The sequence below is a fragment of the Acidovorax sp. NPDC077693 genome (genome assembly GCF_044542805.1).
GTDB lineage: Bacteria > Pseudomonadota > Gammaproteobacteria > Burkholderiales > Burkholderiaceae_C > Acidovorax.
Window position 1 is genome coordinate 1 of record NZ_JBITVD010000001.1, and the last position, 451,475, is coordinate 451,475.

Annotated in this window: 408 protein-coding genes, 2 tRNA genes and 1 pseudogene (1 of these 411 running past the window's edge); 195 read left to right on the plus strand and 216 right to left on the minus strand. The window is 66.0% G+C overall.

The window, feature by feature from the left end; translation table 11 throughout:
• From ACIGHN_RS00005 to ACIGHN_RS00070, 14 genes are all read left to right on the plus strand, one after another.
• A partial coding sequence (locus tag ACIGHN_RS00005; protein ID WP_396502786.1) for a hypothetical protein occupies positions 1 to 374 on the plus strand: 374 nt, incomplete at its 5' end.
• Complete coding sequence (locus ACIGHN_RS00010) at positions 371 to 2,806, plus strand: RHS repeat-associated core domain-containing protein (protein ID WP_396502787.1); 2,436 nt, start codon at positions 371 to 373, stop codon at positions 2,804 to 2,806. The genes ACIGHN_RS00005 and ACIGHN_RS00010, both read left to right, overlap by 4 nt.
• Before the next feature lie 2 nt (positions 2,807 to 2,808).
• Complete coding sequence (locus ACIGHN_RS00015; RefSeq protein ID WP_156370693.1) at positions 2,809 to 3,162, plus strand: hypothetical protein; 354 nt, start codon at positions 2,809 to 2,811, stop codon at positions 3,160 to 3,162.
• 122 nt (positions 3,163 to 3,284) lie between these two features.
• Positions 3,285 to 4,358: an RHS repeat-associated core domain-containing protein gene (locus ACIGHN_RS00020; RefSeq protein ID WP_396502788.1), complete on the plus strand. Its 1,074-nt coding sequence runs from the start codon at positions 3,285 to 3,287 to the stop codon at positions 4,356 to 4,358.
• A complete protein-coding gene (locus tag ACIGHN_RS00025) occupies positions 4,355 to 4,681 on the plus strand; it encodes a hypothetical protein (protein WP_396502789.1) in 327 nt (108 codons plus the stop codon). The genes ACIGHN_RS00020 and ACIGHN_RS00025 overlap by 4 nt, the downstream gene beginning before the upstream one ends.
• A 70-nt stretch (positions 4,682 to 4,751) precedes the next feature.
• The gene (locus ACIGHN_RS00030) at positions 4,752 to 5,561 is read left to right on the plus strand and encodes an RHS repeat-associated core domain-containing protein (protein ID WP_396502790.1); all 810 of its coding nucleotides are present in this window, start codon (positions 4,752 to 4,754) and stop codon (positions 5,559 to 5,561) included.
• Between the two features lie 449 nt (positions 5,562 to 6,010).
• Positions 6,011 to 6,199, plus strand: a complete 189-nt coding sequence (locus tag ACIGHN_RS00035) for a hypothetical protein (protein WP_396502791.1) — start codon at positions 6,011 to 6,013, stop codon at positions 6,197 to 6,199.
• Positions 6,200 to 6,334: 135 nt separating this feature from the next.
• A complete protein-coding gene (locus tag ACIGHN_RS00040; protein ID WP_396502792.1) occupies positions 6,335 to 6,586 on the plus strand; it encodes a hypothetical protein in 252 nt (83 codons plus the stop codon).
• Between the two features lie 200 nt (positions 6,587 to 6,786).
• Positions 6,787 to 7,062: a hypothetical protein gene (locus ACIGHN_RS00045; RefSeq protein ID WP_396502793.1), complete on the plus strand. Its 276-nt coding sequence runs from the start codon at positions 6,787 to 6,789 to the stop codon at positions 7,060 to 7,062.
• Positions 7,063 to 7,575: 513 nt separating this feature from the next.
• Complete coding sequence (locus tag ACIGHN_RS00050; protein WP_396503069.1) at positions 7,576 to 7,770, plus strand: RHS domain-containing protein; 195 nt, start codon at positions 7,576 to 7,578, stop codon at positions 7,768 to 7,770.
• Positions 7,771 to 7,793: 23 nt separating this feature from the next.
• Positions 7,794 to 8,564 (plus strand): hypothetical protein, encoded by a 771-nt coding sequence (locus ACIGHN_RS00055; RefSeq protein ID WP_396502794.1) that lies wholly within the window; start codon positions 7,794 to 7,796, stop codon positions 8,562 to 8,564.
• Between the two features lie 201 nt (positions 8,565 to 8,765).
• Entirely contained in the window at positions 8,766 to 9,092 is a 327-nt protein-coding gene (locus ACIGHN_RS00060; protein WP_396502795.1) for a hypothetical protein, read from the plus strand.
• A 162-nt stretch (positions 9,093 to 9,254) separates the two neighbouring features.
• Positions 9,255 to 10,343, plus strand: coding sequence for a PLP-dependent cysteine synthase family protein (locus ACIGHN_RS00065; RefSeq protein WP_396502796.1), 1,089 nt, complete (start codon positions 9,255 to 9,257; stop codon positions 10,341 to 10,343).
• Positions 10,344 to 10,369: 26 nt separating this feature from the next.
• The gene (locus tag ACIGHN_RS00070) at positions 10,370 to 11,533 is read left to right on the plus strand and encodes a lipocalin-like domain-containing protein (RefSeq protein WP_396502797.1); all 1,164 of its coding nucleotides are present in this window, start codon (positions 10,370 to 10,372) and stop codon (positions 11,531 to 11,533) included.
• 247 nt (positions 11,534 to 11,780) lie between these two features.
• Here ACIGHN_RS00070 and ACIGHN_RS00075 read toward each other — a convergent pair whose 3' ends face one another.
• The 5 genes from ACIGHN_RS00075 to ACIGHN_RS00095 all read right to left on the minus strand — a co-directional run bounded on the left by ACIGHN_RS00075 (position 11,781) and on the right by ACIGHN_RS00095 (position 16,826).
• Complete coding sequence (locus tag ACIGHN_RS00075; RefSeq protein ID WP_056421067.1) at positions 11,781 to 12,794, minus strand: branched-chain amino acid ABC transporter permease; 1,014 nt, start codon at positions 12,792 to 12,794, stop codon at positions 11,781 to 11,783.
• Between the two features lie 15 nt (positions 12,795 to 12,809).
• The gene (locus ACIGHN_RS00080; RefSeq protein WP_056421064.1) at positions 12,810 to 13,694 is read right to left on the minus strand and encodes a branched-chain amino acid ABC transporter permease; all 885 of its coding nucleotides are present in this window, start codon (positions 13,692 to 13,694) and stop codon (positions 12,810 to 12,812) included.
• 126 nt (positions 13,695 to 13,820) lie between these two features.
• Positions 13,821 to 15,020, minus strand: a complete 1,200-nt coding sequence (locus tag ACIGHN_RS00085; RefSeq protein WP_056162395.1) for an ABC transporter substrate-binding protein — start codon at positions 15,018 to 15,020, stop codon at positions 13,821 to 13,823.
• A 65-nt stretch (positions 15,021 to 15,085) separates the two neighbouring features.
• Positions 15,086 to 15,817 carry an ABC transporter ATP-binding protein gene (locus ACIGHN_RS00090; RefSeq protein ID WP_396502798.1) on the minus strand — a complete coding sequence of 244 codons (732 nt, stop codon included), beginning with the start codon at positions 15,815 to 15,817 and terminating at the stop codon, positions 15,086 to 15,088.
• Positions 15,818 to 16,055: 238 nt separating this feature from the next.
• On the minus strand, positions 16,056 to 16,826 hold the full coding sequence (locus tag ACIGHN_RS00095; protein WP_056421055.1) for an ABC transporter ATP-binding protein: 771 nt from the start codon (positions 16,824 to 16,826) through the stop codon (positions 16,056 to 16,058).
• A gap of 497 nt (positions 16,827 to 17,323) precedes the next feature.
• On the opposite strand from ACIGHN_RS00095, the gene ACIGHN_RS00100 reads away from it, so the two are divergent.
• Positions 17,324 to 19,138, plus strand: coding sequence for an ABC transporter transmembrane domain-containing protein (locus ACIGHN_RS00100; protein ID WP_396502799.1), 1,815 nt, complete (start codon positions 17,324 to 17,326; stop codon positions 19,136 to 19,138).
• A gap of 222 nt (positions 19,139 to 19,360) precedes the next feature.
• Here the strand turns inward: ACIGHN_RS00100 and ACIGHN_RS00105 are convergent, their stop codons facing one another.
• From ACIGHN_RS00105 to ACIGHN_RS00215, 23 genes are all read right to left on the minus strand, one after another.
• Entirely contained in the window at positions 19,361 to 19,864 is a 504-nt protein-coding gene (locus ACIGHN_RS00105; protein ID WP_056421048.1) for a DUF1178 family protein, read from the minus strand.
• Positions 19,865 to 19,921: 57 nt separating this feature from the next.
• Positions 19,922 to 20,227 carry a DUF2818 family protein gene (locus ACIGHN_RS00110; protein ID WP_056162380.1) on the minus strand — a complete coding sequence of 102 codons (306 nt, stop codon included), beginning with the start codon at positions 20,225 to 20,227 and terminating at the stop codon, positions 19,922 to 19,924.
• Positions 20,228 to 20,246: 19 nt separating this feature from the next.
• Positions 20,247 to 21,740, minus strand: a complete 1,494-nt coding sequence (nuoN, locus tag ACIGHN_RS00115; RefSeq protein WP_056421046.1) for an NADH-quinone oxidoreductase subunit NuoN — start codon at positions 21,738 to 21,740, stop codon at positions 20,247 to 20,249.
• A 29-nt stretch (positions 21,741 to 21,769) separates the two neighbouring features.
• Positions 21,770 to 23,245 (minus strand): NADH-quinone oxidoreductase subunit M, encoded by a 1,476-nt coding sequence (locus tag ACIGHN_RS00120; protein ID WP_396502800.1) that lies wholly within the window; start codon positions 23,243 to 23,245, stop codon positions 21,770 to 21,772.
• 13 nt (positions 23,246 to 23,258) lie between these two features.
• Positions 23,259 to 25,313, minus strand: a complete 2,055-nt coding sequence (gene nuoL / locus ACIGHN_RS00125; protein WP_082486073.1) for an NADH-quinone oxidoreductase subunit L — start codon at positions 25,311 to 25,313, stop codon at positions 23,259 to 23,261.
• 31 nt (positions 25,314 to 25,344) lie between these two features.
• Complete coding sequence (gene nuoK, locus ACIGHN_RS00130; protein ID WP_005793248.1) at positions 25,345 to 25,653, minus strand: NADH-quinone oxidoreductase subunit NuoK; 309 nt, start codon at positions 25,651 to 25,653, stop codon at positions 25,345 to 25,347.
• Positions 25,650 to 26,324 (minus strand): NADH-quinone oxidoreductase subunit J, encoded by a 675-nt coding sequence (locus ACIGHN_RS00135; RefSeq protein WP_056421037.1) that lies wholly within the window; start codon positions 26,322 to 26,324, stop codon positions 25,650 to 25,652. The genes nuoK and ACIGHN_RS00135 overlap by 4 nt, the downstream gene beginning before the upstream one ends.
• Positions 26,325 to 26,374: 50 nt before the next feature.
• Complete coding sequence (nuoI, locus tag ACIGHN_RS00140) at positions 26,375 to 26,887, minus strand: NADH-quinone oxidoreductase subunit NuoI (protein WP_056421034.1); 513 nt, start codon at positions 26,885 to 26,887, stop codon at positions 26,375 to 26,377.
• Positions 26,888 to 26,900: 13 nt separating this feature from the next.
• Complete coding sequence (nuoH, locus tag ACIGHN_RS00145) at positions 26,901 to 27,977, minus strand: NADH-quinone oxidoreductase subunit NuoH (RefSeq protein WP_056421031.1); 1,077 nt, start codon at positions 27,975 to 27,977, stop codon at positions 26,901 to 26,903.
• Positions 27,974 to 30,118, minus strand: coding sequence for an NADH-quinone oxidoreductase subunit NuoG (gene nuoG, locus ACIGHN_RS00150; protein ID WP_396502801.1), 2,145 nt, complete (start codon positions 30,116 to 30,118; stop codon positions 27,974 to 27,976). The genes nuoH and nuoG overlap by 4 nt, the downstream gene beginning before the upstream one ends.
• 14 nt (positions 30,119 to 30,132) lie before the next feature.
• Positions 30,133 to 31,488 (minus strand): NADH-quinone oxidoreductase subunit NuoF, encoded by a 1,356-nt coding sequence (gene nuoF, locus ACIGHN_RS00155; RefSeq protein WP_056421024.1) that lies wholly within the window; start codon positions 31,486 to 31,488, stop codon positions 30,133 to 30,135.
• Positions 31,485 to 32,021 carry an NADH-quinone oxidoreductase subunit NuoE gene (gene nuoE, locus ACIGHN_RS00160; protein WP_056421021.1) on the minus strand — a complete coding sequence of 179 codons (537 nt, stop codon included), beginning with the start codon at positions 32,019 to 32,021 and terminating at the stop codon, positions 31,485 to 31,487. Before nuoE ends, nuoF begins: the two co-directional genes overlap by 4 nt.
• Positions 32,018 to 33,271 carry an NADH-quinone oxidoreductase subunit D gene (locus ACIGHN_RS00165; RefSeq protein WP_056421019.1) on the minus strand — a complete coding sequence of 418 codons (1,254 nt, stop codon included), beginning with the start codon at positions 33,269 to 33,271 and terminating at the stop codon, positions 32,018 to 32,020. The genes nuoE and ACIGHN_RS00165 overlap by 4 nt, the downstream gene beginning before the upstream one ends.
• Positions 33,272 to 33,298: 27 nt before the next feature.
• The gene (locus ACIGHN_RS00170) at positions 33,299 to 33,907 is read right to left on the minus strand and encodes an NADH-quinone oxidoreductase subunit C (protein ID WP_056162643.1); all 609 of its coding nucleotides are present in this window, start codon (positions 33,905 to 33,907) and stop codon (positions 33,299 to 33,301) included.
• Between the two features lie 10 nt (positions 33,908 to 33,917).
• Complete coding sequence (locus ACIGHN_RS00175) at positions 33,918 to 34,397, minus strand: NADH-quinone oxidoreductase subunit B family protein (protein ID WP_007849129.1); 480 nt, start codon at positions 34,395 to 34,397, stop codon at positions 33,918 to 33,920.
• A 30-nt stretch (positions 34,398 to 34,427) separates the two neighbouring features.
• The gene (locus tag ACIGHN_RS00180) at positions 34,428 to 34,787 is read right to left on the minus strand and encodes an NADH-quinone oxidoreductase subunit A (RefSeq protein WP_055393226.1); all 360 of its coding nucleotides are present in this window, start codon (positions 34,785 to 34,787) and stop codon (positions 34,428 to 34,430) included.
• Positions 34,788 to 34,861: 74 nt separating this feature from the next.
• Positions 34,862 to 34,946 (minus strand) — tRNA-Leu (locus ACIGHN_RS00185).
• 114 nt (positions 34,947 to 35,060) lie between these two features.
• Positions 35,061 to 35,438, minus strand: a complete 378-nt coding sequence (gene secG / locus ACIGHN_RS00190; protein WP_056421016.1) for a preprotein translocase subunit SecG — start codon at positions 35,436 to 35,438, stop codon at positions 35,061 to 35,063.
• Between the two features lie 42 nt (positions 35,439 to 35,480).
• The gene (gene tpiA, locus ACIGHN_RS00195; RefSeq protein ID WP_056421120.1) at positions 35,481 to 36,239 is read right to left on the minus strand and encodes a triose-phosphate isomerase; all 759 of its coding nucleotides are present in this window, start codon (positions 36,237 to 36,239) and stop codon (positions 35,481 to 35,483) included.
• Between the two features lie 2 nt (positions 36,240 to 36,241).
• Positions 36,242 to 37,228 (minus strand): NAD(P)H-quinone oxidoreductase, encoded by a 987-nt coding sequence (locus ACIGHN_RS00200; RefSeq protein ID WP_396503070.1) that lies wholly within the window; start codon positions 37,226 to 37,228, stop codon positions 36,242 to 36,244.
• 107 nt (positions 37,229 to 37,335) lie between these two features.
• A complete protein-coding gene (gene pnp / locus ACIGHN_RS00205) occupies positions 37,336 to 39,600 on the minus strand; it encodes a polyribonucleotide nucleotidyltransferase (RefSeq protein WP_396502802.1) in 2,265 nt (754 codons plus the stop codon).
• Positions 39,601 to 39,815: 215 nt separating this feature from the next.
• The gene (gene rpsO, locus ACIGHN_RS00210) at positions 39,816 to 40,082 is read right to left on the minus strand and encodes a 30S ribosomal protein S15 (RefSeq protein ID WP_005793232.1); all 267 of its coding nucleotides are present in this window, start codon (positions 40,080 to 40,082) and stop codon (positions 39,816 to 39,818) included.
• A 198-nt stretch (positions 40,083 to 40,280) separates the two neighbouring features.
• Positions 40,281 to 40,655 (minus strand): hypothetical protein, encoded by a 375-nt coding sequence (locus tag ACIGHN_RS00215; RefSeq protein ID WP_396502803.1) that lies wholly within the window; start codon positions 40,653 to 40,655, stop codon positions 40,281 to 40,283.
• 222 nt (positions 40,656 to 40,877) lie between these two features.
• Here ACIGHN_RS00215 and ACIGHN_RS00220 point away from each other — a divergent pair, with 222 nt between their 5' ends.
• The 10 genes and pseudogenes from ACIGHN_RS00220 to ACIGHN_RS00265 all read left to right on the plus strand — a co-directional run bounded on the left by ACIGHN_RS00220 (position 40,878) and on the right by ACIGHN_RS00265 (position 52,926).
• Positions 40,878 to 41,471, plus strand: a complete 594-nt coding sequence (locus ACIGHN_RS00220) for a GspH/FimT family pseudopilin (RefSeq protein WP_396502804.1) — start codon at positions 40,878 to 40,880, stop codon at positions 41,469 to 41,471.
• A gap of 50 nt (positions 41,472 to 41,521) precedes the next feature.
• Positions 41,522 to 42,019 carry a Tfp pilus assembly protein FimT/FimU gene (locus tag ACIGHN_RS00225; protein WP_396502805.1) on the plus strand — a complete coding sequence of 166 codons (498 nt, stop codon included), beginning with the start codon at positions 41,522 to 41,524 and terminating at the stop codon, positions 42,017 to 42,019.
• Positions 42,007 to 42,645, plus strand: coding sequence for a type IV pilus modification protein PilV (gene pilV / locus ACIGHN_RS00230; protein ID WP_396502806.1), 639 nt, complete (start codon positions 42,007 to 42,009; stop codon positions 42,643 to 42,645). The genes ACIGHN_RS00225 and pilV overlap by 13 nt, the downstream gene beginning before the upstream one ends.
• A 10-nt stretch (positions 42,646 to 42,655) precedes the next feature.
• Positions 42,656 to 43,555, plus strand: a complete 900-nt coding sequence (locus tag ACIGHN_RS00235) for a PilW family protein (RefSeq protein ID WP_396502807.1) — start codon at positions 42,656 to 42,658, stop codon at positions 43,553 to 43,555.
• A gap of 30 nt (positions 43,556 to 43,585) precedes the next feature.
• Positions 43,586 to 44,401 (plus strand): PilX N-terminal domain-containing pilus assembly protein, encoded by an 816-nt coding sequence (locus ACIGHN_RS00240; protein WP_396502808.1) that lies wholly within the window; start codon positions 43,586 to 43,588, stop codon positions 44,399 to 44,401.
• Between the two features lie 4 nt (positions 44,402 to 44,405).
• Positions 44,406 to 48,050 (plus strand): pilus assembly protein, encoded by a 3,645-nt coding sequence (locus ACIGHN_RS00245; protein WP_396502809.1) that lies wholly within the window; start codon positions 44,406 to 44,408, stop codon positions 48,048 to 48,050.
• 18 nt (positions 48,051 to 48,068) lie between these two features.
• Positions 48,069 to 48,512 carry a type IV pilin protein gene (locus ACIGHN_RS00250; protein WP_396503071.1) on the plus strand — a complete coding sequence of 148 codons (444 nt, stop codon included), beginning with the start codon at positions 48,069 to 48,071 and terminating at the stop codon, positions 48,510 to 48,512.
• 157 nt (positions 48,513 to 48,669) lie between these two features.
• Positions 48,670 to 49,350: pseudogene (locus ACIGHN_RS00255) on the plus strand (RibD family protein); the annotation flags it as partial.
• 307 nt (positions 49,351 to 49,657) lie between these two features.
• Positions 49,658 to 50,860 carry an ammonium transporter gene (locus ACIGHN_RS00260; protein ID WP_056420999.1) on the plus strand — a complete coding sequence of 401 codons (1,203 nt, stop codon included), beginning with the start codon at positions 49,658 to 49,660 and terminating at the stop codon, positions 50,858 to 50,860.
• Positions 50,861 to 51,009: 149 nt separating this feature from the next.
• Complete coding sequence (locus ACIGHN_RS00265; protein ID WP_396502810.1) at positions 51,010 to 52,926, plus strand: phospholipase D family protein; 1,917 nt, start codon at positions 51,010 to 51,012, stop codon at positions 52,924 to 52,926.
• A 56-nt stretch (positions 52,927 to 52,982) separates the two neighbouring features.
• Here the strand turns inward: ACIGHN_RS00265 and ACIGHN_RS00270 are convergent, their stop codons facing one another.
• The gene (locus ACIGHN_RS00270; RefSeq protein ID WP_396502811.1) at positions 52,983 to 53,936 is read right to left on the minus strand and encodes a tRNA dihydrouridine synthase; all 954 of its coding nucleotides are present in this window, start codon (positions 53,934 to 53,936) and stop codon (positions 52,983 to 52,985) included.
• Positions 53,937 to 54,208: 272 nt separating this feature from the next.
• Here ACIGHN_RS00270 and ACIGHN_RS00275 point away from each other — a divergent pair, with 272 nt between their 5' ends.
• On the plus strand, positions 54,209 to 54,790 hold the full coding sequence (locus tag ACIGHN_RS00275) for a hypothetical protein (RefSeq protein WP_396502812.1): 582 nt from the start codon (positions 54,209 to 54,211) through the stop codon (positions 54,788 to 54,790).
• A 104-nt stretch (positions 54,791 to 54,894) separates the two neighbouring features.
• Here ACIGHN_RS00275 and ACIGHN_RS00280 read toward each other — a convergent pair whose 3' ends face one another.
• From ACIGHN_RS00280 to ACIGHN_RS00290, 3 genes are all read right to left on the minus strand, one after another.
• Complete coding sequence (locus ACIGHN_RS00280; protein ID WP_396502813.1) at positions 54,895 to 56,097, minus strand: methyltransferase; 1,203 nt, start codon at positions 56,095 to 56,097, stop codon at positions 54,895 to 54,897.
• A gap of 171 nt (positions 56,098 to 56,268) precedes the next feature.
• Positions 56,269 to 56,793, minus strand: a complete 525-nt coding sequence (locus ACIGHN_RS00285; protein WP_056162314.1) for a GNAT family N-acetyltransferase — start codon at positions 56,791 to 56,793, stop codon at positions 56,269 to 56,271.
• Positions 56,794 to 56,981: 188 nt separating this feature from the next.
• Positions 56,982 to 57,581: a hypothetical protein gene (locus ACIGHN_RS00290; RefSeq protein ID WP_396502814.1), complete on the minus strand. Its 600-nt coding sequence runs from the start codon at positions 57,579 to 57,581 to the stop codon at positions 56,982 to 56,984.
• Positions 57,582 to 57,762: 181 nt separating this feature from the next.
• Between ACIGHN_RS00290 and ACIGHN_RS00295 the strand changes: the two genes are divergently transcribed.
• Positions 57,763 to 58,398: a response regulator gene (locus ACIGHN_RS00295; protein WP_396502815.1), complete on the plus strand. Its 636-nt coding sequence runs from the start codon at positions 57,763 to 57,765 to the stop codon at positions 58,396 to 58,398.
• The gene (locus ACIGHN_RS00300; protein ID WP_396502816.1) at positions 58,385 to 60,334 is read left to right on the plus strand and encodes an ATP-binding protein; all 1,950 of its coding nucleotides are present in this window, start codon (positions 58,385 to 58,387) and stop codon (positions 60,332 to 60,334) included. Before ACIGHN_RS00295 ends, ACIGHN_RS00300 begins: the two co-directional genes overlap by 14 nt.
• Here ACIGHN_RS00300 and ACIGHN_RS00305 read toward each other — a convergent pair.
• The 5 genes from ACIGHN_RS00305 to ACIGHN_RS00325 form a co-directional block, all read right to left on the minus strand.
• Positions 60,306 to 61,745 carry a coniferyl aldehyde dehydrogenase gene (locus ACIGHN_RS00305; RefSeq protein ID WP_056420974.1) on the minus strand — a complete coding sequence of 480 codons (1,440 nt, stop codon included), beginning with the start codon at positions 61,743 to 61,745 and terminating at the stop codon, positions 60,306 to 60,308. The two genes, ACIGHN_RS00300 and ACIGHN_RS00305, sit on opposite strands and share 29 nt — an antisense overlap.
• A gap of 273 nt (positions 61,746 to 62,018) precedes the next feature.
• A complete protein-coding gene (locus ACIGHN_RS00310) occupies positions 62,019 to 62,384 on the minus strand; it encodes a hypothetical protein (protein WP_396502817.1) in 366 nt (121 codons plus the stop codon).
• Between the two features lie 86 nt (positions 62,385 to 62,470).
• The gene (gene clpB / locus ACIGHN_RS00315) at positions 62,471 to 65,077 is read right to left on the minus strand and encodes an ATP-dependent chaperone ClpB (RefSeq protein ID WP_056420967.1); all 2,607 of its coding nucleotides are present in this window, start codon (positions 65,075 to 65,077) and stop codon (positions 62,471 to 62,473) included.
• 251 nt (positions 65,078 to 65,328) lie between these two features.
• Entirely contained in the window at positions 65,329 to 65,805 is a 477-nt protein-coding gene (locus tag ACIGHN_RS00320; protein WP_056162627.1) for a molybdenum cofactor biosynthesis protein MoaE, read from the minus strand.
• Positions 65,806 to 65,840: 35 nt separating this feature from the next.
• Complete coding sequence (locus ACIGHN_RS00325; RefSeq protein WP_056420965.1) at positions 65,841 to 66,071, minus strand: hypothetical protein; 231 nt, start codon at positions 66,069 to 66,071, stop codon at positions 65,841 to 65,843.
• A gap of 77 nt (positions 66,072 to 66,148) precedes the next feature.
• On the opposite strand from ACIGHN_RS00325, the gene ACIGHN_RS00330 reads away from it, so the two are divergent.
• The 3 genes from ACIGHN_RS00330 to dapA all read left to right on the plus strand — a co-directional run bounded on the left by ACIGHN_RS00330 (position 66,149) and on the right by dapA (position 68,063).
• Positions 66,149 to 66,403, plus strand: coding sequence for a hypothetical protein (locus tag ACIGHN_RS00330; protein ID WP_056162292.1), 255 nt, complete (start codon positions 66,149 to 66,151; stop codon positions 66,401 to 66,403).
• 11 nt (positions 66,404 to 66,414) lie between these two features.
• Complete coding sequence (locus tag ACIGHN_RS00335; RefSeq protein ID WP_396502818.1) at positions 66,415 to 66,786, plus strand: hypothetical protein; 372 nt, start codon at positions 66,415 to 66,417, stop codon at positions 66,784 to 66,786.
• A 356-nt stretch (positions 66,787 to 67,142) separates the two neighbouring features.
• The gene (gene dapA, locus ACIGHN_RS00340; RefSeq protein ID WP_396502819.1) at positions 67,143 to 68,063 is read left to right on the plus strand and encodes a 4-hydroxy-tetrahydrodipicolinate synthase; all 921 of its coding nucleotides are present in this window, start codon (positions 67,143 to 67,145) and stop codon (positions 68,061 to 68,063) included.
• A gap of 33 nt (positions 68,064 to 68,096) precedes the next feature.
• On the opposite strand, the gene moaD is transcribed toward dapA, so the two are convergent.
• The 7 genes from moaD to ACIGHN_RS00375 all read right to left on the minus strand — a co-directional run bounded on the left by moaD (position 68,097) and on the right by ACIGHN_RS00375 (position 75,608).
• Positions 68,097 to 68,351, minus strand: a complete 255-nt coding sequence (moaD, locus tag ACIGHN_RS00345) for a molybdopterin converting factor subunit 1 (RefSeq protein WP_056420962.1) — start codon at positions 68,349 to 68,351, stop codon at positions 68,097 to 68,099.
• The gene (gene glp, locus ACIGHN_RS00350; protein ID WP_396502820.1) at positions 68,348 to 69,583 is read right to left on the minus strand and encodes a gephyrin-like molybdotransferase Glp; all 1,236 of its coding nucleotides are present in this window, start codon (positions 69,581 to 69,583) and stop codon (positions 68,348 to 68,350) included. The genes moaD and glp overlap by 4 nt, the downstream gene beginning before the upstream one ends.
• A gap of 31 nt (positions 69,584 to 69,614) precedes the next feature.
• On the minus strand, positions 69,615 to 70,169 hold the full coding sequence (gene mobB, locus ACIGHN_RS00355; protein WP_396502821.1) for a molybdopterin-guanine dinucleotide biosynthesis protein B: 555 nt from the start codon (positions 70,167 to 70,169) through the stop codon (positions 69,615 to 69,617).
• Positions 70,170 to 70,447: 278 nt separating this feature from the next.
• Positions 70,448 to 71,884, minus strand: coding sequence for a threonine synthase (gene thrC / locus ACIGHN_RS00360; RefSeq protein ID WP_396502822.1), 1,437 nt, complete (start codon positions 71,882 to 71,884; stop codon positions 70,448 to 70,450).
• Complete coding sequence (locus ACIGHN_RS00365) at positions 71,884 to 73,218, minus strand: homoserine dehydrogenase (RefSeq protein WP_396502823.1); 1,335 nt, start codon at positions 73,216 to 73,218, stop codon at positions 71,884 to 71,886. The genes thrC and ACIGHN_RS00365 overlap by 1 nt, the downstream gene beginning before the upstream one ends.
• Positions 73,219 to 73,289: 71 nt before the next feature.
• Positions 73,290 to 74,318, minus strand: coding sequence for a DUF1176 domain-containing protein (locus ACIGHN_RS00370; RefSeq protein ID WP_396502824.1), 1,029 nt, complete (start codon positions 74,316 to 74,318; stop codon positions 73,290 to 73,292).
• 33 nt (positions 74,319 to 74,351) lie between these two features.
• Complete coding sequence (locus ACIGHN_RS00375) at positions 74,352 to 75,608, minus strand: pyridoxal phosphate-dependent aminotransferase (RefSeq protein ID WP_396502825.1); 1,257 nt, start codon at positions 75,606 to 75,608, stop codon at positions 74,352 to 74,354.
• Between the two features lie 154 nt (positions 75,609 to 75,762).
• Between ACIGHN_RS00375 and ACIGHN_RS00380 the strand changes: the two genes are divergently transcribed.
• From ACIGHN_RS00380 to ACIGHN_RS00390, 3 genes are all read left to right on the plus strand, one after another.
• On the plus strand, positions 75,763 to 76,134 hold the full coding sequence (locus tag ACIGHN_RS00380; RefSeq protein WP_056420944.1) for an Mth938-like domain-containing protein: 372 nt from the start codon (positions 75,763 to 75,765) through the stop codon (positions 76,132 to 76,134).
• A 216-nt stretch (positions 76,135 to 76,350) separates the two neighbouring features.
• Positions 76,351 to 76,836: a peroxiredoxin gene (locus ACIGHN_RS00385; RefSeq protein WP_056162260.1), complete on the plus strand. Its 486-nt coding sequence runs from the start codon at positions 76,351 to 76,353 to the stop codon at positions 76,834 to 76,836.
• 208 nt (positions 76,837 to 77,044) lie between these two features.
• The gene (locus ACIGHN_RS00390; protein WP_396502826.1) at positions 77,045 to 78,877 is read left to right on the plus strand and encodes a PhoH family protein; all 1,833 of its coding nucleotides are present in this window, start codon (positions 77,045 to 77,047) and stop codon (positions 78,875 to 78,877) included.
• A 165-nt stretch (positions 78,878 to 79,042) separates the two neighbouring features.
• Here the strand turns inward: ACIGHN_RS00390 and dnaB are convergent, their stop codons facing one another.
• The 5 genes from dnaB to rpsF form a co-directional block, all read right to left on the minus strand.
• Positions 79,043 to 80,470 carry a replicative DNA helicase gene (dnaB, locus tag ACIGHN_RS00395; RefSeq protein WP_056420940.1) on the minus strand — a complete coding sequence of 476 codons (1,428 nt, stop codon included), beginning with the start codon at positions 80,468 to 80,470 and terminating at the stop codon, positions 79,043 to 79,045.
• Positions 80,471 to 80,640: 170 nt separating this feature from the next.
• On the minus strand, positions 80,641 to 81,093 hold the full coding sequence (gene rplI, locus ACIGHN_RS00400) for a 50S ribosomal protein L9 (RefSeq protein WP_056420937.1): 453 nt from the start codon (positions 81,091 to 81,093) through the stop codon (positions 80,641 to 80,643).
• A 12-nt stretch (positions 81,094 to 81,105) separates the two neighbouring features.
• Positions 81,106 to 81,387, minus strand: a complete 282-nt coding sequence (rpsR, locus tag ACIGHN_RS00405; protein WP_044397946.1) for a 30S ribosomal protein S18 — start codon at positions 81,385 to 81,387, stop codon at positions 81,106 to 81,108.
• Between the two features lie 17 nt (positions 81,388 to 81,404).
• The gene (gene priB / locus ACIGHN_RS00410) at positions 81,405 to 81,695 is read right to left on the minus strand and encodes a primosomal replication protein N (protein WP_082486070.1); all 291 of its coding nucleotides are present in this window, start codon (positions 81,693 to 81,695) and stop codon (positions 81,405 to 81,407) included.
• 14 nt (positions 81,696 to 81,709) lie between these two features.
• Positions 81,710 to 82,126 carry a 30S ribosomal protein S6 gene (rpsF, locus tag ACIGHN_RS00415; protein WP_056420930.1) on the minus strand — a complete coding sequence of 139 codons (417 nt, stop codon included), beginning with the start codon at positions 82,124 to 82,126 and terminating at the stop codon, positions 81,710 to 81,712.
• A gap of 306 nt (positions 82,127 to 82,432) precedes the next feature.
• Between rpsF and grpE the strand changes: the two genes are divergently transcribed.
• From grpE to accD, 15 genes are all read left to right on the plus strand, one after another.
• Positions 82,433 to 82,993 (plus strand): nucleotide exchange factor GrpE, encoded by a 561-nt coding sequence (gene grpE / locus ACIGHN_RS00420; protein ID WP_056420926.1) that lies wholly within the window; start codon positions 82,433 to 82,435, stop codon positions 82,991 to 82,993.
• 83 nt (positions 82,994 to 83,076) lie between these two features.
• A complete protein-coding gene (gene dnaK / locus ACIGHN_RS00425; protein WP_056420923.1) occupies positions 83,077 to 85,032 on the plus strand; it encodes a molecular chaperone DnaK in 1,956 nt (651 codons plus the stop codon).
• Between the two features lie 84 nt (positions 85,033 to 85,116).
• A complete protein-coding gene (gene dnaJ / locus ACIGHN_RS00430) occupies positions 85,117 to 86,262 on the plus strand; it encodes a molecular chaperone DnaJ (RefSeq protein WP_056420920.1) in 1,146 nt (381 codons plus the stop codon).
• 212 nt (positions 86,263 to 86,474) lie between these two features.
• The gene (locus tag ACIGHN_RS00435) at positions 86,475 to 87,431 is read left to right on the plus strand and encodes a LysR family transcriptional regulator (protein WP_396502827.1); all 957 of its coding nucleotides are present in this window, start codon (positions 86,475 to 86,477) and stop codon (positions 87,429 to 87,431) included.
• 33 nt (positions 87,432 to 87,464) lie between these two features.
• Positions 87,465 to 88,886 carry a 3-isopropylmalate dehydratase large subunit gene (leuC, locus tag ACIGHN_RS00440; RefSeq protein ID WP_056423212.1) on the plus strand — a complete coding sequence of 474 codons (1,422 nt, stop codon included), beginning with the start codon at positions 87,465 to 87,467 and terminating at the stop codon, positions 88,884 to 88,886.
• Between the two features lie 86 nt (positions 88,887 to 88,972).
• Positions 88,973 to 89,101 carry an entericidin A/B family lipoprotein gene (locus ACIGHN_RS00445; RefSeq protein WP_056162220.1) on the plus strand — a complete coding sequence of 43 codons (129 nt, stop codon included), beginning with the start codon at positions 88,973 to 88,975 and terminating at the stop codon, positions 89,099 to 89,101.
• A gap of 10 nt (positions 89,102 to 89,111) precedes the next feature.
• On the plus strand, positions 89,112 to 89,762 hold the full coding sequence (gene leuD, locus ACIGHN_RS00450; protein WP_056162217.1) for a 3-isopropylmalate dehydratase small subunit: 651 nt from the start codon (positions 89,112 to 89,114) through the stop codon (positions 89,760 to 89,762).
• A gap of 76 nt (positions 89,763 to 89,838) precedes the next feature.
• Positions 89,839 to 90,915 (plus strand): 3-isopropylmalate dehydrogenase, encoded by a 1,077-nt coding sequence (gene leuB / locus ACIGHN_RS00455; protein ID WP_396502828.1) that lies wholly within the window; start codon positions 89,839 to 89,841, stop codon positions 90,913 to 90,915.
• A gap of 391 nt (positions 90,916 to 91,306) precedes the next feature.
• On the plus strand, positions 91,307 to 92,464 hold the full coding sequence (gene asd / locus ACIGHN_RS00460) for an aspartate-semialdehyde dehydrogenase (RefSeq protein ID WP_396502829.1): 1,158 nt from the start codon (positions 91,307 to 91,309) through the stop codon (positions 92,462 to 92,464).
• Positions 92,465 to 92,752: 288 nt separating this feature from the next.
• On the plus strand, positions 92,753 to 95,389 hold the full coding sequence (locus ACIGHN_RS00465; protein ID WP_396502830.1) for a FimV/HubP family polar landmark protein: 2,637 nt from the start codon (positions 92,753 to 92,755) through the stop codon (positions 95,387 to 95,389).
• 49 nt (positions 95,390 to 95,438) lie between these two features.
• A complete protein-coding gene (truA, locus tag ACIGHN_RS00470) occupies positions 95,439 to 96,260 on the plus strand; it encodes a tRNA pseudouridine(38-40) synthase TruA (protein ID WP_396502831.1) in 822 nt (273 codons plus the stop codon).
• The gene (locus tag ACIGHN_RS00475) at positions 96,257 to 97,045 is read left to right on the plus strand and encodes a phosphoribosylanthranilate isomerase (RefSeq protein ID WP_396502832.1); all 789 of its coding nucleotides are present in this window, start codon (positions 96,257 to 96,259) and stop codon (positions 97,043 to 97,045) included. The genes truA and ACIGHN_RS00475 overlap by 4 nt, the downstream gene beginning before the upstream one ends.
• On the plus strand, positions 97,023 to 98,300 hold the full coding sequence (trpB, locus tag ACIGHN_RS00480; protein ID WP_056420906.1) for a tryptophan synthase subunit beta: 1,278 nt from the start codon (positions 97,023 to 97,025) through the stop codon (positions 98,298 to 98,300). Before ACIGHN_RS00475 ends, trpB begins: the two co-directional genes overlap by 23 nt.
• Entirely contained in the window at positions 98,297 to 99,118 is an 822-nt protein-coding gene (trpA, locus tag ACIGHN_RS00485; protein WP_056420905.1) for a tryptophan synthase subunit alpha, read from the plus strand. The genes trpB and trpA overlap by 4 nt, the downstream gene beginning before the upstream one ends.
• Positions 99,119 to 99,291: 173 nt before the next feature.
• Complete coding sequence (gene accD / locus ACIGHN_RS00490) at positions 99,292 to 100,164, plus strand: acetyl-CoA carboxylase, carboxyltransferase subunit beta (protein WP_056162197.1); 873 nt, start codon at positions 99,292 to 99,294, stop codon at positions 100,162 to 100,164.
• A 151-nt stretch (positions 100,165 to 100,315) separates the two neighbouring features.
• Here the strand turns inward: accD and ACIGHN_RS00495 are convergent, their stop codons facing one another.
• Positions 100,316 to 100,873 (minus strand): YggT family protein, encoded by a 558-nt coding sequence (locus tag ACIGHN_RS00495; RefSeq protein ID WP_396502833.1) that lies wholly within the window; start codon positions 100,871 to 100,873, stop codon positions 100,316 to 100,318.
• 379 nt (positions 100,874 to 101,252) lie between these two features.
• Between ACIGHN_RS00495 and ACIGHN_RS00500 the strand changes: the two genes are divergently transcribed.
• Positions 101,253 to 101,888, plus strand: coding sequence for an LON peptidase substrate-binding domain-containing protein (locus tag ACIGHN_RS00500; protein WP_396502834.1), 636 nt, complete (start codon positions 101,253 to 101,255; stop codon positions 101,886 to 101,888).
• Between the two features lie 217 nt (positions 101,889 to 102,105).
• On the opposite strand, the gene ACIGHN_RS00505 is transcribed toward ACIGHN_RS00500, so the two are convergent.
• Both ACIGHN_RS00505 and ACIGHN_RS00510 read right to left on the minus strand, forming a co-directional pair.
• A protein-coding gene (locus ACIGHN_RS00505; protein ID WP_396502835.1) for an IS5 family transposase occupies positions 102,106 to 103,034 on the minus strand; the annotation gives its coding sequence in 2 pieces (ribosomal slippage) (positions 102,106 to 102,740 and positions 102,740 to 103,034; 930 coding nt in all).
• A 66-nt stretch (positions 103,035 to 103,100) separates the two neighbouring features.
• Positions 103,101 to 104,945 (minus strand): polysaccharide biosynthesis protein, encoded by a 1,845-nt coding sequence (locus tag ACIGHN_RS00510; protein ID WP_396502836.1) that lies wholly within the window; start codon positions 104,943 to 104,945, stop codon positions 103,101 to 103,103.
• Between the two features lie 113 nt (positions 104,946 to 105,058).
• On the opposite strand from ACIGHN_RS00510, the gene pseB reads away from it, so the two are divergent.
• From pseB to pseI, 12 genes are read left to right on the plus strand one after another with little or no spacing between them, the layout of a single operon-like run.
• Complete coding sequence (gene pseB, locus ACIGHN_RS00515; protein WP_396503072.1) at positions 105,059 to 106,075, plus strand: UDP-N-acetylglucosamine 4,6-dehydratase (inverting); 1,017 nt, start codon at positions 105,059 to 105,061, stop codon at positions 106,073 to 106,075.
• A 2-nt stretch (positions 106,076 to 106,077) separates the two neighbouring features.
• Entirely contained in the window at positions 106,078 to 107,235 is a 1,158-nt protein-coding gene (pseC, locus tag ACIGHN_RS00520) for a UDP-4-amino-4,6-dideoxy-N-acetyl-beta-L-altrosamine transaminase (protein ID WP_396503073.1), read from the plus strand.
• Entirely contained in the window at positions 107,232 to 108,155 is a 924-nt protein-coding gene (locus ACIGHN_RS00525; protein ID WP_396502837.1) for an aldo/keto reductase, read from the plus strand. Before pseC ends, ACIGHN_RS00525 begins: the two co-directional genes overlap by 4 nt.
• Positions 108,152 to 108,925: a cytidylyltransferase domain-containing protein gene (locus tag ACIGHN_RS00530; RefSeq protein ID WP_396502838.1), complete on the plus strand. Its 774-nt coding sequence runs from the start codon at positions 108,152 to 108,154 to the stop codon at positions 108,923 to 108,925. The genes ACIGHN_RS00525 and ACIGHN_RS00530 overlap by 4 nt, the downstream gene beginning before the upstream one ends.
• An 8-nt stretch (positions 108,926 to 108,933) precedes the next feature.
• Positions 108,934 to 110,220: an aminotransferase class III-fold pyridoxal phosphate-dependent enzyme gene (locus ACIGHN_RS00535; RefSeq protein WP_396502839.1), complete on the plus strand. Its 1,287-nt coding sequence runs from the start codon at positions 108,934 to 108,936 to the stop codon at positions 110,218 to 110,220.
• Positions 110,220 to 111,254 (plus strand): UDP-2,4-diacetamido-2,4,6-trideoxy-beta-L-altropyranose hydrolase, encoded by a 1,035-nt coding sequence (gene pseG / locus ACIGHN_RS00540; protein WP_396502840.1) that lies wholly within the window; start codon positions 110,220 to 110,222, stop codon positions 111,252 to 111,254. Before ACIGHN_RS00535 ends, pseG begins: the two co-directional genes overlap by 1 nt.
• Complete coding sequence (locus tag ACIGHN_RS00545; protein WP_396502841.1) at positions 111,251 to 111,763, plus strand: GNAT family N-acetyltransferase; 513 nt, start codon at positions 111,251 to 111,253, stop codon at positions 111,761 to 111,763. The genes pseG and ACIGHN_RS00545 overlap by 4 nt, the downstream gene beginning before the upstream one ends.
• Positions 111,760 to 112,473: a WbqC family protein gene (locus ACIGHN_RS00550; protein ID WP_396502842.1), complete on the plus strand. Its 714-nt coding sequence runs from the start codon at positions 111,760 to 111,762 to the stop codon at positions 112,471 to 112,473. The genes ACIGHN_RS00545 and ACIGHN_RS00550 overlap by 4 nt, the downstream gene beginning before the upstream one ends.
• The gene (locus ACIGHN_RS00555; protein WP_396502843.1) at positions 112,470 to 113,348 is read left to right on the plus strand and encodes a class I SAM-dependent methyltransferase; all 879 of its coding nucleotides are present in this window, start codon (positions 112,470 to 112,472) and stop codon (positions 113,346 to 113,348) included. Before ACIGHN_RS00550 ends, ACIGHN_RS00555 begins: the two co-directional genes overlap by 4 nt.
• Before the next feature lie 28 nt (positions 113,349 to 113,376).
• The gene (locus ACIGHN_RS00560) at positions 113,377 to 114,669 is read left to right on the plus strand and encodes an MBL fold metallo-hydrolase (protein WP_396502844.1); all 1,293 of its coding nucleotides are present in this window, start codon (positions 113,377 to 113,379) and stop codon (positions 114,667 to 114,669) included.
• Positions 114,670 to 114,673: 4 nt separating this feature from the next.
• Entirely contained in the window at positions 114,674 to 115,372 is a 699-nt protein-coding gene (locus tag ACIGHN_RS00565) for a class I SAM-dependent methyltransferase (protein ID WP_396502845.1), read from the plus strand.
• 2 nt (positions 115,373 to 115,374) lie between these two features.
• Positions 115,375 to 116,427 carry a pseudaminic acid synthase gene (pseI, locus tag ACIGHN_RS00570; RefSeq protein WP_396503074.1) on the plus strand — a complete coding sequence of 351 codons (1,053 nt, stop codon included), beginning with the start codon at positions 115,375 to 115,377 and terminating at the stop codon, positions 116,425 to 116,427.
• Positions 116,428 to 116,457: 30 nt separating this feature from the next.
• On the opposite strand, the gene ACIGHN_RS00575 is transcribed toward pseI, so the two are convergent.
• The 5 genes from ACIGHN_RS00575 to ACIGHN_RS00595 are packed head-to-tail and all read right to left on the minus strand — an operon-like array spanning position 116,458 to position 122,379.
• Complete coding sequence (locus ACIGHN_RS00575; RefSeq protein ID WP_396502846.1) at positions 116,458 to 117,642, minus strand: UDP-glycosyltransferase; 1,185 nt, start codon at positions 117,640 to 117,642, stop codon at positions 116,458 to 116,460.
• Positions 117,643 to 117,680: 38 nt separating this feature from the next.
• Entirely contained in the window at positions 117,681 to 119,468 is a 1,788-nt protein-coding gene (gene asnB / locus ACIGHN_RS00580; RefSeq protein WP_396502847.1) for an asparagine synthase (glutamine-hydrolyzing), read from the minus strand.
• Between the two features lie 13 nt (positions 119,469 to 119,481).
• A complete protein-coding gene (locus ACIGHN_RS00585) occupies positions 119,482 to 120,036 on the minus strand; it encodes a sugar transferase (protein WP_396502848.1) in 555 nt (184 codons plus the stop codon).
• On the minus strand, positions 120,033 to 120,839 hold the full coding sequence (locus ACIGHN_RS00590; RefSeq protein WP_396502849.1) for an aldolase/citrate lyase family protein: 807 nt from the start codon (positions 120,837 to 120,839) through the stop codon (positions 120,033 to 120,035). Before ACIGHN_RS00590 ends, ACIGHN_RS00585 begins: the two co-directional genes overlap by 4 nt.
• A gap of 13 nt (positions 120,840 to 120,852) precedes the next feature.
• Positions 120,853 to 122,379, minus strand: a complete 1,527-nt coding sequence (locus ACIGHN_RS00595; RefSeq protein WP_396502850.1) for a lipid II flippase MurJ — start codon at positions 122,377 to 122,379, stop codon at positions 120,853 to 120,855.
• Between the two features lie 120 nt (positions 122,380 to 122,499).
• On the opposite strand from ACIGHN_RS00595, the gene lysS reads away from it, so the two are divergent.
• The 3 genes from lysS (at position 122,500) to ACIGHN_RS00610 (ending at position 125,899) form a co-directional block, all read left to right on the plus strand.
• Entirely contained in the window at positions 122,500 to 124,044 is a 1,545-nt protein-coding gene (lysS, locus tag ACIGHN_RS00600; RefSeq protein WP_396502851.1) for a lysine--tRNA ligase, read from the plus strand.
• Positions 124,045 to 124,115: 71 nt separating this feature from the next.
• Positions 124,116 to 125,153, plus strand: coding sequence for a diguanylate cyclase domain-containing protein (locus ACIGHN_RS00605; protein ID WP_056420875.1), 1,038 nt, complete (start codon positions 124,116 to 124,118; stop codon positions 125,151 to 125,153).
• Between the two features lie 62 nt (positions 125,154 to 125,215).
• Positions 125,216 to 125,899, plus strand: a complete 684-nt coding sequence (locus ACIGHN_RS00610; protein ID WP_396503075.1) for a mechanosensitive ion channel domain-containing protein — start codon at positions 125,216 to 125,218, stop codon at positions 125,897 to 125,899.
• Between the two features lie 78 nt (positions 125,900 to 125,977).
• On the opposite strand, the gene nagZ is transcribed toward ACIGHN_RS00610, so the two are convergent.
• The 9 genes from nagZ to lepA form a co-directional block, all read right to left on the minus strand.
• A complete protein-coding gene (nagZ, locus tag ACIGHN_RS00615) occupies positions 125,978 to 127,069 on the minus strand; it encodes a beta-N-acetylhexosaminidase (RefSeq protein WP_396502852.1) in 1,092 nt (363 codons plus the stop codon).
• Positions 127,070 to 127,119: 50 nt separating this feature from the next.
• Positions 127,120 to 127,536 (minus strand): holo-ACP synthase, encoded by a 417-nt coding sequence (gene acpS, locus ACIGHN_RS00620; protein ID WP_396502853.1) that lies wholly within the window; start codon positions 127,534 to 127,536, stop codon positions 127,120 to 127,122.
• Between the two features lie 66 nt (positions 127,537 to 127,602).
• Positions 127,603 to 128,397, minus strand: coding sequence for a pyridoxine 5'-phosphate synthase (locus ACIGHN_RS00625; RefSeq protein ID WP_396502854.1), 795 nt, complete (start codon positions 128,395 to 128,397; stop codon positions 127,603 to 127,605).
• Positions 128,394 to 129,161: a DNA repair protein RecO gene (recO, locus tag ACIGHN_RS00630; RefSeq protein WP_056420863.1), complete on the minus strand. Its 768-nt coding sequence runs from the start codon at positions 129,159 to 129,161 to the stop codon at positions 128,394 to 128,396. Before recO ends, ACIGHN_RS00625 begins: the two co-directional genes overlap by 4 nt.
• Positions 129,162 to 129,303: 142 nt before the next feature.
• The gene (era, locus tag ACIGHN_RS00635; protein ID WP_396502855.1) at positions 129,304 to 130,314 is read right to left on the minus strand and encodes a GTPase Era; all 1,011 of its coding nucleotides are present in this window, start codon (positions 130,312 to 130,314) and stop codon (positions 129,304 to 129,306) included.
• Positions 130,311 to 130,994 carry a ribonuclease III gene (gene rnc / locus ACIGHN_RS00640; protein WP_396502856.1) on the minus strand — a complete coding sequence of 228 codons (684 nt, stop codon included), beginning with the start codon at positions 130,992 to 130,994 and terminating at the stop codon, positions 130,311 to 130,313. Before rnc ends, era begins: the two co-directional genes overlap by 4 nt.
• Positions 130,994 to 131,356, minus strand: a complete 363-nt coding sequence (locus tag ACIGHN_RS00645) for a DUF4845 domain-containing protein (protein ID WP_396502857.1) — start codon at positions 131,354 to 131,356, stop codon at positions 130,994 to 130,996. The genes rnc and ACIGHN_RS00645 overlap by 1 nt, the downstream gene beginning before the upstream one ends.
• A 28-nt stretch (positions 131,357 to 131,384) precedes the next feature.
• Entirely contained in the window at positions 131,385 to 132,362 is a 978-nt protein-coding gene (lepB, locus tag ACIGHN_RS00650; protein WP_396502858.1) for a signal peptidase I, read from the minus strand.
• The gene (gene lepA / locus ACIGHN_RS00655; protein ID WP_396502859.1) at positions 132,362 to 134,170 is read right to left on the minus strand and encodes a translation elongation factor 4; all 1,809 of its coding nucleotides are present in this window, start codon (positions 134,168 to 134,170) and stop codon (positions 132,362 to 132,364) included. Before lepA ends, lepB begins: the two co-directional genes overlap by 1 nt.
• Between lepA and ACIGHN_RS00660 the strand changes: the two genes are divergently transcribed.
• Positions 134,160 to 134,333, plus strand: a complete 174-nt coding sequence (locus ACIGHN_RS00660; RefSeq protein WP_156370863.1) for a hypothetical protein — start codon at positions 134,160 to 134,162, stop codon at positions 134,331 to 134,333. The two genes, lepA and ACIGHN_RS00660, sit on opposite strands and share 11 nt — an antisense overlap.
• A 348-nt stretch (positions 134,334 to 134,681) precedes the next feature.
• Here ACIGHN_RS00660 and ACIGHN_RS00665 read toward each other — a convergent pair whose 3' ends face one another.
• From ACIGHN_RS00665 to ACIGHN_RS00725, 13 genes are all read right to left on the minus strand, one after another.
• Positions 134,682 to 136,154, minus strand: a complete 1,473-nt coding sequence (locus ACIGHN_RS00665) for a Do family serine endopeptidase (protein ID WP_396502860.1) — start codon at positions 136,152 to 136,154, stop codon at positions 134,682 to 134,684.
• A 149-nt stretch (positions 136,155 to 136,303) separates the two neighbouring features.
• The gene (locus ACIGHN_RS00670; protein ID WP_396502861.1) at positions 136,304 to 137,350 is read right to left on the minus strand and encodes a MucB/RseB C-terminal domain-containing protein; all 1,047 of its coding nucleotides are present in this window, start codon (positions 137,348 to 137,350) and stop codon (positions 136,304 to 136,306) included.
• A 66-nt stretch (positions 137,351 to 137,416) separates the two neighbouring features.
• Complete coding sequence (locus ACIGHN_RS00675; protein ID WP_056420846.1) at positions 137,417 to 138,046, minus strand: sigma-E factor negative regulatory protein; 630 nt, start codon at positions 138,044 to 138,046, stop codon at positions 137,417 to 137,419.
• A 51-nt stretch (positions 138,047 to 138,097) separates the two neighbouring features.
• Positions 138,098 to 138,724, minus strand: a complete 627-nt coding sequence (gene rpoE / locus ACIGHN_RS00680; protein ID WP_056420843.1) for an RNA polymerase sigma factor RpoE — start codon at positions 138,722 to 138,724, stop codon at positions 138,098 to 138,100.
• 13 nt (positions 138,725 to 138,737) lie between these two features.
• The gene (locus ACIGHN_RS00685) at positions 138,738 to 139,214 is read right to left on the minus strand and encodes a hypothetical protein (protein WP_396502862.1); all 477 of its coding nucleotides are present in this window, start codon (positions 139,212 to 139,214) and stop codon (positions 138,738 to 138,740) included.
• A 138-nt stretch (positions 139,215 to 139,352) separates the two neighbouring features.
• On the minus strand, positions 139,353 to 140,597 hold the full coding sequence (gene fabF / locus ACIGHN_RS00690) for a beta-ketoacyl-ACP synthase II (protein WP_396502863.1): 1,245 nt from the start codon (positions 140,595 to 140,597) through the stop codon (positions 139,353 to 139,355).
• A 49-nt stretch (positions 140,598 to 140,646) separates the two neighbouring features.
• Positions 140,647 to 140,886, minus strand: coding sequence for an acyl carrier protein (acpP, locus tag ACIGHN_RS00695; protein WP_003058049.1), 240 nt, complete (start codon positions 140,884 to 140,886; stop codon positions 140,647 to 140,649).
• A 102-nt stretch (positions 140,887 to 140,988) separates the two neighbouring features.
• Positions 140,989 to 141,735 (minus strand): 3-oxoacyl-ACP reductase FabG, encoded by a 747-nt coding sequence (gene fabG / locus ACIGHN_RS00700; protein ID WP_396502864.1) that lies wholly within the window; start codon positions 141,733 to 141,735, stop codon positions 140,989 to 140,991.
• Positions 141,732 to 142,682 carry an ACP S-malonyltransferase gene (gene fabD / locus ACIGHN_RS00705; RefSeq protein ID WP_396502865.1) on the minus strand — a complete coding sequence of 317 codons (951 nt, stop codon included), beginning with the start codon at positions 142,680 to 142,682 and terminating at the stop codon, positions 141,732 to 141,734. Before fabD ends, fabG begins: the two co-directional genes overlap by 4 nt.
• 61 nt (positions 142,683 to 142,743) lie before the next feature.
• Complete coding sequence (locus ACIGHN_RS00710) at positions 142,744 to 143,721, minus strand: beta-ketoacyl-ACP synthase III (RefSeq protein ID WP_396502866.1); 978 nt, start codon at positions 143,719 to 143,721, stop codon at positions 142,744 to 142,746.
• Entirely contained in the window at positions 143,721 to 144,776 is a 1,056-nt protein-coding gene (gene plsX / locus ACIGHN_RS00715; RefSeq protein WP_056420832.1) for a phosphate acyltransferase PlsX, read from the minus strand. The genes ACIGHN_RS00710 and plsX overlap by 1 nt, the downstream gene beginning before the upstream one ends.
• Before the next feature lie 107 nt (positions 144,777 to 144,883).
• Entirely contained in the window at positions 144,884 to 145,066 is a 183-nt protein-coding gene (gene rpmF / locus ACIGHN_RS00720; protein ID WP_005794249.1) for a 50S ribosomal protein L32, read from the minus strand.
• Between the two features lie 185 nt (positions 145,067 to 145,251).
• A complete protein-coding gene (locus ACIGHN_RS00725) occupies positions 145,252 to 145,803 on the minus strand; it encodes a DUF177 domain-containing protein (protein WP_056420828.1) in 552 nt (183 codons plus the stop codon).
• A gap of 25 nt (positions 145,804 to 145,828) precedes the next feature.
• Between ACIGHN_RS00725 and ACIGHN_RS00730 the strand changes: the two genes are divergently transcribed.
• The 3 genes from ACIGHN_RS00730 to ACIGHN_RS00740 are packed head-to-tail and all read left to right on the plus strand — an operon-like array spanning position 145,829 to position 148,432.
• The gene (locus ACIGHN_RS00730; protein ID WP_396502867.1) at positions 145,829 to 146,428 is read left to right on the plus strand and encodes a Maf family nucleotide pyrophosphatase; all 600 of its coding nucleotides are present in this window, start codon (positions 145,829 to 145,831) and stop codon (positions 146,426 to 146,428) included.
• On the plus strand, positions 146,425 to 147,225 hold the full coding sequence (locus ACIGHN_RS00735) for an SAM-dependent methyltransferase (RefSeq protein ID WP_056420823.1): 801 nt from the start codon (positions 146,425 to 146,427) through the stop codon (positions 147,223 to 147,225). Before ACIGHN_RS00730 ends, ACIGHN_RS00735 begins: the two co-directional genes overlap by 4 nt.
• A gap of 25 nt (positions 147,226 to 147,250) precedes the next feature.
• Positions 147,251 to 148,432: a hypothetical protein gene (locus ACIGHN_RS00740; RefSeq protein WP_396502868.1), complete on the plus strand. Its 1,182-nt coding sequence runs from the start codon at positions 147,251 to 147,253 to the stop codon at positions 148,430 to 148,432.
• Between the two features lie 169 nt (positions 148,433 to 148,601).
• Here the strand turns inward: ACIGHN_RS00740 and ACIGHN_RS00745 are convergent, their stop codons facing one another.
• The 4 genes from ACIGHN_RS00745 to ACIGHN_RS00760 all read right to left on the minus strand — a co-directional run bounded on the left by ACIGHN_RS00745 (position 148,602) and on the right by ACIGHN_RS00760 (position 151,791).
• The gene (locus ACIGHN_RS00745) at positions 148,602 to 149,651 is read right to left on the minus strand and encodes a S49 family peptidase (RefSeq protein ID WP_056420821.1); all 1,050 of its coding nucleotides are present in this window, start codon (positions 149,649 to 149,651) and stop codon (positions 148,602 to 148,604) included.
• Between the two features lie 66 nt (positions 149,652 to 149,717).
• Positions 149,718 to 150,089 (minus strand): Rieske (2Fe-2S) protein, encoded by a 372-nt coding sequence (locus tag ACIGHN_RS00750; RefSeq protein ID WP_396502869.1) that lies wholly within the window; start codon positions 150,087 to 150,089, stop codon positions 149,718 to 149,720.
• A gap of 5 nt (positions 150,090 to 150,094) precedes the next feature.
• The gene (locus ACIGHN_RS00755; protein WP_056420815.1) at positions 150,095 to 150,769 is read right to left on the minus strand and encodes an HAD family hydrolase; all 675 of its coding nucleotides are present in this window, start codon (positions 150,767 to 150,769) and stop codon (positions 150,095 to 150,097) included.
• A gap of 8 nt (positions 150,770 to 150,777) precedes the next feature.
• Entirely contained in the window at positions 150,778 to 151,791 is a 1,014-nt protein-coding gene (locus tag ACIGHN_RS00760; RefSeq protein ID WP_396502870.1) for an RluA family pseudouridine synthase, read from the minus strand.
• Positions 151,792 to 152,389: 598 nt separating this feature from the next.
• Here ACIGHN_RS00760 and ACIGHN_RS00765 point away from each other — a divergent pair.
• From ACIGHN_RS00765 to queF, 4 genes are all read left to right on the plus strand, one after another.
• Complete coding sequence (locus ACIGHN_RS00765; protein WP_396502871.1) at positions 152,390 to 155,284, plus strand: ribonuclease E/G; 2,895 nt, start codon at positions 152,390 to 152,392, stop codon at positions 155,282 to 155,284.
• 268 nt (positions 155,285 to 155,552) lie between these two features.
• Complete coding sequence (yaaA, locus tag ACIGHN_RS00770; RefSeq protein WP_396502872.1) at positions 155,553 to 156,323, plus strand: peroxide stress protein YaaA; 771 nt, start codon at positions 155,553 to 155,555, stop codon at positions 156,321 to 156,323.
• A gap of 162 nt (positions 156,324 to 156,485) precedes the next feature.
• A complete protein-coding gene (locus ACIGHN_RS00775; protein WP_056420806.1) occupies positions 156,486 to 157,340 on the plus strand; it encodes a 2OG-Fe(II) oxygenase in 855 nt (284 codons plus the stop codon).
• 95 nt (positions 157,341 to 157,435) lie between these two features.
• Complete coding sequence (gene queF / locus ACIGHN_RS00780; RefSeq protein ID WP_056162069.1) at positions 157,436 to 158,281, plus strand: NADPH-dependent 7-cyano-7-deazaguanine reductase QueF; 846 nt, start codon at positions 157,436 to 157,438, stop codon at positions 158,279 to 158,281.
• A 166-nt stretch (positions 158,282 to 158,447) separates the two neighbouring features.
• Here the strand turns inward: queF and ACIGHN_RS00785 are convergent, their stop codons facing one another.
• The 7 genes from ACIGHN_RS00785 to ACIGHN_RS00815 all read right to left on the minus strand — a co-directional run bounded on the left by ACIGHN_RS00785 (position 158,448) and on the right by ACIGHN_RS00815 (position 168,007).
• Positions 158,448 to 159,644: a DNA polymerase IV gene (locus tag ACIGHN_RS00785; protein WP_056162067.1), complete on the minus strand. Its 1,197-nt coding sequence runs from the start codon at positions 159,642 to 159,644 to the stop codon at positions 158,448 to 158,450.
• A 174-nt stretch (positions 159,645 to 159,818) separates the two neighbouring features.
• The gene (locus ACIGHN_RS00790; RefSeq protein WP_396502873.1) at positions 159,819 to 160,904 is read right to left on the minus strand and encodes a M48 family metallopeptidase; all 1,086 of its coding nucleotides are present in this window, start codon (positions 160,902 to 160,904) and stop codon (positions 159,819 to 159,821) included.
• A 130-nt stretch (positions 160,905 to 161,034) separates the two neighbouring features.
• Entirely contained in the window at positions 161,035 to 162,732 is a 1,698-nt protein-coding gene (locus ACIGHN_RS00795; RefSeq protein WP_396502874.1) for a thiamine pyrophosphate-binding protein, read from the minus strand.
• Positions 162,733 to 162,777: 45 nt separating this feature from the next.
• Positions 162,778 to 164,019: a pyridoxal phosphate-dependent aminotransferase gene (locus ACIGHN_RS00800; RefSeq protein ID WP_396502875.1), complete on the minus strand. Its 1,242-nt coding sequence runs from the start codon at positions 164,017 to 164,019 to the stop codon at positions 162,778 to 162,780.
• Positions 164,016 to 164,930 carry an amino acid ABC transporter substrate-binding protein gene (locus ACIGHN_RS00805; protein ID WP_396502876.1) on the minus strand — a complete coding sequence of 305 codons (915 nt, stop codon included), beginning with the start codon at positions 164,928 to 164,930 and terminating at the stop codon, positions 164,016 to 164,018. The genes ACIGHN_RS00800 and ACIGHN_RS00805 overlap by 4 nt, the downstream gene beginning before the upstream one ends.
• A gap of 187 nt (positions 164,931 to 165,117) precedes the next feature.
• The gene (locus tag ACIGHN_RS00810; protein WP_396502877.1) at positions 165,118 to 166,308 is read right to left on the minus strand and encodes an NAD(P)/FAD-dependent oxidoreductase; all 1,191 of its coding nucleotides are present in this window, start codon (positions 166,306 to 166,308) and stop codon (positions 165,118 to 165,120) included.
• Between the two features lie 154 nt (positions 166,309 to 166,462).
• Positions 166,463 to 168,007 carry an aldehyde dehydrogenase family protein gene (locus ACIGHN_RS00815; RefSeq protein WP_396502878.1) on the minus strand — a complete coding sequence of 515 codons (1,545 nt, stop codon included), beginning with the start codon at positions 168,005 to 168,007 and terminating at the stop codon, positions 166,463 to 166,465.
• Positions 168,008 to 168,262: 255 nt separating this feature from the next.
• On the opposite strand from ACIGHN_RS00815, the gene ACIGHN_RS00820 reads away from it, so the two are divergent.
• On the plus strand, positions 168,263 to 169,165 hold the full coding sequence (locus tag ACIGHN_RS00820) for a LysR family transcriptional regulator (protein ID WP_396502879.1): 903 nt from the start codon (positions 168,263 to 168,265) through the stop codon (positions 169,163 to 169,165).
• Positions 169,166 to 169,173: 8 nt separating this feature from the next.
• On the opposite strand, the gene ACIGHN_RS00825 is transcribed toward ACIGHN_RS00820, so the two are convergent.
• From ACIGHN_RS00825 to ACIGHN_RS00835, 3 genes are all read right to left on the minus strand, one after another.
• Positions 169,174 to 169,629: a hypothetical protein gene (locus ACIGHN_RS00825; protein WP_396502880.1), complete on the minus strand. Its 456-nt coding sequence runs from the start codon at positions 169,627 to 169,629 to the stop codon at positions 169,174 to 169,176.
• Positions 169,629 to 170,534 (minus strand): hypothetical protein, encoded by a 906-nt coding sequence (locus ACIGHN_RS00830; RefSeq protein WP_396502881.1) that lies wholly within the window; start codon positions 170,532 to 170,534, stop codon positions 169,629 to 169,631. The genes ACIGHN_RS00825 and ACIGHN_RS00830 overlap by 1 nt, the downstream gene beginning before the upstream one ends.
• A 350-nt stretch (positions 170,535 to 170,884) precedes the next feature.
• Positions 170,885 to 171,481 carry an ATP-dependent Clp protease proteolytic subunit gene (locus ACIGHN_RS00835; protein ID WP_056162054.1) on the minus strand — a complete coding sequence of 199 codons (597 nt, stop codon included), beginning with the start codon at positions 171,479 to 171,481 and terminating at the stop codon, positions 170,885 to 170,887.
• 90 nt (positions 171,482 to 171,571) lie between these two features.
• Here ACIGHN_RS00835 and ACIGHN_RS00840 point away from each other — a divergent pair, with 90 nt between their 5' ends.
• Complete coding sequence (locus ACIGHN_RS00840) at positions 171,572 to 172,369, plus strand: RNA polymerase sigma factor (RefSeq protein ID WP_396502882.1); 798 nt, start codon at positions 171,572 to 171,574, stop codon at positions 172,367 to 172,369.
• 72 nt (positions 172,370 to 172,441) lie between these two features.
• Here the strand turns inward: ACIGHN_RS00840 and ACIGHN_RS00845 are convergent, their stop codons facing one another.
• The 4 genes from ACIGHN_RS00845 to ACIGHN_RS00860 all read right to left on the minus strand — a co-directional run bounded on the left by ACIGHN_RS00845 (position 172,442) and on the right by ACIGHN_RS00860 (position 176,416).
• On the minus strand, positions 172,442 to 172,849 hold the full coding sequence (locus ACIGHN_RS00845) for a hypothetical protein (RefSeq protein WP_396502883.1): 408 nt from the start codon (positions 172,847 to 172,849) through the stop codon (positions 172,442 to 172,444).
• A gap of 200 nt (positions 172,850 to 173,049) precedes the next feature.
• Entirely contained in the window at positions 173,050 to 174,549 is a 1,500-nt protein-coding gene (locus ACIGHN_RS00850; RefSeq protein WP_056162048.1) for a GGDEF domain-containing protein, read from the minus strand.
• 287 nt (positions 174,550 to 174,836) lie between these two features.
• Positions 174,837 to 175,472, minus strand: coding sequence for a GNAT family N-acetyltransferase (locus ACIGHN_RS00855; protein WP_396502884.1), 636 nt, complete (start codon positions 175,470 to 175,472; stop codon positions 174,837 to 174,839).
• Between the two features lie 71 nt (positions 175,473 to 175,543).
• On the minus strand, positions 175,544 to 176,416 hold the full coding sequence (locus ACIGHN_RS00860; protein ID WP_056162046.1) for an IclR family transcriptional regulator: 873 nt from the start codon (positions 176,414 to 176,416) through the stop codon (positions 175,544 to 175,546).
• 294 nt (positions 176,417 to 176,710) lie between these two features.
• Between ACIGHN_RS00860 and ACIGHN_RS00865 the strand changes: the two genes are divergently transcribed.
• From ACIGHN_RS00865 to ACIGHN_RS00900, 8 genes are all read left to right on the plus strand, one after another.
• Positions 176,711 to 177,805, plus strand: a complete 1,095-nt coding sequence (locus ACIGHN_RS00865) for an ABC transporter ATP-binding protein (protein WP_396502885.1) — start codon at positions 176,711 to 176,713, stop codon at positions 177,803 to 177,805.
• On the plus strand, positions 177,802 to 178,698 hold the full coding sequence (locus ACIGHN_RS00870; protein ID WP_396502886.1) for an ABC transporter permease: 897 nt from the start codon (positions 177,802 to 177,804) through the stop codon (positions 178,696 to 178,698). The genes ACIGHN_RS00865 and ACIGHN_RS00870 overlap by 4 nt, the downstream gene beginning before the upstream one ends.
• Before the next feature lie 5 nt (positions 178,699 to 178,703).
• A complete protein-coding gene (locus tag ACIGHN_RS00875) occupies positions 178,704 to 179,498 on the plus strand; it encodes an ABC transporter permease (protein ID WP_396503076.1) in 795 nt (264 codons plus the stop codon).
• Between the two features lie 15 nt (positions 179,499 to 179,513).
• Positions 179,514 to 179,840 (plus strand): (2Fe-2S)-binding protein, encoded by a 327-nt coding sequence (locus tag ACIGHN_RS00880; protein WP_396502887.1) that lies wholly within the window; start codon positions 179,514 to 179,516, stop codon positions 179,838 to 179,840.
• Complete coding sequence (locus tag ACIGHN_RS00885; protein ID WP_396502888.1) at positions 179,837 to 181,243, plus strand: FAD-dependent oxidoreductase; 1,407 nt, start codon at positions 179,837 to 179,839, stop codon at positions 181,241 to 181,243. The genes ACIGHN_RS00880 and ACIGHN_RS00885 overlap by 4 nt, the downstream gene beginning before the upstream one ends.
• Positions 181,240 to 182,418, plus strand: a complete 1,179-nt coding sequence (locus ACIGHN_RS00890; RefSeq protein ID WP_396502889.1) for an NAD(P)/FAD-dependent oxidoreductase — start codon at positions 181,240 to 181,242, stop codon at positions 182,416 to 182,418. Before ACIGHN_RS00885 ends, ACIGHN_RS00890 begins: the two co-directional genes overlap by 4 nt.
• A gap of 43 nt (positions 182,419 to 182,461) precedes the next feature.
• Complete coding sequence (locus tag ACIGHN_RS00895) at positions 182,462 to 183,532, plus strand: ABC transporter substrate-binding protein (RefSeq protein WP_396502890.1); 1,071 nt, start codon at positions 182,462 to 182,464, stop codon at positions 183,530 to 183,532.
• Between the two features lie 181 nt (positions 183,533 to 183,713).
• Positions 183,714 to 184,703 carry a c-type cytochrome gene (locus ACIGHN_RS00900; protein WP_396502891.1) on the plus strand — a complete coding sequence of 330 codons (990 nt, stop codon included), beginning with the start codon at positions 183,714 to 183,716 and terminating at the stop codon, positions 184,701 to 184,703.
• 311 nt (positions 184,704 to 185,014) lie between these two features.
• Here ACIGHN_RS00900 and ACIGHN_RS00905 read toward each other — a convergent pair whose 3' ends face one another.
• The 5 genes from ACIGHN_RS00905 to ACIGHN_RS00925 form a co-directional block, all read right to left on the minus strand.
• A complete protein-coding gene (locus ACIGHN_RS00905) occupies positions 185,015 to 185,776 on the minus strand; it encodes a plastocyanin (RefSeq protein ID WP_396502892.1) in 762 nt (253 codons plus the stop codon).
• Between the two features lie 6 nt (positions 185,777 to 185,782).
• Positions 185,783 to 186,259, minus strand: a complete 477-nt coding sequence (locus tag ACIGHN_RS00910) for a group 1 truncated hemoglobin (RefSeq protein ID WP_396503077.1) — start codon at positions 186,257 to 186,259, stop codon at positions 185,783 to 185,785.
• A 31-nt stretch (positions 186,260 to 186,290) separates the two neighbouring features.
• Positions 186,291 to 187,223 (minus strand): DUF3034 family protein, encoded by a 933-nt coding sequence (locus tag ACIGHN_RS00915; RefSeq protein ID WP_056420755.1) that lies wholly within the window; start codon positions 187,221 to 187,223, stop codon positions 186,291 to 186,293.
• Between the two features lie 205 nt (positions 187,224 to 187,428).
• Positions 187,429 to 188,220 (minus strand): anti-sigma factor domain-containing protein, encoded by a 792-nt coding sequence (locus tag ACIGHN_RS00920; RefSeq protein ID WP_056162022.1) that lies wholly within the window; start codon positions 188,218 to 188,220, stop codon positions 187,429 to 187,431.
• 16 nt (positions 188,221 to 188,236) lie between these two features.
• Entirely contained in the window at positions 188,237 to 188,812 is a 576-nt protein-coding gene (locus ACIGHN_RS00925) for an RNA polymerase sigma factor (RefSeq protein ID WP_396502893.1), read from the minus strand.
• A gap of 191 nt (positions 188,813 to 189,003) precedes the next feature.
• Here ACIGHN_RS00925 and ACIGHN_RS00930 point away from each other — a divergent pair, with 191 nt between their 5' ends.
• The gene (locus ACIGHN_RS00930) at positions 189,004 to 189,414 is read left to right on the plus strand and encodes a c-type cytochrome (RefSeq protein WP_396502894.1); all 411 of its coding nucleotides are present in this window, start codon (positions 189,004 to 189,006) and stop codon (positions 189,412 to 189,414) included.
• Positions 189,415 to 189,433: 19 nt separating this feature from the next.
• On the opposite strand, the gene ACIGHN_RS00935 is transcribed toward ACIGHN_RS00930, so the two are convergent.
• The 6 genes from ACIGHN_RS00935 to ACIGHN_RS00960 all read right to left on the minus strand — a co-directional run bounded on the left by ACIGHN_RS00935 (position 189,434) and on the right by ACIGHN_RS00960 (position 195,683).
• Positions 189,434 to 190,384 carry an EamA/RhaT family transporter gene (locus tag ACIGHN_RS00935; protein WP_396502895.1) on the minus strand — a complete coding sequence of 317 codons (951 nt, stop codon included), beginning with the start codon at positions 190,382 to 190,384 and terminating at the stop codon, positions 189,434 to 189,436.
• 122 nt (positions 190,385 to 190,506) lie between these two features.
• Positions 190,507 to 191,499 (minus strand): Bug family tripartite tricarboxylate transporter substrate binding protein, encoded by a 993-nt coding sequence (locus tag ACIGHN_RS00940; protein WP_396502896.1) that lies wholly within the window; start codon positions 191,497 to 191,499, stop codon positions 190,507 to 190,509.
• 76 nt (positions 191,500 to 191,575) lie between these two features.
• Positions 191,576 to 192,442 (minus strand): SDR family NAD(P)-dependent oxidoreductase, encoded by an 867-nt coding sequence (locus ACIGHN_RS00945; protein ID WP_396502897.1) that lies wholly within the window; start codon positions 192,440 to 192,442, stop codon positions 191,576 to 191,578.
• A gap of 45 nt (positions 192,443 to 192,487) precedes the next feature.
• Complete coding sequence (locus ACIGHN_RS00950) at positions 192,488 to 193,312, minus strand: hypothetical protein (protein WP_396502898.1); 825 nt, start codon at positions 193,310 to 193,312, stop codon at positions 192,488 to 192,490.
• Positions 193,309 to 194,124, minus strand: a complete 816-nt coding sequence (locus tag ACIGHN_RS00955) for a citryl-CoA lyase (protein WP_396502899.1) — start codon at positions 194,122 to 194,124, stop codon at positions 193,309 to 193,311. Before ACIGHN_RS00955 ends, ACIGHN_RS00950 begins: the two co-directional genes overlap by 4 nt.
• Positions 194,121 to 195,683 carry a class I adenylate-forming enzyme family protein gene (locus tag ACIGHN_RS00960; RefSeq protein ID WP_396502900.1) on the minus strand — a complete coding sequence of 521 codons (1,563 nt, stop codon included), beginning with the start codon at positions 195,681 to 195,683 and terminating at the stop codon, positions 194,121 to 194,123. The genes ACIGHN_RS00955 and ACIGHN_RS00960 overlap by 4 nt, the downstream gene beginning before the upstream one ends.
• Positions 195,684 to 195,825: 142 nt before the next feature.
• Here ACIGHN_RS00960 and ACIGHN_RS00965 point away from each other — a divergent pair, with 142 nt between their 5' ends.
• A complete protein-coding gene (locus ACIGHN_RS00965; RefSeq protein ID WP_396502901.1) occupies positions 195,826 to 196,569 on the plus strand; it encodes an IclR family transcriptional regulator in 744 nt (247 codons plus the stop codon).
• Between the two features lie 89 nt (positions 196,570 to 196,658).
• Here ACIGHN_RS00965 and ACIGHN_RS00970 read toward each other — a convergent pair whose 3' ends face one another.
• Entirely contained in the window at positions 196,659 to 197,228 is a 570-nt protein-coding gene (locus tag ACIGHN_RS00970) for a TetR/AcrR family transcriptional regulator (protein WP_396502902.1), read from the minus strand.
• Positions 197,229 to 197,312: 84 nt separating this feature from the next.
• Here ACIGHN_RS00970 and ACIGHN_RS00975 point away from each other — a divergent pair, with 84 nt between their 5' ends.
• A complete protein-coding gene (locus ACIGHN_RS00975) occupies positions 197,313 to 197,780 on the plus strand; it encodes a DUF1348 family protein (RefSeq protein WP_396502903.1) in 468 nt (155 codons plus the stop codon).
• A 102-nt stretch (positions 197,781 to 197,882) separates the two neighbouring features.
• Here ACIGHN_RS00975 and ACIGHN_RS00980 read toward each other — a convergent pair whose 3' ends face one another.
• A complete protein-coding gene (locus tag ACIGHN_RS00980; RefSeq protein WP_396502904.1) occupies positions 197,883 to 199,091 on the minus strand; it encodes a CynX/NimT family MFS transporter in 1,209 nt (402 codons plus the stop codon).
• Positions 199,092 to 199,348: 257 nt separating this feature from the next.
• The gene (locus ACIGHN_RS00985; protein WP_396502905.1) at positions 199,349 to 201,007 is read right to left on the minus strand and encodes a carboxylesterase/lipase family protein; all 1,659 of its coding nucleotides are present in this window, start codon (positions 201,005 to 201,007) and stop codon (positions 199,349 to 199,351) included.
• 228 nt (positions 201,008 to 201,235) lie between these two features.
• On the opposite strand from ACIGHN_RS00985, the gene ACIGHN_RS00990 reads away from it, so the two are divergent.
• Positions 201,236 to 202,159 carry a LysR substrate-binding domain-containing protein gene (locus ACIGHN_RS00990; protein ID WP_396502906.1) on the plus strand — a complete coding sequence of 308 codons (924 nt, stop codon included), beginning with the start codon at positions 201,236 to 201,238 and terminating at the stop codon, positions 202,157 to 202,159.
• Positions 202,160 to 202,446: 287 nt separating this feature from the next.
• Here the strand turns inward: ACIGHN_RS00990 and ACIGHN_RS00995 are convergent, their stop codons facing one another.
• From ACIGHN_RS00995 to ACIGHN_RS01005, 3 genes are read right to left on the minus strand one after another with little or no spacing between them, the layout of a single operon-like run.
• Complete coding sequence (locus ACIGHN_RS00995) at positions 202,447 to 203,457, minus strand: fumarylacetoacetate hydrolase family protein (RefSeq protein WP_396502907.1); 1,011 nt, start codon at positions 203,455 to 203,457, stop codon at positions 202,447 to 202,449.
• Positions 203,454 to 204,269 carry a cyclase family protein gene (locus ACIGHN_RS01000; protein ID WP_396502908.1) on the minus strand — a complete coding sequence of 272 codons (816 nt, stop codon included), beginning with the start codon at positions 204,267 to 204,269 and terminating at the stop codon, positions 203,454 to 203,456. Before ACIGHN_RS01000 ends, ACIGHN_RS00995 begins: the two co-directional genes overlap by 4 nt.
• A 35-nt stretch (positions 204,270 to 204,304) precedes the next feature.
• The gene (locus ACIGHN_RS01005) at positions 204,305 to 205,297 is read right to left on the minus strand and encodes a Bug family tripartite tricarboxylate transporter substrate binding protein (protein WP_056420723.1); all 993 of its coding nucleotides are present in this window, start codon (positions 205,295 to 205,297) and stop codon (positions 204,305 to 204,307) included.
• 167 nt (positions 205,298 to 205,464) lie between these two features.
• On the opposite strand from ACIGHN_RS01005, the gene ACIGHN_RS01010 reads away from it, so the two are divergent.
• Both ACIGHN_RS01010 and ACIGHN_RS01015 read left to right on the plus strand, forming a co-directional pair.
• Positions 205,465 to 206,214, plus strand: coding sequence for a TetR/AcrR family transcriptional regulator (locus ACIGHN_RS01010; protein ID WP_396502909.1), 750 nt, complete (start codon positions 205,465 to 205,467; stop codon positions 206,212 to 206,214).
• 340 nt (positions 206,215 to 206,554) lie between these two features.
• A complete protein-coding gene (locus tag ACIGHN_RS01015; RefSeq protein WP_396502910.1) occupies positions 206,555 to 207,670 on the plus strand; it encodes a porin in 1,116 nt (371 codons plus the stop codon).
• A 351-nt stretch (positions 207,671 to 208,021) separates the two neighbouring features.
• Here the strand turns inward: ACIGHN_RS01015 and ACIGHN_RS01020 are convergent, their stop codons facing one another.
• The 6 genes from ACIGHN_RS01020 to ACIGHN_RS01045 all read right to left on the minus strand — a co-directional run bounded on the left by ACIGHN_RS01020 (position 208,022) and on the right by ACIGHN_RS01045 (position 213,177).
• Complete coding sequence (locus ACIGHN_RS01020) at positions 208,022 to 209,512, minus strand: leucine-rich repeat domain-containing protein (RefSeq protein ID WP_396502911.1); 1,491 nt, start codon at positions 209,510 to 209,512, stop codon at positions 208,022 to 208,024.
• A 140-nt stretch (positions 209,513 to 209,652) separates the two neighbouring features.
• Positions 209,653 to 209,889 (minus strand): hypothetical protein, encoded by a 237-nt coding sequence (locus ACIGHN_RS01025; protein WP_056420712.1) that lies wholly within the window; start codon positions 209,887 to 209,889, stop codon positions 209,653 to 209,655.
• Positions 209,890 to 209,938: 49 nt separating this feature from the next.
• Positions 209,939 to 211,126, minus strand: a complete 1,188-nt coding sequence (locus ACIGHN_RS01030) for an L-lactate dehydrogenase (RefSeq protein ID WP_396502912.1) — start codon at positions 211,124 to 211,126, stop codon at positions 209,939 to 209,941.
• Positions 211,127 to 211,381: 255 nt separating this feature from the next.
• Positions 211,382 to 211,999: an HAD family hydrolase gene (locus tag ACIGHN_RS01035; protein WP_396502913.1), complete on the minus strand. Its 618-nt coding sequence runs from the start codon at positions 211,997 to 211,999 to the stop codon at positions 211,382 to 211,384.
• Positions 212,000 to 212,611 (minus strand): DUF4291 domain-containing protein, encoded by a 612-nt coding sequence (locus ACIGHN_RS01040; protein WP_396502914.1) that lies wholly within the window; start codon positions 212,609 to 212,611, stop codon positions 212,000 to 212,002.
• On the minus strand, positions 212,608 to 213,177 hold the full coding sequence (locus ACIGHN_RS01045; RefSeq protein ID WP_396502915.1) for an RNA 2'-phosphotransferase: 570 nt from the start codon (positions 213,175 to 213,177) through the stop codon (positions 212,608 to 212,610). Before ACIGHN_RS01045 ends, ACIGHN_RS01040 begins: the two co-directional genes overlap by 4 nt.
• A 92-nt stretch (positions 213,178 to 213,269) precedes the next feature.
• On the opposite strand from ACIGHN_RS01045, the gene ACIGHN_RS01050 reads away from it, so the two are divergent.
• Both ACIGHN_RS01050 and ACIGHN_RS01055 read left to right on the plus strand, forming a co-directional pair.
• Positions 213,270 to 213,998, plus strand: a complete 729-nt coding sequence (locus tag ACIGHN_RS01050) for an NUDIX hydrolase (RefSeq protein WP_396502916.1) — start codon at positions 213,270 to 213,272, stop codon at positions 213,996 to 213,998.
• A gap of 224 nt (positions 213,999 to 214,222) precedes the next feature.
• Entirely contained in the window at positions 214,223 to 215,143 is a 921-nt protein-coding gene (locus ACIGHN_RS01055) for an ADP-ribosylglycohydrolase family protein (protein WP_396502917.1), read from the plus strand.
• Between the two features lie 16 nt (positions 215,144 to 215,159).
• On the opposite strand, the gene ACIGHN_RS01060 is transcribed toward ACIGHN_RS01055, so the two are convergent.
• The 4 genes from ACIGHN_RS01060 to ACIGHN_RS01075 form a co-directional block, all read right to left on the minus strand.
• A complete protein-coding gene (locus ACIGHN_RS01060) occupies positions 215,160 to 217,445 on the minus strand; it encodes a diguanylate cyclase domain-containing protein (protein WP_396502918.1) in 2,286 nt (761 codons plus the stop codon).
• A 251-nt stretch (positions 217,446 to 217,696) separates the two neighbouring features.
• Positions 217,697 to 220,066, minus strand: coding sequence for a penicillin-binding protein 1C (gene pbpC / locus ACIGHN_RS01065; protein WP_396502919.1), 2,370 nt, complete (start codon positions 220,064 to 220,066; stop codon positions 217,697 to 217,699).
• Between the two features lie 60 nt (positions 220,067 to 220,126).
• Positions 220,127 to 220,573: an SRPBCC domain-containing protein gene (locus tag ACIGHN_RS01070; RefSeq protein ID WP_396502920.1), complete on the minus strand. Its 447-nt coding sequence runs from the start codon at positions 220,571 to 220,573 to the stop codon at positions 220,127 to 220,129.
• A gap of 177 nt (positions 220,574 to 220,750) precedes the next feature.
• Positions 220,751 to 226,747 carry an MG2 domain-containing protein gene (locus tag ACIGHN_RS01075; protein WP_396503078.1) on the minus strand — a complete coding sequence of 1,999 codons (5,997 nt, stop codon included), beginning with the start codon at positions 226,745 to 226,747 and terminating at the stop codon, positions 220,751 to 220,753.
• Between the two features lie 223 nt (positions 226,748 to 226,970).
• Here ACIGHN_RS01075 and ACIGHN_RS01080 point away from each other — a divergent pair, with 223 nt between their 5' ends.
• A complete protein-coding gene (locus ACIGHN_RS01080; protein WP_396502921.1) occupies positions 226,971 to 229,097 on the plus strand; it encodes a catalase in 2,127 nt (708 codons plus the stop codon).
• Positions 229,098 to 229,306: 209 nt separating this feature from the next.
• Here the strand turns inward: ACIGHN_RS01080 and ACIGHN_RS01085 are convergent, their stop codons facing one another.
• The 3 genes from ACIGHN_RS01085 to argH form a co-directional block, all read right to left on the minus strand.
• Positions 229,307 to 230,746, minus strand: a complete 1,440-nt coding sequence (locus ACIGHN_RS01085; RefSeq protein WP_396502922.1) for a diguanylate cyclase domain-containing protein — start codon at positions 230,744 to 230,746, stop codon at positions 229,307 to 229,309.
• Positions 230,747 to 230,827: 81 nt separating this feature from the next.
• Positions 230,828 to 231,823 carry a Bug family tripartite tricarboxylate transporter substrate binding protein gene (locus tag ACIGHN_RS01090; protein ID WP_396502923.1) on the minus strand — a complete coding sequence of 332 codons (996 nt, stop codon included), beginning with the start codon at positions 231,821 to 231,823 and terminating at the stop codon, positions 230,828 to 230,830.
• A 200-nt stretch (positions 231,824 to 232,023) separates the two neighbouring features.
• Positions 232,024 to 233,517 carry an argininosuccinate lyase gene (gene argH, locus ACIGHN_RS01095; RefSeq protein ID WP_396502924.1) on the minus strand — a complete coding sequence of 498 codons (1,494 nt, stop codon included), beginning with the start codon at positions 233,515 to 233,517 and terminating at the stop codon, positions 232,024 to 232,026.
• A gap of 51 nt (positions 233,518 to 233,568) precedes the next feature.
• Here argH and ACIGHN_RS01100 point away from each other — a divergent pair, with 51 nt between their 5' ends.
• Entirely contained in the window at positions 233,569 to 234,849 is a 1,281-nt protein-coding gene (locus ACIGHN_RS01100) for a sensor histidine kinase (protein ID WP_396502925.1), read from the plus strand.
• Entirely contained in the window at positions 234,846 to 235,604 is a 759-nt protein-coding gene (locus ACIGHN_RS01105) for a LytR/AlgR family response regulator transcription factor (protein WP_396502926.1), read from the plus strand. Before ACIGHN_RS01100 ends, ACIGHN_RS01105 begins: the two co-directional genes overlap by 4 nt.
• 316 nt (positions 235,605 to 235,920) lie before the next feature.
• On the opposite strand, the gene ACIGHN_RS01110 is transcribed toward ACIGHN_RS01105, so the two are convergent.
• Positions 235,921 to 236,772 (minus strand): ZIP family metal transporter, encoded by an 852-nt coding sequence (locus ACIGHN_RS01110; RefSeq protein WP_396502927.1) that lies wholly within the window; start codon positions 236,770 to 236,772, stop codon positions 235,921 to 235,923.
• 143 nt (positions 236,773 to 236,915) lie between these two features.
• The gene (locus ACIGHN_RS01115; protein ID WP_396502928.1) at positions 236,916 to 237,812 is read right to left on the minus strand and encodes a dienelactone hydrolase family protein; all 897 of its coding nucleotides are present in this window, start codon (positions 237,810 to 237,812) and stop codon (positions 236,916 to 236,918) included.
• Positions 237,813 to 238,084: 272 nt separating this feature from the next.
• Here ACIGHN_RS01115 and ACIGHN_RS01120 point away from each other — a divergent pair, with 272 nt between their 5' ends.
• A complete protein-coding gene (locus ACIGHN_RS01120) occupies positions 238,085 to 240,508 on the plus strand; it encodes a PAS-domain containing protein (protein ID WP_396502929.1) in 2,424 nt (807 codons plus the stop codon).
• Here ACIGHN_RS01120 and ACIGHN_RS01125 read toward each other — a convergent pair.
• From ACIGHN_RS01125 to ACIGHN_RS01135, 3 genes are read right to left on the minus strand one after another with little or no spacing between them, the layout of a single operon-like run.
• Positions 240,477 to 241,442 carry an amino acid ABC transporter substrate-binding protein gene (locus tag ACIGHN_RS01125; protein ID WP_396502930.1) on the minus strand — a complete coding sequence of 322 codons (966 nt, stop codon included), beginning with the start codon at positions 241,440 to 241,442 and terminating at the stop codon, positions 240,477 to 240,479. The two genes, ACIGHN_RS01120 and ACIGHN_RS01125, sit on opposite strands and share 32 nt — an antisense overlap.
• Before the next feature lie 5 nt (positions 241,443 to 241,447).
• Positions 241,448 to 242,233, minus strand: coding sequence for an aspartate/glutamate racemase family protein (locus ACIGHN_RS01130; RefSeq protein ID WP_396502931.1), 786 nt, complete (start codon positions 242,231 to 242,233; stop codon positions 241,448 to 241,450).
• Positions 242,234 to 242,252: 19 nt separating this feature from the next.
• Positions 242,253 to 243,146, minus strand: coding sequence for an amino acid ABC transporter substrate-binding protein (locus tag ACIGHN_RS01135; protein ID WP_056420675.1), 894 nt, complete (start codon positions 243,144 to 243,146; stop codon positions 242,253 to 242,255).
• Positions 243,147 to 243,567: 421 nt separating this feature from the next.
• On the opposite strand from ACIGHN_RS01135, the gene ACIGHN_RS01140 reads away from it, so the two are divergent.
• Complete coding sequence (locus ACIGHN_RS01140; RefSeq protein ID WP_396502932.1) at positions 243,568 to 244,782, plus strand: D-amino acid dehydrogenase; 1,215 nt, start codon at positions 243,568 to 243,570, stop codon at positions 244,780 to 244,782.
• Positions 244,783 to 244,835: 53 nt separating this feature from the next.
• Here the strand turns inward: ACIGHN_RS01140 and ACIGHN_RS01145 are convergent, their stop codons facing one another.
• The 3 genes from ACIGHN_RS01145 to polA form a co-directional block, all read right to left on the minus strand.
• A complete protein-coding gene (locus ACIGHN_RS01145) occupies positions 244,836 to 245,762 on the minus strand; it encodes a LysR family transcriptional regulator (RefSeq protein WP_056420667.1) in 927 nt (308 codons plus the stop codon).
• Between the two features lie 130 nt (positions 245,763 to 245,892).
• Positions 245,893 to 246,792, minus strand: coding sequence for a glutathione-dependent disulfide-bond oxidoreductase (gene yghU / locus ACIGHN_RS01150; protein ID WP_396502933.1), 900 nt, complete (start codon positions 246,790 to 246,792; stop codon positions 245,893 to 245,895).
• 682 nt (positions 246,793 to 247,474) lie between these two features.
• Complete coding sequence (polA, locus tag ACIGHN_RS01155) at positions 247,475 to 250,327, minus strand: DNA polymerase I (RefSeq protein ID WP_396502934.1); 2,853 nt, start codon at positions 250,325 to 250,327, stop codon at positions 247,475 to 247,477.
• A gap of 54 nt (positions 250,328 to 250,381) precedes the next feature.
• On the opposite strand from polA, the gene ACIGHN_RS01160 reads away from it, so the two are divergent.
• From ACIGHN_RS01160 to ACIGHN_RS01175, 4 genes are all read left to right on the plus strand, one after another.
• Complete coding sequence (locus tag ACIGHN_RS01160) at positions 250,382 to 250,741, plus strand: hypothetical protein (protein WP_056416142.1); 360 nt, start codon at positions 250,382 to 250,384, stop codon at positions 250,739 to 250,741.
• Positions 250,742 to 250,831: 90 nt separating this feature from the next.
• Positions 250,832 to 251,782: a homoserine kinase gene (locus tag ACIGHN_RS01165; protein WP_056161961.1), complete on the plus strand. Its 951-nt coding sequence runs from the start codon at positions 250,832 to 250,834 to the stop codon at positions 251,780 to 251,782.
• Positions 251,783 to 252,093: 311 nt separating this feature from the next.
• The gene (locus ACIGHN_RS01170) at positions 252,094 to 252,942 is read left to right on the plus strand and encodes a BPSS1780 family membrane protein (RefSeq protein ID WP_396502935.1); all 849 of its coding nucleotides are present in this window, start codon (positions 252,094 to 252,096) and stop codon (positions 252,940 to 252,942) included.
• Positions 252,893 to 253,771, plus strand: coding sequence for an iron dicitrate transport regulator FecR (locus tag ACIGHN_RS01175; RefSeq protein ID WP_396502936.1), 879 nt, complete (start codon positions 252,893 to 252,895; stop codon positions 253,769 to 253,771). Before ACIGHN_RS01170 ends, ACIGHN_RS01175 begins: the two co-directional genes overlap by 50 nt.
• 223 nt (positions 253,772 to 253,994) lie before the next feature.
• Here ACIGHN_RS01175 and ACIGHN_RS01180 read toward each other — a convergent pair whose 3' ends face one another.
• Positions 253,995 to 256,220, minus strand: a complete 2,226-nt coding sequence (locus ACIGHN_RS01180) for a PhoX family protein (protein WP_396502937.1) — start codon at positions 256,218 to 256,220, stop codon at positions 253,995 to 253,997.
• A gap of 320 nt (positions 256,221 to 256,540) precedes the next feature.
• On the opposite strand from ACIGHN_RS01180, the gene ACIGHN_RS01185 reads away from it, so the two are divergent.
• The 4 genes from ACIGHN_RS01185 to ACIGHN_RS01200 all read left to right on the plus strand — a co-directional run bounded on the left by ACIGHN_RS01185 (position 256,541) and on the right by ACIGHN_RS01200 (position 261,599).
• On the plus strand, positions 256,541 to 257,755 hold the full coding sequence (locus ACIGHN_RS01185) for an imelysin family protein (protein ID WP_396502938.1): 1,215 nt from the start codon (positions 256,541 to 256,543) through the stop codon (positions 257,753 to 257,755).
• Positions 257,756 to 257,757: 2 nt separating this feature from the next.
• A complete protein-coding gene (locus ACIGHN_RS01190; RefSeq protein WP_396502939.1) occupies positions 257,758 to 259,248 on the plus strand; it encodes a di-heme oxidoredictase family protein in 1,491 nt (496 codons plus the stop codon).
• A 79-nt stretch (positions 259,249 to 259,327) separates the two neighbouring features.
• A complete protein-coding gene (locus ACIGHN_RS01195; protein ID WP_396502940.1) occupies positions 259,328 to 260,437 on the plus strand; it encodes an imelysin family protein in 1,110 nt (369 codons plus the stop codon).
• A gap of 67 nt (positions 260,438 to 260,504) precedes the next feature.
• Positions 260,505 to 261,599, plus strand: a complete 1,095-nt coding sequence (locus tag ACIGHN_RS01200) for a DUF1513 domain-containing protein (RefSeq protein ID WP_396502941.1) — start codon at positions 260,505 to 260,507, stop codon at positions 261,597 to 261,599.
• Positions 261,600 to 261,782: 183 nt separating this feature from the next.
• Here the strand turns inward: ACIGHN_RS01200 and ACIGHN_RS01205 are convergent, their stop codons facing one another.
• From ACIGHN_RS01205 to ACIGHN_RS01225, 5 genes are all read right to left on the minus strand, one after another.
• Complete coding sequence (locus ACIGHN_RS01205) at positions 261,783 to 261,965, minus strand: hypothetical protein (RefSeq protein WP_396502942.1); 183 nt, start codon at positions 261,963 to 261,965, stop codon at positions 261,783 to 261,785.
• Between the two features lie 10 nt (positions 261,966 to 261,975).
• On the minus strand, positions 261,976 to 262,599 hold the full coding sequence (locus tag ACIGHN_RS01210) for an OmpA family protein (protein ID WP_396502943.1): 624 nt from the start codon (positions 262,597 to 262,599) through the stop codon (positions 261,976 to 261,978).
• Positions 262,600 to 262,765: 166 nt separating this feature from the next.
• Positions 262,766 to 263,374, minus strand: a complete 609-nt coding sequence (locus ACIGHN_RS01215; protein WP_235503994.1) for a hypothetical protein — start codon at positions 263,372 to 263,374, stop codon at positions 262,766 to 262,768.
• Between the two features lie 413 nt (positions 263,375 to 263,787).
• The gene (locus ACIGHN_RS01220; protein ID WP_235503993.1) at positions 263,788 to 264,405 is read right to left on the minus strand and encodes an AAA family ATPase; all 618 of its coding nucleotides are present in this window, start codon (positions 264,403 to 264,405) and stop codon (positions 263,788 to 263,790) included.
• Between the two features lie 215 nt (positions 264,406 to 264,620).
• A complete protein-coding gene (locus ACIGHN_RS01225) occupies positions 264,621 to 267,065 on the minus strand; it encodes a UvrD-helicase domain-containing protein (protein ID WP_396502944.1) in 2,445 nt (814 codons plus the stop codon).
• Positions 267,066 to 267,130: 65 nt separating this feature from the next.
• Between ACIGHN_RS01225 and ACIGHN_RS01230 the strand changes: the two genes are divergently transcribed.
• The 3 genes from ACIGHN_RS01230 to ACIGHN_RS01240 all read left to right on the plus strand — a co-directional run bounded on the left by ACIGHN_RS01230 (position 267,131) and on the right by ACIGHN_RS01240 (position 269,709).
• A complete protein-coding gene (locus ACIGHN_RS01230) occupies positions 267,131 to 267,745 on the plus strand; it encodes a hypothetical protein (protein ID WP_396502945.1) in 615 nt (204 codons plus the stop codon).
• 1 nt (position 267,746) lies between these two features.
• A complete protein-coding gene (locus ACIGHN_RS01235) occupies positions 267,747 to 268,460 on the plus strand; it encodes a hypothetical protein (RefSeq protein WP_396502946.1) in 714 nt (237 codons plus the stop codon).
• A gap of 271 nt (positions 268,461 to 268,731) precedes the next feature.
• The gene (locus tag ACIGHN_RS01240) at positions 268,732 to 269,709 is read left to right on the plus strand and encodes a GMP reductase (RefSeq protein ID WP_396502947.1); all 978 of its coding nucleotides are present in this window, start codon (positions 268,732 to 268,734) and stop codon (positions 269,707 to 269,709) included.
• Between the two features lie 24 nt (positions 269,710 to 269,733).
• Here ACIGHN_RS01240 and ACIGHN_RS01245 read toward each other — a convergent pair whose 3' ends face one another.
• Positions 269,734 to 270,615, minus strand: a complete 882-nt coding sequence (locus ACIGHN_RS01245) for an alpha/beta hydrolase (protein WP_396502948.1) — start codon at positions 270,613 to 270,615, stop codon at positions 269,734 to 269,736.
• Positions 270,616 to 270,709: 94 nt separating this feature from the next.
• On the opposite strand from ACIGHN_RS01245, the gene ACIGHN_RS01250 reads away from it, so the two are divergent.
• The 4 genes from ACIGHN_RS01250 to ACIGHN_RS01265 all read left to right on the plus strand — a co-directional run bounded on the left by ACIGHN_RS01250 (position 270,710) and on the right by ACIGHN_RS01265 (position 274,726).
• Positions 270,710 to 271,663, plus strand: a complete 954-nt coding sequence (locus tag ACIGHN_RS01250; RefSeq protein WP_326938704.1) for an NAD(P)-dependent oxidoreductase — start codon at positions 270,710 to 270,712, stop codon at positions 271,661 to 271,663.
• Between the two features lie 84 nt (positions 271,664 to 271,747).
• Positions 271,748 to 271,823, plus strand: a tRNA-Lys gene (locus ACIGHN_RS01255).
• A gap of 327 nt (positions 271,824 to 272,150) precedes the next feature.
• A complete protein-coding gene (gene bcsZ / locus ACIGHN_RS01260; protein WP_396502949.1) occupies positions 272,151 to 273,332 on the plus strand; it encodes a cellulose synthase complex periplasmic endoglucanase BcsZ in 1,182 nt (393 codons plus the stop codon).
• A gap of 161 nt (positions 273,333 to 273,493) precedes the next feature.
• A complete protein-coding gene (locus ACIGHN_RS01265; protein ID WP_056416098.1) occupies positions 273,494 to 274,726 on the plus strand; it encodes a multidrug effflux MFS transporter in 1,233 nt (410 codons plus the stop codon).
• A 137-nt stretch (positions 274,727 to 274,863) separates the two neighbouring features.
• Here ACIGHN_RS01265 and ACIGHN_RS01270 read toward each other — a convergent pair whose 3' ends face one another.
• The 3 genes from ACIGHN_RS01270 to orn form a co-directional block, all read right to left on the minus strand.
• Complete coding sequence (locus tag ACIGHN_RS01270; protein WP_235503992.1) at positions 274,864 to 276,345, minus strand: diguanylate cyclase domain-containing protein; 1,482 nt, start codon at positions 276,343 to 276,345, stop codon at positions 274,864 to 274,866.
• A 169-nt stretch (positions 276,346 to 276,514) separates the two neighbouring features.
• Positions 276,515 to 278,389 (minus strand): DEAD/DEAH box helicase, encoded by a 1,875-nt coding sequence (locus tag ACIGHN_RS01275; RefSeq protein ID WP_056416091.1) that lies wholly within the window; start codon positions 278,387 to 278,389, stop codon positions 276,515 to 276,517.
• A gap of 368 nt (positions 278,390 to 278,757) precedes the next feature.
• Positions 278,758 to 279,351 (minus strand): oligoribonuclease, encoded by a 594-nt coding sequence (gene orn / locus ACIGHN_RS01280; protein WP_056416401.1) that lies wholly within the window; start codon positions 279,349 to 279,351, stop codon positions 278,758 to 278,760.
• 86 nt (positions 279,352 to 279,437) lie between these two features.
• Between orn and ACIGHN_RS01285 the strand changes: the two genes are divergently transcribed.
• Genes ACIGHN_RS01285 through rsgA form a run of 3 tightly spaced genes read left to right on the plus strand, consistent with a single transcriptional unit; the run spans position 279,438 to position 282,063 of the window.
• The gene (locus ACIGHN_RS01285) at positions 279,438 to 280,745 is read left to right on the plus strand and encodes a M48 family metallopeptidase (protein ID WP_396502950.1); all 1,308 of its coding nucleotides are present in this window, start codon (positions 279,438 to 279,440) and stop codon (positions 280,743 to 280,745) included.
• Positions 280,742 to 281,080 carry a 4a-hydroxytetrahydrobiopterin dehydratase gene (locus ACIGHN_RS01290; protein ID WP_056416087.1) on the plus strand — a complete coding sequence of 113 codons (339 nt, stop codon included), beginning with the start codon at positions 280,742 to 280,744 and terminating at the stop codon, positions 281,078 to 281,080. Before ACIGHN_RS01285 ends, ACIGHN_RS01290 begins: the two co-directional genes overlap by 4 nt.
• Before the next feature lie 38 nt (positions 281,081 to 281,118).
• Complete coding sequence (rsgA, locus tag ACIGHN_RS01295) at positions 281,119 to 282,063, plus strand: ribosome small subunit-dependent GTPase A (protein ID WP_396502951.1); 945 nt, start codon at positions 281,119 to 281,121, stop codon at positions 282,061 to 282,063.
• 169 nt (positions 282,064 to 282,232) lie between these two features.
• On the opposite strand, the gene ACIGHN_RS01300 is transcribed toward rsgA, so the two are convergent.
• The 6 genes from ACIGHN_RS01300 to rpsP form a co-directional block, all read right to left on the minus strand.
• Positions 282,233 to 283,219 (minus strand): CobD/CbiB family protein, encoded by a 987-nt coding sequence (locus tag ACIGHN_RS01300; protein ID WP_396502952.1) that lies wholly within the window; start codon positions 283,217 to 283,219, stop codon positions 282,233 to 282,235.
• A 201-nt stretch (positions 283,220 to 283,420) separates the two neighbouring features.
• The gene (locus ACIGHN_RS01305) at positions 283,421 to 284,140 is read right to left on the minus strand and encodes a CoA pyrophosphatase (protein WP_396502953.1); all 720 of its coding nucleotides are present in this window, start codon (positions 284,138 to 284,140) and stop codon (positions 283,421 to 283,423) included.
• A 102-nt stretch (positions 284,141 to 284,242) separates the two neighbouring features.
• Positions 284,243 to 284,638, minus strand: coding sequence for a 50S ribosomal protein L19 (gene rplS, locus ACIGHN_RS01310; protein WP_056416077.1), 396 nt, complete (start codon positions 284,636 to 284,638; stop codon positions 284,243 to 284,245).
• 127 nt (positions 284,639 to 284,765) lie between these two features.
• Positions 284,766 to 285,524 carry a tRNA (guanosine(37)-N1)-methyltransferase TrmD gene (gene trmD / locus ACIGHN_RS01315; protein WP_056416075.1) on the minus strand — a complete coding sequence of 253 codons (759 nt, stop codon included), beginning with the start codon at positions 285,522 to 285,524 and terminating at the stop codon, positions 284,766 to 284,768.
• Between the two features lie 52 nt (positions 285,525 to 285,576).
• Complete coding sequence (rimM, locus tag ACIGHN_RS01320; protein ID WP_056416072.1) at positions 285,577 to 286,146, minus strand: ribosome maturation factor RimM; 570 nt, start codon at positions 286,144 to 286,146, stop codon at positions 285,577 to 285,579.
• Between the two features lie 74 nt (positions 286,147 to 286,220).
• Positions 286,221 to 286,472 carry a 30S ribosomal protein S16 gene (gene rpsP, locus ACIGHN_RS01325; RefSeq protein WP_010463504.1) on the minus strand — a complete coding sequence of 84 codons (252 nt, stop codon included), beginning with the start codon at positions 286,470 to 286,472 and terminating at the stop codon, positions 286,221 to 286,223.
• A 144-nt stretch (positions 286,473 to 286,616) separates the two neighbouring features.
• Between rpsP and ACIGHN_RS01330 the strand changes: the two genes are divergently transcribed.
• Both ACIGHN_RS01330 and ACIGHN_RS01335 read left to right on the plus strand, forming a co-directional pair.
• Positions 286,617 to 287,138, plus strand: a complete 522-nt coding sequence (locus ACIGHN_RS01330) for a GNAT family N-acetyltransferase (RefSeq protein WP_056416069.1) — start codon at positions 286,617 to 286,619, stop codon at positions 287,136 to 287,138.
• Positions 287,139 to 287,149: 11 nt separating this feature from the next.
• Positions 287,150 to 287,596, plus strand: coding sequence for a TM2 domain-containing protein (locus ACIGHN_RS01335; RefSeq protein ID WP_056416396.1), 447 nt, complete (start codon positions 287,150 to 287,152; stop codon positions 287,594 to 287,596).
• Positions 287,597 to 287,756: 160 nt separating this feature from the next.
• Here ACIGHN_RS01335 and ACIGHN_RS01340 read toward each other — a convergent pair whose 3' ends face one another.
• Together ACIGHN_RS01340 and ACIGHN_RS01345 are read right to left on the minus strand one after the other, a co-directional pair.
• Complete coding sequence (locus tag ACIGHN_RS01340; protein ID WP_056416066.1) at positions 287,757 to 288,767, minus strand: inorganic phosphate transporter; 1,011 nt, start codon at positions 288,765 to 288,767, stop codon at positions 287,757 to 287,759.
• Positions 288,768 to 288,786: 19 nt separating this feature from the next.
• On the minus strand, positions 288,787 to 289,434 hold the full coding sequence (locus ACIGHN_RS01345; protein ID WP_396502954.1) for a DUF47 domain-containing protein: 648 nt from the start codon (positions 289,432 to 289,434) through the stop codon (positions 288,787 to 288,789).
• Between the two features lie 410 nt (positions 289,435 to 289,844).
• Here ACIGHN_RS01345 and ACIGHN_RS01350 point away from each other — a divergent pair, with 410 nt between their 5' ends.
• Positions 289,845 to 290,492, plus strand: a complete 648-nt coding sequence (locus ACIGHN_RS01350) for a porin family protein (protein ID WP_396502955.1) — start codon at positions 289,845 to 289,847, stop codon at positions 290,490 to 290,492.
• Positions 290,493 to 290,701: 209 nt separating this feature from the next.
• Here the strand turns inward: ACIGHN_RS01350 and ACIGHN_RS01355 are convergent, their stop codons facing one another.
• The 5 genes from ACIGHN_RS01355 to ACIGHN_RS01375 all read right to left on the minus strand — a co-directional run bounded on the left by ACIGHN_RS01355 (position 290,702) and on the right by ACIGHN_RS01375 (position 295,920).
• The gene (locus tag ACIGHN_RS01355) at positions 290,702 to 291,430 is read right to left on the minus strand and encodes an ABC transporter ATP-binding protein (protein WP_056416060.1); all 729 of its coding nucleotides are present in this window, start codon (positions 291,428 to 291,430) and stop codon (positions 290,702 to 290,704) included.
• A 17-nt stretch (positions 291,431 to 291,447) separates the two neighbouring features.
• Positions 291,448 to 292,230: an ABC transporter ATP-binding protein gene (locus tag ACIGHN_RS01360; protein WP_056416057.1), complete on the minus strand. Its 783-nt coding sequence runs from the start codon at positions 292,228 to 292,230 to the stop codon at positions 291,448 to 291,450.
• A gap of 25 nt (positions 292,231 to 292,255) precedes the next feature.
• Positions 292,256 to 293,332 (minus strand): ABC transporter ATP-binding protein, encoded by a 1,077-nt coding sequence (locus ACIGHN_RS01365; protein ID WP_056416393.1) that lies wholly within the window; start codon positions 293,330 to 293,332, stop codon positions 292,256 to 292,258.
• Between the two features lie 13 nt (positions 293,333 to 293,345).
• Positions 293,346 to 294,275 (minus strand): branched-chain amino acid ABC transporter permease, encoded by a 930-nt coding sequence (locus ACIGHN_RS01370; protein WP_056416055.1) that lies wholly within the window; start codon positions 294,273 to 294,275, stop codon positions 293,346 to 293,348.
• 313 nt (positions 294,276 to 294,588) lie between these two features.
• Positions 294,589 to 295,920: a replication-associated recombination protein A gene (locus ACIGHN_RS01375; RefSeq protein ID WP_396502956.1), complete on the minus strand. Its 1,332-nt coding sequence runs from the start codon at positions 295,918 to 295,920 to the stop codon at positions 294,589 to 294,591.
• Positions 295,921 to 296,137: 217 nt separating this feature from the next.
• Here ACIGHN_RS01375 and ACIGHN_RS01380 point away from each other — a divergent pair, with 217 nt between their 5' ends.
• Positions 296,138 to 296,497 carry a DUF1304 domain-containing protein gene (locus ACIGHN_RS01380; RefSeq protein WP_396502957.1) on the plus strand — a complete coding sequence of 120 codons (360 nt, stop codon included), beginning with the start codon at positions 296,138 to 296,140 and terminating at the stop codon, positions 296,495 to 296,497.
• Between the two features lie 130 nt (positions 296,498 to 296,627).
• Here the strand turns inward: ACIGHN_RS01380 and lolA are convergent, their stop codons facing one another.
• Both lolA and ACIGHN_RS01390 read right to left on the minus strand, forming a co-directional pair.
• Complete coding sequence (lolA, locus tag ACIGHN_RS01385) at positions 296,628 to 297,260, minus strand: outer membrane lipoprotein chaperone LolA (RefSeq protein ID WP_396502958.1); 633 nt, start codon at positions 297,258 to 297,260, stop codon at positions 296,628 to 296,630.
• A gap of 47 nt (positions 297,261 to 297,307) precedes the next feature.
• Positions 297,308 to 299,647 (minus strand): DNA translocase FtsK, encoded by a 2,340-nt coding sequence (locus ACIGHN_RS01390; protein ID WP_396502959.1) that lies wholly within the window; start codon positions 299,645 to 299,647, stop codon positions 297,308 to 297,310.
• 229 nt (positions 299,648 to 299,876) lie between these two features.
• Here ACIGHN_RS01390 and ACIGHN_RS01395 point away from each other — a divergent pair, with 229 nt between their 5' ends.
• The gene (locus tag ACIGHN_RS01395; RefSeq protein WP_396502960.1) at positions 299,877 to 301,886 is read left to right on the plus strand and encodes a tetratricopeptide repeat protein; all 2,010 of its coding nucleotides are present in this window, start codon (positions 299,877 to 299,879) and stop codon (positions 301,884 to 301,886) included.
• 1 nt (position 301,887) lies between these two features.
• On the opposite strand, the gene ACIGHN_RS01400 is transcribed toward ACIGHN_RS01395, so the two are convergent.
• Positions 301,888 to 302,565, minus strand: a complete 678-nt coding sequence (locus ACIGHN_RS01400) for a Crp/Fnr family transcriptional regulator (protein ID WP_056416044.1) — start codon at positions 302,563 to 302,565, stop codon at positions 301,888 to 301,890.
• 230 nt (positions 302,566 to 302,795) lie between these two features.
• Here ACIGHN_RS01400 and trxB point away from each other — a divergent pair, with 230 nt between their 5' ends.
• The 3 genes from trxB to rpmG all read left to right on the plus strand — a co-directional run bounded on the left by trxB (position 302,796) and on the right by rpmG (position 304,404).
• Positions 302,796 to 303,749, plus strand: coding sequence for a thioredoxin-disulfide reductase (gene trxB / locus ACIGHN_RS01405; RefSeq protein WP_056416041.1), 954 nt, complete (start codon positions 302,796 to 302,798; stop codon positions 303,747 to 303,749).
• 239 nt (positions 303,750 to 303,988) lie between these two features.
• On the plus strand, positions 303,989 to 304,222 hold the full coding sequence (gene rpmB, locus ACIGHN_RS01410) for a 50S ribosomal protein L28 (protein WP_010463481.1): 234 nt from the start codon (positions 303,989 to 303,991) through the stop codon (positions 304,220 to 304,222).
• 11 nt (positions 304,223 to 304,233) lie between these two features.
• On the plus strand, positions 304,234 to 304,404 hold the full coding sequence (gene rpmG / locus ACIGHN_RS01415; RefSeq protein WP_007859760.1) for a 50S ribosomal protein L33: 171 nt from the start codon (positions 304,234 to 304,236) through the stop codon (positions 304,402 to 304,404).
• 123 nt (positions 304,405 to 304,527) lie between these two features.
• Here the strand turns inward: rpmG and ACIGHN_RS01420 are convergent, their stop codons facing one another.
• Positions 304,528 to 306,036 carry a PLP-dependent aminotransferase family protein gene (locus tag ACIGHN_RS01420; protein WP_396502961.1) on the minus strand — a complete coding sequence of 503 codons (1,509 nt, stop codon included), beginning with the start codon at positions 306,034 to 306,036 and terminating at the stop codon, positions 304,528 to 304,530.
• 236 nt (positions 306,037 to 306,272) lie between these two features.
• Here ACIGHN_RS01420 and ACIGHN_RS01425 point away from each other — a divergent pair, with 236 nt between their 5' ends.
• Positions 306,273 to 306,689, plus strand: a complete 417-nt coding sequence (locus tag ACIGHN_RS01425) for a hypothetical protein (protein WP_396502962.1) — start codon at positions 306,273 to 306,275, stop codon at positions 306,687 to 306,689.
• 105 nt (positions 306,690 to 306,794) lie between these two features.
• On the opposite strand, the gene ACIGHN_RS01430 is transcribed toward ACIGHN_RS01425, so the two are convergent.
• The 3 genes from ACIGHN_RS01430 to ACIGHN_RS01440 form a co-directional block, all read right to left on the minus strand.
• Positions 306,795 to 308,009, minus strand: coding sequence for a fatty acid desaturase (locus tag ACIGHN_RS01430; RefSeq protein ID WP_396502963.1), 1,215 nt, complete (start codon positions 308,007 to 308,009; stop codon positions 306,795 to 306,797).
• A 346-nt stretch (positions 308,010 to 308,355) separates the two neighbouring features.
• Entirely contained in the window at positions 308,356 to 309,627 is a 1,272-nt protein-coding gene (locus ACIGHN_RS01435; RefSeq protein WP_396502964.1) for an RsmB/NOP family class I SAM-dependent RNA methyltransferase, read from the minus strand.
• Positions 309,628 to 309,721: 94 nt separating this feature from the next.
• Positions 309,722 to 311,575, minus strand: a complete 1,854-nt coding sequence (locus ACIGHN_RS01440) for a M48 family metallopeptidase (protein WP_056416027.1) — start codon at positions 311,573 to 311,575, stop codon at positions 309,722 to 309,724.
• A 158-nt stretch (positions 311,576 to 311,733) separates the two neighbouring features.
• On the opposite strand from ACIGHN_RS01440, the gene ACIGHN_RS01445 reads away from it, so the two are divergent.
• Positions 311,734 to 312,000, plus strand: coding sequence for a DUF1653 domain-containing protein (locus ACIGHN_RS01445; RefSeq protein ID WP_396503079.1), 267 nt, complete (start codon positions 311,734 to 311,736; stop codon positions 311,998 to 312,000).
• 118 nt (positions 312,001 to 312,118) lie between these two features.
• Here ACIGHN_RS01445 and purN read toward each other — a convergent pair whose 3' ends face one another.
• Positions 312,119 to 312,700, minus strand: a complete 582-nt coding sequence (gene purN, locus ACIGHN_RS01450) for a phosphoribosylglycinamide formyltransferase (protein WP_056416021.1) — start codon at positions 312,698 to 312,700, stop codon at positions 312,119 to 312,121.
• Between the two features lie 24 nt (positions 312,701 to 312,724).
• On the opposite strand from purN, the gene ACIGHN_RS01455 reads away from it, so the two are divergent.
• From ACIGHN_RS01455 to ACIGHN_RS01470, 4 genes are all read left to right on the plus strand, one after another.
• On the plus strand, positions 312,725 to 313,432 hold the full coding sequence (locus tag ACIGHN_RS01455) for a YceH family protein (protein ID WP_396502965.1): 708 nt from the start codon (positions 312,725 to 312,727) through the stop codon (positions 313,430 to 313,432).
• Between the two features lie 47 nt (positions 313,433 to 313,479).
• Positions 313,480 to 314,661, plus strand: coding sequence for an acyl-CoA dehydrogenase family protein (locus ACIGHN_RS01460; protein ID WP_056416013.1), 1,182 nt, complete (start codon positions 313,480 to 313,482; stop codon positions 314,659 to 314,661).
• A gap of 24 nt (positions 314,662 to 314,685) precedes the next feature.
• Positions 314,686 to 315,801 carry an acyl-CoA dehydrogenase family protein gene (locus ACIGHN_RS01465; RefSeq protein ID WP_396502966.1) on the plus strand — a complete coding sequence of 372 codons (1,116 nt, stop codon included), beginning with the start codon at positions 314,686 to 314,688 and terminating at the stop codon, positions 315,799 to 315,801.
• A gap of 78 nt (positions 315,802 to 315,879) precedes the next feature.
• A complete protein-coding gene (locus tag ACIGHN_RS01470; protein WP_396502967.1) occupies positions 315,880 to 317,271 on the plus strand; it encodes an alpha/beta fold hydrolase in 1,392 nt (463 codons plus the stop codon).
• 106 nt (positions 317,272 to 317,377) lie between these two features.
• Here the strand turns inward: ACIGHN_RS01470 and ACIGHN_RS01475 are convergent, their stop codons facing one another.
• From ACIGHN_RS01475 to ACIGHN_RS01485, 3 genes are all read right to left on the minus strand, one after another.
• Entirely contained in the window at positions 317,378 to 317,917 is a 540-nt protein-coding gene (locus ACIGHN_RS01475) for a DUF3617 family protein (protein ID WP_056416003.1), read from the minus strand.
• 96 nt (positions 317,918 to 318,013) lie between these two features.
• Positions 318,014 to 320,884 carry an IPTL-CTERM sorting domain-containing protein gene (locus ACIGHN_RS01480; protein ID WP_396502968.1) on the minus strand — a complete coding sequence of 957 codons (2,871 nt, stop codon included), beginning with the start codon at positions 320,882 to 320,884 and terminating at the stop codon, positions 318,014 to 318,016.
• A gap of 169 nt (positions 320,885 to 321,053) precedes the next feature.
• Positions 321,054 to 321,743: a response regulator transcription factor gene (locus ACIGHN_RS01485; protein ID WP_396502969.1), complete on the minus strand. Its 690-nt coding sequence runs from the start codon at positions 321,741 to 321,743 to the stop codon at positions 321,054 to 321,056.
• A gap of 179 nt (positions 321,744 to 321,922) precedes the next feature.
• On the opposite strand from ACIGHN_RS01485, the gene ACIGHN_RS01490 reads away from it, so the two are divergent.
• Together ACIGHN_RS01490 and ACIGHN_RS01495 are read left to right on the plus strand one after the other, a co-directional pair.
• The gene (locus ACIGHN_RS01490; RefSeq protein ID WP_396502970.1) at positions 321,923 to 323,893 is read left to right on the plus strand and encodes an ATP-binding protein; all 1,971 of its coding nucleotides are present in this window, start codon (positions 321,923 to 321,925) and stop codon (positions 323,891 to 323,893) included.
• 199 nt (positions 323,894 to 324,092) lie between these two features.
• Positions 324,093 to 325,403, plus strand: coding sequence for a tetratricopeptide repeat protein (locus tag ACIGHN_RS01495; RefSeq protein ID WP_396502971.1), 1,311 nt, complete (start codon positions 324,093 to 324,095; stop codon positions 325,401 to 325,403).
• 44 nt (positions 325,404 to 325,447) lie between these two features.
• Here ACIGHN_RS01495 and ACIGHN_RS01500 read toward each other — a convergent pair whose 3' ends face one another.
• Positions 325,448 to 326,005: an HNH endonuclease gene (locus ACIGHN_RS01500; protein WP_056415989.1), complete on the minus strand. Its 558-nt coding sequence runs from the start codon at positions 326,003 to 326,005 to the stop codon at positions 325,448 to 325,450.
• A gap of 169 nt (positions 326,006 to 326,174) precedes the next feature.
• Between ACIGHN_RS01500 and ACIGHN_RS01505 the strand changes: the two genes are divergently transcribed.
• The 10 genes from ACIGHN_RS01505 (at position 326,175) to ACIGHN_RS01550 (ending at position 338,508) form a co-directional block, all read left to right on the plus strand.
• On the plus strand, positions 326,175 to 327,233 hold the full coding sequence (locus ACIGHN_RS01505) for a bifunctional riboflavin kinase/FAD synthetase (RefSeq protein WP_396502972.1): 1,059 nt from the start codon (positions 326,175 to 326,177) through the stop codon (positions 327,231 to 327,233).
• A 109-nt stretch (positions 327,234 to 327,342) separates the two neighbouring features.
• Entirely contained in the window at positions 327,343 to 330,240 is a 2,898-nt protein-coding gene (gene ileS / locus ACIGHN_RS01510; protein WP_396502973.1) for an isoleucine--tRNA ligase, read from the plus strand.
• Positions 330,240 to 330,770, plus strand: coding sequence for a signal peptidase II (gene lspA / locus ACIGHN_RS01515; RefSeq protein WP_396502974.1), 531 nt, complete (start codon positions 330,240 to 330,242; stop codon positions 330,768 to 330,770). Before ileS ends, lspA begins: the two co-directional genes overlap by 1 nt.
• Before the next feature lie 137 nt (positions 330,771 to 330,907).
• Positions 330,908 to 331,900, plus strand: a complete 993-nt coding sequence (locus ACIGHN_RS01520) for a LacI family DNA-binding transcriptional regulator (RefSeq protein WP_396502975.1) — start codon at positions 330,908 to 330,910, stop codon at positions 331,898 to 331,900.
• Between the two features lie 50 nt (positions 331,901 to 331,950).
• Positions 331,951 to 332,964 (plus strand): ABC transporter substrate-binding protein, encoded by a 1,014-nt coding sequence (locus tag ACIGHN_RS01525; protein ID WP_396502976.1) that lies wholly within the window; start codon positions 331,951 to 331,953, stop codon positions 332,962 to 332,964.
• 13 nt (positions 332,965 to 332,977) lie between these two features.
• On the plus strand, positions 332,978 to 333,793 hold the full coding sequence (locus tag ACIGHN_RS01530) for an ABC transporter permease (RefSeq protein ID WP_396502977.1): 816 nt from the start codon (positions 332,978 to 332,980) through the stop codon (positions 333,791 to 333,793).
• A 10-nt stretch (positions 333,794 to 333,803) separates the two neighbouring features.
• Complete coding sequence (locus ACIGHN_RS01535) at positions 333,804 to 334,601, plus strand: ABC transporter permease (RefSeq protein ID WP_396502978.1); 798 nt, start codon at positions 333,804 to 333,806, stop codon at positions 334,599 to 334,601.
• A complete protein-coding gene (locus ACIGHN_RS01540; protein WP_396502979.1) occupies positions 334,591 to 335,658 on the plus strand; it encodes an ABC transporter ATP-binding protein in 1,068 nt (355 codons plus the stop codon). The genes ACIGHN_RS01535 and ACIGHN_RS01540 overlap by 11 nt, the downstream gene beginning before the upstream one ends.
• Positions 335,659 to 335,676: 18 nt before the next feature.
• On the plus strand, positions 335,677 to 336,504 hold the full coding sequence (locus ACIGHN_RS01545; protein WP_396503080.1) for a phosphodiesterase: 828 nt from the start codon (positions 335,677 to 335,679) through the stop codon (positions 336,502 to 336,504).
• Positions 336,505 to 336,852: 348 nt separating this feature from the next.
• On the plus strand, positions 336,853 to 338,508 hold the full coding sequence (locus ACIGHN_RS01550) for a Na/Pi cotransporter family protein (protein WP_396502980.1): 1,656 nt from the start codon (positions 336,853 to 336,855) through the stop codon (positions 338,506 to 338,508).
• A 28-nt stretch (positions 338,509 to 338,536) separates the two neighbouring features.
• Here ACIGHN_RS01550 and ACIGHN_RS01555 read toward each other — a convergent pair whose 3' ends face one another.
• Positions 338,537 to 339,556: a bile acid:sodium symporter family protein gene (locus ACIGHN_RS01555; protein ID WP_396502981.1), complete on the minus strand. Its 1,020-nt coding sequence runs from the start codon at positions 339,554 to 339,556 to the stop codon at positions 338,537 to 338,539.
• 140 nt (positions 339,557 to 339,696) lie between these two features.
• Between ACIGHN_RS01555 and ACIGHN_RS01560 the strand changes: the two genes are divergently transcribed.
• Positions 339,697 to 340,599 carry a LysR substrate-binding domain-containing protein gene (locus tag ACIGHN_RS01560; RefSeq protein WP_396502982.1) on the plus strand — a complete coding sequence of 301 codons (903 nt, stop codon included), beginning with the start codon at positions 339,697 to 339,699 and terminating at the stop codon, positions 340,597 to 340,599.
• Between the two features lie 21 nt (positions 340,600 to 340,620).
• On the opposite strand, the gene ACIGHN_RS01565 is transcribed toward ACIGHN_RS01560, so the two are convergent.
• Positions 340,621 to 341,565, minus strand: a complete 945-nt coding sequence (locus ACIGHN_RS01565) for a LysR family transcriptional regulator (RefSeq protein WP_396502983.1) — start codon at positions 341,563 to 341,565, stop codon at positions 340,621 to 340,623.
• A gap of 97 nt (positions 341,566 to 341,662) precedes the next feature.
• Between ACIGHN_RS01565 and ACIGHN_RS01570 the strand changes: the two genes are divergently transcribed.
• Positions 341,663 to 342,742, plus strand: a complete 1,080-nt coding sequence (locus ACIGHN_RS01570; protein ID WP_396502984.1) for an NAD(P)H-binding protein — start codon at positions 341,663 to 341,665, stop codon at positions 342,740 to 342,742.
• Here the strand turns inward: ACIGHN_RS01570 and ACIGHN_RS01575 are convergent.
• Together ACIGHN_RS01575 and ACIGHN_RS01580 are read right to left on the minus strand one after the other, a co-directional pair.
• Positions 342,696 to 343,529 carry an NUDIX domain-containing protein gene (locus ACIGHN_RS01575; RefSeq protein WP_396502985.1) on the minus strand — a complete coding sequence of 278 codons (834 nt, stop codon included), beginning with the start codon at positions 343,527 to 343,529 and terminating at the stop codon, positions 342,696 to 342,698. The two genes, ACIGHN_RS01570 and ACIGHN_RS01575, sit on opposite strands and share 47 nt — an antisense overlap.
• Positions 343,526 to 344,509: a quinone oxidoreductase family protein gene (locus tag ACIGHN_RS01580; RefSeq protein ID WP_396502986.1), complete on the minus strand. Its 984-nt coding sequence runs from the start codon at positions 344,507 to 344,509 to the stop codon at positions 343,526 to 343,528. The genes ACIGHN_RS01575 and ACIGHN_RS01580 overlap by 4 nt, the downstream gene beginning before the upstream one ends.
• A 152-nt stretch (positions 344,510 to 344,661) precedes the next feature.
• Between ACIGHN_RS01580 and ACIGHN_RS01585 the strand changes: the two genes are divergently transcribed.
• Positions 344,662 to 345,564: a DMT family transporter gene (locus ACIGHN_RS01585; protein WP_396502987.1), complete on the plus strand. Its 903-nt coding sequence runs from the start codon at positions 344,662 to 344,664 to the stop codon at positions 345,562 to 345,564.
• A 76-nt stretch (positions 345,565 to 345,640) separates the two neighbouring features.
• On the opposite strand, the gene ACIGHN_RS01590 is transcribed toward ACIGHN_RS01585, so the two are convergent.
• From ACIGHN_RS01590 to ACIGHN_RS01600, 3 genes are all read right to left on the minus strand, one after another.
• Entirely contained in the window at positions 345,641 to 348,373 is a 2,733-nt protein-coding gene (locus ACIGHN_RS01590) for an EAL domain-containing protein (RefSeq protein WP_396502988.1), read from the minus strand.
• 91 nt (positions 348,374 to 348,464) lie between these two features.
• The gene (locus ACIGHN_RS01595; protein WP_396502989.1) at positions 348,465 to 349,580 is read right to left on the minus strand and encodes a TRAP transporter substrate-binding protein; all 1,116 of its coding nucleotides are present in this window, start codon (positions 349,578 to 349,580) and stop codon (positions 348,465 to 348,467) included.
• 207 nt (positions 349,581 to 349,787) lie between these two features.
• Entirely contained in the window at positions 349,788 to 350,612 is an 825-nt protein-coding gene (locus ACIGHN_RS01600; protein WP_396502990.1) for an SDR family oxidoreductase, read from the minus strand.
• Between the two features lie 67 nt (positions 350,613 to 350,679).
• On the opposite strand from ACIGHN_RS01600, the gene ACIGHN_RS01605 reads away from it, so the two are divergent.
• Together ACIGHN_RS01605 and ACIGHN_RS01610 are read left to right on the plus strand one after the other, a co-directional pair.
• A complete protein-coding gene (locus tag ACIGHN_RS01605; RefSeq protein WP_056416386.1) occupies positions 350,680 to 351,291 on the plus strand; it encodes an SH3 domain-containing protein in 612 nt (203 codons plus the stop codon).
• 11 nt (positions 351,292 to 351,302) lie between these two features.
• Positions 351,303 to 352,283: a M48 family metalloprotease gene (locus ACIGHN_RS01610; protein WP_396502991.1), complete on the plus strand. Its 981-nt coding sequence runs from the start codon at positions 351,303 to 351,305 to the stop codon at positions 352,281 to 352,283.
• A gap of 126 nt (positions 352,284 to 352,409) precedes the next feature.
• Here ACIGHN_RS01610 and ACIGHN_RS01615 read toward each other — a convergent pair whose 3' ends face one another.
• From ACIGHN_RS01615 to ACIGHN_RS01655, 9 genes are all read right to left on the minus strand, one after another.
• Positions 352,410 to 353,345 (minus strand): DMT family transporter, encoded by a 936-nt coding sequence (locus ACIGHN_RS01615; RefSeq protein ID WP_082485915.1) that lies wholly within the window; start codon positions 353,343 to 353,345, stop codon positions 352,410 to 352,412.
• 55 nt (positions 353,346 to 353,400) lie between these two features.
• A complete protein-coding gene (locus tag ACIGHN_RS01620; protein WP_396502992.1) occupies positions 353,401 to 355,023 on the minus strand; it encodes a gamma-glutamyltransferase family protein in 1,623 nt (540 codons plus the stop codon).
• Positions 355,024 to 355,278: 255 nt separating this feature from the next.
• Positions 355,279 to 356,589, minus strand: a complete 1,311-nt coding sequence (locus ACIGHN_RS01625) for a DUF3422 family protein (protein ID WP_056415935.1) — start codon at positions 356,587 to 356,589, stop codon at positions 355,279 to 355,281.
• 121 nt (positions 356,590 to 356,710) lie between these two features.
• A complete protein-coding gene (locus tag ACIGHN_RS01630; RefSeq protein WP_056415933.1) occupies positions 356,711 to 358,222 on the minus strand; it encodes a tripartite tricarboxylate transporter permease in 1,512 nt (503 codons plus the stop codon).
• A 15-nt stretch (positions 358,223 to 358,237) separates the two neighbouring features.
• On the minus strand, positions 358,238 to 358,726 hold the full coding sequence (locus tag ACIGHN_RS01635; RefSeq protein ID WP_056161792.1) for a tripartite tricarboxylate transporter TctB family protein: 489 nt from the start codon (positions 358,724 to 358,726) through the stop codon (positions 358,238 to 358,240).
• A 155-nt stretch (positions 358,727 to 358,881) separates the two neighbouring features.
• Positions 358,882 to 360,678 carry a GspE/PulE family protein gene (locus ACIGHN_RS01640; RefSeq protein WP_396502993.1) on the minus strand — a complete coding sequence of 599 codons (1,797 nt, stop codon included), beginning with the start codon at positions 360,676 to 360,678 and terminating at the stop codon, positions 358,882 to 358,884.
• Between the two features lie 94 nt (positions 360,679 to 360,772).
• Entirely contained in the window at positions 360,773 to 361,537 is a 765-nt protein-coding gene (locus ACIGHN_RS01645; RefSeq protein WP_396502994.1) for a spermidine synthase, read from the minus strand.
• A gap of 5 nt (positions 361,538 to 361,542) precedes the next feature.
• A complete protein-coding gene (locus tag ACIGHN_RS01650) occupies positions 361,543 to 362,115 on the minus strand; it encodes a DNA-deoxyinosine glycosylase (RefSeq protein ID WP_056415926.1) in 573 nt (190 codons plus the stop codon).
• A gap of 306 nt (positions 362,116 to 362,421) precedes the next feature.
• Positions 362,422 to 363,246 (minus strand): TatD family hydrolase, encoded by an 825-nt coding sequence (locus ACIGHN_RS01655; RefSeq protein WP_396502995.1) that lies wholly within the window; start codon positions 363,244 to 363,246, stop codon positions 362,422 to 362,424.
• A gap of 142 nt (positions 363,247 to 363,388) precedes the next feature.
• Here ACIGHN_RS01655 and ACIGHN_RS01660 point away from each other — a divergent pair, with 142 nt between their 5' ends.
• The 4 genes from ACIGHN_RS01660 to ACIGHN_RS01675 are packed head-to-tail and all read left to right on the plus strand — an operon-like array spanning position 363,389 to position 367,547.
• A complete protein-coding gene (locus ACIGHN_RS01660) occupies positions 363,389 to 364,372 on the plus strand; it encodes a S1C family serine protease (RefSeq protein ID WP_396502996.1) in 984 nt (327 codons plus the stop codon).
• 55 nt (positions 364,373 to 364,427) lie between these two features.
• Entirely contained in the window at positions 364,428 to 365,423 is a 996-nt protein-coding gene (locus ACIGHN_RS01665; protein ID WP_396502997.1) for an AAA family ATPase, read from the plus strand.
• 8 nt (positions 365,424 to 365,431) lie between these two features.
• Complete coding sequence (locus tag ACIGHN_RS01670) at positions 365,432 to 366,472, plus strand: DUF58 domain-containing protein (RefSeq protein ID WP_396502998.1); 1,041 nt, start codon at positions 365,432 to 365,434, stop codon at positions 366,470 to 366,472.
• A 31-nt stretch (positions 366,473 to 366,503) separates the two neighbouring features.
• Complete coding sequence (locus ACIGHN_RS01675; RefSeq protein WP_056415909.1) at positions 366,504 to 367,547, plus strand: VWA domain-containing protein; 1,044 nt, start codon at positions 366,504 to 366,506, stop codon at positions 367,545 to 367,547.
• Positions 367,548 to 367,746: 199 nt separating this feature from the next.
• Here the strand turns inward: ACIGHN_RS01675 and ACIGHN_RS01680 are convergent, their stop codons facing one another.
• Together ACIGHN_RS01680 and ACIGHN_RS01685 are read right to left on the minus strand one after the other, a co-directional pair.
• A complete protein-coding gene (locus tag ACIGHN_RS01680; RefSeq protein WP_396502999.1) occupies positions 367,747 to 369,855 on the minus strand; it encodes a diguanylate cyclase in 2,109 nt (702 codons plus the stop codon).
• A gap of 322 nt (positions 369,856 to 370,177) precedes the next feature.
• Entirely contained in the window at positions 370,178 to 370,801 is a 624-nt protein-coding gene (locus ACIGHN_RS01685; RefSeq protein ID WP_056416381.1) for a Crp/Fnr family transcriptional regulator, read from the minus strand.
• 238 nt (positions 370,802 to 371,039) lie between these two features.
• Between ACIGHN_RS01685 and ACIGHN_RS01690 the strand changes: the two genes are divergently transcribed.
• On the plus strand, positions 371,040 to 372,920 hold the full coding sequence (locus ACIGHN_RS01690; RefSeq protein WP_396503000.1) for an EAL domain-containing protein: 1,881 nt from the start codon (positions 371,040 to 371,042) through the stop codon (positions 372,918 to 372,920).
• Between the two features lie 220 nt (positions 372,921 to 373,140).
• Here ACIGHN_RS01690 and ACIGHN_RS01695 read toward each other — a convergent pair whose 3' ends face one another.
• The 3 genes from ACIGHN_RS01695 to ACIGHN_RS01705 all read right to left on the minus strand — a co-directional run bounded on the left by ACIGHN_RS01695 (position 373,141) and on the right by ACIGHN_RS01705 (position 376,118).
• Complete coding sequence (locus ACIGHN_RS01695) at positions 373,141 to 373,776, minus strand: HNH endonuclease (RefSeq protein WP_396503001.1); 636 nt, start codon at positions 373,774 to 373,776, stop codon at positions 373,141 to 373,143.
• 49 nt (positions 373,777 to 373,825) lie between these two features.
• Positions 373,826 to 375,145 carry a urate hydroxylase PuuD gene (locus ACIGHN_RS01700; protein WP_396503002.1) on the minus strand — a complete coding sequence of 440 codons (1,320 nt, stop codon included), beginning with the start codon at positions 375,143 to 375,145 and terminating at the stop codon, positions 373,826 to 373,828.
• Between the two features lie 277 nt (positions 375,146 to 375,422).
• Positions 375,423 to 376,118, minus strand: a complete 696-nt coding sequence (locus tag ACIGHN_RS01705; protein WP_396503003.1) for a GntR family transcriptional regulator — start codon at positions 376,116 to 376,118, stop codon at positions 375,423 to 375,425.
• A gap of 52 nt (positions 376,119 to 376,170) precedes the next feature.
• On the opposite strand from ACIGHN_RS01705, the gene araD reads away from it, so the two are divergent.
• The 3 genes from araD (at position 376,171) to ACIGHN_RS01720 (ending at position 379,712) form a co-directional block, all read left to right on the plus strand.
• A complete protein-coding gene (araD, locus tag ACIGHN_RS01710) occupies positions 376,171 to 377,901 on the plus strand; it encodes an L-arabinonate dehydratase (RefSeq protein WP_396503004.1) in 1,731 nt (576 codons plus the stop codon).
• A gap of 15 nt (positions 377,902 to 377,916) precedes the next feature.
• Positions 377,917 to 378,627 carry a ribonuclease activity regulator RraA gene (locus tag ACIGHN_RS01715; protein WP_396503005.1) on the plus strand — a complete coding sequence of 237 codons (711 nt, stop codon included), beginning with the start codon at positions 377,917 to 377,919 and terminating at the stop codon, positions 378,625 to 378,627.
• A gap of 92 nt (positions 378,628 to 378,719) precedes the next feature.
• Positions 378,720 to 379,712 (plus strand): Bug family tripartite tricarboxylate transporter substrate binding protein, encoded by a 993-nt coding sequence (locus tag ACIGHN_RS01720; RefSeq protein WP_396503006.1) that lies wholly within the window; start codon positions 378,720 to 378,722, stop codon positions 379,710 to 379,712.
• A 221-nt stretch (positions 379,713 to 379,933) separates the two neighbouring features.
• On the opposite strand, the gene xdhC is transcribed toward ACIGHN_RS01720, so the two are convergent.
• Complete coding sequence (xdhC, locus tag ACIGHN_RS01725) at positions 379,934 to 380,749, minus strand: xanthine dehydrogenase accessory protein XdhC (RefSeq protein WP_396503007.1); 816 nt, start codon at positions 380,747 to 380,749, stop codon at positions 379,934 to 379,936.
• Positions 380,750 to 380,895: 146 nt separating this feature from the next.
• On the opposite strand from xdhC, the gene ACIGHN_RS01730 reads away from it, so the two are divergent.
• The gene (locus ACIGHN_RS01730) at positions 380,896 to 381,381 is read left to right on the plus strand and encodes an energy transducer TonB (protein WP_396503081.1); all 486 of its coding nucleotides are present in this window, start codon (positions 380,896 to 380,898) and stop codon (positions 381,379 to 381,381) included.
• Between the two features lie 97 nt (positions 381,382 to 381,478).
• On the opposite strand, the gene uraH is transcribed toward ACIGHN_RS01730, so the two are convergent.
• The gene (gene uraH, locus ACIGHN_RS01735; RefSeq protein ID WP_396503008.1) at positions 381,479 to 381,832 is read right to left on the minus strand and encodes a hydroxyisourate hydrolase; all 354 of its coding nucleotides are present in this window, start codon (positions 381,830 to 381,832) and stop codon (positions 381,479 to 381,481) included.
• 91 nt (positions 381,833 to 381,923) lie between these two features.
• Here uraH and ACIGHN_RS01740 point away from each other — a divergent pair, with 91 nt between their 5' ends.
• From ACIGHN_RS01740 to ACIGHN_RS01765, 6 genes are all read left to right on the plus strand, one after another.
• Positions 381,924 to 382,592, plus strand: coding sequence for a GntR family transcriptional regulator (locus tag ACIGHN_RS01740; RefSeq protein ID WP_396503009.1), 669 nt, complete (start codon positions 381,924 to 381,926; stop codon positions 382,590 to 382,592).
• A gap of 41 nt (positions 382,593 to 382,633) precedes the next feature.
• The gene (gene puuE, locus ACIGHN_RS01745; protein WP_396503082.1) at positions 382,634 to 383,593 is read left to right on the plus strand and encodes an allantoinase PuuE; all 960 of its coding nucleotides are present in this window, start codon (positions 382,634 to 382,636) and stop codon (positions 383,591 to 383,593) included.
• A gap of 2 nt (positions 383,594 to 383,595) precedes the next feature.
• A complete protein-coding gene (gene uraD / locus ACIGHN_RS01750; RefSeq protein ID WP_396503010.1) occupies positions 383,596 to 385,374 on the plus strand; it encodes a 2-oxo-4-hydroxy-4-carboxy-5-ureidoimidazoline decarboxylase in 1,779 nt (592 codons plus the stop codon).
• A complete protein-coding gene (locus ACIGHN_RS01755; RefSeq protein WP_396503011.1) occupies positions 385,371 to 386,615 on the plus strand; it encodes a M20 family metallopeptidase in 1,245 nt (414 codons plus the stop codon). The genes uraD and ACIGHN_RS01755 overlap by 4 nt, the downstream gene beginning before the upstream one ends.
• Positions 386,616 to 387,089: 474 nt before the next feature.
• The gene (gene ggt, locus ACIGHN_RS01760; RefSeq protein WP_396503012.1) at positions 387,090 to 388,877 is read left to right on the plus strand and encodes a gamma-glutamyltransferase; all 1,788 of its coding nucleotides are present in this window, start codon (positions 387,090 to 387,092) and stop codon (positions 388,875 to 388,877) included.
• A 433-nt stretch (positions 388,878 to 389,310) separates the two neighbouring features.
• A complete protein-coding gene (locus ACIGHN_RS01765; protein WP_056415871.1) occupies positions 389,311 to 389,871 on the plus strand; it encodes a PH domain-containing protein in 561 nt (186 codons plus the stop codon).
• A gap of 156 nt (positions 389,872 to 390,027) precedes the next feature.
• On the opposite strand, the gene ACIGHN_RS01770 is transcribed toward ACIGHN_RS01765, so the two are convergent.
• The 3 genes from ACIGHN_RS01770 to gcl all read right to left on the minus strand — a co-directional run bounded on the left by ACIGHN_RS01770 (position 390,028) and on the right by gcl (position 393,822).
• A complete protein-coding gene (locus tag ACIGHN_RS01770; RefSeq protein WP_396503013.1) occupies positions 390,028 to 390,942 on the minus strand; it encodes a 2-hydroxy-3-oxopropionate reductase in 915 nt (304 codons plus the stop codon).
• Positions 390,943 to 390,992: 50 nt separating this feature from the next.
• Positions 390,993 to 391,772 carry a hydroxypyruvate isomerase gene (hyi, locus tag ACIGHN_RS01775; protein ID WP_396503014.1) on the minus strand — a complete coding sequence of 260 codons (780 nt, stop codon included), beginning with the start codon at positions 391,770 to 391,772 and terminating at the stop codon, positions 390,993 to 390,995.
• A gap of 259 nt (positions 391,773 to 392,031) precedes the next feature.
• Positions 392,032 to 393,822, minus strand: coding sequence for a glyoxylate carboligase (gene gcl / locus ACIGHN_RS01780; RefSeq protein ID WP_396503015.1), 1,791 nt, complete (start codon positions 393,820 to 393,822; stop codon positions 392,032 to 392,034).
• Positions 393,823 to 393,976: 154 nt separating this feature from the next.
• Between gcl and ACIGHN_RS01785 the strand changes: the two genes are divergently transcribed.
• On the plus strand, positions 393,977 to 394,906 hold the full coding sequence (locus ACIGHN_RS01785; protein ID WP_396503016.1) for a LysR substrate-binding domain-containing protein: 930 nt from the start codon (positions 393,977 to 393,979) through the stop codon (positions 394,904 to 394,906).
• Between the two features lie 120 nt (positions 394,907 to 395,026).
• Here the strand turns inward: ACIGHN_RS01785 and ACIGHN_RS01790 are convergent, their stop codons facing one another.
• A complete protein-coding gene (locus ACIGHN_RS01790; RefSeq protein WP_396503017.1) occupies positions 395,027 to 396,367 on the minus strand; it encodes a glycerate kinase in 1,341 nt (446 codons plus the stop codon).
• Positions 396,368 to 396,580: 213 nt separating this feature from the next.
• On the opposite strand from ACIGHN_RS01790, the gene ACIGHN_RS01795 reads away from it, so the two are divergent.
• Complete coding sequence (locus ACIGHN_RS01795) at positions 396,581 to 397,861, plus strand: C4-dicarboxylate transporter DctA (RefSeq protein WP_396503018.1); 1,281 nt, start codon at positions 396,581 to 396,583, stop codon at positions 397,859 to 397,861.
• Positions 397,862 to 397,903: 42 nt separating this feature from the next.
• Complete coding sequence (locus tag ACIGHN_RS01800) at positions 397,904 to 398,731, plus strand: transporter substrate-binding domain-containing protein (protein ID WP_396503019.1); 828 nt, start codon at positions 397,904 to 397,906, stop codon at positions 398,729 to 398,731.
• Here ACIGHN_RS01800 and ACIGHN_RS01805 read toward each other — a convergent pair.
• Positions 398,699 to 398,833 carry a hypothetical protein gene (locus ACIGHN_RS01805; RefSeq protein WP_268753254.1) on the minus strand — a complete coding sequence of 45 codons (135 nt, stop codon included), beginning with the start codon at positions 398,831 to 398,833 and terminating at the stop codon, positions 398,699 to 398,701. The genes ACIGHN_RS01800 and ACIGHN_RS01805 overlap by 33 nt on opposite strands.
• On the opposite strand from ACIGHN_RS01805, the gene ACIGHN_RS01810 reads away from it, so the two are divergent.
• The 5 genes from ACIGHN_RS01810 (at position 398,832) to ACIGHN_RS01830 (ending at position 404,730) form a co-directional block, all read left to right on the plus strand.
• Complete coding sequence (locus tag ACIGHN_RS01810) at positions 398,832 to 400,676, plus strand: methyl-accepting chemotaxis protein (RefSeq protein ID WP_396503020.1); 1,845 nt, start codon at positions 398,832 to 398,834, stop codon at positions 400,674 to 400,676. The two genes, ACIGHN_RS01805 and ACIGHN_RS01810, sit on opposite strands and share 2 nt — an antisense overlap.
• 47 nt (positions 400,677 to 400,723) lie before the next feature.
• A complete protein-coding gene (locus tag ACIGHN_RS01815) occupies positions 400,724 to 401,416 on the plus strand; it encodes a GntR family transcriptional regulator (protein ID WP_396503021.1) in 693 nt (230 codons plus the stop codon).
• A gap of 223 nt (positions 401,417 to 401,639) precedes the next feature.
• Entirely contained in the window at positions 401,640 to 403,124 is a 1,485-nt protein-coding gene (locus ACIGHN_RS01820) for an NCS1 family nucleobase:cation symporter-1 (RefSeq protein ID WP_396503022.1), read from the plus strand.
• Between the two features lie 19 nt (positions 403,125 to 403,143).
• On the plus strand, positions 403,144 to 403,911 hold the full coding sequence (locus ACIGHN_RS01825; RefSeq protein ID WP_396503023.1) for an aspartate/glutamate racemase family protein: 768 nt from the start codon (positions 403,144 to 403,146) through the stop codon (positions 403,909 to 403,911).
• A gap of 51 nt (positions 403,912 to 403,962) precedes the next feature.
• Entirely contained in the window at positions 403,963 to 404,730 is a 768-nt protein-coding gene (locus ACIGHN_RS01830; RefSeq protein ID WP_056161529.1) for a GntR family transcriptional regulator, read from the plus strand.
• Between the two features lie 25 nt (positions 404,731 to 404,755).
• Here the strand turns inward: ACIGHN_RS01830 and ACIGHN_RS01835 are convergent, their stop codons facing one another.
• Complete coding sequence (locus ACIGHN_RS01835; RefSeq protein WP_396503024.1) at positions 404,756 to 405,292, minus strand: hypothetical protein; 537 nt, start codon at positions 405,290 to 405,292, stop codon at positions 404,756 to 404,758.
• 318 nt (positions 405,293 to 405,610) lie between these two features.
• On the opposite strand from ACIGHN_RS01835, the gene ACIGHN_RS01840 reads away from it, so the two are divergent.
• Positions 405,611 to 407,098, plus strand: a complete 1,488-nt coding sequence (locus tag ACIGHN_RS01840; RefSeq protein WP_396503025.1) for a nucleobase:cation symporter-2 family protein — start codon at positions 405,611 to 405,613, stop codon at positions 407,096 to 407,098.
• A 175-nt stretch (positions 407,099 to 407,273) separates the two neighbouring features.
• Complete coding sequence (locus ACIGHN_RS01845; protein ID WP_056161526.1) at positions 407,274 to 409,580, plus strand: NADP-dependent malic enzyme; 2,307 nt, start codon at positions 407,274 to 407,276, stop codon at positions 409,578 to 409,580.
• 322 nt (positions 409,581 to 409,902) lie between these two features.
• Here the strand turns inward: ACIGHN_RS01845 and ACIGHN_RS01850 are convergent, their stop codons facing one another.
• Entirely contained in the window at positions 409,903 to 410,721 is an 819-nt protein-coding gene (locus ACIGHN_RS01850) for an HDOD domain-containing protein (protein WP_056415836.1), read from the minus strand.
• 335 nt (positions 410,722 to 411,056) lie between these two features.
• Between ACIGHN_RS01850 and ACIGHN_RS01855 the strand changes: the two genes are divergently transcribed.
• The 3 genes from ACIGHN_RS01855 to ACIGHN_RS01865 all read left to right on the plus strand — a co-directional run bounded on the left by ACIGHN_RS01855 (position 411,057) and on the right by ACIGHN_RS01865 (position 413,820).
• A complete protein-coding gene (locus tag ACIGHN_RS01855; RefSeq protein ID WP_396503026.1) occupies positions 411,057 to 412,088 on the plus strand; it encodes an ABC transporter substrate-binding protein in 1,032 nt (343 codons plus the stop codon).
• Between the two features lie 115 nt (positions 412,089 to 412,203).
• A complete protein-coding gene (locus tag ACIGHN_RS01860; protein WP_396503027.1) occupies positions 412,204 to 413,028 on the plus strand; it encodes an ABC transporter ATP-binding protein in 825 nt (274 codons plus the stop codon).
• Between the two features lie 24 nt (positions 413,029 to 413,052).
• Positions 413,053 to 413,820 (plus strand): ABC transporter permease, encoded by a 768-nt coding sequence (locus ACIGHN_RS01865; RefSeq protein WP_056161518.1) that lies wholly within the window; start codon positions 413,053 to 413,055, stop codon positions 413,818 to 413,820.
• Between the two features lie 70 nt (positions 413,821 to 413,890).
• Here ACIGHN_RS01865 and ACIGHN_RS01870 read toward each other — a convergent pair whose 3' ends face one another.
• Complete coding sequence (locus ACIGHN_RS01870; protein ID WP_396503028.1) at positions 413,891 to 414,520, minus strand: hypothetical protein; 630 nt, start codon at positions 414,518 to 414,520, stop codon at positions 413,891 to 413,893.
• On the minus strand, positions 414,517 to 415,017 hold the full coding sequence (locus tag ACIGHN_RS01875; RefSeq protein ID WP_396503029.1) for a hypothetical protein: 501 nt from the start codon (positions 415,015 to 415,017) through the stop codon (positions 414,517 to 414,519). The genes ACIGHN_RS01870 and ACIGHN_RS01875 overlap by 4 nt, the downstream gene beginning before the upstream one ends.
• Positions 415,018 to 415,173: 156 nt before the next feature.
• Between ACIGHN_RS01875 and ACIGHN_RS01880 the strand changes: the two genes are divergently transcribed.
• From ACIGHN_RS01880 to ACIGHN_RS01895, 4 genes are all read left to right on the plus strand, one after another.
• Positions 415,174 to 416,235 (plus strand): patatin-like phospholipase family protein, encoded by a 1,062-nt coding sequence (locus ACIGHN_RS01880; protein ID WP_396503030.1) that lies wholly within the window; start codon positions 415,174 to 415,176, stop codon positions 416,233 to 416,235.
• Positions 416,236 to 416,344: 109 nt separating this feature from the next.
• Positions 416,345 to 417,403, plus strand: a complete 1,059-nt coding sequence (locus ACIGHN_RS01885) for a patatin-like phospholipase family protein (protein WP_396503031.1) — start codon at positions 416,345 to 416,347, stop codon at positions 417,401 to 417,403.
• Between the two features lie 231 nt (positions 417,404 to 417,634).
• Entirely contained in the window at positions 417,635 to 417,763 is a 129-nt protein-coding gene (locus ACIGHN_RS01890) for a hypothetical protein (protein ID WP_396503032.1), read from the plus strand.
• 168 nt (positions 417,764 to 417,931) lie between these two features.
• Positions 417,932 to 418,399, plus strand: a complete 468-nt coding sequence (locus ACIGHN_RS01895; protein WP_396503033.1) for a ribosomal protein L7/L12 — start codon at positions 417,932 to 417,934, stop codon at positions 418,397 to 418,399.
• 173 nt (positions 418,400 to 418,572) lie between these two features.
• Here the strand turns inward: ACIGHN_RS01895 and ACIGHN_RS01900 are convergent, their stop codons facing one another.
• Complete coding sequence (locus ACIGHN_RS01900) at positions 418,573 to 419,613, minus strand: isopenicillin N synthase family dioxygenase (RefSeq protein ID WP_396503034.1); 1,041 nt, start codon at positions 419,611 to 419,613, stop codon at positions 418,573 to 418,575.
• A gap of 659 nt (positions 419,614 to 420,272) precedes the next feature.
• On the opposite strand from ACIGHN_RS01900, the gene ACIGHN_RS01905 reads away from it, so the two are divergent.
• From ACIGHN_RS01905 to ACIGHN_RS01975, 15 genes are all read left to right on the plus strand, one after another.
• Entirely contained in the window at positions 420,273 to 421,298 is a 1,026-nt protein-coding gene (locus tag ACIGHN_RS01905) for an ABC transporter substrate-binding protein (RefSeq protein ID WP_396503083.1), read from the plus strand.
• On the plus strand, positions 421,295 to 421,813 hold the full coding sequence (locus ACIGHN_RS01910; RefSeq protein ID WP_396503035.1) for a nucleoside deaminase: 519 nt from the start codon (positions 421,295 to 421,297) through the stop codon (positions 421,811 to 421,813). Before ACIGHN_RS01905 ends, ACIGHN_RS01910 begins: the two co-directional genes overlap by 4 nt.
• Positions 421,814 to 421,922: 109 nt before the next feature.
• Complete coding sequence (locus tag ACIGHN_RS01915) at positions 421,923 to 422,438, plus strand: nucleoside deaminase (protein ID WP_056416361.1); 516 nt, start codon at positions 421,923 to 421,925, stop codon at positions 422,436 to 422,438.
• Positions 422,439 to 422,478: 40 nt separating this feature from the next.
• The gene (locus ACIGHN_RS01920) at positions 422,479 to 423,153 is read left to right on the plus strand and encodes a TetR family transcriptional regulator C-terminal domain-containing protein (protein WP_396503036.1); all 675 of its coding nucleotides are present in this window, start codon (positions 422,479 to 422,481) and stop codon (positions 423,151 to 423,153) included.
• Positions 423,154 to 423,290: 137 nt separating this feature from the next.
• Positions 423,291 to 423,596 carry a 2Fe-2S iron-sulfur cluster-binding protein gene (locus ACIGHN_RS01925; RefSeq protein ID WP_396503037.1) on the plus strand — a complete coding sequence of 102 codons (306 nt, stop codon included), beginning with the start codon at positions 423,291 to 423,293 and terminating at the stop codon, positions 423,594 to 423,596.
• A 14-nt stretch (positions 423,597 to 423,610) separates the two neighbouring features.
• The gene (locus tag ACIGHN_RS01930) at positions 423,611 to 424,198 is read left to right on the plus strand and encodes an NAD(P)H-dependent oxidoreductase (protein WP_396503038.1); all 588 of its coding nucleotides are present in this window, start codon (positions 423,611 to 423,613) and stop codon (positions 424,196 to 424,198) included.
• A 12-nt stretch (positions 424,199 to 424,210) separates the two neighbouring features.
• Complete coding sequence (locus tag ACIGHN_RS01935; protein ID WP_396503039.1) at positions 424,211 to 425,542, plus strand: amidohydrolase family protein; 1,332 nt, start codon at positions 424,211 to 424,213, stop codon at positions 425,540 to 425,542.
• The gene (locus ACIGHN_RS01940) at positions 425,539 to 426,003 is read left to right on the plus strand and encodes a RidA family protein (RefSeq protein WP_056161497.1); all 465 of its coding nucleotides are present in this window, start codon (positions 425,539 to 425,541) and stop codon (positions 426,001 to 426,003) included. The genes ACIGHN_RS01935 and ACIGHN_RS01940 overlap by 4 nt, the downstream gene beginning before the upstream one ends.
• Before the next feature lie 33 nt (positions 426,004 to 426,036).
• A complete protein-coding gene (locus tag ACIGHN_RS01945; RefSeq protein WP_056415800.1) occupies positions 426,037 to 426,900 on the plus strand; it encodes a creatininase family protein in 864 nt (287 codons plus the stop codon).
• 86 nt (positions 426,901 to 426,986) lie between these two features.
• A complete protein-coding gene (locus ACIGHN_RS01950; protein WP_396503084.1) occupies positions 426,987 to 427,985 on the plus strand; it encodes an ABC transporter substrate-binding protein in 999 nt (332 codons plus the stop codon).
• Between the two features lie 203 nt (positions 427,986 to 428,188).
• Positions 428,189 to 429,022 (plus strand): ABC transporter ATP-binding protein, encoded by an 834-nt coding sequence (locus ACIGHN_RS01955; protein WP_056415798.1) that lies wholly within the window; start codon positions 428,189 to 428,191, stop codon positions 429,020 to 429,022.
• Positions 429,019 to 429,912: an ABC transporter permease gene (locus tag ACIGHN_RS01960; RefSeq protein WP_396503040.1), complete on the plus strand. Its 894-nt coding sequence runs from the start codon at positions 429,019 to 429,021 to the stop codon at positions 429,910 to 429,912. Before ACIGHN_RS01955 ends, ACIGHN_RS01960 begins: the two co-directional genes overlap by 4 nt.
• Before the next feature lie 115 nt (positions 429,913 to 430,027).
• Complete coding sequence (locus ACIGHN_RS01965; RefSeq protein ID WP_396503041.1) at positions 430,028 to 431,392, plus strand: FAD-binding oxidoreductase; 1,365 nt, start codon at positions 430,028 to 430,030, stop codon at positions 431,390 to 431,392.
• Positions 431,393 to 431,456: 64 nt separating this feature from the next.
• Entirely contained in the window at positions 431,457 to 432,296 is an 840-nt protein-coding gene (locus tag ACIGHN_RS01970; protein ID WP_396503042.1) for an urease accessory protein UreD, read from the plus strand.
• A 230-nt stretch (positions 432,297 to 432,526) separates the two neighbouring features.
• Positions 432,527 to 432,898 (plus strand): YciI family protein, encoded by a 372-nt coding sequence (locus ACIGHN_RS01975; RefSeq protein WP_396503043.1) that lies wholly within the window; start codon positions 432,527 to 432,529, stop codon positions 432,896 to 432,898.
• 59 nt (positions 432,899 to 432,957) lie between these two features.
• On the opposite strand, the gene ACIGHN_RS01980 is transcribed toward ACIGHN_RS01975, so the two are convergent.
• From ACIGHN_RS01980 to ACIGHN_RS01995, 4 genes are all read right to left on the minus strand, one after another.
• Entirely contained in the window at positions 432,958 to 433,350 is a 393-nt protein-coding gene (locus ACIGHN_RS01980) for a GFA family protein (RefSeq protein ID WP_396503044.1), read from the minus strand.
• 179 nt (positions 433,351 to 433,529) lie between these two features.
• Positions 433,530 to 434,072 (minus strand): GAF domain-containing protein, encoded by a 543-nt coding sequence (locus tag ACIGHN_RS01985; RefSeq protein WP_396503045.1) that lies wholly within the window; start codon positions 434,070 to 434,072, stop codon positions 433,530 to 433,532.
• A gap of 170 nt (positions 434,073 to 434,242) precedes the next feature.
• Positions 434,243 to 435,484, minus strand: coding sequence for an alanine transaminase (alaC, locus tag ACIGHN_RS01990; RefSeq protein WP_396503046.1), 1,242 nt, complete (start codon positions 435,482 to 435,484; stop codon positions 434,243 to 434,245).
• Positions 435,485 to 435,618: 134 nt separating this feature from the next.
• Entirely contained in the window at positions 435,619 to 436,866 is a 1,248-nt protein-coding gene (locus ACIGHN_RS01995) for an MFS transporter (protein ID WP_396503047.1), read from the minus strand.
• A gap of 329 nt (positions 436,867 to 437,195) precedes the next feature.
• On the opposite strand from ACIGHN_RS01995, the gene ACIGHN_RS02000 reads away from it, so the two are divergent.
• Positions 437,196 to 437,924: a haloacid dehalogenase type II gene (locus ACIGHN_RS02000; RefSeq protein ID WP_396503048.1), complete on the plus strand. Its 729-nt coding sequence runs from the start codon at positions 437,196 to 437,198 to the stop codon at positions 437,922 to 437,924.
• Between the two features lie 34 nt (positions 437,925 to 437,958).
• Here ACIGHN_RS02000 and ACIGHN_RS02005 read toward each other — a convergent pair whose 3' ends face one another.
• The 3 genes from ACIGHN_RS02005 to ACIGHN_RS02015 all read right to left on the minus strand — a co-directional run bounded on the left by ACIGHN_RS02005 (position 437,959) and on the right by ACIGHN_RS02015 (position 441,290).
• Positions 437,959 to 439,041 (minus strand): adenylate/guanylate cyclase domain-containing protein, encoded by a 1,083-nt coding sequence (locus ACIGHN_RS02005; RefSeq protein ID WP_056415770.1) that lies wholly within the window; start codon positions 439,039 to 439,041, stop codon positions 437,959 to 437,961.
• A 256-nt stretch (positions 439,042 to 439,297) separates the two neighbouring features.
• On the minus strand, positions 439,298 to 440,086 hold the full coding sequence (locus tag ACIGHN_RS02010) for a metallophosphoesterase family protein (RefSeq protein WP_396503049.1): 789 nt from the start codon (positions 440,084 to 440,086) through the stop codon (positions 439,298 to 439,300).
• A 73-nt stretch (positions 440,087 to 440,159) separates the two neighbouring features.
• Positions 440,160 to 441,290 (minus strand): diacylglycerol/lipid kinase family protein, encoded by a 1,131-nt coding sequence (locus ACIGHN_RS02015; RefSeq protein WP_396503050.1) that lies wholly within the window; start codon positions 441,288 to 441,290, stop codon positions 440,160 to 440,162.
• A gap of 293 nt (positions 441,291 to 441,583) precedes the next feature.
• Here ACIGHN_RS02015 and ACIGHN_RS02020 point away from each other — a divergent pair, with 293 nt between their 5' ends.
• On the plus strand, positions 441,584 to 442,423 hold the full coding sequence (locus ACIGHN_RS02020; protein WP_396503051.1) for a phosphatase PAP2 family protein: 840 nt from the start codon (positions 441,584 to 441,586) through the stop codon (positions 442,421 to 442,423).
• A 64-nt stretch (positions 442,424 to 442,487) separates the two neighbouring features.
• Here ACIGHN_RS02020 and urtE read toward each other — a convergent pair whose 3' ends face one another.
• The 5 genes from urtE to urtA form a co-directional block, all read right to left on the minus strand.
• Positions 442,488 to 443,180: an urea ABC transporter ATP-binding subunit UrtE gene (gene urtE, locus ACIGHN_RS02025; protein WP_396503052.1), complete on the minus strand. Its 693-nt coding sequence runs from the start codon at positions 443,178 to 443,180 to the stop codon at positions 442,488 to 442,490.
• A gap of 1,109 nt (positions 443,181 to 444,289) precedes the next feature.
• Positions 444,290 to 445,165 carry an urea ABC transporter ATP-binding protein UrtD gene (gene urtD, locus ACIGHN_RS02030; protein ID WP_056161466.1) on the minus strand — a complete coding sequence of 292 codons (876 nt, stop codon included), beginning with the start codon at positions 445,163 to 445,165 and terminating at the stop codon, positions 444,290 to 444,292.
• Positions 445,162 to 446,301 carry an urea ABC transporter permease subunit UrtC gene (gene urtC, locus ACIGHN_RS02035; protein ID WP_056415759.1) on the minus strand — a complete coding sequence of 380 codons (1,140 nt, stop codon included), beginning with the start codon at positions 446,299 to 446,301 and terminating at the stop codon, positions 445,162 to 445,164. Before urtC ends, urtD begins: the two co-directional genes overlap by 4 nt.
• 7 nt (positions 446,302 to 446,308) lie before the next feature.
• Positions 446,309 to 447,889, minus strand: coding sequence for an urea ABC transporter permease subunit UrtB (gene urtB, locus ACIGHN_RS02040; protein ID WP_396503053.1), 1,581 nt, complete (start codon positions 447,887 to 447,889; stop codon positions 446,309 to 446,311).
• A 153-nt stretch (positions 447,890 to 448,042) separates the two neighbouring features.
• Positions 448,043 to 449,314 carry an urea ABC transporter substrate-binding protein gene (urtA, locus tag ACIGHN_RS02045; protein WP_056161460.1) on the minus strand — a complete coding sequence of 424 codons (1,272 nt, stop codon included), beginning with the start codon at positions 449,312 to 449,314 and terminating at the stop codon, positions 448,043 to 448,045.
• Between the two features lie 504 nt (positions 449,315 to 449,818).
• Here urtA and ACIGHN_RS02050 point away from each other — a divergent pair.
• Positions 449,819 to 451,123 carry a UDP-N-acetylglucosamine 1-carboxyvinyltransferase gene (locus ACIGHN_RS02050; protein WP_396503054.1) on the plus strand — a complete coding sequence of 435 codons (1,305 nt, stop codon included), beginning with the start codon at positions 449,819 to 449,821 and terminating at the stop codon, positions 451,121 to 451,123.
• Between the two features lie 80 nt (positions 451,124 to 451,203).
• On the opposite strand, the gene ACIGHN_RS02055 is transcribed toward ACIGHN_RS02050, so the two are convergent.
• Positions 451,204 to 451,475: the 3' portion of a sensor domain-containing diguanylate cyclase gene (locus ACIGHN_RS02055; RefSeq protein WP_056415744.1), read on the minus strand. The gene runs 781 nt beyond the window's last position; the window shows 272 of its 1,053 coding nt (coding positions 782–1,053); the start codon falls outside the window, past its right edge; its stop codon occupies positions 451,204 to 451,206.

Below are 451,475 nucleotides of genomic sequence, written 5' to 3' on the forward strand. Positions count from 1 at the left end.
CCACCATCACCTACGACCATGACCTGTGGGGCCGCGTCACCGCACAGACCCAGGCGGGCGCGAGCCTGCACCTGCGCTACGACGTGGCCGGGCGCCTGACCGAGCTGATCAACGAGAACCATGCGGTCACACGCTTTGCCTACGACAGCGAAGACCGACTTGTCCGGGAGATCGGGTTCGACGGGCGCAGCCAAAGCTACCGGTATGACGCGGCAGGCCAATTGATCGAGAAGACCGATGCGCAGGACAGCGGCATGGGCGCGCAAAGCCAAGGCCATGGCACTGTGCGCAGCCGCTACCACTACGACAGCGCTGGGCAGTTGGTCTACCGCGTGACCGGCAAGGTCGGCAGGTCCGGCATTGCAGCAAGGTGAAGTCAGCAACACCAGCAAATCCACTCACCGCAAACACAGACCTGCAAATCCACCAGTTCGGCTACAGCGATAGCGGCGAACTCCTGGACATCCAGGGCTGGGAGCTCGATTGGCTTGATCGGCCAGAACACCGCGATGCATCGGCTGCTGCGCCAGCCGCCCTGATCGCTGCTTGGTTGGAACTGAGCACTGCCCAACTTAATGCCGCGCTTCATCAGCAGCGCGATGCTCAGGCGCAGACCAGCAACCCGTTGCTGCAAACCCTGCAAACCGACCGGCTGCACAAAACCAGCCGCGTGGACTTGCAGCGCGACGCCCTGGGGCGCCCCACTGGCGAGGTGCAAACGCTGTACCGCAACTCCAGCGTCGATCTTGTCATTGAATTCGAACACCGCATCCACCACCGCCTGGGGGCCCTGGGCCAACGCGAGTCCAGCGAACTGCAGGGCATAGGCCAGCTCGACTGGCTCAGCTACGGCTCGGGCCACGTGCACGGTGTGCTGCTCAACCAGGCGCCCCTGGTGGCGCTGGAGCGCGACAAGCTGCACCGCGAAGTGGGCCGCACCCTGCACCTGCTGCCGGGTGAGAGCGCCAGCACAGCGCCCACCCAGAGCCGCCAGCTCGATCCGCTGGGGCGCCTGCTGCACCAGCGCTGGCAAGGCCTGCCCGGACCCGGCAGCGACCCCGCCAGCGCAGCGCCCCTCAGCGGTGGCCTGCGGCAACGCCGCTACACCTACGACAGCCTGGGCCAGCTCGTGGGCATCCAGACGCCCACCCACGCAGACGCGTACCAGTACGACGCCCGCCAACGGCTGACCGGGCAGCACAGCGCCAGCGCCCAGGGTGAGCAGCAAGCGCGCTGGAGGCTGGACCCGGCGGGCAACCGGCTGCCCGACCCAGTACCCGGCAAGCACCCGGGCGGCAACACCGCCGCCGGCGCCGACTGGACCGCCCAGGTCCAGCAGCACCTGCACGACCCACGCTTTAACCTGCTGCAGCCACAGCCCAGCGCGGACAACCCTGCCACAGAGCACGTGGAGCGCTGGCGGGACAACCGCATCGGCTGGAGCCAGGGGGCAGGTGACGAAGGTGCCACCCACTACCGCTACGACGACTGGGGCAACCGGATTGAAGCCCGCCATGGCGATGGCAGCACCACCGCCTTGCACTACGACGGCCTGCACCAATTGCGGCAGGTTCTCCAAACCAATGCCCAAGGACAGGTGAAAAGCAAAACCACGTACCGCTACGACGCGTTCGGGCGCAGAGTGAGCAAGGTACACCAACAGACCGGCCAAGACAGCCAGTCCACCCACTACGGCTGGGATGGAGACCGGCTGGTGCACACCCAGTCCCACGGGCAGATCCACCACACGGTGTACGAGCCGGGCAGCTTCGTGCCATTGCTGCAGGTACAGCGCAGCCAACAAGGGCACACCAATCCCGTCAAAACACTGCTCGCCCTGGCCGGCAGCGAGGACCCAGAGCAAGACCTGCAGCATGGCGACAAGGAAATGCTGCGCCAGGCATTGAAGGAGGTCCTGCAGCCGGGCTTCCAGCTGTCCGCCTTGCTGCCGCAAGACATGCGAGACCAAGTGCAAGAGTCACTGCAGTTCCTCAAGAAAGCACAAACTCACAGCGAGGAGGCCCACCCGTTGGCCATCCGACACTTCGTGACGGACCACTTGGGAACACCCATTGCGCTGGTGAACGCGAACGGGGATCAAGCGGGAGAAGTGAGCTGGGCGGCCCGGTACGGCGCCTGGGGCGAGATCGAGCAGGAGTACAACCCCCACCGCATCCATCAACCCATCCGTTTGCAGGGGCAGCAGCTTGATGCGGAGACCGGGCTGCATTACAACCGCTTTAGGTACTACGACGCCCAGGTGGGCCAGTATGTGACTCAGGATCCGATTGGACTTAGTGGGGGAGCTAATAATGCCTTATATCCGGTAAATCCCATTACTTATTATGATTCATTAGGGCTGCTGGGGGAATGTTCAGGAGGTGGGTGCGCTTCTGCCACCACCTCTTTTTTAGGATCGGCAGCATCGGCTGTTAAAAATGCTTTTCCCCAGTCTAAGGATGAGTGGGCAGACTATTTGGGTAAACAGGCAGATTATTTTGGAGCAGCGGCTGTCGGAATGACATATTCTGGCGTGCTCGCTCCAGCGGCTCCGGTGGCTGCGGTAATTGGAGCAGCTGCCGATGCGGGATCCAAAATGCTTAAACCACCGCCAAATATTGTTCATGCGAGTGATACTGTCATTGATATAGCTGGCGCTGGAGCTCCCGGTGGTTTTTTTAAAGACGTGGCTTTGACGGCTATCAAAAAAACTATTTCTATCGGCGCGGATGCTACTGCATCATCTATGCCTGCTGCTTCGCCGTCCGGCTCTCCTAAATCGTGTAAAAAATCAGATTATCAATAGTTATGAGCCCTCAAAAAGAAATTCATGAAAATGTTGTCGGCGGTCGCTATTATTTTGTAATTTTGGTGGCTGTTTTGGTTTTGTTGAATGAATTTGTGCCGTTTGTGAATTTGGTAGCATTGCTTGTAATATTTGCATTTTTATCAATAATTCTTTATTCGAATAGAAAAATATCTTCTAATAATTTGGGTGCTGTTGCGATACTTCATATGGTTTTGATCGTTGGGATGATTGGATTTTATGATTATCTTTCGGGTGCATTCGGAAGGCTGATTTTTGTGTTGAATTTTGCGCTTGGTTCTGCATGCGCTTTGTCTTGCTACGGGCTGTATTTCAATGCAAGGGGTGGAAAATAGTCATTTTTTGCGTGATGCGGTAGCGGTATTAAGATGGCGTTGGATAATCTCGTTGAGATTTGATCGCATGCATTCAGCAGCATGATGGACGAAAGTCCTTCTAGGTGGTGCACGTGTGTCACATGCACACGCGGTTCAACGAAATATCCACACACACTTCGTATTACCCGGGCGGCTTCGTGCCACTGCTGCAGATAAACCGCAGCGAGCAATGCCACACAAACCCCGTCGAATGCCCGCGGGCCATGGTGGGCAGCGACGACCAGGAAGTGGTGCTGCCGCCGGGCTTTCATCTGTCCGACTTGCTGCCGCAAGACATGCGAGAACAAGTGCAAGAGTCACTGCAACTCCTCAAGAAAGCACAAACTCACACCGAGGATGCCCACCCTTTGGCCATCCGGCACATCCTCACCGACCACCTGGGCACACCCATTGCGCTGGTGAATGCCAACGGGCAAGCCGCAAGACAGGTGAGCTGGGCCGCCAGGTACGGCGCTTGGGGCGAGATCGAGCAGGAGTACAACCCTCACCGCATCCATCAACCCATTCGTTTGCAGGGGCAGCAGCTTGATGCGGAGACCGGGCTGCATTACAACCGGTTTAGGTACTACGATCCCGGGGTGGGGCAGTATGTAACTCAGGATCCGATTGGTTTGCTAGGAGGAACTAATGGATCTTCTTATGTAGACCATGATTCACTGAACTCCGTTGATCCTTTAGGCCTTTTCGACCTTAAAAATAGAGGTCCGGTAAATTTCCCAACTAGACCTGGTCCGGGACAAAAGAGTATGTGTGCAACAGCTGAGTGCGCAGCTGGACTGCCACCTGCCAATTCGAGCAAACCCGAACTCCCACCCATTCAAGTTAAACCCACCTCTGGTATGACTTGTTCATACCGTGGAGGAGTCGGCCCTATAGGCGCGACAGTTGAATACAACAATGAAAACGGAGTTCAGTATGTTGGCGTGGGTCCGCAAGCTGGTTTGAGTGCAAGTTGCACTGCAGCAGGCCAAGAGTTAGTGGTTGGGAGTGGTCCGAAAGGAATAATTATCCAGGGCAACGCGTCGGCTGGAAATGGAATGTTGGGCATATCAGCTAAGGCAGCTGGGGGAGTGGGCGGGCTGTCTGGGAAGATTTCTCCAGGCGTAGGTACCGTTGGAGTATCAACAGGAGTTACGATTGGGTATAAGCCATGAATGATAATTCCATGCAGATTTTGGTGTGGATTGTTTTTTTTATAGCAATAGTGGGAATGGTACTTTGTCAATTTTTATTTCAAGAGCTGCAACGGGACTATCCTGATGAATTTATAAAAATTGGTTCCCCTCATATTATATTAAATAATACGCCGTGCAATAATTGGAAATTTACAAAATGGATTGCTGCAAATAACGGCAAAAAATTTGGTAAAAAAATCCGTGCTATTATAATTTCTATAAAAATAACAATCTTTATTGTTTGGCTTTACTTTGTGGGCGGATGTGGTTATTTGATCTTAAGGCTTGGCGGTGACGCTTGATTAATTCGGTTTGGAAATATGATTTTATTAAGATGCTTAAGGTGTCTATCCTTGCGCATCCGCTGCGCTCGTGAACGCGAACGGCGATCAAGCGGGAGACGTAAGCTGGGCCGACAGGTACGGCGCCTGGGGCGAGATCGAGCAGGAGTACAACCCCCACCACATCCATCAACCCATCCGCTTGCAGGGGCAGCAGCTTGATGCAGAGACCGGACTGCATTACAACCGGTTTAGGTACTACGACCCGGGGATGGGGCAGTATGTGAGCCAAGACCCTATCGGATTAAGGGGAGGCTTCCACGCGTATCGCTACACAAATCAACCATTGCAACTTATAGATCCTAAAGGGCTAGAGGCCCAAATTGTAGGCCACTCTGCGGCAGGGCCTGTAGGTAGACTAACAAATCCTGACTCTTATCATCTCGCGATCCAACTTACTCCGGATGATAAAAACTGCGACTTGGGCGGTACTAGTACGCTGGGAGGCCAACCATCAGGCAATTTTACAAACGGAAATCTCAAATCAGCACCAAATTATCCAGGAAATTCAAAAGGAATTGTTTCTCGACAAATTATTCCACGCCCGGAGGGAATGAGTGACTGTGAGTTTCTAAAAAAGCTGAAAGAGGCTTCAAAAGAATATTGCAACTGTCTGCCATATTCAAAGCCAAGCATATCACCCATTCCAGGATCTACAGACGGACAAATGGATTCTGGAAAATACAATAGCAATTCATACGTATCAGGAATCATACAGAGGGCTGGAGGTGTTCCGCCCAGCCTTGAAACTGGTGGGCAGTGGCAAGCTCCTGGGTACGCAAACCCACTACCTATAACCAACATTATAGCCCCCGCGGGCAAAGTTCATATCCACCCATGAGAGATATTTTCAAGTTATTATTAATGCTATGCATCTCTTGTTTTATTTCTGTACTTTTCTCATACTATTTATATTATAATTTTAATTATATTAATAATGATGTACAAAGAGATTTATTATCAGTCTCAATAATAGCTCTCACTTACATTTTTGGACTTAAATATGGATTGAAAAATTGGATTATTGCGGGGTTAGCTTTTATACCTATTTATTTTGTGATATTTTTTATTGCAGCCTGTTCTTTCTATAAAGACTGTATTTAAAGCATCGCAGCAACTACCCGACGAAGCCAACCCCGCTAGTTAGCATGAGTGCGGCAAAGGCAAGAAGGTGCATCTCGCTGGGCACGGCAGGCAAACTTTCGTCATCCCAAGAGAGCCAACCGGACAAAGCCTCACTCCACCACCTAGTGCTTGAACAGCTTAACGATCGGCAGGGTTACGCCGTGTTTGGACACCGCTTCTTTTGCCTTTTCCGGTATTGCCGTGGTTCGCCCAAGCCATTTCGACTATGTGGCCAGTGACCTGCTGTACCAACGCGCTGATCTCGGCGACTTGGGCGCGCTACTGTTCGTCGGCAGATGGCAGATGCAGCGTGCAAGGCGTCTGCGCTATGACACTTCTTCATCGTTGACATAGGTCGGTAGGCTTGAAGGGCATAGCCGCACATTAGCGCTGTGTTTTGTTTGGAACTGAATCGTGTATTTGCGCGGATGACATTCTGCAGGATGTCACAGGTGCTCTTTGTCCATGTGAACGGCTTGGGGCGATATTATGATCGGCAACGTGTTAATTAATGGCCATTACAATTTTGGGCATGCCGAAGAACACGCCTCGGCGAAGCCGCTCAACGGTGATATCACGAAAGAAACGCTTACCATATTCAACTATAACGCCGAGGTCAGCATGAAGTGCCTGTCAAATATCGAGTTATGGATCAACGACTCCTGCACCTCCGGTCTTTTGTATGCGGAGCAGTTGTCGGCGACAAGATGCAAGTCATGCCCTGAGGCGTCTCGCGGTTGATCTTGCGCAGGAACTTCAGCCCTCAACGTGCTTGTGACGTTGCTGGCATTGCCCGATAATTTGCCCATTCAGGACATTGTTTGTAGCGAACAGCGTGCTACTGCCGCGGCGGTTGTCCTGTGCATCATCGTCTGAATTTGTATATAGACGCATAAACAAAAAAGATGAATTGGTGATAGGCAAGTATTTAAATTGGCGTGATGGAAAATGGAATCGCGGCGTTAGCGGAGGCGGAGCTAGAAGTGCTCCACCTCTCAACAGCATGTACTCCATCTGCAAAAACCATGGTTTGCGCTACGCTCAACCCCAGCAAACTTACGTGTGATACAACCATTAAAAAAGACTTAAAAGCTTTACCTGAAAAGCTGCCCGAATGGCCTCAGCCTGCATCAAAGGGCACTGAAGAATCAGCCAAGAAATATATACAAAGCCGCAATTCTCATATTTTAATGACATGCAAAAATTTAATAACATAATCAACACTATATTATATTTTTCGTTTGCGATACTTATATTGCAATTGAATAACTACGTAGCGAGCCACAGTAAAAATTGGCTTTCTATTGTTTTCGCTCTTGCTTTTATCAATATCTTAGTGGCTATATTTTTCCTTATCAGAGTGGATGGCATTTCAAAAATTGCCATTTCCATTGTATTTATCGGCTCAGAATTTAAATTAATAGAGTTTTTATTTCTAACAGCATTTATGTTCGTGACGCGAGAAAATTTTGCCCCATAAATATTTATCCCATATTTTGCTTGTTCAGCGCAGCCCAAAGCAACCTTATCAGCGCCTCACCATCCCGGCAGGAAATCGAACCCCAATAATAAGGTCCACCAACTATTAAATGAAGCGCTGTGGCCGTGCTACCAGTTGTCCGCTTTGCTGCCGCAAGACAAGCCAAGCCAAGTACGGGAGTCGCTGCAACTCCTAAAGGACACACAAGCCCACAGCGAGGAGGCCCACCCATTGACCGCCTGTCACCATACTGACGGACCACCTTGGCACGCCCATTGCGCTGGTGAACGCCAATGGACAAGCGGCAGGACAGGTGATCTGGGTGGCCGGGTACGGCGCCTGGGGGAGATCGAGCAGGAGTAAGACCCCCGCCGCATCCATCAACCCACCGCTCACAGGGGCAGCAGCTTTATGCGGAGATCGGGCTGCATTACAACCGGTTTAGGTACTATTTCGACGTGCGGACTGGTGGCAAAGACACCAACTGCGGGGACTGATTTTCTGGGCAGCAGCAAGTTCATATGCAATCCATCACAATACTCTGCAATCACAGGACCCAATAGCAACACACTTGCATATTCAGTGGCCGGAAAATGCAATATTTCATCAATGAGTAGCATCCAAGGCCTGGGTGGCGCAAGGGGCTCATCAAGATCTCCGGGTGGCGGCTATAAACCTCTGGCCCTGAGGCGAGCTATCCACAAACCACATGTCCAGCATCAGCATCCAGTGCAAATCCTGAAGTCAACGCAGGCTCATAGTCACCAAAAAAACCACTCAAAATCAATGCAAAAAACAACATCAATATTTTCAATATTACTGCTGCTTTTTATAAAATCTTCAGTGCATGCAACTGAAATGGAAGAACCCAAATGCACACTATGGAAAACAATCTCCGAGCAGGTAGACTCACAAAAATCAAAATTTACTCTAGCAGCAAGGAGTGGCGAAGAAGACTTACTTTTTGTAAGAAAAAATAATAATAAACTCTATTTTAAAAATGATGAAAAAATTGAAATCTTAAGTTTTAACGAAGCCTCAAAAGGCATGAAGCTATATGGATTGATTTTTTATTTTCCGCTAGAAAACAGCGATTGTTTAAAAATTGGATCCTCACTGGTTCGGAAGACAAATGAATTTGAATTGACTATAAGACATCCTGCAAAAAATTACTTCTTCTCCACCATTAAGCTCGGAACGAAGAATTTTTCCGAGGCGATTCTTCTGATTGAAGATTAATCAGCATATAAAATACAACAAACCAAATAGCACAATGTGACAAGACTCTCAACCCTTAGATCAATCAACACAATTTTAACTACCTGTCTACTTACGCTGACTTCCTCATGCGCCGTCACATCCAACTATAAATTTTTGTCAGCAAAATTTTCAATTGATTTTCCAAAAAATTACCACATCGAAAATAATAAGACAGACACGGTGATCGCGTTCGACCCCTCCAACGAAACGACCATTATCGTGAACTATGAAAATACGGCCGACGTATTTTCTTCAGAGCGCTGCAGTGTGGCCAGTACTGATTTCTTCTCAAGAGTTGAGGCGGCCCCACAGGAGGTGACCGGAGATACGTCCAAGTTCACCGTAGTGCGCAATGTCACCATGACAGGAGGTGGCCAAGGCTATGCGTCGCTTGGCTTTTACTGTCGACAAGACTTGCTTCTCACTCTGGCCTTTGTCTATATGTCACCCTCGAAAGAAACGGACGATATTTTTTCAAAGCTGATCAGTGGGATAGAACTGAAATAACTGAATACCCTTGACGGCGTGCGGCGCGCCAGTTCTTCCATTATTTCGGAATAGGTGCAAATGAGCCGCCTTTGACAAGGTTTGCACAATGTCCAATGTCCAACGTGCACAGGCCACTTCAGCGTGGTGTCGTCATCGAGTGCCCGCTGCGACAATCACGCGATGCACATCCCGACATCATCGTCCGATCACGCTGCCTCCTCGCCTTCCAGCTGGCTCCACACCGCCATCGCCCGCATCGAAGCCGACTACCAGCGCAGTGCCGACACCCACCTGATCCCCCTGCGGCTGCCTGCCTTCACGGCACACGGCATTGACCTGTACCTCAAGGACGAATCCACGCACCCCACGGGCAGCCTCAAGCACCGGCTGGCGCGGTCGCTGTTCTTGTATGCGCTGTGCAATGGCTGGATCCACGAAGGTTCGACGGTGGTGGAGTCTTCCAGCGGCTCCACTGCCGTGAGCGAGGCCTACTTTGCGCGGTTGTTAGGCCTGCCGTTCGTGGCGGTGATGCCGCGCAGTACCTCGCCAGAGAAGATTGCGCAGATCGAATTCCATGGCGGTCGCTGCCATTTCGTGGACCGTGCGGGCGAGGTGTACGAGGCGGCCCGCGCCATTGCCGCCGAGACGGGCGGGCACTACATGGACCAGTTCACCTATGCCGAGCGCGCTACCGACTGGCGCGGCAACAACAACATTGCCGAGAGCATGTTCACGCAGATGGCGCGTGAGCCCCACCCCGTGCCGCGCTGGATCGTGGTGGGTGCAGGCACCGGCGGGACCAGTGCCACCATTGGCCGCTATGTGCGCTATCAGCGCCACGCCACCGAGGTCTGCGTGGCCGACCCGGCGGGTTCGGTCTTCAGTGCCTACCACCGCACGGGCGACGCAACGCTGACGGCGCCGGGCTCGCGCATCGAAGGCATTGGCCGCCCGCGCGTGGAGCCCAGCTTCATCCGCACGTTGGTGGACCGCATGATCGACGTGGCGGACTGCGAGTCCGTCGCGGCCATGCGCGCGCTGTCGCAACTGCTGGGCCGCCGCGTGGGCCCGTCCACCGGCACCAACTTCGTGGCCATGCTCACGCTGGCGGGCGAGATGCGCGAGCGGGGCGAGCAGGGCTCCATCCTGTCGCTGCTGTGCGATGCGGGAGAGCGCTACCTGCCCACGTATTTCGACACGGACTGGGTGGACGAACGTTTTGGCGATTGCTCGGCCGCTCAGCAGCGCATCCATGCGCTGATCGGCTGACGCCCGGCGCGAGCACCCCATTGACCATGCCAGACGGCGTACCACCCCACAGAGCCCCCAGCGTGCCGCACGTGCCCGGCGCACTGACGCGCAGGCGCTGGCTGGCGCTTGGCAGCAGCCTGCCGCTGGGTGTGGCGGCATGGGGTGGCGGCGCCTTGCCGGCCCATGCCCTGCCGGCACGCACGCTGGAGTTTCCACGCGACCATGGCAGCCACCCGGATCTGCGCACCGAGTGGTGGTACATCACCGGCCACGCGCAGGCCGAGGGGCGGTTGTGGGGGTTCCAGGTCACGTTCTTCCGCTCGCGGGTGGATGGCACGCAGGGGCTGCAGTCGCGGTTTGCGGCCAGGCAGCTGGTGTTTGCGCATGCGGCGGTGACGGATGTGCAGGGCCGGCGCCTGTACCACGACCAGCGGATTGCGCGCGCGGGCTTTGGCATTGCCGAAGCGGCCGAGGGCGACACGGCCGTGCACCTGCGCGACTGGCACCTGGTGCGCGCTGCCGCGGACGCGCCTGGCGCCAGCCGCTATACCGCGCAGGTGCAAGGCAGCGATTTTGCGCTGGACCTGCGCTTTGACAGCACGCAGCCCGTGCTGCTGCAGGGCCGGCAAGGCCTGTCGCGCAAGGGGCCGGAGGCCGCGCAGGCCAGCTACTACTACAGCCAGCCGCAACTGGCCGTAGCGGGCACGCTGACGCTCGGGGGCCGGCGCCGGGTGGTGGAGGCCGGCAGCGGCCGTGCGTGGATGGACCACGAGTGGAGCGAGGCGCTGATGCACCCGGACGCCGTGGGCTGGGACTGGATCGGCATGAACCTGGACGATGGCCGCGCGCTCACGGCCTTTCACCTGCGGCGCCAGGACGGCAGCACGCTGTGGGCCGGCGGCTCGGTGCGCGCGGCGGGTGAGCAGGCGCCCCAGGTCTTTGCGCACGATGCCGTCACCTTCACGGCCACGCGGCACTGGGCCAGCGGGCGCAGCGGTGCGCGCTACCCCGTGCAGTGGCAGGTGCAGACGCCCGCCGGTACCTTCAGCGTACATGCGCTGCTGGACGATCAGGAGCTGGACAGCCAGGGCTCCACGGGCGCGATCTACTGGGAGGGCCTGAGCGAGCTGCGCGACGCCGCAGGCCGCGCGGTGGGACGGGGCTACCTGGAAATGACGGGGTATGCGAAGCGGCTACGGCTGGGGTGAAGGCAGCCGCCCGGCGCTTTTTATTATTTTGATAGTAGCCACCGCTGATCGGGCAAGTATTTCAAGCCGAAAACCCTTGAAATCCGCGTCCATCCTGCGCTAGCAGCTATCCATTTTGACGAGAGCGGGCGCCCCGCGAATCCTGCCAGGGTCCACCCACCTGCCCCCCCACTGATGGGGGAAGGATGGCGGCGCTTTTCACCGCAGCCTGTTGCACCGCCTGCGCGACGACGACCCAGTCAGTCAGTCAATGCGTACCCGTCGTCGTCGTTTTGCCGCCGCCGCGCCGCCGGTCCATCCACGCGATGATCTCGCCCATGATGCCGCGGCGGAAGGCCAGCACGCAGATCACGAAGATCAGGCCTGTGACCATGGTGACGGACTCACCCAGCGTCTTGAACCATTCCACGCTGGTCAGGGCGGCGAGCAGGTTTCCGAATTCGCCGATCTTGTTTTCCAGCAGCACCACCACGGCCGAGCCGATCAGCGGGCCCGACAGCGTGCCCAGGCCGCCCACCAGCGTCATCAGGATGACCTGGCCCGAGGCCGTCCAGTGCACGTCGGACAGCGTGGCAAAGCCCAGCACCAGGGTCTTGAGCGAGCCCGCCAGGCCGGCCAGTGCGGCCGACAGCACGAAGGCCAGCAGCTTGAAGCGGTGCGTGTCGTAGCCCAACGAGATGGCGCGGGGCTCGTTCTCCTTGATGCCCTTGAGCACCTGGCCGAACGGCGAGTGGATGGTGCGCACGATGACGAGGAACGCCAGCACCACGATCACCAAGGCCACGTAGTACATGACCAGGTCGCTCTGCAGGCTGATCAGGCCGAACAGCTTGCCGCGCGGCACGCCCTGCAGGCCGTCTTCGCCGCCGGTGAAGGGCGCTTGCAGGCAGGCAAAAAACAGCATCTGCGCCAGCGCCAGCGTGATCATCGAAAAGTAGATGCCCTGGCGGCGGATGGCCAGCCAGCCGAACAGCAGGCCCAGCAGCGCGCCCCCCGCGGTGCCCAGCAGCAGGCCCACCTCAGGGGTGAGGCCCCAGACCTTGATGGCGTGCCCGGCCACATAGGCCGCGCCGCCCAGGAAGGCCGCGTGGCCGAAGGACAGCAGGCCGGTGAAGCCCAGCAGCAGGTTGAAGGCCGAAGCAAACAGTGCAAAGCACATGAGCTTCATCACGAAGACGGGATAGGCGCCCAGGAAGGGCGCGGCAACCAGGCCCAGCAGCAGCAGGCCGTAACCGATGGGGGCGATGTTCTTGAGGTTCATGCGAGCGGCCCCTGCTTACTTTTCTTTGCCGAACAGGCCGGCGGGGCGGATGAGGAGAACGATGACCATGATGACGAACACCACGGTTGAAGACGCTTCGGGGTAGAACACCTTGGTGAAGCCTTCGATGACGCCCAGGCCCAGCCCCGTGAGGATGGAGCCCATGATGGAGCCCATGCCGCCGATCACCACCACCGCGAACACCACGATGATGAGGTTCTGCCCCATGAGCGGCGTGACCTGGTAGACCGGCGCGGCCAGCACGCCGGCAAAGGCCGCCAGCGCGGCGCCGAAGGCGTACGTCAGCGTCACCATCACCGGCACGTTGATGCCGAAAGCCTCCACCAGGCGGGGGTTCTCGGTGCCGGCGCGCAGGTAGGCGCCGAGCTTGGTCTTTTCGATCACGTACCAGGTGGCCAGGCACACGACCACCGATGCCACGACAACCCAGGCACGGTAGTTGGGCATGATCATGAAGCCGAGGTTGGTGGCGCCTTCCAGCAACTCTGGCGTGTCGTAGCCCAGGCCCGAGACGCCGTAGATGGAGCGGAACACCCCTTCGATCAGCAGCGTGAGCCCCAGGGTCAACAGCAGGCCGTACAGGTGGTCGAGCTTGTAGATCCAGCGCAGCAGCAGCCGCTCGATCAGCACCCCGAACAGGCCCACTACCAACGGCGCCAGCACCAGCATCCACCAGTAGTTGATGCCGAAGTAGTTCATCGCCATCCAGGTGATCAGGGCGCCGGTCATGAACAGCGCACCATGCGCGAAGTTGATGACGTTGAGCAGGCCGAAGATGACGGCCAGCCCCAGGCTAAGAATTGCGTAGAACGAACCGTTGACCAGCCCCAGGAGAAGCTGGCTCAACAGGCCGGGCAATGAGACACCAAAGAATTCCATGGGAGGCAACGGCAGGTTCAGAGAGGTTCAGAGCAGACAGCGGAGTGGTCTGGCAGCCCCGCAAGGCCGCCGCAGCAAGCCGAGCGCCGCAATGGCACCCGGGCTTGCTGACGCCGTGTCAGGCGTTTACTTCCAGAGCGCGCACTTCGTTTCCGCTTTGGTCGTGAAGACTTGATCGCCCGGCAGCTTCTTGACGAGCTTGTAGTAGTCCCAGGGCTTGGTGGACTCGGCGGGCTTCTTGACTTGCATCAGGTACATGTCGTGCACATAACGGCCGTCGGCTCGAATCTGTCCCTTGGCGAAGAAGTCGTCGATCTTCATCTTCTTGAGCTCGGCCATGACCTTGTCGGCGTCGGTGGACTTCGCAGCGGCCACGGCCTTCAGGTACGTCGTCGTGGCAGAGTAGTCCGCGGCCTGGACTTCACCGGGCATGCGCTTGGTCTTTTCAAAGTACTTGGCGGCAAACTTGCGGGTGTCATCGTTCAGGTCCCAGTACCAGCTGGTCGTGAACTGCAGGCCCTCGGTATTGCGCAGGCCCATGCTGTGGATGTCGCTGATGAAAATCAGCAGCCCCGCCAGTTTCATGTTCTTGCCGATGCCAAACTCCTTGGCGGCCTTGATGGCGTTGATGGTGTCACCGCCGGCGTTTGCCAAACCGAGAATCTGGGCCTTGGAGTTCTGTGCCTGCAGCAGGAACGACGAGAAGTCCGACGCATTGAGCGGGTGCCGCACCGCGCCCACCACGTTGCCGCCCTTGGCCTTGACCACGGTGGTCGTGTCCGCCTCCAGCGCATGGCCGAAGGCGTAGTCGGCGGTCAGGAAGTACCAGCTCTTGCCCCCTGCATCCACAATGGCAGAGCCCGTGCCCTTGGCCAGCGCGACCGTGTCATAGGCGTAGTGCACGGTGTAGGGGCTGCACTGCTCGTTGGTCAATGCGGAGCTGCCGGCGCCGTTGTTGAAGTACACGCGCTTCTTCTCTTCTGCCACCTTGGCAATCGCCAGGGCCGTGCCGGAGTTGGTGCCGCCGAACAGCATGGTGACGCCTTGGGTGTCCACCCATTCGCGCGCTTTCGACGCGGCAATGTCCGCCTTGTTCTGATGGTCTGCAGAGATGAGTTCGATCGGCAGGCCCAACACCTTGCCGCCGAAATCGTCGATGGCCATCTGGATGGCCAATGCACCGTTCTTGCCTTCCACGTCGGAATACAGGCTGGACATGTCGGTGATGAAGCCGATCTTGACCTTGTCCTGCGCGTGCGCGGCCGAGGTGGCCAGGCCCGCTGCGGCCAGCACCAATGCCAGCGCGGTGAGTTGGTTCTTCTTCATGGATTGTCTCCTGTGGGTGTGGTTGGTTGAAGAAAAGAAAATGGGGATCGCTGGCGGACCTGTGGTCAGACACCCAGCAGTTCGGTGAGCACGGGCATCTTCTCGGTCAGTTCGGACGCGCCGAACTTCTCGACGATGCGGCCGTGCTCCATCACATAGAAACGGTCGGCCAGCGGCGCCGCAAAGCGGAAGTTCTGCTCCACCATGACCACCGTGTAGCCCTTCTCGCGCAGCATGGTGATCATGCGGGCCAGCGCCTGCACGATGACCGGAGCCAGGCCTTCGGAGATCTCGTCGAGCAGCAACAGGTTGGCACCGGTGCGCAGGATGCGCGCCACGGCCAGCATCTGCTGCTCGCCACCCGACAGGCGCGTGCCCTGGCTGTTCTTGCGCTCGGCCAGATTGGGGAACATGGCGTAGATCTCTTGCACCGACATGCCGGGCGTGCCGGTCTTGAGCGCCGGCGGCAGCAGCAGGTTTTCTTCGCACGACAGGCTGGAGAAGATGCCGCGCTCTTCCGGGCAGTAGCCCACGCCCAGGTGGGCGATGCGGTGCGTGGGCATGTTCACGGTCTCCACGCCATTGATCTTGACCGAGCCCTTGCGTGCACCGGTCAGGCCCATGATGGCGCGCATGGTGGTCGTGCGGCCGGCGCCGTTGCGGCCCAGCAGCGTGACCACCTCGCCGGGCTGCACGACGATGTCCACGCCATGCAGCACGTGCGACTCGCCGTACCAGGCTTCGAGGCCCTTGATTTCCAGCGCAGGCACGCCGTTCTTGATTGGGGTATTTGCCATTTCAGTTATCCATTGCGCCGCACGCTGTCCGCCGCAACCGTCGCGATCGAAGCCAGCGCCCCCGCACAAGGGCCGCCCCGCCGCGCTGGGGGCGTCCCCCTCCCGACTCGCGCAGCGAGACGAGAGAGGGGCTGAGGGCCGAGGCTCCAATCCTGCCTGCGCAGGATTGGACGTGCCCGAAGAGACACCGCCTCTGGCGGTGGCACCGAGGCGCGAAGCGACTCAGGAGGAGCTTCATCTAATGCGCTCCCTGAAGTTGGCCGTCGGTGGTGCCCATGTAGGCTTCCATCACCTGCGGGTTGCTCGACACTTCGGCATACGGCCCCTCGGCCAGCACCGCGCCACGCTGCAGCACGGTGATGCGGTCGGCGATGGTGGAGACGACTTTCATGTTGTGTTCGACCATGAGGATGGTGCGCCCCACAGACACCTTCTTGATGAGCTGGGTGACGCGGTCCACGTCCTCGTGGCCCATGCCCTGCGTGGGCTCGTCCAGCAGCATGAGTTCGGGCTCCATGGCCAGCGTGGTGGCGATCTCGAGCGCGCGCTTGCGGCCGTAGGGCAGGTTCACGGTGACCTCATCGGCCATGTCGGCCAGGCCCACTTCGGCCAGCAGCTGCATCGCGCGGCCATCGAGCTGGTGCAGGCTGCGCTCGCTGCGCCAGAAGTGGAACGACGTGCCCAGCTTGCGCTGCAGACCCAGGCGCACGTTTTCCATCAGCGTGAGGTGCGGGAACACCGCGGAGATTTGGAAAGAGCGGATCACGCCACGGCGCGCGATCTGCGCGGGCTGCTCGCGGGTGATGTCGTGCCCGTTGAACCGGATGGTGCCGGACGTGGGTGTGAGGAACTTCGTCAGCAGGTTGAAGCAGGTGGTCTTGCCTGCGCCGTTGGGGCCGATGAGTGCATGGATGGACCCCCGGCGCACGGCCAGGTTCACGTCGCTGACTGCGGTGAATCCCTTGAACTCTTTGGTCAGGCTGTGGGTTTCAAGAATGACGTCGCTCATTGCGCCAGGGTCGCTCCGTAAGGGGGCTGAGGAAGAAAGCCTTGGCCAGCAAGGCTCCCATGCATGCGTTGTGTCGCCGTGCATCGTATGCCTGCCTACCCCGCGGTAGATACTGGGACTAATGCCTATGTATAAACGCCTACGGGTCAGGCTCGCCGGCGGTGCACGGGTTGACGGTCATCAACGCGCGCGCCGTGCGGGGCCCGCCTGTGCCTTGCCCGGTGCGGGTTGCGGGCACTTGCCGACGCGCGAAAAAGCCTCGCTCGGCCATGCGGTGCGAACCTGGGAGCCTGCAGCGCTTGCTTACAACTGCATGACGGCAAGACAAGGGGTGCGCGGGTGGGCAGACTCCGCGGCGCTGAAGATTTCAGGGCCCTGCCCCTTTCCTGCATCAGCGCAGCGCCCGCGGCGGCAGCGCCTGCCCGGTAGCCCGCAGGTGTGCAGGGCCGCCCTGTGGCAGGCACGTCCGGACAGGCACGCCCGCCTACACTTCGCGCATGGCCACCCTCCCCTCCACGCCCGCGCGCGGCGCACCCCGGTCCCTCAGCGGTCTCTTCCCCTTTCTGCGTCCGTACCGCGCACGCATCGCCCTGTCGGTGGTGTTCCTGGTGCTGGCGGCCCTGGCCACGCTGGCGTTTCCGCTGGCGCTGCGCAACTTGGTGGACTCGGGCCTCGTCAGCGCCGACAAGGGCGCGCAGACCATGGCGCTGCGCAATCACTTCGAAGCGCTGTTCGCGGTGGCCGTGGCTCTGGGGGTGTTCTCGGCGGCGCGCTTTTACATGGTGAGCTGGCTGGGCGAGCGGGTGACGGCCGACCTGCGCAACGCGGTGTACGGCCACGTGCTGCAGCAAAGCCCGCAGTTCTTCGAGACCACGCAGACCGGCGAGGTGCTGTCGCGGCTGACGGCCGACACCACGCTGGTGCAGACGGTGGTGGGCTCATCGTTGTCGATGGGGCTGCGCAACGCCGTGGTGGGCATCGGCGCACTGGCGATGCTGGTCTGGACCAACCCGTACGTCATGTCGATCGTGCTGGTGGCCGTGGTGTTGGTAGTGCTGCCGACCATGTGGATCGGACGGCGCGTGCGCCGCCTCTCGCGCGACAGCCAGGACCGGGTGGCGGACTCCAGCGCCATCGCGGCCGAGGTGTTGAATGCCGTGCCGGTGGTGCAAAGCTACACGGCCGAGCCGCGCGAGACGCGCCGCTTCACACAGGCCACCGAAAACGCCTTCCAGGTGGCCGTCACGCGCAGCCGGGCACGCGCCCTGCTGGTGGCCTTCATCATCATCGCCAACGCAGCGCTGCTGCTGTGGGGCCTGTACCGCGGCACCGAGGCTGTGCTGGCGGGCCAGATGACCGCCGGGCACCTGGGGCAGACGGTGGTGTACGTGATGCTGCTGGCAGGCGCCGTGGCCGTGCTGGGCGAGGTGTATGGCGACCTGCTGCGCGCCGCGGGCGCCACCGAACGCCTGATGGAGCTGCTGGCCAGCCGGTCACCGGTGGCAGACCCTGCCGCCCCCAGGGACCTGCCGCTGTCGGGCCAGGGCCTGGCCGTGGAGTTCGACAACGTGCTGTTCCACTACCCCTCGCGGCCCGACCAGCCCGCGTTGCATGACTTCACGCTGCGCCTGTCGCCTGGCGAGACCGTGGCGCTGGTCGGCTCCAGCGGTGCGGGCAAGACCACGGTGTTCCAGCTGCTGCAGCGCTTCTACGACGTGGACACCGGCCCGTATGGGCGGCCGGCGGGCCGGATTCGCCTGAACGGCGTGGACATCCGCGACCTGCCGCTTGCCACGCTGCGCGCCAGCACGGGCACCGTGCCGCAGGACGCCGTGATCTTCTCCGCATCGGCCATGGAGAACATCCGCTACGGCCGCCCGGACGCCACCGACGAGGAAGTGATGGCCGCCACGCGCGCCGCATTCGCGCACGACTTCCTGATGGCGCTGCCGGAGGGCTATGGCACGTTTCTCGGCGAGCGAGGGGTGCGCCTGTCGGGCGGGCAGCGCCAGCGCATCGCGATTGCACGGGCCATGCTCAAGGACCCGCCCTTGCTGCTGCTGGACGAGGCCACCAGCGCCCTGGACGCCGAAAGCGAACGCATGGTGCAGGCCGCGCTGGACACGGCCATGCAGCGCCACACCGGGCGCCGCACCACCCTGGTCATCGCCCACCGGCTGGCCACCGTGCAGAATGCCGACCGCATCGTGGTGCTGGAGCATGGGCGCATCGTGGAGCAAGGCACGCACACGGCGCTGCTCGCGCAAGGCGGGGTCTATGCCCGGCTGGCGGCGCTGCAGTTCACGTCGTGAAGGCGGGCGGGCAGCGACTGCCGGGCGCCTTCCGGTTGCCGCTGCGGGAGCAGTAAAGAGGAAGTGGAGTTCTCAGCGCCGATGCCGTGCAGCAGCTGCTATTAAAAGCATAGCTGCTAGCGCGCTCTGGTAGCGCGGTAGAGCCTCAAAACACTCAAAAACCGCATTCACCGGACTTCGCGGAGGCTTGCCAAGCCCTCCCGCGCCCTGGCCCACGCCCCTCTACTGCAGGGTTTCCTTGGCAGAAGCGGGCAGAGGCAACGGCATCACCGCGATGCCCTCTTCGATCAGTTGCACGGCTTCGTCGGGCGTGGCCTGGCCGCGGATGGCGCGCTCCTCGGCCTCGCCATGGTGCATGCGGCGTGCCTCCTGGGCGAAGCGCGATCCCACGTCCTCGGTGTTGGCGACAATCTTGCGCGCCAGGTGCAGCCAGGCGGCTTGCAGGGCGGGTGGCAACACCCCTGCGTCGAGAGCTGCAGTCGTACCAGCGGGATTGGTCGGCACCACCTGCCCTGCCGAAGGCGGCGCCTGCGTTGCAGAGTTTCCCGAAGGCTCCCGCGCACCCAGGTTCAGGCGGGGTGCGCTCAGGCGCTTTTCAATGTGGTCGTCCGCGCACATGGGGCATTGCACCAGGCCGCGCTCGCGCTGGCCCTGGAAATCGTCCTCCGACGCGAACCAGCCTTCAAAGACATGGCCGTGGCGGCATTGGAGATCAAGCACCTTCATGGCAACGCTGCAACGGGCGAGAAGGACAAGGCGGCAACCGGTGGCACTGCGGGCGCGTCAGCCGTGGCGGCGCAGCAGGTACCGGTAGACGAAACCCGGAAAGGCCAGGGTCAGGAACAAGGTGCCGGTGATGGCGTAGAACTCCCAGCCCTGGGGAGCGATCTGCCCGGCGCGGCGCTCCAGCAGCAGCGCAAGACCCCCGACCAGAAAGTACAGCACGATCAGCTCCGCCAGCCGCCCCGCCAAAGGCTTGCGGGGCGCAGCGGCCGGGCCCACGGCCAGCCAGCGGTGGTTCACGAACGGCAGGTTCGCGGCGATGAGCGCCGCGATGATGACCAGCCAGACAGATCCGGTGAGAGACACAGTGCGACAGCGGGCGAGGTCAGGTCGCCAGTGCGCGCACCACGGCGTCGGCGCACAGCGCCATCAGCCCGCCGGGCAGCAGGCCCAGCACCAGCAGCAGCGCGCCGTTCAAGGTCAGCACCACACGCACGTCTGCGGGTGCCGACACGCTGGAGGCGGTCAGCGGTGCATCGAAGTACATGACCTTGACCACGCGCAGGTAGTAGAAGGCGCCGATCAGCGACATGATCACCGCGAACACGGCCATGGCGATGTACAGGGTCTGGCCCGAAGCCACCAGGGCCTGCAGCACGGCCAGCTTGGCGTAAAAGCCCACCAGCGGAGGAATGCCGGCCATGGAGAACAGGCACACGGCCATGATGCCGGCGTACAGCGGGCTGCGCTGGTTGAGGCCGGCAAAGTCCGAAATCTCTTCGCTCTCGAAACCCTCGCGCGCCAGCAGCAGCATCACGCCGAATGCGGCCAGGGTCGTCAGCACATAGGTCACCACGTAGAACATGGACGCGCTGTAGGCGTTCTCGACGGCCGTGGCATCGACGTTGCCGTTCACCACGCCCGACATCAGGCCCAGCAGCACGAAGCCCATCTGCGAGATCGTGGAGTACGCCAGCATGCGCTTGAGGTTGGTCTGCGCGATGGCAGCCAGGTTACCCACCAGCAGCGAGCCGATGGCCAGCACCGCCAGCATCTGCTGCCAGTCGATGGCCAGCGGCAGCAGGCCGTCCACCAGCAGGCGGATGGTGATGGCAAACGCCGCCAGCTTGGGCGCGCCGCCGATCATCAGCGTGACGGCGGTCGGAGCACCCTGGTACACGTCGGGAATCCACATGTGGAAAGGCACCACACCCAGCTTGAAGGCCAGGCCCGAGACCACGAACACCAGGCCGAACACCAGCACCTGGTGGCGGATCTGGCCGGAATTGACGGCCTTGAACACCTGGCCGATATCGAGCGAGCCGGTGGCGCCGTAGATCATGGACAGGCCGTACAGCAGGAAACCGCTGGCCATTGCGCCCAGCACGAAGTACTTCATGGCCGCTTCGGTGGCCGTGGCGTTGTCGCGGCGCAGGGCCACGAGCGCATAGCTCGACAGGGTCAGCAGCTCCAGGCCCAGGTAGATCACGAGGAAGTTGTTGCCCGAGATCATGATGAACATGCCCAGGAGCGCGAACATCGAGAGGGTGAACATCTCGCCGCCGCGCAGCATGCCGCGGTCTGCCGCATAGGGGCGCGCATACACCAGCGTGACCATCATCGCCACCGTGGCAAAGCACTTGAGCCAGTTGCCCATGGCATCGCTCACCACCATGTTGCCAAAGCCGTAGAAGGTGTTGCCGCTGCTGGCGTACATCGCCTGCAGGGCCGCCACGACGGCCAGGGTCAGCATGGTCAGCACGTAGGTAGCGGTGCGGCGGGTGCTGTGCACCCCCAGGTCGACCAGCGCTATGACGCAGGCCATGGCCAACAGCACGATTTCAGGGTAGATCGCTAGCCAGCTGATGTTGTCAATCATCTCGTATCTCTCAGTTCAGTCTGGTCAGGTCAGTTCAGCTTGGGCTGCGCGACATGCTTGAGCAGTTCGGCGACCGACGTGTCCATCACGTCCGTGAACGGACGGGGATACAGGCCCATGGCCAGCACCGCGATGCCGAGCACCGCCAGCACCAGGAATTCGCGGCTGTCGATGTCGGTCAGGCCCTTGACGTTGTCATTGCCCACGGGGCCCAGGTACACGCGCTTGAACATCCACAGGGTGTAGGCCGCACCGAAGATCAGCGCCGTGGCCGAGGCCAGGCCGATCCAGAAGTTGGCCTTGGTTGCGCCCAGGATCACCATCCACTCGCCCACGAACCCTGCAGTGCCCGGCAGGCCGCAGTTGGCCATGGCGAACAGCAGCGCGAAGGCCGTGAAGTTGGGCATGGTGTTGACCACGCCGCCGTAGGCTGCGATTTCACGCGAGTGCACGCGGTCGTACAGCACGCCGATGGACAGGAACATCGCACCCGACACGAAGCCGTGCGCAATCATCTGCACCAGGCCGCCGGACACGCCCAGGTCGTTGAAGATGAAGAAGCCCAGCGTGACGAAGCCCATGTGAGCGACGGACGAATACGCCACCAGCTTCTTCATGTCCTTCTGGACCATGGCCACCAGGCCCACGTAGATCACGGCGATGAGCGACAGCGCGATCATCAGCCAGGCCCACTCGCGCGATGCGTCGGGGGCGATGGGCATGGAGAAACGCAGGAAGCCGTAGGCACCGAGCTTCAGCATGATCGCGGCCAGCACGGCGGAGCCGCCGGTGGGCGCTTCCACGTGCACGTCGGGCAGCCAGGTGTGGAACGGGAACATCGGCACCTTGACCGCAAAAGCGGCAAAGAATGCGAAGAACAGCATCGTCTGCGCGCGGGCGCTCAGGGGCAGCTGGTGCCACGTGGCGATGTCGAAGCTGCCGCCGGACTGGTTGTACAGGTAGATCAGCGCGATCAGCATGAGCAGCGAGCCGAGCAGCGTGTACAGGAAGAACTTGAACGCCGCGTAGATCTTGTTCGGACCACCCCAGATACCGATGATGAGGTACATCGGGATCAGCGTGGCTTCGAAGAACACGTAGAACAGCATGCCGTCCAGCGCCGTGAACACGCCGATCATCAAACCGGACAGGATCAGGAACGCGCCCATGTACTGGTTCACGCGCTCGGTGATGGACTCCCACGACGCGACCACCACGATCACCGTGATGAAGGCGGTCAACGGCACGAACCAGAACGAGATGCCGTCGACACCCAGGTGGTAATGCACGTTGAAGCGCTCGATCCACGCGGCCTTCTCGACGAACTGCATCGCTGCGGTACCGAGCTGGAAGCCTTCGTACAGCGGCAGCGTCACCAGGAAGCCGATGACGGCGCCCACGAGTGCGAGCCAGCGAACGGCGCGGGCATGTTCATCCCGCCCAATGGCCAGCAGCAGCACACCGAATGCGATCGGTGACCAGATTGCAAGACTCAACAGACCCATTTTGTTGTTTTCCTTATTTGATGAGCTGCAGGAACACGTCGCCCCAGACAAACCAGGTCATCAGCGCGAAGACCCCCAGGATCATCACCAGCGCGTAGTGGAAGATGAAGCCGGACTGCATCCAGCGCACGACGCCGGACACGCTGCGCACGACCTTCCAGGAGCCATTGACGAGCGTGCCGTCGATGATGGCCTGATCGCCACCCTTCCACAGGCCCGTACCCAGGGCACGCGCGCCGCGGGCCAGGATGTTCTCGTTGATCCAGTCGAGGTAGTACTTGTTTTCGAACAGCGTGTAGATCGGCATGCAGGTGCGCTTGATCGCTGCAGGCAAAGCCGGGTTCACCATGTACATGTAGTACGACAGCGCCACGCCCGCCACCGCCAGCCAGAAAGGCGCGGTCTGCAGCCCGTGCACGGCCATCGCCACCGGGCCGTGGAAGATCTCGGCCAGCTTGGACATCGCAGGGTGCTTGGCTGCGTCGACAAAGATCACGTCCTTGAAGAAGTCGCCGAACAGCATGGGCTGGATGAACATGAAGCCCACCACCACCGAAGGAATGGCCAGCAGCACCAGCGGCACCGTCACGACCCAGGGGGATTCGTGCGGATCATGGCTGTGATGGTCATCATGGCCGTGGCCATGGTCGTCGTGGTGCGCATCATGGTGGGCATCGGGGTTCTGGTCGTAGCGCTCCTTGCCGTGGAAGACCAGGAAGTACATGCGGAACGAATAGAACGCCGTGATGAACACGCCGGCCAGCACCGCGAAGTGCGCGAAGTGCGCCGCCGGCAGGTGGCTGAAGTGCACGGCCTCGATGATGCTGTCCTTGGAGTAGAACCCCGAGAACAGGGGCGTGCCGATCAGTGCGAGCGAACCCAGCAGCGAGGTGATCCAGGTGATGGGCATGTACTTGCGCACGCCGCCCATCCAGCGGATGTCCTGGTTGTGGTGCATGCCCATGATGACCGAGCCTGCGCCGAGGAACAGCAGCGCCTTGAAGAACGCGTGGGTCATCAGGTGGAACACGGCCACCGAGTAGGCGGAGGCACCCAGGGCCACGGTCATGTAGCCGAGCTGCGACAGCGTGGAGTACGCCACCACGCGCTTGATGTCGTTCTGGATGATGCCCAGGAAGCCCATGAACAGCGCCGTGATGGAGCCGATGATCAGGATGAAGTTGAGCGCGGTGTCCGACAGCTCGAACAGCGGCGACATGCGCGACACCATGAAGATGCCGGCGGTCACCATGGTGGCCGCGTGGATCAGCGCCGAGATGGGGGTCGGGCCTTCCATCGAATCGGGCAGCCACACGTGCAGCGGGAACTGCGCGGACTTGCCCATCGCGCCGATGAACAGACAGATGCAGATCACGGTGATCAGCATCCAGTCGGTACCGGGGAACGCCAGGCCACCGAGCTCACCCGATTTGGCGAAGATTTCGCTGTAGTTGAGCGTGCCCGTATAGGCAGCAATCAGGCCGATGCCCAGGATGAAGCCGAAGTCACCCACGCGGTTGACCAGGAACGCCTTCATGTTGGCGAAGATCGCCGTGGGCTTGTTGAACCAGAAACCGATGAGCAGGTAGGACACCAGGCCCACGGCTTCCCAGCCGAAGAACAGCTGCAGCAGGTTGTTGCTCATGACCAGCATGAGCATGGAGAACGTGAACAGCGAGATGTAGGCGAAGAACCGGTTGTAGCCGTCGTCCTCTTCCATGTAGCCGATGGTGTAGATGTGCACCATCAGCGACACGAAGGTCACGACCACCATCATCATGGCGGTCAGGCTGTCGATCAGGAAACCGACCTCCATCTTGAGGCCGCCCACCACCATCCAGGTGTAGAGCGTCTCGTTGAAGCGGGCACCGTCGAGCGCCACGCTCTTGAGCGTCATCGCCGACAGCACGAACGCGACCAGCACGCCCAGGATGGTGAGGGTGTGCGAGAGCCGGCGACCGATCCAGTTACCACCGAAGGTCGTGCCGAAAATGCCGGCCAGCAAGGCGCCCGCCAGCGGTGCCAGCGGCACGGCCAGGAGCGTTGAAGCAGAGAGGGTTTGACTCATTCTTGAGAACCTTGGGAATGCTGGTGACCCATCAACCCTTGAGGGTGTTGAGGTCTTCCGCGTTGATGCTGGACTTGTTGCGGAACAGGAGCACCAGGATGGCCAGACCGATGGCCGACTCGGCAGCTGCCACTGTCAGGATGAAGAACACGAACACCTGGCCATGCATGTCGCCCAGGTAGTGCGAGAACGCCACGAAGTTCATGTTGACCGCCAGCAGCATCAGCTCGATCGCCATCAGCAGCACGATCAGGTTCTTGCGGTTCAGGAAGATGCCGATCACGGCCAGCGCGAACAGCATCGCGCCCAGCGAGAGAAAGTGGCCCAATGTCAGCGTCATGCTTTTTTCTCCTCGGTGGCAGCAGCAGGCTCGGCAGGCACTTCAGGCGCTGCCTTCTGGGTGGCGGCCACCTTCACGACTTCGAGGCGATCACCAGCGCGCACGCGGATCTGCTGCGACGGGTTGATGGCCTTGCTGTCCTTGCGCTGGCGCAGGGTCAGCGCAATGGCTGCAATCATGGCGACCAGCAGGATCACGGCCGCGATCTCGACGGGGTACAGGTACTCGGTGTACAGCAGCTTGCCCAATGCCTTGGTGTTGGAGTACTGCACCACATGGCCCGCAGCATCGAGCGCCGTGGCGACGGCCTTGGGTTCGTCCATGCCGCGGAAACCGCCCATCAGCACGGCGGCCATTTCCAGTGCGATCAGCGCACCCACCGTGGCGGCCAGGGGGAAGTGTTTCCAGAACCCCTTGCGCACGGTGTCGATGTGGATGTCCAGCATCATCACCACGAAGAGGAACAGCACCATGACGGCGCCCAGGTACACCAGCACCAGCGCGATGGCCAGGAACTCGGCCTTGAGCAGCAGCCACACGGCAGCGGCCTGCGAGAACGCAAGGATGAGGTACAGCACTGCATGCACGGGGTTGCGGGCAGTGATCACCCGGAAGGCTGCAAACAGCAGCACCACCGAGAAGAGATAGAAGAAACCAGTCTTGGCGTCCATGAATCGGGTCTTTATAGAAAGTCTGGCAAAGAGGCCGCGCTCTGCACCGCTCAGCGGTACTTCGCGTCCGCAGCCTTGGCTGCCGCGATTTCGCCTTCGTACCGGTCACCCACGGCCAGGAGCATGTCTTTCGTGAAGTACAGGTCGCCACGCTTTTCGCCGTGGTATTCCAGGATGTGCGTCTCGACGATGGAGTCCACCGGGCAGCTTTCTTCGCAGAAGCCGCAGAAGATGCACTTGGTCAGGTCGATGTCATAGCGCGTCGTACGGCGCGAGCCATCGGCACGCACATCCGATTCGATGGTGATGGCCATGGCGGGGCATACGGCCTCGCACAGCTTGCACGCAATGCAGCGCTCTTCGCCGTTTTCGTAACGGCGCAGCGCGTGCAGGCCACGGAAACGCGGCGACAGAGGGGTCTTTTCTTCAGGGAACTGGACCGTCACCTTGCGGCGAAAGGCGTAGCGACCGGTCAGGGCCATGCCCTTGAGCAGTTCCACGAGCATGAAGCTCTTGAAGAAGTCTTTGAACGAGAAAGGTGCAGCAGCAACAACGGCAGTCATTTTTGTGTCCCGCTTATTTCCAGATGTTCCAGGGCGACAGCAGCCATCCACCCACGAAGAGCAGATACACCAGGGTCACTGGGATGAAGATCTTCCAGCCCAGACGCATGATCTGGTCGTAGCGGAAGCGCGGGAAGGTGGCGCGGATCCAGATGAACATGGACACCACGAGGAAGGTCTTGATACCCAGCCAGATCCAGCCCGGGATGAACGAGAGGAACTCGACCGGAGGCAGCCAGCCGCCCAGGAACATGAGCGCGGCCAGGATGGACACGAGCCACATGCTGGCGTATTCCGCCAGGAAGAAGATGGCAAAGCCCATGCCCGAGTACTCGACCATGTGGCCGGCCACGATTTCGGCTTCGCCTTCGACCACGTCGAAGGGGTGGCGGTTGGTCTCGGCCACGCCGGAGATCAGGTACACCAGGAAGATGGGCAGCAGCGGGAGCCAGTTCCACGACAGGAAGGTCAGGCCCATGTTGGCGGCCATGCCGCGGCTTTGGGACATGACGATCTCGGTCAGGTTCATGCTGCCCGACACCATGATCACCACCAGGAAGCAAAAGCCCATGGCGATTTCATAGCTCACCATCTGCGCAGACGCACGCAGCGCGCCCAGGAAGGCGTACTTGGAGTTCGATGCCCAGCCGGCAATGATCACGCCATATACCTCGATGGAGGTGATGGCCATCACCAGCAACAGGCCGGCATTGACATTGGCCAGGGCCACATCGGGGCCGAAGGGAATCGCCACCCAGGCGGCCAGCGCCGGCATGATGGCCATGACGGGCCCGAGCACGAACAAACCCTTGCTCGCAGCGGTGGGCTGGATGATTTCCTTGGTCAGCAGCTTGAGCGCATCGGCAATGGGCTGCAGCAGACCCATGGGGCCCACCCGGTTGGGACCGTGCCGCACCTGCATGAAGCCCAGCAGCTTGCGCTCCCACAGCGTGAGGTAGGCCACGGCACCCATCAGCGGCGCCAGAATGCAGACGATCTTGATCAGCACCCAGAGCACAGGCCAGACGGCGCCCGTCCACCAGCCGAAGGCCAGCAGGTTCAGGCCCGCGTTGTAGATCGCGTCGATCATGCGGCGACTCCTTCACGTGCCGTGCGCGCATCGGCGGTGAGCTGCAGCGACGTGGAACGGCGCACGAGGCCGTCGAGTTGATAGATGGAAGCGACCACAGGCTCGCCCGCGGTTGCCGTGGCTGCTGCGGCGGCAGCAGGCACCGCAGTCACCAGGTTCGACAGCTGTTCGGCAGGCACGTGCGTGACGGTGCCGGCCGCGGCATTGGTGGCGCGTGCCAGCACGTCCTGCGAGGTCTCGAAGTCGAAACCGGACACACCCAGCAGGTTGGCCAGCACGCGCAGGACCTTCCACGCGGGGCGGGTATCGCCCAGGGGGCGCACCACCGCATGGAAGCTCTGCAGGCGGCCTTCGGCGTTGATGAAGCTGCCGGAGGTTTCGGTGAAGGGAGCAATTGGCAACAGAACGTCACTGAACTCCAGGTTGGCCTTGAAGGGGCTCAAGGTCACCACCATCTCTGCACCAGACAGCGCAGCAGCAGCGTTGGCACCGGCCGCCGAGTCATGGACCGGCTCGGTGTTGAGCAGCACAGCCGCCTTCAGTCCACCCGAGAGCATCTGGCCCGCATTCAATCCACCGTTCACAGGATGAGCACCCGCAAACTGCGCGCCCACCGTATTGGCAGCTTCCGTGAGGTATCCCACCGAGGCGCCCGTGTGCTCGCCGATCCAGTTGGCCAGTGCCAGCAGTTGCGTGGCCTGCGCGTGGTGCGCGGCGGCGTTGCCCAGCAGCACGGCTTTGCGCTCACCGCCGAGCAGCGCGCGCGCGATGGCCTGGGTGGCGTCGTTGTGGGCTGCAGCGCCCTGGGGAGCGGTCACGCCCTTTTCCTGTGCGACTGCAGAGGCGATGCCGCCGAGTGTCTGCACCCATTCGCTGGCGCTTTGCGCAACGAACGACGACACCGGCATGGCCCAATCGTGGGCTACAGAGCCCACAGCCGCGACCTGGCAGCCATGGCGGGCAGCCTGGCGGATGCGCTGCGCGAACAGCGGATGGTCCTTGCGCAGGTTGGAGCCCACCACCAGCACGCGTTGCAGCGTGGACAGCGAAGCGATGGACGTACCGAGCCAGCGAATGCCTTCGGGCGCAGCGAACTCGGCGTTGCGCAGCCGGTAGTCGATGTTGTCGCTGCCCAGGCCACGCACCAGTGCGCCGGCCAGGTACAGCTCTTCGACCGTGCTGTGCGGGCTCACCAGAGCGCCGATGCTTTGGGCACCGTGGTCGTTCTTGATGTTCTTGAGGCCGTTGGCCACGTATTCGAGCGCGGTCTGCCAGTCGACTTCCTTCCACACCCCGCCCTGCTTGAGCATGGGCTGGGTCAGGCGGTCGTCGCTGTTGAGCGATTCGTACGAGAAGCGATCGCGGTCGGCGATCCAGCATTCGTTGACGGCTTCGTTCTCGAGCGGCACCACGCGCATCACCTTGTGGTTCTTGACCTGAACGATCAGGTTGGAGCCGGTGGAGTCGTGTGGGCTGACGGAGCGGCGGCGCGAGAGTTCCCAGGTGCGGGCGCTGTAGCGGAACGGCTTGCTCGTGAGCGCGCCCACGGGGCAGATGTCGATCATGTTGCCCGACAGCTCGGAGTCCACGGTATCGCCCACCACGGTGGTGATCTCGGAGTGCTCGCCACGGTGGATCATCCCGAGCTCCATCACGCCGGCCACTTCCTGGCCGAAGCGCACGCAGCGGGTGCAGTGGATGCAGCGGCTCATCTCTTCCATGGAGATCAGCGGGCCGACGTCCTTGTGGAAGACCACGCGCTTTTCTTCCTCGTAGCGCGAGGACGAACCTCCGTAGCCGACGGCCAGGTCCTGCAGCTGGCACTCACCGCCCTGGTCGCAGATGGGGCAGTCCAGCGGGTGGTTGATCAGCAGGAACTCCATGACCGACGCCTGGGCCTTGATGGCCTTGTCGCTCTTGGTGCGTACGATCATGCCCTGCGTCACCGGCGTGGCGCAGGCAGGCATGGGCTTGGGAGCCTTCTCGACGTCCACCAGGCACATGCGGCAGTTGGCGGCGATCGAGAGCTTCTTGTGGTAGCAGAAATGCGGAATGTACGTGCCCGCCTTCTCGGCTGCATGCATCACCATGCAGCCTTCGGCGACTTCCACTTTCTGACCGTCCAGTTCAATTTCAACCATATGTCTTCTCGCGATCAGGCGGAGGTCGCCGCCTGGGAGGCGTTGTTCCGGATCAGTGCTTCAAACTCGGGACGGAAATGCTTGATCATGGCGCGCACCGGCATCGCGGCAGCGTCGCCCAGCGCGCAGATCGTGCGGCCCTGGATGTTGTCTGCCACCGAATTGAGCAGGTCCAGGTCGCCCGAGCGGCCCTGGTTGTGCTGGATGCGGTCGATCACGCGCCACATCCAGCCGGTGCCTTCGCGGCAGGGCGTGCACTGGCCGCAGGATTCGTGCGAATAGAAGTACGACAGGCGCAGCAGGCTTTCGACCATGCTGCGGGAGTCGTCCATCACGATCACGGCGCCCGAGCCCAGCATGGAGCCGGCCTTGGCGATGGAGTCGTAGTCCAGCGTGCACTCCATGATGATGGAAGCCGGCAGCACCGGCGAGGACGAGCCGCCCGGGATCACTGCCTTGAGCTGGCGGCCCTTGCGCACGCCACCGGCGAGCTCGAGCAGCTTGGCGAACGGCGTGCCCATGGGCACTTCGTAGTTGCCTGGTTTTTCCACATCGCCCGAGACCGAGAAGATCTTGGTGCCGCCGTTGTTGGGCTTGCCGCACTCGAGGTACGCAGCTCCGCCGTTGCGGATGATCCACGGCACGGCCGCGAATGTCTCGGTGTTGTTGATGGTGGTCGGCTTGCCGTACAGGCCGAAGCTGGCCGGGAACGGCGGCTTGAAGCGCGGCTGGCCCTTCTTGCCTTCCAGCGATTCGAGCAGCGCGGTCTCTTCGCCGCAGATGTAGGCGCCGAAACCGTGCGCTGCGTGCAGCTGGAAGCTGAAGTTGCTGCCCAGGATCTTGTCGCCCAGGTAGCCCGCTGCGCGTGCTTCTTCGAGCGCTTCTTCGAAGCGGTCGTAGGTCTGGAAGATTTCGCCGTGGATGTAGTTGTAGCCCACGGAGATGCCCATCGCGTAGGCCGCGATGATCATGCCTTCGATGACGATGTGCGGGTTGAACTGCAGGATGTCGCGGTCCTTGCAGGTGCCCGGTTCGCCTTCGTCGGAGTTGCAGACGAGATACTTCTGACCGGGGAACGAGCGGGGCATGAAGCTCCACTTGAGGCCGGTCGGAAAGCCCGCGCCGCCGCGGCCGCGCAGGCCCGATTCCTTGACGGTGGCGATGACCTGGTCCTGCGTCAGCGGCTCGCCGCCGTCGGTGCCCAGGATCTTGCGCAGCGCAGCGTAGCCGCCGCGCGCTTCGTAGTCCTTGATGCTCCAGTTCGTGCCGTCCAGGCCCGCATAGATCTGCGGGTTGATGTGGCGGTCGTGGAAGCAGGTCTGGACGCCGGTGGCCTGGAACTGCGAGAGGATTTGTGCGGCAGTGGTCATGCTTGCCCCTCTGCAGCCTTGAGCCCGTCGACCAGCTGGTCGAGCTTGTCGTTGTCCATGAAGCTGCACATGGTGCGGTCGTTGACCAGCATCACGGGCGCGTCGGCGCAGGCGCCCAGGCACTCGCACTGCTGCAGGGTGAACAGGCCGTCCGGCGTGGTCTCGCCCATGGTCACGCCGAGCTTCTTCTCGAGGTGGTGCAGCGCCTTCTGGCCGTCGCGCAGCTGGCAAGGCAGGTTGGTACAAACGTTGAGCTTGTACTTGCCCGTGGGCTGCTGGTTGTACATGTTGTAGAACGTGGTGACTTCGTGCACCGCGATCTGGGCCATGCCCAGGTATTCGGCGATCACGGCCTCGCTCTCGACGCTGACCCAGCCCTGCTCCTGCTGCACGATGGACAGGCAGGCCATCACGGCGGACTGCGCCTGCTCGGGCGGGTACTTGGCCACTTCGCGCGCAAAACGGGCGCGCGTCGCCTCGGTGATGGCGGTGGTGCCCGCCGTGGGGTTCTTCGATTCGGTCGTACTACTCATCGGTCAATCTCCCCGAACACGATATCCATGGTGCCGATGATGGCCACGGCGTCGGCGATCATGTGGCCGCGGGCCATTTCGTCGAGCGTGGCCAGGTGGGCAAAACCCGGCGCGCGGATCTTCAGGCGGTAGGGCTTGTTGGCGCCATCGCTCACGAGATAGATGCCGAACTCGCCCTTGGGATGCTCGACGGCGGCGTAAGCCTCGCCCTCGGGCACATGGAAACCTTCGGTGAACAGCTTGAAGTGGTGGATCAGCTCTTCCATGTTGGACTTCATGGACTCGCGCGACGGTGCAGCCACCTTGTGGTTGTCGGTGATCACCGGGCCGGGATTGGCACGCAGCCAGTCCACGCACTGCTTGATGATGCGGTTGGACTCGCGCATCTCCTGCACGCGCACGAGGTAGCGGTCGTAGCAATCGCCCGTCTTGCCCACCGGCACGTCGAAGTCCATGCGGTCATAGACGTCGTAGGGCTGCGTCTTGCGCAGGTCCCAGGCAATGCCTGAGCCCCGCAGCATGGGGCCGGTCATGCCCAGGTTGAGCGCGCGCTCCGGGGGCACCACGCCGATGCCGACGGTGCGCTGCTTCCAGATGCGGTTGTCGGTCAGCAGGGTCTCGTACTCATCCACACAGGCGGGGAAGCGCTGCGTGAAGTCGTCGATGAAGTCGAGCATGGAACCTTGGCGGTTCTTGTTCATGGCCTCCAGGGCCTTGGCGTTCTTGATCTTGCTGACCTTGTACTGCGGCATGGAATCCGGCAGGTCGCGGTACACGCCGCCCGGACGGAAGTACGCCGCGTGCATGCGCGCGCCGGAGACGGCTTCGTACATGTCGAACAGGTCTTCACGCTCGCGGAAGGTGTAGATCAGGATGGTGGAGCTGCCGCAATCGTTGCCGTGCGAACCGAGCCACATCAGGTGGTTCAGCAGACGGGTGATTTCGGAGAACATCACACGGATGTACTGCGCGCGGATGGGCACTTCCAGGCCCATCAGCTTCTCGATGGCCAGACAGTAGGCGTGCTCGTTGCACATCATCGAGACGTAGTCCAGCCGGTCCATGTAGGGCAGCGACTGGATGTAGGTCTTGTGCTCGGCGAGCTTTTCGGTCGCGCGGTGCAGCAGGCCGATGTGGGGGTCGGCGCGCTGCACGACTTCGCCGTCGAGCTCGAGCACCAGCCGCAGCACGCCGTGTGCTGCCGGGTGCTGCGGACCAAAGTTCAGGGAGTAGTTCTTGATTTCAGCCATGGTGGGTCACGTGGGGCGCAGGGCGCCTTAGTGCAGGCCTCCGTACTTGTCTTCGCGGATGATGCGCGGCGTGATTTCACGCGGCTCGATCGACACGGGCTCGTACACCACGCGGCGCTGCTCGGTGTCATAGCGCATCTCGACGTGGCCCGACAGCGGGAAGTCCTTGCGGAAAGGATGGCCGATGAAGCCGTAGTCCGTCAGGATGCGGCGCAGATCGTTGTGGCCGTCGAACACGATGCCGAACAGATCGAACGCTTCGCGCTCGTACCAGTTGGCAGAGCTCCAGAGGTCGGACACGGACGCCACCACCGGAAAATCGTCGTCCGCGCAGAACACCTTCACGCGCACGCGCTGGTTCAGGCTGACGGACAGCAGGTGCGACACCACGCAATAGCGCGCGCCTTCATGCACCTGGTCGGCGTAGGAGGAGTAGTCCACCCCGCACAGATCCACCAGTTGTTCGAAACGGCAACCTTCGGCATCGCGCAGGACGCGCATCGCTTCGAGGTAATCGGCCGCAGCGACCACCACGGTCACCTCTTCCAGGGCGATCGAGATCTGGCGCACCTTGGAGCCCAGGGCCGCGGCGATGTGGTCCTTGAGTTTTTCAGGCCGAATGGCAACAGAAGTCATCATCAACCCTTCAGACACGAGCAATGGTGTTGGTGCGGCGGATCTTCTGCTGCAGCTGGATGATGCCGTAGATCAGCGCTTCCGCCGTGGGCGGGCAACCCGGCACGTAGACATCCACAGGCACGATGCGGTCGCAGCCACGCACCACGGAGTAGCTGTAGTGGTAGTAGCCGCCGCCGTTGGCGCAAGACCCCATGGAGAGCACCCAGCGGGGCTCGGACATCTGGTCGTATACCTTGCGCAGAGCCGGTGCCATCTTGTTGCACAGCGTACCGGCCACGATCATCAGGTCGGACTGGCGCGGGCTGGCACGGAACACCTCGGCGCCGAAGCGGCCGATGTCGTAGCGCGCTGCCGCCGCATGCATCATCTCCACCGCACAGCAGGCCAGGCCAAATGTCATGGGCCACAGGGAGCCCGTCTTGGCCCAATTCACCACGGAGTCATAGCTCGTGGTGATGAAGCCTTCCTTCATCACGCCTTCAATCATTGCATCATCCTTGCTTGCAGCCGAAGCCACTCATTCCCAATCCAGGGCGCCCTTTTTCCATTCGTAGGCAAAACCCACGACAAGGATGGCCAGGAATATCACGACCGCCACGAAACCAGCGATGCCCACCTCGTGCAAGGTGACGGCCCACGGGAAGAGAAAGGCGATTTCCAGATCGAACAGAATGAACAAGATGGCCACGAGGTAGTAGCGCACATCGAACTTCATGCGCGCGTCCTCGAAGGCCTCAAAGCCGCATTCGTAGGGGGAGTTTTTTGCGGCATCCGGGCGATTGGGGCCCAGTATGTAGCCTAGTACCAAGGGGACAACGCCAACGGCGATGCCAACCAAGATGAACAAAAGGACGGGGAGGTACTGATCGAGGTTCATCTTGAGGATGTGCTCACCGCTGTGGCCTGGCCCGACATGTCCCTTGCCAGGACATGTCGGGGAGGCCTTTGTTTTGGTGCCGTCGGCGAGACTCGAACTCGCACAGCTTTCGCCACTACCCCCTCAAGATAGCGTGTCTACCAATTTCACCACGACGGCTGATGTGTGCATCTGGATGGCATGAGGAACCTTGCGGTTTTGGCTTTCCAGACAATCCGGGATTCTACTCCGGAAAAACCCTGCTTCGGCTTCGCCGAACCAATTTAGCGCAGATTATTTGGTCGGAATCTGGGCAGCGCCCGATGCCGGAACAGCAGGCGCCACGGCAGCACCCGGCGCCGACGCGGCGGGCGCGGAGCCGGCAGGAACTGCTGCAGCCGGGGTCTCCAGCACGCTGCCCGCACCGGCAGGACGTGCATTGCCGAAGTAGGCCAGCGCCAGCGTTGCCACGAAGAACACCGCCGCCAGCACCGCCGTGCTGCGCGACAGGAAGTTGGCACTGCCGCTGGCCCCGAACAAGCTGCCCGACGTACCGCTGCCGAAGGCAGCGCCCATGTCGGCACCCTTGCCGTGCTGGACCAGCACCAGTCCGATCATCCCCAGCGCCGACAGCATCTGCACCGCCAAAACCACATTCACGATCACGTTCATTCTCTGTTCACTCCTGATTGAATAGCTCTTGGGACCACCACCTCAACGGGCGGCGGCAATGATTTGTAAAAAGTCGGGGGCCTTCAGGGATGCGCCGCCGACCAGCCCGCCATCGATGTCGGGCTGAGACAGCAGCTGCGCCGCGTTGGCGGCATTCATGCTGCCGCCGTAGAGCAGGCGGATGCGGTCGGCGTGCTCGCTGGCCGCGGCCAACTGGGCCCGCAGCACTGCATGCACCGCCTGCGCCTGCTCGGGCGAGGCCGTGCGGCCCGTACCGATGGCCCACACCGGCTCGTAGGCCACCACCACTTCGCTGATGCAGTGGCCATTGAGATGGATCACGGCAGCGAGCTGGCGCTTGACCACCGACTCGGTCTGGCCCGCTTCGCGCTCCTGCAGGGTTTCACCCACGCAGATGATGGGGGTCACACCCGCCGCCAGTGCACGCTGGGCTTTTTCTGCCACCACCACGTCGGTTTCCCCGTGGTATTGGCGACGTTCGGAGTGCCCCACCAGGGCATACCGCACGCCAAACTCCTTGAGCATGGCCACCGACACCTCACCGGTGAAGGCGCCCGCCTCATGCTGCGACACGTCCTGCGACGCTACAGCCACCGCAGACCCGAAAGTGAGCGACTGCACCTGCGCCAGATAAGGCGCAGGCACTGCCACCGCCACATCGCACGCCGCACCACCGCCATCACCCAGGCCCGCCATGATGGCCTTGAGCAGAGCTTCGTTGGCTGCCAGGCCGCCGTTCATCTTCCAGTTGCCGGCGATGAGTTTCTTCTTGCTGTTCATGATCACCACGTCAAAACGATCTTGCCAATGTGCTGGTTCGACTCCATCAGCGCATGCGCATCGGCCGCGCGGGCCGCTTCGAACGTGCTGTGGATGACCGGCCGCACCTTGCCTTGCGCCAGCAAAGGCCACACGCGCTCGCGCAGCGCTTGCGCAATGGCGCCCTTGAAAGCCACGGACCGCGGGCGCAGCGTGGAGCCGGTGATGGTCAGGCGGCGGCGCAGGACCAAACCCGCGTTGAAACCAGCCTTCACCCCACCCTGCACAGCGATGATGACGATGCGGCCATCCTCTGCCAGGCACTCCACTTCGCGCGCCACGTAGTCGCCAGCCACCATGTCGAGCACTACGTCGACACCTTTGCCATCGGTGATGCGCTGAGCCTCCGCCACGAAGTCCTGGGACTTGTAGTTGATGGCATGGTGCGCACCCAACTCCAGGCAGGCTGCGCACTTGCTGTCGCTGCCCGCCGTCGCGATCACGGTCGCACCGAACGCACGGCCCAATTGCACCGCGGTCACGCCGATGCCGCTGGTGCCGCCCTGCACGAGCAGGCTCTCACCCGCCTGCAGCCTCCCCCGGTCGAAGACATTGCTCCAGACGGTGAAGAAGGTTTCAGGCAGCGAGGCCGCCTCGACATCGCTGAACCCTTCGGGCACCGGCAAACACTGCACCACGGGAGCCACGCACCATTGCGCATAACCGCCACCGGCGACCAGCGCACACACGCGGTCACCAACACGGATGCCGGCCGCCGCCATGGCGGCGGCATCACCCGACTCCACCACACCAGCCACTTCCAGACCGGGCAGGTCTGACGTGCCCGGCGGCGGGGCATAGTGCCCCATGCGCTGCAGCACATCCGGGCGGTTGATGCCGCTGGCAGCCACCCGGATCAGCAGTTCACCCGGCCCGGGCTGCGGCACAGGCCGCTCGCCCAGACGCAGCACCTCCGGCCCACCAAAAGCGGAGATCTCCACAGCGTGCATAGTGCGGCTCATCGGACAATGAAGGTATGGGTGATTTTGGCCGCTACCGCTTGATCAACAAGCGGCAGCAGCTACAAAATCAATAGCAAATAGACCCGTCAGCCGGATCAGCCCACCACCTGCTCGGACGCACCGTCCGAAGCCAGGGATTGCTGTTGCTGCTGTTGCTGCTGCTGCTGCTGGTCAGCCGATGGGCGGCCACCGTCGCCACGACCATGGTCGCGGCGGGGTTCGCGGTCACCACGCTCTGCAGGTGCAGGACGATCGCTGCCACCGGCAGGACGGTCCGACAACACCTTCATCGACAGCTTGATGCGGCCCTTTTCGTCGGTTTCCATGACCTTGACCTTCACGATCTGGCCTTCGGTCAGATAGTCGGACACCTTCTCGACGCGCTCGTGCGCGATCTGGCTGATGTGCAGCAGGCCATCCTTGCCAGGCAGCAGGTTGATCAGCGCGCCGAAGTCCAGGATCTTCGTCACGGGGCCTTCGTAGATCTTGCCGATCTCGACTTCGGCCGTGATCTGCTCGATGCGCTTCTTGGCAACGTCGGCCTTCGCGGCGTCGGTCGCGGCGATGGTGATCGTGCCGTCTTCCTCGATGTTGATCTGGCAGCCGGTTTCCTCGGTCAGTGCACGGATCACCGCACCGCCCTTGCCGATCACGTCACGGATCTTCTCGGGGTTGATCTTCATCGTGTAGAGCTTGGGCGCGAAGTTGGACACCTCGGTCTTGGCTTCACCCATGGCTTCCTGCATCTTGCCCAGGATGTGCATGCGCGCTTCCTTGGCCTGTGCCAATGCGACCTGCATGATTTCCTTGGTGATGCCCTGGATCTTGATATCCATCTGCAGCGCGGTGATGCCGCTGGTGGTGCCGGCCACCTTGAAGTCCATGTCGCCCAGGTGATCTTCATCACCCAGGATGTCGGTCAGCACGGCGAAGCGGTTGTCTTCCTTGATCAGGCCCATGGCGATACCGGCCACATGGGCCTTCATCGGAACGCCGGCGTCCATCATCGACAGGCAGCCGCCGCAGACCGACGCCATGGACGAAGAACCGTTGGACTCGGTGATTTCCGACACCACGCGGATCGTGTAGGGAAACTCTTCCTTGGTCGGCAGCACGGCGACCAGCGCGCGCTTGGCCAGACGGCCGTGGCCCACTTCGCGGCGCTTGGTGGAGCCCATGCGGCCCACTTCGCCCGTGGCAAAGGGAGGCATGTTGTAGTGGAACATGAAGCGGTCTTCGAACTCGCCAGCCAGCGCGTCGATGCGCTGCGCGTCACGTTCGGTGCCCAGCGTGGAAATCACCAGCGCCTGGGTTTCGCCACGCGTGAACAGTGCCGAACCGTGGGTGCGGGGCAGCACGGAATTGCGGATTTCGATGGGGCGCACGGTGCGCGTATCGCGGCCGTCGATGCGGGGCTCGCCGGCCAGGATCTGGCTGCGCACGATCTTGGCTTCGATGTCGAACAGCAGGCCTTCGACCTTCACGGCGTCGAATTCAGCGCCTTCGGCCTTCAGCGACGACAGCACGGAAGCGGTGGCTTCACGCAGGGCGTGCGTGCGGGCTTGCTTGCTGCGGATCTGGTAGGCAGCGCGCAGCTTTTCTTCGGCCAGTTGCGAGACCTTGGCGATGAAGGGCTCGTCCTTGGCGGGCGGTTGCCAGTCCCACACGGGCTTGCCGGCTTCGCGCACCAGTTCATGGATGGCGTTGATGGCAGCTTTGCCTTGCTCGTGGCCGAACACCACGGCGCCCAGCATCACGTCTTCGGGCAGTTGCTGCGCTTCGGACTCGACCATCAGCACGGCCGCTTCGGTACCGGCGACGACCAGGTCCATCTGCGAGTTCTTGCGGGCGGTCTGGCCGGGGTTCAGCACGTATTCGCCGTTGATGTAGCCCACGCGCGCGGCGCCGATGGGGCCATTGAACGGCAGGCCGGAGATCGACAGAGCGGCGCTCACGGCGATCATGGCGGCGATGTCCGCGTCCACTTCAGGGTTCAGCGAAATGGTGTGGATGACCACATGCACGTCGTTGTGGAAGCCTTCGGGGAACAGCGGGCGGATCGGGCGGTCGATGAGGCGGCTGGTCAGCGTTTCGAGTTCGCTGGGCTTTGCTTCACGCTTGAAGAAGCTGCCGGGGATCTTGCCTGCGGCGTATGTCTTCTCGATGTAGTCGACGGTCAGCGGGAAGAAATCCTGGCCGGCCTTGGCGATCTTGGAGCCCACCACGGTGGCCAGCACCACGGTGTCGTCGATGTTGACCAGCACGGCACCGGAGGCCTGGCGTGCGATTTCACCCGTTTCCATGACGACGGTCTTGTCGCCCCACTGGAAGGACTTGGTCACTTTGTTGAAGATGGTCATGATGACTCCTTTTGCTTCGGTTTATGTAGCTGGCTACGCAGAGCCAGCAAGGGCCGGAGGCAATTCAGAACACGATGCCATTCCAGGGAGCCTGTCACCCGCAACCGGTGCGTCAGGATCCGTGGAATGACACAGCTTCGCTCTGTTTTGCGTCTCCGAAGTAAAAAACGCCTGAGCTAGCGTGCTAACCCAGGCGTTTTGACATGCGAATGCGCTTACTTGCGCAGACCCAGCTTGGCGATCAAAGCCGTGTAACGGTCAGCGTCCTTGGCCTTCAGGTAGTCCAGCAGCTTGCGGCGGCGGCTCACCATGCGCAGCAGGCCGCGGCGACCGTGGTGGTCCTTGGCGTGCGTCTTAAAGTGAGGGGTCAGTTCGTTGATGCGAGCGGTCAGCAGGGCCACTTGCACTTCTGGGCTACCGGTGTCGTTGGCAGCGCGGGCGTTGGCCTTGACGACTTCGGCCTTGATGGAGGATGCGATCATTGGATTTCCTTGGATTGGGCCTGCAGGGGACTGCGGGCCGTGGTTTTTACTTGCGCCGACGGCTGGAACGGCCAGCGGCGTGCGTCTTGCACCGTGCAAAACTTGACAAGTATAACGCATGCTCAACGCACTCACAATGGCCATTCTAGAAGACACCAACGATCCAAATCTTCACCGCAGAAAAAACACGTAACAAGATCACAACAAGCACAAAGCATTTTTTGAACGCAACTGAAAAATACAAAAAAAGCCGATTTCTCCGCAGAATCCGGTGACGCCATCACCCTTCAAGCACATGTCTTCAAAAAAATATCGTTTTCTTATTGTGCTAGCACTGACAGCATCATCATTGAGCGCAACGGCACCCCAGGCCAAGAGCAAATCCAAGGCCTCAACCCCGGCCCACGCCATCGAAAAGCACGCAAAAGCATCAAGACAAACATCTTCGTCAGAGGAAAGTGCCGCGGAACGTGATCGCAGGCTACATAGAGAATGCAAGGGGATGCCCAACGCTGGCGCGTGCCTCGGATATGGCAGGCCGTAAAGCGCAAAAAGAGACGCCTTCAATGCCACCCAGCAGTTCCAACCCTGCCAATCGGGTCTCCAGCACGATCTATTCAACAAAGAATAGGGCGCACCCTGCAAGCAATCTAACGCCCTGATCTCAAGAGCCCACAGCCCTCTCGGCAGCCCACACCCTCGACCACAACGCCGAGCTTAACCGGCCGTCATCCAAGCGATACCATTCATCCCCGCATCATCGCATGCAGCTTTCAGTAGCAATACGATACTTAGATGCGCGCCATTTCCCAATCAAAACCCACTCGCCTTCGAGGCTTCACTGCCATCGAACTGCTGGTCACCATGGCCATCATTGCCGTGCTTGCAGCGCTGGCGGCTCCTAGCTTCACACCAATCATCGAACGCTGGCGAATTCGCAACGCCTCCGAAAATATAGTAACCGCATTATATTTCGCACGCTCTGAAGCGATCAGACTCGGAGGTAACGTCGTGATCATTAAGAATGCAAATTATGGTAATTGCACCTCCACAGGCAATACCGATTGGAGCTGCGGCTGGAAGGTATTCTATGATGTCAACAACAATGGCATTCAAGATACCTGCAACACGGCAAGCACCCCCAATGAATGCGATATAAAAACCGGAACTATTCCAGCGCAAACCAGCATTACACTAAGCGGCAGCACGGGAATAATCTCAATAAACCGCTGGGGCATGCTGGCCAATTCCATCAACTCAACGACTCCTGCAGCCATGGATTTCCTAGCAACTCCTGCCGGCAAAAACTCTACAGCACCCAGCGCAGTTCGCATATGCGCGGGAATCGGAGGAAAAATCGCGCAAAAGGCGGGCAACAGCGCATGTTAAAGCTGTCGCGGCATTTATGCAAAGGAGTCACGTATATCGAGACGGTCGGCGTGGTCGTTGTCATTAGTTTACTGGCATCACTGGCGATACCGAAATTCACAGCCATCAATGACCGATGGCGAGTTCGCGATACAACCGAAGCAATGATTTCTACTCTTTATTTCGCACGCTCCGAAGCATTGAAACGCGGCACAAAAATAGTCATCCAGAAATCGCCCAACAATCCAGGGAGATGCCGTTTGGCCAGCAATAATCAGGAGTGGGGATGCGGCTGGTTTGTCTTTATCGACAGCGATAAAAATGGAAAATACAAAATTGGCGAAGAAATTTTGCGTACAGTGAGCACTCCTATCAACACGGATGTAATTCACAACTCAGGAGGCGCAGCCATTAGCGTAGATCACAACGGAAAGATGGATGGGCTAAATGCAAAAGGCTTCACTATCTCGCCAGCATCCACAGGCATATCGTCACCAGCTACTCGAGGCATATGCATGGCGGCGGGTGGCAGAATCAAAGTAATCGAGGATATTCCATGCACCCCTTAAAAATCAAACGCCATCACCACAATCAGGATGGGTTTAGCCTGATAGAAGCCTTGGTTGCAATAGTTGTGATGACTCTGGGTATTCTGGGCATTCTAGGCGTACAAATGCGTACCCTAGCAGATACGCAGGCCGGGGTCCGACGAGCTCAAGCCATTCGCTTCATAGAAGATTTGAGCGAACGGTTGGAAAACAGCCCCGATGCACTTAACAATCTGAGCAACTACGAAATCGCATTTACCGATGCATTACCCACAGATACAAGCGAGTGCTGCACCAGTGCGGCTTGCATCCCAGCAGATCTAGCTGCATGCGATATTAGACATTGGCGTCTTCGAATAGATCGAGCACTACCAGGGGCACAAGTAGCAGTATTTGCACCACAAGGTGGATCCCGGCAGCTTGGTGTGGTCGTCGGCTGGAATGAAAATCGTTACAATCAAAATGGGCAAAGCTTTAGTACGAGCGACCTATCTGCATTGAATGCACCGCTTGCGATTTCAGGCACAGACACAACCGGTGCAACCGTAAGCTGCCCCAACAATTTCACCTGTCATATTCAATATATTCAGCCGACGCAACGCTGCACTCCAGATATTACTTCTGGCAGCCTGCTCTGCCCTAATTGAGTAGCGATTTATGAAACACCTTCCCGTTCGTCGCATAGTCACTGCATCAATTGGTCGCCAAAATGGCGTAACTCTGGTGGAACTCATGGTCGGCATTGCTGTCGGCCTTTTGGTTGTCGCAGTAGCCCTTGGTGCACTTATGGCATCGCGTGGCGTTTCAGGCACTGTGTCAGAGTCCACCGCGTTAGCACAGCAAGCGTCCTATGCATTTCGCGTCATTGGGCAGCAAGTCCGTCAGGCGGGCAGTTTGGAACTAAGCCTTACCCCTTCCATTGCTCCAATTGCATCCGACGCACTCCGATCAATGACGCCGGTTGCTTTTGACCCACCAGACCCCACCGGATTGCGCCCCCCTTTTTCGCGCGCTTCACGCACCGTGGTGGGAGACAGTGATCCGAGCTTTACATTGGGATATCAAAATTACACCGAACAGATAACCCCTCCAGCACCAGCATCCACTCCTGTCTCATCGTCTCTCTTAAGAGATTGCTTAGGACAAAATCCTGCGACGGCAGCTAGCGGAAGCGTTGTGGCCACCCCGGTTTTGAGCAGTAAGTTCCAGAGAAATAACAGCACAAATGAACTTGTCTGCATTGGCGCAAGCGGCGTAGGCCAGCCCATTATAGGAAATGTCACCGACATGCAAATCAGATATCTTCAGCAGGCACCTCTCACAACGAATTTACAGTATATGGGAGCATCTGCGGTGACGGCAAATGCCGCCAGCGATACAGGCGGATGGACTAATATTTACGCCGTTGAAGTATGCCTTGAACTCACAGGAACAGAATCATCCCCAACAGCGGGGGCAAATTACATAAACTGCAGCGGGACTTCTACGCCATACGGCGATCGAATCAGAATGATTTTTCGCAACGTTTATCAAATACGCAGCCAGAGCCAGATTTGATGCAGCTCAGCGACTGAGAAAGCACTTAACATGCTCACGAAATCCAACATGAAATCTTCGCAGGAAGCAAGCTCGCAACGAGGAATGGCATTGTATGTTGTCATTATTTTCGTTCTGCTATCGACGCTTTTAGCTCTTTGGGCTGCGCGTAGCGCATTGTTCAACGAAATTCTTGTCGGCAACGATGCAGACTACAGACGCACCTTCGAAGCTGCACAAGCCATGTTACAAGACGCGGAATTCGATATTCGAGGTGTTCAGCCCACAGGAGCGGCTTGCGCTCGGACAGGAGGAAATAGCGATATGTGCCGGCCTCCTCCAGCTCCTGCGATCCCAGCAAGCGGTGCAACACCAGCGGTACCTGCAACCCTCGGTGCAGACGTATATTTTGATTTCGAAACAAAAGATCTCGCCAATATGCTATCCGTGGTGCAAGGCTTGAGTACAGGAGGAACAAATTGCCATAAAGGAATATGCGCCAAGCGAGACGATCCACAAGATTTTTGGAATGACTCAACAAAGATGACTGCCATGATCGCTTCCAATACTGGCGCTCGATACGGCCAGTATACCGGCGCTAACGCCGCAGCAACTGCGAACCCTATTTTATCGGAGACGGGTGCTGGCAGAGGAGCGTGGTATTGGGTTGAAATACTTCCATATTTAGATCCTAACGTATCACTGCTATCAGGCATGCCTCCTGGCGCCAATGTGGAGCGTTTCGCGCCAATGCGCACAAAGCTATTCATCTACCGTATTACAGCGATAGCACGGGGCAACAAGCCCGGCAGCGAGGTTGTTCTTCAGTCGACATTGACACTGCAAGACTCCAACAACGCTAAGTAATACATTGACCTCCTCAATTTATACCTGGAGTTTGACCATGCGCAATATCCCTCAACCTCAACGCACAGTCATTGCGATCCTTATTGCATCAATTTGGGCGCCCGTAGCAGGTTGGGCTGCCCAAATTCCTTTGGTGCAGTACCCCGCAGGCACTGCTTACAAGGCCCCGGTGCCTAACGTTATCCTTACGGTAGACACATCAGGAAGTATGGCCACCGTTGACGCTGGACAAACGCAGAGTAGGCTTGCGAATGTTATAGATGGCCTCAATGGCACACTGATCAATACCACAAAGTATGATGGTCAGTTTAGGTTGGCATGGCAATCCTTTACATGCAACAACATTCCATCGAATGGTGGAAACTGTGGTGGCAAAAATGCAATGGGAAAGTTTGACACCACCCACAAAACAGACTTTCAAACTTGGGTTTCAAAACTTACCACAGGAACATCTTCCGGCACCACTAACACCCCGTCTCATATGGTGGTGTGGAACGCTGGCGAGTACCTCAAAACCACAGGCACAAGCAGCCCTTGGAATGCGACCCCTGGAACAAGCGATTCGAATCCGCTTGCCTGCCGTCGTGCTTATCACATTTTCTTGACAGATGGCGGCTGGAATTACAACGTACCTAGAACTTACTACCCAGCCAACCCTCCTAGCAAAGTGGGCGCGGCTGACGGGTTTGCATTCAATACAAAGATACGAGCCACTGACCCCTTAGCGCAGAGCATACAAAATGCTGACGGAAAAGCAGTCACCTTCCCGGATGGGACTGCTTACTCTGCAACAGCAAATCAAACAAAAATTTACAGAGACGGTTTTGGAGCAAATACTATAATTAAGAATAATAGCGATAATATTAATTATGCATATCCCACATTAGCAGACATAGCATTTTATCACTGGGCGACCGATTTACAACCCACCATCAACAATAGCGTCAACTCAAAAATCAAAAAAACAGGACCAGAAACATATAATAATGGCAGTGGAGCCAGTGCCAAGACAGTGACCTTTGATGAATATTGGAACCCGAAGAACGACCCTGCAAACTGGCAGCACTTGGTTCAATATACGATCGGATACGGAACCACTGCAGCCACCTTGGCCAAGGTCAACGCAACCTCACCTCAATGGGCGGGAGGAGTTTTTTCAATGTATAACACTACCGGAACAGGAGTAGGATATGCAAGCTTGGCTACTGGTAATACAACTTGGGATGATGTCACCTCAGCTGCCGCGGACAACGACTATGACAGATACCGCCCTCAAGAAATGTGGCACATGGCAATCAATAGCCGAGGCAAATACTATCCTGTTACCGGTGATTTGACGGCAGTTTTTGCGGATATTTTCGACGACATTATTGTTGATACCACCGCACCAATTTCAGGCTTTACTTCTGCGTCCGGCTCCGTTAGCCGTGTAGGCACTCAATCTTTTCAGACCAACTATATTGCAGCAGATGATGGAAACTCAAATGACAACCGGTGGTACGGCTATGTGACATCAAGCTCTATTGATACTGCTGGCAATTTCACGCCCAATCCAGACTGGGGCCTTGTGACCGGAAGCACGACCAAGGGCCTATCCACTGCGGATAAGCTGGACACAGCCAATATCAACACCCGCCTAGTCCTTTCATACAAAATTGCATCCCCCGCTTCCACCGGCATTTCTTTTAAGTGGGCCAATCTGAGCACATCGGCTACGGCTGCGTCTCAGCAAATGTGGCTAAATAATGGAACAGTTGGATCTGCTGCTTCAATTGCAGGTGACGGGAGAGGGCAAGATCGAGTTAATTTTATTCGTGGCGATCGCACTAAAGAAGCCAGCAACTTTAGCGCAACTAATGCCACCGCCAATTTCCGCAATCGAAAAAATCGCCAGGGTGATATTGTCAATTCCGCCATCTGGTATGTCGGCCCGCCAGCTAATGGGAATCCCAGCCTTTCCTATAACGCCTTTGCGTCAGCCAATCGAGGCCGTATGCCCATGTTGTATGTGGGTGGAAATGATGGGATGCTTCACGGATTTTCTGCCAAGGATGGCCAGGAGAAAATTGCGTATGTGCCTCATGGCGTGGTGCAGAATATTTCATCCCTCACCAACACTACATATGATCACAGATACTACGTTGATGGATCCCCGGCATCAGGTGATGTTAATGTTGGAACAACCGCCGTTCCAGACTGGCGCACATATCTTGTTGGAACCTTGGGCGCCGGTGGCAGAGGTTTCTTTGTCTTAGATGTAACAAAGCCCGGACCTCTAGATCCATCGTCGTCTATACCCGCCCCGGCTACCAATTTCGCCGAAGCGAATGCAGCCGACTTGGTAGTCATGGATAAGACGGCGGCTCCTGTTACAGATGCGGTTCCACCAGCAAAGCCAGCAGACGCCAATGCTGAGGCCGATATCGGCCATATATTTGGATCACCGACAGTTGCAGAGAGTAATCAGCAATTGGCTCTGCAAATCGCTCGCACCAACGATGGCAGGTGGGCCTATATATCTGGCAATGGCTATAACAGCTCAAGTGAACGCCCTGTATTAATAATCCAGTACCTCGATGGAGACAAAGCGCTCAGAAAGATCCCTGCCGCAGCTGTTGGCTCAGCGGAAGCAGTAGGGAATGGGCTGTCCGCACCTCAATTTCTGGATGTAAATGGCGATGGTTCACCTGACTTTGTTTATGCAGGTGATTTGCGTGGGAACATGTGGAAATTTGACATTTCCAACATTGATGCAACACAATGGGGTGTTGCATTTAACGGAAACCCACTCTTTACAGCAACGTATACATCCGGCGGCTCAACCAGTCGACAGCCAATTACGACAGCCCCCGTTCTTAGACCCAATCGCACGGTTGGCGGATTAATGATTGCATTTGGCACGGGTCAAAGCCTGACCGAATCGGATCGTAGCGATACTTCAGTACAAACCGTATATTCAATTTTGGATAATACTAGTTATTTGATTGAATCTACCGGAACGAACATTGGAAAGGTAAAGATCAAGACATCCAACCCAACTCCAGCCACAGTAAGTGATCGTAGTGTCTTGCAATCACAATCCGTGAACAATGGGACAGATAACATTTTGGCGAACACAGGGCTAGGAACAGCGGGTACAGGGGTCAGTACAGGTCGATCTTTTTGGACACTTAATACGCAAGAGGTCGCCTATGCATGCAAACCAACCAATACAGGGTGCACCGTGAAGATGGGATGGTACATGGATTTACCAGTCGCCGGCGAGCGTGTCACTTCCAGCTTTGCCTTCTACAATGGAGGCAATAATTTAGAAATTATTAGTGAAAAACCTGCTTCTGGGAGCGCCACAGCGAGCGGGCAAGAAGTTTGCGCACCACAACCCAGCGCAGCAAAAACATATCGTACAATCGTCAATATCGCGGCTGGTACACCAGCCCCACTTCCAATAATGGATGTAAATGGTGATGGGCTTTATGATAATGCAGACAAAAGCGGCAGCTTAAATTATGCCAGAATGTCGTCTTCCAGCAAAGAACTGCGTTTTACAACTGGCGCAAAACAGGTTCGCAAAGGCAATGACGGCCGAACGGATGCGCTGAAAATTTATCCACAGTTGCTTCTGCGTCCAGGCTGGCGTCAACTGAAGTAAAAACAAGTGAAAATTATTATGAAGAACAAATTATTACCATATAATTCACGAGGCTTTACGCTAATTGAATTGATGGTTACTGTAGCCATAGTTGGCGTGCTCTCGGCAATTGCCTATCCAAGCTACCAAGAATATGTTCGCCGTGGTCACCGTGCAGAAGCGCGTGCTGGCCTCCTTCAGGCGCAGCAGTGGCTTGAGCGAGCGGCAACAGCGACGGGCAGTTATCCCACCGCATCTTTGCCAACTGCGCTGACTTGGGCTTCTGACAGCAACAAGCGCTATGCTATTGCTATAGCAGCTAGTAACACGGCCACTGCCTATACGTTGACTGCAACGCCCAAAAATGGTCCTCAGGCTAGCGACAAGTGTGGCACCTATACTCTGAGCAGTACGGGGCTAAGGGGCGCCGCAAGTAAGACATCAGGCGACGCGGGCTATAACGTTGATTGCTGGGGCAAATAATACACTCTTAATAGGCAATTTATATCTCAAAGCAATTTGGGCTATTTTCCAAAAAATAGCAATAGGTCAATAGAAATCTATTTATCCTATGTAAAATCCCAAGTCTCGCAGCATCAAACATGCTTCAGAAAGAATTTACATTTCCGTGCGCAACGAATTTTCCGATCAAATGGTTCGCAATATTCCTTGGGTACGAATTAAGGTAGCGGCTTCGCTGGACGGAACGACCGCATTGGAAAATGGTGTCAGTCAGTGGATAACTTCGCCCGCCGCTCGCGCAGATGGACATGCTTGGCGTTCACGAGCTTGCGCTGTGTTAACGGGCATTGGCACTGTTCTAGATGACAACCCACGCCTCGACGTGCGGGAGATTGACACAGTGCGACAGCCACATGTGGTCGTTGTGGATAGCAGGCTGCTTACTCCTCTTGACGCAAATCTCTTCATTGAAGGCCGAAACTGCTACATCTACGCGGCAATTGAGAACACCGCCAAGCAGTTCGCCCTGGAAGCCAAAGGCATCCATGTCACCTATCTGCCCAACGCCGAAGGCAAGGTGGACTTGTCTGCCATGCTACAAGACCTGGCGCAAAAAGGCATCAATGAACTCCACATTGAGGCAGGCCACAAACTGAACGGATCCTTCATCCGTGAAGGTCTGGTTGATGAATTGCTGATCTATCTCGCACCTCGGTGGCTAGGTCTCGGTGCTCCCATGGCTGATTTCGGTCCGTTGGCTGCACTTGCTGATGGGCTGTACCTGGAATTCAGATCCGTAGATATGGTGGGCGCCGACCTGCGCATAGTTGCGTCGATAAAAGGACGTAATCACTTTTAGCACCTGGTAAGGTTAGCTGGACCAAAAGAACTCCGCTGCCCCAACCATGCACAAATCGCTGCCGTAGCTTTAGACCATAGCTAAGCACTACGCTAATATTGCAGTTGCACACACAGAGCCCCATGCGGATCGCGCCTCCACTCCTTGTACCGCGTAAGCAACATTAGGCGCGCTTTCCTAACTTCTCCGACCGAAATGGTGCAAATAATGCACCATTTAGGCCCACTTCTTGCTTTGATTTGGTGCGTTTCTGGTCGGCAGACTTGGAGACGCACCAAAGAAGATCAATTCAACGCAAGAGGAAGTTATGGAAGCACTCAAACAGGGCACGGACGCCTTGTTCATTCTCCTGGGCGCCATCATGGTGCTGGCCATGCATGCCGGATTTGCCTTTCTCGAACTGGGCACGGTCCGCAAGAAGAACCAGGTCAATGCGCTGGTCAAGATCCTGGTGGATTTCTCGGTGTCCACCGTGGTGTACTTCGTGGTGGGCTACAGCGTGGCTTACGGAACGCACTTCTTTGTGGGTGCGGAATCGCTGGTCCAGCAAAGCGGCTACTCACTGGTCAAATTCTTCTTCCTGCTGACTTTTGCTGCGGCCATTCCGGCCATCGTGTCGGGTGGCATTGCAGAACGCGCAAAATTCTGGCCTCAACTGATGGCAACGGCGGTGATCGTCGGCTTTGTGTACCCCTTTTTCGAAGGCATCGCCTGGAACCAGCACTTCGGGGTGCAGGCCTGGATCAAGGGCCTGACCGGCGAGGAATTCCATGACTTTGCCGGCTCCATCGTGGTGCATGCCATGGGCGGCTGGATCGCGCTGCCCGCGGTGATCCTGCTGGGCTCGCGCGCCAACCGGTACCGCAAGGACGGGGCGATCTCGGCGCACCCGCCGTCCAACATTCCGTTCCTGGCACTGGGGGCCTGGGTGCTGGTGGTGGGCTGGTTCGGGTTCAACGTGATGAGCGCGCAGACGGTGGACAAGCTTTCGGGCCTGGTCGCTGTGAACTCCCTGATGGCGATGGTGGGCGGTACGCTGGCCGCGCTGGTGCTGGGCAAGAACGACCCCGGCTTCGTGCACAACGGCCCGCTCGCCGGCCTGGTGGCCGTGTGCGCTGGGTCCGACCTGATGCACCCGCTGGGCGCTCTGGTGGTGGGCGCTGTGGCGGGTGCGATCTTTGTGCTGATGTTCACCCTCACGCAGAACAAGTGGAAGATCGACGATGTGCTGGGCGTGTGGCCTTTGCACGGCTTGTGCGGCACCTGGGGCGGGCTGGCCGCGGGCATCTTCGGCACCAAGGCGCTGGGGGGCCTGGGCGGCGTGAGCTTCTCGGCGCAGTTGATCGGCAGCACCCTGGGCGTGGTGTGGGCGCTGGTGGGCGGGTTCGTGGTGTACGGCATCCTGAAGAACACCGTGGGCCTGCGGCTCACCCAGGAAGAAGAGTTCGATGGTGCCGACCTGTCGGTCCACAAGATCAGTTCCACGCCCGATCGGGAAGTGAGCTGGTAATAGTACGGAGGGCGGTGACCGGCCTGGACGGCGGTCGGGCCGCTGAAGCCAGCAACGGCTGAACGCTTGTGTCTTCCGTCCGATGGCGATGGGTGGGTAGGCGCGGCGTCCGACAGGCACGGCACGCGGTGCGCGGTCACAATCGCGCCATGCCGCGCACGCACACAGCCCCCGCCTTTCTGACCGCCACCGCCCGCTATGGATGGCTGGCCCTCCTGGCCGTGCTGCTTGCCGGGGCCATCACGGGTTGCGCCGGTCTGCCCAAGGATGTGGACAGACCGGTTTCGAGCGCGCTGCCCTCTCCTGCGGGTACGGCACTGGGCCAGTTGGTGGACGAGCGGCGTGCCGCCTTGGGCGGCCGCCATCCTTCCGGGTTCCTGCTGCTCAGCGGCCCGCAGGCCGCCTACGGCAGCCGCCTGGCGCTGGTGGATGCCGCGCAGAAGACCCTGGATCTGCAGTACTACGCGATCCATGCCGATGCGAGCAGCGAACGGCTGTTGCTCAGCGTGGTGTCCGCGGCCCAGCGCGGCGTGCGCGTGCGCGTGCTGCTCGACGATTTTCACAGCACTGGCCGCGATGCGCAGGTGATGCGCCTGGCCTTCGTGCCGAACATCGAAATGCGCATGTTCAACCCGCTCACCGGCGCGCGGGGCTCACCCATCGGGCGCATGTTCAGCGTGATCGGCGATTTCTCGCGCGTGCAGCAGCGCATGCACAACAAGCTCTTCATTGCTGACAACGCCATGGGTGTGACCGGCGGGCGCAACCTGGGCGATGCGTATTTTGGCAATGCCGATTCGGGCAACTTCGTCGACCTGGACGTGCTGGCCGCGGGGCCCATCGTGCAGGACCTCTCGCGCAGCTTCGACAGCTACTGGAACAACGAACGTGCCTACCCGGTGCAGTCCCTCATCACCCGCGAAGAGCTGGATGCACTGCGCGAACGCATGCGCAGCACCGACGCGGCGCAGCAAGAGCGCATCAAGGGCCAGGGGGGCACGCTGGCGCCGGACAACCAGCCGGCCGCCGACGGACGCCGCGCCACCGCCACCCAGCGCGCGCGCATCTGGGACCAGCAGCCCATGGACCTCGCCCAGGCACAGTTCACCTGGGCGCCCGCGGCGGTGCTGGTGGACAAACCCGCCAAGATCCCGCCAGATGGCGCATCGACCCCCACGCTGCCAGAAAAGGCACCGGCAAAAGCCACGCCCCTATCCATCGCGACTGGGGGAGCGCCTGCGGTCACGGCACGGGCAGGCGCCTCGTCCGCAGCGCCTGCGCCGCCCTCGGCTTCGGCCACCGCACCGGCCAGCACGGCCTTCGCAGACCCCGCGCGCGATGCACCGCCGGCCGACCGCCCCCCGAGCGAGGGCGAGGGTGAACTGCGCGAGGCCCAGACCGACACCGTGGTGGACGGCCTGCTGCAGCTCATGGGGCAGACGAAGCGCGATCTGCTCATCATCTCGCCGTACTTCGTGCCAGGGCCCGACATGAAGCAGGCGTTTGCCGCAGCGCGTGCGCGCGGCGTGCGGGTGCGCGTGCTCACCAACTCGCTGGCCTCCAACGATGCGCCGATTGCCCACGCAGGCTACGCACGCCATCGCACCGAGCTGCTGGCCATGGGCGTGGAGCTGTACGAGATGCGCAGCGAGCTGCCCGGCGTGCTCAGCGGCTCTCTGGGCTCCACCGGCAGCAGCGGCGGCAAGGGCGGCAGCGCGGGCGGCTCGATGGGCAGCTCGCGCGCCATGCTGCATTCCAAGCTGCTCATCATGGACGGGCGCCTGCTGGCCATCGGCTCGATGAACCTTGACATCCGCTCGCAGCGGCAGAACACCGAGATCGCACTGCTGATCCGCAGCGGCGATCTCTCGCGCCGGGCCACCGCGCAAATCGACAGCGCGCTGCGGGACGCTGCCTGGCATGTCGAACTGAACGACGGCCGCCTGGTATGGCGCGCCCCCGAAGGCAGCGGGCTGCCCGACGCGACGTCGGAGCCGGACGCCAGTGCCCCGCTGCGCCTGATGCTGCAGTTGCTGGGGCCGCTCGCCCCCGATCACCTGCTCTGACGCACTCTGATGCACCCGCCCGCAACCTGCCGCAACCAAAGCGGCGGTGCTTGCGACTACGGCTGCTGGGCCGCCACCCAGGCCGTGATCGCGCGCTGGTCGGTCATCGTGCGCACGTGCTGGTAGGCCACCTCGGCCTCGGGAAAGCGCCGGCGCAGAAGGTTCAGCCATTGCTTGAGGCGCCCTGCCCGCTGGCGGGGCTCGAGGTCATCGCACACCAGCCGCCAGAACGCCGCGATGTGCGGCAACAGTTCCGCCCACGTGACGATGTCCGTGCCTGGCCGGCCTCCGTCGGCCGCACGAATGGCCCGGGCGAGCCCCGGGTCGGCCACGATGCCGCGGCCCAGCATGAGTGCACCGCAGCCCGACACCTCGCGGCAGCGCTGCGCGTCGGCCACCGTCCAGATCTCGCCATTGGCCACCACCGGCACGCGCACCGAGGTGCGCAGCGCGGGGATGTGCTCCCAGTAGGCGGGCGGGCGGTAGCCGTCGGCCTTGGTGCGCGCGTGCACCACGATTTCACAGGCGCCACCGGCCTCCATCGCCTGGGCGCATTCGCGCATCAGGCCGGTGTCGTTGAAGCCCAGGCGCATCTTGGCCGACACCGGCAGCTGCGCCGGCACTGCGCGGCGCACGGCAGCGACCACGGCGACGATTCTTTCCGGGTCTTGCAGCAAGGCCGCACCACCGCCATGGCGGTTGACGACCTTGGCGGGGCAGCCGAAGTTCAGGTCGATCCCCTCCGGGCCCAGCGCCGCCAGGCGGGCGGCGTTCTCGGCCATGCTGACCGGGTCGGAGCCCAGCAACTGCGCGCGCACCGGCACCCCCGCCAGCGTGCGGCTGCCGTTGCGCAGCTCGGGCACGTAGCGCAGAAACACCTTGTCTGGCAGCAGCGTGCCCGTGATGCGGATGAATTCCGAGACGCAGCGGTCCACGCCGCCCACGCGGGTCAGCACGTCACGCAGCACAAAGTCGAGAAGCCCCTCCATCGGGGCCAGCAGCAAGGTCATCGCGGTTCGGTTCAGGGGGCCTCGCCGGCCGCCGCCCGTGGCATGCACGGAATGCGAAACGGCAAGGCGTTCAGCCAGACTATGAAATAAAAAGGGCTCTACCGCTTATTAGACGGTCGCTAGCAGCTATAAAAAATATAGCAATCGCACATCCAGCAGTTTCTGCGGCCATTAAGGCAATCACGGCAGCCCGCCATTGTGCGGCACGGGGTCATCACAGCGTCATCGCCGGGTGATGCAATCGCGGCCATCACCCGTGACAAGGACGCGCCATGCTGCTGCAAAAAACCGACAAAGCCCGCCTGGAGCTGTCCCCCGGCGTGCGCACCCTGAGCCTGCGCGAACGCTCGCTGCTGCTGCTGGCCGATGGCAAGCCGCTGTCGGACCTGCAGGCCATGTACAACGGCATTGGTGCGCAGATTGTGGACAACCTGATGCGGCAGGGCTACCTCACCGGCCCGGCCGACCTGCCGCCGGCGCCAGACACCGCCGCTGGCAAAACCCCGGCCAGCCCGCCCGCAGCACCCGCCTCCCCCCCTGCAGCCCAGCGCCAGGAGCCCGCGGAAGCCCTGCGTTCGCTGGCGGGCGCGCGGATGTATTTGTTCGACACCTGCGAGCGCCTGTTCGCCCGCCGCGACCCGGTGATGGCGCAGCAGTTTCGCGAAGCCCTGCGCGCAGCCAAGGACCAGGACAGCATGCTCGATGTGGGCGAGGCCATGTTCGATGAAGTGGCCTTGGCCGCAGGCGCGGAGCGCGCCGCCAGCCTGCGCGAGCGGTTCGAGCAATTGCTGCCCGCGGCCGCCACGGTGGCTCTCAAGCCTTTCGACAACACCCAGCCCGCGGTACTGACCTGAGCAGCCCCCCCACGACCAACGAAAGTCGATGATGGGGCCAGCCCGCAAGCCCTGCGCTTCAGGCCATCAGCGCATCGACCGGCAGATGGCCGCAGGTCGATCCGTCAGGCAGCAGAAGATGAAGCAGAAGTGGAAGCGGACGCAGCAGCGCCCAGCCGCCACAACGACGTGACCTCGGCCGCACGCGCCGCATGCAGTGCATCGCCTGCATCCGCCGCCTTGGCATGGCGCGGCTTCACATCGTGCCGCCCGCGCACCACCAGGCCCGCCTCGGCGATCCAGCCCAGCAGTTGGTCGCGCGGGCGCAGGCCCAGGTGTTCGGCCAGGTCCGACAGGATCAGCCAGCCTTCGCCGCCGGGCTCCAGGTGGTCGGCCAGCCCGGCCAGAAAGCCCCGCAACATGCGGCTGCCTTCGTCGTACACCGCATGCTCGATGGGCGAATTGGCGCGGGCAGGCAGCCAGGGCGGGTTGCACACCACCAGCGGCGCGCGGCCGGGTGGGAACAGGTCCGCCTGCAACAGCTCCACGCGGGGCAGCACGCCCAGGCGCTGCAGGTTGTCGCGAGCGCAAGCCAGCGCACGCGGGTCCTGGTCGGTCGCCACCATGCGCTGCACGCCACGGCGGGCCAGCACCGCCGACAGCACGCCGGTCCCGACACCGATGTCGAAAGCCAGCTCTTTGGACGGCAGGGGTGTGTTGGCGATCAGGTCCACATACTCGCCCCGCACGGGCGAGAACACACCGTAGTGCGGGTGGATGCGGTTGAGCGGCGCCGCACCCAGTGCAGGCACCTCCACGCCCTTCTTGCGCCATTCATGCGCGCCCAGCAGGCCCAGCAGCTCGCGCAGCGTGGCCACCGACCGCTCGCCCGTGGCAGGGCCCCAGGCCTCCGTGCAGGCCTGTCGCCAGTCGGGCGCGCGGCGCAGCGCGATGCTGTAGTCACCCTCGAGCGGGATCAGGATGGCCGCGAGCACGCGGGCACGCTGGGCCTGCGCCTGGCGGTGCAGGTGGAAGGCCTCTGCGGGTGTCGCCACCGCCAGCTTCTGCGCCGAACGTGCGGCCGCCTTGCGCGGCTTGCGGTCGGCCCGGCGCATCAGTGCCTGCAGCAGATGGCGCGCGTTCTGAAAGTCGCCCTCCCACAGCAGGCCCGTGCCCTCGGCAGCCATGCGAAAGGCGGTGTCCGCGGCCAGGGTGTCATCGGCGGTGACGACACGGCGCGGCACGGGAGCGCCGCTTTCGGAGCGCCACTGGGCTTGCCGGGGCTCGCCTTGATGGGTCCACGCGATCAGGGGAAGAGAAGTCGACATGGAATCCTTCACGGCGCTGCGTGTACCACTGACAGGTTGCACCAGCACGGCGTGGGCCATGGGTGCCGGGCCAGAACCGCTGGCTGGCGACAGCGTTCCCGTGCCCGCACCGCGCTGCACAGCGCAAGCGGAGGGAACGCGCCCAGCGGCTCGGGGAGGGGTTTCAAATCATCAGGCGTTGATCGGGCGCTTCAGGCGCACTTCTTCGATCTTGACGCCGCCGATCACGGCGGTCTTGGCGGTGGACAGCTCACGCTTGAAGCCGGCCATCTCGTGAAAACGCAGGGCACGCTCATTGCGCAGCGGCACCCACGAGGTCACGTTGGTGCAGCCTTCTTCCTGAAGGCCGTCACGGGCGGCGTCCCACAGGGCCAGGCCCACGCCCTGGTTCCAGTGCGTGGGGGCGGCGTAGATGGCCCAGATCTCACCAGTGGTGGGGCGGGACTTTTCATCGCGGGAACGGTCGTAGCCCACGAAACCGACGATCTTTTCGCCGTCGATGGCGACCTGGACCTGCGGTTCGCAATATTCAATGGCCTCGCGCCAGTAGGCCTGGCGCTTTTCGACCGACGACATGGACTTCAACTGCTCGTCTGGCACCAACCCTTTGTAGGCCTCTTGGGCAGAGACGGTATGGATCTGGGCGATGGCTTTTGCATCGCGAAGCGTAGCGGGACGAACCTGGATACTGGACATGGAAAAACCGAACGAAAACGGGGGATGAAAATACGAAAGGACCGGCATTGTCGCCGCAAACGGTTTTTCACCCCGTAGAGGGCCCTGCTTTGCCCTCGTCAAACGTTCAGATTCGCCCCCAGGGGGCCTACTTTGTGGCAGGCAGCGCAGGCCCTCCGTGGGGCTGCGGGCGTGTGCGAAGCCGCGTCTCAGGCCATCGCCATCGAGCCCGTGAGCGCCGAGGATGACGACGCCGCAGCGGCTGCGGCAGCCCGCTGCACCAGCGCGCGCTTGTTGCGCGGGCGGGGCACGTGGACAGCGGGCGGTGTGCCGTTGATGGCCGCCAGACCCAGCACCAGGGTCACGGTGCGCGAGCCGTCTTCACGGTCGTCGCTGGCGTACGCGCGGTAGCTGCCGTTGCCCTGCCCGTGGCTGCGCTGCACGGTGTGGAAGGCCACCCGCACACCACTGACCCGGTGGCCACCAAAAGGCAGCACGCGCAGCCGCGCATCACGGTCCAGCGCCAGGCCCAGGTTGCCGGGGCGGTTGACGAGATCGGTGCGCACCGGGCGCCAGGTCTGCCCATCGTCGATGGAAAACTGCCAGGTGCCCGCCTGGGCGTCGAGGTGCTCGATCACCACACCTGCCGACGCGAGCATGCCCGGGCAGTTTTCTTCGACGATGAGGTCCACCGAATTACCGCCCAGGCCGTTGGCGCAGGACGCGGCGCCGGGTGCGGGACGCCGATCGGTGCGGGGCTGGCGGCTGGCAGCGGTGGCAGAACCTTGGATGGATGCATTCACAGACATTGGAGTCCCTCTCAAGTGCAGGATGTGAAAAAACAAAGGTGCGCATTGGTTTTCACCCCATCGATGCCTTCCAACAAGATGCTTTTCAATGCTTGACGGAAAGTCTAAAAATTGACCTATCCGGCGTCCATCGCACAAATGGACTAGTCAACAACAGCTTTTTGTGCGTAATACTTGCCGGATGACTGCCCGTCTCTTGCTCGTGGACGACCACAACCTCTTTCGCACCGGGTTGCGCCTGATCGTCCAGGACCATGCCGGCGTGGGAGAGATCGCCGAGGCGGGCTCGATCGCCGAAGCCTGCGCCCTGCAGGCCGTGGACACCGACCTGGTGCTGCTGGACATCCAGCTGCCCGGCATGAATGGCCTCGATGGCCTGCGCCCGCTGCGCCAGGCCTGCCCCCGCGCGCGCATCGTGCTGGTGTCGGCCAGCGTGGCGCCCGACGCGATCCACGAGGCACGCGCGCGGGGTGCGGACGGTTTTCTCTTCAAGTCGGCCAGTGCGCAGGACATCCTCGACGCCATCACCTGTGCGCTGGCAGGCCAGCCCTGCTTTCCGATCCACAACAGGCACGGCGCTGCGGCACGCGCGCCGGACGCGCCGGCGCTCACTGCGCGGCAACTGGAGGTGCTGGCCCTGCTGTGCACCGGCAAGCCCAACAAGGTCATCGCCCGCGACCTGGGCCTGAGCGAGAACACCGTGCGCGTGCACGTGGCCGCCATCTTTGCGCAACTGGGCGTCAACAGCCGCAGCGCCGCGCTGCTGGCCGCGCAGCGCATGGGGCTGTCCACCCCGCAGCTCCATGACACCCTCTGACGCCGTGCCGGGCCAGCAGGCCGCCACGCCAGCCCCACGCTGGAGCGACTGGGCGGCGCGGGCCGGCTGGCCGGTGTGGGAGCGCGACGAGGTGCTGCGCGAGCAGGCCGCCCTGCTGCGGCAGAACTTCCCGATGACGCTGCTGGCATCGCTGGCCACGGCGCTCGGTACGCTGTGGGTCATGGCCCCCGTGGCCGACACGCAGGCCACCACCATCTGGCTCGTTTTGCACGCCATGGTGGTGCTCGGGGTGTACATCACGCTGCGCAGCATCGCCCCCTTCACCGACCCTGCGCCCCAGGCGGCGCGCAAGCTGATTGCCTGCATGGCAGCGATGGGGCTCAGTTGGGGCAGCCTGGGCTATGTGGTGCTGTACTGGGGCACGCAGGAGAGCGTGATCTATGCCATCGGCATCATCAGCACCGTGTCGTCGGGTGCGCTCGGACTGGGCGCACCGCTGTACCGGGCCTATGTGACCTACCTCACCTGCGCCATGGGCGGCGTGATGATCGCGGTGGCGGCGGAAGGCGGCACGGTGATGTGGCCCGCGCTCTTCCTGACCAGCGTCTACTTCGCATTGACCTGCATGCAGGCGCGCACGGCCGACCGCGCCACGCGGCGCAGCATCGCGCTCAAGCTCGAGAACGACCGGCTGGTGACCGAGCTGCGCGCCGAGTCCCAGCGCGCGCTGGCAGCGCAAGAGGCCGCCGAGCGCGCCGACCGCGACAAGTCCCGCTTTCTGGCGGCTGCCAGCCACGACCTGCGCCAGCCGCTGCACGCCATGGGGCTGTTCCTTGAATCGCTGCAGCGCAGCCCGCTGAGCGACCACCAACGGACCGTGCTGGGCCATGCGCACGCAGCATCGGGCGCCGCGGCCGAGATGCTTACCACGCTGCTCGATTACTCGCGCCTGGAGGCCGGGGTGGTCAAGGTGCACCCTGCGCCGTTTGCGGTGCAGCCGCTGCTGAGCGCGCTGGAGCAGGAGTTCGGCGTACAGGCCGACACGGCCGGGCTGGTGTACCGCACCCGCGAGACATCGGCCGCCGCGCATGCAGACCGGGCCCTGGTGGGTCTGGTCATGCACAACTTCATCTCCAACGCCCTGCGCTACACCGCGCGCGGCGGCGTGCTGATTGCGTGCCGCACGCGGGGCAAGCGCCTGGCGCTCGAGGTGTGGGACACCGGCGCCGGCATACCGCAGCACCAATGGGAAGACATCTTTCGGGAATTCCACCAGCTGGGCAATCCCGAGCGCGACCGGCGCAAGGGCCTGGGCCTGGGCCTCGCCATCGTGCAGCGGCTCGCGCGCGAGATGGGCACTTCGGTGGAGGTCCTGTCACACCCCGGCCGCGGCTCCGTGTTCCGTCTGTGGCTCGACCGCTGGCAGGGCGCGCTGGAGGACGACAGCGCCGCCACATCCCCGTCTGCGGATGCGCGCAGCCTGAGCGGCCTCAAGGTACTGGCCATCGACGACGACGAGGCCGTGCGCACCGGCATGCAGTCGCTGCTGCAAAGCTGGGGGTGCCTGTGCATCACGGCCGAGTCGAGCAAGGATGCGCTGGAGTGCCTGGAAGACCCAGCGCTCGACATCGTGCCCGACCTCATCATCACGGACTTCCGCCTGCGCCACGAGGAGACCGGCAAGCAGGTGCTGCAGGCCCTGCGCGCCTACCTGGGCACGCCCGTGCCGGCGATCATCCTCACGGGCGACACATCGCCCCAGCGCCTGCGGGACGCGCAATCCACCTCGGCCCTGCTGCTGCACAAGCCCGTATCCACCACCCAGTTGCGCGACGCCATGGTGCAGCTCATCACGCAGCCGCACCTGCACACGCCAGCCGCCGCTGCGGCAGACTCCGATGACGACGGCGAAGGCGGCGATGACGTCGCGCGCGCGGCCACCAGCGCTACAGCCAGCGCCGAAGCAGCCCCATGACCTGGTCGAACTTCGCGCCGTAGGGCGGGTAGAACATCGACCCCATCGACCAGCGCGACTGCACCAGCACCGACTTCTGGTGGCAAAAACGCAAGAAGCCCTGCTCGCCATGGTAGGCACCCCAGCCGCTGTCGCCCACGCCGCCAAACGGCAGGTTGTCGTGGGCGATGTGCATCAGCGTGTCGTTCACCGTCACGCCACCGCTCACCGTGCGGCGCAGCACGTCGTCGCGCACGGCTTCGTTCTGGCCGAACCAGTACAGCGCCAGCGGGCGCGGGCCGGCGTTGATGTGCGCGATGGCGTCGTCCAGCCGCTCATACGACACCACGGGCAGGATGGGCCCGAAGATCTCTTCCTGCATGAGCTGCATGGCCGACGTGGCGCCGAACACCAGCGTGGGCAGCATCTGGCGGCTCGCGCCGTCGCCCAGCGTGCCCACGGTGGGCACCGCGGGCTTGCCGGCGGCGGGGTCGATGGTCTGCACCTCGGCGCCCTGCGTCTGGGCCTGCTGCAGCATCGTGCGCAGCCGGGCATGGTGGCGCGGCGTGATGATGGAGGCGTAGTCGCCGTTGCCCTCGATGGTGGGGAACAGCCGCGCCACGGCCGTGCGGTAGGCCTGGGCGAACTCGCCCTCGCGCCCGCGCGGCAGCAGCACGTAGTCGGGCGCGATGCAGGTCTGCCCGGCGTTGAGCAGCTTGCCGTGCGCGATCTTGAGCGCCGCGTCCTGCATGTCGCAGTGCCCGTCGATGATGCAGGGCGACTTGCCGCCCAGCTCCAGCGTGGTGGGCGTGAGGTGCTGGGCCGCGGCCTGCGCCACCTTGCGGCCCACGGCGGTGGAGCCGGTGAACACCAGGTGGTCGAACGGCAGCGACGCGAACAGCGCCGACAAATTGGCATCGCCCTGCACCACGCAGAACTCGTCCGGCGTGAAGAACTGCGCCACCAACGCGGCCAGCTGGGCGGATGTGTGCGGCGTGAGCTCGCTGGGCTTGAGCATCACGCGGTTGCCCGCCGCCAGCGCGGTGATGGCCGGCGCCAGCGCCAGTTGCACGGGGTAGTTCCACGGAGCAATCACACCCACCACGCCCAGCGGCTGGCGCTGGATGTGGGCACTGGCGGGCTGCAGGAAGATGGGCGTGCGCACCTTGCGCGGCTTCATCCACTTGGCCAGATGGCTCAGCGTGTGCGACAGCAGGGTGCGCAGCACGAAGAAATCCGCCACCTCGGTCAGGCGCGGCGACCGCATGCCGAAGTCGGCCTGCACTGCCGCTGCCAGCACCGGCCCGTTCTCGTCCAGCATCTTGGACAGGCGCAGCAGGCGCTCGCGGCGTACCAGCAGGGGCACATCGACGTGCTCGCGGCTCGCCTGGCGTTGAAGATCGAAGTGGGCGTGGATATCGGCTGGTGTCATGGCTGAATGATAAGGAGGTGCCACCGGCCCACCGGGCCCTGCGCTGACGAGCACGCATGCATGCAGGGCCGGCGCCTGCGCGGTGCGGGCGGAAGCATGTCGCAGTATCGGGCCGCAGGGCCCGCGTGCGGTGTCAAAAAGCTCTGTCTAGAGAGCTGCGTCGATGCGGACAGGTGAGGACGGAGGGGGAAGGATGCAGGTCCATCCTGCGCCGCGGTCGCCACGACCGCTGCCAGCCCAAGTTGCCAGCGCGCCAGTGCCCCAAAGCACCGATCAGCGCAGCTCCCGCGCCTCCACATCGGTCACCTGGGCCGCACCGGGCAGGATGCCGCCCCGACGCGATGCTGCGGGGTCGTCCACGCCATCGCCGTGCTCCGACGCATGCTGCGGGCCGGCCGGCGCCGCCGACGACCAGCGCTGGGTGGAGCGGAACGCGGTGCTGAAGCCGGTGCGCGGGTCCATGCGCATGACCCAAGGGGTGACGGGCCTGCCGGTGAGCCGGGCCCAGCCTGCGCGCAATGCCCAGACCAGCGCCAGCACCATGACACCCGCGAGCAGGCTCAAGAACAGCACCAGGCCCAGCGCCACCACCACCAGGCGCACCACAAAACGCAGAACCCTTGCAACAAATTCGTTCAAACGACACCTCTCCTTCACAACTGCGCCAACGCCGCCCGGGCCTCGTGAGAGCCCCGGGCGGCGTGCGCGTTCAACACATCAGCGTGTCAGCCCTGCGCTGCGGCGCCGAACTGAAAGACACCGGGCTCCAGCACCGGGTTCACCGTGACCGGGATCACGCTCTTGGGCGGGAAGCGACCTTCCAGCAGCAGCTTGGACAGCGGGTTCTCCAACCGCTGCTGGATCGCCCGCTTGAGCGGCCGCGCGCCGAACACGGGGTCGAACCCCACCTTGGCCAATTCTGCCAACGCTGCGTCCGACACCTGCAAGTCCAAATCCATCTTGGCCAGCCGGGATTGCAGCTGCTGCAGCTGGATCTTGGCGATGGCGGCGATGTGCTGCGCGTCCAGGCCATGGAACACCACGGTCTCGTCGATGCGGTTCAGGAACTCGGGGCGGAAGTGGTTCTTGAGCTCGCCCCACACCGCTTCCTTGATGTCCTCTGCGTCCTGCCCCACCATGGCCTGGATCAGGTGCGAGCCGATGTTGCTCGTCATCACGATCACCGTGTTCTTGAAGTCCACGGTACGGCCCTGCCCATCCGTCAGGCGGCCGTCGTCCAGCACCTGCAGCAGCACGTTGAACACATCGGGGTGGGCCTTTTCCACCTCGTCGAGCAGCAGCACGCTGTAGGGCTTGCGGCGCACGGCTTCGGTCAGGTAGCCGCCCTCCTCGTAGCCCACGTAGCCGGGCGGCGCGCCGATCAGGCGGGCCACCGAATGCTTCTCCATGAACTCGCTCATGTCGATGCGAATCAGGTGGTCTTCGCTGTCGAACAAGAAGCCCGCCAGCGCCTTGCACAGCTCGGTCTTGCCCACGCCTGTGGGGCCCAGGAACAGGAACGAGCCCGTGGGCCGGTTCGGGTCCGACAAGCCCGAGCGCGAGCGGCGGATGGCATTGGCCACGGCGGCAATCGCCTCTTCCTGGCCGACCACGCGCTCGTGCAGCTTGTCTTCCATCTGCAGGAGCTTGTCCTTTTCGCCCTGCAGCATCTTGGACACGGGAATGCCCGTGGCGCGGCTCACCACTTCGGCGATCTCTTCGGCGCCCACCTGCGTGCGCAGCAGGCGGCGCGGGGCAGGAGCACCGTCCTTGCCGTCCTCTTGCGCCTGCGCTTCTTTCAGCTGGCGCTCCAGGTCCGGCAGCTTGCCGTACTGCAGCTCGGCCACCTTGTTGAAGTCGCCCTTGCGGGTGAATTCCTCGATCTGGAACTTGAGCTTGTCGATGGCTTCGCGCACGTGCGCGCTGCCCTGGGCCTGGGCCTTTTCGGCCTGCCAGATCTCGTCGTAGTCGGCGATCTCCTTTTGCAGCTTGGCGATCTCTTCCTCGATCAGCCCAAAGCGCTTGAGCGACGACTCGTCCTTCTCGCGGCGCACGGCCTCGCGCTCGATCTGCAGCTGGATCAGGCGGCGGTCCAGGCGGTCCATGACCTCGGGCTTGGAGTCCATCTCGATCTTGATCTTGGAGGCAGCCTCGTCGATCAGGTCGATGGCCTTGTCGGGCAAAAAGCGGTCGGTGATGTAGCGGTGGCTCAGCTCGGCCGCGGCCACGATGGCCGGGTCGGTAATGTCCACGCCATGGTGCACCTCGTACTTTTCCTGCAGGCCGCGCAGGATGGCGATGGTGGCCTCCACCGTCGGCTCGCCGACCAGGATCTTCTGGAAGCGGCGTTCGAGCGCAGCGTCCTTCTCGATGTACTTGCGGTACTCGTCGAGCGTGGTCGCGCCCACGCAGTGCAGCTCGCCGCGCGCCAGCGCCGGCTTGAGCATGTTGCCCGCGTCCATCGCACCCTCGCCCTTGCCGGCACCCACCATGGTGTGCAGCTCGTCGATGAAGACGATGGTCTGGCCCTCGTCCTTGGCCAGCTCGTTGAGCACGGCCTTGAGGCGCTCTTCGAACTCGCCACGGTACTTGGCACCGGCCAGCAGGGCGGCCATGTCGAGCGACAACACGCGCTTGCCCTTGAGCGATTCGGGCACCTCGCCGGCCACGATGCGCTGGGCCAGGCCTTCGACGATGGCGGTCTTGCCCACGCCGGGCTCGCCGATGAGCACGGGGTTGTTCTTGGTGCGGCGCTGCAGCACCTGGATGGCGCGGCGGATCTCGTCGTCACGGCCGATCACGGGGTCCAGCTTGCCGATGCGGGCGCGCTCGGTCAGGTCCATGCAGTACTTGGCCAGGGCGCCGCGCTGGCCCTCGGCCTCGGCGCTGTCCATCTTCTGGCCGCCGCGCACCGCGTCGATGGCGGTCTCCAGGCTCTTGCGGGTCAGGCCGTTTTCCTTGGCGATGCGCGCCGCCTCGCCCTTGCTGTCGATCACGGCCAGCAGGAACAGCTCGCTCGCGATGAACTGGTCGCCGCGCTTGATGGCTTCCTTCTCGGTGGCCTGCAGCACGCGGCCGAGCTCCGGGCCGCCCTGCACCTGGTCGTTGCCCTGCACCTGGGGCAGGCGCTGCACAGCGGACTCTGCCGCGGCCAGCAAACCTTGCACATTGACGCCGGCGCGCTGCAGCAGCGCCCGCGGGCCGTCGTCCTGGCGCAGCATGGCCACGATGACGTGGACGGGCTCGATGTAGGCGTGGTCACTGCCCAGGGCCAGGGTCTGGGCGTCGCTCAGGGCTTCTTGAAACTTGGTGGTGAATTTGTCGAGACGCATGGGTGAATGTCCTCCGAATTGCAGACCAATTGGGGCGGGAAATGCCCGATTTCAAGACAGTCACCTCGCCCGGGGATGACGTGGATCAGCAAACTCTCCTGAGTGCACCGCATCTCTTTGCTATATTTTTAATAGCTTCCAGCGCTTATCCCAAGCGCGGCAGAGGCATTTTGGACCTGAAATACCCTGCTTGCACCCACACGCCACGTGCACTGCGGCCGGAAGGCGGCCTGGGGCAGCGCCGGGCAGCCCTATGCGTTCTGCGCCGTGATGCCCCAGCGTGCCAGCGCCGCGTCGTCGCTCACCCGCGCATCCACCCAGCGGGCGCCCTGCGGGGTTTCTTCCTTCTTCCAGAACGGCGCCTGGGTCTTGAGGTAGTCCATCAGGAATTCGCAGGCCTGAAAGCTCTGGCCGCGGTGCGCGCTGGTCACGGCCACCAGCACGATCTGGTCGAGCGGCTGCAGCAGCCCCACGCGGTGGATGATGCGCGCGCCGAAGATGTCGAAGCGGCGCAGGGCCTCGTCCACCATCGCCTCGATGGATTTTTCGGTCATGCCCGGGTAGTGCTCCAGCTCCATGGACGACACGGCATCGCCTTCATTGCGATCCCGCACCGTCCCAATGAAACTGCAGACGGCCCCCACGCCCTTGTTGTGGCTGCGCAGCGCAGCGATTTCGGTGGACAGGTCGAAGTCCTGCGTCTGGATGGACACGCGGGGCGACGCCATGGTGACGGCACCCGGGGGCAAGTCGCGCGGCGTGGTCATGGCGAGCGGTGCAGCCGGGGCGCGGCCAGCAGGGCGAGCTCTTCTTCGACCACTTTGTTCAACTGCGCGAGCGCCGGCTTTGGCGGCAGCTGGGCCAGCAGCGCCTGCAGGCGCGTCACGTCGCCCACGGTCGGGGCCACCTTGATCTGGGCGATGGCGGCGTCGATGTTGCCGCCCTGCACCAGCGCCAGGACTTTGCCGGGCCATTCACTTTTGGGTTTTGCCATGGAGGATGTGTGATTGTCTGTACGATGGGCCCGCACTTTACCCCCAGTGCCCGCTCGCAGGGCGCTTCCCCACCTCCATGGCCACGCAAACCATCACCACCGACCTCTACAAGCTCTACCCTTCGCCGCGCAATGCGCACAAGGACGTGTTCGAACACCAGGTCTTCGTGCCCTACCCTTACGCCATCATCGACCTCGATGTGATGGACCTGGCGGGCAAGACCACGCTGTTCGCGGCGTGCCGGCTGTCGGACATGAAGATGGGCCAGGTGGTGAGCTTCGAGCTGCCTGCCGACCAGGCCCGGTTCGAGCGCCTGTTCACGCCCGATTGAGCGAGACGCCCATGGATGACGACAACCAGATCCACGTCCCGCCCTCCTTCATGGCCGTGTACAGCGACACCCGCAACCGGCTGACGGAGAAGCCCGCCGTGGTGCGCACCCGCTACGAACTGTGCGAGGACCTGGCGGGCCACCTGGTGGAGCACGCGCAGACGCTGTACCACGTGCAGGCGCCGTCGGAGGCCGAGATCTTGCGGCGCATCCACGCCGGGCTGTGCAGCGCCGAATCCGGCGTGTCGGTGGCCGAGGCGACGTGGATCGTCACGCGCCTGGCCGAGATGCTGAACTGGCCCTGCCCGGAGCTCCTGCCACCGCTGGCTGCCGAGGATCCATCGACCCCAGCCGAGGCACCCGCAGCAGGCCGGGCGCCCTGAGGCCTGCTGCGCTACAGCAAGCCGCGACGAACACCCCAAGGCGCCGCGCTGGCCTTCATCAGCCCGCTGCCTGCCGTAGCGCCCATCAGACAGCTTTTGGCAGGCGCGTCGCTATACTGCGCCCCATGCCCACGCACCGCATTTCTGCCCTGATCACCGCTCCCGCGGTGGCCTTGCAGTGCGTGGTCAAAGCCAAAAAACCAGAGCTCATCTGACCGGAGCTGTGGTTCCGTCCGGATGAGCGACGGACCCACCTGGTAGAGAAATCCTGCTTTCTTTTTCTTCCCTCCCCGGCATTCCGCGCGTTCTTTTTCGGACGGTTCTTCCCTTGGTCGAACCTTCAAAGGACCCTGCGCATGCCCACACTGACGACACCTTTTTCCGCTGCCCTCCCCACTACACCCGAGGTCACACTCCCTGCGCCCACCCGCACCGTCTTCAGCGGGCTGTGGATCGCCCTGGTCACGCCGTTCAAGGACGGTGCCGTGGACCATTCGGCCCTGGCCGCCCTCACCACCCGACTATGTGCCGACGGTGTTGCGGGCTTCGTGGCCTGCGGCTCGACCGGCGAGGCGGCGGCCCTCGACAAGGCCGAGCAATTGCAGGTGCTGGAGACCGTGCTGGGCGCCGCCCAGGGGTTGCCCGTGGTGATGGGCCTGTCGGGCTACCACCAGGGCCAGATGCTGGAGCAGGTGCGTGCGCTGGCGCACTACCCGGTGGCGGGCCTGCTGGTGTCCGCCCCCCACTACATCCGCCCCTCGCAGGAAGGCCTGCTGCACTGGTTCCGCACGCTGGCCGACGCCAGCGCGGTGCCCGTGCTGATCTATGACATTCCCTACCGCACGGGTGCCACGATCAGCACCGAGACGCTGCTGGCGCTGGCGGCGCATCCGCGCATCCAGGGCATCAAGGACTGCGGTGGCAGCCCCGCCAAGACGCAGGCCCTGATCGCCGATGGCCGGCTGCAGGTGCTGACGGGCGAAGACGCGCAGATCTTCCATACGCTGGCCCTGGGCGGCGCCGGCGCCATCTCGGCCAGCGCGCACTGGCAGACACCCCAGTTTGTGGAGTTGACGGCTTTGCTGCGCTCAGGCGACCTGCCCGCAGCCCGCCCGGTGTGGCAAGCCTTGCAACCCTGGGTGGAGGCATGTTTTGCCGAGCCCAACCCGGCCCCGCTCAAGGCGATGCTGGCGCATGCGGGGTGGATGCGCAGCGAACTGCGCGCGCCGATGATGCCGGCCTCGAAGGCGCTGCAAGATCGTTTGCAGGCGCTTTGAGGTGACTGGCCGCGCGCGAGAAAAAGCGCCCGGCTAACCGCCCGTCACCGGCGGAAAGAACGCCACCTCGGCCCCATCGGCCAGGATGGCGGATTCATCGCTCAAGGTCTGATCGAGCGCCATGCGCACGGCCCGGCCGCGCGCCAGGCTGCTGGCGTGGGCCCCGCCGCGTGCAATCAGTTCGTCGCGCAGGGCACCCAGCGTGGCGGCAGAGGTCTCGACCGCCTCGCTGCCGTGCCCAATGGCCTCGCGGATGGAGGCGAAGTAACGCACAGAGATCTTCTTCATCCCAGAAGCTCCGAGAAAGCGATGAACCGCACCGTATCGCCAGCGGCAATCGTCTGGCCCGCCGGGTTGTCCACCACGCCATGGCCCCAAGCGGCCGAGGTGAGCACGCCCGAGCTCTGGTTGGCGAACAGGTCGAGCCCGCCGGCTGCGTTGTGCCGCACGCGCAGGAATTCGCGGCGTTTGTCGGCTTTGGGCCAGTTGAAATCGGCGCGGGCAGCGATGGACCTGGGGGCAACGTCCTGCACGCCCTGCAGGCGCAGCACGAACGGCCGCACCAGCAGTGCAAAGGTCAGAAAGCTCGACACGGGGTTGCCGGGCAGGCCCATGAAGTGCGCAGCGCCCTCTGCACGCGGGATCTGGCCGTAGGCGAACGGCTTGCCGGGCTTCATGGCGATCTGCCACAGATCGAGCCGGCCCAGCGACTCGACAGCGGGCTTGATGTGGTCTTCTTCGCCCACCGAGACGCCGCCGCTGGTGAGGATGAGGTCGTGGTCCGCGCTGGCGCTGCGCAGCGCCTGTACCGTCGCGTCGCGCCGGTCCGGGACGATGCCCAGGTCGGTCACCTCGCAGCCCAGGCGCTGCAGCATGGCGCGCAAAAAGAACCGGTTGCTGTTGTAGATGGCGCCGGGGCGCATCTGCTCGGGCGGCACCTCGCCGGGCATCACCAGTTCGTCGCCGGTGGAAAACAGCGCCACGCGCGGCCGGCGTGCGACCTGCAGCGCGTGCAGGCCGATGCTCGCCGCCAGGCCCAGTTCGGCGGGCGACAGGCGCGTACCCCGCGCCAGCACCACGGCACCGCGGGTGATGTCTTCGCCGGCGCGCCGGATCCACTGGCCGGGCTGGGGCACGGCGTTGATGCGCACGCTGCCCTGGTCCGGCAGGGCTTCGCAGTCTTCCTGCATCAGGATGGCGTCGGCGCCCTCGGGCACCGGCGCGCCGGTGAAGATGCGCGCTGCCGTGCCGCTTTGCAGCGGCTCGCCCGCGCTGCCCGCGGCAATGCGCTGCGAGACCGGCAGCACCGTGCCCGCCGCGGGCACGTCGGCCCGGCGCACCGCGTAGCCGTCCATGGAGCTGTTGTCCTGCGGGGGCACGTGCAGCGCCGAGACGCAGTCCTGCGCCAGCACGCGACCGTCGGCGTCGAAGGTGGAGACCGCCTGCGTGGCTGTCGGCGGCACGGCGTGCGCCAGCAGCTCGGCCAGCGCGTCGTCCAGGGATTTGAGGGGGCGGTTCATGGTGGTGGTGGTTCCCGTCGCTTGAATGGGACTACATCCCCGCCCCGTAGAGCTCTTCGTTGTACTCGAACCGCTGTTCGTTCTGCACCAGCCAGTCCACCACCGCGGACGGGGCGTTGAGGTCGAGCAGGGGCAACTGCGTGGGCACCGTGAGCGCACCGGGCGCGTCGGTGGCGACAGCCACCACGAAGTCGTCCTCGGGGTAGCGCACGGGCTTGGCCGCCTGGCCGGCTTCGGGCGCGCGCCAGACTTCGATCTTGAGCAGGTCGCTGTCCTTGAAGCCTTCCACCAGCACCCAGTCCACGCCCGCGTACAGCTCGGCGATCAGGTGGTGCACGGAGAGCGTGGCGGGGCGCTCGAACTCGCGCACCAGCATCAGGCGCTTGTCGGACGCCGCCACCACTTCGAACGCACCGGCCTCGCGGTGGCGGTAGGTGTCCTTGCCGGGGTGGTCCACGTCGAAGCTGTGGTGCGCGTGCTTGACCACCGACACCCGCAGCCCGCGCAAGCGCAGCTCAGGGATGAGTTGCTCGACCAGCGTGGTCTTGCCACTGCCGGAGAAGCCTGCAAAACCGATCACCTTCATCCATCGCTCCTTGCGGTCGCTACGTTTTTAATAGCTGCTTGCGCATGCCTATCAAGCGGTAGCGTCCATTTTTATGCTCAATAACGCTCTGCAGCGCTGCTCTCGGGGCCGTCAAGCCGCGCGGTGGCGGCCAGGCAGCGGTGCCGCGAGGGCCGCGACGGCTGCTTGGCGGCGCCAGCGCGGCGCCGGGGCCCTGCCGATCCGCTGATTCCGCCTGCGGTGCCACGGCCAAGGCACGCCAGCACCGGGACCCTGCCCCGCTGCGCTGGACTGCTCACTCAGGCGTTATCGCACACCCGCTGGATGTACGCCTTGACCTGGTCCACATCGGCGGGCATCACCTGCACGCGCTTGGGCAGGTCTTCGATGCCCGCGAACTTCTCGGGCCGCTCGGGCGCGTGTCCCAGGGCTTCTTCGATGGTCTCGGCGAACTTGATGGGCAGCGCGGTCTCCAGCACGATCATCGGCACCGATGCGTCGCCACGGTGCTCACGCGCCACCTTCACGCCGTCGGCGGTGTGGGTGTCGATGGTCACGCCATGGCGCTGGTGGGTGTCGCGGATGGTGGCCAGGCGGTCGGCGTGGGTGCTCTTGCCGCTTTCAAAGCCGTACTTGCCCGCCGCGTCGGCGAACAGCGGATCGGCGCTCAGATCGAACCGGCCATAGGTCTGCAGCGCGGCGCTGAACAGGGCCTTGGTGCGCTGGCCGTTGCGGCCCAGCAGGTCGAAGATGAACCGCTCGAAGTTGCTGGCCTTGCTGATGTCCATCGACGGGCTCGACGTCTCGTGCGTGTCGGCTGCGGCGCGCACGCGGTACGAGCCCGTGCGAAAGAACTCGTCGAGCACATCGTTCTCGTTGGTGGCGACCACCAGCTTGGCGATCGGCAGACCCATCTGGCGCGCCACGTGGCCCGCGCAGACGTTGCCGAAGTTGCCCGACGGCACGGTGAAGCTGACCTTCTGGTCGTTGGTCTCGGTGGCCTGGATGTAGCCCGCGAAGTAGTACACCACCTGCGCCAAGAGGCGCGCCCAGTTGATGGAGTTGACGGTGCCGATCTTGTACTTGCGCTTGAAGTCGAGGTCGTTGCTCACGGCCTTGACGATGTCCTGGCAGTCGTCGAACACGCCTTCGATGGCGATGTTGTGGATGTTCTCGTCCTGCAGGCTGAACATCTGTGCCTGCTGGAAGGCGCTCATGCGGCCATGGGGCGAGGTCATGAAGACGCGCACGCCCTCTTTGCCGCGCATGGCGTATTCGGCCGCGCTGCCGGTGTCGCCGCTGGTGGCGCCCAGAATGTTCAGCTCTTCGCCGCGGCGCTTGAGTTCATACTCGAACAGGTTGCCCAGCAGTTGCATGGCCATGTCCTTGAAGGCCAGCGTGGGGCCGTTGGACAGGGCCTCGAGCCACAGGCCGTCTTCCAGGTGGCGCAGGGGCACGATCTCGCCCGTGCCGAACACTTCGGCCGTGTACGTCTTGGCGCAGATGGCCTTCAGGTCGGCGGCAGGGATGTCGTCGATGTACAGCGACAGGATCTGGAACGCCAGTTCGGCGTAGCCCTGCTCGTGGTACGCCTTGCGCAGCTTGGTCAGCGTGGCACCGCTGATCTTGGGGTACTGCTCGGGCAGGTACAGGCCGCCGTCGGGCGCCAGGCCTTCGAGCAGGATGTCGCAGAAATGCTTGCGGTCGGCATGGCCGCGGGTGGAGATGTACAGCATCAGTTCAGTTCCTCCTTGCGGATGCGCGTGATGGGCGCCAGCACCGTGGGCAGCGCCTGCATCTGGGCGATGACGGCGTCCATGGTGCCTTCGCGGGTGTCGTGGGTCAGGATGATCAGGTCGGTCTGGGTGGAGCCTTCGCCCCCCACTTCGTCGGCTTCGCGCTGCAGCACCGCGTCGATGCTCACGCCGGCTTCGGCCAGCAGGCCGGTGACCTTGGCCAGCACGCCGGCCTGGTCGGCCACGCGAAGGCGCAGGTAGTAGCTGGTGACCACTTCGCTCATCGGCAGCACCGGCAGCGTGCCCATGGCGTCGGTCAGCGTGTGGGCCTGGAAGGCCAGGTGCGGCACGCGGTGCTCGGGGTCGGCCGTGTGCAGGCGGGCGATGTCCACCAGGTCGGCGATCACGGCGCTGGCGGTGGGCTCGCTGCCCGCGCCCTTGCCGTAGTACAGCGTGGTGCCCACGGCATCGCCCTGCACCACCACGGCGTTCATCGCGCCTTCGACGTTGGCGATCAGCCGCTTGGAGGGCACCAGGCTCGGGTGCACGCGCAGCTCCACGCCCTTGTCGACGCGCTTGGTGATGCCCAAGAGCTTGATGCGGTAGCCCAACTGCTCGGCGTACTTGATGTCGGCAGCACCCAGCTTGGTGATGCCTTCGACGTAGGCCTTGTCGAACTGCACCGGGATGCCGAAGGCAATGGCGCTCATCAGCGTGACCTTGTGCGCGGCGTCCACGCCTTCGATGTCGAAGGTGGGGTCGGCCTCGGCGTAGCCCAGGCGCTGCGCTTCTTTCAGCACCACGTCGAAGTCCAGGCCCTTGCTGCGCATCTCCGACAGGATGAAGTTGGTGGTGCCGTTGATGATGCCGGCGATCCACTGGATGCGGTTGGCGGTCAGGCCTTCGCGCAGCGCCTTGATGATGGGGATGCCACCGGCCACGGCGGCCTCGAAGGCCACCATCACGCCCTTGGCCGATGCGGCCGCGAAGATCTCGGTGCCGTGCACGGCCAGCAGCGCCTTGTTGGCGGTGACCACGTGCTTGCCGGCCGCGATGGCCTCGAGCACCAGCGCGCGGGCGATGCCGTAGCCGCCGATGAGCTCGATGACGATGTCGATATCGGGGTTGGCGATGATGGCGCGGGCGTCGTTCACGACCTCGATGCCGTCACCCACCGCGGCCTTGGCGCGGTCCACGTCAAGGTCGGCCACCATGGTGATCTCGATGCCGCGGCCGGCGCGGCGGCGGATTTCTTCCTGGTTGCGCTGGAGCACGTTGAACACGCCGCTGCCGACGGTGCCGATGCCCAGAAGGCCTACTTGGATGGGTTTCATGGTGATGTTGGGAAAGGGTTGGATCGGGTTGAAATGGAAGGCCGGCCGTCGCGGCGCGGCGGGGCTCGGTCTCAGCGTGTGACGTAGCTCGGCAACTGCCAGGCGCCGCCAGGAAAGCCCCGGCACATGCTGTCGCCGGCCTTACGGGTGAGCACGAAGCCCTGCCCGTCGAACTGCCAGTCGCGCGTCGACCAGCAGTCGCCGATGCCGCGGCCCTTCATCGCCGAATGGACAGAACCCGTGTCGGCATCGAACTCGCCGTCCACGTCCTGCAAAGGCTCGGGCTTGTGGGGCGGCAGGTCGCTGGCGACCCACAGCAGGTTGCTGAAGTTGTACGCGCCCATGCCGCAGGGCAGGGACACCAGAAGCTTGCGGTCCGTGAGCCGGCGGACCTGGGCGGTGGACGGGTTCAGCGGGTCCTGGCCGTTGCACTGGTCGGCCACGCTGGCACGGTCGATCTCGGCGAGCAGGGGCCTGGCCAGCGCACCATCGCCCTTGCGGGGCGCCACCGGCAGGACGCCCTTGACCACGGGCGCAGCCACGGGCCGCAGCACCGAGGACTCCGCTTTGGTACCGCGCCGCACCAGCGCGCCCGGCGTGCCGACGCGGCCCTGGGCCTCGTCCATCTTGAGCAGCACGGCGCTGGCGCCCGCCAGCGACAGCGTCCACCGGTCGTTGCCTGCGGACAGCGTCGCTTCGTCGTTCCTGAGCAATTCCTGCAGCAGGCGGGGCACCTGGCCGGCCGGCACGCGCGGCACGGCGCCCTCCAGGCCGCGCAGCGACAGCTTGCCCACCTGCAGGTCGAGCGCCGCGGGATCGGCCTTTTCGGTATAGACCTGCAGGTCTACCTGAACCGGCGCATTCGGGCCTGCCGGACGCGTCAACAGGATGGAGACAGGTTCGGAATCGCCGTCCTCCGACTGGTAGCCCACGGCGCGGCAGGTGCGCGTGTTGTCGCATTGCAGCGCCCAGTCCTTGTGCTGGAACCTGACGGGCTCTGCCTTGGGGTCGGCGGCGTGCGCGGACGGCCAGGGTGCAGCCAGGGCGAGCGCGCCGGCCAGCACGGCCACCACGCGGTCGGCGGCGAAGCGGATACGCATGTGAAAAGCCCTCCTCACTCGGCGCCGTGCCACTCAGGCCGCAGCCGAGGCTGCCGCCGCAGCAGCCGCCTGCTTGCGCTTGCGGTACTGCTCCAGGAAGCGCGCCACGCGGCCGATGGCGTCGCGCAGGTCGTCCTCGTGGGGCAGGAACACGATACGGAAATGGTCGGGAGCCGCCCAGTTGAAGCCGGTGCCCTGCACCAGCATGACCTTGGTTTCCTGCAGCAGCTCCAGGAAGAACTGCTGGTCGTCCTCGATGGGGTAGACGGCCGGGTCCAGGCGCGGGAACATGTACAGCGCCGCCTGGGGCTTGACGCAGGTCACGCCGGGGATGGCGGTGATGAGCTCGTACGCCAAGTCGCGCTGCTTGCGCAGGCGGCCGCCCTCGCCCACCAGCTCGTTGATGCTCTGGTAGCCACCCAGCGCCGTTTGCACGGCCCACTGGCCGGGCACGTTGGCGCACAGGCGCATGTTCGAGAGCATGTTCAGGCCCTCGATGTAGTCCCGGGCAGGTTTCTTGTCGCCCGACACCACCAGCCAGCCCGCGCGATAGCCGCAGGAGCGGTAGCTCTTGGACAGCGAGTTGAAGGTGAGCGTGAGCACGTCCTGGCTCAGCGACCCGATGGCCGTGTGCTTGGTGCCGTCGTACAGCACCTTGTCGTACACCTCGTCGGCGAAGATCACGAGGCCGTGTTCACGGGCGATGGTGATGATGCCCTTGAGCAGCTCGTCCGAGTACAGCGCGCCGGTGGGATTGTTGGGGTTGATGACCACGATGCCCTTGGTGCGGGGCGTGATCTTGGCGCGGATGTCGGCCAGGTCGGGCATCCAGCCGTTGGCCTCGTCGCACAGGTAATGCACCGGCGTACCGCCCGACAGGCTGGCCGCGGCCGTCCACAGCGGGTAGTCGGGCGAGGGCAGCAGCAGTTCGTCGCCGTTGTCCAGCAGCGCGTTGGTGGCCATGACGATCAGCTCGCTGGCGCCATTGCCCAGGTAGATGTCGTCGAGCGCCACGCCCTTGATGCCCTGCTTTTGCGTCTCGTGCATCACCGCCTTGCGCGCCGCGAAGATGCCCTTGCTGTCCGAATACCCTGCCGAGTTGGGCAGGTTGCGGATCATGTCGAGCTGGATCTCTTCCGGCGCATCGAAGCCGAACACCGCCAGGTTGCCGATGTTGAGCTTGATGATCTTGTGCCCGTCTTCCTCCATCTGCTTGGCCGCGTCCATGATGGGCCCCCGGATGTCGTAGCAGACGTTGGCGAGCTTGGCGGATTTCTGGACGGTTTTCATGCGCTGACAGTGGAGGAGTAAGGTCAGGTGGCGGGCCAGAGCGGCGGGCACCTTGGCGAACCTATAATTTGACCACAGATCAGATGCACCACCGGCCCCTTCGCCCGAAGGCCCGCCGCCACACCGCCGCTCGCCACGGCCCCACCCGACACCCATGAAATTCCAGCCCGACCGCTCGAACGCCCAAACCATCAGCGGATACGGCCCCGGCTGGATCGGCGTGGACGCCGAGAAGATCACCCACAGCGTCATCCTGGGCTCCAACGGCCTGCGGCAAGCCTGGCCCTGCACGCGTTTCGAAGACCTGACGGCGGAGCACTTCGCGCAGCTGGCCGGTCTGGACGCAGAACTCGTCATCTTTGGCAGCGGCACGCGCAACCGCTTTCCGCCCCCCGCGTGGCTCGCGCCGCTGATCGCCCGCCGGCTGGGCCTGGAAACCATGGACACCGCGGCCGCCTGCCGCACCTACAACATCCTGGCAAGCGAAGGCCGCAACGTGGTCGCCGCCCTGCTGCTGGAAAGTTGACACTGGCCCCGCCAGACCGGCGCGACACGCCGGCCCTTTCAGGGCGCCCGGTGGCCCCAACCCCTGCGGGAAAGGGTTGGACACACAGTCTTACATTTGGTTAGCAATCGATTTCGGAGTAAAATCACGGGTTGCGGTCGGGGGCACTCACAAGAGCAATAACACACCCGCTTCCCCCGGCTTATCAACGACTACATCCTGAGAGATTGAAGTGATATGGCGATCGTTGTCAACAAACCCCTCCCCGAATTTGAAGCCAACGCGACCGGTGGACTCAAGGTTTCCAATACCACCCACCTTGGCCAGATCATGGTGCTCTACTTCTATCCCAAGGACAACACGCCGGGCTGCACCACGGAAGCCATGCAGTTCCGCGACAAGTACAAGGACTTCGTGAAGGCCGGCGCCGCCGTGTTCGGCGTGTCGCGCGACAACATGAAGTCGCACGACGACTTCAAGGAAAAGCTGGAGCTGCCCTTCGAGCTCATCGCAGACACCGAAGAGAAGATGTGCCACATGTTCGGCGTGGTCAAGAACAAGATCATGTACGGCAAGAAGGTCAAGGGCATCGAGCGCAGCACCTTCCTCGTCGGCCCGGATGGCATCCTGGTCCAGGAATGGCGCGGCCTGAAGGTCCCCGGCCACGTGGACGAAGTCCTCAAGGCCGTGAAGTCCATCAAGGCCCTGAAAAAAGCCGCCTGACAGCAGATTGCACGGGAACACAGCGCGTCCAAGCCACAGCTCTGCGGTTGTGCCCAAGCCCGACATCCGGAATAGGCATAATGGTTTGATGCTCCTGGTTCCCGCAACGCCTATCACCCCCTCCCGCAAAGCCGCCTTGGTCTCCAGGCGGCTTTTTGCTTTCTGAGTTTCCGATATTCCCACCGTCACTGACCGAGGCCCTGTCACCATGCCCCTGCCCCCAGCCCCCAGCCGGCGCGCCGCCCTCCTCGCCCCCGAAGCCTACGATGTGACCGCCCGCCCCGGCAAAGCGGCCTCCACGGCCACCGCCGCAGACGCTGCCGATGCAGTCGGCTCGGCGCCCGAGGTGGCGACACCGGCAGCACGCACCACAACCCGCAAGACAGCTGCCGAACGCACAGCCTCCTTGCAGGTCGTGTCCAGCGCCACACCCGCAACGCCTGCCACCACGGCAGAGCGCACCGGCACGCGCAGCAGCAGCAGCACCAGCCGCACCGAGCCCACCGCCGCGGTGGAGGCCCGCAGCCCCGCCCGCAAGACGCCTGCACGCACCACGGCTGCTTCTGCCGGCGCAGCAGCCCCCGCCGTGGCCGCCCCGGCGGCTGCGGCAGCACCATCGGCCAGCCGCAGCAAGCGCAGCAAGCCCCAGGGCCCGACCAAGCTGTTCGTGCTGGACACCAATGTGCTGCTGCACGACCCCACCAGCCTGTTCCGCTTCGAAGAGCACGACATCTTCCTGCCGATGATCGTGCTGGAAGAGCTCGACGGCCACAAGAAGGGCATGACCGAAGTCGCCCGCAACGGCCGCCAGACCAGCCGCTCGCTGGACGCACTGGCCGGCGTGCAGGGCGCCGACATCGGGCGTGGGCTGAAGCTCGACTCCACCGGGCAGCGCGCTGCCGGCGGCTGCCTGTACTTCCAGACCGCACCACTGGACTACAGCCTGCCCACCAGCCTGCCGCAAGGCAAGGCCGACAACCAGATCCTGGGCGTGGTCGAGGCCCTGCGCAAGGAGCACGCACCGCGCGAAGTGGTGCTGGTGTCCAAGGACATCAACATGCGCGTCAAGGCGCGCGCCCTGGGCCTGAACGCCGAGGACTACCAGAACGACAAGACGCTGGAAGACGGCGACCTGCTGTACGCCGGCGTGCTGGCGCTGCCGCCCGACTTCTGGGCCAAGAGCGGCAAGAACGTCGAGAGCTGGCAGAGCGGCGCGCACACCTACTACCGCATCGGCGGGCCCATCGTGCCGCAGTTGATGATCAACCAGTTCGTGTACTTCGAAGCCCCCGGCGAGCCCAGCCTGTTCGCCCGCGTGAGCGAGATCCGCGAAAAGACGGCCGTGCTGCAGACCCTCAAGGACTACGGCTCGGCCAAGCACGCGGTGTGGGGCGTGACCACGCGCAACCGCGAGCAGAACTACGCCATGAACCTGCTCATGGACCCCGACATCGACTTCGTGACCCTGACCGGCACGGCCGGTACCGGCAAGACCCTGCTGGCCCTGGCCGCGGGCCTGACGCAGGTGCTGGACGACCGCCGCTACACCGAGATCATCATGACCCGCGCCACGGTGAGCGTGGGCGAGGACATCGGCTTCCTGCCCGGCACCGAAGAAGAGAAGATGGGCCCCTGGATGGGTGCGCTGGACGACAACCTGGAGTTTTTGGCCAAGGGCGATGGCGGCAATGCCGGCGAGTGGGGACGCGCCGCCACCAACGAGCTCATCCGCAGCCGCATCAAGATCAAGAGCATGAACTTCATGCGCGGGCGCACCTTCCTGAACAAGTACGTGATCATCGACGAGGCGCAGAACCTGACGCCCAAGCAGATGAAGACGCTGATCACCCGCGCTGGCCCCGGCACCAAGATCATCTGCATGGGCAACCTGGCGCAGATCGACACGCCGTACCTGACCGAAGGCTCCTCGGGCCTGACCTATGCGGTGGACCGCTTCAAGGGCTGGCCGCACAGCGGGCACATCACGCTGGCGCGAGGTGAGCGCTCACGCCTCGCAGACTTCGCCAGCGAGGTACTCTGACGAACTGCACTGCTCCACAATGAAAAGGCCCCTGCCAATGGCAGGGGCCTTTTCATTTCCGACCTGTGAAGTGGGCGCGGCCCCGCCAGCGCTCCCGTGCAAGGGCCGCCCCGCCGCACTGGGAGCGTCCCCCTGGGGGGATGGCGCGAAGCGCCTCAGGGGAGTTCAATAATCATCACCGCCGCTGCCCATGGCCAGGTTCTCGAAGCGGGTCTGGTTCTTCTGGAAGAACAGCTTCACGGTGCCGGTGGGGCCGTTACGCTGCTTGCCGATGATGACCTCGGCCACGTTGGGCTCCTTGCTGTCCTTGTTGTAGTAGTCGTCGCGGTAGATGAACATGATGATGTCGGCATCCTGCTCGATGGCGCCGGATTCGCGCAAGTCGGACATCATGGGGCGTTTGTCGGTGCGCTGCTCGACCGAGCGGTTGAGCTGCGACAGCGCGATCACCGGGCACTGCAGCTCCTTGGCCAGCATCTTGAGACCCCGGGAGATTTCGCCCAGCTCGGTGGCGCGGTTGTCGGAGCTGCCGGCACCCGATCCGCTCATGAGTTGCAGGTAGTCGACCACGATGAGCCCGAGCTTGCCGCACTGGCGCGCCAGGCGCCGGGCGTTGGCCCGCAGCTCGCCGGGCGTGAGGCCCGGCGTCTCGTCGATGTGCAGCGACACGGTGCGCAGCTTCTCGATCGCCTCGGTCAGGCGCGGCCATTCGTCGTCGGTGAGCTGGCCGGTGCGCAGATGCCCCTGGTTCACCCGGCCGATGGAACCCACGATACGCACCGCGAGTTGCGCGGCGCCCATTTCCATCGAGAAGATGGCCACGGGCAGGCCTTCGTTGAGCGCCACGTGTTCGGCGATGTTCACCGCGAACGAGGTCTTGCCCATCGAGGGGCGGGCTGCCAGCACGATCATGTCGCCCGCCTGCAGGCCGGACGTCATGCGGTCCAGGTCGGCAAAGCCGGTGGGAATGCCGGTCACATCCACCGGGTTGTCCGCCATCTCCTGCACCTTGTCGAGCAGGTCGATCACCAGGGTGTCGAGCGATTGGAAACCCTGCTTGGTGCGTGAGCCTTCTTCGCCGATGGCGAAGATCTTGGCCTCGGCCTCATCCAGGATGCGCTCCACCGTCTTGCCCTGCGGGTTGAAGGCGTTGGTCGATATCTCATCGCTGGCCGTGACCAGCTTGCGCAAAATGGCGCGCTCGCGAACGATCTCTGCGTAGCGGCGGATGTTGCTGGCACTCGGAACGTACTGGGCCAGGTTGTTCAGATAGGCCAGGCCGCCCATGTCCTGCGCCTTACCCTGGTTCTTCAGGTGCTCGAAGACGGTGATGACGTCGGCCGGCTTGCTGGCATTGATCAGCGCACCGATGGCCGCGTACACCATCTGGTGCTCGTGGCGGTAGAAGTGGCTCTCCACCAGCAGGTCGCCCACGCGGTCCCAGGCGTTGTTGTCCAGCAGCAGGCCCCCCAGCACGCTGGACTCGGCCTCGATGGAATGCGGGGGCACACGCAGCTGCGCCACCTCGCGGTCTGGCTGCGGCACGGGTGGCTCGAAGCCACTCTCCTCGAGCGGGGGGAAGACTGCTGACATGACGGTTCTCCGGGCAAAGGCTGCATGCAGCTCCCGCACTGGCGGGGCATATGCGGGGATAAGCCTGTGGGTAACTCGTGGATTACCCGTGGGCAACCATGTACAAAAAGTGGTGACCCAAAGACAAAAGCCGCCCGGAGGCGGCCTTTGCAACGGTCACTGTGTGACGATCAGGCGGTTTCGCCGTAGACCGACACGGTGACGTCCACCACCACATCGGTGTGCAGAGCCACGCTGACAGTGCTTTCGCTCACGACCTTGATCGGGCCGTTGGGCAGGCGGATTTGCGACTTGGCCACCTTGTAGCCTTGCTTGTTCAGCTCTTCGGCGATGTCGTGGTTGGTCACGGAACCAAACAGACGGCCGTCCACGCCAGCCTTTTGCGTCAGCTTGACGGTGGTGCCGGCCAGCTTCTCGCCTTGGGCCTGGGCTTCTGCCAGCTTGGCAGCTGCGGCCTTTTCGAGTTCGGCGCGCTTGGCTTCGAACTCTGCCTTGGCGGCTTCGGTGGCGCGACGGGCGCGGCCAGCGGGGATCAGGAAGTTGCGGGCATAGCCGTCCTTGACCTTGACGATTTCGCCCAGGTTGCCGAGGTTCACAACCTTGTCGAGCAGGATGATTTGCATGGGTTGTGCTCCTTAGATCTTGTGCTGGTCGCTGTAAGGCACCAGGGCCAGGAAGCGCGCGCGCTTGATGGCGGTGTTCAGCTGACGCTGGTAGATGGCGCGCGTGCCGGTCAGGCGTGCGGGGATGATCTTGCCGTTTTCGGCGATGAAATCGCGCAGCGTGTCGACATCCTTGTAGTCGATTTCTTCAACGCCCGTCACCGTGAAGCGGCAAAAGCGCTTGCGCTTGAACAGCAGGGACTGGGTGTTGCGCTTTGGGCGCTTGTCTTTGTTGAACTTCTTGAACGTGGCCATTGCGGACCCCTTGAAAATTAATTTTGTTGAATATCCTGGATGTGCAGCACTGCGGTCTTGCCATTGCGCGGGGTTGCCAGAAATCCACTGAAAGTCCAGAGACTTCCGATGTTCTGCCTTGCCAGACGCTCGGCCATCGCACCAAAGGCGACGGCTTTCATGGCAGCCTTGACTTCGCGGGGGTGGCCTGCCTCGGTTTGCCGGGACTCGTGTTCGAGCCGCAGCGTGAGGGCAGGCAATCCGGCGGGTGTGTAGCGCAGGGCTTCAGCCTCTGCGATACATGCGGTCAAGACTACGCGGTTCTCCACTCCAACGGGCTGGATCAGCGCTCGGCGCGTTCAGTGCGCTCGGCGCGCTCTGGACGGTCACCACCGGCGGCTGCGTATTCAGCCTGGCTGGCCTTGCGGGCTTCTTCGCGCTCGACGGTCTTCATCATCGAAGATGGGCCCGTGTCGGCCTTCTTCTTCTGAACCGTCAGGTGGCGCAGCACGGCGTCGTTGAACTTGAAGGCGTGCTCCAGTTCAGCCATCACAGCCTGGTCGGCCTCGATGTTCACGCACAGGTAGTGCGCCTTGGCCAGCTTGTTGATCAGGTACGCCAGTTGACGGCGGCCCCAGTCTTCCACGCGGTGCACCTTGCCACCGCCAGCGGTGATCATGCCCTTGTAGCGTTCCAGCATGGCTGGAACTTGTTCGCTTTGATCCGGATGGATCAACAAAATGATTTCGTAATGACGCATGCAGACTCCTTTTGGATGACACCACCCGCTGCGTCTAGAAGCGGTGTGGCAAGGCAAAGCCGGCAATTATAGCCCGACCTTCGCCGCTTGTACACTCACGCCTGTTCGAACGCCTGCGAAATCCCGAAATGTGGCCCCGACCGCCACCCAGGGACTTGCAAATTGGCCGAGCGGGACGACATGCCTTACAACAAAACGCGCCGGGCCTGGGCACGCAGCCACAAGCCCCTGCGCCGGACCTTGAAATGCCCGGGCACGTCCCCACATCCCGCGCGTACCGCTGTTTATCCACCTTCAGATCCCAACATGTCAGACACCAGCCAACCCACTGCACAGACTGCCCCCGCCCCCGAAGAAGTTGAAGCCGCCATGGCTGCCCACGCCTCTGACGAGCTGGCGCGGCTGCAGGGCGAGCTGGCCGAACTCAAGGCCAAGAGCGCCGAGCTGGCCGACCAGTTCCTGCGCGCCAAGGCCGAGGCTGAAAACGCCCGCCGCCGCGCCGAGGACGAAGTCTCCAAGGCCCGCAAGTTCGGCATCGAAAGTTTTGCCGAGAGCCTGCTGCCCGTGGCCGACAGCCTTGATGCCGCGCTCGGCATCAAGGAAGCCACGCCCCAGCAGTTGCGCGAAGGCGCAGACGCTACCCTGCGCCAGCTGACCTCGGCGCTGGAGCGCAACAAGGTGCTGGCCATCAACCCGGAAGCGGGCGCCAAGTTCGACCCGCACCAGCACCAGGCCATCAGCGTGGTACCCCTGCCTGCCGACTCCACCCAGGAGCCCAACACGGTGGTCGCCGTGCTGCAAAAGGGCTATGTGATCGCCGAGCGCGTGCTGCGCCCTGCCCTGGTCACCGTCGCCGCCCCGAAATAAATGGTAGATAACGGCTTGAAGCCAGCCGAGTTATCCACAAGTTACTAGCCATCCAAACCATTCCAGCATCACGGAGAAAAATCATGGGAAAAATCATCGGCATTGACCTGGGCACCACCAACAGCTGCGTGTCCATCATGGAAGGCAACACCACCCGCGTGATCGAGAACAGCGAAGGTGCCCGCACCACGCCGTCGATCGTGGCCTACCAGGAAGACGGCGAGATCCTCGTCGGTGCCTCGGCCAAGCGCCAGGCCGTGACGAACCCCAAGAACACGCTGTACGCCGTCAAGCGCCTGATCGGCCGCAAGTTCACCGAAAAAGAAGTGCAAAAGGACATCGACCTGATGCCCTACAAGATCGTGGCCGCCGACAACGGCGACGCCTGGATCGAAGTGCGCGGCAACAAGCTGTCGGCCCAGCAGGTGTCTGCCGACATCCTGCGCAAGATGAAGAAGACCGCCGAGGACTACCTGGGCGAGCCTGTGACGGAAGCCGTCATCACCGTGCCCGCCTACTTCAACGACGCACAGCGCCAGGCCACCAAGGACGCCGGCCGCATCGCGGGCCTGGATGTCAAGCGCATCATCAACGAACCCACCGCTGCCGCCCTGGCCTTTGGCCTCGACAAGCAGGAAAAGGGCGACCGCAAGATCGCCGTGTATGACCTGGGTGGCGGCACGTTCGACGTGTCCATCATCGAAATCGCGGACGTGGACGGTGAAAAGCAGTTCGAAGTGCTGTCGACCAACGGCGACACCTTCCTGGGCGGCGAAGACTTCGACCAGCGCATCATCGATTTCATCATCGACGAGTTCAAGAAGGAATCGGGCGTCAACCTCAAGAACGACGTCCTGGCCCTGCAGCGCCTGAAGGAAGCGGCCGAAAAGGCCAAGATCGAGCTGTCGAACTCGGCCTCGACCGACATCAACCTGCCGTACGTGACCGCCGATGCGTCGGGCCCGAAGCACCTGAACATCAAGCTGACCCGCGCCAAGCTGGAAGCGCTGGTGGACGAGCTGATCGAGCGCACCATCGCCCCGTGCCGCATGGCCATCAAGGACGCCGGCGTGTCGGTGTCGGACATCCATGACGTGATCCTGGTCGGCGGCATGACCCGTATGCCCAAGGTGCAGGAGAAGGTCAAGGAATTCTTCGGCAAGGAACCTCGCAAGGACGTGAACCCTGACGAAGCCGTGGCCGTGGGCGCCGCCATCCAAGGCCAGGTGCTGTCGGGCGACCGCAAGGACGTGCTGCTGCTGGACGTGACCCCCCTGTCCCTGGGTATTGAAACCCTGGGCGGCGTCATGACCAAGATGATCCAGAAGAACACCACCATTCCGACCAAGTTTGCGCAGACGTATTCGACCGCGGACGACAACCAGCCTGCAGTGACCATCAAGGTCTACCAGGGCGAGCGTGAAATGGCGGCGGGCAACAAACTGCTGGGCGAGTTCAACCTGGAAGGCATCCCGCCGGCAGCGCGCGGTGTTCCGCAGATCGAAGTGTCGTTCGACATCGACGCCAACGGCATCCTGCACGTCGGCGCCAAGGACAAGGGCACGGGCAAGGAAAACAAGATCACCATCAAGGCCAACTCCGGCCTGTCGGAAGAAGAAATCCAGCAGATGGTGAAGGACGCCGAGCTCAACGCCGCGGACGACAAGAAGAAGCTCGAGCTGGTGCAGGCCCGCAACCAGGGTGAAGCCGCCGTGCACAGCGTGAACAAGAGCCTGACCGAGCATGGCGACAAGCTCGACGCGGGCGAGAAGGACGCGATCACGGCCGCCGTGAAGGCCCTGGAAGACGTCCTCAAGGGCGAGGACAAGGCCGCCATCGACGAGAAGACCACCGCGCTGATGGCCGCCAGCCAGAAGCTGGGCGAGAAGATGTACGCCGAGTCGCAGGCTGCGCAAGCGGCACAGGGCGCAGCAGGCGGTGCAGATGCTGCCAGTGGCGGTGCCTCGGCCTCGTCGTCCAAGCCTGCGGACGACGACAACGTGGTCGATGCCGAGGTGAAGGAAGTCAAGAAGGGCTGAGCACGCCCCCGTTGACCCGAGCCGCCGCGCAATGCTCCCAGGGAGCTGCGCGGCGTTCCTGTTCCAACCGGGCTCAGAAAGACCATGTCCAAAAGAGACTTTTACGAAATCCTGGGCGTTCCCAAGAACGCTTCGGATGAAGAGATCAAGAAGGCTTATCGCAAGCTGGCGATGAAGCACCACCCTGACCGCAACCAGGGAGATGCGGCCAAGCCTGCCGAAGAGAAGTTCAAGGAGGCCAAGGAGGCCTACGAGATGCTCTCCGACCCGCAAAAGCGGGCCGCCTACGACCAGTACGGCCATGCGGGTGTGGACCCGAACATGCGCGGCCCCGGCGGCGCGGGTGCCGAGGGCTTCGGCGGCTTTGCCGAGGCGTTTGGCGACATCTTCGGCGACATGTTCGGCCAGCAGGGCGGCCGCGGGCGCGGCGCGGGTGGCCGCCAGGTGTACCGGGGCAATGACCTCAGCTACGCCATGGAAGTCACGCTGGAAGAGGCCGCCCGCGGCAAGGACGCGCAGATCCGCATCCCCTCGTGGGACAGCTGCGACACCTGCCACGGCAGCGGCGCCAAGCCCGGCACCAGCGCCAAGACCTGCGGCACCTGCCAGGGCTCCGGCACGGTGCAGATGCGCCAGGGCTTCTTCAGCGTTCAGCAGACCTGCCCGCACTGCCGCGGCACGGGCAAGATCATTCCCGAGCCGTGCACCACGTGCCATGGCCAGGGCAAGATCAAGAAGCAAAAGACGCTGGAAGTGAAGATCCCTGCGGGCATCGACGACGGCATGCGCATCCGCAGCACCGGCAACGGCGAGCCCGGCACCAACGGTGGGCCTCCGGGCGACCTGTACATCGAGATCCGCCTGAAGAAGCACGACATCTTCGAGCGTGACGGCGACGACCTGCATTGCCAGGTGCCGGTGAGCTTCATCACCGCCGCCCTGGGCGGCGAGATCGAGGTGCCCACGCTGCAAGGCAAGGCGGCCATCGACATCCCCGAAGGCACCCAGGCCGGCAAGCAGTTCCGCCTGCGCGGCAAGGGCATCAAGGGCGTGCGCGCCAGCTACCCGGGCGACCTGTACTGCCACATCGCGGTCGAGACGCCCGTCAAGCTCACCGAGCACCAGCGCAAGCTGCTGCGCGAGCTGGAAGACTCGCTCAAGAAGGGTGGCGCGCGCCACTCGCCCAGCGGCGAGAGCTGGACGGACCGCTTGAAGAACTTCTTCAGCTGATCCCGCAGGCATCGAGCCCCTGACAAACAGCCGCACGGCGCCTTCGCGCCCGTGAGCCGCACGGCGCCCTCGGGCCCGTGCGGCTTTTTTCTGCCTGCACGGATAAGCGCACAGGCGATGGACGACATCGCGGTACGCGATGGCCAAGACCCTCCATTTATAGGAAAATAGCGCAACGCCTTCTCCAAACGAGAAGCACAAGATACCCACCGATGAAAAGCTCCGAGCGCAGTTTTGCGCGCCGCATTGACCTGACTTCGCTGCAGCTGTTCGTGGCCGTGTGCGAACTCGGCAGCATCGGCCGGGCGGCGGAGCGCGAGTTCATCGCCGCGTCGGCGGTGAGCAAGCGGCTGTCGGACCTGGAAACCGCCGTGGACACCGCGCTGCTGTACCGCCACAGCCGCGGCGTCACGCTGACACCCGCGGGCGAGAGCCTGCTGCACCACGCGCGCACCGTGCTCTTCGGGCTGGAGCGCATGCAGGGCGAGCTCAGCGAATACGCCGACGGCGTGCGCGGCCATGTGCGCATGCACGCCAACATCTCGGCCATCTTCCAGTTCCTGCCCGAAGACCTGGGCGCGTTCGCGCGCGAGCACAGCCAGATCAAGATCGACCTGCAGGAGCACCTCTCCAGCGACGTGCTGCACGCCGTGCAGGAGGGCGCGGCCGACCTGGGCATCTGCAACGTGAACATGGCGGGCAGCAACGGCGCGACGCAATTGCAAAGCCGCCCCTACCGCGCAGACCGCCTGGTGCTCGTCATGCCCGCAGGGCACGTCCTGTCTGCGCAAGCAGCTATCAATTTTGAAGAATTCCTGGACTGGGACATCGTGGGCCTGCATGCCAACAGCAGCATCAGCCTGGCCATGCGGGCGGCCGCCGCCGCTGCCAGCCGCCCGCTGCGCCAGCGCATCCAGGTCACGGGGCTCGACGCCATGTGCCGCATGATCGACAACGGCCTGGGCGTGGGCCTGTTGCCCGACCGCGCCTTCGAGCTGATGCGCGGCGTGGGCCGCCTGGTCGCCGTTCCGCTGTCCGACGCCTGGGCCCACCGCGAACTGCGTGTGGTGGCCCGCGATTTCGACGCCCTGCCCGTCACCGCCCGCCTGCTGGCAGAACACCTGGCCCCGCGCGCCTTGCCGGCCGAGGCGCCAGAGCCTCGCCACTAAAATCAAACCCCCACCGAAAGAAAAGAGCCACCCATGGGACGCACGCTGTACGACAAGATCTGGGACGAGCACGTCGTCCACACCGAGGAGGACGGCACCTCCATCCTCTACATCGACCGCCACCTGGTGCACGAAGTCACCAGCCCCCAGGCCTTCGAAGGCCTGCGCGAGGCGGGGCGCAAGGTGTGGCGCATGAGCTCCATCGTGGGCACGGCCGACCACAACACGCCCACCACGGGCTGGGAGGCCGGCTACGACGGCATCACCGACCCGATCAGCAAGGAACAGATCACCACGCTGAACGACAACATGGCGCAGATCACGCCGGCGGCGTTCTTCCCCTTTATGCACAAGCGCCAGGGCATCGTGCACGTGATCGGCCCTGAAAACGGCGCCACCCTGCCGGGCATGACGGTGGTGTGCGGCGACAGCCACACCAGCACCCACGGCGCGTTCGGCGCACTGGCCCACGGCATCGGTACCAGCGAGGTCGAGCACGTGATGGCCACGCAGACCCTGCTGGCCAAGAAGGCCAAGAACATGCTGGTGCAGGTCGACGGCACCTTGCCCAAGGGCGTGACCGCCAAGGACATCGTGCTGGCCATCATCGGCAAGATCGGTACGGCGGGCGGCACGGGCTACACCATCGAGTTTGCAGGCTCCGCCATCCGCAGCCTGAGCATGGAAGGCCGCATGACCGTGTGCAACATGGCCATCGAAGGCGGCGCGCGCGCGGGCCTGGTGGCCGTGGACGACAAGACCATCGAGTACGTGAAGGGCCGCCCCCTGTCGCCCACCGGAGTCGAATGGGACCAGGCCGTGGCCTACTGGAAGACGCTGCACTCCGATGCGGATGCGCAGTTCGACACCGTGGTCAAGCTCGATGCTGCCGAGATCCAGCCGCAGGTCACCTGGGGCACATCGCCCGAAATGGTGCTGGGCATCGACGCCCGCGTGCCCGACCCCGACAAGGAAAAGGACGCCAACAAGCGCGGCGCCATCGAGCGTGCGCTCACCTACATGGGCCTGCAACCGGGCAAGCCGATCAACGACATCACCATCGACAAGGTGTTCATCGGCTCGTGCACCAACAGCCGCATCGAAGACATGCGCGAAGCCGCCGCCGTGGTGAAGAACCTGGGCCGCAAGGTCGCCAGCAACGTGAAGCTGGCCATGGTGGTGCCCGGCTCCGGCCTGGTCAAGGAGCAGGCCGAGCGCGAAGGCCTCGATGCGATCTTCAAGGCCGCGGGCTTCGAGTGGCGCGAACCCGGCTGCTCGATGTGCCTGGCCATGAACGCCGACCGGCTGGAGCCCGGCGAGCGTTGCGCCTCCACCAGCAACCGCAACTTCGAAGGGCGCCAGGGCGCCGGCGGCCGCACGCACCTGGTGAGCCCCGCGATGGCCGCCGCCGCTGCGGTGCACGGCCACTTCGTGGATGTGCGCCAGTTCTCCTGAGCGCTGGCTGCCGCCCTATTCGCCTTTCATCCACCTTTTGTTCCACACCGTCCGTTGACCTCTCCATTGCCTGAAGGAGCCTTGCCATGACAAAGATCGCCGCATTCATCGCCCTCTCGCTGGCCTTCCTGCTGGCGGGCTGCAACACCGTCAAGGGCGTGGGCCAGGACGTCCAACGGGCCGGTGGCGCCCTCGAGCGCGCTGCCAACAAGTAAGCAACCCACCATGCAGAAATTCACCGTGCACAAGGGCCTCGTCGCCCCCATGGACCGCGAGAACGTCGACACCGACGCGATCATCCCCAAGCAGTTCCTCAAGTCGATCAAGAAGACGGGCTTCGGCCCCAACCTGTTCGACGAGTGGCGCTACCTGGACAAGGGCGAGCCCGGCATCCCCGAGTCCGCCCGCAAGCCCAACCCCGACTTCGTGCTGAACCTGCCGCGCTACAAGGGCGCCAGCGTGCTCATCGCCCGCAAGAACTTCGGCTGCGGCTCCAGCCGCGAACATGCGCCCTGGGCGCTGGACCAGTTCGGCTTCCGTGCGGTCATTGCACCGAGCTTTGCCGACATCTTCTTCAACAACTGCTTCAAGAACGGCCTCTTGCCCATCGTGCTGCCCGAGGCCACCGTGGCCCAGCTGTTCGACGAAGTGGCCGCCTTCCCCGGCTACCAGCTCACCATCGACCTGGAACGCCAGGTCGTGGTGCGCCCCCAGGGCGAAGAGATCCCGTTCGACGTCGTCGCCTTTCGCAAGTACTGCCTGCTCAACGGCTTTGACGACATCGGCCTCACCCTGCGCAAGTCCGACAAGATCAAGGCTTTCGAGGCCGAGCGGCTGGCGGCCAAGCCCTGGCTGGCGCATTCGATGGTGTCCTGAACACCCGGTTTTTGGCAAAAACAACGGCTACCGCTTGATGGGCAAGCGCTAGCCGCTATCAAAAGAGAAGCAAACAATGAAAATCGCAGTGTTGCCGGGTGACGGCATTGGTACCGAGATCGTCGCTGAGGCCGTCAAGGTCCTGGAAGTGCTGGACCTCCATTTCGAGATGGAATCCGCCCTGGTCGGCGGCGCGGCGTACGAGGCCCACGGCCACCCGCTGCCCGAAGCCACCCTGAAGCTGGCCAAGGAATCCGACGCGATCCTGTTCGGCGCCGTGGGTGACTGGAAGTACGACAAGCTCGACCGCCCCCTGCGCCCCGAGCAGGCCATACTGGGCCTGCGCAAGAACCTGGGCCTGTTCGCCAACTTCCGCCCGGCCATCTGCTACGAGCAACTGGTGGGCGCATCGAGCCTCAAGCCCGAGTTGATTGCGGGCCTGGACATCCTCATCATTCGCGAGCTGACGGGTGACATCTACTTCGGCCAGCCCCGCGGCCGCCGCACGGCGGTGGACGGGCACTTTCCCGGCGCGCAAGAAGCCTTCGACACCATGCGCTACTCGCGCCCCGAGATCGAACGCATCGCCCGCGTGGCCTTTGAGGCCGCCCGCAAGCGCAGCAAGAAGGTCACCAGCGTGGACAAGGCCAACGTGCTGGAAACCTTCCAGTTCTGGAAGGACGTGGTCATCGACGTGCACAAGGACTACCAGGACGTGGAACTGGAGCACATGTACGTCGACAACGCCGCCATGCAACTGGTGAAGAAGCCCAAGGCCTTCGACGTGATCGTGACCGGCAACATGTTCGGCGACATCCTGTCCGACGAAGCCTCGATGCTGACGGGCTCCATCGGCATGCTGCCATCGGCCAGCCTGAACAGCAGCAACCAGGGCCTGTACGAGCCCAGCCACGGCAGCGCCCCCGACATCGCAGGCAAGGGCGTGGCCAACCCACTGGCCACCATTTTGTCGGCCGCGATGATGCTGCGCTTCTCGCTGAACCAGGACGAAGCCGCCAAGCGCATCGAAGCCGCCGTGCAAAACGTGCTGGAGCAAGGCCTGCGCACGCCGGACATCCACAGCGAAGGCACGACCAAGGTCGGCACGTCGCAAATGGGCGACGCGGTGGTGAAGGCACTGTCGGCGCAATAAGCCGACGGGCACGGCCTGCCGCCGCCCCGCCCCCCCCGAGAAAGCGCCGCACCGCGGCGCTTTTTTGTGGCCGCCGGGGTCTTGCGAGCTGTCGGACCTGTCTCCAGAAAGCATCGCCCGCCACGGAAATGCGGCGTTTTCGGGCCAAAAATGCGGCATTCCAGGGCGATCCGCTACAATCTCGCCCATGTTTGCCGCCCGCCCGTTCGACCTGAACACCGCTACTGCCGCCCTGGCAGGCGTGGCTGTGCGCGCAATCACCACCAAAACCACGACCATTAAGGGCTGACCCAGCTCCGGTATCGTCGTGCGCCCTCCCTGGCCCAGACGAGCCGGGGCAAAGGTCAGTCCCGGTCGGGCACTGTTTCTTACACTGAAAAGGGGCGTTGAAATGAGCAAGTTGGTAGGGTTGGTCGGCTGGCGTGGCATGGTCGGCTCGGTCCTGATGGACCGCATGGAACAAGAGAAGGACTTCGATCTGATCGAGCCGATGTTCTTCTCCACCTCGAACGCAGGCGGCAAGGCCCCTGCCCACGCCAAGAACGAGACGGCCCTGCAGGACGCGTTCAACATCGAGGCCCTGAAGCGCTGCGAGATCATCATCACCGCCCAGGGCGGCGACTACACCAACGAGGTCTACCCCAAGCTGCGCGCGGCCGGCTGGAACGGCCACTGGATCGACGCCGCATCCTCCTTGCGCATGGAGAAGAACGCGGTCATCGTGCTCGACCCGGTCAACATGCCGGTCATCAAGAATGCCCTGGCCCACGGCGGCAAGGACTGGATCGGCGGCAACTGCACCGTGAGCTGCATGCTGATGGGCGTGGGCGCGCTGTACAAGGCCGGCCTCGTCGAGTGGATGAGCACCCAGACCTACCAGGCCGCGTCCGGCGGCGGTGCCCAGCACATGCGCGAGTTGCTCACGCAGTACGGCACGCTGAACGCCGAAGTGCGTTCGCTGCTGGACGACCCCAAGAGCGCCATCCTGGAGATCGACCGCAAGGTCATCGCCAAGCAACGCGCCCTGACCGGCGCTGAAACCGCCAACTTCGGCGTGCCCCTGGGCGGCAGCCTGATCCCCTGGATCGACAAGGACCTGGGCCTGGGCAAGAGCCAGGACGATCCCGCCTGGGGCATGTCCAAGGAAGAATGGAAGGGCATGGCCGAGACCAACAAGATCCTGGGCCAGGGCGAAGGCTTCCAATCCGCTGCGGTGCCGGTCGATGGGTTCTGCGTGCGCGTGGGCGCGATGCGCTGCCACAGTCAGGCACTGACCTTCAAGCTCAAGAAGGACGTGCCCCTGGCCGACATCGAAGCCATGATCGCTGCGGACAACGCGTGGGCCAAGGTGGTGCCCAACACCCGTGAAGCCACCATCAAGGACCTGACCCCCGTGGCGGTGACCGGCACCATGACCATTCCCGTGGGCCGTATCCGCAAGCTGGCCATGGGCCCTGAATACGTAGGCGCCTTCACCATCGGCGACCAGTTGCTGTGGGGTGCCGCGGAGCCGCTGCGCCGCATGCTGCGCATCCTGCTCGACGCCTGATTGACCTCCCGCCAAAGCGCGCACAGCCCCCGGTTGTGCGCGCTTTTTCGTGGCTGACAGGTCGAAACACTCGGTTACGCCACGTTGGCAATTGGCAACATTTAGACGCCCCAATTTGGTGCGCAAACAGCGCTGCCAAAGCTTCGGCGCCACCTCAGCTTGTCAGTGCAAAACATTGATGCTATGGTGCTTTTTACATATTTTCACGCGCCGGGGCGGGACCTGACCATGACAAAAAAAGCACCGCTCGTCCGAGCCGCAAAAAATCCTCATCAGTTGTTGGCAAACATGCATCGTTGGAAATTCTCAGTCCTGGCGGCCGCGGCCGTGGCGTCGGCCGGCTTTTATGCCACTGATGCATCCGCTCTGGCGCTAGGGCGCATCACCGTGCAGTCTGCCCTGGGCGAGCCTCTGCGCGCCGAAATCGACCTGCCCCAGATCACCCCGGCAGAAGCCGAAACGCTGCGCGCCGCCACGGCGTCTCCCGATGTGTTCCGCGCCCAGGGCATGGAATACACGCAGGCCATGAACAACCTGCAGATCCAGCTGCAGCGCCGCCCCGACGGCACCGCCGTCCTGCGCCTGTCCAGCGACCGCCCGGTGAACGAGCCTTTCCTGGACCTGGTGCTGGACGCCAACTGGGGCTCGGGCCGCATCGTGCGCAGCTACACCATGCTGTTCGACCCGCCAGCACTGCGCCGCCCCGCGCCCACCGTGACGGCATCGCCCCAGATTTCGGCCCCGGCAGCCCAGCCTGCACCCGCCGTGCGTGCGCCCGTGACGCCCCGTGCGAGCGAGCCTGCCACGGCAGCGGCTCCGCCCGCCCCGCGTCCAGCGCCCGCACCCCGCGCCACCCCGGCGGACGGTGTCACCGTGCAGTCCGGCGACACCGCCAGCCGCCTTGCCAACGCATACCGCCCCCAAGGTGTGTCGCTCGACCAGATGCTGGTTGCGATGATGCGCGCCAATCCGGATGCCTTCATCCAGGGCAACGTCAATCGCCTCAAGGCCGGCGCCGTTCTGCAGATGCCGAGCGAAAGTGCCGCACAGGCCACGCCCGCCCCCGAGGCGCGCCAGATCCTGGCCGCACAGGCCCGCGACTTCAACGACTTCCGCCGCAAGCTGGCGGGCGCTGCGCCCTCCACCGCCGTTGCCGCCGCCGAACGCTCGGCATCGGGCTCCGTGCAGACGCGGGTCGAAGACAGGAAGCCTGCCACGGCCGCTCCCGACAAGCTCACGCTGTCCAAGGGCTCCGTCAAGGGCCAGAAGGCTGCAGAAGACCAGGTCGCCAAGGACAAGCAGGCCAGCGAAGCCGCCACGCGGATGGCCGAGCTGTCCAAGAACATCACGGACTTGAACAAACTGGGCGCCGCCTCGGCCCCGGCTGGCAGCTCCGCCACGCCCGCGGCGGCACCGGCTGCCACGGCAGCCAGCGCGCCCGCGGCCGTGGCAGTGCAGACCCCGGCCATACCCGCCACGCCCACGGCACCCGCCGCGCCAGAAGCGCCTGCGTCGGCCCCGGTCGATCCCGCCGCCACGGCCAGCGATGCCGCCACGCCTGCAGAGGCCGCGTCCGAGCCCGCATCGGCACCGGCGTCGGCCCCCGCCCCGGTTCGTACCCCGCTTCCCGTCCCCGCGCCAGCGCCCGCTGAAGAGGCCAGCTTCCTCTCCGGCATCATGGACGATCCGATCCTGCCTTGGGCCTTCGGGGGCCTGCTGGCAGTGCTGCTGGGCTACGGCGCCTACCGCGTGGTGCAGCGCCGCCGCCAGAACAACGGCGTGGACAGCTCCTTCCTCGAAAGCCGCATCCAGCCCGATTCGTTCTTCGGCGCCAGCGGCGGCCAGCGTGTCGATACCGCCAACAGCGAGATGACCACGGGCTCGTCCATGGCCTACTCGCCCAGCCAGCTCGATGCCGGCGGCGATGTGGACCCTGTGGCCGAAGCCGATGTGTACCTGGCCTATGGCCGTGACCTGCAGGCCGAGGAAATCCTCAAGGAAGCCATCCGCCACAACCCGGCCCGCGTGTCGGTGCACGTGAAGCTGGGCGAAATCTACGCCAAGCGCCAGGACCGCAAGGCCCTGGAAGCCGTGGCCGGCGACGTGTTCAAGCTCACGCAGGGCGAGGGTCCCGACTGGGCCCGCATTGCCGAACTGGGCCGGGACCTGGACCCTGACAACCGCCTGTACCAGCCCGGTGGCCGCCCAGGCCTCGCCGAAGACGAGTCGCCTTCGCTGCCGCCTGGCGGCTTCCCCAGCACGTTCACGGGCGGCACCGCCGCGGCAGCCACTGCCGCGCTGCCTCCGGACCTGGACTTGGACCTTGACCTGGACTTGCCCGACGATGCGTTGACCGATGCACCGTCGGCAGCACCTGCAGCGCCCGGCGGCTTCGCCGCAGCGGCTGCGGCAGCATCTGCTGGCCGTGCGGCGCCTGCCGCCGAAGAGCCTTCGACGCTGCGCTCGGGTCTGGACATGCCAGACCTGCCCTCCGCCACTGCGCCGGCATGGAACTCCCCCGACACGGCACCCAGCCCCATGACGGCAGCGCCTCCCAGCGCCAACCTGGACTTCCCGAGCGTGGACGACCTGTCGATGGCGCCTTCCGGCCCCATCCCGCTGTCGGCCCAGGCACAGGACTCGGGCCCCATGGAGTTTGACCTTGGCGATCTGTCGCTGGACCTGAACGCGCCCTCCACACCCATGGCCGCTCCGGCGCCCAAGGCCGTTGTGCCCGCTCCAGCCTCGCTGGACGATTTCGCCAGCGCCCAGGACGACCCGCTGGCCACCAAGCTGGCGTTGGCCGAAGAGTTCAACGCCATCGGCGACACCGACGGCGCCCGCACGCTGATCGAAGAAGTGGTGGCCGAATCCAGCGGCGCCCTCAAGACCCGCGCCCAGCGCATGCTGGCTGAACTGGGCTGATGCGGCCGGGTTCCATCACGGCGCGCTTCCCCCACACCCAGGCCGCCCCATGACGCGGGTGGCGCTGGGCGTCAGCTACAACGGCCAGGCTTACAGCGGCTGGCAAAGCCAGCTGTCTGGCAACACCATCCAGGACAAACTCGAAGCGGCCCTGGGCCGCTTTGCCACGCACCCGGTGAGCACGCTGTGCGCAGGCCGCACCGACGCCGGCGTGCACGGGCTGATGCAGGTCGTGCACTTCGACACCGAGCTCGACCGCACAGCATCGTCGTGGGTGCGCGGCACCAATACCTTTCTTCCGCCCGACATTGCGGTGCAGTGGGCGCAGCCGGTGCCCGACCGGTTTCACGCCCGCGGCAGCGCCGTGGCCAGGCGGTACGCCTATGTGCTGCTGCAGTCGCCGGTGCGCCCCAGCGTGGACGCGGGGCGCGTGGGCTGGGTCTATCACCCGCTCAATCACGACGCCATGCGGCAGGCGGCAGACCAGTTGCTGGGCGAACACGACTTCACTTCGTTCCGCGCGTCGGCCTGCCAGGCCAAGTCGCCCGTCAAGACGCTGCGGCGCATCGACATCTCGCGCCGCGGGTTGGGCGAGCCCCACCCGGAGCTGGGCTGGAGCTCCTGCTACTGGCGCTTCGAGTTCGAAGCCAACGCGTTTTTGCACCACATGATCCGCAACATCATGGGCTGCCTGGTCGCCATTGGCCAAGGCAACCAGCCTGCGGACTGGATCGGACAGGTGCTGGCAGCGCGCTCGCGCGACGCCGCCGCCCCGACGTTTTCGCCGGATGGGCTGTACTTCCAGGGCCCGCGCTACGACGCCGAGTGGGGCCTGCCCCAGCGCACGGCTGCGTATGATTGGCTGCCATGACGACACCGCCCTCGCCCCTCTCGCCGCAAGCCCACCCAGAGCCGGCGCAGCCCGCCGCCCGCACCCGCATCAAGATCTGCGGCCTGACGCGCGAGCAGGATGTGGATGCCGCGGTGGCTGCCGGGGCCGACGCGATCGGTTTCGTGCTGTATGCCCCCAGTCCGCGCGCGGTCACTCCGGAGCGTGCGGCCCAGTTGGCGCGGCGCCTGCCGCCCTTTGTGACGCCGGTGCTGCTGTTCGTCAACGAGACTGCTACCAATGTGATAGCTGCCAGCGCCCTGATAGCGGGCGCTACCATCCAGTTTCATGGCGACGAGACACCTGAGGACTGCCTGGCGGCCACCGGCCAGGGCGCGCGCCCCTACCTGCGGGCAGCGCGGATTCCCCTGGGTGACGGAGCGGCACGCTTCGACCTCGTAAAATACGCCCACGATTACTCTCACGCCCAAGCCATCCTGCTCGACGCCCATGTCGACGGGTACGGCGGCAGCGGCAAGGCATTCAATTGGTCACTCCTTCCACCAAGCGTCAGCTCTCACCTCGTTTTGTCTGGTGGACTCACGCCTGCAAACGTGACCGATGGCATTTTGCAAGTACGCCCGCGTTGCCACACGCTGGCGGTTGATGTCAGCTCCGGCGTCGAGGCCACGGACCCTAACAGCCCCGATGGCAAGCCCCTGAGGGGCATCAAGGACGCCGGAAAGATCCAACGGTTCATCGCCGCCGTGCGCGCGGCCGATGCCCAACTTGCAAAGAACCCTCATGAATTCCTATCAGCAACCTGATGCTTCAGGCCATTTCGGCTCCTACGGCGGCAGCTTCGTCAGCGAAACGCTGACCCACGCCATCAAGGAACTGCGCGAGGCCTACGCCCGCTACCAGAACGACCCCGAGTTCCTTGCCGAATTCGCGTACGAGCTCAAGCACTTCGTGGGCCGCCCCTCGCCGGTGTACCACGCCGCCCGCACCAGCCGCGAGCTGGGCGGCGCGCAGATCTACCTCAAGCGCGAAGACCTCAACCACACCGGCGCCCACAAGATCAACAATGTGATCGGGCAGGCCATGCTGGCACGCCGCATGGGCAAGCCCCGCGTGATCGCCGAGACTGGCGCGGGCCAGCACGGCGTGGCCACGGCCACCATCTGCGCGCGCTACGGCCTCGAATGCGTGGTCTACATGGGCAGCGAAGACGTCAAGCGCCAAAGCCCCAACGTGTTTCGCATGAAGCTGCTGGGCGCCACCGTGGTGCCGGTCGAGTCCGGCAGCAAGACGCTCAAGGACGCCCTGAACGAAGCCATGCGCGACTGGGTGGCCAACGTGGACAACACGTTCTACATCATCGGCACCGTGGCAGGCCCGCACCCTTACCCGATGATGGTGCGCGACTTCCAGAGCGTGATCGGCAAGGAATCCATCGAGCAGATGCCCGCCATGCTGGCCGAGCAGAAGATCGCCGCCGAGCAGCCCGACGCCGTGATCGCCTGCGTGGGCGGCGGCAGCAACGCCATGGGCATCTTCCACCCCTACATCCCGTTCGACAAGACACGCCTGATCGGCGTGGAGGCGGCGGGCGAGGGCCTGGACAGCGGCAAGCACTCGGCATCGCTGCAGCGCGGCAGCTCGGGCGTGCTGCACGGCAACCGCACCTTCATCCTGCAGGATGCCAACGGCCAGATCACCGAGACCCACAGCATCAGCGCAGGCCTGGACTACCCCGGTGTGGGCCCGGAGCACGCCTGGTTGCAGGAGATCGGGCGCGCCGAGTACGTGGGCATCACCGACCAGGAAGCGCTGTCCGCCTTCCACCACCTGTGCCGCACCGAAGGCATCATCCCGGCGCTGGAATCGAGCCATGCCTTCGCCTACGCCCTCAAGCTCGCGCCCACCATGCGGCCCGACCAGGCCATCCTGGTCAACCTCTCGGGCCGGGGCGACAAGGACATCGGCACCGTGGCCGACCTGTCGGGTGAAGATTTCTACGACCGCCCCTCCATGCGCGGCCTGACCGTCAAGGGCGGCCCCGGAGACTCCAAGCCATGAGCCGCATAGACACCACTTTCGAACAGCTGAAAGCCCAGGGCCGCAAGGCGCTGATCCCGTACGTCACTGCAGGCTTCCCGTTTGCCGACATCACGCCCGCCCTCATGCACGGCATGGTGGAGGCTGGTGCCGATGTGATCGAGCTGGGCGTGCCCTTCTCCGACCCCATGGCCGACGGCCCCGTGATCCAGAAGGCCGGCGAAAAGGCGCTGGGCCTGGGTGTGGGCATGGTGCAGGTGCTCGACCACGTGCGGGAGTTTCGCAAGCGCAACACCACCACGCCCGTGGTGCTGATGGGCTACGCCAACCCGGTGGAACGCTACGACCAGGTGCACAGCCAGGCGGGCGGAGAGAGCGCCTTCGTGCGCGATGCCGCCGAGGCCGGTGTCGATGGCGTGCTCATCGTCGACTACCCGCCCGAGGAATGCGAAGCCTTCGCGGCCGACCTGCGTGCCCACGGCATGGACCTGATCTTCCTGCTGGCCCCCACCAGCACGGACGAGCGCATGGCCCAGGTGGCGCGCGTGGCCAGCGGCTATGTGTACTACGTGTCGCTCAAGGGCGTCACGGGCTCCGGTGCGCTTGATACCGCGGCCGTGGAGCAGATGCTGCCCCGCATCCGCGAGCATGTGCACATCCCTGTCGGCGTGGGTTTCGGCATCCGCGACGCAGCCACGGCCCAGGCCATCGGCAAGGTGGCGGACGCGGTGGTCATCGGCAGCCGCATCATCCAGCTGATCGAAGACCAGGAGCACGCCAAGGTGGTGCCCCTGACCATCGACTTCCTGCGCGGCATCCGCAAGGCGCTAGACGCGTAAAATAAAGAGCATCCCCCTGAGCGGCTTTGCCGCTTCCCCCTTCTCTCGCGCTTTGCGCGCGAAGGGGGACGCTCCCAGCGCGGCGGGGCGGCCCTTGCGCGGGAGCCCTGGCCTTTAGGCCGCGCCAGTTTCAAGGCCGTGCCGCCACTGGCCCATTCACACAGAGGAAAACCATGTCCTGGCTCGAAAAACTTCTGCCCTCCAAGATCCAGCAAACCGACCCCACCGAGCGCCGCCAGGTGCCCGAGGGCCTCTGGATCAAGTGCCCGAGCTGCGAGACGGTGCTCTACAAGTCCGACCTGGAACAAAACCAGAACGTCTGCCCCCACTGCAGCCACCACCACCGCATCGGCGCCCGCCCGCGGCTGAACTCGTTCCTGGACGCCGAAGGCCGCTACGAGATCGGCCAGGAAGTGCTGCCCGTGGACGCCCTCAAGTTCAAGGACAGCCGCAAGTACCCCGAGCGCCTGAAAGAAGCCCTGGAGAACACCGGCGAGACCGATGCCCTCATCGTCATCGGTGGCGCGGTCAAGAGCATCAACGTGGTGGTCGCCTGCTTCGAGTTCGACTTCATGGGCGGCTCCATGGGCTCCGTGGTCGGCGAGCGCTTCGTGCGCGGCGTGGAAACTGCCATCGAGCAGAAGGTGCCCTTCATCTGCTTTACCGCCACCGGCGGTGCCCGCATGCAGGAAGGCCTGCTGTCGCTGATGCAGATGGCCAAGACCAATGCAGCCCTCACCCGCCTGGCCAAGAAGGGCCTGCCCTACATCAGCGTGCTGACCGACCCGACCATGGGCGGCGTGAGCGCCGGCTTCGCCTTCGTGGGCGACATCGTGATCGCCGAGCCCAAGGCGCTGATCGGCTTTGCCGGCCCCCGCGTGATCGAATCCACCGTGCGCGTGACCCTGCCCGAGGGCTTCCAGCGCGCCGAATTCCTGCAGACCAAGGGCGCCGTCGATTTCATCTGCGACCGCCGCGAACTGCGCAACACCGTGGCGAGCAGCCTGGCCATGCTGCAGCGACTGCCGGCCGACGCTGTCATGTGATGCTGATGTGATGATGCCGGCGACGGCGTGATGCACGGCTGCGCCGTCGATTCGCAGCACCAGCAAGATCACTATATTTTTAATAGCAAAAAGGCCTCACTGGACAAGCGGTAGAGGCCTTTTTTATGGGTATTTTTTGTCCAGCGAATGGTCACCGCATGACGCTGGCCTGCAGATGGCCCAGTACGATCATCACCACCTGCAGCAGCACCAGCACGGCCAGCGGCGACAGATCGATGCCGCCCACCAGGGGGATGATGCGGCGAAACGGCCGCAGCACCGGCTCGCACAGCCGGGCGATGACATCCGACAGCGGCGAGCGCGCCTGCACCCACGACATCACCGCGTAGACGATCAGCAGGCCGATCAGCCCCGACACCGCCACACGGGCCAGCCCGAACAGCGCGAGCCACGGCAGCCAGGCCCACGCAGACGCAGCCCCGACGGCGCCCAGCAGCAGTGCGAGCAGGAAATATTGCGTGAGCTGCAGCAGCACCGCGGCCACCAGGCTCGACACATCCAGGCGCCCCACCGGCGGGATCACCTTGCGCAGCGGCAGGATGAGCCAGTCAGTGAGGGCAAAGATCAGCCCTCCCACCGGGTTGGCAAACGGAATGCGCTGCCATTGCATGTACAGCCGCAAGAGGCACGCCCCCGTGAGCAGGCCACCGACGACGTCGAGCAGAAAAGAGGCGATCTGGTAGAGCATGGATGAGACAAAAACGGGTGGGCGGCGCCGAAAGAACGCCGTGTCATGGGATGATAGCGACGTAGGGTGTTCCCCCATCAGTTTCAAGGATCGTCCGGCGCTGCGTCCCGGTCAGCCAGGGCTGTCCCCGTACCGGCCCAGGCGGCACGAACGGCCCGGACTTGGCACCAGGGGCCGGGCACCCAGGCGACGCGCAATGCGAAGGTATTCAGGCCTGTTCCCGGGCGCAAGCCCAGTGCCTGCCCTTGCCAGGGTGCCAGCGCTTACGCTGCCAGGCATCCGCGAAGGCCCGCGGGCCCAAGGGCCCGGAACGGTCTGCGCCGACCTCGGGCGTTTTTGAAACCGACATGAACATGCTGCACTTCGTCATCTCCGATTCATGACCCAGCCTCTCACACTGTCCTCCCTGCCCCTTTTTCCGCTCGGCTCCGTGCTCTTTCCGGGCGGCGTGCTGGCCTTGCGCGTGTTCGAGGTGCGCTACCTCGACATGGTCCGCAAATGCCAACAGGCGCGCGCACCCTTCGGCGTGGTGGCGCTCACCCAGGGACGGGAAGTGCGGCAGGCCGGCGCACCCGACGAGCAGTTCAGCGACGTCGGCACGCTGGCCGTCATCGAGCAGATCGACACCCCGCAGCCGGGGCTGATCACGCTGGTGTGCCGCGGCAGCCAGCGGTTTCGTATCACGCAGCGCAGCCTGTTGCCGCACGGCCTGTGGATCGCCGATGTCGACCACCTCGACCAGGACATGGCTGTGTCCATTCCGCCCGATTTGCACAAAGCCTCGACCGCCCTGGCCCAGGTGCTGCACACCCTGCAGCAGCGCGACCCCGACGCGCCCACGTCCATCGTCCCCACGGCAGTGCAACTCGACGATTGCGGCTGGGTGGCCAACCGCTGGTGCGAACTGCTGCCGGTGCCCCTGGAGCTCAAGCAGCGATTGATGGAGCTGGACAACCCGCTGGTTCGGCTGGAGCTGGTCGGCGATGTGCTGGCGAAGACAGGGATTGCACAGTAGGCATAGAAATCACTGCAGGTTAGGGAACCTCTGCACGAATCTCTTTCGCCCGTGCCACTACGGTGTCTGAGCTAAAAACTGGCCCGCTTTTATCGAATGGTGCGCTTGGCGTCTCCTTCTCGCACTATGCGAGGGGCCATTTGTCCCCGGTCTTGGGGCATTACGCGCCCAGCACGCGCACCTGTCCCATGCAGGCGAGCAGCTTGTGCCTTGCCATCTACAGGTTAGAGAGCGCAAACAGCGTGACGATCTGTGTGGTGTTCTTCTTGAGCCCCCGGTAGCGCACTTTCACATACCCAAACTGTTGCTTGAGCACGCGGAACGGGTGCTCCACCTTGGCCGGCATGCTGGCCTTGGTGCGCTCCAGATGGTCGAGCAGCACGTCAAGGGGCGTGTCCTTGTCCAACTCCCGGCGCGATCCTGGACGCATGGCTACGTGCCAGCGCACGGTTGGCTTGGCATCAGGCCGTTTGTGCACGCCTTGGTAGCCCGCATCTCCAAATGCGTCTGCCTCATGCCGTTGCAATAGGCTGTTGGCTTCGATCACGTCACCCAAGTTGCCGCTGGTGCCTCGCACCGTGTGCACCAGGCCCGAGTCCGCATCCACGCCAATGTGGGCGTTCATACCGAAGTACCACTGGTTGCCCTTCTTGCTTTGGTGCATCTCGGGGTCGCGCTCGCTGCTTTGGTTCTTGGTGGAAGTGGGCGCAGCAATCAGCGTGGCATCCACCACCGTGCCCGCTTTGAGTTGCAACCCTCTGGCTTGCAGCAGGGCATTGACGGTGGCCAGGATCTGATCGGCCAGCTTGTGGCGTTCCAGAAGGTGTCTAAACCGCAGGATGCTCGACTCGCAGGGATGTACTCGTCCCAGTGCGACAGGCCCGCAAAGTCCCGAAAGGCTGGCACGTCGTGAAGCGCTTCTTCCATCGCCGGGTGGCTCAGCTTGAACCATTGCTGCATGAAGTGGATGCGCAGCAGGGTCTGCACTGCAAAGGGCTGCGGACCCCGCCGTCCAGCTTCGGGCGCGTACGGCTCTATGAGCGAGACCAGTTCAGTCCAGGGCACCACCAGTTCCATGGCGTCCAGGAACTCGCGCTTGCGGGTGCGCTTGACTGTGTTGCTCAGGCCCAGGCTGCTTTGCTTCATGCTCGTATAGTCTGGGCTTCAGCACTCCACGCAATCACATCGCTTGGGCATTCGTGCAGAGAATCCTTAGCGTGGCATGTATTCCGGAACGTGGGCCTGTAACCATGTCCGAAGCGCAGACGCCGACGGTTCGACCCCAAGTGCAGCGATGCTCTGACGCAGTGCCTCTGGGTCAATGCTGCCTGAGACATCGATCTTGGCTACATGCAGCTTCGCGTGCGACGTAGGTTCAGTCGTCTCACCATTGGCGAGGAGTTCCTCGTATAACTTCTCACCAGGTCGCAAGCCGGTGAAAACGATAGGTATTTCATGCTCGGTCTTACCAGACAAACGGATCATGATCTTTGCCAATTCCAAAATTTTGACGGGTTCTCCCATTTCCAATACAAATATTTGCTCTGACTGCCCCATCAGACCAGCCTGCAGAACCAGTTGCGCAGCCTCAGGAATCGTCATGAAATAGCGAACGATGTCCGGATGAGTCACTGTGAGCGGGCCGCCGCTTGCAATTTGCTCAGTAAACAGAGGAACCACCGAACCACTAGAGCCCAAAACATTCCCGAATCGCACCGCAACAAAGCGCGTACCACGGTATTCCAAAGCCAACGCCTGCATCACCTGCTCGGCGAGCCTCTTGCTTGCACCCATGACATTTGTAGGATTGACTGCCTTGTCAGTAGATATCAGCACAAAACGCGAGGCTCCAACCAAGCCCGCGACTCGAGCAGCGTTCAGCGTTCCCAAGACGTTGGTATGCAACGCTTCGATCTCGTTGCCTGACTCCATGAGAGGAACATGCTTATAAGCAGCCGCATGAAACACCACCGTTGGCCGATGAAGCCGCGCGATGGCGTGCAGACGGTCAATCTCTCGCACGTTGGCTGTGTAGTAAACGCCCTGCATCTGCGGGTGCGCGTCGCGCAACTCTTGTTCCAAGCGGTACACAGAGAACTCTGAAATATCAACACAAATGAGACGTGCGACGCCGAACCTGGCAATTTGGCGGCACAATTCTGAACCGATGGAGCCACCAGCTCCGGTAACTAGCACGGTTCGACCAGACAACAGATTTGCCAAGCCCTCCACATCAAGCGCTACCGCATCCCGACCAAGCAGGTCCTCCAGGTCTATGCGACGCGGCCCAGCTGACGGGCGCATCCACTCGTCAGGACGGGGCAGTGCCAGCAGGGTAAGGCCGACGCCATTAGAGTGAAGCAACGCATCCCGCCTAGACTGCGAACCAGGAGGGCATGCCATGAGCGCCGTGCTTACCCCAGCAGCACTAGCTACACGGGCAATGTTCTCAGGCGCCCCAAGCACTGTCACGTTCTGTATTGAACGCCCCATTTCAGCCGCCACCGGCGACAGTATGCCAACCGGAACCCAATGACCAAGAACACCCAGGGTACGCAATGCGTTTGAAGACTCTTGCAATGAACCCACGATGAGGAGTGGAGTGCCCTGTAACGCCAAAGTGCGCTGACGCTCAGCCAGTGTGCGCCATCCTGCGCGCAGGGCTCCGAGCAATGTCAATGCAAATACAGGGTGCATAACAAGCACTGAACGAGGCACTGCAGAGTAGCGTAGCATCACAATTGCGGCAACCATGAAAAGAGCACCTAACAGCACGCCTGCACCAAGCTGACGCAGTTCTGGCAATCCGGTGAACCGCCATACCTGCCGGTATACACGGCGCAACGCTAAACCACAAAAAAAACACACTGCAGCAATTGCCGATGTACGCCAGACAAGAGGAAGCACTTCCGACGGAATGTCGAAGTTGTAGCGCAGCAGAAATGCGATCCAACAAGCAGCCATCACGACAGCGGCGTCAGCGCCTATCTGCACTGAGCTCTGACTGCCGAGAAACCGGGTAAAACGTGATTGCTTCGACTGCACAGGGGATATCAAGAAATGAGAAATCTAGAGGCGGGCGTCAAGCTCTATCGACCGAATGACGTAAGCTATTGTCTGGCAAACTGCGTCCAGTTCCAGATGAATTCGAAATAGGCCTTTTTCAAAGTATGTTTAGCGGAAAATCTATCCTGATCACAGGAGGTACCGGATCCTTCGGTAAGCAATATGTCAAGACTTTGTTGCAGACCAGCAAGCCAGCGCGCATCGTTGTGTTTTCTCGCGACGAATTGAAGCAGTACGAGATGGCACAGCACTTTACTGATGAGTGCATGCGCTATTTTATTGGCGACGTACGTGACTATGATCGCCTTGCGCAGGCAATGAAGGGTATCGACTACGTGATCCATGCAGCGGCTCTCAAGCAGGTACCTGCCGCCGAGTACAACCCGATGGAGTGCATCAAGACAAACATTCATGGCGCTGAGAACGTCATTCGTGCGGCCATCTCGAACAACGTCGAGAAGGTCATCGCCCTATCCACCGACAAGGCAGCAAATCCAATCAACCTGTACGGAGCCACTAAGCTCGTTTCGGACAAGCTCTTCGTAGCGGCTAACAATCTGGTGGGCAGCGGGCGCTCAAGCTTCGCGGTGGTTCGCTACGGGAACGTAGTCGGCTCACGAGGCTCCGTCGTACCATTTTTTCAGAAACTTCTGGCTGAAGGTGCGGACAGCCTACCCATCACTGACCGCCGAATGACCCGTTTTTGGATCAGCCTACAGCAGGGCGTCGATTTTGTGCTTGACAAATTCGTCCGAATGCAGGGCGGTGAGATTTTTGTACCCAAAATTCCTTCAATTCGCATGGTTGATCTCGCGGATGCCATGGCTCCCGGTATCGTGCAGCGCGAAATCGGCATTCGCCCTGGCGAGAAGCTCCACGAGATCATGTGCCCTGCCGATGATTCGCATCTAACATTGGAGTTCGCGAGCCACTACGTCATACGCCCCACAATTAAGTTCTATGGCGAGACGCTCGACTACGTCACTGACGCCGACGGAGCAACGGGAGTGCCGGTCGCACAGGGTTTCGAGTACCACTCCGGCAACAACACGCATTTTCTATCCATCCCCGAAATCCGCGCCTTCAACGCGCAGGCGATGGAAAGCTGCGTAGGGCTGTGAGCATGATCCCCTATGGCCGCCAGGACATCAGCTGCGAGGACATTGAAGCGGTGGTGCGCGTGCTCCGTTCGGACTACCTGACACAGGGCCCCGAAATCGAAGGTTTCGAGCGTGAAATCGCCGCGTTCTGCAGCGCTCCCCACGCCATCGCTGTCAACAGCGCCACCTCCGCACTGCACATGGCTTGCGCATCGCTCGGCGTCGGGCCAGGCGACGTAGTCTGGACCAGCCCGAACAGCTTTACCGCCTCGGCGAACTGTGCCCGCTACTGCGGGGCCAATGTAGACTTCGTTGACATCGGAGTTGATCTCAATATGGACCCCGCTGCCCTCGCGGCGCGACTCGCGGGCGCTCAAATGGCGGGAAGGCTCCCGAAAGTCGTTATTCCCGTCGACTTCGCTGGCCGGTCTTGTCGCATGCGCGAGATTCGGAAGCTAGCCGACGAGTATGGCTTCGCAATCGTCGAGGACGCTTCGCACGCTATCGGCGGCATGCTCGAGGGCAAGCCGGTGGGTGGGCATGGGCTGGCCGACATTACAGTCTTCAGCTTCCACCCGGTCAAGATCATCACCAGCGGCGAAGGAGGCATAGCGGTGACGCACAACGCAGAACTGGCGCGGCGTATGCACATCTTCCGCACGCATGGCATCACACGCGATCCTGCGGAGATGACGCATCCACCTGACGGTCCTTGGTACTATCAGCAGATCGGCCTAGGCTTCAACTATCGCATCACCGACCTGCAAGCCGCATTGGGCCGCAGCCAGTTGCGCCGCATCGCCAGCTTCGTAGACCGCCGCCATGAAGTCCGCCACGCCTACGATACAGCCCTCGCAGCAAGCGGGCTCGGCCTGCCTCCACCGGACGTAGAGTGCCGCTCGGCATTGCATCTTTACCCCGTCCGCGTTCCGGTCTCTCTCGCCGGAGGACGTGATGCCGTGTTCGCACGCTTGCGCGCGGCGGGCGTTGGCGTCAATGTTCACTACATCCCCATCCACACACAGCCTTATTACCAAGCGCTCGGCTTCCGTTGGGGCGACTTCCCTCGCGCCGAGGCTTACTACCGTGAGGCTATCTCGCTGCCGATGTACGCAGCGATAACACAGGAGCAATTGGACACAGTAATCGAGACCGTCCTGGCGGCGGTAGCGCAGCAATGACCTCCACCAAGGCCCAGCGCGTGGCGCTGGGAACAGCACAAATCGGGCTTGATTACGGGATCACCAACGCTGGCGGCCGGCTGCGCGATGCCGCCGCGTACGAGGTACTAAGGGAAGCAGCCGCGCATGGCTGGACGATCGTGGACACTGCCGGCGGCTATGGCGACAGCGAGGAACGCCTCGGCGCCCTGCTGCGTGATCAGGCGGGAATGCCTTGGGAAATCATCACCAAGACTCCTGCCGCCCGCAAGGAAATTTTCGGCGAAGCCGACCTTGCACCTTTTCAAACCGCGTGGGCACTTTCGCGGTCGCGGCTTGGCATATCGTCTAGTCAGCCCCATGGGCTTCTCGTCCACCATGCCGACGACCTGCTTGTGCCTGGTGGGGAACGCCTTCACGACTGGCTGCTTTCGCTGCGTGAAGAAGGCGCGGTCACGCGCGTTGGAGTTTCAGTTTACGACGAAGCGCAGGTTGATTCGCTCTTCTCGCGCTATGGTGGACGGGAGCGCCCTTTCGACATAGTACAGTTGCCCGCTAGCATCGCAGACCAGCGACTTGTTCGCGGCCCCGCGGCGGAAGCAATGCGCCACATGGGCGTCGAAGTGCATGCGCGGTCCCTCTTCCTTCAAGGCCTACTCCTCGCAGCGCCGGAATTCGCAGAAGACCGCTTCCCCGGTCGCGGCAAATGGGTTCGCCGGATGCATGCCTGGGCCGCCAGCTACGGCTTGACCCCCGTGCAGGCGTGCATCAGTTTCTTCCGTTCCAACCCCTCGCTGGGCGTGGCCGTCATCGGCGTAACCAGCGCGTTGGAGTTGCGGCAGATCGCACAGGCGTTAGTCGTAGCACCCGTTCTTGACTGGAGCGAATGGGCCGACCAAAATCCTTGCTGGTTGGACCCGCGCCGCTGGGGCAAGCCATGAGCAACACACATGTCCTCGCAATCCTGCAGGCACGTATGAGCTCCAGTCGATTACCCGGAAAGGTGCTCCTGCGCACATGCGGCAAGCCGCTGCTCGCACACCAGATTGAGCGCATTGGGCGCTGTAAAGCTGTTTCCCGCCTCGTGGTGGCCACAAGCACTGACAGCAGTGACGACGCTATCGAAGAACTCTGCCGGACACTCGGCGTGGCGGTGCACCGCGGCAGCCTGGACGACGTGCTAAACCGCTTCTCTGGTGCTGCGCGGTCGTTCTCGCCCGAATGGATCGTCCGGCTAACCGGCGACTGTCCTTTAACAGACCCCGCACTGATCGATCGCGTAGTTCGCACAGCAGTCGAGGGCGGGTTCGATTACGTCTCGAGTGCGCTGAACCCGACTTTCCCGGATGGCTTGGATGCGGAGTGTTTACGCTACTCTGTGCTGGCCGTCGCAGAGGCCGAGGCCCGCCTGCCGAGCGAACGCGAGCATGTTACCGCTTTCGTCTACAGCCGGCCGAAGCGCTTCCACTTGGGCGAGGTACGCAACGCTGTCGACCTGTCGGCCCTGCGCTGGACAGTCGATGAGCCTCGTGATTTTGTTTTCGTTTCTCAGGTGTTCGAGCGCCTCTATCCATTCAATCCGTGTTTTTCGATGGATGATGTCCTGCAATTGCTGGACAATGAGCCGAGGCTAGCCACGCTCAACGGTGGGATCCTGCGCAACGAGGGCTATCACAAATCCCTGCGAGGTGACTGCGCGGCGGACCTATAGGACACTAAATGAAGCTCTTCAATAAATCGCAGGAAATGCTCGCTCGCGCGGAAAAGGTTATCCCACTCGGCGCGCAGACCTTCAGTAAAAGCCGAACGCAGTACCCATACGGCGTATCGCCCTATTTCATCAGCCACGGCAAGGGAAGCCGCATATGGGATGTAGACGGCAATGAGTACACCGACTACATCAACGCACTAGCCTCCGTCACCTTGGGTTACTGCGACCCTGATGTCACCGCGGCCGTCGAGGTCCAGTTGCGCAAGGGCACGATCTTCACGCTCAGCACGGAAATCGAGATCGAGGTCGCCGAGCGCATCGTGCACATGGTTCCCTGCGCCGAGAAGGTGCGTTTCGGCAAGAATGGCTCCGATGCTACTGCCGGCGCGGTGCGAGTTGCCCGCGCCTTCACGGGTCGCGAGCACATCGCGGTGTGCGGCTATCACGGCTGGCAAGACTGGTACATCGGCTCTACCACGCGCAATCTTGGTGTGCCGCAGGCCGTGCGAGGACTCACTCACAGTTGGACATACAACGATGCATCTTCCCTAGAAGCCGTCTTCATGGCCCATCCGGGAGCAATTGCCGCCGTGGTGATGGAACCGATGAATATCAGCGAGCCGAAGTTTGGTTTTCTGGAGGAGGTGCAAGCGCTGTGCCGCAAGCACGGCGCGCTGCTGGTGTTTGACGAGACGATCACCGGTTTCCGCTACGCCCCCGGAGGCGCGCAAGAAATGCTAGGCATCACGCCCGACCTCGCCTGCTTCGGCAAGGGCCTCGCCAACGGCTACCCCCTCGCCGCTGTTGCCGGCCGTGCCGACGTGATGAAATTGATGGAAGAGGTATTCTTCTCGTTCACCTTCGGCGGCGAGACCCTCTCGCTTGCAGCTTCGGGGGCTACGCTCGACAAAGTCGCGAGCCAAGACGTGACAGGGCACCTCGCAAAGCTAGGCACCGAGCTGATGATTGGAGTACAGGGTCTAATTGACAAGCACGGCATGCAAGAGCTAATGACTTCGACGGGGCACCCCAGTTGGTCTTTCCTTGTCCTCAAAGACGTTCCCGGCTGTTCTTCCTTCCACAGCAAGACACTGTTCATGCAGGAAATGTTCCAGCGGGGCATCCTCGCCTATGGGACGCACAACCTCACGTTCGCGCACACTCGAGAGGACATAGCGCGCCTTTTGGTAGTTTACGACGAGGTCTTTCCCATCATGCGTGCTGGCGCGCTTGAAGGGCGCATGGCCGGTTTGCTTCGCTGCAACCCGCTCGAGCCACTTTTCAAGATCCGATGATGCGACGGATCGCGTTTCGCGTCGACGCGTCCCCGGTTGCCGGGCAAGGGCACCTCAGCCGTTGCCTAGCCTTGGCATCGCGTCTTCACGCGCGCGACACGCAATGCCATTTCGTCGGCACGCACGCGTTAGCCCCCTGGGTAGCAGACATAGAGACGGCCGGTCACCGAGTCAGCCTTATCCGTGAAGACCTGGCGGCCAGCGAAGACGCCGTCGAAACAATAAGGGTGCTCGAAGGCCCGGCTGACTGGCTCGTCGTTGACCACTACGGCCTGGACGCATGCTGGCATAAAGTAGTCCGCCCCTCGGCCCCGCGCCTTCTTGTCATCGACGACCTTGCTAACAGACCGCTCGCTGCTGATGCGGTGCTAGACCCATCCCCTTGTGCAGACATGCAGGCATATCGCAAGCTCGCGCCAGCCGCAAAACTACTCCTCGGCCCAAGCTGGTGCCTACTGCGAAAGGAATTCGCCGAAGCGAGGCGACGCGCTCCGCACAAAGAGACACCGGACTTTAGCCCACGCATCCATCTCGCACTGGGTGGAACGGACTATGCCAATGCCACCGTTCCCTTAGCCCGAGGCCTGTTGGAATGGTTCGAAGGAGTGCGCATCATGGCGGTTCTTGGCCACGAGGGCCCGCAAGCGGCTGCGCTCCGGGAACTCGCCACCACTTCCAACGGACGCCTGGAACTGGTTGTGGCTACGCGAGAAGTGGCAGCCACCATGGCAGTTTGCAACTGCGCCGTGGGAGCCCCCGGTGGCACACTTTGGGAACGCTTTTGTATGGGTTTACCGACGGCATGCGTGAGTACGGCGCCTACCCAGCGCCCGGTGATTGAACGCCTGGCGCACGCGGGTTGGCTACTGGATCTAGGAGAAGCTAGTGATTTCGGCAAAGGTACGCGCGAAGCACTCGCGCGCTGGCTGAGTAGCCCCGCCGCGCTGTACGCCCAGCGAGAACGACTGGTGGAGGCGGTGGATGGCCTAGGCGCGGACCGACTGGTTGACTGGCTGGTGGAGCGTGCGCGATGAGTGGCATAGTCACCGGCGTTTGTTTCGTTCCATGGTCTGACGCAAACGATGGCGCAACCGTGCGCTGGCTGAACGATCCGGCTATCCGTGCGAGCTTCGGCATCACTGGCAGTGTCACGTTGGAAAGTCATCGTCAATGGCGTCGCCAGCACACGAGCCTAGCCGCCTGGGCTATAGAGGCGGACTCGATCCACTGTGGCAATTTTCTGCTCGACATTAATCCGCGCCACGCGAGCGCTTACTTGCAGATATACATCGGCGAGACCTACTTGCAGGGTCGTGGCATTGGACGACAGGCCGTGGCGCTGGGTTTGGTGAAAGCATTCGGAACTCTGGCGATGAACCGCGTCTGGCTTCACACGCGACAGGACAACCCGCGCGCACGCCACCTCTACGAAAGCTTGGGTTTCCGCTACGAGGGAACTGAGCGTGAATCCATCCGAGATGGCGACCGCTTCCTCAACCAGGATCGATGGGCACTCCTGCGCGCGGACTGGCGGAGTCCATGAACGTTGCGATCATGCAGCCCACCTACATGCCGTGGGCGGGCTACCTGCGGCTCATCGCTCGCGCCGGCCGCTTCGTGTACCTAGACGACGCGCAGTACGAGCGCGGCACCTGGCACCAGCGCAACCGCGTCCTGCTGGACGGGCAACAGCAATGGCTCACCGTGCCCGTGCGCCGCCAGCGGCTGGGCGAGTCGTTGCTGGCGGTGCAGGTGGACGACGCCGCGCACTGGCGACGCAAGCATCTCGCCCTCGTCACAAATGCATACCGCAGGCACCCGCACGCGGGAGAGGCGCTTGAGCTCATGCGCCGGGCCGCGGACAGCACCGGCATCACCTCGCTCGCCCTTCTGAACATCGCGCTCATCGAGCATTGCTGCAAGGCGCTGGGCCTGGCCACCGAGCGCCTGCGCGCCAGCGAACTGGGCGTAGGTGGAGCGCGCACCCGGCGCGTGCTGGACCTCTGCGCACATCTGGGCGCCACCACCTACATTTCCCCGCCCGGTGCACGCGAATACCTCGAAGCCGACGGTTTCCGAGACCAGGACGCGATCAAACTAGAATTCGACGAGTTCCCCGCCCCCGCTTATCCGCAGGAGGGCGTCTCCGGCTTCGTGAGCCACCTTTCCGTACTCGACGTCGTCGCCAACATCGGCTGGCAGGGCCTTGCGCGGTACATTGCCGAGCCAGACAACGCGAGCCTTGACCCATGAACCACCCGCTGAAAAAAAATCCCCGCCACGGTTTTCTGCAGATCGACCCGACGCCTTCGCCCGAGGAAATCTCGCGCTATTACGCACAGGAGTTCTACGCGGCTAGCTACCAGGGCCTGAACGACTCCGGCCTGCAGGCGATCGACCGCGACCGCGACTTCTACGAAGGCCACTATGACGACCTACTTGAGACCATCGTGGAGCTCTCCGGCCAGCCTTCCGTAGGCCTGAAGCTGCTGGACGTGGGCTGCGGCTGGTGCCAGGCGCTCGCGCGCTGGCAGTCGCGCGGCGTCGTGGGCCACGGCTTCGACCCCGCGCCGGAAGCCATCGCGCACGGCGCGAAGACCGGCCTCATGGTGAAGCAGGCCGGCATGGACCGCATGGATGTCTTCGGCGAGCGCTTCGATGCCGTCACCCTGCTCAACGTGCTGGAACACCTAGCCGATCCCGAAGCCGTCGTGTGCGAGATCCGCGAGAAGGTCATCCGCCCGGGAGGCGTGCTCGTCATCGACGTGCCCAACGAATTCAACACATTCCAGACCGCCGGCCAGGTGGTGCACGGCCTGCCCGAATGGTGGGTCGCGCCGCCAGCCCACCTCAACTACTTTAGCGGCACCACGCTCACCGCGCTGCTGGAAGGCAACGGCTTCTCCGTGCGCGTGCTTGAGGCTTCCTTCCCGCTGGAGATGTTCCTCCTAATGGGCGACCGCTACGTGGGCGACGCCGAGCTGGGCCGAGCCTGCCACCTCAAGCGTGTGGCGTTCGAAGCGATCCTGCGGGCCCAGGGCAAGACGAAGGAAATGCGCGACTACTACCGCGCGCTGGCGGGGCTGAACCTTGGCCGCCAGGTGGTCGCCTTCGCGGTGGCGCAGTAATCCGGAACAACCAGGGGACGCGGCGCGCATGGAACTCTTCAACTTCGGCGGCGCGACGGCCATCCTTGAGCACCGCGGCGTGCGGATGCTGATGGACCCGTGGCTGGACGACGGCATCTTCCACGGCTCATGGGTGCATTTCCCGCCGCTCGGCGCGCACGTCGAGGATGTCGGCCGGCTCGATTACATCTACATCTCGCACATCCACGAGGACCACTGCTCGCTCGGCACGCTGGAAAAATTGGACCGCAACGCGACCGTGCTGGTGATGGGCCGCAAGCCCAACTTCGTCGTCGATTTCCTCGTCCGCAACAAACTGGGCTTCAAGGACATCCGTATCATCCCGCCGCGCTCGCCAGTGTTGCTGCGGCCCGGTCTCGTAGCCGATATGGTCGAGCCCGACCCTTCCGACGCGATGGCCAGCGCGATCGACTCCGCACTCGTGCTGCGCTGGGACGGCCACGTGATCTTCAACGCCAACGACTGCCAACCCCACCCGGCGATGATCGAGTACGTGCGTTCCACCTACGGCCGGCCCGACCTCGCCATGCTCCCATACTCCGGCGGCTCGGGCTACCCATCGTGCTACATCAACCTCACCGATGAAGAAAAGTGCGCCGAGCGCGACCGCATCCGCGAGATGCGCAGCGGTGCCTTCATCGACACGGTGAAGGCCCTTGACCCGAAACGCGTGATACCTTTTGCCGACCAGTACGCGATAGCCGGCTCGCGTGCCGCGCTCAATGAATACGTGGCTCACCCGGCGACACCAGCGGCCATGCGCGCGCCCATGGCCCGCGCCGGGCTCGCCGACCGTCTGCTGCTTGTCAACTCCGGCCAGCGCTTCGACCTGGAGACCGGCCGCCACAGCCCCGAAGCGCCCTACCGCGACTACAGCGACGAGGAGCGCCAGGCTTGGCTGGACGGCATCAACGCGAACCACCGCTACGACCACGAGAAGTTCGAGTTCGCCTCGGGCGTGCCGCTTGAGCGCCTCGTGCGCCAGGCGCGCGGCCGCCTCTGGGGCTATCAGGAAGCCAATCACGTTCATCCTGAGTGGATGCTCGTGCTCGACTCCCCGGAGATGGCACAGGTCTTTCTGCTCCCGCTCGGAAGTGCCGAAGTGGCTGCCATGCCGCGTGAGAATGCCGTCGAGGGCCCGTTCCTGCGCATCCGCGCGCCCCGCACGCTGATGATCATGATGCTACTCGGCCACGTTTCGTGGAACATCGCCGACGCCGCTCTTTTTCTGGACTACGAGCGCGTGCCGAACCGCTACGATCCCGTCGTCTACTTCCTGCTGAACCTCCTACGGGTGTAACTGCATGACTTCCGCCGTACCGCAGACCAGCGTCTTCCTCGACAAGGAAGGCGACGCCTGGTTCGAGCGCAACCGTGGCGCCTACGAGGCGCGCGAGAATCATTTCGAATGCGACCTCCTCGTCTCCGAGCTGGCGCCCTTTCGCGAATCGATCAACGATATTCTCGAGATCGGCTGCGGCGACGGCCACAAGACCGACTGGCTCGCCCGCTTCTTCGACGCGCGGGCCGCGGGCCTCGATCCCTCTGGCAAGGCCATCGGGCACGGCCGCGAGCGCTTTGGCGCCTCGGGCCGAGTCGACCTGCGCACCGGCACCGCCGACAAGCTCCCCTGGGCAAACGCGAGCTTCGATGTCGTGTACTTCGGCTTCTGCCTCTACTTGGTCGGCCGTACCGAGCTGCTGTCCGCCGTCGCCGAAGCCGACCGCGTCCTGAGGCTGGGCGGCTTCCTTGTGATCCTCGATTTCGACACGCATCTGCCCCACCGGCGGGAATACCACCACCGGCCAGGCCTGTTCTCCTACAAGCAGGACTACTCCACCCTCTTCACAGGCTCGGCGGGCTACCACCTGTTCGCCAAGCGAAGCTTCTCGCACGCGGGCCAGCATTTTGCGACCGACCCGTCCGAGCGCGTCGCGATGTCCTTCCTCTATAAGGAAAAGGACGCATACCCGCTCGCCGCGACACCGAAGGAGGCCCCATGAGCATGCAAGCTTTCGAGATCGCCGGGCGCAAGGTCGGCGCCGGCCACGCGCCCTTCATGATTGCAGAGATGTCTGGCAACCACAATCATTCGCTGGACCGCGCGCTTGCAATCGTCGATGCCGCTGCAGCGAGCGGCGCGCATGGCCTGAAGATCCAGACCTACACCGCCGACACGATGACGCTGCCGCTGTCCACCGGCGAGTTCTTCGTTTCCGATCCCGCGAACCTCTGGACGGGCCGCACGCTCTATGAACTGTACCAGGAAGCCCACACGCCCTGGGAATGGCACGAGGCCATCTTCGAGCGCTGCCGATACCACGGCATGGCCGGTTTCTCCACACCGTTCGACGCCACCGCGGTCGACTTCCTCGAGAGCCTAGACGTCCCCTGCTACAAGATCTCGTCCTTCGAAAACACGGACCTGCCGCTGGTGCGAAAGGTTGCAGCCACCTGCAAGCCGCTCATCATCTCCACTGGCATGGCCACGGCCGCCGAGCTCGATGAAACCGTGCGGGCCGCGCGCGGCGCCGGCGCGAAGCACATCGTGCTGCTCAAGTGTACGAGCACCTATCCCGCCACGCCGGACAACACTCATGTGCGCACCATCCCGCACATGCGCGATCTCTTCGGCTGCGAGGTCGGCCTGTCGGACCACACGATGGGCGTGGGCGCCGCCGTGGCCAGTGTCGCGCTCGGCGCCACCGTGGTCGAGAAGCACTTCACGCTCGCACGCGCCGACGGCGGCGTGGATTCCACGTTCTCGCTGGAGCCGCACGAGTTCCGCTCGCTCGTCGACGAAACGGAACGCGCGTGGCGCAGTCTGGGCGGCGTGCAGTACGGTCCCACGGAAGCGGAACTGAAGTCGCTGCGCTACCGACGCTCGCTCTACGTCGTGGAAGACATCGCAGCCGGCGAGGCCTTCACCGAACGTAATGTGCGCGCCATCCGGCCGGGCCTTGGCCTACCCTCGAAGTACTTGGGCGTGGTCCTGCAGCACAAGGCGCGCGGATATCTGAAGAAAGGCACCGCCGTCTCCTGGGACATCCTCGCCTGAAGTGCGCGGCCGCCCGAAGGGACGCCGCGCTCAGCCCCCGGCGAGCGCGATGATTTCCTGCGCAATCCGCGGGCTGGCGGGCCCCGGCTGCATCCGCGCGGAAGGGGCGCCCGGCGCCGAATCGGCCGCCTCGTCAAGGCAGGCCTCGAGCGTCGCGAGGTTCGGCACGCCGCGGCTGATGCCCAGCTTCTCGTAGCTCATCACGCCGTTGGAGCCGGACGATTCCAGCGAGAGCACCGCGGCGCCCGCGCTGGCCGCCTCAACGCCCACCGTGGAGCCGGTGACGAGCACCGTGTGGGCGGCGAGGATCTGCGGATGCAGCGGGTCGCTCAGCGGGCGGGAAAGGTACACGCGTTTCTGGGGCGGCTGCGCCGCGAAATGGTGCGCCTCGTTAGGGTGGTAGCGCACGATGGCAGCGACGTCCTCGCGACGCGCGACCCAGCGGCGCAACACGGCTTCTGCCGCCTCTCCGAACGCGGTGCCCGGGGCGACCGCACCGCCCTCGCTCGGCAGGCGTTCGATGATGCCGGCCCAAAGGAAAATTTTGAGACCTTCCCACCCCAGCGAGCGCCGCAGTTCATGCGCGGCGCGGCGCTGCGCCGGGTCGAAAAGGCTGTCGAACCCCGGGTTGCCCGTCACCACGATGCGCGAGGCGTCCATGCCGGCCGCGACGAGGTTGTCGCGCACCTGTGGCAACATGGCTGTCACGCGGTCCGCGTGGCGCGGGCGCAGGAGGTACGCGTCGCCCGCCATCGCGAAGAGGTCGATCATCGACACTGTCGGAATACCCGCTTCCATCGCGGCATCGAGCGCCGCCTGCTCACTGCGCGGCGAGTTCGTCGCAACTACAACGTCGGGGGCGAGCTCGCGGATGATGCGCCGGAAGAAATGGATCGGGTAGAAACTGTAGCGGCCCTCGCGCGCGTAGAGCGCGCGGGCACCGTCGGCCCCGTGCTGCTGCGTGAGATCCCAGTAGTTGACACCGATGTACGCCGCAGTCTCGAAGGGGTCCACCGCCGGATGTACATTGCCTTGGGCGAGCCGACCGCCCCACTCCTGCGCGAAACCCGTGTCGGCTAGGTGCACTAGGTCCAAGAACCCGAGCGGCTTCTCGCCGACGGCCTCGGCGGCCGAACGCGCTGTCGTCAGCGCGAGCAGGTCGATGTGGATGCCGGGCTTCGCGGCGCGTAGCGCGCGGATGACGGGCAGCATCATGGCGATGTGCCCGCCACCGTAGGTGACGCAGAGAACCCTCACGCGCCCCGGCTCCACAGCGCCATCGCGGCCAGCGCGCGCAGCTCGCGCGTGAAGTTCGCGCTGCCGTCACGGTGCCTCTCCAGCATGGAGGCGACCACCGCGGGCTCGAACCACTCGCGCAGCAGTTCGCTCTCCTGCAGCGCGTCCTTGATCCACGGGTAACTTTCGCCGCGGAACCAGTCGCCGATGGGCACAGTGAACATCTGCTTCTTGCGGTAAGCGAGGTCCTGCCCGATGAGCGGCGCGGCCGCCTTCTTATACCAGTGTTTCTTGTCGCCGGTGGCAGGGTCAAGCTTGGTGGCGCCGCGCGAGCGGAACGCGAACTCCATCATGCGCCAGTCGAGGAACGGCGTGCGCGCCTCGATCGACACTGCCATGCCCATGCGGTCGGGCTTCACGAGGTTGTTGCCCGAGAGGAGCAGCTGCATGTCGAGGTACAGCGCCTGGTTCACGCGGTCGAAGTGAGCCGCCTCGTCGAACCAGGGCTTCGCGGCCGCGGTGAAGCTGTCGATGCCGCCCAGCCGCTCGCGCAGCGCGGGGCGGTAGAGCGCGTTCTTCGCCGCCGGATTGAAGAGCGAGATCGAGTCGAAGTAACTCCTCTGAAACGCTTCACTGGACAGTGAGGCCGCTTCCGGCCGCGCGAAAAACTGGGCGTACTTGTCGTAGCCGGCGAAGAGCTCGTCGCCGCCGTCGCCGGTGAGCACGACCTTCACGTGTTTCGCCGCGAGCTCGCTCACGCTCAGCGTGGGCATGAACGAGGCGTCGCCGTGCGGCTGGTCGAGGTGGTGCAGCACCTTCGGCCAGCGGTCCAGCATGTTGAGCTCGGCGATCTCGTTCATATGGTCGCAGCCGAAGCGGCGCGCCGCTTCGGCTGCGAACGCCGATTCGTCGTAACGCGGGTCGGCGAAGCCGATGCAGAACGTCTTCACCGGCCGATCCACGTGCCGCGCCATGAGGCCAACGATGGTGCTGGAATCGACGCCGCCGGAGAGGAAGGCGCCCCACGGCACGTCGGCGCGCAAGCGGATGCGCGTCGCGTCTTCCAGAATGGACACGAACTCCTCGGACCAATCACCAAACTCATGATCCTCCTCGCACTGTTCTGCAAGACTCCACCAACGGTGCACCTGCGCCCCTAATGAGCGGGTGAACTTCATCCACGTGCCGGGCATCACGTGCTTCACGCCAGCGTAGACTGTCCAAGGCGCGGGGATGTAGTTGAAGGTGAGGTAGTGATGGATCGCCTCGGGGTCAATGGGAAAGGAGGCGCGCGCCTTCACTGGCCAGAACGCCTTGATCTCCGATCCGAAGAGCACGCGACTGCCGTCGTCGGCCACATACAGCGGTTTGACACCGATGCGGTCGCGCACGAGGTAGAGGGCATCCTGACGGGCATCATCGATAGCAATGGCGAACATGCCATTCAGTTTGCGTAGCCCTTCGATACCTTCGCGCTCATACAGCCGCAGGATGACTTCTGTGTCGGAGTGTGTGCGCAGTTCCACGCCTTCGCGCTGCAGGTCCGCAGCGAGTTCAATGTAGTTGAAAATTTCACCGTTCTGGACAACGGCGATCTTGCCGTCATGGCTAACGAAGGGCTGGCGCCCGCCCCCAATGTCAATGATGGAAAGGCGCGTGTTGCCAATGCCTACGCCACGCTCCGGCTGGTGCCATAAGCCGTTGTCGTCAGGCCCTCGATGGGCGAGACATGCCGACATCGCCGTCAGCTTGTCATCGCCGATCGCTCGCTGCGCCCGATCCCAATAACCGAAAATTCCACACATCTTTGCTAAGCCCTCAGTTCCCGCCCCGGCCCGTAAGTCGCCCGATCGTCCACCACATGATGCGCAGGTCAAGCCGAAGGCTCTGCTCGCGGACGTAGCGCAGATCGGTCGCCTGACGCAGTTCTTCAGTCGCTTCTGATCGCATCAGCGCTTGTGAAAGCCCCGTGATACCAGGACGAACGCTGCAGCGCTCGTTCCAGGCGGCTTCCGTATAGTTCGAGCGCTGCTGCGGAACGTCCGGGCGCGGACCAACGAGGCTCATCTCGCCCTTCAGGACGTTGATGATCTGCGGCAACTCGTCGATGCTCGTGCGGCGGATGAAACGGCCCACTCGGGTAATACGAGGATCACCCACAGCCGTGAAATATGGACCTATAGAGGCTGCATCTTTCACCATACTGCGGAACTTGTACATACCAAATGCTCGCCCCCGCAGGCCAACGCGCGTCTGACGAAGAAGGACTGGCGTGCCACCTTCCAGCACTATGGCTAACGCAGTCACGAAAAGCACCGGCCAAAGCAACGCAAGCGCCACCAACGAAAGCACTATATCGATCAACCGCTTCATGCGGCCCGCGCCTGTCTGGCTGCAATCGCATCAATAGCGGCAGCGACACGAAGGGCGTCTTGCTCCATTTGAGCGGGCGCACGGCGTTCGAGTAGCTCTTCAACTGCGCGCATGGTTGCAATTTCGTCCTCAAACTCAGCCACGCCTTCAGCATTACGGAAAGTTCTCGAGAGAATTACCGAAGAAGAACCCAGACGCAAATGCTCACCGAGGACGTCGCGACCTGGCAATAGCCCCTCATCCAGCCGAGCAATCCCCCCGAACCCAAAACGCAGCCCCTGGGCATGCACCCTGGCGGCGATCCTGTCAAGCACCCCTTGCCCCAAAGGCTCAAACATGAACCGGCAGCCCAGCGAGAGATGCAGATCATTGAGCCCCACGAACACCTCGCACAACTCCGGCGTACCCACCCAATCGTCCAAGGACTGCAGCGCTCCCGCAGTCTCCAACAGCGCCACAATGGGTGCCCGCCCGGCCACGATGCGGCTGAAGGCTTGCAGTTCCTCGGGGGTTTGAAACATAGGCAGCATGACCCAGTCGGCGCCCTGGGCCAATACAGCGTCCAGTTCGTCCGGGGTGCCTGCATGCAAGGGATTCACGCGAACCATCAACAGCGACCGCTTCAGCTGCGACTTGATGCGACCGACGTCCTCCAGCCGGTGGGTGCTGATAAAGGTGTTGCGTCCGGCCTGACGCTCCGCCTTGCCATTGACTTCCAGATCGACAAACAGGCGCATACCCGGCAAAGCGTCGCAACGGCGTGCGAGCGCAGGGTCATTGGTGATCTGGAGAAGGTCAATCATGGTGTGGCGTAGATTATGACCGCAGGGCTTGGCGCAGTCCGGGGCCGGAGAACCAGCCAGCCGCTACTACAAAGATAGCGGAGAAGGCAATACCAACAAGCGAAAAGCCCTGTTTTAATCCTAAATCACGGACCAGGACAGCCGCAGCACCGGCGCCCCCCCACCAGTGCGCCATCCAAGCAACGACGGCCAGCGCCAACGATGGCGCCAGGAGTGCGCGCAATGGCAGCCAATGCCGCAGGGCTGGGGCACCCAGCGCACTCCCCGCAATCAGAGCGGCCAACACAAACCCAGCATTCAAACCCCACATGAGTGACTCACCGGCCGTCCAGCCCACTGCCCCCACTACCAACAGCAGGGCCAGCGCCAGCAAATAGGCCAGCACGGCGAAACGCATGCGCCCCACCGACGCCAGGACCGTCAGGGCCACCGACAGGAGCGCCTGCGGCAGCAAACCCCACGCCCCCACACGGCTCCAGGCAGCGATCTGCTCCAGAGCTGGGACATCCATGCGCCCCCAGCCGAATAACAGAGACGCAATCACAGGAGCCCCCACCAGCAGCGCCGCAGCGGCTGCGCAGGCCAGTGTCCAGGCCAGGACCAGCGCGTTGCGCACTGCCGTCGCCATAGCGTCAGCGCTGGTGGGCCCAATGCCAGAAGCCCACGCCGCATGCGTGCGCGCAATCGCAGGGAAGGCCAGCGAGGCCACGAGCTGGATGGCCAGGACCAGCGGCAACTCCACAAGCTTCCAAGCGTAGTTGAAGGTGGCCAAAGCCCCCTCACCCGCCCCGGACGCAAAGGTGCGGGCCACAAAAGGCAGCGTCAAGGGCAGTCCCGCCCCCAAGGCGGCCCACATCCAGATACGCCAGCCGGGCAGCGGCGGCTCCACGCTCGATGATGTCACGGGCAACACGTTCCGGCGCAAGTGCCGCATACGCCACCCCTGCCAGAGCAGGCGCAAAACAACAGCCATCAACAAAAAAACGCCGAGCGTCCGCCCCGCCCCCGGCTCAGCGCCACGAAAACCGAGAAGCAGCAGAGCGGCGATCAGCACGCCATTCACTACAAGATTGGCGCTGTACAAGCCGACAAAATCACGTTCATGCTGCAACCGCGTCGCCCAAAGGCCGGCCAGCATGGCCGCGGGCAGGGCAAGGGCGCTCCAGACCACAGCGTCGCGGGCAGTCCCTTGCAACGCAGCGGAGGCTTCAGGCACAAGCAACGCCGCCAAGTAGCCTTGGGCCATACACATCAGGCCCGCCAGCACAAGGCTTCCCCACAACAAACGCCGTGCGACGCGGTTCTGGGTGGCGTTCTGCTGCGCGGCAGACTCTTTGGCCCACTGCGGCAACAGCACATAGGCCAAGGCTCCACTGACGAGCACGCCAGCGAGCCAGTCGGGCAGGGTCAGCATGACTATGGCCACATCGGCCATGCCAGAGCTGCCAAATGCTGCAGCTAATGCCGTTTCGCGCAGTACCCCGAACACACGGCTGGCGAGCAGCAGCAACAGCGAAAGCAGGCCAGCTTTAAGAAACATGCGGCAAATTATCCGGGCTCAGACAGGCGCAAACCCCACACGGCACGGCCAAAAAACTAAAATCACGGGTTTTGGTCCGAAACAACGTCTCTGAACGCCTCCATCTGCGGGCGGCCATCCATGTCTGACAACAACATAACCCTCCCCCCCCAGGACGACAACCAGCTCATCGCCGAGCGCCGCGAAAAGCTTCGCGCCTTGCGCGAGGTCCAAGCCAACGGCGGCGGCGTAGCCTTCCCCAACAACTTCAAGCCGGCCCACAAGGCAGCGCAGTTGCACCTTGCACACAGCGAGGCCACGAACGAGGCGCTGGAGACGTCGCCCGTGAGCGTCTCGGTGGCCGGCCGCATGATGCTCAAGCGCGTGATGGGCAAGGCCAGCTTTGCCACGGTGCAGGACGGATCGCTGGGCGACGTGGGCGGGCGCATCCAGCTGTACGTGACCCGCGATGCCGTGGGCGAGGAGCTGTACGCTGCCTTCAAGCACTGGGACCTGGGGGACATCGTAGGCGCCGAAGGCACGCTCATGAAGACCAAGACCGGCGAGCTGTCGATCAAGGTCACGGGCCTGCGCCTGCTCACCAAGAGCCTGCGCCCGCTGCCCGACAAGTTCCACGGCATGGCCGACCAGGAGCAGAAGTACCGCCAGCGCTATGTCGACCTGATCACCGACGAGCAGGCCCGCAAGCGCTTCATGGCGCGCAGCAAGGCGGTGAGCGGGCTGCGCGAGTTCATGGTGAGCCACGGCTTCCTGGAAGTCGAAACGCCCATGCTGCACCCCATTCCGGGCGGCGCCAATGCCAAGCCGTTCGTCACGCACCACAACGCGCTGGAGCAGGAGATGTACCTGCGCATCGCCCCCGAGCTGTACCTGAAGCGCCTGATCGTGGGCGGCTTCGAGCGGGTGTTCGAGATCAACCGCAGCTACCGCAACGAAGGTATCTCGGTGCGCCACAACCCCGAGTTCACCATGATGGAGTTCTACGCGGCGTACTGGAACTACCTGGACCTGATGGACTTCACCGAGACGCTGATCCGCGAAGTGGCGCTCAAGGCCACGGGCAGCCTGCAGCTGACCTACCAGGGCCGCGCGGTCGACCTGTCGCAGCCGTTCGCGCGCCTGACGATCCGCGAAGCGATCTTCCAGTACACCGAGGCCGGCGCCCATGTGGACGACGCCGCCTGGCTCATCAGCGCCCTCAAGAAGCTGGGCCTGAACGAAGAAAAGAACAAGCTGTCCACGCGCTCGCTGGCCAGCCTGCAGGTGCTGTATTTCGAAGAGACGGTGGAAGACAAGCTGTGGCTGCCCACCTTCATCATGGAGCACCCCACTGAAATCTCGCCGCTGGCCCGTGCCAACGACACCCGCCCCGAGGTGACCGAGCGCTTCGAGCTGTACATCACCGGGCGCGAGTTCGGCAATGGTTTCAGCGAGCTCAATGACGCAGAGGACCAGGCTGCGCGCTTCCATGCCCAGGTGGCCGCCAAGGACGGCGGTGACGATGAAGCCATGTTCTACGACCACGACTTCGTGCGGGCGCTGGAATACGGCATGCCGCCCACGGGGGGTTGCGGGATCGGTATCGATCGCCTCATGATGCTGCTGACCGACAGCCCCAGCATCCGCGACGTGATCCTGTTCCCTGCGTTGCGCCGCGAATCCTGAAAGAGCCCTGGCATCCGGGGCTTCCCGGGTGATTGCGCCCTTGCCGCGTTCAACAGGCCTGAGGAGTCACCGTGCCATTCACATCCAGCAGCACGCCCTATCCCCCCACGCAGCCCCCGCCATCGGGCGGCGGTGGGTTCTCGGTCCTGGTGGTGGAAGACCAGGGTTCCGTGCGCGCTGCGTTGGTGGCTGAGTTGCGGCATGCGGGAGTCACCGACATCTTCGAGGCGCCCGAGGGCGACGCCGCGTTGCAACTGTTCAAGGCCCACCGGCCCGACCTGGTGCTGCTGGACATCCGGCTGCCCGGCAAGGATGGCTACTGGGTGGCGCAGCAGATGCGCGAGAGCGAGGCCGGCGACTGGACGCCGATCATCTTCCTGTCCGGACTGGACAACGAGCTGGACGTATGGCGCGGCATCGAAGTGGGCGGCGACGACTACCTCGTCAAGCCGGTCAAGCCCATCGTGCTCATGGCCAAGCTGCGGGCCATGCGGCGCCTGCTGGACATGCGGCGCCGGCTGGTGTCGATGTCGGCCGAACTGCACCTGGCCAACCAGCGGTTGAACGAAATGGTGGAGGTCGACGCCCTCACCGCGCTGGTCAACCGCCGCGGCTTCGACCGCATCCTGCACAACGAGATTTTGGCGGCGCGCCGTGACGGAACGCCGCTCACGCTGATGCTGTGCGATTTGGACCACTTCAAGCTCTTCAACGACGCCAGCGGCCATGTGCAGGGCGATGCGTGCCTGAAGGAGGTGGGCCGGCTGCTGCGTGAAGTGTGCGTGCGGCCGCGGGACGTGGCCTCGCGCTACGGCGGCGAGGAGTTCGCGCTCATCCTGCCCAACACGCCGCGCTCGGGCGCCATGACCTTTGCGCGCGCGCTGGGCCAGTTGCTCAAGGTGCGCGCCCTGCCCCACCCGGGCTCGCCCCTGGGCAGTACGCTCACCCTGTCTGGCGGCATCACCACCTGCGTGCCCGACGACAGCACCAACGCCGAGAGCATGATCATGCGGGCCGACCAGGCCCTGTACGCCGCCAAGGCACAGGGCCGCAACCGGTTCTTCAGTTTTGAAATGCAGATGGACACCCTGGAGCAATTGCGCAATTGAGTCTCTTTTCCGCCTTCTCGTTTGACGCCACCGAACGCAATGCACGCTCTGCGGTCTCGCGCATGCAGGTTCTGAAGACACGGTTGCCCGACTGGATCCAGGACTGGCTGGAAGTCATCATTCCCGGCGTTCAGATTCTGCTGATCCTGTTGGTCGCCTGGCTGCTGCAGCGCATGCTGCGCCGCATCGTGCGCCGCGCCAGCACCCACTACCAGGTGCCCGACGAACTGGTCGTGCCCATGAACGGGCTGATCCGCTGGGTGGTCGTGGCCAGCGCGGCGCTGCTGGTGCTCGAACGCATGGGCGTGTCGGCCACGGTGCTCTGGACGGCCTTCACCGGCTTTGCCACCGTGGGCGCGGTGGCGTTCTTTGCCGCGTGGAGCGTGCTGTCCAACCTGTTTTGCGCGCTCTTGATCTTCACGGTGCGGCCGTTTCGGATCGGCGACTACATCGAGGTGCTGGACACGGCCGAGAAGCCCGGCGCCAAGGGCCGCGTGGTGGACATCAACCTGCTGTACACCACGCTGGAAGACCATGGCGCCACGGCAGAACACGTGGCGTGGCTGCAGATTCCAAATGCGCTGGTGTTCCAGCGCGTGGTGCGGCGGTTTCAGGGGGTGCCTGGCCCGGTGGCGCCGCACGCCGTACCGGCACCTGCAGCCGTAGCCACAGCCGCACCGTCGGCAGAGGCGAGCGTGGCGATCAGCCCACCGCCGGCATCGCCCCCCACTGCACCTGCGCCGTAACGCCTGGCCGTGCTGTCCCCGTTGAGCGGCTGGTAGCTGGCGGTTCGCGGTGGTCGGCCCGCGGTTTCTGCCGCTGCGTCAGGGCAGCAGGTCGAGCGCCTGCATGTACGCAGGCTGGTACATCAGCTCATCCCAGGGCTGGGGCAGCGTTTCGGGCAGCAGCGCCAGGCGGCGCGACTCGCTGTCCACGCTGGGCTTCCACAGGCCCTGCGCCTGGGCTTTTTCCAGGCCGTCGATGAGTTCATCCACCGCCCGGCCGTCGCCCACGCTCTGGTTGCACAGCAGCACCAGGTCGCAGCCGGCCTCCAGGGCCGCCACCGCCGCATCGGTGTAGCTGACCACCTGGCCGTCCAGCCGCCGCGCACCTTCCATGCTGAGGTCGTCGCTGAAGATGGCGCCGTCAAAACGCATCTGGCGGCGCAGGATGTCCTGCAGCCAGCGCTGGGAGAAGCCCGCGGGACGGCTGTCCACCTTGGGGTAGATCACGTGCGCCGGCATCACGCTGGTGAGCGTGGTGCTGAGCCAGGGGTACGGCGCGGCGTCGTCGGCCAGGATGGCCTTCAGGCTGCGCTTGTCCACCGGCACTTCGGTGTGCGAGTCGGCTTTGACAAAGCCATGCCCCGGAAAGTGCTTGCCGCAGTTGGCCATGCCGGCCTGCAGCAGGCCGTGCATGAGGCTCTTGGCCAGCAGCGCCACCACGCGCGGGTCGCGGTGAAAGGCCCGGTCGCCGATGACGCCGCTTTCGCCCCAGTCCAGGTCCAGCACCGGCGTGAAGCTGAAATCCACGCCGCAGGCGCGCAGCTCACTGCCGAGCACGTAGCCCGCAGCCGTGGCGGCATTGGTGGCCCGCAGGGCGCCGCTGCCGGCCACGGCCTTGGCACCCTTGCCATCGTCCATCCACAACTCGCCCAGGGCGCGCATCGGCGGCACATGCGTGAAGCCGTCGGTGCGAAAGCGCTGAACGCGGCCGCCTTCGTGGTCCACGCAGATCAGCAGGTCATCGCGCACGGCCTTGATGGCGCTGGTGAGCTGCAGCAACTGCGTGCGGTCGGTCCAGTTGCGGGCAAACAGGATGACGCCGCCGGTCAGCGGGTGGGCCAGGCGGCGGCGGTCTGCGGCGGTGAGCTCTGTGCCAGCCACGTCGAGGATCAGGGGTGCGTGTTCGGTCATGGGTTCCACAATGATTTGCTATACAAACAATAGCTGCCAGCGCTTGCCAATCAAGCGGTAGGGGCCGATTTATCTTGCATTTTCTCGACCACGCAGAAGCTGGCGGCGTAGTCGGTTTCGTCGGTCACGCTCAGGTGTGCCGTCAGGCCCCGCGCTTCGAACCAGTCCTTGAGCGCACCGTGCAGCACGATCACGGGCTGGCCGCTGGGCAGTTTCGCCACTTCGCAGTGGCGCCAGGTCATGGGCATGCGCATCCCGAGGCCTATGGCTTTGCTGAAGGCCTCCTTGGCCGAAAAGCGGGTGGCCAGGTAGCGCAGGCCCCGGTCGGGCCAGCGGCTGCTCCGCTCGCGCCAGGTCGCCAGTTCGCCATCGGCCAGCACCTTCTGGGCGAAGCGCTCGCCGTGGCGCTCCAGGCTGGCGGCGATGCGCCGCACGTCGCAGATGTCGGTACCAATGCCGTAGATCATGGTTGTGAGTCAAAAAGGTGGCTACCGCTTGCCTGTCAATCGCCACCAGCTATCAAATAAGGAGCATCAACGGCTCGCGGCCGCACCCGTGTGGATGCACGCCAGGTAGGCCTGCACCGTGGCCGCGTAGCCCAGCTCCAGCGCGTCGGCGACCAGCGCGTGGCCTATGGAGACTTCCAGCACGCCGGGCACGTCGCGCACGAAGGCGGCCAGGTTGTCGCGGTTCAGGTCGTGGCCTGCGTTGACCCCCAGGCCCGCATCGAGCGCCGCCTGGGCGGCATCGCGGTAGCGTGCCAGCTGCTCGTCCTGCTGGGGCGTGCCCCAGGCGGCGGCATAGGGCTCGGTGTACAGCTCGACGCGGTCGGCGCCTGCCGCCTTGGCTGCGGCCATCTGCTCGGGCACCGGGTCCATGAACAGGCTCACGCGCACGCCCAGGGCCTTGCATTCGGCGATCAGGGGTTGCAGGCGCTCGGCATCTTGCGGAAAGCTCCAGCCGTGGTCGCTGGTGAACTGGTCTTCGCTGTCCGGGACGAACGTCGCCTGGTGCGGGCGCACTTGGCGGATGAAGTCCATCAGGTTCTGCGACGGATTGCCCTCGATGTTGTATTCGCGGTCCGGCCAGGCCTTCATCAGCGTGGCCAGCTCGAACACGTCATGGCCGCGGATGTGCCGCTCGTCGGGCCGGGGGTGCACCGTGATGCCCTGCACGCCCGCCTGGAGGCACAGCTCGGCCGCGCGGGTGACGCTGGGAATGCCCAGATGGCGCGTGTTGCGCAACAGGGCGACCTTGTTGACGTTGACCGACAAGGCGGTGGTCGGGTGCGAAGGACGGCTGGGGCTGGTGTGGAATGGCTGGTTCATAGGGCCTGCAGGTCGATCATGAGCTGGCGGGTGCGCAGCGTCGGGCTGCCGCAATGGTATTGCAGCACGGCGCGCAGCTGGGGTTTGAGTTCGGCCGCCACCGGCGCGCAGGCCCGCAGCGTGGCGGTGTAGCTGGCGGTGCCGTCGTCCAGGGCCCGCTGCAGCGCCTGCCACTGGTGGCCCTGCAAGCTGGCCCGGTCGGCCGACGAGGCTGCGCGCAAGCCGCCCTCGGCCACCAGCGTGTAGCGGGTGGCGGGCTCCAGGGGCGCGAGGGTCATGGTCTGGGCGTCCAGGCTGGGCAGCAGGCCGATCTCGCGCAGCAACAGCAGCTCGAAGCTGCGCAACACGGGCTCCAGGGCATCGCCATGCTCACTGGCCAGCACGCGCACCACGCCTGCATAGGCGTCGAACAGGGCTGTGTGCGGGTCGACCCGGGCCAGCAGGCGCAGCAGCAATTCGTTGAGGTACAGCCCCGAGAGCAGCGCGTCGCCCGTGGGCATCACATGGCCGCCCACCCATTCCGCGCCCTTGAGCGTGTGGATATCGGCACTGCCATCACCCGACAAGGTGTACGTGAGCAGCAGGGGCTGCAGCGGCAGCAGCACCGGGCGGAAGTTGGAGGTGGGCTTCTTGGCCCCCTTGGCCACCAGCGCCACGCGGCCCTGCCGGCGGCAGAACACCTCCAGGATCAGGCTGGACTCGCTCCAGTCGTAGCTGTGCAGCACGAAGGCGGGTTCATCGGCGATGCGCTTGGCGGCAGCCACGGTGGTGGGTCTTCGGGTGCAGGTCAGGGACCGTCAAAGGGACGCTGCCGCCCCGGGCAGAGAGCAGCGGGCCGGGCGTTGTGGTTCCACAGGCAACAGAACAGAGCAGGCTGCTACCGAATGTGCCGGCTGTGGCGGCGGCTCATTCGTAGCCGAACGAGCGCACACGCGCCTCGTCGTCGGCCCAGCCCGAGCGCACCTTGACCCAGAGTTCGAGGAACACCTTGGCGTCCATGAGTTTTTCGAGTTCTTGCCGCGCCTCGGTACCGATGCGCTTCAAGCGTTCACCCTTGTCGCCGATGACCATCATCTTGTGGTTGTCGCGCTCCACCACGATAGTGGCGGCGATCTTGACCAGGCGCTTGTGCTGCTTGCTCTTTTCCTCTTCGAACTTGTCGATGACGACGGTCGAGGTGTAGGGCAACTCGTCGCCGGTGAAGCGGAACAGCTTTTCGCGCACGGTCTCGGAAGCCAGGAACTTCTCGCTGCGGTCGGTCAGCTCGTCCTCGGCGTACCACCAGCCCTGCTCGGGCAGGTACTTGGCGCAGATGCCGAAGAGGCGCTCGATATCGCCCTTGTTCTTGGCCGACATGGGCACGAACTCGGCAAACGGATGGCGCTCCTGCATGCTCTTGAGCCAGGGCGCGATCTCGGCGCGGCGGTGGATCATGTCGAGCTTGTTGGCCAGCAGCAGAGTGGGGATGCCGGGCTTGAACAGCGACAGCACCTTGGCATCGGCCAGCGTGAAGTTGCCCGCTTCGACCACGAAGAGAATCAGGTCCACATCGCCGATCGCGCCCATCACCGTCTTGTTGAGCGACTTGTTGAGCGCGGTGGCGTGGCGCGTCTGGAAACCGGGCGTATCGACGAAGATGAACTGCGTGAGCTCGCGCGTGCGGATGCCGGTGATGCGGTGGCGCGTGGTCTGGGCCTTGCGCGACGTGATGCTGATCTTCTGGCCCACCAGCGCGTTGAGCAGCGTGGACTTGCCGACGTTGGGCTTGCCCACGATGGCGATCACCCCACAGCGCTGGCCTTGCACCGCTGCGGGAGGACGCGATGCTGCGAGCATGGCCTCCAGATCATTCTGGACACCGGCGCTCGGCACGCTGTCTTCCTCACCGGCCACATCGTGGGTTGCGTCGTTGTTCATAGATTCTTTGCTTTCAATGTGGCCAGCATGGCCGCCGCAGCCGCCTGCTCGCCCGCGCGGCGCGAGCCGCCGATGCCGCGTTCGGTGAGGGACAGTTCGGGGATGTCGCACTCGACGTCAAAGGTCTGGCGGTGGGCGGCACCCACCGTCGCCACCACCTTGTACTGCGGCAGCTTCATTTTGCGGCCCTGCAGCCACTCCTGCAACGCGGTTTTGGCGTCTTTGGAGGCCGCCTGCATCTGGGGATTGATCTCCACGCCCTGGAACAGCCGGTGCACCAGTGCCTCGGCCGCGGAATACCCCGCATCGAGGTACACCGCACCAATGAGCGCCTCCAGAGCATCCGCCAGGATGGAGGGCCGCTGCTGGCCGCCCGATTTGGACTCGCCCTCGCCCAGGCGCAGCACCTCGGACACCCTCAGGTGCAGCGCGAGCTGGTGCAGCGTGTCCTGCTTGACGAGATTGGCGCGGACGCGGGAGAGATCACCTTCGGGCAGGTCGGCCAGCCGCTGGTACAGCAGGCTGGCGACGGCCAGGTTCAGGACGGAATCACCGAGAAACTCCAGGCGCTCGTTGTGGTCGGCCGAGAAGCTGCGGTGCGTCGTGGCGCGCTGGAGCAGCGCAGGATTGGAGAAAACATGCTGCAGGCGGGCCTGCAGCGATTGGAGGCCTGGATGCACTAGTTGGTCTGCCCTTCGAAGCGGTAGACAAGATATCCAGGGCCGGCTAGAGGTATTTCTCTCGAGTACTTGAACGACACCACCACTTTGTCACCGCGCTTTGTAACTTGCAGGTCAGAGCCTTTGATTGAACGAATGTCATCAATTGCAGCAGCACGATCAAAAGCTGCTTGTACCCCGGCAACTGTAGTTTCAACCTTGGCTTTTTCAATTGCCTTTTTTGCTGCAAAGTACTCTAAAAAAATTGGAACTGACTGTCCTCCTACGGCAAACACCGCTACGGCGATTACCCCAATAAAAATCAATCCCAGAAAAGACAGACCACGTTGATGCAATCGGCTTGCGGATCTTTGCTTTGCCATAACTCCCCCTATCGTTCGAATCTGCTAGTCAATGAAAGGAACCGATGCGCTTGAGATTACCGAAATTCATCCACACAAAGAAGGCCCGGCCCACGATGTTGGCCTCGGGCACGAATCCCCAGTAGCGTGAATCCAGGGAGTTGTCGCGGTTGTCACCCATCATGAAGTAATGGCCCTCGGGGACCTTGCAGACCACCCCTTCGACACTGTAGCGGCAGTTCTGGCGGTTCGCAAAGTTGGAAGCGCCCTGCACGAACGCAGGCACATCCGGATTGTTCAACAGGCGGTGCGGCTGCGCGCCAAGCTGCTCCTCGAACTGCTTGAAGTAGCGCATCGAGTCTTCTTCAAAAAAGTCGGGCAGCGCCTTGGTGTCCACGGCCTTTCCATTGATTGTGAGACGCTTGTTCAGGTAGGCCACCTCGTCGCCCGGCACGCCCACCACACGCTTGATGTAGTCGAGCGTCGGCTGGGGCGGGTACCGGAACACGAGCACGTCGCCGCGCTGGGGCTTGCTGCCTTCGATGATCTTGGTGTGGATCACCGGCAGGCGCACGCCGTAGGTGAATTTGTTGACCAGGATCAGGTCGCCCACCAGCAGCGTGGGAATCATCGACCCCGACGGGATCTTGAAGGGCTCGAACAGGAAGGAGCGCAGCAGGAACACCACCACGATGACCGGAAACAGGCCGGCCGTCCAGTCGAGCCACCAGGGCTGCATGAGCAGGCGGCCCTTGGCCTCCTGGACGTCCACGTCGACCTTCTCGATGCCCATGCGGTCCAGCTCGGCCCGGCGCTGGACGGCCGCATCCTCCACCGCCTGCGCGGCGCGGCGCCGCTGGGGCAGGAAGTAAAAGCGCTCCGCGAGCCAATAGGCGCCCGTGACCACGGTCGCCAGGAACAGCAGCAGCGCGAAATTGCCCTCGATGGCGCCGAAGTACCAGGCGCCGATGTAGCCCGCAAAAATGGCCAGCACGGCCGACGTCAGGATCTGCATGAACTGAAGCATCAATCTTCCACCTGCAAAATGGCCAGGAAAGCCTCTTGGGGCACCTCGACCGAGCCAATCTGTTTCATGCGTTTCTTGCCTGCCTTTTGCTTTTCAAGGAGCTTGCGCTTGCGGCTGACGTCACCGCCGTAGCATTTTGCCAGCACGTTCTTGCGCAGCGCCTTGATGGTTTCGCGCGCGATGATGTTCGCGCCGATGGCAGCCTGGATCGCCACGTCGTACATCTGGCGGCTGATGATTTCGCGCATCTTGCCCACCACGGCGCGGCCACGGTACTGCGACTGCGAGCGGTGCACGATGATGGACAAGGCGTCTACCTTCTCGCCATTGAGCAGGATGTCCACCTTGACCACGTCGGAAGCGCGGTACTCCTTGAACTCGTAGTCCATGGAGGCATAGCCGCGCGACACCGACTTGAGCTTGTCGAAGAAGTCGAGAACGATCTCGCCCAGCGGCATGTCGTAGGTGAGCATCACCTGGCGGCCGTGGTACGCCATGTTGATCTGCACGCCGCGCTTTTGGTTGGCCAGCGTCATCACCGGGCCGACGTAGTCCTGGGGCATGTACAGATGCACCGTGACGATGGGCTCGCGCACTTCTTCCAGGCGTCCCTGGTCGGGCATCTTGGACGGGTTTTCGACCATGACGATCTCGCCGTCGGCCTTGACCACCTGGTACACCACGCTGGGCGCCGTGGTGATGAGGTCCTGATCGAACTCCCGCTCCAGGCGCTCCTGCACGATCTCCATGTGCAACAGGCCCAGGAAGCCGCAGCGAAAGCCAAAGCCCAACGCCTGGCTCACTTCGGGTTCGTAGTGCAGCGAGGCGTCGTTGAGCTTGAGTTTTTCCAGCGCATCGCGCAGCGAGTCGTACTCGCTCGCTTCGGTGGGGTAGAGCCCCGCGAACACCTGCGGCTGGATTTCCTTGAAGCCGGGCAGCGCCTCGGCAGCGGGGCCGGCGTTGTTGGGCAGCTTCTTTTCCAGCGTGATGGTGTCGCCCACCTTGGCAGCCTGCAACTCCTTGATGCCGGCAATGATGTAGCCCACCTGGCCGGCATCCAGCGAATTGCGCGGCTCGTTGGCGGGTGTGAAAACGCCCAGGTTGTCCGCGTTGTACACAGCCTCGCTGGCCATCATCTTGATGCGCTCGCCCTTGAGCAGGCGACCGTCGACCACGCGCACCAGCATCACCACACCCACGTAGCTGTCGAACCAGCTGTCGATGATCATCGCGCGCAGCGGGCCGTCCGCGTTGCCGCGCGGTGCGGGCACCTTGGCAACAATGGCTTCCAGAATCTCGTCGATGCCCAGGCCGGTCTTGGCCGAGCAGGGAATGGCATCGGTCGCATCGATGCCGATCACGTCTTCGATCTCGGCCTTGGCGTTCTCGGGATCTGCGTTGGGCAGATCCATCTTGTTGAGCACCGGCACCACCTCCACACCGAGGTCGAGCGCGGTGTAGCAGTTGGCCACGGTCTGCGCCTCCACGCCTTGCGATGCATCGACGACGAGCAACGCGCCTTCACATGCGGACAGCGAGCGGCTCACCTCGTACGAGAAGTCGACGTGGCCCGGCGTGTCGATCAGATTGAGGTTGTAGACCTGTCCGTCCTGGGCCTTGTACTGCAGCGCAGCGGTCTGCGCCTTGATGGTTATCCCACGCTCTTTTTCGATGTCCATCGAGTCGAGCACCTGGGCTTCCATGTCGCGCTCGGCAAGACCTCCACAGCGTTGGATCAAGCGATCGGCCAGTGTCGACTTGCCATGGTCGATGTGCGCGATGATGGAAAAATTTCTGATGTGGTTCATCAACGAAAAACGTCAAGTGATTGAATTAAAACGGCGCACACAAGAAAAAAGGGCGCGTCGAATGGCGACGCGCCCTGAACCAACAATCATTGGCAACTGCGATAGTTGGAACTTCATTGTAGGCAAAAAGCCCGCCGAAAAAAGCCCGCCCGACTGCATCTGAGGGGAGTTGTCACGGTGCAACAGGAATTTTATACACAGCTTATTCACAATTGGCCCAACAACAACGCTGGACAACTTGTGGGTGAGCTGTGGATCAGCTGTGCATCGCACACTGGCATCCCGCATCGTGAACCCGACGCCATTCAATATACAGTTAAGGTTTGAACAGGTGCCCGTATTCTATCGAAAACGATTGGTAGGCCGGCACGCATGTAAGCGAGAGCTAACTTCAAGCGAGTGCAAAGACTTTTTTCCGCGGCCCAAAAAATAGTGCACCTACCCGCAAAAGGCTTGGCGGCGAAGGGGTCATGACGCTGTCACGGCCCCTTCGAGCGCGCCAGGCCCCAGGTCAGCGGGCGGGGCGGATCAGCGCGTACTGCGCCCATTCGCCGCGGCGGTACAGCACGTTGATCGCCTTGGTCTTGTCGGCCTTCGACAGCACCGCCTCGAACTCCTTCACGCCCGCCACTTCGGTGTTGGCAATCGACAGGATCACATCACCCTCGCGCAGGCCCGCTCGCGCGGCCCCATCGGTGGCAGCGGCCACCACCACGCCGCCCTTGATCTTGAGCTCTTTCTTCTGCGCGTCGGTCAACTCCGTGACCGCCAGGCCCACCTGCTGGGCGGCTGCAGAAGCCTTGGGTTTTTCTTCGCGCTCCGGCGCCTTGGCCACCGGCTTGTCCGGCTCGATCTCGGCGATGGTGATGCCCAGGTCCCGCGAGGCGCCCCGGCGGAACACCGTCACCGTGCTCTTGCTGCCGGGCTTGGTGTTGCCCACCAGGCGCGGCAGGTCGGCGACCTTTTCAATCGGCTTGCCGTCAAAGCGCGTGATGATGTCGCCCGCCTCCACGCCGGCCTTGTCGGCAGGGGAGCCCGACTCGACGCCGGTGACCAGTGCGCCCTGCGCTTTGCCCAGGCCGATGGACTCCGCGACATCGCGGGTCACCTGGCCGATCTGCACGCCGATGCGGCCCCGGGTCACACGGCCCGACGCGCGCAACTGCTCGCTCACGCGGATGGCCTCGTCCATCGGAATGGCAAACGAGATGCCCATGAACCCACCCGAGCGCGAATAGATCTGGCTGTTGATGCCGACCACCTCGCCGCGCATGTTGATCAGCGGCCCGCCGGAATTGCCGGGGTTGATCGCCACATCCGTCTGGATGAAGGGCAGGTAGTCGCCCGTATCGCGCTGCTTGGCACTCACGATGCCCGCCGTGACGGTGTTCTCCAGGCCGAAGGGTGAGCCGATGGCCATCACCCATTCGCCCACGCGAAGGCGGCTCAGATCGCCCACCTTGACGGCCGGCAGGCCCGTGGCTTCTATCTTGACCACCGCGACGTCGGTGCGCTTGTCGGCACCGATGATCTTGGCCTTGAATTCACGCTTGTCGGTCAGCGTCACGATGACCTCGTCGGCCCCCTCGACCACGTGGGCATTCGTCATCACGAAGCCGTCGGCCGTCAGGATGAAGCCCGAACCCACGCCGCGCGGCTGCGCCTCTTCGTCCTGCTGCGGCCGCTGAGGGCGCTGCTGCCGCGGCGCATTCGGGATGGGCACGCCGAAACGCTTGAAGAACTCCAGCATTTCCTCGTCCATGCCATTGGCACCAGAACGGCTGGACGCCTTCTCCACGGTACGGATGTTGACCACGGAAGGCCCCACCTGATCCACCAGGTCGGTGAAATCTGGCAGGCCACGCACAGCCGCCGCGGGCTGCGCCAGGGCCGCCAGCGGCAGCAAACCTGCCGTACCAGCCACACCCACCAACACCGAAGCGAGCGCCCACGAGCGCAGCACGGTTCCATCAAACTTCGACATCTTTGACCTTTCGTGAAATGTGACGAATGCCGTCATACAACTGTGTGTAACTGTGAAGAAAGTGCGTGCAAATGGTTCCCCGGCAAAAGAACGATCGCGTGCCGCGCAACGCGGCACCGGACAGCGGAGCCGCGGCGGGCCCGACGCGCTCAGCGCGTGCGTTCAAGCTGGCCCGCAAAGAGGCGCAGGGTGTGCATGGGGACCTCGCCCACCGCCGTGAGCCACACCTCGGGCGTGATCTTCTGCGCGAGCAATTGCGTGGCGCCCATGCTGGAGACCTGCGGCTGGGCGGGGTGGCGTTGTGCGTCGAACGCCTCCATGAACAGCGACACGGATGCCAGTCCATCGGAATACAGGCACTGCAGCACACCCTGGGCGTCATCGGTCGCAGACACCGCCCGCTTGTGGCAGCTCACGGGCACGAAGCCGGCCACGGGCTGCCGCAGCGACCAGCCCTCGTCCTTGGCGGTCGTCTTGACCACCGCTGGCGCCACCACTTTGTAGCCAGCGGTAGCGTCCATCAGCCGCGACAGCTGATCGGCACGCACCGATGCATTGAGGTCCAGCTCCGAGAAGGCCGACTGCTCGAGCACGCGCCCGTCGGGCGCCAGGGTCTGGAGCTTGACCACCAGGCCCGTCTCTTTTTCGCTCCAGAGCCGGTAGCCAAACCGCAAGCCGTCCAGCGGCTTGAACCAGACCACGTCGGCCACCAGCCCGGCAACACGCTCCTGGCCCAGAGGCTTGGAGACATAGAACTGGGAAATGGACGCTCCATCGACGGCAGGAACGCGCGGGAAAAGACCCGCCGCCTCCCGCCGGTCCATCCGCACCACCCGCGTCTGCGGCCAGAACGTGCGCACTTCGTCGTTGCGCCTGAAGATGACGCGGGGAGTGCCGCTCAGCACCTCGACCTGCTCCATCTGCTGCTGGGCATCGCATGCCTGCCAGATCCGCGAGCTGGCCATGGCACCGGTGGCAGACAGGACCACGAAAGTCCCGACATAAGGCTTGGCACAGGGCGCGCGGTGCATGCGCTCGATCCACTGCACCACCGTGCGCTCGGCTGGGGCCGGTGCAGCGTCGACGGTCGATGAAGGTGCCGAAGCCCCCGCCTGCGGTGCGCCGACTGCGCAAGACGCGCCCAGCATGCACAGCGCCGCCAAGGCAGGCGCCTTGATCCATCGATACAAAGACATGGTGGGGCTGGCTGTGGCTCCTGACGGGTTCATCGCACGACCTCGATGCCGATGGGAACCCGGCGGTCAGCGGCTGGGAGTCTCGAAGGTGGCATTGCGCAAGAAGCCTGCGGGCATCTGCAGGGCCGAGGTGCTTCCAAACTGCTTGTGTGCGGCCAACAGCTCGTCCAAGCGCGGGTCGCGGATCATGACCTGCTGACCATCCGCGTCGGCCACAGCCACCACCGGCGCGGCCGCAGCGCCTGCTGCCGGGCGCTCGACCGATTGCTGGGCCAGTTGCGCGCCGGCCGGCGCCTGACCAGGACTTCCTTGCAGCGTGGACAGCGAGGACCAGCCGATGGCCGCGACTGCCGCCATCGACGCAAATCCAGCAGCCATCTTCCAGCGGAACACCGAAGCGTTCGCAGCGGCCGTCGCGTTGGGGGCCACCACGGCCACCTGCACAGGCTCCTGCGCACGCACCGGCAGTGGCTCCTTGGCCAGCTCCGTGCGCAGACGGGCCATGAAACCCGTGTCCATGGGCTGCGCCAACTCGGGTGAACGCAGCACGTCGCCCACCAGGTGGTACAGCTGCCAGGTCGCCATGGCCTCTTCGTCCTGGCCGGCGTAAGCGAGCGCATCCGCCAGCTCAGCGCCCTGCAACTGCCCGTCCGCCAGCGCAGAAAGTTGTTCTCGTTTGTCCGTACTGTCCGCCATGGAGCGATCCGCCAATTCGATGTTTGCTACAGCCTTGTTCATTTCATCACCTCACCACCGTTTGCCCGTCTGGTTTTCGAGCAAGGGACGCACCCGGGCCGAAATGGCCTCCCGCGCCCTGAAAATCCGCGACCGCACGGTGCCGATGGGGCAACCCATCGCCAGGGCGATCTCGTCGTAACTCAACCCTTCGATCTCGCGCAGCGTCACCGCCTGGCGCAGATCCTCGGGCAACGCCTCCATCGCCGCATTGACGGCTTGCGCGATTTCTCGGGCAGCGAGTACGGTTTCGGGGGTTTCTTCGCTGGTTAGTTCATGTCCGAGGCGGGAAGTTTCATCCTCATCGTCATTCCCTCTCAGTGCATTCTCCGAGATGACCGGGTTGCGCTTCATGTCCATGAGCGCTTTTTTGGCCGTGTTCACCGCAATCCGGTAGAGCCAGGTGTAGAACTGGGCCTCGCCGCGAAACTGGTGCAGGGCACGGTAGGCCCGGATGAAGGTTTCCTGCGCGATGTCCGGGATGATGTCCGTATCTCGAACCATCCGGCCGATCAGCCGCTCGATGCGGCGCTGGTACTTGATGACCAGCAACTCGTAGGCACGCTGATCGCCCGCAACCGTGCGCTCCACCAGTTGGAGATCACTGTCCTCGGAAGGGGAAGGCGTATTTACAGTCATTGATGCTCGAAAATCACGCCCCTGGGCTACCAGCCGGGGCGATTGCGTCAGGGTCAACGCCCGGCTTGGCGCGCGAATATACCGCACGGCGCATATCCATCCAACGCTCGGGCTGGCTTGAACGCCCCAGCCACAGCCAGAGATCGCGACGCCCTGCGGGCGAGACATGCACCCACAAGTGCGATTGCATGTCGAGAAAGACTCCCGGCGGGCCGGAAAGTGCCCGGACCTGTGCATCGGCGTGCCCGGCCGCCAAAACGACAGACCAGGACTGACCGTCCCAGCGAAGCATGCCCACTGGCTGATGGCGCCAGAAATGAACCGCACAGATGGCGGCAACAAGCCACACACCCACCGCCATCCACACGGACCACGGCACGCCCACACGGGTGCCCTGCAATGCCCAGGCCGCCAATCCACCAGCGCCCCAGGCCACCACCGCGAGCAGAAACCCCCCAAGGACGCTGCTGCGTCCGAAGGGATAGTTCACTGCGGGGGCGCGTCGCGCCAGAGGGGTCATGGGAACGGATGCCTCATCCCGAAGGCTGGCGACTCAGAGACCCGCATGCCAGGCGTTGGCGTCAAGCCTCACCCCACAGCGTCCACCGCGAAGCAATGGACACCAGGTTCAGGCGCGCTTGAACACCAGCGTGCCGTTGGTGCCCCCGAAGCCGAAGTTGTTCTTCACGGCCACGTCGATCTTCATGTCACGGGCCGTGTTGGCGCAGTAATCGAGATCGCACTCGGGGTCCTGGTTGAACAGGTTGATCGTGGGCGGCACCTTCTGGTGGTACAGCGCCAGCACGGTGAAAATACTTTCAATGCCGCCCGCTCCACCCAGCAGATGGCCGGTCATGGATTTGGTCGAGCTCACGACGGTCTTGTAGGCATGGTCGCCCAAGGCCGCCTTGATGGCATTCGTTTCGTTCAGGTCGCCCAGCGGCGTGGACGTGCCGTGCGCGTTCAGGTAGTCCACCTGATCGGCATTCATGCCCGCATTGCGCAAGGCGTTGAGCATCGCGCGGCGGGGGCCATCCATGTTGGGTGCCGTCATGTGGCCGGCGTCGGCACTCATGCCGAAGCCGCTCAGTTCGGCGTAGATCTTGGCGCCGCGGGCCTTGGCATGCTCGTACTCCTCGAGCACCATGACCCCGGCGCCCTCGCCCAGCACAAAACCGTCGCGGTCCTTGTCCCAGGGGCGGGATGCTGTCTTGGGATCATCGTTGCGCGTCGACAGCGCACGCATGGCGGCAAAGCCGCCGATGCCCAGCGGGGAGACGGTGGATTCGGTCCCACCGGCCACCACCACGTCGGCATCCCCGTATTCGATCATGCGGCCTGCCTCGCCGATGCAGTGCAGGCCCGTTGTGCAGGCAGTCACCACGGCGAGGTTCGGCCCCTTGAAGCCAAACCGCATGGACACATGCCCCGCCACCATGTTGATGATGGAGGCCGGCACGAAGAACGGCGTGACGCGCCGCGGCCCCCGGCTGGTGAGTTCGGCATGGGTGTTCTCGATCAGTGGCAGGCCACCGATCCCGGAGCCAATCACGCAGGCGATGCGGGTGGCCAGATCTTCACTGAGCGCCTCACCCGTCGGCAGGCCCGCGTCCTGCACGGCTTGTGCAGCAGCGGCAATGCCGAAGTGGATGAAACTGTCCATCGCGCGCGCATCCTTGGCGCTGATGTACGAATCCAGGTCGAAACCTTTGACCTCCCCTGCAATCTTGCAGGCGAAGTTCGACGCATCGAACTTGGTGATGAGGTCAATGCCGGACTGGCCGGCAAGGAGATTGGCCCAGGACTCGGCCACCGTGTTGCCCACGGGGCTGACGCATCCCAGGCCGGTCACGACAACGCGACGACGGCTCATGCGTGAAAAACCTTCTAGCTGATCGCTTGAGTCAGGCGCAGTGCGCCGCTCAGGCCTTCTGGTGGGTGTTGGCGTAGTCGATGGCGTTTTGCACCGTCGTGATCTTCTCCGCGTCTTCGTCGGGGATCTCGATGCCGAATTCGTCTTCCAGGGCCATCACCAGTTCCACCGTGTCCAGCGAATCAGCGCCGAGGTCAGCGACGAACGCCTTTTCGTTCGTGACTTGGGACTCTTCCACACCGAGTTGCTCGGCAATGATTTTTTTGACGCGTGCTTCGATATCGCTCATGGTTTCCCTCTGGGGGTTGTGAATGAATCCGCGATTCTAGCTGCTTAAGGAGAAGCCCTAAACAGCCCGCCGTCCGGATGAAGCGGCGTTATCTTTCATTAATTACATGTACATGCCGCCATTGACGTGCAACTCCTGCCCCGTCACATAACCAGCCTCGCGCGAGGCGAGGTAGGCGACCGCATGCGCGATGTCCTGGGGCTTGCCCATGTGGCCCAGCGGGATCTGCGCATTGAGCGCTTTTTGCTGCTCTTCGGCTAACACGGAGGTCATGTCCGTCTCGATGAAACCGGGAGCCACGCAATTGACGGTAATGCTGCGGCTGCCCAGCTCACGGGCCAGTGCGCGCGTCATGCCGGCCACGCCCGCCTTCGCCGCGGCGTAGTTGGCCTGCCCCGGATTGCCGGACGCACCCACTACGCTCGTGATGCTGATGATGCGCCCGAAACGCTGCTTCATCATCGGACGGATGGCGGCGCGGCTCATGCGGAACACGGCCTTGAGATTGGTGTCGAGCACCGCATCCCAGTCGTCGTCCTTCATGCGCATGGCCAGCGTGTCGCGGGTGATGCCTGCGTTGTTCACCAGCACGTGCAAGCCGCCTTGCTGCTTGACGATGGTGTCCATCAGCGCATCGATGGCGGCCATGTCGTTGACGTTCAGATTCGCGCCGCGGCAGCCTGGGTAGGCCGCAAGCGCCTGGCTGATACGCTGTGCGCCTTCGTCCGTGGTGGCAGTGCCCACCACCTGGTAGCCGCGCACGGCCAGCTCCAGCGCAATGGCTGCGCCGATGCCGCGCGATGCGCCGGTGACCAGCGCCACCTGCGATGCCGATGAGGTTTCCGTCATGCCAGCAACTCCCGGGTTTCGGCCAGCGAGGCCGGATCAAATACAGAGCCACCGATCAGCTCGGGGTCGATGCGCTTGGTGAGGCCGGCCAGCACCTTGCCGGGGCCGCATTCAATGATGTGGGTGATGCCACGCGCCTTCAGGGCGTGCACGCATTCGACCCAGCGCACCGGACCGAAAGCCTGGCGGTACAGCGCATCGCGGATCGCATCGGCATCGCTCTGCACGGCCACGTCCACGTTGTTCAGGACGGGAATCTGCGGCGCCGCGAGCACCACCTCGGCCAGCGCCACGCGCAGCTTCTCGGCCGCAGGCTTCATCAGGCTGGAGTGGAACGGCGCAGACACCGGCAAAGGCAGCGCACGCTTGGCGCCTGCAGCCTTGAGCACTTCGCAGGCCTTGTCCACGCCCGCCTTGGTGCCCGCGATCACGGTCTGGATGGGGTCGTTGAAATTGACCGCCTCGACCACTTCGGAGGTGCCGGGCCCGAACGAGGCCAGTGCCTCGACGCAACCCGCGATGACCTTGGCGGAGTCCATGCCCAGGATGGCGGCCATGGCGCCCGTACCCACCGGCACGGCTTCCTGCATGGCCGCTGCGCGCAGGCGCACCAGCGGCGCGGCCTGCGCCAGGGTGAGCACCCCCGCCGCCACCAGTGCCGAGTATTCGCCCAGCGAATGCCCCGCCACCGCAGCCGGCAGCGCGCCACCTTCGGCACGCCACACGCGCCAGGCCGCCACACCCGCCACCAGCATCACCGGCTGCGTGTTGGTGGTCAGTGCCAGCGCTTCCTTGGGGCCGTCCTTGATCAGCTGGCCGACGTCTTCGCCGAGTGCATCCGAGGCCTCCTGCAGGGTCTGCGCGACCACCGCGTTGTCGCCCCAGGCGTCCAGCATGCCCACGGACTGAGAGCCTTGTCCCGGAAAGACAAATGCAAAAGTCTTCATGAAAAAATCCAGAAATATGGTTGAAATCTTGCCCTCGCGCTTGCCCGGCAAGCGCTGAAAGCTATAACTTCAGGAGCACGGCACCCCAGGTGAAACCACCACCCACGCCTTCGAGCAGCAGGGTTTGCCCCTTCTGGACCTGGCCGGTGCGCACACCGTGGTCCAGTGCCAGCGGAATGGACGCCGCCGACGTATTGCCGTGCTGGTCCACAGTGACCACCACCTTGTCCATGGGCAGCTTGAGCTTCCTGGCCGTGCTTTGCATGATGCGGATGTTGGCCTGGTGAGGAATCAGCCAATCGATATCGGCTTCGGCGAGGCCGGCCTTGGCCAGCACCGCATGGGCCGCCTTCTCCAGCACACCCACCGCCAGCTTGAACACGGCCTGGCCATCCATCTTGAGCACCGGGTCGCCCAGCACCTGACCGCCAGACACATTGCCCGGTACGCACAGGATGCCGACGTGCTTGCCGTCGGCATGCAGGTCGCTCGACAAGATACCCGGCGTGTCCGACGCCTCCAGCACCACGGCACCGGCGCCGTCGCCGAACAGCACGCAGGTGGTGCGGTCGTTGAAATCAAGGATGCGGCTGAACACCTCCGAGCCCACCACGAGCGCGCGGCTGGCTGCACCCGACTGGATCATGGCGTCGGCCACGGTGAGCGCATAGACGAAACCGCTGCACACCGCCTGGACGTCGAAGGCAGGGCAGCCATTGGCACCCAGCTTGTTCTGCAATATGCAGGCGGTGGAGGGGAACACCATGTCCGGGGTGGACGTGGCCACGATGATGAGATCGATGTCCGTGGGCTGCAGGCCCGCCGCCTGCAGTGCATGGCGCGCAGCCTCCAGACCGAGGTCGCTGCAGGCCACGTCCGGCGCCGCGAAATGGCGCGCCCGGATACCGGTGCGCTCGACGATCCATTCATCCGAGGTTTCGATACCGCGCTGGCCCAGTTCAGCCACCAGGTCGGCGTTGGTCAGCCGGCGGGGAGGCAGGTAGCTGCCGGTGCCGGTAATGCGGGAGTAGCGTCTCATCAATGTGTCGTCGTCGCCGCTACGCCAGGTTGGGGCTGGGCATCTGCGGGCGCCAGAAGCGGTGCCGCATGCGCAATCCGGGTCCGGACACGGTCGAGCAGGTTGTTGCGGGCTGCATCATACGCCCGGTTCAAAGCCTGCTCGAAAGCCATTGTGTCAGCCGATCCGTGGCTCTTGAACACCAGTCCGCGCAGCCCCAAAAGCGCCGCACCGTTGTACCGGCGGTAGTCCATGCGCTTCATCAGCGCTTTTAGCACCGGATAGGCGACGATGGCCGCGATTTTCGTCAAGATGTTGTGCGAGAACTCGGCCTTCAGCGCCCCGATGATCATCGAGGCCACACCCTCGCTCGCCTTGAGCGCTACGTTGCCCACGAAACCGTCACAGACCACGATATCGACCGTGCCCTTGAAGATATCGTTGCCTTCCACATTGCCAAAGAAGTTCAAATCGCCGGAGTTGGCAGCAGATCGCAGCAATTCACCGGCTTTTTTGATGACTTCGCTGCCCTTGATGACTTCTTCGCCGATGTTCAGCAATCCGACCGTGGGCTCGCCGCCGTCCTGCAAGGCCGACACCAGTGCAGACCCCATGACGGCGAACTGCAGCAGGTGCTCGGCCGAGCAGTCCACGTTGGCCCCCAGGTCCAGCACCGTGGTGGCACCACCGACCGCATTGGGCAACTGCGTCGCGATCGCAGGGCGATCGATGCCGTCGAGGGTCTTCAGGAGATAGCGTGCGATCGCCATCAATGCGCCGGTATTGCCGGCCGAGACGGCAGCGGCTGCAGCGCCATCCTTGACCTGCTGGATGGCCACACGCATCGACGAATCCTTCTTGCGGCGCAGCGCCACCTCCACAGGGTCATCCATCGCCACCACTTCGGTGGCGACGACGACCGTGGCCCGCTCGTGCGAAAACGACTGCAGGCTGTCCGCCAGGCCGACGAGCAGCAAGCGGGCATCCGGATGATTGTCGAGAAACTGACGGCACGCCGCGAGCGTGACGCGGGGGCCATGGTCGCCCCCCATGCAGTCAACAGCCAGTGTGATCATGGGCGACTAGTCTGACTGGCCGCAGGGGCCAGCGATGAAATGCAATAACCAAAACAAAGGCCCGCGCTACGCTTTCAGTAGCAACGGGCCTGTGGATGGTGCGAAGGTCAGGCTTCGGACTTGTTCTTCAGCACTTGGCGGCCACGGTAGAAACCGTTGGGGCTGATGTGGTGACGCAGGTGGGTTTCACCGGTGGTGGGTTCCACTGCGATGCCCGGCACATTCAGGGCATTGTGCGAACGGTGCATACCGCGCTTGGAAGGGGACTTTTTGTTTTGCTGAACGGCCATGATGGCTCCTGGTCTTGAATAGGTTGGTAAATACGCGATCAGCCCATTAAGACACGAGGGGATTCGCGTGAAGCCCTCGATTATAACCCAAATGATTTTGGAGGCTGTCTATACCCTTTCGGGCGACTCATCCTCCACGTGTCGGCACAGGGCGACAGCCTGGCCGGCAAGCCCCTTCGCGCGGCTCACTGCCCCTTGGTGTCCTTGCGCAAACCCGCCAAGGCCGCGAAGGGATTGGGCTTGTCGGCACTGGCTTCCTCGAAGTCGTCGTCGGTCGATGCCATGGGCACCGAGGTCGGGCATTCGTCGTGCTTGGGCACCACGGGCAGCGCCATCAGGAGCTCGTCTTCGATCAACTCGCGCAGGTCGAACTCGCGGGTCATGGCGAGCAGGTCTTCCTCGCTCTCGTCGTCCAGCGCTTCGGCCGTGGCCTCGTCGGCGACGAAGCGGAACTCGCGGTCGACCTCCAGGGGCACGTCCACCGGGGTCAGGCAGCGCTGGCATTCCATGGGGAAGCTGGCGGTGACCTTGATGCGCAGCCACACCTGTCCCATGCCGCCCAGCGCAGTGCGCACCTCGCCCAGGGCCTCCCAGTCCACCATCAGGTCCGGGTGCAGGCCTTTGGCCTCCTGGGCCAGACGTTCGTACTTCAGCAGCGACTCGTGGCCCGACAGCCGCCCGCCCGCCTGCGCAAAGGCTTTCACGTCGAGGCGCTGGGGGGAGAATTCCTTGGTCATGGCGGCAGTGTAAGAGAATCGGCGCATGCTTCAATCCCCTCCCCTGCAACGCCCTCTGGTATTGGGCTCGACCTCGCGCTACCGGCGTGAATTGCTGGAACGGCTGCGTCTGCCGTTCGACGTGGCTGCCCCCCATGTGGACGAAACCCCCGAGCCCGGCGAAGCCCCCCGCACCCTGGCGCTGCGGCTGGCCCTGGCCAAGGCCCGCGCCGTGGCGCAGCAGCATCCACAGGCCGTGGTCATCGGCTCCGACCAGGTGGCCGACCTGGCCGGCACGCCGCTGGGCAAGCCCGGCGAGCACGAGCGCGCCGTGCAGCAACTGCGCCAGATGCGCGGGCAGACCGTAATTTTCCAGACCGCCGTGGCGGTGGTGTGCGCGGCGACGGGGTTCGAGCAGGTCGACCTGGCGCCCGTGGAAGTGACATTCCGCGATCTCTCCGATGCGGAGATCGAGCGCTACCTGCGCGCCGAGCAACCCTATGACTGCGCCGGCAGCGCCAAGAGCGAAGGCCTGGGCATTGCGCTGCTCGACGCCATCCACAGCGACGACCCCACGGCCCTCATCGGCCTGCCGCTGATCCGCACCTGCCGCATGCTGCGCGCCGCGGGCCTGGTGTTGCCATGACCAACTCCGCCACCACACCGGCACCATCGGCCACGGGCACGCTCTACCTCGTACCCGCCCCGCTCGACTTCGGCTGCGACACCACCGCCCCGCTGCAGGACGCCCTGCCCGACAGCACCCTGCAGACCGCCGCGCGCCTGACGCACTGGGTGTGCGAGAACGCCAAGAGCACCCGCGCCTACCTCAAGCGCATCGACGCACTGCACCCGCTGGCCGCGCCCCTGCAGCAGCAGCAGATCACCGAACTGCCGCGCGAGGTGCACAAGAAGGGCGACCACGGCGACAAAGGCTCGGCGCCGTTCGACGCGCGCCCCCTCCTGGCCGCCGCGCTGGCGGGGCACGACATCGGCCTGGTCAGCGAGGCCGGGATGCCTGCCGTGGCCGACCCCGGCTCGTCCGTGGTGCGCGCGGCGCACGACCTGTCCATCCGCGTGGTGCCGCTGGTCGGGCCGGTGTCGCTGCTGCTGGCACTGGCGGCCAGCGGGCTCAACGGGCAGAACTTTGCCTTCGTGGGCTACCTGCCGCAGGATGCGCAGGAGCGCACCCTGCGCATCAAGGAGCTGGAGGGCCTGGCCCTGAAAACCGGCCAGACCCAGCTGTTCATCGAGACGCCCTACCGCAACGCAGCGCTGTGGCAGGCCCTGGTGCAGACCCTGCAACCCCACACCCGCCTGGCGCTGGCCAGCGGCCTGACCTTGCCAGAGGCCCGCATCCAGAGCCAGCTGGTGCGCCAGTGGCGCCAGCAGCCCGCGGCGCCCGACAACCGCACGCCGGTCGTGTTCGCGCTGGGCCGGTAAAGCCGGGCGACCTGGAGCCACCCCCATGAAGCACACTGCCACTATACTTTTGATAGCTGCAAGCGCTTATACATCCAGCGTCAGCGCGATCATTCGCTGCGAACTGGACGGCCAGCCCCTCAATGTCTCCAACGGCGCGGAACTGGCCGGCAAGTCGGGCCAGGTGCGCTGCCGTGAAGAGGACACCGGCCACCTGCAGCGCGAGCAAGAGCTGCGCAATGGCAGGTTCATCGGGCAGGAGCGCATGTTCGACCGCGAGGGCCGGCTGCTGCGCGAGCGCACCGTGAACGAGCGCGGCAACAGCCAGGGACGGGTGGTGGAGTTCTGGCCGAACGGCAAGGTGCGCCGCGAAGAGACCGTCGACAACGGCCGCACGCAAGGCGCCGTGCGCCGCTACGACGCCTCCGGGCGCCTGGAACGCGTGTCGTTCCACAGCGACGGCCAGGAAGTCTTTCACCTGGAATTCAACGGCAAGAGCCAGCCCATGCGCCTGCTGTGCCCGCGCGCCAGCGTGCTGCCCGACGACCGCAAGCTTTGCGGCTTCGACGGCGCCACCGACACCGAGCTCTTTGCCGAGAGCGGCGCGCGGTCTGCGCAATTGCGCTACGACCAGGGCCGCGTGCTCAGCGCCACCGAATGGTCGAGCGACGGCGTCGTCGCCGCCCAGCAATCGGTGGTGGATGGTCGGCGGGTGCACCGGAGCTTCTACACCGAGGGCGGCAAGAGCGTGCTGCGCGAAGAGCGGGTCTTCACGCCGGACGAGCGCAGCTTGCGGGACACGCGCGGCCAGTTGCTGATGACCCGGCGCTATGGGTCTTCGGGCCAGCCGATCGAGCAGCGCAACTTTGAAGGCGGCCGCGAGGTGCAGGTGGAGCGCTGGTACCTGAACGGGTCCGTTCGCGAGCGCAGCACCTGGAGCGGCACCGGCCCGCAGGCCCGCCTGCTGCGCGAGATGTACCGCGACGACGGCAAGCTGGCACGCCGCGACCAGCTCAACGCGGACCAGTGGCCGGTGGGCACGCAGCAGGCCTTCCACGACAACGGCCGCCTGGCGATGGAGGAGCAGTACGCCACCACCCCCGACGCACGGGGCCGCACGCGCCTCACGGCGCGCAAGCAGTGGGACGACACCGGCAAGCTGGTCGCGGACGACATCATCCTGGAAGACGGCTCCCGCCAGCGCAAACCGGCCGGCACCGACAGCTGACCCCGACTGCACACCCCCCAAAAAACAACCCCGCGCAACGGTGACGTTGCACGGGGCAGGAAGGCTTGGATGATGGTCCGGTGCATGTCCGGTGCGTGTCCGGTGCGCACCCCATGGCCGATGCACACACCGGCGAAGTGGCGCCATGGCGCCACGGCGCCCGGCTTGCTCAGCGCAGCTGGGGGCCGGCCCAGGCCAGCGACTTGACCGCACCCACACCGATGGCCGCGCCAAAGCGCTTGACCAGGCGCTCCGCCACGTTGTCGCGGCGGGTGTAGTCGATGATTTCCTCGGCCTTGACCACTTCGCGGGCCACGTAATCCAGGTTGCCCAGCTTGTCGGCCAGGCCCATTTCCACGGCCTGCTGGCCGGTCCAGAACAGGCCGCTGAAGGTATCGGGCGTGGTCTTGAGGCGGTCGCCACGGCCTGCCTTCACCACGCCGATGAACTGCTGGTGGATCTGGTCGAGCATGGTCTGTGCATAGGCACGCTGCTTTTCGGTCTGCGGGCTGAACGGGTCCAGAAAACCCTTGTTCTCGCCGGCCGTCAGCAGGCGGCGCTCCACGCCCAGCTTTTCCATGGTGCCGGTGAAGCCGAATCCGTCCATCAGCACACCGATGCTGCCCACGATGCTGGCCTTGTCCACGTAGATGTCGTCCGCGGCCGCCGCGATGTAGTACGCGGCCGAGGCGCAGGTTTCTTCCACCACCGCATAGATCGGCTTGCCGTGCTTGGCCTTCAGGCGAACGATCTCGTCGTTGATGATGCCGGCCTGCACGGGGCTGCCGCCGGGCGAGTTGATGAGCAGCACCAGTGCCTGCGAGCCTTCGTCTTCCAGCGCGCTGCGCATGGCGGCCACGACGAACTCGGCACTGGCCTCGGCCCCGGCGGCGATTTCGCCCTTGATGTCCACCACCGCGGTGTGGGGCGAGGTCTTGGTGGCGCTGGGCGATGCCTGGCGCAGTGCCATGAAGGCAATGGCGGCCACCAGCACCAGCCAGGTCAGGCGAAAGAAGATCTTCCAGCGGCGCGCACTGCGCTGCTCGTTGAGGGTGGCGAAGGCCAGCTTTTCCAGCGTGGCGCGCTCCCAGCCGGGTTCACGCGATGAGTCGCTCACAGATGCTCCTGAGTTTGTAGCTGATTGCGCCCACAGATCGGGCGCGGGGTTGCTCTTGGGGTCAAAGCCCGAAGAACCGGGCTGTTGGGAATCGGTCGTCATGTCATGGGGTCCTGGCACGGTGCAGCCGGCGCTGACTGCCGCGGCATCGGACCTGGGGGAGGTTTTTCAGAACGCGATGGGCTGCAGATGGTGGCCAGTATGCCAGTGCACTGCACCATCGCTTTCCGTCAGAGGGATTTTGACCAGCCCGCCCCGGCACGGCCCGCCTGCGCATTCGCCCGTGCTGGGCAGGTAGGCGGCCCCGTGCGTGGCGCACAGCAGCCACTGGCCGGTGTCGTCAAAAAAGCGGCCTGGCTGGTAGTCCATCTCCATGGGCACGTGCGTGCAGCGGTTGAGGTAGGCATGGGGCACACCGCGGTAGCGGATGGCAAACGCCCGGCAGGTCTGGCCCGCGTACACCACGTCGAAAGGCACCGCCAGGCCACCGTCGACCAGGTCGCCGCTGCCGCACAAGGGGATCATGCTGTCGATGGCCATGGCGGTCAGGCGTTGTGCAGCAGCCAGTCGTGCAACTCGCGCACCGAGTGCGCCACGTGCAGGGGCTCGAGCGCACCGAACACCTCGGGTTCGTGCGCGCCGTAGCTCACGCCCACGCTCGCGCAGCCGGCGTTCACCGCCATCTGCAGGTCGTGGGTGGTGTCGCCGATCATGAGCAGCCGCGCGGGCGGCACGTCGAACTCGGCCATCAGCTCCTGCAGCATCAGCGGGTGCGGCTTGCCCGCGGTCTGGTCGGCGGTGCGCGACCCGTCGAACATGCCGCGCAGTTGCACGGTGTGCAGCACCTCGTCCAGCCCGCGGCGGCTCTTGCCCGTGGCCACGGCCAGCAGGTGGCCGCGCTCGCGCAGGTCGTTCAGCAGGGGCAGCACGCCCTCGAACAGGCTCAGGTCGTCCTGGTGCTGCACGTAGTGAAACCGGTAGCGGTTGGCCAGGTCGGTGTAGCGCTCGGGCGGCACGTCGGGTGCGGCGTGGGCCAGGGCCTGCATCAGCCCCATGCCGATCACGTAGGCGGCCTGCTTGTCCGAGGGCACGGTGCCCCCCACATCGCGCACCGCCTCTTGAATGCAGCGCACGATGATGGCGGTGGAGTCGAACAGGGTGCCGTCCCAGTCGAAGGCGATGAGGTCGAAGCGGCGGGGGCGGAAGCTGGAGGCGGGCATGGGTGGTGTCACGCCTGGTCGGGCGCTGGGGTCACGAAGTCGGCCAGTTCGGGCGGCAGGTCGGCGTTCAGCGCCACGCGCTCGCCCGAGGCGGGGTGGTTGAACTGTAACCGCCACGCATGCAGGAACATGCGCTTCATGCCCAACTTCAGCAGGCGTTTGTTGAGGTCGAAGTCCCCGTACTTGTCGTCCCCCACGATGGCGTGCCCCTGGCTGGCCAGGTGCACCCGGATCTGGTGGGTACGCCCGGTCTTGATGGTCACCTCCAGCAGGGACATCACCGGCAGGCCCTGGGCCTGGCGCGCAGGGATCGTGCTGCGCACCCTGACCAGCGTGATGGAGCGCATGCCGTCCGGGTCGTCGGCCGTGGTCACGCGCACGCGCCTCTCGCCGTCGGCCTGCAGGTATTTGTGCAGCGGCAGGTCGATGACCTTCTTGTTGGCCGGCCAGGCGCCGGTGACGAGCGCCAGGTAGGTCTTGCCGGTCTCGCGCTCCCGGAACTGGTCCTGCAGGTGGGTGAGCGCCGAGCGCTTCTTGGCCACCAGCAGGATGCCCGAGGTGTCGCGGTCCAGCCGGTGCACCAGCTCCAGGAACTTCGCCTGCGGGCGTGCCTGGCGCAATTGCTCGATCACCCCGAAGCTCACGCCGCTGCCGCCATGTACCGCCACGCCGGCGGGTTTGTCGATGGCGATGACATGCTCGTCCTCCAGCAGGATCGGGAATTCGCGCGCGGGCGCGGGGCGCTCGGCCTTTTCGGCCACCTTGTCGGAGATGCGCACCGGCGGCAGGCGCACCACGTCGCCCGCCTCCACCCGGGTGTCGGCGCTCGCACGGCCCTTGTTGATGCGCACCTCGCCGCTGCGGATGATGCGATAGACGTGCGTCTTGGGCACGCCCTTCAAATGGCGTATCAAAAAGTTATCGAGCCGCTGGCCCGCGGAGTCTTCGTCGACCTCCACCATGCGGACTGCGGGAAGCCCCGCAGCCGCTGCGGGCGGTTTGGCCCCTATAATGTGTTTCACCTGCGCGTTGTCATGTAAGTGGTTGATTTGTCTGGAGTTTAGTCCACACAGCCCTTGCCCCACGTTCAGGCACGTCGATGCCAACGGGTGTCGTGCACGCAGATTGCAGGCCAGATGCCTGTGGTGGCCTGCACAGCGCGCGGCGGGCTGACAGATTGAAACACTGATACGGAATCCCAGAAGCTGGCAGATGCACCCCACCCGGGCGCCACCTGCCAGCGGATCGAAGCGAGCATGTGGTTGTTGATGGCATGGATGGTGACCTTGTGGCGGAGGCTGCGGCCTTTGGCTGCACGCTCAAAATCGCCCTCAGCGCCCAGCCAGCAAGCGCAACCAGCTACTCTTTTGCTAGCAAAACTGCGCTCCTACCACTCGCCCCCATCCACGCGCCCCTGCCTCACGATGCTGCGCTAGAGCGCTGCAGATCATTGGCATCCCCGGCAATTCCCTTCGTTTCGATGCGTCAGTCCAGGCATTCACAGCTCCTGTAGAGCTTGTTGTATTGGTTTGGAAACTGTGGGCGGCAGCCCGCGCAGCCCTCCCTGTCGGAAGGTGAGCTGCACCGCTGCCGTCCGCGAAACACGGAAGGAATCGCATCATGAAGCGGATGCTCATCAACGCCACGCAGCCCGAAGAACGGCGCCTGGCCATCGTCGACGGACAAAAGCTCCTCGACTACGAAATCGAGATCGAAGGGCGCGAACAGCGCAAGGGCAACATCTACAAGGCCGTCGTCACCCGCGTCGAGCCCTCGCTGGAAGCCTGCTTCGTCGACTACGGCGAAGACCGCCACGGCTTCCTGCCGTTCAAGGAAATCTCGCGCAGCTACTTCGCCCCCGGCGTCTCGCCCAGCCAGGCACGCATCAATGAAGTGATCCGAGAAGGCCAGGAGCTGCTGGTCCAGGTCGAAAAGGAAGAGCGCGGCAACAAGGGCGCGGCGCTCACCACCTTCGTCTCGCTGGCCGGCCGCTACGTCGTGCTGATGCCCAACAACCCCCGCGGTGGTGGCGTATCGCGCCGCATCGAGGGTGAGGACCGCGCCGAGCTCAAGGAGGCGATGGACCAGCTCGAATACCCGAACGGCATGTCCATCATCGCGCGCACCGCAGGCATCGGCCGCACCGCGCCCGAGCTGCAGTGGGACCTGAACTACCTGCTCAAGCTGTGGACCGCCATCGACGGCGCTGCCAAGGGCGGCGACATCGAGGAAACCGCCACCCGCACCAACCTGGAAGCCGCCGACGAAGTGGCCCGCCAGATGCGCCTGCGCGACCTGGGCGGCCTGATCGTCATCGACTTCATCGACATGGAAGAGTCGAAGAACCGCCGCGAAGTGGAAAACCGCCTGCGCGACGCGCTGCGCCAGGACCGCGCCCGCGTGCAGTTCGGCACCATCAGCAAGTTCGGCCTCATGGAAATGAGCCGCCAGCGCCTGAAGCCCGCCCTGTCCGAAGGCTCGTCCATCCCCTGCCCGCGCTGCGGCGGCTCGGGCCACATCCGCGACACGGAAAGCTCGGCCCTGCAGATCCTGCGGATCATCCAGGAAGAGTCCATGAAGGACAACACGGCCGCCGTGCACTGCCAGGTGCCGGTGGAAGTGGCCTCGTTCCTGCTGAACGAAAAGCGCACCGAGATCGCCAAGATCGAACTCAAGCAGCGCGTGGCCGTGCTGATGGTGCCCAACAAGACGCTGGAAACCCCCAACTACCGCCTGGAGCGCCTGAAGCACGACGACCCGCGCCTGGACCACATCGAAGCCAGCTACAAGCTCGCCGAAGAAGTGGAAGACCCCACCGCCGTGACGCGCCGCTCGCAAGAGCCCACCAACAAGCAGACCCCCGTCATCAAGGGCGTGCTGCCCGATGCACCCGCCCCCGTGGCCGAGCCCCGCCCCGAAGGCGCGGCCCGCCCACCGCGCGCCGGCCAGCCGCCGCGCCATGGCGCAGGCACCGCCGCACCCGCACCCGCCCCGGCACAAGCCCCTGCGGCAGCACCTGCCCCCGCAGCACCGCAGGAGCAAGGCTTCTTCGCCTGGCTCAAGAGCCTGTTCGGCTTTGGTACCCCGCCCGCCGCAGCGCCGGCACCCGTGGCAGCACCGGCTCCCGCGCCGGCCGCTGACACCACCGCCCGTGGCGAACCCCGCCGCGACGGCCGCAACGGCGAAGGCCGCGGCCGAGGCCGTGGCGGCCGCGATGGCGGCGGCAACCGCGACGCGCAGCGTGAAGGCGGCGGCCGTGACGGCCACCGCGAAGGCAACGGTGAAAACCGCCGCCCCCGTGGCGAGCGCCCGGCCGAAGGCCGTGGCCCCCGCGACGCCGAGGGTCGCCCACAGCGTGACGCAGAACGCCGCCCCGAAGGCGAAGGCCGCGACCCCCGCGAGGGCGGCCGCGAGCCCCGTGAAGGCCGCAATGGCCGCGACGGTGGCCGCAGCCGCCGCGATGCCGAGAGCCGCAACCAGGCCGCCGGTGTGAACGGTGACGCCACCGCAGCGCAAGCCCAGGTGGAAGGCCCGAACGGCCAGGTTGCCGCAGCAGACGCCGCAGCCGGCCAGCCACCCCGTGGCGAGCGCGGCCCGCGCCGTGAACGTGGCGAGCGTGGCAACCGCGGTGAACGCGGCGAACGCGCTCCCCGCAACGCCGAAGGCCAGGAAGCCGGCGCAGCAGCCGCTGCTGCCGCACCGGTGGCTGGCGACTTCGTCGACACCTCGCCCCTGGGCTCGCTGCCCGACCTGGACCTGACCGGCAACGAAACCGCAGGTAACGCCAATGGCAGTGGCAATGGCAACGGCGGCCCCGCCAGCGAAGAGCAGCGCCGCGAACGCCGCTCGCGCGACCGCTACGGCCGTGACCGCCGCGAACGTGGCGACCGCGGCCCGCGCGACAACGCCGACGCCGCTGCCGCCGCCCCGGCCATGCTGGACTTCGACCCCACCGTGGCCGCGCCGCAGGATGCCGCCGCAGCGGCTCCAGCCGCCGAGCAGGACGGTCAGCCCCGCCGCAGCTACTTCAGCGCAGCCCCGGCCGCGCCAGCAGACGCCGCACCCGTGGTGGCCGCCGACGCTGTGGCAGTGCCCACCGCGTCTGCAGTGCCGGCCCCGGTGGCAGCCCCCGCTCCGGTGGCACCTGCCGCGGTGCCTGCAGCTGCAGCAGCCCCTGCGCCGGCCCCGGCCGCCGCAGCACCCCGTGCAGCCGCGCCCTCGGCAGCCGCTCCCGCTGCCGCCGCGGCAGAGTCCATGCCCCGCGTGGCAGCCTTCACGCTGCCCGTGAGCGAGCTGCAACAGGTGGCCGCATCGTCGGGCCTGCAGTGGGTGAACTCGGACGCCGACAAGATCGCCGCCGTGCAGGCCGCCATCGCTGCCGAGCCGCGCCCCATCCACGTGCCCCGCGAGCGCCCGCCCGTGGTGGTGCTGGACGAAGGCCCGCTGGTGCTGGTGGAAACCCGCCGCGACCTGTCGGACCTGACCCTGCCGTTCGAGAAGCCGCCCGCGGCCTGAGCTCGGCTTCGGCCCCCTGGTGACGCTTTCACGGCGTGACTCCGAAAAAGGCGGCTCTCTGGGCCGCCTTTTTCATGGGCGGGCCGCTCCCAGGCCAATCACCGTGGGCGGCCCCAAGGCCCGCTGCAGCAGTTACCATTTTGTCCGTCGCCCGCTGCTGCAACCCCGCCGCAGGGCGACCGCCTCCCCGGCCCCGGGGTTGCCGCATCGCCGCGATGCAGGCAGCCTGCCCCCCCTCTTTCCACCGACCACCGCTCCGGCCCTGCCCATGCTGTTCCTGCTCTCGCCCGCCAAGTCGCTCGACTACGACACGCCCCTGCCCGAGGGCCTGCCGCACACCACGCCGCAGTTCGTGCCGCAGTCGAGCGCCCTCATCGACGTGCTGCGCACCCATTCACCGCAGAGCATTGCCTCGCTCATGGACCTGAGCGACAAGCTGGCCGCGCTCAACGTGGCCCGCTACCAGGCGTGGCGGCCGCGCTTCACGGCGACCAACTCGCGCCAGGCGGCGCTGGCCTTCAACGGCGACGTGTACGACGGCCTGCAGGCCCGGTCGCTGTCTGCCGACGACCTGGCCTGGGCCCAGGGCCATGTGGCCATCCTGAGCGGCCTGTACGGCGTGCTGCGCCCGCTGGACCGCATGCAGCCCTACCGGCTGGAGATGGGCACGCGCCTGGCCACCGAGGCTGGCAGCAACCTGTATGACTACTGGGGCAGCCAGATCGCCGAGCACCTGAACACCCGCCTGCGCGCCGACAAGACGCCCGTGGTCATCAACCTCGCCTCGCAGGAATACTTCAAGGCCGTGGACCGCAAGGCGCTCAAGGCGCGCGTCATCGACTGCGTGTTCGAAGACTTCAAGGACACCGGCTACAAGATCATCAGCTTCCATGCCAAGCGCGCACGCGGGCTGATGGCGCGCTACGCCGTCACCCACCGCGTGGCGACACCGCACAAACTGGAAGGTTTTGACCTGGACGGCTATGCTTTCGCCCCCGGGGCCTCCTCGCCGGAGCGCCTCGTCTTTCGCAGAGGATGAGGGCATGGCCCTGAGCGGCTCCGCCGCGTTTGCGTCGCCCCTTGCGCCGACCGTTGCGCCGCACGGCGCGCGTGCAGGGGGACGACGGCGTCCCTGGCCCGGCACAGCGCGCCCACGCGCGGCTGCCGGCCTCTGGTTGTGCCTGTTGTATGGAGAGCTGATATGACGACCGCCCAAACGATCACCCCTGAACTGCGCCGCTGGATCATCGAGCAGGCCCAGGCCGGCTATGCCGCGCCGGTGGTGCTGCAGTCGATGCGCGATGCCGGCTGGGACGAGGACGTGGCCGCCGATGCCATGGAAGTGACGCTGCAGGACCACCTCAACGAGTTGGCCGTGCAGCAAGGCCAGCCCAGTGCCGTGCCGGTGCCCGAGCCGCAGCTGGGCGACTCGCCCGCGCAGGTGGACTGCGGCGACCGCGTGGTGCACGTGCTGCTGGCCATGGCCCAGCCGCGCATCGTGGTGTTCGGCAACCTGCTCTCGCCCGAAGAATGCGACGCCCTGATCGCCGCGGCCGAGCCGCGCATGGCACGCTCGCTCACCGTGGCCACCAAGACCGGCGGCGAAGAGATCAACGACGACCGCACCAGCGACGGCATGTTCTTTCAGCGCGGCGAAGGCGAACTGCTGCAGCGCATCGAAACGCGCATCGCCCGCCTGCTGAACTGGCCCATCGAAAACGGCGAAGGCCTGCAGGTGCTGCACTACCGCCCTGGCGCCGAGTACAAGCCGCACTACGACTACTTCGACCCCGCCGAGCCCGGCACGCCCACCATCGTCAAGCGCGGCGGGCAGCGCGTGGGCACGCTGGTGATGTACCTGAACACGCCCGAAAAAGGCGGCGGCACCACCTTCCCGGATGTGCATGTCGAGGTCGGGCCGCAGCGCGGCAACGCCGTGTTCTTCAGCTACGAGCGGCCCCACCCCTCCACCCGCACCCTGCACGGCGGCGCCCCGGTGATCGCCGGCGAGAAGTGGATCGCCACCAAGTGGCTGCGCGAGCGCGAATTCAAGTAAGAATTTGAATAAAAACAGCCCCTACCGCTTGTCCCATGAGCGCTAGCAGCTATTAAAAACATAGCAAACCACCTGCCACCGTCCACGGGCACCGCATGAACACTCCAGAACAATCCCAACTCGGCAAATCCTCTGCCTACATCGACCAGTACGACGCATCGCTGCTGTTCCCCATCCCTCGTGCAGGCAAACGGGCCGAGATCGGCGTCACCGGCGCAGCCCCCTTCTTCGGAGCCGACCTGTGGACGGCGTTCGAGCTGTCGTGGCTCAACCAGCGCGGCAAGCCGCAGGTGGCGCTGGCGCACATCACCGTGCCGTGCGAGACGCCCAACATCGTGGAGAGCAAGTCCTTCAAGCTGTACCTGAACAGCTTCAACAACACGCGCTTTGCCGATGCGGCCGAGGTGCAGGCACGCATCCGCACCGACATCAGCGAAGCCGCCTGGCGCGGCAGCGAGCACCCGGCCACCGTGGGTGTGCGGCTCATCGGCCCCGAGCTGTTCGACCAGGAGCCCGTGCACGAGCTCGACGGCCTGAGCCTGGACCGCCTGGACGTGGAATGCACGCAGTACCAGCCCGCCCCCGAGCTGCTGACCGCCGAAGTGGGCCAGCCGCCCGTGACCGAGGTGCTGACCAGCAACCTGCTCAAGAGCAACTGCCTGGTGACCGGCCAGCCCGACTGGGGCAGCGTGCAGATCAGCTACAGCGGCCCGCAGATCGACCAGGAAGGCCTGCTGCAGTACCTGGTGAGCTTTCGCAACCACAACGAGTTCCACGAGCAGTGCGTGGAGCGCATCTTCATGGACGTGTGGACCCGCTGCAAACCCATCAAGCTCACGGTGTATGCGCGCTACACGCGCCGCGGCGGGCTGGACATCAACCCGCTGCGCACCAGCCACCCGCAAGGCCTGCCGCGCAACGTGCGCACGGCGCGGCAGTAGCCCTGCTGGGGACCCCCGATGGGTCGGCATAAAAGCACTTGAAACCGTTCACGCTGAGCTTGCCGAAGCGCCGCGCAAGGCTTCGACAAGCCTCTCCTGAGCCTGTCCTGAGCCTGTCGAAGGGCTCAGCCCGAACGCATTGTTCGAGTACAACGGGACCGGCCCCCTAAAAAAGCGGTCGGGTGTGGGGGTCCGCTTCGCGCACCCGGCTCGCGCGCGGCTCCGGGGGGCCGTCCGGCACCTCACCCACCCGCTCCAGCGTGCCCACACGCACGCCCAGCAAGCGCAGCTTCCGGTCGAGCGGCACGCGCTTGAGGCACAGGCCCGCCGTGCGGCGGATGGTGGCGGCGTCCTGCGTGTAGCGGTCCAGCGTCTGGTCGCGGGTGGCGATCTTGAAGTCGTCGTAGCGCAGCTTGATGCCGATGGTCTTGCCCACATAGCCCTTGCGCTGCAGGTCGCCCGCCACGCGCTCGCACAGGTCGGTGAAGATGGCCGACAGCTCCGCCCGGTCGCGCACGGCGTGCAGGTCGCGGTCGAACGTCGTCTCGCGGCTCATGCTCACCGGCTCGCTCTCGGTCACCACCGGGCTGTCGTCGCGGCCCCAGGCCACGCGGTGCATCCAGGCACCGCTGGACTTGCCAAAGCGCGCGATCAGCCACTGCGGGTCCTGCGCGGCCAGCTCGCCGATGGTGTGGATGCCCAGCCCCGCCAGCTTCTCGCCCGCCTTGGGGCCGATGCCGTTGATCTTGCGCACGTTCAAGGGCCAGATCTTCGTCTGCAGGTCGTCCTCGTAGACGATGGAGATGCCGTTGGGCTTGTTGAACTCGCTCGCCATCTTGGCCAGCAGCCGGTTGGGCGCCACGCCGATCGAGCAGGTGAGCCCCGTCACGTCGAAGATGCTTTTCTGGATGAGCCGCGCCAGTACGCGGCCCCCTTCGCGCTGGCCGCCGGGCACGTCGGTGAAGTCGATGTACACCTCGTCCACGCCCCGGTCCTGCATCACCGGCGCGATGTCGGTGATGGTGCTCTTGAACAGGCGCGAGAAACGCCGCACCTCGTCAAAGTCCACCGGCAGCACGATGGCCTGCGGGCACAGCCGGGCCGCCTTCATCATGCCCATGGCCGAACCCACGCCGAACTGGCGCGCAGGGTAGGTGGCCGTGGTGATCACGCCGCGGCCCACGTAGTCCTTGAGCAGCGGGAAGTCCTCCACCGGGATGAAGCGCCGCTCGCGCTCCTCGGTGCCGTCCGGGCCGCGCAGCAGCAACTCGTCCACCTTGCGCCGCCCGCCGCCGATGACCACGGGCAGCCCCTTGAGCTGCGGGTAGCGCAGCAGCTCGACCGACGCGAAGAACGCGTCCATGTCCAGGTGTGCGATGCGGCGCAGGCGGCCAGTGGATGCCGTGGCGGCAGATGGCGCGTCAGCAGATGAAGGCGCAGAGGCGTCGGGCGAAGGATCGGTCACACCCGCTATTTTGCGCGGTGTCTGCGCCGCAGGCGGGGTGCAGGCCTATCCTGCGGCCCCCGCCATTCCAGCCTACCGCTTGAACAGGCCGGCGGCCGAGTTCTTCCACTTGTCCACCGCCTGCGCACCTGCGGCCAGCAAAGGCGCAGCGGCGTCCGCAGCACCGGCACCAGCACCAGCACCAGCGCTTGCGGTGGTGCCGGGCTGCGGCAGCGCAGCCGCATCGCCGCCCGCAGCCTCGTCGCCGGGCGCGGCCAGTGCAGCAGGCGCAGCGGCCAGCTGCGGCACGTCCCGGCGGTAGTTGCCCGCCAGAATCTCGCGGTACTGCTCGCCGCCCGCGTACTCCTTCAGGGCCTTCAGGCGCACCGGGATGAAGGGGTGCGTGGTGCTGGAGTTTTCCATGATGGACACCAGCTGCACCAGCTTGTTGACCTCCTTGTGGGCCTCGGTCTGTGCGATGGTCTCTTCGATGTTGCGCTCGTCTTCGTAGCCCGTGACCTTGCCCGACAGCTTGGCCAGCGCGCTCAGGCCGGGCCCCAGGTTCTGCAGGCACAGCAGGCCCGCGCGGTCGCAGGTGAATTCGGCCCGGCGATACCACTCCCAGTACGCCAGCAGCAGCGGAATGCGCAGCATGCCCACGCCGGGGATCGGCACGACCGACGCGAAGATGTCCCAGTAGCGGATGAGCATGTCGCCCAGCTGCCGGTACAGCCCGTGGGCGGCCTTGATGTGACCCACCTCGTGGCCGATGACGAAGCACAGCTCGTCGGGCGTGAGCGCTTCCACCAGGCCGCTGTGCAGCACGATGCAGGTGCGCCGCTGGCCCGACGTATAGGCGTTGAGCTCGGGGTTGGTGGTGATGTACACATCCGGCACCTTGCACGACAGGATCGCGCAGCAGCGCTCCACCAGCGCATACAGCGAGCCATAGTTGTTGGCGTTGATGCGCACCATCTGCTCGTTGTTGTTCAGGTGCGTGATCTGCTCGGAAAAATTGGCGTCCAGCCACGACAGCAGCTGCCCCGCGCCCGGAATGCCCTTGAGCGCCGCCAGGGCCTCCTGGTCGCCCGGGTAGGTGAACGATGTGTACGAGATGTCGGTCAGGATCACCTGGTTGCTGGCATACACCAGGGCGTCGGCATGTTTGTGGGCGGGCATGGGAGCGTGTGAAATGGATGGGGACGTGGATCATTCCACGCCCCAAGGCCCCACCCGGGCCCCGCGCCCCACCATCGTGTAACAAATGGCACGGCCTGGCCGCGCGCGCCCACCCGCTCGGGGCCGCCGCCTACTGCTTGGCCAGCGCCGCCTTGCGGATGCCCTGCAGCGTGCCGGTGGGCGTGATCGCCTCGGGGTCGATCAGGCAGTGCAGCACGCTGGGCAGGCCGCTCGCGCGTGCGCGGGCCAGTGCGGGGGCGAAGTCTTCGGTGCGCTCCACACGCTCGCCATGGCCGCCGAAGGCCTGGGCGTAGGCCTTGAAGTCGGGGTTCTTGAGCGCCGTGGCGCTCACGCGGCCCGGGTACTCGCGCTCCTGGTGCATGCGGATAGTGCCGTACATGGCGTTGTCCAGCAGCACCACGATGATCGGCAGGCCGTACTGCACGGCGGTCGCGAACTCCTGGCCGTGCATCAGGAAGTCGCCGTCCCCCGCAAAGATCACCACCTCGCGCTGCGGCCACAGCCGCTTGCCGCCCACACCGGCGGGCAGCCCGTAGCCCATCGACCCGCTGGTGGGCGCCAGCTGGCTGGCAAACGTGGTGAAGGGCCAGAAGCGGTGGATCCAGGTGGCGAAGTTGCCCGCACCGTTGCAGAAAATGGTGTCGGCGGGCAGCACGTCCTTGAGGTGCTGCATCACCGCGCCCATCTGCAGGTTGCCAGGGATGCGGATGGGCGCTGGGTCGCTCCAGGCCAGGTAGTCGGCATGGGCGGCTTCGGTGTGCGCCTTCCACGGCACCGGCGCCGTAGGGCGCACCGCGTTCAAGGCCGCGGCAAAGGCCTGCGGCGTGGCGTGGATGGCCTGCGTGGGGCGGTAGAGCTTGCCCAGCTCATCGGCGTCGGCATGCACATGCACGAAGGGCTGCGCGGGCGTGGGAATGTCGAACAGCTCATAGCCCTGCGACGGCACTTCGGACAGGCGCCCGCCCACCACCAGCACCAGGTCGGATGCGCGGATGCGCGCCAGCAGCTTGGGGTTCACGCCCAGGCCCAGGTCGCCGCCATAGCAGGCGTGCGTGGCGGCAAACAGCATCTGCCGGCGGAACGAGCAGTACACGGGCAGCGACCAATCTGCAGCAAACGCCGTGAACTCACGCACCGCCTGCTCGGACCAGCGGCTGCCGCCCAAGATGGCCACGGGCTGCTTCGCCTTGCCCAGGCGCTCGGCCAGCTCGGCCATCTGCGCGGCGCCGGGGTGGGTTTCGGTGACCTGGTAGGGCAGCGCGTCGGCCACGGTGGCCGCCTCTGTCAGCATGTCTTCGGGCAGGGCCACCACCACCGGGCCGGGGCGGCCAGAGGTGGCGACGTGGAAGGCGCGCGAGATGAGTTCGGGCACGCGCGCCGGGTCGTCGATCTGCACCACCCACTTGGCCATGGTGCCGAAGACCGCGCTGTAGTCGAGCTCCTGAAACGCCTCGCGCCCCATGGCACCGCGCGCCACCTGGCCCACGAACAGGATCATGGGCGTCGAGTCCTGGTGCGCGATGTGCACGCCCGCCGACGCATTGGTCGCGCCCGGCCCGCGTGTCACGAAGCAGATGCCCGGCTGCCCCGTGAGCTTGCCCTGCGCCTCGGCCATCATGGCCGCGCCGCCTTCCTGGCGGCACACCGTCACGCCGATGTCCGCATCGTGCAGCGCATCGAGCACGGCCAGGTAGCTCTCGCCCGGCACGCAGAACAGCTGCTGCACACCGTGGGTGATGAGCTGCTGGACCAGGATCTGGCCGCCGGTGCGGCTCTGGGCGGGGCTGGAGGTGGAAGGCGTGGTCATATCAAAAGGTCCGGAACGAAAAATCAAACAAGAAAAACAGGCGGGTCAGCGCAGCGCCTCGCACGCACGGCGAATGCGCGCGCAGGCTTCCTGCAGATCAGCCATCGACGCAGCGTACGAGATACGGAAATACGGCGCCAGCCCCAGCACGCTGCCCGGCACCACCGCCACGTGGAACTCGCGCAGCAGGTAGTCGCAAAAATCGGCGTCCGTGCGCAGCAGCGCGCCACCTGGTGTGGTGCGGCCCAGCACGCCTTCGCAGCTGGCAAAGGTGTAGAACGCACCCTCGGGCACGCGGCAGCGCAGGCCCGGCGATGCGTTGAGCGATGCCACCACCAGATCGCGCCGCGCCTGGAACTCGCGGCAGCGCTCGGCCACGATGTCCTGCGGGCCGGTGAGCGCCGCCACCGCCGCCGCCTGGCTGATGGACGACGCGCACGACGTCGCCTGGCTCTGCACCACCGCCATGGCCGCGATCAGCGCGCGCGGGCCCGCGCCGTAGCCGATGCGCCATCCCGTCATGGCGTACGACTTGGACACGCCGTTCACCGTGAGCGTGCGGTCCCGCAGCGCAGGCAACACCACCACTGGCGTGGCAAACGCATGGCCGTCGTACAGGATGTGCTCGTAGATGTCGTCCGCCAGTACCCACACCTGCGGGTGGCGCAGCACCACCTCCAGGAGGGGCCGCAGTTGCTCGGCGCTGTAGGCCGTGCCGCTGGGGTTGGATGGCGAGTTGATGAACACCCAGCGCGTGCGGGGCGTGATGGCCGCATCGAGCTCTTGCGCCGTGATGCGAAAGCCGTTGTCTTCGCTGCACGGCACGACCACGGGCACGCCACCGGCGATGAGCACCATGTCGGCGTACGAGGTCCAGTACGGCGCGGGCAGGATCACCTCGTCGCCGGGGTTCAGGCTGGCCATCAGCGCGTTGTAGATGACCTGCTTGGCGCCGGCGCCCACCGTGATCTCACTGGTGGCGAACGTGAGGCCGTTGTCGCGGCGGAACTTGAGCTGGATGGCGGCCTTGAGCTCGGGCGTGCCATCGAGCACGGTGTAATGCGTGTCGCCCCGCGCCATGGCGCGCTGCGCAGCCTCCTGGATGTGCACGGGCGTGTCGAAGTCGGGCTCGCCCAGGCCCAGCACGATCACGGGCTGGCCCTGGCGCTTCAATTCATTGGCGGCCTGCGTGATGCGCACGATGTCCGAGACACCGATGGCGCTGATGCGGTCGGCCGCGCGGAAGGCTGTGGCAGGGAGCGCCGTGGCAGGGATGGCGGCGTTCATTGCTGGTAGGACTCCAGGGGCTTGTCGTTGGGCGTGGCGAACAGCTGGCGCAGCGTGGTGCCCAGCGGCAGGTTCAGGCTCATGTTCTTGGGCGGAATGGGGTTCACGAACCACTTGGTGTAGATCTTTTCCATCTCGCCGCTTTGCATCAGGCGCGTGAGCACACCGTCCACCGCAGCTTTGAAGGCGGGGTCGTCCTTGCGGAACAGCAGCGCGATCGGCTCGGCGCCCAGTGGCTCGCCCACGATGCGGTAGGCCGAGGGGTCCTTGGAGTTGGAGATCAGGCCCGCCAGCAGGTTGTCGTCCAGCACGAAGGCATCGGCGCGGCCGGATTCGAGCAGCATGAAGCTCTCGTGGTGGTCCTTGCCCAGCACCGTCTTGACGGGTGCGCCCAGCGTGCGCTCCTGCTTGCGCAGCAGCTGCACGGCTGTGGTGCCGGTGGACGCCGCGATCGTGCGGTTGCCCAGCTGGCTGATGGACTTCAGGTCCGAATCCTTGCGCACCGCCATGCGCACCTCGCTCACATAGGTCGTCACCGCAAAGGCCACCTGCTGCTGGCGCGCGGTGTTGTTGGTGGTGGGGCCGCAGCCGATGTCGAGCGTGCCGTTCTGCACCAGGGGCAGCGTGTTCTGCGCGGTGACGGCCATGTATTCGAGCTTGGCGTCGGGCACGATTTCTTTCAGCACGCGTTCGCACAGCTCCACGTGGTAGCCCACGTACTTTTCATTCGCGCCCAGCGCGTAAGCCATGGGTGGCGAGGTCTCGCGCACGCCCAGCACGGCCTTGCCCGATGCCTTGATCTTCTCCAGCGTGGGGGTGGCGGGTGTCTGCGCGTTCGCGGGCGCCAAGGTGGCGAAAGCCAGGGTCAGGCCTGCGGCGAGCGCGGTGAAGGGGGTGCGGGAAGTTGCCATGGTCGTTGTCTCCGGTGGTGTTGTGGTTGGCAAAGGGAAAAAGGGAAAAGGAAAAAAGGTATTGCGGTCCCGCTTGGGGAGGCGCCCGGCTTCAGGGCTCACCCCGACCGTTCGGGCTGAGCTTGTCGAAGCCGGGCGCCGGCGCGGGGCATATCCAGGACCAAGGGTTGCGGGTTGCGGCGTGCATTCAGATCACGTTCTTTTCCAGCAGCGGCTCGTTGCGCGCAATGCGCTCGATGGACAGCGGCGACAGGTCCAGACTCTGGTAGCGCCCCGTCAGCATCAGCTCGGCCAGGCCGCGCCCCACGGCAGGGCATTGCTGCAGGCCGTGGCCCGAGAACCCGTTGGCCAGCACGAAGTTGTCGCACGCCGGATGCAGGCCCACGATGGCGTTGTGATCGAAGGTGTTCATCTCGTAGTAGCCCGCCCAGGCGCCCTGCATGCGCAGTGCCTCGAAGCCCGGAATGCGCTCGGCCAAGGTCGGCCACACGTGGTCTTCAAAAGCGTGATGCTCAGGCTCCAGCGGCGCAAAGTCGGCATCGTCGCCAGCCTGCGGCGCAAAGCCGCAGATGAAGCCCTTGCCCTCCGGGCGCAGCCAGATGCCGCTGGTGTCGATGAGCAGCGGGCAGCCCGGCAGCGCCGCGGGGCTGGCCAGGTGGAACACCGTGCGGCGCTTGCCCACCACGGGCAGGTCGATGCCTGCCCAGCCTGCAATGGCCGCCGCCCAGGGGCCGCCGGCATTCACCGCATAGCTGCACGGGAGGGCATCGCCGCTTTTCAGTTGCACGCTGGTGACGTGCTGCACGCCGTCGCTGCGGGCCATCTGCAGTCCCACGGCTTCATCGGCCAGGTAGCGCACGCCCTGGCTCTGCGCCTTCCTGCGCAGCGCGGTCAGCAGCAGGTAGCCGTCGAACCAGCCCTCGCCCGACAGCCCGAGCGACCCCAGCACCACGTCCTGCAGTGCCAGCCACGGAAAGCGCCCGGACAGCTGCTGCGGGCTGAGCAGCGCCACATCAGCGCCGTGCCGCTTTTGCAGCGCATGGTTCTCGCGCAGCGTGGCCTCGCCGGCCGCGGTGGCCAGGTACAGATAGCCGCCCTCGTGCAGGCCCACATCCGGCGCATCGCCGTTGCAGGCGAGCAGCGTGTTCACATGGCGCAGAAAGCCGATGCCGTGGGCCGAGATCTGAACATTGATGTCGGTAGAAAATTGCTGGCGGATGGAGCTTGCCGACAGCGCGGACGATGCGCGCGCATAGGTCGGGTCCCGCTCGACGACCACCACCGCGCAGCCCGGCTGCTGCAGCGTGAGGAAGTACGCGATGGCACTGCCGATGACGCCGCCGCCGATGATGACGAAGTGAGAGGAATCAGAGGCCATGGGTACCGTTCACACGCTACAACAGTGAGTTTGCCTACGGGGCTTCACGACTGGCGCGGCGTGGGCCAGCGGCCACCGCGCAAGGCCGGCCCGCCGCGCTGGCGGCGTCCCCCTTCGGGGAAGGCGCCGCAGGCGACTCAGGGGGGACTCAAGGTCACACATCGAACGTCACACCTTGCGCCAGCGGCAGCGCCGTGGAGTAGTTGATGGTGTTGGTCGCGCGGCGCATGTAGGCCTTCCAGCTGTCCGACCCGGCCTCGCGCCCGCCACCGGTTTCCTTCTCGCCGCCGAACGCGCCACCGATCTCGGCACCGCTGGGCCCGATGTTCACATTGGCGATGCCGCAGTCCGAGCCGGCGGCCGACATGAACTGCTCGGCCTCGCGCACATTGAGCGTGAAGATCGACGACGACAGGCCGGCGCCCACCGCATTGTTCATGGCGATGGCTTCATCGAGCGTGCTGTAGCGCACCACGTACAGGATGGGCGCAAAGGTCTCGTGCAGGGCCGGGCCTTCGTGCGCCTTCAGCTCCACCAGCGCGGGGCGCACGTAGTGCGCGTCGGCACCGCCAATGCCTTCCACGCGGCCACCGCCGTGCACCGTGGCGCCCAGTGCGCGGCTTTGCTCCAGGGCTTTTTGCATGCCGTCGAACGCCTGGCGGTCGATCAGCGGGCCCACCAGGGTGCCGGCCGCGCGGGGGTCGCCCACCTGCACGTTGGCGTACACCTTGGCCAGCTGGGGCACCAGCTGGTCGTAGATGCTCTCGTGCACGAACAGGCGGCGCAGCGTGGTGCAGCGCTGGCCCGCCGTGCCCATGGCAGCGAACGCAATGCCGCGCAGCGCCAGGTCCAGGTCGGCCGAGGAGGCCACGATGGCGGCGTTGTTGCCGCCCAGCTCCAGAATGCCGCGTGCAAAGCGCGCCGCCAGGCGCGGCCCGACCGCGCGGCCCATGGCGGTGGAGCCCGTGGCCGACAGCAGCGGCACGCGGGCATCGTCCACCAGCTCTTCGCCGATGTCGCGCTGGCCGATGAGCAGCTCCAGCAGGCCTTCGGGTGCGCCGCCACCGGCTGCGTTGAAGCGGGCCACCGCGCGCTGCGCGATGGCGTGCGTGGCCAGGGCCGTGAGGGGGGTCTTCTCCGACGGCTTCCACACCACCGAATCGCCACACACCAGCGCCAGCGCGGCATTCCAGGACCACACGGCCACGGGGAAGTTGAAGGCCGAGATCACGCCGCACACGCCCAGCGGGTGCCAGGTTTCCATCATGCGGTGGCCGGGCCGCTCGGTGGCAATCGTGAGGCCGTACAGCTGGCGCGACAGGCCCACCGCAAAGTCGCAGATGTCGATCATCTCCTGCACCTCGCCCAGCCCTTCGGACGGGATCTTGCCCGCCTCGATGGTCACGAGCAGGCCCAGGTCCGCCTTGGCGGCGCGCAGCTCTTCGCCCAGCAGCCGCACCAGCTCGCCGCGGCGGGGCGCAGGCACATCGCGCCACAGCTGGAACGCGGCGTGCGCGCGGCCGATGGCGGCCGTGGCGTGGGCCGGAGAGGCCTCTGGCACCGCACCGATCGCCTCGCCCGTGATGGGCGAGCGCACCGGCAGACTGCCGCCGCTGTAGGCCGCACGCGAAACGCCCAGGCGTTGCAGCAGTTGATCGACTTCGGACACAAGGGAGGTGGCAGCAGGTGTGGCGGACATGGCGGCTCGCAAAGATCGGAACGACAAGGACAAAAAAGATGAACAGGCGCAGCCCGCAAGATGCCGCAGGTGCGCCGATGCCCGCCAATATCCGCCAATACCGCAGTGCTGGATAGCAAAAAAACGGAACTACTTGATCACATTCGAGAATGAAGTCCCTGAAAATACCAGCGCCACCGCCGCACCACCAGCCAGCGCCAGCAGCGCGGCCAGCCCACGCCCTGCCGGCGCTCATCATTCCCCCTACGCATGACCATGCTGCGCCGCTCCTTCCTGCCCTCCACCGCCGATCTGCTGGCCTTCGAAGCCGCGGCCCGCCACCAGAGCGTGTCGCGCGCTGCCGAGGAACTGCACCTCACCCAAAGCGCCGTGTCGCGCCAGATCCGCCAACTGGAGGAGCAGTTGGGCACCGCCCTCTTTCACCGCGTGCGCCAGCGCGTGGTGCTGACCGACGCCGGCCGCGTCTACGCCGCCGACGTGCAGGCCGTGCTGCAGCAGCTGTCGGCCAGCACGCAAAAAGCCATGGCCTTTGCCAGCACCGACGGCCTGCTCAATCTGGCGGTGCTGCCCACCCTGGCCACCCGCTGGCTCATCCCGCGGCTGGCGGGCTTCATGGCGCTGCACCCCGAGGCCATGGTCAACTTCTCGGCCCGCACCGAGCCTTTCGACTTTGCGGGCACGCCGTTCGACGCGGCCATCCATTTCGGTGCCCCGCACTGGGCCGGCGCCGTGTGCGAATACCTGATGCACGAAGAAACCGTGCCCGTGTGCAGCCCCGCCTACCGCGACCGCCATGCCATCCGCACCCCGCACGACCTGACCCGCGTGGTGCTGCTGCAGCAAAGCACCCGCCCCACGCAGTGGGCCGAATGGTTCGACCTGGTGGGCGCCCCGGCCGCGCTGGCGCTGCGCGGGCCGCAGTCCGAGCATTTCTCCATGATCGCCCAGGCCGCCGTCTCCCACCTGGGCGCGGCGCTGCTGCCGCGGTTTCTGATCGCGCAGGAGCTGGCAGCCGGCAGCCTGGTGGAACTGTCGGACCAGGTGCTGACCAGCACCGATGCGTACTACCTGGTCTACCCGGAGGCGCGGGCGCAGACACCGCTGGTGAAGGCATTCAGGGACTGGGTGGTGGGGGAATGCGCGGGGCGGGCGCAATAGACGGGTGTTTACCCCGGCTGCTGTGATATTCGATGGATTGGCTTGCCATCTATCTCAATGATGACACCAGACATCCCAGGAAATTGACTGGCTCGCGCCGGTCCTCCATAAATGACGTCGAGCCGAAAGTCAGAGGGGGCCACTCGCCTGATGACCAGTTTTTTTATGGCCTGGCCTTCCTCGATATCTGTCAAATTGATTCGACGACCAGTGCTTGAGTAATCGCACATTATTTCAGGAATAACGTCATTTGAAATTGCCACGCCCCTCGACTTGTCCTGAAATCCTGAGACCATCGAATATAGATAGTGCTTGCGGCCATCGATATTTAACTGAGCAATTTCGACATAAGAATCCGCAAACACGAAGCATTCATGCCCAGACCTTGATTTCCAAGCAACGAAACTTACCAACAAGATCACCAACAAAGGTAAAAAAAATAATAATTTCAACATTAAACGCATTACCCCACCCTCCAATGCTCATGCCACTCAACACGGTACCAAAATTTCTTTGCAATCCCTATCTTTTCCATATGGTTAGACAACCCATCTGGCAATCGCAATTTCAGACCATTCAGAGGTATTTCGGTGATATTTTTATCATCCTGCTCATCGGCATAATCAACAAAATCATATAGACTGCTGACACTCCAACGAGTGAAGAATAAATTCCTTTGATACGAAGTCGCCGCCATCAAGTAAAAACGGTTGTCAGTATATTTCAAGCGAACATTGATTTCTTCAGCCTTCAAAGTACCATCATTTGTGACAATGTTTCCTTGAGTGGGTTTATGCCGATTTTGCGAGCGGAGAGGATCCGCAAATTTGGAACGTTGAAATTCCACGTCAGACGTTTTAGCAATCGCAAAAAATTTATTGGTATTTTGTCTATTTGAAATATATTTCTTCAAAGCAACAATTGCATCTTGAACAATAACAGAATACCGATAGACAAATGGATTCAGTATAACCTCATGCCCGCCGCCATGAACATAATGATTGGCGAGCAGCGCCGCCTCAGAAAAACCCAGATACTTACCACCCCACCAAAAAGCCTCATAAATATTGACTAAGAATTCTTTTTCATCCTCTGTAAAACTGGAGTTTATTTTGGCTTTACAGGCAAGATAGTCAGTTGTACTTTGCACCAAATCAAAACTCTCTGTCACACCGAAGACTTGAGCCTTCCCCAGATGCCAAAGCGGAGCAGTCGGTACATTCTCTCTATTTTTTAGACAGATACTTGCTTTCTGCGCGACCTGCTCAACAGTCTTTTTCTGAACTACCAACTTGAATTCCTCACGAATTTTAATACCGCCATTGGCTCGTGCTGAGCCTGGGGGCGTGGATCTGCCCGCCAAATCCACGCACTGTGCATTAAATTATCATGGGAGCTCGTGCTCGCATAGCCTTTAAATCGGATATGCCTTTATCGAACAGAAAATGAAATTTTGTTATTTATCGAATCGCCAATCATCGCGGTAATGTTGAGCCAACCGTCGCGGGCGCGAGGCACGGTGTTGTGCGTTGCCGCTGGACGCTTACCAATACTGAAAGCGGAATTGACCAAAAGGAATATGAATGATGCTCCGCTGCTAACTCAGCATTGAAAGCGAAGGGTCTCAACAATAGCCCCCCAACACCGCGATGCAATAGTGGTGCTGACGACCTTAGAGCCCGTGTAGCGCGCCACCTTTTTTGACCAACACGCGCAACTTTAAGTGGCCCTGAGTTCAATCTTGCGCTCGATGACCCTCGAAACCAGTCCGTACTCGACCGCCTCCTCGGCCGACAACCAGCGGTCGCGCTCGATGTCCTCCAGCACCACGGCCAGCGGCTTGCCGGTTTCGCGCGCGATGGTGCGTGCGATGCGCTCCCGGGCCTTGACGATCTCGCGGGCCTGGATGGCGATGTCGCTGGCCGGCCCGCCCGCACCGCCACTGGGCTGGTGGATCAGAAAGCGCGTGTTGGGCAGGCAGTAGCGCCGCTCGCGGGGCACGGACAGGTACAGGTGCGTGGCGGCACTGCCCACCCAGCCGGTGCCGATCATGTTCACCGGGGCACCGATGAAGCGCACGATGTCGTGGATGGCATCGCCCGACTCCAGGTGCCCGCCTGGCGAGCTGACCAGCACGTCGATGGGGTCGGCGCTCTCGGCGTCCAGCGCGATCAGGCGGCGCGTCACATCGGCCGCGATCACATCGGTCACGGTGCCGAAGATCAGCAGGGTGCGGGCCTTGAAGGCTTTCTCCTCCAGGTAGGAGGTGCGGGGCTCGGTGGCGCTGGACGGTGCGGGGGTGTCTGGGCTGTTCACGGTGAATCCTTGTAGTGGAACTGCCTTGACGAACGGCGCGCCGGTTTCGTGACATCCGCGCGACCAGCAGGCCTGTGGCAAGATTTGCCGATGCACGACGAATACCGGATGGCCCTGATCGACACCGACCGCAGCCGCCTGGTGCGGGCCGCCACGCGGCTGCTGGGCCCGGCAGAGGCGGAGGATGCGGTGCAGGACGCCTACATCCGCGCGCTGGAGGCCGACACGCGCGCGCTCAATACCGCCCAGGCCTGGCTGCTGACCGTGGTTCGCCACCTGGCCATCGACCGGCTGCGCAGACGCGATTGGATGCAGCAGTGGCTGGCCGAGGCAGCCACGCCACAGGCGCCCGCCGCGGCGCCGTCGGCCGAGAGCGATGCGGCGCTGGCCGAAGAAGTGGCCCACGCCTTGCGCCAGCTGGCGGCGTGCCTGAGCCCCGCCGAGGGCGCTGCCGTGCTGCTGTACGAGGTGTTCGAGGCCAGCCATGCGGAGATCGCATCGGCGACCGGCCGCACCGAAGCCGCCAGCCGGCAGCACATCCGCCGGGCACTGCACAAGCTGCGGCAGGCAGCAGGCCGTGGCGAGCACACCCCGGCGCAGGGCGACAGCGAGGGCGATGGCCACGACCCTGCGGTCCTGCGCGTCTACCTGCAGTCCCTGCAATGGCGCGACCCGCAAACCCTGTGGGCCATGCTGCGCCAGCCCCCCATCAGCGCGTCTTCGGCCATCACCCGTCCAGCCACCACCCGCATGCCAACCACGTCCTGCGGGGTGGTGCAGGTGGGCGGCCAGTTGGGCCTGGTGCTCACGCTCGACGGCGTGGCCCTGTGCGTGCTGCCGCTGGGCGTGCGCAACACCGAGTGCGATCTGCACGCCGCGCTGCAGTAGTACCAGACACAAAAAGGCCGCTGCGCCGTCCTGCAAGGCAGGCCAGGCGCAGCGGCCATCTTCAAGCATCCGTCAGCGGACGGGCACAGCGGTAGCGCGCGGCCCGGCGCTGCGGCGCTTCCACAGCGCGATCAACACGTGGGCACCGATGGCCAGCGCCAGCAGTACGGCGGCCCCCAGGCCCCACAGGGCCCACGCCAGAACCGACACCGTGCCGGACAGCGCTGGAACGGCTTCCAGGGCGCCCTGGACCACCGGGCCTGCCGAGGCGATCACGGACTCCAGCTCCCGTGCCAGCTGCGGCGGCATCCACGCCCGGACCCACTCAGGCAGCAACACGGCGTTTATCGCCGACGTTCCCGCCGACAACGCCCCTGCGCTGGACACAGCCCACAGCGTCACCGCATGCACGCCCCAGCAGACCACGGACCACAGGGCCAGCAGCATGAACGACAGAAACCAGCTGATTGCGTAAAACATCGAATGCGTCCTTTCAAAACGGCAAGTGCCGAGTATGGGGATTGCAAGCGGCAAGACACACCATCTTGAACCGAACTGGGTATTCGGTTTTACCGAACCAGCCGATTGCCTTTCGCCTTTCGCTTTTGAACTGCACCATCGTTGTGACCTGCGGGTGTCGCCCAAGGACACCTGCACCGCCCGTGGCCGCTACGGGCAGGTCAAACCGCAGCGCGGTTGCGCCCCGCCGTCTTGGCACGGTACAGGCCGCCGTCTGCCGTTTCGATGAGCTGCCGCTCGCAGCCCTCCGCATAGGGCCCCGCCATCGTCGCGGCCCCGACACTCACCGTGACGCAGCCGAACGCGCTGCCGGTATGTGGCACCGCCAGCGCCTCGACCTGCCTGCGCACCACCTCGGCCACCACCAGCGCCCCGTCCAGGTCGGTGTTGGGCAGGATGATCGCCAGCTCCTCGCCCCCATAACGCGCCACCAGGTCCCCCGGGCGCTGGGCATGCTGCACAAGGCACCGGGCCACGGCCTGCAGGCAGGCATCACCCTCCACATGGCCGTAGGTGTCGTTGAATCCCTTGAAGTGGTCGACGTCGATGAGCAGCAGCGACAGCGGCTTGCCTTCGCGGCTCGCTCGCCGGCATTCGGTGTGCAGGGTGTCGTCGAAACACCGGCGGTTGGCCAGGCCCGTCAACTGGTCTTGCGCGGCCAGGGCTTCGAGCTTCTGGTTCACCTGCAGCAGGTCTTCCCGGGCGGCGACCAGCGATGCCTCGGCGCGGGTGCGGCGGCGGATGTCGATCAGCAGGTGCCACCCGATGACCGTGATGCCCACCAGCAACGCACCCACCACGCCCGCCGTCAGCAGCGCCTGGCGCCACCAGCCCTCCAGGGCTTCGTCCTTGCCCACGGCCACCGTGGTGGTCAGGGGATAGCGGTCGCTCTTGCGATAAGCGTACAGCCGGTGTATGCCGTCGATGCCGGATTTGAACGACGCAGTGCCGGCGGTTGCACCCGAATAGAAGCGCTGGAAGTTGGCAGACTTGGAGAAGTCACGGCCCATGTCCTGCTCACGGTAGGGGTAGCGCACCAGCATCTGGCCGCCGGTGGTGGTGAGGCCGATGGCGCCCTCCGTGCCGACATCGACCTTGCCGAACTGCTCCAGAAAACTCTTGATGCCCAGGCTGATCACCACCACGCCCGCAAAGCGCCCGTTTGGGCCGTCGAACCGGCGGCTCACGGTGATGACCCAGTCCCCGGTGGAGCGGCTCTGGATGGGCGGGCCGATGAACGGCTCGGGCGACGGGTTGCCACGGTGGTGCGCAAAGAATGCCCTGTCCAGGCCGCTGACCTGCGCGGGCACCTTGCCGGTGGACGTCATCAGCCAGCGGCCGGAGTCGTCATAGATGACCAGGCTGTTGAGCTGGTTGAGCAGGGGCTCCTGCCGGTCGATCAGCCGCTGCAGACGCTGCAGGTGGTCCGGTCCGGCGCCCTCGGCCTCCAGCCGCTCGCTGAAGTCCAGCAACAGCATGGCGCTCTGGGTGATGACGCCTTCGGTGTAGGTGTTGAGCGTCTGGGCCAGGTTCAGGTTCTGGGTGTCGGTTTCTGCCAGCGAGTGATCCCGCGCGGACCAGATCTGCCACGCCGTGGTGGAGGCGACCGACAGGTACACGGCGATCAACAACAGCGCCGCCAGGCGCACATCACGCTTCATCTTTTTGCTTCCCTCTCACATGCCGGACTTCGTCCGCGCGCTCCCCTGCCAGACCGGCAGGACCTCGCACGAGGCTACTCCTGCTGGATGACTTGTTCTCTTGTAGGCCCACCATACTATGGACAAACCGCGGCATCAATCACGGAATGAACGGGCGGATCACCCCATTGCCCGGGTCGATTCAGGCGGGTACAGGCGGGTACGGGCTATTGCAGGGGGCAGGTGCGCAGAGGGTGGGAAGACGTGGCACCACGCTGCGGCGTCTCACGGCGCCCACCACCGTGCCATCAGGCGCGCGGCGGCCTGGCCTCGCGCACCATGAGCCAGTAGGCACGGCCTGAGACAGGCTCCACACAGGGCACCTCGCGCACGAAGCCCAGGCGTCGATAGAACGCCAGGCTGAGCGGGTTGAAGGTCTCCAGATAACAGGTGGCGCCTGCCACATCTGCGCGGGCCAAGGTCTGCGCAACCAAGCGCTGCGCCACGCCGCGGCCCCGCGCTGCGGGGCGCACCCCCAGGATCGACAGGTACCACGCAGCGTGCAGCGGCTCAGGCACCTGCGCCTCCATCGCGGCACCGATGCGCTGGTAGTTGTCAAAACCCATGGGGCCGAGGCAGCGGGCCAGGCCCTCGGTGCGCCGCGCACTGTGCACCGCCTTCTCGCTGGCGGTGGCCCGGCTGGTGGCCCAAAGCGCTGCGCCGTCATCACCCGACACCATCACCTCGCCCACCGCATTGGCCTCGTCCATGGCCAGCGCAAAGTATTGCGCCAGCACGCGGTGGCGCAGTGCGGGGTCGTGTGCGCTGTCGACGGTGACGGCCTGGTAGAACGGGTCGTCCATCAGCGCGGTGGCCAGCGCGTCGCACACCGGCGATGGCTCGGGCAGCGGTGGCAGCGATGGGGATGTAGGGTGTGTGTGCATCTGCGTTGTGGTGTGTGGCAGGCCAGGGCACGCATCGCACAGCGGCAGGCCAGGATGCGCGCGGTTGCTCGTCAGTCGGGACGCCCCGGCAGCAAGGCCGGGTCTGCGCCAGGCATAAACCGCTGCTCGGGCGGCGAGCCCGCCAGGCTCTGCGCAGGCCTTCTCAGCGTCGCATCGAACGGGTTGATCTTCGGCCCGATCGCGGCCGCCTCGCGCTTGAGCAGTTCCACCACGGTGGGCATGCGGTCGGCGTTCAGGCGGTCGGCGATGGTGCCCACGCTCAGCGCCGCCACGGCGCGGCCTTCGCGGTCGCAGATGGGCACGGCCACACCGGCCATGCCTTCGAGCAGGCCGGTGTTGCGGCCTGCGTAGCCCTGCTGGCGCACGCGCTCGATCTCGGTACGCAAATACACCTCGTCGTACACGCCGTACTCGCGCACGCGGGACAGGTTGAATCGGATGACCTCTTCGCGCTCGGCCTCGGGCAGGAACGCGAGGATGGCCAGCGCGCCCTGCCCCACCCCCAGGGCCACGCGGCCACCGATGTCGCCGGTGAACGAGCGGATCGGGAAAGGCCCCTCGCTGCGGTCCAGGCAGATGGCGTCGAAGCCGCTGCGCGCCAGCAAAAAGATGCTGTCGCCCAGGCTGCCGCACAGCCGCAGCAATGCCGGGCGGCACAGGCTGCGCAGGTCGCCCGGGTTGCCGGCGCGCGCAGCCAGGGCGAAGAAGTCCATGCTCAGCCGGTAGAGCTTGCTGCGCTCGTCCTGCTCGACCATGCCTTCGGCCACCAGCGACTGCAGCAAACGGTGCGTGGTGCCCTGCGTGAGGCCGATGGCACGCGCCAATTGGGTGACCCGGCCGCCCTCGGCCTGCACGGCCACCAGGGCGCGGATGAGGGCAAAGACCCGGGGGACACCGCCCGTTCCTGCGGTTGCTGCTTCCATGCGTCGTTCCTGCGGAATAGATGGCCTGCATTTTACGCAGCACATTTCAATGAACGGAATAATTTGAAGAAAAATTCTGATTAGTGGAATACCCGGTGCGATATGGTTCGGTTGTTGCAATAGAGTGAACTGAAAACGCCGGGCACCCCCATCCTGAACGATCCCATGCACCGCCGCGGTGCAGCGGTGCCAAGGCACCTTGTTTGGCAAAGGCCGCCCGGCACAAAGACATCCATGCGCCGCGCCGTCAGAGCACGCGCCTGGCAAGAAACCGGAACCCGAAGAAAGGCCCCCATGTCCTTCCTCCAACTTACCGACGTGACCAAGTTCTACGGCAGCACCTGCGCGGTGCAGTCCATGAACCTCACGGTGGAAAAAGGCGAATTCGTCTCCCTGCTCGGCCCATCGGGCTGCGGCAAGACCACCACCTTGCAGATGGTGGCGGGCTTCGAGGCGGTGAGCAGCGGCCGCATCGAGCTGGACGGGCGCGACATCACCCACGCCAAGGCCAACACGCGCGGGCTGGGCATCGTGTTCCAGAGCTATGCGCTTTTTCCGCACATGACGGTGGCCGACAACGTGAGCTTTGGCCTGGAGATGCGCAAGGTGCCCAAGGCCGAGCGCAAGGACCGCGTCGCCCAGGCCCTGGGCCTCGTGCACCTGGAGCCGCACGCCACGCGCTACCCGCGCGAACTGTCGGGCGGCCAGCGCCAGCGCGTGGCCCTGGCGCGCGCACTGGTCATCGAGCCGCCCGTGCTGCTGCTGGACGAGCCGCTGTCCAACCTGGACGCCAAGCTGCGCGAGGAGATGCAGTTCGAGCTGCGCCAGATCCAGCGCAAGGTCGGCACCACCACGGTGATGGTCACGCACGACCAGAGCGAGGCCATGTCCATCAGCGACCGCGTGGTGGTGATGGAGGCCGGCCGCGCCACGCAGATCGACCACCCGCACCGCGTGTACGAGCACCCGCGCACTCGCTTCATCTCCACCTTCGTGGGCAAGGCCAACCTGGTGCCCGGCAAGGTGACGTCGGCGACCGGCACCCACACCCATGTGGGCGCCGGGCCCATCGAGGTGCGAGTGGACGGCGCGCAGTTTCGCCCCGGCGCGGCCGTTCTGCTGAGCGTGCGGCCCGAAAAGCTGCAGCTGGTGCCCCCAGTGCAGGGCCGCATCGACGGCGAGGTGCAAGAGCGCTTCTTTCTGGGCAGCCAGTGGCTGTACCGCGTGGGCACACCCATGGGCGACCTGATGGTGCTGGCGCCCAACGACGGTCGCAGTGCGCTCGACGAAGGCGACCGCACGGGCCTGGACTGGCCTGACCACTGCATGCGCCTGCTGCCCGCAGATGAAGCCGCCATGGCAGGCGCCGAGGCCGAGGCCACGCCATGACAGCCACCCCATCCACCCTGTCCGCAGCGCCCCACCCGCTGCTGGGCAAGAAGGCCATGCCCTGGTGGCTGTCCGGCCCGGCGCTGCTGCTGTTCACCGTGCTGCTGCTGGTGCCACTGGCGCTCACGGCGGTGCTGTCGTTCAACGCGTTCGACCCGGCCACGGGCGTGAAGGCGGGCGAGTTCACGCTGGAGCACTACCGCCATGTGTTTGCCGATTCGTACTACCACGCGATCTTCTGGCGCACCTTCTGGATCGCCGGGCTGGTCACGCTGATCTGCGTGGCCATCGGCGCGCCAGAGGCCTATGTGCTCAGCCGCATGCGCAACCCGTGGCGCTCCATCTTGCTGCTGGTGGTGCTGGCGCCCTTGCTGGTGTCGGTGGTGGTGCGGGCCTTTGGCTGGAGCATGCTGCTCGGCCCCGAGGGGCTGGTGAACGCTGCCTTCGGCCTGGTGGGCATCGGCCCGGTGAAGATGCTCTACACCGAGATCGCCGTGGTGGTGGCGCTGGTGCACGTGATGCTGCCGTTCATGGTGATCCCCGTGTGGACATCGCTGCAGAAGCTGGACCCGGGTGTGGAGAACGCCGCGCTGTCGCTGCAGGCCTCGCCCTTCACCACGCTGCGGCGCATCGTGCTGCCTCAGGTGCTGCCGGGCATTCTGTCGGGGAGCCTGATCGTGTTTGGCCTGGCGGCCAGCTCGTTCGCCATTCCCGGCCTGCTGGGCGGGCGGCGGCTGAAGATGGTGGCCACGGTGGTGTACGACGAGTACCTGCACGAGCTGAACTGGCCGCTGGGCGCCGCCATTGCACTGACCTTGCTGGTGGCCAACCTGGTGGTGATGCTGAGCTACAACCGCCTGGTTGAAGGCCGCTATAAAAAGTCGCTGGGGTAACCATGATGCACAAAAACGGCCCCATCGCCCTCGCGTTCAACGCGCTGGTCATCACCTTCATGCTGGCCCCGCTGCTGGTGGTGTGCATCGTCGCGTTCACGCCGCACAACACGCTGACGCTGCCCACGACCGAGTTGTCGCTGCGCTGGTTCAAGGCGGTGTTCGACCACCCGGACTTCATGCAGTCGTTCTGGAACAGCCTGTGGCTGGCGCTGGCGTCTGCCACGCTGGCGACAGCGCTGGCAGTGCCCGCGGGCATTGCCATCACACGCTACGACTTCCCTGGGCGCGGCTTTCTCAATGGGCTGTTTTTGTCACCGCTGATCATCCCGCACCTGGTGCTGGGCGTGGCCCTGCTGCGCCTGTTCGCGCTGATCGGCGGCACGGGCAGCTTTGGCTGGCTGGTGGTGGCGCACGCGCTCATCGTGACGCCGTACACACTGCGCCTGGTGGTGGCGGCACTGGTGGGGTTCGACCGCAGCGCGGAGCACGCAGCCCTGTCGCTGGGCGCCAGCCAGGCCACGGTGTTCACGCGCATCACGCTGCCGATGATTCTGCCGGGCGTGACGGGCGGGTGGATGCTGGCCTTCATCAACAGCTTTGACGAAGTGACCATGTCGATCTTCGTCACCTCGCCCAGCACGGTGACGCTGCCGGTGCGCATGTACATGTATGCCACCGAGTCCATCGACCCGCTGATGGCGGCCGTGTCGGCGCTGATGGTGGCGGTGACCGCCTTTGCCATGGTGCTGCTGGACCGCGTGTATGGCCTCGACCGCGTCCTCGTCGGACGGAAGTAGATGGACACGACTGCCATGACTGTGAATACCGCCTTGCTGCACCGCGTGGCAGAAACCTCGCGCCGCGCCGTGCCTTTCATGCTGGACGGGCGCCCCACCACGGCGCTGGAAGGCGACACCGTGCTGACGGCCATCCTCACCCAGCGCGCACAGTTGCGCCGCAATGAGTTCAGCCACGAGCCGCGCGCAGGCTTTTGCCTGATGGGCGCCTGCCAGGACTGCTGGGTGACGACCGACAGCGGCGAGCGCCTGCGCGCCTGCAGCACCTTCATCACCCCCGGGATGGCGCTGCGCACCGAAGCCGCCGACGCAGCCACCTTTGCCAGCGGGGGCCAGCCATGACGACGGCGCCTGCCTTGCAACCCGTGATCGTGGGCGCAGGCCCGGCCGGCATCCGCGCCGCGCAGACGCTGGCGGCCCACGGCGTGCGGCCGGTGCTGATCGACGAAGCCGCGCGCGGCGGCGGGCAGATCTACCGCCGCCCGCCTGCGCACTTCCAGCGCACCCCCGCCACGCTGTACGGCACCGAGGCCGCGCGTGCCACCGAACTGCACAGCACGCTGGACGGCCTGCACGCACAGATCGACTACCAGCCCGACAGCCTGGTGTGGAACGCGCAGGGCGGCCTGCTGGACGTGTTGCACGGCCCCACGCAGACCACGCGCACCGTGCCCTACGGCCAGCTCATCGTGGCCAGCGGCGCCACCGACCGCGTGCTGCCCTTGCCGGGCTGGACGCTGCCGGGTGTCTACACGCTGGGCGGCGCGCAGGTGGCGCTCAAGTTCCAGGGCTGTGCCATCGGCAGCCGGGTGGTGCTGATGGGCACGGGCCCGCTGCTGTACCTGGTGGCCTACCAGTACGCCAAGGCTGGCGCCATGGTGGCTGCGGTGCTCGACACCGCGCGCTTGGCCGACCAGCTGGCCGCCGTGCCCGCCATGCTCACGCAGCCTGCGGTGTTTGCCAAAGGCGTGTACTACGTGGGCTGGCTGCGCGCGCACGGCGTGCCCATCCACAGCGGCATCCGCCCGGTGCGCGTGCTGGGCGACAGCCGCGTGGCGGGCGTGGTGTGGGCCGATGGCGCCGGGCGCGAACACACGCTGGACTGCGATGCCGTGGGCTTTGGCTACGCGCTGCGCTCCGAAACACAACTGGCCGACCTGCTGGGCTGCCGCTTTGCCTGGGCACCGATGCACCGCGCCCACCTGCCCGAGCGCGATGCCGCAGGCCGCAGCAGCGTGCAGGGCGTGTACCTGGCGGGCGACGGCGCGGGCATCCTGGGTGCCGACGCGGCCGAGTGGGCCGGCGAGCTGGCCGCGCTGGCACTGCTGCAGGACCACGGGACGGCCGTGGATGCGGCGCGCATGCAGGCGCTGCAGGGGCAGCTCCATCGCCTGGTGCGGTTTCGCCACGGGCTGGAGCGTGCGTTTCCCTTCCCCACCGACTGGGCCGCACACGCGCCCGACGCGCTGGTGGTGTGCCGCTGCGAGAACATCACGGCCGGCGATCTGCGCGCCTGCGTGCGCGAGACCGGTGCCGATGAAATGAACCGCCTGAAGGCGCTCACCCGCGTGGGCATGGGCCGCTGCCAGGGCCGCAGCTGTGGCGTGGCAGCGGCCGAGATCCTGGCGCAGGCCACCGGCCAGCCCGTGGAGCGGGTGGGCCGGCTGCGCGGACAGGCGCCGATCAAACCGGTACCGATCCACCTGCAGGCACGGCAGGCCACCGACGTGGGAGCCAGCGCATGAGCAGCACCACGCCTCGAACCATCAAGACCGACGTCGCCATCGTGGGCGGCGGCATCGTGGGTGCATCGGCCGCGCTGGCCCTGCGCCGCCAGGGCGTGGACGTGGTGCTGCTGGAGCGCGACCTGTGCGGCTCGCGCTCGAGCGGCGTGAACTACGGCGGCGTGCGCCGCCAGGGGCGGCCGTTGAGCCAGTTGCCGCTGGCGCAGCGCGCCCACGAGATCTGGGCACGCTTGCCCGCGCTCATCGGAACCGATGGCGAGTACGCCCGCACCGGGCACTTCAAGATCGCGCGCAGCGACGCGGACATGGCCGCGCTGGAGCACTACGCCGACCTGAGCCGGGACTTCGATCTGGGCATCGAGCTGATCAGCGGCGAGCGCCTGCGGGCACAGTGCCCGTGGCTGGGCGGCAAGGCGGTAGGCGGGTCGCTGTGCGTGGACGACGGGCAGGCCAACCCGCGCCTGGTGTCGCCCGCGTTCGCGCTGGCCGCACAGCGCGCGGGTGCGCAGATCTTCGAGCGATCGCCGCTCACGCACATCGAACATGACGGCCAGCAGTTGTTCACGCTGCATTCGGGCCAGGCTTTGCAGGTGCAGGCGCCGGTGGTGCTCAACTGCGCGGGCGCCTGGGCCGGTGCCATGGCAGAGCAATTCGGCGAAGCAGTGCCGCTGCGCTCCGGCCACCCCGCGATGATGGTCACCGAGCCCCTGCCCTACTTCATGCAATGGAGCCTGGGCGTGGAAGGCGGCGGCATCTACTGCCGCCAGGTGGCGCGCGGCAACCTGGTGCTGGGCGGTGGGTCGGGCTTCTGGCTCGACGGCGACCGCGCGCGCTCGGAGCGCAGTGCCATCGCGTCGCTCACCGTGCAGGCGGTCGAACTGCTGCCTGCGCTGAAGCACGCGCACTTCATCCGCACCTGGAGCGGCACCGAAGGCTACCTGCCCGACCGCCAGCCCGTGCTGTGCAAGAGCCGCACCACGCCCGGCCTGATCCACGGCTTCGGCTTTGCGGGCGCGGGTTTTCAGATCGGCCCTGCCGTGGGCGAAGTGCTGGCCGAACTGGCGCGCGACGGCCAGACGAGCACACGGATCGACGCGTTTTCTCTGGCGCGATTCGACGAACCACCGACGCCTGTCGATAACGCCACCCCCACAACCACAGTGCCGGCCCATTGAGCCGCCGATCCTTCACCCCCTGACCCACTGAAAGGCAATCACCATGAACTTCGCTTTCCGCACGAACGTCTCCCTGCGCCGTGGCCTGCTGGCTGCGACGGCTGCCACCGCCCTGGCGGCCGCCGGTCCAGCCGCCGCGCAGACCAAAACGCTGTACATCGGCATGAACGGCGGCACCATGGAGAAGGCGTACACGCAGTACGTGTTCCCGGCGTTCGAGAAGCTCCATGGGGTGAAGGTGGTCGTAGTGCCCGGCACGTCGTCGGACATCCTGGCCAAGGCGCAGGCCAACAAGGACCGGCCACAGATGCACGTGATGTTCCTCGATGACGGCATCATGGTGCGCGCCATGGGCATGGGCCTGTGCGAGAAGCAGCGCCCCAACCCGCACCTGAACGACATCTACCCGGCCGCCCGCTTCAAGGACGACCTGGCCAGCGGCGTGAGCCTGGGCATGACCGGCATCGCCTACAACACCAAGATGTTCACCGAAAAGGGCTGGGCTGCGCCGACCTCGTGGATGGACTTTGCGGACCCCAAGTACAAGGGCAAGGTGGTGTTCCAGTCCATGCCGTCGTCGTCGTTCGGGCTGCACGGCTTTTTGATGTTCAACCGCATCCAGGGCGGCAACGACAAGAACGTGGAGCCGGGCTTCAACAACTGGGCCAAGACCATCGGCCCCAACGTGCTCGAGTACATCCCGAGCTCCGCCAAGATCTCCGAGATGGTGCAAACAGGTGAAGCCGCGATGTTCCCGCTCACGCCCACGGCGGTCGCTGCGCTCAAGGCCAAGGGCATCCCGGTGGAGTACGCGCAGCCCAAGGAAGGCTCGGTGGTGCTCATGACCGGCCAGTGCGTGATCGCCAAGAACAGCGAGCCCGAGCTGGCGCAAAAGCTGGCCGAGTTTCTGCTGAGCCCGCTGGCGCAGGCCAACGTGCTGCAGTTCGGCGCGCAGATCCCCACCAACCCCAAGGCACCGGCTGTGGGCGAGGGCGCGGCGCAGGTGGCACAGATCAGCCAGTGGATGAAGAACGCCGTGACGCTGGACTGGGACAGCGTGAACGCGAACCGCCCCGCCTGGAACACGCGCTGGAACAAGACCATCGAGCGTTGAGCGATGTACGCTGGACCGGCTGGGGCGCCGCTCCACGCGGCCGGGCTGTTTGTGACAAATGTCACCAGCCCTGCCACACCCTGCGAAAGCAGCGTGCCCCAAACCGCTTCTTCGACTTCAGAATCCGCCGCCTGAACACGGAATTCATTCGAAGTCGAAGTCAAAGGAGAGGGGCCCCACCATGAAACGCTGGATCCAATGGACCGCAGGCAGCGCACTGCTGCTGGGCGTGATTGTTGCCGCCACCGCAGCCACCGGCCTGTACCTGGCAGAGCAGCGGCGCAACCGCTACATCGACATCAAGCCCCGCCCCGTGGCCTACACCACCGATGCGCAGACCATCGAACGCGGCCGCTACCTGTATGCATCGCGCGGCTGCACCGACTGCCATGGCGCGCAAGGAGCGGGCCGCGAGTTCGTGAACGACGGCAAGGGCACGCGCATCGTCGGACCCAACATCACGGCGGCAGGCGTGGTGGGCCGCTACCAGCCCGAGGACTGGAACAGCGTGATCCGCCACGGCGTCAAGCCCAACGGCCGGCCCGTGATGGTGATGCCCAGCGAAGACTACAACCGCTTCACCAACGACGACCTGAACGCGCTGGTTTCGTACGTGCGCCAGTTGCCGCCCCAGGAAGGCACGGCTGAGGCCGTGGTAGACCTGCCCCGCCCCGCCTGGGTGCTGTACGGCCTGGGCGTGATCCCCGACGCGGCTGCGCGCATCGACCACCAACTGGCGCCGTCACGCCCCGTGCCGGCCGGCGTGACGCTGGCCAACGGCCAGTACGTGGCCAACATGTGCATCGGCTGCCACGGTGCCACGCTGGAAGGCGGCAAGATCCCGGGCGGCCCGCCCGACTGGCCTGCGGCCGCGGACATCCGCCCCAACGCCCAGCGCGCCGACAGCGCCATGGCGCGCTACCCCAATGCCGCCAGCTTCGTGGCGATGCTGCGCACCGGCAAGCGGCCTGACGGCACGCCCATCCAGGTGATGCCGTTCGAATCACTGGGGCAGCTGAGCGACACGGATGCGCAGGCGCTGTACCTGTACCTCAACGCACCGGCCGGCAGCGTGAAACAGGGCCGCGTGAGTGCCCCGGCACTGGGCGGTGACACGAGCAGCGCCATCACCGTGCCGTCGACACCGATGGGGCTCAGGCTGCCGGGATGAAGCGCGCAAGGAGTCAGTGGCGCAGACTGAACTGCCCGCCCCGCCCCGCCCGGCGCTCCGAAAACGATGCGTTCACACGACCGGCCTCTCGGGCAACGACCCTTTCCGATAAACACCCGCTCGGGTAATCAACCTTTCGGGCAACCATTCGCTCTGACCACAAGCCGTTCGGGCTGAGCTGTCGAAGCCCTGCGATGCGCTTCGACAGGCTCAGCGTGAACGGTGTGGGTGGTGCAATGAAGTGCAGGCCGGGCACAAGGGCGAGAGCGAGGGCGAAGGCGCGCTTGAACGCCCTGCCCTACGACGACCGGTCAGCTCCCGGAATGCGCATGCCCACCATGCGCAGGCGCCAGGCTGTACGACCCCGCCGGGCCACCCGGCGTGTTGGACGGCGTGGCTGGCGTGGCGGCCGGTGCGCGGCGCACGCGGGGCACCACGCTCAGTTGCACGGTGTCCAGCACCGGGCCGGGCACCACGTTCAGCGCCTTGCGCGGCAGGTCCACCAGTTGTTCGGCATGCCACACGCGCACCTGGGCGCCGCCGTCCGGCACGGCCGGGAAGCGTGCGATGCCGTCGTTGTCGGTCTTGAGCGTCCAGGCCGAATCGGTCACGAAGACATGGCCGCGCATGGAGCCGTGCAGGTGGCAGCCCAGCAGCACTACGCCGGGCGCGTCCAGCTTCACGTCGGCAAAGTTGGCGGGCTTGCCGTCGGCCTTGCCGGCCAGGCGCAGTTCGAAGTTGCTGCTGGCGGATGCAGCAGCAGCACCCGCCGCTGCCGCGCCCGTGGGGTTGCCCCGCACGTGGTGGTCCCACCGGTCCTGGTTGGTAAAGCGCACCGTGGCACCCGCGGGCACCACCGTCACGGCGGGCACGAAGCGCATCTTTTCCTGCTCGATGGTGGGGCTGGCCTGCAGCAGGCTGGGCTGCGCGCCTGTAGCGGCCCCGGGGTAGACCACCACCACGGCGTCGGACACGGGCTTGCCGTCGCGGTCCAGCACCTGGATCTGGACATTTCCGGCGCTGACGCTCGTCCACACAGCGCAAGCAGCTATCAAAACAATAGTGTTTTTCATGGCGATTCAGCGGATGGTGATCACGTCGCGGTGCATGGGCGCGAGCAGGGCCAGCAGGCGGTTTTGCTGGACGAAGGGTATGCCCTGGGCATCCATGGCGCTTTGCAGCACCTCCACCAGGGCGTTGAAGTGGCCCTTGTTGATGTCCATGTCGGCATGGGCCGATTTCATGTCGGAGCCTTCATATTTGCAAGGCCCGCCGCTGAGCTGGCAGATCTGGTCGGTCAGGCTGTCCTTGAGCGCCTGGGGCTTCACATCCTTGAAGTGCCCGCCGATGCGCGGGTCCTTCACGACCCGGTTCACGAAGTCGTCCATCAGGCGGGTGATGCCGGGCTTTTCGCCCAGCGCCTGGTACAGGCCTGCGGGTGCTGCCGTTGCGGCCATGGTGGCGTTGGGCGCAGGTGCGGCCTGCGCCAGCGCGGCAGGGGCGCCCATGCAGGCCATCGCGGCCAGGCCCAAGGCGAGGAGGGGGTGTTTGTTCATCATGGGGGACTCCGGTGCGTCACTCAGTACGTCAGAACGCAACTTGGGCCGACAGGTAATAGCCTGTCTGGCGGCGGTTGTTGGTGATGCCCGGCACGATGCGCCCCAGGTCCACGTAGGCAAGCGTGAGCGACACGTTCTTGGTCGGCGCCCAGGCGATGAAGATGTCCTTCCAGTCGTCCTCGCGCAGCGCGGCGCCCAGGCCGGCGGCGGCGCCCAGCGCCTGCAGGTTGTTGGGCTTGAAGCGGTACTCGGCGCCCACGGCCAGGTTTTTGCTCAACAAATAGGCGATGGAGAACTCGGGCTGCAGGCTGCGGCTGTTCTTGCCCGGTGCGGCCGAGCCGAAGCCCAGCAGGCCGTTCTGGTTCGCGTTGGTGTAGCGCAGCGTGCCGTTGACGAGCAGGCTTTGCGCGAGCAGCAGTTTGGTGGCGCTCACATACACATCGGTGCCACTGGTCCTGGTGCCCAGAAAGTCCAGCACCGACCCGATGGAGCCCGGGTGCGTGCGCTTGTGCTCCAGGCCCACCGCGATCTGCGGCATGAGGCTGTCGGCATCCAGAATGGCGTCGCCCGCCACCTTCACCTTGATGCCGACCACGTCCATCTTGATGTGCTGGCCGGGCGTGACGCCGAAGGGCGCGATGCCGTTGAGCGCCAGCGCGGGCGAGGCATCGAAATCCTGCCGGGCCAGCGACAGCTCCACGCGGTCATGCAGGCCGACGGCCACGCCGTAGCCGTTGAGGCTGTAGTCCTGCGTGGCCGCCCGCGTGACGTAGCCGCTGTAGCCGACCTCGCCCGCCGTGGCGTTGGTGCCGATCACGGCCCAGGGCGTGAGCCCGCCGCCGGCCGACCCGCCTATGGTGCTGACACCGCCTGTCAGCAAGAGCTTGCCGGTGTCCGCCTGCGCGAGGCCGGCGCCCAGGGCCAGCGCGGCCAGCAGGATGCAGTGGAGCCTGTGTTTCATCGTGATCTCCCAACGGTTGGAATGCTTGTAAGTGGATGTTGCACCCAACTTACGGACCGCGGAACACGCTGGATTCAAAAACGACAGAAATTTTTGCGGGCCACTGAGGAAGGTCGAAACGCTGAGTGGCCTGGTCCGCAGGCGCCATGGCGCCCGCGCATCCCACCCTCGTGGAACGCGAAGGGCGCGATTAACGCGACGAACGCTACAGCGTGCGCTGGATCAGCTCGCCCTTGAACAGCACCGGCCCGGTGGGCCCTGTGGCGCTGGGCACGCCACCCTTGGGCTCCAGGCTGATGGCCAGCGCCGGCACCTGCCGGACGTCGGATTCGCCCGCCACCAGCTTGAGCAGCTTTTCCTGCCCCAGCACTCCGAGCGACCGCGGCCCGCCCGAGGGCGGCAGTGCCCACAGCTGCAGCGACTTGTCGGCGCCTTCCTGGAAGCCGCCCACGCGCTGCAGCACCAGCTGGTTGTTCTTGGGGTCGAAAGTGACCAGCATCGATGCAGCCGCCTTGTCGTCCGCCAGCACGGCCACGTACTGGATCTGCGGGGTGGCCTGCAGTTGCTGCTGCAGGGTGGCGATCTGCTGGCCCGACGTGGCCTTGAGCGCGCCGTGCACCTGCACGCCGACGGCCACCGCCGCCACCGTGGCCAGCGCACCTGCGGCGGCCGCGCCGCGCCACACCAGCAGGCTGTGCCACCAGCTGCTGGCGGGCGCTGGCGCCGGGGCTGCATGGGCGGCCTGCATGGCCTGCGCGGCCTTGTCCGCCTCGACCAGGTTGTGGATGCGCGTCCAGACGTGCGAAGACGGCTGGGCCAGCTCCTGCAGCTCGGTCAGGCCGGACCACCGGCTTTGCCACACCAGCGCAGCGGCCCGCACGGGGGCCTGGTCACGGGCCAGGGTTTCGAACCGGCGGCGCGCGCCGCCGCGCAGCGTGCCCAGTGCGTAGCTGGCCGCCAGCCGGTCGAGCAGTTCAGGGTGTCGGGAGATGTTCATGGCGAGTCCTCCTGGCTCAGGCATACCGCGCCATGCAGGCGCGCAACTGCTCCAGCCCGCGCCGGATCCAGGTCTTGACGGTGCCCAAAGGCAGTTTGAGCTGATCGGCGAGGTCGCCGTGGCTCAGGTCGCGCAGGTAGGCCAGGCTGACCACCTCACGCTGCTTGTTGTCGAGCTTGCCCAGGCACTGGTGCAGCGCAAAGGCCTGCTCGCTGGCGTCGGTCGCGTCCATGGGGTTGGTGCTGTCGCCCTCCAGCGTGTCGGCCAGAGCGTCGTCCAGCTCGTTCATCAGGTCGGCCCGGTCGCTGCTGCGCTTGCGCAGGGCGTCGAGCGCCCGGCTGCGCACGATGAGCCCCATCCACGCCATCGGCGGGCTGAGCGACGCGCGGTAGTTGCCGGCAGACCGCCAGATGGTCAGGAAGGACTCCTGCAGTACGTCCTCGGCCGCATCACGGTTGCGCACCACGCGCATCGCCAGGCCAAAAAGCCGGGACGAGGTGCTCTCGTACAGGCTTTTGAGCGCGGTGTCGTCCTGCGCGGCGATGCGGTCTAGGAGGTTCATCAGGTCACTGTCGGTGTACAGGGTGCTCATGCGCCCATTCTCTGGGATTGGTCGATCTTCTCGATGCAAAGGCATCCTCTGTAGGTGAATACGCCACAGCCAGCGCTTTGGATTCAGCACGCCGACACCCTGCGCGAGATAAAACCCGCCAGTCCTGCGGGGCCGGTGAATCCAGACCGCCACACCGCGCGTACTGAAGGGGAAGCCACCCACCACACCCGATGACCTCTACATTTCCAGGCCGCACGCCTGTCAGTGCGCACACACTCTGGGCCCCCTGGCTGCTGGCCGTCCTGTTTGCCGCCGGTGGCAGCCCGGCGCTGGCCCAGTCGGTAGAACGCGGTCGCGCCGTGTATGCCGCGCACTGCGCCAGCTGCCACAGCATCGACACCCACCATGACGGCCCCGCACACCGCGGCGTGGTGGGGCGACGCGCCGGTGCGCTCAAGGACTTCGACTATTCGCCCGCACTGCGCAACAGCCGGATCCTGTGGACGCGCGCCACGCTGAAAGCCTGGCTCACGGACCCGGAGGCGCTGATCCCCGGCCAGGGCATGGACTACAGCCTGGACAGCGAGCGCGACCGGGAAGACGTGGTGGCGTACCTGGCCACCCTGAAGCGCCTGCCTTGACGCTGACGGTGAAGCCCGCCTACCACTGCGCGCAGATGCCCACCAGCCCGGCCACCACCAGCGCCAGCCCGGCACCTTCGGTGCGGGTGAGGCTTTCCCGGAACACGCGGCGCGACACCAGGTAGCTGAACAGCACCTCCACCAGCCCCAGCGTGCGCACGTCCGACGCGGGCCGCATGGCATAGGCCGTGAACCAGGCAATGGACGCCACCGCACCCATCGACCCCGCCACCACCGACATGCGCCAGGCCCGCGCAATGGCGCCGGCCACCCCGGGCTGCCGCGCCAGCAGCCAGCCGCCCAGCACCACCGACTGCAGCAGCTGCGCCCAGAATACGCCCCAGGCCCCTGCCACCCACGGCGCCACGCCCGCGTTCACCTCGGCCAGCGCCAGCGATGCCCCGCGGAAACCGACACTCGCCAGCGCAAAGCACGCGCCCGACGCCAGCCCGTACACCACCAGCCGGCCGCTGCCCTGCCCTGCCGTGGCCGAAGACCCGGCGCGCAGCGCCCGCCAACCGCCCGGCGGCAGCGACAGCAGCACCACGCCGACAGTGGCCGCAGCCATGGCGCCCAGCGCGAGCGGCCCGGGCAGCTCGTGCAGCAGCACGGCCGAGAACAGCGCCACCTGCAGTACCTCGGTCTTGGAATACGCCACGGCGAGCACGAAGTTGCGCTCCTTCATGGCCAAGAGCAGGAATGCCGTGGCCCCCACCTGGGTGAGCGCGCCCATGGCGAGCCACGCGGCATACACCCCGTTGAACTGTGGAATGCTGCCCGCGCCCCAGAAGGTCAGCCCCGCCACCCAGGCCGTGGCCAGCGGCAGGCCGTACAGAAAGCGCACCAGCGTGGCAGCCAGCGTGCCCAGCTCGGCGGTGAGCGAGCGCTGGGCCGCGTTGCGTGCGGTCTGTGCCAATGCGGCCCACAGCGTCAGCGGTATCCACGCCCAGGCAATCCAGGAAAGAGTCATGCAAGGGTTATAGCGGGCCCCTGGCGCGCCGCCCGACGCCAATGGGCAGTGCGGCCATGCAGGGGCGCGAGGGCTCGGCGCGCCACACCGCCAGCGAGCCGGTCCGTCAAAGCGTGAGCAGTTCAGTCGGCCGTGATGTGGCTGGTCTCGGCCACCTTCTTCCACTTCACGATGTCGTCGGCAATGATCTTGGTGAAGGCTGCGGGCGTGTCTTCGACCGTGATCGCACCGGCCGCGGCGAACTTGTCCTGGACGGCCTGCGTGCGCAGCGCACGCACGATGCCGCCATGCAGCTTCTCCAGCACATCGGCCGGCAATCCGGCGGGGGCCAGCACGCCGTTCCAGAAGCCTTCGTTGGCGCTCTTGAGGCCCAGCTCGGCGAACGTGGGCACGTCGGGCAGCTCCTTCAGGCGCTGGGGCGTGGCCAGGGCCATGGGCACCAGGTTGCCCGACTTGATGTGCGGCATCGAAGACGCCAGGGTGTCGTAGATCATCTCGACCTGGCCGCCGATCACGTCGTTGAGCGCCGGGCCCGTGCCGCGGTACGGCACATGCACCACGCGCAGGCCGCTGAGCGACTTGTAATATTCCATGGCCATGTGGGTGGCGCCGCCATTGCCCGACGATGCATACGAGAACTTGCCCGGCGACTGCCCCACCAGCTTGGCGAACTCCGCATAGTTCTTGGCCGGAAAGCTCTTGTTGATGGCCAGCACACCCGGCACCGACAGGATGCGCGTAATGGGCGTGAAGCTCTTGAGCGCATCGAAGCTCAGGTTTTTGTACACCGCCGAATTCGTGCCGTTGGTGCTGGTGGTGCCCAGCAGCAGCGTGTACCCGTCGGCCTTGGCCTCGGCCACGAAGCGCGCACCCACCGAGCCGCCCGCACCGGCCTTGTTCTCCACGATCACCGGCTGGCCCAGCTCCTTGGACAGCGCATCGGCCAGCACCCGGCCGCTGATGTCCGACGTGCCACCCGGCGGAAACGGCACCACCAGCTTGATCGGCTTGTCGGGGAAGGCGCCCTGCGCTGCGGCGGGCAGCACGGCTGCGGCCCCCAGCAGTGCAAGTGCGACGCCGGCGGCGGTGCGGCGGTTCATTCGTTGCGTGTTCATGGGTGTTGTCTCCTGCGATTGTTGGAATGAAAGGATCGATGAATCCTGGAACCTGAAACTGAAACCTGGGCGGCCTTTACTTGCCCGTGCAGGCCTTGCCACCATCCACCGGAATGCACACGCCCGTCACGTAGCGCGCCTCGTCGCTCGCCAGAAACAGCGCCGTGTAGGCCACGTCCCAGGCCTGGCCCATGCGACCCATGGGGCTGGCGGCATTGCGGGTGCGCAGCATGTCTTCGGTGCTGGCGAACTGGCCGGCGATCTGCTGGTGGATGAGCGGCGTGTCGATGACGCCGGGCAGCACCGCATTGGCGCGGATGCCCTGCGCCGCGTACTGCACGGCCAGCGCACGCGTCAGGTGGTTGAGCCCCGCCTTGGCCGCGTAGTACGGCATGTAGGGGTAGCTGTTGATCTGCTGCGAGGCCAGCGACGAGATGTTGACGATGGCGCCGCGCCCCCGCGCCAGCATCACCGGTATCACGTGCTTGCAGGTGAGGAACACGCCCGTGAGGTTGGTGTCGATCACCTGCTGCCACGTGGCCTCGTCCATGTCGACCACGCTGCCCATGCGCGTGATGCCCACGTTGTTGTGCAGGATGTCGATGGCGCCGTAGCGCGCATGCACGCGCCGCACCACGTCGGCCACGGCGGCGGAGTCGGTCACGTCGGCCGCATAGGCCTCGGTGTCGAAGCCTTCGGCGTACAGCTGCGCACGGGTTTCCTCGGCCGCCTCGCGGCGGATGTCCACCACCGCCACGCGCGCGCCCTCACGGGCATAGACCATGGCCGCGGCCTTGCCGTTGCCCCAGCCGGGGCCGGACGAGCCGCCACCGAACACCAGCGCCACCTTGCCCGCCACACGGCCCCGGCCCGGCAGCGCATCGAGCGGCGGAAAGTACGCGGCCGATGTTCCCGGGCTGCTTGCATGTGCTGTGGTCGCCATGGATGAATGTCTCTCTCTTTGTGGGTGGGTGCCAGGTCTTCAGGCTCAGTGCACGGCCGCCATGAGCTCGGCCCAGTCGCGTGCGCCTTGCCCTTCGCGCGCCCCCAGGGCGTAGGCCGCCTGGTTCACGCGGCTGATCACCCCCGTCTCCCATGCGGACCGCGCGTCGCCGATGCGGGCACTGCTGCCAGCCACCGTGGCGGCCGGGATGCCCCGAGCATCGAGCGCCGGCAGGCGCGAGACGCCGGCCCCGTCGCAGCCAATGCCCGCGTCGTTGTACAGCGCAGCGAACACCGGCAGCTTGATCGCGGTCTCGAACCGCCCGCCCAGCAGGCCGCCGTGCGACGCGGTGATCACCACCGACTCCGCGTCTTCTTCGGCCACGAGCGAGGCCGAGTCGATGAGCACCACGGTGCGGTGCCCGTGCGTGCCCGGCAGTACCCTGCGCGACTCACCGGGCGATGGACCGGGGTCGACGGCGCCGAGCTGTGCCGCCGCCATGCAGCGCGCGGCTTCCATGGCGGGCATGCCCACGCGCACGCCCAGCGCCACCGCCCGTGTATTGGCGAACGAGATCAACCCGCGCGCGGCGCAGTCGGCCCCGTCGCCGATGCGTGCGGACCGGTGGTGGATGGCCGCGCAGGGCACGCCCAGGCTGTCCGCGTAGTGCAGCCCCGCGATGCCTGCGCGCTCCAGGCCCACGCCGGCGTCGCACACCACAAGGCCTGCCACCCCCTCGGTCAGGGCCAGGTGCACCGCAAACACGCCGCCGTGCGATGCGGCCACCGCCACCTGGCCGCGCACGCCGGGCCCCATGCGGGTGACCGAGTCGCAGACCAGTACGTCGTGGGCCAGGGTGCCGCCGCTCATTCGCCGCTCCGGTCCTTGTTGTGGCCTTCGCCCGTGCCGCGATACGTCACCTCGTGGTCCACCAGGTCCCACACGAAGCGGGCGGACGGCACGCGCTGCTCTTCAGCGATGTGCGCCACCAACCCCGCCGCACGCGAGATGACGGCAAAGCCGCGCATCAGCGCCGGGGGCACGCCCAGCTCGCCCAGCAGTGTGCCTACCGCGCCCGTGGCGTTGATGGTGATGTGCTTGCCAAAGGCGGCATCCACCTCGCGCGAGAGCACCTCGATGGCGCGCAGGTAGTGCCCCTCGAAGCGCGGGTGCTCGCGGCCGATGGCCAGCAGCTTGGCGGCACGTGGGTCGTCGGGCTTGTGCATGTGCTGGCCGAAGCCGGGGATGGGCTTGCGCTCCGTGCGATAGCGCTGCACCGCGGCGCGCGCCGCGGCCTCCACACCTTCGGGCGCATCGAGTATCTGGCGCAGCAAGATGGCCGAATTTTCCACCGTGCCCACGAACTGGCTGCCCACGGCCAAGAGGCCTGCGGCCACGCCGCTCTGGATGTTCTCGGGCGAGCTCATGTAGACCATGCGGGTGGCGATGGCGCTGGGCGTGAGGCCGTGCTCCATGATGGCGATGAGCGCTGCGTCGAGCACACGCAGGTCGTCGGCGTCAGCCCGCCGGTTCAGGATCTGCGAGAACAGCACATCGGTAAAGCCGCGCTGCCCCAGCACATCGTCGGCCAGGTTGTCGCCCCGGTAGTGGATCGACGTCTGCGAATGCGTGCACAGCTCGGTGTACGGGCGGTCGGTGGGTTTGTTGCTGCTTTGGCTCATGCAGACCTTTCCTGGCTGGCCTGGCGCACCAGGCGCGTGATGTCGGCCTTGAGCGTCACCTTGTGCACCTTGCCCGCCACGCTGCGCGGCAGGTCGGCGTAGAAGTGCACGGCCTTCGGTGTCTTGACGGACCCCAGGTGCTCCTTGGCAAACGTGATGATCTCCTGCGCGCTGACCTGTGCGCCGGGCTTGAGCTGCACCGCCGCATGCACGGCCTCGCCCCACTTGTCGTCCTCGATGCCGAACACGGCGGACTCGTGCACCGCCGGGTGCTGGTCCAGCACGCTCTCCACATCGATGGGGTAGACGTTGAATCCGCCGGTGATGACCACCTCGCGCAGCCGGTCCTTGAGGAACAGGTAGCCGCGCTCGTCCACATAGCCCCGGTCGCCCGTGTGCAGCCAGCCGTCGATGATGGTCTCGGCCGTCTTGTCGGGCGCCTTCCAGTAGCCGTTCATGATGAGGTCGCCGCGCACCACGATCTCGCCCGCCTCGCCCGTGGGCAGCAGCGCGCCCTCGGGGCTCATGATGGCCATGTCGGTCAGCAGGCCATGGCGGCCCACGGAGCGCCAGTTGGCCTCGTCCGCGAAGTCTTCCGCCCGCATCACGCTGACCACCTGGGGCGCCTCGGTCTGGCCGTAGGTGGTCTCCAGCACAGGGCCGAAACAGTCGCGCACCACACGGATCTTTTCAGGCGGCATGGGCGCGCCGCCGTAGATCAGGTGCTTGAGGCGCGGCAGCTGCAGGCGCTCGCCATGCGCTTCTGCCACCAGCATGTACAGCAACGTGGGCGGCATGAAGGTGGTGGTGATGCCATCCTCGCGAAAGCTGCGCAGCAGCTCGGCCGGCTTGTTGCTGCCGGGCAGCACCAGGCAGCCGCCCTGCGCCAGGATGGGCAGCAGGTAGGTAGAGGTACCGTGCGTGACCGGGGCCGAGATCAGGTAGCGGTCTTCCGCATCGAAGCCGAACGCGTGGATCTGGTTCACCAGCGTGGTCACCCACGCGCGGTACGGCTGCATCACGCCCTTGGGCACGCCCGTGGAGCCGCCGGTGAACTTGATGGCCTGCGCTTCGTCGCGCGAGCGGCCATGGGGCTGCGGCTGCTGACCGGTGTGCGCGGCAGCGGCCACGTCCAGCGTCGCATAGATGTCGCCGCGCTCGCCGACTTCACCGCCTTCTCCGCCTTGCCCCAGCGCGAGCACGGCCTTCACGCCCGCCAGGTCCAGCGTGCCCAGGTGGGCGGGTTCTGCCAGCACGATGCTCGGGTCGGTAAAGGCAATGATGCGGTTGAGCTCCGCCGCAGGGTTGCGCCAGTTGAGCGGCACCCACACCTTGCCCGCCGCCAGCACGGCCAGCAACGCCACGATGTGCTCCACCGTGTTGCCGGCGCAGATGCCCACGCGCGAGCCGGGCGTTGCATCCAGCTGCTGCAGTGCGCACGCTGCCGCATTCACACGTGCCGCCAGCTCGGTGTAAGTCAGGGCCTGGCCGCCGCCGGTCAGCGCCGTGCGCTGGGGATACATCCGGGCGGCCCGGTGGAAGAAGTCGATGGGGTACATGCAGATATTCCGGGATACGGACTTATTTAAGCTTGCCACCAGCACAATCGGTAGCAAAATCAATGGAAATTATTGCGACCAATGCCTTTCCAGCAAAGGACAAAAGTCCGCCATACGGATTAACCGCGAATTTGATGCTCCCATGACCACCGTACAAAGCCTGGACCGCGCCATCGAGCTGCTGCGCCTGATTTCTGCCGAACACAAGTCCGGCGCGCGCCTGTCCACCCTGGTGGCCGCCAGCGGCCTGGCGCAACCCACCGTGCACCGCCTGCTCAAGCAATTGGTCGAAGGCGGCCTGGTGATGCAGGACGCCCAGCGCCGCTACCGACTGGGCCACTTCGCGTATGAGTTGGGGCTGGTCGCCTCCACCCACTTCCACCTGCGCGACCAGTGCGCGCCGTACCTCGCGCGCATCAGCGCCGAGACGGGGGACACGGTGTTTCTGGTGGTGCGCAGCGGGGCCGATTCGTTTTGCCTGGACCGGCAGTCGGGCAGCTTTCCCATCCAGGTGCTGACCGTGGAAGTCGGCAAGCGCCGCCCGCTGGGCATCGGCGGCGGCGGGCTGGCGCTGCTGAGCTTCATGCCGCCGGACGAGTTGCCCGACGTGCTGGACCGCATAGAGCCGCACCTGCATGCCTACGGCGGCCTGACGCGGGCGACCCTGCTAGGGCTGATACAGACCGCGCGCGCGCAGGGCTACGCCAGCATCACCAACTACGCGGTGGCGGGCGTGACGAGCATTGGGGTGCCGATCCGCGACCGGGGCGGTGTCGTGATCGGCGCGATCAGCGTGAGTGCGATGACGGCCCGGATGCAGCCCCGGGAGGGGTTGGTGGTGCAGACGCTGCAGCGGGAGATTGCGGGGTTGCAGAAGGGGTTGTAGGGGAGGCGCTGTCGACGGCTTTGCGGCGGTTGTCGTCGTACACGGAGCCTTGCCGAAGCCAAGCCGGAGGCGCCGAGCGCTTTGTCACCCTACCTGCGCAAGGTCCTTGAGACCACGGCTTGAAAGCTATCCATCACTTCATCCATCGGATGACCCATCTGGACATGGACGATAGCGCCGTCGATCACTAGCGACAGAGGCCGTCCCGCAGCCACAGCATCGCGCGCAAACAGGTCATCGAGCACGGACGCCATCTCTTGCTTGTGGCGACGGACAGTTTCAAGGATGGCGGGATCGGACGAGCCCAGTTCGGCCGCTGCATTGAGAAATGCACAACCCCGAAAGTCCGGCTGGCTGAACCAAGTTTTGAGGGTCGCTGCAAGCGCCTTCGCCGCTGGCACACCAGTGGCGGTGGCTTGCGCCAAGCTGGCTCGGAACCAGGAGATCCACTTTTCATGGCGATAGTCGAGGTAGGCGCGGATCAGGTCGTCCTTGCTTGCGTACTGCCGGTAAAAGGTGACTTTGCTGACCGAAGACCGCTCGATGATCTTGTCCACACCTGTCGCCCTGATGCCCTCACCGTAGAAGAGAGCATGGGCAGCGATCAGGATGCGCTCCCGCGGGGGCAATGGCTCCAGCGATTTTTCGGAAGTTGTCATGACGACATTATAGACAGATCGTTCTACATGCACTACATTGTGTATGTAGACAGATCGTTCCACATCACTTCAAGAGGTCAAACCATGGAAACTCGCCCTCCCCTTCCCCCGTTCTCGCTCGCAACCGCTGTCGAAAAAGTCCGCTTGGCCGAAGATGGGTGGAACACACGCGATGCGGCCAAGGTCGCTATGGCTTACACCCCCGACACGAAATGGCGCAATCGGGCGGAGTTCGCCCACAGCCGAGCCGAGGCCCAGGCCTTCCTTGAGAGAAAGTGGAAAAAGGAGCTTGACTACAGGCTCATCAAAGAGCTGTGGCTGTATGGAGAAAACCGCATCGCAGTTCGGTATGCGTACGAGTGGCATGACGCCGCTGGGAACTGGTTCCGTTCGTATGGGAACGAGAACTGGGAATTCGAGGCCAACGGCCTCATGCATCGACGTTTCGCGTGCATCAACGACATGCCTATCCAGGAATCGGAGCGCAAGTTCCATTGGCCTTTGGGTCGTCGGCCAGACGACCACCCTGGATTGTCTGACCTGGGTCTGTGAGGAAAGCCTCGGGCGGTGCCGACCGCAGCATGATCATGCCGTGGCACGAGCAAGTGCTGGCGGCGCCCCTTGGAACAGCGATGCACGGAGCGCTGCAGGTGCTCAAGCCGGGCGCTGGCGGGCCACCCACCCAGCAAGCCCCAGGCCTACCACCGAAGCCACCCCGGTGACCACCCAAGTGAAATGCCAGCCGCCCGCCAGGCCCGCCACCCAGGCCACGAGCGGTGGCCCCACGAACTGGCCACAGGCCGAGCACTGCTGCACCCAACCCATCGTGGTGGACACGGTCCGCTCGCTGGGTGCCAGCCGTACCGCCAGGGCAAACAAGGTGGCGGGAATCATCCCGCCCACCGCCGAAAACGCCACCACCGCAGCGAACCGAAGGACCGCGCCGTCGCCCGCCAAGGGGCTGAAGGCCACCACCGTCGCCAATGCCGAGCCGCCGAAACCGATGGCCAACAGTTGGTGCGTGCGCCAACCCGCCCGCATCAAGCCGCCGGCCCCCAGGTTCCCCACGACATTGGCTGCGCAGGCCAGTGCGGTCAGCGCACCGGCAACCACGCTGCTGACGCCCGCCTGCATGTAGATGGAGGGCAGAAACCCGATGACAGCCAGCCACTGGCAGGAGTACATGCCAAACGCCACCGCCACCACCCAGGGGCCGGGACTGGCCAGCGTGAGCCGCAGCCGCCGCGCCAGGAGCACCACCGCGGGAGACGGCGGTTCGGTGCCCGGCTGCGCCACCGTGGCGCGCCGTGCATCCGAATCAACGGCCAGGGCCAGCCAGAGCCCGGCGCAGCCCGCCAGCACCCCCAGCAGACCCCACCAGGCCTGCCAGCTCCACAGCCCCATGACCACCGGCCCCGCCAGAAGCGCCAGGGCAACGCCGGCAGGCATGTAGGCACCCCACAGCCCCATGAAGGCGGGCAGCCTGGCAGCGGGTACCAACTGCCGCATCAAGCTGGGCGCTGGAAGCACGACACACAGGAAACCCAAGCCCTCCAGCGCCCGCAATGCGAGCAGCTCAGCCGGATGGCGGGCCCACGCGCCCGCGAAGCTGGCGACACACAATACGGCCAGCCCCCACAGCATGCTGCGCCGCAGGCCAAGGCCATCAGCCAGCGCCCCGACCAGAACGCCCAGCAGCATGCCCGCCAGCTGTACAGCCGACAGCAAGAAGCCCGCCTCGACCAGCGAGACCCCCAACGCATCCCTCAACACGGCGATGGCCGGTGGTATCTTGCCGATGTGCACGGCGGCAGCGAGCCCGGCCAGAAAGACGGCGATGGGCGCGCGCAGGGGAAAGGACATCAACGATCGCATTTCTTCAAGGCCTGGATACGGAAAGGGGCGGCGGACATGCAATCCGCCGCACGATAGCAGGCGGCCCCGCCGCCACGACCACCGCCGTCACCAGTGGGGCGCCTCATGGACCAGGCAGGCGCGGCCCTGCGTGGCGCTTGCAGCCATCGCGGGCATGGGCGCGTCCCATACGGACCGTGCCGCGCGATCGACCTGCCGGTCTTGCGGGGCGCCCAGGCTCCCGCCGCTTTGCCCGCCGGAGGGCTTCACGCCCTTTCTGATGATGGGTAGCCCAGAAGCGCATCCCACACACGCATCTGGGCGATCTTCGGCACCGTGCCGAACGCGATGGATGATGACGCCCCGGGTCCAATCAGCGCAGAGCTTGTGTTGCCGCTGCCGTAGCTTTGCCAGACGGTGCCATCCGCAAAAGTTGCCGTCCCGCTTTGGGCGAAGGTGGTCATCGCGCTCATCAGATGCCGGCTGAGCTGCTGTTCTGCAGCGCCCGATCCGACTTTTTGGCGGTAGTAGTCCAGCCCGTATGTGCCGAACAAGAACGGCAGCTCTGCGCAATGGGGAACACCCCGCCCCGGGGCCGGCAATTCATGCATGAAGGTTCCGTATCGCACGTTGGCGCCCTGCTTCACGAGACTGTCGGCATAACGAACGCAGAAGTTGCGCAGGTTCCGGTCACCATTGATTTCAACCCACAGGTTGCCCGGCGCTGGTGAACGGCGATCAGCCAGGGCCTCAGACTGATAGCTGCCGATCACCTGAGAAGCACGACTGGCAGAGCCAGACAGTGGAGCAACGAGTGCTGTGAGCTCCTCCATCGAGGAAGGCAGTGGAGCGGTGAGCGAAGCCTGCGTCGCTGGATCGACCAGGTCCACAAAAAAGGACCCCTCGGTCAGCGTGTTCGTGATCAGCACCGGCACGCGCTGGGGCCATGCCACCCGGGTCCAATCGGCGAACACCGTCTTCCCATCCATCACGGGCGATGCCTTGACACCGAAGCCGGACCGAAAAGTAGAGGGCAGTGGTTGGGCGTTCAGTGCCAACTCGGCCGCATGCAACGTGGCCGCAGGGATGCCCAACAACCCCTTGGGTGTGGTCTTGAGGCTCGTGGCCAGCAGCTCTGTGTAGCTGGCCGCGTCCTGCAGGGTGAACCCCGCAGGCGCGGCGATGCCGGCAGAACTTAGCAAAACAGCTTTGTGCAGCCACTGGTTCCAGACCGGGTGCTGCGCGATCAATGCCGTGTTGACAGCGCCCGCTGATTGCCCCGCAAGGCTCACATTGCCTGGGTCTCCGCCGAAGCGGGCAATGTTCTCGTGTACCCACCGCAACGCGGCTGCCTGATCCTGCAGGCCCCAGTTTGCAGCAAGTCCGGTTTCAGGATCCGTGAAATCTGGGTGGGCCAGGCTGGACATTGCACCCAAGCGGTAGTTGACGGTGACGACCACCAACCCCTGTTCGGCCAGTCTCTGCCCGTCCATCAGGGGCATGCTGGTCGCGCCCGTGCGCCACGCGCCGCCATGGAGCCAGACGACCACTGGCGCCTTGCCCATGCCGCGAGGCGCCCAAATATTGAGAGTGAGACAGTCTTCGCTTTGTGCTGTGGGCTGGGTGTAGATCCACGTCACATTGGCTGGCAAGGTCTGCAAGCTGGCAGGACCAAACGCGGTAGCCGGGGTCACCTGGGCCGTGACAGGCACATAGGGTCTGGGCGATTGAAATCGCAGCGCTCCAACCGGCGGCTGCGCGTAAGGGATACCCTTGTATATCGCAGTGCCGCCCGACACTGTTCCGCTGAACTTGCCTGACGTGGTGTCCACCACGGGGTTGTCGTCACCTCCGCCGCCACACCCTATCAATGAACCGGCAAGCGCCCCGGAGGAAACCTGCAGAAAGATCCTTCGCGTTGTCATCATGTCTCCTGGAATAGTTGGTCTGGATATCAGCTGCTGACAAACTTATGCTAGATAACCAATCTTGTGGTAGCGAGACCCAGCGGTAGAACGCCCTGTTGCGAAAACAGGCCCGCTGAAGAGGCGGTGCGCCACAGCAAACTATGGCAAGCTGAGACGTACACAGCGGGGGAGCTTGAATCTCGGGCTCACGCCCCATTTGCACAACGACGATGACGGACGGGCCGAATGGACAACGTGTTGCTGGCTGTGGAAGACCTCCTGAGTTTTGTAGAGGTCGCCGATGCAGGAGGCTTCACTGCCGCCAGCAGGCGCACGGGCATACCGAAGTCGCGATTGAGTCGTCGCGTGGCGGCTCTTGAATCTTTCCTTGGGGTTGCCCTACTGCACCGCAATGCACGGCGGTTTGAACTGACCGACGTAGGGCAACGCATTTTTCAACATGGCCAGACGGTGCGAGCGGAAACGCAAACTGCCGTCGCCGTCGCACGCGAGAGCCTGGAGAGCCCCTGGGGGCAACTGCGGGTGGCTTGCCCAGCAGCCATTGCGGCATCGCTTGTGGGCCGCATCGCATTGCAATTCAGTGCTCGCTATCCCCGCGTCACCCTGTCGCTTCAAACCACCGACGGGCGTTTGCGCCCTCTGGATGACACGGTGGACCTCGTGATTCAGCCGACCGAGCAGCCTCTGACGGACTCCAGCCTCGTCGCCAGACGGCTGGCAACGGTCCCTTATGCCTTGTATGCCAGTCCTGCGCTCGTTGCAGCCCTCGACACCCCGCAGACGCCCTCGGCACTGTCCCGCTGCGCTGCGGTCGGCTGGAGCATCACTGCGTCACTGGCTCGCTGGACGCTGGTCGGCCCCCAGAACGAAAGTGCGGACGTTGAACTGGACGTGCGCTTCGTGAGCGACAACCTGCTGTTGAACCGCGAAGCGGCGCTCCAGGGCCTGGGGGTTGTGCAGCTTCCGAGGATCATGGCGGCCAGCTTTGTCGCGAGCGGGCAACTGCTTCAGGTAGCGCCCGACTGGGTGCCTCCCGCGATGCACATCTACGCCCTGTACCCGTCGCGCCGCCACCTGACGCTCGCGGGTCGCTGCTTTCTGGACATGCTGGAAGAGGGCATGAAAGATGCAGCCATTCCTGCGGCCTGAAGCGCGCCTGCGGCGATTGGATGGTGTTGTATGACCGGCGCTTGCGATCCGGCCTGACCGCCGCAGAAAAGGCCGCGGAACTTGAAAAGACACCCAGCCGCATCCGCCAAGCCCGCTGTCGATTCGGCAATTTGAAGAGCGCCAACTTCAACCCCGGATTTCCATTTGCAATCCCCCGCGAATCGCTCAGGTGTCTCTGGGCTGAACAGTGCTTTTTGACCAGCAATCGTGCCCTTGTTGCTGGGGTCGCGATGTGCCGCGCAACGGGCGGATTCCACTGAACCGGGTTATTGGGGATTCTTGTCGCCACAGGCCCTCGAGGCCACGACAACAAGTTGATCCAATGCACCAAATGGCCCTGACATTCCGTCGGCGTAAAGCGCCGCAATGCGTATCCGCTCCCCAAACTGCAGGAAGCCCGTGTGCGGTGCACCTTCGGCAATGACCTCCACCATGCGGCGTTCGGCAATGCAGGACGAACCAGCGTTGACATCCGTGTTGGACACGGTGCCCGAGCCGATGATGGTGCCGGCCGACAACTTGCGCGTGCGCGCCGCATGAGCAATCAACTGGCCGAAGTGAAAATGCATTTCACGGCCGTGTGGGTGGCCAAACCATTCGCCGTTGCGCTGGCTCTGCAGCCGCAGGTGTACGCGGCCGCCTTGCCATGCGGGGCCCAACTCGTCGGGTGTCACTGCAATGGGGGCGAATGCCGTGGAGGGTTTGGCCTGCAAAAAGCCGAAACCGCTTTTTGCCTCACGCGGCCCGAAGGCGCGCAGGCTCCAGTCGTTGATGAGCACGATGAAGCGCACATACTCCAGCGCGGCCTCAGTGGTGACACCCATGGGGGTTTCGCTCAGCACGACGCCGAACTCACCCTCAAAGTCGATCTGGTCGGCTTCGCACGGTAGAAGCACGCTGTCGTGCGGGCCCAGAAAATCGTCGGCGGCGCCCTGGTACATCAGCGGTACGGTCTCGAAGTCGGCCACCGGCGGCACCTTGAACGCGCGCTCCATGAGGCGGCCATGGTTCAGAAAGGCGGAGCCATCGAGCCATTGCCAGGTGCGTGGCAGCGGAGCCATGCACTGGTGCGTATCGAAGGGCATGGTCCCAAGGGCCGCAGGGGCGTTGACTGTCCGGGACAACTCTTGCAATCCAGGCTCCACCGTGCTCCAGCGCTCCAATGCATCAAGCAGCGTCGGTGCCACGGGGCATGCGTCGATGCAGCGGCGGGCGTCATCGCAGACCACTACGAGGCGGCCATCGCGCTGGCCATTGCGCAGGGTTGCGAGTTTCATGAAGAGACTCCCTGCAATGGCAGCACCGGATCAAAAATCGCCACAGCCCGCGTCCAGCCCGCCGACGCACCGCGCACTTTGACTGGAAAGCACGAGATGTAAAAACCGTTGGCGGGAAGCGCCTCCAGGTTGTGCAGCTTTTCCAGGTGGCAGTAGCCAATGTCGCGCCCGGCCTTGTGGCCTTCCCAGATCAGGGATGCGTCGCCGCTTTCGGCGTAACGCTGTGCGGTGAAGGCAAAAGGGGCGTCCCAGCTCCAGGCGTCGGTGCCGGTCAGCCGCACACCACGCTCCAGCAGGTACATGGTGGCCTCGTAGCCCATGCCGCAGCCCGCACGGGTATAGCCAGGCGTCCCGTAGGCGCTGCCAGCGCGCGTGTTGACCACCACGATCTCCAGCGGCTGCAGCGTGTGGCCGATGCGCGCCAGTTCGGCCTCCACGTCGCCAGCCTGCACCACATAGCCGTCTGGCAGGTGGCGAAAGTCCAGCTTCACGCCAGGCTGAAAGCACCAGTTCAAGTCCACTTCGTCGATGGACAGCGCCCGCTGCCCGCCGTCCATGGTGGAGGCGAAGTGGTACGGCGCGTCCAGGTGCGTGCCGTTGTGGGTGTTGAGATGCACATCCTCGACCGCCCACGACTCACCATCGGGAAGATCTTCTTTCTTCAACCCAGGGAAGAACTGCGCCAGATCCGCAAAGCTCATCTGGTGGTCGATGTAGTTGATGCGCGGACCCAGGCCTGGCGGGTCGGAGACGACATCGTTTTCAAGGTGCATCGAGATATCGACGATGCGGCGGGAAGGCGTGGCAGTCATGGGCAGTCTCGGATGAATGGGCACAAACAAAACGATCAGGATTCGGCCGTGAAACCGGTCTGCTTGATGAGCCCGCGCCACTGGTCGGCATCGGCCTTGAGCATCTGCGCCAGTTGCGCAGGGCTGGAGGACTTGACCTCCAGGCCATACTGCTTGCCGTAGTCCACCACGTCGGGGTGGACCAGCGCTGCCTGCAGCGCCTGCGACGCGCGCTTGATGGTGTCTGGCGATGCCTTGCCGGGCAGGAAGAAGCCGTACCACTCACTGACCTTGAGGGGGTGCCCCAACTCCGTCAGGGTGGGCACCTGCGGCAGGAAGGGCGAGCGCTTGGCTCCAGCAATGGCCAGCACGCGCAACTTGCCGCCTTTGCTGTGCTGCAGGTAGTCGCCAATCGGCCCCCAGAACGCGGGGATCTGGCCGCCCAGCAGGTCCTGCATGCCCGGCACCGTGCCACGGTAAGCAATGTGGCGCATGTCGATCTTGGTGAACTGCCCCAGCAGCACGCCCACCATGTGCGGCATGGACCCCGCACCCGGGCTGCCGTAGTTGGCGCTGTTGGGGTTGGCCTGCAGCCATGCCAGAAAGTCGGGCAACGTGCGGACGCTTTCGGGCACACCAGGGCCGACAGCCAACCCATGGTCGAACATCGCTCCCAACGCGACGGGTGCCACGTCGTCCAGCGTGTAGCGCAGCTTGGGGTAAGTGTAGGGATAGATGGACAACATGGACGACGGGGTGATGAGCAGGCTGGTGCCATCGGCCGGGCTGTCACGCAGGTTGAGGATGCCGATCTGCCCGCCCGCGCCCGGTTTGTTGTCCACCACCACGGCCCCGGCGTAGTGGCCGCGCATGCGGTCGCCCACACGGCGCGCCAGTGCATCGGCTGTGCCTCCGGCAGGAAAGCCCGAGATGATGCGCGCCATGTCAGGAATCGCCTCCTTGGCGGCCTGCGCCCAGGCGGCGGGAGCGCTGCCAAGGGTAGGCAGCAAGGCGGCAGAGAGCTGGGTGAAGCAGCGGCGGGTAATCATCGTGTCTGTCTCCTGTTGACTGGATGGGATCTGCAGTACAGCCCCGCAAGCCTCGTGTGACGCGGTTTGCAGCGGGTGCATGAAAAAATTATACGAACGTACAAATTCAAGATGACTGGGGTTTGTACGAGTGTTCAATAAATTTATACAGTCGTATAAACCAGTCCATGTCCAAATTCCGACCCACCGCCAAGACGGCAGCCGCCACACCCGCAACGCGAGCTGCAAAAGCACCGACCCCGGCGCACAAGCGTGCGGCTGCCCGCAGCGCCGCCAGCGAAGAAGACCTGGCACCCAACCGCCAAGCCAACATCCTGCAGGCGGCCGAGCGGCTGTTTGCCTCGCGCGGCTTTCATGGCGTTTCGATACGCGACATTGCCGACGAGGCGGGTGTGCCGCTGGCGCTGGTGGGCTACTACTACGGACCCAAGCTGTCGCTGTACCACGCCATCTTCCGAGCGCATGCGGGCTACATCGACGTGCGGCTGCAGTCGCTGGCCCAGGCGCAGCAGAAGGCGCCGCCCGGCCAGCTGCTGGAAGAGATCGTGAAAGCCTTTGTGCTGCCCGTGCTGGAGGTGGCCAGCCAGCCCGCGGGCCACCACTTTCTGCGGTTGCTGTCACGCGGCATGAGCGACCACCTGGAAGAAGACGAGCCCATCATCCGCGAGCTGTTCGACCCGCTAGCGCACGCCTTCATCGACGCCATGGCGGGCGCTCTGCCCCAGGCCACGCGCAGTCAGGCAGCCTGGTGCTATCAGTTTGCACTGGGCGCACTGCTGCACCACGTGAACGACCAGCGCATCGAGCGCCTGTCGCACGGACAGAACCTGGCCGGCGACGACGCCGTAGCCGGTCCGCTGCTGGTGCGCTTCATCGCACAGGGCATGCGAGGCGCATGCGCAGGCGCGGTGCACTGATGCACCAACGCTGAGCCCAACGGACTTCACACCAGCACTGCCGCGCGAGCGCCGCATGCAAAGCACAGTCACGCCCATTTTTCTGGCCCCAGCCCACCACCACCCGAGGTGGCTGGGGCCCTGCGCCGCCGCCCCACCCACAGCATCGGCCCGGTAGACCGGTACACCCTCGCGGTCTCCATCCCAGCGCACGGTGCGCTGATGTTCTGCCCCGTTTGAACTGACCCTTCGGTCCAGCATTGGCTGCGCCGTGGGCTCGTTCGCCCCTCACCTGCTCCTCATTCATCGAAAGACACCATGCCCCTCTCTCACGCAGGCCCGTCGGCCCTGGACACGGACCGTGGGCGCCGCGGCAGTCCTGTCAACTGCGTCGTTCGCTATCCACGCTCAGCCAGCAGCTGGGCCCGGCCTGCAGCTGTACGGCCTGGTCGACGCCGCTGTAGGCCGCTTTGCCAGCCCTGCCGGGGGCGTGAACGCGCAGGACCGCGCCGTGACCAAACTGGACGGGGGTGGCATGTCCACCAGCCATTGGGGCGTGCGCGGCGCGGAAGACCTCGGCGATGGGCTGTCGGCCCAGTTCGAGCTGTCGTCCTTTGTACGCAACGACTCGGGCGCGACCGGCCGCAGCGACGCACTGCCCGCCCCTGTGAATGTGGCGGCCGACCCCGTGTTCTCGCGCGCTGCCTGGGTGGGCGTCTCGCACCGCGACTGGGGCCGCGTTCGGCTGGGCAACGTCACGTCGTTGCTGTTCTTGAACTCCATCACGTCCAATGCGTTCGGTGACTCGACCGTGCTCGGGCCGCTGAACCTGGTCACCTTCATCGGCAGCCCGCTCACAGGAGGCACGGCGTGGGCCAACTCGGTGGTGTACGACAGTCCCGGCTTCGCGGGGTTCAATGCCTCGGTGGCTCATTCCATCTCGGAGGGCCAGGGCGGTGGCAACAGTGCAGCGCGATGGGCCTACGCCCACGGCCCCTGGGCCGCATCGCTGGTATGGCAGAGCGTGAAGAAGAACCCCGGTACCTTTGCCGACGGCACATCACCCAACGACACCCGCGCCTGGCAGTTGGCGGCGTCTTACGACTTCGAGGTGATCAAGCTGTTTGCCCACCTGGGCCGTATCGACAATCTGGGCACTGCTGTTGCGCCGCTCAACGTGTCGTACCGCGTATGGGATCTGAGCGCGGCCGTGCCCGTGGGCGCAGGCCGCGTGCTGGCAGGCTACGCCGCGCGCCGCACCAGTGACACCGTAGGCCCGGTGCCCGCCACAGTGGCAGGCGGCAATGTCGAGCGCAAGGTGTTCACCCTGGGGTACGACTACTTTTTGTCCAAGCGGACGGACCTGTACGCGATGGTCATGCGCGACAGCACCCTGACCCGTACGCTGCCCGCGTCGCCTGCGCTGGTGAGCGCTCGGGGAACCAGCTTTGCGGTGGGGGTTCGCCATCGGTTCTGAAGGTTCCTTGCAACGGTTGCCTCCAAGTTTCAGGGCGCCTTCGGGCGCCCTTTTTTCAGCGGCAAGCGTGTACACACGCATCCAACTTGAAGCATCTGCCCACATAGAAAGATCTTGACAACACGTTCCGGCCCGAGCCCGCTGATGCTGGGGGAGGACGAACGCAAACGGCGGCTTGCAGCGATTGCAGCCGCTCGCACCTCGGTCACCAATGGGTACTGCAAGCCAAGGTCAGCGGTGGCAGCCAAAGAAAGCGGACCTTCAACCAGTCGACGATCGAGGTTGAAGTGGCTGCGTCTTCGAGGCGTCCAACGACATTCTCCAGTTCCAAGTGGGCTGTGTTTCGACGCATCACACTTTCTTCTTTTCCAGACGCGCCAGCGCCGCCTGATACGCTTGCAGCACATCCGGTCGATCTTCGGCGGCGGCATCGAACCGGCTGGCCAGCACGGCGGCGTCGGCCTTGCTGCCCAGTTGGCCGATGGCCTTGAAGATCCTTTTCATGAAGACGGCGTCGCCACCGACGATGTGCCGCTCCAGGCGCAGCAGGTCCATGATGGGCTCCACCAGCTGCGGCGCCTTGGTCTTGCCCACCACCTCGAGCAGGCATTTGTAGTTGCCCAGATGCGCGTTCGAGAACTGGTTACGGTCGTTGAAGAAGGCGAGGAAGAGGTCGGTGTACGCCGGGCTGGCCACCTGGAGCAGCACGTTCATGATTGTGGCGTGGTCGCTCTTGAGCTTGCCGGCCAGGAACTCTTGCCGGTAGGGGTGAAATGCCAGCGCCTTGTGAAAGCACTCGGTCATCGGCGCGATGGTGCGCTCGCCAAAGCTGCTGAGCACCTCTATCAGCACCGCCCATTCCTCGGTGTAGTGCGGGCGCAGGCCATTCGCCACCAGGGTGTGGAAGGCGCCCTCGGCCGGGTGGGCCAGCACCCCGCGCAGGGCCTCCTCGTCGTAGTGCCCACCTACGAAGCTGGAGAAGCCGCGGGCCAGCAGATCCAGGTCGGTGACGGCATAGACCGCAGGCCAGTTCTTGGCCTGCATCAGGGCAGCCAGGCGCCACGCCTCCAAATTCTCGGGCTGGTGCTCCTGGGGCGGCGGGCGCAAGTCCAGCTTCAGGGCAAGCCGCTCCTCGAGTTGCGGTGCGCTGGCGTGAAAGTCCACAAACTTGCGGCCGGCCAGCGGCGCAAGGCTGCTGACGGGGTTGTAAGCTACGTTCAGCTTCACGATCTGAGGGCATGCCGCCAACGGTGACAGGTCGCTGATCTCGTTGAAGCTCAGGTTCAGTTCCGTCACCTGGGTGCACGCCACCAGATGGGACAGGTCGCTGAGTTGGTTGCCCGAAAGGTCCAGCTTGACCATGCCGGGGTAGCTGCGCGCATACCCATCGACAAAGGCCAGGTCCGTGATACCGCTGCGCGACAGGTGCAGGGACTGGAGCTGCGGCAGGTCCAGCCCCGCAGGAAACATTGCCTTCTTGTTGTTGCGCAGAGTCAGGTCGGTCAGCGTCTGAAAGCCGTTGAGTGCCGGGAAGTCGGAGAACCGGCAGTTGTCGATGTACAGCGTCCGCAGGCGGGGCAGCGCGCGCAGCGCGGCGAGGTTGGTGAACTTCACCCTATCCAGCTGCAGCGTGGTCAGGCTGCTGATGTGGGCGATGCGGGCCAGGTCCACGGGCTCGGCCGTCTTGCTGCTGCGCAGGCACAGCGCTTGCACATCATCGCAGCCGGCAATGGGGTCCAGGTCTTCGCTGGTGAAGCGCTCCAGGTTCAGCTCCGTGGTGTGGTTGAGCACCTGGACAGGGGAAAACGAGCTGTTCGTCCATTTGGATTTTTGGGTTGCCATGGTGTTGGACTGAGGGGTTTGTTCCAGGTGGGCGCTGTGGCTTGGCATGATCGCCCTCAGCGCACCGCGCGTGAATCATAGAGGGCACTCGTGCCAGTTTGGCTGGCTACCGGAGCGGCGAGAGCATCCCTTTCCTCCACTCACCGGTCTTTCGCCTTCAACAACCCCCACCAGAAATCGTCCCCATACTTCGTCGCCCCGTACACACACGCCAGCACAGCCACCACGATCACAGCAGTTAGTGCCCAAGGCTCCCGCAGCCGCCCTTTCCAGCACACAAGCAACCCGACGACCACGCCGGCGAGCGCACCGCAAACGGCTCGTACCGCCAACTCCACAGTGTCTGAGCCGCGCTCGTTGGGTTCTTCGTTGTGCATGTGCAAAGCCCACGTCGAATGGTCTGCCCCACAGCAATGGGGGCCGTGATCAGCGGGCCGCGTCCTCGACCGGATACGTGCCCGGCAACAAGATCGACCGGTCCACCGTGTTGATGTTCGTGCGTCCACAAAACGCCATCGTGATGTCCAGCTCCCGCTGAATGATCTGCAGCGCACGCGTCACCCCCGCTTCGCCATAGGCCCCCAGCCCATACAGAAAACTCCGCCCGATCAGCGTGCCCTGTGCGCCCAGCGCGCGGGCCTTCAGCACGTCCTGCCCGCTGCGGATGCCGCCGTCCATCCAGACCTCGATGCCGCCGCCCGCTTGTCGCACCGCTTCGGCAATGCCGGGCAGCGCGGCGATGGACGATGGCGCGCCGTCGAGCTGACGGCCGCCGTGGTTGCTGACGATGAGCGCATCGGCGCCGCTGTTGACGGCCAAGCGGGCGTCTTCTGCGTCCATGATGCCTTTGAGGATCAGCTTGCCGCCCCAGCGCTTCTTGATCCACTCCACATCGCCCCAGTTGAGCTGCGGGTCGAACTGCTCGGCCGTCCAGGACGACAGCGATGACAAATCGCCCACGCCCTTGGCGTGGCCCACGATGTTGCCGAAGGTGCGGCGCTTCGTGCCCAGCATGCCCAGGCACCAGTGCGGCTTGGTGGCCAGGTTGATCAGGTTGGCGATGGTGGGCTTGGGCGGCGTGGACAGGCCGTTCTTGATGTCCTTGTGGCGCTGGCCCAGGATCTGCAGGTCCAGCGTGAGCTGCAGCGCAGAGCAGTTGGCGGCCTTGGCGCGGTCGATCAGGCGTTCGATGAAGTCGCGATCGCGCATCACGTACAGCTGAAACCAGAACGGGTGGCGGCCCGTGTGCTCGGCCACGTCTTCGATGGAGCAGATGCTCATGGTCGACAGCGTGAACGGAATGCCGAAAGCCTTGGCCGCGCGGGCACCCAGGATCTCGCCGTCGGCGTGCTGCATGCCGGTCAGGCCGGTGGGCGCTATCGCCACGGGCATGGCCACGTCCTGGCCGGTCATGGTGGTGCGGGTGCTGCGGCCTTGCATGTTCACGGCCACGCGCTGGCGCAGCTGGATGGACTGGAAGTCCTGCGTGTTGGCGCGGTACGTGCCCTCGGTGTACGAGCCTGAATCGGCGTAGTCATAAAACATGCGCGGTACGCGGCGCTTGGCGACGACGCGCAGGTCTTCGATGCAGGTGATTTTGGACAGGTCAGGCACGCGGCACTCCAAAGCAAAAAGACATTGAACGGTTTTTAAAGCCTGGCCGGATGGTAGGCAGTTGCGCGCCGCACGGCCATCAAAATTATTTGCGCGGGTCTGCAACAAATTTCCATGGCAAGTTCGCGTACTGTGCGACCGGGCCGTCCGTGGCTCTCATTGTGTAGTGGCTGCAGCGGCCCTGCGCTACCCAGGCCGTAGTTCTGCAGACCCTTTCAAACCGATGGCAACGCAGCATCCGGCGCACTGCGCACATCAATGGCGGGCATCTTTCAGCCCTGACAGCCACCACGCCGAAAAGTCGCCCAGGTGGCGATGCGTGGATGCAACGGCGGACAAGGCTGGCCCGACATTGGGGCTGCCGTGGGTTTGCCGGGTTATCAGTGCCGTGTGCACGTTGGCTCCGAGACCTGCGAGGTTGGGCAGATAGTCGTCTACGAGCGCAATCGCCCCGAGAGCAACCACTGCCTGCGCCTTGGGATTGGCGCCGGAGGTGGAAGGGCCCGTCGCCACGACCCGCTCGATGGGGAAGCCGAGATCGCGAAGGTTGCGCAGACGCGCACCTTCGAATTGCGGCTGCAGGGCCGAGACGCACACCAGCGTATGGCCATTGCCGACCAATTGACAACAGGCGTCCAACGCAGATTCGATGGCGGGAATGGTCGACCAGAAATCGTCGTCGAATGCCGCCTTCCACCGATCCCAAAGAGGCCCCTCCAGTCGCTCCACCGACCACCGGTCCATGGCCCAGTATGCATGGGGGTCGCGCTCTTGCGGGTGGACTCCAAAGGCTTTATGCCAGGCCTTGGCGTAGGCAGTGTTGTAGTCGAGCAATACGCCATCTGCGTCCAGAGCGATCACAGCCTTTTTCATTCATCCCCCGTGCCGTTGCCTATAGACGGTCTCGACAGGTATTTCCAGTTGAGGGTCGTCATCATGGGCATGGTGGCGCTGCGCTGCAACGAAGGCGGTCATATCGATCACTTCCAGGATTTCCGTGGTTGCAAAGGCGTGAAGCGTTTCGCCGCGTAGACCCAGTTGAATGGCTCGGCGGCTCAGCTTGCTGCCGCATGGCGAATGGTCTGGGTCCCACTGGCACCGAACGTCGGATTTCTCGACAGCGCATTGCCAGCTCGCAGGGCTGGCGAAACGGTCGGGATCGAACGTGGATGGGACGGCGTCGGTCATCAGCGCGTCGAAGAAGGCCCTTCGCAGTCGAAAACCCAGAACATGCTCCTGACCTTCTTTGGTGGCCCAACCAGAGCGGTACATCATCCACAGGAAATTGGGCTTGATCCAGCTCATGCGACGGAAGCTGAAATCCGGACCTCCCAACTGACCGTGCCTCAAGGCGTGCGCGGCAGTGGACGGCCTGTAGGCCTGGTACACGATGACGGTGTTCGCATCGTGGTGGGCCAGTACGTGCCTGCCATCCTGCGGCCACAAGGCGCGCTGCTCCACATGGGACCGGGTGGACAGGTTCATCGAGCACTTTCAGGCTGGACCACAGAAAGATACTGCGGCGCGACTTGGTCCGTCAGCCAGACATTGTTCTGGGCTTGGAAAAATGTGCACCCGTCCCGGAACATGGCGCCAGCGTTGATTTCCAGCAACACCGGCGCGCCGTATCGGGCGCCCACGGCCATCGCCGTGGAGGTGCTTTCGCTCAGGTGCACATGATGGCGCTGACGCTTGTCCAACCCGCTGGCCAGGATGGAGTCGAGGAACCGCAAGGCGGTACCGTGGTAGAGCCTGGCAGGAGGCTCCATCGCGCCAAGGCCCAGATCCACGTCGATGGAGTGCCCCTGGTTCGCCCGGATTCGTGATCCATCGTCACTCAGGGCGAAACGCTTCTTGTCGTTGGTCCGCACCACCTCCTCGATGAGAGGACGTGTCAGGGGCCGCTTGGCCAGCGCCGACTGCGCAATGAGCTCATCGACGGCGGCCCATCCCGATGCGTCCAGGGTCAGGCCGATAGTTTGTGGCTGGTGTCGCAACACCAGGCTCAGGAATTTGCTGGTCGCTGCGAGATGCTGTGGAGGGTAGGTCATATTTTCCTTCTTGTATTAACCTCAGACAAAGTTGCCCTGTGCAACTTTTATAGTTGTATAATACAACTTAATTTACACGAAGGTCAACAGTGATGAAGCCATCCAGCAAAACTGCCCCTTTGGAGTTTCCCCGCCCGCTGACAACAGTGGACATGGTGATCTTCACCATCCTCGATGACTCGCTGAAAGTTGTGCTGGTGCGCCGCCCAGACGACAGCAATGAGTCGTTTCCCGGACGATGGGCGCTGCCAGGTGGCTTCATCGACGTTGACAAGGACGCCAGCTTGATGGACTGCGCACTGCGCAAGCTGCGTGAGAAGACGGGTGTGACCGCCCCTTATCTGGAACAACTGGGCAGCTGGGGCAGCGCACACCGCGACCCGCGCGGCTGGTCTGCCACGCACGCATTCTTCGCGCTGATGCCAGGCCGCGAGCTGACGCTGCAAAAAGGCGCCAACGCGGCCCAGGTGGAATGGTTCGACGCCGAAGCGGCCATGCGCAAGAGACTCGCCTTCGACCACGGCGAGATCTTGTCGGTGGCCGTCGACCGTCTTCGCAGCAAGGTGGAGTACACATCGCTGCCTGCCTTCCTGCTCGACGAGCCTTTCACGCTGCCCCAGTTGCAGGCAACGTACGAGGTGGTCCTGGGACGGCCGGTCGACAAAAGCGCTTTCCGCAAGCGAATGCTGGACGGCGGATTCATGGAAGAAGCAGGCGTGGTGAGCAGCGCGTTGGGCCGCCCGGCAATGGGCTATCGGCTGGTTGACCGGTCACGGGCCGCCATGTTCCCCCGCACCTTCAGTCCGCGCGACAGTGCCTGAAGGCGGTTGACTCCAACCCCATAAGTTGTACTATGCAAACCCATAAAGTTGCACAGAGCAACTATATCCATCACGATGGCGTGTTGGCCGACAGAATGGTTTTCCCATGCCATCCATCGCCTTTCTGCAAGACCCCTGAAGGGAAATGAAATGCCGCACGTTGCATCCCTTGAATACGACGCGTACGTCCCCCCACCTGCGGCCTGGAACCAGGCTGTCTGACCATGAACCATTCTGATCGTTACAGGGGTTGCCTCTTGGGTCTGGCCTGCGGAGATGCCGTGGGTACCACGGTGGAGTTCATGCCCCGAAACACGTTCCCGCCCGTCACCGACATGGTCGGGGGCGGCCCGTTCGGCCTGGCGCCCGGAGAGTGGACGGATGACACGTCGATGGCGCTGTGCCTGGCCACAAGCCTGGTCCACCGGTCCGGCTTCGACGCTGTGGATCAGATGAACCGTTACTGCAACTGGCGTAGCGTCGGCTATCTCAGCAGCAATGGGCGGTGCTTCGATATCGGAATCACGGTGGCCACGGCCTTGGACCGGTACCTTCGAACGGCCAATCCCTTTGCCGGCGACCCCGACCCGATGACCGCAGGCAACGGTGCACTGATGCGATTGGAGCCGATCCCGATGTACTACCGCCGCGACGCAAGCCGCGTTGTGCAGTTCGCGGCAGAGAGCACACGCACCACACACGGTGCCCAGGAAGCCATCGACAGCTCCAAGCTGTTCGCGCTTTATGTGCGGGCAGCGCTGCTGGGTGCTGACAAGCAGGCGATCTGGTCCATGGACGCCCCCGCACACCTGTCTCCAAAGCTCCAAGCCATCGCCCACGGTCGCTTTCTGGCCGCGCCACGCGACGTGATCAAGGGTTCAGGGTATTGCGTCGACGCCTTGCAAGCAGCGCTCTGGTGTTTCAACAGCACGAACTCGTTCGAATCCGCAATTCTCGCTGCGGCGAACCTGGGGGACGATGCGGATACGACGGCGGCCATATGCGGCCAACTGGCGGGTGCGTACTACGGAGCCTCGTCCATTCCTGCACATTGGCTGGAGCGGCTGGCGATGCGCAGTGAGATCGAGGCGCTGGCCGATCAGTTGCTCGACGCCAGCGAGAGCGACACACGGCAAGACGCCTGAGCCGCGGATTCGCGCTTCATGAAGGACGCGGGGTCATCGCCGGGTCCACCTGCACCACTTCAGGATCGGTGTCCGGCCCGCGGTACAGCATGAAGCGCATGCGCCCGCCGCGCTTGGCGGCGTACATGGCGCTGTCGGCGTGGCGCGAGAGCGCGTCGAACGTGTCGCCGTGCTGCGGGTACAGCGCGATGCCGCCGCTCAGCCCCATGTGCAACACGCGGCCGGCCAGCTCGAACGGGGCGTCGCAGGACCCGAGGATCTTGCGGGCCACGCCGCAGGCGGGCTCCACGCCCTCCAGGCCGGGCAGCAGCACCACGAACTCGTCGCCGCCCTGGCGGCACACGGTGTCGGACGCGCGCACGGCGGCCTTGAGGCGCTGGGCGAACTGCACCAGCAGCAGGTCGCCCACGTCGTGGCCCAGGCTGTCGTTCACGGCCTTGAAGCCGTCCAGGTCCAGGTACATGACGGCCAGGCATTTGCCGTCGCGCCGCGCCTGGGTGATGGCCATCTGGGCGCGGTCCTGCAGCAGCACGCGGTTGGGCAGGTCGGTCAGCGCGTCGTACTGGGCGAGGTGGGCCATGCGTTCGGCCATGACCACGGCGTCGGTCACATCGCGCAGCACGGCCACGGCGCCGGTGACCTGGCCGTGGCGGTCGGTGATGGGGCTGGAGGTTTTCTCGACCTGGAAGCGCTGGCCGCTGGTACGGTGCACGATCACGCCACGCACCGAATCGGCGCCCTCGCCGCTCTGGATGGCGGCCAGCAGCGAGCTGGCCAGCACGGCGTCGTTGTGCGGGCTGCGCAGCACCACCACCTCGTCGATGCGGCGGCCCGCGGCGTCGAAGGCCTGCCAGCCTGTCAGGCGCTCGGCCACCGGGTTCAGGTAGGTGACGGCGCCCTGCGCGTCGGCGCACACGACCGCGTCACCGATGGACTGCAAGCTCAGGCGCACACGCTCCTTCTCGGCAAAGAGCTCTTCCTCCATGCGCTTGCGCTCGGTGATGTCGGTGGCCTGCACGAAGAAGCCGCGCACCTGGCCGTCGACCTCGTCGGGCAGGTAGGACACCAGGGCATGAAGCACCTGGCCGCGGGTGTCCACCAGCGCCCGCTCGAACAACTGGGGCTGGCCGGCGAGCGCGTGCTGCATGAACGGCAGGTTCTGCGCATACACATCCGGGCCCAGCAACTGGCTGATGTGCTGGCCGCGCAGCTGGCCGGGCATGACCCCGAACCACTGGAAGTACACCTGGTTGGCAAAGAGGTTGTTCAGGTCCCGGTCCCAGTAGCTGATGGCGGACGGCAGGTTGTCGAGGATGGTGCGCAAATGGTGCTCGGCCTCGTGCAACTGGGCCGACACCCGCTGGCGCAGCGTGAGCTCGCGCACGAACATGGCCGCCAGGGCCACGCAGGCGACCATGAGCAGCAGCGCAAAGCCGCCCAGCACGGCCGCGCTGCGGTACCACTTGGCCAGCACCGTGTCGGCGGCCTGGGCCACGTTGATGATGAGCGGGTAGGAGCCCACCTGCCGGAACGCATACAGCCGCTCCACACCGTCCAGCGCCGCCGTGCCGACGAAGACACCGTTGCCCTCGCGCTGAAAGCGCTCCATGTTGGGCGAGCCCGCGATCGTCTTGCCCACGTCCGATTCGCCGTATGGAAAGCGCGAGATCACCACGCCGTCCTGGCGGAACAGGTTGACGCCGCTGTTGGCGCCCAGGTCGAGCGAGCCGAAGAGTTCGTTGAAGTAGCTCAGGCGCACGGCCCCGACCACCACGCCCGCGAAGCTGCCGTCCGGGTGGCGGTAGGCCCGGGCCATGGGCAGCACGTTCAGCCCGGTCACGCGCGAAGGCACCGGTTTGCCGATGAAAAGCCCCTGGTGCCCGTCCTTGGCGAAGGCCACGAAGTAGTCCCGGTCTGCCAGGTTGGCGCGGCGCAGCGTGCTCGCGCCCGAGTCGAGCACGATGGCGCCCGACGCATCCAGCACGAACACGTCGCCCGCGCCGCGCGCGCGCAGCGAGTTGTCAAAGATAACGCGGTTGCGCAGGTCGGGCGGCAGGGCCCACACGTCGCTGCGGGCCACTTCGCGGGCTACGCCTTCCAGCGACTTGTCGATGGAGTCGAGCGACCAGCTCAGCCCCTGCTCCAGCGTGTGCACCAGGTTGCTGTTGGTCTGGCTGGCGTAGTTCCACTCGTCGGTGCGGATCGTCCAGATCGTGCGGGCGAACAACGCCCCGATCCCCAGCGACAACAGCAGCGCCAACCAGATGAGGCGGTGGGAGAAGAACTGGCGCAGGAACGGCATAGAAATATTTGGTAACCATTCTAGTGGGGGCCGTTGTCCGGAAGCTGACATCCCATCAGGCCGTGCATGGCATTGCCGCCCTGCCCATGGACCAACCCGACAGACCCCGCGCCACCGGCGCGGTCGCCCTGTGAATCCCGCCGAAGCGGCCGCATGCTCTTCTGACACCACCCCCTGCCCCGCCAAGCCGCCGCCAATATGCAGCGGCCTTGCGCGGGTCCGTCACACCGTAGCTGCCGCGCCGGGTGCCGTCAATTCGCAGCGCCCCGGGGCGGCTTGGATGCCACACCCGCGCCGCGCACTTCGATGCGGATTTCGTCGAGCACATCGCCCTTGGCGTCGGTGATCTGCACCACATGCCGGCCGGGCCAGGGCAGCCAGGCCACGCGCGGGCCCTGGCCCAGGGGCTTGCCGTCCATGCGCCACAGCAGGCCATCGCCGGTGGCGGTGAACTGCAGGCGCTGGCGGGCGGGCGGGATGTCCGGGTCCAGCGCGATGATGGTGCCGCCGGCCGGCGCGGTGATGCGCGCCGGGGCGCCGGACGGGGCATCCGGCACCTTGCGCGCCGCATTTTTGGCATCCTTGACGGCCTTGGCGCTGACCCCATCAGCGCCAGCAGCTATCGAATCAATAGCAAACAGGGGTTGCTGGGTGCCTTGCAGAAACCATTCGTCGCGGGCGGCCTCGAGCGGCTGGCGGCCGTCTGCCAGCGCGGCGGCGGGCCCCGGGCCGAACCGCACCGCGGCCTTGTGCAGGCCCGCGGGTGCCTTGGGGGCACGGCTGGGCTCGCGCGCATGCAGAAAGCCCATCACGGCGCCCCAGATGGGCGCCGCGCCGCTGGTGCCGCTCACGTCGTGCATGGCAGCGCCGCTGGCGTTGCCCACCCACACGCCGACGGTGTAGCGCTCGGACCAGCCCACGGCCCAGTTGTCGCGCATGTCCTTGCTGGTGCCGGTCTTCACTGCCGTCCAGAAGCGCGTGGCCAGCACGCTGTCGGTACCGAAAGTGCGCGCGCGGGCGTTGCCGTCGGACAGGATGTCGCCCACGATGAAGGCGGCGCGCGGGTCCAGCGCCGCGGTGAACACGGGCGACCGGCTGCGGGCCGGCACGACCACGTCGACGGCGCTGGCACGCCCGCCGTTGGCCAGCGTGCGAAACGCGTTGGTCAGGTGCACCAGGGGCACCTCAGGACTGCCCAGCGCCAGGCTGTAGCCAAAATAGTCGCCGCTCTCGCGCAGCGGCATGCCCACGGCGCGCAGCTGCCGGTGGAATGCATCGGGCGTGACCATGACCAGCGTGCGCACCGCGGGCACGTTGAGCGACGCGGCCAGCGCGGTGCGCACCGACACCCAGCCCTTGAACTGCCGGTCGTAGTTCTGCGGGATGTACAACCCGCCCGCCGTGGCGATGTGGGCGGGCGAGTCGTCCACCAGCGACGCGGCGGTGAGCCGCCGCTCGGCGATGGCCTGCCCGTACAAAAAGGGTTTGAGCGTGGAGCCCGGCTGGCGCAGCGCCAGCACGCCATCGACCTCGCTCGCCTGGCTCAGCTGCCCCGACGATCCCACCCATGCCAGCACCGCACCCGTGGCGTTGTCGAGCACCAGCACGGCGCCGTCTTCCACGTTGCGCCCCCGCAGTTCGCGCAGGTGCTGCTGCAGGGTGCTGACGGCAAAGCGTTGGAGCGGCGCGCGCACCGTGCTTTGCACACGCTCGGGCAGTGCGGCACCGTCCTTGTCGCGCTGGCGCAGCAGGTAGCGCGCAAAGTGCGGCGCCACGCCCTCGCTGGCATCGAATGCGCGGCGCTGCAGCGCGGCGGTGGTGAAGAGGTCGAGCGCATCGCAATCCACACGCGGTGGCTGGGCTGGCGATGCGGGGGCGCCTGCGGTGGTGGCCGGCTTTCTTGGCGGCGGCTGGGCCTGCATGTCCCGCAGCACGCCACAGGCTCGCTGGGCCACCAGCGCGGGGCGCGCGTTGGGCGCCCGCACCAGCGCGGCCGCCACTGCGGCCTCGCGGTCGTCCAGGCCATGGGCGGCCTTGCCGAACAGCGTGCGACTGAGGGCGTCGATGCCCACCAGCTCGCTGCGAAACGGCACGAGGTTGAGGTACGCCTCCAGCACCTGGTCCTTGCGCCAGCGCCGGTCCAGCACCTGCGCCGCCACCGTCTGGCCGAGCTTTTGCACCACGGTGCGCCCGCCAGGGCCCTGGCGCCAGTCGCCGTCGAGCAGGCCCGCCAGCTGCATGGTGATGGTGCTGGCACCGCGCGTGCGCTGGTTCCACAGGTTGCCCCAGGCGGCGGCCGACGCAGCGCGCCAGTCCACGCCGCTGTGCTCGAAGAAGCGCTTGTCTTCGCTCAGCACCAGCGCCGTGCGCAGCGCGGGCGACACATCGGCCAGGGCCACCCACTGGCCGCGCCGCACGGTCGGGTCGGTGCGCAGCCGCTGCAGCACCTCGCCCTCGCGCGAGAGGATCAGGGTGTCGGACGGCTTGAAGTCGGCCCGCACCTCGTCGTAGGACGGCAGGGCGTGGGCCCGCGGCGCACCGACCAGCAAAAGACAGGCCACAGCCACCGCAGGCAGCGCCGCCGCGGGCCGCGTGCCGGACCAGACCCTAGGCCAGGGCATGGGTACGCCTCGGCGGCTCGACGGCTGGCCGCGGGCAGGCGAACGTCTGCGCCATGCGCATCAACCACCCGGCTCCACGAACTTCTTGTAGTTGCCCAAAATGGCCTGCCAACCCGCACGTTGCTGTTCGTGCGGGAAGGTCGCATCCGGGGTGAAGGACTGCTGCACCTCGGTGCGGCCCTGGGGCAGGTCGACAAACTCGACGACCACCTCGCGGCGGTCGCCCAGGGCATAGCGCAGGCGGCGGTGCGGCACGATCTCGGTGAACGTACCGGCAAAGTCGAAGCACATGGAACCGTCCTTGGCCTCCATGCGGTAGCTGAAGGCGCCGCCCACGCGCAGGTCGTTCTCGGCCCGGGGGCAGCACCATTCGGGGCTGGCGAAGTTCCAGGCCGTGATGGCGGTGGGGCTGACAAAAGCCTGCCACGCACGCTGCGCATCGCAACCGACCTCGACGGAGACGGTGAGCACAGAGGGGGTCGGCGCGGGGCTGGAAGCATCGGTCATGGTCATGGCTCCTTGGGGTCGGGGTGGTGGCCGGTCGTGTCGGCGTTGCCAAAGCTGCGGGCCGGCGCGGAAGGTGCCGCCCGGCCGCCGCGGCGCTGCGGCTGGGCGGACACCTTGCCAGCCGGGGCGGGCACGCGGCCTGCCCCCAGCAGCAGCAGCAGCAGCAGCAGTGACAGCTTACTTGCCGGGCTCCACCTTCACCCGGGCGTTGGGCGACTCGCCGAACATCTCGGGCGCGTACATCGCCTCGACCCGGCTCGGGGGCAGCGCGAAGTCGCCCACGTTGTTCAGGCGCACGGTGTACTCCATCTTGACGGTGCCCTTGGGCAGGTACTCGTAGTAGCTGCGGAAGGACTCGAAGCTGCGCTCCTCGAATGCGGGCCAGCCGGGGCCGGTGCGCGCCTTCTCGCCCTGCGTGGCGATGGCCGAGTCGCGGCCCAGGCCGCTGCCCAGGATGGTCGCGCCGCCCGGGATCGGGTCGGTGATGGCCACCCAGGTCATGTCGGCGCTGGCGTTGACCTCCAGCGTCACGCGCAGCACGTCGCCGCGCGTGTACTGGCCGGGCGGCAGCGCCTTGTTGGCCTGCTCCACGGGCGTCACCGTCTTGGTGATGCTGTACCCCGCAGCGAAGGGTGCTTTGAGCTGGATGGCGGCCACGGACTGCAGCGTGAGCCATGGCTTGCCGGGGCCCTGGTGCGTGACGGCCAGTTGCTCCTTGCTACCCGCCTTGCCAGCAGCTGAGGTCCAGGGCAGGAACATGCCGTTGTTCTTCAGGTTGCCCGGCGATGCAGGCGCGCCGAACCAGGTGGTCTGGTGCGCGGCACCTGTGAGGTCGGTGGTCTTCACGCGCTCGACCTTGCTCCAGTCCACGGCGGCGTTGTTGGCGCCCATGGCGGCCTTGGTCGTGCCGGACACCGGTGTGGCCTCGAACTTGGCGCTGAATTTTTCCAGCGCCAGCCCGCCCCACAGGTTGGCCGTGGTGGTGTGCCACGCACCGCCCTGCTGTCGGCTGATGAAGCCGTTGGCCAGGCGGCCCATGTCGTCCTTCCAGGTCGGGTCGTCCATCACGGCCAGCATCAGGCGGGCGGTGTTCACGTCGCCGTTTTGCATCAGCCACCACCAGTAGTCGTCCTGCTCGGTGCTGAAGATGAGCTTGGTGCCCTGGAACGACAGGCGTGCCCGCAGGATCTGCATCGCTTCGGCCAGGCGCCTGTCGCGCTCGGGCACATCGGCCACGCGCTTCAAGATGTTCACCCAGTCGATCACGGAGTGCGTGGGCCACTGGTTGGGCGCGACGGTGATGCTGCTGACCATGCGGCCCTGCGCCTTGCCGTAGCGCGACAGCGCCTCGATGGCGGCGAGCTTGCGCATGTCCAGGTCCTTGCGCGGGCTCCAGAAGCTGCGTTCGATGCGGCCTTCGATGAAGGCGATCAGGCCGCGCTCCATGGGTGCGCGCACGTCGTCGGGCAGCGCGAAGGCCGGGTTGACGGCCGCGGCCTCGTGCGTGGCGGCCAGCACGTAGGCGGTCAGGGTGTCGCTGCCGCGGTTGGCGTCACCGTCGCGCGGCGGGAAGTAGTTGGCCAGACCGTCGCTGTCCAGGTAGGTGGGCAGCTGCGCCACCACCGTCTGCCACATCGCGCCGTCGCGCAGGCCCACGGCCTTGCTGGTCTTTTGCTCCAGGCAGGCGAACGGGTAGCGGGCCCACCAGTCGCGCACGCCCGGCAGGCCTTCGGCCAGCTTGGGCTGCAGCGACATCTTGAGGCCACCGCGGCCGGGCAACGCATCGGCGGGCGGGTTCACGTCCAGGTTGAAGCTGCCGTCCACCTGCACCAGCGTGGCCTGCTGCACCGTGAGCGGCACGGCCGGGATGAGCTTCTGGCTGGCCTTGAGCGCGTCGCGCGCGCCGCTGACCGTGTCCTTGGCCTCGATCTCCCACAGGATGGCCTGCGAGCGGGTCTGCGCCAGCTGCGCGGGCGCGGTGACGGTCCACGCCACCTCGCGCGCCTCGCCGGCCGGGATGTCCACCGTCTGGGGCTTCAAGTCCAGCAGCGTGGCGCGCGGGGCCACCTCGACCTTCATCGCCGCCTTGGTCGTGTTGCGCAGCGTGAGCTGGGCGCGGAACTGGTCGTCCTCGCGCACCAGCGGCGGCAGGCCGCTGATGATCTGCAGGTCCTGCGTGGCGCGGATGCTGGTGCTGCCGGTGCCGAACAGTCCGGTGGACGCATCGGCCACCGCGACGATCTTGAAGGTGGTGAGCGCATCGTTGAGCGGCACCGTCACCTTGGCCTGGCCGTTGGCGTCCAGCACGATGGCGGGCTGCCACAGGAGCAGCGTGTCCAGCAGCTCGCGCGTCTGCGCCTTGCCACCGCCGCCGCCCGCGGGCACGGCCTTCTTGCCGTAATGGCGCCGCCCGATGATCTCCATCTGCGCGGTGGAGGTCTCCACGCCCCAGCTGCGGCGCTGCAGCATGGCTTCGAGCAGGTTCCAGCTGTTGTTGGGCATGAGCTCCAGCAGGGCCTGGTCCACGGCGGCCACGGCCACCTCGGCATTGGCGGCGGGCTTGCCGCCCGGCAGCGTGGCGGTAATGGTGACCTGCGCCTTGCCGCGCACGGCATAGCTTTCCTTGTCGGCCGCGACCTTCACGTCGATCTGGTGGGCCTGGGTGCCCACGCGGATCTCGGCCAGGCCCAGGCGGAACGCGGGCTTGGACAGGTCCACCAGCGCGGTGGGCGCCTGGTATTCCTTGCCCTCGTACCAGAACGAGGTCCACCACTCGCGCGGCGACTTGAAGCCCCAGGTGAAGAAGCTGTACCACGGCACCTCGCGCAGCCGGCCGCGCAGGGCCAGCACGCTCACGTACACGTTGGGGCCCCACTCGGGCTGGATCTTGAGGCTGACCGTGGGGTCCTGGCCGTTGAGCTGCACCACCTGCGTGTCGATGATGCCTTCGCGCTCCACCGCCACCAGCGCCGTGGCGTAGCGGAAAGGCATGCGCACCTGGAACTTGGCGGTCTCGCCGGGCTGGTAGCTCTTCTTTTCGGGCAGCAGGTCGATGCGGTCATGGTCTTCGCCGCCGAACCAGAGCTCGCCCTGGCGCGTGACCCACACCGAAGACGCCGCCACGCTGGCATTGCCGTCCTTGTCGGTGGCCGTGACAACCAGTTCGACCTCGCCGGCTTCATCGAGCTTGGACTCGCACAGCAGCAGGCCACGGGCGTCGCTCTTGCCGCTGCACAGCGTGCCCAGGTCCTTGGTCTCGGTCTGGTTGTCGTAGCTGTAGAAGCCGCCCACCATGCGCTTGCGCGTGGTGGTGGTGATGCGCGCCACAGCCTGCACCTGCAGCGACGTGTCGGCGGCCGGCTTGCCGTTGTGCTGCAGCGCCAGCGCCTGGAAGCGGATCTTCTGGCGGGCAGAGACCCAGCCTTCGGTCTTGATGCCGGCCACCACGCCGGCGGGCCACAGGGCCTGCGTGCTGCGGATGGTCTGCACTTCGCCGTTGGGGTCGGCGTAGGTGGCTTCCATCACCAGCTCCTGCGGCTGGCGCGCCTGCGGCACGTTGTCGATGGTGACCTTGCCCGCGCCGTCCTTGTTGAGGGTGAGCGGCAGCTTGTCGGCGATCACGCGCGCATCCTGGCTGGCCGTGGCTTCCTCGTCGTCGCTGTTGGCGTTCGACTGCTCGCGCTTGCGCGGGGGGGTGAAGCTGAAGGCGTCGTAGTCGCTGTAGTTCAGCGTCTTGCCGCGCACCATGGCGGACACGCGCACCGGCAGGTTGGCGGCGCCGCCGCCGGCCACGTAGTTGATCTGCACGTCGGTGGGCACGGACCGCACACGCACCAGCGCCTTCTTGTCGGCGGGCGCGATGCGGCCTTCGAGCACCGGCAGACGGAATTCCTCGACCCGGAACTCGCCCGAGCTGAAGCTGCGGCCGTTGTTGGACTGGTTGCGCAGCTCGACCTGGTACAGGCCCAGCTTGGCGGCGGGTGGCACGGCAAAGGTGTTCTGCGCGCTCAGGCCGCCGCTGGGCGTCGTGCGCCATGCCAGGGGCTGGGTGAACTGCTGGCCGCTGCCCACGTGGGTGATCACCAGGGTGTCCGGGCCTGCGGGCGGCACGCCGAAGCCCTTGCGGGTCTCGGTGCGCAGCAGGTGCTTCATCGACACCGTCTCGCCGGCCCGGAACAGGGTGCGGTCGAAGATGGTGTGGGCGCGTTCGTCCGGCTCGTTCGAGGTGCTGGTGGGCACGTTGAAGCGCCAGGGCTCGATGCCGCGCTGCCAGTCGCTCCAGGTGAAGGCCATGTCCTCGACAGCGTCGGCGCCCTTGTGGCGCGCGCTCACGAAGTAGCCGCGGCTGCCGTCGCCTTCGCCGTATCCGCCGGATTCACCGCAGGTGGGGGAGTCGGTCGACACGCCTTCGAGCCGGGCCAGGCCCTGCGCGTCGGTGACGCCCGTGGCCACTTCGTTGCCGCGGCAGTCGGACACGCGCACCTTGGCGCCCTCCACCGGCTGGCCCTTGTCGAGCGTGGTCACCCAGGCCATGGCGTTCTCGCGGCCCAGCTTGAAGTGCACGCCCAGGTTGGTCACCAGCGCGGAGGTGCGCACGTACATCGTGCGGGCATCGCCGTGGCGGTCGTCCAGCAGCGATGCGCCGAGCTTTTGCGATGCGATCTCCACCACGTGGAATCCGGGCGACAGCGGAATGCCCACCACCTCGAACGGACGGGCATCGGTGCTGGCCGGCTTGGGCAGGTCCAGCGTCTTCACGCCGCCCTTGCCCGCCAGCAGCGAGACCATGCGGGTCTGCACGTACTCGCGGTCGTTGTCCAGCACCTTGGGCAGCGGGCCGGTCACGTCCTGGCGCGCCTGCTTGCGCTCCACCGTGTAGTTGTCGTAGCGCCGGACCTTGCGGAACCACGCGATGATGTCGGCGTCGGTGCCGGGCTTGAAGGTGCTCACCTTGCCCGCGGGCGCTGCCGCACCGGGGGTGCCGGGCTGCAGGCCCTGCACCCGCAAGGCGGCTTCCACGTTGCGCAGCGTCACCGGCAGCAGGGCGGGCGGGTTGTCGGATGCGGGGCCTTCGGCAAAACGCTCCACCACGCCGAACGACGCGGCGGCAAACTTGGCCAGCGGCGGCATGCCGCCCGTGGCGACCTTGAGCGGGAAGCTGTCGGCATTGGTCAGCGCGCGGCCCGAGGCGTCCTTGAAGTCCTTGGGCAACTCGATGGTGAAGGCCGTGTTCTCGGCCAGCGGGGCGTCGAACTGCACGCTGGTCACCAGCGCGTCGGCCTGCTGCTCTTCCTTGTCGGTCGCGGCCTGCGGCTTGAGCGTTTCCTTCGCCGACTTCAGGCGGATGGCCGACGCCAGCTTGCGCGGCACGGGCGCGTTGAACGACAGCATCATGGGGCGGATCGGCAGGCAGGCGGCCTGGGCGTTCTCGCGCTCGCAGCTGAATTCGGCAGAGAACGGCTCGCGCACCTTGTAGTCGAAGCGTTTTTCCACGGTGTTGGCCACACCGCTGGGCGTGGCGACGCCCTTGCCGAACACGATCTGCATGCGCGAGCCCGAGGTGAGCCGGCGGTTGCAGGTCAGCGTGGCGTACTGCAGCGGCTCCTGGGCGGCGTTTTTGTCCAGGCTCAGCGCCTTGAGGATTTCCGCGCGCTGGGCACCGTCGATCATGCGAACGGGGATGCGTTCGCCCATGCCCTCGGCCGTGCACCACACATTGGCCTGGACGCTGGCGGTGGTGGCGGGCCCGTTGAACTGCAGCACGAAGAACTGCTCTTCGTCGATGTCCTGGTAGGTGCCGGGGCGGATGTTCTGCACGAACGGCCCGCCGCTATTGAATTGATAGCTCTTGGCGCCCGTCAGTTCAACGCCAGCGGCCGATTTGAAGCCCGGCTTGACGGTGGCAGTGCAGCGCACGCCGGGCGGCAGGTCGCGCTCGAAGTCGAACACCCATTCGCGCTCGCCCGTCCAGCGGCCGGTGCCCTTGGTGGCGGCAGCGTCGCTGCAGCTCAGGCCGATGGGTGCGGGGGCCTTGGGATCGCCGAAGTTGACCGCTGCCGCATCGAACTTGGCCACTACTTGGCGCACCTTGGCCACCTCGCCCTGGGGCGAAAAGCTGGTGATCTGCAGGGCCTGTGCACCCCATGCGGCCAGTGTCAAACCGGCAGCCAACATCCATTTGTGAGCGTTCACGCTGTCCCCTCTCCGAAGAACCGGCAAGCGTAACAAAACAACACTACCGCCGGTGTCGCGTTGCAAGCGCTTACGTATTCGCCCGAACAGCCATTTCGCTGCCGGCGACGACGGGGCCATAGGGCCGCGTCCTACCTACGCCACCGCCATCACGCCCAATGATCGAAGTTTGTCCCGTCTTTCAACATCCACCAGGAGCGCACCCATGGCACGAGCCCCCACGTCGCGCAACGCGACCAAGAGATCGCCGTCCAACCACCCGTCGTCCACACAGTCCGACACCTACCGCGGCAACGCAGGTGAACTGCAACAGCAAGCCGGGGGCAAGCACCCGGTGCTGACCACGCAGCAGGGCATTCCGGTGGCAGACAACCAGAACTCCCTGCGCCCCTCTCCCCGCGGCCCCACGCTGCTGGAAGACTTCATACTGCGCGAGAAGATCACGCACTTCGACCACGAACGCATCCCCGAGCGCATCGTGCACGCCCGCGGCTCTGGCGCCCATGGGTTTTTCGAGCTGACCCATTCACTGCGCGACGTCACCACGGCCCGCGTGCTGACGGAAGTGGGCGTGCAGACGCCCGTGTTCACGCGCTTTTCCACCGTGGCAGGCGGCGCAGGCTCGGTGGACACCCCGCGCGACGTGCGCGGCTTCGCCGTCAAGTTCTACACGCCCGAAGGCAACTGGGACCTGGTGGGCAACAACATTCCGGTGTTCTTCATCCAGGACGCGATGAAGTTCCCCGACCTCGTGCACGCCGTGAAGATGGAGCCCGACCGCGGCTTCCCGCAGGCGGGCAGCGCGCACGACACGTTCTGGGACTTCGTCTCGCTGATGCCAGAAACGCTGCACATGGTGATGTGGGCCATGAGCGACCGCACCCTGCCGCGCAGCCTGCGCATGATGGAGGGCTTTGGCGTGCACAGCTTCCGGCTGGTGAATGCGGACGGCGACAGCACCTTCGTGAAGTTCCACTGGCGGCCCAAGCTGGGCATCCAGTCCACCGTGTGGGACGAGGCGCTGAAGCTGCAGGCCGCCGACAACGACTTTCACCGCCGCGACCTGTTCGAGTCCATCGAGGCGGGCGACTTCCCCGAATGGGAGCTGGCCGTGCAGCTGTTCACGGAGGAAGAGGCGGAGAACTTCCCCTTCGACCACCTGGACCCGACCAAGCTCGTGCCCGAAGAACTGGTGCCGCTGCAGGTCATCGGCCGCATGGTGCTCAACCGCTGGCCCGACAACTTCTTCGCCGAAACCGAGCAGGTGGCCTTCTGCCCCGCCAATGTGCCGCCGGGCATCGACTTCAGCAACGACCCGCTGCTGCAGGGCCGGCTGTTCTCGTACCTGGACACACAACTGTCGCGCCTGGGCGGGCCCAACTTCGCGCAGATCCCCATCAACGCGCCCAAGTGTCCCTTCCACAACATGCAGCGCGACGGCCAGATGCAGATGCAGGTGCCCAAGGGCCGCGTGAGCTACGAGCCCAGCAGCCTGCAGCCGGACACGCCGCGCGCATCGCAGGCGCAGGGCTTCAGGCACTTCGCGCAGGTGGACGATGGCAAGGGCCAGGGCAAGGGCCGCATCCGCCCCGAGAGCTTTGCCGACCACTACAGCCAGGCGCGCATGTTCTTTCGCAGCCAGAGCCCGCTGGAGCAGTCGCACATCGCGTCGGCCCTGGTGTTCGAGCTGTCCAAAGTCGGCACGCCCCATGTCCGCGAGGCCGTCGTCGGCCACCTGGTGCATGTGGATCCAGCCCTCGCCGAGCGCGTGGCCGCAGGCCTGGGCTTGCCGCAGGTGCCGGCGGCCCCGTCCGCCGCCGAGCCGGTGCGTGACCTGCCGCTGTCCCCGCAGTTGCGCATCATCGACCGCATGAAGCCCACGCTGCAGGGCCGCTGCATCGGCATCCTGGTGGCCGATGGCTCCAACGGCGACACGGTGACCACGCTGCGCAAGGCGCTCGAGAAGGTGGGTGCCACCGTCAAGATCGTGTCGCCCCGCGTGGGCGGCGCCAAGCTGCGCGACGGCACGCAGCTGGCGGCCCATGGGCAGCTGGCGGGCACTCCATCCACGGTGTTCGATGCAGTGGTGTCGGTGTTGACGTCGGAAATGGGCGAGCAGCTGTCGCGCGAAGCAGCGGCGGTGGACTGGTTCCGTGACGCGTTCGGCCACCTCAAAGCCATCGCTGCCGGCAAGGGGTCGCAAGCGCTGCTGAGCGCTGCCGGCATCGAGCCCGACGCCGGTGTGGTGGACCCGGCCAATGTGCAGGGCTTCATCGCCGCGGCACAGACCCGCCAGTGGGCCCGCGAGCCCAAGCTGCGCAACCTGGCCTGAGCCAAGGGCGGGCCAGCCAGCCAGCAGAGCGCTAAGCAGCGCTGATGCTGGCCAGCCATCTACCCCGGCCTGGACGATGTTCAGGCCGGTGCAGGCCGTGGCGGTGGGGCCGGCATTCAGGGCCCTGCTGACCCCATCCGTCATCGCCCTGGCCCGGCTCCTCGTTCAATCTCCTCGTTCAAGCTCCTCGTTCAGGCTCTTCGTCAAGCCTATGCGGCGGCCCCGGGCAGGCCCGGCGCATCGGCCAGGCTTGCCAGCCCCTTGCCATTGCGCTTGCTGACGTAGAGCGCACGGTCGGCGCGGTCCATCAGTGCGGGAATGCCTTCGACAGCATCGCCCTGCGGGAACAGCGCCACGCCGACACTGGCGCCGATGAGCACATGCTGGCCGTTGTCCAGCCCCATGGGCGTCAGCAACGCGGCGAGCACCGCATGCGCGGTCGCCATCGCGGCCTCGGGGGATTCCACAGCGTTGAGCACCAGGGCAAACTCGTCCCCGCCCAGCCGCGCGGCCGTGTCGCTGGCGCGGGTGAGGCTGGTGAGGCGCTGCGCCACGCGCGCCAGCACCTGGTCGCCGCTGGCATGGCCCCGCTCATCGTTGACGGCCTTGAACCCGTCCAGGTCCAGCAGCAGCAAGGCGCCCGCGCGGTGGTCGCGGTGCGCGGCCAGCACCGCCTGCGACAGGCGGTCTTCAAACAACCGGCGGTTGGGCAGGCCGGTGAGCCGGTCGTGCGTGGCCAGGGCCAGCACCTGCTGGTGCGCGCGCACCAGCCGGGCGCTGAGCAGGCCCACCACCACCGCGAACACATACGACAGCATCACGATCAGCGCGGGCGCCTGGCCGGCGGCCTTCCAGCCGCCTGCAGGCACGGCGCCCAATATCCAGCTGCCGCCGCCTGGCAGGGGAATGTCGAGCGTGGCCGGCGATTCGTCAAAAAGCTGCGGGCGGCCCACGAACACCGCGCCCTGCGCACCCATGGCGTCCAGCCCGCGGGCGGCCACCTGAAAGCCCATCTGCTCGGAATTGAGGCCCACGTCCGCGAACAGCGTGTCGGCGTTGACGGTGAGCGACACGATGCCCCAGTAGCGCGGCCCGCCCACCGGCGTCTTGCCGGGCGGGGTGGCCAGGAACACCGGCGTGCGGCTCACGATGCCCAGGCCGCCCTGCACCAGCGGTATGGGGCCGGCCACGACCGTGCGGCGCGTCTGGATGGCCCGCTCCACCGCGTTGCGCTGCTGCGGGTTGTCCAGGTAGTGCAGGCCCAGCGCCCGCTCGTTGCCCAGGCGCGGGTAGATGTCGCTGATGACGTTGTCCGGCGCGAGCGCCAGGTTGCGGATGTTGCGCTGGTGCTCCAGCAGGCGCCCCACCACCGTCGAGAAGATCTCGGGCGACATGCCGCCCTGTGCGGACACGAAGGCGGCCACCGTCTCGGGCACCGACAGCGTGCTTTGCAGCTGTCGGTCCAGCCGGTCGCGGATCTGCAGCAGGTGGCTTTGCGCCTGCGCGGCAATCTCGGTGCGCGCCTTGGTGTGCGCGATGTCGATCACCACCCAGGCGAGCAGCGCGGCCAGCGCGCCGCTGCAGAGCCCGGCAACCAGCGGCAGCCGGCGGTGGTGGATCCAGTTGGCGGGCAGGTGGCGCTGGTGCATGGGAGCGATGGCGACAGGGCGCAGTGAAGTGGGCCGGGCCTCGGCCCGGCAGGTGCTGGAAGTCGGGCGTGCAGCGCCGGCTTACTGCGCGACGAAGCCGCTGGTCTTGATGATGCGCGTCCAGGCCTCGGTGTAGGCTTTTTCACGCGCGCCCAGCTGCTGCGGCGTCATGTGGCCCACGGTGAGGCCCATGGCGGTGAGGTGGTCGCGCACGTCGGGCATGGCCACGACCTTGGCCAGCGCGGCCGAGAAGTCGGTGATGAACTTCTGCGGCGTGCCCGCAGGCGCGTAGATGCCGTAGTACGGCAGGTCTTCGAAGCCCTTGAGGCCCATTTCGTCGAACGTGGGCACATCGGGCATGGCCGCCTGGCGCCTGGTGCCCAGCACGCCCACCACGCGCACCTTGCCGGCCTTGTGGTTCTCGATGAAGTCCTGCACCGACGCCACGCCCGCGCTGATCTGGTTGCCCAGCATGTCGGCCATCATGGGCGCGCTGCCGCGGTAGGGGGCGGACACCAGGTCGATCTGGTACTTCTGGCCCAGCAGCTTGACCAGGAATTCGGGCGTGGACGCAGGCGCCGGGATGCCCACCGCGCCCTTGCCGCCGCCGCTGGCCTTGACCCACGCCACGTACTCGGTGAACGACTTGGCCGGCGTGCCGCCCGACACCGCGAACGCGTTCACGAAGGTGGCGAAGCCGCCCACGGGCACGAAGTCGCGCGCCGGGTCGAAGCCCGGGTTCTTCACCACCTGGGGCAGGATCGAGATGGTGTGGTCGTGCGTGAGGAACAGCGTGGTGCCGTCCGGTGCCGCAGACTTGAGCGCCTGCGCGGCGATCTGGCCGCCCGCGCCGGGGCGGTTTTCCACCACCACGGGCTGGCCCAGCTCGTCCTTGAGCTTTTCGGCCAGCGTGCGCGCAATGGCGTCGGTGCCGCCGCCGGGCGGAAAGCCCACCAGCAGGCGGATGGGCTTGGGGGTCTGGGCAAAGGCCAGGCCCATGGTCAGCGCAGCGCCCGCCAGGGCGCCGGTGCGCAAAAGGCGGGACAGCAGGCTGCGGCGGGAAGTCGTCGTCGTCATGGCAGAACTCCTTGTATTCGAATCTGGTTGTTGGGCGCAGCCGTGCACCAAGCACAGTTCAAGCCAGCGGCCGCAGCGCAAGGTCCGCCAAGCCGTCAAGGCGGCGCTTCGCTGGCGGGCGCTGGCGGCGTCCCCCTTCCCGAATTGCGCAGCAATTCGAGCGAAGGGGGATGGCGCGCAGCGCCTCAGGGGGTTGCACCTTATTTTTCCAGGCGGGCGCGGTGGCGTGCGACCTGGATGCGCACCTGGGCCGGCGCGGTGCCGCCCAGCGTGTTGCGTGCATTGAGCGAGCCGCGCAGGCTCAGCACCTCGTACACGTCCTTCTCGATCTGGGGGTGAAAGCCCTGCAGCACCGTCAGGGGCAGCTCCGACAGGTCGCAGGCGTGCGACTGGGCGGCCTTGACGGCGTGGGCCACGGTCTCGTGCGCATCGCGGAAAGGCAGGCCCTTCTTGACCAGGTAGTCGGCCAGGTCGGTGGCGGTGGCGTAGCCCTTGAGTGCCGCCTGCTCCATGGCCTGCGGGTTGACGGTGATGCCGCCTTCCTTGACGCCCGTGGCGGGGTTCAGCTGGCCGCCGACCATCTCGGCGAAGATGCGCAGTGTGTCCTTGAGCGTATCCACCGTGTCGAACAGCGGCTCCTTGTCTTCCTGGTTGTCCTTGTTGTAGGCCAGGGGCTGGCCCTTCATCAGGGTGATCAGGCCCATGAGGTGGCCGACCACGCGGCCGGTCTTGCCGCGCGCGAGTTCGGGCACGTCGGGGTTCTTCTTCTGCGGCATGATCGATGAGCCGGTGGTGAAGCGGTCGGCGATCTTGATGAAGCCGAAGTTCTGGCTCATCCAGATGATGAGCTCTTCGGACAGGCGGCTCACGTGCACCATGCACAGGCTGGCGGCGGCGGTGAATTCGATGGCGAAGTCGCGGTCGCTCACGGCGTCCAGGCTGTTCTGGCACACCGCGGGGGACCCGTTCACGTCCACCATGCCCAGCGTCTTGGCCACGCGCTCGCGGTCCAGCGGGTAGGTGGTGCCGGCCAGGGCCGCACTGCCCAGCGGCAGCACGTTGGTGCGGCGGCGCACATCGGCCATGCGCTCGGCGTCGCGCGCGAACATTTCCACATAGGCCAGCATGTGGTGGCCGAAGCTCACCGGCTGGGCCACCTGCAGGTGGGTGAAGCCGGGCAGGATCACCTCGACGTTCTGCTCGGCCACATCCACCAGCGACACCTGCAGTTCTTTCAGCAGGTCGCCGATGAGGTCGATCTCGCCACGCAGCCACAGGCGCACGTCGGTGGCCACCTGGTCGTTGCGGCTGCGGCCGGTGTGCAGGCGCTTGCCGGCGTCGCCCACCAGCTGCGTCAGGCGCGCTTCGATGTTCAGGTGCACGTCTTCCAGGTCAAGCTTCCACTCGAACGCGCCGGACTCGATCTCGGAGGTGATCTGCGCCATGCCGCGCTGGATGGAGGTGTGGTCTTCAGCGCCGATGATGCCCTGCGCTGCCAGCATCTCGGCGTGCGCCAGGCTGCCTGCGATGTCGGCCTGCCACAGGCGCTTGTCGAAGAACACGCTGGAGGTGTAGCGCTTGACCAGGTCGCTCATGGGCTCGGAAAACAGCGCCGACCAGGCCTGTGCCTTGGTGTCGAGCTGGTTGTGGGACGGCGCAGACGGCGTGGCGCTGGTGGCTTGGGCTTTGGACATAGGAGGGCAATAATCCGGAGGTTCAGACACCCGGACTGCCCGGATGCCGCAATGCAAAACACGCAAATTTTATCGACCCCGCCTCCCCCACCGGATTCCGACCCGCTGAACGGTGCTGCGCGGGGCCTGCGCCCCGGGCCCGGCCAGGCACGCGGCGGCCTGGCGCCACCGCGGCGCGCGCTGGTGTTTGACGCCTGCCATGTGGGCGTGGTGCTGCGTGCGGTGCTGTTCGTGGAGCTGGTGGTGGGCGTGGGCGCCATGTATGGCGCGCGCTCCCCGGCGGAGTGGCTGGCCACGCTGGCGCTGCTGACCGGCGGCGCGCTGCCGGCCACGCTGGTGTGGCTGGTCACGGCCTGCAGCTTGAAGACGGTGCTGCAGCGCCTGTCCACGGCGCTGCAGTACGCCGCGGGCGTGCTGCTGGGGGCGCTGGCCGGGGCGTACGCCTGCGCCATGCTCACGCTGGTGTCGCAGAACGCAGCGCCCCCCTGGATGGCGAGCGCAGCCACGGGAGCGCTGCTGGCGGCCATTCTGGTGGCGGCGCTGGTGCTGCGCGCACGCGGCCGCACACCCGCGGCCACCACGGCGCGCCTGACCGAACTGCAGTCGCGCATTCGGCCCCACTTCCTTTTCAACACCCTCAACAGCGCCATCGCCCTGGTGCGGGAGGAGCCCGCCAAGGCCGAGTCGCTGCTGGAAGACCTGTCCGACCTGTTCCGCCACGCACTCATCGAGCAGGGCGAATCGGTGACGCTGGCCGAGGAGATCACCCTGGCACGGCGCTACCTGGCGATCGAAGAGGTACGTTTTGGCACCCGGCTGCAGGTGCAGTGGAGCCTGGACCCGCGCACCGACGGGGCGCGCCTGCCGCCGCTGCTGCTGCAGCCGCTGGTGGAAAACGCCGTCAAGCACGGCGTGGAGCCCAGCGCGCGTGGCGGCCGGCTGCGCGTGCTGACCGAGCTGCGCGGCAGCCGCGTGGTGGTGCGCATCACCAACACCCTGCCGGCCAAGGAAGGCCGGGGCGGCAAGGGCGACGAGCCCATCAGCACCAAGGGGCACGGCATCGCCTTGGCCAACGTGCGCGCCCGGCTGGCCCTGCTGCACGATGTGCAGGGTGAGTTCACCGCAGGGGTGCAGGACGGCCTGTACCAGGTGCGCATCACCCTGCCCGCCCCCGAAGACAACAAGCACCGCGACCCGCGCACCGACGACCGGGGCCGTCAGCGTGACCGGGGCCGCCACCGCAGCGCAGGCCGGGGCACGCCACCAACACCCCGGCGCGGTGCGGTGCCCACCCCTGCCGATGCCCCCTTGCCCACCGACGACCGCCCATGAACATCCTCATCGTTGACGACGAAACCCTGGCCCGCAGCCGGCTGCGCACCTTGCTGTCCGACTGCGCGGAAGGCACGCCCACCCCGCGCATGACCGTGGCCGAGGCCGCCAATGCCGGCGAGGCCATGGCCCAGCTGGGCCCCACGGGCGGGCGGGCCTTCGACGTGGTGCTGCTGGACATCCACATGCCCGGGCAGGACGGCCTGTCGCTCGCGCATGCGCTGCAGGCGCTGCCCCACCCCCCGGCCGTGGTGTTCGTGACCGCCCACATGGACCACGCGGTGAGCGCCTTCGAGCTGGACGCGGTGGACTACCTCACCAAGCCCGTGCGCCGTGAACGCCTGCAGCAGGCGCTGGCCAAGGTGCAGCGCAGCACCCGCTCGTCCGCCGCGGCCGCCGCACCCAGCGCGCCGGACGGCGAAACCCTGCTGATCCAGGACCGCGGCCGCACCGAGCGCCTGCCCCTGGCCGAGGTGCTGTACTTCAAGGCCGAGCAGAAGTACGTGACCGTGCGCACCGCCACGCGCAGCTACATCATGGACGGCGCGCTGAGCGAGCTGGAGACGAAGTTCGCGCCCCGCTTCATGCGCATCCACCGCAACGCCCTGGTGGCCCGCCGCGCCGTGCGCGCGCTGGAAAAGCACTACGACCCGGAGGAAGGCGAAGGCTGGGCGGTGCGGCTGCAGGGGTCGACCGAACTGCTCGCGGTATCGCGCCGGCAGGTGGCGGCGGTGCGGGAAGAGCTGGCGAGGTAAGAAGCCCCCTGGGTCGCTGCGCGACTTCCCCCAAGGGGGACGCCACCGGTGGACTGACAGAGCCAGATCCACGGTGCCACTGGCATGGGAGCGCGCCAGTAGCGTGGAACGGGGCCCTGGCGGCACTGACACGGAGCTGTGTGCCGCCCCCGATGGACGCCTGCCGCGGCTTGTCAGACGTATTCCGCAGGTGTGCAGAAGCCAAATTTTAGATAAATTGGCCCCTACCGCTTGCCTGCATTGCGCCAGAAGCTATAAATATCATAGCAAATCGACAACGGTGGACGTGCAGCCGGCTGCGCTGCCCGCATCCGCCTCAGTGCGCGTGCGCCGCGCCGCTCACCAGCGTGACGATGACCATGCCCGCGATCAGCCAGGCGATCTGCGCCACGGTTTCGCGCGCGGTCAGGCGCTTTTGCAGTTGCGGGATCAGGTCGGCCAGGGCCACGTAGACAAAGCTGCTGGAGGCTACGGCCAGAAAGTACGGCAGCAGGTCCTGCAACTGCCCCACCAGAAAGTAGCCGACCACGCCGCCCAACGCCGTCACCGCGCCTGCCAGGGACACCTTGACCAGCGCCATGCGCCGGTTGGGGCTGGTCTGGCGCAGCACCACCAGGTCGCCCATGTGGTGCGGCACCTCGTGCGCCAGCACCGACACGGCGGCGATCACGCCCAGGCGGATGTCGGCCAGGAAGGCTGATGCGATGAGGATGCCGTCCCCAAAGCAATGCACGCTGTCGCCCGTCAGCACGGCCCAGCCGCCCGAGCGCGGGCCATGGTGGTGGTGATGGTGGTCGTGGTGCGCGTGGTCGTGCGCGTGCGCAGCTTCGGCGCCGCCATGCTGGTGCGCAGGCACGGCGGCGTGGGCGCCGTGGCTGTGCTCGTGCCCGTGGTGCCAGAGTTCGGCCTTGTCGAGCAGAAAGAAAAACACCACGCCCACCAACAAGGTTGCGAACAGGTCGTGCGCGCCCGCCTGGCTCTCGAACGCCTCGGGCAGCAAATGCATGAAGGCCGTGGCCAGCAGCGCACCGGCCGCCAGGCTCAGCAGGTGCTGGGGCCCCACGCTGTCCGAACGCCCGCCCAGGCCCAGCCGCATCAACAACGCGGCCAGCCACACGCTGCCAATGCCTGCGGCCAACGTGGCCAGGATGATTGCTACCAAAGTCATAGCTTCTTGTGCTTTATGGATCAGCGCCAGCGCGTATTTTCTTTCAAATGTCCGTGGCCCGCCGCAGGGGTAAAAAAAGCCGCCCCTCGGGGCGGCTTGTGCTGCGGCAGGTGGACCTGGGAGCCTTCGCAGACTCCAGGCGGTCACACCACGCCGTTTTTGCTGAACCAGGCCAGCGCCCGCTTCCAGCCGTCCTCGGCCGCTTCCTTGCGGTAGCTGGGGCGGTAGTCGGCATGGAAGGCGTGGGGCGCGTCAGGGTACACCACGAACTCCGAGGCCTTGGCCTGCGGTGAACCACCGGCCAGGGCAGCTTTCATCTTATCAACCGTGTCAAGAGGGATGCCGGTGTCTTTTTCGCCGTACAGGCCCAGCACCGGGGCCTTGAGGATGGGGGCGATGTCCACCGGGTGCTTGGGGGTGAGTTCGCTTGCCTGGCCCACGAGGCGGCCATACCAGGCCACGCCGGCCTTCACCGGGCCGTGGGCTGCGTACAGCCAGGTGATGCGGCCACCCCAGCAAAAGCCGGTGATGCCCACGCGCGCACCGTCGCCGCCGTTGGCCGTGGCCCACGCCACGGCGCCATCCAGGTCGGCCATCACCTGGGCATCAGGCACCTTAGAGACGACTTCGGCCATGAGCTTGGCCACGTCGGTGTACTGCGATGGGTCGCCCTGGCGCGCATACAGCTGCGGCGCGATGGCCAGGTAGCCCGCCTTGGCAAAGCGGCGGCAGGTGTCGGCGATGTATTCGTGCACGCCGAAGATCTCCTGGATCACCAGGATCACCGGCAGGCCCGTCTTGCCCGCAGGGGCGGCGCGGTAGGCCGGCACCTTGAAGCCGTTGACCGTGAAGCTCACCTCGCCGGCCGTGAGGCCGTCGCTGGGCGTGGCGATGGCCGTCTGCGCCATGATGGGCGCCGCCGCCGCGGCGTAGCCCAGGCCCAGCGCGGCCTGCAGCGCGGTGCGGCGGGTGGCGCCGGACTCGGTGGACCGGCCGGGCAACAGGGCCTTGGCGTCGGAATGGAGGTCTTCAGTGAGCATCGGTTTCTCCAGGAAAGAAGGATGGACGGACAAAAGTAGCCTGTTCTCAGGAACGGCCCCGCAGTCTAGGGGCTTTATGCAACGCCTGCAGCGCACGTCGGAACTCTGGGGGAATTAATGGATGACAGGCCCCGGACTTTCTGCGAACCTGTCCAGGGATTGACCGGTCCGCCCGCCCAGTCGCACCATGCAGGTGCACACCAGCACCCAGACAGCGGCCCCATCGGCACCCGTGCCCCGCCCTGCGTCCGCCAACCTGGGAGCCACCGACCATGACCGCTGCCCCACCGCGCGAAGAACCTGTGGCACCCCTGGTGGCCGCAGTGTGCGGTGTGTGCCTCGCCATGGGGCTGGGCCTGCTGGCCTGGGCGCTGGCCAGCCACACCCTGACAACGCCCGTCCTGGCCGCGTTCGTCGTGGCCGGCCTGCTGCTGCTGGTGATCGCTGGCCTGCACTGGCGCCTGGCGCGGCGCACGCAGCGGCTGCAGGCGGATGCCGATGCTGCGCTGCAGGCAGCCCAGCGGGCCAGCGCGCAGTTGCTGGCCACGCTCGACATCCTGCCCGACGGGCTGGCCATCTACGACGCGGACGACCGCCTGGTGCTGTGCAACGCGCGCTACCGCGAGGTGGCGCCGGGCACCGACATGCCGCTGGCCTATGGCACCCGCTTCGAAGATGCCTTGCGCCGCGCCGCCAGCTCGGGCCAGATCATGGATGCCGTGCCGGACGTCGAGGCGTGGCTGGCCCGCCGCCTGGCGCGCCACCGGGCACCCACCGGGCCCGAAGTGCAGGAGGTGCGCGGCGACCGCTGGATGCAGCTGACCGAGCGCACGCTGGACGGCGGCGGCGTGGTCGTGCTGCGCAGCGACATCACCGACATCGTGCACAAGGAGCGCGCACTCAAGCAGGCGCTGCAGCACGCTGAACGCGCCGAGCGCAGCCTGCGCGAAGCGGTGGATGCGATGCCCGCGGGCCTGGAGATCTACGACGAGAACGACCGGCTGGTGCTGTGCAACGAGCACATGGCCCGCCTGCGCCCGCAGGTGCCGGTGCAGGCCATGCTGGGCCGCACCTACGAAGAGCTGCTGCGCGAAGGCCTGCGCCACGGCATCCCCGAAGAGGCCGCGGGGCAGGAAGAGCTGTGGCTGGCGCACGAGCTGGCGATCCGCGGCCACCGCCCCGGCCCCGAGGTGCGCCATTACCCCGGGGGCGCGTGGATGCACATGCACGAAAGCCGCACGCCATCGGGCATGACGGTGTGCGTGCGCCTCAACATCACCGACCTGATTGAGCAGCGCCAGGTGGCCGAGGCCGCCCGCCAGGAGAGCCTGCGCATCCGGCAACTGCTGGAGCGTGCCGTCGAGGCGCTGCCGGTCAGCATCGAGATCTTCGACGAGCAGGACCGGCTGGTGCTGTACAACCAGCAGCTGTCGCGCATGTACCCGCACATGAACTACGCCGAGCACCTGGGCAGCCACTTTGCCGACATCCTGCGGCATTCGGTGGACCGGGGGCTGATACCGTCCGCCCACGGCCGCGAGGAGGCCTGGATCGCCGAGCGCCTGTCCGAGCACGGCAGCCGCACCTCCACGCTGGTGCAGCGGCTGGCCGACGGCCGCTGGATCAACATCTACGAGACCCGCACACCCGAGAACTATGTGGTGGCGGTGCGCCTGGATATCACCGACCTGATCGAGCAGCGCCAGGCGCTGGAGGCCGCGCAAGAGGCCGCGCACTCTGCGCGCGAACTGCTGCAGGACGCGGTCGAATCGCTGCCCGAGGGCTTTGCCCTGTTCGACGCGGACGACAAGCTCGTGGTGTGCAACGCCCAGTACCGCAAGCTCTACCCCATCTCCGCCCCGGTGATCGTGCCCGGCACCACCTTTGAGCAGATTGCGCGCTACGGCGCAGAGCGTGGCCAGTACCTGGACGCCGTGGGCAACGAGGAGGCCTGGATCGCACAGCGCGTGGCCGACCACCGCGCCGCCAACCACGCGGTGCTGCAGCGCCTGCCAGAGGGCCGCTGGCTGCAGGCCGATGAGCGGCGCACGCCGCAGGGCGGCATCGCCGGCGTGCGCACCGAGGTGACCCAGCTCGTGCGCAAGGAACAGGAGCTGGCGGCCGCCAACGAAAAGCTGGCCCTGCTGTCCACCACCGACGGCGTCACCGGCATCGGCAACCGGCGCCGCTTCGACGAGCGGCTGGCCACCGAATGGCTGCGGTGCGGCCGCCACCGGTCGCCGCTGGCGGTGGTGCTGATCGACATCGACCACTTCAAGCTCTACAACGACCACTACGGCCACATCGCGGGCGACGAGTGCCTGCGCCGCGTGGCGCAGCTGCTGCAGGCCACCATCCGCCGGGCCGACGAGGTGGCCGCGCGCTATGGCGGCGAGGAGTTCGTGCTGCTGTTGCCCGACACCCTGCTGCCCGATGCCGCCACCGTGGCCCAGCGCTGCATGGACAGCCTGCGCGCCGCCGCCCTGCCCCATCCGCGCTCGCCCACGGCCGCCATGCTCACGCTGAGCCTCGGCGTGGCCAGCGTGGTGCCCCAGCCCGATGCAGGCTCGGACACCCTGGTGCAGGCCGCCGACGCCGCGCTCTACCGCGCCAAGCGCGCGGGACGCAACCGGTTCGAGGTGTTCGCGCCGCCGCCCGCCGCACTCACTGCGGCACAAAGTCCGACGGGTACTTGAGCGAATCCACCAGCAGGTGCGGCATGCGCATGTGCAGGTTCAGCCCATGGGGCGGGATGGGCGCGGTGAACCACTTGTCGTACAGGCGGTGCAGCTCGCGCGCCTGGATGAGCCGGCGCAGTTCGGCATCCACCACGGCCTTGAGTTCGGGGTTGCCGCGCTCGAACGCGATGGCGTAGGGCTCGATGGTCATGGGCTTGCCGATGACTTTCAGGTCCTCCGGCCGGCTGTGGCTGGCGCGCAGGCCGAACAGCAGCACGTCGTCCATCGCAAAGCCTTCGACCTTGCCATCGACCACCCAGCCAAAGCCTTCGGCATGGTCCTTGGCGGGCTCGATCTTGACCCGCACAGATTTGGCTGCGGCCTCGCGCGCCAGGGAGTCGATGTTGGTCGTGCCCACGGTGGATGCCAGCGTCTTGCCATCGAGGTCTTCGATGCGCGAATACGGCTTGCCGCTTTGCACCACGATGCGCGACGAGGCGATGAAGTGCGCGATGGTGAAGGCCACGCGCTGGCGCCGCGCGGCGGTGTTGGTGGTGGAGCCGCACTCCAGGTCCACCTCACCCTTCTCGATGGCGTCGAACCGGTTGCCCGACGTGACCAGGCGGTAGGCCACCCGCGGCGCGGGCAGCTTGAGGTGGCGGCCCAGCGCCTGCGCGACCTGCAGGCACACGTCCACGCTGTACCCCATGGGCGTGCCATGGGCCACGTACGACATGGGCACGGACGACTCGCGGTGCCCGATGACCACCGTGCCGGTGGTGCGGATGCGATCGAGCGTGCGGCCTGGGGCCTGTGGTGCCGTGGAACCCCCTGCCACTCCGCCCGCGGCAGGCTGGGCCTGGGCAGCACAGCCGGCCCAGGCCATAGCCAGCGCGGCGCAGAGCGCTGCGGCTCTCAGCGGCTGCCGCAGGCCGGGAACGAAGTGGCGCATGGTGTTCAGTCCCGGCAGGATGCGGGCTGCGCCGCATCGCGGTAGGCATGCCGCGCCAATGCGCCGGCCAGCACCAGCGTAGGGTTGACCAGCGCCACTCCCGGCAGGCGCGGGCTGTCGTTCAGCGCCAGCGGGATCTCGGTGCAGCCCATGATGAGCGTGGACACGTTGTGGCGCTGCTGCAGGGCGCGCGACACGGATTCGAAGCGGTCGCGCGCGAGGCGGTAGTTGCCGGCCTTCACGCCGTCGTAGATGCCCTGCATCAGCACGTCCTGCTCCGCCGCCGTGGGCACGAAGCACTCGATGCCGCTGCGTGCCAGCTCGCGCTGGTACAGGCCCGCGTCGTAGGCTCCGCGGGTGGCCAACAAGCCCACGCCCTGCACCTGTTGGGCAGCCAAGCCTGCCACCACTTCCTGCATGCCGTGCAGCACCACCATCTGCGGAAACCGCTGCTGCAGCAGGCCATGCCACGCGTGCGCCGTGTTGCAGGCAATGGCCACCACGCGCGCGCCCAGCGCGGCCAGCCGGCCGGTGGCCTGCAGCATGGGCTCGGCCGGCTGGTGCGCGCCCTCGCGCGTGTCGTTCAGCGCGGCCGTGCGGTCCGGAATGGGCACCTGGGCCAGCCAGTGCTCGGGGTAGGCCTGGTCGTGCACGGGGATGCCCAGGGCAGCCATGCGGTCGGTGCAGGCCTGCACGAACAGGCGCACGAAGTCGGCCCCCGCGGCAGGGCCCATGCCGCCGAGGATCCCCACCACCTGGGGCTGCGGGCTGTGGCTTGCAGACACTGGCATGCGCGCTCCGGTCCGTGCGTCAGATGGCGGGCTTGTCGCTCTGCGCGGCCAGGTTGTCGCGCAACTCCTTGCTCATGGGCAGGCTCAGGTTCTGGTTGCGCGGGGGGACGGGCGAGTTGAACCACTTGGTGTAGAGCTTGTCGAAGTCGCCGGACTTCATCATCCCGCCGATCACGCCGTTGACCAGCGCCTGGAATTGCGGGTCGTCCTTGCGCAGCATGCAGGCATAGGGCTCGACCTGCAGCGAATCGCCCACCACCGTCCAGTCCGCCGGGTTGCGCATGTTGCCCATCAGGCCGAACAGCAGGATGTCGTCCATCGCGAAGGCCTCGGCGCGGCCGCTGTCCACCAGCAGCACGGCGTCGTCGTGGTCCTTGCCCAGCACGATGTCCATGTCCAGGTTGTTGTCGCGGTTGTACTTGCGGATCACCTGCGCGTTGGTGGTGCCCGAGGTGCTGGCCACCTTCTTCTTGGCCAGGTCGGCGTAGTTCTTCACGCCCGACGATTTCTTGGTCAGCAAGCGCGTGCCGGTGTAGAAATAGTTGATGGCGAACTGCACGTCCTTGCCGCGCGTGCTGTTGTTGGTGGTGGAGCCGCACTCCAGGTCGATGGTGCCGTTTTGCAGCAAAGGAATGCGGTTTTGCGACGTGACCGCCTGCAGGTCCACCTTCAGGGCCGGGTTGTTCACGCGCTTTTTCACCGCATCGACCACGGCGTTGGTGATGTCCACCGCAAAGCCCACCGGTGCGCCGGGGCCCGCCAGGTAGCTGAAGGGCACCGACGACTCGCGGTAGGCCACGGTGATCTTGCCCGACTCGGCCACCTTCTTGAGGGTGTCGGCCTGGGCCACGGTGCAGGCCAGCAGGCCGGTGGCAACAACGAAGGCGGCGGAGGTGACGGCAGAGAGCTTCATGGAAATCCCTTTGTGCAAAACGATGGGCAGTGAATGGACGTGGCGCGACCGAAAAAAGCCGGGGGGCCGGATCACACTGACACGGAAAAAATCCAGTGACCGCGTGAACCGGCACATGCAAAAAACCGGAACGCAGGTGCACTGTAGGAACTTGCGCCGCCCTTGAACAATTCATTTGCACAGGTAGGCCATGACCAAAAGTTATGCCGCCAGTTTGGTGCAGGCAGCCGCACCATCCAAGTGCCATTTCCTGGCCTCGCAGGCCCAACTTGCGCATCCGCGCACCTCGTCGGGCGGCGCACATAACTTCCCGGCATGGCCACCGGCGGCATTGGCATTGTTCAGGCGGGGGCCCGCGCCCTACAGTGGCCTCGAGTCCCGCACCCCATCCTTCCATCCCTTCAACACCCCGTCCCACCCAATGCAGGTATGTGTTCTCGGCGCCGGCATCGTCGGCCTGGCCACCGCGTATGAACTCCACCAGCGCGGCCTGGCCGTGACCGTGGTCGACCAGGCCCAGCCCGGCGCTGGCGCCAGCGGCGGCAACGGCGCGCAACTGAGCTACAGCTACGTGCAGCCCCTGGCGGATGCCGGCATCTGGCGCCAGTTGCCCAAGCTGCTGCTGTCGCCCCAGTCGCCCCTGAAGCTGCGGCCGCAGTGGGATGTGCACCAGTGGCGCTGGGGCGTGGATTTCTTGCATGCGTGCAACCGGCACACGTCGGAGCAGAGCACGCGGCAACTGCTCGCCCTCGCCGCGCTGAGCCGCCATCACTTCGACGCCATGCTGCAGGCCGAAGAACTGGAGTGCGACTTCTCGACCACCGGCAAACTGGTGCTGTACGACACGCCCGCGGCCTTGGCCGCCGCGCGCCGCCAGATGGACCTGCAGCAGCCCTGGGGCAGCCCGCAGGAAGCCGTATCCGCCACGCGCTGCGTGGAGCTCGAACCCGCCCTCGCGCACTACCAGGGCCGCATCGCCGGTGCGATCCACACGCCCAGCGAATGCGCGGCCGACTGCCTCAAGGTCTGCCTGGGCCTGCAGCAACGGCTGACAGAGCGCGGCGTGCGCTTCGTACTGGGAGCCCGGGTGACCGGCTTTGCGCGCGAGGGCGGGCGCATCGTGGCCGCCCGCACCAGCGCCGGTGACGTCGAAGCGCAGCAGTTCGTCCTGGCCCTGGGCAGCGCCAGCCACCAGGCCGCGCGGACCCTGGGGTTCGGCCTGCCCGTCTACCCGCTCAAGGGCTACAGCATCACCCTGGACACCACGGACGCACCCCGCACCGCCCCCCACGTCAGCGTGACCGACGCGGCGCGCAAGGTGGTGTTCGCGCGCATCGGCCAGCGCCTGCGCGTGGCGGGCATGGCCGAGCTGGTAGGGCACGACGACCACATCCCGCCCGCCCGCATCCAGAGCCTGTGCGAGGCGGCCCGTGCGGTCTTTCCGGGCTGCAGCGACTTCGGGCGACTGCGCCCCTGGACCGGCATGCGCCCGGCCACCCCCACCGGGGTGCCGCTGGTGGGGCCGCACACCCGTGCGCCGGACAACCTGCTGCTCAACACCGGGCACGGGGCCCTGGGCTTCACGCTCGCGTTCGGCACGGCAGCGCAGCTGGCGCAGCGGCTCGCACCCGCCTGATGCGCCTGATGCATCGGATGCGCCGGCGTCAGGCCGCGCACTGCACTACCGCATCATTCGGCCACCGGCACGCCCACGGACGCCATGGTCTCGGCCACCGCCTGTCGCATGCAGCGCGTCATGGCACTGGCCAGCAGCGAGCTGGGCCGGTTGACGGTGCGCAGCGACTTGATGGGCACGGCGATGTGGGGCGCCAGCGCCAGCACATCGACCTTGCTGCGGTCCGCTGAGGCGGCGGTGCACGCATCCACCACCGCCACCGCGTGCCCGTGGTGCGCCAGCGCCAGTGCGGCGTGGTAGGTCTGCACGGTAATGGCGGTGTTGAGCCCCACCCCCGCTTCACGGCACGCGTGGCTGACCACCGTGCCGATGGGGTCGCGCACATCCAGCCGCACCACGGGCGTCTCCGCCAAGTCGGCCAGGTGCACGGTGCCGGACTGCACCAGCGCCGCCGCGAGCATACCCTTGGGCGCCACGCACAGCATGCGCCCGTCGGCCAGATGCTCCTGCGTGAGCGACGGGTGCGCCACCGCGCTGAACACAAAGCCCACGTCGGCCTCCTGCAGCACCAGGGCCGAGATGATCTGCGGCGAATGCAGCGCATCGATGGTGATCACCACGTCCGGATGCGCCTGCCGAAAGAACCGCAGCGCGCGCGGCAGCACTTCGTAGCTGAGTGCCAGCACGCTCAGGATGTGCAACTCGCCCTCGCGCCGGCCACCCTTCAGGCTGTTGGCCAGCCGCTGCACGTCGTCGAGTTGGGTGAACAGGCGCTCGATGTGCGGGTACAGCGTCTGCGCCTCGGTGGTAGGCACCAGGCGGCCCTTCAAGCGGTTGAAGAGCGGAAAGCCCAGCTGCAGTTCGGCGTGCGCCAGAATGCGGCTCACCGCCGGCTGGGTCACGTTGATGAGGCGGGCCGCCGCGCTCACGCTGCCGGTGAGCATGACGGCGTTGAAGACTTCAATGTGGCGAAGGCGCATGGGGTGACGATGCAAGGAATGGGCCGGTTGCGCAATCCTTGCATGTCCCCATTGCGGAGCCAGGCGGCAACGGCGCGTCGGCCGGAGAGGCTGCGCAGCGATCGTTGTGGCCGATGCGGGCCCCTGGCGCTCACTGTGCGGGCGAGGAGCCCGAAGCAGCGTCCAGCTTGTCCTGCGTCTTCGTATCGAAGTCACTGGCATCATGCCGTTCACGCAGCTGGCCGGCCGGCTCACCCGTGACACGATTCACCATGCGTCCACACTGCACCGCCGGGCGCTGCGCAATCTGCTCGGCCCAGCGCACCACATGCGTGTATTCGTGCACCTGCAGGAACTCGCCGGACTCGTACGCCTGGCCCCTGACCAGCAACCCGTACCAGGGCCAGATGGCGATGTCGGCCACCGTGTATTCGCTGCCGATCAGGTACTCGTTGACGGCCAGCCGCTGGTTGAGCACATCGAGCTGGCGCTTGACCTCCATCGCGTAGCGATCGATCGCGTACTCGATCTTCATGGGCGCATAGGCATAGAAGTGCCCGAACCCGCCGCCCAGAAACGGCGCGCTGCCCATTTGCCAGAACAGCCACGACAAGCATTCGGCCCTTGCAGCAACGTCCTTGGGCAAAAAGGCGCTACCGAACTTCTCGGCCAGGTACATCAGGATGGCGCCGGACTCGAACACGCGCACCGGGTGGGCGGCATCGCTGCGGTCCAGCAGCGCGGGGATTTTGGAGTTGGGGTTCACAGCGACGAAGCCGCTGCCGAACTGCTCCCCCTGGTTGATGCGGATCAGCCAAGCGTCGTACTCCGCACCGCTGTGGCCCAGAGCCAGCAGCTCTTCCAGCATGATGGTCACCTTGACGCCATTGGGCGTGCCCAGCGAGTACAGCTGCAGCGGGTGACGACCCACAGGCAGTTCCTTGTCGTGGGTGGCACCCGCAATGGGCCGGTTGATGTTGGCGAACTGGCCGCCGCTTTCCTTGTTCCATTGCCAGATGGCGGGTGGCGTGTAGGGAGTAGTGTTGGACATTCAGGGGCTCCAGGAATGGGTGGGCAGAGGCTGCGTAGTCGAGCGATGGACCAGTTTAGCGACGCGATGGATGGAACGCTGGGCATTGCAGAATGTCCGGCAAAACGGCTGAACCATGAGGGAGCGCTGGATCGGTCCTATGCCCCGGACAGGTCGATCCTTGGCGGACCTCACTAAAACCTTGGCTCCACGACCTGACGTCGGCTATCGGACGAAGTGCACAGCCCATACGTGCCCACGCACATGTCTGGAGTCATGGTCACCGACGGTTCAACAAGCGAGCGGATAGCGGCCAAGCTAAGAACGCTGACACCAGACCGAGCGGCGAAAGCATGATCTGGCTACCCATGACACTTACATCATGAATTCCCAGCAAGCGCTCCATCCCGCGTGGAGCAAGAACAAAGGTTGCGCCTGCGATTGACATCGTGAACAGCAAGAACGCGATCTGGGGCGCCACTCCGCGCTTGAAACGCCAGAGCAGTAACGCACCCAGCAACCATGGGGGGAGCATTACCCAAAGAGCGAGAACGATGAACTCAACACCTGTCATTGCACCTACGCTGCTGGCCGAACTCCGGCTTTCTAGCCAGCCAGTTCGTTACGACCGGATCAGGCACATGCGGTTCTCAACGTCAAAAGCCAGCAGCTTTCCATCCTGGCGACAAGATCGTCCCCGACATCAATGCGCCTTGTCCCAGTTCGGCCCCACACCCACTTCGGCCAACAACGGCACCTTGAGATCCGCCACTTCCGCCATCAACCGCGGAATGTGCGTGCGAACCCACTCCACTTCCCCTTCTGGCAGTTCGAACACCAGTTCGTCGTGCACCTGCATGATCATCTTGATGCCCGGCTTGTTCGCATCCAGCTCCTGCTGCACCGCCACCATCGCCTTCTTGATCAAATCCGCCGCCGTGCCCTGCATCGGCGCGTTGATGGCCGCCCGCTCGGCGCCGCTGCGGCGCGGGCCGTTCGGGGAGTTGATCTCGGGCAAATACAGGCGGCGGCCGAACACGGTTTCCACATAGCCGCGCGCCTTGGCGGACGCCTTGGTTTCGTCCATGTACTGCTTCACGCCAGGGTAGCGCTGAAAGTACCGGTCGATGTAGGCGGCTGCGGCCTTGGTCTCGATCCCCAGGTTCTTGGCCAGGCCGAAGCTGCTCATGCCGTAGATGAGACCGAAGTTGATGACCTTGGCGTAGCGGCGCTGTTCGCTGCTCACCTGGTCGACCTCGACGCCGAACACTTCGGCGGCGGTGGCGCGGTGGACGTCCAGGCCGTTACGAAACGCGTGCAGCAGCGATTCGTCGCCGCTGATGTGGGCCATGATGCGCAGCTCGATCTGGCTGTAGTCGGCGCTCGCGATCACGCTGCCCGGCGGCGCCACGAAGGCTTCGCGCACACGGCGGCCTTCCACGGTGCGAATGGGGATGTTCTGCAGGTTGGGGTCGTTGCTGGACAGGCGCCCGGTAATGGCGACGGCCTGTGCGTAGTGGGTGTGCACGCGGCCAGTGCGCGGGTTGGCCAGCTGGGCCAGCTTGTCGGTGTAGGTGCCCTTGAGCTTGGACAGGCTGCGGTGCTCCAGCAGCTTGGCGGGCAGGGGGTAGTCCTCGGCCAGCTTTTCCAGCACTTCTTCGTCGGTGCTGCGCGCGCCGGTGGCGGTCTTCTTGACCACGGGCATGCCCAGCTTGTCGAAGAAGATTTCGCCGAGCTGCTTGGGGGACCCCAGGTTGAAGGGCTGCCCCGCGATCTCGTAGGCGTCCTGCTCCAGCTTCAGAATGCGCTGGCCCAGTTCGTGGCTCTGGTTGGCCAGCGTGGCCGCGTCGATCAACACGCCGTTGCGCTCGATGCGGAACAGGGTTTCGCTGCTGGCCATCTCCAGCTCGTAGATGCCGCGCAGTGGGCCTTCGGCTTCGAGCATGGGCCAGAGCACGCGGTGCACGTCCAGCGTCTGGTCGGAGTCTTCGCACGAGTAGGCCGCCGCCTTGTCCACCGCCACCTGGGCGAAGGGGATCTGGTGGGCGCCCTTGCCGCACAGGTCTTCATAACTGATGCCGCTGCGGCCGGTGTGGCGCTCGGCCAGGCTGGCCAGGCCGTGGGGCTTGTGCACTTCGAGCACGTAGCTTTGCAGCATGGTGTCGTGCGCATAGCCCTGCACCTCAATGCCGTGGTTGGCGAACACATGGCGGTCGTACTTGATGTGCTGGCCCAGCTTGGGGCGGCTGGCGTCTTCAAGCCAGGGCTTGAGCTTGGCCAGCACGTCGTCGAACGGCAACTGCTCGGGCGCATCAGGCCCGGCGTGGCGCAGCGGAATGTAGGCTGCGGCACCGGGCTCCACGCTGAAGCTGATGCCGACGATCTCGGCGCGCAGTTCGTCGAGCGACGTGGTTTCGGTGTCGATGGCGGCCAGTTCAGCCGTCTGCAGCTTGGCAAGCCAGCGGTCGAAGTCGGCCCAGGTGAGGATGGTCTCGTACGACACCTCGCGGCCCTGCGCGGCCTCGGCCACGAAGGTCGCCTCGGGGGATGCGAAGAGGTCGCCGCTGGCGCCCGGCAGCGTTGCCGTGGTGTTGGCGGGAGCGCTGGGTTCCAGCGCGCGGGCCAGGCCCTTGAAGCCATACTTTTGATAGAAGTCGCGCAGCGGGGCGGCGTCTTCCTGGCGCATGGCGATCGCATCCATGGCCGGTAGGCCGTCGACATGCCCGGCCAGGTCGCAGTCGGTCTTGATGGTGACGAGCTGCCGCCCGGTGGGCAGCCACTGCAGCGCCCCGCGCAGGTTCTCGCCCGCCACGCCCTTGATCTCGCCGGCACGCGCGATGAGGGCATCGAGCGAGCCATATTCGGCGAGCCATTTGGCTGCCGTCTTGGGGCCGACCTTGGGCACGCCGGGCACGTTGTCCACGGTGTCGCCCACCAGGGTCTGGTAGTCCACCATCAGTGATGGCGGCACGCCGAACTCGGCCGTCACGCCCGCCACGTCGCGCTTCTTGCCGTTCATGGTGTCGATGATGGTGATGTGCTCGTTCACCAGTTGCGACAGGTCCTTGTCGCCGCTGGAGACGATCACCTCCACGCCCTGCGCCGCCGCCACCGCGGCCAGCGTGCCGATCACGTCGTCGGCCTCCACGCCGGGGACGCAGACCACGGGCCAGCCCAACAGGCGCACGACCTCGTGGATGGGCTCAATCTGCGCGCGCAGGTCGTCGGGCATGGGGGAGCGCTGCGCCTTGTACTCGGGGTACAGGTCGTCGCGGAAGGTGGGGCCGCTTGCATCGAACACGCAGGCGGCATAGCCGGACGGGAATTCGCGCCGCAGCACCTGCAGCATGTTGATCATGCCGCGGATGGCACCGGTGGCGGGGCTTTCCGGGTCGCCCGGCACCGCGCGCAGGTCGGGCATGGCATGGAAGGCGCGGTACAGGTAGCTGGAGCCGTCCACCAGCACCAGGGTCTTTTTGTCGCCAGAGGGCTGCGCGGCGGAAGGCGTCGCCCCTTCGGCGGCGGGGCTGGGGGATGCAGAGGATTCTTCGGTCATGGGCGGATTGTGCACGCGCAGCCCCGCCGCGGCCGGCGCTCTACAATCCCGCCCATGCGCGCTGTACACCTCCTTTTGCTGCTGGCCATGGCCTCCAGCCCCGTCCTGGCCCAAACCAATAGTCAAACTGCCCCTCAGGGCGCGGTAGACAAGCGCGAGGCGCTATCAGAACCAGAGCAAATGGGCGGGCGTGGCAATCAACGCACCGAGCGCATCCAGATCGAGGACGCCGGCAGCCGGGTCGACGAGCTGCGCGTGGGCGGCCAGACGCAGACGATTTCTGTGCAGCCCAAGGCTGGCAACCTGCCCAGCTACGAAGTGCAGTCGCCCGACGGAGCCCGCAGCCGCGCTGGCAGCAACAGCGGCGCCGAGACGACCACCGGCCCGCGCGTGTGGAACGTGCTGAAGTTCTAAGCCGCGCCGGCTGCACCGCAGCGCCCCGGGGCTCCCGCACGCCCCGCCCTTTTTCCTTGTCAGTCCTCCACCCTTACGCACCCCTGAGCGATGGCCGTTTTTACCGAAGTCTCCAACACCGAGGCGCAAGACCTGCTGCGCCGTTTGCAACTGGGTGAGCTGGTGGAGCTGCGCGGCATCGAGGGCGGCATCGAGAACACCAATTATTTTCTGACCAGCGACCAGGGCCAGTTCGTGTTGACGCTGTTCGAGCGCCTCACGGCCGAGCAGCTGCCCTTTTACCTGCACCTGATGAAGCACCTGGCGCACGGTGGGGTGCCGGTGCCCGACCCGCGGGCCGACAAGGATGGCGACATCCTGCTGTCGGTGTGCGGCAAGCCCGCCGCGGTGGTCAACAAGCTGCGCGGCAAGAGCCAGCTGGCGCCACAGGGCGTGCACTGCGCGGCCGTGGGCACGATGCTCGCGCGCATGCACCTGGCCGGGCGCGATTTCGAACGGCACCAGCCCAACCTGCGCGGCCTGCCCTGGTGGAACGAGACCGTGCCCGTGGTGCTGCCGCACATCGGCGAATCGCAGGCAGCCTTGTTGCGCTCCGAACTGGCCTACCAGAACCACGTGGCTGCGGGCTCTGCCTACGCGGCGTTGCCCAGCGGCCCCGTGCATGCCGACCTGTTCCGCGACAACGTGATGTTCGAGGGCGAAGAGCTCACGGGCTTCTTCGACTTCTACTTTGCGGGTGTGGACACCTGGCTGTTCGACCTGGCCGTGTGCCTGAACGACTGGTGCATCGACCTGCCGACCGGCCGGCACGATGCCGAACGCGCCGCCCGCATGCTGGACGCCTACCAGGCCGTGCGCCCGTTGACCGCCGCAGAGCGCGAGCTGCTGCCCGCGATGGCGCGCGCAGGGGCCCTCAGGTTCTGGATCTCGCGGCTGTGGGACTTCCATCTGCCGCGCGAGGCCGCCATGCTCACGCCGCACGACCCCACGCACTTCGAACGCGTGCTGCAGGACAGGATTGCACGCCCGCTTCATCTGTAGCCCCATTGCCTGAGCCCCACTGCCCTTCACACCAAGCCGAGTCGCCGCTGCGCAGGGCCTGATGCGCGGCCACACCACCGCGGCACCCCCCGCATTGGCAGCCCACTGGCCACACACCGGCTAGCCGTCCCCACACCCACAGATCCACCTCGCAGCCCGTACCCTGGACACCCTTCATGGCGCCCGGATTGGGGCACTGGGGTAAATTCAGCCCTGTTCCTCTCCCACCACCGCTTTGCCGCGGGCCCCGGCCAGGGCGGTGGGAGATGGCACAGGCGGGCGCAGTTCCTCTTTTCTTCCCGATTGCATTCATGAAACTCCACATCGTTCCCGCCCGCACCGGCATGACCTGGGTCAAGCTGGGCGTCCGCGCGTTCTGGCGGCAGCCCATGGCGCTGGCGGCGCTGTTCTTCATGACCATGGCGGCCATGTCGCTGGCCACGTTGATCCCGCTGGTGGGGCCGGCCATCGCGCTGGCGCTGCTGCCATCGGCCACGCTGGCGATGATGGTGGCGGCGGCCGAAGCCACGCAGGGGCGGTTTCCCACGCCGGCCGTGCTGCTGGTGGCGTTTCGCACCGGGCAGCAGCGGCTGCGCGACATGCTGGTCCTGGGCGCCCTGTACGCCGTGGGGTTCCTCGCGGTGATGGGGCTGTCGGCCCTGATCGACGGCGGCCAGTTTGCCAAGGTGTACCTGGGCGGCGCGCCCCTGACCAAGGAGATGGCAGAAGACGCGGCCTTCCAGAGCGCCATGTGGACGGCCATGCTGCTGTACCTGCCGCTGTCGCTGCTGTTCTGGCATGCACCCGGGCTGGTGCACTGGCATGGCGTGCCGCCGGTCAAGGCGCTGTTCTTCAGCATCGTGGCCTGCCTGCGCAACTTCGGCGCCTTCATGGTCTACGGGCTGGGCTGGCTGGGCGTGTTCCTGCTGGGCGGCGTGGTCGTGACGCTGGCGGCAGCGCTCCTGGCGGCGATGGGCTTGAGCGGCGCGGCCTCCGGTGGTGTGATGGTGGGTGCCGCGATGATGCTGGCCGCCATGTTCTTCACCTCGATCGTGTTCACCTTCCGCGATTGTTTCGAGCCGCCCCACCACCCGTCTGAAGAGGCCACCCATGACACCCCAACGCCCCCGCCATCCGACCCAGCTGCTGGGCCGCACTGAAGACGAGCTGGTCTGGCACCGGCGCCGCAGCCTGCTGCAGGCGGCCGCGCTCTGGGTGGCCGGTGGCGGCTGGACGGCCGCCCAGGCCCAGTCGCGCAGCAACATCGTGGAGCTGCGCGGCGACGTGCGGCGCAACGGTGAGGCGCTGACCCCGCAGCACACCATCACCGCGGGAGACCGCATCGAGACCGGCCCGGGCGCCACGGTGGTGTTTGCCGTGGGCGACGGCGCCTTCCTGGTGCGCCAGAACTCCCACGTGGCGCTGGAGGGCGACACGCCCACCGCCGTCAAGGTACTGCGCCTCGTCAGCGGTGCCGTGGCCAGCGTGTGGGGCAAGGGCGCCGACCGCAAGGTCATCCTGCCCACGGCCACCGCGGGCATCCGCGGCACGGGGGTGTATGCCGAGGTCTTTGCGGACCAGGGCAACCGGGGATATTTCTGTAATTGCTACGGCATCGTGGACCTGGCCACCGGCGGCGAGAGCGTGGTGAGCGAGGCGTCCTACCACCAGTCGTTCTGGGTCGAGAACGCGCCGCGCAATGGCCGCCTGCTCACGCCCGCGGGCGCCATCAACCACACGGACGAGGAGATGGAGTTCCTGGCCAGCCTGATCCAGCAGCGCACCGCGTGGCAGATTGCGGGTCGCAAGGGTACCAAGGACGGCACCGGGCAGATGGGCTACCCCGCAGCGCCTGGCGGGAGCAACGCATCACCTGCACCGGCGGGGTCCACGCCAGCGTCCTCACCGGCGTCAGCGCCTCCATCGACACCAGCACCCGCGCCAACGTACCGCGCCAGCCCCCCGTCTCCCTACGGCTCCGACTACTGAGACAGCGGCGCCCGGGGCGTCACTGCCCATCAGGGACATCGGTGGCATTGGCGGCCATGAGTGAGCATTGCTATCCGCCACTGCGCCTTGCTGCAAATCACTGCAAGTCACCGCCAATCAAAGCCCTTCAGCGGTGCCACAACGCAAAAAAGGCCGACCCCATGGGGCCGGCCTGAAAGCTCGATGCGAACGCGCGAGAGGTCAGCCCTCCCGCACTCCGATCTCAGGTACCGATGTTGCCGCCGTCGTTCTTCGTGATCACGATGGTGGCCGAACGGGGACGCTTGCCTGCGCCGTAGCCGGCGTTGGCAGGCCACTGGCTCTGGAACTTGGCGGGGTCGGCCAGGTTGGCCATGCCGGTGGATTCGCCCGGGTGCTGGATGTTCACGAAGATCGTCTTGCCGTCCGGCGTTTCGGTCAGGCCGGTGATCTCGCAGCCCTTGGGGCCCACCAGGAAGCGCTTGAGCGTATCGGCCGTGGCCGCCTTGCCCACGGGCGTGACGACGTCGAACTTGCTGCCGTCGGTCTTGGTGTACGTCAGCGTCTTCTTGCTGCCATCGCCCACCTGGCCGGGTACGGCCGCCATCATCATGCAGTTGCTGACGTCGGTGTAGGCACCGTCATCGGTCTGGATCCAGCAGATGCCCGTGGCCTTGCTGAAAGCCAGGCCATCGGGGCTGGAGAAGTCCTGCTCGTCCGTCAGGGCCGAGATGTTGATCAGCGTCTTGTCGGCACTGGCTTCGGCGCCGAACAGGTACACGTCCCAGCTGAAGGCCAGGACGGATGTGCCTTCCTTCAGGCGCACCATGTGGCCGTTGGGGTTGCCCTCCTGCTTGGTGGTGCCCTTCATGTCGGTGTAGGCACGGGGGTTGGCCGCATCAGGCAGGTACTGGCCGCTGCCAGGGTTCGCGCTGCGGGCGCTGTTGTTGGTCAGCGTGAAGTACACCTCGCCATTGGCGGGGTTCACGGCGTTCCACTCGGGGCGGTCCATCTTGGTGGCACCCACGGCGTCTGCGGCCAGGCGGGTGTTGATGACGATGTCGGCCGCGTCGGCGAACTTGTACGTGGTGTAGCCGCTGATGGCGGTGTTGGTGAGCGACAGCTCCACCCAGCTGCCGGTGCCGTCGGCGTTGAACTTGGCTGCGTACAGCTTGCCGCTGTCCAGGTACTTGTCGCCAATGGCCAGGCGGTCGTTGGCATTGGCATCGGCCGCGTTCCACGTAGCGGTGGATACGAACTTGTAGATGTACTCGCCGCGCGAGTCGTCGCCCATGTAGATGGACAGCGGCTGGCCGGCCACCACCTTGCCGAACGCTGCGCTCTCGTGCGCGAAGCGGCCCAGACCCGTGCGCTTCTTGGCCATGCGGGTCTTGTCGTAGGCGTCGATCTCGACGATGTAGCCCATGCCGTTCATCTCGTTGCGGTAGTCGTCCGTGCCGTCCACCGACGTGCCGGTCTTGCTGTTGTTCCAGCGCTGGTACTTGTCGTCGGCGCCGCCGCTTTCCCAGCCGTGGCGCGATGCTGCGCCCTGGGTGCGGCCATAGCGCTTGAGGGACGTCACGCTCTTGTCGTTGCCGCGTGCGGCGTCGTCCGCGGCGCCGCGCGTGAAGTAGCCAAACCAGTTTTCTTCACCGGTCAGGAAGGTACCCCAGGGCGTCTTGCCCGTGCCGCAGTTGTTCAGCGTACCGCGGGTGGTGGTGCCGGTGGGCGAGAACTTGGTGAACAGCTGCGAATTGCCGCGGGCCGGGCCCGAAATCTCGATGGGGCTGAGCGAGGTGAGGCGGAAGTTCAGCGCAGAGTTCTGCGCGTAGGCCCACTTGCCACCGGACTTTGCCACTTCGATCACGGCGATGCCGTGGATGGCCGTTTCCTTGTCGATTTCCGCTGCGGGACGGGGCAAGGTGGTGGTGCCGCCGTTGGCATGCAGGAAGTACGAGGACAGCTTCTCGTCGGTCGTGGCTTCGTGGTTGATGGCCAGCAGGCCGCGTTCCGTGGCGTTGTCGCTGCGCTTGCCGTCAGCGCCCAGGCCGAACCATTCCATGCCGTCATGGTGGTCGCCAGCGCGCTTGTCGAAATCACCGTCGGTGCCGTCGTTCTTGTACGCAGCCACGCCTGCAGCGATGGGGTCGCCCAGTGCGAAGATCACGCTGGCGGTGTAGCCCGCAGGCACCGCTACCACGTCTGCCAGGCTCTTGGGCACCGCACCAAAGCCCAGCAGCTTGGAGCCAGTGGGTGGCGGTGTCACCGCTGGGTCGTCGCTGCCGCCGCAGGCGCTCACGCCAAAGCCAGCCAGCATGGCCGTGCCCACCGACCCCACGCTGCCACGCAGCAGGCCACGGCGCGACAGCCGTGCACCCAGCACCGACTCGAACGTAGGGTTGGCGGAGGTGTTGGCGTTCTCGTTGTTGAAGTCAATGGCCTGCTCGGGCGCATCCACACGGTGGGTCATGGTTCTTCCTCGGGGGTTATTGGTTACAAAGCCTGTGGAGCGTAGAAACCGCAGGTGACATCGCCGTGAAGTTTTTGCGTCGGTTTCGTGACAGCCGATCCCGGCCGCGCGCAAGGGGATTGGGTCGAATACGAATCACTACCATTTGTATAATTTCGGCTCCCACCGCCCACCCAGCCACTACCGCGCCCCAGCACAGACCGGTGCGCGGGCTCACCCAGCCAAGTGCGGCCTCTCCGTTCCCGCCATTTCCTCGCGGTGCCACGCCCGGCCACAGGCCGCCCGTGCGGCAGCCTGCGCGATTCCTTGGAGACCCCTGCATGACGTTCCCCTCCCTGAAGACTTCCCTGCTGGTGGCCGCACTGTCCGCCTGTGCATACAGCACTGGCGTCGGCGCGCAAACCGTTGCCCCTGCAGCAGCACCCTCGCAGGCCCAGGCACAGCAGGCCGTGACGAACCAGGCCGTGGCCGCGCACTACGCACAGCTGGTGCACGCCAACTACGCCGACACGCTCGCCAGCGCCCAGGCGCTGCGCGAAGCCGTGGCGGCCTTCACGGCCAAGCCTTCGGCCGACACGCTGGCCGACGCCCGCAAGAAGTGGCTGGCCGCGCGCGAGTTCTACGGCCAGACCGAGGCCTTCCGCTTCTACGGCGGCCCCATCGACAACGACAACGGGCCCGAGGGCCGCATCAACGCCTGGCCCATGGACGAATCGTTCGTCGACAGCGTGCAGGGCAAGCCCAACGCGGGCCTGGTGAACAACCGCAAGTTCGTGATCAGCAAGAAGAACCTGTCTGCGCAGAACGAGCGCGGCGGCGAAGAGAACATCGCCACCGGCTGGCACGCCATCGAGTTCTTCCTGTGGGGCCAGGACCTGTCCGAGACCGGCCCGGGCGATCGCAACTTCGAGGACTTCGTGGACGGCAAGGCCCCCAACGCCGACCGCCGCCGCCAGTACCTGACCGTGGTGACCGACCTGCTCATCGACGACCTCACCTCGCTGGTGAAGGCCTGGGCACCGGACGCCAAGAACAACTACCGCACCCGCTTCGTCAAGGGCGGCCAGGAGTCCGTTCGCAAGATGCTGGTAGGCCTGGGCTCGCTCTCGCGCGGCGAGCTGGCTGGCGAACGCCTGGAAGTGGCCCTGAACAGCCAGGACCAGGAAGACGAGCACTCGTGCTTTTCGGACAACACCCACCGCGACGCGGTGACCAACGCCAAGGGCATCCAGAACGTGTGGCTGGGCGAGTACCAGCGTGCCGACGGCAGCGCGGTCAAGGGCGCATCGCTACGCGACCTTGTGGCCGCCAAGGACGTGGCGCTGGCCGACAAGGTCACGAAGCAGATCGCCGCCTCGGTGGCTGCAGCCGAGGGTATCCAGGCACCGTTCGACCGCGAGATCATCGGCGGCAAGGACGCGCCGGGCCGCCAGCGCATCCAGAAGACCATCGACAGCCTCACGCAGCAAAGCAAAGACCTGGTGGCCGCAGCCAATGCCATCGGCATCACCAAACTGACCCTGGTCCAGCCTTGAGCATGAAGCCTGCGCAAGCCATTGCCCGCCGGCGCACCGTGCGCCTGGCGGCAGCCAGCATCGGCATCGTCGCAATCGCCGGCTTCGGCGGCCTGGGCCTGCAGTCGTTGACGGCAGCGCCCCAGCCTGACCCGCTGGGCGAAAAAACCGGCGGCGAGACCACGGTGTTCGCCACCGGGCGCAATGCCTTCTCGTTCCCGGCCGCCAACCTGACCGACGAGGAGCGCACGCGCTTCGTCATCGGCAACTCGTTCTTCCGGCGCAACTGGGTGGAGGCGCCCGCGTCCACCAAAGCCCGCGACGGCCTCGGCCCGCACTTCATCGCGCGCTCGTGCGGCGGCTGCCACGTGCAGGACGGCCGGGGCGAGCCGCCAGCGATCTTCAACCGCCTGGGCGAAACGAAGGACCCCACCGTGGCCCTGCTGATACGCCTGTCCATCCCCGGCACCGACGTGCACGGCGGGCCGGTGCACGACCCGGTGTACGGCGACCAGTTCAACAACGCGGCCATCCAGGGCGTCAAGCCCGAAGGCCGCGTGACCCTGCGCTACGACACCATCAAAGGCAAGTTTGCCGACGGCACGCCCTACACGCTGCAAAAGCCCGTCTACGGTTTTGCCGACCTGGGCTACGGCCCCCTGCACAAGGACGTGATGACCAGCCCGCGCATCGCGCCGCAGATCATCGGCGTGGGCCTGCTCGAAGCCATTGCCGAGGCCGACATCCTGGCCAACGCGGCAGACCAGGCCGCCGCCCCGGGCCCCATCAAGGGCGTGCCCAACAAGGTGTGGGACGGCCCTGCCGGCCGCATGATGACGGGGCGCTTCGGCTGGAAGGCCAACGTGGCCACCATCGCGCACCAGACGGGCGGCGCCTTCCTGGGCGACATGGGCATCACCTCGCGCCACTTCGCGCAAGAGGCCTGCACGCCCACGCAGAAGGACTGCCTGGCCGCCCCCAGCGGCAAGAGCGGTGGCGAGCAAGGCCAGCCCGGCGTCGAGATCGACGACAAGACCCTCGCCGACGTGATCTTCTACCAAGCCACGCTGGCCCCGCCCGCGCGCCGCAACATCAACGATGCACAGGTGCTGCGCGGCCAGGCATTGTTCAGCCAGGCCCAGTGCGCTACCTGCCACCGCCCGAGCTACGTCACCAAAGAGGGGCCGTTTCCGCAACTGACGAGCAAGGCGCTGAGCGGACAACGCATCTTTCCGTACACAGACCTGCTGCTGCACGACATGGGCGAGCGCCTGGCCGACGGCCGGCCCGACTTCGGTGCCAACGGCCGGCAGTGGAAGACGCCTGCGCTGTGGGGCACGGGCCTGATCAAGGACGTGAACGGCCACACCCGCCTGCTGCACGACGGCCGCGCGCGCGGCGTGCTCGAAGCCGTGCTGTGGCATGGCGGCGAGGCCGAAGAGGCCAAGGACCAGGTGCTGAAGATGAAGAAGGCCGACCGGGATGCGCTCGTGAAATTCGTGGAGTCACTATGAGAATTTACCCCCACGCTCCCCACTCCGTGTGGTCGCTGCCCCCCGAGGGGGCCGCGTTTCATCTTGGGGCGGCCCGGCGATGAAAACATCCCTCCTTGCAGCCGCCCTGCTGCTGGCCACCCTGCCCCCTCTCACAGCGCAGGCACAGTCTGCGGCGCCCACTGCACCCGCCATCCCAGCCTGGCAGCGCAACGCCGTACCGTTCTACGACACGGTGCATGCGCTGCAAGGCATCTACGGCCACTGGGCCCTGCCACGCTCACAGGACTTTGACCGCGATGCCCGCGCCCTCGTGCCCGCCGTGGCGGCCCTGTGCCAGGCCTCGGCGGCAAACGGCAAGGCCGCGCTCGAGTCCGCACGCACCGCCTGGCAGGCCACGGCCCGCTCGTGGGAGCAGCTCGCCGCCGTGTCCGTCGGCCCGGTCATCGCACGCCGCAGCCAGCGCGCCATCGACTTCACGCCCACGCGCCCCGCATTGATCGAAAAAGCTGTCGCCACCCAGCCCCAGGGCGCCAAGGCCTTCGAGCGCATCGGCACGCCTGCCAAGGGCCTGCCCGCGCTGGAATGGCTGCTGTGGACGCGCCCGGCCCAGCCCGGCAGCCCTGCCTGCAGCTACGCGCACGAAGTGGCGCAGGATGTGGCGCGGGAATCCGCTGCACTGGCCAAGGCCTACGCCGACGCGGCGACCACCGACTGGGGCGCCGAGGACGAGCAGGAGGCGTCCACTGCGGCCATCAGCGAATTCGTGAACCAGTGGGTGGGCGGCATCGAGCGCCTGCGCTGGGCACAGATGGACAAACCCCTGCGCGCAGCCCAGGGAACGCGCACGCCGGACTACCCCCGCACCGCCAGCGGCACCACGCTGGCGGCCTGGGCGGCCACCTGGGGCGGCCTGCGCAGCGTGACCACCCTGCCCGCCAGCGCCGACATCCCTGCCGCCGGCGAAGCCCTGGTGCCGCTGGAGATGTACCTGCGCGGCAAGGGCTTGAACCCGCTGGCCGACAAGCTGCGCCAGGCCACCGACAAGGTCGACGCGTCGATGGCCCAGGTGCAGAAGTCGGGCCTGCAGAACAAGGCGTCCATCCAGCAGACGGCCAAGGACCTGACGGCGCTGAAATTTCTGGCCGAATCCGAAGTGGCGCCTGCGCTGCAGGTGAGCATCGGGTTTTCGGATGCGGACGGTGACTAGCAAACACAACCCCTGCGCGCAGCCAGCGCCCCCCTTGCTCGGGCAGAACCGGCGGCAGGTGCTGGCCATGCTCGCTGGCCTCAGCGCGTGGACGGTGCTGCCGCGCAGTGCATGGGCCAGCACCGGCGCAGGCGGCCCTGCAGGCATCTCGCTCGCGGCTGCCTGGGAGCGCGAGGGAAGCTTCTACATAGGCTCGCTGTCAGCGCACGAAGGCGCGGGCCAGGCCCTGCAGGTGCGCGCTGCGATGGAGGTGCCGACCCGCGCCCATGGCCTGTGCGTGCTGCCCGGCGGCGCGGTGCTGGCCGTGTCCCGCCGACCGGGCGACTGGATGGTGCACTGGCAGCCAGGCCGGGGCGACCGCCCACCCCTGTGGCTGTGGCAGGACGGAGAGCGCTCCTTCAATGGCCATGCACTGTGCAGCCCGGACGGCCAACGCGTCTACACCACCGAAACCGATACGGAAACCGGCCAGAGCTTGATCGGCGTGCGGCATGCCGCCACGCTGCAAAAAATCGCCGAGTGGCCCACCCACGGCATCGACGCCCACGAACTGATCTGGGACACCGGCAGTCGTGGCGCGCCCACGTTGATCGTTGCCAACGGCGGCGTGCCCACATCGCCTGAAACGGGCCGGGTCAAGCGCGATCTGGACACCATGGATTCGTCTCTGGTGCGGCTCGACGGCCGCAAGGGCGACCTGCTGGGCCAATGGCGGCTGGAGGACAAACGCCTGAGCCTGCGCCACCTGGCGTGGAGCCCCGATGGCAAGACACTGGGCATTGCGCTGCAGGCCGAGCATGGCGACAGCGCCGCCAAGGCGGCGGCGCCCATCCTGGCGCGGTTCGATGGACAACAGCTGACGACGCATGCGGCGCCGCGGTCGCTGTCTGGCTACGGTGGCAGCATTGCCGCAACCCGCGCTGGCTGGGCGGTGAGCTGCCCCCGGGTCGACGGCGTGGCGCACTTCGCGGCCGACGGCACCTGGCGCGGACTGATTCCGCTCGAAGAAGTATGCGCGCTGGCCGCCGATGCGCAAGACCAGCTCTGGGCGGCAGGGCTCACGCGCACCCTGCAGGACGCGCAGGGGGACCGCCCTGTCGCGCATCCGCATGCCCCCGCCCTGGCCGGTGCGCGCATGGACAACCACTGGGTGCGTCTCTGACGACGCGGTTGCGAACCGGCGGCTGCTACGGCCTCTGCTTCAGGCGGAATCACCGCGCCGCGCTGCACCGCGCCCAGCAGTACTCAATTCATCCGCTCACTGGCGGCCGCCCCGAAACAGAAAGTACCCCATCACGCAGGCCCCCACCACGGCCAGCATGCGGGCGATCCACGGAGCGACCAGCTAGGCGCCCACCACGCCGGTCACACGGCCCCACACCTGGGGCGACTGCAGGGCGCTGAGCGGCTTCTGCCCGCCCGGGCTCAACCCGCCATGGGCCGACGCGATGGGGTAGCCGCACCCCGGACAGGCCACGGCCAGCGAGGACACCTGTCGGTTGCAGTCGGGGCATGTGATCAACGCCATAAGCTCTCCTTCATGAGGGGACGCCACCCGCCGGTGGCTCGATCAATATCTGCACGCGCCGGTTGCGCTGGCGGCCCGCGGGGTCGTCCTGGCCGTCCGGCGTGGTGTTGGCAGCCACAGGTTCGCGCTTGCCGCGCCCCTGCGCTGCGGCACTGCGGCCCGTGCGCTCTTGCAGCGCTTGCGCCACCGCCTGGGAGCGGCGCTGCGACAGCGTGTCGTTGTAGCCATCGGAGCCTTTGCTGTCGGTGTGGCCCACGACGCGCAACGGCGCGCGCGGATAGCTCTGGATCAGCTCTGCTGCCTTCTGCAGCGTGGGCAGCGCATCGGGCCGCAGGTCGGCCTTGTCGAAGTCGAACAGCACGTCGGCAGGCAGGTCGATGGAGATTGCCTGCTGCGCAGTAGGCCGCGCACGGAGCTCTGCGAGCAAGCTGCGGGTGATGGCCAGCCGCTGCGGCGGCACCTCCGCCTGCCGCAGCAGCGTCGCCGGCGGCTGCGCTGCTGCGCCCAGCGAGGTGGCAGGCGCTGCGCCCTGCAGCGAGGTCTGCCGCGATGATGCGCCTAGCGCTCCCTGCGCATTCTCCGGGCTGAGCCGTGTGGCGGGAGCCGCGGCAGCCAGCCGCAATTGCGTGGGCACGTGTTTCAGCGACCGGCCGCTGCGCACATCAGCACCTGGCACCTGCTGTGCCCAGCCCGCCGACGCGGTCATCAGCAGCGTCGCAGCGACTCCGGTGGCCCTCGCTGCCACCACCGCCAGCACCCGTCCTTTCGGGGCTGGACTGAATGGACCACACGCCACGCGGTCAGCCCTTGGCGGCGGGCAGTGGCACGTCGATGGCCAGGCCAGGTGCCACGATGTTGTCGCCCTGGTTGCCGTCGTTGAACACCAGCTTGAGTTGCCGCGCACTGGGGGCCACACTGCCCATGAAGACGAGCTGCCCCTCCAGCGTTTGCCCCTCGCGGATGGTGATGTCCCGGTTGCCTTCGGGGCGCTGGATGTGCAGCTTGGCGCCGCTTTCGTCCTGCAGGTAGGTGTCGGCCAGCGCCAGCATCGTCGAGTTGGTGATGCGGTTGGCGAACGAGATGCTCACGTCCAGCACGGTGGCATCGCCACCCACTTCGGCACCTTTGATGCGCACAGTCAGCCCTGCAGGTGCGACCCCCTGTACGGCCAGCGGCAACTTGACGGGTGCGGCCTGCACAGCAGCGGTAGACGGGTGTGCCGGCGAAGCCGGCGCTGCAGCAGCCGCCACAGGATAGGCCGGTGCGGCAGGCACTGCGGGCATAGCAGGGGAGGCCGGCGATGGCGCCGCTGCCGCCCCGGTCGGCGGTGATGCCACGGGCTCGTTGACGCGATCACCGCAGGCGACCAGCCAGCTGGCGAGCAGCACTGCGGCGGCAGTCCGGCTCACAGGCTTGCTCCGAGTCTCGGGTGCGTCTCGCGACGGGATTGATGCCATGGTTTCCTCCCAGAATGGATCGCAGTGCACGCCCGGGAGCAGGGGGTGGGCGCCATGCGTTGAACAATTCTTGGAGACCCTGGCCGCGCAGGGGTAAGGAGTTGTAGGCAACCTTGCCGCGCTGCACTAGACCGTTCAACGCGCCACGAGGCTGCGCACGGAGGCCAAGGGCCATAGTGCCGGGCAATCCGTCGTTCCTCCGAGTTATGAAAACTCAATGAACACCGTCACAGCGCGTTACAGCATTGCGAAGCACGAAACACTCCCACAGCCATGAAGCTCACCCTTGCATCGTGGCAGCACGCTTGCGATGAAGGCCCGATGGCGCGGGCCCGCCGCCACCCGGAGACGTTGCTGTAGCAGGTTCAATCGCGACCGCGGCCAGCAGCGCGAACCGTCAATGCGCGCAACGCGGCAAGCACCTTGGCCGCGGCCTGTTCTGCAGTGTGGGCAGCCGTGTCGATCACCATTCGAGAGGCATCTGCACTGCTCTTCATCCCCTCCACGCGGTTGTGCCCGCCTTCCGGCCACGGCGCGTAGTCATGCTGGAGCACGGCCTCCCATCGGGGCGGCACGAGCCCCGGCACATCGGTGGGCCGTGTGTCCACCCGCTGCCGATGCGCGTGGATGTCGGAGCAGATGATCTCCACATCCAAGCACGGCGCCTGCGCATCCCGCGCCACGGCGTGCCACGCATGGCGCGTTACCGCCAAGGGGTTCACGCAGTCCACCAGCACCGGCAGGCCCTGCGCCAGCTGAGTGCGCGCCAGGGCATAGGCCACCACGTAGCCGGCAGGCCCCACATCGCCCTGCAGAGCCATGGAATCCCGCAATGCCTGTTCGATGGTGTCGATGCGAAGGTAGACCGCGCGCCACTGCGCCAGCAGCGCGCGCGCCACCGTGCTCTTGCCCACGCCTGGCAGTCCACCCAGCACCACAAGGGCGAGGCCACCGGCAGGAGAAAGAATGGGCGCAACGCTCACGACATGCCTTTCAGCGGTGGTGGGTTACGGCGCTCACCGGAGTGACAAGCAGGGCTGACGGACGGCATGCCAGGCCTGCCGCACTGCCCCTGAAAAAGCCATACCACGCCACATATGCCGTACAGCCGAGGCAGACAACTTCCAGGGCCTGCAGCACTCGGCCTGATCGGTAAGCGCCACGACAGCATGCTGCTCATCGGCATGGCGGGCTGTCTTCAGTCCACCACCGTGAGCTTGGCCACCGACAGCGCCAGCCACTTGGTGCCATGCCGCGGAAAGCTGACCTGTGCGCGTGCGTCGTCGCCCGTGCCTTCGATCGCCAGCACCTTGCCTTCGCCGAACTTGGTGTGGAACACCGCGATGCCCGCGCGCAGGCCGTGCGACGGCGCCGCCTTCTGCACCGGCACCGGGGGGCTGGCGAAAGTCTCGGACTTGAAGCCAAAAGGACCTCTACCGCTGGATCCATAAGCGCCACCAGCTCCTGAATGAGGAGCATAGGTGCCAAAGCCCTGCTGCTTGGGCGTGATCCACTTGAGCGCGGCCTCGGGCAGTTCTTCGAAGAACCGGCTCTTGATGTTGTAGCGCGTCTGGCCGTGCAGCATGCGGGTCTGCGAATGGCTCAGGTACAGGCGCTTGCGTGCGCGGGTGATGGCCACGTACATCAGGCGGCGTTCTTCTTCCAGGCCGTCGCGTTCGTTGGCGGAGTTCTCGTGCGGGAACAGGCCCTCTTCCATGCCGCCGATGAACACGCCATCGAACTCCAGGCCCTTGCTGGCGTGCACCGTCATCAACTGCACGGCGTCCTGCCCGGCCTGGGCCTGGTTGTCGCCGGCTTCCAGGGCCGCGTGCGTGAGGAAGGCGGCCAGTGGCGAGAGCGTCTCGCCCGTGTCGATGTCCACGATGCCGGGCACGGCCTGGGGCAGCGGCTCGTCGAGCACGGGGGCATTCGGATCCAGGCCCTGGCTCACGGCACTTTGCGAGAGCGGGGTGCCATGCTCGTCCAGCGGCAGGGCCACGGCGTCGCGGCCAAAGCCCTCTTGCGTGACGAAGCTCTCGGCCGCGTTCACCAGTTCTTCCAGGTTCTCGATGCGGTCGGCGCCCTCTTTCTCGGTGCGGTAGTGCTCCAGCAGGCCGGATGATTCGAGCATCTGCTCGATGATGCCGCGCAGGTTGAGGCCCTGGGTCTGCTCGCGCAGCACGTCCACCATGGCGACGAAGGCCCCCAGGTTGGCGCCCGCCTTGCCGGGCACGGCGCTCACGGCGTCGTGCAGCGAGCAGCCGGCGGTCTTGGCGGCATCCTGCAGCACCTCGATGCTGCGCGCACCGATGCCGCGCGGCGGAAAGTTGACCACGCGCAGGAAGCTGGTGTCATCGTGCTGGTTCTCCAGCAGGCGCAGGTAGGCCAGCGCGTGCTTGATTTCGGCGCGCTCGAAGAAGCGCAGGCCGCCGTACACGCGGTAGGGCACGCTGGCGTTGAACAGCGCCGATTCGATCACCCGGCTTTGGGCATTGCTGCGGTAGAGCACGGCGATCTCCTTGCGCTCGAAGCCATCGCTGCGCACGAGCTGCCGGATCTCGTCGACCATCCACTGCGCCTCCGCCAGGTCGGTGCTGGCCTCGTACACCCGCACCGGCTCGCCAGGGCCCTGCGTGGTGCGCAGGTTCTTGCCCAGGCGCTTGCTGTTGTGGCTGATGAGCGTGTTGGCCGAGTCGAGGATGTTGCTGTAGCTGCGGTAGTTCTGCTCGAGCTTGATCTGCCGCTGCACGTCGAACTCGCGCACGAAGTCGGCCATGTTGCCCACGCGTGCACCCCGGAATGCATAGATGCTCTGGTCATCGTCGCCCACCGCGATCACGCTGCCGCGCGCCTCGAAGCGCCCGCTGATCTCGTTGCCGGCCAGTTGCTTGAGCCAGGCGTACTGCAGCTTGTTGGTGTCCTGGAACTCGTCCACCAGGATGTGCGCGAAGCGGCGCTGGTAGTGCTCGCGGATGGGTTCGTTGTCGCGCAGCAGCTCGTAGCTGCGCAGCATCAGCTCGCCGAAGTCGACCACGCCTTCGCGCTGGCATTGCTCTTCGTACAGCTGGTAGACCTCGACCTTCTTGCGGCTGTCGCTGTCGTGCGTGGGCACGTCGCCGGGGCGCATGCCCTCTTCCTTGCAGCTGGCGATAAAGTAGGACAGCTGCTTGGGCGGAAACCGCTCTTCATCGACGTTGTACTGCTTGCACAGGCGCTTGATGGCGGAGAGCTGGTCTTGCGTATCGAGGATCTGGAACGACTGCGGCAGCCCCGCGGCCTTGTGGTGCGCGCGCAGCAGGCGGTTGCACAGGCCGTGGAAGGTGCCTATCCACATGCCGCGCACGTTCACCGGCAGCATCGCGGACAGGCGGGCCACCATCTCCTTGGCGGCCTTGTTGGTGAAGGTCACGGCCAGAATGCCGCCGGGCGTGGCGTAGCCGTTTTGCAGCAGCCAGGCGATGCGGGTGGTGAGCACGCGCGTCTTGCCGGACCCCGCGCCCGCCAGGATCAGCGCGTGGCCTGCCGGCAGCGTGACGGCGGCCAGTTGCTCATCGTTGAGGTTTTGCAGCAGGGGCGACGTGGGCTGCTGCGCAGCGGACGCAGAAAGGGGCTCGAAGCCAGCTAGCGAATCTTGTGGGGACATCCAGGCATTGTAGGAAAGCCTTCGTCCTATGATGCAGTGACATGCATCCATGGGAGGAACCTGCTGTGAAGGACAACATTCGCCGGCACGTGCTGGCTTGCGCAACAACACTGTCGGTCGTGCTGGCGGGCTGCGGCGGCGGCAACGGAGATACGGCGCAGGAAGGCCCCGGTGCAGGTGATGTGCCGCCGCTTGTGCCCATGCCTGCATTGACGTACTCCCAGGATGCAGCCGTGTGTGCCTGGATGGCTGCGCATGTCCAGCCCTTTGCATGGCCGGTCCAGGCGGTCGGCCCGCGCACGTGGGCACCTGCTACGGTGCAAACGGTGGACACCCCGATGCGCAACGCGCAAGGTCTGGCCCAGTACCGGGTGACCAGCAACCTGTTGGTGCTGCAGAGCCACTACGCACCTCAAATCCAGGCCAAGGGCCTTGCCCAGTCCAGCAGCCAGCTGTGGGCCCAGGAGGCTGCCTGCAAGTACGCCATCAGCGTGGAATCTCAGACCCTCACGAACCTCAGCTACGAATTCACAGCCTATATGCCCGACAGCACCGCTGCACGGGTTGCACAAGAGGACTACACCGCAGGCATCCGGCAGGTGCGCAAACCCGATCCATGCCGCCCTGAGGTTGTGTTTCCGGGTACGCCGCTCCCCCCTGAATGCCGGACCGGTACCTGACATGCGGTCTGCCATAGCTGCTGCCACACTCATCAGCGCCTGCCTGCCGCTGCTTGCTTCTGCGCAGGCCACCTGCTCCAGCGACGGCCAACCCCGGCCCGTCGCGGTGTTCGAGCGCTTCATCAGCGCAGACTGCGAAGCCTGCTGGGGTGAGTCGAACACGCCTGCGCCGTCGGCGCAGTCCGCTGCACTGGTCATCGACTGGATCGTGCCGACCGCCGCAGGCGACGACGCCCCGCTGTCGGCCGCCGCCACCAACGATGCGCTGGCACGTCTGCAGGCGCTGGGGCGCAGCGCGCCGGCGCGATCGGATGTGCACATCGCCGCGACCGAAGCCCCTGCGCCTGGCCGGCTGCGCGTGGCGCATGGCCTGCCCTTCAACGATTACCTGGGCGCGGCGATTTCGCTGAGCCCGGCCCGCGGCGGCTCGCAGCGCGGTGCAACCCCTGGCCCCTGGACTTTCCACCTTCTGCTGGTGGAGTCGATCCCTGCGGGCACCGAAGGCACCGCGGTAGCACGGAACGTGGTGCGAAACATGCTGCAGGGCAGCTGGGACAAGCGCAACCAGCTATCAAAAAAAGAGCAGTACGGATGGAAGGAGATTCGTCCCATGCGCATCCCTGAGGGCGCCAAGCCCGAGCGCCTGCGCATGGTGGGCTGGCTGCAGGATGCGCAGGGGCGCATGGTGGCCGCTGCGCAGTCCGCCTGCCGATAAACGGAAACGGTGGGCGCGAGATCGGGCAGCCCCGGCGCGGAAGGCCCGAAGGCCATACCGGTCATACCCCCATCGTTATAACGTGCACTGAACAGGCGGGTAGAATCAATCACCGGGCCCAAGTTTCTTGACGCCCGGTTTTTTGTGCCCGCGCACTGCGGGGTTCGGAGCGGCCACCACGGCCCCGCCCACAAACCAAGCCGGGGCCAGGCCAAGCGCCCACCGCAGCAGAAATCGTTTTGCTGCGTCCTTTGATGGAGCTTGGAATCTCATGGAAATCTTCGACTACGACAACGTTCTGCTGCTGCCCCGCAAGTGCCTCGTGGAAAGCCGCTCGGAGTGCAACGCCAGCGTGGAGCTGGGCGGGCGCTCTTTCCGGCTGCCGGTGGTGCCGTCCAACATGAAGACGGTGGTGGACGAACAGATCTGCACCTGGATGGCGAAAAACGGCTACTTCTACGTGATGCACCGGTTCGACCTCGACAACGTCCAGTTCGTGAAGGACATGCATGCGCAGGGCTGCTACGCCTCCATCTCGCTGGGCGTGAAGCAGCCCGACTACGACACCGTGGACCAACTGGTGGCCCTGGGCCTCACGCCCGAGTACATCACCATCGACATCGCGCACGGCCACGCCGACAGCGTGAAGAACATGATCGGCTACCTCAAGCAGCACCTGCCTGGCGCCTTCGTGATTGCCGGCAACGTGGCCACGCCCGAGGCCGTGATCGACCTGGAAAACTGGGGCGCCGACGCGACGAAGGTGGGCGTGGGCCCGGGCAAGGTGTGCATCACCAAGCTCAAGACCGGCTTTGGCACGGGCGGCTGGCAGCTGTCGGCCTTGAAGTGGTGCGCGCGCGTGGCCACCAAGCCCATCATTGCCGACGGCGGCATCCGCAGCCACGGCGACATCGCCAAGAGCATCCGTTTTGGCGCCAGCATGGTGATGATCGGCTCGCTGTTCGCCGGCCACGAAGAGTCGCCCGGCCAGACCGTCGAGGTCGATGGCGCGCTGTTCAAGGAGTACTACGGCTCGGCCAGCGACTTCAACAAGGGCGAGTACAAGCACGTCGAAGGCAAGCGCATCCTGGAGCCCGTGAAGGGCCAGCTGGCCAACACGCTCATCGAGATGGAGCAGGACGTGCAAAGCTCCATCAGCTATGCCGGTGGCAAGAAGCTGATGGACATCCGCAAGGTCAACTACGTGATCCTGGGCGGCGACAACGCGGGCGAGCACCTGCTGATGTAGCCGCCAGGCCGCGGCCCGCCGGCCCTACCTCCGCAACAGGTTCTGCGCCATGTGGTGCAGGTCCTTGCCGGGTTGGGCCAGCGTGTCGAGGATGCTGAAGTGGTGCAGCCCCGGTAATATCTGGCAGCGGGGCACCGAATGCTCACCCCAGGACTGCAGCATCAGGCCGTTCTGGCGGCGAAACTCTTCGCTCTCGTCCCCGCCGGCCACACAGTACAGAATGCCGTGCTCCGGAGCGAGCAGGCGCGAGGGGCTGTCCTGCAGCACCTGCTGATCGGTCAGGTGCAAGGCATCCTGCAGGAATGGCGTGTGCTTGAGCGGCTCCAGGTCATGCACGCCCGAGATCGACAGCGCACTGCGCACCAGCCCATCGGGCAGGCCGTTGCCGATCAGCGACCACACGCTGGTCAGCATCATGGCGGCCAGGTGCCCACCCGCCGAGTGCCCGGCCACCGTGATGCGCCGCGGGTCGCCCCCATGGCCCGTGATGCTGCGCGCCACCCACGCCACCGCCTTTTCCATCTGCCGCACGATGTGCGGGATGGTCACCGGCGCCTCGGGCGTGCCGGGGCACAGCGCGTAGTTGACCACCACCACGCAAAAACCCGCCTGCGTGAATGGCGGCGCGATGAAGGAATGGTCGGACTTGTCGAGCGCGCGCCAGTACCCGCCATGGATGAACACCAGCACCGGCACACCGCCCGGCGCGGTGCGCGCCGCGGGGAAGATGTCCAGCGTCTCACGCACGCCGGTGCCATAGGCCACATCCAGCACACAGGGCTGGCTGGCACGCACGTCGGCGGACGTCTTCGCCCAGCGCTGCAGGTAGTCCATGTGGTCGGGCACCAGGGCGCGGTTGTTGTACATGCGCTCCAGCCAGGCGGGGTCGTTCAGGGGCAGGCTCATGGATGTGTCTCCTTTTTTTGTGCTGCGGAATCATCTGGGCAATCGGGCCAAGCTGCAAGCTCCGTGACAGGCACGCGCAGCAAAAGGGACCATGATGTCCAGAGAGACAACATCAGAGGATGATCAGAGGATGGAGAGCGCCATGACCACCACCCCGCCACTTCCGCAGCTTCCACGGCTTCGCATCGCCGTCCTCGGCATTGGCATGATGGGCCGCCCCATGGCGCGCCGCCTGCGCGAAGCGGGCCACCAGGTCCACGCTTGGAACCGCACCCGCGCCAAGGCCGAGCCCCTGGCCGCGTTCGGCATCACCGTGCATGACACTCCTGCCAGCGCCGTCCAGCATGCCGACATCGTGGTCAGCCTGCTGGAAAATGGCCCCGTGGTCGGGCAGGTGCTTTTCGACACCGGCGCTGCCAGCGCCATGCGCAAGGGCGCGCTCTTCATCGACATGGCGTCCATCCAGCCCCGCGAAGCCCGCGACCACGCCGCCCGCCTGGGCGAGATGGGCCTCACGCACCTGGACGCCCCCGTCTCCGGCGGCACCGTGGGTGCCGAAAACGGCACCCTGGCCATCCTGGTCGGCGGGCGGCCCGAAGACTTCGCCCGCGGCCAACCCGTGTTCGAGGCCCTTGGCCGTGCCACCCACGTCGGCCCACACGGTGCGGGCCAATTGACCAAGCTGGCCAACCAGATGATCGTGGGCATCACCATCGGCGCCGTGGCCGAAGCGCTGCTGTTCGCCGCCAAGGGCGGCGCCGACATGGCCAAGGTGCGCGAAGCCATCAGCGGCGGCTTTGCGGACAGCCGCATCCTGCAGCTGCACGGCCAGCGCATGGTCGAACGCGATTTCGCCCCCCGCGGCCGCATGGCGGTGCAGCTCAAGGACATGCGCAACGCCCTGGCCACCGCCGGCGAGATCGGGTTCGACGCACCCATCACCGCCCTCTTCGAAAACCTGTACGCCGAAGGCGTGGAACACGGCCTGGGCGAACTGGACCACAGCGGCCTGTTCATCGAGCTGGCCAGCCGCAACGCGCAGCAATAATTTTTGGCACCACTTGCAAAGTGCCGAAAAACTAGTGCATAATTCGAGGCTCTGCAGCAATGCAGACAGATTTACGAAAAGTTTGGGTTCTTAGCTCAGTTGGTAGAGCAGCGGACTCTTAATCCGTAGGTCGAGTGTTCGAGTCACTCAGGACCCACCAAACTGCAAAAGCCGCTACAGCATCACGTTGTAGCGGCTTTTGTCATTGTGGCGCCGCTGGACTGCCGAAGCGGTGCTGCCACACGCCATTGACCATCACTTTCACCGGGACGGGCATGGCATTCACACGCTCGTAGCTCCGGCCGGGCAGCCTCCCTCTGTGTTCATCGGCGGTGGGCTACCATAGCCCGACGTCCTACAACGTGCACTCCACGCGAGGCTGCACACTCTCTCGTCCCGACGCTGGCGACACCCGCCGACGCGCGGCGCCCAGCCCGCCTACCCCGCACCGCCTCTTTTTGCACACCACCCCCAAGGAGATCCCGCCATGCCATCACCGCTGCACCGACGCAAAGCCTTGCTCATCGGAGCCAGTGCGTTGACGCCGGCGCTTTGGTCCGCTGCACGCGCGCAGCCCGCCGCCAGCGCAGCGCCGGTACCGTCGTTGTCCAAAGGCGGGCACTGGCCGGGATGGGACGTCTTCAAGGCGCAGTTCGTGAGCGGCGAAGGGCGTGTGATCTCCGACGACGGGGAAGGCGGGCGGACGTATTCGGAGGGGCAGTCCTATGGGCTGTTCTTCGCGCTGGTGGCCAACGACCGCAAGGGCTTCGACACGCTGCTGCGGTGGACCGAGAACAACCTGTGCGGCGGTGACCTGGGCGCGCGGCTGCCTGCCTGGCTGTGGGGCAAGCGCCCGGACGGGAGTTGGGGCGTGATCGACAGCAACGCAGCGTCGGACGCCGACATCTGGATCGCTTACGTGCTGGGTGAGGCCGCGCGGCTGTGGAAAGAACCCCGCTACCACGCGCTCGGCGCGCGCCTGGCGCAGCGCATCCTGGCCGAGGAGACGGCCGACATTCCGCAGTTGGGCCTGAGCCTCCTGCCCGGCCCGCGCGGCTTCGTCGAGGGCGAGGGCCGCTGGAAGCTCAACCCCAGCTACATGCCGCTGCAGGTGATGCAGCGGCTGGCCACGCTGTACCCGCAGCCCGCATGGAAGCAGCTGGCGCAAAGCTCCGAGAAGATCATCGTGGGGTCGTCCCCCAAGGGCTACACCCCCGACTGGACGCTGTACGACGCGCAACAAGGCTTCCTCGTCGATGAAAAGGGCAAGGAGAAAGGCCAGGGTGGCTACAACGCCATCCGCGTCTACCTGTGGGCGGGCATGCTGGCGCCCGGTACGACAGGCCGCAAGGCGGTGCTGGCAGCGCTGGCACCCATGGCGCGGCAGGTGCGCGAACAAGGCCATCCACCGGAATACGTCGACGTGCTCACCGGGCAAGGCTCCGGTCCGGGCCCGGCCGGGTTCTCTGCGGCGCTGCTGCCGTTCTTGCAAGCGCAAGGGGATGACAGCGCACTGAAGGCGCAGCGCGGCCGGCTGGCGGCCACGCCCATCCGGCCGACCGCCTACTACGAGCAAACGCTCTCGCTGTTTGGACAAGGCTGGATGGACGGCTGGTACCGCTTCTCTGCGTCGGGGCAGCTCACGCCCCAAAAGCGCAAGGCATCGTGAACGCGAAGTGTTGCGTGGGGCCATGCTGCTGCGTCGCGCCCAGGACCTCAGCACCCTCGCCGCCGCCATGACGCCTTAAGATTGCGCACCCCGCACGCGCATCCACACACAGTGCCCACAAGGCATGCATCGGCCTTCAAGCCTCCCAACCGCCCTGCCCCATGAATCCCAACGCCCACACGCTCTGGCGCGCCCCGCAATGGGCCTTGGCCGCCCTGCTCGCAGTCCTGGGCATGCTCGGGCCGTTCTCCATCGACACCTACATCCCGGCCTTCACCGGCATCGCGACGGCACTGGGCGCCACGCCGGTGGAGATGCAGCAGACCCTGTCGGCGTACCTCTTCGGCTTTGCGTTCATGAACCTGTTCCATGGCGCGCTGGCGGACAGCTTTGGCCGGCGGCCGGTGGTGCTGTGCGGCATTGCGATGTTCACCATCGCTTCGGCAGGTTGCGCGCTGTCGCAGAGCATCGGGCAACTGATCGCCTTCCGGGCGCTGCAGGGCCTGTCCACGGGCGCGGGCATCGTGGTGTCGCGGGCTGTGATCCGCGACATGTTCCCGCCCGCGCGGGCCCAGCAGGTGATGAGCCAGGTCACGATCTATTTCGGGGTAGCACCGGCGATTGCGCCCATCGTGGGCGGGTGGCTGTTCGTGCACACGGGCTGGCACAGCATCTTCTGGTTTCTAACCCTGGTGGGCGTGGTGCTGTGGGTCGCCAACTTCAAGTTGCTGCCCGAAACCCTGCACGCCGACCTGCGCCAGCCCTTCAATGTGCCGCACCTGATGCGGGGCTACTGGCAGCTGGGCTCGAGCCCGCGTTTCGTGCTGCTGGCGCTGGCCAGCGGGGTGCCGTTCAACGGCATGTTCCTGTACGTGCTGGCGGCACCGGCGTTCCTGGGCGAGCATCTGGCGCTGGCGCCCACGCAGTTCTTCTGGTTCTTCATCCTCACGATCTCGGGGATCATGGGCGGCGCCTGGCTCAGCGGGCGCCTGGCGGGCAAGATCGCGCCCAAGCGCCAGATCCGGCATGGATTCGTGATCATGTTCACCGTGGCCGTGCTGAACCTGGCCGCCAATCTGCTGGTTCCGGTGCACGTGGCGTGGGCACTGGCACCCATTGCCGTGTTTTCATTTGGCTGGGCGCTGATGGTGCCGGTGGTGACGCTGCTGGTGCTCGACCTGTACCCGGAGCGGCGCGGCATGGCTTCGTCGATGCAGGCTTTCGTGGGCTCCACCGCCAACGGAGTGGTCGCGGGCATCATCGTGCCGCTGGTGATGCACTCCACGGTGCTGCTGGCGGTGGCATCGCTGCTGATGCTGTGCGTGGGCCTGGGGGCGTGGATGTACTTGCACCACCGGTGGCCGGACATCGGGCGCACCGCAGCGGTGGGGTGACGAGACTGGCCCCGATGTGAAGCGCTGCGTCAATCGTCAGTCGTCAGTCGTCACGCATCACGCATCACGCATCACGCATCGTGCACCACCTGCTGCGCGCTTCTCGTGGCGCATCGGGCGATGTCCCTCGCGACTGATCAATCGGCCCCGTCCCTGCCCGGCTGGCGCCGGTCCACGCTCTTGTCCTGGTAATAACGCAGCTTCTCCGCGTACATAGCCTGGTCTGCGCGGTGGATCGCGGCCTCCACCGAATCGCCCGACCGGCAGGACGCCACACCCATCGCCAGACTGAGCGGCTGGCCGGGGTAGAACTGGTTGTTCAGGTCCACCATCGACAGGATGCGGTCCTGCAGCGCGTGGGCACTGCGCTCGTCCATGCCCGGCAGCAGCACGGTGAATTCATCGCCGCCGATGCGGGCCGCGCAGGCGGGCAGGTCGACGGCCTTGGCCAGGACCTCGCCCACGCGGCGCAGCATGGAGTCGCCTGCCGCATGGCCTTGCTCGTCGTTCACGAGCTTGAGGCCGTTGAGGTCGATGGCGATGATCGACAACGGCCACGGCCCCTTGCGGGTGATGCGGTTGAGCTCTTCGGCGTAGAACGCGCGGTTGCGCAGCTGGGTGAGCACGTCGTGCTTGCCCAGGTATTCGAGGTATGCCTCGGCCTTCTTGCGGGCGGTGATGTCCACCAGCGACAGCAGCACCAGCCCCCAGTCGGCCAGGTGGTCGGCCAGCACCGAGAACTGCATGTGGATGTGCACCGCGTCGCCCGAGAGCGCGTAGTTGACCACCTCGCGCTGCTGGAAGGTCTTGCCCTCCCACAGGTCGAGCAACTGCTCGGCGAAGGACTCGTGCATCTCGCCGCGGAAAACGCGGCCGATGTTGTTGAGCAGCATGTCCTTGCTGCTGGCACCGAACATCCGCAGCGTCTGCTGGTTGACATCGATGACGCGGATCTCCTGCATGCACCGCGACACGAACTCGGGGTGCACGGTGATGAAGGTCTTGAAGTCGTCGATGCCCTGCGCACGCACGCCATCGAGCAGGTGCTTGACCGCGCTGAAATCCTCCACCCACAACGACACGGGCGAGTGCTCGAACAGATCGCGTGCGTACTGCTCGCTGCGGCGCAACTGGCGGGCGCTGCGCACCTCGGGAGTGATGTCTTCCAGCGAGACCAGCACGCGGCTCCAGTTGTCGTCGTAGCCCGGCAGGATGCGGGCGCGGATCTTCACATCGAGGCGGCGGCCGTCCAATGCGTAGTTGACGGTCTGGTTGGAGAATTCCTTATGCCCTGCCCAGAGCTGTGCCAGCTCATGGGAGACCGCGTCGTGCATGTCGTCGCGAAACACCTTGTCCAGGTTCGCCTCGAGCACCTGCTGGCTTTCCGCGGCGAACAGCTCCAGCGTGCGCTGGTTGACCTTCAGGACCTTGAGCGAGGCGCTGCACTGGCGCACCCGCGCGGGGTCTGCCGCCAGATGGGCGCGGATGTCCGTGACGCCATCGGCGCGCCAGCCATCGAAAAGCTGCTTGAGCGCGCTGTAGTCTTCCAGCCAGAGCGACACGGGCGCCAGCTCGAACATGTGCTCAAAGTCCGCACCCGATGATAAAGAAGACGACACGGCAGATTCCTCCGGCGCCAATTATTGACGAGCCATTGCGTGATCGCCGCGGGTCGGGCCAGGAGCGCCATAAAAAAAGGCCGGCACCTTGCGGAACCAGCCTGTTGTGCCTGCATGGCCGGCACTGGCCGAGGCATGCAGAAAGACCCCCCTGTCCGGGGGATCTCGCTCAGCGCGCGGGGCGTGCCGGGCGCTTGCGCGCGTCGTGGGCCACGAAGGGCTTGCCGCCACCAGCACCTGCCGGCTTGGCAAAGTCGGGCCGGCGGGGTGCGAAGTCGCCGCGGGGTGCGCCAGCACCTTCGCCGCGTGGCGCAAAGCCAGCACGGCCGGCGTCGCCAAAGCCTGGCTTGCGGCCATAGCCTTCGCCATCACGGCGAGGAGCGCCGGGGGCAGCGCGGTTGCCACCGTCGCGGCCTGCAAAGCCACCACCGAAACCGCCACGGTCGTTGCCACCGAAACCGCCACGGTCATTGCCGCCAAAGCCACCGCGGTCGTTGCCGCGTGCGGGACCACCAAAGCGGCGATCACGGCCGTGGCCGCCATCACGGCCTTCGAAACCACCACCACCCGATCGGCCACGGCCGCCGAAGTCAGCGCGTGGAGCCTGGGGCGCGCGCTGTGCGGGTTCCATGCCAGGAATCACTTCCGGCTTGAATTGCTGCTTGCTGTACGACTCAATGTCGTAGATCTTGCGGCGATCGCGGAACTCGGCAAACGTGACAGCCAAGCCGTCGCGGCCAGCCCGGCCGGTACGGCCGATGCGGTGGGTGTAATCCTCGGCCTTCATGGGCAGGCCGAAGTTGAACACGTGCGTGATCGTGGGCACGTCGATACCGCGTGCTGCCACGTCGGTGGCCACCAGGATCTGCACCTGGCCGCTGCGCAGCGCCATCAGGCGGCGATTGCGCAGGCCCTGGCTCAGGGCGCCGTGCAACGCAACGGCGGAGAAACCGTCTTGCTGCAGGTCGTTGGCCAGGCCGTCGCACTCCACCTGGGTGCTGGCAAACACGATGGCCTGGTTGATGGTGGTGTCGCGCAGCCAGTGGTCGAGCAGCTTGCGCTTGTGCTGTGCGTTGTCAGCCCAGTGCAGGATCTGCTTGATGTTGGCGTGCTTGGCCTGTGGCGAGTCGATGGTGACCTTTTGCACCGACGAACCGCCGTCGTGCATCACACGCATCGCCAGCTGCTGGATGCGCGGCGCGAACGTGGCGCTGAACATCATGGTCTGCTTGCGCTGGGCGGTCAGTTGGTTCAGTTCGGCCAGATCGTCCGAGAAGCCCAGGTCGAGCATGCGGTCGGCTTCGTCGACGACCAGGAACTGCACCTTGTCGAGCTTGATCTGCATCGAGCGCTGCAGGTCCAGCAGGCGGCCGGGAGTGGCCACCACCAGGTCGGCGTTCTGCAGCTTGGCGATCTGCAGTTGGTAGGGCATGCCGCCCACCACGTTGGCCACGCGCAGGCCACGGCAATGCTTGACGAGGTCGATGGCGTCATGCGCCACCTGCTGCGCCAGTTCCCGCGTGGGGCACAGGATCAGGGCGCCAGGAGTGGCGGCCTTGAAATTGCGCGAGCTGGTGGGATCCTTGCGCTTGGCGCGCTTGGGAGCGGGTTCGCCACGCTCGGCGGCTTCGGCCACGGAACGCTCGAAAGCGGCGCGTTCTTCAGCTTCGGCAGCAGCTTGCTGGTTGATCAGCGTGTGCAGCACGGGCAGCAGGAAGGCTGCGGTCTTGCCGGAGCCCGTCTGGCTGGAAACCATCAGGTCGATGAAGTGCTTGGCATCGGCGCCGGCACCCATGGCCAGGGGGATGGCCTTGAGCTGCACGCTGGTGGGCTGGGTGTAGCCCAGGTCGGCCACAGCCTGCACGAGTTCAGGCGCCAGGCCCAGCTCGACAAAGCCGTTGGGCTGGGCCGTCACGGCCACTTCTGCCTCGGCGGAAACAATATCCGCCACGGCGTCCAGAGGGGAAGACTGCACGGAAACGTCGGCAGCAAAGGAAGTATCTGCAGGCGCGAATTCGCCCTGCACCAAAGAGGTGTCGGTCATGATTTTTCTCTCACGAAGACGGTCGCGGGCGCTGCCCACGATTGGCTTCGTCAAATGGTTAAAAAACATCAACCATCAAACGAAACCTGCGCTGGCGCTGAAGGCCTGAGCGGGTGGGCGTTATTCGCCAGTCCTGCACTGTCTGGTGACAGTCGGCTGGCAAGCCCGGTGTGTGAGGGGAGATGCACAAACTGCGCGGGATTCCTGCGCAGCCAGCGATTATCGCACGATTAAGGGTTTCCCCGCAATACCCTTTTTTTGCGGTGCGGGGAGTGGCATGCCGAACCCTGCGCGGGCCCCGCCGCCAGCAACGCTGGGCCTGGCCTTGCCAGTCGCCCTCGCAACGGGGCGCTGCGGCAGCTCAGGGCTCAGGGCGCCTTCACCTCCACGGCCAGCAGGTGCTGGCGGTAGTGCGCCAGCTCTTCGATGGATTCATGCACGTCGGCCAGCGCCGTGTGCTTTTGGGCCTTCTTGAAGCTGGTATAGGCCTCGGGCTTCCAGCGCTTGGCCAGTTCCTTGAGCGTGCTCACGTCCACATTGCGGTAGTGGAAGAACCGCTCCAGCTTGGGCATGTAGCGCACCAGAAAGCGCCGGTCCTGCCCGATGCTGTTGCCGCACATCGGGGCCACGCCCTTGGGTACGTACTTCGCCAAAAAGGCGAGGATCTGCTGCTCGGCGGCTTCTTCGGTCACCGTGGAGGCCTTCACCTTGTCGATGAGGCCGCTGCGGCCGTGCGTGCCCTTGTTCCACGCGTCCATGCCGTTGAGCAGTTCGTCGGACTGGTGGATGGCGAACACGGGCCCTTCGATGCGGGGCTCCAGGTGAGGGCCGGTCACGACGACGGCGATCTCCAGCAGGCGGTCGGTGTCGGGCTCGAGGCCGGTCATTTCACAATCGAGCCAGACGAGGTTCTGGTCGGACTTGGCAAGCACAGGTGTGGGGGTGGGTGGGGCTTCGGACATGGCGCGCATTGTCGCCGATGCCCCCGTTGCCGACAGGTACAGCGCGCCACCCTGGCGCGGCGCCGCCCGGTAAACTCTGAGCCCACATGCCCATCACCGACGACCTTTCTCCTTCCCTGCTGCTGACGCTGGCGTTCGCCGCCGCGCTGTCATTGGGGCTTGTCATCAAGCTGTGGCTCGCCACCCGGCAGATCCGCCACGTAGCGCGCCACCGGGACGCAGTACCCGCAGCCTTCGCTGAACGCATCCCGCTGGCCGCGCACCAGAAGGCGGCCGACTACACCGTGACCAAGGCCCGCCTGGGGCTGCTGGAGATGTCGCTGGGCGCCGCGGTGCTGCTGTGCTGGACGCTCTTGGGCGGCCTGGATGCGCTGAACCAGGCGCTGCTGGGGCTGATGGGCGGCGGCATGGGGCAGCAACTGGCGCTGCTGGTGGCCTTTGCCGCCATCGGCGGCCTCATCGACCTGCCGCTCTCGCTGTACCAGACCTTCGTGGTGGAAGAGCGCTTCGGCTTCAACAAGATGACCTGGCGGCTGTGGCTGGGCGACGCCGTCAAAGGCCTGCTGGTGGGCGCCGTCATCGGCCTGCCGATCGCGGCCATGATCCTCTGGCTCATGGGCGCTGCGGGCCCGCTGTGGTGGCTGTGGGCCTGGTGCTTCTGGATGGGGTTCAACCTGCTGCTGATGGTGGTCTACCCCACCTTCATCGCCCCGCTGTTCAACAAGTTCCAGCCGCTCGAAGACGAATCGCTCAAGGCCCGCGTGACGGCGCTGATGCAGCGCTGTGGCTTCTCGGCCAAGGGCCTGTTCGTGATGGACGGCAGCCGCCGCAGCGCGCATGCCAATGCGTACTTCACCGGCTTTGGCGCCGCCAAGCGCGTGGTGTTCTACGACACGCTGCTGCGCCAGCTGGCCCCCGGCGAGGTCGAGGCCGTGCTGGCCCATGAACTCGGCCACTTCAAGCACCGTCACATCATCCAGCGCATCGTCACCATGTTCGCCCTGAGCCTGGCGGGGTTCGCGCTGCTGGGCTGGCTGTCCACCCAGGTGTGGTTCTATACGGGCCTGGGCGTGCGTCCCAACATCTCGCTGGACCCGGCCATGGCCGCTGCGCCCAACGACGCCCTGGCCCTGCTGCTGTTTCTGCTGGTGGTGCCGGTGTTCACCTTCTTCATCTCGCCCCTGTTCTCGCAACAGTCGCGCCGCCACGAGTTCCAGGCCGACGCCTATGCCGTGGCCCAGTCCAGCGGCGCCGATCTGTCCTCGGCCCTGCTCAAGCTGTACGAGGACAATGCCTCCACCCTCACGCCCGACCCGGTGTACGTGAAGTTCTACTACTCGCACCCGCCCGCCACCGAGCGGCTGGCACGCATGCAACCTACGGCCCAACCATGACAACCTCCATGCTCAAGAAAAAAGACTGGTCCACCCAGACCCGCCGCGCGCTGACCGCGACCGAAGTGGTCGCCAACCTGGCCAAGGTCGAGGGCTGGAAGCTCACCGGCGACGGCGCCGATGTGGCGATCGAGAAGACCTACCATTTCGCCAACTACTACGAGACCATCTCGTTCGTGAACGCACTGGCCTTCGTCGCCAACGCGCAGGACCACCACCCCGACCTGTCGGTGCACTACAACCGCTGCGTGGTGCGCCTGAACACCCACGACGTGCACGGCATCTCTTCCACCGACTTCGAGTGCGCGACCCAGTTCGATGCGCTCGTGGCCTGACTGCAGCCGCCGCCGCATGACACCTCACCCCCACCACCATGGCTGAGCGCAGCGCCCTCATGGAAGGCACGGTGGTTGCCAGCCACGGGCGCCACTGCATGGTCGAGACCCCCGACGGCGAGCGCCGCATCTGCCACCCCCGGGGCAAGAAAAGCCAGTCCGTGGTGGGCGACCGTGTGCTGTGGCAAGCGCCACCGCCCGGCCAGGGCGACGAGGGCACCATCGAGAAGGTGCAGCCGCGGCGCAACCTGTTCTATCGGCAGGACGAGATCCGCACCAAGTCGTTCGCCGCCAACCTGGACCAGGTCCTCATCCTCATCGCGGCAGAGCCCGTGTTTTCGGAAAGCCAGCTCGCACGCGCGCTGATTGCCGCCGAGGCCGAAGGCATCCAGCCCATCATCGGCCTGAACAAGAGCGACCTGGTGGAGCCCTTCGCCCGTGCCTGGGAGCGTCTGGTGCCCTACCGCCACATGGGTGCGGGCAAGCACTATGGCGTGCTGCCGCTGTCGCTGACCCTGTCGAGCGAAGTGGACCGCGCCCTGCTGATGGAGCACCTTCAAGGCAAGACCACCCTGGTGCTGGGCCCCTCGGGTTCGGGCAAGAGCACGCTGATCAACCTGCTGGTGCCAGGCGCCACGGTGCTGACGGGCGAGATCTCGCAGGCGCTGAACTCCGGCAAGCACACCACCACCAGCACGCACTGGTACTGGATGGACAAGGAGCGCACCACCGCGCTGATTGACTCGCCGGGCTTTCAGGAATTCGGCCTGCACCACATCGCCCCCATGCAGCTGGCCGCGTGCATGCCGGACATCGCCGAACACGCCACCCACTGCAAGTTCTACAACTGCACCCACCTGCACGAGCCTGGCTGCGGCGTGCTGGATGCGGTGAGACTGGGCCCTTCCGCTGGCGGGATCAGCCCCACCCGCTACAAAATCTATAGCGACCTGTTTGAAGAGCTGAGCCACACCCGGTATTGACCGGGGTATGGGTAGCTGCACGGTGCGGGAAACAAATAGACGCGGGCCTTGAAGCGCACCGCCCTCCACGTAGGCATGCACCACACCAGCGCACCCGTGGAACTGGCTTCGCCAGGCCGCCGGGTGCGTCCCCCTCGGGGGAAGCCGCGCAGCGGCTCAGGGGGGCTTACTAACCAAGCAGCCGCGCCAGGGTCAGCAACGCCAGCAGCAGCATCCACACCACCACGGACCGCCACACCAGGCCCACCACGCTGCGCAGATGGCCCACCTCGGGCTCGCGGCCGGGCGTGGAATCGCTGTCGCCCAGATCGGCGTCGATCTCCAGGCCCTGGGGCGCATGCAGTTCGGTGCGGGCCTTCAGCGCCTCGCCGCCCAGGCGCACATTGATCGCGCCGGCGGTGGCGGCGAGCACCACACCATCGTTGTCATTGGGAAAGCGCTGCGCATGAAAGCGCCAGCCTTCGATGGCCTCTTCGAAGCTGCCGACCACCGCAAAGCTCAGCGCCGTGAGCCGGGCCGGCAGCCAGTCGACCACCGTCCAGGCCTGTGCCGATGCCTGCTGCAGCGAGGCGCTGGCCGGCTGGGCGCCGGTGCGCTGTTTGTAGTGCCAGTAGCGCGACACGAACTCGGCCAGGCGGTACAGCACGGCGCCGGTAGGGCCCAGGCCCAGCGCCGCCAGGACCGAGAACCAGGCCAGCACGCCGAACACATGGCGGTGCGCCGCCAGCACCGAATATTCGATCACGTGGCGCACGATCTCGCTGCGCGGCAGTACCCCCACGTCCACTTGCTGCCAGTGCGCCAGCCGCTCGCGGGCCGCGTCTTCATTGCCCTCTTCGAGCGCATCGCGGATGCCCGTGAAGTGGTGGCTGAACTGCCGAAACCCGAGCGTGACGTAAAGCACCGCCACGCTCCAGAGCACTGCAAATGGCCACCCCAGGCCCCACAGCAGCAGCCAGTGGATCGCCAGCGTGACAAGGGCCGGCACCAGCACCGCCAGGCTCCAGGCCACCCAGCCGTGGTGCGGCTTGCCCGCGTCGAAATTGCGGCTCACGGACAGCGCCCACGCACGCAGGCCGGCATGGATGGGGTTGCTGCGTGCCAGCGGGCGTGCCTGCTCGATCAGCAAAGCGAACAGGATGGCGAAGAAACTCATGGGGAGCAATGATACTGGCGCTGAGGCCGCACCAGCACTCCGAGGCGCCCGCGCGGGACCCAGGGCGGGGCTGGCTGCTCCGGGCAGGGGACCGATGCCCACAGACGCAGCCCAAGGACCGTGGCCAGGCCCTCGGCAGTCTGCCTGCTCAGAGCCGGGGCCGGCACAGCGGCCAGCGGCACCGCCGCTCTGCCATGGCGGCTACGCCTGCATGAAACGGTAGAAATTGCGCAGCATGCCCGCCGTGGCACCCCAGATGTGGTGGGTCTTGCTGCCGTCGTGGAATGGCATGGAGAACCACTCGCGGTGGATGCCATCGCTGTCGAACACGTGGCGCCGGTGGTTGGCGGGGTCGAGCAGAAAAGCCAGCGGCACTTCGAACAGGTCGGCCACTTCATACGGGTTGGGCTGGAGCACGCACTCCGGCCGCACCAGCGCCACCACGGGCGTGATGATGAACGAAGAGCCCGTCACGTAGGTGGGCAGCGCGCCCAGCACTTCGACGAACTCGCGGTCCAGCCCCACCTCTTCCTGCGCCTCGCGCAGCGCGGTGTCGGCGGGCGTAGCATCTTCAGGGTCGGCACGCCCGCCCGGGAACGCCACCTGCCCCGAATGCGTGGACAGGTGGGCGGTGCGCTCGGTCAGCAGCACCATGGGCTGCTCGCGCAGCATGATCGCCAGCAGCACCGAGGCGTGCGCTGGCTCTCGGTTCATGAACTTCTTTTCCAGCACCACCTCCGGCTCCCACTGCGGCGGGTGTGCAAAGCGTGCCCGCAAGGCCTCGGGCGTCTGGTTGTGCAGCGGCACCGCGGGCAGGTGCGTGTCCACGCCCACGACCGGCACCAGGCGCGGATCGAAATCGGGCAGGCTGGACAGCGGCACGATGACCGACGAGACAGCAGGGGGCGGCGAAGAGTTCACGATGGATGGGCAGGGGTGGGGGACGGCCTCAGAAGCAGAAAAGCCGCTACGGCAGGCGCTGTAGCGGCTTCGTCAGGACTGGGCCAGGCCCACCGGGTCCGATCAGGCGGCAGTCGCGGCTGCAGCGGCAGCCTTGTTGACGCGCTGTGGCAGCTTTTCCTTGATACGTGCCGACTTGCCGCTGCGGTCACGCAGGTAGTACAGCTTGGCACGGCGCACGTCACCGCGGCGCTTGACTTCGATGCCGGCGATCAGCGGGCTGTAGGTCTGGAACGTACGCTCCACGCCTTCGCCGCTGGAGATCTTGCGCACGGTGAAGCCGCTGTTCAGGCCGCGATTGCGCTTGGCAATCACCACGCCTTCGTAAGCCTGCACGCGCTTGCGGGTACCTTCCACCACATTCACGCTCACGATGACGGTGTCACCAGGGGCGAATTCGGGGATGGTCTTGTTCAAGCGGGCGATTTCTTCCGCTTCCAGTGTCTGGATCAGGTTCATGTGAATTTCCTTGGGATCTTGTCCGCGCCAAAAATGGCTGCGTCGGGATTGACGTCTCAGTGTTTCAAAGGGAGGTCCCTGTCGAAACGGCCGGCCAGAGGATCGAAAAGCCTTTGATTATAGCAATTCAGGCCAGCTTGGCCAATACCGCCTCGTCCGCAGGCGCCAGGCGCCCTGCTTTTCGGGCCGCATCGATGAGATCGGGTCGGTGGCGGGCGGTGATGGACAGCCGCTGGTCGCGCCGCCAGCGCTCGATCTGCGCATGGTGGCCGGACATCAATGCGGGTGGCACAGGCTGCCCCGCCCACTCGTCCGGGCGCGTGTAATGCGGGCAGTCGAGCAGGCCGTCCAGCGCCGGGTTGAAGCTGTCGAGCTGGTGGCTGCCTTCGTCGTTGAGCACGCCGGGCTGCAGGCGCGCCACCGCATCGAGCAAGGCCATGGCAGCGATCTCGCCGCCGGAGAGCACAAAGTCGCCCAGGCTCATCTGCACGTCGACGTGGGCGTCGATGAAGCGCTGGTCGATCCCCTCGTAGCGCCCGCACAGCAGGATGCCCCCGGTGCTGGCGGACCAGCGCTCCACAGCCGTGTGGTTCAGCGGCTCGCCGATGGGAGAAAAAAGCACCACCGGCGCCTGGTTGTCCGCAGCTTCGCCCCGGTCGGCGCGAATGGCGGCCAGGCACCGGGCCAGCGGCTCGGCCAGCATGACCATGCCCGGGCCGCCACCGAACGGACGGTCGTCCACCCGGCGGTAGTTGCCTTCGGCATGGTCGCGCGGGTTCCACAGGCGCACATCCACCAATCCGCCGGTGTAGGCGCGGCGCGTCACGCCGCTGGCCAGGAACGGCGCGAACAGCTCGGGAAACAGGGTGATGACGTCAAAGCGCATGGTGCGGGGCGCTGCAATGTGACGGTGAGCGAACGAAGCGGCGCCGGACTTCTTAATAGTCGGGCTGCCAGTCGACGGTGATGCGCTTTTCGGGCAGGTCCACCTTGTCGATGAAGGCCGCGACGAAAGGAATCATGCGTTCGAGCGCCTTGCCGTCCTGCTCGTAGGCCAGCACCAGCACGGTCTGCGGCCCCGTGGCCATGAGCTCGCGCACGGCGCCCAGTGCCACGCCCTCGCGGTTGACCACGGCCAGGCCGATCAGATCGACCCAGTAGTACTCGTCCGTCGTGGTGGACGGAAAGCTCGAGCGCGGCACGAAGATGCGCGCACCGCGCAGCGCTTCGGCCGCATCGCGGTCGTCGATGCCTTCGGCCCAGGCCACCACCGTGTCGGAATGGTCCTTGGCCTGGCGGATGGACAGCAGCACGGTACCGGCAAACGCCTTGGCGCCGCGTTCGGACGGCTGCAGATACCACCGCTTGGCGGAAAACAGCGCCTCGGGGCTGCTGCTGTGCGACAGCACCTTGAACCAGCCCTTGACCCCCCAGGCGTCGGCGATGCGCCCCACTTCGACAGCGTCGGTGGGCAGCTCTGTGGGTTCGAGGGTGAGGTTGGCGGCCATGGCGGTGATTCCAGAATAGGAAAAGGGCGGGTTCCGTCGGCGTGCCGAACGGAACCCGCCCTTTTCAGGGAGCTTTAAGCAGCCTTCTTGGCGGCTTGCTTGATCAGGCGGTCCACGGTAGGCGAGGACTGGGCGCCCACGCTCTGCCAGTACGTCAGGCGGTCTTGCACGATGCGCAGGCCTTCTTCGGTTTCCTTGGCGGTGGGGTTGTAGAAGCCGATGCGCTCGATGAAGCGGCCGTCACGGCGCACGCGCTTGTCAGCAACGACGATATTGAAGAAAGGACGGCCTTTGGAGCCGCCGCGGGAGAGTCGAATGACGACCATGATTTATCCTTCGGGTGGTGAACTTCCGGCATTTGCCGCAAGCCACTGTGTTCGCAACCATATTCGCAACGCTTGAGACACGCGACATGGCCACCCGGCCAGCGACACGCTGCAAAGCCCGCGATTATATCCACTTCTTCCCAAATGCCCACCATTCGTCCCAGTGCCGACAGCGACCTGCCCGCGATCACCGCCATTTACCGACACCACGTGCTCCACGGAACCGGCACTTTCGAGATCGACCCACCCTCCGAAGCCGACATGACAGGCCGCCGCGCAGACGTGCTGGCCAAGGGGTTGCCCTGGCTGGTGGCCGAGCAGGACGGACAGGTGTTGGGCTTTGCCTACGCCAACTGGTTCAAGCCCCGCCCGGCCTACCGGTTCTCGGCAGAAGACTCGATCTACATCGCTGAAGACGCGCGGGGCATGGGCCTGGGCCGCCAGCTGCTGGGAGAGCTGGCAGCGCAGGCAGAAGCCGCCGGCGTGCGCAAGCTGCTGGCCGTGATCGGCGACTCGGCCAACGCTGGCTCCATCGGCGTGCACCGCGCGCTGGGCTTCACCGAGGTGGGCGTCATGCGCTCGGTGGGCTGGAAGTTCGGCGCCTGGCGCGACATCGTGCTCATGGAAAAATCCCTGGGCGCGGGCGACACCACGTCGCCGGAATGACAATGGCCCGCATGAAAAACAAGACTGCAGCGGCCTGGCTCGCCTTCCTCGGCGGGCCCCTGGGCCTGCACCGCTTTTACCTGCATGGGCTGGGCGACCTCATCGGCTGGCTGCTGCCCATCCCCACGGCCCTGGGCATCTACGGCATCCAGCGCGTGCAGCAGATGGGCCAGGACGACCACACGAGCTGGATGCTGATCCCGCTGCTGGGCTTCACCATCGCGGGCTGCGCGCTGCAGGCCATCCTATTCGCGCTCAAGACGCCCGAGGCCTGGAACGCACGCTACAACCCGGCAGCCGCGCCCGATGCGCCAGCGGGCCAGACGCAATGGATCACCATCGGCGCCATCATCGTTGCGCTGATGGTGGGCACTGCGGTGCTGATGGCGAGCCTGGCGTTCAGCTTTCAGCGCTACTTCGAGTACCAGATCGAGGAAGCCCGCAAGATATCGCAGTGACCGGGCCAGAGCGCTGAGCGCATTGAACGCACTGCGCGCCCCACCAAGCCAAACGCCCCGCGGGACTTGCATCCCGCGGGGCGTTTTGGCTGAATCAGACTTGGTCTCTTGCTACTAATTCGGTAGCGCAGCACCTTAAACCGATCACAAAGATCACCGATCAGAAGATCTGCAGGCTGATCCAGTAGGCCACGGCCGCCACGAAGGCACTGGCCGGGATGGTAAGCACCCAGGCCCAGATGATGTTGCCCGCCACGCCCCAGCGCACGGCGCTCGCGCGCTGCGTGGAGCCCACACCCACGATGGCACCGGTGATGGTGTGGGTGGTGGACACCGGAATGCCCAGCGTGGTCGCCAGGAACAGCGTGATCGCCCCGCCCGTCTCCGCGCAGAAGCCGCCCACGGGCTTGAGCTTGGTGATCTTCTGGCCCATGGTCTTGACGATGCGCCAGCCGCCGAACATGGTCCCGAGGCCGATGGCCACGTAGCAGCTCACGATGGTCCAGGTGGGCGGCGACGCATCGCTGGCCGACGAATACCCGGTGGCGATCAGCAGCAGCCAGATGATGCCGATGGTCTTTTGCGCATCGTTGCCGCCGTGGCCCAGACTGTAGGCGCCAGCAGACACCAGCTGTAGCCGGCGGAACCACTTGTCCACCTTGCTGGGCCGCGTGCGCCGGAAGATCCAGGCTACGGCCACCATCATGAGCGAGCCCAGCGCAAAGCCCAGCAGGGGCGACACGAAGATGAATGCCACGGTCTTCAGAATGCCGCCAGAGATGAGCGCACTGGCGCCGGCCTTGGCGATCACCGCGCCCACGATGCCGCCGATGAGCGCATGCGAGGAGCTGCTGGGGATGCCGTAGTACCAGGTGATCACGTTCCAGGTGATGGCGCCCACGAGCGCGCCGAACACCACGTGCGTGTCGACCACGCCGGGCTGGACGATGCCCTTGCCCACGGTGGCCGCCACGCTCAGGTGGAAGATGAAGATCGCGACGAAGTTGAAGAACGCCGCGAACAGCACCGCCTGCGCGGGCTTGAGCACACCCGTGGAGACCACGGTGGCGATCGAGTTGGCAGCGTCGTGGAACCCGTTCATGAAGTCGAACAGGATCGCCAGCGCCACGAGCAGAACCACAACCCAGAGGGCCGTCTGTACGGTTTCCATGCTGGTCAGCCCGCGGGGTTCAGGAGTTCTCGAGGACGATGCCCTCGATGCAGTTGGCCACGTCCTCGCACTTGTCGGTGATGGTCTCCAGCAGCTCGTAGATGGCCTTGAGCTTGATCACCTCGCGCACATCGGGCTCCTCGCGGAACAGCTCGCTGCCGGCGCTGCGCATCACGCGGTCGGCGTCGGATTCGAGCTTGTCGATCTCTTCGCAGGTCTTGAGCGCGGCCTCGGCCACGGCGGGGTCGGCGATCTTCTCCAGCAGCTTGACCGCGTCGCGCACACGCTCGCAGCACTTGAGGCTCAGGTCGGTCAGGCGCGTGATCTCTTCCGTCATGTGGCGCACGTCGTACAGCGCCATGGTCTCGGCGGAGTCCTGGATCAGGTCGGCCACGTCGTCCATCGTGTTGATGAGCGTGTGGATCTGCTCACGGTCAATGGGGGTGATGAAGGTCTTGTGGATGGACTTGTTCACCTCGTGCGTCACACGGTCGGCGGCGCGCTCGGCGTTGTCCACATCCTGGTTGTACTTGTCGCGCAGGTGCGGGTCGTTGTAATTGGCCACCAGTTGCGAAAACGCCCGGGCCGCCTCGACGATCCGGTCCGCATGCTGGTTGAACATCTCGAAAAAATTGCCTTCGCGTGGCAACAGCTTGGCAAACAGCATGGGAACTCCTGCAGGGGGATCGGTTTTTTGAAAGAGACAAAGCCATGACAGTGGCATGACTTTTTGGTGACTCTGCGAGTTTAACCGCCCGCCCTCGCTCGGCCCCAGCCGCGCAGAGCGTGCAGCGGCCACCAGAACCCGCGCACGGGCCACGCGCGCAGCAATATGAATCCATTGACGGCCTGCCGCGCTCTGCACAAGCGGCTCCAGCTATCGAATCAATAGCAATCCAGACATGCCCCATTGGCGGCAGCGCACGGATGGTCGGTCCGCTCCTACAAATGTGCGCCACGCGATCCCACAGCCTGCGGCTCGCATGGACTTAGATTGGGTTCTCGCCCAGGCGGCCGGCCACCGGCACTGCTGTGGCGCCCACGAACCGACCCTCGATTTCAGCAAGGACATTCTTCATGAGCACACCTCTCTTTCGCCATGTTCCGCTGGCGCTGGCCCTTGCCGCCTGCACCGCGTTCAGCGCGCAGGCCCAGACCAGCGCATCTTCGTCTTCGTCGTCCAGCGCGGCATCGTCGCGCTGGGGCAACGGCCGCGGCTCGGTCCTGCCCTACACCCAAGATGGCTACATCGGCATCAACGGGGGCCGCTCCAACTACAGCCTGAGCAACGGCCCTGCGGGCCTCGGGCTGAGCCAGGACGATTCTGGCAACGCCTACAAGATCTACGCGGGCGGGTTCTTTCACCGCAATCTCGGCGTGGAACTGGGCTACCTGAACGCCGGCACCGCGCACCGCCTGGGCGGTGACACCAAGGCCCACGGGTTCAACCTGAGCCTGGTGGGCCGCGCTCCGCTGGGCGAGCAGTTCGACGTGTTCGGCAAGCTGGGCACCACGTACGGCCGCACACGCACCTCCGGGCAGGCCTCGACGGGCGTGGCGCTGGGCAAGGAAGACGGGTTCGGCCTGTCGTACGGCCTGGGCGCGCGCTGGGCCTTCACACCGCAATGGGCGGCGGTGGTGGAGTGGGAGCGCCACAAGTTCAAGTTCTCGGACGGCGACGATTCGGTCAACCTGACGACTGTGGGCCTGCAGTACCGCTTCTGAAGCCGCTGACGCAGGCAGATGCCGGTGATGCCGGTGATGCGGGTGCGTAGCCTGCGGTGGCGCAATGGGGGATGGCGCGGCGATCGCCCGGCCCCCGCCCCCCAGCCCACCGGCTGACCAAAGAAAAAGCGCGGCTCGAAAGCCGCGCTTTTTGTTGGCGTGTGCATGGACCAGCCCGCGCCGTCTCGCGCCCGGGCCACCCCTTCAGGTCACTCGCCCAGATAGGCAGCGCGCACCTTCGGATCGTTGAGCAGCGCCTGGCCGGGGCCGGTCATGGTGATCAGGCCCGACTCCATCACGTAGCCGCGGTCGGCGATCGCCAGCGCGCGGCTGGCGTTCTGCTCCACCAGCACAATGGTCACGCCCAGCGCGTACACGTCGCGCACCACTTCGAAGATCTTGTCCACCATGATGGGCGACAACCCCATGGAGGGCTCGTCCAGCAGCAGCACCTTGGGCTGGCTCATCAGCGCGCGGCCCATGGCCAGCATCTGCTGCTCGCCGCCGGACATGGTGCCGGCCAACTGGTCCTTGCGCTCGCGCAGGCGTGGGAAGATGGTGAACATCTTCTCGATGTCGGCCAGGATGCCCGCCTTGTCCTTGCGGATGTAGGCGCCCATCTGCAGGTTCTCGGTGATGGTCATGCGTGCGAACACGCCGCGGCCTTCCGGCACCATCACGAGGCCTTCCTTGACGAGGTCCCAGGCGCCCTTGCCCTTGATGCTCTTGCCCAGGTACTCGATGTCGCCATCGTTCATGCCCAGGGTGCCGGTGATGGACTTCATGGTGGTGGTCTTGCCGGCGCCGTTGGAGCCGATGAGCGACACCAGTTCGCCCTCACGCACTTCGAAGTCCACGCCCTTGACGGCCTGGATACCGCCGTAGGCCACCTTCAGGCCCTTGACCTGCAATAAAACTTTGTTGGATTTGTCGGCCATTTGTTGTGTCCTGTCCTTCAGTGCCCGCCGGTGCCCAGATAGGCCTCGATCACTTTTTCGTTCTTCTGCACTTCGGCAGGGTTGCCTTCGGCAATCTGCTTGCCGTAGTCGAGCACCGTCACGCGGTCGCACAAGCCCATGACCAGCTTCACGTCGTGCTCGATGAGCAAGATGGTGCGGTTGTCATTGCGGATGCGGTCGATGAGTTCGCGCAGCTGCACCTTCTCGGTGGCGTTCATGCCGGCGGCGGGCTCGTCCAGCGCGATGAGCTGGGGGTCGGTGGCCAGTGCGCGGGCGATCTCCAGGCGGCGCTGGTCGCCGTAGCTCAAGGTGCGCGCCTTGTAGTCGGCGAACTTGCCGATGCCCACGTAGTCCAGCAATTCCTGCGCGCGACGGCGGATGGCGGCTTCTTCTTCCTTGAAGCCCTTGGTGCGGAACACCGCCCCCACCAGGCCGGACTTGGTGCGGATGTGGCGGCCCACCATCACGTTCTCCAGCGCGGTCATTTCAGCGAACAGGCGGATGTTCTGGAACGTGCGGGCGATGCCCGCCTTGGCCACTTCATGCACCGCCGTGGGCTCGTAGGGCTTGCCGGCCAGCTCGAACGTGCCCGCGTCGGGGGTGTACAGGCCGGTGATCACGTTGAAGAACGTGGTCTTGCCGGCGCCGTTGGGGCCGATCAGGCCATAGACCTGGCCGCGCTGGATGGTGATGCCCACATCGGACAGGGCCTGCAGGCCGCCGAACCGCTTGGAGATACCGGCGACCTTCAGCACCACTTCGTTGGATTTCTCTGTCATTGCTAACTTTCGGTGGTGTTCGGCTTCAGGTCTTCTGCGTCAGGCTCTTGCCGTGCTCGGGCGAAGGCCACAGGCCGCGGGGGCGCAGCAGCATGATGATGATCATGGCCAGGGCGATCAGCAGCTGGCGCAGGATGGCCGAGTCCAGACGGCCGTCCGTCATGGCCTGCAGCGGGCCGGCGACGTAGCGCAGCACCTCGGGCAGCGCCGACAACAGCACCGCACCCAGGATCACGCCGGGGATGTGGCCGATACCGCCCAGCACCACCATGGCGACGATCATGACCGACTCCATCAGGCTGAACGACTCGGGCGAGACGAAGCCCTGGAAGGCACCGAACATCGCTCCCGACACGCCGCCGAACGATGCGCCCATGGCAAACGCCAGCAGCTTCATGTTGCGGGTGTTGATGCCCATGGCCTTGGCGGCGATTTCGTCTTCGCGGATGGCCATCCAGGCGCGGCCGACGCGCGAGTCCTGCAGGCGGTAGCAGATGATCACCGAGATCACCACCAGCACCAGGAACAGGTAGTAGTACAGCGTGACGGAGTTGATGTCGAAGCCGAACACCTCCAGCCGCTTGCCCAGGTCCAGGCCGAAGATCTTGACCGAGTCGATCTGGCCCAGGCCCTTGGGGCCGTTGGTCAGGTTGACGGGGTGGTCCAGGTTGTTCAGGAAGATGCGGATGATTTCGCCGAAGCCCAGCGTCACGATGGCCAGGTAGTCACCGCGCAGCTTCAGCGTGGGCGCCCCTAAAAGCGCCCCGAAGAACGCCGCCAGCAATGCCGCCACCGGTATGACCAGCCACAGCGAGGTGTGCAGCCCGTTCGGAAACATCGCAGCGAAGGCGGCGAAGGTATCGGCCAGGTGCGGCGACGCCATCAGCGCGAACAGATAGGCGCCCACGGCGTAGAAGGCGACGTAGCCCAGGTCGAGCAGGCCGGCGTAGCCGACGACGATGTTCAGGCCCAGCGCCAGCATCACGTACAGCAGTGCCAGGTCGGCAATGCGCACCCAGGCGTTGCCGAAGAATTGCAGGATCAGCGGCAGCACCAGCAGCGCGATCGCGCCGAGGATCCAGTGGGTCTTGGTGTTCTTCATGGTGTGGTGCTCCTCAGGCTCGGTCCGCCACACGCTCACCCAGCAGGCCCGAAGGGCGCAGCGTCAGGATGATGATGAGCACGATGAACGCAAAGATGTCGGTGTAATGGCTGCCCAGCAGGCCGCCCGTGAGCGTGCCGATGTAGCCCGAGCCGATGGCTTCGATGAGGCCCAGCAAGATGCCGCCCACCACTGCGCCGGCCAGGTTGCCGATGCCGCCGAACACGGCCGCCGTGAAGGCCTTGAGCCCTGGCAGGAAGCCCATGGTGTGCTGCGCCGTGCCGTAGTTGGACGCATACATGATGCCGGCGATGGCCGCCAGGATGGCGCCGATGATGAAGGTGGCAGAAATCACCATGTCGGGCTTGACGCCCATCAGGGACGCCACGCGGGGGTTCTCAGCGGTGGCGCGCATCGCGCGGCCCAGGTTGGTGTGGTTCACCAGGTAGACCAGAGACGCCAGGGACACTGCCGTCACGCCCAGGATGAGGATCTGCGTGGGGGTGATGAACGCGCCACCGATCTGGAACGGCGAGCTGGGCAGCAGCGTGGGGTAGGGCTTGTAGTTGGGCTTCCAGATGATCATCGCCAGCGTCTGCAGCAGGATCGACATGCCGATGGCGGTGATCAGGGGGGCCAGGCGCGGGCTGCTGCGCAGCGGGCGGTAGGCAACCTTTTCGATCGTGAAGTTCAGCGTGGCAGCCACCACGCACGCAATGACCGTGGCCAGCAGCAGGATGACCCAGCCAGGGGCGCCGGGCATGGCGCCCTGCATCATCCCTATACAGCTCCAGCTGGTGAGTGCACCGATCATCAGCACTTCGCCGTGGGCGAAATTGATCAGTTGAATAATGCCGTACACCATGGTGTAGCCCAAGGCTATCAAGGCGTACATGCTGCCGAGAACCAGACCGTTGATGATCTGTTGCAGCAAAATGTCCATAAGAGAAGTCCTTCGTTTGTGACGTACCCACCGCTTTGGCACCGGAATCGGTACAGCCTTGTGGGCCCGACTGCCATCTAGCAAAAAACCCGCCAGAAATGCAGCTGTGCGGGTTTGTGGACGGGATTGTAGCGAGTAGTCACAAGCGGCCCCCACCAAGCCGGGCGGGGTTTTCCCTCGGGTTTAGGCCCTATCAGCGCGGAACGCGATTCATAAGCCTAGATGATGCAAGCAGGAATATTGATGTGCAAACTTATTACCGGCGCAATGCAAAATCAGCATAACCCGGCATAAAGTGCCGTGCTGCACTGCATCAGGCGTCGTCGTCCATCCCGCCAGAAGCATCGGCCGACGCATTGCGGTCGCGCAGCGCACGCAGTTTCTGTGCAATCTTGATTTCAAGCCCGCGCTCCACCGGCTGGTAGAAACCGGGCTCGGGCATGCCCTCGGGCAGGTAGTTTTCGCCCGCGGCGAAGCCGCCCTCCTCGTCGTGCGCGTAGCGGTAGCCCTTGCCGTAATCGAGCTCTTTCATGAGCTTGGTCGGTGCATTGCGCAGGTGCATGGGCACCGGGCGGGTGCCGTCCTTCTTCACCCAGGCGCGGGCGGCGTTGTAGGCCTTGTAGACCGCGTTGGACTTGGGCGCCACGGCCAGGTACACCACGCATTCGGCCAGCGCCAGCTCGCCCTCGGGCGTGCCCAGGCGTTCATACACTTCGGCAGCATCGAGCGCCAGTCGCAGCGCACGCGGGTCCGCCAGGCCGATGTCCTCGCTGGCCATGCGCACCAGGCGGCGTGCCATGTAGCGCGGGTCGGCACCGCCGTCGAGCATGCGCACCAGCCAGTACAGCGCGGCGTCGGGGTCCGAGCCCCGCACGGACTTGTGCAGCGCGCTGATGGTGTCGTAGAACTGCTCGCCGCCCTTGTCGTAGCGGCGCATGCGCTCGCCCAGCACCTTGAGCAGCCAGGCGTCGGTGATCTCGGTGAGCTTCTCTTGCGTGGCCGCCATGGCCAGCGTCTCCAGGGTGTTGAGCAGCCGGCGCGCGTCGCCGTCGGCGTAGGCCACCAGGCGATCGATTGCTACATTTTCGATAGCTGGTAGCGCTTGCTCCGCCTGCGCCAGGGCCACGATCTGCTTCAAATCGTCTTCGGACAGGGGCTGCAGCACGTACACGGCGGCGCGCGACAGCAGCGCGGAGTTGACCTCGAACGAAGGGTTCTCGGTGGTGGCGCCGATGAAGGTGAACAGGCCGGACTCGACGTGCGGCAGAAAGGCATCCTGCTGGCTTTTGTTGAAGCGATGCACTTCGTCGACGAACACGATGGTGCGCTGCTGCATCAGTCCGTCGCGCGCCAGTTCGGCCCGCTCCACTGCTTCGCGGATGTCCTTGACCCCGCCCAGCACCGCGCTGATGCTGATGAACTGCGCATCGAAGGCATCGGCCATGAGCCGCGCGATGGTGGTCTTGCCCACGCCCGGCGGCCCCCACAGGATGCAGCTGTGGGGCCGGCCCGACTCGAACGCCAGCCGCAGCGGCATGCCGGGGCCCAGCACATGCTGCTGGCCGATGACATCGCCCAGGGTGCGCGGGCGCAGGCGTTCGGCCAGGGGCTGGTGCATGGGGGACGAAGAGGTCGCGACGGTCATTCACCGATTCCAACACATCCCACCCTGCCCATTCGTCAGAGCGGGCATGCGCGGCACGTCGGCTTCAGCCTGACCGGCCGGCCGCCACAACAGCACCTGGCAAGCGGCTGTGCCAGGGGTGCGCGCAGCTCAACGACCCAAGGTGACAGACACCGCGCGGCGGCAGCGTCTAGTATCTGGTCCTCGGTCCACACCCCCTATCCGGAGCCTGTCCACCATGTCCCTTGCCGCCAATATCGTCGTCGGTCTGATCGGCGTCCTGCACGTCTACATCCTCGTGCTCGAGATGTTCCTGTGGGACAAACCCGCTGGCCGCAAGGCCTTCGGCCAGTCGCGTGAACAGGCCGCAGCCACCAAGGTGCTGGCGGCCAACCAGGGCCTGTACAACGGTTTTCTGGCGGCGGGCTTGTTCTGGGGCCTGTACCTGGGGGACGCCGCCGGGCTGGGCGTGAAGATGTTCTTCCTGCTGTGCGTGCTGGTCGCCGGGCTGTACGGCGCAGCCACCGCCAGCCGCAAGATTCTGTTCATCCAGTCGGTGCCTGCAGCCATCGGCCTGGCTCTGCTGCTGTTGGCCTGACCTGTCTGCCGGGCCCGCGGGTTCGGCACCGGCAAGCACCAACTCACTCAAATCCTGCCAAAACAGGCGCTACCGCTTTGCCAATGCGCCCCAGCAGCTACTATTTCGATAGCACCCAAGGCGCAAAGAGTTACTGCTTCACCACATCCGCCCCAGCGGGTGGCTTGAACTGGAATGTGCCCGCTGGCAGGGCCGCATTGGCCTGCATGCCGTTGAAGCGGATCAGCGAGCGCTGACCGAAGCTGTCCAGGATGTCCAGGGCCGCCAGTTGCTCGCTGGCAAAGCCCACGCGCACGCTCTTGAGCTGGCCGTCCTTGGACTTCGGCGTGGCCAGCACCCACTGCAGGCCGTCCTGGTCCGGGGCGTTTTCCAGCGTGAACTCGGCCTTGAGGGCCGACAAATCGGGTGCCGATGCCAGCAGCGCCGCCGGCGTGGTCCCCAGCGCCTGCGCCTGGGCACGCTGCGTGACCTGGTTCAGGTCCACGTCATAGAGCCACAGTGTCTGCCCGTCGGCCACGATGGTCTGCTCGAAAGGCTTCTTGTAGACGAACTTGAAGCGGTTCGGGCGCTGGAACTCGAAGCTGCCGCTCGACTGCTTGGTGCGGGCGGCTTGGCCATCCTTGGGCGGCGACGTCACGGTCTGCGTGAAATCGGCCTTGCCCGTCTGGCTGCCCTTCATGAACGACTCCAGGTTCTTCAGGCCGTCGGCGCTCGCTGCGGTTGCGGCAGCAGCTATCAAAATTGCAGTAGCGATCTTTTTCAACAGTAACTCCTGGGAGGTGCAGGCCCGCTTTGCGCCAGGCCTGCCATTCATTCGCTGCGGTTGGGCACCAGCACTTCGCGCTGGCCGCTGGCGGTGAGCCCACTGACGAGACCGGCTTTTTCCATGTCTTCCAGCAGCCGCGCCGAGCGGTTGTAGCCGATGCGCAGCTTGCGCTGCACGTACGAGATGCTCGCCTTGCGGTCCTTGAGCACCACTTCGACGGCCTGGTCGTACATGGGGTCCTTCTCGCCCCCATCGCCACTGCCGCCGTCTCCTGACAGATCGCCGTCACCGTCCACAGTTCCGCCTTCCAGCACGCCTTCTATGTAGTCCGGCTCCCCTTGCTGCTTGAGGTAGCTGACGACACGGTGTACTTCCTCGTCCGACACGAAGGCGCCGTGCACCCGGATCGGCAGGCCCGTGCCGCTGGCCATGTAGAGCATGTCGCCCATGCCCAGCAGGGCTTCGGCGCCCATCTGGTCGAGGATGGTGCGGCTGTCGATCTTGGAGCCCACCGAGAACGCGATGCGGGTGGGAATATTGGCCTTGATCAGGCCCGTGATCACATCCACGCTGGGGCGCTGCGTGGCCAAAATCAAATGGATGCCGGCGGCCCGCGCCTTTTGCGCCAGCCGGGCGATCAGCTCTTCGATCTTCTTGCCCACCACCATCATCAGGTCGGCCAGCTCGTCGATGATGACCACGATGTGCGGCAGGCGCTGCAGCGGCTCGGGCTCCTCGGGCGTCAGGCTGAAGGGGTTGTAGATGAACTCCTCGCGCGCCTTGGCCTCGTCGATCTTGACGTTGTAGCCCGCCAGGTTGCGCACGCCCAGCTTCGACATGAGCTTGTAGCGCCGCTCCATCTCTGCCACGCACCAGTTCAGGCCGTGCGCCGCCTGCTTCATGTCGGTCACCACGGGCGCCAGCAGGTGCGGGATGCCTTCGTAGACCGACATTTCCAGCATCTTGGGGTCGATCATGAGCAGGCGCACGTCGCGCGCCTCGGCCTTGTACAAGAGCGACAGGATCATCGCGTTGATACCCACCGACTTGCCCGAACCGGTCGTCCCTGCCACCAGCACGTGCGGCATCTTGGCGAGGTCTGCCACCACCGGGTTGCCCACGATGTCCTTGCCCAGGCCCATGGTGAGCATGCTCTTGGCCTCGTGGTAGACCTGCGAGCCGAGAATCTCGGACAGGCGGATCGACTGGCGCTTGGCGTTGGGCAGCTCCAGCGCCATGAAGTTCTTGCCCGGGATGGTCTCCACCACGCGGATGGACACCAGGCTCAGCGAACGCGCCAGGTCCTTGGCCAGGCCGACGATCTGCGAGCCCTTCACACCCGTGGCGGGCTCGATCTCGTAGCGCGTGATCACCGGGCCGGGCATGGCCGCCACCACGCGCACCTCCACGCCAAAGTCCTTGAGCTTTTTCTCGATGAGGCGGCTGGTCATCTCCAGCGTCTCGGGCGCCACGGTTTCCTGGCGCTGCTGGGGGCCGTCGAGCAGGTCCACCAGCGGCAGCTTGCTGTCGGGCATCTCGGTGAACAGGGGCTTCTGGCGCTCTTTCACCACCCGGGTGCTTTGCGGCACCTCCACCAGGATGGGCTCGATGATCTGGATGGGCTCAGGGTGGTGCACCTCGCTCTCGGTGCGCTCTTCCAGCACCACCACAGCGCGCTCGCGGGCCGCCTTGCGCCCCACCGCCACGTCCTTGGCGACCTCGCGCTTGGCCAGGCGCGACTGCACCAACGAATCGATGCGCGAACCCAGCACCTCGGCCACATGCCCCCAAGAAAAGCGAAACACCAGCGCCGCACCCAGCACCGCCAGCACGATCGACAGCAGGGCCGAGCCGGTGTAGCCCAGCCACTTCACGCTGGCAGGACCGGTCACATAGCCCAGCACCCCACCGGCATGCCCACCCGGCAGCAGGGATTCAAAGCGGTACAGGCGCGACCACTCCAGCGCAGTGCTGGCGCACATCAGCAGCACCAGGCCGCCCCAGAACAGCACACGGCGCTGCATGGGGCTGGCGGCACCCGGCACCTGCTCGCCGCCGCGCATCCAGCGCGCCAGCGACGACAGCCAGGCGCGCACGCCCGCCGCCACGCACCACCATACGGAGAAGCCGAGCGCGAAGTAGCTGCCATCGGCCAGCCAGGCGCCAAACCGGCCCGCCCAGTTGGCCACCATGCGGACGTCCCGCGCGCCGGAATTGGAAAAAGCCGCGTCCTGCGCGGAGTAGCTCACGAGCGCCAGCAGCCAGAAAACCAGGGCCAGCAGGCCCACCATCAGGCCGATCTCATGGCCGAAACGGGCGGCGCCCGTGCGTGGCGGCGACTTGGCCGCGGACGATGCGTTCAGGGTATTGAGGGAATAGGTCATATGCGTGCGGGGCACAGCTTAACGCAAGCATCGGGCTAGCTTGTTTTGCGGGGCTGTGCCGCAATGCGTGCTGTTGACAACAATTTTCGCGACGCCACAGGCGTTGTCGGACAAGGGCACAGCAATGCCAACCCGGTCAGATAATGTCAGGCTGTACCATTCGCGCCCTCGGCCGCTCATACCCTGAGCCAGCACTTGGTGGGCGCACCCAAGTCACCCGTATTCCGCAATGGCCATCAATCTCTTCGCACGCGCCGCTGCCGCGCCCACCCCCATCGAGATCCAGACGTTGCTGCACGCTTATCAAGAGGGCGACTTGCAGGCCGCGTTCTTGAAAGCAGAGGCCGTGACCACGAAGTTTCCCAGGCACGCGCTGGGGTGGGGGATTTTGGGGGCCATCCATCGCGCCCGCCGCGAGGATGCCAAAGCCCTGCCCTGCCTGAAAAAAGTAGCCGACATCCACCCCGCGGATCCGACGGCGCACTTCAATCTGGCCAACGCTCTGCGGGACCTGGGCCAGTCTGAAGAAGCAGCCCGCCACTACCACCGTGCGCTGAAGCTCAAGCCTGATCTCCCCCATGGCTTCTTCCATCTGGGCAACATGCAGCACGAGACCGGCAAGCTGGACTTGGCCGAACGCAGCTTCCGCAGGGCTCTGGACCTGACGCCCGATCACATCGAAACGCTGAGCAACCTCGCCTACGTCCTGCAGGATGGACGTCGCCACCAAGAGGCACTGGCTCTCTACGACCGTGCCCTGGCCATTGATCCTGACAATGCAGCGCTGCACTACAACCGTGGCGATGTGCTGCTGGAGTTGGAGTTGCTGGATGACGCGGAAAACGCAGCCCGCAAAGCCATAGGCCTTGCACCCGACATGGCACAAGCCCATGCCCTATGGGCCCAAGTACTCAAGGCCCGTGGTGATCTGGACGCAGCGGTGCGCGCATACCAGGAGGCGCTGCGCATCGAGCCTGACAACACCGACATCCATAGCAACCTGCTTTTCACGCTGAGCTACCTGCCCTTGCAGCGTCAGTCAGAGAACCTTGAGCACGCCAAGGCCTTTGGGCACACCGCTTGGCGTAAGGCCCGGGCGGTGGCACTGGCACAGGACTGGACGGGAGACCCTTCCCCGAAGGTCCTGCGTGTCGGGCTGGTATCAGCCGATCTGCGCAATCACCCGGTAGGCCATTTTCTGGAAGGCATTCTTGCCAACCTCGGCTCCCCCCGGATTGAACTGGTTGCGCTGAGCACTCAGAGCTTTGAAGACGACCTCACGCGGCGTATCCGCCCAGCATTTTTGGAGTGGCATTCGCTGGCCGGCATGCCTGATGCAGAAGCGGCGGCAAAGGTCCGCAGCCTCGGCCTGCATCTGGTGCTCGACCTATCGGGCCACACGGCAGGAAACCGGCTGCCTTTGTTCGCCCATCGCCTCGCCCCCGTGCAAACCACATGGCTGGGATATTTCGCGACCACCGGCGTGCGGGAGATGGACTATCTGATCGCAGATGCCATCAGCCTGCCGCGCGAGTACGAAAGCCATTTCACCGAAACCATATGGCGCCTGCCCGACACGCGCCTTTGCTTTACACCGCCGAGAGAAACGGTCCAGGTCAATCCCCTGCCCGCGCTGACGCAGGGCTTCGTGACATTCGGCAGCACCAGCAATCTGCTCAAGCTCAATGACAGCGTCATCGCATCGTGGAGCCGAATTCTGGGCAATGTCCCGCAAAGCCGATTGCTCCTTCAAGCCAAGCAGTTGGGTTCGGTCGATATGAGGCAAGCGCTGACCCGCCGGTTCGCCACCCATGGTGTACAAGCGGACCGCTTGATTCTGAAAGAGCCTGCCGACCGGAGTGCATACCTTCACACCTATCACCTGGTGGATTTCTGCCTGGACCCGTTTCCATTCCCTGGCGGTACTACCACGGCAGAGAGCCTATGGATGGGCGTGCCCGTTATGACCCTGGGTGGAGACCACTTTCTCGCCAGGCAAGGCGCAGGATTGCTGACGAACGCAGGACTTGCGGATTGGATTGCCACCGATCTGGAAGACTATGTCGCCCGCGCCATACGGCTCGCCCAGGATGTGCCCTCTTTGGCGACTTTGCGGCAGGAATTGCGCAGCAAGGCCCTGGCATCACCCATCTTCGATGCGCCCCGTTTTGCTCGGAACCTTGAAGACGCTTTCTGGGGCATGTGGGACCACAAGAAGAACGGCGGCCTTGAGGCCTGACTCACCCCAGCGCGTTCAGCCGGTCCTTGAGCAGCGTCGCGCCGCCGGGCTGCGCCTCGATGAAGCCGCGCTCTTCCAGGTCTTTCATCACGCGGCTGACCATCTCGCGGGAGGCGCCCACCATCTTGGCCAGGTCCTGGCGAGAGATCTTGTCCTTGATGATCAGCTGGCCCTGGGCATCGGGCGTGGCGAAATCGAGGAGCGCGTGGGCCACGCGGCCGTACACATCCAGCAGGGCCAGCGACTCGATCTTGCGGTCGGCGTGGCGCAGGCGCTTGACCAGGCCACGCATGACCACCAGCGACATCGAGGCGTTCTCGGTGAGGCAGCGGGCAAACTCGGTGCGGCCGAGCATCAGCACGTCGGTCTGCACCTCGGCGCGCACGGTGGCCGAGTGGGGCTCGTTGTCGATGATGCTCATCTCGCCCAGGTAGTCGCCCGGCGACAGGGTGGCCAGGATCACTTCGCGGCCGCGGCTGTCGGAGGTCATGACCCGGGCGCGCCCGGTGAGCAAAATGAACAGCGCGTCGGACTTGTGCCCCTGCTCGACCAGGGTCTCACCGCGCTTGAAGCGGCGCTTGATGACCGCGCCGCTGATCACCTCGGCCTGCGTCACGGTGAGCAGCGAGAACAGGGGCACCCGGCGCAGGAGGTCCAGGTTGGACAGCATCGTCGACATAAAAAGCTTCTCCTCTCGATGTGGCATGCACTTTCACGGCGCCTTGAAGACCTGGCGCACAGGGTGCGCTTGCACCGGCTCCGCAACGGGACATCCATCGGTTCTTACAATCGCCGTGATTGAATTTGGAGCGGCGTGCGGAGACCCCGAGCGGTTGATACTTGGCGCCCCATCCCCCAGCTTTCCCCAACAGCGCCCCGTGTAGCGGGCGCAAAACACAGGCTTTTACCATGTCCACCACCCAACACGCGAAAGTTCTGATTCTCGGCTCCGGGCCTGCAGGCTACACGGCAGCCGTCTATGCGGCGCGCGCCAACCTGAATCCGGTGCTGATCACCGGCATGGCCCAGGGCGGCCAGCTGATGACCACGACCGAGGTGGACAACTGGCCTGCCGACGTGCACGGCGTGCAGGGCCCCGAGCTGATGCAGCGCTTTCTGGAGCACGCAGAGCGCTTCAAGACCCAGGTGATCTTCGACCACATCAACAAGGTCGACTTCAGCCAGCGCCCCTTCACCCTCACGGGCGACAGCGGCACCTACACCTGCGACGCGCTGATCCTGGCCACGGGTGCATCGGCCAAGTACCTGGGCCTGCCGTCGGAAGAAGCCTTCATGGGCAAGGGCGTGTCGGGCTGCGCCACCTGCGACGGTTTCTTCTACCGCGAGCAGGACGTCTGCGTGGTCGGCGGCGGCAACACCGCTGTCGAAGAGGCGCTGTACCTCTCCAACATCGCCCGCAAGGTCACCCTGGTGCACCGCCGCGACAAGTTCAAGGCCGAGCCCATCCTGGTGGACAAGCTCAACGAGAAGGTCGCCGCCGGCAAGATCGAGCTCAAGCTCTTCAACACCCTGGACGAAGTGCTCGGCGACCAGACCGGCGTGACCGGCATCCGCATCAAGAGCACCAAGGACGGCAGCACCGAGGACATCCAGTTGCAGGGCTGCTTCATCGCCATCGGCCACGCGCCCAACACCGAGATCTTCCAGGGCCAGTTGCAGATGGAAAACGGCTACATCATCACCCAGGGCGGCCTCAAGGGGTTTGCCACGCAGACCAGCGTGCCGGGTGTGTTTGCCGCGGGCGACGTGCAGGACCATGTGTACCGCCAGGCCATCACCAGCGCCGGCACGGGCTGCATGGCCGCCCTCGACGCCCAGCGCTTCCTCGAACAGGAAGGCTGATCGGGCCCCCGCCTCCCGGCGGGGCTTTTTTGCCTGGATTGCGCGCCAGGCGACAGAAACCGGGGTTCAGGCTATAATCCGTGGCTTTGCTGAATTCAGCTACGCCTTCGCGCGGCAGTTCGGGCAGCAAAATCGGGTTACCGCCACCCTTTCTGGCGAGGTGAGGCCGCCAGCGAGCCCTCGGCAAGGATTGCCCAGGGCGCCCGCAAACGGCCGTTAAAAAGTATCGGAGTGTCCTCATGGCACGCGTCTGCGACGTAACGGGCAAGAAGCCCATGACGGGGAACAATGTTTCCCACGCCAACAACAAAACCAAGCGCCGGTTCCTGCCGAACCTGCAATACCGCCGTTTCTGGGTCGAGACTGAAAACCGCTGGGTTCGCCTGCGCGTTTCGAGCGCTGCCCTGCGTTTGATCGACAAGAACGGTATCGACTCGGTGCTCGCAGACCTGCGCGCACGTGGTCAAGCCTAAGGAGAAGCACCATGGCAAGCAAAGGCGGACGCGACAAGATCAAGCTGGAATCCACTGCGGGTACCGGTCACTTCTACACCACGACCAAGAACAAGAAGACGATGCCCGAGAAGATGCTGATCATGAAATTTGATCCCAAGGCTCGCAAGCACGTCGAATACAAGGAAATCAAGCTGAAGTAATTCGGCTGGATCCCTTCAAAAAACCGCCCTTTTCAGGGCGGTTTTTTTATGGCCGCTTCGCCGCCTGCAACATGCGGTCTGGTGGTGGGCCCTGCCGCCTCGCCCCGCCTCACTGCTGTCCGCTTACGCCGCCCTGCGCACAGCAGCAGGCTGCTCTGCCAGTTGCGCGGCGATCAGGGCGCCCAGCGTGCGGTAGCCCGCCTCCACCTGCGCCGTGAAGGGCATGCCGCAGCTCAGCCGCAAAAAGTGCTCGTACCGCCCGGTGTTGGAGAACATGGGCCCCGGCGCAACGCGGATGCCGTTGTGCAGTGCGTCGTCATACAGCCGCGTGGACGATATGCCCTGCGGCAGCTCCAGCCACAGGCTCAGCCCGCCCGGAGGCAAACTCAGGCGGGTGCCCGCCGGAAAGTAGCGGGCCACGGCCCGGGCGGCCTGCTCGCGCTGGATGCGCAGTTGCGCCCGCATGCGGCGCATGTGGCGCTCGTAGGCGGGCGAATCCACGCTGCGCGCAGCCAGCAGCTGCGACCAGGTCTGCATGTTGCGCGTGCGGGCGAACTTGATCATCTGCACACGGGCCTGCCAGCGCCCGGCGCTCATCCAGCCCTGGCGCAGGCCGGGCGCAAAGCTCTTGCTGAGCGATGCGCAATAGATCACCTGCCCTGCATCGCCCTGCCGGTCCCAGGCCTTGGCGGGCCGCAGCACGTGCGGCGACTCGACGAACTCCCGGTAGATGTCGTCCTCGATGAGGGCCATGCCGTATTCCACGCACAGCGCCACCAGGCGCTCCTTGTGCGCATCCGGCATCACGCTGCCCTGCGGCATCTGCAGGTGGGGCACCACCACCACGCCCTTGAGCCGGGGCTCGTTGCGCGCGGCCAGCTCCAGGGCTTCGAGCGACATGCCGGTGTGCGGGCTGCAGGGGATCTCCAGCGCGCGCAGCCCCCGCACCTCGATGGCCTGCAGGATGCCGAAGAAGGTGGGCGATTCGACCGCGATCACGTCGCCCGGCTCGGCCACGGCATCCAGCGCCAGGTTCACCGCCTCGGAATTGCCCAGCGTTGCGCCGATGTCGCCCGGCGCAATGCACACGCCGAAGGTGAGCGCATGCCGCGCCATGGCCTGCTGAAAGTCCGGGTGGGTGGTGGGCGCCGACGGGCCGTACACCAGGATGTCCGGTTGCTCGCGCAGCAGGCCATGGGCCAGGCGGTTGAGCGCCGCGGAATCGAAAAGGCTCGGCGCGGGCATGGCGCTGCCCAGGTCCAGCGGCAGCGGGCCTGCCCGGCGGGCTTTTTCGAGAAAGCCGGAAATGCGCTCGTTGATGCCTGCGAACACCCGCGGGTCGTGGGCCAAGGGCTCGTGCAGTTCGGGCTCGCGCGCACGGGGCAATGCCAGGTCCCCCGGCTCCCGCACGAAGTAGCCCACCCGCTCGCGTGCCTCGACGCAGCCGAGCGACTCGAGGTGGCGCAGCACCTGCAGCGCCGTGGTCAGGCTGACCTGGTGCCGCTGACACAACTCCCGCACCGACGGCATGCGCATGCCGGGCGTCAGGCTGCCGGCGGCGATGGCCTGTTCGTACAACGCCGCCAGTTGGCGGTAGAGCGGGGCATCCCGCGAATCGGTGGAAGGTGGCATGGCGGGTAAGGGGTGTTGCTGCCGAGCCGTGGCGCGGGCCCTGCAGCCGTTCAGTGCATCGTGCCCGAGCCCTCTCTGCGAGAACAGATACAGGAAGGCGCAGACAGGACCATAACAGCATGCCGGCAATCGCTGCTGTTCTACCTGCTACGGCACAGCCGTGTACCTGTTCCGGTGGGGCTGATTTTTCTACGCTACAGCCTCACTGCCGCCACTTTCTTCAGGAGCACCGCACCATGCCACAGCACCCCACTCCAACCGCCACACCATGCACCAGCCCAGCGGCCGCAGTCACCCTGGGCCTCACCCCCGGCCAGAGCCTGTGGCTGTGCCTGCCGCCCGGCAGCGTGCTGCACGCCACCCAGGGCGAGGTGTCGCTTCGGTTCGCGCCACGAGACTGCGGGCACGCGTTGCACACCCCGCCCCAGGCCCGCCTGGGGGCGGGCGAACATCTGGCAGGCGGCGGGGCCACCCAGGCCGCCTGGGTGCAGGTGGCCAACGCCCTGCACTGCCGCGCAGAGATCCAGGTGATCGAACGCACGCCCGCACCCGGGCTTTGGCGCCAGGCGCGGCACCTGCTGCGCACAGCCCTGGCAGGCCGCGATGAAACGGCGCAGGACCACACCTTCGGCAACGTGCCCGCGCTGCGATAGCCGCCGGTCATCCCTCCCTCACGCATCGCTCAGCGCTTGTGGTGCGCGGCCAAAGAAAAAGGCCTTGCCGAATGGCAAGGCCTTGAGCACGGGGCACGGGCTGGGTCAGGCCTGTGCAGCACGCAGCCGCAGCGAGAACTCGCGCAGCGCGGCAATGCCGCTTTCTTCCGCGCGGCGGCACCAGGCCTGCAGGTCGGCCGTCAGTTGCTCGCGCGACTGCGACGTGTTGAGCCACAGCTGGCGCAGCTCTTCGCGCATGGTGACCATCTTGTCGAGCGCCGGATGGGCGGCACGCGCCTGGGCCAGTTGCGGCAGCGCGCCCGCAGGCACCTTCTCGGCATCGCGGTGCAGCCAGCGCTTGGCGGCGGTCAGTACCGAGACGTCCGCCTGGCGGGCCTTGAGCGCCGCGATCTCTTCCTTGCAGGCCTGGCGCACGCCGCGGGCGTAACCGGCCATCACCTCGTAGCGGTTGGCGATCAGGGCCTCCAGCGTCTTTTCATCGGCCACGGGCTTCACGTCGCCCAGTTGCAGCTTGGGCGGCACCTTCTTGACAGTGGCCCAGCCCACTTTCTTCATCAAGCTGATGTAGGCCCAGCCGATGTCGAACTCGTACCGCTTGACCGAGAACTTGGCCGACGTGGGGTAGGTGTGGTGGTTGTTGTGCAGCTCTTCGCCGCCGATGATCACGCCCCAGGGCGAGAGGTTGGTGCTGGCGTCCTGCGCCTCGAAGTTGCGGTAGCCCCAGTAGTGGCCCACGCCGTTGACCACACCGGCCGCCCAGAACGGAATCCACAGCATCTGCACGGCCCAGACAGCGGCGCCCACTGCGCCGAACAGCGCGAGGTTGAGCACCAGCATCAGGCCCACGCCCTGCCAGCCAAAGCGGGTGTAGACGTTGCGCTCCATCCAGTCATCGGGCGTGCCGTGGCCGAACTTCTTCATGGTCTCCAGGTTCTTCGACTCCGCACGGTACAGCTCGGCGCCGCGCCACATCACGGTATCGAGGCCGCGCGTCTGCGGGCTGTGCGGGTCGTCCACGGTTTCGCACTTCGCGTGGTGCTTGCGGTGGATGGCCACCCACTCCTTGGTCACCATGCCGGTGCCGAGCCACAGCCAGAAGCGTAAGAAGTGCGACGGGATCGCATGCAGGTCCACCGAGCGGTGCGCCTGCGAGCGGTGCAGGAAGATCGTGACGGCCGCAATGGTGATGTGCGTCGTCGCCAGCGTGTAGAGCACGATCTCCCACCAGGCCAGATCCCACAGCCCGTGGCCCAGCCAGTCGATGGCCGCATTCAGCACAGCCCAGTCGGGTAACAGCATATTCAAAAAACCTTGTACAAAACACCCGGGCACCAGTGGCGGCGGGACTGTCAATTTTAAAGCGCGCACCCCATTCGGGACTGCAGGTTATCCACAGTAGCCAGAGTGATTTGGCCCCTGCGTCGCCTTCACGACAACGCCGTGCAAGCCCTGTGCCAGAAAGGCTGCGCGACACGGCAAAACCGCAGCTCCCACGCCCGTTTCGTCACTTGCGCCGCACCGGCACGGCCTGCGTCGGCCCCTCGGTGGCACCGGCGCGGCCTGTGCCAGTGCCACCGTGGAACCGGCTTTACCGGTCCACCGTTGACGTCCCCCTTGGGGAAAGACGCGCAGCGGCCCAGGGGGCTTACTTCCTCGTCCAGACCGCGGCGAAGAATCCGTCCGTCTGGTGCACATGGGGCCACAGGCGCAGATATCCAGTGCCGGACTCGCCGCCGCTGCACAGCTGCGCGGCGCCCTCGACCTTGAGCTGGGCCAGCAGCTCGCCCGCGTCCACCAGCACGAAGTCGGGGTGCGCGGCGCTGAAAGCCTCGGCGATGGCCTCGTTCTCCTGCGGCAGGATGCTGCAGGTGGCATACACCAGCCGGCCGCCGGACTTGAGCAGCCGCGCGGCGCTGGCCAGGATGGCGGTCTGCTTGGCCACCAGTTCTTCCACGGCCTTGGGCGTCTGGCGCCACTTGAGGTCGGGGTTGCGGCGCAGCGTGCCCAGGCCCGAGCACGGCGCGTCGACCAGCACGCGGTCGATCTTGCCCGCCAGGCGCTTGACGCGGTCGTCGCGCTCGTGGGCAATCGCTGCGGGATGGACGTTGGACAGTCCGCTGCGGGCCAGGCGGGGCTTCAAGGCATCGAGCCGGTGGCCCGACACGTCGAACGCATACAGGCGGCCGGTGCTGCGCATGCTGGCACCGATGGCCAGCGTCTTGCCGCCGGCACCGGCGCAAAAGTCCACCACCATCTCGCCGCGCTTGGCGTCGAGCAGCAGGGCCAGCAGCTGGGAGCCTTCGTCCTGCACCTCCACGGCGCCGCGGGTGAAGACATCCAGCTTGGTCAACGCCGGCTTGCCGTCGATGCGCAGGCCCCATGGCGAGTACGGCGTGGGCACGGCCTTGATGCCGGCCTTGGCCAACTCCTTTTGCACATCGGCACGCTTGTCCTGCAGCGCGTTGACACGCAGGTCCAACGGCGCGGCGTTCGACAAACTCTCCACCAGCGGCCAGAAGCCCGTGCCCAGCTGGTCCTTCAGGGGCTGCACCAGCCATTCGGGCAGGTTGTGGCGGTGGCGCTCCATCAGCTCGTCCACCGTGACGGCGTCGCACTGGTCGAGCCAGTTCTTTTCCTGGTCGGTCAGTGCGCCGTTCAAAAAGTCGCGCGGGCCGTGAAAGCCCAGGATGGCCAGGCGCCGCTCCTTGGGGCCGGAGCCCGAGGGGGCCATGTGGTCGAACAGCAGCTTCTTGCGCAGCACGGTGTAGACCGTTTCGGCCAGGGTGGCCCGCTCGCGGGGCCCCAGGCCCCGGTTGTCACGGAAAAAGCGCGACACCACCGCGTCGGCGGGGTGTTCGAAGGTGAGGGTGAGTCGGACGAGTTCGGCGCAGGCGTCGAGAAGAACTTTGGGGTGCATCCCTCTATTGTCCCACCCCGCACACGCCTGCGGTGGAGGCGCGCACCCAGGGCAGCCGTCCTGACCTGCCACTAGCCGGTCGCGGGGCGCAGCTCTACCTCATGAAGATCGGATCGAACGCGTAGCGCTGAATCTCCTTGAGCGTGGGCGACTCGCCCGCCCACAGCGCCAGGGTGGGCCCGGGGATGCTCAGGTTGCGCTCCAGCGCGCGGCACAGGTGGTAGCGGCTGTCGTCGTCCAGGCCGGGCAGCTCCACGAAGAGCAGGTAGGCCCGGCGCTGGGGGTATTCGCGCAGGTTCTTGCGCACCAGCCAGCAGCGGGCCAGGGGGGCGCAGCGCGCCAGCTCGGCCGTGAGCTCGGCCAGTTCGAAATCGCTCAGGTCGTGGCGCGATATCTGGCTGAAGAACGAGGTGCCCGACAGTTCCTCCCACGCGCGGTCCTCGGACTCCTGCGCGCGTTCCAGGCGCTTGCGCCACTGCTTGAACGCGGCGGCGTCGTGCTCCTTGCCCAGGCGGGGGGTTTCCAGCTCGGCCAGCGCGGTGCGGGCGGCCCAGAAGCGGTCGCCGCTGGCGGTGTCCCACAGCCGGTGCAGCAGCGCCAGCTTGCCCTCGCGGTCGTCCTCGGCCAGGCAGGTGACCAGCCCGCGCAGGGCGGCCGGATGTTCGGGGCTGCGTTCCAGCGCGGTCTCGTACAGCGGGCGCACATTCGCACGCGGGTCCAGGTGGCGCTTGAGGCGCGCCAGTTCCACCAGCTCGGCCGCGCTGCTCTGGGCGGTGGACGCGCCCAGCGCCTCGGCGCGCACGCGCACGCGCTCCAGCCACGCGTGGTGCTGCTTCCATTCGGTGGCGTTGTCGCGGCACCACTCCTTGTCGAAATGCGCGACCCAGCGCTTGGCCTCGGGGCCCAGCAGGCCCAGCGCGGTGCCGCGCGACCAGTCGGGCACCGTGGGGGAGGCGTCCAGCGATTCGATGCGGTCGCGCAGCCCCGGGTGGGTGTCGTCCACGCTGCTGATGCGCTTCAGCGCCTGGCGCATCGCGTCGTTGGCAAAGGCAGCGTCCGGCGGCTCGGCCAGGCGGCGGCGCATGCTGCGGTACGGTCCCACGGGCAGCGGGTTGCCCGCGGCACCAGACCAGTGGCGGCCCCAGAACTCTTCGTGCAGCCAGGCGCCGCGGATCTCGATCTCGGCCAGCGCCGCTGCCGTCACCTCGCGCCCCAGCAGCCGGCCGGCGATGCGGTCGGCCTCGTACTCGTCCTGGCGCGCCAGCGCGAAGGTCTTTGCCGAGAACCGCGGAAAATACCAGCGCATGAAGGCCTGCGTGGCCGCTGCGGCCGGGCCCTCGTCATCGGACAGGCTGTGGTTCAGGCGCATCCACGACAGGCGGGTGCGGTAGATCCAGGCGGCAAACCGCCCGTGGTCGCCGCGCAGGTGCCCGTATTCATGGGCCAGCACCGCCAGAAAACGCGGGCGGTCCAGCGCCATCAAGAGCGGCAGGCCAATGGTCAGGTGGTTGACGGCACCGCCCAGCAGGCCGAAACGGGGCACCTGCTGGATGCTGGCGTTGAACTCGCTGTCGAGCCGCACCGTGTGGATGGGCGGCCCCTTGATCTTGCGGCGGATGCGCTCGAGCGCCTCGAACAATTCGGGGGCCTCCAGCGCGGTGATCTCCACGCCGCCCGGGGGCTCCAGCCGCACCCACAGCGCCCGCAGGCTCACCCACAGCAGGCCCACCGCCCCCAGCAGCAGCCACACCATGGCCAGCCGGAAGCGCCCGTGCAGGAGCTGGGGCACCACCCACAGCACGATCGCCGTGGCCAGCACCAGGCAGCCCAGCACCCAGGCATAGCCCAGCGCCGCAAAGGCGGCCACGCTGCGGCGGTAGGCGCGGCTGTTGTCGGCGCTGGCATGCTCGCTCATGCGCACGAGGTGCACAAAATCTGCCTGGTCCACGGGTGTCCCTCTTGCTCTGTATGGTTGCTCTTGTTCTGTGGCCGGACCGCAGCGCACCACAGTGCGCCATACGGCGGCCAGGCCGCAGCACAAAATGCCGGGCTGGTACAACCCGCCATCCTAACGAACCACCCACCAACCACCAAGACGCACCGATGATGACCGACGAAGACCTGCCCGAACTGATCCGCACGCCACCCGGCCTGTACCGCCACTACAAGGGCATGCTCTACGAGGTGATCGACACCGTGCGGCACAGCGAGACCCTGGAGCCCATGACGCTGTACCGCGCCCTCTACGGCCAGCACGGCCTGTGGGTCAGGCCCGCAGCCATGTTCGAAGAGGCGGTGCTGGTGGACGGGGTGATGCGCCCGCGCTTCGTGAAGTGCGACGACGACACGGTGCGGCCGGCATCCCAGGGCTGAGGGCAGCCTGCGCTTGCACCCATTTCAGCATCGAAATGGCCGCTATCGCTTGATATACAAGCGCAATCAGCTATTGATTTTATAGCGCATCAATGACGGATTGCGCGCACACCGGCGTCTACAGCCGCTGCACCAGCGCCCGCACGGCGCGGGGGTAGATGACATGTTCCTGCGTGAGCACGCGGGCCGCCAGCGTGTCGGCCGTGTCGCCGGGCAACACCGGCACCACGGCCTGGTCCAGGATGGGGCCCACATCCAGCTCCGCCGTCACCTGGTGCACGGTGACGCCCGCCACCTTGCAGCCCGCGTCGATGGCGCGCTGGTGCGTGTGCAGGCCGGTGAAGGCCGGCAGCAGGGACGGATGGATGTTGATCAGCCGCCCCGCATACCGCTCCACGAAGCCGGGGGTCAGAATGCGCATGAAGCCTGCCAGCACCACCAGTGCGGGCTCGTGCCGGTCGATCAGCGCGGACAGTTCGGCATCGAAGGCCTCGCGGGTGGCAAAGCCCTTGTGGTCCAGCGCCTCGGCGGCCATGCCCTGCTCGCGCGCAAAGGCCAGGCCGGCGGCCTCGGGTTTGTTGCTGACGACGGCCACCACGCGGGCGCCGTAGCGCTGCTCCCAGTTCTCTTGCTGCGCGGTGCGGACGATGGCCGCCATGTTGGAGCCGCTGCCCGAGATCAAAATGACGATGTTCTTCATAAATTGCACCGGATTATCCCAGCCATGCCCTTCGACCCCGCCATCCGTCCCCTCACCCTCCACGAAGCCCGCGTGCTGGCCACCCTGATGGAGAAAGCCCGCACCGTGCCCGACAGCTACCCCATGTCGCTCAACGGACTGGTCACCGGCTGCAACCAGAAGACCAGCCGCGATCCGGTGATGAACCTGAGCGACGCCGAAGCGCAGGAGGCGCTGGATTCGCTCAAGCGCCTGACGCTGGCCATCGAGAGCAGCGGCAACCGCACCACGCGCTGGGAGCACAACTTTCAGCGCGGCGTGGGCGTGCCCGAGCAGTCGGCCGTGCTGCTGGGCCTGCTGATGCTGCGCGGCCCTCAGACGGCGGGCGAGCTGCGCATCAACGCCGAACGCTGGTACCGCTTTGCCGACATCTCGTCCGTCGAGGCCTTTCTGGACGAACTGCAGGAGCGCAGTGCCGAAAAGGGCGGCCCGCTGGTCGTGCTGCTGCCGCGTGCCCCCGGTGCGCGCGAGCAGCGCTGGGCGCACCTGCTGTGCGGCCCGGTGGACATCGCCAGCGCTGCCGCGCCGGCCAGCGGCAACAGCAGCAGCAGTGGCGGAGGCAGCGCACCCGCTGCGCTGCAGGCCCGCGTGGACGCCCTCGAAGCCCAGGTGGCCGCCCTGCAGGCCACGGTGCAGCGGCTGTGTGCTGAGCTGGGCATCCCCGACGAAATGTCGCCACCCGGACAGGACTAAAACGAACGACCGTGCTACAAATGCGGGATCACTTGGAGACAAACCGCATGGATCTCGCATTCACCCCTGAAGAGCAGGCCTTCCGCGAAGAGATTCGCGCCTGGGTTCACGCCAACCTGCCCAAAGAAATTTCGCACAAGGTGCACAACGCCCTGCGCCTGACCCGCGACGATTTGCAGGGCTGGGCCAAGATCCTGGGCAAGAAGGGCTGGCTGGGCTTCGGCTGGCCCCAGCAATTCGGCGGCCCCGGCTGGACGGCCGTGCAAAAGCATTTGTTCGAAGAAGAGTGCGCGCTGGCCGGCGCACCGCGCATCATCCCCTTCGGCCCGGTGATGGTGGCCCCGGTGATCATGGCTTTTGGCAACGCCGAGCAGCAAAAGCGCTTTCTGCCCGGCATCGCCAGCGGCGAGGTGTGGTGGAGTCAGGGCTACAGCGAACCGGGCTCGGGCTCGGACCTGGCCTCGGTCAAGACCCGCGCCGAGCGCGTGGGCGACAAGTACATCGTCAACGGCCAGAAGACCTGGACGACCCTCGGCCAGTACGGCGACTGGATGTTCAACCTGGTGCGCACCAGCACCGAAGGCAAGCCACAGACCGGCATCTCCTTCCTGCTGCTGGACATGAAGTCCAAGGGCGTGACCGTGCGCCCCATCAAGCTGCTCGACGGCGAGTGCGAGGTCAACGAAGTGTTCTTCGACAACGTCGAAGTGCCCGCCGAGAACCTGATCGGCGAGGAAAACAAGGGCTGGACCTATGCCAAGCACCTGCTGTCGCACGAGCGCACCAACATCGCCGACGTGAACCGCAGCAAGCGCGAACTGGAGCGCTTGAAGCGCATCGCCAAGGCCGAAGGCGTGTGGGAGGACCCGCGTTTCCGTGACCAGATCGCGCTGCTCGAAGTGGACATCGTGGCGCTGGAGATGCTGGTGCTGCGCGTGCTGTCGGCCGAGAAGTCGGGCAAGAACTCGCTCGACATCGCGGGCCTCCTGAAGATCCGCGGCAGCGAGATCCAGCAGCGCTACGCCGAGCTGATGATGCTGGCCGCCGGCCCGTTCAGCCTGCCCTTCATCGAAGAGGCGATGGAAGCTGGCTGGCAAGGAAACTTCCCCGGCGGCGTCACCGCCAACGCGCCCCTGGCGTCCACCTACTTCAACCTGCGCAAGACCACGATCTACGGTGGTTCCAACGAAGTGCAGCGCAATATCGTGGCTCAGACCGTCCTCGGCTGAACCCAAGTTCCAGGAGACAAGAACATGGATTTCGATTTTTCTGACGACCAGGAACAACTGCGCGACGCCGTGCGCAAGTGGGTGGACAAGGGCTATACCTTCGAGCGCCGCCGCGCTGCCGTGGCCGCTGGCGGCTTCGACCGCGCCGCCTGGGGCGAGCTGGCCGAGCTGGGCCTGACCGCCCTGACCGTGCCCGAGGCCCACGACGGCCTGGGCCAGGGCGCCATCGACGCCATGGTGGTGGCCGAGGAACTGGGCCGCGGCATGGTGCTCGAGCCCATTGCCCAGGCCTTCATCGCCAGCAGCGTGCTGTCGCAGTACGGCACGGCCGACGTGCAAGCCGCCTGGCTGCCCCGCGTGGCCAGCGGCGAAGCGCTGGTGGTGCTGGCTTATCAGGAACGCAAGGCACGCTACCGCCTGGATGTGTGTGAGGCCAAAGCGGCCGCAGCGCAATCCGGGTATGCGCTGACAGCTACCAAAAGCATAGTGGCCGCTGGTGACCAGGCCGATGCCTTCATCGTGCCCGCACAGCTGGACGGCAAGATCGCCCTCTTCCTGGTGGAGCGCTCCGCCGCTGGCGTGACCACGCGTGGCTACGTCACGCAGGACGGCAGCCGTGCGGCCGAACTGCAGCTGGCCAACGCGCCCGCCACGCTCATCACCACCGACGGCCTGGCCGCGCTGGAGCTGGCCGTGGACACCGGCATCGCCGCCACCTGCGCCGAGGCTGTGGGCGTGATGGACAAGACGGTGGCGCTCACCGTCGAGTACATGAACCAGCGCAAGCAGTTCGGCGTGTTCATCGCCAGCTTCCAGGCGCTGCGCCACCGCGTGGCCGACATGAAGATGCAGCTCGAACTCGCGCGCTCGATGAGCTACTACGCCAGCCTGAAGCTGGGCGCTCCGGCGGCCGAACGCCGCGCCGCCATGGCGCGCGCCAAGGTGCAGCTGGGCCAGTCGATGCGCTTCGTGGGGCAGCAGTCGGTGCAGCTGCACGGCGGCATCGGCGTGACGGACGAGTACATCGGCAGCCACTACTTCAAGAAGCTCACGCAGCTGGAGATGACGTTCGGCGACACGCTGCACCACCTGGGCGAAGTGTCGGCCCGCATGCAGGACACGGCGGGCGTGTTTGCCTGACGCAGGCGCGTAACACCCGCATGCCATGCTCGTGGATTCCCCGGTCCACGGGCATTTTTTATTTCTGGAGACCCTCCGATGAACACGCTTTTCCTGCCCCGCCGGTCCCTGCTGCTCGCCACGGCCGTGGCCGCCGGCCTGGCCCTGGCCGGCTGCGCCACCCGCAGCCCCAGCCTGGCTGAGGCCCCGCCCATCGTCTTCGTGCACGGCAACGGCGACACCGCCGCGCTGTGGCAGACCACCGCCTGGCGCTTCGAGTCCAACGGCTGGCCGCGCGAGCGCCTGCACGCCATCGACGTGCCCTACCCGCTCTCGCGCGATGACGACGCCAAGCCCCAGCCGGGCCGCACCTCCGCGGCCGAGCACATGGCCTACCTGAAGGCCGAGGTGGACAAGGTGATCAAGGCCACCGGCGCGCGCCAGGTCGTGCTGATGGGCAACTCGCGCGGCGGCAACGCGATCCGCAACTACATCTACAACGGCGGCGGCGACCAGACCGTGAGCCACGCCATCCTGGGCGGCACGCCCAACCACGGCGTGTGGGCGATCGCGGGCTTTCGCGAAGGCAACGAATTCTCGGGCACCGGCCCGTTCCTCAAGGCCCTGAACACCCCCAAGAACGCCGCGGGCGACGAGGTGAGTGGCCCCGTGAAGTGGATGACCATCCGCTCGGACAACAACGACAAGTTCGCGCAGCCCGACGGCCTGTGGATCGGCCAGAAAGGCACGCCCACCAACGTCACCGCCGCAGGGCCCGAGCTCAAGGGTGCGACCAATGTGGTGATCCCGCGCATCGACCACCGCGAGACCTCGTACTCGCCCGCCGCGTTCGAAGCCACCTACCGCTTCATCACCGGCAAGGCCCCCGCGCGCACCGACGTCGCGGCTGAAAAATCCGTGGTGCTGAACGGCAAGATCACCGGCCTGGGCGTGGACTCGGCCGATGCCAAGACCGGCAACTTCAGCAACAACCTGCCCCTGCCCGGCGCGCAGCTCGAGGTGTACGCCACCGACCCGGCCACCGGCGCCCGCGCCGGTGGCGCCCTGCTGAAGAAGACCGTGGGCACGGACGGCCTGTGGGGCCCGCTGACCACCCAGCCCGGCGTGCCCCTGGAGTTCGTGATCTCCGCGCCGGGCTACGCCACGACCCACATCTACCGCAGCGGCTTTCCCCGCGGCAGCGAGCTGATCCACCTGCGCCCCGAACGCATCGCCGACGCCGACAAGACCGCCGACGCCATCGTCACCCTGACCCGCCCCCGAGGCTACCTGGACCCGGCCCGCGACAAGATGCTGCTGGACGGTGCCCCGCCCGCCGGCGTGCCGGCCGGCGCCGGCGCCGCGTCGGCCAAGATCAAGCCCGCAGGCGGCCAGCGCCCCATTGCCGCCGAGTTCAACGGCGAGCGCGTGGTGGGCCAGACCTGGCCTGCAGCCCAGGGGCATGTGGTGATGCTGGAGATCAGCCAATAACGCCTGCCCTTGATCCGGCAGCCCAGAGCCTGCGCACAAAAAAAGCCCCACAGGGCGCACCTGTGGGGCTTTTTTACGCTCGGTCGGCCCAAGGGCCGGCCACGGCTCAGTGCCGATGCCCGTCGTGGCTTTCGCGCTGCTTGAGGCTCTCGACGATGTTCACGGTGATGCCATTGGGCAACACCATGTCCGATGGCTTCATGCCCGCCTTGCAGTCCCCCACGCGGCGCCCGCTGAACTGGGTCACGCCGGGGCTGCTGTTGGCGACGGGCTTTGAATAGGCCACTTCGAAGTCGCCCTGGTAGGACTGTTGAAAGTCACCGCTGAGCCGAATGCGTGCGGTGACCCGGTTGTCGTGCACGAAGCACACGGTCTGCACGGTGAACTGGCCGCCCTCCTTCTTGACCGCGGTCTCGTGGCAGTGCTCCTGGCCGGGCACCACGGCGAGCATGGTCACGGCATCCACCTCGTTCGCCGTGCACTGCAGAACCTTCTGCTGGCGCATGACGGACTGGCCGGCGCCGACGATCGACACCTCCCACAGGCCGGGCTTGCGCACGGGCAAGGCATCGGCATGCGCCAGCGGCACCACGACGACGCCGGACGACAGTGACACAGCCGCAACGGCCAAGGCGATTTTTTTCATGGATCGAGACAAGTGGAGTGCCAAAGCCCCACGCAGGGGCCTTGGCACGGTTCGGAGAGTGCACCAGTGCACTTCGGATCGAGAGTTTCGGCTGCGTCAGCCGCCGAATCGGCGCCGGTGCACCCAGGCCATGAGTGCCAGCAGGGCCGACAGGATGATCATGCCCCACTCGGACAACGTGGGGATGGACGCGGGGCCTGCCGCCATGGCCGGGGCGAACCGGAACACTGCCGTGCAGTCCGCCGCCACGGCGGGCACGGTGTAGGTGGTGAAGCCTGCGTTGAAGCTGCCGCCCGTGCAGGTGCTGGAGGCGTCCAGCGCCGCACGCATGCCGGCACCGGGAGCGAGCGTGAACACGGCGCTGGCGCCGGGCATCACGGACTGGGACGCCGGCGACACCGTGCCGGTGCCCGACAGCACCGATCCGGTCACCACCGGGTTGGGCACGAACGCGAACGCTGCGGAGCATGCGCCCGCCACCGCGGGGATGGTGTAGACCGTGGTGTCGGCATTGAAGCTGCCGCCCGTGCAGGTGCTGCCGGCCGCCAGGGTGGCGCGCTGCCCGGCCCCTGGCGTGAGCGTGATCACCGCCGTGCCGCCCACGGCCACCGACTGCGACGCAGGGCTGACCACGCCGCTGCCCGAGGCCACCGAGGCCGTGACCGCCACCGGGCCGATGAACACGAAGTTCACCGAGCAGTTGGCCGCCACCGGAGCGATGGTGTAGGTGGTGCCGGACCACGTACCTGCAGGGCAGGTGCCGGTGGGCGTGCCGGGGCTGTAGCCGGTGGTGGGGGTGACCACGTAGGCGGCAGAGCCGCCGATCACCACCGTCTTGGGCGCGTTGGGCGTGATGGAGCCCCCCGTGCCCACCGTGGGCGTGACCGTGGCCACGCCGGCATTCACGAAGCTGAAGTTGACCGTGCAGTTTTGTGCGATGGCGTTGGTGGTGTAGGTGCTGCCCACCAGGGCGCCACCGGTCTGCGTGCCGCCGGCTGCGCAGTTGTCGGTGATGACGGGCGCATAGCCCGCGTTGGGCGTGACGGTGAACGACGTGGTGCCGCCCGGTGCCACGGGCTGCGTGACCGCAGGGCTGACCGCGCCGTTGGCGCCCACCACGGGCGTCACGTCCAGGGGCACCGTGAAGTTGGCCGTCACGGTCTTGGAGGCATCCATGGACACGGTGCAGCTGGTGGCCGTGCCGGAGCAGCCACCGCCGCTCCAGCCCGAGAAGATCGATCCCGAGGGCGCGGTGGCGTACAGGATGACCTGCGAGCCGCCCGGCGCGTCGGTGGTGCAGGTGGCGCCGCAGGTGATGCCCGAAGGCACCGACGTCACCGTGCCCGTGCCGATCTTGTTGACCGCGAGATTGAACAAGCCCAGGCCCACGGGGTCGGAATCCGTGGCGGTGTTGTTGGAGCTCTCGCGGTCCTTCACGCTCACCGGAGCAGTCACGGCCGCGGTGTGCAGGATGGTGCCGGCGCCGCTGCCTGCCGGGTCGGCCTGCGCGGAAATCGTGTACGTGAGGGTGCCACCCACCGGCACCGGGTCCGGCAGGATCTGGCTCACCGCGCCGGTGCCCGAAGGCACTGGGCAGACCGCGCCCCCGCTGGCTGCGCAGGTCCAGGTGATGTTGGTCAACGACGAGGGAGCGGACTCCTGGATGGTCGTGCCCGCAGGCACCGCCGTGGGGCCCAGGTTGGTCACGGACAGGGTGTACGTGAGGGCCTGGCCCCAGATCACGGCGCTTTGCCCGTCCGACAGGCTCACGCTCAGGTCCACCAGCGGGTCAGTCGTGATCTGGCTTTGCACCAAAGGCCCCAGCAGGGGCGATATGGCGTCGCCGACGATGGAGTAGTTGCCGTGGTTGATGGGGCCTGTGGTGGCACCCGGCGTGAGGAACGACAGCGGGAGGGTGCCGCTGCTGCCCGGGTTGAGCGTGCCGAGCGGGCACGACACCGTGTCGATCTGGTTGCCCGCCGCCCCGGAGGTACTGACCGAGCAGGTGCCCGGCACGGTGGCGGGATCCACGCGCAGGTTCTTCGGCGTTCCGGGCGTGTTGTCCTGCGGAGACACGATGGTCACCACCGTGCTCGTCAGCGGCACGTCACCCTGGTTGGAATAGGAGTAGGTGTAGGCCACGCTGCCACCGGCGGCAGCGTATTCCGGCGCATCGGCCTTGATGCCGGGACCGGGCAGGTTGGTGAGCCCCGCACCGGAATCCACATAGATGTGGCCCGAGTGCCCGCTCTGGCTGCAGCCCGCGGCGATCACGGTGACCTTGACCTGGTCGCCCACATCCAGAATGCCCGCACCGGGTGCGATGTCGATGGTCTGCCAGTTGGTGTACTGAAAGCCGCCCACCGTCTGCCACGGCACGCCCGACTGGCCGGAGAAGTTGAAGGTGTAGAACAGCTGCTTGTTCTTGGTGATGTTGTACACCTCGACAAAGAAGTACGGTTGCTCCTGCCCCGAATGCCCGGGGTTTTGCAGCACGGGCGCAATCGCAAAACGCACGTGCGCCTTGCCGTCGGACGGGTCCACGTCGCCCAGCGTCATCACGGCCGTCTGGTCGATGGACGCAGCGCGGTTCTGGGCACCCAGGTAGTTGACGCGCGCGCTCTTGGCGCCGTACAGCGGAAAGCGCACCTGCCCATTGACGTTGGTGTCGGAGCCATTGCCCACCGCATCGGTGGGAGCGGGCGTGGAAGTCGTGTTGGTCGTGAGCCCGAGATCACTTTCGGTGTCCGGCGGAAAGTTGGCCAGGGGAATGCCGGTACTGGGCACACGCAGGTGCCGGACGTTCCAGTTGGCCAGGTCGTTCTCGAAGCCGCCGTTCACGAAGGCCGCACGCGCGGAACCTGCCGTGGCCGCCAGCACCAGCAAACCCAGCAGCAACACGCCCAAGTGGCGCAGGAACCTGGCAGGCCCTTCGCGCGTCCCCGCAGGAAAATTTTCGGTGATCAATTTGCCATCTCCTCTGTGAACCAGTCTCTGTTGTCAAAACCTGCGGGCCGAGTCCGGCCCAGGCTGCGCCCTGCCTTGCGGCATGCACAACCAAAAAATGGGGGGGGTGAAAGGCGGTCGTTCGGAGCGTTCAGCGCCTCGTCAACCGGCCTGCGTGTGGTGGGTCAATTCATGTGGCGAACACGAGCCCTTTTCCAAAGACTGCGCGCACCGGCAATGCCAGGCCGGTGTCGTCCATCGTTTTGCGCCGCAGGCGCGTCAGGGCCGACTCGATGCGATGAAAGTCGTCGTCCAGATTGCGGCCGCCCACGGCCTGCACCAGCAGCTGCTTGCTCACCAGCACGCCAGGGCTCTCCAGCAGGCACGACAGCAGTTCCAGCTCTCTCGTGGTCAGGGCCACCACCTGCTGGTTGGGTGCGCGCAGCGTGGCTGCCGAGGCATCGAGCTGCCACGGCACGGCGGCTGAGGCGTCTCCCATGCCCTGTCCCTGCAGCCGCCTGTTGCGCAGCTGCGAGCGGATACCGGCCACCAACTCCTGCATGTCGACGGGCTTGACGAAATACTGCAGGGCACCGGCCTCGAGCCCCGCGATGCGGCTGTCGAGATCAGCGCGGGCTGTCATGAGCACCGTGGACACGCCTTGGGCGGCCAGCCGCGCGAGCAGGCTCAGACCGTCTTCACCGGGCAGGCCGATGTCCACCACCACCAGGTCAGCGTGCTGGCGCAGCAGCTGTACGTAGAAGTCTTCGGCCGACTCGGCGCCCCACGCGCGAAAACCCGAGCGCGCAAGATAGCTGCACACATTGCTGCGGATGTCCTCGTCGTCTTCGACGACTGCGATCGTGGCTTCGGCAGACATGGAAAAAATGGGGGCTTCGCGGGTTGGAAACAGTTGGATACGTACTATTGTCGCAGTGCGTTTTGCACCGAGCCATGCACAAGAACTCACGAATACTCACGATGAACGCGTCCCGAAGAACATGGCCACGCGCTGCCCATTGGCTGGGCCCACAGTTGCTGGTGGGGCTGCTTGTTTTCATGGCGTTGTTTTCACACGCCAACGCACTGCAGCCTGCCGCTCGCTGGCAGTTGGGGTGGGACGTTCCGATGGACCGGCTGGATGATCCGGACCGCCGGCTGGGCCCCGACGATGTGGCGACGGCCGGCGCGGCCGAGGGTGTCTCGCGCTTGCGCCAGTCGCTCAGCGCGGGCTACCTGAACCACCCCGTGTGGCTGCGCTTTGACGTGCCGGCGCTGCCGCCGGACGCCGCCGACGGGGCCTTGTGGCTGCTGGCGCAGCCCACCTACCTGGACTCCATCACGCTGTACCAGCGCAGCGCCACCGGGGACTGGTCCGCGCAGATCAGCGGCGACCATGTGCCCTCCCTGCAGAAATCGGGCGTGCGCCAACACCTGTTCCGCCTGACGCCCGGTGCCACCGCGATCATCCGCATCGAAACCACGAGCGCCATGCAATGGCAGGGCATCGTATTGGGCACGCAGGCCCTGGCGACCGCCGTGGCAGGCTCGGAACGTGCCATGGGGCTCTTCTTCGGCGCCATGGCCGCGCTGCTGCTGGGCATATGGGCTGGTGCGGCCGTCTTTCGGACCCACACGCTGTGGGCCCTCGCCGTACTCGGCACCGTGAGCTTCGTCCACATCCTGAATGTGCGCGGGTACGCCAGCCTCTGGGCACCGCCGTCCCTCACGCAGTTGGCGAGCCACGCCGTCGGGATCGGTGCCTTCCTGCTCGCCGCCACGCTGGCGTGGCAGATCCGGCAGCAGCTGTCGCGCACCAGCCGCTACCGCCGCACGGACCAGGTGCTCATCGGACTGGTCGCACTCAATCTGGCAGGAACGCTCAGTGTTCCTCTGGGGTTCTATGGGTCCGTGGCCTGGCTCAATCTGCTGTCGCTGATCACCAGCGATGTGATAGCGATCGCCCTGTGCCTGCTCGCGCTGCAAAGGCGCGAGCGGCGGGCGCTGCACACCCTGCTCCTTGCAGCCTACGGCCTTCATGCGGTGGCGGGTGTGCCCATCACCATCATCCAGACCGGCGCCTTGCACTGGAACATCGATGCCACCGCCCTGTGGCAGCTGGAGGTCATCATCTTCACCGCATTGATCGCCTGCGCGGTGTTCGTGGGGCTGGTGGTGCGCTACCGGGATATCCAGCGCGTCAAGGACCTGGCGATCGCGCGGCTCGCGCAGTCCGAGCAGTCGCTGGAAGAGCGCATCGAACAGCGGACCTCGGAGCTGTCGCAGGCCCAGATCGCACTGGGGCAGGCGCTGCGCAACGAGCGGGAGCTGCGGCTCGAACAGCGGCAGTTCTTCCACATGATCAGCCACGAGTTCAGGACACCTTTGGCCGTGGTGGACAGCGCTGCGGCCGAGCAGCAGGCCTTCCCCTCGCCCGATCTGACCGCTCAGAAGGACCGCGCGGCCCAGATCCGCCGTGCGTGCAGGCGCCTGGTCTCTCTGGTGGACAGCTGCCTCATCAGCGAGCGCCTGGACACGGCGGGATTCTCGCTGCAGGCCGCCCCCGTGCGCATCGCCGATCTGCTGGAACACGCGGCCCAGCTGGTGCACTGGTCTCCACGCCACCACCTGCGCCTCTTCACCGACGCGGCGCCGCAGGAGTGGGTGTGTGATGAAACGCTGGTGCGGATTGCGCTGTCGAACCTGGTGGACAACGCGGTCAAGTACGCCGCCGCCGGAGAGATCTTCATCGCAGCCCGCAAGGCCGATTCCGGCCTGCTGGAGATTTCGGTGGCAGACGAAGGCTCGGGCATGTCGCTGGAAGTGATGAACCGCATCTTCGAGCGGTTCGAGCGCGGTGACCGCACCGACCAGAGCAAGGGCTTTGGCCTGGGCCTGTGGGTGACCCGCCGCATCGCGCGGTTGCATGGTGGCGACATCACGGTGGAGTCACGCCCGGGAGAGGGGGCGTGCTTCACGCTGACGCTGGGCGCGCAGCGCGTGGTGCGAACGCATCCCAGTGACGGGTGACGTAACGACGGCGCCGCGCCTGCAAGGCACACCAAGTCAGGCGCAGTGCCAAGCAACCGAGCACGGCGCAAGCCAGCGGTTTTGGCTGCGCCAGTGCCTGGTTGCGAATCCTGGATAATCCCTTCTTTGCCCTCCTACTTACCCGGGCTTCCAGAGCCCTCCAGACTGCGCGGCGGTCTGGCGCAACCTTTATGCACCCATGAGCGCTACAGCGAACGACCCCAACCTCAAGCACCTGACCAAAGCCCGCGAGCAGATCGCCAAGGGCGATCTGAAGAACGCTGCACTGACGCTCAACAAGGCCAACGCAGCGTGGCCTCAGGATGCGCGCGTGTACATGCTCGGTGGGCTGCTTGCAGAAAAAGCGGGCAATGTGCCAGGCGCTTTCGATGCGCTGCGCAAGGCTGTGGCGATGGCACCCGCCTGGGGGCCCGGACTGCTGGAACTTGCATTGTTGTTGGCGCGCCAGAATCAGTTTCAGGAAGCTGTGGAAACGGCTGAAAAAGTGGCCGCTATCGAGCCCCACAACCTGCAGGTGCTAGCGGGTGTGGTGGACATTGCCCACCGTTCGGGCAACCTGGATATGGCAGTGCGCCACCTTCGCCGTGGTCTGGATTTGGTGCCTGGAGATATCGCTTTGCACCGTCTGCTGGCGCGCGACCTGAGCGAACTGGGTCAGCACGAAGAGTCCACTTCGCTGTGGACCGTCCTTGTGGAACACAACTCCGAAGACCGGCAAGCTTTGGTGGGTCGCGTGCAAGCACGCATCGCCGCAGGTCAGCATGCCGAAGCGCAGAAAGACACGAAGGCGCTGTTGACGCTGGCTCCCGAAAATCAGGTATACCAATACTACGATCAGATTGCACGGGGCGAGACGCCTGCCGAATACCCCGCCGATCTCACCCGTCCACTGTTCGACGGCATGGCCGAGTTCTATGACATGCACATGGTCCGCGGTCTGAACTACCAGTTGCCCAAGCAGGTGTCGGACCAGATTCTGGCGCGCCATCCTGACAAAAAGATCAACGTGCTGGATCTGGGATGCGGCACCGGTTTGCTGGGCGTTTGCCTTGGTCGCCTGGATGGCGCGCTCGTGGGGGTGGACCTGTCGCTCAAGATGATCGAGCAGGCGGGGCGACACAACGTCTATGACCGCTTTCATACGGTCAACCTGCATGACGCACTGCGCCAGACGCCCGACAGCCTGTACCAGGTGATCGCTGCGCTGGATGTTTTCATCTATGCGGGGGACATCAGCCAAGCTGTTCCCAACGCATTCCGGGTGCTCGCTGACGAGGGAGAACTGATCTTTTCGTGCGAACTGGCTGACGAAGCTGGCCCTGACCTGGCCCTGCTGCCCAGCGGGCGTTATGCGCACAAACGCAGCCACGTGGAAGCCCTGTGCAAGTCAGCAGGTTTTACCAGGATTGAGATCGAAGAAACCGTGCTACGCCATGAAAACCAGCAGCCTGTGGCGGGTTTCATCGTCACTGCTTACAAATCGACATAGCGCGAGGCGGCCCGCCATCCGGACGGGCCGTCCGGTGGTCTCGCCTACCCCAGCAGCCGAGACGACTTCGGCACATGCGCCATCAGAAACTCCATCTGGTCGGCCAGGATGCGCCGGTTGCGCAGGATGAAGTCTTCCCACAGGCTGGGGATGTAGGGCGCGTACAGCAGCGGCATGTGGGCCTGCTCGGGGGTGCGCGGGCCCTTGCGGTGGTTGCAGGGGCGGCAGGCCGTGACCACGTTCATCCAGTGGTCCTGCCCGTTGCGGGCAAAGGGCACGATGTGTTCGCGCGTGAGGTCTTCTTCGTGGAAATGGCCGCCGCAGTAGGCGCAGACATTGCGGTCGCGGGCGAAGAGCTTGCTGTTGGTGAGGCTGGGTTTCAGGTCGAACGGGTTGATGCCCGGCACTCCCTTGGTCCCGATGATGCTGTTCACCGCGATCACCGACTGCTCGCCGGTGACAGCGTTGTACCCACCGCGGAACCGGGCGATGTGGGCGCCTGATTCCCAGCGCACCTCATCGGCGGCGTAGTGGATGACCGCCTGTTCGAGCGAAATCCATGATTGGGGCAGCCCTTGGGCCGACAGCTTCAAGACCTTCAAAACACGCCTCCTGGAACAAGAATGATCACAAGGAATGGGAACGCGGATGTCTCGCGGGCCACCCTGCTCTGGAAGGCCCCTCGGTCACAATATACTCCGTTTTGATGACAAATTGGCGTCCTGCGCTTGATGGATATGCGCGTGCTGCTATCAAAAAGATAACAAACCAATGAAGATCTTTCGCGGATTCCACCACCGGGGCATCGCCAGCGCCTGTGCGCTGACCATCGGCAACTTCGACGGAGTGCACCGGGGCCACCAGGCCATGCTGGCCCTGCTGAACAGCGAGGCTGCGCACCGCGGGGTCGAAAGCTGCGTGCTGACCTTCGAACCCCACCCGCGCGACTACTTCGCCGGGGCCCACAACAAGCCCGAACTGGCGCCGGCCCGCATCGGCACGCTGCGCGACAAGCTCACCGAGCTGGCGCGCTGCGGCGTGCAGCAGACCGTGGTGCTGCCGTTCGACGCGCGGCTGGCCGCCCAGTCGCCGGCCGAGTTCATCGACGAGGTGCTGATGCGCGGCCTGAACGCGCGCTATGTGCTGGTGGGCGACGACTTCCGTTTCGGCCGCCAGCGCGCGGGCGACTACGCCATGCTGGACGCCGCCGGCCAGGCCCGGGGCTTCGACGTGGCACGCATGAACAGCTACGAGGTGCATGGCCTTCGGGTGTCGAGCTCGGCCGTGCGCGATGCGCTGGGCCGGGGCGACATGGAAGCCGCGGCGCGCCTGCTGGGGCGGCCCTACACCATCTCGGGCCACGTGGTGCATGGCCGCAAGCTCGGGCGCGAGCTGGGCGCCACTAGCGCGGGGGCCGGCGACGGCTTTCGCACGCTGAACCTGCGCTTTGCCCACTGGAAGCCGGCTGCCAGCGGCATCTTCGCGGTGCTGGTGCACGGGCTGGGTAACGTGGGTGATACCCCCCTGCCCGGCGTGGCCAACCTGGGCGTGCGGCCCTCGCTGGACCCGAACGACGTCAACGGCGGGCGGGTGCTGCTGGAAACCCACTGCCTGCAATGGCCTGCCGATCTGGGCCCCGAGGGGGCGTACGGTAAAATCGTGCGGGTGGAACTACTGCACAAACTGCACGACGAGCTCAAGTACGACAGCCTGGACGCCCTGACAACGGGCATCGCCAAGGACTGCGACGATGCGCGCGCCTACTTTGCGACGGCCGCCATCGCGTCGCACACCGAGACCCGGCGCCAGACCACGCGCGACCGAATTTGAGGGGGCTGCTTACCGCAGCGCCCGCCTGAGCGGGCACACACATCCCTTTCGCGCACCCCCTCTCCCCTTCCGGGCACGCCCCGGAATGCTCAGTTTTTAAGGTCCCCTCATGTCCGACGACAACGTCACCTCCGCACCTGCTTCGGCATCCGCGTCCGCCGCCCCCGCCACGGACTACCGCAGCACCCTGAACCTGCCCGACACCCCCTTCCCCATGCGCGGCGACCTGCCCAAGCGCGAGCCGGGCTGGGTCAAGGAGTGGGACGACAAGGGCATCTACAAGCGCCTGCGCGATGCCCGCCGGGGCGCGCCCAAGTTCATCCTGCACGACGGCCCGCCCTACGCCAACGGCCAGATCCACATGGGCCACGCGGTCAACAAGATCCTGAAGGACATGATCACCAAGGCGCGCCAGCTCGAAGGCTTCGACGCGCTGTACGTGCCCGGCTGGGACTGCCACGGCCTGCCGATCGAAAACGCCATCGAGAAGAAGCACGGCCGCAACCTCAGCCGCGACGACATGCAGGCCAAGAGCCGCGCGTTCGCCACCGAGCAGATCGCGCAGCAGATGGGCGACTTCCAGCGCCTGGGCGTGCTCGGCGAATGGGACAACCCCTACAAGACCATGAACTTCGCCAACGAGGCGGGCGAGATCCGTGCGTTCAAGCGCGTGATGGAGCGCGGCTTCGTGTACCGGGGCCTCAAGCCCGTGTACTGGTGCTTCGACTGCGGCAGCTCGCTGGCCGAGTTCGAGATCGAATACGCCGACAAGAAGAGCACCACGCTGGACGTGGCCTTCAAGGCGCACGAGCCTGCGAAGCTGGCCGCTGCCTTCGGCGTGCCCGCGCTCGCCAAGGACGCCTTCGTGGTGATCTGGACCACCACCGCGTGGACCATCCCGGCCAACCAGGCGCTGAACCTGAACCCCGAGATCAGCTACGCGCTGGTCGATGCCGGCGAGCGCCTGCTGCTGGTGGCCGAACCGCTGGTGGCCTCGTGCCTGGAGCGCTATGGCCTCACCGGCCAGGTGCTGGCCACCACCCTGGGCAAGAACCTGGGCGGCCTCGAATTCGAACACCCGCTGTACGACGTGGCCAGCGAAGACGGCAGCTACGGCTACCGCCGCCTGTCGCCCGTGTACCTGGCCGACTACGCCACGGCCGACGACGGTACGGGTATCGTGCACTCCTCGCCCGCCTACGGGCTGGAGGATTTCAACTCCTGCGTGTCCCACGGTCTGGCGCTGGACGACATCCTGAACCCGGTGCAGGGCAACGGCACCTATGCGCCGGACTTCCCGCTGTTCGGCGGCCAGCACATCTGGAAGGCCGTGCCCGTGGTCATCGAGGCGCTGCGCAATGCCGGCCGCCTGATGGCCACCAAGGAGATCACCCACAGCTACCCGCACTGCTGGCGCCACAAGACGCCGGTGATCTACCGCGCCGCGGCGCAGTGGTTCATCCGCATGGACGAAGGCGAAGGCGTGTTCACCAAGGCCGGCGAAAAGCCCGCCAAGACGCTGCGCCAGATCGCGCTGGACGCCATCGAGCACACCAGCTTCTACCCCGAGAACGGCAAGACCCGCCTGCACGACATGATCGCCAACCGGCCGGACTGGTGCATCTCGCGCCAGCGCAGCTGGGGCGTGCCCATCCCGTTCTTTTTGCACAAGGACTCGGGCGAACTGCACCCACGCACCATGGAGATCATGGACCAGGCCGCCGCCATCGTGGAAAACGGCGGCATCGAGGCCTGGAGCCGCGTGACGCCCGGGGAGATCCTGGGCGCCGAGGACGCGGTCTGCTACACCAAGAGCACCGACATCCTGGAGGTGTGGTTCGACTCAGGCTCCACGTTCTTCCACGTGCTGCGCGGCACGCACCCCAACGTGCACCACGACACCGGCCCCGAGGCCGACCTGTACCTCGAAGGCCACGACCAGCACCGCGGCTGGTTCCACAGCTCGCTGCTGCTGGCATCGGCGCTCGAAGGCCGCGCGCCCTACCGCGGCCTGCTGACCCACGGCTTCACCGTGGACAGCCAGGGCCGCAAGATGAGCAAGTCGCTCGGTAACGGCATCGACCCGCAGGAAATCAACAAGAAGCTCGGCGCAGAAATCATCCGCCTGTGGGTGGCCGCCAGCGACTACTCGGGCGACATCGCGGGCGACGAGAAGATCCTGGCGCGCGTGGTGGACGCCTACCGCCGCATCCGCAACACGCTGCGCTTCTTGCTGGCCAATGTGAGCGACTTCGACCCCGCTACAGACGCTGTGCCGTTCGACCAGATGCTGGAGATCGACCGCTACGCGCTGACGCGCGCGGCCGAGTTCCAGGCCACGGTGCTGGCGCACTACAAGGTCTACGAGTTCCACCCCGTGGTGGCCAAGCTGCAGTTGTACTGCTCGGAAGACCTGGGCGGCTTCTACCTGGATGTGCTGAAAGACCGGCTGTACACCACCGCGCCCAAGAGCCTGGCACGCCGCAGCGCCCAGACCGCGCTGTACCACATCACCCACGGCATGCTGCGCTGGATGGCGCCGTTCCTGTCGTTCACCGCCGAAGAGGCGTGGAAGGTGTTCGGCTCGTCCGACTCCATCTTCCTCGAAACCTACGGCTCGATCGCAGGGGCCGACGAAGGCCTGCTGGCCAAGTGGAGCCGCCTGCGCGAGATCCGCGACGTGGTGAACAAGGAGATCGAGGCACTGCGCGCCGGCGGCCAGGTGGGCTCGTCCCTGCAGGCCAACGTGGTGCTGACCGCGGCGCCCGAAGACCATGCGCTGCTGGCCAGCCTGGGCGACGACCTCAAGTTCGTGTTCATCACCTCCGCTATCGAATTGGTAGCTGGTAGCGCTCTACAGATCAGCGTGAGCGCCAGTTCTGATACAAAATGCGAGCGTTGCTGGCACTATCGCAGCGACGTGGGCCAGGATGCCGCGCACCCCACCATCTGCGGTCGTTGCACCAGCAACCTGTACGGCGCTGGCGAAAGCCGGAGGCACGCGTGATGGCGCGCGGCAACAGCTCACTCTCCGGCCGCTCCGGCGCCAGCATGTGGCCCTGGCTCGTCTGGGCCGTGGTCCTGCTGGTGGCCGACCAGTTGACCAAGACCTTCATCCTGGACAACTACCGGCTCGGCGACTCCACCTTCGTCACCGGCTTCTTCAACATCGTGCGGGCCCACAACACCGGGGCGGCGTTCTCGTTCCTCGCGAATGCGGGCGGCTGGCAGCGCTGGCTGTTCACCGGCATCGGCGTGGTGGCCACGATCTTCATCGTGTGGCAACTGCGCGCGCACCCGGGGCAAAAGCTGTTTTGCTTCTCGCTCGCCAGCATCCTCGGCGGCGCCGTCGGCAACGTGGTGGACCGGTTGATGCACGGCTACGTGGTGGACTTTCTGGACTTCCACTGGGACTTCCTCTCGGGCATGTTCCCGGGCGGGCACTTCCCGGCCTTCAACCTGGCCGATACCGCCATCAGCATCGGGGCGGCCTGCCTGATCCTCGATGAACTGTTGCGGGTCAAGCGGTCCAAATAGCCGCTGGGCGGCTGCCCTGCCCCGCATTCCCTGAACGGCCCCATCGAGGGCCGTTTTTCATGCCGGCCCCGAGCCCGGTCATACCGCCGTCACACGGCCTCGTTCCAATGTAAACGTTTACATAGCAACGAGGTTCCATGAGCATCCAGGACGTGGCCCGCCAGGCGGGCGTGTCGGTCGCCACCGTGTCGCGGGTCTTCAACCTGCCCGACAAGGTGACGCCGGCCACGCGCGAGCATGTGGAGCAGGTGGCCCTGGCACTGGGCTACCTGCCCAATGCCAGCGCGCGCACCTTGCGCACCCAGCGCAGCCGCGTCATCGGCGTGGTGCTGCCCACCCTGCTCAACCCCGTGTTCGCCGAGTGCCTGCAGGGCCTGGCGCAGGCAGCCGTTGCGGCCGGCTACGCCATCCTGCCGTTTGCCACCGACTACCAGATCGCTCAGGAAAACCGCGCCGTGCACCTGCTCCTGGCCGGCAGTGTGGACGGCATGGTCCTGGTGGTCTCCAACCCGGCCACGTCGAGCGCACTGCAGCGCCTGGCCGAGGCAGGCCTGCCCTACGTGCTGGCCTATAACCGGCACCCGGACCACCCCTGCGTGTCGGTGGACGGCGAGCAGGCCGTGGCCGAGCGGGTGGCGCACCTGGTCTCGCTCGGGCACCGGCGCATCACCATGGTCAGCGGCCAGCTCGCCGCGTCCGACCGGGCGCAGCAGCGCAGCCGCGGCTTTCACAGCGGCATGGCAGCCGTCGGCCTTCCCGTTGGGCGGGAGCTCGAAGTGCCCTTCATCGAAACCGCGGTGCAAGACGTCACCGCCCTGCTGCAAGGCCTTGATCGCCCCACCGCACTGGTCTGCTCCAACGACCTGCTGGCCATCCGCAGCATCCGCGCCGCGCACCTGGCCGGGCTGGCCGTGCCGCGCGACCTGAGCGTGGTGGGCTTCGACGGCATCGCCCTGGGCGAGGACCTCACCCCCATGTTGAGCACCGTCGCACAGCCCAATGCCGATATCGGCCGCTGCAGCGTGCAGTTGCTGGTGCAGGCCATGGCCAGCGGCACGCCATTGGCACCGGATGCAGGGCTGACCCTGCCCCACCACTTTCGCACCGGTGAGTCGTGCGCGCCCGCATGACTTCCCGTTCTCACCCCGTCCCCCGCCACCTCGTCCCACAGGAGTCTTCGATGAAATACACGCTCACCCACTTCATGCGCGCCGCCACGCTGGCCTTCGGCCTGGCCGCCGCTGGCACCGCCATGGCGCAGACGGCCATCTGCTACAACTGCCCGCCCGAATGGGCCGACTGGGGCAGCCAGATCAAGGCCATCAAGGCCAGGACCGGCGTCACCGTGCCGCCGGACAACAAGAACTCCGGCCAGTCGCTCGCGCAGATGACGGCCGAGAAGGCCCGCCCCGTGGCCGACGTGACGTATCTCGGCGTGACCTTCGCCATCCAGGCGCAAAAGGACGGCCTGGTCGCGCCCTACCAGCCCGCCGCGTGGAAGGACATCCCCGACGGCCTCAAGGACCCGGCCGGCCACTGGTTCACCATCCACTCGGGCACGCTCGGCTTCATGGTCAACGTGGACGCGCTCAAGGGCAAGCCCGTGCCGCAGTCCTGGGCCGACCTGCTCAAGCCCGAGTACAAGGGCCTCATCGGCTACCTGGACCCGGCCTCCGCCTTCGTGGGCTACGTGGGCGCGGTGGCCGCCAACCAGGCGCGCGGCGGCACGCTGGAAAACTTCGGCCCCGGCATCGACTACTTCAAGGCGCTGCAGAAGAACGAGCCCATCGTGCCCAAGCAGACCTCGTATGCGCGCGTGCTCTCGGGTGAGATCGCGATCCTGCTCGACTACGACTTCAACGCCTACCGCGCCAAGTACAAGGACCAGGCCAACGTGCAGTTCGTGATCCCCGCCGAAGGCACGCTGGTGGTGCCCTACGTGATGAGCCTGGTGGCCGGTGCGCCCCACGCCGCAGACGGCAAGAAGGTGCTGGACTTCGTGCTCTCCGACGAAGGCCAGGCCCTGTGGGCCAATGCCTACCTGCGCCCGGTGCGCGCCAGTGCCATGCCCAAGGACGTGCAGGCGCGCTTCCTGCCCGCCAGCGACTACGCCCGCGCCAAGACGGTGGACTACGGCCGCATGGCCGCGGTGCAAAAAGCGTTCTCCGACCGCTATCTGGCCGAAGTCAAGTAATCAGGTACCTGAAATGCGCCACGGCTTCGCACCCTCCCGCACGCTGCTGCTGGCCTGCGCCGCGCCGGCCGTGGCCTTCTTCGCGGCCTTCTGGCTGCTGCCCGTGGCCCTGCTGCTGGCGCTGCCGGCGACCAAGGGCTGGTCCACCTACTTTGCGGTGCTGACCCACGCCCGCTACCTGCAGAGCCTGCTGCAGACGCTGGGCCTCTCGCTCGCCGTCACGCTGGCCACGCTGGTGCTGGGCGCGCTGGTGGGCATCACGCTGGCGCGCCAGCGCTTTCGCGGGCGGCAGCTGTTGCTGTCACTGCTCACGCTGCCGCTGTCGTTCCCGGGTGTCATCGTGGGCTTCTTCATGATCCTGCTGGGCGGCCGCCAGGGGCTGGTGGCCGACCTCTCGGACCATCTGGGCCTGGGCCGCGCCACCTTTGCCTACGGCCTCACCGGCCTGTTCCTGGCCTACCTGTACTTCTCGCTGCCGCGCGCGATTGCCACCTACACCGCGGCGGCGGGCGCCATGGACGCGGCGCTGGAAGAAGCCGCCCGCTCGCTCGGTGCCTCGCGCTGGCGCGTGGCGCGCGACGTCTGGCTGCCCGAGCTGGCCGCCACCACGCTGGCCTGCGGCGCCATCGTCTTCGCCACCGCCATGGGCGCCTTCGGCACGGCCTTCACGCTGGCCAGCAAGTTCGAGGTGCTGCCCATCACCATCTACAACGAGTTCACCAACTACGCCAACTTCGCGCTGGCGGCCAGCCTGTCGATCACGCTGGGGCTGATCACCTGGCTGGTGCTCTGGGCGGCGCGCCGCGCATCCGGCACCGCGGCCTTCTGAAGCATCCACCATGAGAAACGCACGACAAGCCCCCTGGTCCCTGGTGGCGCTCACCGCGCTGGTGGCCCTGTTCATGCTGGCGCCCATTGTGCTGTCGGTCATGGCCGGGCTGGTGAACAACTACAGCGTGGGCCTCAAAAGCGGCCTCACGCTGCGCTGGCTCGGCGAGGTGTGGGAGAACTACGGCGGCACCGTGGGCGCATCGCTGCTGATGGCGCTGCTGTGCGTGGCAGGCAACCTCGTCATCGGTGTGCCCTGCGCCTATGCGCTGGCGCGCAGCCGATCGCGCTGGGCGCGCCTCTTCGAGGAGCTGCTCACCCTGCCCGTGGCGGTGCCCGGGCTGGCCAGCGCGCTGGCGCTGATCCTGGCCTACGGCACGCTCTCGGGCTTTCGCCAGAGCTTCGCCTTCATCCTCGTCGGGCACATGGTGTTCACGCTGCCCTTCATGGTGCGCACCGTGGGTTCGGCCTTCCAGAAGGACGAGTTGCGCTCGCTGGAGGAAGCCGCGCGTTCGCTGGGGGCCAGCTTCGCGCAGCGCTTCCTGGGCGTGCTGGTGCCGGCCGTGCTGCCGGCCATCGTGGCGGGCAGCCTGATGGTGTTCACGCTGTCGGTGGGCGAGTTCAACCTCACCTGGATGCTGCACACCCCGCTCACGCGCACCCTGCCCGTGGGCCTGGCCGACAGCTATGCCTCCATGCGCATCGAGATCGGCTCCGCCTACACGCTGGTCTTTTTGATCGTCATCCTGCCCGTGCTGTGGGGCCTGCAGGCCGTCGGCACCTTCATCGAGAAACACCATGGAACTTGAACGCACGCGCGTGGACGTGGTCCAGTGCGCCAAAACATACGCCGACGGCACACGCGGCCTGCAGCCCACCGACCTCACGGTGGAACCCGGCGAAGTGCTGGCGCTGCTGGGCCCCTCGGGCTGCGGCAAGACCACGCTGCTGCGCCTGATCGCGGGGCTGGAGTCGCCCGACGCGGGCAGCCGCATCGCCTTTGGCGGGCAGGACGTCACGCAGTTGCCCATCGAGCAACGCGGCATCGGCATGGTGTTCCAGCACTACGCGCTGTTTCCGCAGATGACGGTGGCCGCCAACATCGGCTACGGCCTGCGCATCCGCGGTGTCGATGTGGCCGAGCAGCGCCGCGTGGTCGGCGAGCTGGTGGACCTGGTGCGCCTGAACGGGCTGGAGGGCAAGCGCCCCGCCGAGCTGTCGGGCGGCCAGCGCCAGCGCGTGGCCCTGGCGCGCGCCGTGGCCGTGCGGCCGCGCGTGCTGCTGCTGGACGAGCCGCTCACCGCGCTGGACGCCAAGCTCAAGGAATCCCTGCGCGACGAGCTGGCCGAGCTGCTGCGCCGCCTGCACATCACGGCCATCCACGTCACGCACGACCAGCAGGAGGCCCTGGCCATCGCCGACCGCCTGGCGGTGATGCAGGCCGGCCGCATCGTGCAGGTGGGCGATGGCGAGACGCTGTACCGCACACCGGCGCACCCGTTCGTGGCCGCCTTCCTGGGCCGGGTCAACCGGCTGCAACGCGACGAGGCGGCCCGCCAGCGCAACGTGTTACGGCTGGGCGGCATCGAACTGCCCTGCCCTGCGGCCTGCGCGGCCGATGCCGTTCTGCTGGTGCGGCCCGAGGACATCGAGGTGCAGGTGGACCCTGCGCACGGTGATGGCTGGGGCCGCGCCGAGGTCACGCGCCGCAACTTCCTGGGCGAGCGCGTGCAGCTCACCCTGGCGCTGCCCGGCCAGCCCCCGCTGCAGGCCGACGTGGCCCGCGACCACCCGGCGCGCCAGGGCCAGCCCGTGGCCATCCGCATCCGCCCCGAGCACCTCATGCCCAGCCACGAGGCGTCCTGACTCTTGCCACACATGCCCATGACCACCCTGCTGCTGCAACTGTCCGACCCGCACATCCGCGAACCCGGGCGCCTGGCCTACGGCCGCATCAACACCGCCCCTTACCTGGCCCAAGCGGTGCAGACCATGCTGCGCCTGCCGCAGCGGGCCGACGCGCTGGTCATCACCGGCGACCTGACGGACTTTGGCCGTGCCGCCGAGTACGAGCACCTGCGCGCACTGCTGGCGCCGCTCGGGCCCCTGCCCACCTACCTGCTGCCGGGCAACCACGACGAGCGCTCCCAGCTGCGCCAGAGCTTTCCGGAGCACACCTACCTGGGCACGGAGGGCTTCGTGCAGTACTGCGTGCCGGTGGGCGGCATGACCCTGATCGCGCTCGATACCGTGGTGCCCGGCGCCAGCGAAGGCAGCCTGTGCCGTGAACGCCTGGCCTGGCTGGCCGATGCGCTCGATGCGCACCGCCACCGCCCCGTGGTGATCGCGATGCACCACCCGCCGTTCCAGACGCTGATCGGCCACATGGACGCCATCGGGCTGCTGAACGGCGCGGCGCAGCTGGAGGCCCTGGTGGCGCGCCACCCGAACGTGGAGCGCGTCATCTGCGGCCACCTGCACCGCAGCATCCAGGTGCGCTTTGGCGGCTCCATCGCAATGACCGCGCCCTCGCCCGCCCACCAGGTCTGCCTGGACCTGGCGCCCGACGCGGCGTCGGCGTGGATGCTGGAGCCGCCAGGCTTCGCGGTGCATGCGCTGCCCGAGGGCGGCCGGCTGGTGAGCCACACCGCAGCCAGCGGCGTGCACGAGGGGCCTTACCCCTTCCACGAGGCCGGCCAGCTGATCGACTGAGGCGCCGCCGCAGGAGTGCAACGCCCGTTCTGCGGCCTCCCCAGGCGCAACATACCTTGCCCTGTCATGGGCATGGTTCCTGCGTGATGGATTCACGGGTATGCTAGGGCGTCCGTAATGTGACAGTTTTGTGACTAAAACGGGCGCTTTCATGGTTTGCGTTCTGCCGTTGTTCCCGCGGCACAGCCTTTCTGGCTCGCAAAGCTTTTCCGCGCCCGCTCCGGGCCACTCCACAAGCCTGCCCCAGGGTGCCATCGCTGCCCTGCCCGCCCTGCCCCCAGGCAGCGGCAGCGCATATGGCACGCGGCGCAGTGCAGGCACAAAAAGAAGAAAAGTTAGCGTTTACTCATGAAGCATCTCTTGAATTTGTTGGCAGCGGTGTCGCTGCTGATCTGGGGCACCCACCTGGTGCGCACCGGCATCCTGCGCGTGTTCGGCGCCAACCTGCGCCAGTTGCTCGCCCACAGCGTCAGCAGCCGCTTCACCGCCGTGCTCTCGGGCATCGGGGTGACGGCGGTGGTGCAGTCCAGCACGGCCACGGCGCTCATCGTGTCCTCGTTCGTCGGCCAGGGCCTGGTGGGCCTGCCCGCCGCGCTGGCGGTGATGCTGGGTGCCGACGTGGGCACGAGCGTAATGGCGGTGGTGTTCTCGATGGACCTGTCGTGGCTGTCGCCGCTGTTCATCTTCGTGGGCGTGGTGCTGTTCATCTCGCGCAAGGACACCGCCACCGGCCGCGTGGGGCGCGTGCTGATCGGCCTGGGGCTGATGCTGCTGGCGCTGCGCCTCATCACCGAATCGACCACCGTGCTCACCCAGTCGCCCACCGTGCGCACCCTGCTCGGCGCGCTGACCAGCGACCTGCTGCTGGAGATCTTCACCGGCGCGGTGCTGGCCATCGTGGCGTATTCCAGCCTGGCCACTGTGCTGCTCACCGCGGCGCTGGCGGGTTCGGGCGGCATACCGCCCGACGTGGCGCTGGGCCTGGTGCTGGGCGCCAACCTGGGCAGCGGCGTGCTGGCGGTGCTGACGACCATGAAGGCCAACGTCCAGACGCGCCAGGTGCCGCTCGGCAACCTGTTCTTCAAGATCATCGGCGTGGTCATCATGACGCCGCTCACCGGCCTGTGGCTGCAGCACGTGCGGCCCTACGTGCCCGAGATCGCCGCGCTGGTGGTGCTGTTCCACCTGGCGTTCAACGTCGTGGTGGGCATCGTCTGCATCGGCCTCACGGGCACCGTGGCGCGGGTGGTGCAGCGCCTGCTGCCGCAGGAAAAGACGCAGGCCGCGGCCGGCGCACGCCCGCAGCACCTGGACCCTTCGGCCCTGGCCACGCCGTCGCTGGCCATCTCGTGCGCCGCGCGCGAGGCGCTGCACCAGGCCGACGTGGTCGAGTCGATGCTGCTGGGCCTGCACAAGGTGATCCGCACCGACGACATCAAGCTGGCCGAAGACCTGCGCAAGCTCGACGACGAGGTGGACGGGCTGTATTCGGCCATCAAGTACTACATGACCAAGATCTCGCGCGAGGCGCTGGACGAGCGCGAGGGCCGGCGCTGGGCGGACATCATCAGCTTCACGATCAACATGGAGCAGATCGGCGACATCATCGAGCGCGTGCTCATCGACATCGAAGACAAGAAGATCAAGAAGGGCCGCCAGTTCTCCGAAGCCGGCATGGAAGAGATCACCGAGCTGCACGCGCGCCTGATCGACAACCTGCGGCTGGCGATGAGCGTGTTCCTCAACGGCAGCGTGCGCGACGCGCAAAAGCTGCTGGAAGAAAAAGCCCGTTTCCGCGACCTGGAGCACGCCTACTCGGCCACCCACCTGGCGCGCCTGTCGGACAACACGGTGCAGAGCATCGAGACCAGCTCGCTGCACATCGACCTGATCAGCGAGCTCAAGCGCATCAACTCGCTGCTGTGCTCGGTGGCCTACCCCATCCTGGAATCGGCCGGGGCACTCGCGCCCAACCGCCTGCGGGCCATGAACGAGCAGGCTTGAGCCTTTTCAGCGGCCTGGCGCTTTTCCATCAAGCGCTGGCAGCTATGTTTTTAATAGCACCTTCCCGGGAGGCGGTGCGCCGCGCATAGCGCTGGGCCAGCACCGCGCACACCATCAGCTGCATCTGGTGGAACACCATGAGCGGCAGCACGATGGCCCCCACCGCGTGCGATGCGAATAGCACCTTGGCCATGGGCACGCCACTGGCCAGGCTCTTCTTGGAGCCGCAGAACACCAGCGTGATCTCGTCTTCGGTCGAGAACCCCATGCGCCGCGCGGCCCAGGTGGTCAGGCTCAATGCCAGAGCCAGCAGCACCGCGCACACCACCACCAGGCCCAGCAGCGCGGGCCACGGCAGTTGCCGCCACAGCCCCTGCACCACCGCCGCGCTGAAGGCCGTGTAGACCACCAGCAGGATGGAGCCCTGGTCCACATACTTGAGCACCGCCGCCCGGCGCTGCACGAACCCGCCGATCCAGGGCCGCAGCAGGTGCCCCGCCACAAAGGGCACGAGCAGCTGCAGCATGATGCGGCCGATGTTGGCCAGCGTGCCGTGCTGCGCCGCGGCGCCATGGGCCTGCGCCTCGGGCAGCAGCAGTCCCACCAGCATCGGCGTGATCACGATGCCCAGCAGCGTGGAAGCCGACGCGCTGCAGATCGCTGCCGGCATGTTGCCCCGCGCCACGGCAGTGAACGCAATGGCCGACTGCACCGTGGCCGGCAGCACGCACAGGTAGAGCACCCCGGTGTACAGCTGCGGCGTGACGAGCGGCAGCAGCACCGGCCGCAGCGCCCAGCCCAGCAGCGGGAACAGCACGAACGTGGTGCCCACCACCACCAGGTGCAGCCGCCAGTGCGACAGCCCCGCCACGATGGCATCGCGCGAGAGCTTGGCGCCATGCAGGAAGAACAGCAGCGCCACGGCCGCCACGGTGGTGGCCTCCAGCGCATGCGCGGCAGCGCCCGATGCGGGCAGCACGCTGGCCAGGGCCACAGTGCAAAGCAGGGCCAGGGTGAAGTTGTCGGGGAGGAATCGGGAACGGGCCATGGAAACACCATCGAAAAAAACACGCGGGTCCCGCCGAAAGCAGGCCCATGCGGGGCGCAACGACGGACGATGGCGCTATTGGACAAGCTGCGCATTCCAAAGAGAAATGGATTTCTCTGATGGATTTATGATTCGGCCGCATGAATGTGACCCTGCGCCAACTGCACGTCTTCCAGTCCGTGGCCGCGACGCGCAACTTCAGCCGCACCGGCGACGCCGTGGGCCTGACGCAACCCGCCGTGAGCCGCTGCATCACCGAGTTGGAGGCGCAGATGGGCCTGCAATTGCTCAACCGCACCACCCGCGAGGTCACGCTGACCGACGCCGGCCAGCGCCTGGCGGCCCGCCTGCCGCGCGTGCTGGAAGAGCTGGAAAGCACCCTGCAGGACGTGCAGGAGATGGCCACCGAGCGGCGCGGCCGGGTGCGGGTGGCCAGCAGCCCGACGCTGTCGGCCAACCTGCTGCCCGACTGCATCGCGCAGGCCCAGACCCGTCTGCCCGGGCTGGAGCTGGTGCTGCTGGACCGCATGCAGAGCGCGGTGCTGGCCAGCGTGCTGTCGGGCGAGGTGGACTTCGGCGTCGTGATCGACCCCGGCGAGCAGGATGCGCTGCACTGCGAGACCATCCTGACCGAGCCGTTTTGCCTGGCCTGCCCGCCCGGCCACCGACTGGCGCGCAAGCGCACCGTGCGCTGGACCGACCTGCAGGGCGAGCCGCTGGTACTGCTGGACCACGACTCCGGCAGCCGCCGCCTGATCGACCGCGCCCTGGCCGAGCACGGCGTGGCCTACACCGTCGCGCAGGAGGTGGGCCACCCCACCACCATCTTTCGCATGCTCGACACCGGCCTGGGCATCTCCGTCATCCCGACCCTGGCCCTGCCGCCTGAAGGCCTGGCCCGCCTGGCCGTGCGCCCGCTGGTGCCGCGCGTGGACCGCGAGGTCATGCTGGTGCACCGCCGCAACCGCGCCCTGTCGCCCATCGCGCAGGCCGCGTGGGACCTGGTGAAGGCCGTGGCGGCGCAGGGGCCTGCGGCGTCGTAGGCCTGGCGACGTGGCGGCCCGTCAGGGCAAAAACACTGCGGCCTCTGAGATGTAGCGCTGCAGCCCCTGCGCCAGCGCGTCGAACGCATGCTGGCAGCGCGGGCTGCCGCGCAGGTCTTCGTGCATCACCACCCAGGTATCGAGCCCCACCGAGAACTGCGCACCCAGCACACGCACAAGCTCGGGCGCGCGCCGTGCCAGCCCCACCTGGCATACCCCGATGCCACATCCGGCCCGAACCAGCGCCAACTGCGCCAGGTCGCTGTCGCTGCGCAGGGCAAACGCTTCGCGGCGCCAAGCGGGCACCACCTTGCGGGCGTTGCGCAGAAACGGCGTTTCTTCATCAAAACCGATGAGCCTGTGCAGCTGCAGGTCCGCCAGCGACTTTGGCATGCCGTGCGCCTGCAGGTAGCGCGCATGCGCGTAGAGTCCCACCTGCACCACGCCGACGCGCCGGGCGATCAGCGCCTCTTGCCGGGGCTCGGTCATGCGGATGGCGATATCGGCCTCGCGGTGCAGCAGGTCCTGCACCTTGTTGCTCAGCGCGAGCTCTATGCGCAGCGCCGGATGGTCGGCCTGCAGTTGCGCCAGGATGGGGGGCAGCACCTCCACGCCGATCACCTCGCTGGCGGTCACTCGCACGGTGCCTCTCACGCCGTCGCCGCCGCCATGGCCGCTGGCGGCCCGCACCAGGGCGGCTGCGGAATGGCCCATGGCCTCGGCATGCGGGTGCAGCGCAAGGGCCGCCTCGGTGGGCAGCAGGCCCTGTTGCGACCGGGTGAAGAGCGTGAGCCCCAGGGCCTGCTCCAGGGCTGCGATATGGCGGCCCACGGTGGGCTGGGTCACGCCCAGAGCCCGGGCCGCGCCGGAGAGCGAGCCTTCGCGCAGCACGCCGAGGTACGAGCGGTACAGCTCCCAGCCCACGGGGCCATCCGATTTGCGCGATTCATCCGATGCTTGAGTCATACATAAATGTATAGCCTCACCTTCATTTTCAGCAATTTCCTTTTACCCTAGCCCCGCGCACACTGACTTCCATCGCAACAAGTTTTGGAGTGCACACATGGCACACGGCAACAAGGTTCTGGTCCTGGGCGCCACGGGCGGGATTGGCGGCGAGGTGGCGCGTCAGCTGCGCGATGCGGGCTGGCACGTGGTGGCGCTGCACCGCAGTGCGCCGCTGGCGGGCGAGCAGCGTGACGGCATGGCCTGGCTGCGCGGCGACGCCATGCGCCGCGAGGACGTGCTGGCCGCCGCCGCGGGCTGCGACGTGATCGTGCACGCCGTCAATCCGCCGGGCTACCGCCGCTGGGGCGAGCTGGTGCTGCCGATGATCGACAACACCATCGCCGCCGCCACCGCCGTGGGCGCCACGGTGGTGCTGCCCGGCACGGTCTACAACTACGGGCCCGATGCGTTTCCGGTACTGCGTGAAGACGACCCGCAGCGCCCGTTGACCCGCAAGGGCGCCGTGCGTGTGGAGCTGGAGCGGCGGCTGCAGCAGGCCACCGCGGCGCACCCGCTGACGCCTGCGACCTGCCGCGTGATCATCGTGCGGGCGGGCGACTACTTCGGCCCGCAGGTGGGCAACAGCTGGTTTGCGCAGGGCCTCGTCAAGCCGGGCCAGCCGGTGGCGGCGGTGTCGCTGCCCGGCAGCGCGGGTGTGGGCCACCAGTGGTCCTACCTGCCCGACGTGGCGCGCACCATGGTGCAGTTGATCGCGCGCCGCGCCGACCTGCCGGCGTTCGCCCCGTTCCACATGGCCGGGCACTGGGACGCGGACGGCCAGCAGATGGCGGGCGCCATCGGCCGGGCAGTGGCGGCACGCGGCGGCGCGGCGCCCAAGGTGCGTGCGTTTCGGTGGTGGCTGATCACGCTGGCGTCGCCCTTCGTGGCCACCTTGCGCGAACTGCGCGAGATGCGCTACCTGTGGCGCGAGCCGCTGCGCATGGCCAACGACCGGCTGCGGGCGGTGCTGGGCACCGAGCCCCACACGCCGCTCGATGCGGCCGTGCAGGCCACGCTGGAAGGCCTGGGCTGCCTGCCCCCTGCCGCAGAGCCCGCAGGGCAGCCCACCAAGCAGCCCACATTGGGCATCACAGCCCCAGAAACCCCGCAATCACCAGCCCGGCTTCCAGCGTGAACTGGCCTTGCGCCACCTGATCGCGCACGGTGCCCGGCGGCAGCAGGTCGAACCGCTCCACCTCGCCGTCCTGGTTGCAAGGCTCCATGCCCGCAGGCACTTCGGCGCGGAACCAGTCGATGCGTTCGAGCATGTAGCCCGCGCCGCCGCCCTCGCGGCTGGGGCGGCTGAAGTCGACATGGCCGCCGTGCTGCAGCGCGTTCAGCGCACCGACCTGCAAGCCCGCCTCTTCCCAGGTCTCGCGCGCGAGGGCCTGCGGCAGCGTGTCGGCGGCGGACACCATGCCGCCCATCAGCGTGTCCCACAGGCCCGGGTTGTTGGGCTTGGTCATGGAGCGCTTTTGCACCCACATGCGGCCATCCGGCGCCAGGCCCACCAGGTGGACCGCGCGGGTGGTGATGCCCAGCACGCGCACGGCGCCGCGCTCCACCGTGCCCACGACCTCGCCCGCCGGGTTGCACACGGCCAGTTGCTCGTCGCGCCAGGGGCCGCACAGCGCGGCGTCGCGCAGGGCAGCGGCCAGGGTGTTGAGCGCATCGGTGATGGCATCGGCCGGCCCATCGATGCACCATGCCATGGCACCCGAATGCTCCTTATTTGATAGCTGGTAGCGCTTTTCCAGCAAGCGGCAGAGGCTGATTTGATTCAAAAAACCCTCCGCCACCGACCCCACCACCTGCCCCGCCACCACCAGAGCCTGGCGCGGCTGCGCAGGCGGGCGCCGGGCGGACTGCCGCGCACCCGCCACCCAGGCCTCGAACGACGGGTTCTGCACAGCGGCGTTCACAGCGTGAGAATGGTGCAGCCGGTGGTCTTGCGGGCTTCGAGGTCGCGGTGCGCCTGCTGCACGTCGGCCAGCGGGTAGCGCTGGTCGATGTGGATCTTGACCTGGCCGCTGGCCACCACCGCGAACAGGTCGTCCGCCATGGCCTGTGTGCTCTCGCGCGTGGCGATGTGGGTGAACAGCGTCTGGCGCGTGACGTAGAGCGAGCCCTTGGCGCCGAGCGAGCCGGGCGCGAACGCCGGTGCAGGGCCCGAGGCATTGCCGAAGCTGGCCATGAGGCCGAAGGGCCGCAGGCAGTCGAGGGACTTGTCCCACGTGTCCTTGCCCACCGAGTCGTAGACCACCTTCACGCCCTTGCCGCCGGTGATCTCCTTCACGCGGGCTGCGAAGTCTTCCTGTTGATAGTTGATGGCGTGCGCCGCGCCGTTGGCCAAGGCCAGCTGGCATTTCGCGTCGGAGCCCGCCGTGCCGATGAGCTGCAGGCCCAGGGCCTTGGCCCACTGGCTGGCGATCAGGCCCACACCCCCCGCCGCCGCATGGAACAGCACGTGGTCTCCGGCCTGCAGGCCTTCCACCGGCAGCGTTTTCTTCAGCAGGTACTGCGCCGTCAGGCCCTTGAGCATCATGGCCGCACCGGTCTCGAAGCTGATGGCGTCGGGCAGCTTGCACACCGTCTTGGCGGGCATCACGCGCACTTCGCAGTAGCTGCCGGGCGGCTGGCTGGCATAGGCTGCGCGGTCGCCCGCCTTCAGGTGCGTGACGCCCTCGCCCACCGCCTCGACCACGCCGGCGCCCTCCATGCCGATGCCTGCGGGCATCTGCAGCGGGTACAGGCCCGTGCGGTGGTACACGTCGATGAAGTTCAGGCCGATGGCGTGGTGGCGGATGCGGATCTCGCCGGGGCCGGGTTCGCCCACGGTGACATCGGCCAGGTGAAGTTCTTCGGGACCGCCGTGCTGGCGGATCTGGACGGCAAGGCTCATGGACTGGGTCTCCTGGAATGGGGTATGCACAACAACGGCGGCCATCCTGCCACGAAACCCGCCGCCTTGCCGCCCGCGGGCAACCGCCATCTGCCAAGGACATTGGCGCACCGGGCAGCACCGCCGGCAGCGCACCGTTACAGTGCAGCCCCATGACACAAAAACTGACGCCCGGCACGGCGGCGATGCTGGTGATTCCGCCGATGCTGTGGGCCGGCAATGCCGTGGTGGGACGGCTGGTGCACGAGCTGATTTCTCCCATCGCCCTGAACTTCATCCGATGGGTGCTGGCCTTCGGCGTGCTGCTGCCGCTGGCCCATGGCGTGCTGCGCAAGGACAGCCCGCTGTGGCCCCACTGGCGCCGCTACGCGCTGCTGGGCCTGCTGGGCATCGGCCTGTACAACGCGTTCCAGTACATGGCGCTGCAGACCTCCACCCCCATCAACGTGACGCTGGTGGGATCGAGCATGCCGGTGTGGATGCTGGCGGTGGGCAGCCTGTTCTTCGGCATGCGCGTGACGCAGCGCCAGCTGCTGGGCGCGCTGCTGTCGATCTGCGGCGTGCTGATCGTGCTCAGCCGGGGCGAGTGGGCGCAGCTGCTGGCCTTCCGCCTGGTGCCGGGCGACCTCTTCATGATGCTGGCCACCATCTCGTGGGCCTTCTACAGCTGGATGCTGTCGCGCACCACCGAGCCCACCTCCATCCGCGGCGACTGGGCCGCCTTCCTGATGGCGCAGATGGTGTTCGGCCTCGCCTGGTCCGGCAGCTTTGCGGGCGTGGAATGGGCCGCGGGCCACACGCATGCGACCTGGGGCTGGCCGCTGGTGGCCGCGCTGGTGTTCATCGCGGTGGGGCCTGCGGTGCTGGCCTACCGCTTCTGGGGCGTGGGCGTGCAGCGCGCGGGGCCGGCGGTGGCGGGGTTCTTCGTCAACCTCACGCCGCTGTTCGCCGGCATGCTGTCGGCTGCGTTCCTGGGCGAGACGCCGCAGGTCTTTCACGGCGTGGCATTCGCGCTCATCGTGGGCGGGATCATCGTGTCTTCGCGGAAGGGTTAGCGCACTGCGCCCGCTCTTGCCCTGCCGCTGTCTGTCGCAGTCGCTGTTGCAGCAGCAAGGCGCCCGCTGAACCGTCCTAGCGGCGCCCTTCAGGCGATGCAACGCTCTCATCCGCGGAGCCAGGCAACGCACCCTGGCCTGGCGCCGCAGGGGCATCGCCCGCCGCACTGCGCAACAGCGCCTCCAGATCGCCCACCGGGCCGGGCATGCCCAGCAGGTAGCCCTGGAACAGCTGGCAGCCATAGTCCGCCAGCAAGGCTTTCTGCTCCGGGGTTTCCACGCCTTCGGCGATCACATCCAGCTCCAGGTTGCGGGCCATGCCGATGATGGTCTGCACGATCACGTCGTCGGTGTGCCGCACGCCGAGGTTGCGCACGAACGACTGGTCGATCTTGAGCTGGTCGAGCGGCAGCCGCGTGAGGTAGGCCAGCGACGAGTAGCCCGTGCCGAAGTCGTCCACCGAAAAGCGCACGCCCTTGGTCTTGAGCAGGCCCATCTTGGCGATGGTGTCGTCCACGTTGTCGAGCACCAGCGACTCGGTCAGCTCGAGCTTGAGCAGGTGCGGCCGCGCGCCGGTCTCGCGCAGCACCTCGACCACGCGGGCCACGAAGTCGCGCTGGCGGAACTGCCGCGCGCTCACGTTGACCGACAGCTGCACGTGCCGCAAGCGCGCGTCGTTCTGCCACAGGGCCAGTTGCTCGCACGCGGTGCGCAGCACCCAGTGGCCCATTGGCACGATGAGCTCGCTCTCCTCGGCCACGCTGATGAAGGCCCCCGGCGCGACCAGGCCGCGCTCGGGGTGCTGCCAGCGGATCAGCGCCTCGGCGCCGACGATGCGGCCGTCCAGGTGGAACTGGGGCTGGTAATGCAAGACGAACTGGCGCCCCGTCAGCGCCAGTTGCAGGTCGCTTTCGAGCTGCGCGCGCACGCTGATCGCGATCTGCATCTGGGGGTCGAAGAAACACAGCGCATTGCGGCCCTGCGACTTGACCTGGTACATCGCGATGTCGGCCTGCTTGAGCAGGTCGACCGAGGGCTGCAGCGTGCCACCCATCAGCGTGGCGCCAATGCTGGGGGTGCTGTGGTGGGTGTGCCCGTTCAGGGAATACGGCACGTTGAGCTTGCGCAGGATCTTCTGGCCCACGCGGCGGGCATAGGCCGCCGCCTCTTCGCTGTGCAGCGACAGCTCGTGCAGCATGACCACGAACTCGTCGCCGCCCAGCCGGGCCACGGTGTCCTCGCGGCGCACGCAGGTCTTCAGGCGCTCGGCGACCTGGCGCAGCAGCATGTCGCCCACTTCGTGGCCCAGCGTATCGTTCAGCGTCTTGAAGTGGTCCAGGTCCAGGAACAGCAGCGCACCGTACTGGCCGCTGCGCACGCTGGCGGCAATCACCTGCTGCATGCGGTCCATCAGCAGGCGGCGGTTGGGCAGGTTGGTCAGCGGGTCGTAGAACGCCAGGCTCTCGATCTCTGCACTCGCGCGGCGCAGGGCCGTCACGTCGTGGTAGGTGATCACCAGGCCGCCTTCGGGCGTGGGGCGCTCGGTGATCTGGATGGTGCGCCCGTTGGGCAGCACCTGCTCGTGCGGCTCCAGGTGCTGGTTCTGCTTGAGCAGGCGCAGCTCCACCCAGCGCATGCGCTCTTCGTCGCTGGCCCGCGGCATGTGGTGCTTGGAGGTCTCCTCCATCACGCGCCGAAACGGCACCGTGGGCGCCATCACGTTGCGCATCCACGGAAAGATCTCTTCGAAGCGGCTGTTCCACTGCACCACGCGGTGCTGCGCGTCGAGCAGCAGGAAGCCGCTCACCATGGATTCGAGCGCCTGGTCCAGCGTGGCCTTGGACTGCGCAATCGCCATGCGCGCCTGCGACAGGCGGTCCAGGTAGCGCAGCGCCAGCCAGCCGGCGGTCAGGATCATGGCGGCGAACAGCAGGCCCGTGAGGCCGATGGCATTGCGCTGCTGGCGCCAGCCTGCCAGCGCGTCGCTGCGCGGCACGCTGGCTGAAATGCGCAGGTCCTGGTACAGGATGGGGCGGTAGACGACGAACGCGGGCTCGCCGCTCAGGCGGGCCGGGGCGCTCCACGATGGGCCTTCGGCCGCCAGCATCTGCAGCGGCGGGCTCAGCGTGGGCGGCAGGTTCTCTTCGCGGTGGGGCACGCTCAGCAGCAGTTGCCCGGTGGCACGCTCCAGCGTGACCTGCAGGCCGCTGATGTCCACGCCCTGGACCAGCACCGAACTGAGCGCGCTCACCGGCAGCTCGGCAATGGCGATCACGCGGGCGCTGTCGGCCATGCGCAGGTGGCGCGCGAAGTACAGCACGCGCTCGGCCGTGGCAAAGCTCACCACCGGCGGGCTGATCACGAGCGTGGAGACCGGCTGCTTGAGCACCGATTCCAGAAAGCCCACGGGCAGCTGCACCGCCAGCGCACTGCCCGCCGCGTCGGACGACGCGATGATCTTGCCCTGGGCATCCATCAGCGCCACGTAGCGCACCATCAGGTTCTGCCGGGCCGAGCTGCGCAGCCGCTGGCTGGCCGCGTCCGGGTCGATCCAGTCGCTCATCGCGCCCGACAGGCCCAGCAGTTCGTCCAGGCTCGCCAGCAGCACATCGACGGAGAGCAGCGACCGGTTGAGCGCCGCCTCGGCCCCGGCGACGAAACGGGTGGCCTGCGCCGCGTTGTCGTCCAGCGCCACCTGGCGTGCGTTCCACACCAGGGCGGCCGACACCAGCGCCACGGCGCCCATGAACACCGCCACTGCGGCCCATACGAAGGCTCTGATGCGAAGCGGGGTGGTGGACTCGCTCATTCAGTACGTGCGCCGACGCAGATGCCTGCACATCCCTGTCGCACCCATGGCAAGGGTGTCTGGCCGGTTGCTGCGTGGGGGCGCCAGCGGGTCATGGCTTTGCAGGCGCCGCCGTCATGCCCCGCACGGGGCCGATGGTCTGGTTCCACACCTGGGCGCAACGCGCGCCGCAGCGCTGCACCCACCGCGGCAGCACGGTGGAGGCCAGGATCTCCTGCCGGCTGCGCTCGTCCTGCGGCGACACGGGCACCACCACCATGCTGCCCTTGCGGCCACCCACGCACGCGGGCGCACCGCGGTTGCAGGCCATGCCGTTCAAGGTCTCGCGCTCGGACTCGTCCCAGATCGCGGCTTCGAGCCGCGGCAGCTCGCGCCGCAGCAGCGCCCGCAGGTCGGGCGGCAGGGCCTCCCACGCGGCCTGGTTGGCGCCGAAGATCGCCAGGCCCCAGGTGACGGGCAGCGCATGCACATGCGAGGTGACCGTGGGCAGGCCCAGCGTGTTGCCGGACATGGTGCCGGTGATCGCGCACTCGGTGTTGCCCGCCGTCAGGCTGGGCATGATCTGCGCAAAGCCGGTGAGCACCGGCACCCCGCCCAGCGCGCCGACAAAGTCGGCCTGGGTGGACGACGACACGCGTGTGCGCCGGCCGGCCAGGTCGGCCAGTGTGCGCATCGGCTTCTTGCAGAACACCACCTGCGCGGGGTAGACGTACACGGCCAGCGCCTCCACGCCATGCTGGTCGCGCAGGGCCTTTTCAAGGTAGGGGCGAAAGGCGTTGAGCGTGGACTTGAGCGTGGCGATGTCGGGGTTGAGCCCCGCCAGGTCGGGCGCGGTGTACTCGGGGTACTGGGCGGTGAAGGAGCTCATCAGCGTGGTGCCGAACGGCACGACGCCCAGCTGCAGCAGCCGCAGCATTTCGGCCCCGGGAACGCCCGCGCGGTCGAACGGCACGATCTCGGCCTCGAACCTGCCGCCGCTCAGGCGCGACAGCTCCTTGCTCCAAAAAGGCTCTTCCTGCCGCGTGTACTGGTTGATGCCTGCCAGCCCGCCCACGATGCGCAGCCGGTAGGGTGTGGCGGCGCTCTCCGCCGCAGGCGCGGCGCTTTGCGCGCCGGCCTGGGGCAGGCAGCACAGCGCGGCCAGTGCAAGACTGGTGAGCGCAGTGCGAAGGCGAGGACGATGGGTCAGGAGAGGCCTTGATTGCATGGCAAGTGACAGGCCGCCATTCTTCACCAAGTTTTTCCACCTGACGAAAAGTTTGTCGGCAAAAAGCCACGGGGACAAAACGTACCGCCCCACGAACCCGCCAGGGCGGCAGCCACCCTGTTTATATCAATCCTTGGCGGCGCCTGGCCTCGGCAGAAGCCCCACTGCCGGCACAGGGGCCTGCAGTGCGCTGTGTAAAGTTTGCGCTCAGAAGGTGCCGGGGTAGGCACCGCCATCGGCCAGCACGTTCTGGCCGGTCATGTAGCCTGCCTGCTGGCTGCACAGGAAGGCGCAGATCGCGCCGAACTCCTGCGCCGTGCCGTAGCGCCCGGCAGGGATCTGCGCCTGCTGCGCGGTGCGCAATTCGTCCACGCTCTTGCCGGCCTTGGTGGCGGCAGCATTCACGGTGGCCGCAAGCCGGTCGGTGTCGAACTTGCCCGGCAGCAGGTTGTTGATGGTCACGCCGCGCGCGGCGATCTTGCTGCGCGAGACCCCCGCCACGAAGCCTGTGAGCCCGCTGCGCGCGCCGTTGGACAGCCCGAGGATGTCGATGGGCGCCTTCACCGCGCTCGAGGTGATGTTGACGATGCGGCCGAAGCCGCGGGCGGCCATGCCGTCCACCGTGGCCTGGATGAGTTCGATGGGCGTGAGCATGTTGGCATCCACCGCCTTGATCCACGCGTCGCGGTTCCAGTCGCGGAAGTCGCCGGTGGGGGGTCCACCGGCATTCGTCACCACGATGTCGAAGTCCCGGCCGGGACCGCCTGCCGCCGCGAACACGGCTTGGCGCCCCTCGGGGGTGGTGATGTCCGTCGCCACGGCGATCACTTGCGGGGCTTTCTTGCCGCTCACGCTTGCTGCACTGGCGCCTTCAGCTATCAATTGAGTAGCAGCCTGCGCCAGGGCGTCCGCGTTGCGCGCGTTGATGACCACGTTCACGCCCTCCTGCACCAATGCCAGCGCGCTGCCGTAGCCCAAGCCCTTGCTGGCGCCGCACACCAGCGCCCATTTGCCTGCAATACCCAAATCCATAACAATCTCCCAGTTGCATACTGATACACATAAAACGCTCGGCAAATCATAAATGGAAGGCCCCACCATGAAATGGCTGTACCGCGGAGCCCTTGCCCTGTGGCTGGCATCGGCAGCATGGAGCTTGACAGGCGTTGCGCATGCGCAAGAAACCGCCGTGGTCAAGCGTGCCACCCAGTTGCGCGACACCCCGGCGGACACCGGCGCCAGCGTGGCGCCGCTGGACGCCAACACGGTGGTGACGCGCGGCACCGAGCGCAAGGGCGCGTGGACCAAGGTCAGCACCCCGCAGGGCGCGACCGGCTGGGTGCACATGTTCGATCTCGGCCCGCAATCGGGCTCCGCCGCGGCCAGCAACAATGCCGCCACCAGCGGCCTGCGCAGCGTGGGTACCCTGTTCGGCGGCAACAGCGGCTCCAGCACCACGGCCACCTCCACCGTCGGCATCCGCGGCCTGGGCGCTGAAGACATCGCCAACGCGCAGCCCAACCCCGCCGCTGTCACCCAGGCCGAGGCCCTGCGGGTGAATGCAGACCAGGCGCGTCAATTCGCCTCCAGCGCATCGCTGCAGCCGCGCACGGTGCCCGTGCTGGCTGCGCCTGCACGTCCCACATCGTCGGGCACGGGGGCCACAGGCTCATCGTCCAACCCGTCGGACCCCAACTTCAGCCCCAACTGAGGAGTGCCGCCATGCCATCGAACCTTCGACTGACCCACCGGCGGCTGGCTGCGGCGTGTGCCGCGGCCGCGCTCGCCCTGGTGCCCGCCACCGGGCAGAGCCAGAACGTGATGAACATGCTGCTGGGCGCCGTGACCGGCGGTGGCAATGCGGGCAAAGGCGATGACCTCGTCAGCCTGTTGACCCGCTCGGTCGAGAGCATCGACGAGCCCCGCGAGATCGAGATCGGCCGGCAACTGGCCGCCGTGCTGCTGGGCAGCAAGCCGCTGCATCCGGACATGGCACTGCAGCGCTACGTGAACCAGCTCGGCCGCTGGATCAGCCTGCAGTCCGAGCGCCCCAACCTGCCCTGGACCTTCGTGGTGCTGGACGATGCCGGCTACAACGCCTTCGCGGCGCCCGGCGGCTATGTCTTCGTGACCAAGGGGCTCATCGACCGGTGCGCCGATGAAGCCGAGCTGGCCGGCATCCTGGCGCATGAAATCACCCACGTGACGGCCAAGCACCATCTGCATGCGATGCGCAAGACCGCGCAGTCGGGCATGCTCACGCAACTGGTGGCATCGCAGATCAAGACGAACGCCGTGGGCAACATGGTGGCCTCGCAGTTCCTGGCGCTGGGCCGCAACCTGTACGCGCGCGGCCTGGACCAGGCCGACGAATACGATGCCGACCGCACCGGCGTGGCGCTGGCCACCCGCGCGGGCTTCGACCCGTACGGGCTGGTGGCGGTGCTGCAGCAGCTGCGGACGGCCGCGCCCGACAACCCCATGTTCACGCTGGCCCTGGCGACCCACCCGCCAGCACAGGCCCGCCTGGAGCAGCTGGAGCTGGCCATGGGCAAGAACCTGGAAAGCTTCTCGGGCGCCGCCCCCATGACCGTGGCCCAGCGCGTGCACCCCAAGCCCGCAGCCGCTGCCGCGCCCAGCGCAGCACCTGCCGCCACGCCGGCACGGAAACCCGCGCCACCGCCCAAGAAAAAAGCGTCGTGATGCAGGGCAGACGGGCCTCGGGTCGGCCGAGGTCGCCCGCGGCCGCAGCGATGCCGCAACCAAACAGGGGCCGCGTGCGGCCCCTTGTGCATGAAGCACCTGCCGTGAAACGATTGCCCGCGCGGCTCACCGGCCAGCCGCAGGCTGCCGCGCCGCACGGCTGAACAGGAAGATCCCCACCACCACCAGCGCCGTCCCCGCGGCGATCCACAGGGTGAACGGCTCCCCCAGGATCCAGATGCCCATGAAGATGGTGGACAAGGGCCCGACCAGGCCCGCCTGGGCTGCCGTGCCGGCGCCGATGCGCTCGATGGCCATCATCACCATCAGCACGGGGGCTGCGGTGCACAGCGTGGCGTTGAGCACCGACAGCCAGATCACCTCGGGCGCCACCAGCGCGGCGCTCAGCGGCCGCAGTGCAGCGAACTGCACCAGGCACAGCAGGCACGCCACCGTGGTGGCCAGGCCCACCAGCCGCAGCGAGCCCAGGCGCTGCACCATCTCGCCGCTGTAGACCAGGTAGATGGCGTAGCTTGCCGCGCTCAGGAACACCAGCAGCGCGCCCCAGGCCACGTTCGTGCCCTGCAGGTTGGCCTCCAGCCCGAACACCAGCACCACGCCGCAGTAGCTGATGAGCATGGCCACCGCCTGCGCCCACCGGATGCGGCGGCCGTACAGCGCCCAGCCCAGCATCATCACCAGCGTGGGGTTGAGGTACAGGATGAGCCGCTCCAGGCTGGCGCTGATGTACGCCAGGCCGGCAAAGTCGAGAAAACTCGCCAGGTAGTAGCCGGTGAAGCCCAGGCCCAGCACACCCAGCCAGTCCTTGCGGGTCAGTGGCGCCTTGCCGCGGCTGGCCCACCAGGCCATCACGGCGAAGATGGGCAGCGCGAACAGCATGCGGTACATGATGAGCGTGACCGCATCGACCCCGTAGCGGTAGGCCAGCTTGACGATGATGGCCTTGCCGCTGAAGGCGATCGAGCCGAGCAGCGCCAATGCGAAGCCCGCTGCTACATTTTTAGTAGCTATCGGCGTGTGTGGAGAGCGCGGTAGGGCCACTTTTTATGCATATCCTTGAGCAAAGGGGTCTGGAGGCACAGCGGGCGCCACCGGCCTAGTACCCGGCCGCCTGGCCATCGCGCCGCGGGTCGCTGGCGGCCACGTAGCCGTGCACCTTGGGGTCGCCCATGCGCCAGATGAACTGGCCGGCGCCGAAGTCCTGGTAGGACCCCTGCATCGCCTCCAGGCGGTGCCCCAGGCCTTCGAGCCCCTGCACCGTGGCAGCAGGCATGTCCTGCTCCACATTGATGCCCAGGCCCGCATTGAAGCGCCAGCGCGGCGCATCGCACGCGGTCTGCGGGTTCTGTCCGTAGTCGAGCATGCGCACCAGCGTCTGCAGGTGGCCCTGGGGCTGCATGTTGGCGCCCATCACGCCATAGCTCATCACGGGCTGGCCGTCTTTGGTAAGAAAGGCCGGGATGATGGTGTGGAACGGCCGCTTGCCCGGTGCCACCAGGTTGGCCGGGTTGCGGGCGGAGCGGTCGGTGCTGAAGGCCTGGCCGCGGTTTTGCAGGCTGATGCCGAACGTGGGCTCGACGCAGCCCGACCCGAAGCCCATGTAGTTGCTCTGGATGAAGCTGACCATCATGCCGTTCTCGTCCGCTGCCGTGAGGTAGATGGTGCCGCCCTTGACCGGGTTGCCAGCACCGAAATCCTGCGCCCTGTTCATGTCGATCAGTCTCGCACGGGACGCAAGGTAGGCGTCATCGAGCATCTGCGCGGGCGTCACCTCCATCGACGATGGCTCTGCGACGTAGCGGTACACGTCGGCGAAGGCGAGCTTCATCGCCTCGATCTGCAGGTGCTGGGATGCGGCGCTGTCCACCGGCAGGCTGGCCACGTCGAACTGGTCGAGGATGCCCAGCGCGATCAGGGCCGCGATGCCCTGCCCGTTGGGCGGGATCTCGTGCAGCGTGTATCCGCGGTAGTTGCGTGCGATGGGCGTGACCCACTCCGGTTGGTGCGCGGCGAAGTCCGCCAGCGTGTGGCTGCCGCCGTGGGCCTGCGAGAACGCGACCAGGGCCTGTGCGATCTCGCCAGTGTAGAACGCCTGGCCGCGTGTCGCCCCGATGGCGCGCAGCGCGCGGGCCGCGGCCTGGAACTGGAACAGCTCTCCCACCTGCGGCGCGCGGCCCCAGGGCATGAAGCTCTGCGCAAAGCCTGGCTGGGCCTGCAGCTCATCGACCGCCGCCGCCCATTTCTGCTGCACGACCACCGGCACCAGGTAGCCGCGCTCGGCGATCTCGGCGGCCGGCTCCATCAGGTCGGCAAAAGGCAGCTTGCCAAAACGCGCGGACAAGGCCGCCCAGGCACTGACCGCACCGGGCACGGTGACGGTGTCCATGCCGCGTGTGGGTGGCGTTGCCTGGCCCTGACCGTAGCGCTGGTGAAAGTACTCCGGCGTCCACGCCGCCGGCGCACGCCCCGACGCGTTGAGCCCGTGCAATGCCTGGCCGTCCCACAGAATGCAGAACGCATCGCTGCCGATCCCGTTGCTCACCGGCTCGCAGACCGTCATGGCGGCTGCAGCCGCCACGGCAGCATCGACCGCGTTGCCGCCCTGCTGCAGCACGCGCAGCCCGGCCTGTGCAGCCAGCGGATGCGAGGTGGAAACCACATTGCGCGCAAACACCGGCAAGCGGGTGCTGGCATAGGAGGGGGTGTAGCTGAAGGTCATCGGAACATTATGGGCCGATGGGACCGGCAGGGCTGAACGGCGCCCGCCATGGCACGCGCGCTGCGCGCAGGCACGAAGCCCGCAGCTTTCACATCCTTGCCACCGTTCGGGCTGAGCTTGTCGAAGCCGGCATCCGCGCGTCGACAAGCAGCCTGAACGGTAGCGAATGCATGAACCGGTTGGCAAAAGCGTGACCGCCTTGAAACCACACCATTGCCGGCTGCGGGCTGAGCGCGCCCGTTCACTAGCGGGCCATCAAGCCCCCGACTCCCCGTGCTTCTTGAAGATCCGGTGGTGCAGCCTGCGCAGCGACCACCACACGGCCAGCGCCACCAGGGGTATCGCAATCGCCGCGGTGGTCTCCGCAGACAACGGCCATCCCAGCTTCTGCGCGCCCTTGGCCAGGTAGCTCACCAGCCCGACGATGTAGTACGTGATGGCGGCCACCGAGAGGCCTTCCACCGTGGACTGCATCTTGAGCTGCAGGTCCTGCCGGTGGTTCATGGTGGTCAGCAGCGCCTGGCTGCTTTGCTGCTGCTCGATCTCCACGCGGGTGCGCAGCAGGTTGCTCATGCGCGAGACGCGTTGCGACAGTGCGTCCTGCCGGCGGGCGGCCCATTCGCAGGTGCTGCGTGCGGGCGTGAGGCGCCGGTCCATGAATTCGCGGATGGTCTGCATGCCCGCCAGGCGGGACTCGGCGATGTCCTGGATGCGGCGGTCCAGCAGTTCGAAGTACGCGCTGCTCGCCGAAAACCGCGAGTGCGTGGCGGCGTACTGGCTCTCTACCTGCCCGGCCAGGCGGGTCAGGCGGTCGAGCAGCACAGGTTCCGCATCGCGGTTGGCGGTGCGGATGGCGTCGGCCAGTTCGGCCAACTCGCGCTCGGCAAAGGCCAGCACGCTGGCGGCCTCGCGGGCTGCGGGCAGGCCCAGCAGCGCGGCCATGCGGTAGGTCTCGATCTCCAGCAGGCGCTGCACCAGGCGCCCCAGGCGGCGGGGTGTCATGCCGCCCGCCAGCAGCACCATGCGCGAGAAGCCGTCGGCATGGATGGCGAAGTCGGTATACACCTCGCCATGGCCATCGGCCACGGTCGACGCCACCAGGGTGTCTTCATGCAGCACATGCTTGACGAGCGAGCCCGAGCCGAAGGCGTGCGTGGGCAGCACCCACAGGTTCAGGCTGCACAGGCATTGCCCAGGCAGTGCCGCCAGCCAGTCCTGCGGGACGGCAGCAGCGGCGCTGGCGGGCTCCCGCTCGCCAAAGGCGTCGATGGGGGTGGGTACGGTGAAGGTCCAGGAGACGAACTCGGTGTGCATCTCCCAGCGCAGGCGGTAGGCGCCCAGGTCGATCCGCAGGTGGGTGGTGTGCTCCCCCGGCGGCGCCAGATGGTGGTCGCGCAGCAGGGCTGCCACATGGGCACGGCTGGCCTCGCGGCCGGCGGCGTTGGCCAGCATCACGACGTGGGCGATGGCCAGCGGCGCCGTCATCGACTCGGGCGGGCGGGCGTGAATCTCGTTGTGCAGCAAGGCCCGGTGGGGATGCTGTGTGACGTGCAGTGGTGTGGACATGCGTGCGGACCTCTGCCCCGATTGTGCTGGTCCGCAGCGCCCGCCCCGTTGGCGGCTCGCCAAAAAACAACGGCACCCGAAGGTGCCGTTGTCGTGGAGTCGATGAGAAGAAAGGCGGTGGTCAGTCTTCCACGAACGCTTCTTCGCGCTTGTTCTTCACGGCGGGCAGCAGCACGATGATGAGCAGCAGGGCCGCAGCCGCCAGCAGGCCGGCAGACAGCGGTCGCGTGACGAACACGCTCCAGTCGCCACGCGACAGCAGCAGCGCACGGCGCAGGTTTTCTTCCATCATCGGGCCCAGGATGAAGCCCAGCAGCAGAGGTGCTGGCTCCGTGCCCAGCTTGTGGAAGATGTAGCCGATCAGACCGAAGATACCCACCATCCAGATGTCGAAGGTGTTGTTGTTGGTCGAGTACACACCCACCGCGCAGAACAGCACGATGGAGGGGTACAGCCAGCGGTAAGGCACCGTGAGCAGCTTGATCCAGATACCGATCAGCGGCAGGTTCAGGATCACCAGCATGGCGTTGCCGATCCACATCGAGGCGATCAGACCCCAGAAGAGTTCCGGGTTGCTGGTCATCACCTGGGGACCTGGCTGGATGTTGTGGATCGTCATCGCACCCACCATCAGCGCCATCACGGCGTTGGGTGGAATGCCCAGCGTCAGCAGCGGGATGAACGAGGTTTGCGAACCTGCATTGTTGGCCGACTCGGGAGCCGCCACGCCGCGGATGTTGCCTTGGCCGAACGGCACTTCGCCGGGCTTGAGCTTGGTCTTCTTCTCGACCGTGTAGGCAGCGAACGCAGCCAGCAGTGCGCCACCGCCGGGCAAGATACCCAGGGCAGCACCCAGGGCCGTACCACGCAGCACCGCGGGGATCATGCGCTTGAAGTCTTCCTTCGTCGGAAACAGGCCATGCACCTTGGCTGTGAAGACTTCGCGGTCGTCGTCAGGACGGGCCAGGTTGGCGATGATTTCACCGTAGCCGAACACGCCCATGGCGATGGTCACGAAGCCGATGCCGTCGGTCAGTTCAGGGATGTCGAAGCTGAAACGGGCCACGCCCGAGTTCACGTCGGTCCCCACCAGGCCCATCAGCAGGCCCAGCACGATCATGGCCACCGCCTTGAGCAGCGAACCCGAGGCCAGCACCACGGCGCCGATCAGGCCCAGCACCATCAGCGAGAAGTACTCTGCAGGGCCGAACTTGAAGGCCACTTCGGTCAGCGGAGGCGCAAAGGCCGCCAGGATCAGCGTGCCCACGCAACCAGCGAAGAACGAGCCCAGGCCCGCCGCCGCCAGCGCCGGCCCCGCTCGGCCTTTTCGGGCCATCTGGTAGCCGTCGATCACGGTCACCACCGAGGACGATTCACCTGGCAGGTTGACCAGAATGGCGGTGGTGGAGCCACCGTATTGCGCGCCGTAATAGATACCGGCCAGCATGATCAGCGCGGCCACGGGGGGCAGCGCGTAGGTGGCAGGCAGCAGCATGGCGATGGTGGCCACGGGGCCGATGCCAGGCAGCACGCCGATCAGCGTGCCCAGCAGGCAGCCGACAAAGCAGTAGATGAGGTTCTGGAACGTGAAAGCCACGCCAAAACCCAGCGAGAGGTTGTTGATCAAATCCATGGTCGGTGCTCCTGCTCAACCCGTGATGAAACTCGGCCACACAGGGAACTGCAGCTTGAGCGCCCAGACGAATGCCACGTAGCTGCCGACGGCAAGCACGGTGGCCAGCACGAACACAGCCTTGGCGTTGAACTCATTGCCAGCCAGGCTGGAGATGAAGGTCAGCGCATAGATGCCCACGATGAGGCCCATCGCCGGGATGCCCAGGCTGGGCAGGCCGCCGAGCAGGATGCCGAAGGCGAAGTTGGCAGCGAGGATGAAGAACAGCGGCTTCCAGGCCCACTTGCCGATCTTGTCGCCATCCTGCGTCTCCACCGTGGTGGCTTTGAAGGTGATGGCAGACCCGATGAGGGCCAGCAGGATCCCCAGCAGCAGCGGGAAGTAGCCCGGGCCCATGCGTGCGCCGTTGCCGACGTTGTACGTGGTGGCTCCCCACGCAAACGCCACACCGATACCCATGAACATGAGGCCGGCAAAGAAGTCTTTTTGACTCTTGATTTTCACATTTGTCTCCTAGGCGGAAATCTTGACTGCGCGATTGTGAGTGCAAGCGCGGCCCGTGCGGATGTGGATTCCACCTACATCCGGTAACGCACTGCATGCCGCCACGGCAGCGGCAGCCCGGCAGTCGCCCGGGAGACAGGCTGCCCGCTACTCCGCTATTCCAGGGGAGGCGTGGCGGTGAGCACCTCTTCGAGCGTGGTGAGCCCCTCGGCCACCCGCAGCGCACCGGCCAGGCGCAGCGGGCGCATGCCGTCCTGCACGGCCTGGCGGCGCAGCATGTCGATGGAGGGCGCCTGGTTGATTTTTTCCTTCAATGCCTCGCTCACCGTGAGCAGTTCGTACAGCCCCATGCGCCCGCGGAAACCGCTCATCCGGCAGTCCACGCAGCCCACGGGCTTGTAGGGCTGGTAGCCGCCGCTGAGCTTCCAGGGCTTGACGGCACCCATCAGCACTTCGCGGTCCGACGTATCGTCCTTTTGCTTGCACTGCTTGCACAGCGTGCGCACCAGGCGCTGGGCGAGCACCCCCAGGATGGTGGCGTTGAGCAGGTACGGCGGCACGCCCAGCTCCATCAGCCGCGTGATGGCCGATGGCGCGTCGTTGGTGTGCAAGGTCGAGAACACCAGGTGGCCGGTGAGGGCCGCCTGCACCGCCATTTCGGCCGTTTCAAGGTCGCGGATTTCACCCACCATGATGATGTCCGGGTCCTGGCGCATCAGCGCGCGCAGGCCTTCGGCGAAGTTGAAGTCGAGCTGCGGCTGCACCTGCGTCTGGTTGAAGCTGGGCTCGATCATTTCGATCGGGTCTTCCACCGTGCTCACGTTGACTTCCTCGGTGGCCACGCGCTTGAGCGTGGAGTACAGCGTGGTGGTCTTGCCCGAGCCGGTGGGCCCGGTCACCAGGATGATGCCATGCGGGCGCTTGACCAGGTCCTCCCACCGCTGGGCGTCGTGCGGCGCAAAGCCCAGTGCGTCCAGGTCCTTGACCGCGTTGTCGGGGTCGAAGATCCGCATCACCATCTTCTCGCCGAACGCGGTGGGCAGCGTCGACAGGCGCATTTCCACCTCGTCGCCGCGCTGGTTGCGCGTCTTGATGCGGCCGTCCTGCGGGCGGCGCTTTTCCACCACGTCGATGCGGCCCAGCAGCTTGATGCGCGAGATCATGGCGTTGTGCACGCCCATGGGCATCTGGTAGACGGGGTGCAGCACGCCATCGATGCGAAAGCGGATCACGCCCTGCTCGCGGCGGGGCTCCAGGTGGATGTCGCTGGCGCGCTGGTCGAACGCGTACTGCCAGAGCCAGTCCACCACCTTGACCACGCCCTGGTCGTTGGCATCGAGCTGCTTGTTGCTCTTGCCCAGCTCGACCAGTTGCTCGAAGCTGCTGCCGCCCCCTGCCCCTCCGGCCTTCTGGGCTGCACGCACGGACTTGGCCAGCGCAAAGAACTCGGCCGTGAACCGGTGGATGTCGGCCGGATTGGCGACCACCCGGCGCACCGACCGCCGCGACTGGCGCTCCACCTCGGCGACCCAGTCGTCGATGAAGGGCTCGGCGGTGGCCACCACGACTTCCTTGGAGGTCACCTGAACCGGCAGCACCTTGTGGCGCTCGGCATAGGTGGCGCTCATGGTGTCGGCCACGCGGCCCACATCCACCTTGAGCGGGTCGATCCGCAGGTAGGGCAGCCCGGCCCGCCGGGCCAGGTATTCGGACAGCGCCTCGATGTCCAGCGGCTTGCCGTCCGACGCGCGCTCCATCGCCACATTGGCCAGGCGCACCAGCGCATGCTGGGAGCTCTCGGCCTGCGAGCAGCGCGCGATGGTGCGCTGGGCCTCCTCGCGGGTGATGACCTTGTCTTCGCTCAACCACTGCACCATGCGCCGCCAGTCCACCGGGCCGGCGTAAGGCGCCGCTGCTGCGCGCTCGGTGGAAACTTCTGCAACCTTCGTCATCGGAGACCTTTCAGTGTGCGTACACGTTCTCTGCGCCATCTGCGGCCATCTGCGCTGTCTGCGCTTGCCACGCCCTGCATGAATGCAGCGCCTTTCAGCCCGCCACGGGCTTGAAAGCCCGCAGCCATTTCGCCGTGGGCAGGTCCCAGCGCGCCTGGATCGCCTCGGCCCGCGCCGCCAGTTCGGTGCGTTTGGGGCGCGTCGGGGTGCGCTGGGCCAGCACCACGGTATTGCCCTCCCGCGTGGGCTTGAAGGACCACAGCGCGTCTTCGCCGAAGGCCTGCGCCATGCTCTGCAGGCTGCGGTCGTAGCTGGAGGCACGGCCAAACAGGTTGACGGTCATGCTGCCAGTATCCGTCAGCAGCGCGCGGCAGTCGGCATAGAAGTCCGCACTGTCGAGCACCGGCGCTGCCGCATCGTGGTCATACAGGTCCACCGCCAGCGCATCCACGGTGCCCAACCACATCGGGTTGCGGATTTCCTGGGCCGCATCGGCCAGCACCACGCGCAGCTTGGGGCCGTCGGGCGGCAGCTTGAACCACTGCCGGCACACGGCCACCACCTGCGGGTTGAGCTCGATGGCGGTACTGCAGATGCGCAGCTTCTTGTGGCAGAACTTGGTGATCGCGCCCGCCCCCAGGCCCAGTTGCATGGCGTGCCCCTTGGAGACCTGCGCGGGGTCGGCAAACAACAGCCAGGCCATCATGCGCTGCACGTACTCCAGCTCCAGCACGAACGGCTCGGCCACACGCATGGAGCCCTGGATCCAGGGCGTGCCCAGGTGAAGGTGCCGCACCTCGCCGTCGTCGGAGACGCTGACTTCGGGCAGTTCTTGGGGAGTGTTCTTTTTTCGGGTCATTCAGGTCAGTCAAGCAGCCCGTGGGCGGACATCAGTTCGCCCCAGGCCGCCAATTTACGGTCAAAGCTCCAGGAGGCATTGGCGGGGCTGGTCGACGGCAGCCGCACCGCGTCTATCCGCGTCGGGTGCGCCGATTCCAGGCTGGCCAGCGCCGCGGGCGCGTGCCGAAAGCTCTCGGCGCCGTTGTGGGCCAGCGCAGCCAGGCGGGGGCACTGGCCGTGCAGGCGCGCGAAGTCGTTGACGCGGGCGTTGCGGATGGCGGTGTCCAGGCTGCCCTCGCGCTCGCAGCTTTCGTACACGTCCCACAGCCCCAGCCGCCGCGCCAGCAGCCAGTCGCAGCGCTGCGCATAGTGGTCCGCCCCTGCAGGCGGCAGCGGGTGCTGGGGCCACAGCGCCTGCAGGATCTTCCAGAAGTGGTTTTGCGGGTGGGCGTAGTACTGGCGCAGCCGCAGCGAGGCCGCGCCTGGAAAGCTGCCCAGTACCAGCACCACGGTTTCTGCAGACGCCACAGGCGGCAGTCCCTGCCACCGGGGGGTGGCAGAGGTGGGCGCGGGGTGCGGCGCTTGGACGTCAGGCATGGGCCGATTCTGGACCTAAACCGCGCAGGGGCCCGGGCAGGCCTGTAAAAAAAGATAGCTGTAAACCGTGCACCACACTGCGCAAAACTCCCAAATGGCTCCTCATTTCAGGCCCTGCACCAGGCGCCCCCCCGCAGGCGCTAGGGAACCTCTGCACGAATCGAGCTGCCAAGTATGCGCTGCGGATCGGGATGGAGTGCAAGGCGCAAAACGCAGCCATATCCGTAGCTATTGCGAGTATTTGCAACGCCGCAGGCCGCCCGAAACCGCAGATGCCCACGGCGCGGTGATTCGTGCAGAGGTTCCCTACGGCACCAGCGCCGCCAGCCGGGGCAGCGCCGCGCGGGCATTGCGCGTGGTGGCCGCTGCCAGCGCCTGCGCCGGCTGGCCCCGCAGTTGCGCCAGCACCTCGGCAATGCGCGGCAGCTCGCCCGGGGCATTGCGGCCCTGGGGCTGGCCTTGCGCGCGCTGCGCCGCGGTGGTGTAGAGCCAATGCGGCTGGATGTCCGGTGCATCGGTCTCCAGCACCAGCACGTCCTCGGGCAACTCGGTAGCCAGGCGGCGCAGCTGCAGGGCGCGGTCGTAGGTCATGGCGCCCCCGAAGCCCAGCTTGAACCCCATGGCAATGAACGCCTCGGCCTGCTGCTGGCTGCCATTGAACGCATGCGCGATGCCGCCGCGCACTGGCAGCTCGCGCAGGCCCTTGAGGAGCTTGTCGGCCGAGCGGCGCACGTGCAAGATCACCGGCAGGCCGAATCGGCGCGCCAGTTGCAGTTGCGCGCGGTAAAAGCGCTCCTGCCGTACGGGGTCCAGCCCGCTCACGAAGCAATCCAGGCCGATCTCGCCGATGGCCACCAGGCGCGGGTCTGCGTGGTGTTCCTCCAGTTCAGCAGCCAGGCGGTCCAGGTCGCCGTCGTCCGCGCGGCCGGTGTACAGCGGGTGGATGCCCAGCGCGTAGCTGTCCCCATGCTGATGCGCAAGCTGCCGCACGGTGGCCCAGTTGCTGCGCTCCACCGCCGGGATCACGCAGTGCCCCACGCCCTGTGCACGGGCAGCCTGGCGGGCCGCGTCGCGGTCGGGGTCGAATTCCGGGGCGTCGAGGTGGCAATGGGTGTCGATCCAGACAGTCATCCGGCCATGATGCCCCAAAGAGCCGGCCCCCCGGCTGGGTGGCCAGCCGGCGGCGCACGAAACCTTGGATGTGCATATGGCGGCGATACGTGCTAACGTGAAACCATGCGCCTTTTTGCGGCGCAGTAGAAAAGGTGACAGGATGCCTCGGCCCGCCCTCTACAGCAGCTCCCGCCCGGCCCGCCGCCCTTTGGACGGGGCCGCGGCGGCGCCCTCCGACAGATCCGCTGCACCAGCGGATTTCGCAGCGCCTGCCGCGCAGTCGCAGGGGGGCGATGGCGCACCTGCCGCCAGCCCGCACTTCCCCACCGCAGCCACCCCGTCAGCGGGTGTGGCGCTGTCGCGGCGCCATCTGCGCAGCCTGTGGGCCATGATCATGCTGCTGTCGGCCCTGCTCGTGGCCAGCCTGTGGCTGCACCAGCGCCCGGCCCCCCGCAAGGTCACGCAGGAAGACATCGACGCTGCCGTGCTGCGCACCCTGGAGACCACCACGCCCCCCTCCGCTGACGCGCGGGCGGTGGAGGCCATTGCACCGTCGGTGGTGCGTGTGGCGGGCTACAGCCGCAGCAAGAACGGCAAGGAAGAGATCGAGCGCGGCGTGGGCACAGGGGTCGTCATCGTGGACAAGGGCGTCATCCTGACCAACCTGCACGTGGTGGCAGGCGCCGACCGCATTGCCATCACCTTCCACGACGGCCTCGAGACCACGGCCAGCATCACCGGCACGCAACCCGAGAACGACCTGGCCGTGCTGCAGGCGCACAAGGTGCCGGACGACCTCGAAGCGGCGCCCCTGCGCTCCACCCAGGACCTGCGCCCGGGCGACCACGTGGTGGCCGTGGGCTTTCCGTTCGGCATCGGGCCGTCGGCCTCGGCGGGCGTGGTGTCGGGCCTCCGGCGCGAGTTCACCTCGCCCGAAGGCAAGCGCCAGCTCAGCAACCTGATCCAGTTCGACGCCGCCGCCAATCCGGGCAACTCCGGCGGGCCGCTCGTCACACTCGACGGCGAGGTCGTGGGCATCGTGACCGCCATCCTGAACCCCACCTCCGCGCGCACCTTCATCGGCATCGGCTTTGCCGTACCCATCGAAAACGCTGCTGCCGCCGTGGGCATGCCGCCGTTCTAGCCTCCGGGCTGGGCGACTCTCCGCACCATCGATCACCGACAAAGGAAGGACACCCATGGAATCCACAGCGAACACCGCCACCCTGATGGAGCAGGTGCTCTACGAAGTCAAGCGCGTGGTAGTCGGGCAGGACCGCTTTCTCGAACGCGTGATGGTGGCCATGCTCGCCCAGGGCCATCTGCTGGTCGAAGGCGTTCCGGGACTGGCCAAGACGCTCACTGTGAAGACGCTGGCCAGCACCATCCAGGGCAGCTTCAAGCGCATTCAGTTCACGCCCGACCTGGTGCCCGCCGACCTGGTGGGCACGCGCATGTACAACCAGAAGACCGGCGAATTCAGCACCGCACTGGGCCCCGTGTTCACCCACCTGCTGCTGGCCGATGAAATCAACCGCGCGCCCGCCAAGGTGCAGAGCGCGCTGCTGGAGGTGATGCAGGAGCGCCAGGTCACCATTGCCGGCGAGACGCACAAGGTGCCGGAGCCCTTCCTGGTGATGGCCACGCAGAACCCCATCGAGACCGAAGGCACCTACGCCCTGCCCGAGGCGCAGGTGGACCGCTTCATGATGAAGGTGCTGCTCGACTACCCGACGGAGGAGGAAGAGTTCGTCATCGCCCAGCGCGCGCTGGACCTGCCCGTGCAGGTGCTGCCCGTGGCCACCACCGCCCAGCTGGCGGCGCTGCAGGCCGAATGCCGCACCGTGTATGTGGACCCATCCATGCTGCAGTACGCTGTGAAGCTGGTGGCCGCCACCCGCATGCCTGCCCGCCATGGCCTGAAAGACCTGGCGGCCTACATCAGCTGCGGTGCCAGCCCCCGCGCCACCATCGCCCTGGCCGAGGGCGCCCAGGCCCTGGCCATGCTGCGCGGCCGCAACTACGTGCTGCCCGAAGACATGACCGACCTGGCCGCCGATGTGCTGCGCCACCGCGTGGCGCTGTCGTATGAGGCGCTGTCCGAAGGGCTCGATGCCGACGCGCTCATCCAGCGCATCATGGCCAAGATCCCGGCGCCTGCGCGCCCCCTGCACCACGAGCAAAAAGCAGCCTGAGCTCCACCATGGCCAAAACGCCGTCCGACACCTCTTCCGCAACGGTGCACGCGCTGCCGACCTTGCCGGGCCAGGCCGACCGCCTGCTGCGCGAACTGGAGTGGAAGGTCATCCGCCGGCTCGACGGCCTGCTGCAAGGCGACTACCGCACCCTGATGCGCGGCAGCGGCCTGGACCTGGCCGACCTGCGCGAATACCAGCCGCATGACGACGTGCGCCACATCGACTGGAACGTCACAGCCCGCCTGAACCTGCCCCATGTGCGCGTGTTCACCGAAGACCGCGAGATGACCGCCTGGTTTCTGCTGGACCTGAGCCCCTCCATCAGCTTCGGCCCCGAAGGCCACTCCAAACGCGACATCCTTACCGGCTTCGTGGCCGTGCTGTCGCGCCTGCTCACCCGCCACGGCAACCGCGTGGGCGCCATGCTGTACGGCGGCGCCAGCGGCCAGGCCGAACGCGCTGTCGACACGGTGCTGCCACCACGCAGCAGCCGCGCACATGTGCTGCACCTGGTGCACCGGCTGCTCGCGCCCGACGCCAAGGCACGGACCACGTCCAAGGCTGGCGGGGCCGCCACCGAGTTGCACCGGCTGCTGCGCACCGGCCTGGCCAACCTGCGCCGCCGCTCCACCGTGTTCGTGGTCTCCGACTTCATCAGCGCGCCGGGCTGGGAAAAGCCGCTGGCCCAGCTCGCGCAGCGGCACGACGTGGTGGCCGTGCGCCTGCTGGACCCGCTGGAGCTGGAACTGCCCGATGTGGGCCTGATCACCTTGCGCGACGCCGAAAGCGGCGAACAGCTGCAGGTGGACACGCACGATGCGGCCTTCCGCCGCCGCTTTGCACGCCTGGCGGCCGAACGCGAAGCAGTGCTGCGCGAAGGCCTGGCGCGCGCCGGTGCAGACACGCTGGAGCTCTCCACCGACGACGACCTGGTCGATGCGCTGCTGCGCTTCATGGACATGCGCCAGCGGCGCGTGCGGGCGCCGCGCGGTGCACCATCGACGCTGTCGCCAGCGGGGGCCGCTGCACTGCCCACTGCCGCCTGATTCAACCCCGACGCCACCAAGGACCCTCACCATGGTTTTTCTCTGGCCCACCCTGCTCTGGCTGCTGCTGGTTGCGCCGCTCCTGGTGCTGCTGTACTGGTGGCTGCTGCACCGGCGCAAGAAGACGGCGCTGAGCTACTCCAGCCTGTCGCTGGTGCGCGAAGCCATGGGCCCCGGCCAGCGGCTGCGGCGCCACATCCCGCCCGCCCTCTTCCTGCTGGCGCTGATCGCCCTGCTGCTGGCGACCGCACGGCCGCTGGCCGTCATCACGCTGCCCTCCCAGGACCAGACCATCATGCTGGCCATGGACGTGTCGGGCAGCATGCGTGCCTCCGACGTGGAGCCCGACCGCATCACCGCCGCCCAGAACGCCGCCAAGGCCTTCATTGCCGAGCTGCCCCGCCACGTGCGCGTGGGCATCGTCGCGTTTGCGGGCAGCGCCCAGCTGGCCCAGCTGCCCACGCAAAGCCGCGAAGACCTGGTCAAGGCCATCGACAGCTTTCAGTTGCAGCGCGGCACGGCCACGGGCAACGGCATCATGCTGTCGCTGGCCACGCTGTTCCCCGATGCAGGCATCGACATCTCCGCCCTGGGCGGCCGCCAGGCCATGCGCCCCAAGCCCATCGATGAGATCGGCAAGCAGGACCCCGCCAAGCCCTTCACGCCCGTGGCGCCAGGTTCGTACAACTCGGCCGCCATCATCATGCTGACCGACGGCCAGCGCACCACCGGCGTGGACCCCCTGGAAGCCGCCAAGTGGGCCGCCGACCGTGGCGTGCGGGTGTACACGGTGGGCGTGGGTACGGTGCAGGGCGAGACCATCGGCTTCGAAGGCTGGTCCATGCGCGTGCGGCTCGACGAAGAAACCCTGAAGGCCGTGGCCACGCGCACCAATGCGGAGTACTTCCATGCGGCCACCGCGGCTGACCTGAAAAAGGTCTATGAAACACTGAGTTCGCGCCTGACGGTGGAGAAAAAAGAGACGGAGGTGTCGTCCCTGTTCGCCCTGCTGGGCGCCGTGCTGGCTTTGCTGGCGGCGGGGTTGTCGGTATGGTGGTACGGGCGGATTTTGTGACCTTCGCCGGACTTTGATCCGCTCTTGGCCTGCAATCGACAGCGCAGGCCTTGCAGGGCCCGCGTCGAGAGAATTGCCATTCGAAGCCGATCGGCACCACACCCCATGCATCGAAAGCGCACCTGCTGGCACGCCGGTGTGCACTGGCTGAAGCCATCTCACGCGGGCCGCGGTCTACGGCAACGCCAGCATCGAAAAGTCAGGCAGACCCCAGCGCCATTCTCGACGACGCGGTCGCCTGGTTCGCATGCCGGGTCTCCACCCGGTTGCGCCCTGCGCGCTTGGCGTCGTAGCAGGCCATGTCGGCAGCGTACAGCACCGATGGCACGTCCTGCAGGCTGGCATCGAGTACCACCAGCCCGATGCTCACCCCGAGCGTGAAGCTGCGGCCCTGGTAGGCGGGCTCCCAGGCCTGCACCGACGCGCGCAACTGCTCTGCCACGGCCTGCCCGCGGGCCAGGGCGCAGCCGGGCAGCACCACGGCGAACTCGTCGCCACCCAGGCGCGCAGCCCAGCCCACCTGGCGCACTTGCGACTCCAGCAGGCGGGCCACGTGGCGCAGCACGTCGTCCCCTGCGTCGTGGCCAGCGATGTCGTTCACCACGGTGAAATGGTCCAGATCAAGGAACAGCACCACGCCGTCGCCCGGCGCCTCGCCGCTGGCCTGCGGCTCGCGGGGGCGTGCGGAGCGTTCGGCCAGCAGCAGGCCCAGGCGGTCATCGAAGGCGGTGCGGTTGTACAGCTGCGTCAGCCCGTCGTGGGTGCGCTCCCACGCGTGCTGGGCCTGGGCTTCGCGTGCGGCGGTGATGTCTTCGAGGATCCACACGGTGCCGCCCGCCATTTCGTCCGGCTGCACGCCGCGGCCCTGCACTCGTGCCCACACTGGGCTGCCGTCCTTGCGCATGAAGCACACGTCGCCGTCAAAGGCGCCGTGCGCGGCGAACTCGGCCTGCACGCGTTCGCCGATGTGGTGGTAGTCGGCATCGCTCGCGTACAGCGCGCGCGCCGGGCGGCCCTGCAGCTCGCCGGGGGTGTAGCCCAGCATCACGCAAGCCTGGCGCCCCACCACCTCGAGGATGCCGTGGCGCGAGATGACAATGCCCACCGACGCGTTGTCCAGCACCGCCTGGAACTGACCATCGAGCGTGGCCTTGTGGATCTGCTCCCGGCTGCCCTGCTGGGCCAGGCCCTGGAACACCTGCACCAGTTCGCCCACCTCGCCGCCCGCGCGGGGCCAGTCGATGTCGGGCGCCTGGGGCAGCGGCTGCCGCACGTCGCGGCGCAGCATCTGCAGTGCGCTGTGCCGCAGGTGCGCCAACGGCTGGGCCATCCAGGCCATGGCGACGGCCACCAGCAACATGCACAGGGCCATGCTGGCAGCCGCCAGCCACCAGGCTTCGCGCTGGGCGCCCTGCAGCGGGCCCAGCAGCGCCTGCGACGGGCTCACCCGCGCCACGATCCATTGCGGCAACGGCATGCCCGCCATGCTGACGATGTGCCCGGGCTCCTGGTGGGTGGCCCCGCGCCCTGCCACGGGCTGTGCCTGGTCCAGCCAGCGCATGTACACGGGCGCCAGCCCGGTCTCGTCCTGCACCTTGCCCAGGATGCGCGCGGGATCGGTGTGCGACAGGATGGTGCCGTCGCGTGTGAAGACGATGAGCCGCGAGCCGTCACGCGCCGGCAGCGTCATCGATGGCGGCAGCAGGCCTTGCGACTGCAGTCGCAGCGCCCCCGCCACCACGCCCAGCACCGAGCCGTCCTCACGGTGCAGCGGCATGGTGAACATCACCCGGGCGTCGCTGGTGCGCGCCGCGATGAGTTCGGAGACCAGGGGCTTGCCGTCGACCAGCGTGCGGCGCAGGGCATCGCGCTCGGCCGGGTCCAGGTCGGCGGCCTTCTCCATCCGGCCGCCGCGCAGGTTCATGCGCAGTTCGCCATTGGCGCGGGCAACCTGCATGGCGTCGAAGAACTGCACCGCGGGCAGGCCCTGCTGCAGCAGCCATTCCAGGGTGGATGGCGATTCGAGCATGGCTGGCGTGATGCCTGCCGACACGGTGCGCAGCACCTTCTGGCTTTGCTCGATCTTGCTGGCCAGCAAGCGCGCCACGACTTCGACCTCGTCGGTCTGCTGGGCCACGACGCGGCGCATGGCCTCTTGCCCCGAGGCACGGGTGACCAGCCAGGCCGCCACCGTCCCCGACAGCGCTACCGCCAGCACCGCCACCAGCATCAGCCGCAGCACCAGCGAACCGGGCACGAACCAGCCCGGCGCATCTGGTGGCAGCGCGGGGTGGTCCGGGGGCGTCATGGGCACTCCGTGGAGGGAATGCGACGCGGATGGGAGGCGTTGGGCATGGGCTGGTCGGGTGAAACCGGACTTTTGCCAACGAATATACGCAGCCCCTGCCCCCCGGGGCTTGGGTGGAACCCTCAGTCCAGGGCGGGGAAAAACCCTGACTTTGAAGCCCCCCTGAGCCGCTGCGCGGCTTCCCCCGGAGGGGGACGCACCCGGTGGACTGGCGGAGCCAGATCCACGGGTGCGCTGGCCTGGGGGCGTGCCTGTGCGGCGGGCGTGGGCTTACACACGCTGATTGCGCTTGCTACTGCAAACCGCCCGCGGCGAATTCAGGTCAGCACCCGGCCATCGTTTGAAGAGCCCGCGGATGCGGCAGGTTGAGCACGTTGCCGGTGCCATGCACCAGGCCCAGCTCTCGCAGGTGGCGCAGCACGCGCGAGAAGGTTTCGGGGGCAATGCCCAGTTGCGCGGCGATCAGGCGCTTGCGCAGGTGCAGCGTGACCTGCATCGCGCCGCTGTGGTCCGGCTGCGCGTGGTTCAGCAGCCACTGCGCGCAGCGCGATTCGGCGTCCTGCGCCAGGCGGCTCACGGCCAGCTCGGACTGCTGGCGGTAGCCCTGCGCCATGTCCAGCAGCAGGCCGCGGGCACCGGCGGGCATGTCGGACAGGCTGCGCCGGAACTCCTCGATGGGAAGCCGCCGCACCTGCAGCCGGGTGTCCGCCACCATGTCCACAGGGAAAGGCATCCCCAGCAGGGCCGAGGCGGCATCGAGCCAGAACGGCCCCTCCACCGCCCCCAGCTGGTGGCGCAGGCAGCCGTCGTCGAGCACACCGCGCAGCACACGGCCGGTTTCCAGGTGCAGCACCGACGTCAGCACCTCGTTGCGCCTGCGCAGTACCTCACCGGCGGCAATCACCTCGGTGGCGGCGGGCAGTGAGAAATGGGTAGAGGGCAGCATGGGTCCGACTGTGCCGCGCGGGCTGCCCGCCGGCATTGAGACAGATCAAAGCCACACCACGCCGCGGCCCGCGCCGGGCCGCGATGGCTGCAAAACCCACACACTGCAACATACACCGCAGCACCGCGCAGACACGCGTCCGCCGCTGCAGACAGCTTGCAGCAGATTCGTGACAGCTTGTAACCAACCTGTCACGCGCCGCCGGTATCTTGTGCCCCTAGCTCAAGGTGAACACGCGATGCAGAACATGTTGGAGAGCCGGCTGGCGGCAATGAAGGGGCTGCTCTCGTGCACTTTGCGCGACGGCACCGGGCCCCTGGCCGCGCTCATGCAGCAAGGCGGCCACCTGCACTGCGTCTTCCAGCCGCTGGCCGACCTGCGCGAAGGCGGCGTGTACGCCCACGAGGCACTGATCCGCGGACCCGAGGGCACCGCCCTGCACACGCCCGACGCGCTGCTGGCACAGGCCCAGCGCGAGGGCATCCTGCGCGACTTCGAGCTGCTGTGCGTCTTCACGGCGCTGGAGCAATGGGGCGCCTTGGGTGCGCCCGGCCGGCTGTTCGTCAACATCAGCGCCGATGCACTCGTGCATGGCGTGACCTTGCTGGGCGCCGAGCGGCTGGGCGAGGTAGTGCGCAGCTTCGGCGTGAGCGCCCGCATGCTGGTGCTGGAAATCACCGAGCACGAACGCGTGAGCGACATGCCGCAGCTGCGCCAGGCCATCAAGGCCGTGCACGCCTGCGGCGCCCGCATGGCGCTGGACGACTTCGGCGACGGCCGCTCCAGCCTGCGCCTGTGGTCCGAGGTCAAACCCGACTTCGTGAAGATCGACAAATACTTCATCCACGACATCAGCGACCACCCCGAAAACCTGCAGATGCTGCAGGCCATCAAGGGCATTGCGGACGTGTTCGGCACCACGTTGATCGCCGAAGGCATCGAGACCCGCGACGACCTGCGCGCGCTGCGCGACCTGGACATTCCCTACGGCCAGGGCTGGCTGCTGGGACGTCCGGCCCCCGCCCCGCGCGTGGCCGTGGAAGGCCCCGCGCTGGAGGTGATGCAGGACCGGCGCGTGGCCGTGCTGCCGCACCTGGGGCAGACCGCACGCCCCGGCGTGCTGCGCAGCCTGCTGGTGGTGCAGGCGCCCACGGCATCGCCCGCGACCAGCAACGACGCGGTGGCGGCCCTGTTCCACGAACGCACCGAACTGCACGCGCTGGCGGTGGTGGACGGCACACGGCCGGTGGCACTCATCAACCGCCAGCAGTTCATGAACCACTACGCCACGCTGTACTTCCGCGAAGTGCACGGGCGCAAGCCGTGCCTGGCCTTCGCCAACCCATCGCCCCGCGTGGTGGAGCTGGACTGCGACGTGGACCAGCTGGTGGGCATCCTCACATCGCAGGACCAGCGTTACCTGAGCGACGGCTACATCGTGACCGACAACGGCCGGTACCTCGGCCTGGGCACCGGCGACCAACTGGTGCGCGCCGTGACCGAGACCCGCATCGAAGCCGCACGCCACGCCAACCCGCTGACCTTTCTGCCCGGCAACATCCCCATCAGCCTGCACATGCAGCGCTTGCTGGACGCAGGCACCGAGTTCGTCGCCTGCTATGCGGACCTGAACAACTTCAAGCCCTTCAACGACCACTACGGCTACTGGCGCGGCGACCAGATGATCCGCCTGGTGGCCCGCCTGGCCACGGCCCACTGCGACGCCCGCCGAGACTTCGTGGGGCATGTGGGCGGGGACGATTTCATGCTGATTTTTCAGAGCAGCAACTGGCTGCAGCGCTGCAAGAACATCGTGGACGAGTTTGCGCGCGAGGCACTCACCCTGTTCGACGACGCGGCGCGCAAGGCGGGCGGAATCGGGGCCGAGGACCGGCACGGGGTGCAGCGGTTCTTTGCGTGTACCACGCTGTCGATTGGTGCTGTGCGGATCATGCCGGGGCGGTTTCGGCATGCGGAAGAGGTGGCTAATCTGGCGGCGGTTGCGAAGCACGAGGCCAAGCAGGCGGGAACCGGCGTGGTGCTTCACGGCGGCTGGACGGACTCCGCCTTGGGCGGCTTGGCGACAAGCCGTGCAGTGCAGGATGTGTTGGCGGCCTAGGGCTCAGCGCGTAGACAGGGCTAGCTACCCAACGGCACTCAGCTTGTTTTGTGACCGTACGACGGTTCATGTGCCGGGCGACGCCTAAAGGCGTCCCTGTACTACCGCCGCTCAAGCAAAGCGCCGGTGAATCGCAGGAAGATGCAGAGTATGCAAAAGGCGTTGTGAGAAATCCAAAGCGCGGCCATGATTGGCACTCGCTTTACCAAGGCAGCTACACCTAGGCTTTGCATTTGAGTTCAGCCTTCAATTGTTCAAGCGTTATGGCGGGACAGACACGGTGAACCATGGCATGGCAATTGGCGCATAGCGGTACCAAGTCCAGAATAGGGTTCACCACATAAGACTCCTTGATTTCAGCAAGAGGCTTGACATGGTCGACATGGATAAATGCCTTGCCCAGCTCGCCGTACTCTTCTTCAAAGCTGAACCCACAGCATTGGCATTTCCAGCCGAAATGCTCGATGCACTTCTTTCTAGCTTCTGCATTGCGTTCGTATGCATTGACTGAAATAGATCTTGTGGCGCCCTCAACAAACAGTTGAGCGTCTTGCACTTCTTCTGTCGCTACAAACTCCCTCTGACTTGAGCCATTTGCGTGCCGATATAGACCATGCCCTATACGGATGAATTTCGGCTCCTTTCTGCTTAAATCAAAGCCCTCCGCTTGCGGACAGTAGTCCTCCATCTTGCGTTGAATTGTTTGCCGGAAAGATTTCTCGTGCAAATAGTTCTCAGGGATAGATTCACCACAACGTACTTTGAGCACATGGTCCTGGATCGCCTTTGCCCTGGCCTCTCCTCCCAATGCCAGTAAGGCTTGTTCTATGTCGGTGATGTTTACTGTGTACTTCATAGATGCGAATGAGCCTAACGCAATGTAGATCCCCAAAATCTGCAAAACCTCAAGGCCCCGTCACCGCCCCCGCCTCGAACCACCGCTTGACCAGCGCCCGCTCCGCATCCGTCATGCCGGTGGCGTTGTTCATCGGCATCAACTTCTGCACCACCACCTGCTGGTAGATCGCCTGGGCGTGCTGCTTGACGCTGGCGGGTGCATCCAGTCGCAAGTTCTTCATCTGCACCTGCTCGCCGTGGCACATGTAGCAGCGCTGGGCCAGAACGGGTTGCAGCGTTGCATAGTCATTTGGGCCGCTACCGCTGGATCCGCTTGCGCTACCAGCTATTGAAACAGTAGCACTCCCATTGGCGGCAGCAGAAGCAGGGGCTGCTGCTGCAGCAGCAGCAGGCGCTGTGGATACCGCGGGCGCTGCGGGTGTCGCCGCAGCCACCACCGGCGCAGGCCGCATCCACGCGATCACGCCCAGGATGACCACCACGCCCACCAGCGCGTACGGAAGCGGGTTGCCGTTGCGGCCCAGCTTGTAGCCGTGGCGCGCCACGAAGAACTGGCGGATGGCGGCGCCGGCGAACATCATGAGGATCAGCACCAGCCAGTTCTGCGGGTGGCTCCAGGTAAAGCTGTAGTGGTTGCTCAGCATCGCAAACAGCACCGGCAGCGTGAAGTACGTGTTGTGCACGCTGCGCTGCTTGCCGCGCTTGCCGTGGATGGGGTCCACGTCCTGGCCGGTGCGGATCTGGCGGATGACGGTGCGCTGGCCGGGAATGATCCAGAAGAACACGTTGGCGCTCATGGCGGTGGCGATCATCGCGCCCACCAGCAGGAAGGCGGCGCGCCCCGCGAACCAGTGGCAGGCCAGCCACGATGCGATGCACACCAGCCCGAACACCAGCGCGCCCACGATGGCGTCGCCGTTCTTCTTCTGGCCGAAGATGCGGCAGATGGCGTCGTACAGCAGCCAGAACACGACGAAGAACGCCAGCGCCACCACGATGGCCGTGGCGGGGGCCCAGTCCATGCGCGACTTGTCGATGAGGTACGTGCTGGCGCTGTACAGGTACGACACCGTGAACAGCGCAAAACCGCTGATCCAGGTGCTATAGCTTTCCCAGAAGAACCAGTGCAGGTGGCCGGGCAGCTTGGGGGGCGAGACGGCGAACTTGACCGGGTGGTAGAACCCGCCGCCGTGCACGGCCCAGAGCTCGCCGGAGACGCCCTGCTTCTTCAGGTCTTCGTCCTCGGGCGGCGTGAGGCTGCTGTCCAGAAAGACGAAGTAGAACGACGAGCCGATCCAGGCGATGGCGGTGATGACATGGACCCAGCGCAGCAGCAGGTTGGCCCAGTCGAGAAAGTAGCTTTCCATGGAAATCTCTCAATCAACTTTGGCGGCGCAGGGCGCGCCGCCTGTGTGCAACCTGCTCACCACTGCGGGCGCTCTGAGCAAGACAGAACGGGCTGGTGATCTTCCACAATGGGTAGATCGCCAACACGTTCCAGGAGGTCGCGCACCTTGGCATGCAATTGGCATGCCGGGGCACCGCTGCGACCACTGTTTGTGGACACGAAGTGTATGCACTTTCCGCCGTGGAAGCCAGCAGGCAAACCCCCGGGTTGTCCCGAGGATAGCGGCAGGCGGCCGGTCAGCGGTCTACCGCAATGTAGTCCGGGTACTGTGCGCAGATGGCCTCGACCGCACTCAGCGTGCCCGACAAGTGATCCCGCGCGGCCCGCTGGGCGCCTGCCGCGTCGCCCTGGCCGATGGCCGCCACGATGGCACGGTGGTCCGCCAGGATGGCCTCGGTCTTGCCCGCCGTGGGCAGGTGCAGGCGGCGGAGGCGGTCCACATGGCCGGACGATCTCTCGACCAGTACCCACAGCCCCGGCACCGCCGCGGCGTCGTACATGAGCTGATGAAAGCGCCGGTCGGCATCCACAAAGTCGCCGTAGCGTTGCGCCGCAGCCAGCGATGCCTGCAGCGCGATCTGCGCCTCCAGCTGTGCCAGCAGCCCCGGCGGCGCCTCGGCCGCGAGCTGGTGCAGGATTTCGAGTTCAATGGAGCGCCGCAGGAAATGCGCCTCGCGCGCCGCCGCCACGTCGATGCGCGAGACCAGCGTGGCGTGCTGGGGGAACACATCCACCAGCCCTTCTTCCTCCAACCGCAAAAGCGCTTCGCGCACGGGCGTCTGGCTCACGCCGAACTGCTGGGCCAGCTCGCTGCGCACCAGCACCGCGCCCGGCGCCAGCTCCAGCGACAGGATGGCGTGGCGCAGCGTTTCCAGCACCTGGGGAGCGGCCAGGCGCGAGCGGTCCAGCTTGATTTTGCGGGTCAAAGACATCGGAAGATTCTCGCATTGCGCGAGTGATATATTAGTGTTTTAATGCACCACGATGACCCGACGCACCCCAGATTCCTTGCGCAGCGCCCGCTGGTTCGCTGCTGACGACTTCCGCTCCTTCGGCCACCGCTCGCGCGTCTTGCAGATGGGCTACGGCTACGACGACTGGATGGGCAAGCCCGTCATTGCCATCATCAACACCTGGAGCGACGCCAACCAGTGCCATTCGCACTTCAAGCAGCGGGTGGACGACGTCAAGCGCGGCATCCTGCAGGCGGGTGGCTTTCCGCTGGAGCTGCCGGCCATCTCGCTGAGCGAGAGCATGGTCAAGCCCACCACCATGCTGTACCGCAACTTCCTCGCGATGGAAACCGAAGAGCTGCTGCGCAGCCACCCGGTCGATGGCGCCGTGCTGATGGGCGGCTGCGACAAGACCACGCCGGGCCTGACCATGGGCGCGCTCAGCATGGGCCTGCCCTTCATCTACCTGCCGGCCGGCCCCATGCTGCGCGGCAACTGGCGCGGCAAGGTGCTGGGCTCGGGTTCGGACGCCTTCAAGTACTGGGACGAGCGCCGCGCCGGCCGCCTGTCCGACCAGGCCTGGAGCGAGATGGAAGCCGGCATCGCGCGCAGCCACGGCACCTGCATGACCATGGGCACGGCCGCCACCATGATGGGCATCGCCGAGGCCGTAGGCCTGGCGCTGCCCGGCGCGTCCAGCATTCCAGCGGCCGACGCCAACCATGTGCGCATGAGCGCCGAGTGCGGCCGCCGCATCGTCGAGATGGTGTGGGACGACCTCACGCCCGCGAAGATGCTCACCCGCGCCCACTTCGAGAACGGCATCGCCTGCGCGATGGCCATGGGCTGCTCGACCAACGCCATCATCCACCTCATCGCCATGTCGCGCCGCGCGGGGCACCCGGTGGACCTGTCCGACTTCGACGCGGCCAGCCGGCGCGTGCCGGTGATCGCCAACATCCGCCCGAGCGGCGACGCCTACCTGATGGAAGACTTCTTCTACGCAGGCGGCCTGCGCGCCCTGCTGGAGCGCATCCGCGGCCACCTGCGCACCGACACGCTCACCGTCAACGGCAAGACCCTGGGCGAGAACATCGCGGGCGCCGAGGTCTACCACGACGACGTGATCCGCCCCATCGACAACCCCATCTACGCCGAAGGCGCGCTGGCCGTGCTGCGCGGCAACCTGGCGCCCGACGGCGTGGTCATCAAGCCCAGCGCCTGTGCGCCGCACCTGCTGCGCCACACGGGCCGGGCGCTGGTGTTCGACGACTACCCCTCGCTCAAGAAGGCGGTGGACGACCCGGACCTCGACGTCACGGGCGACGACATCCTGGTGCTGCGCAACGCCGGCCCGCGCGGGGCCGGCATGCCCGAATGGGGCATGCTGCCCATCCCCACCAAGCTGCTCAAGCAAGGCGTGACGGACATGCTGCGCCTGTCCGACGCCCGCATGAGCGGCACCAGCTATGGCGGCTGCCTGCTGCACTGCTCGCCCGAGGCGGCCGTGGGCGGCCCGCTGGCGCTGGTGCGCACCGGCGACCGCATCACGGTGGACGTGCCCGCCCGCACCATCCACCTGGAGATCACCGACGACGAACTCGCCACACGCCGCAGCGCCTGGACGCCGCCGCCTCCCCGCTACGAGCGCGGCTACGGCTGGATGTTCGGCCGGCACATCCTGCAGGCCGACGAGGGCTGCGACTTCGACTTCCTGGAAACCACCTTCGGCAAGGCGGTTCCCGAACCCGACATTTTCTGAACGGAGCTTCTACCCATGACCCCCGCCACCCGCGCGCTGCTGATGAAGGTCAGCACCGCCACGCTGTGCACCGCACTCTTCAAGCGCGGCCTGCGCAACCAGTTCATCCAGGGCGTGCTGCCGCTGAACCCGGGCCTGCCCAACATGGTGGGCGAGGCTTTCACGCTGCGCTACATGCCGGCGCGGGAGGACCGCAACCCCATCGGCGTGTTCCAGAACCGCGACCACCCCCAGCGCGTGGCCGTGGAGCAATGCCCCGTGGGCGCGGTGCTGGTCATCGACAGCCGCAAGGACGCGCGGGCGGCATCGGCCGGCGGCATCCTGGTGGCGCGGCTCATGCAGCGCGGCGTGGCGGGCGTGGTCACCGACGGCGGCTTTCGCGACAGCCCGGACATCGCCCAATACAGCATGCCCGCCTACCACGCACGCCCCAGCGCGCCCACCAACCTCACGCTGCACGAAGCCATCGAGATCAACGGCCCCATCGGCTGCGGCGATGCACCGGTGTTCCCCGGTGACGTGGTCGTGGGCGACGCCGAAGGCGTGATCGTGATCCCTGCGCACCTGGCCGACGAAGTCGCCGCCGAGGCCACCGAGATGACCGTGTTCGAGGACTTCGTGCAGGAGCAGGTGCTGGGTGGCCGCTCCATCATCGGCCTGTACCCGCCCAGCGACGAGCAGGCGCGCACCGACTTCGCCACCTGGCGCGCCGCACAAGGGCGCTGAAAAACGTGCTCACCTTTTGAGCCACCCGGGCAGCCAACCAGAGCGAAAAACGCCAGGGCGCCCGACCTTCACCACCACCCGGAGACAAAACCATGCCATCCATCCACCGCGCCACAGCACCGCTGCTGGCCCTCTTCTCCCTGTTCGCCCTGCTGGGCACGCCGCACGCCCACGCCCAGGACTGGCCCGCCGCCAAGCCCATCACCTACGTGGTGCCGTTCACTGCCGGCGGCTCCACCGACATCGTGGGCCGCACCGTGGCCCACAAGCTGCAGGAGAGCCTGAAGCAATCCGTCGTGGTCGAGAACAAGCCCGGCCAGGCCGGCGGCATCGGCGCGGCCTACGTGGCCAAGGCCGCGCCCGACGGCTACACCCTGTTCGGCGGCACCATCAGCACGCACGCCATCAACGCCAGCCTGTACAAGAAGCTGCCGTACGACCCCATGAAGGACTTCGAGCCCGTGACGCTGGTCGCGCGCCTGCCCAACGTGCTCATCGTCAACGCCCAGCTGGGCGTGAACTCGGTGGCCGACCTGATCGCGCTGCTCAAGAAGGACCCGAGCAAGCGCATGTTCGCGTCGTCCGGCGCGGGCACATCGACCCACCTGGCGGGCGAGATGCTGGCCGACCTGATCGGCGTGCCGCTCACCCACGTGCCCTACAAGGGCACGCCCCCCGCCATGACGGACGTGGCCGCGGGCGAGGTGCCCTTCATGTTCGACCAGCTCACCGCCGCGCTGCCGCTGGTCAAGGCCGGCAAGCTCAAGCTGCTGGCCGTGACCACGGGCCAGCGCATCACCCTGGCACCCGAGCTGCCGACCATGATTGAGTCGGGCATCCCCGGCTTCGAGATGTCGTCCTGGCAGGCGATCTACGTCCCGAAGGGAACGCCACGGCCCATCATCCAGCGGCTGCATGCCGAGATCGTCAAGGCGCTGAAGCAGCCCGACGTGAAAGCCAAGCTGACCGACCAGTTGGCGATGGAGATCGTGGGCAGCACGCCCGAAGAACTGCGCGACCACATGGCCAAGGAGATACCGCGCTGGGCGGCGCTGGTGAAGAAGTCGGGGGCGACGGCGGAGTGATGGAGAAGGGGTGAAGGCGAGATCACGTGGCGGCGGACTGCTCGCCCACGCAGCGCCCTGATTTCGACAAGCTCGGTCCGAACGGAGTTTGGGACACAGACCAGGGGAATGCGGGGAATGGAGTGCTGAGCATGAAATACGGAGCCTCATCACCCCCCCCAAACCGTTCACCCTGAGCTTGTCGAAGGGCCGCACTAACGCCGCTCCGTCTTCCGGAAAATTCAACCCAGCGTCTGCAGCAATTGCGCAGCCACCGCCACCGCAATCACCTCGGGCTCCTTGCCCCCAATGCCCGGCACGCCGATCGGGCAGGTCACCTGCGCCAGCTCCTCCGGCGCAAAGCCGCGTCCGTGCAGGCGGTTGGAGAATGTCGCCCACTTGGTCTTGCTGCCGATGAGGCCGATGAACGGCAGATCCTGCCGCTCCCGCTGGCGGCGCAGGCAGGCGGCCACCACGTCCAGGTCTTCGGCGTGGCTGAAGCTCATGATCAGCACGCGCGTGCCCGGCGCCAGCCCTGGCACCGCCATCTGCACCGGGTCCGAATGCTCGCAGGCCACGCCATCCGGCGCAGGCTGCGGAAAGATCCCGTCGCGGCTGTCGATCCAGGTGAGTGCAAACGGCAGCGGCGCCAGCACCCGCGCCAGCGCGTGGCCCACGTGCCCGCCGCCGAACAGCGCCACCGGGTGCAGGCGGGGCGCCAGGCGCTCGGCGAGCGTGGGCGCGTCGCCTGCGGTCAGCAGCTCGAACGCCAGGTGCACCACCCCGCCACAGCACTGCCCAAGGGCCGGGCCGAGCGCAAAGCGCATGGGGCCATCGCCCGGCGGCGACGGTACGCCCGCCAGGCGTCGGCGCGCCTCGGCCATGGCCTGGTGCTCCAGGTGCCCGCCGCCGATGGTGCCCACGATCCCATCGGCGAACACGGCCATCCAGGCGCCGGGTTCACGCGGCACGGACCCTTGGGTAGACTCCACCCTGACCAGGCAGGCAGGCGCGGCCGCAAGGCCTTCCAGCAACAAACGCAAGTGTTCCACCGCCATCGTCCTTTTCGTTCCTACATCAGGCCCGGCGGCGCCGCCTGAACGGCGAGCGCCTTCGGCCACCCACCACGAGCCACCCCACCATGTCCAACACCCCGCCCCCAGGCCCCAACGGCAAGCGCAGCCACTGGCTGCTGGCAGGCATCATGGCCGCCGGCGCGGCCCTGGTCGCAGCGTGCAGATCCGGCCCCGAGCCCACCCCGACGCCCGAGCCGGAAAGCCGCTCGCCGGCAGCCCCGGACACCCCGGCCGTGAAAGGCCCCGTGCCCGCCGCCGCCGGCTCCGCCCGCGCCTCGGCCGCCGCCACGCCCAAAGCCTACCGCCAGGACGGCGCCACCCACCTGTACGGACTCAACAGCGAACGCATCTTCAAGGGCAAGCTGCCACCGCAGCTGTATGCCATCGGCGTGCTGGAAGTGGACATCGACCGCACCGGCAAGGTCAACCGCATTCACTGGCTGCGCGCCCCGCGCCACGCACCCGAGGTGGTCAAGGAGATCGAGCGCACCGTGCGCGCCGCGGCGCCCTTCCCAGCCCCTACCCGCCTGGGCAAGGTCACCTACACCGAGACCTGGCTGTGGGACAAGAGCGGCAAGTTCCAGCTGGACACCCTGACCGAAGGACAGCTTTAAAAAGATAGCGTCTCGCGCTTGACTGTATTGGGCTTCAAGTTCTTTTGGCCTGAAGCCCGCATCTGGCAAGCGCCACCCGCTATCTATCTCATAGCACTCAAGATCCTCGGTACGTCGAATAGCTCCACGGGCTTACCAGCAGCGGCACGTGGTAGTGCTGGTCGGTGTGCGCAATGCCGAAGTCCAGGCTCACCTGGGTCAGAAAATTGGGTTCGGGCAGCTGCACGCCCCGCGCCCTGAAGTACCCCGCCACATTGAAACGCAGCCGGTAGGTGCCGGTGCGCAGGCTGGCGTTGTCGAACAGCGGCGCATCGGTGCGGCCGTCGTGGTTCAGCACCAGGCGCTTGATCAGCGTGGCGTTGTCGTCGCCGTCCGTGGAGTACAGCGCCACTTCCATGCCGGCGGCGGGGCAGCCGTGCATCGTGTCCAGAACGTGTGTGCTCAAGCCCATTGGGGATTCTCCTGAAGAAAGCAGGCCGGAACAGCGCGACCTGTAGACCAAAAGTGTATACACTTTTATCCAATCCACCTATCATGCAGCCATGGAATCCTCATCCACCAGTGCGATTGTCGAGGCGCTGACCCGCGCCATCGTGGAGCACCGCCTGCAGCCGGGCACCAAGCTGGCCGAGCAGAAACTGGCCGACCACTTCGGCGTGTCGCGCACGCTGGTCCGCCAGGCGCTGTTCCAGCTGGCGCAGAACCGGCTGGTCACGCTGGAGCCCGCGCGCGGCGCGTTCGTGTCCACCCCGTCGGTGGAAGAAGCCCGCCAGGTGTTCGCCGTGCGCCGCATGCTCGAGACCGAGATGACGCGCGCCTTCGTGCAGAGCGTGACCCCCGCCAAGATCAAGGCGCTGCGCGCCCACGTGGCCAGCGAGAAGGCTGTCATGGGCACGCAGGACGCCAGCAGCCGCACCGAACTGCTGGGCGACTTCCACGTGCGCATGGCCGAGCTCATGGGCAACGAGGTGCTGGCGCAGATGCTGGGCGACCTGATCTCGCGCTGTGCGCTCATCACGCTGATGTACCAGTCGGCCAGCGCCGCCGAGCATTCCCACGAGGAGCACGGCGACATCGTGGCGGCCCTCGCCGCGCGCGACGAGGCCCTGGCCGTCTCCCTCATGCAGGCCCACCTGGAACATGTGGAGGCCAGCCTCACCTTCGACCGCAAACGCCCGGCCAGCGACCTGGCCGCCGCGCTCAGCGCGTGACATTCCCGTCCGTGACATGACCCCTTGAATCCCCGATGCCCATGATCTACGACTCCACCCAGCCCTACCCCCGCGACCTCATCGGCTACGGCAAGACCCCGCCCCACGCGCAGTGGCCGGGCGGTGCGCGCATTGCCGTGCAGTTCGTGCTCAACTACGAAGAAGGCGGCGAGAACGCCGTGCTGCACGGCGATGCAGGCAGCGAGCAGTTCCTGTCCGAAATGTTCAACCCCGCGAGCTACCCCGAGCGGCACATGAGCATGGAAGGCATCTACGAATACGGCTCGCGGGCCGGCGTGTGGCGCATCCTGCGCGAGTTCGAAAAGCGCAAGCTGCCGCTCACCGTGTTCGGCGTCTCCAGCGCGCTGCAGCGCCACCCCGAGCTGACCCAGGCCTTCGTGCAGCTGGGCCACGAGATCGCCTGCCACGGCCTCAAGTGGATCCACTACCAGCACATCCCTGAAGAAGTCGAGCGTGCCCACATGGCCGAGGCCATGGAAATCATCCAGCGCATGACCGGACAGAGGGCCCTGGGCTGGTACACCGGCCGCGACAGCCCCAACACCCGCCGCCTCGTGGCCGACTTCGGTGGCTTCGAGTACGACAGCGACTACTACGGCGACGACCTGCCGTTCTGGATGGACGTGAAAAAGAGCAATGGAGCCACCGTGCCCCAGCTCATCGTGCCGTACACACTGGACTGCAACGACATGCGCTTTGCGCTGCCGCAGGGCTACTCGCACGCGGACCCTTTCTACCAGTACATGAAGGACACGTTCGACGCGCTGTACGCCGAAGGCGACCCGGCCGGCGACAACGCGCCCAAGATGATGAGCATCGGCATGCACTGCCGCCTGCTCGGCCGCCCCGGCCGCATCACGGCGCTGCAGCGATTCCTGGACCACATCCAGCAGCACAGCGACGTGTGGGTGTGCCGCCGCATCGACATCGCGCGCCACTGGAAACAGGCGCACCCCTACCCATCACAGAAAGCAGGCTGAGCATGGCACTGACCCTGGAACAACTCAACGCCGCCAGCAGTGCCGAGGCCCTGCAACTGCTGGACGGCCTGTACGAGCACTCACCCTGGATCGCCGAGCAGGCGCTGGCGCAGCGGCCGTTCCGATCGCTGGCCCACCTGCAGCACGCCATGGCCCAGGCGGTGCGCACCGCGGGGCAAGATGCGCAGTTGGCCCTCATCCGCGCCCACCCCGAACTGGCGGGCAAGGCCATGGTGGCGCAGAACCTCACGGCCGAGTCCACCAACGAGCAGAGCAAGGCGGGCCTCACGCAGTGCACGCCCGAAGAGTTTGACCGCATCCAGGCACTCAACACCGCGTACAACGAGCGCTTCGGCTTTCCGTTCATCCTGGCGGTGCGCGGGCCGCGCGGCACCGGCCTGCCCAAGCGGGAGATCATCGACACGTTTGCGCGCCGCCTGGACAACCACCCCGAGTTCGAACTGGCCGAGGCCCTGCGCAACATCCACCGCATCGCCGAGATCCGCCTGAACGACAAGTTCGCCGCCGAGCCCCTGCTGGGCAACGACGTGTGGGACTGGCAGGAAAAGCTGGCCGAACACTCCGACCCCGGCTTCGCCGAAAAGGGCCAGCTCACCGTCACGTATCTGACCGACGCGCACCGCGCCTGCGCCCAGCGCATCAGCCACTGGATGCGCGACTGCGGCTTCGACGAAGTGGAGATTGACGCCGTGGGCAACGTGGTGGGCCGCTACCACGCCGCCACAGAAGGCGCCCGCTACCTCATCACCGGGTCGCATTACGACACCGTGCGCAACGGCGGCAAGTACGACGGCCGCCTGGGCATCTTCGTGCCCATGGCCTGTGTACGCGAGCTGCACCGCGCCGGCCGGCGCCTGCCCTTCGGCATCGAGGTGGTGGGCTTTGCCGAAGAAGAAGGCCAGCGCTACAAGGCCACCTTCCTCGGCTCGGGCGCGCTCATCGGCGACTTCAACCCCGTCTGGCTCGACCAGAAGGACGTGGACGGCGTGACCATGCGCGCGGCCATGCAGCACGCGGGCCTGTGCATCGACGACATCCCCAAGCTCCAGCGCGACCCCGCGCAGTACCTGGGCTTCATCGAAGTGCACATCGAGCAGGGCCCGGTGCTCAACGAGTTGGACCTGCCCCTGGGCGTGGTCACCTCCATCAACGGCAGCGTGCGCTTTCTGTGCGAGATGATCGGCACCGCCAGCCATGCCGGCACCACCCCCATGGACCGCCGCCGCGACGCGGCCGTGGCCGTGGCGGAACTGGCGCTTTACGTGGAGCAGCGTGCCGCGCAGGACGGCGACTCGGTGGGCACTATCGGCCAGCTGCAGGTGCCTGCAGGCTCCATCAACGTGGTGCCCGGTCGCTGCCAATTCAGCCTGGACCTGCGCGCACCCACCGATGCACAGCGCGACGCGCTGGTGAGCGATGTGAAGGAGCAGCTTGCCAAGATCGCCGCCCGCCGCGGCCTGCGCTACACGCTGGAAGAATCCATGCGCGCCGCCGCAGCACCCAGCGCGCCCGCGTGGCAGCACCACTGGGAGCGCGCCGTCGATACTCTGGGCGTGCCCGTGTTTCGCATGCCCAGCGGGGCGGGACACGATGCGATGAAGCTGCACGAAATCATGCCCCAGGCCATGCTCTTCGTGCGCGGGCTGAACTCCGGCATCAGCCACAACCCGCTCGAATCCACCACCAACAACGACATGCAGCTGGCCGTGGACGCCTTCACCCAGGTCCTGCGCCAACTTGCAGAGGAACAACAACCATGACAACGAACAACAACACCCAGAACTACGCAGCGCTGGACGCCTGGATCGACCAGCACTTCGACGAGGAAGTGCGCTTTCTGCAGGCCCTGGTGCGCGTGCCCACCGACACGCCACCCGGCAACAACGCCCCCCACGCCGAGCGCACGGCCGAGCTGCTGACCGAGTTCGGCTACACCGCCGAGAAGCACGCCGTACCCGCCGCCGACGTGTTGGCCTACGGCATGGAGTCCATCACCAACCTCATCGTGCGCAGACCGTACGGGGACGGCGGCAAGACCATCGCACTGAACGCGCACGGCGACGTGGTGCCCCCCGGCGAAGGCTGGACACACGACCCCTACGGCGCGGAGATCGTCGACGGCGCCATGTACGGCCGCGCCACCGCCGTGAGCAAGAGCGACTTTGCAAGCTTCACTTTTGCGGTGCGCGCGCTCGAAGCCGTCGCCAAGCCCGTCCGGGGCGCGGTGGAACTGCACTTCACCTACGACGAGGAATTCGGCGGCGAACTCGGCCCCGGCTGGCTGCTGCAAAAGGGGTTGACGAAGCCCGACCTGATGATCGCCGCCGGCTTCAGCTACGAAGTGGTCACCGCCCACAACGGCTGCCTGCAGATGGAAGTGACCGTGCACGGCAAGATGGCCCACGCCGCCGTGCCCCACACCGGCGTGGACGCACTGCAGGGCGCGGTGCACATCCTGAACGCGCTGTATGCGCAGAACGACGAGTACAAGAAGGTCACGTCCAAGGTCGAAGGCATCAAGCACCCGTACCTGAACGTCGGCCGCATCGAGGGCGGCACCAACACCAACGTCGTGCCCGGCAAGGTCATGTTCAAGCTCGACCGCCGCATGATCCCCGAAGAGAACCCGGTGGAAGTGGAAGCCGCCATCCGCCGCATCATCGAGCAGGCTGCGGGCGAGCGTGCCGGCATCAGCGTGGACATCAAGCGCCTGCTGCTGGCCAACGCGATGACGCCGCTGGCCGGCAACCAGCCCCTGGTGGACGCCATCCAGAAGCACGCGCAGGTCGTGATCGGCGAGCCCGTGCCTGCCGTGGGCACGCCGCTGTACACCGACGTGCGCCTGTATGTGGAGCGCGGCATCCCGGGCGTGATCTACGGCTCCGGCCCGCGCACCGTGCTCGAATCGCACGCCAAGCGCGCCGACGAGCGCCTGCAGCTCGAAGACCTGCGCCGCGCCACCAAGGTCATCGCGCGCACGTTGAGCGACCTGTTGGCCTGACCCCGGAACGCTTTGGGGATTCCACGCGGATTCGCGCTCCATCACTCAGCACTCCATACCGTTCGGGCCGAGCCTGTCGAAGCTCGCGCGGCGCTTCGACGGGCTCAGCGTGAACGGTTTTTCTTCTTTCCGAGCTTGGAGCGCTTTGGCGGTTTGACACGGATGTGCGTCCAGCCTTTCATCCACCCCACGCCGTTCGGGCTGAGCCTGTCGAAGCCTTGCGCAGCGCTTCGACAAGCTCAGCGTGAACGGTTTTCGTATTTCTGAAATTGGTGGGGAAGCGATCCCTAAGCCCCGGTAATGCCGCACGCGCATCATTGCCGCGCTGCAAAGTCATGGCGCAATCGCTTCTGGCGGCGCGTTGACCGGCCTACACTGTCACGGGCGCCTCCACACGATGGAGGCGCCCGTTTTGTTTTGAACCGGTTTGCGTTTTTCGTCGCACCCCCCATCAACAACACAAGGAGATCTGCAATGAACATTCGCCAAACGCTGCTGGCCGGCAGCGTCGCGCTGGCCCTGGCCAGCCTCACCGCCTGCGGTAGCACGCCGCCCGCTTCCACCGCAGCGCCCGCGCCCGCCGTACAGCAAACGGCCTCGGCACAGGCGGCCAGCGCCGCCTACGACTTCGACATGGACGTGTTCCACCCGGTGGTGGCACGCAACGGCATGGTCGCCACCGAGCAGGAGCTGGCCTCGCAGATCGGCCTCGACATCCTGAAAGCCGGCGGCAATGCGGTGGACGCCGCCGTGGGCATCGGCTTTGCGCTGGCCGTGGCCCTGCCCAATGCGGGCAACCTGGGCGGCGGCGGGTTCATGGTGGTGCATGACGCCAAGACCGGCAAGAGCGTGGCCCTGGACTTCCGCGAAGTGGCGCCCATCAAGGCCACGCGCGACATGTACCTCGATGCCAAGGGCAACGTGGTGGACGGCAAGTCGCTGTACACCCACTACGCCGTGGGCGTGCCCGGCACCGTGGCTGGCATGGAGCACGCGCTCAAGACCTGGGGCACCCTGCCGCTGTCGCGCGTGATCGCGCCCGCCATCGAGCTGGCCGACAAGGGCTTCCCGGTCAGCGAAACACTGGCCAAGATCCTGCAGCAGGAAAAGAAGAACATGGGCAACTGGCCCGCCACCCAGGCCATCTTCTGGAAGAACGGCGAACCGCTGAAGGTGGGCGATCCGCTGGTGCAAAAAGACCTGGCCCAGTCCATGCGCCTCATCGGCCAGCAGGGCGCCAAAGCCTTCTACGAAGGCGAGATCGCCCAGAAGATCGCCGCCGAAATGGCACCGCACGCCGGTGCCCTCACGCTGCAGGACCTGCGCGAATACAAGGTGGCCGAGCGCGTGCCCACGCGCGGCACCTACCGCGGCTATGAGATCGTGACCATGCCGCCACCCTCCTCCGGCGGCCCGCACCTGGTGCAGATCCTGAACATGCTGGAGCCCCTGCCCCTGGCCCAGTGGGGCCCCAACAGCGCGCAGACCATCCACTACATGGCCGAGAGCATGAAGCTCGCGTACGCCGATCGCGCCGAGTACCTGGGCGACCCGGACTTCGTGAAGATCCCTTTGAAGGGCCTGACCTCCAAGCGCTACGCCGAGTCCCTGGCCAAGGGCATCGACGCCAACACCGCACGCAGCGGCAAGAGCATCAAGCCCGGCCAGCCCCAGCCATACGAGAGCGACCAGACCACCCACTACAGCGTGGTGGACAAGGCCGGCAACGCCGTGGCCGTGACGTACACGCTGAACACCAACTTCGGCAGCGGCATCGTGGCCAAGGGCACGGGCATCCTGCTCAACAACGAGATGGATGACTTCTCGGCCAAGCCTGGCGTGGCCAACGCCTATGGCCTGGTCGGCGGCGACGCCAACGCCGTCGCAGCCAAAAAGCGCCCCCTGTCGTCCATGACACCCACCCTGGTCCTGAAGGACGGCAAGCCCACGCTGGTCACCGGCAGCCCTGGCGGCGCGCGCATCATCACCACGGTGCTGCAGACGGTGGTCAACACCATCGACTTCGGCATGAACCCCGCCGAAGCCGCTGCCGCACCCCGCGTGCACCACCAGTGGACGCCCGACGAGCTGCGCGTGGAAAAGGGCCTCTCGCCCGACACCCTGGCCCTGCTCAAGCAGCGCGGCCACAACATCGCAGTCAAGCCGTCGATGGGCCGCACGCAGACCATCCAGATCCGCGGCGGCGCGCTGTATGGCTACTCGGACCCGCGCAATCCGGATGGGAAGACGCTGGGGTATTGATAGGGAGATCGGATGGATGGCCCGCCTGACGGTCCATCCGTTCGCTGCTCGGCAGCCAAGAAACAAAGGCCACGTCCCTCGCAGGGCGTGGCCTTTGTCATTGCATCATATGGAGCGTCATGGAGCGCTACCGTGCCGCAGAGCTCAGGTGAGCGCGATAGCTCACACCAGCGCCGTCACTTCGGGATTTCTGTAGAACCTCGCACCCTGTCATTCCAAGTGACTGCCGACCTCTGGACGGTCGCCAAGGCCGAGTCCGCGACCTGGACCGCAACGCTCGTCCAAGACAGATCGGAGAGCAGCCACCAAGTGCATAGCGACGCATATTCTCGTGCCTCGGATAATGTTCAGCCTCGATACGATGTCACCGCCAGCCCGAAGAGGCATTTGCTTCAGGCGCGGCCCCCTTACATTCAAAGCTACCCTCGCACCCATGAACGACCAATCCTCCATTCAATCAGAACTGGCCCCCGGTGAACAAGCGCTCTGGATCGGTCGACCACGCAGCGGGCTGATCTTGCGAGGCGCGGATGCCCTCGCCATTCCTTTCAGCCTGCTGTGGGCGGGATTCGCGGTCTACTGGCTCTACTCGGCTGCGGCCTCAGGCGCTCCATTGCCCTTCGTATTGTTTGGTGTTCCTTTTGTTCTCGTGGGCGTCTACGTCGTGGTGGGACGTTTTTTCGTCGATGCAAGGCAGCGAGCAGCAACCTCCTATGCCGTAACGTCGCAGCGCGTATTGATCGTCTCGGGCCTGTTCTCGCGCAAGGTCAAGTCATTAGGCATCAAGGCACTGGCAGAGTTGTCCCTGTCGGAACGCGCAGATGGCTCGGGAAGCATCACGTTTGGCGCGCAGCATCCGATGGCAAGCATGATGGGCGGGCTACCCAGTGGATGGCCCGGCATGGACCAGTACGCCACGCCGAAGTTTGACTCCATCCCCGAAGTGCGAAAGGTCTATGAAACCATTCGCAAGGCGCAGGCGGGAGGCTTCTGAATAGCTGCTACGCGGATGCACGCAAGCCATTCGTGACTACCGCCTTGACTGACGGCAATCCCCAGGCTTCCGCGTGAACCTGGAGAAGCTGCTGTGCAGCGCCGGCGGCTGCTGGACCCGCGCTGCGCCCGAAGAGCAACGTTACCTGCAAAGAGCTCAGACCGGGGCGACCTGCCCGATCTCGAAATTCGCCATCTTCTCCAACGCACGCACCATCGCCGAGTGGTCCCAGCCCTGGCCGCCGTGCGCGACGCAGGCGTTGAACAGCTCCTGCGCCATGACCGTATTGGGCAGCGGCACCCCCAGCGTGCGAGCGCTCGACAACGCAAGGTTCAGGTCCTTCTGGTGCAGCCCGATGCGAAAGCCTGGCTCGAACCTACGTTGGATCATGCGCTCGGCATGCACCTCCAGGATCTTCGACGAGGCAAAGCCACCCAGCAGCGCCTGACGCACGCGCGCAGGGTCGGCGCCCGCGCGGGCGGCGAAGAGCAGTGCTTCGGCCACGGCCTCGATGTTCAGGGCGACGATGATCTGGTTGGCCACCTTGGCGGTCTGGCCGTCGCCGTTGCCGCCCACCAGGGTGATGTTCTTGCCCAGGCGCTCGAACAGCGGCCGGATGCGGTCGAACACCGCTTCGGGGCCGCCGACCATGATGGACAGGGTGGCGTTCTTCGCGCCCAGCTCTCCGCCTGACACGGGGGCGTCCAGGTACTGCGCGCCCACGGCCTCGATGCGCGCCGCGAAGTCCTTGGTGGCCACGGGCGAGATGGAGCTCATGTCCACCACCACCTTGCCCACACTGCCCTTCAAGCCTTGGACCACGCCGTCGGCGCCGAACAGCACCTTCTCCACATCGGGCGTGTCGGGCAGCATCAGGAAGATGATGTCGGCCCGCTCGGCCACGCCGCGCGCCGTGGTGCACTGCGTGGCACTGCTCTCTGCGATCTGCGGCGCCACCCGGCCACGCGTGTGCACGTACAGCTGGTGGCCGGCGGCGATGAGGTGGCCGCATAGGGGCGCGCCCATGATGCCCAGGCCGATGAAACCGAGTTTGAGGGGGGTGTCGGTCATGTTCTTGTTCTCCTTGTGTTGTGTTGATTCGTACATCCGTGGGTGCTGGCTCATGCGGTGAGCGCCGTTCGCCACCCCAGGCCGATCTCTGTCGTGCGCGCGGGCTTGTACTCGCAGCCCACCCAGCCTTCGTATCCGATGCGGTCCAGGTGCGCGAACAGGTAGCGGTAGTTGATCTCGCCTGTGCCCGGCTCGTGGCGGCCGGGGTTGTCGGCCACCTGCACATGGCCGATGCGCGGCAGGTGCTTTTGCAGCGTGGCGGCCAGCTCGCCCTCGGTGCGCTGGGCGTGGTAGATGTCGTACTGCACGAAGGCGTTGTCGGCGCCCACCTCGTCCAGGATGGCCAGCGCCTGGTCTGTGCGGGTGAGGTAGAAGCCCGGGATGTCGAACGGGTTGATAGGCTCGACCAGCAGGCGCAGGCCGGCCGCCTTGAGCTCGGTGGCCGCGAAGCGCAGGTTCTGCACCAGGGTGCTGCGCAGTACGGCGGCGTCCACACCCGCCGGCGCCTTGCCGGTCAGGCAGTTGAGTTGTGGCACGCCCAGCGCCTTCGCATAGGTGATGGCGCGGGCCACGCCGGCGCGGAACTCGGCAATGCGATCCGGGTGGCAGGCAATGCCGCGCTCGCCCACGTCCCAGTCGCCGGCGGGCAGGTTGTGCAGCACGATCTGCAGGTGGTGTGCGTCAATCTGTGCGCGCAGTTCCTCGGGGGTGTGGGCGTAGGGGAAGAGGAATTCCACGGCTTGGAATCCGGCGCGGGACGCGCGCTCGAAGCGGTCGAGGAAAGGCACCTCGGTGAACAGCATGCTGAGGTTGGCAGCAAAGCGGGGCATGGGAAGGTCTCCGTGACGATGGGTAAAACAATGTGGATTGCGTTGAGCTGGGCCCCCACCCCATACCGTTCGGGCTGCGCCTGTCGAGGCCAGGGCTTGGGGTGGCCTTCGACAAGCTCAGGCTGAACGGTTTGGGTTTGAGGTTGTCTTTGAAGGGCGCAGGTTGACGCCCGTCCCATCCACCGTTCGGGCTGAGCTTGTCGAAGCCAGGGCACTGAGGCGGCCTTCGACAGGCTCAGGCTGAACGGTGGGGGTCGCGTCAGTCCAGCACGGCCAGCGCACTGGGCACATCCGCCACCTGCGTGGCCAGCTCCTCGAACTCGACGATGTTGTCGATCTCCGTGCCCATGGCGATGTTGGTCACGCGCTCCAGGATCACCTCGATGACCACGGGCGTTGCGTGCTCGGCCATCCAGGCCTCGGCCTGGGCGATGGCGGGCGCAAACTCCTCGGGGCGGTGCACGCGGATGGCCTTGCAGCCCAGGCCTTCGACCACCTTCACGTGGTCCACGCCGTAGCCGCGCGCCACTTCGTCCTCGGCCATGTTCACGTTGTCGAACGCGAGCTGCACGCAGTAGTCGATGCTGAAGCTGCGCTGCGCCTGGCGGATCAGGCCCAGGTAGCTGTTGTTGACCAGCACGTGGATGTAGGGCAGCTTGAACTGCGCGCCCACGGCCAGCTCCTCGATCATGAACTGGAAGTCGTAGTCGCCCGACAGTGCCACGATCTTGCGCGCCGGGTCGGCCACGCGCACGCCCAGGGCGGCGGGCACCGTCCAGCCCAGCGGGCCGGCCTGGCCGCAGTTGATCCAGTGGCGCGGCTGGTACACGTGTAAAAACTGCGCGCCCGCGATCTGCGACAGGCCGATGGTGGAGACATAGCACACGTCCTTGCCCAGCGCGCGGTTCATGCACTGGTACACACGCTGCGGCTTCATGGGCACGCTGTCGAAGTGGGTCTTGCGCAGGTAGTCCACGCTGTGCTTGCGGCCCAGGCATTCGGCGGCCCAGCCGCTGCGGTCCTTCAGGCGCCCCGCGGCCTGCCATTCGCGCGCCACGTCGACGAAGAGCCGGAGCGCGGCGCCCGCATCGGAGACGATGCCGAAGTCCGGCGCGAACACGCGGCCGATCTGCGTGGGCTCGATGTCCACGTGCACGAACTTCCGGCCCCGGGTGTACACATCGACGGACCCCGTGTGCCGGTTGGCCCAGCGGTTGCCGATGCCCAGCACGAAGTCGCTGGCGAGCATGCTGGCATTGCCGTAGCGCTGGCTGGTCTGCAGGCCGCACATGCCGGCCATGAGCGGGTGGTCGTCGGGCATGCTGCCCCAGCCCATGAGGGTGGGGATCACCGGCACGCCCAGCAGCTCGGCCAACTGCACCAGCAGGTCCGACGCATCGGCGTTGATGATGCCGCCGCCTGCCACGATCAACGGGCGCTCCGCGTCGTTCAGCATGGCCAGCGCCTTCTCGATCTGCGCACGGGTGGCGGCGGGCTTGTAGGGCACCAGGGGTTCATACGTGTCGGGGTCGAACTCGATCTCGGCCAGCTGCACGTCGATGGGCAAATCGATCAGCACCGGCCCGGGCCGGCCCGAGCGCATGAGGTGGAACGCCTGGTGGAACGCCTGCGGCACCTGCGCGGGCTCCAGCACCGTGGTGGCCCACTTGGTCACGCTCTTGGCAATGGTGGCGATGTCCACGGCCTGGAAGTCTTCCTTGTGCAGGCGGGCGCGCGGTGCCTGGCCGGTGATGCACAGGATGGGTATGGAGTCCGCGCTGGCCGAGTACAGCCCGGTGATCATGTCGGTGCCGGCGGGGCCGCTGGTGCCGATGCACACGCCGATGTTTCCGGCGACGGCGCGGGTGTAGCCCTCCGCCATGTGGCTGGCCCCTTCCACATGGCGCGCCAGGATGTGGCCGATGCCGCCATGTGCCTTGAGTGCCGCATACAGCGGGTTGATGGCCGCGCCAGGCACGCCGAACGCGACGCTCACGCCCTCTTTCTCCATCACCTTCACGGCGGCCTCGATGGCCTTCATTCTTGGCATTGCACATCTCCTTCGGTTGGGGGTCGGTTGATGTGGCAACTCTAGGCAAGCACCCTTTGCAGCGGAAGGTGGCGGCAGACCATAAAATTTATTCCACACAGGAATACGCCGCAGCACACAGCCGCTGCACCATGCTCTCAAGGAGGCAACTACGATGGACCGGCTCGATGCCATGGAAATGTTTGTGCGGGTGGTGGAGACCGGCAGCTTCACCAAGGTGGCCCGCGAATTCGCCACCACGCAGCCCACGGTGACCAAGCAGATCGCCGCCATGGAGGCACACCTGAAGGTGCGGCTGCTCAACCGGAACACGCGCGGCGTGAGCCTGACCGAGCCCGGCGCGCTGTACTACGAGAAGTGCAAGGCCATCGTGACCGACGTGGCCGATGCCGAGAGCGTGGTGCGCGTGCGCCAGACGCAGGTGCACGGCCAGTTGCGGGTGGGCAGCTCGGTGGCGTTCGGACGGCGCGTGGTGGTGCCGCTGGCGCTGGAGTTCATGGCGCAGAACCCGCAGGTGCAGCTGGACCTGAGCTTCGAGGACCGCTACACCGACCTGGTGGCCCACGGCATCGATGTGGCGATCCGCCTGGGCAAGCTGGCCGACTCGGCCCTGGGTGCGCGCACGCTGGGCATGAACCCCTGGGTGCTGGTGGCCTCGCCTACCTACCTGCGCCGCCACGGCACGCCGCGCCGGCCGTCGGACCTGAAGGACCACGCCACGCTGATCTACAGCAGCGTGCAGGGCAACGACCTGTGGCGGCTGCGCAATGCGAGCGGCGAGGCGGTCTCGGTGCCCGTCACGGGGCGGCTGCGGTCCAACAACCTCTCTGCGCTGCTGGCGGCGGCGCGCGCGCACATGGGCATCGCGGCGCTGCCGCACTACGTGGCGGTGGAGTCGCTGGCGGCAGGGCGCGTGGTGGAGGTGCTCAAGACCTGCCGCCTGCCCGAACAGGAGATCCATGCGGTGTACCCGTCACCGCGGCTGGTGCCGCAGAAGGTGCAGGCGTTCGTCGCGTTTTTGCAGGGGCGGTTTGGCAAGGACTGGGTGGCTGCGTTGCCGCGGGAGGGGGCGGCGAGGAAGTAAAGGATGGCTGGGAGATGGCGAGGGTTCGCCCTGGGGAGAGGGGTTAAGGATCAGGCACAACGCCAGCCCAAAACCCAGCACCTTATCGCCCTGCAGTCCAGGCCCAGCCAGCGCCAGCCGCTACAAAATCAGGATCGCCCGGAAGTCATTGACGTTCGTGTGCGTGGGCCCGGTGACGACCAGGTCGCCCAGCGCATCGAAGTAGCCGTACGCATCGTTGCGGTCCAGGCCGTCCGCAATGCGCAGGCCCTGTGCCGTGGCGCGCGCCAGGGTGTCGGGCGCCACGCGGGCTCCGGCGTTGTCTTCCACGCCGTCGATGCCGTCGGTATCTGCCGCCAAGGCCCACACGCCCGCCTGGCCCTGCAGCGCCTGCGCGAGCCCCAGGCAGAACTCGCCCGCGCGGCCGCCCCGGCCCTTGGGGGCGCCCGGTGCGCGCGGGCGGACCGTGACGGTGGTCTCGCCCCCCGAGAGGATCACGCAGGGCCGCGCAAAGGGCTGGCCGTGGCGCGCCACGGCCCGTGCCAGCGCCGCGTGCACCTTGCCCACCTCGCGCGATTCGCCCTCGATCTCGTCGGACAGGATGTACGCCGGCACACCCGCCGCCCGCGCGGCCTCGGCTGCTGCCTCCAGCGACTGCTGGGGCGTGGCCGTCATGTGCACGGCGTGGCCTGCGAAGACGGCATCGCCGGGCTTGGGGGTTTCGAGGTCACCGGCCTGCAGCGCAGCGCGCACGCTGGTCGGGATGTCGATGTGATAGCGCGCCAGGATGGCGAGGGCGTCGGCGCAGGTGGTGGCGTCGGGCACAGTGGGGCCGCTGGCGATGACCGAGGGGTCGTCGCCCGGCACGTCGCTGATGGTGAGCGTGACCACGCGCGCGGGTGCGCAGGCCGCCGCCAGCCGCCCGCCCTTGATGCGCGAGAGGTGCTTGCGCACGCAGTTCATTTCATCGATGGCGGCGCCGCTCTCGAGCAGCGCCTTGTTGATGCGCTGCTTGTCTTCGAGAGTGAGGCCGTCGGCTGGCAGCGTGAGCAAGGCCGAGCCGCCGCCCGAGATCAGGCACAGGACCAGGTCGTTTTCCGTCAAACCCTGAGTGAGCGCCAGGATGCGCTGCGCGGCATCGAGCCCCGCCGCATCGGGCACCGGGTGCGCGGCCTCGACCACCTCGATGCGCTGCGGCAGGCCATCCGGCCGGGGCGGCGTGTGGTGGTAGCGCGTCACCACCAGGCCCGACAGCGGCGCATCGGCCGGCCACAGCGCCTCCACTGCCTGGGCCATGGCGCCACCGGCCTTGCCGGCGCCCAGCACCAGGGTGCGCCCGCCGCTCTCCGGGCTGGGCGGGGCGGGCAGGAAGGCGGCCGTGTTGTGCAGCGGCAGCGCGCGGCGCACGGCCACGCGGTACAGGTATTCGAGGAATTCGCCGCTCTGGCGAACGGGGTCGGGCACGTTGTGGTCAGCGGTCATGGTGGTCTCCGCGGGCGATTGTGCGGCACCCGGCCGGCCGATACCCTGCGCGCAAGTCAAAAGAACTTCAACCGTCCACCCCCGGGGTGCAGGGGCGTGCAGCGCCGCCATCGGGGGATAACCCTATGTTCTGGTGCGCAACACTTGCCTACATTTCTTGTATGCAAGATTGATCGCAGTGCCACTTCCTCCTTTTTTCCGCAAAGGGTTCCCATGCTCCGCTTCCTCAACTCCTTGTTCGGCCGGGTGATCCTGGCCTTGATTGCCGGCGTGGCCGTCGGGCTGTTCTGGCCCGACACGGCCGTGCAGCTCAAGCCGCTGGGCGACGGCTTCATCAAGCTCATCAAGATGCTGATTCCGCTCATCGTCTTCTGCGTGGTGGTGCATGGCATCGCCGGCACGGGTGACTTGAAGCGGGTGGGCCGGGTGGGCATCAAGTCGCTCATCTACTTCGAGGTGGTCACCTCCATCGCACTGGTGCTGGGCCTGGCGCTTGCGTTCTGGTTCGAGCCCGGTGTCGGCATGAATGTGGACCCGAGCGCGCTGGACCCCAAGGCCATGGGGGCCTATGCGGAAAACGCCAGCAAGCTCACGGGCGGCGGCTTCAGCGACTTCCTGCTCAAGCTCATCCCCACCAGCGCCGTGAGCGCATTCGCCAACGGCGACGTGCTGCAAGTGCTGCTGTTCTCCATCATCTTCGGCTGCGCGCTGGCGCTGCTGGGCGAGCGCGGCGCGCGCATCACCAGCCTGATCGAAGACCTGTCGCACGTGCTGTTCAAGACCATGGGCCTGATCATCAAGCTGGCGCCGCTGGGCGTGCTGGGTGCCATCGCGTTCACGGTGGGCAAGTACGGCATCGGCTCGCTCAAGCAGCTGGGCATGCTGGTGGTGCTGTTCTATGCGGCCGTGTTCATCTTCGTGGTGGTGGTGCTGGGCCTCATCATGCGGATCTCGGGCTTCAGCCTGTTCAAGCTGCTGCGCTACCTGCGCGAAGAACTGGCCGTGGTGTTCGCCACCACGTCGTCCGACAGCGTGCTGCCCCAGATCATGGCCAAGCTCAAGCACATGGGCATCCGCGACTCGACCGTGGGCCTGGTGATCCCCACGGGCTACTCGTTCAACCTGGACGCGTTCTCGATCTACATCACGCTGGCGGCCGTGTTCATCGCACAGGCCACGAACACGCCCATCACCATGACCGACCTGCTGACCATCCTGGCGATATCGCTGGTTACCTCCAAGGGCGCGCACGGCGTGCCGGGCTCGGCCATCGTGGTGCTGGCGGCCACGCTGCATGCGATCCCGGCCATTCCGGCCATCGGGCTGGTGCTGGTGCTGTCGGTGGACTGGTTCATGGGCATTGCCCGTGCCCTGGGCAACCTGATCGGCAACTGCGTGGCCACGGTGGCCATCGCTGCATGGGAGGGCGACATCGACCGCGAACGCGCCCATGCCGTGCTGGACGGCCGCGAGCCCCAATCCACACGCAAATGATGGTGGCACGACGACCACGTGCCCACTCCACAGGAAAATCACATGGCTGCCCCGCACTCCCCGACGCGTCGCCTGCTGATCGCAGGCGCCACTGGCCTCTCCACCTTGAGCTGGACGGGGGCCAGTGCCCAGGGCACCGGCAAATCAGACCAGCTGGAAAAAATCCTGCAGAACAAAACACTTCGTGTCGCCGTTCCGCAAGAATTTCCTCCTTTCGGGTTTACCAACAAAGGTGTTCTGGATGGTTTCGACATCACCATCGCGCGCATGCTGGCGGCCGACCTGAAGGTGGCGCTCAAGCCCCTGCCGGTGGCCAGTGCGGACCGGATACCGGCCCTGCTCGAAGACCGTGTCGATGTGATCATCTCCAGCCTGGGCAAGACGGCAGAGCGCGAAAAGCAGATCGATTTTTCGTCGTCCTATGCGCCCACCTACATGGGCATTTTCAGCGACGCGAATTCCGGCATCGCCGACGCCGCGGCACTCAAAGGCCGCAAGGTGGGCGTCGTGCGCGGCAGCCTGGAAGAAGCCGAGCTGAAGGCCCAGGCCCCCCAGGCCACCGCCATGGCGTTCGACAGTTCGGCCCCCCTGCTGGAGGCTTATGCGCGCCGCAGCATCGATGCCTTCGCCGCAGGCAATGTGGTGGCCGAGTCCATTCCCGATGTCGCCATGCGTGAGCGCGTGCGGCGGCTGGCCGTGCTGCGCCAGAGCCATTGCTACATCGGCGTGCGCAAGCAAGAGCCCAGGCTCCTGGCCCGGATCGAAGCGTTTCTGTCCCAGGCACGGTCGTCCCAGGCCCTCATGGTCAATGCCATCCATTGGTTCAGGCACAGCCTGTCACCAGACATGTTTCGCGATGGCAAGAGTTGACTGACGCCCGTATACCGCCACCAGATCGTGGCGCAGGATGCGGGCACTGCGAGCCGACGCATACTGCGCCTCACCGCCCCACAGGCCCAGGAACAGTTCCATGATCACCTCGCTTCGCACCCGCATCCTGCTCATCACCACCGCAGCCGTCACCGTGGCCCTGGCGCTCACGGGCGCGGCCACCTACACCATCGTGCGGTCCGCCACGCTGCAGACCATCGAGGAGAACCTCGCCGCCATCGCCTCGGGCAACACGCTGGCCATCGAGAAATGGGTGGCCGCCAAGGCCACGGCCGTGACGGCCACAGCCGCCGTGGTCGAGCCCGGCGACCCCAAGGGCCTGGTGCTGCACATGAACAAGTCCGGCGGCTTTCCGGTGACCACGGGCGGCTGGCAGGACAAGACCTGGGTGTCGAGCAGCAGCACCACGCCGCCCACCTACGACCCCACCGCCCGCCCCTGGTACAAGAGCGCGCTGCAGGCCGGCAAGCTGGTGGTGACCAAGCCATATGGCGATGCCTCCACCGGCGAGCCCTTCGTGTCGTTCGCCGCACCCATCCTGCGCGATGGCACGGCGCAGGGCGCGATCAGCGGCGCCGTGCCGCTCAAGGGCGTGCAGGAGGTCGTGGCCGCCGTGCACCCCACGCCCAGCAGCCTGGGCTTCGTGATCGACAAGGACGGGCTGGTGCTGGCCCACCCCGATGCACAGCGCATGCTCAAGCCGGTGGCAGAGCTGTCCGCCGCGCTCACGCCCGCCGTGGTGTCCACGCTGCAGGGCGCGAGCCACTCGCTCGAAGCCGAACTCAACGGCGCGCCCAAGCTGCTGCGCGCACTGCCCGTGCAGGGCACGGACTGGCTGCTGGTGGCGGCGCTGGACAAGGCCGAGGCCACGGCGGGCCTTGCCAGCGTGGTGCGTACCTCGGCCGTCGCCATCGTGCTGCTGGTGCTGGCCGCGGCCGGCGTCACCGCGCTGCTCACCGCGCAGTCGTTCCGCCGCCTCTCGCAGGTGCGCGATGCGATGGATGAAGTCGGCTCGGGCAGCGGCGACCTCACGCACCGCCTGCCCGTGCAGGGGCGCGACGAGGTGGCGCAGATCGCCATGTCGTTCAACAGCTTCGTGGACAAGATCGGCACCGTCCTGCAGGACGTGCGCCAGGGCGTGGAGTCGATGAAGACCGCCACCGACGAGATCAAGGCCGGCAACCAGGACCTGTCCAACCGCACCGAAGGCTCGGCCAGCGCGCTGCAGGAAACCTCCGCCTCGCTGTCGCAGCTGACGGTCACCGTCAAGCAGTCGGCCGAGGCGGCCGCACAGGCCACGCGCCTGGCCAACTCGGCCAGCGCCACGGCCATGCGGGGTGGTGATGTGGTGGCGGGCGCGGTGAGCACGATGGACGAGATCTCGGCCGCCTCGGCCAAGATCGGCGAGATCATCGGCGTGATCGACTCCATCGCGTTCCAGACCAACATCCTCGCGCTGAACGCGGCGGTGGAGGCAGCCCGTGCCGGTGAGAATGGCCGTGGCTTCGCCGTGGTGGCCAGCGAGGTGCGCAGCCTGGCCCACCGCAGCGCGACGGCCGCCAAGGAGATCAAGACGCTGATCGACGCCTCGGGCGCGAGCGTGGCCACCGGCACGCAGCGCGTGCAGGCCGCAGGCAAGACCATGGGCGAGATCGTGCAGGACATCCAGCGGGTGGCGCAGATCATCGGCGAGATCAACGGCTCGATGAACGAACAAAGCGCGGGCATCGGCCAGATCAACCAGGCCGTGGCCGAGATGGACCGCTCGACACAGCAAAATGCCGCATTGGTGGAACAATCCACCGCAGCGTCCTCCGTCCTGAACGAACAAGCCCACCACCTGGCACGCACCGTGGCGGGCTTCAAGCTCGACGGCGATCACTCCAGCACCCCTTCCACCCAGCGTCTGGCGCTACCGCGCTGACGCCGTCAGCACGCATTGACGACCCCCAGCACCGCACACCGCCCTCCATGAGCATCAGCCCCAACCAGATCGCACAACAGGTGGTCGAATCCATCCTGGCCCAGAAACTGTCCCCCGGCGAGCGCCTGGGCGAACAGGAGCTGGCCGACCTGTTCGGCGTGAGCCGCACCCTGGTGCGCGAGGCGCTGATGCAACTGCAGGCGCGTGGCTTCGTCGAGGTGCGCCCGCGCCGCGGCTGGTATGTGGTGGAGCCGTCGGTGGAAGACGCGCGCGATGCGTTCTCGGCCCGGCGCATCATCGAATCGGGCATCCTGGCAGACGCCGGGCGGCCCCTGCAGTCGGTCACGCCCCGCCTGCGCGCCCACATCGCCGAGGAGCAGCAGGCCATCGACGGCGCGGACGCGGCCACGCGCGCGTTCCTGCTGGCGGACTTCCACGTCTGCCTGGCCGAGAGCATGGGCCACCGCAGCCTGAGCGACATCCTGCGCGACCTGACGGCGCGCACCACGCTCGCGGCATCGCTGTACCAGTCGCGGCACGAGGCCAGCCAGTCGTGCGCCGAGCACGAAGCCATCGTCGAGGCGCTGGAAGCCGGCGACACCACCCTGGCGCGCGAGCGCCTGCTGGCCCACATCGGCCATGTGGAAGCGGCGCTGAACCACGACCAGCCCATGGTGCGCGACCGGCTGCGCGACTCGCTCACCCCACTGCCCGGTGCGCGGTCCAGCGCCGAGGGCTGACCCGCTCTCCCCCCAAGGTTTCCCACGCAGCAGCCGCCCCGGCCTCCACGGCCCGGGCGGTTTTTGTTTATTCCACGCGTTCGTGTGCATGCGGGTAAACCCCTGGCAATTCGTGCACCGACGGCGTTTTATTGCACCCATTTTTTGTATACAAATATAGGGTACAAAATTATCCAGGCCGCAGATGCCCGGAATCCATCCTTTTCCACACGAGGAGACACCCGTGAACACAGCCGTCAGCAGCACACCCTTGACGGCGGGCACCGAGCCCGCCGGCCCGCACCATGGCAACGCCCTGATCAAGCCGGGCTACGACCCGCGCCTGACCAACGAGGACCTGGCGCCGCTCAAACGCCAGACCTGGGGCCAGTACAACATCTTCGCGTTCTGGATGTCCGACGTGCACAGCGTGGGCGGCTACATCACGGCGGGCAGCCTGTTCGCACTGGGCCTGTCGAGCTGGCAGGTGCTGGTGGCGCTGCTCGTGGGCATCGTCATCGTGCAGTTCTTCTGCAACCTGGTGGCCAAGCCCAGCCAGGTGACCGGCACGCCCTACCCCGTGATCTGCCGCGCTTCGTTCGGGGTGCTGGGCGCCAACATCCCGGCCATCATCCGCGGGCTGATCGCAGTGGCGTGGTACGGCATCCAGACCTACCTGGCGTCCGGCGCGTTTTTGCTGCTGACGCTGCATTTCTTTCCCGGCCTGGCGCCGTATGCGGACGTCACGCAGCACGGCTTTGCGGGCCTGTCCAGCCTGGGCTGGCTGGCGTTCATGGTGATGTGGGTGCTGCAGGCGCTGGTGTTCTGGCACGGCATGGAGGCGATCCGCAAGTTCATCGACTGGGCGGGCCCCGCGGTGTACGTGGTGATGGCAGTGCTGTGCGGCTGGCTGGTGTGGAAGGCGGGCTGGAAGAACATCGACCTGAACCTGGGCGGCATCAAGTTCCAGGGCTGGGACGCGGTGCCCGTGATGCTCTCGGCCATTGCGCTGGTGGTGAGCTACTTCAGCGGACCGATGCTGAACTTCGGCGACTTCTCGCGCTACGGCAAAAGCTTCGATGCAGTGAAGAAGGGCAACTTCTGGGGCCTGCCGGTCAACTTCGTGTTCTTCTCGCTGCTGACGGTGGTGACCACGGCGGCCACGCTGCCGGTGTTCGGCGAGCTGATCACCGACCCGGTGCACACCGTGGGCAAGATCGACAGCACCACCGCGGTGGTGCTGGGCGCGCTGACCTTCATGATCGCCACCGTGGGCATCAACATCGTGGCCAACTTCGTGTCGCCCGCGTTCGACTTTTCCAACGTGGCGCCGCAGCACATCAGCTGGCGCACGGGCGGGATGATCGCTGCCGTGGGCTCGATCTTCATCACGCCCTGGAACCTGTACAACAACCCCGAGGTGATCCACTACACGCTCGATGTGCTGGGCTCCTTCATCGGCCCGCTGTTCGGCATCCTGATCGCCGACTACTACTGCGTGCGCCGCCAGCAAGTGCTGGTGGACGACCTCTACACCATGAACAGCCGCGGCGCCTACTGGTACAGCAAGGGCTACAACCCGCGCGCCATCTGGACGCTCATCCCCGCGGCCCTCGTGCCCATCCTGTGCGTATTCGTGCCCGTGCTGCGGCCGGCCGCCAACTACGCCTGGTTCATCGGCATGGGCCTGGGCTTCGTCATCTACCTGGCGTTGAACCGCAAGAACTGAAAAAAGAAAGAACGAATCCGTGCGCATCAAGATCATCAACCCCAACACCACCTGGAGCATGACCGAGAAGATCGGTGCCTGCGCACGCGCCGTGGCGCGGCCCGGCACCGAGGTGCTGGCGGTGAGCCCTGCCATGGGCCCGGCCTCCATCGAGAGCCACTACGACGAGGCACTGGCCGTGCCCGGCCTGCTGCAGGAGATCGCGGCCGGCGAGCGCGACGGAATGGACGGCTATGTGATCGCCTGCTTCGGCGACCCGGGCCTCAAACCCGCGCGCGAGCTGGCGCACGGCCCGGTGGTGGGCATCGCCGAGGCGGCCATGCACATGGCCAGCATGGTGGGCTCGAAGTTCTCGGTGGTGACCACACTCTCCCGCACCATGGGCCAGGCCTGGCACCTGGCCGAGATCTACGGCATGCAGCGCTTTTGCGCCAACGTGCGGGCCTGCGAGCTGCCGGTGCTGGAGCTTGAAGTGCCGGGCTCGAACGCGCGCGAGCGCATCACCGAAGAATGCCGCCGCGCGCTGGCCGAAGACGGCTGCGACACGCTGGTGCTGGGCTGCGCGGGCATGGCCGACCTGTGCGAGCACATTTCGCAAGCGCTGGGCGTTCCGGTGATCGACGGCGTGGCGGCCGCCACGTCCATGGTCGAATCGCTGGTGCTGCTGGGCCTTCGCACCAGCAAGCACGGCGAGCTGGCGCGGCCCCTGCCGAAGGCCATGGCGGGCGCGCTGGCGGGTTTTGCGCTGCAGCCTGCCACGGCGGTGCGCCTGCCGCGCGCAGCTTGAATGGGGGTCTGCGAGGATGGGCCGCACCGCCCATCCAGGCCACAATCGGGCATGCCCCGCGCCCGATCCAGCACCCGCACCGCCGCCCCTCCCGACACCGCGCCTGAGCCCGTGGAGGGCGTGCTGGCCCCGGCGGACGATCGCCTGGCATCCACCGAGAGCATTGCGCAGGACCTGGCCACCGCCATCGTCGAAAAGCGCCTGCCGCCCGGCACCTGGCTGCGCGAGGAAGCGCTGGGCCGCGTCTACACCGTAAGCCGCACCAAGATCCGCGCGGCGCTGGTGATGCTGTCCAAGGACAAGCTGATCGAGATCATCCCCGACAAGGGCGCTTTCGTGAGCCGCCCGAGCGTGCAGGACGCACGCGAGGTGTTCGCCGTGCGGCGCGTGCTCGAGAGCGAGGTCGTGCGCCTGTTCGTGGCCACGGCCGGCGACGCCGACTACCAGCTGCTGGAGCAGCACATCCGCTTCGAGCGCGCGGCGCTGCGGGGCAGCACCACCACCGGCCGCGTGCGCGAAAAGCTGCTGGGCGACTTCCACGTGGTGCTGGCCGAGGCCACGGGCAACCGCACGCTGGCCGAGCTGGTGCGGGAGCTGGTGGCGCGCAGTTCCTTGATCGCCATGCTCTACCACTCGTCGAACGACCCGCACTGCTCGTCGGAAGAACACGCGGACTTCCTGCAGCTGTGCCGCGCCGGCGATGCCGAGGCCGCCGTGGCCAGCATGATGGAGCACCTGCGGCGCATCGAGGCCAACCTGGAGCTCGACACCGGGCGGCCCGACCGCCAGACGGACCTGGTCAAGGCCTTGCTGGCCTGAGCCTTTTCAGGCCCGGAGAACCCAGTCAGGGCCGCGCCGCGTGGTGCGCATTCTGCGCATCCACGCAGCCTTTTTGCAGCACGCGCAGCAGCAGTTGCATGCCGCTGGCGTGCACCCAGTTCTGCGCTTCCAGCACCGACACGGCGGCTTCCTGCCTGTGCGCGAGTCCCGTGGCCACGTTCACGTCGAAGGTGGCATCCGCCCGGTCGTTGGCCAGCGTGACGGCAGCCCCCAGCAGCGGGATGTCAAAGGACGGGCGCGGCCCGGCCTTGCCGTCCACGTCGATGCGCAGCACGCAGCCGGTCAACAGCTCGTAGCTCCAGCGGCGCTCGGCGTGCGCTTCACCACCCAACACGTTCATGTGCGCCAGCCGCTGGCCCTGCGTCATCGTGAACGGGTCGAGCGCGGGTGCGTCCTGCTGGGGATAGCCGTCCATGCAGGCCGCACCCGCCACCACCATGCCCACGGCCAGCGCCAGGCGCCAGCGGGCCAGCGCGCCCGCGGGTGGGCGGGCATCAGCGGCATCAGCGGCAAGGGAGGTTCGGAGCGGGGGCAGGTTCATGGAGCGGGCGTGTGGGGATGAGCAGTCGCTGCGGCGGCTGCGCAGCAGGTGCGACGCCACAGCGGTGGCGCAGTCACGGCGCAGCGGCGAGCCGCGATTGTAAAAAAGCGCCTGCCTCCACCACCCGAAACCCCTGCCTCGCCGCGGCCTTTTGCCTGCGCACCGGCCCCGGTCGGGCGCCCGCACCTAGGGTTTACCGTAGTCAACGGATCCGGCAATGTGTATACACTTTTTGTATGGATCGTTGTGCACCAAAGATGGGTGCCACGCACATGCACGCAGATCCCCACACCGCGCCCCACCTGAAGGAGATTTCCCATGCAACCGTCTGTGCACCCCGTGGACGAACACCTGCCCCTGGGGCGCCTGACCGCGCTGGGGTTGCAGCATGTGCTGGTGATGTATGCCGGCGCGGTGGCCGTGCCGCTCATCGTCGGGCGCGCGCTCAACCTCACGCCCGACCACGTGGCCAAGCTGATCTCGGCCGACCTCTTCGTGTGCGGGCTGGTCACGCTGATCCAGGCGCTGGGCGCCACGCAGTGGTTCGGCATCCGCCTGCCGGTGATGATGGGCGTGACCTTCGCCTCGGTGGCACCCATGGTGTCCATGGCGCAGAGCACCAGCGGCACGGCGGGCGCAGGGCTGATCTTCGGCTCGGTGATCGGCGCGGGGGTGGTGTCCATCCTGATCGCGCCACTGGTCAGCCGCATGCTGCGGTTCTTTCCGCCGGTGGTCACCGGCACCATCATCGCGGTCATCGGCATCAGCCTGATGCGCGTGGGCATCAACTGGATCTTCGGCAACCCCGTGGGGCCCACCGCGCCCAGCGTGGTGAACCCCGAGCACCTCAAGTGGCTGACCGAGATGCAGTCGGCCGCCGGTGCGCCGGGCTCGTCGCTGCCGCCGGTGCCCAAGGGCTTTGCGGTGGTGCCCACGGTGCCCAACCCCCGCTACGCGGACCTCACGGGCGTGGGCATCTCGGCGGTGGTGCTGGTGTCCATTTTGCTCATCGCCAAGTTCGCACGCGGCTTCATCGCCAACATCTCGGTGCTGCTGGGCATCGTGATCGGCGCCGTCATCGCGGTGGCCATGGGCCTGATGTCGTTCGAGAAGGTGGCCAAGGCGCAGTGGTTCGACTTCGTGCTGCCGTTCGAGATCGCAGGGCCGGTGTTCGACCCCATATTGATCCTGACCATGACGCTCGTGATGATCGTGGTGATGATCGAGTCGACCGGCATGTTCCTCGCGCTGGGCGAGATGACGGACCGCAAGATCGAGCAGGCCGACCTCACACGCGGCCTGCGCACCGACGGCCTGGGCACGCTGCTGGGCGGCATCTTCAACACCTTTCCGTACACCAGCTTCTCGCAGAACGTGGGCCTGGTGGCCGTGACCGGCGTCAAGAGCCGCTTCGTCTGCGTGGCCGGCGGCGTGATCCTGATCGTGCTGGGCGTGCTGCCCAAGATGGCAGCACTGGTCGAGTCGCTGCCCACCATGGTGCTGGGCGGCGCGGGCCTGGTGATGTTCGGCATGGTGGCGGCCACGGGCATCCGCATCCTGGGCGGGGTGGACTTCAAGCACAACCGCTTCAACGCGATGATCGTGGCCGTGTCCATCGGCGTGGGCATGATCCCGCTGATCGCGCCGAGCTTTCGCCAGTGGATGCCGCATGCGATCCACCCGCTGATCGAATCCGGTATCCTGCTGGCCTCGATCACGGCCGTGGCCCTGAACGTTTTCTTCAATGGCGCCAGCCGCGACACCTCCGCCGCTGTGAACGCCGCACGCCAGGCCGACGCCCACTAGCGTCCCGCCGCCCGCTGCCAGAAAGCGCTGCCGCCCCCACCGTGATGACCCCCTTGCAGCGAGGCTGCCAGGGGGTTTTGGCTTCATGCTGCATACGCATAAACCGCCATGCCAGCCACCCGTGCCATCGGGTACCCTTGTTTTGCATTCCGCCGAAGACTTCCAGGATTTCCGTATGACCCAGAAACTTTCCGCCGCCGAAGAGGCGCTGCGCGACGCCGCGCGTGAATACCACCGCAACCCCACCCGGGGCAAGATTGCGGTGACCCCCACCAAGCCCCTGTCCAACCAGCGCGACCTGTCGCTGGCGTATTCGCCCGGCGTGGCCTACCCGTGTCTGGATATCCAGGCCGACCCGTCCAAGGCGTTCGACTACACCTCGCGCGGCAACCTGGTGGGCGTGATCACCAACGGCACGGCCGTGCTGGGCCTGGGCGACATCGGCCCGCTGGCCGGCAAGCCGGTGATGGAAGGCAAGGGCTGCCTGTTCAAGAAGTTCGCCGGCGTGGACGTGTTCGACATCGAGCTGGCCGAGCGCGACCCGGACAAGCTGGTCGAGATCATCGCGGCGATGGAGCCCACGCTGGGCGGCATCAACCTGGAAGACATCAAGGCGCCCGAGTGCTTCTACATCGAGCAGCAGCTCAGTGCGCGCATGAACATCCCGGTGTTCCATGACGACCAGCACGGCACGGCCATCATCTCCAGCGCTGCGCTGCTCAACGGCCTGGAGCTGGTGGGCAAGGAGATCGGCGCGGTCAAAATCGCCGTGTCCGGCGCTGGCGCCGCCGCCATTGCCTGCGTGGACGTGATGGTGGGCCTGGGCGTCAAGCGCGAGCACATCTTCATGGTGGACTCCAAGGGCGTGATCTGGGATGGCCGCCCCGGCGGGCTGGACGCCTCCAAGCAGCGCTATGCGCAAAAGACCGAGGCCCGCACACTGGCCGACGTGGTCGACGGCGCCGACGTGTTCCTGGGCTGCTCGGCACCCGGCGTGCTCACGGCCGAGATGGTCAAGACCATGGCTCCCAAGCCCATCATCCTGGCGCTGGCCAACCCCGAGCCGGAGATCCGCCCCGAACTGGCCAAGGCCATCCGCCCGGACTGCATCATCGCCACGGGCCGCTCGGACTACCCGAACCAGGTCAACAACGTCCTGTGCTTCCCGTACATCTTCCGCGGCGCGCTGGACTGCGGCGCGACCAAGATCACCGAGGCGATGAAGCTCGCCTGCGTGCGCCAGATCGCCGACCTGGCCAAGGCCGACATCAGCGAGGAAGTGGCCAGCGCCTATGCAGGCAAGGAGCTGACCTTCGGCCCCGACTACCTGATCCCCACGCCGTTCGACTCGCGCCTGATTTTGAAGATTGCGCCGGCCGTGGCCAAGGCCGCTGCAGAGTCCGGCGTGGCCACGCGCCCCATCGAGGACATGGAAGCGTACAAGGAAGCCCTGTCGCGCTTCGTGTATCAAACCGGCATGCTGATGCGCCCCGTGATCACGGCGGCCAAGGCCCTGCCCGAGGGCCAAAAGCGCGTGGCCTACGCCGACGGTGAAGACGAGCGCGCACTGCGCGCCGCGCAAATGGCCATCGACGACAAGATCGCCCACCCCATCCTCATCGGCCGCCCTGCCGTCATTGCCGCGCGCATCGAGAAAGCCGGCCTGCGCATGCGGCTGGGCAAGGACGTCGAGGTCTGCAACCCCGAGGACGACCCGCGCTTTCGCCAGTACTGGGAGCACTACCACCAGCTCAACCAGCGCAACGGTGCGACGCCGGAGGTGGCCAAGGCTGCGGTGCGCCGCTCCAACACCATCATCGCCTCGCTGATGGTGTCGCTGGGCGATGCCGACGCGATGATCTGCGGCCTGGTGGGCACGTATGAGACGCACCTGGAGCGCATCCACAGCATCCTGGGCCGCCAGGCAGGCGTGAACGACTACGCGGCGCTGAACGCGCTGATGACCGACCGCGGCACGCTGTTCATCGCCGATACCTATGTGAACGAGAACCCCACGGCCCAGCAGCTGGCGGACATCGCCTGGATGTCGGTGCAGGAGGTGCAGCACTTCGGCCTGCCCGCCAAGGTGGCGTTCCTGTCGCATTCGAGCTACGGCTCGTCCAAGCGCCCCTCGGCCCGCAAGATGCGCGAAGCGCGCGACCTGTTCGTGGCCGCCCACCCCGAGATCGAGTGCGACGGCGAACTGCACGGCGACGCCGCGCTGGACCCGAACATCCGCAACGTGTACATGGCGGAATCCACGCTCAGCGACTCGGCCAACCTGCTGATCTGCCCGAACCTGGATGCCGCCAACATCCTGTACAACGTGCTCAAGACCACGACCAGCGGCGGTGTGACGGTGGGCCCCATCCTGATGGGCGGCGCAGCCACCGCCTACATCCTGACCCCCGCGGCCACGGTGCGCCGGGTGTTCAACATGACGGCCCTGGCGGTGGCCAGCGCTGCATCGCGCAAGAGCTGATCTGCAGCAGCGCACCAACGACAAAGGGGGCTTCGGCCCCCTTTTGTCGTTTCAGTCATTCATAGCACTGCGCGCCACCCACATCGCACGAAACTGGCGCGGCCCCAGCCAGGGCCCCCGTGCAAGGGCCGCCTAGGCGCGGAGGCGGCGCTTCGCTTGCGTGCACCGGGGGCGTCCCCCTCCCGACGCGCGCAGCGAGTCGAGAGAGGGGCTGAGGGCCGCGGCTCCAAGCCTGCCTGCGCAGGCTTGGACGTGCCGGAAGAGCCACCGCCTCTGGCGGTGGCACCGAGGCGCGAAGCGACTCAGGGGGTGCTCTCAGCCTCTAGCGCACAGACACATCCACATAGTCCGCCACCGGTGGCAGGTGCTCTGCCAGCCAGGCCGAATCCAGCTGCAGCGCCTGCTTGATCTCGGCAGGCAGGCTGGCGATGGTGTCGGCCGGCGACATGGGCTCTTCCAGCCCGATCTCGGCCAGCAGCGTGGCCACGTGCAGGATGCCGCCCAGCCGGCAGAACGGGGTGGTGGCGACGGGGTCCTCGGCCGTCTCCAGCGCCTGCACGATGGTGTCCGGAAAGCGCCAGCGCCGGGCCAGCTCGGCCGTGACCTGCGCCTCGGTAAACCCGAGCAGCGTGCGCTCGCGCTCCCAGCGGCCGCCGGCATGGTGGGGCAGTTGCTCGATGGCCGGGATCTGCTCGGGTGCCTTCTGCGCAATGATCAGTTCGCCCAGCCGCACCAGAAAGCCCGCCAGCCACGACTCCTGCACGTTGGAGCCCAGCGTGCGCGCCAGCCACTGCGAATAGCCCGCAATCGCCATGCTCTCCTTCCAGAAGGCCTCGGCGTCCACGCCGGGCGCGTCCTTGAACACGCCGGACATGCACGACGCCAGCGCCAGCGTGCGCACCTGGTTCAGGCCGACCATGGTGATGGCGTCGTCCAGCGACGCCACCTGGCGCGGCAGGCCGAAGCGGGCACTGTTGGCCAGGCGGATCAGCTTGGCGGTGAGCGCCGGGTCCTTGGAGATGGCGCCGCGCACTTTTTCAAAGGGGATGTCATCGTCCTTCATGGTGGCGATGAGCTCGCGCGCCACATCGGGGATGGTGGGTAGTTGCACGTTTTCGAAGAATGCCTGGATGTCCGCCATGAAAAGCCCTCCCAAGGACTGTGCTGGTGATGAGGACTTTTGTTGTACCACCGGCGCGCACCGGCTGCCTGCGCGTTTGCCCCAATGTGCCGTGCCGCACACGGTGCCGTGCCCCGACGCGGTGCACCCACAGGCCATGCACCATTTCGGGAAAGCATCTAGAGCCGCATGCACCAAACTGGCGAACAATAGCCCGCACCCCCTCCCCGCTCCGGTGAAACCGGGCATCGTTTTTGCTGACTGAAACAGCATGGCATGCTGCGAGCCCTCGGCCCCGCCCGCGGAGCATGTCCGGCATGCCTTCCCTTCGACGACCTCTGACAGGAACCTTTTCCATGAACAAACGCACCCTCCTGCAAGCCGCCCTGCTGCTGGCCACGGCCAGTACCTTCTCCACCGCCCACGCACAGACCACCACGCCGATCAAGTTCCAGCTCGACTGGCGCTTCGAGGGACCTTCAGCCCTGTTCCTGCAGCCGGTGGCCAAGGGCTACTTCAAGGCCGCGGGCCTGGATGTGATGGTGGACGCGGGCAACGGCTCGGGCGGCGCCGTGCAGCGCGTGGCCTCGGGCACCTATGACATGGGCTTTGCCGACTTGGCCGCCGTGATGGAGTTCCACGCCAACAACCCCGACGCGCAGAACAAGCCCGTGGCGGTGATGATGGTCTACAACAACACGCCCGCCTCGGTCATGGCGCTCAAGAAGAGCGGCATCACCAAGCCGGCCGACCTGGCCGGCAAGAAGCTCGGCGCCCCGGTGTTCGACGCCGGCCGCCGCGCGTTCCCGATCTTCCAGAAGGCCAACGGCGTGGGCAGCGTGCAGTGGACCGCCATGGACCCGCCGCTGCGCGAGACCATGCTGGTGCGCGGCGACGTGGACGCCATCACCGGCTTCACCTTCACCTCGCTGCTCAACCTGGAAGCCCGCGGCGCCAAGGCCGCCGACGTGGTGGTGCTGCCCTATGCCGACTTCGGCGTGAAGCTGTACGGCAACGTGATCATCGCGTCGCCGAAGCTCATCAAGGAGAACCCGGCCGCGATCAAGGCCTTCCTGGCCGCCTTCACAAAGGGCGCCAAGGAAGTCATCGCCAACCCGGCCGCTTCCATCGAGCACGTGAAGGCACGTGACGGCATCGTGAACGTGCCGCTCGAAACCCGCCGCCTGCAACTGGCCATCGACACCGTCATCAACAGCCCCGACGCACGCGCCGAAGGCTTCGGCAAGGCCGTGCCCGGCCGCCTGTCGCTGATGGCGTCGCAAGTGTCCGATGCGTTCAACACCAAGACCCGGGTGAACGCCGACTACGTGTGGAACGCGAGCTTCCTCCCTAGCACCGCCGACCTGAACATCCTGCCGAAGAAGTAAGGCCGGTGCGCCACGGAAGCCTGCGCGGAGACCACGCACAGGCTTACTATCAAAACAATAGCTGCTAGCGCTTACCCATCAAGCGGTAGCGGCCATTTTTATTCAAATTCTTCACATGCAGGCTGCTGACTCCTACTTCGTGGACTTCCGCGATGTCTGGCTCGCGTACAACGACGAGCTGCTCGCGCAGAACCACTTCGCCGTCGAGGCCATCGACCTGCAGATCCGGCAGGGCGAGTTCATCGCCATAGTCGGCCCGTCGGGCTGCGGCAAGTCCACCTTCATGAAGTTGGCCACGGGCCTGAAGATGCCGTCGATGGGCAAGATCCTCATCGACGGCCAGCCTGTGACCGGGCCGCTCAAGATATCGGGCATGGCCTTCCAGGCGCCGTCGCTGCTGCCCTGGCGCACCACGGTCGACAACGTGCTGCTGCCGCTCGAGATCGTGGAGCCCCACCGCAGCCAGTTCAAGGCCAAGCGCAAGGAGTACGAGGCCCGCGCCCGCGCCCTGCTGCAGAAGGTGGGTCTGGGCGGCTACGAGGACAAGTTTCCGTGGCAGCTGTCGGGCGGCATGCAGCAGCGCGCCAGCATTTGCCGCGCGCTGATCCACGAACCCAAGATGCTGCTGCTGGACGAGCCCTTCGGCGCGCTCGACGCCTTCACCCGCGAGGAGCTCTGGTGCATCCTGCGCGACCTGCAGGCCGAGCAGAAATTCAACGTGATCCTGGTGACGCACGACCTGCGCGAGTCGGTCTTCCTGGCCGACACCGTGTACGTGATGAGCAAAAGCCCCGGCCGCTTCGTCGTGCAGCGCGACATCGAGCTGCCCCGCCCGCGCGACCTGGAGATCACCTACACCAAGGAGTTCACCGACATCGTGCACGAGCTGCGCGGGCACATCGGTGCAATGCGCAAAACCGGCGCCCCCCTCCAGCAGTAAGAAACCCACAAGGCCCCCACCACCATGCACAAGAAAACTGCGGAGCGCTGGTCCCCCTGGATCCTGCTCGTCGCCATCGTCCTGCTGTGGCAGATCATCTGCTCGGCGTTCAACGTCTCGGAATTCATCTTCCCCAGCCCCTGGGCCATCGGCACGCAGCTGGTCGAGTTCGGAGGCGTGATCGCCGCCCATGCCTGGCGCACCTACTGGGTCACCATGGCGGGCTTCGGCATTGCCATCGTGGTGGGCGTGCTGCTCGGCTTCCTCATCGGCAGCTCGCGCCTGGCGTATGCCGCGGTCTATCCGCTGATGACCGCGTTCAACGCGCTGCCCAAGGCGGCCTTCGTGCCCATCCTGGTGGTGTGGTTCGGCATCGGCGTGGGGCCGGCCATCCTCACCGCATTTCTGATCAGCTTCTTCCCGATCATGGTGAACATCGCCACGGGCCTGGCCACGCTGGAGCCCGAGCTGGAAGACGTGCTGCGCGTGCTGGGCGCCAAGCGCTGGGACGTGCTGGTCAAGGTGGGCCTGCCGCGGTCCATGCCGTACTTCTACGGCTCGCTCAAGGTCGCCATCACGCTGGCCTTCGTGGGCACCACCGTATCGGAAATGACGGCCGCCAACGAAGGCATCGGCTACCTGCTGATCTCCGCCGGCTCGTCCATGCAGATGGGCCTGGCGTTTGCCGGCCTGATGGTGGTGGGCGCCATGGCCATGGTGATGTACGAGCTGTTCAGCTGGGTCGAAAAGCGCACCACGGGCTGGGCACACCGGGGGTCGCAGGGCGAGTGAGCCTCGGGGGCGCGGTCAACGCGCCCCATCCCGCCGTGACCGCCCGCCGGTCACGGCCCGCCCCGCCCGCTCAGGGGAACGAGCGGCGCGCAGGGAACTCGCCGTCCGACTCCCACAGGCCAGGCTGTGACCGGACCCGCACCGTCCAGCCCTGCTTGCCGTGGACATAACGGCGGTAGCTGGTCGTGAAATCCCCATCGCGCGGCTCGCTGCGCACCGCGAGCAACTGGTCTGCAGCCCCCATCCGCACCTTCTTCCACGCTGCCTTGCCCGTCTGGGCCAGCACGATGGGCTGCACCGTGCCGTCCGCAGCGCGGGCCTGCGCGTAGGCCAGGCGGTTGCCCTCCACCTGAACGGGTTTGGTCAGCGGTCCGCTGTAGCTGCCCGCCGGCGCCGTCAAGTCCACCGTCACGAGCACGGTGGGGGTGCGCACGCCGCGCAAAGCGGTACGGTCCAGCTTGGCCAGGGGCGATTCCAGCGTCAGGCTGTCGAGCAATTCGCCTTGGCAACCTCGCAACTGCAACACAGCCGGCGCGCCGCTGGCTTCCTCGCCGCTGGCCCACAGGCGGTCGCGTTCGCTCGGGGTGAACCGCTCGTCGAGCACCAGCTTCACGCGCTGGCAACCCACGGCGACCTGGTCTGCCGCGTGCGCCAGTGCGTGGACGGCGACAAGACAGGCGACAAGTGCCAGGCGCTTCATGAGCGTGGCACCTCGATACCCGCGATAACGCCTTCACTCGCTGCCACAGCCGGCATCAGCACGTCGATCTGCGAGTTGACGTCCTTGTCCAGGTCCACGCTCGCCTTCTCCAGCTCCCGCAGATACCGCTCGGTGTCGTTCTCGTTCGGCGGCGTGAGCTTGGCAATGGCATCGCGCACCTTCATGGTCCCGTACTTCTTCACATACAGCGCCCGCTGCGCGGCATGGCCGTCGTCCATATTGGCAAACACCGCAAAGACGCCCACGGCGCCGGAGACGTTGCCGATTTTGAGCGGCGAATCACGCAAATTGCCCGGGTTGTTGGCACGCCAGGCCAGCGAGCCGCCGACCTTGACCAAGGAGGCGTATGCCACGAACCGACGCCATTGCGCAGGCGTTTTTTCGGCCGCTTTGTTGACGGCAAGGATGGTGGATTGGCTCAGTGGACCACCGGCGATGATGGTGCCGGGGATGACAGCTACGACAGGTTTGACCATGTTGAATGGGTTATGAGGGCAGCCCGAAAAAGGACGTGGCAGTGTAGGTAACGGCGATGCACGGGCCTGTGACAATTTGTTCCGATTGATTGGAAGGGCCGATGGCGTGCCCCTGCCGCTACACTCGCCGCCTCCGTTGAGAACAGGATCCTGCATATGCGGTTGGACAACGTCTTCTTGCGCCCGTTGGCGCTCCTGGTTTGCGCAAGCCTTGCCGCATGCGGCGGCACCGCGCCGACCCAGCCCGCAGCCACTGCGCAGGCCACACCCACCACCACCACGGCAGGCGCCCCCGCAGGAGGCCCCATCAAGGTCGGCATTGCCCTCGGCGGCGGCGCAGCCAAGGGCTTTGCCCACATCGGCGTGATCAAGATGCTGGAGGCCAACGGCTATGCGCCCGCCGTCGTCTCGGGCACCAGCGCAGGCGCCGTGGTGGGCGCGCTGTACGCCAGCGGCATGAATGCCTTTGACATGCAGGAAAAGGCCGTGGCGCTGGACGAGGCCAAGATCCGCGACCTGCAGTTGTCTTCCGGCGGGCTGGTGCTGGGTCAAAAGCTGGAGGACTATGTGAACGAACAGGTGGGCCGCAAGCCGCTCGAGCAGATGGCCAAGCCCTTCGTGGTGGTCTCCACCCGCCTTGAAGACGGCGAGCGCACGGTGTTCGCGCGCGGCAACACCGGGCAGGCCGTGCGCGCATCGAGCAGCGTGCCGGGCGTGTTCCAGCCCGTCACCATCGGCAAGTACCACTTCGTGGACGGCGGCATCGTGAGCCCCGTGCCGGTCGACGCCGCGCGCCAGTTGGGCGCCGACATCGTGATTGCGGTGGACATCTCCAACAAGGCCCGGGGCCAGACGCCGGGCAACATGCTGGGCGCACTGAACCAGTCGATCGCGATCATGGGCCAGAAGCTGGGCGAGGCCGAGCTGGCCCGCGCCGATGTCATCGTCCGCCCCAAGGTGCTGGACATCGGCCCCGCCGACTTCAGCCAGCGCGCCAGCGCCATCGTCGAAGGCGAGAAAGCCGCCCTGGCGGTGATGCCGCAGATCCGTGAGCGCATTGCCCAGCTGCGGGCAGAACGGGCGCGGGCTGCGCAGTTGGCGCAGCAGAAGGTACAAGACGCGGAGTACAAGGCCTGCCTGGAGAAAAGGTCGAGCCTGCAGCGGCTGGCAGGGATGGCGGGCATGGGCGAAGGGTGCCCGCTACCAACAGCCAGGTAAGCAGCGAAACCCTGCCAAGTGGGTGCTGCACGACACCCGTGATCGCGCCTTTGGCTGACACGCCTGCACCAGCAGCCCCATACGATGGTCTTTTCACAAAGGGGCCACCATGGCAAAAGCAATGCGGCGCGCAGCGCCTGGGCGGGTGCAGCTGAATCTGGCGCTGCAAGGTGGCGGCGCACAGGGTGCATTCACCTGGGGCGTGCTGGACCGCCTGCTGGAAGAAGAGGACATCGACATCGGTGCCATCAGCGGCAGCAGTGCCGGTGCGCTCAACGGTGCGGCGCTGACCACCGGCATGGCGCGCGGCGGCCGGGCCGGTGCGCGGGAACATCTGGCCCTGCTGTGGGAGCAGGTGGCGCAGGCGGGCTCGCTGATGACCTTGCTCATGTGGCCCCTGCGCAAGCCCGGCATGGGCGTGTGGGATGACGCGCTGCCCATCCTTTCTCCCTGCCAGACCAACCCCATGGACATGGCGCCGCTGCGCTTCATCCTGAACACCGTGGTGGACGAAGCCCTGCTGCGCGAGGCAGGCGCAGCGCCCAGGCTCTTTGTGAATGCACTGCACGTGCAAAGCGGTGCTGGCCGGGTGTTCGGCCCGGCGGACATGAGCATCGATGCCGTGCTGGCGTCTGCCTGCGCGCCGCTGTCTTACCAGCCGGTGGTGATCGACGGCGAGGCTTACTGGGACGGCAGCTACGCGGCCAATCCCTCGCTGTGGCCGCTGTACGAGGCCCGGCTGGACACCGACATCCTGCTGGTGGAGCTGACCCCGCTGCACCGCGCAGAGACCCCGCTGTCCGCCAAGAACATTCTGAACCGCATCAACGAAGTGGCGTCCGTCAGCGGGCTGGTGTCCGAGCTGCGGGCGCTGGAGGTCATCAACCGCAATGTGCCGGACGCCGACATTCGCATGCACGTGTTGAGCCTGCCCGACCAGCCCGCCGGGCTGCTGGGCACCGAGCCGTCCATCAAGCGCACCGTGGGGCGCGTGCTGTTCGAGATGCTGCGCCAGGACGGCCGGCGTGCCTGCGATGCGTGGTTGGCAGAGCACGGCGGGCAGCTGGGCGAACACTCCACGGTGGACGTGGCACAGCGCTATCTGCGGCCCCACACCCAGGACTGGCAGCAGCGCCAGCCACGGCAGCGGGACCTGGCCCTGTCCTGATCCCGCTTCGCGCGCAGGCCCACCCGTCGACTGGCTGTGTCGCCGGACCACCCCCCTACCCCACAACGCCAGACGGCAGGTACTTCGTCGTGCGGGGCCGGCTGTGGCGCAAGGCCAATCCCGCGCTGCCTGAGGAGGTGCGGGCAGCACTCGTTACGCAACTGATGGATGCCCGACGCGCCCTGCGTGGCAAGCCCTCCGCGGCCCGGTGCGCCCAGGCGCGCGAGCAGGTTGACGAAACAAAAAAAAGCGCTCGGCGAACGCGGACCGGTGTGGTGGACAGACGGTGAGGCGGACTTCAATCGCAAGATGGTGAAGAACACGCCGTACCGGGAATGGTTCGACCTGCTCACCGGCTAAGACCGGGCCTACCGCCGGCTTGATTTCCAATGCAACCAATTCGAGCGCGATCTGGCGCGGCAACCCGGCGTGCCGCGCCCATCGGCGCGGAAAGTGTCTACCCCCCGATCCAGGGGCTGCGTTGCGCATGGTAGAAAGCCCGGTCGCAACCGCTGAACAGGACCTGCCATGCGCCATGCCGGCACCTCTCTCCCGCCCCATGTACTGGCCGCACTCGATGAAGGCCAGACCATCGAAGCCATCAAGCGACTGCGCGCAGCCACGGGCCTGGGCCTCAAGGAGGCCAAGGACCTGATCGATGCGCACCAGCGCGGCGAAGAGCTTGCCACCACCGCGCGGGCCGCATCCCCAGCCCACGTGCCCGACGCCGTGCGCCAGGCCCTGGCCGAGGGCCAGAAGATCGAGGCCATCCGCCTGCTGCGGGACCACGAAGGCCTGGGCCTGAAGGAGGCCAAGGAGCGAGTCGACGCGATCGAGCAGTCCATGGACGAGCCCGCGTCTATCGGCCTGGGTGCTGTGGCGCCCGGGCTGTCGCCGGGCCAGCAGCCCGCCGGCGGGGCGGGCAACTGGATCGTGGTGGCAGTGGTGCTGGTCATCACGGTGGTGGCCTACTTCTGGATGCGCGGCGGGGGCTGAACCCGACCGGCTCTTGTTCGACCAGTTGTCCATTGCGCTGGACGCCACCAGCGACGCTCGAAACTGGCGCGGCCCAAGCCATTGCTCCGGCGCAAGGGCCGCTCCGCCGCGCTGGGGGCGTCCCCCTCCCGACTCGCGCAGCGAGTCGGGAGGGGAGCGACTCAGGGGGTGCTTCAGTACTTGTTGGAGAAATTGGCGCTGATCCGCTGGCGCAGGTATTCCGCGCCGGTGATGGACGGGTACTTCTTGGCAGGGCCTTCGATGACCGCGTCTTCGTTGGCCTGGCAGAAGAAGGCCAGGCTGTAGCGCGCGCCCTGGTATTCGTGCGGCAGGGGGTTGCGCACGCGGTGGAAGTTGCTGGGCAACTGGTCGTCGCTCCAGCGCATGAGCATGTCGCCGATGTTGCAGGTGATCACGCCCTCGGCCGGCTCCACGCTGGTCCACTGGCGGCCCTCGGCCTCCTTGCCGGGCAGCACCTGCAGGCCGCCCTGGCCGGGGCGCTGGAACAGCAGGGTGAGGCAGTCGAAATCGGTGTGGGCGCCGGCGCGCCACAGGCCCAGCTCGTCCTTGAGCGCCGGGTCCACCGCAAAGTAATGCAGCATGCGCAGCGTGCTCTGGTAGGTGGGGAGGTCGGGCTGGTGGGCGCGGGTGAAGAAGTCTGCATCGAAGCCCAGCTTGTAGGCAAAACACGAGAGCAGGCGCATGCCCACCTCCCAGCATTGGCGCTCGAATGCGAGCGTGGCGGCCTCAAAGCCAGGCAGCTCGGCCTCGGTGGGCCACAGGCCCGCCATGCGCGGGCGCGTGACCTGGTAGGACTCCTTCTGGTCCGGCGTGCGCGTGGAGGGACGGATCTGCGCCTTGTGCTCCCAGCCGGCGTTGCGCGACAGGGGCCACTGGGCCTTGGTGTCCTGCGGCTGGCCGAAGAAGGCTTCGGCGCGCGCGAAGGCGGCGCGGATGTCTTCGATGGGGATGCCGTGGTTCGTGACCTGGAAGAAGCCGATGTCGACCGATGCGGCCCACAGCTGCTCGGCGATCTCTTCCTTGCGCGCGTCGAAGTTCGATATGTCGATGCGGCGCACTTCGCGCGTGGAGGTCTCGCCGTCCATCGCGCCGCCCATGCGCGATTCTTTTTCGAGCTCGCCCAGCACATCGGGCGCGACAGTGGGTTCGTAGACGGACGGTGCCGCAGGGTTGGCAGTGCTGCTGCTGTGCATGGCGTGGTTTCCTCGTTGTATCAATGGCAAACAAGGCACACGGCACGTCGCAAAAAGTGCTGAAGAAGCGGCGCGGCGCCATGGGCTCTTGAAGGGAACAATGGCAACGGCCCGCAGGCTGCACAGGCCCTCCAAGGGCACGCGCACCGCGCACAAGCCGCCACCGGCTTCAAGAGCAATGACCCGCCAGCCGGCCCACGCAATGCGGATCTGCTGGTCTGAACGCTTCTACTCTCGGCGCTGAAGCAAGCAAACAGCGGGCCAACGGTAAAGCCCAGGGCCAGCCCGTCAATGCCCCCGCCCAGAACAAAGCCCGTCACCAAACCGGGGCGGGGCCGCACCAGGGCAGAGCGGTCTTGCTGCACCACCGCATGGCGCCGGTTGCCCGAATCGCGCTGTGCGCCTCGCACCCACGGCAGATGGGGCCGCTCCAGCGCCTGCTCGGGGCAAAGCCTGCGCAGGCCATGCATCCGCACTGCGCGCTGCCGCGTGCCCACCACACCGGGCACGCATCCTGCATCAGCGTACCTTGAGTAGAAGCGTTCAGCGCTGCCACCCCTTGCTTGTGGTGGCGCCCGGAAATTGCTCAGTTCGATCCGGTCCTGCGGCGGCATGCGCCTGCGGTCCGGGCACTCCACCGAACCTGGGCCACCACCATGATGCAACGCCGCCGCTTTCTCTCGACCACCCTCGCCTCTTCCATCGCCGCCACCCTGGGCACTCCTGCCGTGCACGCGCAGGGCTCGGTGACTCCGCTCAAGTTCACGCTGGACTTTCGCGTTACCAGCCAGACCTCGCCCTTCTTCCTGGCGCAAGCCAAGGGCTATTACAAGCAGGAAGGCCTGGACGTAATCATCGACGTGGGCGCGGGCTCGGTCGCCTCGATCACGCGCGTGGCCAGCGGCGCCTACGACATCGGCCTGGGCGACATCAGCTCGCTGGCCGAGTTCCACGCCCAGAACGCCGACACGCCGGTGCAGGCCATCTACCAGTACTACAACCGCGCGCCCTTCGTCATCATCGGCCGCAAGGACCGGGGCATCACCACCGACTTCCAGTCGCTCAAGGGCAAGAAGGTGGCGGCTGCCGCCGTGGAATCCACGCGCCGCAGCTGGCCCATGGTGGCCCGCGCGCTCAAGACACAGCCCGAGCTGTTCGACTGGGTGACCACGGACTTCAGCGCCCGCGACAACGTGGTGGTGCGCGGCGATGTGGATGCCGCCACCTATTTTCATGACTCGGCCGTGTCGCTGTTCGCGCGCCTGCCAGCCAAGGATCTGTCGGTGCTCGAATACAACAAGGCAGGCCTGAACCTGTATGGCAACGCCATCCTGGCCGGCAAGCTGCTGCAGGAAAAACCCGAGGCGGCCAAGGCGTTCCTGCGCGCCAGCAACCGCGCGCTGCGCGAGACGCTGGCCAACCCCGAGGCCGCGTTCGCCGCCATCAAGGCGCGCGAAGCCATCCTGAACATGGATGTGGAACGCGAGCGCTGGGCCATCACGCGCCAGTACCTGCAGACGGCGGAATCGCAGGCCGTGGGCCTGGGCGGCGTGCACGGCGCCGTGCTGGCGCACCAGATCGAGGAGGTGGCGGCCGTGTTCAACCTGGCACGCAAGCCCGCGCCCGAGCGCGTTTTCAACCCCGCCTTCCTGCCCGCCCTGGCCGACCGCAAGGTGGTGGCATGAGCGCAGCCACCGAAGCCCTGCTGCCGCAGGAGGCCGCGCTGGACGAACGCGACGGCAAGTACCTGCGACAGGCCATCGCGCTGGCCGACACGGCCCGTGCGCGCGGCAACCGGCCCTTCGGCGCCTTGATCGTGGGGGCTGACGGCCAGGTGCTGGCCGAGGCCTGGAACTCCACCGGCGAGAACGGCGACTGCACCGCGCATGCCGAGACCTCGGCCGTGCGCCTGGCCAGCCCCGAGCACGGCCGCGAGACCCTGGCCGGCGCCACGCTGTACTCGTCGGCCGAGCCCTGCGTGATGTGCGCGGGCGCCATCTACTGGGCCAACATCGGGCGCGTGGTCTACGGCATCGACGCGGTGCGCCTGCGCGTGTTCCGCGGCGAGCGGCTGGACCAGCGTGATGCCGAGCTGTTCTGCCGCGATGTATTCAACAGCTCGCCCCACCCCATCGCCTGCGTGGGGCCAGCGCTGATCGAGGAGTCATCCACATCACACCGGGGCGCCTGGAAGGCGTGAGTTGCCCGATGGCACGCAGACATGTCACACATTGTTCATGGCATGCCAAATGCATAGCGAGGGCAACAGCAGCCACCCCCACAGACGGAGACACCCCATGCTTGCCCTGATGTCCGCAGCGCCCCGCCAGTTCGACGATCCCGCCGACATCGGCGCCACCGACGGAACCTACCTGCGCCAGGCCATCGCCTGGTCCTGCACGGCGCGGGCGCGCGGCAACCGGCCCTTTGGTGCGGTGGTGATCAGCGGCGAAGGCGACTTGCTGGCCGAGGCCTACTGCAACACCACCGAAACCGGCGACTGCACCGGCCACGCGGAGACCAATGCCGTGCGCCAGTTGAGCCCGCGCTTTGCGCGCGAGATGCTGGCCCGGGCCACGCTGTATTCGTCGGCCGAACCCTGCGTGATGTGCGCCGGCGCCATCTACTGGGCGGGCATCGGCCGCGTGGTGTTTGGCATCGACGCGGAGCGTCTGCGGGAGTTCCGCGGCGAGCGGCCCGATCAGCGCGATGCCGAGCTCTCGTGCCGCGACGTGTTCGCCGCATCGCCCCATGCCATCGAATGCATCGGCCCCGCGCTCATCGAAGAGGCCAGTGCGCCGCATGTGGGCTTCTGGAAATCGTGAGCAGCGAGAATCGGCACCCATGCCGTCCAAAGCCGCCACCATGACCGAACCCGACTCCGAGAGCAGCAATGTCTCCAGCGCCCTGCTCAGCCGCTCCAAGCAGGGGCGCGAGCGCATCCTGGGCGCGATCCGCGAGGCGGCCATTGCCGAGTTCAGCCGCCATGGCTTCAAGGGCGCTTCCACCAAGGCCATTGCCGAGCGCGCAGGCCTGACCAAGCCGCAGCTGCACTACTACATCGCCAGCAAGGAAGAGCTGTACGAGGAGCTGCTGTACTCGGTGCTCAACGGCTGGTCTGGCGCCTTCCAGTTCGACAGCCAGAGCGACGACCCCAAGAAGGTGCTGAGCACCTACGTGCGCAAGAAGCTCGACTACGCGCTGGACAACCCGGGCCTGTCGCGCATCTTCACCACCGAGGTGCTGGGCGGTGGGCGCAACCTGGGCCGGTACTGGCCCGTGGCCGTGAAGTCCACCCAGCAGAAGGTGGACCTGATCGACCGCTGGATCGCCGAGGGCCGCATGCGCCCGCTGGACGCGCGCCTCTTGCTCATGCAGATCTGGGGCATGACCCAGCACTACGCCGACTACGGCGTGCAGGTGCACATCATGCTGGGCCTGGCGCCCGAAGAGACGATCGACCGCGAGCCCATCGTGCGCGAGCTCACCAACTTTGTGCTGCTGGGCTGTGGCCTGGCACCGGATTGCGCACCAGAGTGAACAGGTCTGCACGCTGGCGGGCGTAGCAGCCGCGCCAGCGCGGCGCGTTGACACGGGGCCCACAGGCAACGGCCCGAAAGCCTGCTGGCACAGCACTTGCAATAGTTTGACCAATCGATCAAATCAAGTGGTCAAACATGCAAATCCCAGCCATGGCAGCGCCGCTGCCCGCCACGGAACCGGCTTCCTTTGAACTCGTGCTTGCGCGCAGCCAGATGCGGCTGCCCGTGGAGCCCGGCGAAAGCATGGCCGATGTGCTGCAGCTCGCCGGCATCGCCATCGACACGCTGTGCGAGCAGGGTGTGTGCGGCACCTGCGCCACGCGCTGGCTGGCCGGGGCACCCGACCACCGCGACAGCTGCCTGAGCCCTGAAGAGCAGGCCACCCATGTGGCCGTGTGCTGCGCACGCAGCCACGGGCCCACGCTCACGCTCGACCTTTGATGAAGGAGCCCGCCATGCGCATCCTCGTGATCTATTGCCACCCGGTGGAGACCAGCTACAACGCGGCCCTGCATGCCGAGGTGGTGCGACAGCTGCGCGGCGCGGGCCACGAGGTGGACGACTGCGACCTGTATGCCGAGGGCTTCAACCCCGTGCTCAGCCGCGAGGAGCGGCTGGGCTACCACGAGGTGCCGAGCAACCGCCTGCCCGTGCAGGGCTATGTGGACCGGCTGCTCTGGGCCCAGGCGGTGGTGTTCTGCTTTCCCACCTGGTGCTTCGGCATGCCGGCCATGCTCAAGGGCTTTTTCGACCGGGTGCTGATGCCCGGGGTGGCCTTCGACATCAGCGATCCGCAGAACGTCAAGCCTTCGCTCACGCACATCCAGCGCATCTCGGCCGTGGTGACCTACGGCCGCCCGCGCTGGACGGCGCTGCTCATGGGCGACCCGCCGCGCAAGTCCGTCACGCGCTACATGCGCCTGCTGACCGGTGGCAAGGCGCGCGTGGACTACCACGCCTACTACCACATGAACGTGGCCACGCCGCCGCGGCTCGAGGCCTTCAAGGCCCGCGTGGGCCAGGCCATGGCGCGCTTCGCATAAGGGCCCCGTCGCATGCATGCATCCAACACCCCCGACCACCTGCTGCGCGCCCGGCTGCCGCGCTGGCTGCTGCCACGCCAATGGCCTACCCAGGGCAGCCAGCCCGCGCTGGCCGATGTGCACCTGGTGCAGGGCCGCGTCGCATCCATAGCGCCGCACAGCCCTGCGCAGCCTGCCCCCGCGGGCGCCACCTGGGATCTGGCCGGCGCCCTGGTGCTGCCCGGCCTGGTGGATGCGCACACCCACCTGGACAAGGCCTTCACCCTGCCGCGCATGGGCACCGTCAAGCCCGGCCTGCTGGGCGCCATCGAGGCCATGATGGTCGACCGCCAGGGCTGGACCGAGGCCGACATCCGCGCCCGCGCCAGCCGCGCCCTGCAATGGGCGTACGAGGCGGGCACGGTGCACCTGCGCACCCACTGCGATTGGTGGGAGCCCGATGCACCACCGCTCGCCTGGAACGTGCTGCGCGCGCTGGCGCAGGAATGGGCGGGCCGCATCGCGCTGGAGCGCGTGGCCCTGATCCCATTGCACCTGTACACCGAGCGCGCCACCGCCCTGCAGCTGGCCGCCACCGTGGCCGCCAGCGGCCCGGGCGCGCTGCTGGGCGGCTTCGTGCATTCCACCAACTGGGATGCACAGGCCCTGCGCCACCTGTTCGAGGCTGCGCAGCACCATGGCCTGAACGTGGACCTGCATGTGGACGAGGAACTGCACCCCGGCGCCCAGGGCCTGGCCACCACTGCCGCGCTGCTCCAGGAATTGCGCTTCGGGGGCCATGTGGTCTGCGGCCACACCTGCGCACTGGCCGCACAGGACGAGGCCACCGCCCTGGCCACGCTGGACGCGGTGGCGCAAAGCCCGATCACCCTGGTCACGCTGCCCATCACCAACCTGCTGCTGCAGGACGCGGTGACCGGCCGCACACCGCGCCAGCGCGGCATCACCCTCGTCAAGGAGGCGCGTGCGCGCGGCATCCCGGTGCTGGTGGCCAGCGACAACGTGCAGGACCCGTTCTGCCCCGTGGGCAGCTTCGACCCGCTGGAGGCCCTGGCCACCGGCGTGCTGGCCGCGCAGCTCGATGCGCCGTTCGACCGCTGGTCCGAGGCGCTGTGCCGCAGCGACTGGCTGCGCCGCGGGCCCGAGGCCCTGCCCCTGCAACCCGGCATGCCCGCCGACCTGATCGTCTTCCAACAGGCCGATGGCTGGGGCTTTCCGTCGCGCACGCAGCAGCGCGTGGTGCTGCGCCAGGGCTGCGTCGCCGGTGGCCATGCCAGCGCGGCGTGGCATGTGGCGGGTACAACGCCGTCCCCTTCCCCCATCCCTGCACGGAGCCTTGCATGACCGCACCCACCACCCCGGGCATCGCCCAGCCCCTGGCCCGCTACGCCGCCTGGCGCCGCGCGGGCGACCTGGTGTTCCTGTCCGGAATCATTGCCGTGGACCCTGCGGCCAGCCGCATCGTGCGCGGCTATGCCGACATCCCCGACGAGGCGGCCACGCTGATCGGCCGCACGGGCGAGTTCAGCAGCGACATCAAGGAGGGGCCCATCCTGGCGCAGAGCTGGTATGTGCTCGACCGCATCCGCCAGACCGTCGAGGCCGCGGGCGGCCAGATGTCCGACGTGTTCAAGCTGGTGCAGTACTTCAAGCACCTGGACCACTTTCCCCAGTACAGCCGCGTGCGCAAGCTGTTCTTCCCGGGCGAGCCGCCGGCCTCCACCGTGGTGGAGGTCACCGGCATGCTGCCCACGGCCGACATCCTGGTCGAGGTCGAAGCGACTGCCTACCTCCCCTTGCGCTGACCTCCACATCCTCCTTCACGAAAGACCCGCCCCATGCTGCACGGCTACACCCCGCCCCATCGCTACCTGCCCTACCTGAGCTGGACCGAGATCGCCGACCTGCCGGACAAGGAGAACACCGTGATCGTGCTGCCCACGGGCGCCACCGAGCAGCACGGCCCGCACCTGCCCTGTGCGGTGGACACGGTCATCAGTGCGGGCGTGGTCGGCCATGCCATGGCCCGCCTGCCGGCCGAGGTGCCGGCCTTTGCCATGGCACCCATCACCTACGGAAAGTCCGAGGAGCACCTGCACTTTCCCGGCACGGTCACCTTGAGCGGCGAGACCCTGCTGGCCACGATGAACGAGGTGGGCGAGTCGGTCTACCGCGCGGGCTTTCGCAAGCTGCTGTTCGTCAACGGCCACGGCGGCCAGCCGCAGGTGATGGAGATGTGCGCGCGCGAACTGCGCCTGCGCCATGGCGACTTCATCGTGGTCCCGAGCTTCACCTGGCGCGTGCCGCACGTGGCGGGCAAGTACCTGTCGGAGCAGGAAAAGAAGCTGGCCATGCACGCCGGCCATGCCGAGACGGCGCTGATGCTGGCCCTGGCGCCCGACACCGTGCACATGGAGCGCGCGGTGGTGAACTACCCGCCTGCCTTCCCGTCGCCCCTGCTCTCGCCCGATGGCCGCCCGGCCTGCGCCTGGACCGCGCGCGACTTCGGACCCAGCGGCATCATCGGCGACCCGCTGCCGGCCACGGCCGAGCAGGGCCACGCCATCCTCGATTCGCTGGCCGTGAGCTGGGCCGCCGCCATCACCGAGCTGCACCAGCTGCGCTGGGCCCCGCGCGCCGAAGCCACCTGGGGCCGCGCCCACCACACGGGGCATGTGGAGCACGCATCCGCCCTGGCTTGAAACCTGCGAACCCAGCCGCATCCCGCCTCCCTTTTCGTCCCTTTCGTCCCTGTTCCCCCTCCATCCCCTACCGGAGCACTGCCATGATGAAGAAGACCGCCTCCCGCCTTTCCCGACTTGGTGCAGCCGCGCTGCTCGCTGCGGGTGCCGCCGGCACCCTGCCGGCCCACGCGCAGGAAAAGTTCACCTACATGACCAACTGGTACGCGCAGGCCGAGCACGGCGGCTTCTACCAGGCGGTGGCCACGGGCCTGTACAAGAAGCACGGCCTGGATGTGACCATCAAGATGGGTGGCCCGCAGGTCAACATCGTGCAGATGATGGCGGCCGGACAGGCCGAGTGCGTCATGGGGTCGAGCGACCTGCAGATGATCCAGATGCGCGAGGGCGGCGTGCCCGTGACCACCGTGGCGGCCGTCTTCCAAAAGGACCCGCAGGTGCTGATCGCGCACGACGACGTGAAGAAGTTCGAGGACCTCAAGGGCAAGACCATCATGATCGGCTCGTCCGCCCAGCGCGGCTACTGGCCCTGGCTCAAGGCCAAGTACGGCTTCAGCGACTCGCAGACGCGGCCCTACACCTTCAACATCCAGCCTTTCGTGGCCGACAAGAACACCGCCCAGCAGGGCTACCTGACGTCGGAACCGTTCGCCATCGCCAAGGCTGGCGTGAAGGCCAACACGCTGATGTTCAGCGACCAGGGCTACCCCGCCTACGCCACCACGGTGAGCTGCATGGACAAGACCGTGAAGGAGCGCGGCACCGCCGTCGCCTCGTTCGTGAAGGCCACCATGGAAGGCTGGAAAAGCTACTTGGCCGACCCCGCCCCGGCCAATGCGCTGATCAAGAAGGACAACCCGAACATGACCGACGAACAGCTGGCCTACAGCGTGGCCAAGCTCAAGGAGATGGGCATGGTCACGGGCGGCGACGCAGCCACCATGGGCATCGGCGTGATGACCGATGCGCGCGCCAAGGCGAGCTACGACTTCCTGGTGGAAGCCAAGCTCATCGACCCTGCCAAGGTGAAGCTGGCCGATACCTACAGCACGGCCTTCGTCAAGGACCTCAAGGTATTGCCTTGATACCCCCTGAGTCGCTTCGCGCCTTCCCCCCAGGGGGACAACGCCCTCGCTGCGGGGCGGCCCTTGCTCGGCGTTCGCCGGCTCGGGCCGCGCCAGTTTCCAGCAGTTGGGGCCAGGCGCAACGCCCGCTCTCGCCGTCGCCCACATCCTCGCCCTGACACAGCGGCCAGCCTTCACCGCCGCATCCATCTAAAGGCCACTCCATGCAGTCCGCTGAGCCCACACCCGCCGACCCGGCTACGACCCACCGCGCCACGCCTGCCGTGCAGGTGCTGTCGGCCGAGAAGACCTATCCCAACGGCACGCAGGCCCTGCTGCCGGTGGACCTGACCATCGAGGAGGGCGAGTTCGTCACCCTGCTCGGCCCCTCGGGCTGCGGCAAGAGCACGCTGCTGAAGATGGTGGCCGGACTGCTGGAGCCCACCGACGGCCGGCTGCAACTGTGGCACAAGCCCGTGGCGCAGCTCGACGAGAGCGGCAAGAAGATGGCCTTCGTCTTCCAGTCGCCCACGCTCATGCCCTGGGCCAGCGTGCAGACCAATGTGCGCCTGCCGCTGGACCTGGCCGGCGTGCCGCGCCCCGAGGCCGATGGCCGCGTGGCCGAGGCCCTGGCCCTGGTGGGTTTGTCGAAGTTTGCCAATGCGCTGCCGCGCGCCCTGTCGGGCGGCATGCAGATGCGCGTGTCCATCGCGCGCGGCCTGGTGACCCAGCCTGACCTGTTGCTGATGGACGAGCCCTTCGGCGCGCTCGACGAGATCACGCGCCACAAGCTCGACGCCGACCTGCTGGACCTGTGGCGCAAGAAGAAGCTCACGGTGATCTTCGTGACCCACTCGATCCACGAGGCGGTGTTCCTGTCGAGCCGCGTGGTGATGATGGCCGCGCGCCCCGGCCGCGTGGTGGAGGAGTTCCGCATCGACGCGCCCTACCCCCGAACGGCGGACTTCATGGTCTCGCCCGAATTCAGCCGCTACGCCAAGCAGTTGCAGGACAGTCTGCTGCGCGCCAGCGCTGACACCGAGGAGACCGCAGCATGAGCACCCCTTACCCTACTGCACCTGCAGCGCCCGCACCTGCAGAGCGCAGCGCGCAACCCGCACGAGCCAAGGCGCTCAGGCCCGTCGCAGCGCGCGTTCCCCTCATGGCCCAACCGCGCGTGCAGCGCGTGGTCTACCCGCTGCTCGTGGGCTTGGTGCTCATCGCACTGTGGCAGGGCCTGGTCACGGCCATGGAGCTGCCGCCTTACCTGGTGCCCTCGCCCCTGCTCATGCTCAAGACGCTGTTGACCGACTGGGCGGCCCTGGGCGGCTCGCTCTGGGTCACCGTCAAGATCACCGTGCTGGCGTTTGCCGTGGCCACGGTGGCGGGGGTGCTGATCTCGTTCCTGTTCGTGCAGAGCAAGCGCATCGAGACGGCCCTCTTCCCGTACGCCGTGCTGCTGCAGGTCACGCCCATCGTGGCGGTGGCGCCGCTCATCATCATCTGGGTGAAGGACCCGACGGCGTCGATGGTGATCTGCGCCGCGCTGGTGGCGCTGTTCCCCATCATCAGCAACACCACGCTGGGCCTGCGCAGCGTGGAGCCGGACCTGCAGAGCTATTTCCAGCTCAACCGTGCCACGCGCATGCAGACCCTGCTGCGCCTGCGCATACCGAGCGCGCTGCCCTATTTCTTTGGCGGCCTGCGCATCTCCAGCGGGCTGGCCCTGATCGGCGCCGTGGTGGCCGAGTTCGTGGCCGGCACCGGTGGCCAGGGCGCCGGGCTGGCGTACCAGATCCTGCAAGCGGGCTTTCAGCTCAACATACCGCGCATGTTCGCCGCGCTGCTGCTGATCTCGCTGACCGGCATGGCGCTGTTCGCGCTGATGGCCTGGGGCACCAGGGTCGCGCTGGGCAGTTGGCACGCCAGCGAAAACTCTCACGACTGATCCCGCTACCCACCCGGATCGCACCCTTTTTTTGACACCGCGCGTGCGTGGTGGGGGCCGCGCTTTGCCCACCACACACGACACACCGCCCGACGCACCGACAGGAGAGACAGACATGACCAACATCACTACCGCCCACCAACTGCCCGAACAACTGCCCGGCCTGGACTGGATTGCCGATCCGCTGCGCGTGGGCCGCCTGTCGCAGGACTTTGCCTGGTTCAGCCCGGTGCTCAAGCGCGAGCTGGCCGGCAAGCGCGGCGACGTGGCCGTGCGCCCGCGCACCGAGGACGAGATCCGCCAGGTGGTGGCCGCCTGCGCACGCGCGCACATCCCCATCACCGTGCGCGGCAGCGGCACCGGCAACTACGGGCAGAGCACGCCGCTGCATGGCGGTGTGATCCTGGACCTGTCGGGCTACAACGGCTTTGGGTGGGTGCGCGGCGGCGTGGGCCGGGCGCAGGCGGGCATCCGCCTGTCGGAGTTCGACGCCCAGGCCAAGCCCCTGGGGCAGGAACTGCGCTGGCTGCCGTCCACCTACCGCAGCGCCACGCTGGGCGGGCTGTTCGGCGGCGGCTTCGGCGGGGCCGGCTCCATCAACCACGGCCCGCTGGCCGCGCCCGGCAACGTGCTGGCGGTGCGCGCGATGACGGTGGAGCCCGAGCCCCAGGTCATCGAGCTGCGCGGCCCCGAGGCCATGCTGCTGCACCACACCTACGGCACCAACGGCATCGTGCTGGAGCTCGAAGTGGCGCTGACACCCGCCGTGGCGTGGACGGAATGCATCGTCACCTTCACCGACTTCGACGCCGCACTCGACTTTGCGGACCGCTTCGGCGCCGCGCCGGGGCTGGAGAAGAAGGAGGTGTGCTTTCTGGCCGCGCCCATCCCCGCCTACTTCACCAGCCTGGCCGAGCACCTGCCTGCGGGCTGCCATGCGGTGATGCTGCTGGTGGCCCCGCACTCCGAAGACGGCATGCGCGACATGGCCACCCGGTACGGCGGCACCGTGAGCTACCGCAAGACGGCCGACGAGGTGGAAAAGAGCCACAAGACCCTGCTGGAATACACCTGGAACCACACCACCCTGCACGCGCTGAAGGTGGACAAGACACTCACCTATATCCAGAGCGGCTTTACCCCCGCCACCCGGCTGGAGCAGGTGAAGGCGCTGGACAAGGCCCTGGGCGGCGAGGTGATGATGCACCTGGAGTTTTTGCGCACCAAGGAAGGCGCCTTCAACTGCAGCGGGCTGCAGCTCATCCGCTACAGCACCGAAGAGCGCCTGAACCAGATCATGCAGATCTACCGCGACCACGGCGTGCAGATCAACAACCCGCACGTCTATATCGTGGAGGACGGCAAGCAGAACAACCTGGACCCGGCGGTGGTGGGCACCAAACAGCGCTTCGACCCGCAGGGCCTGCTCAACCCCGGCAAGCTGCGCAGCTGGGTGCCGCCTGTCGCAAAAGCTGCGTGATGGATGCCTGGCGCGGCGGGTGCATAGGCATAATCAGCTATTCATTTCGTAGCAGATCACACCGATGTCCTGGCACGCGCGCCTGCAGCTCGACTACACCGTTGAAGAACCCAACGCCCGCACTGTGGCACGGTACGAGCACAACGGCCCGCTGCGCATTCTGCAAAGCCTGTACCCCGAGGGCGACGCCATCTGCCACAACGTGCTGGTGCACCCGCCCGGCGGCCTGGTGGGCGGCGACACGCTGGACATCACCGCCACCGTGGGCCCTGGCGCCCACGGCCTGGTCACCACGCCGGGCGCCACGCGCTTTTACCGATCTGCCGGGCCGCTGGCACTGCAGCGCACGCAGCTGTCCGTCGCCACAGGGGCGCGCCTGGAATGGCTGCCGCTGGAGGCGCTGTGCTACAGCGCTTGCCACGCAGAAAACCACCTCACGCTGAAACTCGCCCCCGGCGCCGAATGCATGGGCTGGGACGTGACCGCGCTGGGCCTGCCGCACGCCGGCCAGCCCTACGAGCAAGGCCGCTTTGTGCAGCACCTGGAGGTGCCCGGCCTGTGGCTGGAGCGCGGCATGATCGATGCGGCCGACGAGCGCCTGCTGCAAAGCCCCCTGGGCCTGGCCGGCCAGCGCTGCATGGCCAACCTGTTCTTTGCCGCCGGCACTGCACTGGACCGCCCCCGGCGCGATGCTGCCCTGGAGGCCGCACGCGCCCTGATCGACACGCACCCGCAGGTGCGGGCCACCGCAGGCGCCACCAGCCCCAACCCCCAGATGGTGGTGGTGCGCGTGCTGGCGCCGCAGGTCGAGCCGGCGATGAAGCTGCTCAAGGCCGTGCGGGTGGCCTGGCGGACGCAGTTGTGGGACCTGGCGGGGGATGCGCCGCGGATCTGGGCGATGTAGGCAGGGGCGGGGCCGCGCCGGTTCGCCAGCCGATGACCGGCAGAGCCGGCCAGCAGTGGACGCACACACTCTGGGCGCCTCACCTGCCGGGTTGGCAGCGCGTCGGAGCCGGTTAGCGCCCGCCAGCGCCTGACCTGCGCGCGCAGGAATCCGGCGCAATTTTTTTTCGCTGTGTCGATTTCGGACCGTCAGCTTCGTCGTCAGTGCATCAACCCTCTGAAAGCACCTCCATGAAATACCTCGGCCTCGCCTACTTCACCCCCGAAAAATTCGCGGCCATGGCACCGGACGACGTCAAGGCACTGGTCACCCAATGCCCGCCCCTGGACGAGACGATGCGCGCCACCGGCAAGGTCCTGGTGTCCGCGTCGCTGGGCGATCTGGACCAGTGGGTGACGCTGCGCCCGCACAGCGGCAAGACGCGCATCAGCGATGGGCCCTACACCGAGTCGAAGGAAGTGGTCGGCGGCCTGTTCATCATCGAAGCGGACAGCCGCGAAGAGGCGCTGCGCATCGCGTCCATGCACCCGGCGGCCACGCTGGGTGAACAAGGGGGGTGGGCTTTGGAACTCATCCCGATGGACTTCTATCTGGCCCGGTGATGTCGGGGCCGGTGCAGCGCTTTGCGCCTGCCGGTCGAACATGAAGCGGCTCCGTGCCCTCAGCGGGGGCGGCCAGGCTCGTCCCGGTAGCTGAGCCAGCCTGCAATGATCGGCCCGCCGCCCGGTCGATCGTTGGGATGATCGCGTCCTTCCATCACACGCACTTCGTCGAAGTCGAACGGGCTGAGACCCTCGATGCACGCCGCGTTCACCCCATACTGCGTGGGGACCGAGCGCCGGCTGTGGAAGGTGTAGATCCCGCATTCCGAGCAGAAGTAGTGCTTGGCCTGCCCGGTGTTGAACTGGTACAGCGTGAGTTTGTCCTCGCCTGACTGCACGTGCACGTCGTCCAGGTGGGCGGACACTGCCACCGCACCGCGCATGCGGCAGTACGAGCAGTTGCACCGCCGGGCGCTGCGCAGGCCGTCGGTCAGCACCACCGTGAACCTCACGGCACCGCAGTGGCAAGCGGCCTGAAGTTCTTTGCGGCCCTCAAAATCTGCTGGGGTCAAGATGGCCTCCACTCTCGTATCGTCAATGGGACAGACCAGCCCACCGGGGTGCGCATGCCGAAACGTTCAAGGACAGATCACGGCGCCAGGCCAGTACGTTCGCAAGCACCTGATGCCCCTCAGCCCCGCCCGCCTGCGGATGGCTCCAGCGGTGACTCCTCACCGGGTGCCAGCTTGGCCGCCAGCAAATTGGCGGTGTACCTCAAGCGCTCGATATCGGCATCCGGCTGCACGCCGCGGCTGAAGCAGCACAGGGTGCCGTAGACCTCGCCGCCGGGCATGCGCACCGGAGTACTGAGGTGGGTGCCGATGGGAAAGCCCGGGTCCGGCACCTTGCCCTCGGCGATCAGGGGCTTGGCGTTCTCGATCTTCTCGGGCAGCCGGCCTTCGACCACATACTGGCACCAGCTTTCCTCCACCGGGTCGGACATGCCGGCATGGATGGGCGAAAAACCGGGAGCGCTGTCCACCACCTCGATGGTGCGCCGACCGTTGGCGATCTGGGACACAAACGCGACGTCCATGCCCAGTCGGGTGCGCAGCAGTTTCAACACATTGGCGACCACGGCGGGCAGGTCGGGGTCGGCAGAGTCGCTGGTAGCGACCAGCAGTTCCGAAATGGTGACGTCCAGGTCGTCGGGGTTGTAGTCTAGAAAATGCATACCCACCAGTCTAATCCGCGACCGGTGAGGATGGCGGTAAGCAGACGTGTAGATTCGGTATCGAATCGAACACAGCTGCCCACCCCACCCCACCCCATCTGCTGACCGGCTGACCTGTTGACCTGTTGACCTGCTGATTCACAGGCACACAGCGGGCATCCGCCAGCCGTTCAAGCCACTGCGGTGGCCGGCGCAGGCGCCGCAGGCACCTTCAGCAAGCCATCGGCCTTGAACATGGCACGGATGCCGCGCACGGCCTGGCGGATGCGGGCCTCGTTCTCGATGAGGGCGAAGCGCACGTATTCGTCGCCCTGGTCGCCGAAGCCGATGCCGGGCGACACGCACACCTTGGCCTTGTCGAGCAGCTGGCGCGCGAACTCGAGCGAGCCCAGGGCCCGATAGGGCTCGGGGATGCGGGCCCAGATGTACATGCTGGCCCGGGGGCAGTCCACCGCCCAGCCGGATTCCGACAGCCCCTTGTACAGCACGTCGCGACGGCGCTGGTACTGGGCGGCGATGTCTTTCACGCACTGCTGGTCGCCCTCCAGCGCGGCGATGGCTGCGACCTGAAGCGGAGTGAAGGTGCCGTAGTCGTGGTAGCTCTTGATGCGGGCCAGCGCAGCCACGAGGTCAGGATTGCCCACCATGAAACCCACGCGCCAGCCGGCCATGTTGTAGCTCTTGGAGAGGGTGAAGAACTCCACCGCCACGTCCTTGGCGCCAGGCACTTCCATGATGCTGGGGGCGCGGTAGCCGTCGTACACGATGTCGGCGTAGGCCAGGTCGTGCACCACCAGGATGTCGTGCTTCTTGGCCAGGGCGATCACGCGCTCGAAGAAGCTCAGCTCCACGCACTGTGCGGTCGGGTTGCTCGGAAAGCCGAAGATCATCATCTTGGGCTTGGGGTAGCTGCCGCGGATGGCTTTTTCCAGCTCGGCAAAGAAGTCCACATCGAGCGCCACGGGCACGCTGCGGATGTCGGCCCCGGCAATCACCGCGCCGTAGATGTGGATGGGGTAGCTTGGGTCGGGCACGAGCACGGTGTCGCCGCGGTCCAGCGTGGCCAGCATCAGGTGGGCCAGGCCCTCCTTGGAGCCGATGGTGACGATGGCCTCGGTGTTGGGGTCGATGTCCACCGCGTACCGGTCCTTGTACCAGTGGCTGATGGCGCGGCGCAGGCGGGGGATGCCTTTGCTGGCGCTGTAGCCGTGGGTGTCGGGCCGCTGGGCCACTTCGGTGAGCTTGGCCACGATGTGCGGCGGGGTCGCGCCATCGGGGTTGCCCATGCTCATGTCGATGATGTCCTCGCCACGGCGGCGCGCTGCGAGCTTGAGCTCGGCCGTGATGTTGAAGACGTAGGGGGGAAGGCGATCGATGCGCGCAAAGCGGCGCTTGCCCTGAGAAGCAGACATGCTGGTGAACTTTCACGTGAGCGCCCGGAACCGTCCGAGCGACGTGGCCAACAATGGGGTTGGCCCGCGTTCACTGTACTGCAGAAAGCGGCGTTCGCTGCGCCCGGCGCGGCGGTGTCGCACCGCCGCTACGCTCAGGCGCTGAGGCCTGCCGTGGCGCGCTGCGTTTTCCGTTCGGACGACAGCGCCAGGGCAAAGATGCCCACGCCGCACAGCCCCAGCACCACGCCCACCCAGCCGGTGGACGTCCAGCCCAGGCCGGCCGCGATGGACACCCCGCCCAGCCACGCGCCCAGCGCATTGGCGGCGTTGAAGGCCGAGTGGTTGAGCGCCGCCGCCAGGGTCTGCGCGTCGCCGGCCACATCCATGAGCCGGATCTGCAAGGCCGGGCCGATGGCGACCACCGTGCCGAGCAGAAAGGTCGCCACCGCCGCGCTGACGGGGTGGTGCGCAGCAGGCACGAACAGCGCCATGACCGCGATGGACCACAGCAGCACCTTGCCGATGGCGGGCATGAGCGCCTTGTCGGCCATGCGCGAGCCGACGATGTTGCCTGCCACCATGCCCAGGCCAAACAGCGACAGCACGAAGGGCATGAGCGCAGGCGGCATGCCGGCCACCTCCAGCAGCGTGGGCTTGATGTAGCTGAACACCGCGAACATGCCGCCGAAACCGATGGCGCCGATGCCCAGCGTGAACCACACCTGCTTGCGCGCCAGGGCGCCCAGCTCGCGCAGCGGACTGGCGCCGTGCGATGCGGGCATGTCGGGCACCCACAGGCGCACCATGGCCACGGCGGCCAGGGCGATCAGCCCCACAAAGACGAACGCCGCGCGCCAGCCGAAATACTCGCCCAGCGCCGCCGCAATGGGCACACCCACCAGCGTGGCCGTGGTCAGCCCCAGCATCACCCAGCCCACCGCGCGCGCACGGCGCCCGGGCGGTGCCAGGGCCGCGGCGACGAGCGCCGCCACGCCGAAATAGGTGCCGTGCGGCAGGCCGGTGAACAAACGCATGGCGCTGAGCGACAGGTAGCCCGGCGCCAGGGCCGATGCGAAGTTGCCCAGTGCATACACCACCATCAGCGCCATCAGCAGCGTGCGGCGCCCCCAGTGGGCGCACAGCACCGCCAGCACCGGCGCGCCCACCACCACGCCCAGCGCATAGGCGCTGATGACGTGGCCGGCCTGCGGAATGGTGACGTTGATGTCGCGCGCCACCTCGGGCAGCAGGCCCATGATGACGAATTCGCCCGTGCCGATGGAAAAGCCGCCCACCCCCAGGGCCAGCACGGCCCGCACCAGGGTGCGGTCGTCGGTGGGGGTGTGGGCGATGGGCGGCTCGGAAGACGCGGGGGATGGGGGAGACAAAGGCGCGGTCATGGCTGGCGGCAGCAAGCGAAAGCCCCGCCTTCACCCGATGGGCCGGCGCGGGACGTACAACGAATACAGGGGATGGAGGGAGAAACCGAGTTACAGGGGTAAACCCGATTTCCGTAACCATAGCATTCTCTGCGCGAACATGCAGGTCTGGGGACATGTGTAACCTGTGCGAACACGCCGAACAGCAGGCACTGCTAGGCTGGCGGTGCGCCTGCAGACCCTGGGCTTTGCGCCCATCGCAGGCATCGCAGGCATCGCAAGCACTGCTGGTGCGGCCTGCGCTGCCGGCAAGTTCATCACGACGCCCCACCCTGAACGAAAGACCTTCCATGACATCCACTCCAGGAACCGCCGACAGCATTGCCTCCACCGTCAAGGTACTGGCCTTCGACATCTTCGGCACGGTGGTGGACTGGCACGGCAGCATCGTGCGCGAGATGCAGGCGCTGTACCCCGCGGTGGACGGCGATGCGTTCGCTCTGGCCTGGCGCGCGGGCTACCAGCCGGCCATGGCCCGGGTGATGCGGGGCGAGCAGGGCTGGACGCTGATCGACGACCTGCACCGCAGCATCCTCGACGAGATCCTGCCGCGCTTTGGCCTTGCGCATCTGTCCGAAGTGGAGCGCCGCCACCTCAACCGGGTGTGGCACCGGCTGGATGCCTGGCCCGACAGCGTGGAGGGCCTCAAGCGGCTCAAGACGCGCTTCATCATCACCACGCTGTCCAACGGCAACATCGGCCTGTTGACCCACATGGCCAAACGCGCCGGCCTGCCCTGGGACTGCGTGCTGAGTGCCGAGGTGTTCCGCGCCTACAAGCCCGACCCGGCCACCTACCTGGGTGTGGCGCGGGTGTTCGACGCCGCGCCGTCGCAGGTGGCGCTGGTGGCCACGCACCACGACGACCTGGCCGCCGCGCGCGGCTGCGGCCTGCGCACGGCCTACATCGAGCGTCCGCACGAACTGGGCGCGGCCCGCCCCAAAGACGGCGCGCCGCAGCCCGGCAACGACCTGCACGCCACCGACCTCATCGACCTGGCGCGGATGCTGGGCTGCTGAGCCGGCGAGAGCGCGGCCGCGGCCCGGTTGCGGGTCAGTGCACTACCAGCAGCTGCACGAACATCTGCACCTTGGCATGGCATTCGTCGCTGATGGAGGTGAACTCCAGCCCCGCCACCCACTCGTCGCCCTCCTGCTTGACGGTGATGACCCGGGCGTACACGTCGGCCACGCGGTAGTCCACCAGCGGCAGCTCGAACTCGAGCTTGATTTCGCTGTGCGCCTCCAGCGGCTCGATCAACTCCACCAGCAGACCGTGGTAGCCGATGTCGCGGATGGCGCCGTGCACGATGTGGGGCACGACGATCTTGTCCTGCATGCGCTGGCACAGGCACGGCAGGCGCGCATCCACCCGGTGGCTGCGGCGAAACTCCTGGCGTGGCACCTTGAGCTTGTGCGACGGGATCGCGATCAGCTCGCGCAGGCTGACCGGCTGCGTGCGGCCCTTGACGTGCACCTGCATCGGCGCCGACGCCGACACCAGGCCCCAGCAGCGCTGGTAGGTGGTGTCGCTGATGAGCACCTGGCCGCGCAGGCTCAGCGCCTCGATGCGCGATGCCAGGTTGACCGCCTCGCCGATCACGGTGTATTCGGAATACACGTCGGAGCCGAAGCGGCCGGCCATCACCGTGCCGGTGTTCACGCCGATGCCGAGGAAGACCTCCGGCAGACGCTCGCGCAGGTGGGCGAGGTTCAGCTCGCGCATGGCGATCTGCATCTCCACCGCGCACAGCAGCGCGCGGTCCACATCGTCATCGTTGGCCACCGGCGCGCCGAAGAGCACCATGATGGAGTCGCCCATGAACTTGTCGATGCTGCCCCGGTACTTGAACACCACCTCGCTCAGGCGCGACAGGCAGCGATTGAGCGCCGCGATGACCACCGCCGCTGGCTGCGACCCCGACAGCGCGGTGAAGCCGCGCAGGTCGGCCAACAAGATGGTGACCTCGCGCGGCGCGGCCTCCACGCCTTCGGTGGCGGCGCCCTGCGGCGACTCGGTGCCGCGCAAGATGGCGGCGACCTCGGCCTGCGCGGCGTCGCTCAGTGGCGTGCCTGTTTCGCGTTCGATCAGCGCCTGCAGGCGGCGCAGCGCATCGTGGTTGAATTCTTTGTGCATGAAAAGCCGTGAAGCAGCAAGTACCGCAGGCCGCCTGCAACCCTCCGTCGCACGGTCAACCCACCTGCCAGCCAGAATAGGCGCGGGCCCGGGGGCGGTCAACCCGGTGAAACCTGTCCGGGCATATCCGCCACAGCGCTGGCAACGCCAGAATCTTGTTGATTTTGATGCCTGCCGCTTGCTGGCAAAGCGCCACCAGCTACGAAAAACATAGCATTCGCAATACCGACCTGCCGGGCCATCGCCTGGTGCCCGGTCAGGTCGCGCTGACCCGCAGCACGCGCTGGAACTCGCCCGACGCCGCGTCGTAGTCCCACCGGGCCGCGTAGCGCGCCCAGCCACCCGCCACCTCGCCAGAGACCTCCACCGTCAGCACGACCAGGCTGTTCGGACAGCCGTGGCGCAACCGGTGGGATACGGCCGTGCCGGCGTGGCTGGCCCAGAGGCCGGGCATGGGGTTGAGGAGCGCTGGCTGGTGGGCATGGCCCGACAGGAGCATCTGCGCGCCGGCAGATCTCCAGCGCTGAAGTGCCTCGTGCGCGCGCGAGGGGCGGTGGGCCCGGTCGGCCGCGTCGCGCGCCACCAGCGGGTGGTGGCTGGCCACGATGCGCCAGGCGTCCGGCGGTGCGCGGGCCAGCAGGTCGGCCACATGCTGGATCTGCGCCGACGACAGGCTGCCGCGCTCGTGCCGCCAGGCGCGCGTGGTGTTCACCCCCACCACGTAGAAGGCGCCGGACTGCCGCACCGGCTCGTAGTCCATGCCGAACTGGGTGGAAAAACGCTCGTACGACCGGCCCCAGCGCATCCACCACGCAAACAGCGGCAGGTCGTGGTTGCCCGCCAGCACCAGCGTGCTGCGCGCGTGCAGGCCCTGCACAAACCGCGACGCCTGCTCGAACTGGGTGGCCGTGGCCCTCTGCGTGAGGTCGCCCGACACCACGGCCATCGACACTCCCAAACGCTGCGCCAGGCGCAGTGCCGCATCGCACACCGCCGGGTCGTGCGCACCGAAATGCAGGTCCGACAGGTGCATCAGGACCGTCATCGTCGCATCCTGGCCCAGGCGGTTGGGGGTGCGGGTGGGGCCGCAGTGCGGCGCCCGGGGTTCTTTCTCATCCTCATGCGGGCTGCAGGCCTTGGCCTTCGGGGTCGGGTGCGGGGTCGGAGGCGGGGGCATCACCGCCGTCGGCGATGCCCGGCACGATCGCCGCCGCCACGGCCGCGAGCCCCGCCACGGCGGAGGCGGCCGTCAGCGGCGGCTCGTCGCGCACCAGCGGCGACGGCGCCACCAGCCACAGCGGCCGGGCGCTGATGCTGAACTGCAGCGGCGGCGCCATCCATTCGCGCTCGCCGTCGAACGCCACCTTGACCTGGGGCGGGCGCCAGCTGGCGGGTGACACCGCCAGCTCGGAGCACGCCAGGCTGACCACCGCACTGTCCTTGCCCAACTGTCCGGTGGCCGCGTTCCATACCGTGCGCGCCACGGCCCAGCGGCCCTGGGGCTGCAGCATCACCACGCCCAGCATGCCGCCGTCGGCCACCAGCTTGGCTTCGGCCAGGCCCATGCGGTCGAGCTGCAGGGGGTTGTTGCCCACAAACAGGGTGGTGACCAGATGCTCTTGCTGGCTGGACTGCGCCCCCTGGTGGGTTTTCATCACCACGCGCCAGCGGCGGCCGGCCGAGGGGCGGAACATGCTCCACACGGCGGACGCCACCGCCACCATGCGCGACCGGCCGAATCGGCGCGACGCCTTTTCGCGCTCTGCCAGCAGCTTGGGGTACAGGCCCACGCTGGCGTTGACCAGGAACAGGCGCTGGTTCACAAAGCCCACCTGTACCGGGCGCATGTCGCCAGAGTCCAGGGCCTTGAGGAGATCCTGCACCGCCACTTCCGGGTCCAGCGCCAGGCCGTGCTCGCGGGCAAAGTAGTTGAAGGTGCCCATGGGCAGCACACCCATCGGCACGCCAGCGCGCAAGGCGGCTGCGGCCACGGCGTTGATCGTGCCGTCGCCGCCGGCGGCCACCACCAGCCCACCATCCTGGCGGGCCGCCTCGGCCGCGTCGTGCGCCAGTTGGACGATATCGGCCCGCTCACGCGGCACATGCCACACCACATCGTGGCTCTGCAGTGCGCTCACCCCTTCGAGCTTGGCCCGCAGCAGGTCGAAGTCCGCCCCCGGGCGCTTGGGCACCACCAGGTGGATGGGGCCACGCGGCGTGGTGGGTATGGAGCTTTCGGAGGGTGTCATGGGCCAATGTGCAAATCAAAAGGTGGCGGCAGAACATGCAAGGACCGGTGCCTCTGCCCCAGGACGCTTTTCTGCCATGGAGCGATGGTGCCCAGGCTGCCTCAGGAACGCAGCCGGTAGCAATGCCTTCGCCATGTCAGTGCTCGCCGACAGCAACGCGGGGCATCCGCACAGGCAGTATGGGCGCGCTGCCATACACCCACGCTCACATGGGCTGCTGCACAGTCCTGTACAAATGCCCGCTTTGCGCCGCCGCGGCCGCCTTGGCAAACACGGAAAGGAAGACCACTTTCATGACAGAACTGCATGCAGCCAACCTGGGCGCCCTGCTGGCGCAACACCCGCTCGGCTGGTGGGCCGCAGGCATGGCTCTGGCGTCGTTGGCGGGCTGGGGCTGCCTGTGCGGCCTGCGCACCCTGCGGCGGGCCGGCCCGCCGCTGCGCCAGTGGGTACCCGCACAGGCGCGCTGGGTGATGGTGGCGGCCATGGCGGCGAGTGCGGGCGTGCTGGTGGCAACCGGTGCGGTGATGGCAGAACTGGCCGAAAGCGGCCACCCGGGCGGCACGTGGGGCGCGCTGGACGACGCACTGGCCGCAGGCCTGCAGGCGCATGCCGATGTGGCGGTGCTTCAGTGGTTTGCCACCGTGACCCACCTGGGCGACAGCTGGGCGCTGGCCGCGCTCACGGTGCTGGTCACCGCGCTGCTGTGGTGTCGCGGGCACCGACTGCTGGCCACCGGCTGGCTGGTCGCCATGGCCGGCAATGGCGCGCTGACGCGCATCCTCAAAAGCCTGTTCGAGCGCGTGCGGCCCGAGCACGTGCACGGTATCGCACAGGCCGACGGCTACAGCTTTCCCAGCGGGCACAGCAGCGCGTCGATGATGGCGTACGCCATGCTCGCCTACCTGGCCACGCGCCTGCTCCCGCGCCCCTGGCACCTGCCCGCAGCCCTGCTGGCCGGCGCTGCGGTCTTCACCACCGGCTGGAGCCGCGTGGTGCTGCAGGTGCACTACGCCAGCGACGTGCTCGCAGGCTGGCTGCTGGCCGGCACATGGATGGTGTGCACCGTGCTCGTCATGGAGAGCGTGTCGCGCTGGCGCGGCGCGGCGACCCCAGCCACCGAGCAGGCCTGACGGACGCTTCAGGGCCAGCTCGGCACCTGTCCCGCTCCACGCAGGCCGGGCATGGTGCGCGTTTTCAGATCGCGACGAGGTTGCGGATGCCCTTGGCTTCCATCTCGCTGCCAGGCCCGCGGGCGATGACTTCGCCGCGCTCCATCACGAGGTATTCGTCGGCCAGTTCCTGCGCGAAGTCGTAGTACTGCTCGCACAGCAGGATGGCCATCTCGCCCTTGTCGGCCAGCATGCGGATCACGCGGCCGATGTCCTTGATGATGCTCGGCTGGATGCCTTCGGTGGGCTCGTCCAGGATGAGCAGGCGCGGGCCGGGTGCGAGGGCCCGGGCGATGGCGAGCTGCTGCTGTTGACCGCCCGAGAGGTCGCCACCGCGGCGGTGGAGCATCTGCTTGAGCACCGGGAAGAGGTCGTACAGATGCGGTGGCACTGGGGTGGAGCCGCTCTTGTAAGCCAGGCCCATGCGCAGGTTTTCCTCGACGGTGAGGCGCCCGAAGATCTCGCGCCCCTGGGGCACGAAGCCGATGCCCGCTCGGGCCCGGTCATACGGCGTGGTCTTGTCGATGGGCTGGCCATCGAAGGTGATGGAGCCGCTTTTGATGGGGACCAGGCCCATGAGGCTTTTGAGCAGCGTGGTCTTGCCGACGCCGTTGCGGCCGAGGAGCACGGTGACTTTGCCGGGGGCAGCGGTGAGGCTCACGTCGCGCAGGATGTGGGAGCCGCCGTAGTACTGGTTGATGTTTTGGACGGTGAGCATTTTTGGTGAGCCTGGTTGGTGTCTAGCGCTCGGTCATCGGGCGCGATTAGCTATGTTTTTTATAGCGTGTGGGGTGCAGGAGTTTTGAGTGGCTGCGTTGGATGGCAGGGATTGAGCTTGTTGAAGTCTCGGTGCCATCAGAACCGTTCGGGTTGAGCTTGCCGAAACCTTGCCCTTCCGTAACCCCCATCCGTTCGGGTTGAGCTTGTCGAAACCGGGGCGCTGCTCGCGAGCTCGCTGATGGGGCGGCGTGCCTGTGTTGAGGGCGGGAGCCGGGGTGTGCGCCCGGCGGCGCAGTAACTTTCTTTCGCGTCGCCGAAAGAAAGTCACCAAAGAAAGGGCGACCCCAAGTCTGCGACCCCTTCGCGTTGCGAAGGGGCAAACCTGCGTCGGGGCGGTTGCGGGGTGCGCCGCAGAACTCACTGCGCGCTGCGCGCTCCGTTCAAACAACTGCGGCGAGTCAGTGCACGAAGCATGCGCGCTCCGACGCGCATGCCACCCCGCAACCGCCCCGCCGCAGGCGCAGCCACAGGGGGTGGGCAGCCGAACAGCCAAACAGCCGCACGGGCCATTGCTTCGCTCGGCCTGGCGGTCGCGGCGCGAAGCGCCCGCGCGTTCGGGGCCGAGCGCAGCGATGGCCCGTGTGGATGTTGGGTCCCCCATCCCTTCAGGATGCGCCGAGGAGCGCAGGGCGTGGGGTGAGCGTGTGCCGAAGGACACACGCATCGTGAACTGACTCGCTGCGGTTGTCTGAGCGGAGCGCGCAGCGCGCAGCGAGTTCCGCAGCGCACCCCACGACCGAGCACCGCAGGTTGCCCGCAGCGAAGCGAAGGGACGCAGGCTGTAGGGTCGCCTTTTCTTTGGTGACTTTCTTTTGGCGAAGCAAAAGAAAGTTACTCGCACGCCGGGCGACTCCCGGCCTCCGCCCTCAACAAAGGCATGCGGTCCACCAGCGAGCCTGCGAGCGCACCCAGGTTTCGACAAGCTCAACCCGAACGGACAGGGAAAGCTGTGCCCAGGCTTCGACAAGCTCAGCCCGAACGGTCGGTGACGCACAACGCCCCCACCCATACGCACCGCAGCCAAAGAGCAAGAGCCCGAACACACCATCACCGCCCCAGATAAACCTCGATCACCCGCTCATCCGCCTGCACCTGGTCCAGCGTCCCCTGCGCCAACACAGCCCCATCGCACAACACCGTCACGATCTCAGAAATCGTGCGGATGAACGACATGTCGTGCTCCACCACCATCAGCGAGTGCTTGCCCTTCAAGGTCAAAAACAACTCCGCAGTCCGCGCCGTCTCGTCGTCCGTCATCCCGGCCACCGGCTCGTCGAGCAGCAACAGCTTCGGGTCCTGCATCAGCAGCATCCCGATCTCCAGCCATTGCTTTTGCCCGTGGCTCAGGTTGCCAGCCAGACGTGTCACGCTCCCCGCCAGGTGAATGGTGTGCAACACCTCGGCCAGGCGATCCGATTGCGCGGAGTCCAGCCGAAAGAACATGCTCGATGCCACGCCCTTGTGGGTCTTCAAGGCCAGTTCCAGGTTCTCGAACACCGTGAGCTGCTCGAACACCGTGGGCTTCTGGAACTTGCGGCCTATCCCCAGGCTCGCGATCTCCGGCTCGTTGTGGCGCAACAGGTCGATGGTCGAGCCGAAGTACACCGTGCCGCTGTCCGGCCGGGTCTTGCCGGTGATGATGTCCATCATCGTCGTCTTTCCCGCACCGTTGGGGCCGATGATGCAGCGCAGCTCGCCGGGCGCGATATCCAGGCTCAGGTTGTTGATGGCCTTGAAGCCGTCGAAGCTCACGTTCACGTCTTCCAGGTACAGGATGCGGCCGTGGGCCACATCCACCTCGCCGGGCGTGGCCACGCGCGAGAAGCCTGCCGCGCGGCCACCGGACTCGGTCTGGCCTGGCACGACCGGCGCCTGCCGGGCAGCGATGCGCTGCGCGCCCTCTTCCATCAGATCGGGCGTCATGGCGCGGCTCCTTCGCGGGTCTTGTTGTCGTGGCGCTTGTTCTTCAGTTTCTTGACCAGTCCCACCACACCATCGGGCAGGAACAGCGTGACCGCAATGAACAACGCGCCCAGGAAGTACAGCCAGAACTCCGGCGCCGTGACGGTGAGCCAGCTCTTGGCGCCGTTGACGATGAAGGCGCCGACGATGGGGCCGATCAGCGTCGCGCGGCCACCCACCGCGGCCCACACCGCAATCTCGATGGAGTTGGCGGCGCTCATCTCGCCGGGGTTGATGATGCCGACCTGGGGCACATACAGCGCACCGGCCACGCCGCACATCATGGCGCTGATGGTCCAGATGGTGAGCTTGTAGGGCAGCGGTGAGTAGCCCGAGAACATGACGCGCGTCTCTGCGTCGCGCACGGCCTGCAGCACGCGGCCGAACTTGCTGCGCACCAGCCAGCGTGCCAGCAAAAAGAACACCAAGAGCGTGACGCCCGTCATCACGAACAGCAGCATGCGCATGTTCTGCGTGGCAATGGGCTGGCCCAGGATGCGCTTGAAGTCGGTAAACCCGTTGTTGCCGCCAAAGCCCGTCTCGTTGCGAAAGAACAGCAGCATGGCCGCATACGTCATGGCCTGCGTGATGATCGAGAAGTAAACGCCCTTGATGCGCGAGCGGAAGGCGAAGTAGCCGAACACGAAGGCGATGGCACCGGGCACCGCGACGACAAGGATCAGCGTGGCGACGAAGCTGTCGGACAGCATCCAGTGCCAGGGCAACTCCTTCCAGTCGAGGAACACCATGAAGTCAGGCAGGTCGCTTTGGTAGTTGCCGTCGCGGCCGATCTGGCGCATGAGGTACATGCCCATCACGTAGCCGCCCAAGGCGAAGAACAGGCCATGGCCCAGGCTCAGGATGCCGGTGTAGCCCCAGATCAGGTCCATGGCCAGCGCGCAGATGGCGTAGCACATGATCTTGCCGAGCAGCGCCACGGCGTAGTCGGACAGGTGCAGCGGGCTGCCGGCAGGCACCCACAGGTTGAGCACGGGGGCCACGGCGCACACCACGATGAGCGCCACGAAGAAGGCCGACCAGCCGCTGCGCGTGAGCAGTGGTGCGGGTGCGGGGAGTTGGATAGCAGGGGTATTCATAACAGTCTCAATCCGCCGTACGGCCCTTCACCGCGAAGATGCCCTGCGGCCGCTTCTGTATGAAGATGATGATGAACACCAGCACGGCGATCTTGGCCAGCACGGCGCCCGTCCAGCCTTCCAGGAACTTGTTGAGCACACCCAGGCCCAGCGCTGCGTACACGGTGCCGGCCAGCTGGCCCACGCCGCCGAGCACCACCACCATGAACGAGTCGACGATGTAGCCCTGGCCCAGGTCCGGTCCCACGTTGCCCACCTGGCTGAGCGCGCAGCCCGCCAGACCCGCAATGCCCGAGCCCAGCGCGAAGGCGTAGGTATCGACACGCGCCGTGTTCACGCCCATGCACGAAGCGATGGGCCGGTTTTGCGTGACGCCGCGCACGAACAACCCCAGGCGCGTCTTGCTGATCAGAAAGGCCACGCCGCCCAGCACCGCCAGCGCAAAGGCCACGATGATCACGCGGTTCCAGGGCAGTTGCAGGTTCTCCATGAGCTGCACGCCGCCGCTCATCCACGAGGGGTTTTCCACGCCCACGTTCTGCGCGCCGAACACGGTGCGCACCAGTTGCTGCAGCATCAAGCTGATGCCCCAGGTGGCCAGCAAGGTCTCGAGCGGCCGGCCGTACAGAAAGCGGATCACCCCGCGCTCGAGCACCGCACCCATCAGGGCCGACGCCATGAAGGCAGCGGGCACGGCGGCGACCAGGTACCAGTCGAACGCGCCCGGAAAATACTTCTGGAAGATGCCCTGCATCACATACGTGGCGTACGCGCCGATCATCATCAGCTCGCCATGGGCCATGTTGATCACGCCCATGAGGCCGTAGGTGATGGCCAGGCCCAGCGCCACCAGCAGCAGGATGGAGCCCAGGCTGATGCCTGTGAACATCGCTGCCAGTCGCTCGCCCCATTGCAGGCTGTCCTCCACCGTCTTGAGTGCGGCCTGCAAGGCGGCCTTGACCTTGGGGTCTTCTTCGCTGCGCAGCTGCTCGAGCAGCACGGTGCGGGTGGCAGGGTTGCCGCTGGCGGCCAGGTGCTGCGCGGCTTCGAGGCGCTTGGCGGCGTCGCTGCTGCCCAGCAGCATGCGCGCGCGGATGTTGGTGAGAAGCGCTTTGAGGCCGGCGTCCTGCTCGGCGGCCAGGGCCTTTTCGATCAGCGGCAGGCGGGCCTCGTCGGTCTCTTCGCGCAGCGCATCGATGGCTTTGCGGCGCTGGGCCACGTCGGTGGACATGAGCTGCAGCGAGGCCAGCGCCGTGTCGAACTCGCCGCGCATGCGGTTGTTGTTGACGATGTCTTCGGCATCGTCGGGCACGGGCACCTCGGCGCCCGTCACGGGGTCCAGCCCCTTGCCATCCTTGACGACGATGGCCTTGTCGCCCGCGATCTTGACCGCATCGTCGCCCATGGCACGGATGAAGGCCACGGTGGCGTCGTCCGGTGTGGCGATGGCGGCCTGCAGCGCGGCGATCCGCTCATCGGTATCGCCCGCCGCCATGGCCCGCGCAGCCTCGGCCGTGAGCGCGTGCGCCTGCACCGCTGTGCACAACAGCAGGCAGGCGATCAGGCGAGAAAAGAGGGAAGAGAGCATGACGGAAGCTGTGTGAAAAAGCAGTGGGCCGCAGAACCCGCGCGATCTGAATGCGACGGCCGCCGCGCAAGGGCCGCCCCGCCGCGCTGGCGGCGTCCCCCTCCCACGCGCAGCGTGAGAGAGGGGGAAGCGGCGTAGCCGCTCAGGGGGAGATCACATCTTCGTTTTGCCGTCCGGCTCGTCCTTCTTCTTGTCGTTGCCTTCGATGTAAGGAGACCATGGCTTGGCCTTGACCGGGCCGGGCGTCTTCCACACCACGTTGAACTGGCCGTCGGCCTTGATCTCGCCGATGAACACGCTCTTGTGCAGGTGGTGGTTCTTCTCGTCCATCTTGCTGACGATGCCCGACGGTGCCTTGAAGGTCTGGCCGGCCATCGCGGCGATCACCTTGTCCACATCGGTGCTCTTGGCCTTCTCGACAGCCTGCTTCCACATGTTGATGCCGATGTAGGTGGCTTCCATCGGGTCGTTGGTCAGTGGCTTGTCCTTGTGGCCAGCGATGTTCTTGGCCTTGGCGTAGTCGGCCCACTTCTTCATGAAGGCCGTGTTTTCAGGGCTCTTGATGGACTGGAAGTAGTTCCAGGCAGCCAGGTGGCCCACCAGCGGCTTGGTGTCCACGCCGCGCAGTTCTTCCTCGCCCACGGAGAAGGCGACGACGGGTACGTCCTTGGCCTTCAGGCCTGCGTTGCCCAGTTCCTTGTAGAAGGGCACGTTGGAGTCGCCGTTGATGGTGGAGACCACGGCCGTCTTGCCGCCCTGGCTGAACTTCTTGATGTCGGCGACGATGGTCTGGTAGTCCGAATGACCGAAGGGGGTGTACTTCTCGTCGATGTCGGAATCCTTCACGCCCTTGGACTTGAGGTAGGCGCGCAGGATCTTGTTGGTGGTGCGGGGGTACACATAGTCGGTGCCCAGCAGCACCCAGCGCTTGGCGCTGCCGCCGTCCTTGCTCATCAGGTAGTCGACCGCAGGAATGGCCTGCTGGTTGGGCGCGGCGCCGGTGTAGAACACGTTCTTGGACAGCTCCTCACCCTCGTACTGCACGGGGTAGAACAGCAGGCCGTTCATTTCCTCGACCACGGGCAGCACCGACTTGCGGCTCACGCTGGTCCAGCAGCCGAAGATCACCGAGACCTTGTCCTGGCCCAGCAGCTGCTTGGTCTTTTCGGCGAACAGGGGCCAGTTGGAGGCCGGGTCCACCACCACGGGTTCGAGCTTCTTGCCCAGCACGCCGCCCTTGGCGTTGATTTCGTCGATGGCCATCAGCACGGTGTCCTTGAGCACCGTTTCCGAGATGGCCATGGTGCCCGACAGGCTGTGCAGGATGCCGACCTTGATGGTCTCCTGCGCATGGGCTGGCAGTGCAGACAGGCCAGCGAGCGTAGCGACGGCCGCAAGGGCCTTGAGGGAATAACGACGTTGCATGTGTGCTTCTCCAGTAGAGGGGTTCAAACCGCTTCGCCCGATGGCGCCTGGCTGGGCGCATGGATCGGTCGATGGAATGGATTCTGGAGACAGCCCCCCGGATCGGAAATACGCCGGGTGGCGTATGCGGCCACGTGCTCTCCGAACCTTCCACACCGCTCGGGCTGAGCTTGTAAAAGCCGTGCGCCGCGCTTCGACCAGCTCAGCGTGAACGGATGGGGTGGGGTTAAGGATCGGGCTGGCCCGGGGGCGTAGCAGGGGCCAGGCGCCAACGTCTCATCCGGAATATGAGCGGCACAGCAAACTACCATGAGGCCGCCAGCGCAATGCCCATCTCAAAATCAGCTACTAAATTGATAGCTACTGCACCACACGAGGTCGCGCGAACCGGCAGGCAGTTAGAGTATCGACCTCGCGCGCCGCCGGGCGGGTGTCCGCGCAGTGCGCGACCCGCCGGCGCTGCTGCCCCGCCCTGCCCCCTCTTCTTCCTTGCGCTGTCCACCCATGTCCAACCTCGTCGTTCACGGCGGCACCCCCCTCCAGGGCCGCATCCACCCATCGGCCAACAAGAACGCCGTGCTGCCGGTGCTGTGCGCCACGCTGCTCACCAACGAGCCGCTGCGGCTGCTGCGCGTGCCCGACATCACCGACGTGCGCAAGATCCTGGACATCTTCCGCACGCTGGGCAGCGATGTGCGCATGGACCACGACACCGGCACGCTGGACCTGCACCACCATGCCACCGTGTTCGACGCGGCGCAGCACCGGCTGCCGGAGGAGATGCGCTCGTCCATCATGCTGGTGCCGCCGCTGCTGGCGCGCTTTGGCGTCGCGCGGCTGGAGGACAACGTGAAGGGCTGCACGCTGGGCGTGCGCGAGATCGACCCGCACGTGGAAGTGTTCCGCCGCTTCGGCGGCACGGTGGAGCGTGCCGAGGGCTCGCTGCTGGTGCGCAATGCCCATGGGCGGCTGCAGGCCACGCAGCACTGGCTGGACTACGCCTCCGTCACCACCACCGAGAACTTCGTGCTGTGCGCGGCCACGGCCGACGGCACCTCGGTGCTGACCAATGCGGCGTCGGAGCCGCATGTGCAGGAGTTCTGCCGCTTCATGACCCTGATCGGCGTGCGCATCGAGGGCATGGGCACTTCGCGCCTCACGGTGCACGGCGGCACGCAGCTGCGCGGCGGGGAGTTCCGCTTCGACGAGGACTTCCACGAGATCACAACGTTCCTGGCGCTGGGCGCCATCACCGGCGGCGACGTGATCGTGCGCAACAGCGCGCCCGAGAACTTTCCGCTCATCGACCGCACCTTCGCCAAGTTCGGCGTCACCATCACGCACGAAGACGGCTGGTCGCGCGCCCATTGCGACGGCCCGCTCAAGGTGCAGACGCCGTTCACGAGCAATGTGCTGACCAAGGTGGAGGCCGCGCCCTGGCCGTACTTTCCGGTGGACCTGCTGCCCATCTTCATCGCGCTGGGTGTGCGGGCCGAGGGCAATGCGCTGTTCTGGAACAAGGTCTACGACGGGGCCCTGGGCTGGGCGGGCGAGCTGTCCAAGTTCGGCGCGCACGTGTTCCAGTCCGACCCGCACCGGCTGGTGACCTTCGGCGGCAACCCGCTGACGCCCGCGGTGGTGGAGAGCCCCTACATCATCCGCGTGGCGATTGCGCTCTTCATGGTGGCGGCCAGCACGCCGGGCCGCTCGGAGATCCGCAACGCCACGCCGATCCGCCGCGCGCACCCGCGCTTCGTGGAGAACCTGCGCAGCCTGGGCGTGCAGGTGGAGTGGACCAGCGAGGAATAGGCGGACGGACCCTGGCGGGCAGGTTCCACGGGGGGCGACAGGTTCTGCAGGTGCCCGCAGGGGCCGCCGGGCGCCCCGGGTCAGGTCGCCAGCACGTCGCCGGTGGCATCGCCCGGGTCGGCCAGCACATGCAGGGTGGCGGTGCCGTGCTGCACGTCGGCGCTGTAGACGGCGTTGCGTCCGGCTTCCTTGGCGCGGTACAGCGCCTTGTCGGCGCGGTTCACCAGGTCCTCGAAGTCGAGGATGGAGCCCTTGTGCAGCGTGGCCACACCGATGCTGACGGTGACCGACACGCACACGCCCTCGTCGTTCACCGGCACGCTCAGCGCAGCGACCTCGCGGCGCAGCGACT

What these genes read in the sequence shown, in the direction of transcription:
- ACIGHN_RS01550 (WP_396502980.1), top strand. Translation starts at nt 336,853, where the DNA reads ATGAAGCATCTCTTGAATTTGTTGGCAGCGGTGTCGCTGCTGATCTGG.
- ACIGHN_RS01180 (WP_396502937.1), bottom strand. Translation starts at nt 256,220, where the DNA reads ATGACCCACCGTGTGGATGCGCCCGAGCAGGCCATTGACTTCAACAAC.
- ACIGHN_RS00365 (WP_396502823.1), bottom strand. Translation starts at nt 73,218, where the DNA reads ATGAAACCCATCCAAGTAGGCCTTCTGGGCATCGGCACCGTCGGCAGC.
- ACIGHN_RS01495 (WP_396502971.1), top strand. Translation starts at nt 324,093, where the DNA reads ATGAGCGCTACAGCGAACGACCCCAACCTCAAGCACCTGACCAAAGCC.
- ACIGHN_RS01290 (WP_056416087.1), top strand. Translation starts at nt 280,742, where the DNA reads ATGACAACCTCCATGCTCAAGAAAAAAGACTGGTCCACCCAGACCCGC.
- ACIGHN_RS01430 (WP_396502963.1), bottom strand. Translation starts at nt 308,009, where the DNA reads ATGCTGTTACCCGACTGGGCTGTGCTGAATGCGGCCATCGACTGGCTG.
- ACIGHN_RS00370 (WP_396502824.1), bottom strand. Translation starts at nt 74,318, where the DNA reads ATGCGTATCCGCTTCGCCGCCGACCGCGTGGTGGCCGTGCTGGCCGGC.
- ACIGHN_RS01020 (WP_396502911.1), bottom strand. Translation starts at nt 209,512, where the DNA reads ATGGCAACCCAAAAATCCAAATGGACGAACAGCTCGTTTTCCCCTGTC.
- ACIGHN_RS00960 (WP_396502900.1), bottom strand. Translation starts at nt 195,683, where the DNA reads ATGTACCCCATCGACTTCTTCCACCGGGCCGCCCGGATGTATCCCCAG.
- ACIGHN_RS00500 (WP_396502834.1), top strand. Translation starts at nt 101,253, where the DNA reads ATGACCCAGCCTCTCACACTGTCCTCCCTGCCCCTTTTTCCGCTCGGC.
- ACIGHN_RS01995 (WP_396503047.1), bottom strand. Translation starts at nt 436,866, where the DNA reads ATGACCGCGCCTTTGTCTCCCCCATCCCCCGCGTCTTCCGAGCCGCCC.
- ACIGHN_RS01170 (WP_396502935.1), top strand. Translation starts at nt 252,094, where the DNA reads ATGAAACTCCACATCGTTCCCGCCCGCACCGGCATGACCTGGGTCAAG.
- ACIGHN_RS00845 (WP_396502883.1), bottom strand. Translation starts at nt 172,849, where the DNA reads ATGTTTTACGCAATCAGCTGGTTTCTGTCGTTCATGCTGCTGGCCCTG.
- ACIGHN_RS00095 (WP_056421055.1), bottom strand. Translation starts at nt 16,826, where the DNA reads ATGAGCGACGTCATTCTTGAAACCCACAGCCTGACCAAAGAGTTCAAG.
- ACIGHN_RS01585 (WP_396502987.1), top strand. Translation starts at nt 344,662, where the DNA reads ATGACACAAAAACTGACGCCCGGCACGGCGGCGATGCTGGTGATTCCG.
- ACIGHN_RS01920 (WP_396503036.1), top strand. Translation starts at nt 422,479, where the DNA reads ATGACCGAACCCGACTCCGAGAGCAGCAATGTCTCCAGCGCCCTGCTC.
- ACIGHN_RS01795 (WP_396503018.1), top strand. Translation starts at nt 396,581, where the DNA reads ATGCTCCGCTTCCTCAACTCCTTGTTCGGCCGGGTGATCCTGGCCTTG.
- xdhC (WP_396503007.1), bottom strand. Translation starts at nt 380,749, where the DNA reads ATGGCGGTGGAACACTTGCGTTTGTTGCTGGAAGGCCTTGCGGCCGCG.
- ACIGHN_RS01815 (WP_396503021.1), top strand. Translation starts at nt 400,724, where the DNA reads ATGAGCATCAGCCCCAACCAGATCGCACAACAGGTGGTCGAATCCATC.
- ACIGHN_RS01340 (WP_056416066.1), bottom strand. Translation starts at nt 288,767, where the DNA reads ATGGAAACCGTACAGACGGCCCTCTGGGTTGTGGTTCTGCTCGTGGCG.
- ACIGHN_RS01175 (WP_396502936.1), top strand. Translation starts at nt 252,893, where the DNA reads ATGACACCCCAACGCCCCCGCCATCCGACCCAGCTGCTGGGCCGCACT.
- ACIGHN_RS01425 (WP_396502962.1), top strand. Translation starts at nt 306,273, where the DNA reads ATGCCACAGCACCCCACTCCAACCGCCACACCATGCACCAGCCCAGCG.
- ACIGHN_RS00660 (WP_156370863.1), top strand. Translation starts at nt 134,160, where the DNA reads ATGTGGTTCATCAACGAAAAACGTCAAGTGATTGAATTAAAACGGCGC.
- rsgA (WP_396502951.1), top strand. Translation starts at nt 281,119, where the DNA reads ATGGCTGAGCGCAGCGCCCTCATGGAAGGCACGGTGGTTGCCAGCCAC.
- ACIGHN_RS01845 (WP_056161526.1), top strand. Translation starts at nt 407,274, where the DNA reads ATGACCCAGAAACTTTCCGCCGCCGAAGAGGCGCTGCGCGACGCCGCG.
- ACIGHN_RS01675 (WP_056415909.1), top strand. Translation starts at nt 366,504, where the DNA reads ATGGTTTTTCTCTGGCCCACCCTGCTCTGGCTGCTGCTGGTTGCGCCG.
- ACIGHN_RS00385 (WP_056162260.1), top strand. Translation starts at nt 76,351, where the DNA reads ATGGCGATCGTTGTCAACAAACCCCTCCCCGAATTTGAAGCCAACGCG.
- ACIGHN_RS01730 (WP_396503081.1), top strand. Translation starts at nt 380,896, where the DNA reads ATGGCCGCCGGCGCGGCCCTGGTCGCAGCGTGCAGATCCGGCCCCGAG.
- ACIGHN_RS00565 (WP_396502845.1), top strand. Translation starts at nt 114,674, where the DNA reads ATGACTTCCGCCGTACCGCAGACCAGCGTCTTCCTCGACAAGGAAGGC.
- dapA (WP_396502819.1), top strand. Translation starts at nt 67,143, where the DNA reads ATGCCCACACTGACGACACCTTTTTCCGCTGCCCTCCCCACTACACCC.
- ACIGHN_RS01050 (WP_396502916.1), top strand. Translation starts at nt 213,270, where the DNA reads ATGAAGCCATCCAGCAAAACTGCCCCTTTGGAGTTTCCCCGCCCGCTG.
- ACIGHN_RS01810 (WP_396503020.1), top strand. Translation starts at nt 398,832, where the DNA reads ATGATCACCTCGCTTCGCACCCGCATCCTGCTCATCACCACCGCAGCC.
- ACIGHN_RS00735 (WP_056420823.1), top strand. Translation starts at nt 146,425, where the DNA reads ATGACCAACTCCGCCACCACACCGGCACCATCGGCCACGGGCACGCTC.
- ACIGHN_RS00065 (WP_396502796.1), top strand. Translation starts at nt 9,255, where the DNA reads ATGCACATCCCGACATCATCGTCCGATCACGCTGCCTCCTCGCCTTCC.
- ACIGHN_RS00825 (WP_396502880.1), bottom strand. Translation starts at nt 169,629, where the DNA reads ATGCGTTTAATGTTGAAATTATTATTTTTTTTACCTTTGTTGGTGATC.
- ACIGHN_RS00645 (WP_396502857.1), bottom strand. Translation starts at nt 131,356, where the DNA reads ATGGCAAAGCAAAGATCCGCAAGCCGATTGCATCAACGTGGTCTGTCT.
- ACIGHN_RS01915 (WP_056416361.1), top strand. Translation starts at nt 421,923, where the DNA reads ATGTCCGCAGCGCCCCGCCAGTTCGACGATCCCGCCGACATCGGCGCC.
- ACIGHN_RS00935 (WP_396502895.1), bottom strand. Translation starts at nt 190,384, where the DNA reads ATGACTCTTTCCTGGATTGCCTGGGCGTGGATACCGCTGACGCTGTGG.
- moaD (WP_056420962.1), bottom strand. Translation starts at nt 68,351, where the DNA reads ATGAAGAAGATCTCTGTGCGTTACTTCGCCTCCATCCGCGAGGCCATT.
- ACIGHN_RS00625 (WP_396502854.1), bottom strand. Translation starts at nt 128,397, where the DNA reads ATGAACCAGCCATTCCACACCAGCCCCAGCCGTCCTTCGCACCCGACC.
- yghU (WP_396502933.1), bottom strand. Translation starts at nt 246,792, where the DNA reads ATGTCCAACACTACTCCCTACACGCCACCCGCCATCTGGCAATGGAAC.
- ACIGHN_RS01895 (WP_396503033.1), top strand. Translation starts at nt 417,932, where the DNA reads ATGCGCCATGCCGGCACCTCTCTCCCGCCCCATGTACTGGCCGCACTC.
- ACIGHN_RS01655 (WP_396502995.1), bottom strand. Translation starts at nt 363,246, where the DNA reads ATGACTGTCTGGATCGACACCCATTGCCACCTCGACGCCCCGGAATTC.
- ACIGHN_RS01830 (WP_056161529.1), top strand. Translation starts at nt 403,963, where the DNA reads ATGCCCCGCGCCCGATCCAGCACCCGCACCGCCGCCCCTCCCGACACC.
- ACIGHN_RS01235 (WP_396502946.1), top strand. Translation starts at nt 267,747, where the DNA reads ATGCGGTCTGCCATAGCTGCTGCCACACTCATCAGCGCCTGCCTGCCG.
- ACIGHN_RS00810 (WP_396502877.1), bottom strand. Translation starts at nt 166,308, where the DNA reads ATGGCCTCTGATTCCTCTCACTTCGTCATCATCGGCGGCGGCGTCATC.
- ACIGHN_RS01860 (WP_396503027.1), top strand. Translation starts at nt 412,204, where the DNA reads ATGCAGGCTGCTGACTCCTACTTCGTGGACTTCCGCGATGTCTGGCTC.
- ACIGHN_RS01120 (WP_396502929.1), top strand. Translation starts at nt 238,085, where the DNA reads ATGACCGCTGCCCCACCGCGCGAAGAACCTGTGGCACCCCTGGTGGCC.
- ACIGHN_RS01380 (WP_396502957.1), top strand. Translation starts at nt 296,138, where the DNA reads ATGTCCCTTGCCGCCAATATCGTCGTCGGTCTGATCGGCGTCCTGCAC.
- puuE (WP_396503082.1), top strand. Translation starts at nt 382,634, where the DNA reads ATGATCTACGACTCCACCCAGCCCTACCCCCGCGACCTCATCGGCTAC.
- ACIGHN_RS01470 (WP_396502967.1), top strand. Translation starts at nt 315,880, where the DNA reads ATGAACACGCTTTTCCTGCCCCGCCGGTCCCTGCTGCTCGCCACGGCC.
- ACIGHN_RS00300 (WP_396502816.1), top strand. Translation starts at nt 58,385, where the DNA reads ATGACACCCTCTGACGCCGTGCCGGGCCAGCAGGCCGCCACGCCAGCC.
- ACIGHN_RS00040 (WP_396502792.1), top strand. Translation starts at nt 6,335, where the DNA reads ATGATCGGCAACGTGTTAATTAATGGCCATTACAATTTTGGGCATGCC.
- pseC (WP_396503073.1), top strand. Translation starts at nt 106,078, where the DNA reads ATGATCCCCTATGGCCGCCAGGACATCAGCTGCGAGGACATTGAAGCG.
- ACIGHN_RS01520 (WP_396502975.1), top strand. Translation starts at nt 330,908, where the DNA reads ATGAGCATCCAGGACGTGGCCCGCCAGGCGGGCGTGTCGGTCGCCACC.
- alaC (WP_396503046.1), bottom strand. Translation starts at nt 435,484, where the DNA reads ATGTCTGCTTCTCAGGGCAAGCGCCGCTTTGCGCGCATCGATCGCCTT.
- pseI (WP_396503074.1), top strand. Translation starts at nt 115,375, where the DNA reads ATGCAAGCTTTCGAGATCGCCGGGCGCAAGGTCGGCGCCGGCCACGCG.
- pseG (WP_396502840.1), top strand. Translation starts at nt 110,220, where the DNA reads ATGCGACGGATCGCGTTTCGCGTCGACGCGTCCCCGGTTGCCGGGCAA.
- ACIGHN_RS00805 (WP_396502876.1), bottom strand. Translation starts at nt 164,930, where the DNA reads ATGGCAACTTCCCGCACCCCCTTCACCGCGCTCGCCGCAGGCCTGACC.
- nuoL (WP_082486073.1), bottom strand. Translation starts at nt 25,313, where the DNA reads ATGAGTCAAACCCTCTCTGCTTCAACGCTCCTGGCCGTGCCGCTGGCA.
- ACIGHN_RS00100 (WP_396502799.1), top strand. Translation starts at nt 17,324, where the DNA reads ATGGCCACCCTCCCCTCCACGCCCGCGCGCGGCGCACCCCGGTCCCTC.
- ACIGHN_RS01565 (WP_396502983.1), bottom strand. Translation starts at nt 341,565, where the DNA reads ATGACTCAAGCATCGGATGAATCGCGCAAATCGGATGGCCCCGTGGGC.
- ACIGHN_RS00445 (WP_056162220.1), top strand. Translation starts at nt 88,973, where the DNA reads ATGACAAAGATCGCCGCATTCATCGCCCTCTCGCTGGCCTTCCTGCTG.
- nuoI (WP_056421034.1), bottom strand. Translation starts at nt 26,887, where the DNA reads ATGACTGCCGTTGTTGCTGCTGCACCTTTCTCGTTCAAAGACTTCTTC.
- ACIGHN_RS01530 (WP_396502977.1), top strand. Translation starts at nt 332,978, where the DNA reads ATGCGCCACGGCTTCGCACCCTCCCGCACGCTGCTGCTGGCCTGCGCC.
- ACIGHN_RS01680 (WP_396502999.1), bottom strand. Translation starts at nt 369,855, where the DNA reads ATGACGCCCCCGGACCACCCCGCGCTGCCACCAGATGCGCCGGGCTGG.
- ACIGHN_RS00840 (WP_396502882.1), top strand. Translation starts at nt 171,572, where the DNA reads ATGCACGACGAATACCGGATGGCCCTGATCGACACCGACCGCAGCCGC.
- ACIGHN_RS02020 (WP_396503051.1), top strand. Translation starts at nt 441,584, where the DNA reads ATGACAGAACTGCATGCAGCCAACCTGGGCGCCCTGCTGGCGCAACAC.
- ACIGHN_RS01055 (WP_396502917.1), top strand. Translation starts at nt 214,223, where the DNA reads ATGAACCATTCTGATCGTTACAGGGGTTGCCTCTTGGGTCTGGCCTGC.
- ACIGHN_RS01685 (WP_056416381.1), bottom strand. Translation starts at nt 370,801, where the DNA reads ATGCTGCCCTCTACCCATTTCTCACTGCCCGCCGCCACCGAGGTGATT.
- ACIGHN_RS00465 (WP_396502830.1), top strand. Translation starts at nt 92,753, where the DNA reads ATGCATCGTTGGAAATTCTCAGTCCTGGCGGCCGCGGCCGTGGCGTCG.
- ACIGHN_RS01965 (WP_396503041.1), top strand. Translation starts at nt 430,028, where the DNA reads ATGACCAACATCACTACCGCCCACCAACTGCCCGAACAACTGCCCGGC.
- rpmG (WP_007859760.1), top strand. Translation starts at nt 304,234, where the DNA reads ATGGCAAGCAAAGGCGGACGCGACAAGATCAAGCTGGAATCCACTGCG.
- ACIGHN_RS01130 (WP_396502931.1), bottom strand. Translation starts at nt 242,233, where the DNA reads ATGCCAGTGTCTGCAAGCCACAGCCCGCAGCCCCAGGTGGTGGGGATC.
- purN (WP_056416021.1), bottom strand. Translation starts at nt 312,700, where the DNA reads ATGAAGAACATCGTCATTTTGATCTCGGGCAGCGGCTCCAACATGGCG.
- uraD (WP_396503010.1), top strand. Translation starts at nt 383,596, where the DNA reads ATGGCACTGACCCTGGAACAACTCAACGCCGCCAGCAGTGCCGAGGCC.
- ACIGHN_RS01395 (WP_396502960.1), top strand. Translation starts at nt 299,877, where the DNA reads ATGGCCATCAATCTCTTCGCACGCGCCGCTGCCGCGCCCACCCCCATC.
- ACIGHN_RS01205 (WP_396502942.1), bottom strand. Translation starts at nt 261,965, where the DNA reads ATGGCGTTGATCACATGCCCCGACTGCAACCGACAGGTGTCCTCGCTG.
- dnaK (WP_056420923.1), top strand. Translation starts at nt 83,077, where the DNA reads ATGGGAAAAATCATCGGCATTGACCTGGGCACCACCAACAGCTGCGTG.
- rpsF (WP_056420930.1), bottom strand. Translation starts at nt 82,126, where the DNA reads ATGCGTCATTACGAAATCATTTTGTTGATCCATCCGGATCAAAGCGAA.
- yaaA (WP_396502872.1), top strand. Translation starts at nt 155,553, where the DNA reads ATGCTGTTCCTGCTCTCGCCCGCCAAGTCGCTCGACTACGACACGCCC.
- fabG (WP_396502864.1), bottom strand. Translation starts at nt 141,735, where the DNA reads ATGACGGAAACCTCATCGGCATCGCAGGTGGCGCTGGTCACCGGCGCA.
- ACIGHN_RS01540 (WP_396502979.1), top strand. Translation starts at nt 334,591, where the DNA reads ATGGAACTTGAACGCACGCGCGTGGACGTGGTCCAGTGCGCCAAAACA.
- ACIGHN_RS01940 (WP_056161497.1), top strand. Translation starts at nt 425,539, where the DNA reads ATGACCGCACCCACCACCCCGGGCATCGCCCAGCCCCTGGCCCGCTAC.
- ACIGHN_RS00575 (WP_396502846.1), bottom strand. Translation starts at nt 117,642, where the DNA reads ATGATGCTGCCCGTCATCCGCGCGCTACGCGCCGCGAAGCCCGGCATC.
- ACIGHN_RS01075 (WP_396503078.1), bottom strand. Translation starts at nt 226,747, where the DNA reads ATGTTGGCTGCCGGTTTGACACTGGCCGCATGGGGTGCACAGGCCCTG.
- ACIGHN_RS00985 (WP_396502905.1), bottom strand. Translation starts at nt 201,007, where the DNA reads ATGACAACGCGAAGGATCTTTCTGCAGGTTTCCTCCGGGGCGCTTGCC.
- ACIGHN_RS01345 (WP_396502954.1), bottom strand. Translation starts at nt 289,434, where the DNA reads ATGCTGTTTGCCAAGCTGTTGCCACGCGAAGGCAATTTTTTCGAGATG.
- ACIGHN_RS00785 (WP_056162067.1), bottom strand. Translation starts at nt 159,644, where the DNA reads ATGGACGCGTTCTTCGCGTCGGTCGAGCTGCTGCGCTACCCGCAGCTC.
- ACIGHN_RS01330 (WP_056416069.1), top strand. Translation starts at nt 286,617, where the DNA reads ATGCCCACCATTCGTCCCAGTGCCGACAGCGACCTGCCCGCGATCACC.
- ACIGHN_RS00530 (WP_396502838.1), top strand. Translation starts at nt 108,152, where the DNA reads ATGAGCAACACACATGTCCTCGCAATCCTGCAGGCACGTATGAGCTCC.
- ACIGHN_RS00955 (WP_396502899.1), bottom strand. Translation starts at nt 194,124, where the DNA reads ATGAGCCAAAGCAGCAACAAACCCACCGACCGCCCGTACACCGAGCTG.
- ACIGHN_RS00710 (WP_396502866.1), bottom strand. Translation starts at nt 143,721, where the DNA reads ATGAGACGCTACTCCCGCATTACCGGCACCGGCAGCTACCTGCCTCCC.
- ACIGHN_RS01000 (WP_396502908.1), bottom strand. Translation starts at nt 204,269, where the DNA reads ATGACTGCCACGCCTTCCCGCCGCATCGTCGATATCTCGATGCACCTT.
- ACIGHN_RS01740 (WP_396503009.1), top strand. Translation starts at nt 381,924, where the DNA reads ATGGAATCCTCATCCACCAGTGCGATTGTCGAGGCGCTGACCCGCGCC.
- ACIGHN_RS01630 (WP_056415933.1), bottom strand. Translation starts at nt 358,222, where the DNA reads ATGGATTTGATCAACAACCTCTCGCTGGGTTTTGGCGTGGCTTTCACG.
- rpmF (WP_005794249.1), bottom strand. Translation starts at nt 145,066, where the DNA reads ATGGCCGTTCAGCAAAACAAAAAGTCCCCTTCCAAGCGCGGTATGCAC.
- ACIGHN_RS00755 (WP_056420815.1), bottom strand. Translation starts at nt 150,769, where the DNA reads ATGCCCGCCTCCAGCTTCCGCCCCCGCCGCTTCGACCTCATCGCCTTC.
- ACIGHN_RS01025 (WP_056420712.1), bottom strand. Translation starts at nt 209,889, where the DNA reads ATGCACAACGAAGAACCCAACGAGCGCGGCTCAGACACTGTGGAGTTG.
- ACIGHN_RS00070 (WP_396502797.1), top strand. Translation starts at nt 10,370, where the DNA reads ATGCCAGACGGCGTACCACCCCACAGAGCCCCCAGCGTGCCGCACGTG.
- argH (WP_396502924.1), bottom strand. Translation starts at nt 233,517, where the DNA reads ATGTCCAAAGCCCAAGCCACCAGCGCCACGCCGTCTGCGCCGTCCCAC.
- ACIGHN_RS01110 (WP_396502927.1), bottom strand. Translation starts at nt 236,772, where the DNA reads ATGACTTTGGTAGCAATCATCCTGGCCACGTTGGCCGCAGGCATTGGC.
- ACIGHN_RS00610 (WP_396503075.1), top strand. Translation starts at nt 125,216, where the DNA reads ATGCAGGTTCTGAAGACACGGTTGCCCGACTGGATCCAGGACTGGCTG.
- ACIGHN_RS01360 (WP_056416057.1), bottom strand. Translation starts at nt 292,230, where the DNA reads ATGACAGAGAAATCCAACGAAGTGGTGCTGAAGGTCGCCGGTATCTCC.
- ACIGHN_RS01160 (WP_056416142.1), top strand. Translation starts at nt 250,382, where the DNA reads ATGCGCGCTGTACACCTCCTTTTGCTGCTGGCCATGGCCTCCAGCCCC.
- ACIGHN_RS01570 (WP_396502984.1), top strand. Translation starts at nt 341,663, where the DNA reads ATGGCACACGGCAACAAGGTTCTGGTCCTGGGCGCCACGGGCGGGATT.
- ACIGHN_RS00260 (WP_056420999.1), top strand. Translation starts at nt 49,658, where the DNA reads ATGGAAGCACTCAAACAGGGCACGGACGCCTTGTTCATTCTCCTGGGC.
- ACIGHN_RS00670 (WP_396502861.1), bottom strand. Translation starts at nt 137,350, where the DNA reads ATGTCTTTGTATCGATGGATCAAGGCGCCTGCCTTGGCGGCGCTGTGC.
- ACIGHN_RS01665 (WP_396502997.1), top strand. Translation starts at nt 364,428, where the DNA reads ATGGAATCCACAGCGAACACCGCCACCCTGATGGAGCAGGTGCTCTAC.
- ACIGHN_RS00335 (WP_396502818.1), top strand. Translation starts at nt 66,415, where the DNA reads ATGGATGACGACAACCAGATCCACGTCCCGCCCTCCTTCATGGCCGTG.
- ACIGHN_RS00965 (WP_396502901.1), top strand. Translation starts at nt 195,826, where the DNA reads ATGACCACCGTACAAAGCCTGGACCGCGCCATCGAGCTGCTGCGCCTG.
- ACIGHN_RS00320 (WP_056162627.1), bottom strand. Translation starts at nt 65,805, where the DNA reads ATGGCGTCGCCCCGCGTGTCCATCCAGACGCAGGACTTCGACCTGTCC.
- tpiA (WP_056421120.1), bottom strand. Translation starts at nt 36,239, where the DNA reads ATGAACAGCAAGAAGAAACTCATCGCCGGCAACTGGAAGATGAACGGC.
- ACIGHN_RS00980 (WP_396502904.1), bottom strand. Translation starts at nt 199,091, where the DNA reads ATGTCCTTTCCCCTGCGCGCGCCCATCGCCGTCTTTCTGGCCGGGCTC.
- ACIGHN_RS01640 (WP_396502993.1), bottom strand. Translation starts at nt 360,678, where the DNA reads ATGACGAAGGTTGCAGAAGTTTCCACCGAGCGCGCAGCAGCGGCGCCT.
- nuoE (WP_056421021.1), bottom strand. Translation starts at nt 32,021, where the DNA reads ATGAGTAGTACGACCGAATCGAAGAACCCCACGGCGGGCACCACCGCC.
- glp (WP_396502820.1), bottom strand. Translation starts at nt 69,583, where the DNA reads ATGAACCGCCCCCTCAAATCCCTGGACGACGCGCTGGCCGAGCTGCTG.
- lepA (WP_396502859.1), bottom strand. Translation starts at nt 134,170, where the DNA reads ATGAACCACATCAGAAATTTTTCCATCATCGCGCACATCGACCATGGC.
- ACIGHN_RS00330 (WP_056162292.1), top strand. Translation starts at nt 66,149, where the DNA reads ATGGCCACGCAAACCATCACCACCGACCTCTACAAGCTCTACCCTTCG.
- ACIGHN_RS01975 (WP_396503043.1), top strand. Translation starts at nt 432,527, where the DNA reads ATGAAATACCTCGGCCTCGCCTACTTCACCCCCGAAAAATTCGCGGCC.
- ACIGHN_RS00475 (WP_396502832.1), top strand. Translation starts at nt 96,257, where the DNA reads ATGACGACACCGCCCTCGCCCCTCTCGCCGCAAGCCCACCCAGAGCCG.
- ACIGHN_RS01040 (WP_396502914.1), bottom strand. Translation starts at nt 212,611, where the DNA reads ATGAACCTGTCCACCCGGTCCCATGTGGAGCAGCGCGCCTTGTGGCCG.
- ACIGHN_RS00265 (WP_396502810.1), top strand. Translation starts at nt 51,010, where the DNA reads ATGCCGCGCACGCACACAGCCCCCGCCTTTCTGACCGCCACCGCCCGC.
- ACIGHN_RS00930 (WP_396502894.1), top strand. Translation starts at nt 189,004, where the DNA reads ATGACCTCTACATTTCCAGGCCGCACGCCTGTCAGTGCGCACACACTC.
- ACIGHN_RS01985 (WP_396503045.1), bottom strand. Translation starts at nt 434,072, where the DNA reads ATGCATTTTCTAGACTACAACCCCGACGACCTGGACGTCACCATTTCG.
- ACIGHN_RS01245 (WP_396502948.1), bottom strand. Translation starts at nt 270,615, where the DNA reads ATGAGCCTGCCCCTGAACGACCCCGCCTGGCTGGAGCGCATGTACAAC.
- rpsO (WP_005793232.1), bottom strand. Translation starts at nt 40,082, where the DNA reads ATGATCGCATCCTCCATCAAGGCCGAAGTCGTCAAGGCCAACGCCCGC.
- era (WP_396502855.1), bottom strand. Translation starts at nt 130,314, where the DNA reads ATGAACAACGACGCAACCCACGATGTGGCCGGTGAGGAAGACAGCGTG.
- ACIGHN_RS00975 (WP_396502903.1), top strand. Translation starts at nt 197,313, where the DNA reads ATGGAAACTCGCCCTCCCCTTCCCCCGTTCTCGCTCGCAACCGCTGTC.
- fabD (WP_396502865.1), bottom strand. Translation starts at nt 142,682, where the DNA reads ATGAAGACTTTTGCATTTGTCTTTCCGGGACAAGGCTCTCAGTCCGTG.
- ACIGHN_RS00870 (WP_396502886.1), top strand. Translation starts at nt 177,802, where the DNA reads ATGACAGCCACCCCATCCACCCTGTCCGCAGCGCCCCACCCGCTGCTG.
- ACIGHN_RS00240 (WP_396502808.1), top strand. Translation starts at nt 43,586, where the DNA reads ATGCTCACGAAATCCAACATGAAATCTTCGCAGGAAGCAAGCTCGCAA.
- ACIGHN_RS00895 (WP_396502890.1), top strand. Translation starts at nt 182,462, where the DNA reads ATGAACTTCGCTTTCCGCACGAACGTCTCCCTGCGCCGTGGCCTGCTG.
- ACIGHN_RS00175 (WP_007849129.1), bottom strand. Translation starts at nt 34,397, where the DNA reads ATGATTGAAGGCGTGATGAAGGAAGGCTTCATCACCACGAGCTATGAC.
- polA (WP_396502934.1), bottom strand. Translation starts at nt 250,327, where the DNA reads ATGACCGAAGAATCCTCTGCATCCCCCAGCCCCGCCGCCGAAGGGGCG.
- ACIGHN_RS01365 (WP_056416393.1), bottom strand. Translation starts at nt 293,332, where the DNA reads ATGAAGAACACCAAGACCCACTGGATCCTCGGCGCGATCGCGCTGCTG.
- ACIGHN_RS01865 (WP_056161518.1), top strand. Translation starts at nt 413,053, where the DNA reads ATGCACAAGAAAACTGCGGAGCGCTGGTCCCCCTGGATCCTGCTCGTC.
- gcl (WP_396503015.1), bottom strand. Translation starts at nt 393,822, where the DNA reads ATGCCAAGAATGAAGGCCATCGAGGCCGCCGTGAAGGTGATGGAGAAA.
- fabF (WP_396502863.1), bottom strand. Translation starts at nt 140,597, where the DNA reads ATGAGCCGTCGTCGCGTTGTCGTGACCGGCCTGGGATGCGTCAGCCCC.
- ACIGHN_RS00790 (WP_396502873.1), bottom strand. Translation starts at nt 160,904, where the DNA reads ATGCCCGCCCACAAACATGCCGACGCCCTGGTGTATGCCAGCAACCAG.
- ACIGHN_RS01720 (WP_396503006.1), top strand. Translation starts at nt 378,720, where the DNA reads ATGCCATCCATCCACCGCGCCACAGCACCGCTGCTGGCCCTCTTCTCC.
- ACIGHN_RS01910 (WP_396503035.1), top strand. Translation starts at nt 421,295, where the DNA reads ATGAGCGCAGCCACCGAAGCCCTGCTGCCGCAGGAGGCCGCGCTGGAC.
- ACIGHN_RS01790 (WP_396503017.1), bottom strand. Translation starts at nt 396,367, where the DNA reads ATGACCGCTGACCACAACGTGCCCGACCCCGTTCGCCAGAGCGGCGAA.
- ACIGHN_RS00525 (WP_396502837.1), top strand. Translation starts at nt 107,232, where the DNA reads ATGACCTCCACCAAGGCCCAGCGCGTGGCGCTGGGAACAGCACAAATC.
- ACIGHN_RS01460 (WP_056416013.1), top strand. Translation starts at nt 313,480, where the DNA reads ATGGATCTCGCATTCACCCCTGAAGAGCAGGCCTTCCGCGAAGAGATT.
- ACIGHN_RS01115 (WP_396502928.1), bottom strand. Translation starts at nt 237,812, where the DNA reads ATGCTCACTGAAGACCTCCATTCCGACGCCAAGGCCCTGTTGCCCGGC.
- ACIGHN_RS00120 (WP_396502800.1), bottom strand. Translation starts at nt 23,245, where the DNA reads ATGGGTCTGTTGAGTCTTGCAATCTGGTCACCGATCGCATTCGGTGTG.
- ACIGHN_RS00900 (WP_396502891.1), top strand. Translation starts at nt 183,714, where the DNA reads ATGAAACGCTGGATCCAATGGACCGCAGGCAGCGCACTGCTGCTGGGC.
- asnB (WP_396502847.1), bottom strand. Translation starts at nt 119,468, where the DNA reads ATGTGTGGAATTTTCGGTTATTGGGATCGGGCGCAGCGAGCGATCGGC.
- ACIGHN_RS01805 (WP_268753254.1), bottom strand. Translation starts at nt 398,833, where the DNA reads ATGGAACTGTTCCTGGGCCTGTGGGGCGGTGAGGCGCAGTATGCGTCG.
- ACIGHN_RS01945 (WP_056415800.1), top strand. Translation starts at nt 426,037, where the DNA reads ATGCTGCACGGCTACACCCCGCCCCATCGCTACCTGCCCTACCTGAGC.
- ACIGHN_RS01560 (WP_396502982.1), top strand. Translation starts at nt 339,697, where the DNA reads ATGAATGTGACCCTGCGCCAACTGCACGTCTTCCAGTCCGTGGCCGCG.
- ACIGHN_RS01595 (WP_396502989.1), bottom strand. Translation starts at nt 349,580, where the DNA reads ATGCAATCAAGGCCTCTCCTGACCCATCGTCCTCGCCTTCGCACTGCG.
- ACIGHN_RS01375 (WP_396502956.1), bottom strand. Translation starts at nt 295,920, where the DNA reads ATGACCGTCGCGACCTCTTCGTCCCCCATGCACCAGCCCCTGGCCGAA.
- ACIGHN_RS01960 (WP_396503040.1), top strand. Translation starts at nt 429,019, where the DNA reads ATGAGCACCCCTTACCCTACTGCACCTGCAGCGCCCGCACCTGCAGAG.
- ACIGHN_RS01950 (WP_396503084.1), top strand. Translation starts at nt 426,987, where the DNA reads ATGAAGAAGACCGCCTCCCGCCTTTCCCGACTTGGTGCAGCCGCGCTG.
- ACIGHN_RS00880 (WP_396502887.1), top strand. Translation starts at nt 179,514, where the DNA reads ATGACTGTGAATACCGCCTTGCTGCACCGCGTGGCAGAAACCTCGCGC.
- ACIGHN_RS01690 (WP_396503000.1), top strand. Translation starts at nt 371,040, where the DNA reads ATGCAGAACATGTTGGAGAGCCGGCTGGCGGCAATGAAGGGGCTGCTC.
- ACIGHN_RS01165 (WP_056161961.1), top strand. Translation starts at nt 250,832, where the DNA reads ATGGCCGTTTTTACCGAAGTCTCCAACACCGAGGCGCAAGACCTGCTG.
- ACIGHN_RS00795 (WP_396502874.1), bottom strand. Translation starts at nt 162,732, where the DNA reads ATGACCACGCCTTCCACCTCCAGCCCCGCCCAGAGCCGCACCGGCGGC.
- nuoG (WP_396502801.1), bottom strand. Translation starts at nt 30,118, where the DNA reads ATGGTTGAAATTGAACTGGACGGTCAGAAAGTGGAAGTCGCCGAAGGC.
- ACIGHN_RS01850 (WP_056415836.1), bottom strand. Translation starts at nt 410,721, where the DNA reads ATGGCGGACATCCAGGCATTCTTCGAAAACGTGCAACTACCCACCATC.
- ACIGHN_RS01625 (WP_056415935.1), bottom strand. Translation starts at nt 356,589, where the DNA reads ATGTCCACACCACTGCACGTCACACAGCATCCCCACCGGGCCTTGCTG.
- ACIGHN_RS00170 (WP_056162643.1), bottom strand. Translation starts at nt 33,907, where the DNA reads ATGACTTCTGTTGCCATTCGGCCTGAAAAACTCAAGGACCACATCGCC.
- ACIGHN_RS00920 (WP_056162022.1), bottom strand. Translation starts at nt 188,220, where the DNA reads ATGAACATCTCCCGACACCCTGAACTGCTCGACCGGCTGGCGGCCAGC.
- orn (WP_056416401.1), bottom strand. Translation starts at nt 279,351, where the DNA reads ATGTCCGAAGCCCCACCCACCCCCACACCTGTGCTTGCCAAGTCCGAC.
- ACIGHN_RS01035 (WP_396502913.1), bottom strand. Translation starts at nt 211,999, where the DNA reads ATGAAAAAGGCTGTGATCGCTCTGGACGCAGATGGCGTATTGCTCGAC.
- trmD (WP_056416075.1), bottom strand. Translation starts at nt 285,524, where the DNA reads ATGCGCTTTGACGTCATCACCCTGTTTCCCGAGCTGTTCGCGCCGTTC.
- pseB (WP_396503072.1), top strand. Translation starts at nt 105,059, where the DNA reads ATGTTTAGCGGAAAATCTATCCTGATCACAGGAGGTACCGGATCCTTC.
- secG (WP_056421016.1), bottom strand. Translation starts at nt 35,438, where the DNA reads ATGAACGTGATCGTGAATGTGGTTTTGGCGGTGCAGATGCTGTCGGCG.
- ACIGHN_RS00675 (WP_056420846.1), bottom strand. Translation starts at nt 138,046, where the DNA reads ATGGCGGACAGTACGGACAAACGAGAACAACTTTCTGCGCTGGCGGAC.
- ACIGHN_RS01800 (WP_396503019.1), top strand. Translation starts at nt 397,904, where the DNA reads ATGGCTGCCCCGCACTCCCCGACGCGTCGCCTGCTGATCGCAGGCGCC.
- ACIGHN_RS02005 (WP_056415770.1), bottom strand. Translation starts at nt 439,041, where the DNA reads ATGCACAAAGAATTCAACCACGATGCGCTGCGCCGCCTGCAGGCGCTG.
- thrC (WP_396502822.1), bottom strand. Translation starts at nt 71,884, where the DNA reads ATGCTGTACATCTCCACCCGCGGCCATGCCGACCGCAAGCATTTCTGC.
- urtC (WP_056415759.1), bottom strand. Translation starts at nt 446,301, where the DNA reads ATGAATACCCCTGCTATCCAACTCCCCGCACCCGCACCACTGCTCACG.
- ACIGHN_RS01400 (WP_056416044.1), bottom strand. Translation starts at nt 302,565, where the DNA reads ATGTCGACGATGCTGTCCAACCTGGACCTCCTGCGCCGGGTGCCCCTG.
- ACIGHN_RS01135 (WP_056420675.1), bottom strand. Translation starts at nt 243,146, where the DNA reads ATGAAGCTCTCTGCCGTCACCTCCGCCGCCTTCGTTGTTGCCACCGGC.
- rimM (WP_056416072.1), bottom strand. Translation starts at nt 286,146, where the DNA reads ATGGCCGCCAACCTCACCCTCGAACCCACAGAGCTGCCCACCGACGCT.
- ACIGHN_RS00665 (WP_396502860.1), bottom strand. Translation starts at nt 136,154, where the DNA reads ATGTCGAAGTTTGATGGAACCGTGCTGCGCTCGTGGGCGCTCGCTTCG.
- rpmB (WP_010463481.1), top strand. Translation starts at nt 303,989, where the DNA reads ATGGCACGCGTCTGCGACGTAACGGGCAAGAAGCCCATGACGGGGAAC.
- uraH (WP_396503008.1), bottom strand. Translation starts at nt 381,832, where the DNA reads ATGGGCTTGAGCACACACGTTCTGGACACGATGCACGGCTGCCCCGCC.
- ACIGHN_RS01010 (WP_396502909.1), top strand. Translation starts at nt 205,465, where the DNA reads ATGTCCAAATTCCGACCCACCGCCAAGACGGCAGCCGCCACACCCGCA.
- ACIGHN_RS01840 (WP_396503025.1), top strand. Translation starts at nt 405,611, where the DNA reads ATGCAACCGTCTGTGCACCCCGTGGACGAACACCTGCCCCTGGGGCGC.
- ggt (WP_396503012.1), top strand. Translation starts at nt 387,090, where the DNA reads ATGAACATTCGCCAAACGCTGCTGGCCGGCAGCGTCGCGCTGGCCCTG.
- ACIGHN_RS00860 (WP_056162046.1), bottom strand. Translation starts at nt 176,416, where the DNA reads ATGGAAGCAGCAACCGCAGGAACGGGCGGTGTCCCCCGGGTCTTTGCC.
- ACIGHN_RS01045 (WP_396502915.1), bottom strand. Translation starts at nt 213,177, where the DNA reads ATGACCTACCCTCCACAGCATCTCGCAGCGACCAGCAAATTCCTGAGC.
- ACIGHN_RS01225 (WP_396502944.1), bottom strand. Translation starts at nt 267,065, where the DNA reads ATGTCCCCACAAGATTCGCTAGCTGGCTTCGAGCCCCTTTCTGCGTCC.
- ACIGHN_RS01870 (WP_396503028.1), bottom strand. Translation starts at nt 414,520, where the DNA reads ATGAAGCGCCTGGCACTTGTCGCCTGTCTTGTCGCCGTCCACGCACTG.
- ACIGHN_RS01545 (WP_396503080.1), top strand. Translation starts at nt 335,677, where the DNA reads ATGACCACCCTGCTGCTGCAACTGTCCGACCCGCACATCCGCGAACCC.
- ACIGHN_RS01935 (WP_396503039.1), top strand. Translation starts at nt 424,211, where the DNA reads ATGCATGCATCCAACACCCCCGACCACCTGCTGCGCGCCCGGCTGCCG.
- araD (WP_396503004.1), top strand. Translation starts at nt 376,171, where the DNA reads ATGACCCGACGCACCCCAGATTCCTTGCGCAGCGCCCGCTGGTTCGCT.
- ACIGHN_RS00820 (WP_396502879.1), top strand. Translation starts at nt 168,263, where the DNA reads ATGCTGCGCCGCTCCTTCCTGCCCTCCACCGCCGATCTGCTGGCCTTC.
- nuoH (WP_056421031.1), bottom strand. Translation starts at nt 27,977, where the DNA reads ATGATCGACGCGATCTACAACGCGGGCCTGAACCTGCTGGCCTTCGGC.
- ACIGHN_RS01390 (WP_396502959.1), bottom strand. Translation starts at nt 299,647, where the DNA reads ATGACCTATTCCCTCAATACCCTGAACGCATCGTCCGCGGCCAAGTCG.
- ACIGHN_RS00950 (WP_396502898.1), bottom strand. Translation starts at nt 193,312, where the DNA reads ATGAGCGGCGGCACCCTGGCCCACGACGTACTGGTCTGCGACTCGGTC.
- ACIGHN_RS00885 (WP_396502888.1), top strand. Translation starts at nt 179,837, where the DNA reads ATGACGACGGCGCCTGCCTTGCAACCCGTGATCGTGGGCGCAGGCCCG.
- nuoK (WP_005793248.1), bottom strand. Translation starts at nt 25,653, where the DNA reads ATGACGCTGACATTGGGCCACTTTCTCTCGCTGGGCGCGATGCTGTTC.
- ACIGHN_RS00180 (WP_055393226.1), bottom strand. Translation starts at nt 34,787, where the DNA reads ATGAACCTCGATCAGTACCTCCCCGTCCTTTTGTTCATCTTGGTTGGC.
- queF (WP_056162069.1), top strand. Translation starts at nt 157,436, where the DNA reads ATGAACACTCCAGAACAATCCCAACTCGGCAAATCCTCTGCCTACATC.
- ACIGHN_RS00590 (WP_396502849.1), bottom strand. Translation starts at nt 120,839, where the DNA reads ATGATTGACCTTCTCCAGATCACCAATGACCCTGCGCTCGCACGCCGT.
- plsX (WP_056420832.1), bottom strand. Translation starts at nt 144,776, where the DNA reads ATGATCACACTGGCTGTTGACTGCATGGGGGGCGACCATGGCCCCCGC.
- nagZ (WP_396502852.1), bottom strand. Translation starts at nt 127,069, where the DNA reads ATGACCGAACACGCACCCCTGATCCTCGACGTGGCTGGCACAGAGCTC.
- ACIGHN_RS00745 (WP_056420821.1), bottom strand. Translation starts at nt 149,651, where the DNA reads ATGACGACCGATTCCCAACAGCCCGGTTCTTCGGGCTTTGACCCCAAG.
- ACIGHN_RS00285 (WP_056162314.1), bottom strand. Translation starts at nt 56,793, where the DNA reads ATGTCCAGTATCCAGGTTCGTCCCGCTACGCTTCGCGATGCAAAAGCC.
- ACIGHN_RS00905 (WP_396502892.1), bottom strand. Translation starts at nt 185,776, where the DNA reads ATGAAAAACACTATTGTTTTGATAGCTGCTTGCGCTGTGTGGACGAGC.
- ACIGHN_RS00850 (WP_056162048.1), bottom strand. Translation starts at nt 174,549, where the DNA reads ATGAAGCGTGATGTGCGCCTGGCGGCGCTGTTGTTGATCGCCGTGTAC.
- ACIGHN_RS00250 (WP_396503071.1), top strand. Translation starts at nt 48,069, where the DNA reads ATGAAGAACAAATTATTACCATATAATTCACGAGGCTTTACGCTAATT.
- ACIGHN_RS00305 (WP_056420974.1), bottom strand. Translation starts at nt 61,745, where the DNA reads ATGACACCAGCCGATATCCACGCCCACTTCGATCTTCAACGCCAGGCG.
- ACIGHN_RS01670 (WP_396502998.1), top strand. Translation starts at nt 365,432, where the DNA reads ATGGCCAAAACGCCGTCCGACACCTCTTCCGCAACGGTGCACGCGCTG.
- ACIGHN_RS01005 (WP_056420723.1), bottom strand. Translation starts at nt 205,297, where the DNA reads ATGATTACCCGCCGCTGCTTCACCCAGCTCTCTGCCGCCTTGCTGCCT.
- urtE (WP_396503052.1), bottom strand. Translation starts at nt 443,180, where the DNA reads ATGCTCACCGTCCAAAACATCAACCAGTACTACGGCGGCTCCCACATC.
- acpP (WP_003058049.1), bottom strand. Translation starts at nt 140,886, where the DNA reads ATGAGCGATATCGAAGCACGCGTCAAAAAAATCATTGCCGAGCAACTC.
- ACIGHN_RS01465 (WP_396502966.1), top strand. Translation starts at nt 314,686, where the DNA reads ATGGATTTCGATTTTTCTGACGACCAGGAACAACTGCGCGACGCCGTG.
- trpB (WP_056420906.1), top strand. Translation starts at nt 97,023, where the DNA reads ATGAATTCCTATCAGCAACCTGATGCTTCAGGCCATTTCGGCTCCTAC.
- ACIGHN_RS01335 (WP_056416396.1), top strand. Translation starts at nt 287,150, where the DNA reads ATGAAAAACAAGACTGCAGCGGCCTGGCTCGCCTTCCTCGGCGGGCCC.
- ACIGHN_RS02000 (WP_396503048.1), top strand. Translation starts at nt 437,196, where the DNA reads ATGACATCCACTCCAGGAACCGCCGACAGCATTGCCTCCACCGTCAAG.
- ACIGHN_RS02010 (WP_396503049.1), bottom strand. Translation starts at nt 440,086, where the DNA reads ATGACGGTCCTGATGCACCTGTCGGACCTGCATTTCGGTGCGCACGAC.
- ileS (WP_396502973.1), top strand. Translation starts at nt 327,343, where the DNA reads ATGTCCGACGACAACGTCACCTCCGCACCTGCTTCGGCATCCGCGTCC.
- ACIGHN_RS01140 (WP_396502932.1), top strand. Translation starts at nt 243,568, where the DNA reads ATGCAGGTATGTGTTCTCGGCGCCGGCATCGTCGGCCTGGCCACCGCG.
- ACIGHN_RS01105 (WP_396502926.1), top strand. Translation starts at nt 234,846, where the DNA reads ATGAACATCCTCATCGTTGACGACGAAACCCTGGCCCGCAGCCGGCTG.
- urtD (WP_056161466.1), bottom strand. Translation starts at nt 445,165, where the DNA reads ATGACGCCCGATCTGATGGAAGAGGGCGCGCAGCGCATCGCTGCCCGG.
- ACIGHN_RS00090 (WP_396502798.1), bottom strand. Translation starts at nt 15,817, where the DNA reads ATGGCAAATACCCCAATCAAGAACGGCGTGCCTGCGCTGGAAATCAAG.
- ACIGHN_RS00990 (WP_396502906.1), top strand. Translation starts at nt 201,236, where the DNA reads ATGGACAACGTGTTGCTGGCTGTGGAAGACCTCCTGAGTTTTGTAGAG.
- trpA (WP_056420905.1), top strand. Translation starts at nt 98,297, where the DNA reads ATGAGCCGCATAGACACCACTTTCGAACAGCTGAAAGCCCAGGGCCGC.
- ACIGHN_RS00970 (WP_396502902.1), bottom strand. Translation starts at nt 197,228, where the DNA reads ATGACAACTTCCGAAAAATCGCTGGAGCCATTGCCCCCGCGGGAGCGC.
- ACIGHN_RS01145 (WP_056420667.1), bottom strand. Translation starts at nt 245,762, where the DNA reads ATGCGCCTTCGCCACATTGAAGTCTTCAACGCCGTCATGCTCACCGGC.
- ACIGHN_RS00105 (WP_056421048.1), bottom strand. Translation starts at nt 19,864, where the DNA reads ATGAAGGTGCTTGATCTCCAATGCCGCCACGGCCATGTCTTTGAAGGC.
- ACIGHN_RS01125 (WP_396502930.1), bottom strand. Translation starts at nt 241,442, where the DNA reads ATGCGCCACTTCGTTCCCGGCCTGCGGCAGCCGCTGAGAGCCGCAGCG.
- ACIGHN_RS00535 (WP_396502839.1), top strand. Translation starts at nt 108,934, where the DNA reads ATGAAGCTCTTCAATAAATCGCAGGAAATGCTCGCTCGCGCGGAAAAG.
- ACIGHN_RS01970 (WP_396503042.1), top strand. Translation starts at nt 431,457, where the DNA reads ATGTCCTGGCACGCGCGCCTGCAGCTCGACTACACCGTTGAAGAACCC.
- ACIGHN_RS00025 (WP_396502789.1), top strand. Translation starts at nt 4,355, where the DNA reads ATGAATGATAATTCCATGCAGATTTTGGTGTGGATTGTTTTTTTTATA.
- ACIGHN_RS01855 (WP_396503026.1), top strand. Translation starts at nt 411,057, where the DNA reads ATGAACAAACGCACCCTCCTGCAAGCCGCCCTGCTGCTGGCCACGGCC.
- ACIGHN_RS00080 (WP_056421064.1), bottom strand. Translation starts at nt 13,694, where the DNA reads ATGGAATTCTTTGGTGTCTCATTGCCCGGCCTGTTGAGCCAGCTTCTC.
- ACIGHN_RS00375 (WP_396502825.1), bottom strand. Translation starts at nt 75,608, where the DNA reads ATGAAAACCGTCCAGAAATCCGCCAAGCTCGCCAACGTCTGCTACGAC.
- rpoE (WP_056420843.1), bottom strand. Translation starts at nt 138,724, where the DNA reads ATGACTGTAAATACGCCTTCCCCTTCCGAGGACAGTGATCTCCAACTG.
- ACIGHN_RS00390 (WP_396502826.1), top strand. Translation starts at nt 77,045, where the DNA reads ATGCCCCTGCCCCCAGCCCCCAGCCGGCGCGCCGCCCTCCTCGCCCCC.
- nuoN (WP_056421046.1), bottom strand. Translation starts at nt 21,740, where the DNA reads ATGATTGACAACATCAGCTGGCTAGCGATCTACCCTGAAATCGTGCTG.
- ACIGHN_RS01070 (WP_396502920.1), bottom strand. Translation starts at nt 220,573, where the DNA reads ATGACCGATGCTTCCAGCCCCGCGCCGACCCCCTCTGTGCTCACCGTC.
- pnp (WP_396502802.1), bottom strand. Translation starts at nt 39,600, where the DNA reads ATGACCATCTTCAACAAAGTGACCAAGTCCTTCCAGTGGGGCGACAAG.
- pbpC (WP_396502919.1), bottom strand. Translation starts at nt 220,066, where the DNA reads ATGCCCTGGCCTAGGGTCTGGTCCGGCACGCGGCCCGCGGCGGCGCTG.
- hyi (WP_396503014.1), bottom strand. Translation starts at nt 391,772, where the DNA reads ATGCCCCGCTTTGCTGCCAACCTCAGCATGCTGTTCACCGAGGTGCCT.
- ACIGHN_RS00015 (WP_156370693.1), top strand. Translation starts at nt 2,809, where the DNA reads ATGAGCCCTCAAAAAGAAATTCATGAAAATGTTGTCGGCGGTCGCTAT.
- ACIGHN_RS01880 (WP_396503030.1), top strand. Translation starts at nt 415,174, where the DNA reads ATGCGGTTGGACAACGTCTTCTTGCGCCCGTTGGCGCTCCTGGTTTGC.
- ACIGHN_RS01925 (WP_396503037.1), top strand. Translation starts at nt 423,291, where the DNA reads ATGCAAATCCCAGCCATGGCAGCGCCGCTGCCCGCCACGGAACCGGCT.
- ACIGHN_RS01185 (WP_396502938.1), top strand. Translation starts at nt 256,541, where the DNA reads ATGACGTTCCCCTCCCTGAAGACTTCCCTGCTGGTGGCCGCACTGTCC.
- ACIGHN_RS01700 (WP_396503002.1), bottom strand. Translation starts at nt 375,145, where the DNA reads ATGGAAAGCTACTTTCTCGACTGGGCCAACCTGCTGCTGCGCTGGGTC.
- rpsR (WP_044397946.1), bottom strand. Translation starts at nt 81,387, where the DNA reads ATGGCCACGTTCAAGAAGTTCAACAAAGACAAGCGCCCAAAGCGCAAC.
- ACIGHN_RS01590 (WP_396502988.1), bottom strand. Translation starts at nt 348,373, where the DNA reads ATGAGCGAGTCCACCACCCCGCTTCGCATCAGAGCCTTCGTATGGGCC.
- ACIGHN_RS00595 (WP_396502850.1), bottom strand. Translation starts at nt 122,379, where the DNA reads ATGTTTCTTAAAGCTGGCCTGCTTTCGCTGTTGCTGCTGCTCGCCAGC.
- ACIGHN_RS00545 (WP_396502841.1), top strand. Translation starts at nt 111,251, where the DNA reads ATGAGTGGCATAGTCACCGGCGTTTGTTTCGTTCCATGGTCTGACGCA.
- ACIGHN_RS01300 (WP_396502952.1), bottom strand. Translation starts at nt 283,219, where the DNA reads ATGAGTTTCTTCGCCATCCTGTTCGCTTTGCTGATCGAGCAGGCACGC.
- clpB (WP_056420967.1), bottom strand. Translation starts at nt 65,077, where the DNA reads ATGCGTCTCGACAAATTCACCACCAAGTTTCAAGAAGCCCTGAGCGAC.
- ACIGHN_RS00045 (WP_396502793.1), top strand. Translation starts at nt 6,787, where the DNA reads ATGGAAAATGGAATCGCGGCGTTAGCGGAGGCGGAGCTAGAAGTGCTC.
- ACIGHN_RS01200 (WP_396502941.1), top strand. Translation starts at nt 260,505, where the DNA reads ATGCTCGCTGGCCTCAGCGCGTGGACGGTGCTGCCGCGCAGTGCATGG.
- ACIGHN_RS00775 (WP_056420806.1), top strand. Translation starts at nt 156,486, where the DNA reads ATGACGACCGCCCAAACGATCACCCCTGAACTGCGCCGCTGGATCATC.
- ACIGHN_RS01905 (WP_396503083.1), top strand. Translation starts at nt 420,273, where the DNA reads ATGCAACGCCGCCGCTTTCTCTCGACCACCCTCGCCTCTTCCATCGCC.
- ACIGHN_RS01250 (WP_326938704.1), top strand. Translation starts at nt 270,710, where the DNA reads ATGTCCAGAGAGACAACATCAGAGGATGATCAGAGGATGGAGAGCGCC.
- ACIGHN_RS02050 (WP_396503054.1), top strand. Translation starts at nt 449,819, where the DNA reads ATGTCCAACCTCGTCGTTCACGGCGGCACCCCCCTCCAGGGCCGCATC.
- ACIGHN_RS01705 (WP_396503003.1), bottom strand. Translation starts at nt 376,118, where the DNA reads ATGTCTTTGACCCGCAAAATCAAGCTGGACCGCTCGCGCCTGGCCGCT.
- ACIGHN_RS01350 (WP_396502955.1), top strand. Translation starts at nt 289,845, where the DNA reads ATGAGCACACCTCTCTTTCGCCATGTTCCGCTGGCGCTGGCCCTTGCC.
- pilV (WP_396502806.1), top strand. Translation starts at nt 42,007, where the DNA reads ATGCACCCCTTAAAAATCAAACGCCATCACCACAATCAGGATGGGTTT.
- ACIGHN_RS02015 (WP_396503050.1), bottom strand. Translation starts at nt 441,290, where the DNA reads ATGACACCCTCCGAAAGCTCCATACCCACCACGCCGCGTGGCCCCATC.
- ACIGHN_RS01505 (WP_396502972.1), top strand. Translation starts at nt 326,175, where the DNA reads ATGAAGATCTTTCGCGGATTCCACCACCGGGGCATCGCCAGCGCCTGT.
- ACIGHN_RS00995 (WP_396502907.1), bottom strand. Translation starts at nt 203,457, where the DNA reads ATGAAACTCGCAACCCTGCGCAATGGCCAGCGCGATGGCCGCCTCGTA.
- ACIGHN_RS00585 (WP_396502848.1), bottom strand. Translation starts at nt 120,036, where the DNA reads ATGAAGCGGTTGATCGATATAGTGCTTTCGTTGGTGGCGCTTGCGTTG.
- ACIGHN_RS01195 (WP_396502940.1), top strand. Translation starts at nt 259,328, where the DNA reads ATGAAAACATCCCTCCTTGCAGCCGCCCTGCTGCTGGCCACCCTGCCC.
- rplS (WP_056416077.1), bottom strand. Translation starts at nt 284,638, where the DNA reads ATGAACCTGATCCAGACACTGGAAGCGGAAGAAATCGCCCGCTTGAAC.
- ACIGHN_RS00220 (WP_396502804.1), top strand. Translation starts at nt 40,878, where the DNA reads ATGCGCGCCATTTCCCAATCAAAACCCACTCGCCTTCGAGGCTTCACT.
- ACIGHN_RS01435 (WP_396502964.1), bottom strand. Translation starts at nt 309,627, where the DNA reads ATGCACCCCAAAGTTCTTCTCGACGCCTGCGCCGAACTCGTCCGACTC.
- ACIGHN_RS01455 (WP_396502965.1), top strand. Translation starts at nt 312,725, where the DNA reads ATGCCCTTCGACCCCGCCATCCGTCCCCTCACCCTCCACGAAGCCCGC.
- ACIGHN_RS00200 (WP_396503070.1), bottom strand. Translation starts at nt 37,228, where the DNA reads ATGCACGCTGTGGAGATCTCCGCTTTTGGTGGGCCGGAGGTGCTGCGT.
- ACIGHN_RS01080 (WP_396502921.1), top strand. Translation starts at nt 226,971, where the DNA reads ATGGCACGAGCCCCCACGTCGCGCAACGCGACCAAGAGATCGCCGTCC.
- rpsP (WP_010463504.1), bottom strand. Translation starts at nt 286,472, where the DNA reads ATGGTCGTCATTCGACTCTCCCGCGGCGGCTCCAAAGGCCGTCCTTTC.
- leuC (WP_056423212.1), top strand. Translation starts at nt 87,465, where the DNA reads ATGGGACGCACGCTGTACGACAAGATCTGGGACGAGCACGTCGTCCAC.
- ACIGHN_RS01900 (WP_396503034.1), bottom strand. Translation starts at nt 419,613, where the DNA reads ATGCACAGCAGCAGCACTGCCAACCCTGCGGCACCGTCCGTCTACGAA.
- ACIGHN_RS00800 (WP_396502875.1), bottom strand. Translation starts at nt 164,019, where the DNA reads ATGAACGCCGCCATCCCTGCCACGGCGCTCCCTGCCACAGCCTTCCGC.
- ACIGHN_RS01600 (WP_396502990.1), bottom strand. Translation starts at nt 350,612, where the DNA reads ATGGATTTGGGTATTGCAGGCAAATGGGCGCTGGTGTGCGGCGCCAGC.
- ACIGHN_RS00815 (WP_396502878.1), bottom strand. Translation starts at nt 168,007, where the DNA reads ATGTCCGCCACACCTGCTGCCACCTCCCTTGTGTCCGAAGTCGATCAA.
- ACIGHN_RS01755 (WP_396503011.1), top strand. Translation starts at nt 385,371, where the DNA reads ATGACAACGAACAACAACACCCAGAACTACGCAGCGCTGGACGCCTGG.
- ACIGHN_RS00270 (WP_396502811.1), bottom strand. Translation starts at nt 53,936, where the DNA reads ATGACCTTGCTGCTGGCCCCGATGGAGGGGCTTCTCGACTTTGTGCTG.
- ACIGHN_RS01420 (WP_396502961.1), bottom strand. Translation starts at nt 306,036, where the DNA reads ATGCCACCTTCCACCGATTCGCGGGATGCCCCGCTCTACCGCCAACTG.
- ACIGHN_RS01525 (WP_396502976.1), top strand. Translation starts at nt 331,951, where the DNA reads ATGAAATACACGCTCACCCACTTCATGCGCGCCGCCACGCTGGCCTTC.
- leuB (WP_396502828.1), top strand. Translation starts at nt 89,839, where the DNA reads ATGAAAATCGCAGTGTTGCCGGGTGACGGCATTGGTACCGAGATCGTC.
- ACIGHN_RS01445 (WP_396503079.1), top strand. Translation starts at nt 311,734, where the DNA reads ATGACCGACGAAGACCTGCCCGAACTGATCCGCACGCCACCCGGCCTG.
- ACIGHN_RS00135 (WP_056421037.1), bottom strand. Translation starts at nt 26,324, where the DNA reads ATGGACGCCAAGACTGGTTTCTTCTATCTCTTCTCGGTGGTGCTGCTG.
- ACIGHN_RS00295 (WP_396502815.1), top strand. Translation starts at nt 57,763, where the DNA reads ATGACTGCCCGTCTCTTGCTCGTGGACGACCACAACCTCTTTCGCACC.
- ACIGHN_RS00855 (WP_396502884.1), bottom strand. Translation starts at nt 175,472, where the DNA reads ATGCACACACACCCTACATCCCCATCGCTGCCACCGCTGCCCGAGCCA.
- ACIGHN_RS01605 (WP_056416386.1), top strand. Translation starts at nt 350,680, where the DNA reads ATGAAATGGCTGTACCGCGGAGCCCTTGCCCTGTGGCTGGCATCGGCA.
- ACIGHN_RS00085 (WP_056162395.1), bottom strand. Translation starts at nt 15,020, where the DNA reads ATGAAGAAGAACCAACTCACCGCGCTGGCATTGGTGCTGGCCGCAGCG.
- ACIGHN_RS00765 (WP_396502871.1), top strand. Translation starts at nt 152,390, where the DNA reads ATGAAGCGGATGCTCATCAACGCCACGCAGCCCGAAGAACGGCGCCTG.
- ACIGHN_RS01695 (WP_396503001.1), bottom strand. Translation starts at nt 373,776, where the DNA reads ATGAAGTACACAGTAAACATCACCGACATAGAACAAGCCTTACTGGCA.
- accD (WP_056162197.1), top strand. Translation starts at nt 99,292, where the DNA reads ATGTCCTGGCTCGAAAAACTTCTGCCCTCCAAGATCCAGCAAACCGAC.
- ACIGHN_RS01485 (WP_396502969.1), bottom strand. Translation starts at nt 321,743, where the DNA reads ATGTCTGCCGAAGCCACGATCGCAGTCGTCGAAGACGACGAGGACATC.
- ACIGHN_RS00925 (WP_396502893.1), bottom strand. Translation starts at nt 188,812, where the DNA reads ATGAGCACCCTGTACACCGACAGTGACCTGATGAACCTCCTAGACCGC.
- ACIGHN_RS00075 (WP_056421067.1), bottom strand. Translation starts at nt 12,794, where the DNA reads ATGAACCTCAAGAACATCGCCCCCATCGGTTACGGCCTGCTGCTGCTG.
- ACIGHN_RS01370 (WP_056416055.1), bottom strand. Translation starts at nt 294,275, where the DNA reads ATGGACATTTTGCTGCAACAGATCATCAACGGTCTGGTTCTCGGCAGC.
- ACIGHN_RS00235 (WP_396502807.1), top strand. Translation starts at nt 42,656, where the DNA reads ATGAAACACCTTCCCGTTCGTCGCATAGTCACTGCATCAATTGGTCGC.
- ACIGHN_RS00380 (WP_056420944.1), top strand. Translation starts at nt 75,763, where the DNA reads ATGAAATTCCAGCCCGACCGCTCGAACGCCCAAACCATCAGCGGATAC.
- ACIGHN_RS00290 (WP_396502814.1), bottom strand. Translation starts at nt 57,581, where the DNA reads ATGTCTGTGAATGCATCCATCCAAGGTTCTGCCACCGCTGCCAGCCGC.
- ACIGHN_RS01240 (WP_396502947.1), top strand. Translation starts at nt 268,732, where the DNA reads ATGGAAATCTTCGACTACGACAACGTTCTGCTGCTGCCCCGCAAGTGC.
- ACIGHN_RS01475 (WP_056416003.1), bottom strand. Translation starts at nt 317,917, where the DNA reads ATGAAAAAAATCGCCTTGGCCGTTGCGGCTGTGTCACTGTCGTCCGGC.
- ACIGHN_RS01580 (WP_396502986.1), bottom strand. Translation starts at nt 344,509, where the DNA reads ATGAGCCTTGCCGTCCAGATCCGCCAGCACGGCGGTCCCGAAGAACTT.
- ACIGHN_RS00020 (WP_396502788.1), top strand. Translation starts at nt 3,285, where the DNA reads ATGCACACGCGGTTCAACGAAATATCCACACACACTTCGTATTACCCG.
- ACIGHN_RS01875 (WP_396503029.1), bottom strand. Translation starts at nt 415,017, where the DNA reads ATGGTCAAACCTGTCGTAGCTGTCATCCCCGGCACCATCATCGCCGGT.
- ACIGHN_RS00275 (WP_396502812.1), top strand. Translation starts at nt 54,209, where the DNA reads ATGCTGCTGCAAAAAACCGACAAAGCCCGCCTGGAGCTGTCCCCCGGC.
- lspA (WP_396502974.1), top strand. Translation starts at nt 330,240, where the DNA reads ATGGCGCGCGGCAACAGCTCACTCTCCGGCCGCTCCGGCGCCAGCATG.
- ACIGHN_RS01285 (WP_396502950.1), top strand. Translation starts at nt 279,438, where the DNA reads ATGCCCATCACCGACGACCTTTCTCCTTCCCTGCTGCTGACGCTGGCG.
- ACIGHN_RS01835 (WP_396503024.1), bottom strand. Translation starts at nt 405,292, where the DNA reads ATGAACCTGCCCCCGCTCCGAACCTCCCTTGCCGCTGATGCCGCTGAT.
- ACIGHN_RS01765 (WP_056415871.1), top strand. Translation starts at nt 389,311, where the DNA reads ATGAACGACCAATCCTCCATTCAATCAGAACTGGCCCCCGGTGAACAA.
- ACIGHN_RS01715 (WP_396503005.1), top strand. Translation starts at nt 377,917, where the DNA reads ATGACCCCCGCCACCCGCGCGCTGCTGATGAAGGTCAGCACCGCCACG.
- ACIGHN_RS01885 (WP_396503031.1), top strand. Translation starts at nt 416,345, where the DNA reads ATGGCAAAAGCAATGCGGCGCGCAGCGCCTGGGCGGGTGCAGCTGAAT.
- dnaB (WP_056420940.1), bottom strand. Translation starts at nt 80,470, where the DNA reads ATGTCAGCAGTCTTCCCCCCGCTCGAGGAGAGTGGCTTCGAGCCACCC.
- ACIGHN_RS01620 (WP_396502992.1), bottom strand. Translation starts at nt 355,023, where the DNA reads ATGACCTTCAGCTACACCCCCTCCTATGCCAGCACCCGCTTGCCGGTG.
- ACIGHN_RS00555 (WP_396502843.1), top strand. Translation starts at nt 112,470, where the DNA reads ATGAACCACCCGCTGAAAAAAAATCCCCGCCACGGTTTTCTGCAGATC.
- grpE (WP_056420926.1), top strand. Translation starts at nt 82,433, where the DNA reads ATGTCAGACACCAGCCAACCCACTGCACAGACTGCCCCCGCCCCCGAA.
- ACIGHN_RS01355 (WP_056416060.1), bottom strand. Translation starts at nt 291,430, where the DNA reads ATGGCCGACAAATCCAACAAAGTTTTATTGCAGGTCAAGGGCCTGAAG.
- trxB (WP_056416041.1), top strand. Translation starts at nt 302,796, where the DNA reads ATGTCCACCACCCAACACGCGAAAGTTCTGATTCTCGGCTCCGGGCCT.
- ACIGHN_RS01090 (WP_396502923.1), bottom strand. Translation starts at nt 231,823, where the DNA reads ATGACGACGACGACTTCCCGCCGCAGCCTGCTGTCCCGCCTTTTGCGC.
- ACIGHN_RS01490 (WP_396502970.1), top strand. Translation starts at nt 321,923, where the DNA reads ATGGCGTTGTTTTCACACGCCAACGCACTGCAGCCTGCCGCTCGCTGG.
- ACIGHN_RS00435 (WP_396502827.1), top strand. Translation starts at nt 86,475, where the DNA reads ATGAAAAGCTCCGAGCGCAGTTTTGCGCGCCGCATTGACCTGACTTCG.
- nuoF (WP_056421024.1), bottom strand. Translation starts at nt 31,488, where the DNA reads ATGACCACTGCCGCACAAATCCTCTCGCAGTTCCAGGCCACCGGCGTC.
- ACIGHN_RS01610 (WP_396502991.1), top strand. Translation starts at nt 351,303, where the DNA reads ATGCCATCGAACCTTCGACTGACCCACCGGCGGCTGGCTGCGGCGTGT.
- ACIGHN_RS00750 (WP_396502869.1), bottom strand. Translation starts at nt 150,089, where the DNA reads ATGGCCATCGACAGCATGATCCCCTTGTGCGGCAGCGGCGACCTGGTC.
- dnaJ (WP_056420920.1), top strand. Translation starts at nt 85,117, where the DNA reads ATGTCCAAAAGAGACTTTTACGAAATCCTGGGCGTTCCCAAGAACGCT.
- ACIGHN_RS00550 (WP_396502842.1), top strand. Translation starts at nt 111,760, where the DNA reads ATGAACGTTGCGATCATGCAGCCCACCTACATGCCGTGGGCGGGCTAC.
- lysS (WP_396502851.1), top strand. Translation starts at nt 122,500, where the DNA reads ATGTCTGACAACAACATAACCCTCCCCCCCCAGGACGACAACCAGCTC.
- truA (WP_396502831.1), top strand. Translation starts at nt 95,439, where the DNA reads ATGACGCGGGTGGCGCTGGGCGTCAGCTACAACGGCCAGGCTTACAGC.
- ACIGHN_RS00915 (WP_056420755.1), bottom strand. Translation starts at nt 187,223, where the DNA reads ATGAAACACAGGCTCCACTGCATCCTGCTGGCCGCGCTGGCCCTGGGC.
- ACIGHN_RS00940 (WP_396502896.1), bottom strand. Translation starts at nt 191,499, where the DNA reads ATGAACACGCAACGAATGAACCGCCGCACCGCCGCCGGCGTCGCACTT.
- ACIGHN_RS01265 (WP_056416098.1), top strand. Translation starts at nt 273,494, where the DNA reads ATGAATCCCAACGCCCACACGCTCTGGCGCGCCCCGCAATGGGCCTTG.
- urtB (WP_396503053.1), bottom strand. Translation starts at nt 447,889, where the DNA reads ATGCTCTCTTCCCTCTTTTCTCGCCTGATCGCCTGCCTGCTGTTGTGC.
- ACIGHN_RS00945 (WP_396502897.1), bottom strand. Translation starts at nt 192,442, where the DNA reads ATGGCGACCACAGCACATGCAAGCAGCCCGGGAACATCGGCCGCGTAC.
- ACIGHN_RS01275 (WP_056416091.1), bottom strand. Translation starts at nt 278,389, where the DNA reads ATGACCGACACCTCTTTGGTGCAGGGCGAATTCGCGCCTGCAGATACT.
- ACIGHN_RS01660 (WP_396502996.1), top strand. Translation starts at nt 363,389, where the DNA reads ATGCCTCGGCCCGCCCTCTACAGCAGCTCCCGCCCGGCCCGCCGCCCT.
- ACIGHN_RS01100 (WP_396502925.1), top strand. Translation starts at nt 233,569, where the DNA reads ATGCAAAACACGCAAATTTTATCGACCCCGCCTCCCCCACCGGATTCC.
- ACIGHN_RS00560 (WP_396502844.1), top strand. Translation starts at nt 113,377, where the DNA reads ATGGAACTCTTCAACTTCGGCGGCGCGACGGCCATCCTTGAGCACCGC.
- ACIGHN_RS01930 (WP_396503038.1), top strand. Translation starts at nt 423,611, where the DNA reads ATGCGCATCCTCGTGATCTATTGCCACCCGGTGGAGACCAGCTACAAC.
- ACIGHN_RS00910 (WP_396503077.1), bottom strand. Translation starts at nt 186,259, where the DNA reads ATGAACAAACACCCCCTCCTCGCCTTGGGCCTGGCCGCGATGGCCTGC.
- mobB (WP_396502821.1), bottom strand. Translation starts at nt 70,169, where the DNA reads ATGAAGGTGATCGGTTTTGCAGGCTTCTCCGGCAGTGGCAAGACCACG.
- ACIGHN_RS01085 (WP_396502922.1), bottom strand. Translation starts at nt 230,746, where the DNA reads ATGCACCAGCGCCACCTGCCCGCCAACTGGATCCACCACCGCCGGCTG.
- ACIGHN_RS01535 (WP_396502978.1), top strand. Translation starts at nt 333,804, where the DNA reads ATGAGAAACGCACGACAAGCCCCCTGGTCCCTGGTGGCGCTCACCGCG.
- leuD (WP_056162217.1), top strand. Translation starts at nt 89,112, where the DNA reads ATGCAGAAATTCACCGTGCACAAGGGCCTCGTCGCCCCCATGGACCGC.
- lepB (WP_396502858.1), bottom strand. Translation starts at nt 132,362, where the DNA reads ATGCTTCAGTTCATGCAGATCCTGACGTCGGCCGTGCTGGCCATTTTT.
- ACIGHN_RS00865 (WP_396502885.1), top strand. Translation starts at nt 176,711, where the DNA reads ATGTCCTTCCTCCAACTTACCGACGTGACCAAGTTCTACGGCAGCACC.
- ACIGHN_RS01770 (WP_396503013.1), bottom strand. Translation starts at nt 390,942, where the DNA reads ATGACCGACACCCCCCTCAAACTCGGTTTCATCGGCCTGGGCATCATG.
- ACIGHN_RS00875 (WP_396503076.1), top strand. Translation starts at nt 178,704, where the DNA reads ATGCACAAAAACGGCCCCATCGCCCTCGCGTTCAACGCGCTGGTCATC.
- rplI (WP_056420937.1), bottom strand. Translation starts at nt 81,093, where the DNA reads ATGCAAATCATCCTGCTCGACAAGGTTGTGAACCTCGGCAACCTGGGC.
- asd (WP_396502829.1), top strand. Translation starts at nt 91,307, where the DNA reads ATGAGCAAGTTGGTAGGGTTGGTCGGCTGGCGTGGCATGGTCGGCTCG.
- ACIGHN_RS00165 (WP_056421019.1), bottom strand. Translation starts at nt 33,271, where the DNA reads ATGGCTGAAATCAAGAACTACTCCCTGAACTTTGGTCCGCAGCACCCG.
- ACIGHN_RS00725 (WP_056420828.1), bottom strand. Translation starts at nt 145,803, where the DNA reads ATGACCAAGGAATTCTCCCCCCAGCGCCTCGACGTGAAAGCCTTTGCG.
- ACIGHN_RS01555 (WP_396502981.1), bottom strand. Translation starts at nt 339,556, where the DNA reads ATGGCCCGTTCCCGATTCCTCCCCGACAACTTCACCCTGGCCCTGCTT.
- ACIGHN_RS00495 (WP_396502833.1), bottom strand. Translation starts at nt 100,873, where the DNA reads ATGCTCTACCAGATCGCCTCTTTTCTGCTCGACGTCGTCGGTGGCCTG.
- ACIGHN_RS00740 (WP_396502868.1), top strand. Translation starts at nt 147,251, where the DNA reads ATGAAGCACACTGCCACTATACTTTTGATAGCTGCAAGCGCTTATACA.
- ACIGHN_RS00280 (WP_396502813.1), bottom strand. Translation starts at nt 56,097, where the DNA reads ATGTCGACTTCTCTTCCCCTGATCGCGTGGACCCATCAAGGCGAGCCC.
- acpS (WP_396502853.1), bottom strand. Translation starts at nt 127,536, where the DNA reads ATGATCTACGGCATTGGTACCGACATCTGCGACGTGCGGCGCATCGCC.
- urtA (WP_056161460.1), bottom strand. Translation starts at nt 449,314, where the DNA reads ATGCAACGTCGTTATTCCCTCAAGGCCCTTGCGGCCGTCGCTACGCTC.
- ACIGHN_RS01650 (WP_056415926.1), bottom strand. Translation starts at nt 362,115, where the DNA reads ATGCCTGACGTCCAAGCGCCGCACCCCGCGCCCACCTCTGCCACCCCC.
- ACIGHN_RS01060 (WP_396502918.1), bottom strand. Translation starts at nt 217,445, where the DNA reads ATGCCGTTCCTGCGCCAGTTCTTCTCCCACCGCCTCATCTGGTTGGCG.
- ACIGHN_RS01955 (WP_056415798.1), top strand. Translation starts at nt 428,189, where the DNA reads ATGCAGTCCGCTGAGCCCACACCCGCCGACCCGGCTACGACCCACCGC.
- ACIGHN_RS00730 (WP_396502867.1), top strand. Translation starts at nt 145,829, where the DNA reads ATGCTTCAATCCCCTCCCCTGCAACGCCCTCTGGTATTGGGCTCGACC.
- ACIGHN_RS01785 (WP_396503016.1), top strand. Translation starts at nt 393,977, where the DNA reads ATGGACCGGCTCGATGCCATGGAAATGTTTGTGCGGGTGGTGGAGACC.
- ACIGHN_RS01645 (WP_396502994.1), bottom strand. Translation starts at nt 361,537, where the DNA reads ATGACCCGAAAAAAGAACACTCCCCAAGAACTGCCCGAAGTCAGCGTC.
- bcsZ (WP_396502949.1), top strand. Translation starts at nt 272,151, where the DNA reads ATGCCATCACCGCTGCACCGACGCAAAGCCTTGCTCATCGGAGCCAGT.
- ACIGHN_RS00325 (WP_056420965.1), bottom strand. Translation starts at nt 66,071, where the DNA reads ATGGCAAAACCCAAAAGTGAATGGCCCGGCAAAGTCCTGGCGCTGGTG.
- ACIGHN_RS00890 (WP_396502889.1), top strand. Translation starts at nt 181,240, where the DNA reads ATGAGCAGCACCACGCCTCGAACCATCAAGACCGACGTCGCCATCGTG.
- ACIGHN_RS01190 (WP_396502939.1), top strand. Translation starts at nt 257,758, where the DNA reads ATGAAGCCTGCGCAAGCCATTGCCCGCCGGCGCACCGTGCGCCTGGCG.